Consider the following 460,057-nt stretch of genomic DNA (forward strand, 5'->3'; position numbering starts at 1 on the left):
CGCCGCTGTACCTGGTGCATGTCTCGACCAAGGAAGCCCTCGACGAAATCACCTACGCCCGCAGCAAGGGCCAACAAGTCTACGGCGAGGTCCTGGCCGGGCATCTGCTGCTGGACGACAGCGTCTACCAACACCCAGACTGGCAGACCGCCGCCGGTTACGTGATGAGCCCGCCCTTCCGTCCTCGCGGCCATCAAGAGGCGCTTTGGCACGGTCTGCAATCGGGCAACCTGCACACCACCGCCACCGACCATTGCTGCTTCTGCGCCGAACAAAAAGCCGCCGGCCGTGACGATTTCAGCAAGATCCCCAATGGCACGGCCGGTATCGAAGACCGCATGGCGGTGCTCTGGGATGAAGGGGTGAACACCGGGCGTTTGTCGATGCAGCACTTCGTGGCGCTCACCTCCACCAACACCGCGAAGATCTTCAACCTCTACCCGCGCAAAGGGGCGATTCGCGTTGGTGCGGACGCGGATCTGGTGCTGTGGGATCCGGAAGGTACGCGCACGATTTCGGCGAAGACTCACCATCAGCAAGTGGACTTCAACATCTTCGAAGGCAAGACCGTGCGCGGTGTGCCGAGCCACACCGTCAGCCAGGGCCGGGTGGTGTGGGCAGATGGTGATTTGCGGGCGGAGCGTGGTGCCGGGCGGTATGTCGAGCGGCCGGCGTATCCGGCGGTGTTTGATTTGCTGAGTAAGCGGGCTGAGTTGAACAAGCCGACAGCTGTGAAACGCTGAGAGCGGCCTTCGGCCTATCGCGAGCAGGCTCGCTCCCACATTTGAAATGCATTTCCCTGTGGGAGCGAGCCTGCTCGCGAAGAGGCCGGCGGCGACAACACAAAACCAATGCCCATCAGAGGCAGCACCTCAAATAACCGTGAGGCCAACACCGTGATCAAAACCCTGAACCACCTCCCGCATCCCTATGAGAATGCGGCCGCCCTCGCCGGCCATTTCACCGATCTGGCGCCACCGCTCAACGACCGTCAGGCGCATCTGGAAGCCTCGCGTTGCCTGTACTGCTACGACGCGCCCTGCGTGAATGCCTGCCCGAGCGAGATCGACATTCCGTCGTTCATCCGCAATATCCATCAGGAAAACGTTCAGGGCGCCGCGCAGAAAATCCTCTCGGCGAACATCCTCGGCGGCAGTTGCGCCCGGGTCTGCCCGACGGAAGTGCTTTGCCAGCAAGCCTGCGTGCGCAACAACGACCATGAATGCGCACCGGTGCTGATCGGCCTGTTGCAGCGTTACGCCGTCGACAACGCACACTTCAGCGAACACCCCTTCACACGCGCTGCATCAACTGGCAAGCGCATCGCGGTGGTTGGCGCCGGTCCGGCCGGTTTGTCCTGCGCTCACCGCAGTGCCATGCACGGTCATGACGTGGTGATTTTCGAGGCACGGGAAAAGGCTGGCGGCCTCAACGAATACGGGATCGCCAAGTACAAACTGGTGGATGACTACGCGCAGAAGGAGCTTGAATTCCTACTGGAGATCGGCGGGATCGAAATCCGCCACGGGCAGAAACTCGGCGAAAACCTCACCCTTGGCGAACTGCATCAGCAGTTCGACGCGGTGTTCCTCGGCCTCGGTCTGGCCGCCAGCAAGCAGCTGGGGCTTGCTCATGAAGACGCACCCGGTCTGCTGGCCGCCACCGATTACATCCGCGAACTGCGTCAGGCCGATGACCTGACCCAACTCCCCCTCGCTGACCGTTGTATCGTTTTGGGCGCCGGCAACACCGCCATCGACATGGCCGTGCAAATGGCTCGCCTCGGGGCTCGCGACGTCAACCTGGTGTACCGCCGCGGTGTTGAGGAAATGGGCGCCACCGACCACGAACAGGACATCGCCAAAGCCAATCAAGTGCGTTTGCTGACGTGGGCACAACCCGAAGAAGTCCTGCTGGATGCTCAAGGCCAAGTACGCGGCATGCGCTTCGCTCGGACCTGGTTAGTCGAAGGTCGCCTGCAAACCACTGGCGAAACCTTCGAACTGGCCGCCGACGCCATCTTCAAAGCCATCGGCCAGGCCTTCGACGCCAGTGCCCTCGCCGATCCGCTGGCCTGTGAACTCAAGCGCCAGGGTGAGCGGATTCAAGTGGATGAAAACCTGCGCACCAGCATCCCCGGCGTATACGCCGGCGGCGACTGCACCAGTCTCGATCAGGACCTCACCGTGCAGGCGGTGCAGCACGGCAAACGGGCCGCCGAGGCCATCAACGCCCAACTCATGCTCAACGTGGAGGCTGCGTAAATGGCCGATCTCTCGATTGTCTTCGCCGGCATCAAAGCCCCCAACCCGTTCTGGCTGGCCTCCGCGCCACCGACCGACAAGGCCTACAACGTGGTTCGCGCCTTCGAGGCGGGTTGGGGTGGCGTGGTCTGGAAAACACTGGGTGAAGACCCGGCGGCGGTCAACGTGTCGTCCCGTTACTCGGCTCATTTCGGTGCCAACCGTGAAGTGGTGGGCTTCAACAACATCGAGCTGATCACCGATCGTTCGCTGGAGATCAACCTGCGGGAAATCACTCAGGTCAAAAAGGACTGGCCAGACCGTGCACTGATAGTGTCGCTGATGGTGCCCTGCGTTGAAGAATCCTGGAAACACATCCTGCCGCTGGTGGAAGCCACCGGCGCCGACGGCATCGAGCTGAACTTCGGTTGCCCGCACGGTATGCCGGAGCGCGGCATGGGCGCGGCGGTCGGCCAGGTGCCGGAGTACGTCGAGCAGGTCACCCGTTGGTGCAAGACGTACTGCTCGCTGCCAGTGATCGTCAAGCTCACGCCGAACATCACCGACATTCGCGTCGCCGCCCGCGCGGCCCATCGCGGTGGTGCGGATGCGGTGTCGTTGATTAACACGATCAACTCGATCACCAGCGTCAACCTGGAGCGCATGGTCGCTAATCCCGCCGTGGGCAGCCAAAGCACTCATGGCGGTTACTGCGGTTCGGCGGTGAAGCCGATTGCCCTGAACATGGTCGCCGAAATCGCCCGCGATCCACAGACGCAAGGCCTGCCGATCTCGGGCATTGGCGGCATTAGCAGCTGGCGCGACGCGGCGGAGTTTATTGCGCTGGGCAGCGGCTCGGTGCAGGTGTGCACGGCGGCGATGCTGCATGGCTTCCGGATTATCGAGGAGATGAAGGACGGTTTATCGCGCTGGATGGACAGTCAGGGCTACGCCAGCGTGTCAGAGTTTTCCGGGCGTGCGGTGGGCAATACCACGGACTGGAAGTACCTGGACATCAACTATCAGGTGATTGCCAAGATTGACCAGGAGGCCTGCATTGGTTGCGGTCGTTGCCACATTGCTTGCGAAGACACTTCGCACCAGGCGATTGCCAGCCTGAAGCAGGCGGACGGGACGCACAAATATGAAGTGATTGATGATGAGTGCGTGGGGTGCAATCTGTGTCAGATCACGTGTCCGGTGCAGGATTGTATTGAGATGGTGCCGATGGAGAACGGGAAGCCGTTTCTGGATTGGAATCATGACCCGAGGAACCCGTACCACGTCGCTGTTTGATCGTTGAAGATCAAGGGATCGCAGCCTCGTTTCACTCGACAGCTCCTACAAGGGATTGCGTAACCCTGTAGGAGCTGTCGAGTGAAACGAGGCTGCGATCTTTTGATTCACGGCTCCAACCCAATTCCCCGCAAGATCACACTCGTCACCGTCTGCACCGCCCGCTCGAACTGCATGTCCGACAACGGCTGATGGTCATTCAGAATACTCACCTGATGATCAAAGTCAGCGTAGTGCTGGGTCGAGGCCCAGATCATGTACAGCAGGCTCGAAGGTTCCACCGGCAGGATGCGTTTGTCGTCCACCCACTGGCGAATTTTCGCTTCTTTCATCTTGGCCCAGTCGTACAGACTGACGTCCAGTTTCTCACCCAGGGTCGGCGCGCCATGGATGATTTCGTTGGCCCAGACTTTGGACCCGTAAGGTCGGCTTCGGGAATGGTTCATCTTGGCGCGGATGTAGCTGCTGAGTACCACGCGCGGATCGTCGAACATCTCGAAGCACAGGGCATCCTGTTTCCATACTTCCAGCAAACCCAACAGCACGGCGCTGTACAGTTCACTCTTGGTGCTGAAGTAGTAATGCAGGTTGGAGCGCGGCAGTTGCACTTCGGCGGCGATGTCAGCCATGGCGGTGCCGCCGAAACCTTTTTCGGCGAAAACCTTTTCGGCCCCCAACAGAATTTTCTCGACGTTACTGCGACGAATCTCGATCTTGTGATTGCCCATGAGGGCTCCCTGACAACAGCGTTGGTCAAGACTAGCATCCGCTCTAGCTCGCGGCGACTAGGGAGAACGAAACTTCGTACACCCAGCTTCTCGCAGGTAAACTGACCGTCTTTTCGAACCCGCCTCAGAGGTATTCCACGTGCTGCTCAAGAAAACCCTGACCGCCGCCGCCCTGCTCGGCGCGCTGCTCGCCGCTTCGTCGGTGTTTGCCCACGCCCATCTGAAAAGCCAGACCCCGGCCTCCGACAGCACGGTGAGCGCGCCGTCGGAACTGCGCCTGGTGTTTTCCGAAGGCGTTGAAGCGACCTTTTCCAAGGTCACGATCAGCAAGGACGGCAGCAACGTGCCGGTGAAGAGCCTCGCCACCGAAGGCAGCGACAAGAAAACCCTGATCGTCACCCCGGCCGCACCGTTGGCAGCGGGTGCCTACAAAGTCGAATGGCACGCGGTGTCGGTCGATACCCACAAAAGCGAAGGCGCTTATAGCTTCAAGGTTGGCCAGTAATTCATGACGAGCGCGATGGTGCTGTGCCGCTTTCTGCATTTCACTGTTGTGCTGATGCTATTCGGGGCCTGGGTGTTCAGGCCTCTGCTGCTCAATGGCGACGCTGGAAATCTGGATCAGCGACTGGCCAGAACGAGCCACTGGCTGGCGGCGGTGGCCCTGGTCACTGGCGTTAGCTGGATGCTGCTGATCACCGCCAGCATGGCCGGTTCACGGGACGCGGCATTCGATCCTCCGACCCTGCAACTGATGCTGGGCAAAACGTTTTTCGGCCAGGTCTGGCGCTGGCACTTGCTGCTCAATGCGTTGTTGGTCGCGCTGCTGATGACGCCCTTGCGTTCAAACCTGCCCCTGCGAATCGGCCTCGCCAGCCTGCTGCTGGCCTCCCTCGCCCCGGTCGGCCACGGTGCCATGCTCGACGGCCTCAACGGCCAATTGCTGATCCTCAATCAAATCATTCACCTGACCTGCGTCGGCGCCTGGCTCGGAGGCTTGATGTTATTGGTGATGATCCTGCGGCAACCGGCAGAGCACTCAATCAAAGCAACATTGCAACGCTTCAGCGGCGTTGGTTACGTCTTGGTGGCGGGGTTGGTGATGACCGGTTTGATCAACGTTCGTGTACTGACCGGGCAATTCTGGCCGACGCCGTTGCTGTCCGGGTTTGCGCTGATTCTGTTGATCAAGGTTGTGTTGGTCGCCTCAATGCTGGGGCTGGCGCTGTTCAATCGGCTGCGGATCAACGACTGCGACCAGCGTCCGACTGCTCTGAAAAGCAGCGTCATCTTCGAATGGTTGTTGGGGATAGGAGCGGTGGCAGCGGTTTCCCTTCTGGGCACCATGCCCCCGATGATCGTGAGCTAAACACAATCCAATGTGGGAGCGGCGGTGCGGCGGTCCGACTTGCTCGCGAAGGCGGCGTCACATTCGACACATTGGCTGACTGACACACCGCTTTCGCGAGCAAGCCCGCTCCCACAGGGTTCTGCGACATGCTACAAAATCACGCCAAGTCATCGTACAACTTCCGATTGACATTCCCCGTAACACTTGCAAATAATCCGCCCCAATGTTGTACGACGACGTATAACAAAAATAAAAACAACAAAAAACACGGGAGCGTCACTGTGAGCAAGCTCGTCCGCAATTCCTCCGTCTGCACCCTTCGCCCAACCTTCACATGCCGTCACACCCTGAGCCTGATCGGTTGCAGCAGCCTGGCCCTCGCCTTGCCCATGACCAGTCATGCCGAAGGTTTCGTCGATGACGCCAAAGCCACGCTGAACCTGCGCAACTTCTACATCAACCGCAACTTCACGAACCCGGCTTACCCGCAGGGCAAGGCTGAAGAGTGGACCCAAAGCTTCATCCTCGATGCCAAATCCGGATTCACCCAAGGCCCCGTCGGTTTCGGCATGGATGTGCTGGGCCTGTACTCGGAAAAACTCGACGGCGGCAAAGGCACGGGCGGCACCTCGTTGCTGCCGATTCATGACGACGGCCGCCCGGCCGACAATTTCGGGCGCCTGGGTGTGGCGCTGAAAGGTAAAGTCTCGAAAACCGAATTGAAGGTCGGCGAATGGATGCCGGTGTTGCCGATCCTGCGCTCCGACGATGGCCGCTCGCTGCCGCAAACCTTCCGCGGTGGTCAGGTGACGTCCACCGAGATCAGCGGCCTGACGCTCTACGGCGGCCAGTTCCGCGCCAACAGCCCGCGCAACGATGCGAGCATGGAAGACATGTTCATGAACGGAAAATCCGCGGCCTTCACCTCGGACCGTTTCAACTTTGGCGGTGGTGAATATGCGTTCAATGAGAAGCGCACCCAGGTCGGTGTCTGGTACGCGCAACTCAGCGACATCTATCAGCAGCAGTATTTCAACCTGAGCCACAGCCAGCCCATCGGCGACTGGACCCTCGGTGCCAACCTTGGCTACTTCATCGGCAAGGAAGACGGCAGCGCCCTGGCCGGCGACCTCGACAACAAAACCGCGTTCGCCATGCTCTCGGCAAAATACGGCGGCAACACCTTCTTTGTCGGCTTGCAAAAACTCACCGGCGACGATGTCTGGATGCGGGTCAACGGCACCAGCGGCGGCACCCTGGCCAACGACAGCTACAACTCCAGCTACGACAACGCCAAGGAAAGATCCTGGCAACTGCGCCACGACTACAATTTTGTGGCGCTCGGCATTCCCGGCCTGACAATGATGAACCGCTACATCAGCGGCGATAACGTGCACACAGGCACCATCACCGACGGCAAGGAATGGGGCCGCGAGTCAGAACTGGCTTACACCGTACAGAGCGGCGCGCTGAAGAATCTCAACGTCAAATGGCGTAACGCGTCGATCCGCAAGGACTTCAGCACTAATGAGTTCGACGAAAACCGCATTATCATCAACTACCCGATCTCGTTGCTGTAAGGCGGGTTTTACGACAAGGTTGAATCCCCGATTTGTGCCACAACTCACTCTTTGCTACATCGATCGCGGGGCAACCAGACCCTTCGTCAATTTCAATTGATGTGTCGTTGACAACCACCAGAAAGGCTAACGATACTTCAGCCTAGTCGTACGACAACCTACAACAAATTCAATAACAACTGACTGCTTGTTCAGGGACTTCCATGACCATCACAACTAACGCCCGCGCTCCTTTCAATCGTCTCCTCCTGACCGGTGCCGCCGGTGGCCTCGGCAAAGTCCTGCGCGAACGCCTGCGGCCCTACGCCAATGTGATTCGCCTGTCGGACATCGCCGACATCGCCCCGGCCATCGATGACCGTGAAGAAGTCGTGCCCTGCGACCTGGCAGACAAGCAAGCAGTCCATCAGCTGGTTGAAGGCGTGGACGCGATCCTGCACTTTGGTGGCGTGTCGACGGAGCACTCGTTCGAAGAGATCCTCGGCGCCAACATCTGCGGCGTGTTCCACATTTATGAAGCTGCTCGTCGCCATGGTGTGAAGCGGGTGATTTTCGCCAGTTCCAACCACGTGATCGGCTTCTATAAGCAGGATGAAGTCATCGACGCCCACTCCCCTCGCCGCCCGGACAGCTACTACGGCTTGTCCAAGTCCTACGGCGAAGACATGGCCAGTTTCTACTTCGATCGCTACGGCATCGAAACCGTCAGCGTGCGCATCGGCTCCTCGTTTGCGGAACCGCTCAACCGCCGAATGCTGAGCACCTGGTTGAGCTTCGGCGACCTGACTCAATTGCTCGAATGCGCGCTGTACGCCCCCAATGTCGGCCACACCGTGGTCTACGGCATGTCCGACAACAAGAACGTCTGGTGGGACAACCGTTTCGCCACCTGCCTGGGTTATGAACCTCAGGACAGCTCCGAAGTGTTCCGCGAAAAAGTCGAAGCCCAACCGATGCCGGCCGCTGATGACCCTGCACGGGTCTACCAGGGTGGTGCATTTGTCGCGTCCGGCCCGTTCGGCGACTGAGTCCGCGTACATCACTTGATCCCAACAACAAAAACCCGAGGGGATGAGTTGTCATGCAAGCCGAATTGATTGTCGATGCCCGCAACGCAGTCGGTGAATGCCCGGTCTGGGTCCCCGAGGAAAACGCTCTGTATTGGGTGGATATTCCGGCCGGTGGACTTCAGCGCTGGAGCGCCGAAACCGGCCATGTCCACGCCTGGACAGCACCGCAGATGCTCGCCTGCATTGCACGTCACAGCAACGGCGGCTGGGTTGCCGGGATGGAAAGCGGGTTCTTTCATCTGCACCCGCATAACGATGGCAGCCTCGACAGCAACCTCCTGGCTCCGGTCGAACACGCCCGCACAGATATGCGCCTGAACGATGGTCGCTGCGATCGTCAGGGGCGCTTCTGGGCCGGCAGCATGGTGCTGAACATGGGCGCCAACGCTGCCGACGGCACGCTTTATCGCTACAGCGCCGGGCAACGCAGGCCACTCGAGGCGCAACTCAACGGGTTTATCGTGCCCAACGGCCTGGGTTTCAGCCCGGACGGGCGAACGATGTACCTGTCTGACTCTCATCCTCTGGTCCAGCAAATCTGGGCCTTTGATTACGACATCGACAGCGGCACGCCGTCCAACCGCCGGCTGTTTGTCGACATGCATCAACTCCCAGGTCGTCCCGATGGCGCAGCGGTCGATGCTGAAGGCTGCTACTGGATTTGCGCCAATGACGCCGGACTGATTCACCGTTTCACTCCCGATGGTCGACTGGACCGTTCCCTCGCCGTACCGGTGAAAAAACCGAGCATGTGCGCCTTTGGCGGCAGTCGCCTGGACACACTGTTCGTGACCTCGATCCGCCCTGGCGACGACCATGACGAACAGTCGCTGGCCGGCGGTGTGTTCGCCCTCAATCCCGGGGTGAAAGGTTTGCCGGAGCCGTTGTTCCAGGGATGAACCAGGTCCCCATGTAGCAGCTGCCGAAGGCTGCGTTCGGCTGCGCAGCAGTCGTAAAACCATACGGCGCGGTGTATCAGGAAAATCGCATTCACCGGATTGACGACTGCTTCGCAGCCGAACGCAGGCTTCGCCAGCTGCTACAAGGCTCAGCGGTGTTCTCACATCAGAGCTCAATTGAAATGACGCCAACGTTGCTTAACCTTGAAGACGAATTCACCCACCTCTCCCTCGCCCCGCAACTCGGTGGCAGCATCGTCAACTGGAGCGTGCGCGGCACGGGTCTGCCGCTGTTGCGCCACAGTGACGCTCACGCGCTGAACACCGGCCTGCCCGGCAAGCTCGGCTGCTTTCCCTTGGCACCGTGGTCGAACCGAATTTCCGAAGGCGGCTTTGAATGCCCCGAGGGCTGGCTGGCCCTGACACCCAACAGCCTGACCGATCCCCTGCCGATTCACGGCAGCGCCTGGCAACAGCCGTGGCAGGTGGTTTCGCAGACGCGCGACGAAGTCATCCTGCAACTCGACAGCACCACGCCCTTCGCCTATCGCGCCCGGCAACGATTCCACCTGAGCGACGGCAAGCTGAGCATTGATCTAAAGGTCACCCATTTGGCCGAACGCCCTGCCTGGTATGGGCTCGGTTTACATCCCTACTTTCCGCGTACCACGGGCACCCAGTTGCAGGCGCAAGCCCGGCACGTCTGGATGTGTGATGGGACAAAACTGCCGACACACCTCAGCCCGTTGCCGGCGGAATGGGATTTCCAGTCACTCAAGGTGTTGCCCGACACATTGGTCGACAACGGCTTCTGCGAACGGGACGGCCACTGCCTGATCCGACAGCCAGCATTGGGTTATGAGCTGGAATGCCAGGCCACCGGCAGCGATTACTACCTGCTCTACTGCCCGGTGGGCCTGGATTTTTTCTGTATCGAGCCGGTGAGCCACCCGGTCAACGCGCATCACCTGCCTGGTCGACCGGGGTCGCGACTGCTTGAGCAAGGAGAGACAGCCGAGCTCGGTTTCAGCCTGCACTATCGCTACCCCAGCAACTGACTCAGCACCGCGCGCAACTTGCCGGGTTTCACCGGTTTGTTCAGCAGCGGTGCGTCGAGCCTCTGCAATGAGCGCCGACACTGATCCGTGCGGTCTGCGGTAATGATGACCGCAGGAATCACCTGGTGGTAATGCTCGCGCAAATGCCTGACCACATCACAACCCACCACCCCGTGATCGAGGTGGTAGTCCGCCAGAATCAGTTCCGGCGGTCGCCCCTGCAAGGCGGCCAGCGCGGAGAATTCATCGGTGGCCGTCACCACTTCGCAGCCCCATTGCCCGAGCAGCGCGCTCATGCTTTCGAGAATGCTCACTTCGTTGTCCAGCACCAGCAAACGCCGGCCCGGCAATGGATTGCCGGCGCCGGGTTGTGGTGCCGCCAGGCTGATCGGCAACGGAATTTCATGGGAAATCGGCACCTCGATACTGAACATCGAACCGCGCCCCGGCAGCGAATGAACCCCGACTTTATAGCCGAGGATCTTGGCGATCCGTTCAACGATGGCCAGCCCCAAGCCCACACCCTTGCGGTCGGCGGCGCGGCCGACGTCCAATTGGTTGAACTCGAGGAAGATCGAATCCAGTCGATCCGCCGCGATCCCGCGCCCGGTGTCCCAGACTTCCAGGCGCAGCACTTCACCCCGGCGTCTGGCCCCCAGCAGGATGCTGCCCTCGTCGGTGTAGCGGCAGGCGTTGCTGAGGAAGTTGCGCAGAATCCGCGTCATCAGGCGCAAGTCGGTGCTGATGGCGTAATCGCCCATGTGCACCCGCAGGTTCAACCCTTCAGCCTGGGCCACTGACTGGAACTCCGACACCAGCGGCGCGAGTAATTCATCGAGGCGGTACAGCGCAATGTCCGGTTTGACCGCCGCCTGATCGAGCCGGGAAATATCCAGCAAATCGGTGAGCAAATCCTCCGCCCCTTCCAGCGCCTGATGCGTACGCTCAACCAGCACCTGTTCGACATCGGGCAGTTTGCGTTCACGCAGGGTCGAGATCAGCAAACGCGCGGCATTGAGCGGTTGCAGCAGGTCATGACTGGCGGCGGCGAGGTATTTGTCCTTGCTGCGGTTGGCGGCCTCGGCGGCGTCCCGGGCATCGCGCAAGGCTTGGGCGATCTGTTTACGCTGGGTGATCTGCTGTTGCAGGTTGCGGTTGGCTTCCAGCAACTCGTCGGTGCGCGCGGTGACGCGCTGCTCCAGTTCGTCGTTGAGTTGCTGCAGGCGCTGCTGGGCGAGTTTGCGTTCGGTGATGTCAGCGACAAAACCCTCTACCAGCCCTTCCTGATCGGGCTTGAGCAACAGGTTCATCAGCACGTCGAGGCTGCTGCCATCCTTGCGCCGCAATTGGGTTTCGTAACCGAGCAGGCTGCGCTCGCGCTTGAGCATTTCACCGATGTTTTCCAGCTCTTTAGCGCCGCCGACAAACAGGTTGCTCGCCAGGTCGGCCAGCGAGAACAGCACCTCTTGCGGGTCCTGATAGCCGAGCATCCGCGCCAGTGCCGGGTTGGCGGCGCGCATGCCTTCCAGCAGGCTTGCCTGGAAGATCCCGTGGACCGCGTTTTCGAACAGCCATTTGTAGCGATTGCGCTCGGCTTCCAGCTCGTCGAGGCGCGCGGCCAGTTCCGGGTAATGACTCTTGCGCGCCGAGTGGCTGCCTAATCCCAGTAACCCCGCCAGCGCCCGTTGCTGTTCGTCAGAGGGCTTCGCCATAGACGACCTCGACATCACGCTGACTGGACTCGCGCGGGTTGGTCAGGATGCACGGGTCGTGCATGGCGTGTTGCGACAGGAACGGAATGTCCGCAATGCTGACCCCGTGCAGTCCCAAGGTTTCGTGGAAGCCGATGGCGTGTTTCAACGCGATCAAATGCTCGACCAGACGTCCGCAAATCTGCCGGTGATTGAGGCCCCGGCAATCGATGCCAAAGGTCTCCGCGATTACCTTGAAGCGCTCGGGTGCGGAGCTGTAGTTGAACGCCACCACGTGTTCCACCAGCACCGCGTTGCACAGCCCATGAGGCAAGTCGAGAAATCCACCGAGGCTGTGGGACATGGCGTGCACCGCGCCGAGGATCGCGTTGGAGAACGCCAGCCCGGCCTGCATGCTGCCGAGCATGATTTTCTCGCGCAGGGCGATGTCGTTCGGGTTGGCGATCATCTGCACCAGGTTGCCGTTGATCAGGCGCATCGCCTCCAGCGCATGGGGATCGGTCAACGGCCCGTGACCGGTGGAAACAAACGCTTCGATGGCATGCACCAACGCATCGATGCCGGTACAGGCCGACAGGAACGGGTCCATGCTCAGGGTAGTTTCCGGGTCGATCAACGACACGTCCGGGACCACCGCCTTACTGACGATGGAGAACTTCATGCGTTCTTGCTGGTTGGAGATGATCACGAATTGCGAGACATCGGCCGAGGTCCCGGCGGTGGTTGGAATCAGGATCAGCGGCGGGCTGGGGACACGGATGGTGTCCACGCCTTCGAATTCGAGGATGCTGCGCCCATGGGCGACAACAATGCCGATGCCTTTGCCGCAATCCATCGGGCTGCCGCCACCGACGGCCACGATCACATCGCAATGATTTTCCCGGTACAGATCGGCGCCGAGCATCACTTCTTCGACCCGCGGGTTGGGCGAGACTGCGCTGTACAGGAAATACTCAATGCCCTGGGCTTGCAGGCTGGCCTCGACATCGGCGACCCAACCGGCAGCAATCACACCGGGATCGCTGACCAGCAGCACCTTGCGGGCGCCAAAGGTTTTGGCGCAATTGCCGACGTTGTGCCGGCAGCCGGCACCAAAGATGATTTCAGGCGAAACGAATTTACGCAGCTGGCTGAGACTCTGGCTCATTGGAAAGCCTGTTTTTATTGTTTTGGAAGGTAACGTCCACACTAAAGCATCCGGCAGTGAATGCAATCAGACCAATGGGTAGCAGGCTGGTGTACTCAGACTCTGAATTCTCCGGAGAACCCCTGTGGGAGCGAGCCTGCTCGCGATGGCTATCTTCCAGTCACCATTGATGTTGCCTGACACTCCGTCTTCGCGAGCAAGCCCGCTCCCACAGGGGATTTGTGTTGTTTGATTTATCCGCGGTAGATCAGTCGCGAAGCCTTCTCGTTACGCAACGTCAGGTGTTCCATGCCCAGCCCCGGGGCCTCGGCTTCCTCGCGGGCCTTGAGAATCATGCCGTGGTGCGGGGATTTGCTGCACACCGGGTCAGCGTTGGCGGCGTCGCCGGTCAGCATGAATGCCTGGCAGCGGCAGCCGCCCAGGTCCTTGTGCTTTTCATCGCAGGAGCGGCACGGTTCTTTCATCCAGTCATCGCCACGAAAGCGATTGAAACCGAAAGAATCAGTCCAGATGTGCTCGATACTGTGCTCACGCACATTGGGAAACTGCACCGGCAACTGTCGGGCGCTGTGGCAAGGCAACGCCGTGCCGTCGGGGGTGATGTCGAGAAACAGATTGGCCCAGCCGTTCATGCAGGTCTTGGGGCGTTCCTCGTAGTAATCCGGGGTGACGAAGATCAGCTTGCACGGGTGGCCCTGCGCTTCAAGACGCTCGCGATATGAGTGGGTGATGCGCTCGGCGCGCTGCAATTGTTCGCGCGTGGGTAACAGGCCGACGCGGTTGAGCTCGGCCCAGCCGTAGAACTGACACGTCGCCAATTCGACGAAATCTGCCTCCAGCTCCAGGCACAACTCGATGATCTGCGCGATCTGGTCGATGTTGTGCCGATGGGTGACGAAGTTCAGCACCATCGGGTAGCCCTGGGCTTTCACCGCCCGGGCCATCGCGAGTTTCTGGGCGAAGGCCTTGCGCGAGCCGGCGAGCATGTTGTTCACCGCTTCGTCGGCGGCCTGGAAGCTGATCTGGATGTGGTCCAGCCCCGCGACCTTGAAATCGTGCACCTTCTGCTCGGTCAGGCCGATGCCCGAGGTGATCAGGTTGGTGTAGTAACCCATGTCCCGGGCGGCCTTGATCAGCTCGGCCAGGTCTTGGCGAACCAACGGCTCGCCGCCGGAAAAACCCAGTTGCGCGGCACCCATCTCTCGGGCCTCGCGGAACACCCGGATCCATTCTTCGGTGCTCAACTCTTCGCCTGATTGGGCAAAGTCCAGCGGGTTGGAGCAATACGGGCATTGCAGCGGGCAACGGTAGGTCAGCTCCGCCAACAGCCACAGCGGCGGGCCCGGACGCGAGTCACTCAATCCAGAATTGAGCATGGGCCACCTCCAGAAACGCCAGCACATCTTCGTCGATCCCCGGTACGCCAGGGAAATTTGCAGACAGTCGATCAATAATCGCCTCAACGCTGCGCTGGCCGTCCACCAGATCGAGGATCTGCCCGGCACTGGTGTTGAGTTTGATCATGCCTTCGGGGTACAGCAGCACGTGACAGTCCTGACGAGGTTCCCATTGCAGACGAAAACCCTGACGCAACGACGGTGATTGCTCGCGGTTGATCAGGCTCACAGGGCAATCCCCCGGTGCCAGACCTGCTCCGTGGTGACGGAGTGATACGGCGGGCGCTCCAGCTCGTAGGCCATGCTCATGGCGTCGAGCATGCTCCACAGCACGTCGAGCTTGAATTGCAGGATTTCCAGCATGCGTTGCTGGCCTTCGACCGTGACGTAGTGCGTCAGGGTGATGCGCAAACCATGTTCTACGTCACGCCGCGCCTGACTCAGGCGAGTGCGGAAATAGTCGTAACCGCCGACGTCGATCCACGGGTAATGGGTTGGCCAGGCATCGAGCCGCGATTGATGGATCTGTGGCGCAAACAGCTCGGTCAGCGAACTGCTGGCGGCTTCTTGCCAACAGGCGCGACGGGCGAAATTGACGTAGGCGTCCACGGCGAAACGGACACCGGGCAGCACCAATTCCTGTGAGAGGATTTGCTCGCGATCCAGCCCCACCGCTTCGCCCAGCCGCAGCCAGGCTTCGATCCCGCCTTCGCTACCGGGCACGCCGTCGTGATCGAGGATTCGTTGCAGCCATTCCCGGCGCACGTTGCGGTCCGGGCAGTTGGCGAGAATCGCGGCGTCCTTCAGGGGGATGTTCACCTGGTAGTAGAAGCGATTGGCGACCCAGCCTTGAATCTGCTCACGGGTTGATCGGCCGGCGTACATGGCTTGGTGGAATGGATGGTGGATGTGGTAGTAGGCGCCTTTGGCGCGCAGGGCCGCTTCGAATTCGGTGGGGGTCATTGGGGTGTCAGTCATTGCGGTTCTCCGGGGAATAACCGTTCGATTCTGCGGTGTCTAGTCTGCCCCCTTCGCGAGCAGGCTCGCTCCCATAGTTGATCGGTGTGAACACAGATTTTGTGTACACCACAATCCCAATGTGGGAGCGAGCCTGCTCGCGAAGGGGCCATCCGCTACAGCTCAATACTCATGCCGTCATAGGCCACTTCGATCCCGCGCCGCTCCAGCAACGCTCGCTCGGCCGAGTCTTCATCAAGGATCGGGTTGGTGTTGTTGATGTGGATCAGCACCTTGCGCTGGCGGGTGAAGCCTTCAAGGATGTCGAGCATGCCGCCAGGGCCGCTTTGCGACAGGTGACCCATTTCACGGCCCAGGTTCTGGCCGACTTCGCAGACTCGCATCTCGTCGTCGCGCCACAAGGTGCCGTCCAGCAACAGGCAATCGGCGCGTTGCATCCAGCTCAGAACCTCGTCGTCGACTTGTCCCAGGCCCGGCGCATAGAACAGCGAAGCACCGCTGCGTCGGTCTTCGATAAACAAGCCGATGGTGTCGCCCAGCTGCGGATTGCCGCGATTGGGCGAGTACGGCGGTGCGTTGCTGACCAAGGGGATCGCGCGAAATCGCAGGTGTGCGCAAGCCGGGATGCTGAAGGGTGCGCGGTCGAGCCCGACCGGTTGCCACTGCAACCCGCCGTTCCAGTGCTTGAGCATGGTGAACAAGGGGAAGCCGCTGCTCAGGTCTTCATGGACGCGTTCGGTGCACCAGACCTGATGCGGGCAACCTTCGCGCAGACTCAACAGGCCGGTGCAATGGTCGATCTGGCTGTCCATCAGGACGACGCCGACGATCGCGGTATCACGCACCCGGCGCGCCGGTTGCAGCGGCGCGAAACTCTCGAGTTGCGCACGAATGTCCGGTGAAGCATTGCACAGCACCCAATCCACACCGTTGTCGCTCAGGGCAATCGAGGACTGTGTGCGCCGTTGGGCCCGCAGGCTGCCATTGCGCATCGAGGCGCACTGGCGGCAGTTGCAATTCCATTGCGGAAAACCACCGCCAGCGGCGGATCCGAGAACGCGAATGTGCATGGGCAATGCTCCAGAAGGCAGGCCCGGCCAACGCAACAGCTGGCCGGGTGAACAGTCAGCGGTTGGCGAAATACATCGTCACTTCGAAGCCAATGCGCAGATCGGTAAACGCGGGTTTAGTCCACATGGGTCAATCCTCTTCTTGTGCCGGACGATTCCGGTAAAGCCATTAATGCACGGGGCGCCTGCCACCCGAATGCTACTTTCGAACGAGTTGGCGGCGTGCATTGGTAGGGGGTGTCGCCAGATTTTCAGCACACCCAAAACCAATGTGGGAGCGAGCCTGCTCGCGAAGGCGGCCTGACAATCAACATCAATGTTGAATGTGCTGGCCTCTTCGCGAGCAGGCTCGCTCCCACAAGGGGTAGTGCGGCGCTTGCTAGATCAGAAGAACCCCATCGGATTGATGTCGTAGCTCACCAGCAGGTTTTTGGTCTGCTGATAGTGGTCGAGCATCATCTTGTGGTTTTCACGGCCGACACCGGATTTCTTGTAGCCACCAAACGCGGCGTGGGCCGGGTACAGGTGGTAGCAGTTGGTCCAGACACGCCCGGCCTTGATCGCCCGACCCATGCGGTAGGCGCGGTTGATGTCGCGGGTCCACAGGCCGGCGCCGAGGCCGAACTCGCTGTCGTTGGCAATCGCCAGGGCTTCGGCTTCGTCCTTGAAGGTGGTGATACCCACCACCGGGCCGAAGATTTCTTCCTGGAACACGCGCATTTTGTTGTGGCCCTTGAGCAGGGTCGGCTGGATGTAATAACCCGTCGACAAGTCACCCTCAAGACGCTCGGCCGCGCCGCCGGTGAGCAGCTCGGCGCCCTCTTCCTGGGCGATCTTCAGGTACGAGAGGATCTTGTCGTATTGCTGCTCGGACGCCTGGGCGCCGACCATGGTTTCGGTGTCCAGCGGGTTGCCGCGCTTGATTTTGACGATCTTCTTCATCACCACTTTCATGAAGTCGTCGTAGATCGACTCCTGCACCAGCGCTCGCGATGGACAGGTGCAGACTTCGCCTTGGTTGAAGAACGCCAGCACCAAACCTTCGGCGGCCTTCTCGATGAACTGCGGCTCGGCTTGCATGATGTCTTCGAAGAAAATGTTCGGCGACTTGCCGCCCAGTTCGACAGTGCTCGGAATGATGTTCTCGGCCGCGCATTTCATGATGTGCGCGCCTATCGGGGTGGAACCGGTGAAGGCGATCTTGGCGATGCGCTTGCTGGTGGCCAGCGCCTCCCCCGCTTCGCGACCGAAACCCTGGACGATGTTCAGCACACCGGCCGGCAGCAAATCGGCGATCAGCTCGGCGAAGACCATGATCGACAGCGGCGTCTGCTCGGCGGGTTTAAGTACCACGCAGTTACCGGCGGCCAGGGCCGGCGCGAGTTTCCAGGCGGCCATCAGCAGCGGGAAGTTCCACGGAATGATCTGTCCGACCACGCCCAGCGGCTCGTGGAAGTGATAGGCCGTGGTCAGCTCGTTGATCTCGGCGGCACCGCCCTCTTGAGCGCGGATGCAACCGGCGAAGTAACGGAAATGGTCGGCGGCCAGCGGCACGTCGGCGTTCAGGGTTTCGCGCACGGCTTTGCCGTTATCCCAGGTTTCGGTGACGGCGAGGATTTCCAGATTCTGCTCGATGCGGTCGGCAATTTTCAGCAGCACCAGGGAGCGGTCTTGCGCGGAGGTCTTGCCCCAGGCATCGGCGGCGGCATGGGCGGCATCGAGGGCTTTTTCAATGTCGGCAGCGCTGGACCGAGGGAACTCGGCGATCACTTCACCGTTGACCGGCGAAGAATTAGTGAAGTACTCACCATTGACCGGGGCGACGAACTCGCCGCCGATGAAATTGCCGTAGCGCGGTTTAAACGTAACGACGGCGCCAGGTGTACCAGGTTGTGCGTAGATCATGGTGGGCCTCTGTCTGGGTCGATGCCTGTCGGGCAAACAGGCGATGAACCGATAGTAGAGAGCCCCGCGCGTCAGACGAATGCGCCGTTGGCAGGAGGACTCTCGTTATTTGGTAGTAGATTTGCCCACATCTACCTGTGGCAAATCTCCCTGTGGGAGCGAGCCTGCTCGCGAAGGGGCCAGCACATTCACTAGAGATGTTGGCTGACAGATCGCTTTCGCGAGCAGGCTCGCTCCCACAGGGTTATGCGGTGAGTTAATGCTTGGCGACCAGGTCTTTCGGCAGCTTGAAGGTCCAGAGCATGCCGCCCTGGTTGAAGTCCTTGATGCGCTTGGCCACTTCGCCGCCCCACAGCGGAACAGCACCACCCCAACCGGACAGCACCGAGACGTACTGTTCGCCGTCCATTTCCCAGGTCACAGGCGAGCCGAGTACGCCGGAGCCGGTCTGGAATTCCCAGACTTTCTCGCCGGTCTTGGCATTGAACGCCTGCAGGAAACCTTCCGGCGTACCGGTGAACACCAGGTTGCCCTTGGTGGTCAGCACGCCGCCCCACAGCGGCGCGAAGTTCTTGTGGCGCCAGACTTCCTTGCCGGTTTTCGGGTCTATGGCGCGCAGCACGCCGATGTAGTCTTCATTCAACGGTTTGATGGTGAAACCGGCGCCGAGGAACGCCGCGCCTTTTTTGTAGGCGATGCCTTCGTTCCAGATGTCCATGCCCCATTCGTTGGACGGCACATAGAACAATCCGGTGTCCTTGTTGTAGGCCATCGGCATCCAGTTTTTCGCGCCGAGGAATGCCGGCGCTACGAACACCGAACTGCCTTTGGCTTCGGTGCCTGGCGCACCTGGGCGGCTGGCTTCGTTGTAGATCGGCCGGCCCTCTTTATCCAGGCCGGTGGCCCAGGTGATTTTGTCCACGAACGGGAAACCGCGAATGAATTTGCCGTTGGTGCGATCCAGCACGTAGAAAAAGCCGTTACGGTCAGCGGTCGCGGCGGCTTTGATCTCTTTGCCGCCTTCGGTGTAATTGAACGAGACCAGCTCGTTTACGCCGTCATAGTCCCAGCCGTCGTGAGGCGTGCTCTGGAAGTGCCATTTGATGGTGCCGTCGTCCGGGTTGAGCGCCAGGCGCGACGAGGAGTAGAGGTTATCGCCAGGACGCAGGTGCGAGTTCCACGGCGCCGGGTTGCCGGTGCCGAACAGCAGCAGATTGGTTTCAGGGTCGTAGTAACCGCCGAGCCAAGGCGCCGCGCCGCCGGTTTTCCAGAGATCGCCTGGCCAGGTCTTGCCGGCTTCACCGCCGGAGATGCCGTTCTCTACCGCTTTGCCGTCCTTGTAGGTGTAGCCCATGTGGCCTTCGACGGTTGGACGGGTCCACAGCAGGTTGCCGTTTTTCGGGTCGTAGGCTTCGATTTTGCCAACCACCCCGAACTCGCCGCCGGCGACACCGGTAATCAGTTTGCCGTTGATCACCAGCGGCGCGGCGCTGATGGAATAGCCTTCCTTGTGGTCGGCGACTTTCTTGCTCCAGACGACTTTGCCGGTGTCTTTGTTCAGGGCCACGAGCTTGGCGTCGAGGGTGCCGAAGAACACCAGGTCGCCGTACAGCGCGACACCACGGTTGATCACGTCGCAGCAGGGACGGATGTCATCGGGCAGTCGCGCATCGTATTGCCAGAGTTTTTTGCCGGTCCGCGCATCCACCGCAAACACCCGCGAATAGGAACCGGTCATGTACATGACGCCGTCCTTGATCATCGGCTGTGCTTGCTGACCGCGTTGTTTTTCACCGCCGAAGGAGAATGCCCAGACCGGCCGCAACTCCTTCACGTTGTTGACGTTGAGCGTGTCCAGCGGACTGTAGCGTTGACCCTGGACGCCCAGACCGTTGGTGACGATCTGCTCCGGGTTCTTGGGGTCCTGGAGAATGTCTTGATCGGTGACGCCGGCCAATGCCGAGCCAGACAACAGCATGGCACTGAGCAGCACACTCAAGACGAAGGGTTGGCGACGTGCGGGTTGGGTCATGACGGCTACCTCTGCGGTTTTTTTATACCCGGGAAATTTTCCCGGTCTGGTGCAGATTCTTGGGCGCCGCCGCCCTTGGAACAATTGCCCGCTGTGCTGAGATTGCTAGTTCCTTAGTACCGGGTCGGATGAGATGGACACCGAAATTCGTGATCGACACTGACCTAATGTGGGAGCAACTGTCTTGATGATCGTTATTTTGAAGGCATATTGATAGACAGCTGAATTCCCACAGCTTTACGCCATGCGATGCCCTCAGGCAGCACCACCGATCCAGGTGCTGCGCTTTGAACATGATCAACATGGCGAAGCCCTCGAAAAGCTGCTCGCGCTGACCAACAACATCACCCCGCCGCCCGATGCCTGTAACACCTGGCGGGCCCTTTATCGTGGGCTGCTGGAGTTTCGTGATGACCTGATGCAACACATCCATCTGGAAAACAACGTGTTGTTCATTAACGCCTGAACCCTCGCCATTGATTGATTGCCGGTCAGACCCAACCCGCGCCAGCCAACCGGTTGACGCGGGTTTTGTCTGTTTGGGACGGCGTGCGATCACCCGTGCCAATAGAACATGGCCTTGGCCAGGATCACGATCAACACCATGTGCCCGAGGATGCTGCGGCGAATCCATCTGGCACGGGTCGCGGTCAGTCGTGCGCTTTTCAGCCAATACGCCAGCAGGAAGTAATGGCCGATGATGCTCAGGGCCAGGACGATCTTCAGGCTCAGTAACGTGCCAAAGCTGCTGGCCAGCGGCTGACTCAATACGCCACGGTGTTGCCACGCCAGGCTGATGCCGGCGCCATACAACAGCAACACCACGCCATGTAGCACCTTGCGCGAACGCACCGCGATCGCTTGATCTGCGGTCGTTTGCGCGGTACCCGCCAACTGCTGGCGGGCGCGGTGCCAGATCACCACTTCAAAAAACAGCGTGCCGATAAAGGCAATCGCCGCCAGCAAGTGGGTGACCAGCAAAAAGGGATATAGCACCGGCAGCCTCCATCAGTTCACTTGCTTAGCCCGGATGACCGTCCACCCGGGCCCGCAGCAGCATCGGCCCATAGCGCCAGGCGTACAGCGCAAACGCCAGCGCCCAACACACACCGGCCAGCCACAACGCAGGCAGGGGAAAGAACAGGATCAACACGACCCGGCTCAGACACGCCAGGTTGAGCAAAATGAACGCCAGGGTCATGCCCGATGGCGGCTCCAGCGCGCGGCCGGTATGCCCCAGGCTGACCCGCGCGATCATCGCCAACACCAGGCCGCCCATCGCGCCGATCGTCAGGCAATGCACCGCCAGACTCGGGTTAATCGGCGCACCGAAATGCCACAGCGCCATTGCGAGACAGGCCACCGCCAACCAGGCATACGCCAGGTACAACGACCACAGCAACGGCACGCGCCAGAGGGCGCGATCATGCCAGCGAACCAGACGCACCAGATGCCCAGCGGCCAACACGGCGAACAACAGGCCCACCCAGAGATTGGGGTCAAGCGCAGGTCCGGCGGCATACAACAACGCCACCAGCGGTGAGCCAATCAGCAGCAGCCAATCCAGCCACGGCCAAGGGGTAACGCCATCGACCTTGCCGAGGCCGCGCTGGATGAAGAACGGAATGACGCGCCCGCCGATCAAGCCCATCATCGCCGCCACCAGCCAGAGGCCGGTCAGCACGCCTTGACGCTGCCAGCCTTCATGACCTTCGACCAGGCCGTACAAGGACAACCCGTCGGCCGCCGCTAACAACAGCAGCACCACCGCAATCGGGTAGTTACGTTTCTGCCGCACCTTCCACAAGGTGAACCCCATGAGCGCGGCCACCGCCAGCGGGAACGCCAATTCCAGCACCGCGAGCACCGGCCACGGCGCATTGACCAGCCAGGCCACGCGCGCCAACAACCACAGCAACGCCAGCGCGGCCAGTGGTCGCCCGCTGAGGCCGGGGCGACCGGTCCAGGTTTGCACGGCCGTCAGCAGAAAACCCGCGATGATCGCCAAGCCGAACCCGAACAGCAATTCGTGTCGATGCCAGCCCAGCCAGCCACCCGCCGGCTGCCAGGCGGAAAGTGCACCACTGAAGGCAGCGAGCCAGAGCGGAATGGCCAGCACCGCCAACAGGCAGCCGGCGAGGAAAAACGGCCGAAAGGCCAAACGTAACAGCGGCGCGATGGCCATCGCTTTACGGCGGTCGAGCACTTGCATAGAGCCACTCCTTTACCTTGCTGCTGACCTGACGCTAACCCACACGCGTCGAAGTAAGTCCGGGGGCAATAATCGGGTATTGGCGATCAATTGCCTTTGTCGCAGATCAAGTTTGCAAGGGGCGTGCCCCGATGCCGATCTGCGCCGGTAGCAAGCCTCGCGTGCCGCCAATGAAATCCATTCAGGGTACAAATGACCCTATAAGGGTTATTTAAACCCTAAACCTCGTGGTCATTTCTACCCTCTTGTCTGACAACCCCAATAAACAAGGGCCTCCAGGCATGGCCCGCGTTTTGCTCAAGCCTCTAGCATTCAAGAAACCTTTGATCCCTCTCGATCCCCAGGAGCCGTCATGAAAAAAGTCATCCAGCCACTCGCCTGGTTTGTGGTGTTGACCTCGGTTCTGGCGTTGGCCAGCGGCGTCTCTCTAGGCCTCGTTTGACTTAATCGCCATCCCCTCTTCAATCCTCAGGATGAATTCTTATGGTGCTTCATCGCGTCCATCACCAGATTCTGCGCAGTCATCACTTGTTCGAGCCGTTGAACGAAGAACAGCTGGATGAATTGATGAGTACCAGCCACTTGTTGAGCATCGACAAAGGCGAACCGTTGTTCCGCCAGGGCGAGCCGGCAGACTCGTTCTATTTCGTGATTGCCGGCGCGGTGAAAATCTACCGCCTGACACCGGATGGGCAGGAGAAAGTGTTTGAGGTGATCAGCGATCGGCAAACCTTCGCCGAGGCGATGATGCTGATGGACACCCCGAACTATGTGGCTTCGGCCGAAGCGATCTGCCCGACTCAGCTCTACCGGTTATCCAACAACACCTACATGCGCTTGCTGCAGAGCAATAGCCGGCTGACCTTTGCGCTGCTCGGCAAGCTCTGCGTTCGCCTGCACCAACGGGTCAACGAAATCGAAACCCTGTCCCTGAAAAACGCCACCCACCGGGTCGTGCGCTATCTGCTGACGCAACTGGTGCGCCAGCAAACCGTTGACAGCCAATTCGAGCTGCCGATGGCCAAGCAATTGATTGCCGGGCATCTGTCGATCCAGCCGGAAACCTTTTCGCGGATCATCCGTCGCCTGATCGATGAAAACATCATCACCCAGGACGGCCGCCAGATCGCCATTCTCGATCGTCTGCGTCTGGAACAGTTCGAGTGAGTGCCGTGCCCGTCTGTTTGTATTGCCAACACGTAAACCCCGCACGAGCAACCGAGTGCCGTCAATGCGGCATGCCCCTGCCGGCATTCGCCGCACAGGCGGGGGAACGCCGGCTGCGCCGATTCATGTGGTTCTGCATCGGCCTGACGATCTTCTGCGTGACAATGTTTTTCTGGCTGCCACGCAGCATCTCTTGAAGAGCACACATACCGCTTGTAGCAGCTGTCGAGCCTGCGAGGCTGCGTTCGGCTGCGCAGCAGTCGTAAATCCGGAGTCCCCTTTTTACCTGACACACTGCGGCGACCGGTTTACGACTGCTTCGCAGCCGAACGCAGCCTTCGGCAGCTGCTACATGGACCCAGGTGGCCAAGGAGATCACGGCTGCGTCAACTGGCGATACAATTGCGGCAAGCGCAGGGGTAATTGCTCGGGCTGGCGGATCAAGGTGTAGCCATTGGCACCGAACATGTAAGGCAGGTAATCCCCGGCCTCGCGATCAATCGTGATACAGAACGGCGTCAACCCCTGACGCCGCGCCTGCAGCACCGCTTCGCGGGTGTCTTCAACACCGTAACGCCCCTCATACAGGTCCAGATCATTCGGTTTGCCATCCGTCAGCAGCAGCAACAGTTTGCTGCGTCGTTTGCTCTTGCCCAGCAGTTGGGTGGCGTGGCGGATGGCGGCGCCCATGCGGGTGTAATAACCCGGTTTGAGCCCTTGAATGCGACCGCGGGTGTTGTCGTCATAGCGCTGGGTGAAGGACTTGAGTTCCTGCATCCGCACTTGATGACGACGCAGCGAGGAAAACCCGTACAGGGCGAAATCATCACCGAGCACCGACAGGGTTTCGCCGAACAGCAGCAAGCTGTCGCGGATTACATCGATCACCCGATGCTCATCATTCAAATGTGCGTCGGTGGACATCGACACATCGGCCAGCAACAGGCACGCCAGGTCGCGGCGCGTCTGGCGTTGTTCCATGAACAGACCTCGTTCCGCACATTGGCCATGCTCGCGTTCAACGTGAAAATCCAGCCAGGCCTGCATGTCCAGTTCAGACCCTTGAGGTTGCTGGCGTAACCATTGACGGTCATTGCGCAGGTGTTCGAACTGACGGCGCAGGCGGTGCGCCGAGGCCTTCAGCCGTGGCGGCAGTGGCTGCGACTCGCAGTCGCGGGGCACCATCATTTGCAGATTGACGAAGGCGTCCTGCATTTGCTGTTTGCGATAGTCCCACTCCGGCAACTTGATGCCTTCGCCCAACGGAATATCGTCGACATCGGCGGGCGGCAAATCCAGGTGCAGCTTGAGGCCGCCGCCCTTGCGCAGACGGGTGCGCGACAGGCTCAACTCGTCGAGGTCCTCGGCGACTCTGGCCGCGTCAGGGTTTTCGCTGTCGTCCGACCAGCGATCCAGGTCGACGTGTTCGGTCCAGCTAAACAGGTTCTCCAGGCGCACGATCAACAACCCGCCGTCGCGGCTGCCTTCATCGATTCGCTTGGCGCGTTTGCTCCCGCCTTTCTGCTCACCGGGCGGGGTCGTCAGCGATTCTTCCGACTCGTCACCGAGGTCGGCCGCCTGCGGGCTCGCGAGGTTTTGCGGCGGGTACAACCACAGCGGCAGCGGCCATGCGGCCCGTTCGCTGCGGGGAAAGTGTTCGACACTGCCGGGCTCGCGCAACGCCTGGCATAACGCCCGTTCCAGGGCCGCTTCGCCGGGGTTCAATGTTGCCGGATCCGGGCGCAATTGCAGATGGGCATCGACCAAACGTTTATACCGGGCACGCAACGCGGGATAGCGCCGCAACAGCTGTTGCGTCCAGCGTTGATTGTCCCGACCCCAGTGCCGCATCTGCCCGGCCTGGGCCGCCAGCAATGCGAGCCAACGATAGAGTTCCTCGTTCAGTGCGACTTCAGGGAACACCGCCAGGCTCGACGGCAGACGAAGGTTCGTCTCGTCGCACCACGCCAAGGGCACTTGCTTGCAGGTGCCGGCGATCTGCTGCAGCACGTTGCGTCGCAACAACAGATCGCGGTCGCTGGCGGCTTCCACGCCGACGCCATTGGCGCCACCCATGGCGCGAAACAACAACGCCAGCGGTCGCTGCTGGTGGATCAGTTCGACCCGGGCCTCGGGAAAGTCCGGGCTGGCCCGACGGGTGATAAAGCGATGCCAGACACTACCGACCCACTCTTCCAGTTCGACGGTAAAGGCCATGGTTTTTTTCCTCTGAAAACCAATGTGAAACGGCCCGCTTTACCAGCCGGGCCGTCCTCCTTCAGGTGGTTATTGACTCACGAACGAACAGCGGAGGCGGCAGTCGCAGTGATCCCCACTGGCACCCGCCGCTTGAAGCTGGACAGGTAGCAGAGCAGCCCTGCGAAGAAACCGAGACCGGCGCCCAGACGAGCCCAGAACAGCACTTGCAGGTGATCGACAGTGGCCATGAACGGTAACGCGACGCCATCCACCGGCCAGCGTTGCAGGTAGATCTGCACGACACCGGCAGCGGTGAGCAGCAGCGTGATCATTACCATCGACAGGGTCATCAACCAAAAGCCCCAGATCTCGAGTTGCTGCGAACGCTCGTCCGCTGCTTCGCCGAGCCCGCGCAGTTTCGGCATGGCATAGCTGATCAAGGTCATCACGATCATCGCGTAAGCACCGTAGAAGGCCAGGTGACCGTGAGCCGCCGTTAACTGCGAACCATGGGTGTAGAAGTTGACCGGTGCCAGGGTATGCAGGAAACCCCAGACGCCAGCGCCGAAGAACGCGGTGACCGTGGTGCCCTTGGCCCACAGCGTGGCCGCGCGGTTGGGGTGGTCCCGCCGACGGTTCTTGACCATGCTGAAGGCGAATATCACCATCGCCAGGAAGGGTAGCGGCTCGAGTGCCGAGAAGATTGAACCGACCCACAACCAGACCTCAGGTGCACCGATCCAGAAGAAGTGGTGACCGGTACCGATGATCCCCGTTATTAGCGCCATGGCGATGATCACATAAAGCCATTTCTCCACGACCTCCCGGTCCACACCGGTGATCTTGATCAGGACGAAGGCAAGCATCGAACCCATGATCAGTTCCCACACGCCTTCTACCCAAAGATGCACCACCCACCACCAGTAGAACTTGTCGCGGGCCAGGTTGCCGGGGTTATAGAAGGAGAACAGGAAGAACACCGCGAGCCCGATCAGCCCGGTCATCATGACCATGCTGACGGTGGTCTTGCGCCCTTTGAGCAAGGTCATGCCGATGTTGTAGAGAAAGCCCAGGCAGACCACCACAATGCCCATCTTGGAGATGGTCGGCTGCTCCAGGAACTCCCGACCCATGGTCGGCAGCAGCTCGTTGTGGGTCAGCTTGGCCAGGCCGGCATAAGGCACCAGCAGGTAACCGAGGATCGTCAGCACGCCAGCGGCGGCGAATACCCAGAACAGGATGATCGCCAGCTTCGGACTGTGCAGTTCGCGGTCGGCCTCTTCCGGAATCAGGTAGTAGGCAGCCCCCATGAAGCCGAACAATATCCAGACGATCAGCAGGTTGGTGTGCACCATCCGCGCTACGTTGAAGGGGATGATCGGAAAGAGAAAGTCCCCTACCACGTATTGCAGGCCCATGATCAAACCGAACAGTATCTGACCGAGAAACAGCATCAGAGCAAACACGAAGTACGGTTTGGCCACGGATTGCGAGGCGAATTTCAGATGCGGATTAGCAATGCTCATCGCTTAGCCCTCCTTGTTTGGCGGCCAGCCATTGGTGTTGATTTTCGAGCTCCATTTGAGGAACTCGGCGATGTCATCCACCTCCTGGTCACTCAACTTGAACTGCGGCATCGCGCGTCGGCCTGGTACGCCCAATGGCTGCATTTTCATCCAGGCATGCAGGAAGGGTTTGAAGCCCGCCTCCCCGCCGCGCCGCTGGAACACGTTGCCCAGCTCAGGCGCGAAGTAGGCGCCCTCACCCAACAACGTGTGGCAGCCGATGCAGTTGTTTTGCTCCCAGACCAACTTGCCCCGCTCCACTGATTCGGTTAACAGCGCTTCATTGCTGCGCTCTGGAAAGGTCTGTTCCGTGTGATAGGTCAAGGCCAGGAATATCAGGAAGAAGAAGATGCTTCCCCCAAAGTAAATATTCCTGGCCATGCCTTTGGTGAAGGTGTCTGACATGGTCGCTTCCTCTTTGCTAGGCCCGTCCATCATAGGAAGCGAAGGGTTGAAACCTGCTTGATGGCGATCAAGAAAGTCAGATGGTTTCGGTCGGGTATTACACGTGAGCCGAACTCGGTCCATGTAGCAGCTGGCGAAGCCTGCGTTCGGCTGCGAAGCAGTCGTGAAATCAGGCAATGCGGTCCGTCAGTTACACCGTGCATTCAGGGTTTGCGACTGCTGCGCAGCCGAACGCAGGCTTCGCCAGCTGCTACATGGATTGGTTAACGGAACAAAATCAGCGTCAGACCCACAATGGCGGCCAACACCAGCGCCCAGCTCAACATCAAGCGCCGCCACAGTCGTGGTGCGTGGCGCATCTCCATGAAGCCGTCGGTGATCAGCCACGCCTTGCCAACCGCCACCAGCAAAATGGCAATCGACAGCAACCACGTCGCACCGGCTTGGGCCAGCACCACGGTGCAGACGCTTAACGTGGCGAGCGCCGCCCAACAGACGAGCAAAACCCTGGAAACAGTCATGAGAACCTCGTCAACTCAGCACGTAGACCAGCGGAAAAAGCATGACCCAGATCAGATCGACCATGTGCCAATACAGCACGCCGGATTCAAACCCGCTGCGCGTGTTGGCGTCGTACAAGCCACGGCGACAGCGCTCGGCCAGCCATCCGAGAATGACCATGCCAAGTACTACGTGGAGAAAATGAAAACCGGTGAGAATCCAGTACAACGTGAAAAACGTGTTGTGCTCCATGCCCAGCCCCGAGGCCAGCAAGTGCCGGTATTCCGTGAGTTTCAGCACCACGTAGACACTGGCGGCGAGCAATGCCATCAGCAGGAAGACGGCGCCGTGACGGGATCGTGAGCGCCTGACGTGCTCCTGCGCCAGCGCGGCGAACAGCCCCGCGGTGAGCAGGCTCAGGGTCATCGCCAGCCCGGTGGAGGTGTTCAGCAATAGACGGCTTTCGCTGAACATCTGCGGTTTGAGCGCCTGGGTCACGGCGAACGTCAGGATCAGGATGGCAAACACCGATAGCTCGGCCAGAATGAAAAACCACATCGCCAGATCGCCCGGCAAGTGGCGTTGCGAAACGCCCGTTGACTCAGCCGAAGTGGACATCAACCACGTCCATCAGCGCGGCAACGGTCAGCGGATCATCGCTCAGCGGCTCGGCCAGGCAGGCCATGCACGCCTCACGCGGGCTCATGCCGGAGCGGATCATGCGCGCGGTAAAAATCAGCAGCCGCGTTGAGGCGACCTCTTCCAGATCATGTTGATCGAGCCGGCGCAGTGCCTGCCCCAGCCGCACCACTTGCGCCGCCAGCGCGTTGTCCACCTGAGCCTCGCGGGCAACGATGCGTTCCTCATCGACCACCGGCGGATAGCCGAAACGCATCGCCACGAAGCGTTGGCGGGTGCTGGGTTTCATGCCTTTGAGCAGATTCTGGTAGCCGGGGTTGTAAGACACCACGAGCATGAAGGACGGCGGCGCCTTCAGCACTTCGCCGGTGCGTTCCAGGAACAACTCCCGACGATCATCGGCCAGCGGATGCAGTACGACCACTGTGTCCTGACGTGCCTCGACCACTTCGTCGAGGTAACAGATGCCGCCTTCGCGCACCGCGCGGGTCAGCGGTCCGTCCTGCCACCAGGTGCCCTGGGCACCGATCAGATGGCGACCGATCAGGTCGGCCGCGCTCAAATCATCGTGGCAAGCCACGGTGTACAGCGGCAGTTTCAGTCGATGGGCCATGTGCTGGACAAAACGGGTTTTGCCGCACCCCGTCGGGCCTTTGATCAGCACCGGCATGCCGTGTCGCCAGGCTTGCTCGAACAGCGCCTCCTCATTATTGAGCGGTTGGTAGAAGGGTTCGACCTTGTGTTCGCAAGACTGGATACGGTCCATGGGCTGCCTGTTCCAAACGCGGATTCAAGCAACACGCTACGGGCCCCTGCGACAACCTGGCAAGTGACATGACCGGCAAACTTGATCGTCGTCAAGCGAGCATTGGCCTGCTCGGGCATAGCCTTGCACGGCACTAAGAACCTGCGTTCTGCGCTGCCGTTTCAGCACATCGCAAAGGTCTTGCCTGAGGAGAAATGGAATGCTGATCAGCAATAGAAAAACGTTTGCTCTGACCCTTACCACGCTGTGTTCGGCACTGGCCCTGGCGGTGAGTCATGCCGCCAGCGCCGAGGAGCCCGCCGCTGCTGCGGCCACCCCGCCCATGGTCAAAACCGCTGGTGCTCCCGACATGAGCCAGGCCGAGTTCGACACATCAAAGGAAATCTACTTCCAGCGCTGCGCAGGCTGCCACGGTGTGCTGCGCAAAGGGGCGACGGGCAAACCACTGACGCCGGACATCACCCAGTCTCGCGGGCAACCATTCCTGGAGGCCTTGATTACCTATGGCTCGCCGGCGGGCATGCCGAACTGGGGGACGTCCAATGCGCTGACCAAGGATCAGATCACGGTCATGGCCAAGTTCATTCAGCACACGCCGCCGACGCCGCCGGAATGGGGCATGGCCGAGACGCTGAAAACCTGGAAAGTGTTGGTCAAACCCGAGGACCGTCCGAAGAAGCAGCTGAGCAAACTCAACTTGCCGAACCTGTTTTCGGTGACATTGCGCGATGACGGCAAGATTGCCCTGATCGACGGTGACAGCAAGAAGATCGTCAAACTCATCGAGACCGGTTATGCCGTGCACATCTCACGGATCTCTGCCTCAGGTCGCTACCTGCTGGTGATTGGTCGAGACGCGCGGATCGACATGATCGACCTGTGGCCGGTCGAGCCGACCAAGGTCGCCGAAGTCAAAGTGGGCATCGAGGCACGCTCGGTCGAGACCTCCAAGTTCAAGGGCTACGAAGACAAATACACCATCGCCGGTTCTTATTGGCCGCCGCAATTCACCATCATGGATGGCGAAACCCTGGAGCCGAAACAGATCGTTTCGACCCGCGGCATGACCGTCGACAAACAGGAATATCACCCGGAACCCCGGGTCGCGGCGATCATCGCCTCCCACGAATGGCCGGAGTTCATCGTCAACGTCAAGGAAACCGGCAAGGTCATGCTGGTCAATTACCAGGACATCAAAAACCTCACCGTCACCTACATCGACGCCGCGCCCTTCCTGCATGACGGCGGTTGGGACAGCACGCACCGCTACTTCATGACCGCCGCCAACAACTCCAACAAGGTCGCCGTGATCGACTCCAAAGAGCGCAAGTTGACCGCACTGGTGGACGTCGGCAAAACCCCTCACCCGGGTCGCGGTGCCAACTTCAACCACCCGACTTACGGGCCGGTTTGGGCCACCAGCCACCTGGGTGATGACGGCATCTCGTTGATCGGCACCGACCCGACCAAACACCCGCAATACGCCTGGAAGCAGGTCGCCTCACTCAAGGGCCAGGGCGGCGGATCACTGTTTATCAAAACCCATCCCAACTCTCGCCACCTGTACGTCGACACCACCCTCAACCCTGACACCAAGCTGAGTCAGTCGGTGGCGGTGTTCAACCTCGACAAGCTCGACGCCGGCTACACCGTGCTGCCCATCGCTGAATACGCCGGCATCAAGCAAGGCGCCATGCGTGTCGTGCAACCGGAATACAACAAGGCCGGTGATGAAGTCTGGTTCTCCGTGTGGAGCGGCCAGGCAGACGAGTCGGCGCTGGTGGTGATCGACGACAAAACACTGAAGCTCAAGTCAGTCATCAAGGACAAACGACTGATCACACCCACCGGGAAGTTCAACGTCTACAACACCCAACACGACATCTATTGAGCTCCATCAATGCAAGGAACCACCATGAAAAATACTCTGTTTTCACTGTTCGCCCTGACCGCTGCGCTGAGCGTGCAGCCGGCCATGGCCGAGGACGGGCTGGAGCTGTTCAAGAGCAAACCCTGCGCAGCCTGTCATTCCATCGACACCAAGATTGTCGGCCCGGCGCTCAAGGATGTAGCGGCCAAGAACGCTGGCGTACCCGGGGCCGTGGACACCCTGGCCGGTCGCATCAAGAACGGCACACAAGGCAATTGGGGCCCGATGCCAATGCCGGCCAACCCGGTAACGGATGAAGAAGCAAAAATTCTCGCGACCTGGGTACTGACACTCAAATAACTGCCTGGAGGGCGTCATGATGATTTATCGACACGCTGTGATTCTGGCGGCCCTCCTCCTCATTTGCGCAACTGCGGTTGCGGCGCCGGACGCCAAGCGTCAGGCACAACTCGAACACCTGCTGACCCAGGACTGCGGCGCCTGCCATGGGCTGCACCTGACTGGTGGGCTGGGTCCCGAACTGACGCGCGCAGCGCTGGCCGGTAAGTCCAGGGACAGCCTGATTGCCACCGTCACCCAAGGTCGGCCCGGCACCGCCATGCCCGGTTGGGCTCCGTTGCTCAGCCCCGGCGACATTCGTTGGCTGGTCGATCTTCTTCTCCAGGGATATCCCGCACCATGATCCGTTCCATCCTGCTGTCAGCGGCGACCGGGCTGTTGTTGTCCGCTTGCGTTCAGCCACCGTTGCGTGGCACCGGCGATCTGGGCGTGGTGGTGGAGCGCGCCACCGGTAGCGTACAAATCATCGAAAGCGACACCCACACCGCGCTGGCCCGACTCGAAGGTTTCGGCGACCTGTCCCATGCGTCTGTGGTGTTCTCACGCGACCAGCGCTACGCCTATGTGTTCGGGCGCGACGGCGGGTTGAGCAAAATCGATTTGCTGACCCGGCGTATCGACCATCGTGTGATCCAGGGCGGGAACAGCATTGGCGGCGCTATCAGTCAGGATGGCAAGTTGATCGCGGTGTCCAACTACGTGCCCGGCGGGGTCAAGGTCTTCGATGCCGCAACCCTGCAACTGGTGGCCGATATTCCGGCCACGCCCTTGGCCGATGGCAGCAAGCGCTCCCGGGTGGTCGGCCTGGTCGACGCACCGGGGCAACGTTTTGTCTTCAGCCTGTTCGATACCGGGGAGATCTGGACCGCCGATTTCAGTCAGGGCAGCACACCACAGATCAGTCGTTTCCCCGACGTCGGCCAGCAACCCTACGACGCCCTGATCACCCCTGATGGACGCTACTACATGGCCGGCCTGTTCGGTGAAGACGGCATGGCCCAACTCGACCTCTGGCATCCAGAACGCGGCGTGCAGCGGGTACTCGGCGATTACGGACGAGGCCAGGCGAAACTCCCCGTCTACAAGATGCCGCACCTGGAAGGCTGGGCCGTCGCCGATCACCAGGCCTTTGTGCCCGCCGTTGGCCGTCATCAAGTGTTGGTGATGGATTCACGCACCTGGCAGCAGACCGCTGTGATTCCGGTCGCCGGTCAGCCGGTGTTCGTCACGTCGCGCCCGGACGGTCGACAGCTATGGGTCAATTTCGCCTACCCGGACAATGATCGGGTTCAGGTCATCGACACCGAAACCCATGCAGTGGTCGCGGATCTGAAGCCGGGGCCGGCGGTGCTGCACATGGAGTTCACCGCGCGCGGTGACCAACTGTGGCTGTCGTTACGCGACGGTGATCAGGTTCAGGTCTGGGATCCGTACAGTCTGAAGCTGCTGAGCACCCTGCCGGCCTCCGCGCCGAGCGGGATCTTCTTCAGCAGCCGCGCGCAGAAAATGGGGTATTGAAATGAACCTTGAGCTGCTCAGTCGCCAACTCATCAACCGCTTCCAGCACGGTATGCCGCTGTGCCCGGCACCGTATAAGGAGATGGCGCGGATTCTCGGTTGCCGCGAATCGCAAGTGATGGCCTGCCTGGAAGAAATGGATCAGGCCGGCACCCTCTCACGCATCGGCCCGGTGTTCGAACACAGCCGCGCCGGGGCCAGCACCCTCGCCGCCCTCGCCGTACCCGCCGAACGCCTGCAACAGGTTGCCGATCGCGTCAGTCAGTACCCCGAGGTCAATCACAACTACGCACGGGAGCATTTCTACAACCTGTGGTTTGTGCTGACCGGCCCTGATCGCCAACACATCGACCGTGTGCTCAAAGAGCTTGAAGACGACACCGGCCTCATGCCGCTGGACCTGCCGATGTTGACCGCCTACCGCATCGACCTGGGCTTTGCCCTGGGAGAACACTCATGACACCTGGATTGAGCCCCAAACAAGCGCTGTCGCTGCGCCGGCACCTCGAAGGTGGGTTGCCGCTGGTATCGCGCCCGTATCAGGCCCTTGCCGAACGGATTAAGACTGACGAAGCCCAGGTGCTCGAGCAAATGCGTCAGTGGAGCGAGCAAGGGCTGTTTCGCCGCGTTGGCCTGGTGCTGCACCATCGCGCGCTGGGCTTTACCGCCAACGCCATGCTCGTGCTGGATATTCCTGATGCGCTGATCGACGAAGTTGGCCAGCGCCTGGGGCGAGCGCCCGGCATTAACCTTTGCTATCAACGGCCCCGGCGTTTGCCACAGTGGCGGTACAACCTGTTCTGCATGGTCCACGGCCGTCAACGTGACCAGGTGGAGGCGCAGATCCAGGCGTTGCTGGAAGACCATCTGCTGAGCGACCTGCCCCATCAACTGCTGTTCAGCACCCAGGTCTTCAAGCAGTGCGGCGGACGCTTTGCGCCCTCGCGAACCGGCGCACCCACCCATGGATGACCTCGACCGCCGACTGATCAACCGATTGCAGTTGGGCTTGCCGCTGGTGCGCCACCCCTGGCAGGCATTGGCTGTCGAACTGCAGAGCAGCAGCACTGAACTGCTCGACCGACTGCATGCCCTGCTCGATGACGGCGTGCTCACACGCTTCGGCCCGATGTTTGACATCGAACGGCTGGGCGGCGCCTTCACCCTCGCCGCACTGGCGGTGCCGGAAGAACGTTTCGACGACGTCGCCGAGCAACTGCATGGCATGCCGGAAGTGGCGCACAACTACCGACGCGAACACGCCTGGAACATGTGGTTCGTGCTCGGCTGCGCGACCGAACACGCCATCACCGAGACGCTGCAGCGCATCGAAACCCTGACCGGCCTGCCGCTGCTCAACCTGCCCAAAGAGGAGACCTACCATGTCGGTCTGTATTTCCCGGTCTGAAGACACCCTCGCCCAGCGGCTGATCGCGTTGACTCAGGCCGGTCTGCCGTTGCTGGACGACCCGTGGGCCTGGCTCGCCGAACAGCTGGAACTGAGCATCGAATCCACCCTGGATCTGCTCAAGCGATTGCAGGCCGAGGGCGCGATTCGGCGTATCGCCGCCGTACCCAACCACTACCGATTGGGCTATCGCCACAACGGCATGACGGTCTGGGATGTGCGCGACACCGACATGCCGCGCCTCGGTGCGCTGATCGGCGCGCAACCCTTCGTCAGCCACTGCTATCGTCGTCCGCGCCGAACCGACTGGCGTTACAACCTGTTCGCCATGGTTCATGGCCGCAGCAGCGATGAAATCAACAGCTACCGCGAGCATCTGCGCTACTTGCTGGGCGACGCCTGTGCCGCCGACGAGATGCTGGTGAGCAGCCGCATCCTGAAAAAAACCGGCTTGCGCTTAATGCCGGTCAGTTCAACCCATACATAGCAGCTGGCGAAGCCTGCGTTCGGTTCGGGCCGCGTTCGGACGCAGCAGTCGTGAAATCAGGCAGTGCGGTATGTCAGACACACCACGCACACAGGTTTTACGACTGCTGCGTCCGATCGCGGCCCGAGCCGAACGCAGCCTCGCAAGCTCGACAGCTGCTACGGGCATTAGGCTTGCGTTTGCCTATTGCTTCGCGCTGAACACGTTTCCGACTCAAGGAGAGTTGCATGTTGAGGATCAGCCAATACCTGCGCGCGCTGGACGGCCAGGCACCTGCGCCCAGAACCAGTCCACCGGGCAGCAACCGCCCGCCGGTGGTGATCTGGAACCTGCTCAGGCGCTGCAACCTGACCTGCAAACATTGCTACGCCACCTCGGCCGACAGTGTCTTTCGCGACGAACTGGATACGGCCGCCGCGCTGACTGTGATTGACGATCTGCATGATGCCGGCGTCAAGGTGTTGATTCTTTCCGGTGGCGAACCGTTGTTGCGCGAGGATCTGTTTGTGCTCAGTGCCTACGCCCGGACCAAGGGTTTCTTTGTGGCCTTGTCCACCAACGGCACGCTGATCGATGAGCAGAACATCACGCAGATTAGCGCGGCGAACTTCGACTACGTCGGGATCAGCATCGATGGCCTGGAAGCCACCCATGACGCCTTCCGCCAACTCAAGGGCAGCTTCGCCCGTTCCATGCAGGCAATCCGGCTCTGTCGCGAACAGGGCATTCGCGTTGGCCTGCGTACCACCCTGACCCAGGAGAACCACCCTCAGCTGCCCCAACTGCTGGCGCTGATGCGCGAGTACGACGTGCAAAAGTTTTACCTGTCGCACCTCAACTACAGCGGCCGCGGTAAACGCAGTCGCAAACTCGATGCGCACCAGCAGATGAGCCGCGAGGCCATGACGCTGATCTTCGAGCGCGCCTGGGAAGACATCCAACAGGGCCGCGACAGCGATTTTGTCAGCGGCAACAACGATGCCGACGCCATCCTCCTGCTGCAATGGGCAGCCGTGCGTCTTCCCGAGCATTACCCACGATTGGAAAAAATGCTCCGCGCCTGGGGCGGCAACGCGTCGGGCAGCGGCATTGCCAACATCGACAACACCGGCGAAGTGCACCCGGACACCTACTGGTGGCAGCACTCGGTGGGTAATGTCCACCGCACGCCGTTCCGCACGTTGTGGCTGGATCAGCCGGATGCCCTGCTGTTGCGCCTGCGTGAGCATCCCCGCGCCGTCGGCGGTCGTTGCGCAGAATGCCGCTGGTTGCCCATCTGCAACGGCAACACCCGCACACGCGCCTGGGCCGAGGGTGATTTGTGGGGCCAGGACCCCGGCTGCCACCTCAGCGATGACGAAATCGGTGTGCCGCCATTACCCACCATCCCTTGCATCACCCACTGAATAGCCCGTCCGGCCAACCACCTGACAAAGGCTGGGGCCGGTCAACCTGATGAAGCACCAAGGACGTCCCATGCCTCCATCGATTGCTATACCGGCCACACTTGAGTCCCCGTTCCGGCCGGGCGAAGTTGCCCTGGTCGGCGCCGGCCCCGGCGATCCACGCCTGCTGACCCTGCGCGCCTGGAGCCTGTTGATGCAGGCCGACGCCGTGGTCTATGACCGGCTAATCAGCCCCGAGCTGCTGACATTGATCCCACTGACCTGCGCCCGGCATTACGTCGGCAAGGCCAGTGGCTGCCACAGCCTGCCGCAGGAGCAGATCAACGAACTGCTCGCCGACCTTGCCGATCAAGGGCAGCGCGTGGTCCGGCTCAAGGGCGGCGACCCGTTCATTTTTGGTCGCGGTGCCGAAGAGCTGGAGTACCTGCTGCAACGCGGCATCGACTGCCAAGTGGTGCCGGGCATTACCGCCGCTTCCGGCTGCAGCGCTTATGCGGGCATACCGTTGACCCACCGCGACCTGGTCAATTCCTGCCGGTTCATCACCGGTCATTTGCAACGCGATGGCGAGTTGTCGCTGCCCTGGAGCAGCCTTGCCGACAGTAGCCAGACCTTGGTGTTTTACATGGGCTTGTCGAACCTGGGGATCATCGCTCAGCGTTTGATCGAAGCCGGGCTGTCGGCCGATACACCCGCGGCGCTGATCAGCAACGGCACGCGTCCCGACCAGCACGTCGCCCGTGGCAAATTGCACCAATTGCCGACCCTGGCGCTGGATTGTCCACCGGGCATACCGACACTGACGGTGATCGGCACCGTGGTCGATTTGTTTGGTGCAGAACAGCTGGAGTACCCGGCGCGGCTTTACCCGGCTCAAGCGCTGCAACGCCACGCCAAGGTGGCGATATGAGGCGCATGCTCCTTGCGCACATGTTATGGGTCAGCGCGGCCCAGGCCGGCGCAGCGGTTCCTGCACTTGAACACGCCGCGGAAAACTATCAGCAGCATTGCCAGCGCTGTCACGGCATTAACCGTCTCGGCGCTGCGGGGCCGGCGTTGTTGCCGGAGAGTCTCAGCCGGATCAAACCTGATGAAATCCGCAGCGTGATCCAGAACGGTCGCCCCGCGAGCCAAATGGCCGGGTATGCCACTGTGTTCAGCCCCGCGCAGATCGACGCGCTGGTGGACTACCTTCAGCAACCGCCCGCCACCCCGCCCACCTGGAGCAATGACGACATTCTCGGCAGTCACTCGATGCTCGCGGACCTCAGCAAGCTGCCCACCACGCCCCAGCACGGCGCCGACCCGCTGAACCTGTTCGTGGTGGTGGAAGCCGGCGACCATCACATCGACATCCTCGACGGTGACCGCTTTGAGGTGCTGGCGCGGTTTGCTTCGCACTTTGCCGTGCATGGCGGGCCGAAGTTCTCACCCGACGGGCGCTTCGTCTACTTCGCCTCCCGTGACGGCTGGATCAGCCTGTATGACTTGCACAACCTGAAACTGATCGCCGAGGTTCGCGCCGGCCTCAATACCCGCAACCTGGCGGTGAGCAAGGATGGACGCTGGGTGCTGGTGGGCAACTATTTGCCCGGCAACCTGGTGGTGCTCGATGCTCGCGATCTGTCGCTGGTCAAAACCATTCCCACGATCGGTCAGGACGGCACCGCGTCACGGGTCAGCGCGGTGTACTCCGCCCCGCCGCGGGACAGTTTCATCGTGGCGCTCAAGGACGTGAAGGAAGTCTGGGAACTGTCCTGGGCTGGCACTCCGAATTTCGAACCACGGCGGATCCCTGCCGGGGATGTTCTCGACGATTTCTCTTTTTCACCGGACTACAAACAGCTGCTGGCCACGTCGCGCAAGGCCCAGGGCGGTCAAGTGATCGACCTCGACAGCGGCAAGGTAGTCACCGACATACCGCTGCCGGGCATGCCGCATTTGGGGTCGGGGACCTACTGGAAACGCAACGGCGAGTGGGTGTTCGCCACGCCGAATATCAGCAAGGGGCTGATCTCGGTCATCGACTTCAAGACCTGGAAACTGATCAAGGAAATCCCGACCCTGGGGCCCGGGTTTTTCATGCGCAGTCACGTCAATTCGCGGTATGCCTGGACCGACGTGTTCTTCGGGCCCGACAACGATGCGATCCACCTGATCGACAAACAGACCCTGGAAATCGCCCACACCTTGCGCCCGATGCCCGGTAAAACTGCCGCTCATGTTGAGTTCACCCGTGACGGCCGTTACCTGCTGCTGAGCATCTGGGCCACCGACGGTGCGCTGATTGTTTACGACAGCAGCACCCTGAAGGAGATCAAACGCATTCCGATGAACAAGCCTTCGGGCAAGTACAACGTGGGGAACAAGATTGAGTTTGCCGAGGGGACTTCGCACTAGGCCTTGGGTGTATATCCGTTTCTTCGGTAACGGCGGCTTAGGGTTCCGCCCTGACGGCGGGTCACTTGGAAAATCCCCAAGTAACCAAGGGCTTTTGCCCCTTTCGTTCGGTGGCTCGCCCAGGCTCGCCATGCCCTCGCTCCGGTCCTGCTCCGTGGGCCTCTCGAGGGGGCGTGTACCGCAAAAGCAAAAGCGAGGCGGCCTACCGGCCGACCTGTCTCTTCAAAGCGTACGCATTTCCCCTGTGGGAGCGAGCCTGCTCGCGATGAGGCCCTGTCAGTCGACATCAATGTTGAATGTAAGTCCGCCTTCGCGAGCAGGCTCGCTCCCACAGTTGGATTTTTGGCGGGCATGACATAGGTGTCCACCGCCGATGACCTTGGCAGACATCAGGTCGGCTATCAGGCCGCCTCGCTTTGGCTTTTGATCTTGATCTTGATCTGCCCCGTCGGAAGGCCGAGCGCAGGTTCTGCGCAGTGGGCACCGCGGCAAGGATGCCGCGGTAGCCGCCCCCGGCCATGGATGGCCGATGGCGGCGGACCCACGGAGCAGGACCGGAGCGAGGGTATGCCGAGCCTAGGCGAGGCACCGTACGTCAGGGGCAAGAGCGTTTGGTTACTTGACGCTTCTCCAAGTGACCCGCCGTCAGGGCGGAACCCTAAGCCGCCGTTACCGCAACAACGGATATGTACTCCGAGCGTAAATATTTACCCTTCAGCCCAAGGTGTAACCGTTATCGACCTTCCAGTCCTGACCGTAAACACCCCGAGCCCCCTGCGACAGCTGAAAGACAATCACATTAGCCACCGATGCCGCATCTAGAAAATGACCCGGTAACAGACGTTTGCCAAGCGTGTCGGCAACATCGCCAAGCTCCCCATCGCTCAACCCCAAGTGATCCCACATCGAGGTAGCCGTCGGTCCCGGCGAGACCAGATTAATGCGCACATCAAAACTCGCAAACTCCACCGCCAGCGTCCGCGCCTGAGCCGCCAGCGCAGCCTTGCTGGCAATGCAGGCGGCCAGCCCGGGGAAGCTCGAACCGGTCAGGAAGCTCCCGACAAACACCACCGACGCCGGGTTCGCCAACTCACCCCGCAACGCCGCCAGCGTATTCAACGCCCCGGCACCGTTGACCGCCCACTGACGCTGGAAGGCCTGCATATCCAGACTGTCAGCCATTTCAGCGATCCCCGCGTTGGGCACCAGATAGTCCACGGGGCCAATCGCCGCCGCGCGCTCGGCCAGTTCGCGCAGGTCTTGCAGATTCGTGACGTCCCCGGCAAACCACTGCAACCGCTCGCCGTAGATCTGCTGCAAGGCCGGCAGTTCACCCAGGGTCCGTGACATCGCCAGCACCTTGACGCCGCGCGGTAACAGCGCGGCGCACAGTGCCAGGCCAATCCCGGAGCTGGCACCCGTGACCACCGCCAAACGGTCCTGAAACTCGGTTTTCATCATTTACTCCTGGGCATCACGGATGCCAGCACTGGGGGACATAGCCAGCCCCTATCTTTGAGCAGGTGAAGAAATACCGACTTGACGGCGATCAGATTTTCTCGACGACGCTAGTGTTGCTGCAGCAGCGCCGGAGTGATCTCGCTGAACCGCAGCAAGCGACCGCCCTGTTCAGCGGCAAGCTTTTCAGCGGCCTCGCGGCTGGAGAAGGACGCCAGCACCACGCCCATGGCGCCTTTGAGTTGGGTGCCGAACACGTAGAACGCATCTCTGGCATCGATCAGGTGGGCATCATCCGGCGCGTTCCATGGGCTGCGCCCCATGTCGTGGACATACAGTTTTGCATCGCCATGATGATTTTCCGGCTGCAACCACCAACCAATCATTTCCGCCGTGGAGCAGAACTTCTTGACCCCGGCCCGCTCGACCACTTCGCCCTTGGGCCCGGGGAATCCGTTGATGATCATCCCGCAGACATGGCATTCATCACTGGGATGAAAGGCAGTGGCCGCGTTGCTGTAAGTGGCTTGCGCCGGATTGTCACAGGCCGTCAGCAACAGGCACATCATCAGGCCCGCCACTACGCGCATCGTCGTCAGATAAAACGTACTCATCGTCAACTCCTCCAAAACTATCAAAGTGGAAACTCATGTCGCCCGGCGACGAAACAACAGCCAGGCCGAGCCCAATGGCACCGCCACCCACAGCGACAGGCACAGCCAGAGCATCAAGCCGGGCATCGGCAAATCGCTGCCCAGCGTCAGCACACCCGCGGTACTGGTGCCGGGTTCAAAACCGGAGAGGTTGATCAGGCGATAGATGTCAGCGGGGTTGAGCAGCAGCAACCAGGGCAGCACTTTCGGGTTGAACTGCCCTTCGCTGAGCACCAACAGCGCCAGCAGTGCCAGGTCGAACACCAGCACGAAGAAGAACCAGACACCCAACGCCAGCCCGGCCGCCGTGGACTTCTCGGCCGACACACTGCTCAGCACATAGGCCAGCCCCAGAAAACCCCAGCCCAGCAATGTCGACGACGCCATGAACCGGCCAAAAGCCCAGAGCAGCAGGCTCAGTTCGACATCGTCCACCAGCACGGCGATGGCCAGCATGGCGCAGCCGAAACCGATCAGTGTCGCCAGCGCCAGGATCAACCCGTGGCCGACAAACTTGCCCAGCAGAATCTGCCCGCGACCCAAGGGGTACGTCAGCAACAGCAGCAACGTGCCGCTTTCGTCTTCGCCGACGATGGCGTCATAGGCCAACAGCAACGCAATCAACGGCATCAAAAACGTCGCCAGACTGGCGAGGCTGGCGATGGTGGCCGGGACCGACGTGAAGCCCAATTGCCCGGAGGCCGCGGCGCCCAGCCAGGCGATGCCGATGGCCAGCACCGCGAACAACACACTGATCGCCAACAACCAGCGATTGCGCAAACCGTCGCTGAATTCCTTGCGGGCCATGTTCCAGACAGCGTTCATACGGCCTCCCCGATCGGCGCCGTACCGGCCCGGCTCATGTAGTAGCGGTAAATATCTTCCAGAGACGGCTGATGGATTTCCACGTCGGCCGGCTCGTCTTCATTGAGCAGTTGGCGCAACAGCCCGAGCTTGCTGCCATTGAGCGCGGCCACTTCAAGCCCTTCGACGCCCCAGCGTTCGGTGACGTGTCCGGCGTTGTTCCAGCGTTGCTGCAAGGGCCCGGCGTGCTTGAGGCCGTTGGCGCGAATCAGCGTCGGCAACCCGGCTTCCTCGCGCAAACTGTGGAGACTGCCGAGGGCCAGCAGGCGACCCTGGGTCAGAATCGCTGCGCGGTTGATGTGCGCCTCGACGCCCGGCAAGACGTGGGAGCAGAGAATGATGCTGGTGCCCTGGCTGCGCAGGCGATCGAGCAACCGATAAAGATCCTGGGTCGCGATGGGATCGAGGCCGACGGTCGGCTCGTCGAGCAGCAACAAACGTGGCTCGCCGAGCAGCGCTTGCGCCAGCCCCAGCCGTTGACGCATGCCTTTGGAGTAAGTCTTGACCCGCCGATGCGCCGCGCCCGCCAGGCCGACTTCCTCCAGCAGCACGTCGACCTGAGCGAACGCAGCACCTTTGAGTCGCGCGAAATGACGCAAGGTCTCAAGACCGCTCAGCTGCGGGTAAAACGTCACGTTTTCCGGCAGATAACCGAGCAGGCGCCGCACGTGGGGATCGCTGGGTAAACGGCCGAACACCCTGACCTGCCCTTCGCTGGGCTGGAGCAGGCCAAGCACCAGTTTCATGCTGGTGGTCTTGCCCGCGCCGTTGTGCCCGAACAACCCCAGCACTTCACCTTCCGCCAGGCTGAGGTTGAGCTGATGCAACACGGTGGCGTGCCCATAGCGCTGGCTGACGCCTTCAATGTCGATGACGTTCATGAGGTGGGCTCCTGGGTCAGGGTTTGAGTGGATGACTTCATCAGCGGATGACTGTCGAGCACCCCCGGCGATTTCATCACCGGAAAGGCCCGTTGCACCCAGCGCAGCAATTCGATGCCGGGGCTGTTCATCAACAGCCGCACCTGCGGGTACAGCCACAGCAGACGGTCGACGTTGTCATTGGGTTCGTAAGCGATATCACCGAGGCCATCGTTGTTGCGGTCCCAGCCCAGGTAATCGCTCCAGTAATTGCCCCGGCCATCCGCCGACCATTCCTGCAAGCGGGTGGCGACGTACTTGACCTGCCGCTGGTTGCCGACAAACGCGTTGTCGGCGATGCGGTTGTCCTCCGAGCCGGCGGTGAGGTGGATGCCCACGGCGCTGTGCTCGAAGTGGTTGTGTTCGATGCTGTTGAACAGCGAGTTGTAGATGAACAACGCCTTGCCCTCGGCACCGCTGATCATGCTGTCGCCGGTCGAGCCGTCGCGCACATCAGTGACGAAGTTGTCACGCAAGGTTGAATAGGTGATGTAGTTCATCAGGATCCCGTAGTTCTGATCCTGTTCGGAGCGATTGCCGATCACCGTGAGCTTGCGGCTTTGCATCAGGGCGTAGCCGGTGCGGGTGCGGCGGGTGGTGTTGCCGATCAGCTGGTTATCGTTGGCGAACATGTAATGCACGCCGTAGCGTAGGTCTTCCAGGGTATTGCCTTGCAGCAGGTTGCCGTTGGAGGTGTCGATGTAGATGCCATCGCGGGTGTCTCGCACCTGGTTGCCAATGACCTTGGCACCATGCACGGCATACAGATGAATGCCGTTGCCGCGATCTTGCGAGCGCATCGCCGGATCACCCTGAATGAGGTTGTCGATCAGGCGCACATCCTGAGTGCCATCGACCCAGATACCGAACCCCTGGCCTTGCAGGCGATTGCCTTTGATCACCGCGCCATGGGCTTTGGGCTGGATAAACACCGCTGCATTCATGGCCGTGAGGTCGTGCCCCCAGTCCAGAAAGGTGCAGCCCTCGATGCCGACATCCGGCGCACTGATGATCAAGCCGTTGCCCTGCCCCTCGCCCTGAAATACCGCGCCCGGCTCGCAGACAATTTGCATCGGTTGATCGACGCTGAACGAGCCACGGTATTCCCCCGCCGGCAGGTGCCAGCGTTGATCGGCGTCCACCGTCAACGGCAACGTGGTGATGGGTTGCACCGCCAGCGCGCTGCCAGGCATCAGCAGGAGCGCAAGCGCAATGACCTTCACCGGGTTTCCCTTGCTATCAGTCATTGCTTGGCTCCTGTCGATGGGCAACGGTCAGGCCTTCTCGACCTTCATGCGGCCGACCATTTCCATGTGCAGTGCATGGCAAAACCAGCTGCAGTAGTACCAGTGCAGGCCGGCCTTGTCGGCGATGAAGGTGATCGATGAGGTCTGCTGCGGGCTGATCTCCATGCTGACGCCATGGTTGGTCATCACGAAGCCGTGGGTCACGTCTTCAATCTGGTCGATGTTGGTGATGGTCACCGTGACCTCGTTGCCCTGTTTGACGGTGAACTCCGGCAGGCCGTAGGCCGGGGCCATCGAGGTCATGTAGACGCGGACTTTGTTACCGTCGCGGATGACCTTGTTGTCGGTCTCCAGCTTGATCCCGTCTTTGGCGGCGATGACCACGGTTTCGGCAAAAAACGGGTCGTTGCGGTCCCAGATTTTCTTGGTCTTGATCTGGTCGCGGCGGGCCATCACGCAGTCGTGGGGTTCGGCGAAGGCCGGACCGTCGTGCACCAGTTTCATTTCCTCGCCGGAAATATCGATCAACTGATCGTTTTCCGGGTGCAGCGGGCCGGTCGGCAGGAAGCGGTCCTTGGAAAACTTGCTGAGCACCATCAGCCATTGGCCGTCGGCCTCACTGGTTTCGGTCAGCGAGGCATGGTTGTGACCCGGCTGATACTGCACATCGAGTTTCTGCTTGATGTAGTTGACCTTCTCGCCGGTGTACGCGCGAATCGCCTCCTCGACGTTCCACTTCACCACCTGGCTGTCGATAAACAGCGTGGTATAGGCATTGCCGCGGCCGTCGTAGGTGGTGTGAAGCGGGCCCAGACCCAGTTCCGGCTCGCCGACTACCACGTCGCGCGGATCCTTGAATTTGTCGTCGAACAGATCATCGAGCTTGGCGATGGCAATGATGGTGCAGGTCGGTGAGAGCTTGCCGTTGGCAATGAAGTATTTGCCATCGGGCGAGGTATTGAGGCCGTGGGGGTTCTTCGGCACCGGGATGTAACGGGTGAACGCGCTGTCCTTGCCATCGGTTTTACGGCCGTCGACCACCGGCACTTTCGAGCCATCCAGGGTGATGAACTTGCCAGCCTTGATCGCTGCTTCGATGCGCGGAATGTTGAACACCACCACCCAGTCGCGTTCGTTGCGCATCATGCCGCCCAGGTCATAGGCCTTCTCCGAGTTGTAGCAGGTCGACGCCGCGTATTTGCCGGTGTAGTCGGCGTCGGTGTTATCCAGGTTGCCGTCGACGATCACCTGGAATGACATCTCCATTTTTTCGGCGTCAATGGCGTTGAACATGGTGTAGCTGTTCTTGTCTTGCAGGTCGAAGGTGCTGCCGTCATTGGGATGCGGGATGACGAATTCGGCATTGGCGAACACGTACTTGGTGTGCGGCACTTTTTGCAGGCGCAGCCCGTGAACCGCCTGCACATTGGGCACGGTGAGCATCTTGTCGCACTTCATGATGTCCAGCCGGATACGCGCAACGCGGCTGTTGGCCTTGTCATTGATGAACAGGTATTTGCCGTCGTACTTGCCGTCGGTCATGGACAAATGCGGGTGGTGGCAGTCGCCATTCTGGAAATGCGCGCTGTCGCCCATGATCCGTTTGCTTTCGTTGGTCAGGCCCCAACCGGTGGCGGAGTCGACGTTGAACACCGGAACACGCAGCAACTCACGCATCGACGGAATGCCCATGATCCGCACTTCCCCCTGATGGCCGCCACTCCAGAAGCCGTAGTACTGGTCCAGTTCGCCCGGCCCGACGTGGGTTTTCAGTTGCGCGTCCTTGGCCGCTGCCGCCCATGTCTCACGGGTGAACACCGCGCCGCCAATGGCCGTGGCACCGGCCAGTACCGCGCCGGTCACCGCACTGGTGCCCAGGAAGCCGCGACGACTGAGGCCGGTCGATTCCGGCACTTCAGTGGTTTTTTTGGATTCTGTGTCGTTCATCAGGTGTTTTCCTTGAAGGGATAAAAACGGTCACTGCGGACAGGCGCTCGCGGGGTTCATTCCAGAGCGGTCACTTCCACGACAGGTATCAGTTGCACAGGAGCGGGTGCCGGTTTGCCGCGCTTCTTGCGCTTGTTGATCAGCGGCGGGCATTTGTTGTCGTTCTGGTAAGTCATCTGGCAATCGAGGCAGTAGTGGCACTCGTTGGCATTGATTCGGCCATCGGGATGAATCGCCTGGATCTCGCATTCCTTGGCGCACAGTTGGCAGGGCGTGCCGCAGTCCTTGCGGCGCTTGAGCCAGTCGAACAGGCGAAATTTGCTCGGAATCGCCAGCGCCGCACCCAGCGGGCAGATGTACCGGCAATAGACTTTGCGCGTGAAAATATTGATGACCAGCAGCGCCACCGCGTAGAGCACGAACCACCACTGGCGGTCGAACCGGAGGGTGATGGCGGTCTTGAACGGTTCCACCTCGGCGAACAGTTCGGCGGCGGACATCGACTCCAGGGAGATGCCGAACAGCAGCAGCAAAATGATGTATTTGATCGCCCACAAGCGCTCATGCACCGCGAACGGCAGTTCGTATTGAGGGATTTTCAGCTTGCGCGCGGCCTCGTTGATCAACTCTTGCAAGGCGCCAAACGGACACAGCCAGCCGCAGAACACTCCGCGGCCCCACAGCAGAATGCTCGCGGCGGCGAAGACCCAGAGCATGAAGATCAGCGGATCGGTGAGAAACAGCTCCCAGCGAAAGTGCTCGAACAGCGCATGCACAAAGGTCAGGACGTTGACCACCGACAGCTGCCCCAGGGCATACCAGCCGAGAAACACCACGGTAAAGACCAGGTAACCCCGACGCAGCCAGTGCAGAAAATGCGGCCGGCGGGTGAATGTGTCCTGCAGGAACAGGATCGCCGTCAGCAGCAGCAACGCGGTCCCGAGTACGGCGACTTGGAAGTGTTTCTGGTACCAGATGGTCAACCACATCGGCCGACTGGCTTCCTCGAGGGCGGCCAATTCTTCGGCGCTGGGCAGCGGCCGTTCAAGGTACGGCTCGGGCAATTGATAAGGCAGTTCGAAACTGCTGAACGTGCCACTGACCGGGCCGGTCTGGCGACGTACCAATAACTCCAGAGACCAGGGCGATCCCGGATCGAACTTCGCCGGTTCGCGCACAATGAAAATCGACATTTCATTGAACTCGGGCATGCCCTTGGCAAACACATCCGAGAGCCGCTGGTGGTCCATGTCGCGAAAACTGATGACATTGCCGAACTGGCGCAATTGCACCCGATCGAAGATCCCGCCGCGCACGTACCCCGAGCCCTTATAGGAAAACAGCCCACGACCCAGCACCGCGATGGCCTGCTCGCCAGGCTTGAGGTCTTGCATGAGGAAGCGATATTGATTGTCGCCCAACAGCGCACGGCCGATGGTCGGCGGATTCAGGTCGGCGGTGTACAGCTCGATAAAGGTCTCATCAACCTGATCGGCGCTGGCGTTGTCGACGCCTTCGGCATCGGTGCCCTTGAAGGCGGCGTCGACCTGGCCACGGGTCAGGTTCAAGCGGCGGATGGCGCCGTTGCCGGTCAGTTGTTCCCAGGTGGCGGGCTCGAAAAAGTCCTGGCGCACGGTGGCGGGCTTGCGCGCCACACCGCCCGTGTCTTCGATCAGCTTGAGCGATACGGCCACATCGTGGGCCGCGCGCATGATGACCTCGTTGACCACCATGGCCGTGACCGTTGCGCCGGCGATGGCATCGACGGTGACCGCATTCGGATCACTGGAATGGCCGACGACGACCCGCTGATTGACCTTGATGCCCTTGTACTTGGCACTGAAACCGTGAAGTTTTGCCTCAGGGATACCAATCAGCAGAATCGGCTCGTGGTGCTCCAGCACATAGGCATCCTGAATCATGCCGGTCGTGTCGAGAATCACTTGGGTGTTGATCGGTTTGCCCGAGTAGGCCGGAATATCCACCACGTCCAGGCTCTGGAACACATAACCGATGACCTGGCCGGCGGCGGACAGTGTGCGCACCTTGAACGGGCCTTCGGGGGCGGAAACGGAATCGGTCTGAGGGAAGGTTTTCTCGATGCGCTGCTGCTCGATGTCACGGTATTCCTTGGCCTGGACTCCCTCGAAGGTGGCGAGCATCAGCATCAGCATGACCACCAGCCCGACGCCCCAGGCGCGCAGGTTGCCGTGTATCGAAGGCTGATGGATTGTCATGGGTTCGCTGATTTCAAAAGGGCTTTCGGTCATGTTAGGGAGCGTTGCGCCCCCTGCCCTTGATTGAAATCAACTTAAGAAAGTAGCCCCCGGAAGACAGGCTCCGGGGTCTCAAACCGTGCGTGAAAACTGCCCTTTTTGCTCACCACCCAGATAGGCGTCAAACGCCATCGCGGCACTGCGCATCATCAAATGCCCTTGTGGCAGCAGCACCAATTCGTCGCGGTGAATCTGCAGCAACCCATCGCGCACATGCTCGCCCAGCTGCGCCAGCGCCTCGGCAAAGTACTCGGTGAAGCGAATGCCATGCCGCGCCTCATACTTGTCGAACGCGATACGGCCATGGCACATCAGGTCGCTGATCACCTCGCGGCGCAGCAGGTCGTCGGCGTTCAAGCGGTAACCGCGGTGCACCGGCAACATCCCTTGATCGATACGGCTGTAGTACTGAGAAAGCTCCTTGACGCTCTGGCTATAGCTGTCGCCGACCTTGCCGATCGACGACACCCCAAGACCGATCAAATCGCAGTCGGCATGGGTGGAGTAGCCCTGAAAGTTACGCTGCAGGGTGCCATTGGCCCGGGCCAGCGCCAGCTCGTCATCCGGCAAGGCGAAATGATCCATGCCGATATAGACGTAACCGGCCTCGGTCAGACGACGGATGGTCAGCTCAAGCAGTTCCAGCTTGCGCTCCGGTGGCGGCATGTCGGCGGGGCGAATCAGCCGTTGCGCGCGGACCATCTCCGGCAGGTGCGCGTAGCTGTAGGCGGCAATCCGGTCCGGACGCAGAGCGATGATCTTGCTGAGGGTGACGTCGAAACTCTGCACGGTTTGCAGTGGCAGGCCGTAGATCAGGTCGACGCTGATCGACTTGAACTGCGCCTCGCGCGCCGCCGCGACCAGCGCATAAATCTGCTCTTCACTTTGCTGGCGATTGACCGCCGCCTGCACGTCGGGGTCGAAATCCTGAACGCCGAAGCTCAGGCGATTGAAGCCCAACTGGCGCAGCGACTGAATCTGCTCGGTGCTGATGGTCCGCGGGTCCACCTCGATGGAAAACTCATGGTCATCGCTGTCATCCATGTTGAATGCCTGGTGCAGGCAGTCCATCAGGTCCGCCAGTTGTTCGCTGGTCAAATAGGTCGGCGTGCCGCCCCCCAGGTGCAACTGAGTGAGTTTGCGGGTGCTGTCGAACAAGGCCGCCTGCATCGTGATTTCACGCTTGAGGTACTTCAGGTACTCGACGGCGCGATGGGTTTTCTGGGTAATGATTTTGTTGCAGGCGCAGTAGTAACAAAGGCTTTTGCAGAACGGGATGTGGATGTACACCGACAACGGTTTCGGCGCGGCCACCTGATTGCTGTCACGGGCGGCACGCTGATAGTCATCAACGGCAAACGCCTGATGAAACTGCGGCGCCGTGGGGTAAGAGGTATAACGCGGCCCCGGGCGGTCATACTTTTCGACCAGGGCGCGATTGAAATCAAATGTCGTGTTCATGATCGATCAACTCGCAATGGGCCCGCCCAAATCCTTTTCAAACAGGTTGCAGATGGCATCCACTTCCGGCCGACCGGCGGGAAGAATGCTGATGAAACGGTCTGACAACTCAATCAATCCATCACGACTCAATTGCTCCAGCCAAGGCCAGACAGCGCAGAAGTACTTTGAAAAAACCAGCCCATATCGCTTCTCGATGGCGCGGATATCCAACTCCTGATCACAGGCCAGACGTTCCATGACCATTTGCCGGATCTGATCCCCCGCCTCGAAGCGCCAGCCGCGACACGTCGGCAGTTGCCGCATGTCCAGTTGCTGCTGATAACGTTCAATCTCGTCGGTGTTTTGCGTGTACAAATCGTCGATCTGGCTGATGGCACCCAAACCGAATCCGACATGATCGCAATAGCCGTGACGGGAGAAACCCTCACAGGTACGGCGTAACCGGCCTCGCTCCTGGGCGATCGCCAGATCATCATCAGGCCGGACAAACTGCCCCAGACCGATGTAGTGATAACCCGCGCAAAGCAGTTGCTCGAAACAGATCTGGCGCATCGCACCTTTATCGTCTTGGCTGCACAACTCTCTGATTTTGTCACCGAGCACCGGCCGATAGCGCCGTGGTGGCCGGGCATAATCGAACACCATCAGCCGGTCCGGCTCCAGCTCGATAATGCTCGCCAGCTTCAGCGCAAAACTGTCCGGCGTCTGCCAGGCATGGCCAAAACCCAGATCGACGTTGATGGATCGAAACCCAAAGGTGCGCGCGGCATCCATGAGCGATTGGATCGGCGCCGGGTTCTGGTAGCAGGCCACCGACCTGTCACAGTCGGCGTCGATATCCGGAACGCCGATGCTGACGTGGTTGAACCCCTGGTCGCGCAGCAACCTCATAGTCGACCAGTCGGTATGGTGAAGGTCTACCTCGACGCTGTAGTCACCCCCTTCATGTTCGAGAAAATTGAACCGGCCACGCAGATGACTCATCAGTCGCTCCAGATGGGCAGGCGCGGGTGTTCCGCCTCCCAGATGAAACTGCTCGACCCGTTGCTCCGCACCCAGGTGACAACCGACGAGATCGATTTCACGCTCCAGATGCTGAAGGTGCTGCTCGACTCCGTTGTGCTCGTCGGCGATATCGCGCGGGGCACAGGAAGACGGCTTGAGGCTGGAAGGCAGTTGCACGTTCAGGGACAGCGGACGGCACTTCTGGCGGCTTACGCGCAGTGCACGAAGCAGATCGAGAGAGCCAATACCGTCATGAAATTTTTGCGTGTCGGCATGACAGTTTGGGTCAAGCACGCCTTGATCGCACCGAGCGATCTCGCCTGGGTTGTGAAATAAATCGAGCATGACGGTCTCCGAGACTGGCTGCGGACTTTCAGTCTCCGGGTTTCACCATCAATGCTCCTTGATTTGCGTCAAGCGCAAGCGAAGTGTCCGCACAACGGACCACCGGTCAAACCCGATTACCACGTCAGGTAAAACATGCCCTTGGCCAGCAGCACGATAACGACCATATGGCAGAACAGGCTGCCATGGATGAAGTGCAGGTAGCGCGGGCTCATTCGGCCGCTTTTGAACAAAAACATGGCGCCCAGGAAGTGCAGCAGCACACTCACGGCCACCGCGATTTTCAACGCCAGTAATGTGCCAAACGATGAGGCCAGTGGTGAGGCAAGGGCTGGCAAGTAGCGCAACCAGACCATGCCCAGCCCCGCACCGAACAACACCAGCAGCACCCACGGCATCAGCGAGCGGGCCCGGCGACCGATGCCCTGCTCCACCAGCAGCATCACCCTGGCGGGTAACTGTTTGCGGATGCTTTCCAGGAACAGGACTTCGAAGAACACCGTGCCGATGAAGATCAGGGCGGCAAACAGGTGCAAGGTCAGAATCAGCGGATAGATCATGGAGTTTTCGCCTTGGGTCAAGGCAACCCGCGCTACGGCGAACATTGGGGTGAGCGCACTGGCTGTCGGTCTCTGGAGATTACAGAGCCCGTCGGGCCATGCGGTTGACACCGATCAAGAAAGCCGCAAAACCGTGTGCACATCCGTTTCTGCGGTCGCGGCGGCTTAGGGTTCCGCCCTTACGGCGGGTCACTTTCGAAAAGCGCGAAAGTAACCAAAGCGCTTTTGCCCCTTTCGTTCGGTGGCTCGCCTAGGCTCGCCATGCCCTCGCTCCGGTCCTGCTCCGTGGGCCCGCCGCCATCGGCCATCCATGGCCGGGGGCGGCTACCGCGGCATCCTTGCCGCGGTGCCCACTGCGCAGAACCTGCGCTCGGCCTTCCGACGGGGCAGATCAAGATCAAAAGCAAGATCAAAAGCCAAAGCAGGCTTGTACCTGTGGGAGCGAGCCTGCTCGCGAAAGACGTCCGGACACCGCGTTCATTCAGACAGCACGCGTTATCGTTCACGTCTTTCGCGAGCAGGCTCGCTCCCACAGGGGAATGGGTACGCTTGAAGAGGTAGGCCGGCCGGTAGGCCGCCTCGCAGTGCTTTTGCGGTACTCGCCCCCTCGAGAGGCCGAGTGGAGGTTCTGCGTAGTGGGCAACCCGGCATGGATGCCGGGTTAGCCGCCCCCGGCCATGGATGGCCGATGGCGGCGGGCCCACGGAGCAGGACCGGAGCGAGGGCATGGCGAGCCTAGGCGAGGCACCGTACGTCAGGGGCGAAAGCGTTTGGTTACTTTGCGCTTTACAAAGTGACCCGCCGTAAGGGCGGAACCCTAAGTCGCCATCACCGCAGAAACGGATATGTCCCCTCAACTTTAAGTGAACAGCGTAGCGCCAACCCATTCAGTGCCCGCGAATGTAATGCTCCAGTTGCCGAATCAAATCCGCCTGCTCAACGATAGCTTCCTTGACCAGATCCCCAATCGATAGCAGACCAATCAGTTCGCCGCCGTCCACCACTGGCAGGTGACGCAGATGGCTGTCGGTCATGACCGCCATGCAACGCTCGATGCTCTGCTGACTGTCCGCTGTCACCACTGGCGCGCTCATGATGTCGCGCACCGGCGTACCGACCGAAGAGCGCCCCTGCAGAACGACCTTGCGCGCATAGTCGCGCTCGCTGATCACGCCGACCACCTGCCCAGCCTCGATCACCGGAAGCGCGCCTACGTTCTTTTCAGCCATGATCCTCAGCGCTTCAAGCACCATCTCATCGGGCGCGATGCTATGCACCTGGCGGTTTTGCACGACCTTGAGTTTCAGCAATTGTGCAGCTGTTTTCATAAATACCTCCGATGCGGATACGCGATGCTGTTGAACAGGCTCAAGCCACCCCGACTTGCACCGCGCCGGCGTTCAAGCGAACAGGCCAGACACGCAGACGCTGTTGCGGGTACTCCAGGCAACTGCCGTCCTCAAGGCGGAAATGCTGTTTGTAGATCGGCGATGCAACCACCAGATCACCCTTGATGCTGCCGACCAACCCGCGACCGATCACATTTGCCCCGGATTGCGGGTCATGGTTGTCGATGGCGTAGAGGGTCCGACCCTCGGCACCCGGCAGGTAGAACAGCGCCACTTGCGCGCCGTCGAGCCAGACGACGACGCCGGAGTTGCTGACCAGGTCCTGTTGCTCGCACACCGTTTGCCAGGCCTCGGTGTTTTCCAGGGAATCGATGCGTTGGGTATTGGACTGGCTCATCAGGCAATCTCCTCGATAACAGGGATAAGGTTGAGTTCGGCCGCCATGATCGGGCGCCGCTGGCCGCGTTCCTGGACAAAGTGGATGTCCGGGTCCGGGCGTTTATCGTTGACGAAGGTACGGAAGCGCTTGAGTTTTTCCGGGTCTTTTAGGGCGTTGGCCCACTCGCATTCATAGCGATTGACCACCAACTGCATCTGCGATTCGAGCTCTTCACCCAGTCCGAGGCTGTCGTTGATGATCACGTCCTTGAGGTAATTGAGGCCGCCCTCCAGGCTTTCGCGCCACACCGAGGTACGCTGCAATTTGTCGGCGGTGCGGATGTAGAACATCAAGAAGCGGTCGATGTAGCGGATCAGGGTCGCATCGTCGAGGTCGGTGGCGAACAGCTCGGCGTGACGTGGGCGCATGCCACCGTTGCCGGCGATGTAAAGGTTCCAGCCTTTCTCGGTGGCGATCACGCCAACGTCTTTGCTCTGGGCCTCGGCGCATTCCCGAGTGCAACCGGACACCGCGAATTTGAGCTTGTGCGGCGAGCGCAGCCCCTTGTAACGGTCCTCGATGGTCAGGGCCATTTGCACGCTGTCCTGCACGCCGTAACGGCACCAGGTGCTGCCGACACAGGACTTCACCGTCCGGGTCGATTTGCCGTAGGCATGCCCGGTTTCGAAACCGGCTTCAATCAGTTCGGCCCAGATGTCCGGCAATTCATGCAACTGCGCGCCAAACAGGTCGATACGCTGGCCGCCGGTGATTTTGGTGTAGAGGTCGTATTTCTTCGCCACCACACCGATCGCGATCAGTTTGTCGGCGGTGATCTCGCCACCGGGGATGCGCGGCACCACCGAATAGGTGCCGTTTTTTTGCATGTTGGCCATGAACGTGTCGTTGGTGTCCTGCAGCGGCACCAGTGAGGCGTCCATGATCGGCTGGTTCCAGCACGACGCGAGGATCGAGCCCACCGCCGGTTTGCATACGTCGCAACCGGTGTGACCACGGCCATGCTTGGCCAGCAGTTCTTCGAAGGTGATCACCCCTTCGACCCGCACCAGCGCATAAAGCTCCTGACGGGTATAGGCAAAGTGTTCGCACAGGCTTTTGTCGACGCTGACGCCACGGGCAATCAACTCATGTTCGAACACCTGCTTGAGCAACCCGGCGCAACCACCGCAACCGGTGCAGGCCTTGGTCTGCGATTTGAGCAGGCCGAGGTCGGTGCAGCCACCGTCGATGGCCGAGCAAATGGAACCCTTGGTGACGTTGTGGCACGAGCACACCGTGGCCGCTTCGGGCAACGCGCCCGGGCCCAGGGTCGGCGCGCCTTCGGACGACGGCAGAATCAGGCTGGCGGGTTCCGCCGGCAGCGCAATCGCGTTCTGCATGTATTGCAGCAGCGTGTCGTAATAGCTGTTGTCACCCACCAGCACCGCGCCGAGCACGTGCTTGCCCGTGGCATCCACCACCAAGCGTCGATAGCTGGCCGTGGTTTCGTCGATGAACTGATAACTGCGCGCGCCCGGCGTGCTGCCATGCGCGTCGCCGATGGAACCGACATCGACGCCCAGCAGTTTGAGCTTGGTCGACATGTCCGCGCCCATGAACGGCTCGGCGGTTTCGTTGCACAGCAGTGCGGCAACACCGCGCGCCATTTGGTAGCCCGGGGCGACCAGGCCAAAAATGCTGCCCTTCCACGCGGCACACTCGCCGATGGCGTAGATGTTTGGATCGCTGCTCTGGCATTGGTCGTCAATCACCACACCGCCGCGCGGGCCGACTTCCAGCGAGCATTGACGAGCCAGTGCGTCTTGCGCACGGATACCGGCGGAAAACACGATCAGGTCGGTTTCAAGGAATTCGTCATTGGCGAAGTTCATCCGATAGCGGTATTCCTCGCCTGCGCTTATCGACTGAGTCCCGCGCGACAGGTGCACACCGACGCCGAGGCGTTCGATCTGCGCCTTGAGCGCCAGACCACCGTACTCGTCCAACTGCACCGGCATCAGACGCGGGGCGAATTCCACCACATGAGCTTCCAGCCCCAGGGTTGTCAGGGCGTTGGCGGCTTCCAGGCCGAGCAAGCCACCGCCGACGACCACACCGCGTCGGGCGTTGCTTGCCGCGGCACGAATGGCGTCGAGGTCTTCAAGGGTGCGATACACCAGGCGCGAATCGCCCTCGGCGCCTTCGATTAGCGGCACAAACGGATAGGACCCGGTGGCCAGCACCAATTTGTCGTAGGAAACGCAGCCTTGCGCGGTGATCACCTGGCGGCGGACGCGGTCGATTTCCAGGACCGGCACCCCCAGATGCAGCGTGACGCCCGGGGTCTGATACAGCGAGGCTTCACCGAGGGCCAGCGACTCGGCATCACGGCCGGAGAAATACTCGGAAAGGTGCACGCGGTCGTAGGCACGCATCGGCTCCTCGCTGAAGACGTGCAGCCGATACTGATCAAGGGCACCGCGTTCGATCAGCTGTTCGACACAATGATGTCCGACCATGCCATTGCCGATCACGATCAGCGTTTGCAGCTTGTTCAAAGTGGCCACATTGGAATTCATAAGAGACACCCGTCGATAGCTGTTCAAAAAGCAAAAAAAAACGCCTGAAACCTTGCGGTTCCAGGCGTCTTTGCCTGTTCGTTTACGGTGCTAAGTCAGGCATCTATGCCGGATCCACCGATGTTGCCCGCGACCTGTTCGGTCAATCGATCGTCGTTGACCGAGGGGGCTGCCCACTCGACTGCGTTCACAGTGGGCCTGAACAGTGTCTTGCAGACTTTGTGCCAGTCGACCATTGGCAGTCCTTGCGCCAGTAAACGTTGACCACGGGTGCCCATGAACGCCCGATATTTGCCTTCGCATAGTGCAGCGCGAGGTGGCGCAGCCTTATAAAAGTGCACAAAGGCTGTTCCGTTCCAGTTCAGAACCTGCCACCTGACGGGGTCCGGCATACAGTCACGTCAGAGGTATTTGAGGATCGCGATATCGCGGCGGCGCTGTTTGAGGTTGGCGAACCAGCGCGTAGGGAAGAACAGCAACACCCCGAGGATCACACTCCACAGCCACACCGTGGGCAGGTTGTCGAAGCCATAGTACGCCCCCTGATTGGCGCCCCAGATCGCGACCGCCACCAGATACATGGCCTTGAGTACGTACAAGTGCAGCAAATAGAAGAACATCGGCGCCCCGCCGTAAATCGCCAGGGTCGCGGTGGACCAGCGATCCTGCAGCTTCTCGAACAGCGCCAGCAAGATCAGCGAAAGGCCAATCGTCGGCATCAGGAACATCAGCGAGGGCGGGTACTTCTTGGCGCTCATGAAACTCATGAAGGTGCGCAACGAGTCACCAGTCTGCACCCAGGGTTTCTCGCCATAGACGTTCAGGTAGCGAATGAACACGAACGCCACCAGCAGGCCGGCGCCCAGTCTGAGCAGACGGGAAATCCGCTCGGCCGGGTCCATTTCCTTGCCGAACCACGGCCCGATCCCCCACCCCAGCAGGATCACGCCAATCCAGGGCAATACCGGGTAAGTGGTGCGGGCCCGGGTGAATTCAGTGATGTCGATGAACACCCGCTGATGCAGGATCGACCACGGCACGAAGAACGGCGACTCCGGCCCCACGGTCACGCCATCGAGCAGGTTGTGCCCGGCGACAATGGCCACGCCGAGTACGATCAGCCAAGCGCGTTTGAAGTGCAGCAACCCGGCGAGCACAATCATGCAGATGCCGATGCACCAGATCACCTGCAGCCATAGCGTCTTGGGCGGGAACTCGGCGTTCCAGGCAAAGCACACGAAGGTGACTTCGAGAAACACCAGGAACAACCCACGCTTGAGCAGGAACACCGAGGTTTCTTTCGCCGTGTGTTTCTGGCTGTAGAGCCAGGCCGACAAACCGGTGAGGAAGATGAATGCCGGCGCGCAGATCTCGCTGAGCATGCGGGTGAAGTACAGGTCCGGCGTGACGCTCAACGCATCGATCGGGTCGGTGACCTGACGGTGCAGCAGAAAGGTTTCCCGCACATGGTCGATCAGCATCAACAGCATGACGAAGCCGCGCAGGGCGTCGATCGCCAGCATTCGGGTGTTGGCCTTGACGGCAGTGGTTGCAAGCGCAGGGGAAGCGGTTGTCGCCTGCCCTGCCAATCCTGAAGATGGGGTCATATCAGTCACTCATGTAATGGTCGAGGGGTCAGGCCTGTTTCTTGAGCCTGGCGACTTCCGATGCCGGCAGCTGCGACGGCGCTCGCGGCAACGGCGTCTGGCCCTGTGATCGATAGAACGACAATGTCGAACTGAAGCTCTTTATATCGAACGGTTCCGCTTTGCCTTGAGGACTGATGCGCTCGCCGGGCGTGCGGTCCTTGTATTCCACGGCTACCACGTAAGTGCCCTGCCACGGCAGCTCGAAGCTGACTTTGCCCGAGGCGTCGGTGCGCTGGGTGAACACTTCACCGGAGCCGGTTTCCAGCACCACGTCCTGGTCGGCCAACGGTTTGGACGCATAGACTACCTGGAACTGCGCCTTGCCTGCATCGGCGACGCCGGTCGGCACGATGTCCAGGGTCAGTTCCGGGGTGCGTGCGCGCAAGTCGCCAACCCAACGGGTCGCCGGCGTCCAGTGCGTCTTTAGCGCCTTGTCCGCCTCATGAAGGTCGAAGATCGGATAGTGCGGGTCCTGGGCCAGCAACGAGTCATCTGCCCGGGTTTGATGCGCCACCGCAAACGCTTGGCGCTGCAAGGTCAGCGTTAATGGCTGGGACCGGTCGCTGATCGACCAGCCCTTGAGTTGCTGGAACCGATCCATCCCGCCCGGTGTGACTTCCAGCATGTTCTTGTCATATTCCCCGTAGTACAACGCCAGGGGTTGCCCGGGTGGTTGTTCCTACCAGATCTGATGCGCCTCGCTGCTGCTCGCCAGCAGTAAAACGCCGTAACCCAATAGTGCTTTTGCGTTGCTCATTCGCATTTTTTTTCGCTCCGATTGGTGTTATTCAGCGGGTCGTGGCAGCCGCATCGTTTTATCGAAACCAGCCGGACAACAAACCGCTCCCCTCTCTCTAAACGCATTACACCGCAGAGACTTTTGCGCGTTGTTTCGAAATCATCGGTCAGAGCGCATCTGACGACTGTTTTGCAGGCTGCAAACAGCTGTTTATGCGGCCTGCGCCAGCATGAAGCATGTTGAGGGGATCTAACGAACTCATGTCCAAACGCGGTGCAGACGGCGCTGCAAAACAAATGTGGGAGCAACTGTCTTGATGACCTTTATTTTGAAAGCATATTGATAGACGGCTGAACTCCCACAGCTTTAGGCCATGCGATGCCCTACAGGAACACCGCGACCCGTTTAGGCCAAGGGTTCTTTCCACTCGGTTCGGTCTCGGATCATGGCGTTCAGCCGTATCAACAACACACGCATACAGGCGATGAGCGCTACTTTTGCGCATTTACCCTTATGACGCAGTGCGTCATACCGCGCTTTGAACTCAGGCTGTCGCTGAATCACCACCCAGCACGCCATGTACATTGCCCGACGCGCAGCAAACCTGCCGCCGCTAATGTGGCGGGGGCCTTCATGCTTGCCACTGTCGTCGTTGTAGGGGGCTATGCCTGCCAGCGCTGCAATCTCGTGCCGTCCAACCTCGCCCAGCTCGGGTAAGTAGGCCATCAAGCTGGCTGCCGTCACGAGCCCTATACCCTTGACCGAGCACAAACGGGCCGTTTTATCACTGTCCAGGTCTTTAGCAGTTTGACGGATCAGCTTTTCTATCGACTTTATGGCTTGGCATAAATAGTCGATATGACTTCGCAGACAGGGTTTTACCGTGTCAGCAGAGGCTGTTTTAAGGCGCCGTATATCGTCGCCTTGCTGCTGAACAAAATTTTCGCGCTGCTGTACCAGCGCACGCAAATTGTCCTGTTCAGGGCTGGTGATTCGGTTGCTTGGCGACTTTATGACTTCGGCAAACTGCGCGAGCAGCCGCGCATCTATCGGGTCGGTTTTAGCGCGCTGCCCCATGGCCTTGGCAAAATCCCTGGCTCGGCGAGGGTTGATCCGCAAGACTTCGAAGCCGGCAGCCTGAAGCGCTTTCATGACCTCTCGCTCATAGCCGCCGGTGGCTTCCAGCAATACGCGGCTGACCTGATAGCGCTTTAACCAGTCAATCAGCGCAAGGAAATCACTGGCGGTATTGAGGTGACTCGCGCCAACGTCTTGCGGGTTAATCCGAACTTCAAGGGTATCTTTGGAAACATCGATGCCTGCGCAGGAAAACATAGCCGATCCCTCTTACACTCAAAGGTGAGAGCGCTCTGGCTGGGCACCACGCTTGTAATGTTCGAGGTCGGCTCGTTCAACTGTTCGGGCTCAATAACCAGAGCGGAGAGGTGAATGGCAGCATGGGCTCCCACACGTGCTTTAAGCACTCCGGGCATTCAGCTTGCCACTCACCGCTCTCACCCTCAGTCTAATTCCTGCCCAAGACACAAGCGGGCTTGCTCGCGAAGAGGCCGTGTCAGTTGATATTTCTATCGACTGACACGGCCTCTTCGCGAGCAAGCCCGCTCCCACAGGGGATTCGTGTTGGTATTGAGAATGGAGTCTGTCAGTGGCGCAGCAACTTACGCAGCGGCACGCCGTCCTTGAGCACCGGAGATTTGATGACGATGTAACTGAAGTACTTGGAGATGCCGATGTTCTTGTCCAGCAGGCTTTCGATCACTTCCTGATAATGCTGGATGCTGCGGGTCATGAAGCGCACCAGATAATCGTAGCCACCGCTGATCAAATGGCATTCGAGCACTTCGTCCACCAGACGGATATTGGACTCGAACTTGGCGAAGTCTTCGCGCTTGTGGTCGCTCAAGGTGATCTCGGTAAACACCGTCACCGAATCGGTGATCTTGGCCAGGTTCAGGTGCGCCTTGTAGCTGGAAATATACCCGGCCGACTCAAGCCGTTTGACCCGTTGCAGGCAGGGACTGGCCGACAACCCCACCGCATCGGCCAGGCTGACGTTGGTCATGCGCCCGTCCTTTTGCAGCTCCACCAGGATGCTGATGTCGATTCGGTCCAGTTTGACTAACCCTTCCATTGCGTACCTCTTGACTGCCGTCTGTAAGACAATCTTCTAGCAAAATCAGCGCCGTAAAGACAGCTGATGCTGAGCCACCAGATCCGCCATGCTGTTAATACAGTAATCCGCCGCGCAAGGCGTGGGGTGTTTTGACCGGCCGCGACAGATCAGGCACACGTCTTTGGCCGCCTGTCGATCGGCCGAAGGTCGGGTCACGTGCAGGATGTTGCCGGCTTCAAAATCGTTGGCCTTTAACCACTGCGGATCGAGTAAAGGGTCGCTGGCCAGTGAAATGAAATCGTCGGGCAGGATCCCCAACCGCTCACACAGCAGCCCTCGATCCTCGACGCCCCGGTCGCCGTGCACCAGCAAGCGGTAGAACTTGCGCAGGTACAACATCGCCCCGGGCGCGTCCTCGAACAGCGACCAGCCGGCCACCGAACGGGCAAAGCTCATGCCCTCCTCCCAGCTGGCTTTCAGGCCCCAGCGCTCGGCCAACTGGCGATGGGCGAAACACAGCACGCCACTAAAGCCCAGTTCAGCGAAACGCGGATACAGCGCTCGCACCACCTCGCTGTATTCGGCCAGCAGCTGTTCCTTGTCCGAATGACCGCCTCGGCTGTCCAGCAGCGGTTGCAGTGCCGTCCAGACACCCGAGTCCCGATCGACCAGGACCTCATCGCAATCGATGAGCAGTGCTCGATAATCAGTCAGCCCCATGGTGCGCAAAGCCTCCGATGATGCATTCCATCAATCCATGCTCCATAAACGCTCACGGACGATGCCTTGTGGCACCGCCCAGAGTGGCCATGGGCTCAGTTCAAGACGCGTGCCAATGCCGCTTCAAGAATCTGCAGCGCTTCATCGACCTGTGCTTCGGTGGTCACCAGCGGTGCGAGGAAGCGCAGGACGTTGCGGTACACACCGCATTTGATCACCAGTAAACCGCCGGCCCGGGCTTCATCGATCAGTCGCTGATTCAGGTCAGCGTCCGGCGTGCGGGCCGCGTCATCCTTGATCAATTCGATTGCCAGCATGAACCCGGTGCCGCGCACGTCGCCGATTTGCCCGTAACGGGCCTGCAAACGCAGCAGCCCCTGACGCAAACGCTCGCCCAGTGCTTCGGCGCGGGCCAGCAGTTGTTCTTCCTCGAAGGCATCGATCACCGCCAGCGCGGCGGCGCAGGACAAGGCGTTGCCACCGTACGTGCCGCCCAGGCCGCCGGGCAGCGGCGCGTCCATGATCTCGACCTTGCCGACCACCCCGGACAACGGCAAGCCACCGGCCAGACTTTTGGCGACGGTCACCAGGTCGGGCTGAATGCCGGCGTGCTGGAAACCGAACCACTTGCCGGTACGGCCGAAACCGGTCTGGATTTCATCGAGAATCAGCACAATGCCATGCTTTTCAGTCAGCCCGCGCAAGGCCTGGAGAAACTCCGCCGGTGCCGACAGGAAACCACCGTCGCCCTGCACCGGTTCGATGATGATCGCGGCGACACGCTCAGGGGCAACCTGGGTGGCCAGCAACTCGTCGAGGGCCTTGAGCGCCATCTCACTGGTGACACCGCGATACGCATTCGGATACGGGGTGTGGAACACCTCCGGGGCGAACGGCCCGAAGTTCTGCTTGTACGGCTGGCTCATGCCGGTCAGCGTGGTGCCGAGCAAGGTACGGCCGTGGAAGCCGCCGCGGAAGGCGATCACGGCCGAGCGGTTAGTGTGAGCGCGGGCGATCTTCACCGCGTTTTCCACCGCCTCGGCACCGGAAGTAAAGAACGCCGCTTTATACGCTTCTTTGCCACCGATCATTTCGCACAGGCGCTGGGCCAGGTCCAGATAAGGCTTATAGGCCACCACCTGGAAACAGGCGTGAGAGACCTTTTGCAATTGCGCCAGCACCGCAGCGACCACCTTCGGGTGGTTGTGACCGATGTTCAGCACACCGATGCCGCCGACAAAATCCAGGTAGCGCTTGCCGTCCACGTCCCACAACTCGGCACCTTGGGCGCGATCGATCACCAACGGGTGAGCGGTAACCAGGCCACGCGGCACGAATTGATCGCGCTGACGGAGCAAATGAAGGGTTTCGTCGACTTTGCTATTCATGGCATTTCCCATCGTGAGTCCGGCAACCGGGAGGTGGTTGCGATGGTGTTCAGGTTAAGCCTTGCGCGAAACGATCTACGCCGAACTTGGCCCCTGAGAAATTCGGATCGACTGTTTTCACCCCGCCAAACGGCAGATTCCTTTCGCCCGTCGAATCTGCCGGGCCGTCGCCGATCGAGCATCGCGAAACCCGTTTAACCCTGCCCTTTCGACAGATCCTGCGCCGACGTTGCGCGATGATGGACAACACCATCATCCCTCAGGACATGCCCATGGCCCTGCTCTATAAAGCTGACCCTGTGCGCGGCGAACAGTGGAAAGCGCTGTTTGCCGAACACGCCCCGGATATCGAATGGCGCGCCTGGCCGGACATCGGTGATCCCGCGGACATCAAGTACCTCGCCGCCTGGCAGGCACCTGACGATCTAGAGGCTTTGCTGCCGAATCTGAAAGTGTTGTTCGCGTTGTCCGCTGGGGTTGATCAACTGGACCTCAGTCGCTTGCCCGCGAGCTTGCCGGTGGTGCGCCTGCTGGACCCCGGCATCACCCGAGGCATGTGCGAATACGCCAGTTTTGCGGTGCTGAGCCTGCACCGGGACATGCTGCGTTATCGCCAGCAGCAAATGGCGCGGTGCTGGCAGGCGCACTTGCTGCAACCGGCGGCCACGCGGCGGATCGGGATCATGGGCCTTGGCACCCAGGCTCAGCAGATTCTGGCGACGTTGCAGCCGTTGGGTTTTGCCTTGTCGGGTTGGGCGCGCAGTGCGCATCAGGTCGCTGGTGTGGAGTGCTATGCCGGGCGCGAGCAACTGCCGGCGTTTCTCAGCCAGTGCGACATTCTGCTGTGCGTGCTGCCACTGACTGAGCAGACTCAGGGCATTCTTGATCGTGAGTTGTTCCGGCAAATGCCCCATGGCGCTGCGTTGATCAATATGGGTCGTGGCGGGCATCTGGTGGAAAATGACTTGCTTGAGGCGCTGGACAGCGGGCAGCTCAGTGGCGCGGTGCTCGATGTGCTGCAAGAAGAACCGGCGCCGGCGGATCACCCGTTTTGGGATCATCCGCAGATTCTGCTGACACCGCATATTGCCGCGATGACGCAGCCGGAGAGTGCGTTTGGGGTGTTGCTGGAGAATATCCGACGGTATCAAAGAGGCGCGCCGATGGTGGGCCAGATCGATCGAAAACAAGGTTACTGAAATAGTTAGCTCTGGTATTTGTGGTGCCTGCTAAAGCCACCCCTCACCCCAGCCCTCTCCCCATGTTTGTACCGGACACATGGTGGACACATGTTCGGGGACATGGTGGACGTCTTCAAAGCCGCTTTCCTGATACAACGGTCTGCAAGCTCAAGTCAATTTTGGCAATGCGATGTCTGCTCCAATAGATGTCGTAGATGCCATCCTCGGTCGTTTCTCTGATGGCTATGTGCTCGCCGATGAAGGCCTTTCCAATCGCATACTTGCGGCTTTTCCAGTACATCTCGCCATTGGCCTGAACCTTTCTGATCAAATCCCCTTCGGCGTACTCCAGTGCTTGCCGATGCTCCTGGTATTCACGAGGACTACAGCTGTAGCGAGTCGCTGGAACCTCCATTTCCAATGCTTGATGGGGGCGTTTCTGGTTGTAGATATCGCGCCAGATATCGAAGGCGTTCTGTGCCCCAAGCAGGTCGATGAAGCACTGACCTTGCAAAACTTCAGCCTTGAGGCTGCGGTGAAAACGCTCAAGCTTGCCCTGAGTCTGCGGGTGATAAGGCCTGGAGTGGCCCACTCGGATGCCCTGGCTCATCAGCCAGACCTCTAACGCGGTATAAACCCCGCTCTGATCGCCCCACGGTGCACCGTTATCCATGGTCATGCGCATCGGCAAGCCGTAGCGCCGAAACACGTGGATAAGCTGCTCCTGCACGGTCTGACGCTGCTCGTTGCCACAGGCCGCGATGCACAGCGAGAACCGCGAATGGTCGTCCAATACCGTCAAGGGATGGCAGCGACCATGGCGCATGCCGACATGTCCCTTGAAGTCCATCTGCCAAAGATCGTTGGGGGCTTCATGCTCAAATCGGATAAAGGGTTTGGTATTTGCCGCCTGCGGGTCGATTCGCGAATTACGCTGCAAAATCGCATGCACCGTGCTGACGGCGGGCATCAAATACCCCTCATCCTCCAGATTGCGTTTGAGCTTGCGGGCGCCCCAGGCCGTGTGCTCCACCCCCAAGGCCAGAATCTGCTTTTCAACCGTATCAGCGCAGCGTTTGGGTGAATGTTTTGGGCGCCGAGACTGGTCGTGCAAGCCGTCTGCACCAGAGGTTTCGAACCGGCCAAGCCATTTGTATCCGGTGCTTGGGCTGATATGAAAGCGTCGGCAGAGTTGTCGGATATTGGCCCCTTCTTGCCGAGCTAACAGTACAAATTCGGAACGAAGCTGCATGGTGGACACCTCTTCCCAAGACACAAACCATCTCCTTTCAGATGAGCAATGTGTCTATTTAAAAGTGTCCACCATGTCTCCGAACACCTGTCCACCATGTGTCCGGTACAAACACCCCAATGGGAAGAGGGGAAAGGGAGCCGATCTTCATGCCGTTCAAAACCTGTGTCGTGGTCAACTAATTCCGGACACCTCGATAGGTGATTTTGATGCCATCGCCCGTTCATAAACTGTCGGTGGCAGATATCCCAGTTTCGAGTGCAGCCGTTCGTTGTTGTAAAACCCAACGATGTACTCAGTGATGTCGCGTATCGCCTCGCCATGGTTGGCGTAATCACGTCGCCATACCCGCTCCATTTTCAAGCTCAGGAAGAAGCGCTCCATCACTGCGTTATCCCAGCAGTTACCTTTACGGCTCATGCTTTGCTGCATGTCACTTCTTGCCAGCAGCGCTCTGTAGCTCGCACTCGCGTACTGGCTGCCGCGATCCGAGTGGGCGATCAAGCCGGGTGGCGGTTGACGTTGAGCAACCGCCAGCTGCATTGCACTGCACACCAGTTCAGCGGGCATGTTCGGCGCCATTGACCAGCCCACTACCTTGCGTGAGAACAAGTCCAGCACCACAGCCAGATACAGCCAGCCACTGCGGGTTCGGATGTAGGTAATGTCTGCTACCCAGGCCTTGTTCGCCGCCTCGGGTTCAAATTGGCGGTTCAATACATTTTCAGCAATCGGCAGGTCATGTTTGCTGTCGGTGGTGTGCACAAATTTACGCTTCCAGGCCGAACGCAGGCCGTTGACGCGCATCATGCGGCGAATCTTGTAAATGCCTACTTCCATACCCTTTGCACGTAACGCTTTACGCAATGGGCGACTGCCATAGCAGCCGCCACTTTCAGCAAACGACGCCTTGAGTTGCAGAGCAACGGGGCAGATCGATGCAGGAGCCTCAGCGCGCTTGTTGGCCTCGTAGAAGCCGGATCGACTAACCCCCAACAAACGACACACATACGCCACCGAATAAGCCTTCTGTTGCAGCTGCCGAACCAAGCGGTACGTTACTTCAGCTCGCGGGCAAAGAAGGCGGTGGCTTTTTTTAGTACATCGTTATCCATCTTGAGTTGACGGTTTTCTTGCTCCAACTGACGAATACGCTGTTGCTCAGAGGTCAGCGGCTTGCCGATCCCGGCTTGTCCCAACTTCTCGGCCTCATACTGTTGTACCCAGCGTCGAACGGCCGTATCACCAATATCAAGATCACGACAAACCTGTGAAACACTCAGGCCCTGGTCCTTGATCATCTTTACAACTTCCAGCTTGAAGCTGTCGTCGAATACTTTACGTTTGTCGGTCATGGAGAACTCCTCAATAGGTGCATTTTCCACCTATCGGGGTGTCCGGGGAAATTAGACCACTGCACTGAGTTCAACTCGGAATCTCAGGTCGCAATTTTTCTCAATAACACATCGGTCAGTCCCCTCGCCCCTCTGGGGAGATGAGGGGGCGATTTCAGATCCTCCACACACTCAAAGTCGATCGGCAATCGCCTTCCCGACCTCCTGAGTCGACCCCTTCCCCCCCAGATCCGGCGTAATCGGCCCATCCGCAATCACCCGCTCAATCGCCTGCAGAATCCCGTCATGCACCGCGCGATAGCGCTCATCTCCATTACCGAGAAAATTCAGCATCAACGCCCCAGACCAGATCATCGCAATCGGGTTGGCAATGTTCTGCCCATAGATGTCCGGCGCCGAGCCATGCACCGGCTCGAACAGCGACGGAAAGCGACGTTCAGGATCAAGGTTGGCCGACGGCGCGATGCCGATGGTCCCGGCGCAGGCCGGCCCCAGGTCGGACAGGATGTCGCCGAACAGGTTTGACGCCACCACCACATCAAAACGGTCCGGTTGCAGCACGAAACGCGCGCACAGAATGTCGATGTGCTGCTTGTCCCAGGTGATGTCCGGGTACTGCGCCGCCATCAATGCGGTGCGCTCGTCCCAGTACGGCATGCTGATGGAAATCCCGTTGGACTTGGTCGCCGCCGTCAGGCGCTTGCGCGGTCGGGTCTGGGCCAGGTCGAAGGCGAACTTGAGAATCCGGTCCACGCCGCGCCGGGTAAACACCGACTCTTGCAGCACGAATTCATGCTCGGTGCCTTCGAACATCTTGCCGCCCACCGACGAATACTCGCCCTCGGTGTTCTCGCGGATCACCACGAAATCGATGTCCCCCGGTTGGCGTCCGGCCAAGGGGCACGGCACGCCGGGGAAAAGTCGCACCGGGCGAATGTTCACGTACTGGTCAAAGTCCCGACGGAACTTGAGCAGCGAGCCCCACAGGGAAATGTGGTCCGGCACCTTGTCCGGCCAGCCCACGGCGCCGAAGTAGATCGCGTCGAAGCCCTTGAGCTGTTCGAACCAGTCGTCGGGCATCATTTGCCCGTGTTCCAGGTAGTAATCGCAATGCGCCCAGTCGAGCACTTCGATGCTCAGATCAAGCTGCCATTTCTTCGCGGCCTGCTCCAGTACTCGCAGCCCTTCCGGCAACACTTCCTTGCCGATGCCATCGCCGGCAATCGCGGCGATTTTGAATGTCTTGCTCATCAATCTGCCTCTCCGTGTCTGTGAATTACAGCCCACCGATGTGGAAGGCTTTGACTTCAAGGTATTCATCCAGACCGTACTTGCTGCCTTCGCGGCCCAGCCCCGACTGTTTGATGCCGCCGAACGGGGCGACTTCCATGGAAATGATCCCGGTGTTGAGGCCGACCATGCCGAACTCCAGCGCCTCGCCGAAACGCCATGAACGACGCAAGTCCTGGGTGAAATAGTAGGCACCCAAACCGTAAGGCGTGGCATTGGCCAGCGCGAGGGCTTCCGCTTCGTCAGTGAAACGCATCAGCGGCGCCACCGGACCGAAGGTTTCTTCGTTGGCCAGTAGCATGCCCGCATGTGCTTCGCCGAGGACCGTAGGCTGCACGAATTGGCTGTCGCCCTCGGGAATGCCGCCGCAGAGCAAACGCGCGCCCTGGCTCAGGGCATCGTCGATGTGCCGGGCGACTTTGCTCACCGCCGCCGGATTGATCAGCGGACCGATGGTGACGTCGGCGTCCAGGCCGTTACCGACCTTGAGCTTGCCCACCTCCTCCACCAGACGCTGGGCGAAACGTTCGTAGATGCCGTCCTGCACCAGAATGCGATTGGCACAGACGCAGGTTTGCCCGGCGTTGCGAAACTTGCTGAGCATGATGCCGGCGACGGCCTGCTCAAGGTCAGCGTCGTCAAACACAATGAACGGCGCGTTGCCGCCCAGCTCCAGGCTAAAGCGCTTGATGTGTTCGGCGCTCTGGCGCATCAGCAAGCGGCCGACGGCGGTCGAGCCGGTGAAGGAAATCTTGCGCACGCTTGGGTTACCGGTCAGCTCTTCGCCGATGCCGGCGGGCATGCCGGTCAACACGTTGAACACCCCGGCCGGGATGCCGACCCGTTCGGCCAACACCGCCAACGCCAACGCAGACAACGGCGTCAGGTCCGAGGGTTTGACGATGATCGGGCACCCGGCCGCCAGGGCTGGCGCGCATTTGCGGGTGATCATCGCGTTGGGGAAATTCCATGGGGTGATCGCGGCGCAAACACCCACCGGTTGCTTGAGGGTCAGCAGTCGGCGGTCGCCGCTGGGGGCCGGCATGGTTTCGCCGTAGACCCGTCGGGCCTCCTCGGCGAACCATTTGACGAAACCGGCGCCGTAGCGAATTTCGCCTTTGGCTTCGTTCAACGGTTTGCCCTGTTCGCAGGTCATGATCAGCGCCAGGTCGTCGAGGTTATCGATCATGGCCTGATACCAGCGCTCAAGCAGCGCCGCACGTTCCGCCGCCGGGCGAGCGCGCCAGGCCGGCCAGGCTTTTCCGGCGGCTTCAATGGCGCGACGGGTTTCCGCGCCTTGCATCGCCGGTACGCGGCCAATTAGCTGGCCGTTGGCCGGGTCGATGACGTCCAGAGTCGCGGCGTTGTCGGCGCCGATCCACTGTCCGTCGACATAGGCGAGTTCTGCTAAAAGGCTGGGGTCTTTCAAACGATTCTTGAGCATGGTCGAGTCCTGATCCGAGACACGCTCCAGTCTAGGGAGGTGCTGCGGATGAGGATGCTAAAAGCGATTTGAGGACAGTGTCGGATGCTGAAATTTGGCGGTGGAACGGCAGATTCGTGATCCGTCAGACAAACACAAAACCCTGTGGGAGCGGGCTTGCTCGCGAAAGCGGCGGGTCAGTCGATATCAATGTTGTTGACACACCGCCTTCGCGAGCAAGCCCGCTTGTGTCTTGCGCAGGAATTTTTCATTGCCTGTCAGCAGAGGAAAAAGTCATAGCTGCACACGAGTCTCTGGCCTACGGAATTGCTCATGAGATGAAGCAGATGGTGTTCGCCAATGATGTCAAACACTGGAAAGTCAGTGGCAGTTAAGCGAGCGTGGAATCCAGCGAAAACTGCAATCGATCAGGCAGATTGAACCTAGCCTGAGCCCAAGCCTCGGATATTAAAACCCCCAGTGGTGAACCCATGGCAATCGAGGAAACGTTACTGCGCCAGCGCAAAGTGCTTGCCAAGTTTGGCGAGCTAGCCTTGGCATCAGATGACCTTGAGCACATCCTTGATGAGGCGTGTCGGTTAGTCGGTGACGCGCTCGAAACCAATCTGGCCAAATTCATGCAGCTGCAGGAAGACGGCATCACGTTCTTCGTGCGAAACGGTGTGGGTTGGACGCCCGATGTTGTCGGGAAGGTTCGGGTGCAAGCACGCGAAGGAAGCCCAGAACTGTATTCACTTAACACGAACGCCCCAGTCATATCGACGGACATTACAACAGAAACACGATTCCGCTATCACGACTTTCATATGAAAAACGGGGTAAAAGCCTTCGTCAACGTTTTAGTCCACGGCGCCAATGGCGAACGTCCTTTCGGGATCTTTGAGGTTGATAGTCGAAGTCCTCGCCAGTTCACAGAAAGCGATATCGATTTCCTTCGGGGGTACAGCAACCTACTCGGCGCAGTTTTGAAGCGTTCCAAAACTTCGGAAGCCATGCGTTTAACGGAAAAAAAATTGCGCGAAAGCGAGCGGCATTACCGCATCGCAGCTGAGCTCAATCCACTTTGGCCTTGGACTGCTGATAAAGTCGGCAACCTTATCTCCATCGATCAGCGCTGGTATGAATATACCGGTCTCTCACCTGCGCAGACATTGGAACGGCAGTGGGCTAATGCCGCTTACCCCGCAGACCAGGTATCAATAGCTAATTTGTGGGATCAATCACTGGCCACACTGCAACCTTTCGACTTACAAATCCGCTTACGAAAACATACAGGCGACTACCGTTGGTTTAGAGTCCTTGCGTTGTGTAGTCTTAACACCGCCGGACAATGCGAGCAGTGGTACGGCACAATCGAAGATGTAGACGATCGGGTACAGTTAGAGAGCGCACTACGGGACTGGAACGACTTGCTGGAGGATCGTATCGCTCAACGTACTCAGCAACTTGAGGAGGAACAGCATGAGCGCGCCGTGACGGAGTCCAAGCTACGGCAGAGTCAAAAAATGGAAGCTGTCGGCCAGCTTACTGGGGGAATAGCCCATGACTTCAATAATCTGCTAGCCGGCATAATTGGTAGCCTGGAGCTGATGCAGCGGCGCATCGATGCTGGCCGCTACAATGAGCTAGCCCGATATAACTTTGTTGCCATGACCTCAGCATCTCGGGCGGCCGCATTAACGCAGCGTCTACTGGCATTTTCGAGACAACAATCACTCAAACCGGAACTCCTCGAACCTCGCAAAGTGGTGGCAGGACTGGAAGAAATGATTCGCCGTACGGTCGGGCCAAACATCATTGTGGAGTGCTCATTCAGGGCAACCGATCGCATTAGATGCGACCTCAACCAACTGGAAAATGCGTTGCTTAATCTTGCGATCAACGCACGGGACGCAATGCCCAATGGGGGTAGGCTCGACCTACAGGTCGAGCGATACGTCATCGATGAAGCGTCCTCCTCCGAAAAAGTAATGCCGCCTGGAACGTATGTGAGCATCTCTGTCACAGATTCAGGCACTGGAATCAGTCCGGACATCTTGTCGCGCATATTTGACCCATTTTTCACGACCAAGAAGATTGGGGAAGGTACTGGATTAGGCCTTTCGATGATTTATGGCTTCACCCAGCAATCCGGTGGCCAAGTTAGAGTTCACAGTAGCCTTGGTGTTGGCACCACAGTGACCATGTATTTTCCAGTTAATGATTCGCGGCCTGACGACCCAAAAGGAGACCTGGGCGAATCCCATCAGCCAGAACCATTCGGCAACAATGAAACTATTTTGCTGGTGGACGACGAAGCGGCTATCAGACAGATGGGGGCGGAGCTTTTGTCAGAAACTGGCTATCGCGTCATTGAAGCAGTGGATAGTGATTCCGCAATGAAGCAAGCGGAGAAGCTGGAACACCTAGATTTACTGCTCACCGATATAGGCTTACCCGGATTGATGAACGGGATCAGCTTGGCTGCGGAACTCAAGAAGAAATATCCGCAACTCAAAGTGCTTTTTATCACCGGGTTCGCTGGCGGTGCGAGATTGGTCACGGTCGATGCGACTACTCGGATTCTAACCAAGCCCTTTAGTCTGAACGAACTCAGTTCGCGAGTGAACTCGTTGATAAACACTCTCTCAAATAGCAATTAGCCCAGTTCCCTCTCCTCCTCGGATCTTCGTTGATCCCATTACGGCCAAGGCATCGCATAACTGGAAGAAGAATTTGCACCGCATATTGAGGATGGCCGCTTGATACGAGTGCTAGAGGACTGGTGCCCTCTGTTCTCGGGTTATCACCTGCACTACCGAGCCGTCGCTTGCCAACACCGGCTTTTTCGCTTGTTCTGAATGCTCTTCGAGGCGATGTTTTCTCTTAAGGCAGTGCGTGAGATGGGGGATTGTTTTGGCAAGACGAACCGGAAGCATCTGATGTTTACTATGAGTCGTCTTAGGCCGCACGCAACAGGCGGGAAATCGCTCGCTGAAATCCAGCCGGTCAAATAAAATCGACCTACGCTTTCAAAAAATCACCTTCCCCACCTCCCGCATGGAAATCTCGACGGTCTTGGGGCCAATCCCGTCGAACTCAGATAGGCGTTTTTCGAACTCCTGGCGATTGGCGCTAGCCCCCACGATGTCCATCACCTTTCAAGCGTATTCGTCGTTGAGTTTGTTAGCCAACGCCAGTAAACGGGACGCCGTGGTTTCACGCACGTAGTGAGCCTGACCGAGCATCGCTACCCGCTCTCGATGCGTGCAGTGGGCGAGCTTTCGGGGCGAATCACGCTGATGTTGATCGACGATCACTTGGTACGCCCTTGCGGCTATCCCGCCCTGGATTCTTTTACCCATCAGATAACTGGCGACCAGCCATTTGAACAGGCCCGCTTCGTTCGCATCATCGAGGACTATCTGCAAGTCCCGTGCGCTAATGACCTTGTGCATTAAGCAATCCCCTATGCCAATGTCTCCGGCAGGAATATAGCTCCCAGGACGTCAGCGAGGCTTCGGAGCGAAGCAAGCCGCAGCAAAAGGAACCCCTTAGCCCAGCCTATGCGTAACAGTTGAGTTTAAATAATCTGGAAGTAATCGAATGCATATGTCTGAGGCGTACCAAGTCATGGAAGCTCTGTCGACGAACGACGCGAACCTTAAGATCCACGAGGGCTGGACGCTGATCTCCGTGGTAGTGACGACACATCCTAACGGCCATCTCCACCCTTGCTACATACTTGGTAAATCGAAAACTGTGCACGATGAACACCTCTCAGATTGACCCTGTTCAGCATCGGCCTATTTGCACAGAGCGCTGAAGTAGAGCAAACCTACGGGAACGCCGGGCAATAGATTCAGCAGCGTTATCTTCTCAGCGGACAACTGGCAGTCAGTCACACAAATGGTAAACGGCGCGCCCGTGTTCAACGTGACTTTTTGACAAACCGCGAGAGTGAATTCGGTTCGCGATCACCGGCTGACTTCTGCCGATTGGGTAAACACCACTTACTCGCGCGTTTGTCGATAATTTGAAGGATCCCGCCATGCCAAAGCTCGAACTCGGCGTCCCCTCCGAAGCCGGCGACCTACACAAGGTCATGGTTTGCTCCCCCGGTCTGGCCCACCAGCGGCTGACTCCGGGCAACTGCAACGAATTGCTGTTTGACGACGTCCTATGGGTCGAGCAGGCCAAGCGCGATCATTTCGACTTTGTGACCAAAATGCGCGAACGCAACATCTCGACTGGATGTTGCAGCGCAAAATCACCGCTAACTCAGTTGGCTTTGGCTTGGTCAATGAAGTGGATTCCTGGTTGCGCGGCCTAGAGCCGCGCAAGATCGCTGAATTCCTGATTGGTGGCGTATCCGCCGATGATCTGCTGGGCAGTTTCGGTCGCAAAACTATCGAGATGTTCCACGATTTTCTCGGTCACTCAAGCTTCATTTTGCCGCCACTGCCCAACACCCAGTTCACCCGCGACACCACCTGCTGGATCCACGGTGGTGTGACGCTCAACCCGATGTACTGGCCGGCACGTCGCCAGGAAACCCAACTGGTAAGCGCCATCTACAAATTCCACCCTGAATTCACTAACGCCGACTTTCAGATCTGGTACGGCGACCCCCGACCAGGAACACGGCAACGCCAGGCTGGAGGGCGGCGATGTGATGACAATCGGTAACGGTGTAGTGTTGATCGGCGTGGGAGAACGCTCGTCCAGCCATGCCATCGTTCAACTTGCGTTGAATCTGTTCAAGCACAACGTCGTGGAGCGGGTGATCGTTGCCGGCCTGCAGCCATTTCCCGTGCAACTTCACAACTGGTCAGGTTGAAGGTTTCGATAGTGTGAGCACTTACCCTCAACAGCCGTTGTTTGGCCTCAGGGGAATAGACCACATAACCGCTTTCGATCAGTTCTCCACTGCCTTCAATCTCGGACAGAAGCGTGACAACTTTTCCAGCCGTGCACGACTCCGCTGTGGTCAACAACAGGGAATGCTCGCGCAGATAATTAACCGTAAAGGCGGGAATAGACATAGGACTGTTCCGCGAACGTGATGGTCGGTTGACCGTCTTGGCAATCAATCATTCCAACTGAATTGATCAGTGATCGCGGTCGCACTACTGACTCAAAAAATCCTCACTACGAGTGTCGGTCATTTGGCGTTCGCAAACAGGTGGGGGCTCGCTCCCACAGGGTTCTACGTTGATTTTCGAGGGAGGATATAGCGCTCGATTGCCTGCGCCGCGCCGTCCTCGGTATTGGTTCCAGTGACAACATAGGCCTGGCGCTTCACTGCCTCTTCCGACTGCCCCATGGCGATCGACAAGCCTGCGCGGTGAAACATCGCCGGGTCGTTGCCGCCATCGCCCAGCGCCGCGGTCTGCTCCAGCGGCACACCGAGAAATTCGGCCAGTGTCGCCAGCGCTGCACCCTTGTTGGCTTGCATCGCGGTCACGTCCAGATAAATCGGCTGTGAACGGGAGACCTGTGCCTGACCTTCCACTTTGGGCAGCAGGAGCGCTTCCAGCTCAATCAACAACTGCGTGTTGTTGCTGGTGGCGACGATCTTGTCGATGCGTTCCAGGTACGGCTCAAAACTCTCGACCACCACTGGCGGATAACCCAGGCCGTGCTGTTCACGAGGCACCATTGGGCCGTTCGGATCTTTCAGCAACCAGTCGCCACCACTGAACACCCAGATTTCGATGTCCGGCCGGTCGGCAAACAGCGCCAATGCCGTCAGCGCCGCCGTTGCCGGCAAGTAATGCGCGACCAGCAAACTGCCGTCCGGATTGACGATGGTGCCGCCATTGAACGCTGCCGTTGGAAGGTCGACGCCCAAGGCTTCAATCTGCTGCAACATGGCTTTGGGTGGACGACCGGTGGCCAGGCTGAATAGCACGCCCGCCTCGCGCAAGGAGCGGACCGCTGAGAGGGTGCGTTGGCTGAGGCTGTGATCGGGCAGCAACAAGGTGCCGTCCATGTCACTGAGTAAAAAACGGATGGGAGGCTGCGGTGCGTCGATCATCCGAGGCCGTGCCAGACGCGACCGTCGCGGGTCAAGAGATCTTCTGCAGCCTGCGGGCCGTCTTCGCCAGCGGCATAGCTTTGCACGCTCGCGTCCTGCTGCCAGGCATCAAGGAAAGGCTGCACGGCGCGCCAGCCGTTCTCGATGTTGTCGGCGCGCTGGAACAGTGTCTGATCGCCGGTCAGGCAATCGTAGATCAGGGTTTCATAGCCGGTGGACGGCTGCATTTCAAAGAAATCCTTGTAGGCAAAGCCCAGTTCGATATTGGCCATTTTCAAGGCCGGGCCGGGCCGTTTGGCCAGCAGGTCGAACCACATGCCTTCGTTGGGCTGAATCTGAATTCGCAGATAGGTCGGTTGCAGCTCATCGACTTCGGTATCGCGGAACTGCGCATACGGCGCCGGTTTGAAGCAGATGACAATCTCGGTGTCGCGCACGCTCATGCGCTTGCCGGTGCGCAGGTAAAACGGCACGCCGACCCAGCGCCAGTTGTCGATCATGACCTTCAGCGCGACGTAGGTTTCGGTATTGCTATCGGGCGCCACGTTGTTTTCCTGGCGATACCCCGGCAACGGCTTGCCGTCGATTTCGCCGGGCGTGTATTGGCCGCGCACCGAGTTGGCCAGCGCTTCCTCGACTGACCAGGGGCGAATCGCACCGACCACCTTGGCTTTCTCGCCACGTACCGCATCAGCGCCGAAGGCGGCCGGCGGTTCCATCGCCACCATCGCCAGCAATTGGAACAGGTGATTGGGCACCATGTCCCGCAAGGCGCCGGTGTGTTCATAAAAACTGCCACGGGTTTCCACACCGACGGTTTCGGCGGCGGTGATTTGTACGTGGTCGATGTAGTGATTGTTCCAGAACGCTTCAAACAGGCTGTTGGAAAACCGACTGATCAAAATGTTCTGCACGGTTTCCTTGCCCAGATAGTGATCGATCCGGTAGATCTGGTTTTCCGTCATCACCTTGAGCAAGCAAGCGTTCAAGGCTTCGGCAGTATGCAGATCGGAACCGAAGGGTTTTTCGATTACTACCCTTCTGAACGCTTCTGGCGACTCTTGCAGCAAGTCAGCGGCGCCGAGACGACGCACCACTTCACTGAAGAAACGTGGCGCGGTGGCCAGGTAGAAGACGGCGTTGCCGGTGCCGCTGGCGGCGATTTTCGCCGCCAGCGCTTGATAGGTGCTGTCGTCCAGGAAGTCGCCCTGTACGTAGCTGATGCCTTTGGCCAGCTTGGCCCACAAGTCCGGGTCAAGGGCTTGATCGCCCTTGCCGACCTTGGCGGCCACTTCGGCTCGAATGAAGTCCTCGAGTTTTTTCGCAAAGGCTTCGTCGGTGATGGCGTTGTGGTCAACGCCGATGATCCGCAGCCCATCCCCAAGCAGACCGTCACGACTCAGGTTGTACAGCGCCGGCATCAGCAGACGCTTGACCAGGTCACCATGGGCACCGAACAGGAACAGCGTGGTCGGTGGTGCGGGTTCTGCCTTGGATTTATTGCGGATCAAGCGGGTCATTTTTTCGCAGTCTCCACATGGCCGCCGAAGCCGAAGCGTTGGGCCGAGAGAATCTTGTCGCCAAAGGTGCCTTGCCCTCGCGAACGGTAGCGGGAGAACAGCGAGTTCGACAGCACCGGTACAGGCACCGATTGCTCCATGGCGGCTTCGATGGTCCAGCGACCTTCACCACTGTCAGCCACCGATCCGGAGTAACCGTCGAGTTTCGGATCGCTGGCCAGCGCATCGGCGGTCAGGTCGAGCAACCAGGACGACACGACGCTGCCACGACGCCAGACTTCGGCGATGTCGCCTACGTTCAGGTCGAAACGCTGATCTTCCGGCAGGTTGGTGCTGGCCTTGGTCTTGAGGATGTCGAAGCCTTCGGCAAAGGCCTGCATCATTCCGTATTCGATGCCGTTGTGGATCATTTTCACGAAATGGCCCGAACCGGCCGGGCCTGCGTGGATGTAACCGCGCTCGGCACGATCGTCTTCGGACTTGCGGTCCTTGGTGCGAGGGATGTCGCCCAGGCCCGGTGCAAGGCTCTCGAACAGCGGATCAAGGCGTTTAACCACCTCGGCTTCGCCACCGATCATCATGCAGTAGCCCCGCTCCAGGCCCCAGACGCCGCCGGAGGTGCCGACGTCGACGTAGTGCAGGCCTTTCTCCGACAGGGTTTTCGCCCGGCGGATGTCGTCCTTATAGAAGGTGTTGCCGCCGTCGATGATGGTATCGCCAGCTTCGAGCAAGGTGCTCAGGGTGTCGATGGTGTCTTCGGTCGGTGCGCCGGCCGGCAGCATGACCCACACCGCACGTGGCTTGGCCAGGCCAGCGACCAGCGCCGTCAAGTCGATGACGCCAGAGGCGCCTTCTGCGGCCAGGGTGTCGACAAAGGCGGTATTGCGGTCGTAAACAACGGTGGTATGACCGTTGAGCATCAGGCGCCGCGCAATATTGCCGCCCATGCGGCCCAGTCCAATAATCCCGAGTTGCATGTTCTGATGCTCCCTACTACAAATAATGTGTGTCAAAGGTTATAGCCCAACGCGACTATTGAGGGTTAGTCCAGAGCGCTGGCACATAGTTTCCGGGCATTGTGCCCGATCCAGATTGATAACGTCGGTAATCGCGCCGAAGACACAGCGACCATGAAAAATAAAAAAGTTCCCTTCCGGGGCAAAAGAAATCAAAATCAGCGCCGATAGTAAGTCAGCACCCGATGTCGGGGCAGGTTTACAGTTGAGACAGCCATTTGCGAGGTGAGCAATGGGCACAGTACACGCAGCACTGCCAGCACAAACCCTTTACGTCACGATCCGTCGCGATGAATTGCGCCAGTTGAAAGACGAGCGCGACCAGTTGAAGCAGGAGCTCGCGCAATTGCGCTTGTTGACACAAAGCAATCAGGCCCAGCCTTTGCCCGTCACTCACCGTGTGCCTCACGCCTGATCCCCTCGCTTGATTCGGAAGCAGCCCCCGCTGTTTCCGACCTGCCATCCCCCCTTTTGACAAACCCTGCACTCACGAAGTTTTCACATCCGCTTGTTGATACTCCGGCGCCTTATGGCCGTTCGGTATCCGCGCGGCGCCCGTTCGTCGGTGACAAAGATGTCCCGGCGGGGAAGTGATTATTGGCTGGAGCGCTGAATGGCTTTGTTTAAACGCAGCAATACGTCTGCGAAAGGTTTCGACTGGACAGGATTTCTCTGGCTGTTCCTGTTCTTCTGGTATTTTTCCGGCATTACCCAACTACTGATCCAACTGACAGGCACCTCCGGTTTCACCGGGTTCCGCCAGGCCTTTGTGATGAGCGCCATCTGGCTTGCGCCGATGCTGCTGTTCCCCAAACAAACACGTGTCATGGCTGCGCTGATCGGTGTGGTGCTGTGGGCCTGCTCAATGGCCAGCCTGGGTTACTTCTTCATCTATCAGCAGGAGTTTTCCCAAAGCGTCATCTTCATTATGTTCGAGTCGAACATCTCTGAAGCCGGCGAGTACATGACTCAGTACTTTGCCTGGTGGATGGTGGCAGCGTTCCTCGCTCACAGCGCTTTCGCTTACTTCCTCTGGACTCGCTTGCGCCCGGTGTACATGCCTCGCGGTCGGGCGCTGGTGGCTGCAACGGCGATTGTGATCGCCGTCGTCGGTTACCCGCTGATCAAGCAAACCGCGCGTACCGGCAGTTTTGCCGGCGGTTTCGAGAAGTTCGAAACCCGCATCGAGCCCGCGGTGCCTTGGCAAATGGCCGTGGCCTATCACCGCTACCTCGATACCCTGGCCGGCATGCAAGACATGCTCAATAGCGCCAGCAAGATCCCTCCCCTGCACAATCTAAAAGATTCGGCGGCCAATCAGCCGGCGACCCTGGTGCTGGTGATCGGTGAGTCCACCAACCGTCAGCGCATGAGCCTCTACGGCTACCCTCGGGAAACCACCCCGGAGCTGGACAAGCTCAAGGATCAACTGGCGGTCTTCGATAACGTCATCACCCCGCGCCCCTACACCATCGAGGCGTTGCAGCAGGTTCTGACCTTCGCCGACGAAGAAAACCCGGACCTGTACCTGTCGACCCCGTCGCTGGTCAGCATGATGAAACAGGCAGGCTACAAGACCTTCTGGATCACCAACCAGCAGACCATGACCAAGCGCAACACCATGCTGACGACCTTCTCCGAGCAGGCCGACGAGCAGGTGTACCTGAACAACAACCGCAACCAGAATGCCGCCCAGTACGATGGCGACGTGATCGAGCCGTTCAATAAGGCCTTGGCCGACGCTGCGCCGCGCAAGCTGATCGTCGTGCATTTGCTTGGCACGCACATGAGCTATCAATACCGTTATCCGTCGTCCTTCGATAAGTTCAAGGACCGCAAAGGGGTTCCAGACGGTGTGCGCGACGATCAGGTGCCGACGTATAACAGCTATGACAACGCGGTGCTGTACAACGACTTCGTGGTTTCGAGCCTGATCAAGGACTACGCCAAGTCTGATCCCAACGGGTTCCTGCTGTACCTCTCCGACCATGGTGAAGATGTTTTCGACTCTCCTGGCCACAGCACCCTTGGGCGCAACGAAAGCAAACCGACGGCACCGATGTACACCATTCCGTTCATGGCCTGGGCCTCGCCGAAATGGCGCGAAAACCATGACTGGAGCTTTACCGGTGATCTGGGGCGGCCTTACAGCAGCTCGCACCTGATCCATACCTGGGCTGATCTGGCGGGCCTGAGCTTCGATGAACTGGATCGCAGCAAGAGCCTGGTCAGCGACAGTTTTAAGCCACGACCATTGATGATCGGCAATCCTTATGAGCGCGAGCAAAAGGCATTGATCGACTTCAGCCTGATGAAACCCAAGGCGGTGGCAGTCATTCAGAATTAGTCCTTTCAGGGGCCGGTTCCGGCCCCTTTTGCACTGCGCCAATGGCGCGATTGCGTTGTCCGAAACATTTACAAATAACAATAATTCTTATTAATCGCTAAATCCCTCCTTCCCTCTTCGTCTTTGAACAAACGGAATTTTTTCCTCGAAGACAAGGAGTCGGCTGCGATGTTCGCGCCTATCACCCGTTCCATGACCTTTACCCTGGGCCTGTGCAGTGCCGCCCTGTGCCCCGATCTGCTGGCCGAAACCAGCCCTGATCAAGAACCCGGCCGCACCCTCGAACTGGGCGCCACCAATGTGACCGCTCAAGGTTTGGGCAGCACCACCGAAAACACCGAGTCGTACACCACCGGTGCCATGAGCACTGCGACGCGCTTGAACCTGTCGATCAAGGAAACGCCGCAATCGGTGTCCGTGGTCACGCGCCAGCAAATGGACGACTTCAAACTCGGCACGCTGTCCGAAGCCATGAGCCAGACCACCGGCGTGGTGGTTCAACACAACGATTCGGATCGGGTCAGTTATTCGTCCCGGGGTTACTCGATCACCAATTTCCAGATCGATGGCATGCTGAACACCTTCAGCTACATGAAGTCTGATTCCGATACCATCATCTACGACCGCATCGAAGTGGTTCGCGGTGCGACCGGCCTGACCACCGGCGCGGGCGACCCGTCGGCCACCATCAACATGGTGCGTAAACGGCCGACGGCGCAGTGGCAAGTCCAGACCGGTGTCAGCGGCGGCAGTTATGACGACTACTACAGTTATCTGGATGTCGGCGGCCCGCTGGCGTTCGACGGCCGCTTGCGCGGACGCAGCGTGCTGGCCTATCGCGACAGCGATTCGTTCCGCGACAAGTACCAGCAACAACGTGAAGTCGGCTACGGGATTCTTGAAGCCGACCTGACCGATGACACTGTGTTGGCCGTGGGTTACGACTATCAGAACAAACACGTCCAGGGCACGTCCTGGGGCACGGTGCCGTACTGGAACGCTGACGGTGGCAAGGCCAACCTCGGACGCTCCACCAACATGGCCACGTCGTGGAGTTCCTGGCCGCTCAAGGACAAAACCGCGTTCGCCACGCTGGAACACCAATTGGGTGCCGGCTGGCACGCCAAGGCCGCCTACACCCATCGCGAGAGCGACACCGACGGCAAGATCTACTACGGCGGCGGGGGGTTCCCTGAGGCAGATCGCAGTGGCATGAGCGCCAACGTCAGCCACATGCTCAGTACGCAAAAAATGAAGGCTTATGACTTCAACGTGGCCGGCCCTTACTCGCTGTTCGGACGGGAACACGAAATGATGATCGGCTATGGCGAGGCCGAGCGCCGGGAAGATTCCCCCTACATGGTGGACGGCCCCAGGGCGGCGGATTACGAAAGCATCCGCGACTGGAAATACATGGGCGACATCGCCAAGTTTCCCGACGCCGTCACCAACCTTTCAGGTTCAAAAGACAGTACCCGCCAGAAGGCCGGTTACCTGGCCACTCGCCTGAGTCTGACGGATGACCTGCACGCCGTATTCGGCAGTCGTTATGGCAGCTGGAAAGTGTCGAGCAAGACCAACAAGTACGACAACAACCTGCAACTGAGCAGCGTCGATGCGACAAGCCAGGAACACAACGACATGTGGACGCCCTACGCCGGGCTGCTCTACGACCTCACCCCCGAATACACGGCATACGTCAGCTACACCGACATTTTCAACCCGCAAGACAACCGCGACAGCAATCGCAAATACCTCGACCCGGTGGTGGGCAGCAACTATGAACTGGGGCTCAAGGGCAGCCTGCTTGAAGAACGTCTGAACCTCGCCACCGCGCTGTTCTGGAGCAAGCAGGACAACGTAGCCGAACTCGACGATTCGGTGCCACCAGACCCGGCGACCGGTGAGGAGTTCTTCAAGTCAGGCGGCAAAGGCAACAAGATTCAGGGTTTCGAAGCCGAGGTCTCGGGCGAGGTCATGGCCGGCTGGAACATGACGGCCGGCTACACCTACACCCACTCGGCCAATGGCGAGAAGAAACGCGCCAATACCAACCAGCCACTGAATATGTTCCGGCTCTCCACGGGCTATCGCCTGCCCGGCGACTGGCAGGCACTGACCGTGGGTGGCGCGGTGAACTGGCAGAGCGACGTGTTCCGGGCCGCCAGCCGCCCGGTGGGACGTAGTGCTGACGGTGCGGTGATCACCGAAAGGACGAACATCCAGCAGGCGGCCTACACCGTGGTCAAACTGATGTCGCGTTATGAGTTCGACAAGCACCTGTCCGCCTCGCTGAACGTCGATAACCTGTTCGACAAGAAGTATTACGACAACGTCGGGTTCTATAACGGTGTGTTTTGGGGTGACCCGCGCACGGTGACCCTTAGCCTGGACTGGACGCTCTAGGCGCAGGTCATTCCCATTTAACGGAATCGGCGGATAATGTCCCTTCGACATTGCTTCATGGACGAAAGGACCCGACAACTCGTAGTGGGGCACACCATGAAACGTACAACCATGATCCTCGCCGGCCTGATGATGTTCAGTTCAACCGCTGCATTTGCCGAAGGTGGTGCTGAACGCATGCGGTATTACTTTGAGAGCCTGCGGCTCAGCCAAGAGGCGAATCAAAGTAACGCCAGCAACACCGCTGAAATCAGGGTTCCGGATGATCAAACTGCGCAAGTGACAGAGCACTACAAACCTTAACGACAAAGGGCGTCCTGATGGACGCCCTTTTTCTTTGCTCGTATTACCTTAAAGCGCCTTGGTCCAGAACAGCATCCGACCGTGCGCCGGGTCGAACATGCCTGCGGCAAAACCGAACTTGCCATAGGACGCCTGAGCGACTGCATTACCTTCCAGCACCTCCAGTGTGATTTTGCAGCAACCGCGCTGGCGAGCGATATCCTCGACCTTTTGCAGCATTTTCTGGCTCAACCCCAAGCCGCGAAACTTTTTCACCACCGCCACATCGTGCACATTGACCAACGGCCGACAGGCGAAAGTCGAGAAACCTTCAAAGCAATTGACCAGCCCGGCCGGCTCGCCACCGACGAAGGCCAGAACGCTGAACGCGTGGGGACGTTTGGCCAGTTCCGCCGGCAGTTGCTTCAGCAAGTCGGCGGGCAAGGAGTGGCCGCCACCCATTGGGTCTTCGGCGTAAGCATTTAGCACCAGCCCAATAGCCTCGGCATGCAGCGGATTGGTGTAACTGGCCTGAAGCACAAGAATTTCTGCGGATTCCATTTCCACCCTCGTTTGCACATTAAGTTGCCCCAGCGCATCTCGCACTGAAGGGCCGACCGACAATATCGCGGGCACAGCCGTGTCGACAACCCGATCCTGCTGTAATTTTTCGCTCAAGCGCCCCAGATCAGCGCCTCGGTCCATCCCAGCTCGGCAAAATCCTCAGCCCTCAAGCCTGACTCACCGGCACAGAAAAACTCATCCAGTTGCGGTGGTTTGACCGAGGTGCCGCTGAGCATGGCGTGAACCTGCCCGCGATGATGAATCTGGTGCTCGAACAGATGGGACAGCAGGCGCAAGCGGCTGTCATGTTGCGGCGTGTCCCGGGCGATGGTCACGATCTTCCCCAGGTCTGCATCGCGCATTTGCTCGCAATAGGCGATCAGTCGAAGGTCCACCAGCGCTTGTTCGCGCTTGAGGTCTACTGCGTGCGTAAACGGCTCGTCCTGGTTGAAAAACACATAGCATTCGGGATGCGGGTCATCGCCGCGCAACTCCCGCTCCAGCGCATCCACATAAAACCAGTCGCAGGTCAGGATGTGATTGAGGGTAGCGCGCAGACTGGGAAAGAAGCTGACCCGCGGCGCCGCCAGATCGGCCGGGCTCAACTGGCTCCAGGCCTTGGCGAGGCGATGATTGGCCCAAGCGCTCTGATAGGCCATGGTCAGCATATGGTGCGACAAAGGCTGATTCATGTTCGCGGCTCCTTGTTCAAGCTTCGGCGAAACGTTGCAGCTGCATTTCCTGTAAACGGCTGAGGGTGCGGCGGAACGGAAACTCCAGATAACCCTCGGTGTACAACGATTCCATGGGCACCTGCGCTTCGAGGCACAGCGGCACCTTACGGTCGTAGCACTCGTCCACCAGGGCGATGAAACGCCGTACACCGTCGTCATGCACCGACAATTGCGGCAGCTCGCGATCGCCCGCCGCCACCCGCTCGACGCCGTCTTCAGTGCCTCGGGCGATGCGCCCCTCGCGCTTTCGCGCGCTGAGGTTGGGCACGTCACTCAACAGAATAGCGCTGAAGGTGTCGCACAGGGCGATGAAATCCATGGCGGCAAAAGGCTGCTCACAGAGATCGGCGTAACGAGCCCAGAGTACGGTTGGACTGGCCTGCACGACATTGAGTGAGCGGTAGCCGACCTTGATCGGATCACTGGACACCGACTGGCCGACGGTCAATGCCTTGAACACTTCACCCAGAGCGCTGGGTTGCCCCGGTGCCGCCACCCAGTACCGTTGCAAACCTTTGCCTGGGTGCAGGCGATGATCTTCGCCACCCTCCACCGCAATCACCTGCATATGTTTCTTGATGGCTTCGATGGCGGGCACGAACCGGTCGCGATTAAAGCCATCGGCGTACAACTGATCCGGTGGCTGATTGGAGGTGCAGACCACCACCACGCCCTGCTCGAACATCACCTGAAACAAACGCCCGAGAATGATGGCGTCGCCGATGTCGTTGACGAACAGTTCGTCAAAACACAGTACCCGCACTTCCTCGCTCAGTTCGCGAGCCAGCGCCTTCAACGGGTCGGCGGTGCCGGTCAGTTGAAACGAACGCTGATGCACCCAGCCCATAAAGTGGTGAAAGTGTTGGCGACGGGCCGGGACCTTCAGGCTTTGGTAAAACTGGTCCATCAACCAGGTCTTGCCGCGCCCGACCGGGCCCCAGAGGTACACGCCAGTGACCGGCGCGCGCCCTTCATGCAGCGCCTCGTAGCATTTCTGCAGCGCCCACACGGCATGTTCCTGGGCTTCGTCCTGGACGAAGCCCTTCTGTTCGATGGCGTGTTGCCAGGCGCTTAAGGGGGAGTCGATATTCATGCGCGGCAGTATGCCACGCGGCCTGGTTAGAGAGAGATGTCTAGCCGGGCTATCTTGCCCTGTTCATTCAGGCGAAACATGTAGCGCAATTCCAGAGGGCTGCCCGGAAACGTTCCGGAGATCAGGTTATGCACCAGCACCTTGCCGGTGCGTAGTTGGACGTCGAGTACTTCGACCCGTGGCTGGTAACGCTGGGCGGTGTCTTGCATCCATTGCGCGATGGCGTGAGTGCCGACCTGGTGCTGGCCTTCATCGAACACATTGGCATCCTCAGCGAAAAAACTGGCGACCCGCGAGGTGTCGCGGGCATTGGCCGCAGCAATGTAGGCGGCGATGGCGGGTGCCAGTGAAGAGGCGGGATTGGACATGGTTACGGCTCCTTGTTTGTTGATTCTGGAGCCATGCTAAAACAAGCCTGTGTCAGTTCTTGTCAGGAGTGAAGCGCCCTGCTTCGTCCAGTTGCATCTGCTTGCGCCAGGTGCGCAACAGGTCGCTGCGCCGCCCCGGATAACGCTCGCCCTGCTCGTTCGCTGCCGAGATCCGGTCGGTACGAAAGGTGCGGTAGGCGCTACGCAACTCGCACCAGGCGACGATGATTCGCACCTCGTTCAGAAACCCCAGAGCCAGAGGCCAAATCAGCCGCTGACTCGGCACCTGGTTGGCGTCCGCGTAATCGATGTGCAGCTTGGCCTGATCGCGAATGGCCTGGCGAAACACATTCAGTGGCACCGCGTTGGGCGCAAAGCCATAGCCGGGCGGCCCCGGTAACACCGTCGGGTTGCGTAACGCGTCCAGCGCTTCAGGCGCCAATACCGCGGCAATCTTGGCCAGCGCATCCGCCGCCGCCTTGCTCAACACCTCATCCCCGCGCTGATCCACATAGCGCAACCCCAGCACGATGGCTTCGGTTTCATCGGCGTTGAGCATCAACGGCGGCAGAAACAAACCGCTGCGCAGCACATAGCCGATCCCCGCTTCGCCGTAGATTGGCGCGCCGAGGGCGGTAAGTTCGGCGATGTCGCGGTACAGCGTACGCTCGGAAATCTCCAATTCGCCGGCAAGCGTCGCCGCGGTCACCGGACGACTTTTGCCGCGCAGCAATTGCAACAAGGTCAGTAAACGAGTGGTACGCGACACGATCGGCAGGCTCTGTCCGTAAAAGTTGTCGGAGCTTAGCAGAGGACCCTGTCAGAAAGTGGCAGTAGCGATGGCGCCGGTGGTCGGCCCTTCTCTCGCGAATGAAAAAGCGCCTTGACGTCAAATATTACCAGCATCATATTAAATACATGTCGCTAGACATTTATATTCGACCCCAACGTTTTTTCCTTCAGGAGTCACCCCATGCATTACAAAGTCTTCGGCCGCAAAACCGGCTTGCGGGTCTCGGAACTGGCGCTGGGCGCCGGTAACTTCGGCACCGGTTGGGGTCATGGTGCCGAACGCGACGAGGCCAAACGCATCTTTGATGGCTACCTGGAGGCCGGCGGCAATTTCATCGACACCGCCAACGGCTATCAGGCGGGCCAGTCGGAAGCCATGCTCGGCGAGTTCATCGCAGCGGAACGGGATCGCCTGGTCATCGCCACCAAATACACCCTGGGGACCACGCCGGCTGCGGGCATTTCCCACACCGGCAACAACCGCAAGAACATGGTTCGCGCCGTGGAAGAAAGCCTGAAACGACTCAACACCGACCACATCGACCTGTTCTGGGCCCACATGAGCGATGGCGTGACGCCGATGGAAGAAATTCTGCGCGGTTTCGACGATCTGGTGCGCGCTGGCAAAATTCACTACGCCGGGCTGTCAAACTTCCCGGCGTGGCGCATTGCTCGGGCCGATTTGCTGGCCGAGATTCGCGGGTTCTCACCGCTTGCTGCGATTCAGGTGGAATACAGCCTCGCTGAACGCACGGCCGAACGTGAACAACTGCCGATGGCCGAAGCCTTGGGCCTGGCCGCTACGTTATGGTCACCATTGGGTGGCGGGTTCCTCACTGGCAAGTACCGCACCAACGATGGCGACAACCGCGCCGCCAAACTCGGCATGCTGATCCACGCCGAGAAAAGCGCCCGTGAAACCGCCCTGCTCGACACCTTGCTGGCCGTCGCTGAAGAATTGGGCGCCAGCCCGACGCACGTCGCCATAGCCTGGCTGCGGGAAAAAGCCAAGCGTTCGACCACGGCGCTGATTCCGATTCTCGGCTCGCGCACCCGTGAACAACTGGATGCGACCTTGGGTGCTTTGGATGTGCAATTGAGTGCCGATCAACTGTTGCGGCTTGATGGGGCCAGTGGTGTGGAGATGGGCGTGCCCCATGAATCCATTGCCGGGTCGATGGCGCGATTTACCGGGGCTGAAACCCTGGATCTGCCAATCATCCCCGTCGCCTGACACAGATCGAAATGTGGGATCGCCGCACCGCCGCTCCCACATTTTTCTTGTGTGTTACCGGTCGACCTTATGCTTCGCTGCATAGAGGCACAGCATTTCCATCGCCAACGTCGCCGCCGCCAGTGAGGTAATGTCCGCGCTGTCGTAGGCCGGCGCCACTTCCACGACGTCCATTCCCACCAGATTGATCCCGCGCAAACCACCGAGAATTTCCAGCGCCTGCACCGTACTCAAGCCACCGCACACCGGCGTTCCGGTGCCTGGAGCGAAGGCCGGATCAAGGCAATCAATGTCGAACGTCAGGTACACCGGGTTATCACCGACCCGCGCCCGAATGGCCTCGACAATCTCATCAACACCACGTCGATGCACTTGTCGCGCATCCAGCACCTGAAAGCCCTGGTGATCGTCATTGGTGGTGCGCAACCCGATCTGCACCGAACGCGACGGATCCACCAACCCTTCCTTGGCCGCGTGCCAGAACATCGTGCCGTGATCGACGCGCTTGCCGTCTTCGTCCGGCCAGGTGTCGCTGTGGGCGTCGAAGTGGATCAACGACAGCGGACCATGTTTGCGCGCATGGGCCTTGAGCAGCGGATACGTGATGAAGTGATCCCCGCCGAACGTCAGCATCGCGCTACCGGCGTTGAGAATGTGTTCGGCATGGGCTTCAATGCTTTCCGGCACCGACTGCGGTGTGCCGTAATCGAAGTCGCAATCGCCGTAGTCGATGACCGCCAGATGCTCGAACGGGTCGAAGGCCCATGGCCAGTGGCGTTCCCAGGCAATCCCGGTGGACGCGGCACGAATGCCACGTGGTCCGAAACGCGCACCGGGACGGTTGCTGGTGGCGGTGTCGAACGGGACACCGCTGACCGCAACGTCGACGCCGCGCAAGTCGCGACTGTAGCGACGACGCATGAAACTGGTGATACCGGCGTAGGTACTTTCGGCGGCAGTGCCGTAGAGGCTGTCGCGGGTCATGGCCTGATCGTTTTGCATCGGGACGTCCATCTCAGGTTCCTTATTATTGGCGGCTACGGAAAGTGGTCCACAAGCGAGTGCGTTGACGCAGGTCCTTCAGGCTCATGCTGCGGTCGGCGTACAGCCGGTCACGCACGTCAGCCAGTGGGTAGATGTCCGGATCGGTGCGCACGGCCTCATCCACCAGCGGTGTTGCCGCCTGGTTGGCTGTCGCGAAGAAAAGTGTGTTGGTCAGTGCTGCGACGGATTCCGGGCGCAGCATGAACTCGATGAAGGCGCGGGCGGCTTCGGGGTGTGGGGCGTCCTTGGGGATCGCCAGGTTGTCCTGCCAGACCAGCGTGCCCTCTTTCGGAATCCGGTACGCCACTTCGAACGGCTTGTTGGCCTTGCGCGCCTGATCAGCGGCCATGCTGGCGTCACCGTTGTAGGTCAACGCCAGGCATACGCTGCCATTGGCCAGATCGCTGATCTGCCGACCGGTCGCGACGTACAGCACATTGGGTTGCAGCTGATGCAACAGCGCCTCGGCGGCTGACAGATCAGCCTTGTCAGTGCTGTAAGGATTTTTACCCAGGTAATGCAGCGCCAGGCCGATCACTTCCTGAGGCGAATCGAGAATGGCAATGCCGCAATCTTTCAGTTTGCCGGCGTACTCAGGCTTGAACAGCAGGTCCAGGCTGTTGAGCGGCACGTCCGGCAAACGCTGCTTCACGGCTTCGACATTCATCCCCAAACCCAGTGTGCCCCACGTATAGGGCACGCCATAACGGTTGCCGGGGTCGACGGCGGCGAGTTTTTCCAGCAAATCCGGATCGAGGTTGGCGTAACCCTTGAGGCCTTCGTGGGGAATCTCTTTCAACGCACCGGCTGCCAGTCCACGGGCCAGCACACTGGAAGACGGCACGACCACGTCATAACCGCTGCCACCAGTGAGCAACTTGGTTTCGAGCACCTCCGAGGAATCGAACGTGTCGTAGCGCACGTGGATACCGGTTTCCTGCTCGAAACGCTGCAAGGTTTCAGGCGCTACGTAATCGGACCAACTGTAGAGATTCAGGACTTTTTCCTCGGCCTGGGCCGATACGGCCATGGCGAGGAACAGCGTGGGGAAACACAGCTTGAACATGGGACCCATGACGGAACACCTGACCAGATGAAGTGGATGCAGAATGCGCCGTCGGATACATTGGAAAAATACCAAGTTAGTTATCCTGACTTTATCCGAGAGTAATGTTTGATGCTCAGCCAACTCCACGATCTCGATCTGCAACTGCTGCGCCTGTTCGTCAACGTGGTGGAGTGCGGCGGCTTCAGCGCGGCTCAGGGGGAGTTGGGCTTGAGCCAGTCGAGCATCAGCCAGCAAATGGCCAAACTGGAAACCCGACTCGGCTATCGCCTGTGCAGTCGCGGCAAAGGTGGTTTCAAGATCACGCCCAAGGGCGAACAACTGCTCAGCGCGACTCGCAGCCTGTTCGAGTCCATCGAAGCCTTCCGCCATCAATCCAATGGTGTGGCCGGGCGCTTGATCGGCGAGGTTCGTTTGGGGCTGTCCGAAGCGCTCGATCAATCCGTGTTGCAACGAGTAGCCGATGCGATCCGACGCTTTCGTGAACGGGACGAATCGGTACGCATCGAGTTGATCAGCGCCATGCCCGGCGAAATGGAACGGTTGCTGCTGCAACAACGACTGGACCTGGCGATCGGCTATTTCTCACAAGTGCAAAGCGCTTTTGACTACCGCGAACTGTTTACCGAAACCCAGCACCTGTATTGCGCCGCAGGACATCCGCTATTCACTAATGACGCACCTGACGATCTAGCGCTCCAGGCTTGCGATCGGGTCGATCACCCTTATCGCTTCCTGCGCAGCGACGAGCCCTTCCAGGGGAAGATGTGTTCGGCGCGCTCGGAGCAAGTCGAAGGCACCCTCGCCTTCATTCTTTCCGGCAAGCACGTCGGTTATTTGCCCAGCCACTTTGCCCGCAGCTGGGAAGACAAAGGATTGCTGCGCGCCGTGCGCCGTGCCGATATGAGTTTCGACGTGGCGTTTCATCTGGCCCGCCATCGCGCCCAAGTGCCGGGGGATGCGCAGAAAGCCTTTGAAGAGGATCTACTCGCGGCGTTCGCTTGATGAGCATTCCCACGCGGGAGCGTGGGAACGATCAGTACGTTGTGCGTTGCCCTCGATGCCCGCTGCTGGCATCCTGCGCCTCCATTTTCTGACCCGGCCCGCCTTCTGGCACGCACACCACCATGACCGCCTCTGAAAAAGCCCCTGCCCCACGCAATAACGACCTGATTTACGGCCTCGACGACCGTCCGCATCTGACCGCCACCGTCTTCGCTGCGCTGCAACATGTACTCGCCAGTTTCGTCGGCATCATCACTCCGACCCTGATCATGGGGGGCGCCCTCGGTCTGCAAAGCGAAGTGCCGTACCTGATCAGCATGGCGCTGTTCGTCTCGGGACTGGGCACGTTTGTTCAGGCACGACGTTTCGGCCCGATCGGTTCCGGCCTGCTGTGTTTGCAAGGCACCAGCTTCTCATTCATCAGCGTGATTCTCAGTGCCGGTTTCATGGTCAAGGCCCGGGGTGGCGGCACCGATGAGATCCTGTCGACGATCTTCGGTGTGTGCTTTTTCGCCGCCTTCATCGAAGTGGTGTTGAGCCAGTTCATCGGCAAATTGCGGATGCTGATCACCCCGGTGGTGACCGGCACGATCATCACGCTGATGGGCCTGTCGCTGATCAAAGTCGCCATGACCGACATCGCCGGCGGCTTCGGTGCGGCAGACCTCGGCGCGGCCAGTCATCTGGCCCTGGCGGCCTTGGTACTCGGAACGATTGTGCTGTTGAACCGGGTCGATGTGCCGTTCCTGCGCCTCGGTGCAATCGTCATCGGCCTGACCCTCGGCTATGTCGTGGCCTGGCTGATGGGTGACGTCAACTTCGCCAGTCTGCCCGACGTACCGCTGATGAGCGTACCGGTGCCGTTCAAGTACGGCTTTAACTTCGATTGGGTGGCGTTTGTACCAGTGGCAGTGATTTTCCTGGTGTCGCCGCTGGAAGCCGCTGGTGACTTGACCGCCAATTCGATGATTTCCCGGCAGCCGGTCAAAGGCCCGATCTACCTCCGCCGGATCAAGTCCGGTCTGCTCGCCGACGGCCTGAACTCAGCCATGGCCGCCGTGTTCAACAGCATGCCGATGGTGACCTTCGCCCAGAACAACGGCGTGATTCAGCTCACCGGCGTGGCCAGCCGCTACGTGGCGTTCTTCATTGCCGGTTTGTTGGTGCTGCTGGGGTTGTTCCCGATGATCGGTGCAGTGCTGCAACTGATGCCGAAACCGGTACTCGGTGGCGCTGAACTGGTGATGTTCGGCACCGTCGCCGTCGCCGGGATCAAGATCCTCGCCGAAGCCGGCCTGCACCGGCGCAACATGCTGATCGTGTCGATTTCGCTCGGCATGGGCCTGGGTGTCGCGGCGGTTCCGGAAGTGCTGCGCGAGTTGCCGAAGGCGCTGCACAACATCTTCGAATCGCCGATCACCGTCGGCGCGTTGTGCGCTATCGTGCTGAATATCTTCCTGCCCGAAGAGTTCATTGAGCTGGAAGAGGACGATTTCGATCCGGAAGCCTCGATCCTGCGGGTCATGGAAAACCCGGATATCCCGGCCAAGGGTGAACCCGTCTCGCCGGCAACTGTCGCACCCTTGAACCGCTAGAAAATGCTCGAGGCCGAGCCACTGGCGGTTCGGCCTTTTCTTCAAGAGAGCACATTCATGCGCAGTGTCCACGCCGTTATCCTTTCCCTGCTTTTGCTCTCCCTGAGCGCCTGTGCCCTGCTGCCCAATCGCGACCCGCTGAACATCAATGTCGTCGGCTTCGAGCCGTTGCAAAGCCAGGACATGGAAGTACGCTTTGCCGTGAAAATACGCGTACAAAACCCCAACGAAACCGCCATCAATTACAACGGCGTGGCCCTGGACCTGGAGGTTAATGGCCAGCCACTCGCCTCTGGCGTCAGCGATCAATCGGGCTCGATTGCACGCTTTTCCGAAACCGTGCTGACCGTTCCGGTAAGTGTTTCGGCGTTCTCCGTGCTGCGCCAGACACTGGGACTGAGCAAAACCCAAACCCTCGACAACCTGCCCTACGTCCTGCGCGGCAAACTCGCGGGCGGCTTATTCGGCACGATGCGTTTCGTGGACAGTGGCAAACTCAGCCTGCCAACGTCGACGACCGGCACCTGGTAAGTCACGACTCAAGGAACGACAAAGAACATGGAAGCCACACCCACGATCTACACCGAACGTTTAATCCTGCGCCCGCTGGAACTGGCCGACGCCGAAGCCATCCAGCAACAGTTCCCGCACTGGGAAGTGGTGCGTTATCTGAACGCCTTGGTTCCTTGGCCGTACCCTGCTGATGGCGCACTGACCTATCTGCGTGACATCGCTTTGCCGGCGATTGCCGTCGGCAAAGAGTGGCACTGGTCGATTCGTTTGAAGTCGGCGCCGGAGCGACTGATCGGCAATATCAGCCTGATGGAAGAGCAGGACAACAACCGCGGCTTCTGGCTCGGGCCAAAATGGCAAGGCCAGGGCTTGATGACCGAAGCCAGTGCGGCGGTCACCGAGTACTGGTTCGGAACCCTCGGCCGATCCGTGATGCGGGTACCGAAAGCAGCGCCCAACCTCGGCTCGCGCAAACTCTCGGAACGCACCGGTATGCGCTTGATCCGCAGCGATGAGGGCGACTTCGTCAGCGGGCGATTCCCCAAAGACCTCTGGGAAATCACCTGTGAAGAGTGGCGTGCTCTCAGATAAATCGAACACCCGGCTTGGCCCGCTCATCCACCGTCAACTCAAACACGTCCGGGCGCGCGTAGTGGCCGACCACGTCGTAGTCGTAACGGGCGCGGACCAAGTCATCGGTGTCGATTTCTGCGCTGAGCAAACCGGCGCTGTCACGCAGAGGTCCTGCCAGAATATTGCCCATCGGCCCGACGATCACGCTGCCCCCGGCAATCAATGCCCGGTCCGCCGGCCAGTTGGCGATCTCCACGCCCAAGGCGTGCGGCGAATCCTGAACCTGACAGGCGCTGACCACAAAGCAGCGTCCTTCATGGGCGATATGGCGCATGCTGATCTGCCACATTTCCCGCTCGTCCACCGTTGGCGCGCACCAGACCTCCACGCCTTTGGCGTACATCGCGGTGCGCAGCAGCGGCATCATGTTTTCCCAGCAAATCACTGCGCCGATCCGCCCGACCTGACTGTCGATCACCGGCAACGTCGAGCCATCGCCTTTGCCCCAGATCAACCGCTCGGTGCCGGTGGGCATCAGTTTGCGGTGCTTGGCGACCAGCCCGGTCTGCGGATCGAAATACAACGCGGTGCAGTACAACGTGCTACCGGCGCGCTCGATGACACCGATCACCAGGTTGGCGCCGGTGCGCGCTGACAGCCCGGCCAACGCTTCGGTTTCCGCGCCGGGCACATCGATCGCATTGGCGAAATACCGGGCAAAGGCTTCACGACCTTCCGGCAGTCGATAACCCAGTTGGGTACCGAAGCCTTCGCCTTTGGGGTAACCGCCGAGCAACGCTTCGGGCATGACGACCAGCGCAGCCCCGGACTCAATAATCGCGCTTTCCCAGGCTAGGATCTGTTCCAGGGTCTCGGCTTTGCCGCCGGGTAAAGAGCCGATTTGCAGTGCAGCAACGATTGACTTTGGCATCGCAGTAACTCCGAAAGCAATGAGGTGTTGCTCATTCTCCGGCGCCACGGGATCATCAATAAAGCCCCACTCACTGCTGAATGATATGAACCAGATGAATATCGCCACCGTTGATCTCAACCTGCTGAAAGTCTTCGAAGCGCTGCATGAAGAGTCCAGCGCCAGCCGGGCCGCGTTGCGTCTGGGCGTGACGCAATCAGCAGTCAGCGCTGCACTGCGAAGGCTTCGCGAGGTGTATAGCGATCAGTTGTTCGTGCGCACCGGCCGCGGACTCGCACCCACGCTCAAGGCTAACCAGTTGAAACCGGTGGTCAGCGATGCCTTGAATAAATGCCGGCAGAGCCTGGCAATGGTCGATCCGGCCGCCCACCATTACGAGGGGCGCTCGGTGACCGTGGGTATGTCCGATGATTTCGAAATCGCTTATGGGCGCCGGCTGATCGAGGAAATCGCCCGCGTCGCGCCGAAGCTGCGGCTGATCTTTCGTCAGACCCACAGCCAGATCGTCGCCCAGGCGTTGATGGAACGCAGCATTGATCTGGCGATCACCGCAGGTGGGTTTGCCGAGCGCTTGCTCAGCCGTCAGGTGCTGGGAGAAGGCGGTTATCTGTGCCTGGTGGACCCGATGAGCCTGGCCGAGGGACAGCAGACCCTCAGCCTTGATGAGTTCGTCTCCCGCGAGCACATTCTGGTGTCGTCGGGCGGCTTTATCGGGATCACCGATGAGGGGTTGGCGGCGCTGGGGTTGAGTCGGCGGGTATGCGCTTCGACCACACACTTTGCCGCATTACCGCACTTGCTCAAGGGCAGTCAGGCCGTGGCGACCATTCCGGCCCATGCGGCCCAAAGCATTGCGGCGCTCAGCGGACTGGCACTGCTGCCCTGCCCTCTGGCGTTGCCGCGTTACCCGATCGAACTGGGCTGGCGCACCAGTACGCAGCTCGATCCGGTGGTGCTGAAAGTGCGGGAAGCGATTGTTGCGAGTTTTACGAGCGCTACTTGGCAGTCATCAGGCGATTGACTTCACTGCGCACCATGTTCGCGAATTCCGGGGGCGACATGCCGTCAAGTTCGGCACGGACCCACTCCGCCCATTTGCCTTTGCGCTTGGCGCGTTCACCGAACAATCGTGCGGCCTCGCCCTTGGACTTGCCCAGGTTGCTTTGCCATAGATCGAACAGACGGGATTTCTCATCTTCAAGCGCAGCGCGCTCGGCAAGGGGTTTGTCGGCCAGATTGAAGCTCATGGGAGTTACCTGCTGCGTAAAATAGGCGACATCTTACACTGTAGGAAGAAATGTCCGACTCAGGATTTTTCGTCAGGGTCGGGTCAACGCGAAAATCCACTGCAACTTTTTCGCTGACGACAGACTCCACTGTTCACTGTCCATTTATCTGCAAGGAGTACCTCAATGGCCCGGAAAACCGCCGCACAAGTCGCCGAAGACCAGATCAAGGATCAAGCCTTCAGCGAACTTCAGGCTCTGATCGAAGAGTCGGAAAAGCTGCTCAAAAGCAGTGCCTCGCTCGTCGGAGAGGAAGCAGACACACTTCGTGGGCAGATCGCCCAGAAACTTCAGCAGGCTCGGGACTCCGTCACCAGCGTTCGTGACCGGACCAAACCTGCGGTCGAAGCCACTGAAACCTACATCGGTGGTCATCCGTGGCAAACCGTGGCGATCTCTGCCGGTTTCGGCCTGGTAGTCGGGTTGTTGCTGGGTCGGCGTTAAGCGACCCCGTTTTAATCAGTACCCAGCAAAAAGGCGAGCACGCAGCTCGCCTTTTTCATGCCCGGCTTTTATGCAGACTGAGAGTATGCAGGACTCAGAGCCCGGCCAATTCCCGCAAACTCGCCAACGTCTGAGCGTCGAGCCGGATGCCTTCGGTGCTGGACTTGGCCCGTTGTTGGTGACGTCGATCCCCCGGCAAACGCTTGAGCCCCACACCGTGCATCTGCCGGACCAGTTCCTGACTGCGCTCGGTAAAGTTCTGCCCGGCCGCCTTGCTCGGATCGATCACGATCAACAGTTGGCCCGTCCACGGCGTCTTGGCGCCCGGATGGTTCGACCAATCGAACTCGAAGGAAAAATTGCCGCCGGTCAACGCCGCCGCCAACAGCTCGACCATCATCGACAGCGCCGAACCTTTATGGCCGCCAAACGGCAGCAACGCGCCGCCCTCAAGAATCGCTTTCGGGTCCTGGGTCGGCTGGCCGAGACCATCCACCCCCATGCCTGGCGGCAAACGCTCGCCCTTGCGTGCGGCGATCTGCACATCGCCATGGGCAATGGCGCTGGTTGCCAGGTCGAAGACAATCGGATCACCGTCAGCCCGAGGGGCGGCGAAAGCAATCGGGTTGGTCCCGAACAGCGGACGATCGGCGCCGTGCGGCACCACGCAGGTCATGCTGTTGACCACGCTCAGCGCCACCAGGCCTTCATAGGCGAAGGGCTCGACATCCGGCCACAAGGCGGCGAAATGGTGGGAGTTACGAATCGCCAGCACCGCAATGCCGGCACTGCGGGCCTTTTCCACCAGCAAGGCGCGTGCTGCTGCGAGGGCCGGCTGGGCGAAACCATTACCGGCGTCGACCCGGACAAAGCCCGAAGCCACGTCCTCGACCACCGGCACGGCCTGGCCATTGACCCAGCCGCTCTGGAGCGTCGACACATAACCGGGAATGCGGAATACGCCATGACTATGGGCGCCATCGCGTTCGGCGCCGGCGCAGTTGAGGGCCAGTGTTCTGGCCACCTCGGCGGAGGTGCCATGGCGCTGAAAAATCTGCTCAAGCAAAAGAACGAGCGCGTCGAAATCGAGCATTTGAGTGTTCGAACGGACGGCCACTTCGGGCGTTGCGGTCATCTGAAGCTCCAGTTTTATTATTGAGTACGGGCAACAGGGTGAAGCGAGGTTGCAGGGCAACCCAAAACAATTGTCGATTAAGCGCTGTTTTACCGGCGTCCTGTCAAGTCTCGACAGCCTGTTCGGATCAAGCAATATGTACCGCACCCGAGCCTTCCACTGACCGTACTGTTTTTCCTCAATCCAACAGCCTGCGATTACCCGCCGATCGCAGCACATCGAGGAAAAACCATGACTGCTCCCCCACTGCCGTATTTTTTCGACGAGGCAGAACTCGCATCCAACGCCAAACAGCCCGGTGATCGCGAGAAAGCGCTGTACTTCACGCTTGATGACCTGAAGTGGTTGAAGGTTGTTTATCTGGCGACGCATGAAGTCCGTATCGCCAGTAACAAGCCCATGCACGTCGATCAGCTGTTTTTAAGCGTGCCTGATGAAACCGATATCCCCCTGGCCGGCGCTTTTGCCATGAGCCGGCCCAACGATGGAGAAGTGACGCTCTACACACCGTGGAAAGGCCTGATCAAATTCGCGGACATGGAGGACCTCAAAAGCAGACTCAAGGAATGGTTGGCACAGCCCACTGGGAAGCGTGAGTTGTTGCGCTTTCTCTCCATCGAACAACGCAGCGCTTTACCCGCCGCCACTGCGCCAGACATTGTCACGCAAATAATCGAAGGTGCGGTATTCCAGGACCAGGAGCTCACCCTCGAGCGCAATCAGGCTCAGAACATCAAGACGATGATGGGTGAGCTGGTCAAGCTGCCAACACTGCAATCGATGCTGGACGGGACCCTCAAGAACGCGTTGCACAAACCGTTTCCCAAACTGGACCAGCGCCTTACTCGACTGAAGAGCTTTGTCAGGACGATTTCAACCTTCGACGACAGCGATTACCAGCACACGCTTTCCTCGCATTCACTGAGCGATGCTCTGCTGCATTACTACCTGATCAACGAGTGGCCGACTGGCGATTCCAGAGTCTTTTCCAATCCCCAACACAGTGTGAGCAGCGACGCCGATAACCAGGCTTGGGAAAGCGCAGTCAAAGAGATCGCGCAAAGTTTTACCCCTCACTTGCAAGGCCTGCTCAAGACGTTCTGGAACACACCGATGAGCAACGGGCAGTCACGCCGGGAGTTATTTGCCGAGGGTTTGCGCGATACCTTTCACGTGAAGCTTTTGCTTCAGCGTCAGCAAGGTGTTCTAACGACGCAGGAATACCTGCGACTGATGAATGTCAGTCTCGAACCTGAAACCGTCGATCCTCTTCGCATCGAAAAAGTGCGTATCACCGCCCCCTTCAAGCATTACGCGCAGCTGGCCTCGACCTTAATGATCGGCAGCCGCGAAACCCTGGGCTTTCTGTACACCCAGTCCAGAGGCATCGAGGCGACGAGCGACCTGCCCGCTGTCAGGAAAATCGTCCTGGAGATGATGAAAAGCGAAGGCCACGAAGACACGCTGCTCAACTTCATGTCTTTGGACGAACGCGGCACGTTTCTTTCATTGGAGCCAGATGAGCGCGTCATTGTCGGTGAACCGATCATCAGCCCGGTGTTTGAACAATTGATGGACGACATCCTTGGCAAACAACGGGAGAACCTGTCCCACGCGCTGAGCCGTTACCGTGAAAGCGAAGGCACACAGGATCCCCATGCCATGATCGACAAGGCACTGGATGTCCGGGGACTGATCGACGATCGGCTGCTGACGGCCGATGCCGCAGGACGCTGGAGTACACACGCAGACCAGCGCTGGAGCGCACAACCGGCCACCGTTCGTGCCGAGTCGGCCAAAGAGCAACTGGCCCGACTCTCCTCCGTTAAGCAGGCGCTCGACCAACTCCTCGACAACCATCCGGTCATTCCCACAACAACCCGCACGATTACCGAGGCGCAGCGCATCGTCGATTCGTCGCTCGGGAGCTTGCAATCGAGTTTCACTCATACCCTGTCAACGGCATTGCGCAGTGAATTGAAGCTGCACACCGTCATGCGCACCCTGGGTGCGACGGAACAGGCGATCATCAAATCCGTGCTTGATACCCCGGTACGCTTGCAGCGAGCTGCATTGAACGGTTTTTTGCCGGACGTGTTTTCCTTGGCGCTGAAGGCAGGCGACGCTGCGGACCCGTTGAAACTGGCCAGTTGTTTTGTGCTGACCGAACGAGGTGGCCTAGACCCGTTGCATTCGGGCAAGGCGATTCTATGGACGCCTGCGTCGGGATTTGAAGCCTACAACGCGTTGGCACCGCTGCTGATCGAGCTGGGGCGACGCCTCCAAGACGACGATGATCGCACCACACTTCTGGAGAACCTTGGACTCAGCGAGCGATTGCCTGGCAAGCACTACACCCTCGCCCCACTACAGCGAATAAATCAGCATTTTCTCGATCACGTGCAAAAGCCCTATGTCCAACTGGACCAGGCGTGCGTCACCCGTGCGCTGGCCACGAAGCTCCCCGCGACGACTCTGGCCAGCCTTCTGAAGCTGGTGGCGTTACGTCAACCGATGACCGGGTTAGACCGCGCGACGGACATTGCCCAATCCCTGACCACTCAGCAAAAACTGCCGGCATGGCTGGCCAAGGCGTCCATCAAAGATCAGATATTGCATGGGGAGTTGCTTCAGCAATACCTCAACAACGTCACCGACGACCAGGACTACCTCACCGGCATACGCTCCCTGGCGCGCACGGCTCACCATGCACTTGAAAAACAACTCAAGGCCGATACGTTCGACATCGATCCGGATAAGGTCCAGATCCTGATCAGCGCACGGCCGAGGTCTGCGGCCAGCACCCAAACCTTGACCGACTTTGCATTGACCCACTTCAAGAATCTGGACATAACCCATTTCACACTGGTGTCGCTGGATAGCACCGTGATTCCCGAGGAGATGGACCAAAGCTACATCAGAGACCTGATACGAAACTTGAAGCTGGGCGAACTTCAGCAGAAAACATTGAACGAAGCCTTTGCAGACACCGAGGCAAATGCAGCGGACCGCAGGAAGCGGTTTTACACGCAATTACCCTGGCAGCTGATGCATTACGCCCACACGGAGAAACTGCAGGAGCGCCTGAGCGAGACGGGGTTTGATCTGATACGCCAAGTCATGGACATGCCTGACGCTATCGCCCGCGCGGCAGTCGACGGTGCCCACGCGATCATCCGCCCACTTGAGCTACTGGGCATCAAGAGTGAACAGGCGGTCAAAGTGCCAGGCGTCTATCTGATTGGCTCATCGGTCGATAGCACCGCGCCACAGGTCCTTGTCGCGCCTCATAGCCCTCGGCACGGAGTGAAAGAATATAAGAATGAAACACAACTGCTGACAGAACTGAAGACTCGCGGCGGTCTGCTCGACTGGGTACTCATGAACCTCCCGCAGCCTGATCGGATACTGCTTGAGTACAGGATGGCGACCTCCGGTAACCGCCTCCCCGAAGTGATGCTGGCGTCCAATCCGATCAAGGGGAATCTGTTCAGACACTTGTTCAACGACAATGCCGAGTTACTGGCACGATTGCTCGGTTGTCAGTCCGATGACAAAAAGCAGGGCGAATGGGCAACCATCAAGCATGTGCTGGGTGAAGATTTGCATGCGGCATTTACGTTTCTGATGGGCAAGCTTGTCTACCCGATTACGGTGTGGCGCAGCTATCGCGACATCAAGCAATCCGCCGAAGACCTTCAGATGCACAAATGGGGGTCCGCGATAAAAGAGTTCATCAGCGGCATTGCACAACTCGCCACGTTGCGACAATCGCTGGAAGCGCAGCGAAGCCATCTTCTACGCCAAGTGCACCTGCGCCAGAAACGCCCGATACCCGGTTTAAATGGCAGAACGTTGCCATTACAGCCCCCGAACGTACGCAGTTGAAGCGTCATGAAAGCATCGACGTCGATCTGAATTCGCTCACATTAAACTCAAGTCTTGGGCTCTATACCCATCCGACGACAAAAAAAACCTACGCACCGGTTGAAGGAAAGGTATATCCGGTCGCAAAGCTCGGCACGCGCTGGCGCATCGCCGACACAAACATTCGCGGTCCTCGGCAGAGTCAGAACGTGTCGAAACAATGGGTTCTGGATAGGGAAACGCCAGCGCCCCGTTTCAACATCGGCAATCGGTTGCGCACCGCATTGTCGGTTTGGGAGGGCATGAACGTCGATGCCAATGGAATGCCCGAAATCCGACGACTGTTTCCGCAAAAGGCTCGTCAGATTGACGAAGCGCTGGACCTGGCAACCACCTATGCCTGGAACTGCTTTCGAAACCTGCAATTGCTGAAGTCTTCCGACCACACGGTTACCCCCGTGCATCAACTCATCATGGATTTTCTTGATGTGCCGCAAGTGCAGTCCACGCATGTGGAGCAGCTTGAAAAAGTCTTGGGCGACATTTTTGCGGCCTTGTTGGACCCCTCACTCAGAAAGCCGAAGACCAGTCGTTTTGTAATCGGCAGGCTGGTCGGTGGCGCGCAAACAGCATTCGGTTTCACCGTTCCTACGGATGCAAAGCGGAAAATTTATCTGGTAGAAAAATTCTTCGACACCGGTTTCGACAATTACCGCCCACATCTTACCGACCCTGCCTTCCCTATCGACCCGCATGCCCGAGCAGTAACCCTTATTCATGAGCTTTCCCACCTCATCTGCAACACCGAAGACATTGCTTACCTCGATTCCAGCAGACCATTCTCCCATCTGATCAATACGACCAGCACAACCGGCTATGACCTCAAGGATGCGTTGACCACCCTTCAGGACACCGCACTCTCGATCAAAACCCCCCTTACTCAGTTGTTCATGACCGAAGATCCTGATACCGGTGTGTGGGAGGATCCGGGCAGTACTTCCTATGAAAATACTGATCGGGTAAAAGTGCATATATTGACCTTGACCGGCGGAGAAAACCTGAGCGGCGCCCGCAAAATTTTCAAGAGAGATCCCCTGGTCAGACTCAAGGTGCAACTCGGCAACGCCGACAGCGTTGCATGGCTCATCAGCCATATGGGGCGTCAACTTCACACCAGCACCCCATGAATCAGAAAAATAAATTCCCATTTGATTGGTAATTGCCATGACGGTTGTTCTCGCAGACTTCCTCACAAGGTTAGAATGCAGGAAATCAGGATGAGTCAATGACCGACAACCCTCTCTCGCAAGCCGAATACGACGCTGTCACCGATGCCGCTGCGCATTGGTGCATGCGTCTGCACGCCAACGATTGCACTGCTGAAGAGCGGCTGGCGTTCGAGCAATGGCATAACGCTCATCCGCTTCACGCGTTCGAGTACGAGGCCATGCTGGAGATCTGGGATGTCGCGGGGGACCTGCCACGTCCAGAAACCGTGGTCCCGATGGTCCGCGCCAAACCTGCTACGCCTTGGCGCACCTTCGGTATCGCCGCCGCGGTTTGCGCCATGGCGTTGCCACTGGCGGCCTATAGCGGCTGGAACCTGGGCTGGCTACCCAATTCCTATCAACATTTCGAGGCGAACGACAATGTCCGCCAGGTCACCCTGAGCGATGGCAGTCAGGTAGAACTGAACCTGGGCAGTGAGCTGACGTTCAGCAACTACAAGGATCAACGTCGGATCACGCTGAAAAAAGGCGAAGCCTTCTTCAGCGTCAGTCACGACACTCGACACCCCTTCATTGTCAAAGCAGCCGAAGGCAGGATTCGGGTAACCGGAACCAAATTCAACGTCTGGATGTATGAAGATCAGGTACGCGTGAACCTGATCGAAGGTTCGGTGCTGGTCAGCAGCAATGATGCCCTGGCGGGTGACGGTTTGCGCCTCGAGCCAGCGATGCAGGCGAGCTATAGACGCGGCGACTTCACTCCCCGGATCAGTCAGACCTACGACAATGACAACTCACTGGCGTGGCGCAGCGGAAAACTGGTGCTCGATGACCTGGCGCTGACTGACGCTCTGCCATTGATCAATCGCTACTTGAACAAACCGGTGATGGTGGCCGACAACAGCACCGGCTCGATTCGTATCGGCGGCATCTACAACATCAAAGAGCTCAACAACCTGGTGGCTTCCCTGCCCAAGGTATTGCCGGTCTACCTGACCCGCAACAAGGACGGCAATCCGGTCCTCAATTCCATTCCGCGACAAGCCCCAAAAAGCTGAAGGCTGCGACCCTTGCGGGTGCGGCCTTCATTCCTGGTTCAAGCGCCATCAGCGTTACTGTGCAGCCACCTTCCCGGCTTTTTCGTCTTGCTCGTGGATTGTCTGAACCTGATACTGCGGATCGGACAGGATCTGCTGCTCGGTGAACGGCAACACACTCAACTGCTTCCTGGAAAATGCCACGGTCTGATCTCTGGAGTACTTGGAGGCCGGGTCACTGGATAGCGAGAATGCCAGCAGCCCCTGGGCCTGCGGTCCCTTGTCATCGAAGGTCACCACCTGCAAATAGCTGGTGCCGCTGACGACTTCGAGTTTACCGTCGGTTCTCGGCACGCTCTGAATGGCGTTATAAACCCCCAGAGTGCCAGGTCCACCGTGAATCGGCGTCTGCTGGCCGCCACTGCTGACCACCTGGATATCGCCCCAGCGGCTATCGGCCTTGAGCCCCATCTTGTTGATCTGCGCCACCGACGCCAGCATCGCCTCGCGAACCGCCTCTGCGACGTCCGGGCGATCGACCGCCAGGCCACTCGGGGTGTGTTGCGGGTCTTTCGGATCGAACGCCACACGCCAGAGATCAGGCGTTTGCTGTAGCGACTCCATGACATTCTGGAAATGCACAAACCCGAGACCACTGTCCAGATTCGCACTGCGATCCCAGGTCTTGAGGCTGGCACACAGCGGCGTGAGCGCGGGCGCATCGGAACCCAGGGCCGCCGCACAGAACTGCAGCAGGTCCGGCATCACTTGAGCCGCCTGATACACCTCGTCATCCATCACCATGTGTTGCAGATCCGTCGCTGCTATCGGGCCGGCCTTGTTCAACGTGTTCAGGCGATCCAGCGCAAAACGCGAGCGCAGCCCCAATGGCTGGCCATCCTGGCTGATCAGGGGCGAAAAACCAGTGAGCGGTTGCGCCGGGTTGGCCATCCAGGCCGAATCGTTGGAGTGCTGCACAAAATCCTTGCGCAACAGCTGCGGCAACTTGTCTGCCGCAAAAATGCCTTTTTGTGCAGCCGTCGGGTCGATGTCCCAGGCACACGCACTGTTGGAACCGTCGAGGACGATCATCTGCAACCCGGCCCGCGGATCACTGCATTTGGCCAGTTTGTCGGCACTGACGTTCGGCACGACCGAGAGGTTCATGTACAGCGTCAGCCCCTGATCATCCGTCGCCAGGGTGTTGACCCACGGGATCCCCTGGATCTTGTGCACCGAGGCCTGCAACTCTTTGAGGCTGACCGCGCGGTTCATTGCATACCACTGCTGCAAGACCCGGTCGTTATCCAGATTGGCGTCGCGCAGGCTGTAGGCGAACTGGTTGTCCCAGTCGAGTTTTCCGGGCCATTGCACGATCGGGCCGAACTGCGAACTGTAGACCACATGAGAAACCGGTCTGGTCTGGCCATCCGGTTGTTTCACGCTCACGGTCAGGGGCTGTTTCTTCATCGGCAATGACTTGCCGTCGAGCAGATAACGGGTTGAATCCTTGGGATCGAGTTGCAGGCGATACAAGGTGAAATGTTTGGACGAGTCCACGGTGTGGGTCCACGCCAGATGCTGGTTGAAACCGATGTTGATCATCGGCAACCCCGGCAGCGCCGCACCCATGACGTCCAGTTGGCCGGGAATGGTCAGGTGCATTTGATAGAAACGCATCCCGCCGACCCAAGGGAAATGCGGATTGGCCAGCAACATTCCGCGGCCATTGAACGAACGTTCACTGCCGACCGCCACGGCGTTGCTGCCGCGGTCCAGGGCAAACCGCTGCATGCGCGAGGCGGCCACCTGGAACGTCGCCGGTTCACTCGCCACATGAGCAACGGCTTTGGGTGGCGTCGCGCCGGCCAAGGCTTCGGCAAACTGCCCTACTCCGCCCTCGACCAGCAGACGCCGCGTCAACTTGACCAGATCCTGGGCGGTAATCTCGCGCACCCAGTCGCCCTGACACTGCTGCGGCAAACCCTGAACCCGACGCTCGGCCAGCGAGCGGTTATAGCCCGCCACATACCCTTCGATGAGATCGCGCACTTGCGGGGTTTGCGCCTGCCAGAAACCCTCGACGGCCTGTGGCGTGTTCAGCCAATTGAAAAACAGATCGCTGACCAGGTTTTCGCGCTCTTCGACCGTGAACTGATCCGGGCCGAAATAGCGTGAACGTTCGCCGTTCACGGTGGTGATCTCATTGGCCAGCAGGCACAGGTTGTCCTGAGCGTAGGCGTAACCAATGCCATAACCGAGCCCGCGCTCGTTGTCGGCCCGGATATGCGGCACACCGAAACTGGTCCGGCGAATGTCGGCGCTCGCCTGCTCCGGCTGACTGCGTGCGTTTACCGCAAGACTCAAGCCCACCAATACGCCTGCAAGGCTCAACCGGGTTAACTGCCTGGAAATAATCACGCTCGCTCCTGATCGAAAAGACAAACACCCTGCGTCATACACGCACTGCGCCTTTCCCTAGGAACGAAATAAATGACAAAAATTTAGGCCCTGAAAGGCGCTTTTCACGGGCATCTCACAGGCCGCTGACGTGACGGCGACAAAATTTCTACATTTGGGGCTTCATTATTTGCCCTGCTCATACGTCTTATTGATTGAGAGCACCCATCACATTTCCTGGCCGGCTCGGAAAAGGAGTTTTTGCATGTACAACTCGCAACTGCCAACGGACGGTAGCAATGCGCCAAAGGGCTCTGCCATGGGCTCCGGTGTTTTCAGTCAACGGGGCGAGCGCAATGGCAACGAGCGGATCAGGCTGCTGCTCAAGAGCTTTGGTCTGCGAACCAGTCTGATCCGCCTCAAAGTCATCGACGCCTTGCTGACCGCCGCCGAAAGCGACCGTAGCCTTGGCGTGCGCGGCGTGCACAGCCACTTGGTGGACCTGGATATTCCCCTGTCCTTTCTCAGTGTGCGGGAAGTGTTGAAACGCTTGTGCAGCGAAGGCGTGATCACGCTCAATCCGGACAAAAGCTACAGCCTGCATCCGCACGCTGCAGCCATGCTCCAACGCGAGTGATCCGCTGAAGGTGCGTCGTTCAGGGGTTGACCTTGCGACGCATCACGCCATTGACCACCACCACGATCACCGCCACGCCGATGGCGATGTACTGAAACAGCTTCTCGCTGATGACGCCTGCGTTTTGCAGATACGAAAGGCCGAACATGATCCCCAACACCACGAGAGAGATCAGAATCGAGTATTTCAAACGTTGCGACTGAGTCATTGCGAGTTCCTGAACCTGAAAATGTATCCGACTTGTATCAGAACGCATGCCAAGCCCCTACCTTTCTCCGGGGATGGGACGCTACAAACGGGGTCTCATGTTACAGCCGATGAAGAGTTTTGGCTTCATAGTGGCGATAACCATGAGGATTTTGAAATGCTCCGTCGAATCACACTGCTGATTCCCCTGCTCGCTCTCCTGACACTGAGCGGCTGCATCGTTTTCCCCCACGGCGGCTGGCACGGCGGTCACCATTACGACCGTGGCGGGCCGAGTTATTACCAGCATCGATAATGGTTGGTTGTGTCATAAAGCGTGAATAATTGAACATTCACTTGTAAGGCAAATACCCCACCCAATAACTACTGAACAAATGCCCGCCCTGTCGCGGGCATTTTTCGTACATGGGTATTCACTTCTTTTTTCAATCCCTGCGCACATCGAAACATAGCGATAACCATTGAAGCTTTCGGTCTTAATCGTCCATTTGAGCTATTCATATTCGATGATTACTCTCGGTGCATCGCAATAAACCCGCTATTAAACTTTGAGCAAAGAACAGGGATGCCATGCACAAGCCTTTAATCAATATCAGCCCCCACCATTTGTTTGGCTTTTGCCTTGCAATAACTTTTTTCGAACTGCTGACCTATATGGCCAGCGACATGATTATGCCGGCCATGTTGACCGTCACCCGACAACTGGATGCCAGCCCCGACCATGTCCCCTACGCCTTCAATCTTTATCTGGCTGGCGGCATTCTTCTGCAATGGCTGATTGGCCCGCTGTCCGATCATTTTGGCCGCCGCCGGATGTTGCTCATCGGTTGCGCGGTATTCGCCCTGGCCTGTGCCGCCGCGTTCAACGTGCAAAGCATTTATGCGTTCAATGGCTTGCGACTGATTCAGGGCATGGGGTTGGGGTTTGTCATCGCGGTCAGCTACCCGGCCCTGCAAGAAGTTTTCTGCGAAGCTGACGCGGTCAAAATCATGGCGTTGCTGGGGAACGTTGCGCTGCTCTCCCCGCTTCTGGGGCCGTTACTCGGCAGTCTGCTGCTGGAATGGTTGTCCTGGCGGGAGCTGTTTTTACTGCTGAGTCTCGGCGGCGCGATGGTCTGGCTCGGGCTTTACCTGTTCATGCCGGAAACCGTGGGCACCCTGCGCCACGACGGTCAGCGACTGGAAGCAGTACGCTTTGAATGGCACGGCACCGTGCGCCGCTATGTCGCGTTGCTGACTAACCCGCAATTCCTTTGCGCCGCAGTCGCGCTGGGCGTGATGAGCCTGCCCTTGATTGCCTGGATCGGGTTGGCGCCGCTCTTGCTGATCCACAACCAGGGGCTTTCAACGCTGCACTATGGCCTGTGGCAAATCCCGGTGTTTGCGGCCGTCATTCTCGGCAATCTGATCCTCAACCGACTGATTGCCAACGCTGAACTGCCACAACTGATTCGATACGCGCTTTGGCCGTTTTGCGGCGGGCTCATCGCGTTAGTCGCCGTCAGCGTCTACGGCGCTTCGACAGTCGTGCTGATCAGCTGCCTGGCGCTTTACGCCGTTGGGCTTGGCATGAGCAATGCCGCGCTGTACCGGCTTGCGCTGTTCGCCAGCGACGACAGCAAAGGTCTGGTCTCGGCCATGATCGGCATGATCTCGATCGCCGTCATGGGCGGTGGCGGCTCGATTATCGCTGCAGCCGGCGCCGGTGACAGCCACGAATCGTTCGCTTTGATGGCGGGTATCGCGGGGCTTCTGTGCCTGGCGCCCCTACGCCTGTTTCTGCGGCGCTCTCACATCGCGCTTGCCATCTGACACCACACATTAGGTCTTTTGATGATCCATTTACCCCACACCGCTGCGCTCTGTGCGTTAACGCAACCCTATTGCCTGGATTCAGTGCCCGACGGCCTGTTCGACCAGGCGATGGGGGAAATCAGCCTGTTTCATTGTCACCACACGCCTGGCTACGAACGCTGGCTAAACGCCAACGGGCTCGATGCAAAGGACCTGGAGACACTGGATGACTGGTCCAGGTTGCCACCGATTTTCGCCAACTATTTCAAACGTCACTTGTTGTTCGGCCCCACCGGCGAAGGTGCGCTGGAGCTGACATCGTCTGGCACCAGCGGCCAGAAGAGTCGCATGCGCTATGACCCTCGCAGCATGGCAGCGGCCCAAGGCATGGTGAGCCACATTTTCCGGCACTACGGCTGGGATACTCCGCAAAGCCCCTGCAATTATTTGCTCCTGAGCTACGAGCCCGAAGCTGCCATCACCTTGGGCACGGCTTACACCGACCAGTTTCTCTGCAGCTACGCACCCATCAATCGGGTCGTCTACGGATTGCGCCTTACCGGTAAAGGTCACGAGTTCGACCTGTTTGGCGTGATTCGCGCCTTGCAGGAGTTTGCCGACGAGGGATTGCCCGTGCGGATACTCGGATTTCCTGCGTTCCTTTCCCATGCGCTACAGCACATGGAAACCACCTGTGCACCGAATCTCAAGCTGCCCGCCCAGTCATTGGTGTTTTTGGGGGGTGGCTGGAAAACCCAGGCAGCACAAGAGATTCCCCTGCTTGAGTTGTATGCCCGAATCAATCGGCAATTGGGTATCGACCTGTCCCGATGCCGGGATGGTTACGGTGCCGTCGAGCATGCCGTGCCCTATATCCAATGTGCCCGCCATCATTTTCATGCCCCCATTTACTCGAAGGTTTTCGTGCGCAACCCATCCGATTTCACGGTCCAGCCATACGGCCAGCGCGGCTTGCTGGAATTTGTCTCCCCGTACATTTCGTCAAGCCCTGCTCACGCTGTGGTCATGGGCGATCTGGCGACATTACACCCCGGCGCACATTGCGGATGCGGCCTGACGACCGATTGGTTCGAGCTGCACGGACGCGCTGGCACCACCGCCAGTCGCAGTTGCGCCATGGCGGCTTCCGAATTGCTGGGAGGGGCTTGATATGTACCTCATCAATGGCCAACTGCGTGACGACGCTACCCCGGAAAGCGCCCTCGACCGCCTTCGAAAACAATTACCCAGGTTGCTTTCTGCACCGATCGACAGCGAGACCGTCATCGAAACCGCGGCTCGTTTCGCCACACAACTACAGACTCGCAGCCTGAACCTGCCTCTGGACGACGATCAATGTCAGGGGCTGATCGAGTTCTGCCAGCGCAGCAACCTGAGCACGAAGCTTGAGCGAGAACTGGGTGCGCAACCCCGTTCGCTGAGGCGTATCGACTACCGGCAGCCACACTTTGAAAGCTGGCACCCGTTGGGGCTGGTGGTGCATGTGACGCCGGGCAATGCGCCGATGCTCGCGTTCTGCGCGGTGCTCGAAAGCCTGCTGGCCGGTAACATTAACTGGTTACGCCCCAGCGCCAGCGATGCGGGTTTGACTGCGCAATTGCTGGCTGCCTTTGTGAAGTGCGACACCAGTGGCAGGCTTGCCGAGTTCGTCGCGGTGCTGCCCGTGGGCACTTCCCGGATAGCCGAACTCTGCGCTCAGGCCGATGGCGTGTCAGCCTGGGGCGGTGAAAAGGCATTCAAAGCGATTCGTCAGCAGATCCCCGCCGGATGTCGCTGGATCGATTGGGGGCACAGGATCAGTTTCGCTTATCTGTCGCCTGACGCAGCCAGCCTTTCGGCGCTGGATGCGTTGGTGGATGAGGTGTGCAGTCTGGATCAACAAGCGTGTTCAAGCCCGCAATGGGTGCTGGTGGACAGCAATGATCCGGCCATCCTGCAGGACCTGGGCGAGCGTTTGAGCGATGCCTTCAAACGTCGCGCGTCGCACTGGCCGGCGCTGGTGCCCACGGACCAGGAAGCGTGCGAGATCACCACCCGCACGGCCATGGCGCAACTGGATTACTGTTTTGCGAACCAGAGCGGCCAGGTCTGGGCCGGCCATGGATGGCGAATCATCTGGGAACACCATCAGACGCTCGCGCCGTCGCCGCTGTTTCGTACGGTGCTGCTCAAGCCCGTACCGCAACACTTGATCGCCGAGACGCTGTTGCCCTGGCGCACCGTCCTGCAAAGTTGCGCGCTGATTTGCTCTTCGACAGAAACGCCAGGACTTGTGCGAACGCTGGTCAACGCTGGGATCACCCGTATTGCGCCTTGCGCGGGGATTCATGACGGCTACGCCGGTGAGCCCCACGATGGCGTCTACGCGTTGACACGTCTGAGTCGCCGCCTTTCGGTGAGTCTGGCACCTGATGTGCTAACGGGCCGTGCAACGCTTGACCCGGTCCCGCCCGCCCCCGACACCGCCCATGCGCCGATCATGGACAAAAACACCTTCACGACCCAGCCGATGGGCGCGGCGGCGCAATTGTTTTTCCGCTCTGGAGGAAGCAGCGGCGCTCCGGCCCTCGCCGGTTTCAGCTATCGCGACTTTCAACGGCAGATGCGCGCAGCGGCCGACGGCCTGTTCGCCTCCGGGCTCGATCCTTCACAGGACCGGGTCATGAACCTGTTTTACGGCGGCAGCCTGTACGGAGGGTTTCTCAGTTTTACCAAAATACTGGAACAGATGGGCGTCACACATTTCCCCATGGGCGCGCCCCAGGACGATGACTTCAGCGAAATCGCCCAACTGATCGTCGACCAGCGTGTCACCGTGCTGATTGGCATGCCGAGCACCTTGCATCGTCTGTTTTTCAACGAACAGACCCGGCTCCGCGCGTACGCAGGTATCGGCAAAGTGTTCCTTGGCGGCGAACATCCGGGCCAAACCAGCTTGAGCCTCATGGAAAGCTGCGGGGTCTCGACGATCCGCTCGGCGATCTATGGTTCCGTCGATGCTGGCCCCTTGGGGCATGCGTGCGCAGCCACCGCGAACGGGGTGTTTCACTTGATGTGCGATACCCAGCATCTGGAAATTGTGCAGATCGAACGGGATGAACCGGTTCAGGCCAATAAGATCGGGCGCCTGTTGTTTACTTCACGAGCACGGCAAGGCCAAACCGTGCGCCGATATGACGTTGGAGACACCGGTCGCTGGATACCCGGCACCTGTCCGTGCGGGCTGGACTCACCCCGATTCGAACTGCTCCAGCGCCACGGCAAACTGGTGCGAATGGGCACGGAGTTCATTTCGCCGTCGGCTCTGCAGGATAGCGTCGGCGCGCCCATTCAGATTGTTATGGACCACACCTCTGATGGCGTCGAGCGACTCAACGTTCTAACGGATGCAGACATCAACCAGGTTCGCAACGCATTGCTGAGCCATGAAGCGCTGGCCAATGCCGTAAACGCCAAACTGTTAACTGTCGAAGTTGCAGTGTGCATGGAGCAAGCGTTCACTCGAAACAAACACAGCGGCAAAACACCGTTGGTTATTGATAAAAGAAAATAAAAATACCGCCAGCTACTCACAACTTGTTTTTTAACCGTCTAGACGCCTGATAAAAAAGAGAGAACCCAGTGAAATCAACTTATTCGCTCGAACAACTGCTGCCTTATATACGGCAACATTCAAACTTCTACCGCCAGGAACTGGAACACTTACCGTCGCAGGGCATTACGTTACAAGATCTACCACTGACCAATGCGGCGGACTATTGGGTCGGCAGCAATGACTTGAGTCATTGGCCGGTCCTGACCGGAAAGGTCGACAATGCGCTGGTGTTTAAAACCGGCGGATCGACCAGCCAGGGCAAACTGACGGTATACACCTATAACGAATGGCAAGAACTGGTCAGTACGTTTGGAGAAAGTTTCTCCTCTCAGCTGAACGACGGCGACCGTGTCGCCAATCTGTTTTTTTCCGGTGATCTTTACGCCAGTTTTCTGTTCATCCACGACTCACTGGCGCACGTCAGGCGATCGATCTGCGAGTTTCCATTTACCGGGCAAGTCGAGCTGGATGTATTGGCCGATGCGATTGATCAGCATCGGATCAACGTACTGGTCGGAGTACCGGCACAGCTGCTGCGACTCGCTGCCTACCTGAACCAGTATCGGCGAGTACTGTGCGGGGTTGATACGTTGTTGTATGGCGGCGAAAGCCTGTTTTCCCCGCAGGTGGCAATCCTCACCGACGTGTTTCCCAACGTGCGCATTGCTTCCATTGGCTATGCCAGCGTAGACGCCGGCCTTATCGGGGCCAGCGGCCGCGACTGCGCGTTGGGAGAGCATCGGGTGTTTGAACCACACACCGTGCTGGAGATCGTCGATGAACTCACCGGTGAAGTCATCGAAGAATGCGATCGCACCGGATTATTGGTGGTGACCAATCTGACTCGCCGGCTGATGCCACTGCTGCGTTATCCGGTGGGCGACCGCGCGTGTTGGCGCGAACCCGGCGCAACCCCAAGGCGTAAATTCGCCCTCAAGGGACGTAGCGCACACAGCCAGCGCGTGCGAGTCGGGGTGCTGTCGCTGCTGATCGATGACATCCAGCAGATCGTCCAACGCATTGCCCACAACGACCAATGGCAATTGCTGATCGAACATGACGGATACAAAGATATTTTGAGTGTGAAGTGGGTTCCCTCAGCGCTATCAATGGCCACCGTACCGGTGTGCCGAGCGTTGTACGAGGCGCTGGTTGAACACTATCCCGCCATCGAGGAACTGAGCCGCGAGGGTCTGTTGGAGTTGCGAGTGCTGTCCTGCGATGTCACAGCCCTGAAGCTTCACCCACGCTCCGGCAAACAACTGCGGGTCCTGGACTTGCGCGTGTATGACGCGCCGTCGCCGGAGCCCGCATGATGCCGCATTTGAATTTTCGACCCTATCGGCCATCCGACGCACGTGCCGTGAGCCAGTTGTTTCGTGAGGTCTATGGCGATCATTACGTTCAGCCGGATGTTTACTTGCCGAACATGATCAATCAGCACAATGCCAAGGGGCGCTGGAAGTCGATGCTGGCGGTGGACGGCATACGCCTTCTGGGCCATGCAGCGTTGTGCCATGACACGCCTTCGGATACCACGGAACTGGCCCTGAGCGTGGTGCATCCCGCCGCGCAGGGCCAGAGTATCGCGACCCGTCTGGGCCGGGAGTTGCTGTCGCGGTCGGGTTCCATGGGGTTCAAGAGCGTCTCGATCAAACAAGTGACACACCATCCCTACACGCAACGCATGGCAGCAAACATCGGCTTCCACAGCACGGGTTTGCTTCCTGACTACGTCCCTTCGCCCTTCGCTGAGCCGCTGCCGGAAACCATCGTGATGGGTTGTTACGTCGTCGAAGGACATACGCGTCCACTCCCCGACATCCCATGGCCTGACAGCTGCCGGGGGTTTATGCAGCACGTGTGTTCCGTGTTCGGGACTCATCCGGACACGACGCCGTTGTCTTCTCTGCCCTTGCAACTCACTCAACACCATCAAAGATTCGACATGGTCATTCAGCGTTTGACCAAACGTCTGCTTGACCAGATCCGGCAATTGCCCAGGCACTGGCTGATCTCGGCCAAACTTCAGATGTCACGGCACTTTTCCGGGGACTTGCGCAATTTGGCGGCCCTTGGCTTCGCCTTTACCGGGCTGATGCCTACATCAAACACCAATGGGTGGTTCGCACTGTTTCATCGAGGGGCGCAGTCTCGACACCTCAACCTGCATTGCCCGCACATGCAACGCTTACATGACGATTTACAGCAAAACGCCAACACGCAGAGTAGCGCCGAAGCGCTGAACAGCGCCCGCTCAGCCGCGTGAGTCTTTTCGATAAAAGTCATTGCCCGGCTGCGCGCATAGCTCCACCAACCAATCGACAAACACCCTCACCCGCCGGGACAACTGGCGGTGTGGCGGGTAGAGCGCCGTCAGCGGCATCCCCGGTGTCGGCACCGTCCTGAGGACTTCACACAAACGGCCTTCGCTTAGCTGGCGGGCTACGTGGTAATACGGGGTCTGGACCAGACCATACCCCGCCTCACAAGCGGCCAGATAACCATCGGCGCTGTTGACCGAGACTTGCCTGGGTAGATTAATGACCTGAACCTGATCATTGACCATGAATTCCAGCCCATAACGCTTGCCATTGCTGCTGGAGAAGTACTCCACCATCTGATGGCCTTCAAGGTCAGCCAGACACTGAGGCGTTCCGAATCGCTTCAAGTACTCGGGGCTGGCACACGTGATCTGGTCCAACATAGCCAACGGCCGCGCCACCAGTGAATCGTCCAGTGACGCGCCGCCCCGCAGTACGCAATCGACGCCTTCGCGAATCAGGTCGACGGGCCGGTCATTCACGCCGATTTCCAGCTCGATCAAGGGATACCGGGCAGTAAATTGCGGCAATGCCGGGATCACCATCAAGCGTCCAACGCCCGCCGGCATGTCCACGCGCAACAGCCCCTTGGGGTTGTTGCGCGCAGCGCTGAACACCGCTTCGGTTTCCTCCAGGTCCGCCAGCAACCGTACGCAACGAGGGTAATAGGCCGCGCCGTCGAGCGTCAGGCTGATCTGCCGCGTCGTGCGTTGCAGCAGCTGCACACCGAGATGCGCCTCCAGCTGCTTGATCAGAATGGTCACTGAGGCCCGGGGCAATTGCAGGCTGTCCGCCGCCTTGGCAAAGCCGCCCAGTTCGACGATTCGGGTGAACACGCGCATGGCGTTAAAACGGTCCATTGCTTTTGCTTACCGGCTGATTATTTAGAAATTACGAACAGTGATAGCAGTTTTAGCCGGTTTATCTTGTTTCTGTCGAGGTCAACAATGGACTCCACATTCATGGGGAGCTGATTTCATGCAAACACGTCAACTGGGCAAAAATGGTCCACTAGTGAGCACGATGGGTCTGGGCTGCATGGGCATGACCGATTTCTACACGACTGGCGTGGACATCCGCGAAGCCACGGCCACTCTGCACCGCGCGCTGGAGTTGGGGATCAACCTGCTCGACACCGCTGACATGTATGGTCCGCACACCAACGAAGAACTGATCGGCAGAGCCATCGTCGGCAAGCGCGACCAGGTGTTTCTGGCCAGCAAATTCGGCATCGTCCGCGACCCGGGCAATCCGGTTGCGCGGGGCGTCAACGGCCGACCGGATTACATTCACGCCGCTATCGACGGCACCCTCAAGCGCCTCGGTGTCGAGACCCTGGATTTGTACTACCAGCACCGCATCGATCCGCAGGTGGCCATCGAGGAAACCGTCGGCGCCATGGCCGACCTGGTGAAAGCCGGCAAGGTTCGGTACTTGGGTTTGAGCGAGGCCTCGGTCGCAACGCTTGAGCGGGCACACAAAGTTCATCCGATCAGTGCGCTGCAGAGCGAGTATTCGTTATGGAGCCGTGACCAGGAGGAAAACGGTTGTCTGGCTGCGTGTCAGCGCCTGGGGATCGCCTTCGTCCCCTACAGCCCTTTGGGCCGTGGCTTTCTCACGGGAGCGCTGAAAAGTCCTGATGATTTCGCGGCAGACGACTACCGGCGCTTCAGCCCGCGTTTTCAAGGAGAGAATTTCTCCAAAAATCTGTTGCTGGTGCAGCAAGTGCAGGACCTGGCCGCAGAAAAAGGCGTGACCACCGGCCAACTGGCGCTCGCGTGGGTATTGGCTCAGGGCGATTACGTGATCCCGATTCCGGGAACCAAACAGCGTAAATACCTGGAAGAGAATGTGGCCGCGCTGGATGTGAAGCTCAGCGGCGACGACTTGCAAGCGATGGAAGCGATATTCCCGGCCAATGCCACGGCCGGTTTACGTTACCCGGAGGAAGTCATGAAGTTGCTTGACCGGTAACCAACGCCTGGCCCATTCGACGATTTGAGTGGGCCAGGACAACCCGTCACGCCTTCGAGCTGACGCCCTTGTCGGTCGGCACTGATGTGCCATTACCCTTGCCGTAAGCTTGTAAATTCTGCAGTACGTAGATCGCCTTCTTGTATTCCGGGATCAGGCCCGTGGCGTACTTGTCACCCTTGATACTGTTGTTCTGGATGGTGTCCAGCTGGGTGGCGAAATACTCCAGTGCGTTGAATTTCGCCTCCGGGTCTTCCTGTACGCCGAACCGGTCAAACTTGTCACCGGCGTTGATTAGCGTCATCGACGTAATATCAGAAATCAGGCCTTCGGCTTTCAAGAAGGCACTGAGATTACCCAGTTGTTTGGGGGTGACGTTTTCCGGGTCGAAGCCTTTGATGTTTCTGTGCAGTTGCTGCTCATCCATCAACTTGGTGTTCAGCGCGCTGGGATCGCTTCCCACCAATGCCAGCATTTGCTTGACCCTGGCGCTGTACGTCACAGGCTTTCCGGTGCCTGTGTCCTTGACCAGCAAACCTGCCTTGGAAGTCCAGGCCCCGGTATAGCCGATAGTCATGACCGAACTTCCGACTGTGCTACCTGATGCAGGCGTCCGTGTCAGGCGACCATAAAAAGTTCCTTGTTTAATCAGGCTTAGAGCGGGCGAGTATCAGCCTGGCCACTAGCCACACCAACAATTATTTCCGACTTTTTACAATTCTCGTACATTTACGATACAACCTGGCAAGTGCCATGTTTCATTGACCTATACATCAAATTGGAAAGTGGTATGGGCAACTAAACAAATACTACGTACGCGTTGGTTAGTCAGTTTGTATCCACTACGACACCTTTCATTGCGCACCGTCCGTCACCTCACGGCGTTCTTGCACGATCGTACTTAAAGATCGGCGTCCCCATGCCGATAGTCCTTGGAAGCGCCGATTGCATACCGACAATCACAACAAGAACGCTGCTCTAAGGACCGGTCCCATGCCCGCATTCCGTACCATTCAGGCTCGTTACACGCTGTTTCTGGTCCTGTTCATCCTGCTATTGTCCGTGCTGACAGTGGTCGGCATCAGCCAATTGGTCGCACCGAAGCTGCGTCACACCGAAGAGCAAGTGGCCCTCAACCGCATCGCCGAAGTCGCCGAGCAAATCCAGGGCGAACTGAACAAGGTTCAGGCGCAACAGCGAAGCATCACCCAGACCATTCCCCTGCTCGACAGCGCCGCCATCGACACCGTCCTGCCGGGCCTGGTCGACCAGTACGGCGAGCTGAAAATCTTCGGCGGCGGGATCTGGCCGCTGCCCGGTCAGCGCGAAGCCGGGCGCAACAAGTTCAGCACGTTCTGGCACCGGGATGCCTCGGGCAAACTGGCGGTCAACACCTTCTGGAACAGCGGTGCCGCGCCCAACTACTACGACCAGACCTGGTACAAGGGCGGCATGCATACCCCGAGCGGCCAATGCGCGTGGGCGGCAGCCTATAAAGATGACGCCAGCGCCGAGCCACGCACCAACTGCGCCATGGCCATCCAGAAGAATGGCGCGGCCTACGGCGTGTCGACCATCGACGTGACCCTGGGCTTTTTCAATGACCTGGTGGCAAGCAAGGAGAAAGACCTCGGCGCTGAAATGCTGATCGTCGAAGCCGACGGCAAGATCATCAGCAACAGCTCGCGCATCAGCGGGCCGATCGTACTGAAGAACATCAGTGAGCTGGCCGGCAACTCGCCGTTCGCCACCCAGGTGAAGGCAGGCTTGCAAAACCGTGACCAGTCGCAGCGGGTCGAGTTCGACAACAAAGGCGAAGCCAGCACCTTCTTCATGCGCCCGATCGAAGGCACACCTTGGTTCCTCGCCACCGCCCTGCCGACCAAGCTGATCACCGCCCAGCGCGACGACGTGCTCAGCACCCTGAGCCTGCTGCAAATCCCGATGGTGATCCTGCTGGTGTTGCTACAGATCTATGCGATTCGCCAACTGATCCAGCGCATGAAAGCCCTGAGGGCCAACATCGACGCGCTGTCGGCCGGTGATGCCGACCTGACCAAACGTATTACCATTCGCGCCGAAGATGAGCTGGGCGCCATCGGCCACTCGGTCAACGCCTTCATCGCCTACTTGCAGAACATGATCGGCGAAGTCACCCAGGCGACCGGCGCCATGGCTTCCAGCCTGGATAACCTGCAACGCACCTCGGCCCACACCAGCCAGATTCTGGTGCGTCACGCCTCGGAAACCGATCAGACCGTCACCGCCATCACCGAGATGAGTTCGACCGCCGAAAGTGTCGCGCAAAACGCCGCCGAAACCGCTGCCTTCACCCAACGCGCCAACGAAAACGCTGACCGTTCGCGGGTCGTGGTGGGCGAAGCGTCCAGCAGCGTGATTGCGTTGATCGACGAAGTGGCCAGCGCCACCCATAAAGTCGAAAGCATGCAACAGGACGCCCAACGCATCACCGAGATCTTGGGGGTGATCGGCGCCATTGCCGGGCAAACCAACCTGTTGGCCCTCAACGCCGCCATCGAAGCCGCCCGCGCCGGCGAGCAGGGCCGCGGTTTTGCGGTGGTCGCCGATGAAGTCCGCGCCCTCGCCGCCCGTACTCAGGCCAGTACGTCGCAAATCAACGAAATGCTCACCCGTCTGACGCAGGGTGTGAGTTCGTCGGTAACAGCCATGGAAAACACCCAGACCAGTTGCCAGTCGGCCGCAGATGCCACGGCACGGGTCAACACCGGTCTGGATGAAATGGCCGGTAACGTCAGCCACATCAACAGCCTTAGCACCCAGATCGCCACGGCCGCCGAGCAGCAAAGCGCGGTGACTGAAGAGATCAACCGCAGCATGGTGCAAATCCGCCACATGGTCGACGAACTGGTGAAAAGCGGTCAGGCCAGCGAGCTCAACACCCAACAACTGCTGGAAGCCAACAGTCGCGTGAGCGCGATCATGGGACGGTTCAAGGTTCGTTAACTTTTTTGAGCTCAGACTTGTAGCAGCTGGCGAAGCCCGCGTCCGGCTGCGTAGCAGTCGTAAATCCGGCTTACACGGTCTGGCTGATGCACCGTGAGTTCTGATTTTTCGACTGCTTCGCAGCCGGACGCAGCCTTCGGCAACTGCTACAAAGAATGCGTGGCAGCTGAAACTCGTATTACTTCGAAACAATCTCCTGCCTCGATGCTGGCTAAAATGGTCAGAATGCATTTTTTTGACCGCAATTCGAAACGAGATTCCCCATGCGAACCCACCTGCGTCTGGTCGCCCTGAGCGCCCTGTTCATTTCCTCCCTGGCCCAGGCCGCCGACCTGATCCCGATCGAGGTTCACCGCGATGCCAATTGCGGTTGCTGCAAAAAATGGATCAGCCATCTGGAAGCCAACGGCTTCAAAGTCGACGATCGCGTCGAAGCCAACATGAGCGAATTCAAGCAACAGCACGGCGTACCTCCGCGTCTGGCGTCGTGCCATACCGGCTTGATCAACGGCAAATTCGTTGAAGGTCATGTCCCTGCCGATCAGGTGCTGGCCTTGAGCAAGCGCGACGATCTGTTGGGTGTTGCCGCCCCCGGCATGCCCATGGGCTCACCGGGCATGGAAATGGACGGCATGAGCGATGCGTATCAAGTGATCGGTCTGAAAAAAGACGGCACTGACGTGGTGGTGGCGGACTACCCTGCCCATTGATGTTCGGTGCGTACATCGGGCTGTTCTTCGCCGCATTCGGTGCGGCAACCTTGCTGCCCTTGCAGTCCGAAGCGGTGTTGGTGGGGCTGTTGCTCAGCGGCAAGTATTGGCTCTGGTCGCTGCTCGCCGTGGCGACGTTGGGCAATGTTCTGGGGTCGCTGGTGAACTGGTGGCTGGGGCGCGGAATCGAGCGGTTTGGTGATCGGCGCTGGTTTCCGGTCAGCCCGCGCCATCTGGAAAAAGCCCGAGTCCATTATCAGCGTTACGGTCATTGGTCGTTGCTGCTGAGCTGGGTGCCTGTGATCGGTGATCCGCTGACCTTGGTGGCCGGCGTGATGCGCGAGCCGCTGGGGCGATTCCTGCTGATCGTGACCCTTGCCAAAAGCGCCCGTTATGGCGTGTTAGCTCTGGCCACATTGGGCTGGATGGGTTGAACGATCATCCACGACGATTGCCTGTGTTTAATGTCGCCCTAATCGTGCCGATCCAGCATCGGCCGATTTCCAATGGAGTTCACCCATGTCCCACACCCACTCCCGCTGGCTGCCCGGCCTGCTGCTGACCGCTGCATTGCCTGTCATCGCACACGCCGAAGGCCCGGAATATGGCCCGGAACTGCAAGGCTTCGAGTACCCCTACACGGTCAAGCATTTCGCCTTTGAGTCCCAGGGCAAATCCCTGCAAATGGGTTACATGGACGTCGCGGCTCATGGCAAGGCCAATGGACGCAGCGTGGTGCTGATGCACGGCAAGAATTTCTGCGGCGCAACCTGGGACACTTCGATCAAGGCCCTGAGTGAGGCCGGTTACCGGGTTATCGCCCCGGATCAGATCGGTTTCTGCACCTCCAGTAAACCGGACAACTATCAGTACAGCTTCCAGCAACTGGCGACCAATACTCAGCAACTGCTCAAGGCACTGGGCATTCAGAAGGCCAGTATTCTCGGGCATTCCACCGGCGGCATGCTCGCTACCCGCTATGCGCTGCAATACCCCGATCAAGTCGAACAACTCGCACTGGTCAACCCCATCGGCCTGGAAGACTGGAAAGCCCTCGGCGTGCCGTATCGGACAGTTGATCAATGGTACGAACGCGAGCTGAAACTCACGGCCGACGGCATCCGCACCTATGAACGCAACACCTATTACGGCGGCCGCTGGAAGCCGGAATTCGATCGTTGGGTAGACATGCTCGCCGGGCTGAACAAAGGACCGGGGCATACGCAGGTGGCGTGGAATTCGGCGCTGATCTACGACATGATCTTCACCCAACCGGTGTACTACGAGTTCAAGGACCTGAAAGTGCCGACCCTGCTGCTGATCGGTACATCCGACACCACCGCCATCGGCAGCGACATCGCACCGCCCGAGGTCAAGGCTAAACTCGGTCATTACGACGTGCTCGGCAAACAGGTGGCGAAACTGATTCCCCATTCGACGCTGGTTGAGTTCCATGGCATGGGCCACGCGCCGCAGATGGAAGAGCCGGCGCAATTCCACCAGGCCCTGCTCGCCTGGCTGAACAAACCCAACCCCGTTGATTGATGAGGTAAGGCTGATGGCTGTGCAGATTGCGGTGACTGACGATTGGCAGGACGTGGCCCGTGACGTAGTGGACTGGGCAGTGCTGGACGACATCGGTGAAGTGAGCTTCATCCATGACTACCCTGCCGACAACGACACCCTGGCGGCACGGTTGGGCGAGTTCGAGGTGATCTGCGTGATGCGCGAACGCACCCGGTTCGATGAGGACCTGCTGCGGCGCTTGCCGAAACTCAAGCTGCTGGTCACCGGCAGCATGCGTAACGCCGCCCTGGACCTGAAAGCCGCCGCTACGCTGGGTATCCAGGTCTGTGGCACCGACAGTTACAAGCACGCCGCCCCGGAGCTGACCTGGGCGCTGATCATGGCGGCGACCCGCAACCTGGTGGTCGAAGCCAACGCCCTGCGCGCCGGTTTATGGCAACAAAGCCTGGGTGGCGACCTGCACGGCAAGACCCTGGCGATCCTGGGTCTGGGCAGCATTGGCACTCGCGTTGCCCGGTTCGGTCAGGTGTTCGGCATGCGGGTGATTGCCTGGAGCGAGAACCTGACCGCCGAACGCGCAGCCGAAGTCGGCGTGACCTACGTCAGCAAACAGGAACTGTTCGAACAGGCCGATGTGCTGTCGGTCCATCTGGTGCTCAGCGATCGTAGCCGTGGCTTGGTGGACGCCCAGGCGCTGGACTGGATGAAACCCTCGGCGCTGCTGGTCAACACTGCCCGTGGTCCGATTGTCGATGAGGCCGCGTTGATCAAGGCGTTGCAGAAACGGCGACTGGCAGGCGCTGCGCTGGACGTCTTCGAGCAGGAACCCTTGTCGCCTCATCATCCGTTCAGAACCCTGGAGAATGTGCTGGCCACGCCCCATGTCGGGTATGTCAGCCAACAGAACTATCACCAGTTCTTTTCGCAGATGATTGAGGACATTCAGGCCTGGTCTGCGGGAGAACCAATCCGTCTACTGAGCTGATACCGAGTCATCGTTCTTCGTCGGAACGCCGCCCGGAGCAAGTCGAATGGCCTCACCATCGATCTAACTGCCCTTCACCGCCACAAACGCTGCCGTCACAAACGCTGCCGTCACATAAGGTTCCGTCAGCACGTCTCTGCCACGGAGTTCGGGCTCGGCGGCAATCAGAGCCCTGATCTGCTCATCAACCTTCGCCCGTTCCACCGCCGGTAATGCCGCCTCATGGCAGTGCTCCAGATCGACAACGAATGCTGTCGAGCATAGCGCCTCGATTTGAGCTTTCCTTGCTCCGCCAGCCAGAAAGAAATGAATAATTGTTCACCCTGTGGTGTTCACCTTTCATCGCCTCTGAAAATTGCCCATGAACAACCCAAAATTCTGGCCGGGCTGCATGCGGTGATGGCGCTGGTTCGCCATTTCGGTCTGCGGGATAACACCTTGCGCCGCATGTTGCCGGGGCGTGGTTCGAACTGAAACGAATTAACCTGTGGAGCATCGCACATGACTATCCGTTTTGCTGTTTTCATCGCCCCGCTGTTGCTCGCCGTCGCGTTCTCCAGCTCGCTTGCGTTGGCTAACGGCGACGACGAAGAAGAGCCCGCCAAACCCAATTGCCCCAAAGGCCAGGTCTGGGACAGCAAGCAGCAAAAATGCCTCAAGCAAACCAGCAGCCTGGTACCGGACGCCGACCGCACCGATTACGCCTATCGCCTGGCCAAGGACGGTCGTTATGAGGAAGCGCTGGCCCTGCTCGACACCCTCAAACAGCCAAACACCGCCAAGGCCTTGAACTATCGCGGCTACGCTACGCGTAAACTGGGGCGCACCGACGAAGGCATCGGTTATTACCTGCAATCGGTCAAACTTGACCCGCACTACGCGCAAGGTCGCGAATACCTCGGCGAAGCGTATGTGATCAAAGGTCGGCTGGACCTCGCTCAGGAACAGTTGCAGCAGATCAAAACCATCTGCGGCAGCACCACCTGCGAGGAATACCAGGACCTGGCCGAAGCCATCAACGACTCATCGAAAACCTGACACACCGAGCAGACGGAGGTCGCCATCGCCAGCGATCAGGCAATACGGGCAGAACTGGGCCAGCACCTGGCGCGTTTATGGCGCTACGGCCTGCTGTTGTCCCGGCAACGGCATGTCGCCGAAGACCTGGTGCAGGCGACCTGCGTGCGGGCGCTCGAGCGTGCCGGGCAGTTTGTCCCGGGCACCCGCATGGACCGCTGGCTGCTGAGTATTCTGCATTCGATCTGGCTCAACGAAGTGCGTGCCCGAAGGGTGCGTCATGGCCAGGGGCTGGTGGATGCCGACAACGCCTTGTCGTTCGATGGTGAATACGCGGCGCAAACCCATGTTCTCGCGGCTCAGGTGATCAGGCGTGTGGATGCCTTGCCCGAAACCCAGCGCGAAACGGTGTTTCTCACCTATGTCGAAGGTTTGTCCTACCGCGAAGTGGCCGACGTACTGGACGTGCCCATCGGCACTGTCATGAGTCGCCTGGCTGCGGCACGCGCAAAACTGGCCGAATACCCGCCATTGCACACCGTGCCGAACCCTTCCACTGGAGAACGTCGATGAACGATCACGCACGCCCGACGATACCCTCGGATGAGCAACTGGTAGCCTACCTCGACAACCAGCTCGACAGCGAACAGCGCACCCGCATCGACGCGGCCATCCTTGAAGACCCAACGCTCAACCTGCGCCTGCAATGGCTGGCCCGCAGCAGCCTGCCATTCAAGGAGGCCTACGACGAGTTGGGTCGACAAGCCCCCGTGGACCGCTTGCAATCGATGCTCGACACCCTGCCTTCACCTGAACGCCCGACCATGAATCGGCGCTGGTTTCTCGCAGCGGCCGCCGGGTTGGTGGTGAGTGGCGTGGTGGCGGATCGGCTGTTCCTCGGCTGGCAGTTGAGCCAGAAAAAGGAAAACTGGCGCGGGCTGGTGGCCGAGTATATGTCGCTTTACGTGCCGCAAACCCTGGACCACTTGTCCACTGACGAAGCCGCTCAGCGAGCGCAACTACGGACCATCGATGCGCGTCTGGGCCTGAATCTCGTGCCGGCGCAACTGGCCTTGCCACGCTCCGAGTTCAAGCGCGCGCAAATCCTCGAGTACGACGGCGTCGCCATTGCCCAAATCACCTACCTGGACCCGGCGCACGGCCCCATGGCGCTGTGCGTCACCCGCTCCAACAGCGGCAGCCGGCATTTCACCCGCGAGCGTCGGCATGGGATGAACATTGTCTATTGGGCTGACATGCAACATGCCTGGATGTTGATCGGGCATAACCCGGTGGCGGAACTGGAGGACATGGCGAAATTGTTGAGAGGCCGTCTTAGCACGTGATCCGTTTTGTCACTATGCTGGGTGTCTCATTTCCAAGGAGGAAAACCCACCATGCCTATTTCTTCACGCACAGCCTTGCTGGTCATCGACGTACAGAACGACTTCATCCCCGGCGGCCAGCTACCGGTACCCGAAGGTGACCTGATCGTCTCGTTGATCAACCGCCTCGGCGAACGGTTCACCCAAGTCATCATCGCCCAGGACTGGCACCCGGCCGGACATGCGTCCTTCGCCTCCAGCCATCCGGGCCGCGCACCTTACGACGTGATTCAACTGCCTTATGGCGAACAGACGCTCTGGCCGGACCATTGCGTGCGGGCCACGCCCGGTGCCGAGTTGCACAAGGACCTGGACCTGCCCCACGCCCAATTGATCATCCGCAAGGGCTGCAACCCGGACATCGACAGTTACTCGGCGTTTCTGGAGGCGGACCGAACAACCACCACAGGCTTGGCCGGGTACTTGAAGGAACGCGGTATCGACACGGTTTATCTGGTTGGGCTGGCACTCGATTTCTGTGTAATGTTCTCTGCGCTGGATGCGCGGGCGGCGGGGTTTAATGCGTTTGTGGTGTTGGATGCGTGTCGGGCGATTGATCTGGAAGGCTCACTGGCCGCAGCGATCGAGCGGATGCAGGTGGCTGGGGTTGGGTTGATTCCATCAACCGAAGTGCCAGGTTAACCCCCTGTAGCAGCTGTCGAGCCCGCGAGGCTGCGTTCGGTTCGGGCCGCGTTCGGACGAAGCAGCCGTAAAATCAGACACTCCATTCTTTCAGGAAAACCGCATCCGCCGGGTTTGCGAGGACTACGGTCGAGCGCGACCCCGGCTCGAACGCAGCCTCGCAGGCTCGGCAGCTGCTACGAGAGAATGTAGACGCTAACTGACCGTTAAATAAATCCGCTCCGTTATTCAGCTATCATATTTAACTCCACGTTATTTCGTCGATTGTTATACCACCATCATTATCATAAATATGCAGTTCAAAATATGATAAACCACGATCCAAGCTATATCGAAACTGAGAAAGATTATTCCCTATAACAAGCGGCCAACTGCCAACCTCAAGTCCTGCACCATCGAAAAATAAAACTTTATTATTGGCCGAATGGGATGCAGCATATGTAAAACTTACACTTTCTACCAACCCTCCAAACTGGAATTTATCTTTAACTGCCGAACCAGAGGTAAATGTCCTTGTACCCACGCCAGGATTTCCAGGACCTGCGGGAGCAATAGTAGCTGGCACTTGTAGCCCACCGGCATTAACAACTGTAATCATCAGCCCACTCGAAAATCTTATTGGGGTATCAAACGGAAGGTTCTCAATAGCTCTGCCCTCCCAGTTCTCGAAGCCAAACGTAAAATTAACAATATTCAACTTCAAAGTTTGAAAATGGGTAGCGTCGATGTCGTCGCTCCCTGCGTCAAATGCGACCTTTACCTCCACTTGGAGCAGACTGTTGCTCTTGAGTAAAGCTAACTGAGCCCTAGATATTCCGATCGTCAACCCCTTAAGCACTTCTTCAGCTATCAGGCTATGAGCTACTAACAGTTCAATAATGTGTTCTGTTTCATCAGGCTTCGTACCGATACACCGCATCCAAACCCGCTGCCCACCACGAATCCCCAACCACGGCAACACCTTCACCTCGGCGTCACCTTCAAACTTACTCAAATCCAACACCTTGTCATCCGGCGCCTGAGGCACCTTCGGCGTTGGCAGTCTCGAATCCCCATCGGCAATTTTCTGCACCGTCAGCAATGTCGGTTTCGAGCGGGTCTTGATGCCGTTTCGCGTCAGTTCCCACAGTAAGCGGATGTACGTGCCGTGTCGGGCAACCAGATCTTCAATCGCCAGCGTGTTATTGACCCGGTTATTGGCATTGAACGCCTTGGCGGTAAATGTCGGCTGGCCGTCCGCCGTCAGGGGGCGGGCAAAGAGTTGGCATAGGTCGCCCGTCTGCGCTTGGGCAAATTCGACGCGTGCGATTTGGCCAGTCAAACTGGCGAGCGGATCAACCACCAGTCCCGGTACACCAACAACCGTCACCAGCGGCAGTTCGATCAGCGCCTCACCAATCACATCGACCCGAGTCGTGAAGGACCGGCCGACCTCTTTGCCCGCGCGCAACAGCTTATATTTGAAGGTGGCTGAACCACCCACCGCGGCCACGAAGTGAGCGTGGGGCACCGACAGTTTGTAAATGAACGGCGCGCTGGTCACGGTCTCTTCCAGAATCAACACTTCGGATGCACCTAACGCCGTTTTAGATGTGCAGGTCAGTTCGATAACGTCATTGCGTTGCCAGGACCGCTGCGCATGCACTTGGGCAATCGCCGGTCTTCCTCCAAGCTTGCCCAAATCGATACTGTCCGGATCGTCCGAGACATCCTCCGGGTCTTCGCTCACCAGCGGTGGCTCCAGCCAGATGCCGTTCAGGCTGACGAACAGTTCGAGGGCCGCCGACCAGAGCGCGTCCAGGTCAACGCTGTTACCAATCCAGTCCCACACGGTATAGGTCAGCACGCATTTCGCGGTGTCACCGACCTCTTTGAACACCGCTTCCTCGATCCGAACCTGAACGGGGCCGCCGGATCTCGCCTCATCCTCGGTGACTACGTGGTCGATCGTTTCGCCCCCGCACCTCACGCGAATCCTGTCGAACGCTCTCGTCAAAGGATAAGACGCGGTACACATCACTCCTTGCCGGGCCTGCTCAGGGTCTACCCCGTCGTCCAGCACGTTGGGCGGCAACACATTGATCGCCAGTTCCGAGTGCTACTCATGGTTACCTTCAAGGTCCTTGAGCCCTGGACGTCGTTTGTGGAACCACGCCCGCAACGTCGTCGAGGAGTCGATATTCTCCGAGCCGCGCCGGATGGTGTAGTGGAGGGTATTGAGTCCGTCGAGCAGCGCTCTTACGGGCAGGTACAGGGTAAACAGCTTGTCCGTTGTGGACTTGACGATAGCCACATCCACCACAACGCCATTGAGGTAAAGATCGATGCTGTCTTCGGCCATTTGTTCCAGATAAGCGTCGACCAGTACTTTTACCCCTTGACCGGGATAGAGATAGGTCAGCGCCAGTGGAATCCCGCCGTGAGAGTTGATTGCGCCAGGCACAACAGCTTGCCAGCCTGGAATTCGTGGCGCGTATAGCGTCAGTACGGACATGTCGGTCATGGAAACGCTCCCTGTCATTGGCAGCGTTCCGGGGATGGAAAAGGTGGAAAGCTGTGGAGGCTATGGAACATCCATGGCGCCTGTCTGGCTACTGTCAAATGTGACAGGTCAGGCCGAAAACAGCCCGATAATCACTACCGTCCGTCGATTCGGCTGCTCTCGGTTCAAGCCGTAGCTGGCAACCACAACCGGAACCGTGCCCCACCCAGCGGCGACGCTTCGACGGTCAGCGTACCGCCCTGAGCCTCCAGCGCCCGGCGGCTGATCGCCAGCCCCAGCCCAAACCCGCCAGTAGCCCGATCCCGGCTTCGATCCAGCCGATAAAACGGTTCGAAAATCCGCTCACGCTCCTCATCCGGAATACCGATCCCATCGTCGTCCACCCAGATTTCAGCCCCCTTGGCACATACCCGCACACCAATCTGAATGCGTTTTTCGCAGTAGCGCATCGCATTGCGCAGCAGGTTCTGAATAGCGCGGGCAGTCAGCCTTGGGTCGAGCGCGAAGCGTTCAAGTTGTCCGTGCAGGAGCACATCGATAACGATGTCCGGGGATTCCAGTTCTTCGTCGACGCTGCCAAGGATGCTGTCGATAAACTCATCCAGCGACACCTCGACCCGCTCCGGCAGCCGCGCCGGGTTTTGCAGGCGGCTGTAGGACAACAGTTCCAACACCAGCTCATCGAGTTCGCGAATGTGCGCGACCAGACCTTGCAGACGCTCGCGGCTGGCGGCGGGCAAATCGTCGGACAACGCCAGCGCCAGACCGAAATCCAGTCGTGTCAGGGGCGTGCGCAATTCGTGAGAGACGGCATTGAGCAGGTCCCGCTGCTGGTTGAGCAGGTTCTCGATATCGCCAGCCATGGTGTCGAAGACGTTGGCCAGGCTACCGATGTTGGAGCTTTTGGAAATCTGTGTGCGCTCGCTCAAGTGGCCCTTGCCGAAACGTTCAGCAGTACCTTTGAGGCGTTCCAGGTCACGCCAGTGCGGGCGCAACCACAGCAGCAGGCAGGCGAGCATGGTCGCGCCGATCAGCACGTTGATGCTCCAGTACAACAGGCTGACGTCCATCGGGTCCGGCGGTACGACCATCTCCACCACCGTCCGCTCGTTCAGCGGCGCCACCGCCAGGGTGCGCCAGCCCCAGTCGCCAATGCGCACGACGTTCTCGCCACGCTGCAAACGCTTGCGCTCATCAGGGGTGAAATCGGCATCGTCGTTACCGGTCAGGACGATGTGCAGCGGTTGGAATTCCTTGTCCATCTCCGCGGCCAATGCCGGCCATTGCGCCGGGGGCACGGCATGAAACTGTTTGACGATGAGGGTTTGCAACCCGCGCGAATAATCGAGGTTGTAGGTGACAAAGCGCTCCTGGAAGACCTTGATCACCACGTCAGGCACCAGATAGATCGCCGCGCTGTACGAAACGATGGTCACCAGGTACAGGCGAAACAGGATTCTGAACATCGACTCAGCATTCCCACTCTGAACGGCTGAACAGGTAACCCTTGCCCCACACGGTCTTGATCTTGCGCGCCTCGCCGGCGTGGTCGTCGAACTTGCGCCGCAGCTTGGAAATCGCCACGTCCACTGAGCGGTCGGTACCGTTGAACTCGATGCCGCGCAGGCGTTGCAGAATCTGATCGCGGCTGAGCACTTCGCCGGCATGCCGAGCGAGTACCACCAGCAGGTTGTATTCACCGCTGGACAGCTCGACCAATTGCTCGCGCCAGGTCACGGTGCGCTCGGACAGGTCGATGCACAGATTGCCCATCAGAATGCGGTCGTTGGCCGTCTGCGGTTCGGTGAGGCTGCTGCGCCGCAACAAAGTCCGCACCCGGGCCAGCAACACGCGCGGTTCACAGGGTTTGGTGACGTAGTCGTCAGCGCCCATTTCCAGGCCCAGCACCTGATCGTGACTGTCGTCGCGGGCGGTGAGCATCAGGATCGGCAACGTGGCCGAATCGGCGCGCAGCAAGCGGCAGACTTGCAGACCATCGAGCCCCGGCAGCATCAGGTCGAGGATCACCAGGTCCGGCGGATTGACCCGCGCACGCTCGCGCACATGGTCACCACGGCTGATTACGCTGACGCTATAGCCGTTGCGTTCCAGGTAACTGGCAATCAATTCGGAGAGCGCGGTGTCGTCTTCGACCAGGAGGATGTTGGGCATGGGTGTTTCCAGAAGGTGCAGTGGCGTTTGACAGACCGCTTTCGCGAGCAGGCTCGCTCCCACAGGGGACCGCATTTCAACTGTAGGAGCGAGCCTGCTCGCGAAAGCAATCTAACAGTCGCAATAGAAATCGAGGCGTGAAGGATATACGCCCTCGCCCGTGCCTGAGTAAAACCCTTACACAATTTCACACAGCGCCTACAAAGCTTCACCGCTACCCTCGTCGCCTCCCCGTAGGATGCCGGGGGTCATTATTGGGGTATTACATGTCAAAGAATCTGCTTGCCAGGCTCAGCCTGATTGCACTGGCGGTGACGCTGAGCGCTTGTGACAAGGCCTCGACGGCCGAAGAACAGGCGCCTCTGGCCACGGTTCGCATCGAAACCATCCAAGCCAGCCCCCTGTCGATCACCAGTGAACTGAGCGGGCGGATTGCCGCGCCACGCATTGCCGAAGTCCGCGCCCGGGTTGCCGGGGTGGTGTTGCAACGGGCGTTCCGTGAAGGCAGTGATGTGAAAAAAGGCGAAGTGTTGTTCCGTATCGACCCGGCGCCGTTCAAGGCAGACCTGGACAGCGCTGAAGCGGCGCTGCGCAAGGCCGAGGCCAATGCCTTTCAGGCACGCCTGCAAGAGCAGCGTTACGCGCAGTTGATCGAAGGCAATGCCATCAGCGGTCAGGATTATGACAACGCCCGGGCCAGTGCCCGGCAAACGGCTGCCGACGTCGCCGCGAACAAAGCCGCCGTGGAACGGGCGAAACTCAACCTGGGTTATGCCACCGTCACGGCGCCGATCTCTGGGCGCATCGGTCGCGCGTTGGTGACTGAAGGCGCACTGGTCGGGCAGAACGAAACCACACCGCTGGCATTGATTCAGCAACTGAACCCGATCCACGCCGACCTCACCCAATCGACCCGCGAACTCAACGACCTGCGCCGGGCGTTCCGTTCCGGCCAGTTGCAGCAGGTCGGTCAGGACCAGGCCAAAGCCACGCTGATCCAGGACGACGGCAGTCTCTATCCGTTGCCCGGCAAGTTGCTGTTCGCCGACATCACCGTCGACCCCGGCACCGGTCAGATCATTCTGCGCAGCGAATTCCCCAACCCGGACCTCGACTTGCTGCCGGGCAGCTTCGTGCGCGTGCGTCTGGAGCAAGCGGTCAATCAACAAGGCATCAGCGTGCCGCAACGGGCCATCCAGCGTGACAGCGCCGGCATCGCCCAAGTGCTGGTGCTCGACGCCGAACAACGGGTTGGCCAGCAACCGGTCGAACTGGGCGCCGTGCAGAACGATCGCTGGATCGTCACCAGCGGCCTAAAGCCAGGCGACCGCATCGTCACCGAAGGCCTGCAACACGCCCGTCCCGGCGAAAAAGTGCAGATCGACGACACCCCTCTTCCACTTGCCCAGGTTTCTGGTCAGTAAGCAGGACGCTTTTTATGCCGCAGTTCTTTATCGACCGCCCGGTGTTCGCCTGGGTGGTTGCCCTGTTCATCCTGTTGGCCGGCGCCCTGGCCATTCCGCAGTTGCCGGTGGCGCAGTACCCCAACGTCGCGCCGCCGAAAGTCGAAATCTACGCCGTGTACCCCGGTGCTTCGGCACAGACCGTGGACGAAAGCGTGGTCAGCCTGATCGAGGAAGAACTCAACGGCGCAGACCATTTGCTGTATTTCGAATCCCAGAGCAGCCTCGGCAGTGCCACCATCACCGCGACGTTCCAGCCGGGCACTGACCCGGAAATGGCTCAGGTCGATGTGCAAAACCGCCTGAAAGTGGTCGAGTCGCGTCTGCCTCAAGCGGTGACACAGCAGGGTTTGCAGGTGGAGAAAGTCTCCGCCGGCTTCCTGCTGCTGATCACCCTCACCTCCAGTGACGGCAAGCTCGACGACGTGGCGCTCAGCGATTACCTGGCGCGCAACGTGATGAACGAGATCAAGCGCCTGGACGGCGTCGGCAAGGCGCAGTTGTACGGTGCCGAACGGGCCATGCGAATCTGGATCGACCCGCAAAAGCTGATCGGTTTCAATCTGACGCCGGCCGACGTCAACGCCGCCATCGTCGCGCAAAACGCGCAAGTGTCGGCGGGCAGCATCGGCGACTTGCCGACCCGCACTACTCAGGAAATCACCGCGACCATTCTGGTCAAAGGCCAGTTGTCGACGCCGGAAGAATTCGCCGACATCGTGTTGAAAGCCAATCCCGACGGCTCCACCGTGCGCATCGGCGATGTAGCGCGCGTCGAGATCGGCAGTCAGGAGTATCAGTTCTCCACCCGCCTCAACGGCAAACCGTCGACCGCCGTCAGCGTGCAGTTGGCACCGGGCGCCAATGCCCTGAGCACTGCCACGTTGGTGCGGGCGAAGATGGACGAACTCGCGCGTTACTTCCCGGCGGGCGTGGAATACAAGATCCCGTACGACACCTCGCCCTTCGTCAAAGTCTCGATCACCAAGGTGGTTTACACCCTTGTCGAGGCAATGTTGCTGGTGTTCGCGGTGATGTTCCTGTTCCTGCAAAACATCCGCTACACGCTGATTCCAACCCTCGTAGTGCCGGTGGCACTGATGGGCACCTTTGCGACGATGTTGGCGCTGGGGTTTTCGATCAACGTGCTGACCATGTTCGGCATGGTGCTGGCGATCGGCATCCTGGTGGACGACGCGATTGTGGTGGTGGAGAACGTCGAGCGAATCATGGCCACCGAAGGCCTGTCGCCCAAAGAGGCAACGCGCAAGGCGATGAAGCAGATCACCGGGGCGATCATCGGCATCACTCTGGTACTGGTCGCGGTATTCATTCCGATGGCGTTCATGCAGGGTTCGGTCGGGGTGATTTACCGGCAGTTCTCCTTGTCCATGGCCACCTCGATTCTGTTCTCCGCGTTCCTCGCCCTGACCTTGACCCCGGCGTTGTGCGCGACGCTGCTCAAGCCGATCGCCAAGGGCGAACATCACGAGAAGCGCGGATTCTTCGGCTGGTTCAACCGGCGTTTCGAGCAACTGACCGAGCGTTATCAGGGCTGGGTCGCCTATGCGCTGAAACGCACGGGACGTTACCTGTTGATCTACGGCGTGCTGCTGATCGGATTAGGCGTGTGCTTCAGTCGCCTGCCCTCCTCGTTCCTGCCGGTGGAAGATCAGGGTTACACCATCACCGATATTCAACTGCCGCCGGGTGCAAGCAAGAACCGAACAGTGCAGGTGGTCGAGCAGATCGAAGCCCACAACGCCACTGAACCCGGCGTCGGCGACAGCACGGTGATTCTCGGTTTCAGTTTTTCCGGTAGCGGGCAGAACGCCGCGCTGGCATTTACCACGCTCAAAGACTGGTCTGATCGGGGTAGCGACGACTCGGCCAGTTCGATTGCCGATCGCGCCAACATTGCGTTGAGCCAGATCAAGGACGCCGTAGCGTTTGCGGTACTGCCGCCGCCGGTTGACGGCCTGGGTACCTCCAGCGGTTTCGAGTTCCGCCTGCAGGACCGTGGCGGCCTCGGCCATGCCACGTTGATGCAGGCGCGGAGTAAATTACTCGCTGCCGCCGAGAAAAGCCCGATCCTGATGAACGTGCGCGAAAGCGCGCTGGCCGAAGCGCCGCAGGTGCAACTGGAAGTCGACCGCAAACAGGCCAACGCGCTGGGCGTGTCCTTTGCCGACATTGGCAACGTGCTGTCCACTGCCGTCGGTTCGGCCTACATCAACGACTTCCCCAATCAGGGCCGGATGCAGCGGGTGGTGGTGCAGGCTGAAGGCGATCAGCGCAGTCAGGTCACCGATCTGCTGAAGATCCACGTGCGCAACAGCGCCGGGAAAATGGTGCCGTTGTCGGCCTTCGTCCAGGCCAAGTGGACCCAGGGCCCGGCGCAATTGACTCGCTACAACGGCTACCCGGCGATCAGCATTTCCGGCGAACCGTCGCCCGGTTACAGCACCGGCGAAGCCATGGCGGAAATCGAGCGTCTGGTGGCGCAAGGGCCGGCGGGGTTGGGGCAGGAATGGACCGGGTTGTCATTGCAGGAACGGTTATCCGGCAGTCAGGCGCCGATCCTGCTCGGTTTGTCGTTGCTGATCGTGTTCCTTTGTCTGGCCGCGTTGTATGAGAGCTGGTCGATTCCGACCTCGGTGCTGCTGGTGGTGCCGCTCGGCGTACTTGGCGCGGTACTGGCCGTGACTTTTCGCGGGATGCCCAACGACGTGTTCTTCAAGGTCGGGCTGATCACCATCATCGGGCTGTCGGCGAAGAACGCGATCCTGATCATCGAGTTCGCCAAGAGCCTGTACGACGAAGGCCACGACCTGATCGACGCTACCCTGCAAGCCGCGCGCCTGCGACTGCGGCCGATTGTGATGACGTCGCTGGCGTTCATCCTCGGCGTGGTGCCGTTGGCGATTGCCACCGGGGCCAGTTCGGCGAGCCAGCAAGCGATCGGCACCGGGGTGATTGGCGGGATGATCACGGCGACGCTGGCGGTGGTGTTTGTGCCGGTGTTTTTTGTGGTGGTGATGAAGTTGGTCCGCAAGCGGCATAAAGACCTCTAACCAACAACACCGCCCTAATGTGGGAGCGAGCCTGCTCGCGAAAGCGGCGTAACAGTCAACGGATAGGTTGAATGTGATGGCATCTTCGCGAGCAGGCTCGCTCCCACAAGGGTTTTCATCGATCTCAGGGTTATGGTCACAACCGAGTGCGCTGGGCTAAGGTGTTTGCAAAGCCCTGACGCATCGAGTTCACATGCCCTTCCTCGCCCGCACCCACCCTCGCCTGTCCGCCGCTGCCACCCTCGGCGTCGCGGTGGGCATTCTGGCGCCGGCCGACTCGATCATCAGCAAAATCCTCTTCGGCTGGAATGCCGGCGTCTGGGCTTACCTGGTCCTGATGTTCTGGCTCACCGCGCGCGCCAAAGCGCCGGATGTGAAACGCATTGCCGAGGTCGAAGACGAAAACGCCGGGCTGGTGCTGTTTGTTGTATGCATCGCCGCGGTGGCGAGCCTGGCGACCATCGCCTTTGAACTGGCCGGCAGCAGAGACCTGGAAACCACCCGCAAGCTGTTGCACTACGGCTTTACTGCATTGACCGTGATCGGTTCATGGCTGCTGATCGGGGTGATTTTCAGCGTGCACTACGCCCGTCTGTTCTACACCTGGGGCGGTAAAGACCCGGCACTGCGTTTTGCTGAAGGTCTGACAACGCCCAATTACTGGGACTTCCTGTATTTCTCTTTCACCATCAGCGCGGCGGTCCAGACGTCCGATGTCGGCGTGGCGACGCGGGATTTGCGCAAGATTGTCCTGGCGCAGTCGCTGATCGGCTTTCTGTTCAACACGGCCATTCTCGGGTTCTCGATCAACATCGCAGCGGGACTGTTCAACTGATCCGTGCACAAACGTTCTAGTCATCGGCCTCGGCGCGGGCGTTAAATAAGTCGGCTATCCGTCTCACAGGTGCAGCATGACGACCCGGCGAATGCTGGCCCGTGGCGAGCAACCGGCGACGGTGGCGATGGAACTGGGGTTTGCCGATCAGAGTCACCTGGGCCGCTGGTTTGTCCGGGCATATGGCTTGACTCCGGCGTTGTATCGCAAGCGGCCGCTGGCTTACAGCTGGTCAATCCCAAGACCTGGATGATGGCATTTGCGGTGGTCGGTGTATTTGCCGGATCCGGCGATAATCGACAGTTTCAAACAGTCTGCCTGTCGCTGGCATTTTTCCTGGTCTCGCTACCGTGTCTGGGTGTTTGGGCATTGCTGGGAAAGGGAGCAACCAGATGGTTTGGCTCGGCAAAAGCCCTCCAGCGTTTTAATCAGGCAATGGCACTGCTGCTACTGGGTTGTGCCTGGCTCACGTTGACTTGACGCACTGCGTCAGCACAACAGGTACAAAAATGCCCCGAAACATTCGGGGCATTTTTGTGTTGAATGACCGCAGGACACTCCCTCGATCAGAAGAAGTAACTCAGCCTCAAGCTACCGCTCCAATCCTGACTGACCGTTGTACCTTTGCTGCCACCCACCTGACCGGAAACCTGCCAGTTGCGTTGCGCCGGTGTCCACTTCAAGCCGGCGCCATATTCGATAGCGCTGCTGGCGCGATCATCATCGAAGCTCTCGTCGTTGATCCTGACCTCGTTGGTTTTAACAAACTCATGATTGACCGCTGTGGACAGGCTCGGCTCTAGAAGGCTGCCGTTGTCGAGGGTGATGACACGCCCACCACGAACACCCACCTTGCCTTGAAAGGAACGCATGGTATCGGCTTTGACTTCGAGACCATTGTCGAGCGTGTAGCTCTCGCTTTGGATGACCCCCGTCGAGACCTGTACTTGAGGCTCGACAAAATAATCATCCTTGAGACGAATATGCTTGCCGACGGCCACCGATCCACTCGCGCCCAAGGCCTTGTAGTCACCCTTGGCCCGAGTGCCATCACTCATGGTGACCTTGGCCTTGTTATCGAACTGGTTGATCTTGGCCATGACATTGACGAATACACCGCTTTCAACATCGAACGTGCTGCCGTAAACACCGGCATTCAGGCTGTCGACGGTGGCGCTGGAGCCGTATTTGAGGTCCATTTTGGTATGGCTTGTTCCGACGAATCCGCCCAGCACCCAGGCACGCCCCCCGAGGTCGACGACCGTATCGGCACCACCGGTGATACCGGTCTGGTTCTGGGTGTAACCATCGCCATAAGCGTTATCTACGTTGTACTGGTTGCCATAAGTGCGAACCCAGACACTGTTGCTGAGGTTTTTCACCGAGCTGTCGTTCATCGAGCGCATCGATGCTTGCGGTCGGACGCTCAGGCTCCGGTCCCCCAATTGGTCGCTGAGCATGGCCCCTTCAGCATTCAGCACACTGCGCGCACTCCCGGCCAGGGCCAACGCAGTATTACTTGAGGTACTGACCGTTTCCTTGTCTGGATTCAGGTACAAACCCTGACCCTCCTTGGCCAATCGGTACACAAACGCACCTGCGTCCACGGTTTCACGACCGCCCAGGGAGAAGCTCGCATCGCCAGCGGCGATACTACCGACCTTCACCGCTTCGGCCGTGACAGGTGTCGTACCGGTAGCGGTGATTTGCAGTTGATGTTGCCCGCTCGCGTTGCCGGTGACGTTCAGGAAATCGGTGTTGCCGTTGCCCAGATCGGTGCCCATCACAAATGTACCGCGACCGGAAAGATCGCCGACATTCAGTTGCTGGAACTGCTCGTTCGTGCTCATGCGAACAACGCCGTTATCCAGAGCAAGGCGCTGTACGGTGCTATCCGTGGTCATTTGCCATTGCGCCATATTGCTGATGGACACGTTGGAAATGTTATTGATTTGCCCGGTTAACACCGAGCCGTTGTCCATTGACACGTTGCCATTGGCCGCGCCCGATACATCACCGGTCAGACGACTGTCGTTGTTCAATACCAGACTGGAAACATTTTCAACGTTGCCATTCAAGGCTGAATTGTTATCCAGCGAGACAGTAGAAACATTGACAGCATTGCCGTTGATCGCCGCACCATTATCCAGTTTCACTGTCGCAGCGGTACCTGCAACAGCCTGCACATTGCCATTTAACGTGCTGTTGGAATCAAGGCTGACCTGAGTGACATTCTGCAAATTGCCATTGATGGAAGCTGCGTTTTTCATCAACAGCGCAACGGTGCTGCCGGTATCGGCAACGACATTGCCATCCAGAGCACTGCCGTCAATGGTGAGATTGGCGGTGGAGCGATTGGTCGCTTGCAACAGGTTACCGTTGCCACCGATCAGCTCGCTGGTGCCAGAAATATTGATATTCGCAACTGTACCGGCAGCACCCGAAGAGCCCAATAAGATGGCTGACCCTGTTCCCCCCGTTACACGGGTACTGTTCAACGTCACAGTGTTGGCATTGACACCGGTTAAATCAGTGTTGATTTGCAGGCCGTTCTTCTCTCCGGACAGAACGCTGCCGTTGGCCGAAAGCGTCGCCCCACCAAGTCTCACACCATAACTGTCAGAACCCGTGCCTCGGACGGTGGAGTTCTCAACGTTTAATACGGCAAAACCCACCGCATCCGCGCCATTCAGGCCGATGATCGTGCTTCCTCCTTTGACCGTCGCGCTCGAAGACGCCGGGGTAGTGGTATTGCGACCCAAGAGAAGACCGAAACTGTTGGTACTGATGATGGTGCTTTTGTCGATGATGGCGCTGCTGTCGATCAGTTGTATCGCACCCCTGCCAGCCGCGCTGTTTACAGTCGCACGAGAGAGGTTTACCACTGAAGTGTTGGCATCGATACGGGCGCTTTGACCGCCATTGAAAACGACGTTGGCATTTGATGACGAGATGGTCAGCGCCTGTGCGTTATCAATGATTAGTGTGCCCCCTTGGGACACCACCCAGGCTTCCGGTGCGGGTGGGTTCGTGACGACTGCGCTCTCACCTGGATTTAGCGTTCGACTGAAGGCCTCGCTGGAGGATAGAAGTGCCGCAGCAATCACTAACTTCTGAAAAGTCACAGAGGGCGGAGATTTAAAACACAAATGCATTGGGAATTCCTCAAACTGCGCAACTACTGACATTGCTTTTTGGCAGTATTGAAAGCCTCCGCCAAAAAAGCGTCCGACACCTTAATAAGAAAGTCGAGGCTTTTATGTAGGAAAAGTCCTTAACAAAAGAGGAATTATCCTCACCGGCTGTAGCGTGCTTACCGTTTCCTTGCCGTTAACAAGGGTAATCGCGAAAGAAACATCCGTGTCTCTCTCGCAACACCGATCAGCTAATACGCCAACTAAGGAGCAGCCGGAGCAGGTGTCAGATCGCAATAATTGAAACTGTTGCTGATATTGTCGATCCGTTTGATGATTGGGTTAGACGATTGCTGTCCATTGATATCGGTCGTGTACCAATACTTGCCATACGCTGTTGCTCCCCTGACAGGTTGTGCCAATTTGAAAATGGCAGGGTTGGCCACTGGCGCGACATCAGGAAGATTGGCGGCTTTGATCACATAATCTCGAGAGTCTTGAGTACCAGCAATCAGATCAGTGCCTGCCAAGTCCCTGTAAACTGCGAACCGTGCTGTAATCGTTTTGCCTGGAGGCAGTAGAATCGGGTCTTTTGGAATCTGCAAGCCTAGAACCATGCTACTGGTTGGGCTGATCATACCGTAACATTCGATGTAATCACGCAAGGCCGGATTGCGGACCCGTATTGTAGGTGGAGGTAAATCTACTGCTGCACCAGAAACAGTCACCGGTTGGTTACGGGATTTCATTACGTTTTTATCACTATCTGCCTTCTGAATGGTCCAGTACGCATCTACTGTGCCAATGGGCAACCTGGATATGAAATCTGCCGAAACAGGAACGTCAAACTCATCCGCATCTTCAAATGGATTAAACTCACCTACAGGCAGACCATTAATGTAACACTTCGCTAACTCGGCCGAAGTAATAGGAGGCTGACCGATTGCAAGGGTAACTTTAAATCTGCCCGGACTGTTTCTGTCACCGGGCCGCAAGTCGTTAGGCGTATTCGAGGCACCCGTCACTACAGGCAACACGATATCTCTGTTGGTAAGATCTGGAAGATCCGGATTCGTGGGTCCCGCATAGTCGAATGCCAACGTGATGAGTTGAACCGGAGATTCAGCGTTTGGAATACCGGTTCGAACGATCTCATACCAGATATTGGCCATTTTAGGCTCATCGGCATCGTTAAATATTTGGGAGAGATCCGTGTATGTCAGGGCAAACGTTAAATTGGTATTGGCGACCCACGGTTGGGAGGTAAGATTTACAGAGTTAGTTGCGTCAGTGGCGTCTTCAATGGTGATGAAAATTTCATCGCCTGGCTCTGCGTTCGTGATGAAAGCGCTTTCAACGATCGCGGTTATCCCGCCGGCTAAATCGTCCAGATAAAGTGCCGTGGTATAGTTCGGATCGGTTTTCGGTACCAGAGGACCTTTTGTTGAAACTGGAGGTTGTGCCAATGCCAGTGTCAGTACGTCACTTGCGGCAGACTCCCGACTTTCATTACCAGGCAGATCTTTCCATTGATACTGAATTCTGACGCGGCCGTTTGGAAATGTGCGTAACACGGTGTTGGCGATAGTAAGTGCGCCGCTAGCGGGTACCGCAGCGTTCCACACCTCGACTCGCTGAGCGCCAGAAATCAACCAGACGCGAAGATTGTCGTCAAGACGACGCAGCTGATAACCAACGTTCACGGTGAAATTCAGGTTGGCGTTAGCCGGATCCGCCAACCAGGCTTCGTTAATTGTGCGTTGCGCATCCGAGGGTGAATTAACGAACGCGGGGGTTGGCGTTGGTACGGCGAGCGTGACAACGGCATTGCCATTGGCGTCTGACCTTTTTGAACCAAACGGTGCAGTCTTGTCGATAACAAACTCCAACACATTGGAGGGTTCATTAACACCGCCCCCCTCTTTGTAGAGTTGAAACATAACTTCATAAGTGGTGGGCGTTGCCGGTGTTGGAAGTTCTGGAAACAAGCTTGCTGGCAACTGGATCGGTATAATCCCAACCGGCCGGGCAGCAACCGGACCAAGTACAATTTTTTGATCCCACAATGTCCGCGTCGTGCCTTTAAGGCCGGATTCCAGTTCCAGTTCATCCTCGTCAAACTCTTCTGCAGTGCGGGTAAAGTTAATCGTCACAAACCCGGTATCCAGCACGCTTTTGGCGATCAGACCGTCTGCAAGAGTGACTATCGCAATATCAGCCAAGGGGCCAATATTCTTGACACCGTTGAATTCAGGTCTTGGAGTTCTCGGTACGATTTTTATAGCCATTTTTCCATCTCCTTGTGTATTCAGGCCGAAAGGGCCGCTTTCGCCAGGTGTTACCCTGTCTATTTTCACCAAACCTTTTTGCGACTCGCCGACAAGTCGCCCACCTTTGAACAACTGCCAGTGTGCAATAGCTGAAGCATTATCAATAAGTGGTCTGACATTGGGGTCAAACGGAACAACAAACAACCAATGTCCATTCATATGCTTCGGCTCCAGCGTTATCTCCCAGTCACCGTAAGTACCCGGCACTGGTGGCCCGCTTCCATTCAAACTTGAATACCCTTGCCAATATAATTTGGCTTTATCGCCATCTGCCGCAGGGCTATTGGCTGTAGGTATCAAAACGGTTGCTCCCGAGGTCAACGGCGGTACTGTCTTGTTATTCAAGTAACCCCAAATCGTTGCATGGGGAAACGTAGGTTCATTCAGAACAAGAATGGGCGTGTGATCTATCGTCAGTTTTCTTTTAGGTGATGGATCCGGGATGCCCCCGCCTCCTTTCCAAACCTGGTAGGACAAAAGCGCAACGCCGTCAGTTGCGAGGTGCGCTGGCGTCAAATTGAAATAGAGAAAAGTTGATTGTGGTGGGCTGTAGAATTCTTTGTAGAGTGTTGTAACAGTGCCACCTTGATACAGTTCGATCCAAAGTTCGTCCATTGGCTTCGGGTCGGGCCAGTAAGGAATAATGATTCGAGTACCATTAAGCAAAATGTTGCGCGGCACATATCCGTCGAGATCATTGTCATCAATACCTTCCACCGATAGCTGGCTCGCTAGAATCCCTATACTTCTATCGGTCGCCTTCTTCATCGCCATGATGTACTCGCCCGTTCACTTTAATTACGCGGAAGATTTGAGATGCTTCTGGGGAGATTAAGCGCTCAGACACTGCACTTGCCTACTGTCAGATGTGACAGGTTAAGATACCGTTCGTCGGTTTTTGAACGGGCTTTTGTCCATTCCCACATCAAATGCTTCTTGACGGAGATGTGTGGATTGATGTTTCCTGAAACCGGTTTCAGGGATTTACGCAGCAGACTCCGACAATAAGAAAATCAACGCCATGAACGACTTCTCCACCGCCCAACGCAGCCGTGTAACCATGCTCGATGTCGCCGAACGCGCCGGCGTATCCAAGGCCAGCGTCTCACGCTTCATCGGCGATGACCGCGCCCTGCTCTCCGATGCCACTGCCTTGCGCATCGAGCAGGCGATTGCCGAACTCGGCTATCGCCCGAACCAGATGGCCCGCGGCCTGAAACGCGGACGAACCCGCCTGATCGGCATGCTGGTGGCCGATATCCGTAACCCTTATTCGATTGCCGTGATGCACGGGGTGGAAACCGCCTGCCGTCAGCACGGCTACAGCCTGGTGGTGTGCAACACCGATCGCGATGACGAGCAGGAACGCCAGCACCTGGCCCTGCTGCGCTCCTACAACATCGAAGGCTTGATCGTGAACACCCTCGGTCATCATCGCGACGAATTACGTGAACTGCATCGGGAAATGCCGCTGGTGCTGGTGGATCGCAAGGTCGAGCAGCTTGAGAGCGATCTGGTCGGGCTGGACAATCCTGCCGCCATTGAAATGGCCCTCACCCATTTGCAAGAACGCGGCTATCGCGACGTGCTGCTGGTCACTGAACCCTATGACGGCACCAGTTCGCGGATCGAGCGGGTCAGCAGCTTCAAGGCGCAGATCGAACAACGCCCGGCCCTGCGCGGCACCCTGATCGAAACCGGCAGCGAACTCACCGCGCAGCTGAAAACCTTCCTTGAAACGCCAGGCCCCGGCCCGAAAGCGCTGTTCTGCGCCAATGGAATCGCCGCGCTGGCCAGCACCCATTCGTTGCGAGAACTGAAGTGCAATCTGTTCGAGGACGTCGGTCTGATCGCCCTCGATGACCTGGATTGGTATCCGCTGGTGGGCAGCGGCATCACCGCCCTCGCCCAGCCGACGGCCGAAATTGGTGCCAGCGCGTTCGAGTGTTTGCTCAAGCGTTTGCGCGGTGATGTCGGGCCAGTGCGGACCCTGGATTTTTCGGCGCGGTTGATTGTGCGTGGGTCGACGAAAATCGCCACATAAGTCAGCAGCCCTATTTTTTTGAACAAAAATGAAACCGGTTTCAGAGGTATACAACAATGAATAAACCACCTGTCTCCATCAGCCTGTCGAGCTACGGCGCCGACCTTGTTCGCCAACGCGGTCAGGGATCGTTTATCGACGTGTTGGCCGCCGCGGGCGCCACGCGCATCGAATGGCGCGAAGAACTGCTGACCGTCGAAGATCCTGCGCAACTAGCTGACGCCACCCAGGCCCAAGGCCTCGAAAGCGTGTATTCCTCACCGATGGAATTGTGGTTGGCTGGCCAGTCCAAACCCAATCCCGAACTGATCTCTGCGCTGCAGCGTGCCCAGGCATTTGGTGCCAAATGGCTAAAAGTGTCCCTGGGTTATTTCACCGACAACAGCGACCTCCAGACCTTGTCCCGCGTACTGGGCAAAAGCGCCGTGCAGTTGCTGGTGGAAAACGATCAAACCCTGCACGGCGGCCGGATCGAACCTTTCCAGCGTTTTTTTACAGAAATCGAACAACACAATCTGCCGGTCAAAATGACCTTCGATATCGGCAATTGGCATTGGCAAGACCAGTCCGCCGCCAGCGCCGCGCGGTTGCTCGGTCGCCACGTCGGCTATGTGCACTGCAAAGCGGTGTCGCGTAGGGCCGACGGCAAACTGGTCGCCATACCGCCGGCCGCCAGTGACCTGCATTTGTGGGAACAACTGCTGCGGCACATGGCCCAAGGCGTGATGCGAGCGGCGGAATACCCGCTGCAAGGCGACGACCTTGTGCAGTTGACTACCGAGCATGTCGCCGCCCTCGCCCGCCTCGGTCAAACCCGGTTGGAGAGCGCCCATGTCTGAGATCGATATTCTGTCGTTCGGCGAAACCATGGCGATGTTCGTCGCCGAGCAGAACGGTGATTTGGCCGACGTCAGCCACTTCCACAAACGCATTGCCGGGGCCGACAGCAATGTCGCCATTGGCTTGTCGCGGCTGGGTTTCAACGTCACTTGGCTGAGCCGAGTCGGCGCCGATTCGCTAGGCCGGTTCGTGATCGACACCCTGGAAAAAGAAGGCCTGGATTGCAGCAACGTTGCCATCGACACCGCACACCCCACCGGTTTTCAACTCAAGTCGCGCACCGACGATGGCAGCGATCCGGTGGTCGAGTATTTCCGCCGTGGGTCAGCGGCGAGTCATCTGTCGCGGCAGTCAATCGCCCCTGAGTTGCTGAACGCCCGCCACTTGCACGCTACCGGCATTCCCCCGGCGCTGTCCGAAACGGCCCGGGAAATGTCTTTCGAACTGATGACCCGCATGCGCAATGCCGGGCGCAGCGTGTCCTTCGACCCGAACCTGCGCCCGAGCCTGTGGGCCAGCGAGCAACAGATGATTACCGAGATCAACCGCCTCTCGGCCCTCGCCCATTGGGTGCTGCCGGGCTTGAGCGAAGGCCGCTTGCTTACCGGTTTCGAAGACCCGGCCGACATCGCGGCATTTTACCTCGACCAAGGCGCCGAAGCCGTTGCGATCAAACTGGGCCCGCACGGTGCGTATTACCGCACTCATCTGGACCAGGGTTTCGTCGCAGGAGTGCCCGTGGAGACGGTGGTCGACACCGTCGGTGCCGGCGATGGATTTACCGTCGGCATGATCAGCGCCCTGCTGGAAAACCACAGCTTCGTCGACGCCGTGAAGCGTGCCAACTGGATTGGCAGCCGTGCGGTGCAGAGCCGGGGGGATATGGAGGGGTTGCCCAATCGATCCGAAATGATCGCCGAATTTGAGGCCGCCATCGCGAGCAGGCTCGCTCCCACATTGGATCGCATTCCAACGTAACCCTGTGGGAGCGAGCCTGTTCGCGAAGAGGCCGTAACAATCACTGAAGATTTAACCCGTTACCTGCTGCGACAAAAACAACAAGCTCAGGAGCACCACTATGAAAACCGCGACACTCGCCGCCCGCCGCTGGTGGTACATCATGCCGATCGTGTTCATCACCTACAGCCTGGCGTACCTGGACCGCGCCAACTACGGATTCGCCGCCGCCTCCGGGATGGCTGCCGACCTGATGATCACGCCGGGCCTGTCGTCGATGCTCGGCGCGCTGTTCTTCCTCGGCTACTTTTTCTTCCAGGTGCCGGGCGCGATCTACGCCCAGAAGCACAGCGTCAAGAAGCTGATTTTCGTCAGCCTGATTCTCTGGGGTGGCCTGGCCACGTTGACCGGGATCGTCTCCAACGCCTACTGGCTGATCGTCATTCGCTTCATGCTCGGCGTGGTCGAAGCCGCGGTGATGCCGGCGATGCTGGTGTACCTGTGCCACTGGTTCACCCGTGCCGAACGCTCGCGGGCCAACACCTTCCTGATCCTCGGCAACCCGGTGACCATGCTCTGGATGTCGGTGGTCTCGGGGTATCTGGTGCAGCACTACAGTTGGCGCTGGATGTTCATCATCGAAGGTTTGCCGGCGGTGCTCTGGGCGTTTATCTGGTGGCGTCTGGCCGATGACCGTCCCGCCCAGGCCAAGTGGCTGAGCGACCAGGAAAAGCACGATCTGGAAAGCGCTCTGGCCGCCGAACAGGTGGGCATCAAAGCGGTGAAGAACTACGCCGAAGCCTTCCGTTCGCCCAAGGTAATCATCCTGGCCTTGCAGTTTTTCTGCTGGAGCATCGGCGTCTATGGCTTCGTGTTGTGGCTGCCGTCGATCCTCAAGGCCGGTGCGCAAATGGACATGATTGAAGCCGGCTGGCTCTCCTCGCTGCCGTATCTGGCCGCGGTGATTGGCATGCTGCTGGTGTCCTGGGGCTCGGACAAAATGCAGAAGCGCAAACGCTTCGTCTGGCCGCCGCTGCTGATCGCCTCGATTGCTTTCTATGGCTCCTACGCCTTGGGCGCTGAACACTTCTGGTGGTCCTACACCCTGCTGGTGATCGCTGGCGCCTGCATGTACGCGCCTTACGGTCCGTTCTTCGCGATCATTCCGGAAATCCTTCCGGCCAACGTGGCCGGTGGCGCCATGGCGCTGATCAACAGCATGGGCGCGCTCGGTTCGTTTGGTGGTTCGTATCTGGTCGGTTACCTGAACAGCTCCACCGGCTCGCCGGGTGCGTCTTATCTGTTGATGAGCGGCGCGTTGATGCTCTCGGTGGTGCTGACGATTTTCCTCAAGCCCGGCGCCAGTGACCGGGTCGTGGCCAAGGCCGTTGTGCAACGGTCGACCGCTGCTCATTCCTGAATTGAAGTTGAGATGATGACGATGAAAAAACAGGTTGTGCTGTACAAGAAACTCTCGCCGCTGCTGATGGCTCGCCTGCACGAGCAGACCGAGGTGACGCTGATCGACAACCTCAATGCTGACGGCCTGGCAACGCTGCGCGAGGCCCTGCCCCGCGCTCACGGGTTACTCGGTGCGAGTCTGAAACTGGATGCCGGATTATTGGATCTGGCACCAAACTTGGAAGCCATCGCCAGCGTGTCCGTGGGGGTCGACAACTACGACATCGACTACCTGACCGAACGGCGGATCCTGCTCAGCAACACCCCGGACGTACTCACCGAAACCACGGCCGACACCGGTTTCGCGCTGATCCTGGCGACCGCCCGGCGCGTGGTGGAACTGGCGAACATGGTTCGCGCCGGTCAGTGGAACCGCAACATCGGCCCGGCGCAGTTCGGTAGCGATGTACACGGTAAAATCCTGGGCATCATTGGCATGGGGCGGATCGGTGAGGCGCTGGCCCAGCGTGGGCATTTCGGTTTTGGCATGCCGGTTATCTATCACAGCCACTCGCCGAAACCGGCGGTGGAACAACGATTCAACGCGCAATACCGCAGCCTGCCGGCGCTGTTGCAGCAGGCTGATTTTGTTTGCCTGACATTGCCGCTGACGGCTGAAACCGAAGGGCTGATCGGGGTCGAGCAGTTTGCTCTGATGCGCCCCGAAACCATCTTCATCAATATTTCACGGGGCAAGGTGGTGGACGAGGCGGCGCTGATTCAGGCCTTGCGTGACGGGCAGATTCGCGCTGCGGGGCTGGATGTGTTCGAACGCGAACCGCTGAACACCGACTCGCCGCTGTTGCAGCTGAACAACGTGGTGGCGACGCCGCACATTGGCTCGGCGACGCATGAAACGCGGGAGGCGATGGCCACGTGTGCGGTAGACAATCTGTTGGCGGCGCTGGCGGGTAAGCGGCCGGCGAATCTGGTGAATGCCGGGGCGTGGAAAGGCTGAGTAACTCGGCGCCTGTCAGATAGCTTTCGCGAGCAGGCTCGCTCCCACACGGGATCTGTGTACGACGCAGATAAAATGTGGGAGCGAGCCTGCTCGCGATGAGGCCGGCAATGGCAACGCAAATTTTCAGGCCCGACGCGCCTCCAAAAGGTCCGCCGCACACAACGCTATCCGCTGGCACGCATCCGCCAGCTTCAACTGATCCACCACCAACCCCAGTCGAATATGCCCCGCCGCACTCGGCCCGAACGCTTCACCCGCCAGCACTGACACGCCATAACCCTCCAGCAATCGCTCGGCAAAACTCTGGGCGCCAAGCCCGGTCTGGCGTACGTCGATCATCACGAACATCCCGCCATCAGGCCGGATCGGGCGGAGGCCCGGGCAATCACTCAGACTCGTGCACACCAGGTCGCGACGCTGGCGATACTCATCGCGCATCAACGCCACTTCCGGCAGATCCCCATCCAGCGCCAATTGCGCGGCGTTCTGAATGAAATCCGGAATGCCAAACAGCATGCACAACGACAGGTGCACCAAGTGTTCGGCCAAAGGTTTCGGCCCGATCACCCAGCCCACACGCCAACCGCTCATGGCGTGGGATTTGGACAGGCTATTGATGGTCGCGGTGCGCTCGGCCATGCCCGGCAAGCTCGCCGGGCTGATGTGCTCGCCTTCGTACAACAGATCGCTGTAAACCTCGTCGCTGATCAGCCACAAGTCGTGACGAACACACAGCGATGCCAGTTCCTGCCAGACCATCAGCGGCAAACTGGCGCCGGAAGGATTGTTCGGACTGTTGAGCAAAATGGCGCGGGTCTTGGGTGTGATCAGCGCCGCGACATCCGCCGGATCGACCCGAAAACCGTTCTCGGGGCGCACCGCCACCGGCACCACTTTGGCCGCGCAGGCGCCGAACACGCCTTCATAGGTCACGTACATCGGCTCGGCGACGATCACTTCATCGCCCGGGTCGAGCAGGCATTGCGCGACCGAATACACCGCACATTGCGCACCCGGCAGCACGATCACATGATCGGCATCCACCGCTTGACCACTGCGACGTCGATGACGGTTGGCAATGCTATCGCGCAACCCCCGACTGCCACGTACTGACGGGTAGTGGGTGTCACCGGCCAACAAACTATCGATGCACGCCTGAACGATGGGCTGCGGCGTATCGAAGTCGGGATCGCCGATCGATAGCAACAGCACATCAACGCCCTGCTCAATTAATTCCAGTGCTCGGTCATGAATCTGCCAGGCCGCAGCGCCGTCACCGGCAATTCGTTTGGTCAAGGCTGAATAGCGCATGTAATTCTCCAGTCGCGCGGGTTCCAAGTCTCAACCCTATCTCAAATCACGAAACGCGCCACCATGGCATTTAAATCCACGGCCAGGCGCGACAGTTCGTGAGTGGCGGCGCTGGTCTGGTTGGCACCGGCGGCGGACTGGGTGGCCAGGTCGCGGATGTTCACCAGGTTGCGGTCAACTTCGCGGGACACCTGGGCCTGTTCTTCGGACGCGCTGGCGATCACCAGGTTGCGTTCGTTGATCAATTGGATCGACTGAGTGATCTGCTCCAGCGCAACGCCGGCGGCGCGGGCCATTTCCAGGGTGCTTTGGGTGCGTTGATTGCTTTGCTGCATCGACGCGACCGCGTGGCCGGTGCCGTTCTGGATGCCGGCGACCATTTTTTCGATTTCCTGGGTCGATTGCGCGGTGCGATGGGCCAGCGCCCGTACCTCGTCCGCCACCACCGCAAAACCACGCCCGGCTTCACCGGCACGGGCGGCTTCGATTGCAGCGTTCAGCGCCAACAGGTTGGTCTGTTCGGCGATGGCGCGGATCACGTCCAGCACCTTGCCGATGTCGCGCCCCTGAGCGGCCAGGCCTTCGATCATCACGGAGGTGTTTTGCACATCGTGGGTCATGGTCTGGATCGCGCCGACGGTTTCCACCACTCGGTCGCGACCTTCACGGGCCGCCTGGGTCGACTGGTTCGAGGCTTCGGACGTCGACACCGCGTTGCGTGCCACTTCTTCCACGGCGGCGGTCATTTCGTTGACGGCAGTGGCGGCCTGATCGATTTCGTTGTTCTGCTGTTGCAGACCGCGGGAGGCTTCTTGGGTGACCGTGCTGAGTTCTTCAGCGGCGGCACCCAGTTGGGTGGCGGAGCCGGCGATCTGTTCGATGGTTTTGCGCAGGTTGGTTTGCATCGTGGACAAGGCACCGAGCAAACGGGCCGGTTCATCCTTGCCGTCGATGTCGATGGTTTTAGTCAGGTTGCCGCCCGCAATGGTTTCGGCCGCCTGGAGCGCACGGTTGAGCGGCGTGACGATGCTGCGGGTCAGCAGCCAGGCCAGCAGCACGGTCATCAGCGCCGCAATCACCGCCACTGCGATGATGCCGGTCACGGCGTTGCTGTAGTGCTCGCCCGCTTCGGCCGAGGCGGTTTTCGCATATGTGTTGTTGAACGCTACCAGTTTGTTCAACTGCTCGCCCATCTGGTCCGTACCGTCCTTGATCCGGGTGTTGATCAGCGTGCGCATCTCATCGAGTCTGTTCTGCCGCGACAGCTCCAGCATCTGGTTCTGGGCTTGCATATAGCTGTCCAGTGTTGTCGTGAACGTCTCGTACAGCGCGGCTTCTTCCGGGGTGGCCGGCAACGCTGCATAACTGGCTTGTGCGCTGCGAACCTTGTCGACCAGCACGCCGGTACGTGTCTGGGCTTCCTGCAACGCGTTCGGATCACGGTTGACCAACACCCTGAAAGAAAGAATGCGCAGGCGCAGGATGTTTTCTGTCAGGTTGCCGAGAAACACGATGCTGGGCAGCTGCGTGGTTGCCATGTCGATGGAGGCTTGGCGGATGGTCGACATGCGGTTGACGGCAAACACACCCAGCACGATGACGAGCAAGGCAATGAAGGCAAAACCCAGGAAAGCTCGAGGCGCGATATTCAGATTACGCAGTGACATAGGATGATTCTCGGGTGATGGGGCTACGAGCATCCTTGCGTGATCGCTGAAGGGCGGGCGGCGGCGCTCGCGCTTTCAGTTTGGCGCCACTGTTGGAATAGGTTTGTGTGGGCCTATTGGCTGTATCGGCTGGGGATGAGGTTTCCTGCGGGGATTGGAGAAAAATATTTCAAGGGATTACAAGCGTTTCACCCATGAAACACTCTAGCTCTATGTAGCAGCTGCCGAGCCTGCTCGGCAGCTGCTACAGGATCGCGGGGTCTTCAGGCTTTGCGAGCGGCCACCCGCCAAACCCGCGCCACATCACTCGCCCGCTCCCGCAACAACCGCGGTGCCTCGGCACACGCCTGCTCCAGCGTCATCGGTCCACTGGCCAAGGCAAACGCGGCATCGATGCCATGTTCGTACAGCGCCTGGTAACCCTCACCCAGTGTTCCGGCGAGGACGATCACCGGCACGCCGTGCTGCCGAGCAATACGCGCCACACCAAACGGCGTCTTGCCACGCAGGGTCTGAGCATCGAAACGACCTTCACCGGTGATCACCAGGTCCGCGCCCTTGACCGCATCGTCCAGGCCAACCAGCTCGGCGACCACTTCGACGCCAGCCTTGAACTGCGCCCCCAAAAACGCCTTGGCGCCAAATCCCAGGCCGCCTGCCGCACCGCTGCCCGGTTCGTCGCGAACGTCTTTGTTCAGGACTTGCGCGCACCGTTCGGCAAAGTGCCCGAGCGCGCGATCCAGTTGTTGGACTTGCTCGGGTGATGCCCCTTTTTGCGGACCGAAAATCGCTGAGGCACCGTGAGGGCCGCACAGTGGATTGTTGACGTCAGCGGCGATGTCGAAGCGTACCTGGGCCAGACGCGAGTCGATTTCACTCATGTCGATTCGCGCCAATTGCGCGAGGGCCAGACCACCCGGTGTCAGGGCCTGGCCCTGTGCGTCCAGCAGTTTGACGCCCAAAGCTTGCATCGCACCCGCCCCGCCGTCGTTGGTGGCGCTGCCGCCAATCGCCAGAATGACCCGTTGCGCCCCGGCATCGAGCGCCGCGCGGATCAGCTCGCCGGTGCCGAATGTGCTGCTGATGCAGGCGTCACGCTTGCCCGGCGGAACCCGTTGCAGGCCACTGGCCTCGGCCATTTCGATGATCGCGGTGTGGCTCTGGGGCAGCCAGCCCCAAGCGGCCTCAACCGTTGCGCCGAGCGGCCCGCTGACTTGGGTGCGGCGCAGTTCGCCCTCGCACGCCGCCAGAATCGACTCGACGGTCCCCTCCCCGCCGTCAGCCATCGGGCATTTGACCAGGAGCGCATCGGGCCAAACCTGCGCCAACCCCAGAGCAATGGCATCAGCCACACCCTGGGCACTCAGGCTGTCCTTGAACGAATCGGGGGCGATGACGATTTTCATGCGAATTCTCCAGTTCCAATGCGTTCCATGCTGCCAGCAGGCAAGAACAATAACGCCGGTCCGCTGCACAAGCCGGTGTGGCGTTTATTGTTCATTTCCACAAAACCTCCCTCCACACCGTTCGTTGTAGCAGCTGCCGAGCAGCGCGAGGCTGCGTTCGAGGACGAAGTCCTCGCAAATCCGGTGTACGCGATTTGCCTGATATACCGCGTTGCTTAAATGACGACGGCTTCGCCGCCGAACGCAGCCTCGCGCTGCTCGGCAGCTGCTACGGATTGGTGTTCGGTGCGTCGGTTTGTGGGAGTAGCTGGACGCCCAGATAAAGCGCGAGCATCCCGTCGAGTCTTAACGGATCAACACCACTAAGCTCGGCAATCCGCTCCATCCGATAACGCAGACTATTGCGGTGGATGCCAAGCGCATCAGCACACGCCTGGCTCTGACCATCGTGATCGCACCAACAGCGCAAAGTCGCCAGCAGTTGGCCGTTGCCATCCTTGGCCATGACTTTGCGCAGCGGTTTGAGCAACTCGTCCAGCGCGTCGTCGTTGCGGTGCCGCCAGAGCATCACCGGCAACCGGTAACGATTGAGCGTCAGCAAGCGGGAGTGCGGCAACACCTCTCGCCCATAGGCCAGCAAGTCGCCGACGCGTCGATAGCAACGACGCAGCCCGGACAATCCATCCGCCTGCCCGCCTACGGCAATGCGCAGAATGTTCCAGCCGAGGCCGTCGAGTTTTTCCAGCAACCGATCGTTCTCGATCGCCTGGCTGGCCGGTCGGCACCAGAGCAGCGATGACTTGGCCGAACTCACGCACCAACTGTCCGGGTAGCGCGAAGTCAACCAGGCGCTGAGCGCCTCGACGGTTTGCCCCGGACCGCGCTCCATCCCTAACTCGAACAGATACGGCACCCGCGTCATCTGCGGCTTGAGCCCCAGTTGTTGCGCTTCATCGATCAACCGAGGTGAATCCCCGGCCTCACTGAGCAGCAACGCCAGCAGATCATCGCAACGCTGGCGCCGCCATTGCTGTTCGGCCTGCTGATTGCGCTGGCCGACCAGCATCTCGGCGGTCATCCGCACCAGCTCAGCGTAAGTGCGCAATAGCTCGGGTTCACCGGTGATGCCCAGCACGCCAATCAAACGCTGATCGAGCAACAGCGGCAGGTTGATGCCCGGCTGCACGCCTTTCAAATGAATCGCCGTTTGAGCGTCGATCTCCACTACCCGCCCGTTGGCCAGCACCAGTTGCGCGCCTTCATGACGGGTGTTGACGCGCTCCGGTTCGCCGCTGCCGAGAATCAGGCCCTGGCTGTCCATGACGTTGACGTTGTACGGCAGGATGGCCATCGCCCGGTCGACGATGTCCTGGGCCAGGTCGTGATCGAGTTCGAACATAACGGGGATCCTTGAAAGCGTGATGGAGCGGATTGTTCACCCGCACAGGCCTTGGTTGCAAACCCTGTGCTCAGGCACAAAGACAATGACCCTAGCGGTGGCCGAGACTCACTGGGCGATCAACGTTACCCTTTGCATCGCAAAAAATCATAATAAAGAGAGAGCCCGCCATGTCACAGAGCGCCGCCGCTACCCAGGCCATCGTTGACGAGAAAAACGCCGTCTACAAACGCATTACCCTGCGTTTGATCCCCTTCATCTTCATCTGCTACCTGTTCAACTACCTTGACCGGGTGAACGTTGGATTTGCCAAGCTGCAGATGCTCGACGCGCTGAAATTCAGCGAAACCGTGTACGGCCTCGGGGCTGGGATCTTCTTTATCGGCTACGTGCTGTGCGGCGTCCCCAGCAATCTGGCCCTGACCAAATTCGGCCCGCGCCGCTGGATCGCACTGATGATGATCGTCTGGGGCTCGCTCTCGACCTGCCTGCTGTTCGTCACCACACCGAGCGAGTTCTACACCTTGCGCCTGTTCACCGGCGCGGCCGAAGCCGGGTTCTTCCCAGGCGTGGTGCTCTACCTTTCGCAGTGGTTCCCGACCTTCCGCCGTGGCCGCATCATGGCGTTGTTCATGTCGGCGATCCCGGTGTCCGGCCTGCTCGGCAGCCCGTTTTCCGGCTGGATTCTCAATCACTTTGGCGCAGGCCAGGCGGGTTTGGCCGGCTGGCAGTGGATGTTCCTGCTGCAAGGTATCCCAACCGTGATCCTCGGCGCCCTCGCCTACTTCCTATTGAGCGACAGTTACGCCAACGCCAAATGGCTCACGCCGTTCGAGCGCTCGGTGCTGGAAGCCGACCACGCTGAAGACCTGGCCAACAAACCGAAAACCACCACCGACTCGCTGCTGGCGGTGTTCAAGAACCCGGCGATCTGGGCCTTCGGCCTGATCTATTTCTGCATCCAGAGCGGCGTCTACGCGATCAACTTCTGGCTGCCGTCGATTATCAAAAACCTGGGCTTCAGCGATAACCTGGTGATTGGCTGGCTCAGTGCGATTCCGTACCTGCTGGCGGCGCTGTTCATGTTGATGGTCGGCCGCTCGGCGGACCTGCGTAAAGAACGCCGCTGGCATTTGGTGGTGCCGATGCTCATGGGTGCGGTCGGTTTGCTGATCGCTGTGAACTTTGCGACTACACCGGCCATCGCCATCCTCGGCCTGACCATCGCCACCATGGGCGCCCTCACCGGTTTGCCGATGTTCTGGCCGGTGCCTACCGCGCTGCTCAGCGCGGGCGCTGCGGCGGGTGGTTTGGCGTTGATCAACTCCATGGGGCAGATGGCCGGGTTCCTGAGTCCGTATCTGGTGGGTTGGGTCAAGGACAGCACCGGGTCGACCGATGCCGCGCTTTACCTGCTGGCGGGCGTGATTGTTTGCGGGAGTTTGCTGGCGTTGCGCATGACGCGGACGTTGCGGGTTTAAGCTTCAGTAGACATGAGAAACGGCCCTTTTCGGGCCGTTTTTTTTGCCGAGGTGTTCGGCTTGAGTTTTGTGGTATTGCTTAAATCTATCCCCCTCACCCCAGCCCTCTCCCCCAAGGGGCGAGGGAGAAAGGGGGCCGATCTTCATGCATTTCAAAGCCTGAGTTCGACTCAGAATTGCAGGTCGGTGTAGCTCTAAAAAACAACTCGGTCAGTCCCCTCTCCCTACGGGCGGTCCGACGTTTCGGGAGGGTTAGGGTGAGGGCTGCTTTTGCGTTTAACCCGGTGGATCGATGTTATCCAACGCCCGATTCACCGCCAGTTCGCCCAGCATGATGATCTGCGCGATGCCCAACAGCGAATTGCGACTCGACCCCTCCATTTGATCCGCCAGATCCATGGTCATGACATTGGCGGAGGCCAGCGACTCGCAAGCGTGGGCCAGCAGGGTTTCGGTATCGAGCTCCGGGTTGACGATGAACATGGTGCCGGGTGTGCGTGGGGTGTCTTTGATGTGGGCAGCCATGTTGAGGTAGTGATCGAGGTCGCGGTCAGCGGCTTCGTTGAGTTTTTTGAAATCGAGGCTTTCGTACGGGGATGCCGGATCGGTGTCCGGCGGATTGGGCGTTACTTTAAACATAGATGAAACTCCTAATTGAAATAAAGGAGCCTTCACCCTCGCTACCAAACGAAGGGTGGCGGCCATACGAAGGTTGGTAGACCGGCAATTAGGACCCGGCGCCCCCGAAGGAGCCCTGCGCATGGCCACCATAAAACCGAGACCTGAAAGGCCTACAAACGGTGGCGCTATGCGCCTAATTGCCGGGCTACCAAACCCGATCGCTTTTATTCAGCGACGGGGAAACGATAGAGCCCAGGCCCAAGGCGCACAAGCCGGCGGATTCTGGCGCAGTCGTAGGCAGCGGCGCAAGGATATGTAGCCCGAATCAGTATCTGGAGATGTCGATTAAACAACCCAGTCATTGCTCACTTTTCAATCGATAGGAGAGACGGATAAATATGTATGTCCCTCTTTCGTGGTCACTGCCAACGCCGCGCCATAACCGGATAAATAGATCTGTCCCCATATCTCGCTATCGGGTTTGGCGAGGGAAACACCCTGCAGTTCAGAACTGCAGGGTAAGCGGACATTTAGCCTTGACTCGAGACCGGCTAATGGGTGTCCCTGATTAGACCCCAATCACCGAGACCGTGTGGCTATCAGTGTTGCTGACATAAGCGCGGGCACCGTCCGGGCTGAGGGCGATCCCCATCGGAGAGATCCCGACCGGGATGTTCGTCAGGACTCGATCCGTCGCCGTATCAATCACCGAGACCGTGTGGCTAGCAAAGTTGCTGACATAAGCGCGGCTACCGTCCGGGCTGATGGCAACCCCGTACGGTTGGTTCCCGACCGGGATATTCGTCAGGACTCGATTCGTCGCCGTATCAATCACTGAGACCGTGTGGCTAAAAAAGTTGCTGACATAAGCGCGGCTACCATCCGGGCTGACGGCAACCCCCCCCGGATTGTTCCCGACCGGGGTGTTCGTCAGGACTCGATCCGTCGCCGTATCAATCACCGAGACCGTGTGGCTAGTCCAGTTGCAGACATAAGTGCGGGTACCGTCCGGGCTGACGGCAACCCCCCTCGGATAGGTCCCGACCGGGATGTTCGTCAGGACTCGATCCGTCGCCGTATCAATCACCGAGACCGTGTTGCTATCCAGGTTGCTGACATAAGCGCGGGTACCGTCCGGGCTGACGGCAACCCCCGACGGATTGTTCCCGACCGGGATGGTCGTCAGGACTCGATCCGTCGTCGTATCAATCACCGAGACCGTGTGGCCAGACTCGTTGTTGACATAGGCGCGGGTACCGTCCGGGCTGACGGCAACCCCCGTCGGACGGTTCCCGACCGGGATGGTCGTCAGGACTCGATTCGTCGCCGTATCAATCACCGAGACCGTATGGCTAGCCTGGTTGCAGACATAAGCGCGGGTACCGTCCGGGCTGACAGCGATCCCGAACGGACCGTTCCCGACCGGGATGCTACCGATTGGCCCCAGCCCCGTAACGGTTACGGTTGCGTTGGCGACCTGAGCACCACTGGTGGCGCTCAGACTGTAAGAGCCGGGGATGAGAGCGCCTTTGACGCGACTGACGCTGAGCCTGCCGGCAGCGTCGGTGATGAAGTCGCGCTGGCCGCTGCCGCCATCGGCGTACATGAAGTTGGTCGGGAGAGTCAGACTGAGCTTGCCCCCGGGGATGGGGGTGTTACTGCGGGTGCTGAGGAGCAACTCAACGTTCTTCAGCCGGCCAGCCGGGGCGATGGTGTAGGGCTCGTTGGTGAAGGTCGGCACGTCATGCTCCGCGCTAACCTGCGCCGTAGCCGTTTTGGACGTGGCCATGACCACGCTACCTCTGACCTGCTCATAGATCACCCTCACCACGCTGTCGGCAATGACCTTGGCATTGGGCACCATCAATTTATAGGTGAACGGGAGCCGCGAAACGGTGGCTTCAACGGAATGCGGCACCGCCGGGCCGCCAGGCGGCGTTGACGTGTATTTCACGCGAATGATGTCATTGGGTTGCCACAGCGGTGCAAAGGCATGCACCAACACGGTCAGATCCTTGCTACCGAGTTTGCTGAGGTCGATGGTTTTCGGGTCATCGCTGGGGTCATCCGGGTCTTCGGCCAAGTCGGGGGCCACCAGCCGATTGCTCTTGAGATACACATCCACCAACAACGAAACCGACCACGGTGAATCCGTGTCAGGTCCGTTTCCCACCTGGTCGGTCACGGTGTACGAAAACACGAACCGGGGATGATCACCGGCGCGTTCGAAAACGGCTTTGTCGACGGTGACGCAAATCCTTGTCGGCTCGGCGGAAGGAGTAGCCGGTGCTTCGGCAGGCGTGACGTCGCGGTAGACGTCCTGGCCGTTGCAGTTCAACCAGATTCTGTCGTAGGCCCGGCAGTAAGGGTAAGAGAAACACACCTGCACACCCTGCGCCGCGCGGTCGGCGTCAATGCCGTTTTCGAGTACGTCCTGGGGCAGAATCAGTTCCAGCTCAGAGTGGCCATCGTCGCCATGAATGCGGTCTTCGATACCGGGGCGGATGGCGTTGTACAAGATCTCCAGCGGTGGCGTGGAGGTGCCCATGTTCTGACTGCCACGGGTCACCGTATAGGTGAGACGGTTGACGAACTCGGGCCTCAGCAGATTTTTGGGAATGTACAGGAAGACAGAATCATCCGTGGAGGCTGTCTGCGTACTGGCGATGTCTGGTTGGCCGTTCAGGTTCAGCGCAACGGTATCGTTCGGTGCCTGCCCCTGGTACGCATCCACCTTGACCCTGGCGCCCATGGGGGACAGGTCATAAATCCGTATAGAGACACCGCAATGTCCCCCCACTACCGGCGTCGTGCTGCCAAGTACATCCGGCGCATACAGAACCAGAACGGTGTTATCGGACGAAGTCTCAGCCAGTGTATCGGTGGATTCGGTGGTCATGAAAACGCTCCTTCGTGGAACGACCGGGAGGGTCCGGCGCTTGGAGCTATCACACAGGGATCAGGGGCGGACTGGCTACTGTCAGATCTGACAGTGGCGACGAGTGGTTACCCCGACCTTCATTCGAGGTGTTGAAGCGCCCGACCGTTTCTGGGCAAAAGTGCTGCCAGGCGCTTCGTCGATAAATCAGATTGCCCCGCCCCACCGTTCTGGTATTTGATTGAGCCTTTCCCACCGGTAAAAGGATTTCGGCATGAGCTACCGCACACTGGGTCATTCGGGTTTACAAGTGTCGACCCTGACCCTGGGCACCATGATGTTCGGCGAACAGACCCGCACCGAAGATTCCCTGCGGATCATCGACAAGGCCTGGGACCAGGGCATCAATTTCATCGACACCGCGGACGTTTACACCAACGGCCGCTCCGAAGAGATCGTCGGCGAAGCGATTGCCGGTAACCGCCACGAATGGGTGCTGGCGACCAAGGTCGGTTTCGGCCCGGTAGACGGCGTGCCGAACCGCAGCGGTCTGAGCCGCAAGCACCTGTTCAATGGCATCGACGCCAGCCTGACGCGTTTGGGCACCGATTATCTCGACATCTATTACCTGCACCGCGAAGACCACAACACGCCGCTGGAAGTCACGGTGTCGGCCATCGGCGATTTGATCCGCCAGGGCAAGATTCGCTATTGGGGTTTGTCGAACTACCGTGGCTGGCGCATCGCCGAGGTGATTCGTATCGCTGATCAACTGGGCGTCGACCGCCCAGTGATCAGTCAGCCGCTGTACAACATCGTCAACCGTCAGGCGGAAACCGAGCAGATCACCGCTGCGCAAAACTATGGCCTGGGCGTGGTGCCTTACAGCCCGCTGGCGCGTGGCGTGCTCAGCGGTAAGTACGCGCCGGACGCGAAGCCGGACGCCAACAGCCGAGCCGGGCGCGCCGATAAACGCATTCTGGAAACCGAATGGCGCGTCGAATCCCTGCGCATTGCTCAGCAGATCCAGCAGTACACCCAGGGTCGCGGCGTGGGCATCGTCGAATTCGCCATTGCCTGGGTGCTGAACAACAGCGCCGTGACTTCGGCCATCGTTGGACCGCGTACCGAAGAACAATGGAATGCCTACACAAAGGCGCAGGCGGTGAAGATTACGGCTGAGGATGAAGCGTTTATTGATTCGCTGGTTGTGCCTGGGCATGCGTCGACGCCGGGGTTTAATGATGTGAGCCACTTTGTGTCGGGGCGTAAACCGCGCTAACAGCAAAAGATCGCAGGCTTCGCCAGCTCCTACCTGGATCGGTGTCCCCCAGTAGGAGCTGCCAAAGCCTGCGATCTTTTATCTGGCGACACATTCTCCGGCCGAACCACGTATCCTCCGCACCCGTTTCACGTTCAACTTCGCGAGGACAGTTTGTCTAAAGGTATCGCTCTATCGGTTTCAGCCTCTGTGCTGTTTGCCGTCATGTATTACTACACCTCGTTGCTCACGCCTTTGAGCGGCGTGGAAATCTTCGGTTGGCGAATGCTGCTGACCCTGCCCTGCATGACCGTGTTCATGGTGGTCTCCGGTGAATGGAAACGCGTGGCCGCCCTTTTTCGGCGGCTGGTTGGCCAACCAAAACTGCTCGCCGGCCTGATCGTTTCCGCGACGCTGCTTGGCCTGCAACTCTGGCTATTCATGTGGGCACCGCTCAACGGCTATAGTCTCGACGTGTCTCTGGGCTACTTCCTGCTGCCGCTGTCCATGGTGCTGACCGGGCGGTTCGCCTATGGCGAGCGACTGTCTTACCTGCAAAAGGTTGCCGTGTTTTTTGCGTCCCTCGGCGTGCTCAACGAGCTGTATCAGGTTGGCGGTTTTTCCTGGGCGACCTCGCTGGTCGTCATCGGTTATCCGCTCTACTTCATCCTGCGCAAACGACTGGCGACCGACAACCTCGGCGGTTTGTGGATGGACATGGCCTTGATGTTGCCCGTGGCGTTCTGGTTCGTTCAGGGCGGTGATCAGGGTTTCGCCGTGTTCGATCAACACCCGTGGCTGTCGCTGCTGATCCCCTTACTCGGGGTGATCAGTGCTTCGGCGCTGGTGGTTTACATCATCGCCAGCCGGCTGTTGCCGTTCAGCCTGTTCGGGTTGTTGAGTTACGTCGAGCCGGTGCTGTTGCTCGGCGTTGCGTTGCTGCTGGGGGAAAGCATCAAGGCCGGTGAGTGGCTGACCTACATCCCGATTTGGTTGGCAGTAGTGGTTCTGGTGTTCGAAGGGTTCAAACATCTGGTCCGGCATCGACGGAAATCGATGTAGGACCGGCACGAAAAAGCCCGCTCAGCATTGCTGCTGACCGGGCTTTTTTTACATCTGAAACGGCTTAGTCGGTGGAAAGCACACCACGACGAACCTGGTCGCGTTCGATAGATTCGAACAGCGCCTTGAAGTTGCCTTCGCCGAAACCATCGTCGCCTTTACGCTGGATGAATTCGAAGAACACCGGGCCCATCAGGGTTTCCGAGAAGATCTGCAGCAGCAGACGCTTATCGCCTGACTCGGACGAACCGTCCAGCAGAATGCCGCGCGATTGCAGTTGATCAACCGGCTCACCGTGGTTCGGCAAACGACCTTCGAGCATTTCGTAATAGGTCTCCGGCGGCGCGGTCATGAAGCGCATGCCGATGCTTTTCAGATGATCCCAAGTCTTGATCAGGTCATCGGACAGGAAGGCAACGTGCTGGATGCCCTCGCCGTTGAACTGCATCAGGAACTCTTCGATCTGCCCGGCGCCTTTGGACGATTCTTCGTTCAGCGGGATGCGGATCATGCCGTCCGGCGCAGTCATGGCCTTGGAGGTCAGACCGGTGTATTCGCCCTTGATGTCGAAGTAACGGATCTCGCGGAAGTTGAACAGCTTCTCGTAGAAGTTGGCCCAGTAGGCCATGCGACCGCGATACACGTTGTGGGTCAGGTGGTCGATGATCTTCAGGCCAGCCCCGACCGGGTTGCGGTCAACGCCTTCGATGAACACGAAGTCGATGTCGTAGATCGAACTGCCTTCGCCGAAACGGTCGATCAGGTACAGCGGCGCGCCGCCGATGCCCTTGATCGCGGGCAGGTTCAGTTCCATCGGGCCGGTTTCGATGTGAATCGGCTGGGCGCCCAGTTCCAGGGCCCGGGCAAACGCCTGCTGGGCATTCTTGACGCGGAACGCCATGCCGCACACCGACGGACCGTGCTCGGCCGCGAAGTACGAAGCAACGCTGTGAGGTTCATTGTTGAGGATCAGGTTGATCTGGCCCTGGCGATACAGGTGCACGTCTTTGGAACGGTGGGTCGCGACCTTGGTGAAGCCCATGATCTCGAAGATCGGTTCCAGGGTGTTCGGGGTCGGCGATGCGAATTCGATGAATTCAAAGCCCATCAGGCCCATTGGGTTTTCGTATAAATCTGCCATGGTTGGCGCCTCATCATTTTCTTGTCAATTAACGGATCGTTAGTTGCTAGCAATGCTGAGACCGGCGGGTGGCGCACAGGAGATGCCCCGCACGCTGCGGGCGAGGAAGTCACCGTAGATCAATTGAAACCCGAAACTCTTCATTGTCGACCCAAGGCTCTTGCGGGCGAGGCTTCTGTTGCCAGAAGACGATTATTCTTGTATGCGTAACCCGATTCTACACAGCGTAAATAGGTTTGTCCGCCTTCTGTATCAAATCCCCTTTTTCCCTGCTCGCGCAAGGGGTTTGTTGCACAGGAAAATCCCCGCGAAGATCAGCCCTCCTCCCAGGCACATCGCCAGGGTCAACTGCTCGCCTAACAACAGCGCACCGAGGAACACCGCAGTCAGCGGGTTGAGGGCGATGAACACGCCTGAACGCGTCGCGCCGATTTTGCGAATGCCGTCGTAATAGCCGATATAGGCCAGCGCCGAACCCAATACGCCCAGGTACATCAGGCTCATCCATTGCGTTGGCCCGAGGCTGGTGAGTGCATTAATACTCAACTCACCGCGAACAGCACTGGTCACCCACAGCATCAGCGTGCCCAACAGAATCGAGTACGTCACCGTTTGCACCGGTCCTAGCGTCTGGTTCAGATCTTTGGAGAACAGCGAATAAACGCCCCAGCCGAGCACACAGCCGAAGATCAACAGATCGCCGATCCACGCATCGGGATTGCTGGCCAATAGTTGTGGGTTACGGCTGACGATCACCAGGCTCGCCCCGGCAATACAGATCGCAATACCAACTACTTTCGCTCGACTCAAGCGCTCCTTGAACAACAGCCATGACACCAGCCCGATCACGGCCGGGTTCAACGCCACGATCAATGACGCCCGTGAGGCATTGATGTAGTGCAGCCCATAAAAGAAGCACAGGTTGTAGAAAAAAATCCCGAAAAAACCCAGCAGCGCCAATTGCAGCCATTGCCTGGGGCTGGGCCTTGCAAGAGGCACGCGGGCCAGTAGCAGAAACACCAGCAACGCCACGCTGGCCAGCAAGAATCGCAGGCTGGCGGCAAACAAGGGGCTGAGGCTATCGGCCAGAAACCGCCCGGCGACAAAGGTGCCGCCCCAGATCATGGTGACGGCAGCCAGTTTCAGATAAACCGGGACATCCGAAGGGTTGGACAGGCTTTGCTCATAGGTCGTCATAGGTTTCCACAACGAGAAATCGGGAGAGATGAAGTATCATTCGATTAATACCTTCTCATCGTAAAATGAGTAAACACTCATGACCCTTACCCAACTGGAGATATTTTCTCTGGTCGCCGAGCTTCAAGGCTTTACGGCGGCAGCCAATCGCTTGGGGATTTCCCAATCCGCGGTCTCTCACGCCCTCAAGTCGCTGGAACAGGAATTGGGCGTCGAACTGCTGCGCCGGCATCAGTCTCGGGTCGAACTCAGCGACATCGGCCAACAGCTTTTGATGCGCGCTCGGGCGATGCTGGGCCTGGCCAATACCTTGCGCCAAGAAGCGGCCGATGCTCGCGGAATGAAACGCGGCACGTTGCGCATCGGCTCGTTCGGCCCGACCTCATCGATCAAACTGCTGCCGCTGATCCTGCAGCACTACCGCGCGGCCCACCCGGGCATCGAGGTCCACATTGACGAAGGCCCGGACCGGCAGGTGATCCAGTGGCTGGAGGAACGGCGTATCGATATCGGCTTCGTGGTGTTACCCGAGGAGCGGTTCGACACCTTTGCGCTGATCGAGGACCAAATGGTCGCGCTGCTGCCCGTCGATCATCCGCTGACCCGTCGCGACAGCCTGACCCTGAGCGATTTGTGTAACGACCCCTTTGTATTGACCGAGGCCGGCTCGTCGGAACTGGTGTCGCGGCTATTCAGTGCCGCGCGGCTGACACCGAACATCCGTTATCGCTGCTCGCAACTCCTGAGTACGCTGGATACCGTTGGCCGAGGCGATGCGCTGACGGTCGTCGCCGAAAGCTCATTGCCCGATGATCGCGACAGTCGCTACGTGAAAAAACCGCTATCGCCAACGGTCACACGCCAAGTTGGTCTGGCGGTGCTCGACCAGCGCCAGTCATCCCCTGCGGCGCTGGCTTTTATCAAACTGGCCGAGCGCCTGAACTACCGTTGAGCGGCACACGTGCCGGGGGCCAACTATCATGGCCTCTACCTGAACTCTTTTTGGAAGGCGTCCCGTCCTGCCAGCATTTGAGAGCCCTACTTAATCATTACAGGTTTCGCAAATGCCACTGAATGTCAAAACCCGCCGCAAACGCGGCACCAGGATGGCTGTCACGCTACTGAGCGGATTACTCCCGGTGTTGTTGGGGTTCGCCATTCTTTATATGCAAGCTGAGCGTACGCTCAAGCAAAGTACTGAACAGACGGCCGAAGAAGCCATTCGCCAATTCGAATTGATGCTCGACAACACCGCCCAAGCCGCTCAGGAACTGCTGCCGCTGGCCGGCCAAAACTGCAACGACATCAAACTGGCCTTGCGCGAACAGGTCACCCGCCGGCCGTTCGTGCGCTCGACCAATCTGGTGTGGGACAACAACATTTACTGCAGCTCATTGTTCGGTGACGTTCAGGAAGCAATCGTTTCCGGCGACTACAGCGAAGGCGCGTTGTTGCTGATGAAAGGCAACCCCGTCACGCCTGATACTGCATTACTTGTGTATCGGCTCAGCAAAGAAAAACAGGGCGCGATGAGCACTCTGGACGGGTATCACCTGAGCAACGTACTGCGAATGATCGGCCGCAAGACGTTGCTGCTATTGCAAGTCGGCCCTCATTGGTTGTCCGCCGATGGCAAATTCCATGAAGGCGCCCTGCCTGCCTTTGCGGTGGCGCAAACCAGACTGACGTCCTCGCGTTACACCTTTTCCGTGGCGGCCGGATTTCCTGAAGGCGAAACCTGGCGCTTCATGAGCAGTGAGTATCCGCCGCTGTTCAGCTTGCTGATCTTCTTCGGCGTGATTTCCGGCTTGATCGGGCACTTTGTGCAAAAACGCTCGTCATCGCCGAGCAATGAAATGCGGCGCGCCCTGGAAGCGGCGGAGTTCATTCCATACTTTCAGCCTGTGGTGCATGGCACCAACAAGAAGTGGTCCGGCGCCGAGGTGCTGATGCGCTGGAATCATCCCAAGGAAGGTCTGGTGCGTCCGGACCTGTTCATTCCGTTTGCCGAACACTCCGGGCTGATCGTGCCGATGACCCGCTCGTTGATGCAGCAGACGGCCGAATTGTTGGCGCCTGTTTCATCCTCCTTCGAGGGCGCTTTTCACATCGGCATCAACATTACTGCCAGCCACTGCAAGGACCTGGAACTGGTCGAGGATTGCCGTCAATTCCTCGCGGCCTTCGCACCGGGTGCCGTCAGCCTGGTGCTGGAACTCACCGAGCGCGAACTCATCGAACCCACGGCCATCACCCACCAACTGTTCGAGCAGCTTCACGCGCTGGGCGTGATGATCGCGATCGATGACTTCGGCACCGGTCACTCAAGCCTGGGTTACCTGCGTCAGTTCAACGTGGACTTTCTGAAAATCGACCAGAGTTTTGTCGCCATGATCGGCGTTGATGCCCTCTCACGGCATATCCTGGACACCATCATCGAACTCTCGGCCAAGCTCGATCTGGGCATCGTCGCCGAAGGCGTGGAAACCGTGGAGCAAAGTGATTATCTGACCGCCCACGGCGTGAACTTCTTGCAAGGTTATCTGTTCGGTCGGCCGATGCCCGGCGCGGACTTCATTAACGCATTAAGTCACCATTAACTAGCCGCGCTAAGCGACGAGACAAGAAGATCGCGCACCCATTTGAATCAAAAGACTACTGTTGTTACATGAAGAAAAAGACAGGATTTACTCTTGGCCAATTAACTACTACAATTTTTCATGCCTGCGCAAGATTGGCAGGTGAGCCATTATCACCGAGTCGCTTCAAGGCTCTTGGCTTATAGCTTTGTTTGCGGTTGGTATCAGCCAAACACACTATTGGAGTAAAGATATTGTCCAGACTCGCTGAATTTCGTGCAGCTGAAAAGGCCCTTCAAGAGCAGCTCAAGCAGCTGGAAACCCTGAAGAATGATGCCGGGCTCAAGAAAGAAATCGAATTCGAAGAAAAGCTCCAGGGGCTGATGAAAACCTACGGCAAGAGCCTGCGCGACATCATCGCCATTCTCGATCCGAACCCGGCAAAATCCGGTCTGCAACAGGCAACACCTAAAACCCGCCGCGCTCGCGTGGTCAAGGTTTATCAGAATCCGCACACCGGTGAACTGATTGAAACCAAGGGTGGCAACCACCGCGGCCTGAAAGCCTGGAAGGAACAATACGGTGCAGCTACCGTTGATTCCTGGCTGCGTAGCTAAGCATTCGCGGTGACAAAAAAGCCCTGCCAATGCAGGGCTTTTTCATGGACGCCTTCTAAATGCAACGATTGGCGTCGATCAACTCGCTACTTGTTGAATAACTTTGTGCTTAATCCCTTTGGTATCTAAAAATTTCAGAATGCGCTGAAACCGGCAGCCATTGAAATCTTTAACTAAAGTTTCAAGCTGTTACGGGCTGCCTCTATTTCATCCTGACTTGCCTTATAAACCTCTGCCTGCCCCGCGTAGGAAAGAACATAGGCCTTATCGCCATCCACGGCGGCAACCAATGTTTGAGAGAGCATATGCCTTCCGTTCTGCGTGATCGTGCAGGTAGTTTCCAGCGCTGATAAGCGGCTCAACGTCGTCGGGTGAATCTTGTTGCAGACACTTTGATAACCGCCTTGAAAGAAGTCCTTCTGCACCGACTTGCGCATCTCCAGCAACACGCCTTGCAAATTCACCTGATGACCGCTTTCCACCTGAGTCATGGTCAACTCCATCACCATTACCGGCGTGCCGTACTGATCGTTCTTCACCGCGCGCTGGCGGGAAACGTGGGTATTGGCGTCATCTTGCGGGACAGCTTCGACCTCCCAGCCGTTGGGCCAGGTCATGATTGGCTCATCTGCAAGAGCGCTGTTAACACCTGAAAGCACGCAGATCAGGACGACCATCGATTTACAGAAACGAATCATTGCAATGAACACTCACGGATTGAACCGTAAAGTCTGAGCCTCGCCCGTCTGTCAGGCAATAGCCGACGCTTTGGGTTTGGTGATGTCCGAGCCCTTGCGTATCATTGTCGCCATTCGTTAGCCCCACTTATTTTCCGGAGGGCCCATGAGCCTGCACGAATTGAACACCTTCCCAGGCGTGACTGCCCAACCTGATACCGCCACCCAGAAGTTCGTCTTCAACCACACCATGCTGCGGGTCAAGGACATCACCAAGTCCCTGGATTTCTACACGCGCATTTTGGGTTTCTCGCTGGTGGAAAAACGCGACTTCCCGGAAGCCGAGTTCAGCCTGTACTTCTTGGCGCTGGTCGATAAAAACCAGATCCCGGCCGACGCTGCTGCTCGCACCGAGTGGATGAAGTCGATCCCCGGAATTCTCGAGCTGACCCACAACCACGGCACCGAGAACGACGCGGATTTCGCTTACCACAACGGCAACACCGACCCGCGCGGTTTCGGTCACATCTGCATCTCGGTGCCGGATATCGTCGCTGCGTGCGAGCGCTTCGAAGCGCTGGGCTGCGACTTCCAGAAGCGCCTGAATGACGGCCGTATGAAGAGCCTGGCCTTTATCAAAGACCCGGATGCGTACTGGGTTGAGATCATCCAGCCTGCACCGCTGTAAGCCCCACTGCAGATCCCCTGTGGGAGCGGGCTTGCTCGCGAATGCGGTGTGTCATTCAGCAGTGATGTCGGCTGACAGTCCGCATTCGCGAGCAAGCCCGCTCCCACAGGGGGAATGTATGAAGCACAAAAAAACCCCATGATCGCTCATGGGGTTTTTGTGTTTTCAGCGCCGGGTTTTATGCCGGAGCCGAGGTGCGGATCAAGTGATCGAATGCGCTCAGGGAAGCCTTGGCGCCCTCGCCCACCGCAATCACGATCTGCTTGTACGGCACGGTGGTCACGTCACCGGCAGCGAACACGCCCGGCATCGATGTCTCACCGCGGGCATCGACGATGATCTCACCGCGAGGCGACAACTCGATGGTGCCTTTGAGCCAGTCGGTGTTGGGCAGTAAGCCGATCTGCACGAAAATTCCTTCCAGCTCGACGCTACGCAACTCGTCCGACTGACGATCCTTGTAGCGCAGGCCATTGACCTTCTGATCGTCGCCCAACACTTCAGTGGTTTGCGCACTGGTGATCACGGTGACGTTCGGCAGGCTGTGCAACTTGCGCTGCAAGACCGCATCGGCGCGCAGCTGCACATCGAACTCCAGCAGTGTTACGTGGGACACGATACCCGCCAGGTCGATGGCCGCTTCGACGCCGGAGTTACCGCCGCCAATCACCGCCACACGCTTGCCTTTGAACAGCGGACCGTCGCAGTGCGGGCAGTACGCCACGCCTTTGTTGCGGTATTGCTGCTCACCCGGGACGTTCATTTCACGCCACCGCGCACCGGTCGCCAAAATCACAGTCTTGGCTTTCAAGGTCGCGCCGCTGGCGAAGTGGACTTCGTGCAACTCGCCGTTCTTGCCCGGCACCAACTTGTCGGCGCGTTGCAGGTTCATGATGTCGACGTCGTATTGTTTGACGTGCTCTTCCAGCGCCACAGCCAGTTTCGGCCCTTCGGTTTCCTGCACGGAGATGAAGTTCTCGATAGCCATGGTGTCGAGCACCTGCCCACCAAAACGTTCAGCTGCCACACCGGTACGAATGCCTTTACGGGCAGCGTAGATCGCGGCCGAAGCACCGGCCGGGCCACCACCGACGACCAGTACGTCGAAGGCTTCTTTGGCGCTGATCTTCTCGGCTTGACGCTCGATACCGCTGGTGTCGATCTTGGCGAGGATTTCTTCCAGGCCCATACGGCCCTGGCCAAAGTTCACGCCGTTCAGGTAAACGCTTGGCACGGCCATGATCTGACGGTCATCGACTTCGGCCTGGAACAGAGCGCCGTCAATGGCGACGTGGCGGATGTTCGGGTTAAGCACGGCCATCAGGTTCAGTGCCTGGACCACGTCCGGGCAGTTCTGGCAGGACAGCGAGAAGTAAGTCTCGAAGTTGAAATCGCCTTTGAGCGAACGGATCTGTTCGATCACTTCAACGCTGGCCTTCGAAGGGTGACCGCCGACTTGCAGCAAGGCCAGCACCAAGGATGTGAATTCGTGGCCCATCGGGATGCCGGCGAAACGCAGGCTGATATCGGCACCCGGGCGGTTGATCGAGAACGATGGTTTACGTGCATCATCCCCGTTGTCGAGCAACGTAATCTGGTTGGAAAGACTGGTAACGTCTTTGAGTAATGCGAGCATTTCCTGGGATTTCGCACCGTCGTCGAGGGAGGCGATGATCTCGATCGGCTGGGTGACCCGTTCCAGGTACGATTTCAACTGGGCTTTAAGATTGGCGTCCAACATACGGGCGATTTCCTTTTTTTGCAGTTACATAAAGAGCCGACATAAAAAAAAACGCCCGAGCGAATCTCGCCCGGGCGTTTTTATTGGGCGGTTGCAGCCTACTTAGGTGCGGAAACCCGCCCTGATGATGCGTTCCACAGACTTAGATCTTGCCGACCAGGTCCAGGGACGGAGCCAGAGTGGCCTCGCCTTCTTTCCACTTGGCTGGGCAAACCTGACCTGGGTGAGCAGCGACGTACTGAGCAGCCTTGATTTTGCGCAGCAGCTCGGAAGCGTCACGGCCAACGCCGCCGTCGTTCAGTTCGACGATTTTGATCTGACCTTCTGGGTTGATCACGAAGGTGCCACGGTCAGCCAGACCAGCGTCTTCGATCAGCACGTCGAAGTTGCGGGAGATGGCGTGAGTCGGGTCGCCGATCATGGTGTACTGGATTTTGCCGATGGCTGGCGAAGTGTTGTGCCAGGCAGCGTGAGCAAAGTGGGTATCGGTGGAAACGCTGTAGATCTCGACGCCCAGCTTCTGGAACGCGTCGTAGTTGTCAGCCAGGTCTTCCAGTTCGGTCGGGCAAACGAAGGTGAAGTCGGCAGGGTAGAAGAACACGACAGACCACTTGCCTTTCAGGTCAGCGTCCGACACTTTTACGAAGTCGCCATTTTTAAAGGCGTCAGCTTTGAACGGTTTAACTTGGCTGTTGATGATAGGCATCGATGACTCTCCGTCAGGGTTGAAAAGTTTGGTTGAGAAGTTGATGGAGTGAATCCTACCGACTCGATTGCCGGATGGCTCATTGGCAAAGCTCATGCTGCTCATTGGTTTTCGCTATTAGCCGAACGTATTAATAGAAGAAAACTTACTTAGCAGCGCCAATGGTTTTTTCCGCGAGCGGTGTCATCCCGAGAAACGGGCTGGCTTCAACATAGCGCATGGCGGACTTCATATCCTTCCAGCCCACGTAACTCATCAACGACTTCAAGTCCCACCCGCTCTGATGGGCCCAGGTGGCAAAGCCGCGCCGCAAGGAGTGACTGGTGTAGTGCTCGGCCGGGATCCCGGCGCGCTCCAGCGCCTGGCGTAGTAACGGGATCACGCTGTTGGCGTGCAGCCCCTCCTCGCTCAGGTGGCCCCACCGGTCGATGCCTCGGAATACCGGCCCGCGAACCAACGCGGCTTCGGTGATCCAATCGATGTACGCCTGCACCGGGCACAGGCGCTGCAACGCGGGCGTCTGGTAAGTCTTGCCGAGGTTTTCGTGGTCACTCTTGGTTCGCGGCAAATAGAGCGTGATGCCTGAGTCGGCAGCCGCTTTAACGTGCTCAATCTGTAGCCGGCACAACTCGTCGCTACGAAAACCGCGCCAGAAACCCAACAGAATCAGCGCCGTGTCGCGCCTGGCCCGCAACAGAGCCGGTTGATCGTGTTTAGATTTCGCGGTTTGCGCTTCTAGCTGCAACCAGGCAACCACTTGCTCCAGATGCTGAAGCTGTAACGGCTCGGCCTGTTTTTCTTGAGCCGGGTGTAGCGCGCGAATGCCCTTGAAGACCTTGCGCACCACCGGCGCCTTGGTGGGATCAGGAAAACCCTGACTGTTGTGCCATTGCGCCAGCGCTGACAAACGCAACTTCAAGGTATTGATCGACAGTACACCCGCATAAGCGACGAGGTAGCGCGCCACGCTGTCGCTGGTCGCCGGCAGGAAGCCGCCCCAACTGACTTCGAAATGCTCGACAGCCGCCCGGTAGCTGCGACGGGTGTTGTCGCGGGTAGCGGCTTGCAGGTAACGATCCAGCTCAGTCATGGGCTCAACTCTCTAAAACGTACCGCTTTGGCGGGTGAAAACGCGCCACAGGGCTTATCACACGGGGTAATACCAGTATATCCCGTATGAATACCTATCGTATTTTAAGTTTTTCGTTAGCGTGGTACATTGTGTACTTAAGTGGCATGTACCACAGTACGAAATCGTAGGAGAACTCATGGCTCGTGGCGGTGTAAACAAAGCAGTGGTCCAGGCAGCACGCTTGGCAATTTTGGCTCGCGGCGAAAACCCAAGCATTGATGCGGTACGGATCGAAATGGGCAACACGGGCTCGAAAACCACTATCCACCGCTATTTGAAGGAGTTGGATGGCGGCAGCGAGCGCGTCGAAACGCCTTCTGAGCCCATTGATGATGAGCTGGCAGGCTTAGTCTCACGCTTGGCGCAACGCCTCAAGGAACAGGCGCAAGAATCCATCGATCAGGCCCGCGAGCAGTTCGATCAGCAAAAAAAACAGTTGGGTACGCAACTGCATGAAGCCCAGCAGGCCAATACGCAATTGCAGCAGCAATACGAGATTCAAAGCCTGGCCCTGACTCAAGAGTCCGAGGCCCTGCTAGAAACCCGCGCCATGCTGCAGACCGAGCAAACCCGCAACGCCGGACTTAACCAGGCATTGGCCGATTTCGAATTACGCCTGCAAGACAAGGACGAGCAGATTCGCTCCCTAGAAGAGAAACACCTGCATGCTCGCGACGCACTGGAACATTATCGCAACGCTGTCAAAGAACAGCGTGAGCAGGAACAACGTCGCCACGAAGGCCAGGTGCAGCAGATTCAGATGGAGTTGCGTCAGGCGCAGCAAAGCGCATTGGTACGCCAGGATGAGATCACGCAACTGCATCGCGACAACGAGCGTTTGTTGACGGAGAACCGTGGCACCCTGAGAGAGTTAAGCCTGCTACAGGATCAACTCAAGCAAACCAACGCTCGACAGGATCAGTTGCTGGAACAGGTCAACCGCATCGACAGCGAACGCACCCTCCTCCAGGAACGCTTGCGTGCTGCCCTGCTGGAAAGTCATTCGCTGAAGCAGAGCGTCGACGAGCAGTCGCAGATAAATAATGCGCTGGAAATTGAGTTGCTCAAGACTCAGGCGAGTCTGGATGAGAGCGTGCGCCTGGCGGCCGTCATTGCGACAGCGCCAGATGCCTCAGAACCCCAAAAGGACGATTAACCCGCGACCGGCGTACGCATGGTGACGAACTCTTCGGCGGCAGTTGGGTGCACGCCGATGGTTTCATCGAAATCGCGCTTGGTGGCACCCGCTTTCAAGGCGATCGCCAAGCCCTGCACAATTTCCCCAGCCTCCGGACCGACCATGTGACAGCCCAGAACCTTGTCGGTCTTGGCGTCCACCACCAACTTCATCAAGGTGCGTTCCTGGCATTCGGTCAGGGTCAGTTTCATTGGACGGAAGCGGCTTTCGAAGATCACCACATCGTGACCGGCCTCCCGGGCCTCTTCCTCGGTGAAACCGACCGTACCGATGTTCGGCAAGCTAAATACCGCGGTCGGGATCATCTTGTAATCGACCGGGCGATACTGCTCAGGCTTGAACAAACGTCGCGCCACGGCCATGCCTTCCGCCAACGCCACCGGCGTCAGCTGAACCCGACCGATCACATCGCCAAGCGCCAGGATCGACGGTTCAGCCGTCTGATACTGCTCGTCGACCTCGACGAAACCTTTCTTGTCGAGTTTGACCCCGGTGTTTTCCAGCCCAAGATTGTCGAGCATCGGACGGCGACCGGTGGCGTAGAACACACAATCCGCCTCCAGCTCACGGCCGTCCTTGAGGGTCACCTTCAGACTGCCATCGGACTGCTTGTCGATACGCTCGATGTCGGCGTTGAATTGCAGGTCCAGACCGCGCTTGGTCAGCTCTTCCTGCAGGTGTTTGCGCACGGCACCGTCGAAGCCGCGCAGAAACAGCTCACCGCGATAAAGCAACGTGGTCTCGGCGCCCAGACCGTGGAAGATCCCGGCGAATTCGACGGCGATGTAACCACCGCCTACCACCAGAACGCGCTTGGGCAGTTTTTTGAGGAAGAACGCCTGGTTGGAACTGATCGCGTGCTCGTGCCCCGGAATTTCCGGAATCTGTGGCCATCCACCCGTAGCAATCAGGATGTTTTTGGCGGTGTAGCGCTCGCCATTGATCTCGACCTGGTGCGGATCAACGATTTTGGCGTGGCCTTCATGCAAGGTCACACCACTATTAACCAGCAGATTGCGATAGATGCCGTTCAGGCGATTGATCTCGCGATCCTTGTTGGCGATAAGCGTCGCCCAATCGAACTTCGCTTCGCCCGGCGTCCAGCCAAAACCCGAAGACTGCTCGAAGTCTTCGGCGAAGTGTGCGCCGTAGACCAGCAGCTTCTTCGGCACACAGCCGACGTTCACACAAGTGCCGCCCAGATAGCGGCTCTCGGCCACAGCCACTTTCGCGCCAAAACCGGCAGCAAAACGCGCAGCCCGCACACCGCCGGAACCGGCGCCAATCACATAAAGGTCAAAATCGTAGGCCATTTTTTCAATCTCCTCGGCAGTCCACAAGCATACCCGCAGACATCCGTTGGGCAAGCGCTGCAAACGATATGGGGACGGAAAATGAAAAAGCCACCCGAAGGTGGCTTTTCAATACAAGTGGGTCAGAGGCTATCAGTAAGCCTTGCCAGTCTTGTAGAAGTTCTCGAAGCAGAAGTTGGTGGCCTCGATGTAGCCTTCAGCGCCACCGCAGTCAAAACGCTGGCCCTTGAACTTGTAGGCAATTACGCAACCGTTTTTCGCCTGCTTCATCAGGGCGTCGGTGATCTGAATCTCGCCGCCTTTTCCTGGCTCGGTTTGTTTGATCAGCTCGAAAATATCCGGCGTCAGGATGTAACGACCGATGATCGCCAGGTTCGACGGTGCGTCTTCCGGGGCTGGTTTTTCGACCATGTTGCGAACGCGGTACAAATCATCAGCGATCAGCTCGCCGGCGATCACGCCGTACTTGTTGGTTTCCTGCGGATCCACTTCCTGGATCGCAACGATGGTGCAGCGATACTGCTCGTACAGCTTGACCATCTGGGTCAGGACGCCGTCGCCTTCGAGGTTGACGCACAAGTCGTCCGCCAGCACTACCGCGAACGGTTCGTCGCCGATTAGCGGGCGTCCAGTCAGAATGGCGTGGCCCAGGCCTTTCATTTCGGTCTGACGGGTGTAGGAGAACGAGCACTCGTCCAACAGTTTGCGGATGCCGACCAGGTATTTTTCCTTGTCGGTACCTTTGATCTGGTTTTCCAGCTCGTAGCTGATGTCGAAGTGATCTTCCAGAGCGCGTTTGCCGCGACCGGTGACGATGGAGATTTCGGTCAACCCAGCGTCCAGTGCTTCTTCGACGCCGTACTGGATCAGTGGCTTGTTTACCACCGGCAGCATTTCTTTGGGCATGGCTTTAGTCGCTGGCAGGAAGCGAGTACCGTAACCGGCTGCTGGGAACAAGCATTTCTTGATCATAAAAGTCCTTGATAGGGCTGTGTGTACGAGTTTCGGCGCAGTCTAATCAGGCGGCGTGCACCTTACAATGCCCCGCGCTGGCTAACCGATGCCATCATAGAGAAATATTCTCGCGGATAGTTCCCGAGATAGCTCCGCAGCCTTTATAGATAGCACAGACCATCAGATCTGCACGGCCACGGATTGCACAACCCTACACCATCAGCACCCGTCGAGTGCATTTGGCGCTATCATTGCGCGATTGAACCAGTCAACGAGGCAGATAGATGTCGGAAGCAAAAAGTGTCAACGGGTTCCTGATCAATCAGGCGAAAGACGGCCAGTGGTGGATATTCAACTTCGGCGGCGGCGAGGAGATCGCCGGTCCTTTCCCGACCGAAGCGAAGGCGATTGAAGTGGCATCCGTATTGGAGCTCGAACACCCAGAACCGAAGCGCCGCGGCAAGGACAAGTCCTGATAAGCACCGGACGCGACCCAAGCCCTGCCTCGCGCAGGGTTTTTTTGTGATTGCCTGCAACCAAGTGGCCATTCGCTATAACCTTTTGATGCCTGCGCTGTCACAGGCTCAGCCCCTTCATCCTGACGACGACAACGACATGAATAAATTTTTGCCCCTGATCGCGGCACTGGCCCTGAGCGGCTGCGCCACTTCGGAAACGACTTACCTGAACAACGGCGAGCAAGGCCTGGCCATCGACTGTTCCGGGGAAGCCAATTCCTGGGCGACCTGCTACGAAAAAGCCGATGCCTCTTGCGCCGGCACCGGCTATCGAATCGTCGGTACCGACGGAACACCTTCGACCAAGGAAAGCGACAAGACCCTGGGTGTCGACGTCGGCAACTACAAGAACCGCAGCGTCGTGGTGGCCTGCAAGTAAGACCCCTGCCCTACATGTGAATTTCGGCGAACTTGATCCCGAGACCGCGCACCGTCTCGATCAAATCATCGAGGCTACTGAAGGATTCGACTTCATCGTTTTCATCCACCAGAAAATAACTACGCCCGGCGCTTTTCTTGAAAAACACGATCCATTCGCCCGAATTCGCCGGATTCTGAATCACGTGGGTGGCAGAGATGTGACCCTCTGCATGGCACTCCCGTACCTGCTCTCGCTTCATGCTCGACTCCAGAAATGACAACGCCGCCAAAGCGCTGCTTTGGCGGCATCGGTACTGACGGGCGACAGTCTATCAGCCGGAAATGCACGCCGTAGCGGCATTGCGTACATCCATGGGGCGCAACGGCACATTGGAAATGCGCTCATGCAGCTTGATGCTGCTGCCAGTGGAGCGGTCTTCGATATCAAATACCGCGGCCGGCCCCGAGGAGAACTTTTGCGGCACGATGACTCGCATTCCGTCCTTGTGTGGCTCGACTTGCAGGGCTCCCCGGCTGCTGGCCAGCTTTTCGGTCAGGCATTGCGCGTATTCATGAGGCTTCTTGCCTGAAATCACGCTCATGGTCGGCAGAGACTCATTGATCTCCGAGACACTCGCACAACCACTCATCGCTATCGCCATAGGCAGGAACATCACCCCCCACTTCATACAACACCTCCGATAAAGACACTCCGACAGTACAAATGCTGTTTTTCTCCGAGGCTTGCTGCGTTTATCGCTCATAGAATTCCGTATAACTGTTTTTAATTGTCAAAGCAGACCTCGACGACCGGATAATAACCCGTTCGGGCTGATAAACTGCGCCAATCGCACATGCTATCGTTTTGATTTTGTAGAAAAAGCCCTTCTGGAGGCGCCTCATGAAATTTATCCACCAGCGCGAGCACCTCAACGAAGACGACATCGTCGTCATTCAATGCTCCCAAACATGCAATATCCGCTTGATGAACGACGCCAATTTCCGCAGCTTCAAGAATGGCGGCCGCCACACTTACCATGGTGGAGCCTTCGACACTTTCCCAGCCCGGATTACTGCACCGAGCACCGGTTTCTGGAATATCACCATCGACACGGTCAACCGCCGGCCGATCAGCGTGACTCGCAATCCGACCCTGACTCACACCATCAAGATCATCCGCCGCTCCAGCACGAAACTGAGCTGAGTGACACCCAAACACCAAGACAAGCAGGTATGACAGTGGCCCAAACGACCAAGTACGTCATCAAATACAAACTTAATGGTGAGCGTCGCTTCGAATTTGCCCAGCTTGAAAACGGCACCGAAGAAGAAGCCAAGGCCGCGCTGGACGTCATTCATGGCCAGGGCGACGACGTCATCAGCGAGATAAGCGTCAGCAAAGCGTTGTAACGGGATCCGGAGCGACAACATGGACGTCTGCTCCTGCCTCTGGAATTCAACCGCAAGCGCCGGAGTGTTAACGAAGTCCCCGCTCCCTAGACTGGCCACCTCAACCTTCGGTTAAGGAGTCAGAACATGTCTACTTCCTCGATTCGCTTCATCAGCGGCACTTCCAGCCTGGGCATCTTGATGCTGGCGTTCAGCGCCGAAGGGCTGTGCGCGCTGCTGCTCGGTGATGACTTGGCAATGCTGGAGCGCGATCTTGCGCGACGCTTCCCCGGCCAACAAGCACCGCAGCGCGATGAAGGCTTGATGCCTGCGCTGGAGCACACCCTGCGCCACCTCGAAGACCCGCGCAGCACCCTGGATTTGCCGCTGGATCTGACGGGCAGCGTGTTTCAACGGCGAGTCTGGAATGCCCTGCGGCAAATACCGCTGGGTGAAACCGCCAGCTACCAGGACATCGCGCGACAACTGGGGCAACCCACGGCTTTTCGGGCGGTGGCCAATGCCTGCGGAGCGAACCCGTTGGCGGTTATCGTGCCGTGTCATCGAGTGCTGCGTCAGGATGGCAGCCTCGGCGGCTACCGTTGGGGGCTGGAGCGTAAACGGCAACTGCTGGATCGTGAGGCGCAACGATGAGCGAGCGCTCTCTCGATGGGCTGGACTGGGAAGCGCTGGAACAGCAACTCGATCAGGATGGCTGCGCGATCATCAGGTCGCTTTTAAGCCACGAGACGTGCGATGAAATCAGCGCTCTGTATGCCCGCCCCGAACCGTTTCGCTCGCAAGTGGTCATGGCTCGTCACGGCTTTGGCCGTGGCGAGTACAAATACTTCAAATACCCGTTGCCAGATGTCGTCACCCGTTTGCGCAGTACGCTCTATCCTCGATTGGTGCCGATAGCCAATCGCTGGTACGAGCGCATGGACCTGCCGACCCGTTTCCCTGAAACGCACGAAGCGTTCCTCGAACGCTGCCATGCCGCCGGTCAGGAACGCCCGACGCCGTTGTTGCTGCAATATGGACCGCAGGACTACAACTGCTTGCATCAAGACCTGTACGGCGAACACGTCTTCCCGCTGCAAATGGCGATTCTGCTGTCAGAGCCGGACGAAGACTTCACCGGTGGCGAGTTCGTGCTGACGGAACAGCGCCCGCGGATGCAGTCGCGCCCCCAGGTCATTGGTCTGAAGAAAGGTGACGCACTGATCTTTGCCGTCAACCAACGACCGGTCAAAGGCGTTCGTGGCTACTACCGAGTCACCCTGCGCCACGGCGTGAGTCGCCTGCACAGCGGAAAACGGCATACCCTTGGAATCATCTTTCACGACGCGTTATGACCCCATGAACCCGATCACCTTCGACTTGTTTGCCGACGCGGAACCGGAGCAGCAACCCAGGCTCGATCGGATCGGCGAACAGTCTTGCGTCCTCAGAGGCTTTGCCCTGCCCTGGCTGGATCAGTTGCTGCCCGCACTGGACGCAGTTCTGGCGGCGGCACCGTTTCGGCAGATGATCACGCCCGGGGGCTTTACCATGTCGGTCGCCTTGAGCAGTTGCGGCGCGCTGGGCTGGACCACCGACCGCAGTGGTTATCGTTATACCCGCCATGATCCGCTGACCGGTCAACCCTGGCCGAAAATGCCCGAGGTGTTTTTCGAACTGGCACAAGCGGCGGCGCGGGAAGCGGGGTTTGCGGATTTCATGCCCGATTCCTGCCTGATCAACCGCTATGTTCCCGGGGCCAAGATGTCGTTGCATCAGGACAAAGATGAAGTTTCCTACGCAGCGCCCATTGTTTCAGTGTCCCTGGGATTGCCGGCGATGTTCCTGTTCGGCGGTTTCGAACGCAGCGATAAAAGCCAACGGGTGCCGCTGCTCCATGGCGACATCGTGGTCTGGGGTGGCGTGGATCGTTTGCGTTATCACGGGGTCTTGCCGATCAAGGATGGCCAACACCCGCGACTGGGCGAACAACGGATCAACTTCACCTTTCGTACCGCCGGATGAAGCCTTCGAATTCGACCGCAAGACCCGGGGTGCAACGGCCCCATCGTCTGGTTAATCTGAATCAAACAGGTCAGGACATGAAGCCATGACAAGCCATTCGACAAAGATTGCCACCGAGAACGATCCTCGATGGGCCGCCGTCGTCGCGCGTGATCCCCGGGCAGACGGACAGTTTGTGTATGCGGTGAAAACCACCGGCATTTACTGCCGCCCCAGCAGCCTGGCGCGTTTGCCGAAACCGCAGAACGTCGAGTTCTTCGACACGGCCGAGCAGGCCCAGGCAGCGGGTTATCGCCCAAGCAAACGAGCCGCGAAGGATCAAAGCGACGTCGCCGCGCAACATGCCGCGACGGTGGCCGCCGCTTGCCGCCAGATCGAAACCGCGGAGAATCTGCCTGTCCTGAGCGAACTGGCTGTTGCTGCGGGTCTCAGTAGCTTTCACTTCCATCGGGTGTTCAAAGCGGTGACCGGTCTGACGCCCAAGGGTTACGCTGCGGCCCATCGTTCACGCAGGGTCCGTGAGCGCCTCGCGGACGGAGACTCGGTGACCGACGCGCTGTATGACGCCGGTTTCAACTCCAACAGCCGTTTCTATGAAGCCGCCGATCAGCTATTGGGCATGAAACCCGGTGATTACCGCGCCGCCGGTCAGAACAACGACATTCGTTTTGCCGTCGGCCAGTGTTCCCTGGGGGCGATTCTGGTGGCGCAGAGTGAACGGGGTGTTTGCGCGATCCTGTTGGGCGATGACCCGCACCAACTGGTCTGCGATCTGCAGGACAAGTTTCGACGGGCGAATCTGATTGGCGCCGATCACACGTTCGAGCAACTGATCGCCAAGGTTGTTGGTTTTATCGAAGCGCCGGCCCTGGGCCTGGACTTGCCGCTGGATGTTCGCGGCACCGCTTTTCAAGAACGGGTGTGGCAAGCCCTGCGGGAGATTCCCGCCGGTTGCACCGCCAGCTACGCCGATATCGCTCAACGAATCGGCGCGCCAAAAGCGATGCGCGCCGTGGCTCAAGCCTGCGGCGCGAACAACCTGGCGGTGGCGATTCCGTGCCACCGCGTGGTGCGCAGCGACGGCAACCTGTCGGGCTATCGCTGGGGTGTGGAGCGCAAGAGTCAGTTGCTTGAGCGCGAAAACCCGTCTGAGTCCTGAATGCCGATATAGACCGACACTGAATCCGGGCTGGTATAGACCTCGAAGTCTGTGGCGAACGTGCGGCAAATCTGCGGGTTGTCCTTAAAGTAGGCCCAGATCAGGCCCCACGTCTGAATGACGCTGTCTGGCATCGCCCCTTTGGCGCTGAACACCAGGTATTCGCCTCCCTCCACCTGAACCTGCGGAAAGTCCTCGGAGGGCGCGGTGACCGCCACCCCCGCGGTCACATCGAAGTGGCCCGAAGCGTCGGACTCGTAGTTGGAATAGACGCCATACACAAAAGAATCCGGTTGCTTGTGGGCGATCTTGTCGAAGATTTCCTCAACGAAGAATTGTTCCCACATAGGGCCGATGCGCGCAGTGTCTGCTTGCTGCTCTGCGGCATTGCAGGTGCGCACTTGCAGGCCCGAGACGCTAAAGGGCCGCACTTCACGCTGCTTTACATCCATGGTTGATAGTCCTTGTCTCTGTCGTTTGTCTGTTTGATTGGCGGTGAGACAGTCAACGATTGACGTCGACCACTACCCGCCCACGCAATTGACCGGCGAGCAATCGCGATGCAGCCTCGATCACTTCGCTCAAGCCGATTTCGTGGCTGATCAGCGGCAACAAGGTGAAATCCAGATCCTTGGCCAGCCGACTCCAGGCCAGTATCCGCTTGGCTTTGGGCTGAGTCACGCTGTTGATCCCGGCCAGGGTCACGCCGCGCAAAATGAACGGTGCGACTGAAGCCGGGAAATCCATGCCTTGCGCCAGGCCACACGCGGCGACAGTGCCGTTGGCCTTCGTGCTGGCACAGGCATTGGCCAACGTGTGGCTGCCGACCGAGTCGATGACCGCAGCCCAACGCTCCTTGGCCAAGGGTTTGCCCGGCTCGGATAGCGTGGCGCGGTCGATGATTTCGCTGGCGCCGAGTTGCTTGAGGTAATCGTGTTCGGAGGTGCGACCGGTAGACACGACCACCCGATAGCCGAGCTTGCTCAACAGTGCGATGGCGAAACTGCCTACACCGCCATTGGCGCCGGTGACCAACACTTCGCCCTGCTCGGGCGTCACACCATTATGTTCCAGCGCCAGGATGCTCAGCATCGCCGTGTAACCCGCCGTACCGATGGCCATCGCTTGCGCCGCGGTGAACGCCTTGGGTAGCGGAATCAACCAGTCGCCATTCAAGCGAACCTTCTGCGCCAGTCCGCCCCAATGTCCTTCGCCAACACCCCAGCCATTGAGTACGACCTGATCACCGACCTTGTAGTCCGGATGCCCACTGACTTCGACAGTACCTGCCAGATCGATCCCCGGCACCATCGGGAATTTTCGCACCACCGGGCTGCTGCCGGTGATCGCCAGGCCATCCTTGAAGTTCAGCGTGCTGTACGCAACACGCACTGTCACATCGCCCTCGGGCAGTTGATCGTCATTGATCTCTTGCAGTGTGGCCCGGTAACCGCTGTCGTCTTTGTCGATCAAAATGCCTCGGAACATTGCTGCCTCCAGATGGAATCACTTAGTTGTGACGCAGTTGAAATAACACATAGCAACATTTCACCGTACTCGACTTTAAGCCAAGAGTGGCCCACGACCTGAAAACTCGACTGGCCTTGCATCAGTCATTGCTGATACAAAAACGGACCTACCGTCCCTGCCCTGTTATGACGTCGGAGAACCCTTCAAATGAGCAAATGGCCAGACACCCGCATTCTTGACCTGCTTGGCATTGAGCTGCCGATCATCCAGGCGCCCATGGCCGGCGCGACCCATTCGGCCATGGTTATCGCAGCCAGTAACGCTGGTGGCCTAGGCTCGATGCCGGCAGCCATGTTGAGCATCGATCAGTTGCGCGAGGAGCTGAAAACGATTCGTCAACACACTCAGCGCCCGATTAACGTCAACTACTTCTGCCATCAGTCACCCGTCGCCGATGAGCAACGCGCTCGAGACTGGAAGAATCTGCTGGAGCCCTATTACCGGGAGCTTGGCGTGGACTTCGACGCGCCAACGCCGGTGTCCAATCGAGCGCCGTTCGATAGCGCGGCCTGCGAAGTGATCGAAGAGTTTCGCCCCGAAGTCGTGAGTTTCCACTTCGGCCTGCCGGAAAAGTCCCTGCTGGACCGCGTGAAAGCCACTGGAGCGAAAGTGCTCTCCTCGGCCACCACGGTCGAAGAGGCCATTTGGCTCGAGCAGCACGGTTGTGACGCAATCATTGCCATGGGGTATGAAGCCGGTGGCCATCGGGGAATGTTTCTCAGTGATGACTTGAGCAGCCAAGTGGGGATCTTTGCGCTGGTGCCGCAGATCGTCGATGCGGTGAAAGTACCGGTGATTGCTGCCGGCGGGATTGCCGATGCACGAGGTGTCGCGGCAGCTTTCCTGTTGGGGGCTTCGGCGGTGCAAGTGGGCACGGCGTACTTGTTCACACCAGAGGCCAAGGTCAGCCCTTCTCATCACAAGGCGTTGCGCACCGCCAGGGAAAGTGAGACAGCCGTCACGAACGTTTTCACCGGACGCCCGGCGCGAGGAATTCTCAATCGGGTGATGCGCGAACTCGGGCCAATGAGCGCCAAAGCGCCGGCCTTCCCGCTGGCGGGTGGTGCGCTGATGCCGTTGCGGGCCAAGGGAGAAGCGGATTTCAGCAATCTCTGGGCGGGTCAGGCATTCACGCTGGGCGTTGAAATGACCACGGGTGAACTGACCCGACGCCTGGCTGAGGAAGGATTGGCCAAGTTAGTTCGTCGGTAACGCACGTCCGTGTAGCAACTGGCGCAGCCTGCGTTCGGCTGCGCAGCAGTCGTAAATCCAGCTGCCACGGTTAGCCTGAAAGACCGCGGTGTGTGGTTTCACGACCGCTTCGCGGCCGAACGCAGGCTGCGCCAGCTGCTATGGATCATGCGTGATCTCAACAACGCGCATCCAACACGTTCCGTTTGCAGGCATTTCGCTATATATTCCGCTATATAGCGTTTAACCCCCCTCGCTACACTTGCCTACAACGGAGCCGTTTCATGACCATTCGTGCCTCACGTTTTGCCCCCACCTGCCTGGCAACCCTGCTTGCAGTGTTCGCTTTCGGGTCCGCCCAGGCGGACGAAGTCCAGGTTGCCGTCGCCGCCAACTTCACTGCACCCATTCAGGCGATCGCCGCCGATTTCGAAAAAGACACCGGGCATAAACTGGTCACCTCCTTTGGTGCCACCGGCCAGTTCTATACCCAGATCAAGAACGGCGCACCGTTCGAAGTGTTCCTCTCGGCGGACGACACCACCCCGCAAAAACTTGAAACCGAAGGCGACACGGTCAAGGGCTCGCGCTTCACCTACGCCGTCGGCACCCTGGCGCTGTGGTCGGCGAAAGAAGGTTACGTCGATGCCAAGGGCAAAGTGCTGAGCGACAACCAGTATCAGCATCTGTCCATCGCCAACCCGAAAGCGGCGCCTTACGGTCTGGCCGCTACTCAGGTGCTGGCCAAGCGGGGCCTGACCGACAAGGTCAAAACCAAGATCGTTGAAGGCCAGAACATCACCCAGGCCTACCAGTTCGTCTCCACCGGCAACGCCGAACTTGGTTTTGTGGCCTTGTCGCAGATCTACAAAGACGGCAAAGTCACCGGCGGCTCGGCCTGGATCGTTCCGGCCGACATGCACGACCCGATCAAACAAGATGCGGTGATCCTCAACAAAGGCAAGGACAACCCGGCCGCCAAGGCGCTGGTTGACTACCTCAAAGGCCCAAAAGCCGCCGCAGTCATCAAATCCTACGGTTACCAACTCTAAATGACGCTATCGAGTGCCGACTTTTCCGCCATCTGGCTGACCCTGAAACTGGCGTCGCTGACGACGGTTATCCTGCTGGTCATCGGCACTCCGATTGCGTTATGGCTGTCGCGCACTCGCTCGTGGTTGCGCGGCCCGGTCGGGGCGATCGTCGCCTTGCCCCTGGTGCTGCCGCCGACAGTGATTGGCTTCTATCTGTTGCTGGCGCTCGGCCCTAACGGGTTTATCGGCCACTTCACCCAATCACTGGGGCTCGGCACACTCACTTTCAGTTTTGCAGGGCTGGTGATCGGCTCAGTGCTTTACTCGATGCCGTTCGTGGTCCAGCCACTGCAAAATGCTTTTTCCGCCATTGGCACTCGCCCATTGGAGGTGGCCGCGACCTTACGCGCCAATCCCTGGGACACGTTTTTCAGCGTGATCCTGCCGCTGGCCCGCCCCGGTTTCATCACCGCTGCCATTCTCGGTTTCGCCCACACCGTGGGTGAATTCGGCGTGGTACTGATGATCGGTGGCAATATTCCCGACAAGACCCGCGTGGTCTCGGTGCAGATCTACGATCACGTCGAAGCCATGGAATACGCCCAGGCCCATTGGCTGGCCGGGGCGATGCTGGTGTTCTCCTTTGTTGTGTTGCTGGCGCTCTACTCCAGCCGTAAAACCAAAGCGGGCTGGAGCTGATCGATGATTCATACGCGTCTGAAACTGAGGTATTCAGGGTTCGCCCTGGAGGTGGATCTGCAATTGCCCGGCCGCGGCGTCACTGCACTTTACGGTCATTCCGGTTCGGGCAAGACCACCTGCCTGCGTTGCATCGCCGGCCTGGAGAAGGCCGAGCAGGGTTTCATCCAGGTCAACGATGAAGTCTGGCAGGACAGCGACAAGAAGATTTTCGTACCGCCACACAAACGTGCGCTGGGTTACGTCTTCCAGGAAGCCAGCCTGTTTCCCCATCTGGCGGTGCTGGCCAACCTGGAGTTCGGCCTCAAGCGCATTCCTCGTCAACAGCGCCGGGTTGATATGGCTCACGCGACCGAACTGCTCGGGATCGGCCATCTGCTGGATCGTCATCCGCAGCACCTTTCCGGCGGAGAACGCCAACGAGTCGGCATCGCCCGCGCCTTGCTTACCAGCCCGAAACTGCTGCTGATGGACGAGCCGCTGGCGGCATTGGATAGTCAGCGCAAAAACGAAATTCTGCCTTACCTGCAACGACTGCACGATGAGCTGGACATCCCGGTGCTGTATGTCAGCCACTCACAGGATGAAGTCGCGCGACTGGCCGATCACATCGTCTTGCTGAGTGCAGGCAAGGCGCTGGCCAGCGGCGCTATTGGCGAAACGCTGGCCCGTCTCGACCTGCCCTTGGCGCTGGGCGACGACGCCGGCGTGGTAATCGAGGGGCACGTCAGTGCCTATGACCCCGACTATCAGTTGCTGACCCTGCAACTGCCGAACACGACCCTGAACATTCGGGTGGCTCACTCACCGATGACCCTGGGCCAGGCGCTGCGCTGCAAGGTTCAGGCGCGGGATGTCAGCCTGAGCCTGCAAAGCGTCGAGCACAGCAGCATCCTCAATCGCCTGCCGGTCACCGTGATCAGTGAAATGGGCGCGGACAACGCCGCCCACGTGCTGATCCGTCTGGACGCTGGCGGCACACCGCTGCTGGCGCGGATCACCCGCTACTCCCGGGACCAATTGGGCGTGCACCCCGGCCAACAACTCTGGGCACAGATCAAGGCGGTGGCGGTGCTGGCATAAATCCGCTGGCACGACTGCAACAGCGTGCGGTCAATGGCTGTAACGGCCCCTGATCCGTCGCCAAGGACTACCGCCATGCCCGATATCGCGCTGCCCGATGCGCTGCCATCCGACCTGCATTACGTCGATGACACCCAGCCCGGCATCACCCGCAAGAAACTGCGCGACAAGTTCTGCTACTTCGACCCTGCGGGTCAGCGCATCACCGATCAAGATGAGATCAAACGCATCAACGCCCTCGCCGTACCCCCGGCCTACACCGATGTGTGGATCTGCGCAGACCCGCGCGGCCATCTGCAAGCTACCGGTCGTGATGCCAGAGGTCGAAAGCAATACCGTTATCACCCACGCTGGCGAGAAGTGCGCGATGCCGACAAGTACTCACGCTTGCGGGACTTTGGGCTGGCGCTGCCGAAACTGCGCAAACAGCTTGAAGCACTGCTGGCGGCTCCCGGCTTCAGTCGCGACAAGGTCATGGCCACGGTCATCACCTTGCTCGATGCGACGCTGATCCGGGTCGGCAACACCCAGTACGCTCGGGACAACCGTTCCTACGGCCTGACCACCCTGCGCAACCGTCACGTCGAGGTCAACGGCAATGCGATCCTGTTCCAGTTCCGCGGCAAGAGCGGCGTAGAGCATCAAATCACCGTGAAAGACCGGCGCCTGGCGCGGATTATCAAACGCTGCCTGGAAATTCCCGGACAAAACCTGTTTCAGTACCTGGATGAAAACGGTGAGCGACATACCGTCAGTTCCTCCGACGTCAACGCCTACCTGCAAACACTCACCGGTGCCGACTTCACTGCCAAGGACTACCGCACCTGGGCCGGCAGCGCGTTGGCGTTGGCGGTTTTGCGGGACCTGCAGTGGGAGCCTGAGTCGGATGCAAAGCGCCATGTGGTGGAGATGGTCAAGAACGTCGCCAAACAACTGGGCAACACCCCGGCCGTCTGCCGCAAGTGCTACATCCACCCGGCGGTGCTCGATGGTTTTCTTTTGGGTGCGCTGGCTGAGCTGCCCAGACCGCGAGCTCGCAAAGGGCTCAGGGCAGAGGAAGTCGGGCTGGCGATGTTTTTGGAGATGAGGGTAACAATGGCTGAGGCGACGAACTGACCTGTCTATTTTTTGCACGATCGCAAATGGCTTCTATAGTTGTTGTGAACCTGAATTAGCTGCGGTGACGCCATGGAAGACATTTTCGTTGTGAAGCGTTGCAACAAGATCATCATCTATGGCCGCCGAGCCGGAGATACTAACCATCCACCACCCGATGCCGCCGTCTGGTATCGCATCGCCGATACTCGAACCCGTGGCTTCATCGGTGACGGTTTCGACCATGAAGAAGACGCCCGGCGTGAATGCCGGCAGCTGAATGCCAGGTCGCAAGTGACGGTCCGAGAAGGCTGATGCTACCTGCCTTTCACGGGTCTATACTGAAAAAAGCTGAAGGATTAGCGACCCCATCGGCAGACAGCTCGCTCCCCGCGGGCTTTTTGCTGCCAGTTACAGGTTTCTTGAACGGAGGTGTTTGCCATGTCCGAAAAAGAGTCCATCACCACTCTGCTCACCCTGCTCGACTCCCGTCAGGCTCGCCTGGCAGCGGCATGCAAGGAAATCGCCGACTGGGTCGATCATCAAGGCGGGCACCCGACGGCCCTCAGAATCCGTGATCGTCTGAACGACATCGAGAAGGACACGCCACTGATTCGCAATACGCTGTCGTCGCTCAAACCTGTCGACCCACCCCTGCCGCGGTTCAGATGATTCGATCTGGACATCCTCAAGGACACGGCCTGATTCAGGACGCATGAACGGCGACCTTATCGTCACCGGGTGCGTCCTTGCCTGAGCGCTTCCTGCTACATCCCCAACCCAGCCTGGCGCTGGGCTTTTTTATGGCTGCGCAGTCTGTTTCACACTGCGTTCACATCTCAGGCTCTAGATTGACCGGGCTCCTTTGAAGAATCCCCCTGGCCCGCCCGCATGCGGGCCTTTTTTTTGCCCATCACGCTGGTAACGAACGTCACCGTACGCTGGAGGTCAAACGATTACACGTCACGAAGGAGGCGTCTGATGGTTACTCACTTCAAAGTCGGCGGGCATCTGGCCTGCGGTCACAAAGGCAGCAAGCTCGTTTCAACCAGCGAACTTACCCGGGTGAAATGCAGAAGCTGCCGCAACACCGACGCGTTCAAGGATGCGCGCAAAGACCAGCGCAACGCTGCACGCCGCGCCGCACGCAAAGCCAAAGTTACGCATACAGCCAATGACTGGCGCGCGGCTTGGGTCGAACGGCTCACCGCCATGGAAGGACTGCAACGATTGCCTCGTGGTTTCACCGGTCAGCCTTTCGTTTAGCTGACAGCATCAGCGGCTGAATCGAACTCACTCGATCCGGCCGCTGGCGCCATGATTTCCAGCAACGACATGCGCTTGAAGGCTTCGACCAGACCACGCCCCTCCTCGGGTGTACATGAGATGGCCAGCCGCATGGTCGCCTCCCCCAGATGCCAGATCAGAAACGCAGATTCCCGAACCCGCAACGCATCGCTGTCGGGGAATACCCGAAGCATCGCGTCGGCCAACAACCCGCCCGAAATACGACTCTCCTGTAGTTCCAACTCCATGAGCTGTTTGTCTGCCTGCATCCCGAACCAGATATCACGCATCGCCGGTGTAGCAAAAACGATCTCGTAATACTGATCGAGCAGCGCCGAATAGGCTGCTTGCAAGCCTTGCGCGTCCTCGACTGCACCCAACGCCTCTTCGATACAGCGACGGCTTTCGGCGTTATAGCGCTCGGCCAGCATCCGAATCACCGAACTCTTGTCGGGAAAGTATTGATAAAGCGATCCGATCGATATCTCTGAACGCTCGGCAATTTCACTCATTTTTAATTGATCGCTGCCCTTGGTCGCGATCAGTTGAGTCGCAACGGCCAGAATTCGCTCCTGACGCTCTCGACTGCGTTGTTGTGTGGGGTTGCGCCGAGTCGGCTCTGAAACAAGGGGCTCGAGCACCTCAGGAATTTTCTTGGGCATGGGTGCACTTCCCGCACAACTGATCGACCTGGTGCTGTATCTCTTCACTACCGTGCTTGATGGCCGCAATACACCAGTTGCCAATGGCGTGCAGCGTGCGCTGGGTCGGCCGGCGCGGGACTTTTCCGACTATGTTCGGCGCACGGCTGCTTCTGGCGTCTGGGCAAATGAGGGATGAAATCGAAGCAGCGTGCGCTTTCGATTGGGGTAACGGGTGTGTGTTAGTTAGAAGCCCCTGGCACCCTGCCATTTTTTGGCGGCAAACAGATTTCTCGACTAGGGTTCTATCGAATCGAAATGGCGCCGGCTGCGTTGGCGGGCCTTGATCAAGGAGGAGACAGATGACACCTATTCGTATTGCTGAGAAAACCTATCGCACCTGGTCCAGCCCAATCTTGCTTGAACTCAAGGAGAGAGAGGACCAGCTAGACGCTGCAGCCCGCCAGGCCCTTCAAAATGTCTTGGTCGAGAGAAGGCTTGTCAATACCGGCAACCCTTCTGGCGAAGATCGACGCAGCGCCAATCCAGGGGCTAGCGGCCGGGATCAATAACTGCCGCGGGCTAAAAAACAGCAAGTCAGAAACAAAAAGGGTTTGCATCAGCTTTCGCTCGCAAACCCTTGGTTTCAGATGGCACCACAACGACAAACACCGGATCAATTCTTGGGGGAGGACTTGGACGAGCGATAAAAGAACCATAAACGATTGACCAGGATGAAGAGCACTACCGGGCCAGCCATAACCGCCAATCCTTCAAAAAAGCCTTCAACGATCCCGGAATTCTCAAGCCTTGTCCCGACCATGATGGACAAGAAGGTCACAACAACCAGCCAAATCGCAGCTTTACCCCGGATGACGAAAGAGTCTTTCATAGCGTTATCTCAAATCCTTTTGAATCACCAGAAACAAACAAGGGTTTGCATTAGCTTTCGCCCGCAAACCCTTGATTTTAAATGGTGCCCGAAGCCGGAATCGAACCGGCACGCCCTTACGAGCGGGGGATTTTAAGTCCCATGCGTCTACCAATTTCGCCATTCGGGCGGTAGCGCGGTGGAGCCGTCTGAAGACTGTCAAATAACGATCTGGCAGTTCTGACGCCTGTGCAGCAGAGGGGGAAATATATACATCCCGCTCCGGTGAAGCAAGTTCGCGACTGCCCTTTTCAAGACTAAATCTTGCAGGACAGTGAAAATAAAAAAGCTCCGTAAATCATAGATCTACGGAGCTCGTTTAAAGTGGAGGCCGAGGTCGGAATCGAACCGGCGTAGGTGGATTTGCAATCCACTGCATAACCATTTTGCTACTCGGCCTCAAACATCTGATGTCATGTAGCACAACATCAAACGCGTACAAACTTGGAGTAAGATTCGTGATCTAACTCCTTGAAAACATTGAGCTTTTTCAGCGGTCAGTGCTTTCGATGGCGTGAATTATGTACTGATTTCCCGAGGCTGGCAACCCCTTGATTTCAAAAAAAATTCCGTCAGGTGGTTTCTATGTTTAAAGGAGTTGCTCAGCCCTTCACGCCGGGATCGTCCGTCACGTCCTCTACCGCGATCAACGGTTCAATGCCCCAGTCGCCATGCAGATACCAATCGTCTCCGATCATTTCGGCTGGATGCATTGTCCTGTCGGAGCCATTGCCGCACGCCAGGGAATTGGCTGGACAGTATCTGTCGCAGCCCCAGCAAATGCGCTCGGGATGTTTGGGGCTGATGGGAAAATTCTTGGCCATGTCGATCCCCGGTTCGCCTCTAGGATGTACCTCCAACCTACATCGCTCGGGCAAAAATGCCCTTGATACGGATCAAGGACTGAAATCAAAAGCGCTCCCTCAATGGCAGTCTTGCGGCTAAGCTTTGTCCTGCCGGGAAATCGGCTACGTCATAGCGTTTTCCGGTCCTTGGGCAGCCACCTAAAAACACCTGGAGAAGCTTCTTATGCCTGGTAAAAAACCATCTACCGGAGACCAAAGCCCTGTCCGATTGTCGACTTGGGATGATGAAGGCGCGCAAAACTCACTCGATGCAGAAGCATTTTCCTCTCCCCCCGAATTGACCAATGCAGAACTGGTCCACCTTCGTGTCCGGGTGATTGCCCTGGAAAACCTGGTCATCGCGTTACTGACACAAGGCTCGGATCATCAGTTAGCCGTCGCTCGCGAAATGGCCGCCTACATTTCACCCAGACCCGGCTTCACCCAGCATCCTCTGACGATTCACGCGGCTGCGCAGATGAGCGACAGCGTCGACCGCGCCGAGCGGTTTCGAAAGCGTTCCCAGTCATAGGCTTAATCGCTGCAAACTTGATAACAATCATTATTACTCGCAAGAAAGCTTCCTACACTCGGGCTCCTACTCGTTAGTGCCCAGGAAGACATCATGCGTACGACCTTTTCGCTGTCCCTCGCCCTGCTCTTGCTCACACCGTTGGCTCAGGCCAAGGAATACCCGATCGGGGAACCTCAACTGTGTCCGGGGCTGGAAGTCGGGGCGGTGTATTTGCAGCCGATCGAGATGGCACCTGCCGGCATGATGCGGGCCACTGCAGATTCCGATGTGCATCTGGAAGCCGACATTCGTGCCACGGCGGACAATCGACAGGGCTTTCAGGAAGGCAGTTTCGTGCCTTACCTCAATGTCTCGTTCAACCTGAAAAAACAGGGCAACGAGAACGAACTCAAAGGCGATTTCCACGCCATGGTCGCCAATGACGGCCCGCACTATGGCGACAATGTAAAGCTGCTCGGTCCAGGCAAATATCAGCTGACCTTCACCGTCCTGCCACCCGGCGGTCATGGCTCCCTTGGCCGCCATACCGATAAGGAAACCGGTGTGGCTCCCTGGTTTGAACGCTGCGAATTGCACTACGAATTCATCTACGCCGGCATCGGTAAAAAAGGCGGCTATTGAATGAAGCGCCTGCAGATTGCCTGGCTGATGCTTGCCGGAGCAGTTGCGCCGTTCACGGCCTATGCCGAATTACCGAGCTATGAACTCAACCTGCGCGATGGTCACTTCACTCCGGCCCTGCTGGAGGTGCCGGCCGGACAGCGCTTCAAGATCATCCTGAAAAATATCGGTGAGGGGCCAGCCGAGTTCGAGAGCACACCGTTGCGGGTTGAAAAAGTACTGTCGCCGGGCGTGACGACTTTCGTGGTCATTCACCCGCTACGGCCCGGTCACTATCCCTTCTTCGACGAGTTCAATCCGCAATTGCCCGAGGGCGGCATCCTCGCGAAATAACCCGTTCCAACACGGAGTTTTCATGAATCAATCAATGTTTATCGTCTGGCGCGAAAGCGTCGAGGCGCTGCTGGTGATCGGCATCCTTCAGGCCTGGGTCAGCCAGCAGCATCAGGGCGATCGACTGGCGAAGTACTTGTGGGCAGGCGTCGTGCTGGGGTTGATGCTCTCGGGCCTGCTGGCGGTGTTGATTCTGTTTGCCGGTGAGGCCATGAGCGGCTCAGCCAGTGAATGGTTCCAGGCCGCACTCGCGCTGGTGGCCAGCCTGCTGATCGTGCAAATGGTCGGCTGGATGCACCGCCACGGGCGCACGCTCAAGCACGATTTGCAACGACACGCCGATAGCCACCTGGCCCGGCAAGGTGGCGCAGGTCTGTTACTGCTGGCCATGCTCGCCGTCAGCCGCGAAGGCAGTGAAACGGTGGTCTTTCTCTATGGCGCCGGTGCTCAGTTGCGAGGTCCGCAGCTCGGTTTGTTTGCCATCGGCGGCGCAATGGGACTGGTGCTGTCGGCGCTGACCATTGCCCTGCTGCACAGCAGTCGCCGGTTCATTTCGTGGCAGCGATTCTTTGCCATCAGTGAAGCTGTTTTGCTCGTACTCGGCGCGGCATTGCTGGTCAGCGGCACCGAGCGAATCGGCGGCCAATTACTCGCGATGGATTTACCGGAGGTGATGTACAGCCTCGTTGGTGATGCGCTTTGGGACAGCAGTTCCGTGCTCAGCGACAGCCATGGATTGGGCGGTTTTCTCGCGGGTTTTGCCGGTTATCGCGCGACACCCAGCGGCATGACGTTACTGGTGCTAGCCGGATATTGGCTGGCCGTCGGCGGTTGGCTGCGTCAACGGGCTGCGGAAAAAGTCCCATGCCTGAGCTGAGTCGCCACAATCGATGGCTGCAGCGCTTGGGCGACGGCATGCGTCGTCACGCGCCTGTCATTCGTGCCGTGCAATGGGCCGCTGTACTGTTCTATGCATTGCTGTTGGTGGTACCGGCAGCGTTGCCGCTGCCGGACAGCCAGGCACGGATGCTCGATAACCTGACCCTGTTGGCGCAGTTTTTGTTCTGGGGCATTTGGTGGCCGTTCGTGCTGCTGTCGATCGCGCTGTTCGGCCGACTCTGGTGTGGCGTTCTCTGTCCGGAAGGTTCACTCAGCGAATGGGCCAGCCATTACGGCAAAGGTTTGGGTGTACCGCGCTGGTTGCGCTGGGGCGGCTGGCCAACCCTGGCGTTCTGCCTGACGACCCTCTACGGCCAGTTGATCAGCGTCTACGACTACGCCCAGGCGGCACTGTTGATTCTGGGCGGCTCGACCGTCGCCGCGGTCGGCGTCGGGTTGCTGTTCGCCCGGGGCAAGCGCGTCTGGTGCCGTTACCTGTGCCCGGTCAGCGGCGTCTTCTCCCTGCTCGCCCGTCTGGCGCCCGTGCATTTCCAGGTAAACGAACAACGCTGGATGGAAAATGCCGCGCCGCGCCTGCCGCCGCCCAACTGCGCGCCCTTGCTCGATATCCGCCGTATGAAAGGCGCCAGTGACTGCCACGCCTGCGGACGCTGCAGCGGCCAACGCGGCGCTGTTCAGCTGATCGCCCGCTCCAGCAACCAAGAGATTCTTCACGCGACAGCGCAGACGCTTTCACCATGGGACGCGCGTCTGTTGCTGTTCGGTGTGATCGGCCTGGCCATGGGCGCCTTCCAGTGGACGGTCAGCCCTTGGTTCGTCGTCCTCAAACAAACCCTCGCCCAATGGCTGGTCGAGCACGACCAACTCTGGGCCCTGCAGGACAACGCCCCTTGGTGGCTGCTCACCCATTACCCGCAGCTCAACGACAGCTTCAGCTGGCTCGACGGTTTCAGCATCGTCGTTTATCTGAGTTTGAGCTCGATGGTGTTGGGCACGGCGTTGATGATCCTTCTGCGCCTGACGGCTCGACTGGCGCAAGATCCTGCACTGTATTGGCCCCTGGCGCTGACACTCACGCCCCTGGGTGGTGCCGGATTGTTTCTCGGGCTGTCGGCCACAACGGTGAAACTGCTGCGCTACGAAGGTCTGCTGCTGGAGTGGGTACAACCGGCCAGGGCCTGTCTGTTATTGGCCGCGATGGGTTGGAGTTTGCTGCTGGGTTGGAAACGTCTGAACCGCGAAGGTCTTTCCCTTGTGCGGCGCGTGTCTGGCCGCGCGTGCCTTTTGCTGGCAATCGGGTGGGTGGGGTTTGGCTGGTGGTTGCAATTCTGGGGCTGGGCTTGAGCACCGATACAACCACCAACCCCGAGAAACCTAGACCTTAAAACGTGCCACTGTCTGGTGCAGTGCCCCGGCCATCTGCGCCAAATCGTGACCTGCGGTGTGAGTATGTTGGGCCCCCAACAAAACCTGCTCGGACAAGTTGCGAATCCCCATCAGATTGCGATCCACCTCTCGCGCCACCAATGCCTGCTCCTCCGTGGCGCTGGCGATCATCATGTTGCGCTCGTTGATCTGTGAGATCGACCGGGTGATCTCATCCAATGCATCGCCCGACCGTTGCGCCACTTCCAGGGTGGCCCGAACCAGGTTGCTGCTGCTTTGCATGGCCGTCACCGCATGCCCGGTATCGAGGCGAATGTTGCCAATCATCTGCTCAATTTCCTGGGTGGACTCCTGAGTGCGATGCGCCAAGGCGCGCACTTCATCGGCGACCACGGCAAAACCGCGTCCGGCATCGCCGGCACGCGCCGCTTCAATGGCCGCGTTGAGGGCCAGCAAATTGGTCTGCTCGGCGATGCTGCGAATCACGTCCAGCACCTTGCTGATGTCCTGCACCCGGCCCGCCAGTTGCTCGATGCGCTGTGAGGTGTCGGTGACGCCATCGGCCAGTGCGCCGATTGAAACCACGGTTTCCTGAACCTGTTCACGCCCGCGCTGCGCGGTTTGCTCGGACTGCCGCGAGGCCTCGGAGGTGCTCACCGCATTGCGCGCCACTTCATCGACCGCCGCGGTCATCTGGTTCACAGCGGTGGCCGCCTGCTCGATCTCCAACCCCTGCAATTGAAGGTTACTGCTGGTCTGGCTGCTGACCGCACTCAGTTCTTCGGAGGAACTGGCCACCTGGTCCACCGAAGTCGCGATGTGCTTGACCATGGCATTCAGACTTTGCTGCATCTGATGCATGTTCATCATCACGCTGCCGCCGACACTTGAGTTCACGGGCACCTGAATCGTCAGGTCGCCTTGAGCGATCTGACTCAAAAACCGTGCGGCATCATCCGGCTCGCCGCCCAATGGACGGGTCACACTGCGCGTGACGATCACCGCCGCGGCAATGACCAGCGCCACGCAGAACACAAACAACCCGAGCATATTGCGCCGGGCATCGCTGTACAGTTCCTGCGCCGCCTGTTCTCGATCGGCGAATATTTTGCCTTGCAGCACCATCAACTGATCCAGCCTGCTATAAACCTCGCGTTCGGCCGGCACGACCTTTTGTTTCAGCTGTGCCATGGCGTCGTCGAAGGCACCTTGCCGGATCAACACCTGCACTTGAGTGAACGCCGCCACGTAGGCTTCGCGATTCTTCTTCAGCGCGGCATAAGCGGTTTTTCCCTCTGGCAAATAGAACAACGGCTCAAGCGTTTCGAGTGCCTGAGTGATCCGTTTCTTGGTGGCGTCGATTGACTGCTGCACCTGCTGATTGTCTTTATCGATCAGTAAATCCCGGGTGTTCCTGGCGTTATCACGCACGCCGGTGGCGATGACCATGATCGGATCGATCTTCGGCCAGTCCTGCTTGACGATTACTACCGCCTGCTCCTTGAGCGTTGCCAAATCGTGCAACGCGTAAAACGCCATGCCCATCAATGCCAGCGGCGCGATTGCAAAACCGATGACGATACGTTGTGCCGTACTTAATTTGGCCATATCAAATGCTCCCCGTTTGATAGCTGCCGATTGGCAGCGCATTTGAAAACCTAATGGTGGATCTCGCCGTTAAACCTCAGCCTCGGTTACCCCCGTAACACGAAGGCTGGAAACAACTCGCGCATGGCCTCCCACAGCTCAGGTAGCAAGGCTTGTGCCGAAACACTTGGCAACAGCGGATCGAACATCCGCTCGGTGCGAACCATCTGCACGGCGAAGCGTTTGACGCCGAGTTCGCTCAAGCGCTTGGCGAGGATCAGCAGACGCGCCGGCTCGAACAGATGCCAATGCACCGTGGTGCGACATTCGTAGTCGACACCGCTGGCCAGCAGATGCTCAAGGCTGCGCCAGTTAGCGGTTCCGCTGCCCTCGACCCGGGTGATCGCCTGGCAATCTTCGGGTAACGCCTTGACATCGAAACCGACCCAATCGGCCCCGGTCAGAGCCTTGGCGAACGCGGCGGGTTTGATGCCGGCGCTGTGCAAACCGATGCGAAATCCCATCGCCCGCACCTCATCCATGGCGCCGAGCAAACCGTCTTGCAAGGTGGGCTCGCCGCCACTGAACACCACGGCATCGAGCAGGTCCTGACGCCGTTGCAGAAACGCCAACACCCGGCGCCAATCCACTTCGTCTGTGCCACGAGGCGGGATCAACTGCGGGTTATGGCAGTAACGACAACGCCAGGCGCAACCCTGGCAAAACAACACGCAGGCGAGCTGTCCCGGATAGTCGATAGTGGTCAGGGGCACCATGCCCCCGACCCGAAGCGTTCGACTCATTGGCGCCCGGCCAGCGCCGCGCTTTCAGTGAAGTGCACCCGCTCGCGGTGCTCCGACTGTTTGCCCGGATTGAACGCCGACACAGGGCGGTGATAGCCCATTACCCGAGTCCAGACTTCGCAGCGTTGACGTTGAGCCAGGGGTAATGTTTGCGATGCATTCATGGTGAAGCTCCTTGCAGTTGAGTGGATCGAAATCAATGAACGGTGCCGAGTTTCTGTTCTTGCAGCAGCAGTGCTTCGTCGCACTTGGGGCAGAACTCATGCTCGCCATCGAGGTAGCCGTGCACCGGGCAGATGGAGAACGTCGGGGTCACGGTCAGGTACGGCAGGCGGAAGCGACCAAGGGCTTTGCGCACCAGTTGCTTGCAGGCCTCGGTCGAAGAAATTCGCTCGGCCATGTACAGGTGCAAGACCGTGCCGCCGGTGTATTTGCATTGCAGCTCGTCTTGAAGTTCCAGGGCTTCGAAGGGGTCTTCGGTGTAGCCCACGGGCAGTTGCGAGGAGTTGGTGTAATACGGCGCTTGCACGCTGCCGGCCTGGAGAATGTCGGGGTAGCGCTTGAGGTCTTCCTTGGCGAAGCGGTAGGTCGTGCCCTCGGCCGGCGTCGCTTCCAGGTTGTACATGTGGCCGGTTTCTTCCTGGAATCGCAGCAACGTGGCACGCACATGATCGAGCATCTTCAGGGCAAACTGCCGGCCGTGCTCAGTGTGCATGCCCTCCTCGTCGCCGGTGAAATTGCGCAGCATTTCATGCATGCCGTTGAGGCCGATGGTCGAGAAGTGGTTACGCAGGGTGCCGAGGTAGCGCTTGGTGTACGGGTACAAACCGGCATCCATGTGGTGCTGAATGACTTTGCGCTTGACCTCCAGACTTTCCATCGCCAGTTCCATCAGCGTGTCCAGGCGCTGCAGCAAACCGCTGGTATCACCCTTGAACACATAGCCCAACCGCGCGCAATTGATGGTGACGACGCCGAGAGATCCAGTCTGCTCTGCCGAGCCGAACAAGCCGCCGCCACGCTTGAGCAACTCGCGGACATCCAGCTGCAAACGGCAGCACATCGAGCGCACCTGATTGGGTTGCAGGTCCGAATTTAGAAAGTTCTGGAAGTACGGCAAGCCGTAACGCGCAGTCATCTCGAACAGGCGGTCGGCGTTTTCACTGTCCCACGGAAAGTCGTGGGTGATGTTGTAGGTCGGGATCGGAAAGGTGAACACCCGCCCTTTCGCATCGCCGGCCTGCATCACCTCGATGTAAGCGCGGTTGAGCAGCTCCATTTCGACTTGCAGGTCGCCATAGGCAAACGGCATTTCCTCACCGCCGATGACGGGTATCTGCTCCCGCAAATCCTGCGGGCACACCCAGTCGAAGGTCAGGTTGGTAAACGGCGTCTGGGTGCCCCAGCGCGAGGGCACGTTGAGGTTGTAGATGAACTCCTGGATCGCCTGGCGCACCTCTTGAAAACTCAGCTGATCCTTGCGCACATAGGGCGCCAGGTAGGTGTCGAACGAGCTGAACGCCTGGGCGCCGGCCCATTCGTTTTGCAGGGTGCCGAGGAAATTCACCATCTGCCCCAGGGCACTGCTCAAGTGCTTCGGCGGACCGGCTTCGACACGCCCCGGCACACCGTTGAGCCCTTCGTGCAACAGGGTGCGCAGCGACCAGCCAGCGCAGTAACCGGCCAGCATGTCCAGGTCGTGCACATGCAAATCCGCCTCGCGGTGAGCTTGGCCGATGGCCTCGCTGTACACCTCGTCCAGCCAGTAGTTGGCGGTCACCTTGCCCGACACGTTCAACACCAGACCGCCCAGGGAGTAACCCTGATTGGCGTTGGCCTGGACCCGCCAGTCTTCACGATTCAGGTATTCGTTCATCGAGGTTGCGACTTCGACCATGGTCCGCCGGTCGCGGCGCAAGCGCCCGTGCTGTTCGCGGTAGACGATGTAGGCCCGCATGGCGAGGAAAAAACCGGCGTCCATCAACACCCGTTCAACACGGTCCTGGATTTGCTCGACATGGAGTCTTGGCAATCCTTCGAGCCTGGCCAATACCGCGTGAAGCAAGCCTTCAACCTCAACCTCGCCGTACTCCCCCGTCGCCTTGCCGGCAGCGATCAATGCCTGACGGATTTTGTCGGCATCGAAGGCGACCTGACTGCCATCGCGTTTGTGCAAGCGGTTACATCCTACTGCGATCAGCGTGCTCTGCATTTGGCCTCCAGACACTACATATAGATGTTTAATTAATAATCAACACAACATGCGGTAAGGCTACGGACAAAGTGCTGATCTGCAATTGATCGATATCAAGATTTTCCGGCAAAAAAAAACGCCCGAAGACGGCAAAGGAAAACTGTTGGTAAGCCGGGGGGAAACACTCTGATCTGAAATCCACCCCTCACCCTAACCCTCCCGAAACGTCGGACCGCCCCAGAGGGGCGAGGGGACTGACCGAGTTGGTTTTAGAGTTACATCGACCTGAGTGCAGTGGTCTAATTTCCCCGGACACCCCGATAGGTGGAAAATGCACCTATTGAGGAGTTCTCCATGACCGACAAACGTAAAGTATTCGACGACAGCTTCAAGCTGGAAGTTGTAAAGATGATCAAGGACCAGGGCCTGAGTGTTTCACAGGTTTGTCGTGATCTTGATATTGGTGATACGGCCGTTCGACGCTGGGTACAACAGTATGAGGCCGAGAAGTTGGGACAAGCCGGGATCGGCAAGCCGTTGACCTCTGAGCAACAGCGTATTCGTCAGTTGGAGCAAGAAAACCGTCAACTCAAGATGGATAACGATGTATTAAAAAAAGCCACCGCCTTCTTTGCCCGCGAGCTGAAGTAACGTACCGCTTGGTTCGGCAGCTGCAACAGAAGGCTTATTCGGTGGCGTATGTGTGTCGTTTGTTGGGGGTTAGTCGATCCGGCTTCTACGAGGCCAACAAGCGCGCTGAGGCTCCTGCATCGATCTGCCCCGTTGCTCTGCAACTCAAGGCGTCGTTTGCTGAAAGTGGCGGCTGCTATGGCAGTCGCCCATTGCGTAAAGCGTTACGTGCAAAGGGTATGGAAGTAGGCATTTACAAGATTCGCCGCATGATGCGCGTCAACGGCCTGCGTTCGGCCTGGAAGCGTAAATTTGTGCACACCACCGACAGCAAACATGACCTGCCGATTGCTGAAAATGTATTGAACCGCCAATTTGAACCCGAGGCGGCGAACAAGGCCTGGGTAGCAGACATTACCTACATCCGAACCCGCAGTGGCTGGCTGTATCTGGCTGTGGTGCTGGACTTGTTCTCACGCAAGGTAGTGGGCTGGTCAATGGCGCCGAACATGCCCGCTGAACTGGTGTGCAGTGCAATGCAGCTGGCGGTTGCTCAACGTCAACCGCCACCCGGCTTGATCGCCCACTCGGATCGCGGCAGCCAGTACGCGAGTGCGAGCTACAGAGCGCTGCTGGCAAGAAGTGACATGCAGCAAAGCATGAGCCGTAAAGGTAACTGCTGGGATAACGCAGTGATGGAGCGCTTCTTCCTGAGCTTGAAAATGGAGCGGGTATGGCGACGTGATTACGCCAACCATGGCGAGGCGATACGCGACATCACTGAGTACATCGTTGGGTTTTACAACAACGAACGGCTGCACTCGAAACTGGGATATCTGCCACCGACAGTTTATGAACGGGCGATGGCATCAAAATCACCTATCGAGGTGTCCGGAATTAGTTGACCACGACAGAGAGCCCGAGTCGAACTCAGGCTCGAAAAGCATGAAGATCGGCCCCCTTTCCCCCTCTCCCCTATGGGGAGAGGGCTGGGGTGAGGGGTGGATTTCGGAACAAGCACAGACCACCCGAATCAACCGCCACTCATGTTCATGAATCGCACAATCTGTACCTCTCCGTCGGGGCTGAAATCGTGGCGCAGCGGCTTACCGCGCAAGGCCTTCTGAACCGCGCTGATCACGGGTTGATCATCCAGCGGATAACGCCGCAGCAATCCTCTTAAATCCAGGGCATCGTCCTGCCCCAGACACAGCAACAGCTTCCCTTCAACAGTCATCCGCACCCGATTACAGCTGCCACAAAAGTTGTGGCTGTTGGGCGAAATGAAACCAATGCGTGTCTCGGGATGGCGTTCCAGACGCACATAGCGCGCCGGTCCACCGCTGTTTTCGGTACTGTCGAGCAACCGATGCTGGCTGGCGATCAGCGTCCGTACTTCCTCGCTGGAACAAAACGACTCGCCCCGGGAACGACCGACGTCGCCCAAAGGCATTTCCTCGATAAAACTGATATCGATGCGCTGATCGATGGCGTATTGCACCAAGCCCAGGACTTCATCGAAGTTGCGCCCTTTCATCACCACGCAGTTGAGCTTGATCCGCTCGAACCCCGCGTCCCGCGCCGCTTCAATGCCGTTGAGCACCTGGTCGAGGTCGCCGTTACGAGTGATCGCCCGAAACTTCTGCCCGTCCAGGCTATCGAGGCTGATGTTCATCCGCTTGACCCCGGCATCGACCAACGGCCGGGCCAGACGGCCCAGTTGCGAGCCGTTGCTGGTCATCACCAGTTCGCGCAAACCGGGCAAGGCGGCGATGTTGCGGCACAGTCCGACAATGCCGGGACGGATCAGCGGCTCGCCGCCAGTCAGACGGATTTTGCGTACACCCAGGCCAACGAACAGTGTCGCCAAACGCTGCAATTCCTCCAGCGTGAGCACCTGCTGTCGCGGCAGGAACGTCATGTTTTTCGCCATGCAATACACACAGCGAAAATCACAGCGGTCCGTCACCGACATCCGTAGATAATCGATCTGCCGCCCAAAACCATCCTGCATCACAGCGTTCATCACTTCTCCCGGTTTGCCTCGATGCTCACTGCACCAGCGGTGAGTCGGCGCCCTGCAAGTGAATGCCGCGAACATCCGCTGCACCGATCAGGGTTTGCAGGTATTGCACCAGGGCTTTTTGCCAGACGCCTTGCTGCAATTGCGTGCGGATCGCCGTCGACACCACTTCATAGGGCAACGGCATGCCTTCGATTCGCTGATCGACACTGATCACATGCCAGCCGTAGCGACTTTCCAGCGGTTTGCTGGCCAGGCCCGGGGCCAGGGTGAACAGCTGACGCTCCAGCTCGGGCACGGTCTGGCCCTTGCTGATCTGCCCCAATGAACCACCCTGGGCCTTCGACGGGCAGGCCGAATATTTCACGGCCAGCTCGGCGAAACTGCCGGGGAATTCATCCAACTGCTGCAGCAGGACTTCGGCCTGACCATGCGCCAGTTCGCGGGCCTCGACATCGTCCGGCGCACACTCGAGCAGGATGTGCCGCACCGCCAGCAACGGCGCGCTGTGGAAGCGTCCGCGATTGTTTTCGTAGTAACGAAGGCTGGTTTCCTCGTCGCACTGCGGCACTTTCACCTCACGTTCGAGCAACAAGCGCGTGGCCGCCTCTTCTTGGTTCTCACCGGCACCGATCTCCAGCGACACACCGAGCTCGGTGATGCGCTGCTGCAACAACTCGCGGATCACCAGCGCCCGGGCGGCCAGGTAGACCGCCTCCTCACGGCTTTCGGCCGGGTGATATTGCAGCTCCTGGGCCATCGCTTCCGCGGTGATTAACACCTCGTTGACGCTGATGATCGGCCACTCCTGTTCACTGCTGGCGATCAACTGCGCCGGGGCGTCATCGGCCACTGCGGGCTCAACCGGCAGGGCTTCAAACTGCGCCTGTGCGACCGGCGCGATGTCGAGAACGACCTCCGCTTTTTTTGAAGAACCGCAGCCACCGCTGCCCCCGTTACCGCCACCACATCCACATCCACCTGACATGATTGTCTCCTCAGTATTTCTGACGAACGATTTGATAACGACGCCCCAGGTACCATATCGGTGCGCTGATCATGTGTACGAGACGGGTGAAGGGGAACAGCACAAACAGGGTCAAACCGAGAAACACATGCAACTTGTAGATCAGCCCGACCGGCGCGATGGCCGCCGCGGCTTCCACCGGACGCAACAGCACGGTGTTCTGCGCCCAATCGGCGAGCATCACCATTACCGAGCCGTCCATGTGCCCGGTGGACGCGACGATGGTCAGCAGACCGAGCAGCAATTGCGCCAGCAGCACCAGCAGAATCAGGATGTCCGAAGGACTGGAGGTGGCACGAACCCGAGGGTCGCTGAGCCGCCGGTTAACCAGCATCAGCAGGCCGATCAGGCACAGCAGGCCGAAGAACCCGCCCGAGACCATCGCCAGCAACTGCTTGTTCTCAGTGCTGATCACGTGGTGATAAATCGACGCTGGGGTCAGCAGGCCGACAAAGTGTCCGGCCAGCACGAACAACACACCGATGTGGAAGAAGTTGCTCGCCACGCGCATGCCGCGCTGATTGAGCATCTGGCTGGAGCCCGCCTTCCAGGTGTACTGCGAGAGATCGAAGCGCGCCCAACTGCCAATCAGGCAAATCGCCAAGGCCACGTAGGGATAGACCCCGAACAACAACAGGTTCCATTTAGACATTGCCTACCTCCTTGGCTGGCACGGCGGCCAACCCTTCATGCTGAAAATCCACCCAATGCAACGGCACCGCGCTTTCTTCCCGAGCCTTGCCCGGTGCGCTTGGCAGTCCACTGCAACGGTCCTGCTGTTCGGCCTGGAGAAAGTCCACGGCCTCCTCTTCCCAGATCTTGTCGAGGGCTTCGAGGGAGTCATCGCGAGGTTCCGCCGCGACCTGCGCCCGCAAGTCGGCAACCGCCTGATGCGGCTCGGCCCCGGCAATTTGCAGCAGCGCCCGGAAGCAGCTGGCATAGGCGCTTTCGCGCTCTTCCAGACGTGCCGCGAGCAAGGCCAACAAGTGCGAAACATCCGCCAGGCCCTCGCGGGCCTCGATGTCTTCGCGGGTGGACAGGAACTCCAGGTACAGCGGGATGTAATCGGGCAGCTCTTTGACGCCGATGGCAAAACCGGCTTCTTCGTATTGCGCCATCATGTCGACCATCGCCTGGCCACGGTCGCGGGATTCGCCGTGCACATGCTCGAACAACAGCAGCGACAGCGAGCGCCCCCGACCGAACAGCGCACCGTAGTGCTCCTGCCCGTCCATCAGGTCATTGGCGCAGATCAGCTCGAGCAATTCGAACAACGCACCGCGCTGCGTCGGGCTGATTTCCCGTGACTGGATGATCGCTTGCTCCAGTTCGTCGCGACCGCTAATGAGTGTCTCGGTCGGGTAATCGAGCAGCAGCGAAATCACTTTGAGAATTTGCATGCTCATTCCTCCCACAACTGGACGGTTTTCAGGATGTCGCGGCGGTTGGCTTTCTTGGCGCCGAACATGTTGGTGTCGGAACTGCCGCTGCAACCGCTGCCGAAACTGAAGCCGCACCCGGAACGCTCGGCGAAGGCATCGCTCATGGCGTCTTCACGGTGGGCACTCGGCACCACGAAACGGTCTTCGTAGTTGGCGATCGCCAGGTAGCGATACATCTCCTCGACCTGGGCCACGCTCAGGCCGACATCCGCCAGCACTTGCAGGTCCTGAACGCCGTCGACTTGCTCGGAACGTTTGTAGGCGCGCATCGCCAGCAAGCGTTTAAGCGCACGCTTGACCGGTTTTTCATCGCCCGCCGTCAGCAGGTTGGCCAGGTACTTCAGTGGAATGCGCAGGCTGTCGACATCCGGGATCACCCCGTTCATACCCACGGTGCCGGCAGTGGCGGCGTTCTGGATCGGCGACAGCGGCGGTACGTACCAAACCATCGGCAAGGTGCGGTATTCCGGGTGCAGCGGCAGTGCGAGTTTCCAGTCCACGGCCATTTTGTAGACCGGTGAACGTTGGGCTGAATCGATCACCGACTGCGGTACCCCGTCTTCCAGTGCCTGACGAATCACCGCCGGATCATTCGGATCGAGGAAGATCTCCAGTTGTTTCTCGTACAGGTCCTGCTCATTGGCGGTGCTCGCCACTTCGCTGATCCGGTCGGCGTCATACAGCAGCACACCGAGGTAACGGATACGCCCGACGCAGGTTTCCGCGCAAACAGTCGGCATCCCGGCTTCGATACGCGGGTAGCAGAAGATGCATTTCTCGGACTTGCCGCTCTTCCAGTTGAAATAGATCTTCTTGTACGGGCAGCCACTGATGCACATCCGCCAGCCACGGCATTTCTCCTGGTCAATCAGGACGATGCCGTCTTCTTCACGCTTGTAGATCGCCCCGCTCGGGCAAGCCGCTGCGCACGTCGGGTTGAGGCAGTGCTCGCACAGGCGCGGCAAATACATCATGAAGGTGTTTTCGTACTCGCCGTAAATGTCCGCCTGGATCTTGTCGAAGTTCTTGTCCTTGCGGCGCTTGGCGAATTCGGTGCCGAGGATTTCTTCCCAGTTCGGGCCCCACTCGATTTTCTCCATGCGCTTGCCGGAGATCAGCGAACGCGGGCGCGCGGTGGGTTGATGCTCGCCCAGCGGCGCGGTGTGCAGGTGCTGGTAATCGAAGTCGAACGGTTCGTAGTAGTCGTCGAGGCTCGGCAGGTCCGGGTTGGCGAAAATGTTCGCCAACACGCGGAATTTACCGCCGATGCGCGGGTTGATCGTGCCGTTGGCATTGCGGATCCAGCCGCCCTTCCACTTGTCCTGGTTTTCCCATTCTTTCGGGTAGCCGATCCCGGGTTTCGATTCGACGTTGTTGAACCACGCGTATTCCATGCCTTCGCGGCTGGTCCAGACGTTTTTGCAGGTGATCGAACAGGTGTGGCAACCGATGCATTTGTCCAGGTTCAGAACCATGCCGATTTGTGAGCGAATCTTCATCTCAGTTCTCCTCAATATCGGTCGGCAGGGGACGCGGCAGATCATCGCCACTTGAACCATCGAGCCAGTCGACTTTGGACATTTTGCGCACCACGACAAACTCATCGCGGTTGCAACCGACGGTGCCGTAATAGTTGAAACCGTACGCCTGCTGGGCATAGCCGCCGATCATGTGGGTCGGTTTGAGCACGACGCGGGTGACCGAGTTGTGGTGGCCGCCACGGGTCTTGGTGGTTTCCGAACCGGGCACGTTCACGATCCGTTCCTGGGCGTGGTACATCATCACCATGCCGTCCTTGACCCGTTGGCTGACCACCGCTCGGGCGGTCAGTGCACCGTTGATGTTGAAGCACTCGATCCAGTCGTTGTCCTCGATACCGGCGCTTTTCGCGTCGTTCTCCGAGAGCCAGACAATCGGCCCGCCACGGCTGAGGGTGAGCATCAGCAGGTTGTCGCTGTAGGTGCTGTGGATGCCCCACTTCTGGTGCGGGGTGATCCAGTTCAGGACGATTTCCTTGTGGCCGTTGCTGCGCTTGCCTTTCACCCCTTCGATGGTGCGAGTGTTGACGGGCGGGCGATAACTCATCAGTTGCTCGCCGAACGCCTGCATCCACGGGTGATCCTGGTAGAACTGCTGGCGACCGGTGATGGTGCGCCATGGGATCCCTTCGTGAACGTTGGTGTAGCCGGCGTTGTAGCTGACGTGATCGTCTTCGAGACCTGACCAGGTCGGGCTGGAAATGATCTTGCGCGGCTGTGCCTGAATGTCGCGGAACCGAATCGCCTCGTGGGCCTTGGACAGCGCCAGGTGACTGTGGTCGATACCGGTGAATTCCGACAGCGCTGCCCAGGCCTTGACGGCGACCTGGCCGTTGGTTTCCGGTGCCAGGGACAGAATCACTTCAGCGGCGTCGATGGCCGTGTCGATTTTCGGACGGCCGTGACTGATGCCGGCATCGCCTTCTTTGTGATTGAGTTCACCGAGGAATTTCACTTCGTCTTCGGTGTTCCAGTTGATGCCTTTGCCGCCGTTGCCGTGTTTCTCCAGCAATGGCCCGAGGGACGAGAACTGCTTGTAGATGTTCGGGTAGTCACGCTCCACCACATGCAGGTTCGGCGCGTTCTTGCCCGGCTCCGGTGCCACACCAGCGCTTTTCCAGTCGGTGCCGCCAAACGGTTGGGCCAGTTCGCCGACGCTGTCGTGCATCAACGGGATGGTCACCAGATCCTTTTCAACGCCCAGATGCCCTTCGGACATGCTGGAAAACGCCTTGGCGATGCCTTTGTAGATTTCCCAGTCGGAGCGCGATTCCCAAGCCGGGTCGATGGCGGCCGACAACGGGTGAATGAACGGGTGCATGTCCGAGGTGTTCATGTCGTCTTTTTCGTACCAGGTTGCGGTCGGCAACACGATGTCGGAATAGACGCAGGTCGAAGACATGCGGAAGTCCAGCGTAGTGACCAGATCGAGCTTGCCGATGGCGCCCTCGTCCACCCATTCGGCTTCTTCGGGTTTGCAGTCGCCGACCTGGCCGATGTCTTCGTTCATCACCCCGTTTTTGGTGCCCAGCAGGTACTTGAGCATGTACTCGTGACCCTTGCCCGAGGAGCCCAGCAAGTTGGAACGCCAGATGAACATGTTGCGCGGGAAGTTGACCGGGCTGTCCGGCTGTTCGCAGGAGAAGCGCAGCGAACCGTCCTGCAGCGACTTGACCACGTAGTCTTTCGGGTCCATGCCGGCCGCAGCCGCGTCGCGGCAAATGTGCAAAGGGTTAGTGTTGAGCTGCGGTGCGCTGGGCAACCAGCCGGCGCGTTCGGCGCGGATGTTGTAGTCCAGCGCATGCTCGGGGAATTGTGATTTATCGGCCAGCGGCGAGAGCACGTCGTGCATGCTCATCTTCTCGTGGCGCCATTGCGAACTGTGGGCGTAGAAGAAGCTGGTGCCGTTCATTTGGCGAGGCGGACGATTCCAGTCCAGGCCGAACGCCAGGGGCAGCCAGCCGCATTGCGGACGGAGTTTTTCCTGACCGACGTAATGCGCCCAACCGCCACCGGTCTGACCGACACACCCGCAGAGCATGAGCATGTTGATCAGCCCGCGGTAGTTCATGTCCATGTGGTACCAGTGGTTCATCGCCGCGCCGACGATGATCATCGAGCGGCCCTTGGTCTTGTCGGCGTTGTCGGCGAACTCACGGGCAATCTGGATGGCTTTCTCACGGCTGACGCCGGTGATCTGCTCCTGCCACGCCGGGGTGCCGGGCACCGAGGCGTCGTCGTAATCCTTGGCGACGTTTTCGCCACCGAGGCCGCGATCAATGGCCAGGTTGGCGGCCGACAGGTCGAACACAGTGGCGACTTTGGCCACGCTGCCGTCCGCCAGCACCACGTTATGCACTGGCACGCGGCGGTATTGCACGGCATCGCCGGCCACGTGCTGGAAGTGCTCGTGGGACTCGCCGGCAAAATACGGGAACGCCACTTCGGCGACGTCATCGCCGATCAGGCTCAGTTTCAGATCGATCTCACGGCCTTCGCCGCCTTCACGAGGCAGGATGTTCCACTTGCCCTTCTCGCCCCAGCGATAACCGATGGAACCCTGAGGGGACACCAGTTCGCCGCTGACATCGAGGGCGATGGTTTTCCATTCCGGGTTGTTTTCCTGGCCGAGGTTGTCGGTCAGGTCGCTGGCGCGCAGGAAGCGGTCCGGCTGGTAACCGGCGCCTGGTGCCTTGTCGACCATTTGCTTGAGCAGCACCAGCACCGGCAAATCGGTGAAGCGCTTGGCGTAGTCGGTGAAATAGGCGCTCGGTTTGTCCAGGTGGAATTCTTTGAAGATCACATGGTTGAACGCCTGGGCCAGCGCCGCATCGGTGCCTTGTTTAGGGTTCAGCCACAGGTCGGTGAGTTTGGCGACTTCCGAGTAGTCCGGGGTGATCGCGACTGTCTTGGTGCCCTTGTAACGGACTTCGGTAAAGAAGTGCGCGTCGGGGGTACGGGTCTGCGGGACGTTGGAGCCCCAGGCGATGATGTAGTTGGAGTTGTACCAGTCGGCCGATTCTGGCACGTCGGTTTGCTCGCCCCAGACCATCGGCGAGGCCGGTGGCAAGTCGCAGTACCAGTCGTAGAAACTCAGGCAGGCGCCGCCGATCAGCGACAGGTAACGCGAGCCTGCGGCATAGCTGACCATCGACATGGCTGGAATCGGCGAGAAACCGACGATCCGGTCAGGGCCGTACTGTTTGATCGTATAGACGTTGGCGGCAGCGATGATCTCGTTGACTTCCTCCCAGTTGGAGCGAATGAAGCCACCCATGCCGCGCTTGCTTTTATAGGAGTCGGCCTTGGCTTTGTCCTCGACGATGCTGGCCCAGGCTTCGACCGGCGCCATGGTTTGCCGCGCATCGCGCCAGAGCTTGAGCAACGGCTTGCGGATTTTCGGGTACTTGAGCCGGTTGGCGCTGTAGATGTACCAGCTGTAACTGGCACCACGCGGGCAGCCACGGGGCTCATGGTTCGGCAGATCGTTACGGGTACGCGGGTAGTCGGTCTGCTGGGTTTCCCAGGTGATCAGGCCGTTCTTGACGTAGATTTTCCACGAACAGGAGCCGGTGCAGTTCACCCCGTGGGTGGAACGCACGATCTTGTCGTACTGCCAGCGCGAACGGTAAACGTTCTCCCAGTCGCGAGACTCTTTGCGGGTCTCGCCATGACCGTCGGAAAACTCGTTTTGCTTGCGATTGAAAAACCGCAATTGATCCAGTAAATGACTCACGGTGTAGTCCTCTCAGGCTTTGTCGCGGAGTCTGTGCCCCGCCCACGCAATGGTTGGATTCGGGCTCGACTCAGCAGGGTGTCGCGGCGCCTTTGCGCGCGTACCACCACCAGGTCACCACGATGCAGCTCAGGTAAAAGCCGACGAACATGTAGAAGGCCATCTCCGGGCCGCCGGTCTGGGCCATCGAAGTGCCGAAGGATTTGGGAATGAAGAACGCACCGAAGGCGCCCATGGCCGAACTGAAGCCCAGGACGGCGGCTGACTCTTTGCCGGCATTCTTCAGCGCTTGTTCGCGCACGGCGGGTGGTTTTCCGGCCGAGGCCTTTTCGTGCTGGGTGCGGAAGATCACCGGAATCATGCGGAAGGTGGAGCCGTTGCCGATGCCAGTGGTAATGAACAGCAACATGAACATGCCGAGATAGCCGTAGAAGTTGCCGGGTAAACCGTTCTGCGGCAGGAAGTGCATGACGCCGAAGACCATCACGATCATCGCCACGAAGTTCCACAAGGTCACTTTCGCGCCGCCGAGCTTGTCCGCCAGCCAGCCGCCCAATGGACGCACCAGCGCACCCACCAACGGGCCGAGGAAGGCGAATTTCAAGGCGATGACATCAGGGAAAGAGGTTTTGATCAGCAGCGGAAACGCGGCGGAGAAACCGATGAACGAACCGAAAGTCGCCAGGTACAACCAGCACATCAGCCAGTTGTGTTTGCGTTTGAAGATGACCGCCTGCTCGCTGAACGAAGCGCGGGCACTGGACAGGTCATTCATGCCGAACCAGGCCAGCACCGTCACCAGGACAATGAATGGCACCCAGATGAAACCAGCGTTCTGCAGCCACAACTGACCACCGTCCGGCATTGCTTGCGGCGAGCCGCCCATGAAGCCGAACACACCGAAGGTAATCACCAGCGGCACACAGAACTGCATCACCGAGACGCCCAGGTTCCCCAGCCCGGCGTTGAGGCCAAGGGCTGTGCCCTGCTGCGACTTGGGATAGAAGAAACTGATGTTGGACATGCTCGAGGCAAAGTTGCCGCCACCAAAACCGCAGAGCAAGGCAATCAACACGAACACGCTGTAGGAGGTGCTCGGGTCCTGCACGGCGAAGCCCATCCAGATCGAGGGCAACAACAGTGACGCGGTGCTCAGGGCCGTCCAGCGACGGCCACCGAAGATCGGCACCATAAAGGAATAGAAGACGCGCAAGGTCGCCCCGGACAGCCCCGGCAACGCCGCTAGCCAGAACAGCTGGTCAGTGGTGAAGGCGAAACCGATGGCGTTCAGACGCACGATCACCGTGCTCCAGACCATCCACACCGCAAAGGCCAGCAGCAGCGCAGGAATGGAAATCCACAAGTTGCGCGTGGCGGTCTGTTTGCCGCTACGTCCCCAGAATGCTGGGTCCTCGGGGCGCCAGTCATGAATGACCGGGCCTTTGTCAGGCTTTTGCAGAACGGACATGTTCTTCTCCTAGGGCAATGCTGGAAATCGGGGACGGGGTCAGCAGCGGCGCTTTACCCAGCACCGCGCTTTTGCGTATTTCGCTGAAGTACATCCAGGTGAGGGAGACCCAGACCACGCCGTACATCAACATGAAGCAGGAAGAGCGCACGCCGGTGAGGTCCACCAGGGCGCCGAACAAGATCGGCAGCACGAAACCGCCCAGGCCACCGGCGAGGCCGACGATGCCGGACACCGCGCCCATGTTTTTCGGGTAGTCGTTGGCGATGTATTTGAAGACCGAGGCCTTGCCGAAAGCGAAGGCGATGCCCATGACGAACAGCAGCACGGTGAACAGCGCGGGATTGAGGCCGATGTGGAAATCCACCGGACCGTTGACCGTTTGCACTTGCAGTTGGGTCTGGGGATACGAGAGCAGGAACAGGCAGACCCAGCTAACCCACAACACCCACCAGGTCACGCTTTGCGCACCCCAGCGATCCGACATCCAGCCGCCGACCGCACGCAGCACGCCACCGGGCAGGGAAAAACAGGCCGCCAACAGCGCCGCGCTTTGCAGGCTGAAACCGTATTCCTGCACGTAGTACTTGGTCATCCACAGCGCGAGGGCGACATAACCTCCGAAGACGATCGAGTAGTACTGGCAGTAGCGCCACACCGCCGGGTCCTTCAGCGAGCTCAATTGCTCACGCAAGGTGGCGCCGGTGGCACTGCGGTGGTCCTTGTTTTCGGCGCTGAAGAACCAGAACAACAGCGCCGTAATAAAGAGGATCGCGCTGAAGACTTTCGGCACCAACTGCCAGCTGCCGGCAGCGATCAGCGCCGGGGCGAGAAATTTGGTCACCGCAGCCCCGGCGTTACCGGCGCCGAAGATGCCCATCGCAAAGCCCTGATTCTCCTTGTCGAACCATTTGGCGACGTAGGCAATCCCGACCGAGAACGAGCCGCCGGCCAGGCCGACGAACAAGCCCAGCACCAGGAACTGCCAGTAGGCGGTTGCGTGACTGATCAGGTACAGCGGCGCCACGCAGGCCAGCATCAACAGGAAGAACACGCTGCGCCCGCCAAAGCGGTCGGTCAGCAGACCCAGCGGCAACCGCACCAGCGAGCCGGTCAGCACCGGGGTCGCGGCCAACAGGCCGAACTGGGTTTCGTTGAGCTGGAGAAGGTCCTTGATCGGCACCCCGAGCACGGCAAACATCATCCAGACCATGAAACAGACAGTGAAGGCCAGTGTGCTCATGCCCAGCACCAAGCCTTGTCGTACATGCGGTTGGTTCACAATGCTCTCCAGTCAGTTAGCCATGGCGGCAGACTAGAGAGGCCAACCCCGCAAAAACTTGATCCATGTCAACGAAGCCCTAGGGGGCATAGGCCTATGCTTGTGCGGTCTACCTCTAAGGAGGTAGTACAGGAAAACCCTAAAACCGGCGGTTTATCAGCGTCTTAAGGTTTTCCACCAAGGTTTTTGCTGACAAGGATCAGTCGACAACTCTTTAGAGGTAGCGCGCCCGGGATCGGCGGCAAAACCCCATCCTGGAACTGCACATGCTCTGTTTTCCTGATTTCTTCCGGGACCTGCGCTAATGATCCGCTGGTTGCGCAGCTCCCTGCCCGCTCGCGCCGGGCTGGCGGTGATCCTGATCGCCGTGCTCGCCCTCGCCAGTTCGTTGAGCGCCGGACTGATCGCCTGGTTCAGCCAAGGCGATGCGGCCGCCATCAACACTGCAGGCTCGGTGCGCATGGAGACTTACCACCTGAGCTGGAAACTGGCGGCAGGTGCAACCGGCGAAGAAATCATCGCCATCAGCGACAGCCTGCAAACCCGCCTCAACAGCCAGTCACTCAAGGCAGTGCTGGAAGATGGCCCGACCACCGCGCTGCAAATCAGCTACGGGCAAATTCAGCAACACTGGAACGAGGATTTGCGCCCGGCACTGGAGCGCGGCGATGCCGCCTATTTTCAGGTCCAGGCCCTGCCCTTCGTTGAACAACTGAACCAGTTCGTCAACCTGTTGCAGCGCCAAAGCGAACAAAAGCAAGGCTGGCAACAGGTGATCCAGGGCCTGGCCTTGTTCACCACCCTGTTCGTCCTGCTGATTGGACTCTACGAATTGCAGTACGGGGTCGTCATGCCCTTGAAAGAGTTGGTGGACGCCACCCAGCGCTTTCGTCGCGGCGATTTCAAGGTGCGGGTCAACCATCAATCCCAGGACGAACTGGGCCAGTTGGCCATGAGTTTCAACGCCATGGCCGAGACGATCGAAGACTCGCATCGCACCCTTGAGAGTCAGGTCCAGCAAAAAACCCTGAACCTGCAACAAGCCAATGCCGCCCTCGAGTTGCTGTACCAAAGCAGTCGAAGCCTGGCCACACGCCTGGCCAATGCCGAAGGCCTGGATGAGTTGATCCGGCGTTTCCAGCAACGCTTGCCCGGCTTACGCCTGTCGCTGTGCCTGCAAGGACAAATGCAGGCACCGGCCCAGCAGTTGCTCGCCCTCCACGGCGCGAACATCCGGGAAGTCTGCGCCAGCAGCGACTGCGCCACGTGCCAGAAGCACCATAAAGCCAGTCCACAAACGTTCAGCATCAGCAATCAGGGCAGTGAACTGGGCGAACTCAAGGCGCATTTTGTCGACGGACATCCGACCCAAGCCTGGGAAACCCAACTGATCCAGGCCCTGGCCAACCTGATCGGCACCTCGCTGTCGCTCAAGCGTCAACGGGAACAGGATCATCGCCTGCTGTTGCTCGACGAACGCACGATCATTGCTCGCGAGTTGCATGACTCACTGGCCCAGGCCCTGTCCTACATGAAGCTGCAAGTCAGCCGCCTGCAAACCCTGATGCGTCGTGGCGAAACGGTCGAAACCCTGGAAAACGTCACCGCCGAACTGCGCGAAGGGCTGAACAATGCCTACCGCCAGTTACGCGAGTTGCTGACCACCTTTCGCTTGCAGATTCACGATGCGGGACTGGTGCAAGAGCTCAAGGACACCGCCGAGGAGTTTTCCCGCCGCGGGGAATTTCAGGTGCACCTGCACGTCGACGCGCTGGCCTTTCAGTTATCGGCCAGCGAGCAAATCCACATCTTGCAGATCACTCGCGAGGCGCTCTCCAATTGTTTGCGCCACGCCCATGCGCAGAACGCCTGGCTGCAACTGCGTCAGGACGGTGAAACCGTCAGGCTCATCGTCGAAGACGACGGGCGTGGCTTCAGCGGCAACGTCGACCAACGCGAACACCACGGCCTGAAAATCATGGATGAGCGGGCCCGCAGCTTGCGCGGTCAACTCGAAATAGTCTCCAGGGCGCCGCAAGGCACCCGCGTCCAACTGGAATTCCAACCGGAGTTTCTCGGGCAGCAAACAGAAGGTAGCGTCACATGAACCCGTCCCTGCAACACACCATCCTGTTGGTCGACGACCATCCGATGATGCGTCACGGCATCCGCCAGATGCTCGAACTCGAAGATGATTTCCTGATCGTCGGTGAAGCCAACAACGGCGAAGAAGCACTCAGTCTGATCGAGCCGCTGCAACCGGATCTGGTGTTGCTCGATAACAACATGCCGCAGATGAATGGCATTGAAACCCTGCGCCAATTACGGGCGATGCACTACACCGGCAAGGTGCTGCTGTTCACGGTCTCGGATGCCGAAGACGATATTCGCGACGCATTGCGTCTGGATGCCGACGGCTATCTGCTCAAGGACATGGAACCCGAACTGCTGATTCAGTACATCCGCAATGCCTTGAACGGCGAATTGGTGATCAGCCCGGGGCTGACCCAAGTCATGGCCCAGGCGCTGCGCTCACCGCAGCGCCAGACCGTGGTGGAACTGACCGAGCGTGAACGTCAGGTGCTGAAAACCATCGCCAGCGGCTTCAGCAACAAAGTCATCGGGCACAAGCTGGGCATCACCGAAGGCACGGTCAAGGTTCATGTGAAAAACCTGCTGCACAAACTCGGTTTGCGCTCACGGGTCGAGGCGGCGGTGTGGGCCATGGAGCATCTGCGCAATGCGGGCTGAGGGGCGTGCCTCTTTGGAGGTAGGCCGGCAGAGGCATAGGTCATCCGGCCGGCGCTCTCTACTATGAGCGTCAGCGGAGGTACGCCATGCTGACCCACCCTTCCATCGTTTTAACGTTGCGTCGTCATCATCTGTTCAGCCAACTGCCGGAGAAAATCTTCGAGGAAGTCTGCGGCCTGGCGATGCTCAAGCGCCTGAGTTGCCACAGCACGCTCATGCACCAAGGCGATCCGGCCAAGCGTTTTTTCCTGCTGGTCAGCGGCCAGATCAAGTTGTACCGGCTTACCGGCGAAGGTCAGGAAAACCTGGTGGAGATCATTCAGCCCGGCCAGACGTTTGCCGAAGCCTTGCTGTTCAGCCAGGCCCGTCTTTACCCGGTGAGCGCCACGGCGCTGAAGGACAGCGTGCTGGTGAGTATCGAGGGCAGCCATTACCGCAACGCCCTGGAAGACCAGCCGAAAGTCTGCCTGGCGATCCTGGCGAGCATGAGCGTGCACCTGCATCTGCGTCTGCGCGACATCGACACCTTGACCATGGCCAGTGCGAGCCGGCGGGTGATCAATTTCCTGTTCCAGGAACGCAACCCGGTCAGCGGTTTGATTGTCTTGCAGGTGTCCAAACGCCTGGTGGCCTCGAAGCTGGGCATCCAGCCGGAAACCTTTTCGCGGATCTTGCACCGCCTGGTGGACAGCGGCCTGATCGCGATGGAACGCCGCAGTATCAGTATCCTCGCCGAAGAGGATCTCGCGGCGTTCCAATAGACGGAATTGACCGCAGTCAATGCGCAACGCCACCGGCCTTGCACACTGAAGAAGTCCATCCATGGAGAACGCTCATGTCCCGTTCAACCTTGCCCCTGATTTACGCCTGCTCAGGCTGCTCCAACGTCGCCCAACTGGCCAACGCCCTGGCCGTGCGGCTTGATCGCAGCGGATCGGCTGAAATGTCCTGCATCGTCGGGGTCGGCGGGCATGTGGCGGCGCTGGTCAACAAGGCACGCTCGGGACGGCGGATTTTTGCGCTGGACGGTTGCCCGTTGCAATGCGTTGAAAACTGCCTGAAGCAGCATGGTCTGCACGCGGATGTGCATTTGATTCTTAGCCATTACGGGTTGCGCAAGCGCTATGGTGAGGACTGCACGGAGGCGCAGGGGGATGAGTTGTTTGAAGGGATCAAGCAGTTGATTGCCAGTGATGCTCGGCAGAATCACGCCTCTGAACTGATGGTTTGAGGGCAACGCAGATCAAATGTGGGAGCGAGCCTGCTCGCGATGGCGTCTTTTGGCTCAGTACATATCCATTTCTGCGGTAACGGCGGCTTAGGGTTCCGCCCTTACGGCGGGTCACTTTCGAAAAGCGCGAAAGTAACCAAAGCGCTTTTGCCCCTGTCGTTCGGTGGCTCGCCTAGGCTCGCCATGCCCTCGCTCCGGTCCTGCTCCGTGGGCCCGCCGCCATCGGCCATCCATGGCCGGGGGCGGCTAACCCGGCATCCATGCCGGGTTGCCCACTACGCAGAACCTCCACTCGGCCTCTCGAGGGGGCGTGCACCGCAAAAGCGAGGCGGCCTGATAGCCGGCCTGTCTCTTCAAGCGTACGCATTCCCCTGTGGGAGCGAGCCTGCTCGCGATGAGGCCCTGTCAGTCGACATCAATGTTGAATGTAAGTCCGCCTTCGCGAGCAGGCTCGCTCCCACAGTTGGATTTTTGGCGGGCATGACATAGGTGTCCACCGCCGATGACCTTGACAGACATCAGGTCGGCTATCAGGCCGCCCCGCTTTGGCTTTTGATCGTGATCTTGATCCTGATCTGCCCCGTCGGAAGGCCGAGCGCAGGTTCTGCGCAGTGGGCACCGCGGCAAGGATGCCGCGGTAGCCGCCCCCGGCCATGGATGGCCGATGGCGGCGGGCCCACGGAGCAGGACCGGAGCGAGGGCATGCCGAGCCACAGCGAGGCACCGTACGTCAGGGGCAAGAGCGTTTGGTTACTTGGCGCTTTTCCAAGTGACCCGCCGTCAGGGCGGAACCCTAAGTCGCCGTTACCGCAGCAACGGATATGTACCCCAACCAAAAACACAGCTCGGCTAACCGGCCGCCAACCCCTTCCCCGCCCGCTCCAGATTGCGCCACAACCACACCGGCAACACATCAGGATCCAGACTGTCGATCAGGTTCTTCAACGCCAACCCCAACTCCGTATCACCCTCAATCACCAAACGCCTGCGAAAGAACAACGTATCCGGATCCTCCTGACGACTCGCCAGCAATAAAAACTCTCGCCAGTTACCGCTAATGGTCACATGCGCCGTGGCGTGTTCAGCAATTCGCAACCCTTCACGGGTCAGCGTCAGGAACCAGGACAAACCCAGGTCCGGGATCCGCAGACACAACCAACGCCCACGCAACACTTCAAATTCACCATCGCGTAACGGCTCGGCAAGGCAACGATTCAGCGCCTGCTGCAACGCCAGGCGCTGCACCGCAAAAGGCACCCGGCGCACCAGCGGCAATAACCGGTCGGCGCCTTTCAACAACCACTTTTTACGGTTCAACACAGGCCGACCCCCTCGACGCGCAACATGCCGGCCTGGCCATGCCAGTAGCCGTTACAACCGTCGACGAACAGCGGCGGTGTCTCGCCCAGCCGAACCCGTTGATAGGCGGCAATGACCTCGGCCATGCCCTGAGCGCGAGGGCTCAGACGCAACAAGTCGGCGCCACAGGCCACCAGCCCGGTGTAATCCGCCAGCAGATTGGTCACCTCGGCCGACATCGTTTGTATACCGTTAATGGTGAACAGCGCCTGCCCCTCCTGACTGGTCAGCGGCAGACCGTCGGGGTAGTTGATGCAGCAAAACTGGCAGTCGTCCTTGGGCTTGTTTTCCGCCCGAGCGGTGAAGCAGCGCGCGGAATAGGCCAACGGCAAATGTCCGTAGGCAAAGATCTCGACTTCCGGCACCTCACGGCCCAGTTCGCGCACTTGATCGAGCACATCGCCAATCAGCGCCGCCGAGCATTCCACCGGCGGCACCCAACGGGTCATCCCGCAGTCCAGCAGTTGCGCCAGCGTATGACCGTTGTACAGGTTGAGCGCCGGGCCGCCCACGAACGGCAACTTGCGCTCGGCCAGAAACTGCACCGCGCCCATGTCGTTGGCCTCAACCAGCAATTGGCCGTTGTCGCAGAGCCGCCGCAGGCTGGAGAGCTCGGAGGCCGCTTCGATCAGCGTCAGGCTGGAGATCACCAGTTGTGCCTGGCTGCATTCCTGCAACTCGCGCCCCAGACCCAGCCATTGATCCAGTGAAAAGGCCCGGCGTTTCGAACACACGGTTTCCCCCAGATAAATCACATCCAGGGGCAAGGCCGACATCTCGGCGTAAAAGTTGCTGAGTTGCTCTTTGTCCCAATAAAACAGGACCGGTCCAAGGCTGAGCTTCATGTCGCCTCCCTCATTGCCATGATCGATGATATGCACCCAGGGTGGTCTGGCTGCCTTCGGACAAACCGGCCAGCACCCGGCGCCATTCTTCCTTGACCCGAAAACTGCCCGGTGAGCCGCGATGGGCATCCAGTGCCGCGCGCCAGACGCGGGTGACTTGTTCGACATAGGCCGGGCTGCGTTGCCGGCCCTCGATTTTGACCGCCTCGACGCCGATGGCCGTCAATTCCGGCAGCAAATCCAGGGTGTCGAGGCTGGTGGGTTCTTCCAGCGCATGAAAACGCTTGCCGCCGACCAGGAAACGGCCTTTGCACAGGGTTGGGTAACCGGCCGGTTCGTCAGGGGTGTAACGGTCGATCAGCACTTCACTGAGCCGTGCGCTCAAACCTTCCGCGTCGTCGCTCCAGCGCACCGCTTTGGCTGGCGAACAGACACCGCAGAGGTTGGGCGACTCGCCGGTGATGTAGGAAGACAGATGGCAACGCCCTTCGGCCATGATGCACAAGCTGCCGAAGCCAAAGACTTCGATGGGCACCGGGCTGCTCGCGGCGACCTGGCGCACCTGCGCCAACGACAACACCCGCGGCAGCACCGCGCGACGAATCCCGTAGCGCTGCGCATAAAACTCCAGCGCCGCGGCATGGGTTGCCGAGCCCTGGACCGACAGGTGTAACGCCAATTGCGGATGCCGCTGGCTGGCGTAGTTGAGCACGCCGGGGTCGGCGGCGATCAGCGCATCCACGCCGAAATCGGCGGCACGATCAACCGCTCGCTGCCAGCGTTCCCAGCCCTTGGGTTGCGGGTAGGTGTTGACCGCGACGTAGAGTTTGCGTTGATGCTGGCGGATGTGAGCGACCGCTGCGTCGAACTGTTTATCGTCCATGTTCAGCCCCGCAAAATGCCGGGCATTGGTGTCATCGCGAAAACCGACATAGACGGCATCGGCGCCTTGGCGCACTGCCGCTTTTAGCGCAGGCAGGTTCCCTGCCGGGCAGACCAGTTGCATGGGTAATCCTCATGGAAAAACGCGTCTCGATCCTCCATCGATGCCTGTGGCGCAGCGATCGAAAAAGGCGCTGCCAGTCTAGCGAGACCGGCAGACAGAGCCTTGACGGCAATCAATTGCCATCAATGCATCAGGTCGGCGAAGGACAGGAACATCACGTTGTCGTGCTTGAGCACTTGCTGCTCGCACTCGATCACCGCCAACCCGTCGGCCCAACACGCGGCAGTCAACATCGCCGAGCTTTGCTGAGGGTGCAGTTCCACACTCAACTGGCCGTTAGCGTCGGGAGTGAGTCTTGCCCGCAGGTACTGCCGACGCTTGTTGCGCTGCAACCAGTCGAACCCGGCGGGCACGGCCATTGGCACCGGCAACACGTCTTTCACGCCCTGGGCCCTGAGCAGGAACGGACGCACCACCACCAACGCGGTAATCAGCGCTGCCGAAGGATTGCCCGGCATGCCGATCCAGGGTTTGCCGGCCACTTCGCCAAACGCCAGCGGTTTACCCGGCTGAATGGCCAGCCGCCAGAAATCCAGGCTACCGAGTTCCTCGATGGCCTGTTTAAGGTGATCTTCCTCGCCCACCGAGACGCCACCGGAACTCAACAGCAGGTCGCATTCCGAGGACGCCAGGCTCAAGGCATGCCGGCTGGCCGCCAACTCATCGGCCATGACGCCATAGTCGTGCACCTCGACGCCCCAGCCACTCAACAACGCCGCGAGGCAGTAACGATTGCTGTTGTAAATCTGCCCCGGCGCCAATGGATCGCCCGGCTCACGCAGTTCATTGCCGCTGCTGAGCAAGCACACCTGCAACGGTCGATAAACCTCGACCCGCGCGATACCAGCGCCGGCCAGCAACCCCACTTCTTGCGCACGCAGGCGTTTACCGGCCTGGAGCAACAGGTCTCCCCGGCGAACCTCCTCGCCTTCCTTGCGCACGTGATCGCCAGCGCTTACGGGCGGAAACCAGACACGCTCGCCATCGATCCGGCAGCGCTCCTGCGGCACCACCGTGTCGGCACCCGGCGGCAATGGCGCGCCGGTAAAAATCTGTACCGCCTGCTGCGCGAGCAAGGGGGAACACGCCGGATCACCCGCCGCAATTCGTCCACCAATCGACAAACAGCCGCCGTCCGGTGGCAGGTCAGCGGCCCTGAGGGCGTAACCGTCCATGGCACTGTTGTCCCAGGCCGGCAGGTTGACAGGGGAATGAATGTCCGCCGCCAGAACCCGCCCCAAGGCTTGATCCAGTCCGATCTTTTGCGCCAGGGGCGGCGGCGGTGCCTGATCCAGCAGACGGCTGATGGCCTCGTCCACCGGCATCAGATGGCCGAGGTCGCACACCCGGCCAGTCATGAGCGGGTCTCGCAGGCGTCGGTGACCCGTTGCCCTTGCGGTTTCAAATGCGGGGCGAAATTGCACGGGCCGGTGCGGCTGTCCAATTGTTCGAGCAGGATCTGGTTCCAGGCGGTTCGACACGCGCCCGGCGAACCCGGAACGCAGCACACCAGCACGCCGTTGCTCATCCCGGCCAACGCCCGGGATTGCAGACTGGACATGCCGATTTCCACTAGGGACACCTGACGGAACAGTTCACCGAAGCCTTCCACGTGTTTGTCCAGCAATGGCAAAACCGCTTGCGGAGTGTTGTCGCGCGCGGTGAAGCCGGTGCCGCCGGTCATCAGTATCACTTGAACCTGAGGATCGGCGATCCAGTGGGAAACCTTGGCGCGGATCTGATAAATGTCGTCCTTGACCAGATCACGATCGATCAATACATGCCCGGCCGTTTGCAGTAAATCCGTCAGAGTCTGCCCCGAGGTGTCGGTGTCAAAGGTGCGCGTATCGCTGATGGTCAGCACGGCAATGTTCAAGGGTTCAAAGGTGCGTTGCGCCAGATGGGCCATATCCAAGCCTTCCCGTAGATGAGGTATGGCCCAAAGCCTGAACCGGAATGGCAAGCGAGCCTATTCCTCCAAGGAGGTACCTCCACAGAATCAAAGAGCGTTCAAGGCGCCAAGCGGTTGCGTTGCCATACGCCATCGCGCAAACGGTAATCGAGACGGTCATGCAAGCGGTCGGCACGGCCTTGCCAGAATTCCAGACGCTCAGGGTGCAAGCAGTAGCCGCCCCAATGTTCGGGCCGCGGCACGGTCTTGCCGGCAAAACGTTGGGTGGTTTGTATCAACAGCGATTCAAGCTCGGCCCGATTGACCAACGGCCGGCTTTGCGGTGAAGCCCAGGCGCCCAGGCGACTGTCCTGTGAGCGGGAATCGAAGTACGCATCCGACAGCGTCGGGTCGAGCCTGGTGACCTGGCCTTCGATACGCACCTGACGCTCCAGTCCCGGCCAGAAAAAGGTCATGGCGGCATGCGGGTTGGCGGCCAGTTGCTGGCCTTTGTCACTCTGATAATTGCCGAAAAAGGTGAAGCCGTCATCGCTCAAGCCCTTGAGCAGCAGGACCCGGCAGTGCGGGCGCCCTTCACTGTCGACCGTTGCCAACACCATGCTGTTGGCTTCGACAGGCGCGCGCTCGGTGTCGCGGGCCAGCTGCATCCATTGCCGGAACATCGCCATCGGGTCGTCCAGCGCCGACTCGTCTTGCAGGCCAAAAAGGGTGTAGTTGCGGCGCATCTGTGCCAGGGAAAGGGGCATGACGGTGATCTCGAAAAAGGTTCTGCCCAGTGTGCTATGCACTGCGCAACAGCACCTTGACCACCATCAACACTGAGCATGCCCAGCCTTATTTGAGGCGCAGACGCCGAGCCAGTTTGTGCAGGTTGCTGGGATCGACTTCCAGAATCCGCGCAGCGCTGGCCCAGTTTTCCCCGGACAGGCTCAAGGCCTGGAGAATTTTCTTGCGCTGGTAATCGTCGACCGCTTCACCCAGGGGCAGGAATGGCTCATCAGCCGTCACGTCCAGGGGACTTTCGACGACCGCGCCCTGCCCGTCCATGGCACTGTCGAGGTCCAGAATCTCGGGTTCCAGCGTCATGATCAGGGCACGACTTGTGCCGCGACTGAGCTGCTTCAACGCGGCTCGGCTGATCACATGCTCCAGCTCGCGCACGTTGCCCGGCCAGCTGTAAGTCAGCAGCGCTCGCTCGGCCGCCGGCGACAGACGCAAACCGCGCAGACCGAGCCGCGCCCGATTGAGTTCAAGGAAATGCCCGGCCAGCATCAACACATCGTTACCCCGCTCGCGCAGCGGCGGAATCGGCACCGGGTACACCGAGAGCCGGTGATACAGATCGGCCCGAAACAAGCCGTCGCGGATGCTGTCCGGCAGGTGCCGGTTGGTCGCGGCGATGATTCGCACATCGACATGCAACGGCTTGTCGGCGCCGAGGCGCTGGATCTCGCCGTTCTGCAGGGTGCGCAGCAACTTCGCTTGCACGGCCAATGGCAATTCACCGACTTCGTCGAGAAACAGCGTGCCACCGTTGGCCGCATCGAAACGTCCGGCACGGTCACTGGTGGCGCCGGAAAATGCGCCTTTGACATGGCCGAACAATTCACTCTCTGCCAGCGACTCTGGCAAGGCGGCGCAGTTGACCTGCACCAGAGGCTTATGACTGCGGCGCGACAGACGATGCAAGCGCCTTGCGAACAGCTCCTTGCCGACGCCGGTCTCGCCCAGCAGCAACACCGGCAACTCGGAATCGGCCAGTACGTCCAGTTCATTGAGCAACTGATGCAGCACCTCACTCTGCCCGAGGATTTCGCCTTCATCAGCCGGCCTGCGCACGTCTTGAATATCGCTGCGGGACAAGCGCAGACTGCGGTTTTCCTGCTCAAGCCGGGTGACTCGCACGGCGGCTTCGATCTGCAAGGTACAGCGTTTGAGTTCTTCCCGCGCACGGCTGTCGAAGGTCCCGGCGTGCAGCGCATCGAGAGTGATCGCGCCCCAGATCCGCCCCTCCACATACAGGCTCACGCCCATGCAGTCGTGCACCGGCAGCGGTTCGCCGACGTGGTCGTCGAGCAAGCCGTCATAGGGATCCGGCAGGCGACTGTCGGGCTCGAACCAGGTGGTTTCGCGCGACGCCATGATCGCCGCCAGCCGCGGATGCTGGGCGATGACAAACCGGCGGCCCAACGCTTCATGCACCAGCCCCACCGTCGCGACCGGCCTCAGGCTGTCATCATCCAGACGCAGCAATCCCACGGCGCCACTGTTGAAGTACTCGCGCAGGGTCTGGACCAGTCGTTGCAACCGCACAGCATTGGGCAACTCGACAATCAGGTCGGCCGCCAGGCTTTCACGCAGCATGGTAGTTATTACCCTCTATGGTTGAATTCAACCCTAAAGCGTCTGGGTGTCTATCACCACCACTAAAAATTAAGCCATATTTTTCAATACGTTAAATATGGCATGCCGCCATGAGCCTGGGGAACCGTTGAAATCCAAACAAGGAACCCCTGATGAGCCTGACTCTATTGGAACAATAGCCTCGGCCAACTGGCCTGCGACATTCCCGGCGCCACCCGCATTTTCCACACCTATAAACTGGACTTCTGTTGTGGCGGGCATAAAAGCCTGCGTGAGGCGGCCGCTGGCAAAGACCTCGATCCGGTCCTGATTGCCGATGCGCTGCACCGGCTGCAAGACACCGGCGAAACCCAGCACGACTGGCGCAACGAACCGTCTGAGCTGTTGATCGCCCACCTTCTGGCGCGCTACCACGCCCGCCATCGCGAGCAAGCCCGCTCCCACAGGGGATTTGTGTTGCTCACTTATCCGCGGCGGAATCGACTCGGGTCATCTGCCCGCGCTCGTAACGCGGATACAGATGGCTGACGCTGCGGATCAGCTCGTAGCGGCTCAGAGTGATCCCGGTAAACCGTTCAGGAATGGGACTGCGGATCATCTCGGCCATATCACTGCCATTGGCGGCGCCATCGCGCATGAGCTGATCGAGCCAGGTCAGGTAGTCACGCATTTGCTCGAAGGGCTGTTGATCGCTGCCCACGGGGCCGTGACCGGGGACGATCAGCGTCCACGGCAGGCCTTGAAGGGTGGCGATGTCCGCCAGCCACACCGCCGGCCCCGGACTGTTGGGCGTGGTCAGCGCCCGTTGGTAAAACACCAGATCCCCGGCAAACAGCACGCCGGTTTTCTGGTCGAGAATAGCCAGATCCGCGCCCGTGTGCCCACCCAGGCCCAGCAGACGCAGATCGTGATCCCCAAAACTTCGCACACCGGGTGTCAGCGTCCGGGTCGGCAACACCACCTCGGTGCCGCGCATCCAGTCGCCCACCAGTCGGTACAGGTTCTCGGCCATGGCATCGCCCTGCTGATGCAACAGCTCGGTGGTGCCGGCCAGCGCACCGATCGGCACGTCAGTGAAGGCCTGGTTGCCGAGCACATGATCAGGATGATGATGAGTCAGCAGCACCTCAATCACCGGTTTGTCGGTGATCGAGGCAATCGCCTTGCGCATCGCTTCGCCGTAGCGTTTCGACGGCCCGGTGTCGATCACCACCACACCCAGCTCGGTGACGATGAACGAAGTGTTGACGATGTTGCCGCCGTTGGCCTTGGCAAAATTGTCGGTGCTGCCTTCCAGCAGCCAGGTGTCTTCGGCGATCTGCCGGGGCTTGAGTGAGTAGTCCAGATCGGCTAGGGCCGGCAGGCTCAGGCTCATAAACAACAGCAGCATCCAGCGCATCACGCGCTCCTTTGGGTCAGGGTATGACCGCATCGAATTGATTGCCGCTGTTGTCGCGCAGCAACAGGCGCGTCTGCCCTGCCCCTTCGATATCGAAGGCCAGGTTGGGGTTTTCGCTGACAGCGGGAAACAACTCAAGACGGGCCAACAGCTGATCGTTCTGATCCCGCAGTTCGGCATGGTTGATGAAAAATTCCGGAATGCCACTGACCATGCCGTTGTCCATCGGGTGCGCCACTTGCAAGCGCACACGGCTGAACTCGCCACGGGGATAACGACCGCCCAGCACTTCACCGATGTGGTCCTCCCAGCCCGGCTGAGTGCGCACCACACTCGGCGCCGTGCAACCGCCGCCCGCCGCATCGATCAGCGTCGAGCCGACATGCCACAACCCATCACGGGTCAGCACTGCCGCGCGCAACGGCGTGGCCTGTTCGATACGGATGCGGATCGACAGCCACGGCAGCACGCGGTCCAGCGGCTGGAAATCGACAATTTTCGGCAAGGGGTTGAGTTCGGCCCAGGCGAGGATTTTCACCACTTCACCCTTGAACGCTCGCGCGTCGATTTCCAGTGGCACTTGCCGGGCATCTTCGGCGAACGGTGGCGCCAGCAGCTTGACCCGCTCGTCGAACACGAACGGCGCATCGCCGAGCATTTGCTTGTGATAGAAGGCCCACATCACCGAGGGCACCGGGTCCTTGCCCGGGTCGATGTCCACGGCGTGCGCGGCGATGGGTAGCCAACAGGCCAACAGACAACTCGCTCGCCAGTTCACTATTGATACATCTCAGGCACGTCATAGCGCAGGCCGTAATGGCCATAAATGGTTTTGACAGCGCCCTCGCGGATCAAGGCTTCCAGCGCCTCTTCCACGGCATAGGCCAGTTGACGGTTGCTTTCGTGCACCGCCATGCCGATCTCCCAAAGCTGCTTGCCCATGTTCGGGTAGGCGTTTTCTGCCAGCACCACTTGCGGGTCCGCCGCTTCATGCACTTGCCAGTCGATCTCACCGCGCATGGCCATGACTGCGTCGACTTCACCGGCCTTCATGGCGGCAAATGCCTGGGGTACGCCGGGATAGTGATGCGTTTTGCCGGCGAGCATGCCGTTGAACACCGAGGTCAGGTAGAACGACGGCACGCTGTCGACTTCGACGCCGATCGGGTGATGCTCGAACACGGCGACGCTACCGACCTTGTCCAGCCGACGGCGGTCATAGGCCACCTGCCATTGTTCGTTCTGGTACGACCCGAACATCACCACATGGCCGTTTTCCAGCTCACCCAGTTCATTGCGTTTCTGCGCGTAATCGCGGTCGTACGGCACGCGCATCATCAGGTCAGCCAATTGCAGGTCGTGCAACTGACTGGCACGCCAGATGTAATCGCGCAGGTCGTCATCGAGCTTCTCGCCGGCCGGCGCCCAAATCAACGTCAGGCGCACGCCGAGGGCCTTGGCCAACGCTTCGGCGAGTTCGACATCAACGCCACGGGCCTGGCCGGCGTCTTCAAAACTGTACGGGGCGAAGTCCTTGTAGACCGCCACTTTCAGCTCCCCGGCGGCGATCATTTCGTCATAGGTGCGGACCTGCGCCTGCACGGCCTGGCAGCACAGCAACACAGCGCTGATCAACACAGCGAGCAGGCGCATGGGTTACTCCTCGACGCGAACGGTGTCCAGGTAAGTGCGTACCGCCCACAAGGCTTCCTGGCTCAGGTAGTCGGCCATCTTCGGCATGTAGACCCGGCCGTCACGCACAGCGCCATGGCGCACGCGTTCGACGAACCATTCATCACCCGCCTCGCCGACATCCAGCATGCGCAAATCCGGAGCAATGCCGCCGGATTTGGCTTCCAGGCCATGGCAGGCCGCGCAGTTCTGGTTGTAGGCCGAAGAGCCGATTTCCACGGCCTTATCGTGTTCCGGGGTAGCGCGATAAGGGTTCACCGATGCCCAACCATCGGCATCGACCGGTACGCCAGCGTCCTTGATCGGGGTCAGGCCCGGGGTGGCGACAGCCTGGGGGACCACGTTGCCGTGGGCCCAGACGGAACCTGCGCTGATAAAGCCGGCTAGCAGTCCGGCAACGAGTAAGGCGTTGCGTTTTGTTGTCATTGTTATGCCCTCTTGATTGCACGCAAAACCTCTTTGAAGAGGCTATGGCACCCATCTTAGGAACGGCTTCGCGCAAGCCCCATGCTGCTTTGGTGGCCGCCATCTAGTTCCTTGGTAGTAGGGCTTGTGGCGCACATCCAAATACAGCCGCGGATCGCTAAAACCGCGCCGCCCCGGGCGAGTTACTACCTTGGTACTGGCTCACTGGTACTTTCTGCATATTTCATTCTGCATCGCAGGCTTCCTATGCTGGCGCTACCAGTAATGGAGTGCCCTATGCGCCAGCTTGCCCCTTACGCCCTGATCTACCTGTTGGCGATTGCCTCCGCCGCCGGGGTGGCGACCCAGAGCCAGGCCGCCGACGCACCGTTGCAGGTGCAGATCGGCTACCTGGGCTATCGCCCCGACCCGGGCCCGTTGCTGTCGAACGTCATTCCCGAGCCGGTCGATGCCGGGTTGCGTGGCGCCGAACTGGCGATCACTGACAGCAACAGCACCGGGCGTTTCCTCAACCAGAGCTACAACCTGGTCAGCGCCAACGTCGACAATCCGGATGCCTTGGTCGAAGCGGCCAAGGCTCAACATGAACAAGGTCTGCGCCTATTTGTGGTGAATGCACCGGCGGAGAGCCTGCGCCGGCTCAGCGCGGTGTTACCCGACAGCTTGCTGTTCAATGCCGGCAGTCCCGATGACAGCCTGCGCAGCACCGATTGCCTGCCGAACGTGCTGCACAGCCTGCCGAGTCGGGCGATGCTCGCCGATGCGCTGGCGCAATTTCTGGTGGTGCGCAAATGGCAACGGGCGCTGCTGATCGTCGGCCCGACCCCGGACGATCAAGCCTATGCCGCCGCCCTGCGCCGCGCCGCCAAACGTTTTGGCCTGAAACTGGTCGCGGAAAAAGCCTGGAGTTTCGACAACGATCAGCGCCGCAGCGCCCAGGCCGACATGCCGCTGTTCACCCAGACCGCCGAGTACGACGTGGTGCTGGTGGCGGATGAACGCGGTGATTTCGGCGAATACGTGCCCTACCAGACCTGGTACCCACGGCCGGTCGCCGGCACGCAGGGGCTGACCCCGGTGGGCTGGCACAAAACCGTGGAAACCTACGGCGCCGCCCAGTTGCAGAAACGCTTCGAAGCCCTGACCGGGCGCTGGATGAATGACCGCGACTTTGCAGCCTGGATCGCCGTGCGCAGCATCGCCAGTGCGGTGAGCAAACTGCGTCAGGTCGATCCGGTGACGATCCGTACGCTTGAGATCAGCGATCAATTGCCGCTGGACGGTTTCAAGGGTCGCAAGCTCAGTTATCGGCCGTGGAACGGCCAGTTGCGCCAACCCATTCCCATCGTGCAGCCCCGGGCGTTGGTCAGCACGTCGCCGCAAGACGGCTTCCTGCACCCTTTCAACGAAATGGACAGCCTCGGTTACGACAAACCCGAGGTCAGCTGCCGCTTTCCCTGATCCGACTTTCCACAAGAACTACAACAAAAAGGAATCCACCATGCGTCGCACCCTGCTCTGCCGCTCCCTGCTTTTCTGGGCCCTGCTGCTCGCCGCCGGGCATGCCGCGGCCAGCACCGCCTGGGTCTCCAACGAAAAGGACAATAGCCTGAGCCTGATCGACCTGCAGACCCTGCAAGTCACCGACACCCTGCCCGTTGGCCAGCGCCCGCGCGGCCTGCTGTTGTCCCACGACAATAAGCTGCTGTACATCTGCGCCAGCGACTCGGACCGGGTCCAGGTGATGGACGTCGCCACGCGCAAGATCATCAAGGAACTGCCGTCGGGAAAAGATCCTGAACAGTTCGCCCTGCACCCCAACAATCGTTGGCTGTACGTTTCCAACGAAGACGATGCGCTGGTGACGGTGATCGACACCGAAACCTCCAAGGTGCTGAGTCAGATCAACGTCGGCGTCGAACCCGAAGGCATGGCCGTCAGCCCCGACGGCAAGTGGGCGGTGAACACCAGCGAAACCACCAACATGCTGCACTGGATCGACACCAGCACCCAGACCCTGGCCGACAGCACGCTGGTGGATCAGCGGCCGCGCTTCGTCGAGTTCACGCCGGATGGCTCGAAGCTCTGGGCCTCGGCGGAAATCGGCGGCACGGTGACCATTCTCGACGTCGCGACCCGCCAGATCCTCAAGACCCTGACCTTCCAGATCAAGGGCGTGCACCCGGACAAAGTCCAGCCGGTGGGGATCAAGCTCAGCGCCGACGGCAAATATGGTTTCGTCGCCCTCGGCCCGGCCAATCATGTGGCGGTGATCGACGCCAAGACCTTCGAGATTCTTGATTATCTGTTGGTCGGGCGACGGGTCTGGCAGATGTCGTTTACCCCGGATCAAAAGCAATTGCTGGCCACCAACGGCGTCAGCGGCGACGTGTCGGTGATCGATGTCGACAGCCTCAAGGTGACCAAGTCGATCAAGGTCGGGCGTTATCCGTGGGGCGTGGTGGTGACCCCATGAACGCACTGGAAGTCAGCGAGCTGAGTTTCGCTTATGGTGTGAAAGAGGCGTTGCGTCAGGTGAGTTTCAGCCTGGCACCCGGCCGTTTCGCGGCGCTGCTGGGGCCAAACGGCGCGGGCAAATCGACGCTGATTGCCTTGCTCACTCGACTCTACGATGTGCAGCGCGGGGACATCCGCGTCGGTGGCTGTTCGTTGCGCAACGCGGCGCGTCCGGCGCTCAAGCAATTGGGTGTGGTGTTCCAGCAAAGCACGCTGGACCTGGACCTTAGCGTCGAGCAAAACCTGCGCTATCACGCCGCGCTGCATGGGATGTCGCGGCGTCAGACCGGCCTGCGTGTCGACGCCGAACTGGCTCGTCAGGCCTTGACTGAACGCCGTCGCGAGCGGGTCCGCGAACTCAATGGCGGCCATCGTCGTCGGGTGGAAATCGCCCGCGCCTTGCTGCATGAACCGCGCCTGCTGCTGCTCGACGAGGCCAGCGTCGGCCTCGACCCCGCCAGCCGCCTGGCACTCAATCAACACATTCACAGTTTGTGCCGCGAGCAAGGCATCAGCGTACTTTGGACCACTCACTTACTCGATGAAGTACAGCCGAGCGACGACCTGTTGATCCTTCATCAGGGCCGGTTGGTCGCCAGCGGGCAAGCCGACGTCCTGAGCCTGGAGCACGGTGGTGACCTGGGTTCGGCCTTCACTCGACTGACGACTTCGGGAGCCGCCCAATGAATGCCTACTGGCAATGTTTCAACGGCATCGTGCTGCGTGAATGGCTGCGTTTTGTGTTGCAGCGCACGCGGTTTCTCAGTGCGCTGGTGCGGCCGTTGCTGTGGCTGCTGGTGTTCGCCGCCGGTTTTCGTGCGGCACTCGGGATCGCGATCATCGAGCCCTATGACACCTACATTCCGTATGAGGTCTACATCATCCCTGGCCTTGCCTGCATGATCCTGCTGTTCAACGGCATGCAAGGTTCGCTGTCGATGGTCTACGACCGGGAAATGGGCAGCATGCGCGTGCTGCTGACCAGCCCCCTGCCCCGAACCTTCCTGCTGTGCAGCAAACTGTTGGCCACCTCGTTGATCTCGCTGTTGCAGGTCTACGCATTTCTGGCGATTGCCTGGGTGTACGGCGTACAACCACCGGCCATGGGCTTGTTGATTGCGTTGCCGGCGTTACTGCTGGTGGCATTGATGCTCAGCGCGTTGGGCCTGTTACTGTCCAACGCCATCCGTCAGCTGGAGAACTTTGCCGGGGTGATGAATTTCGTGATCTTCCCGCTGTTTTTCCTGTCGTCGGCGCTGTATCCGCTATGGAAGATGCGCGAGTCCAGCGAGTGGCTGTACTGGTTGTGCGCATTGAGCCCGTTCACCCATGCGGTGGAACTGGTGCGGTTTGCCCTGTATGAACGCTTCAATCCGTTGGCGCTGGCGGTGTGCGTGGGGCTGACGCTGGTATTCGCGCTACTCGCCGTACTCACCTTCAACCCGCAACACGCCGCCCTGCGCAAATCCAGCTAACAACACAATTCCAATGTGGGAGCGGCGGTGCGACGATTCCACATTAGATTTCAGTAGGTTCGGGGGTGAGTTGTGCCAGGTAGGGCCAGGGGTAGATCCCGCGCTCATGGCCGTCGCTGAAAATCAGTTGAAGGCCATAACCCTGGGAATTGAGTTCGACGACACGGATGCGCTCATCGACTTTCACCCTCAACCCTTGCAGGCGAAACGCCCGGCACTGCGAACACGGACACTGACGGCGCAACTCAGCGTGGTCCAGCAACTGTTCGCGACCATCCGGCCAGTTCACCCGCAGCTGCTGTTTACCTTGGGAATTGCCAATCGCCACCGGGTTCATTGCAGCTGACTCAACGCGATGCGCACGGCTTTGCGCACTTCCGGGTCGCCGTCATCCTGCGCAGCCTGTAAAGGTGCGATGGCGCCCCGATCGTTCAGTTCTCCGAGCGCCAGGGCAGCTTCCTTACGCAGGTTGCTGATACGGTGGCCGAGGGTTTCGATCAGCGCTTCAAGGGCCGGGACGTAACGCAAACGACCGAGGCTGCGGGTGGCGCGTAGACGGACTTGCCAGTAATCGTCACTCAAGGCTTCGACCAGGGCTGAACCGGCGTCGACATGGCCGACCTTGCCCAGCGTGGTGGCGGCTTCTTCGCGCACTTGCCAGGCTGCGTCCTGCAAGGCGTGACGCAGCGCCGGCAGCACGTGGGCGTCGGAGGCCAGGCCAAGAGCACCGGTGGCGGCGCGGCGGACTTCGGTGTCCGGGTCGTCACTGGCCAATCGAGCAAGCGCCGGCAAGGCATCGAGCTGCTTGAGCCAGCCGAGTACGCCGACGGCTTCGCGGCGGACACTGGCGTTTCCGTCGGTCAATACCCCTAAAGCGGCAGCGGCGGCAGCGGGGAAGCGCAACTCACGCAATGCCCGGAAAGCGGCGATGCGCACACTGATGTCGGCATGCGCGGTCCACGGCAGAATCACCCTGCCCGCCGCCTCGGTCTTGAGCAGGCTAAGGCTTTGCGCGGCGGCCGCTTGCACGGCTTGGGAAGGATCGGTCAGGGCCTGACACAGCGCTTCCACCACCGGTTCGTCCTCCCAGGCTTCGAGCAATCGTGCGGCTTCGGCGCGAACCTCTTCGGTCGAGTCTTCAGCCAGTCGATTGACCAACCAAAGCAAACCGTCCGGCTCTTCAAGGTCGGCCAGTTCGATCAGGGCAATTCTGCGCACGCCCGGATCGTCATCCGTCAGGCGCGGTTGCAGGGCGAGAATGTCGTCGTTATCGGTTACATCGAATAGAGAGGTCATAGGGCAAATCGCGACAGTTTGTTTTCAAGGGGAAGTCCGAGAGGGTTCAGGCGCGGTAACTGCCGACCGTCTTCGTGACGCAGCAACTCGAGGCAATGACGCTTCAAGCGGGAAAATTCGTGGCTGGTGGCCCGTTCGGTGGTGCGTGTCCGTGGGAAATCGAGGCGCAGGTCTTCGATGATCCGCCCCGGGCGTGAACTCATGACCAGCAGCCGATCGGCGAGGAACAGCGCTTCATCGATGTCATGGGTGACGAACACCACGGTGGTGCGAATTCGCGTCCAGATGTCCAGCAGCAGCTCCTGCATGTTCAACCGGGTCAGCGCGTCGAGGGCGCCGAAGGGTTCATCCATCAGTAACAGGCGCGGGCGGTTGATCAGCACCCGGGCGATTTCTACCCGTTGCTGCATGCCGCCCGAGAGTTGGTCAGGCCAGCGCTCGGCAAACCCTTCGAGGCCCACCAGGGCAAGGATTTCGTCGGCAGCCTGGTGGCGTTCGGCTTTGCCGATGCCGCGCATTTTCAGGCCGAAAGCAACGTTGTCGCGCACCGTGCGCCAAGGGAACAGCGTGTGGTGCTGGAACACCATGCCGCGCTGTGGGGACGGGCCCGAGACTGGCGCACCGTCGACTTTCAGGGTGCCGGTTCGCGGTTGCAGGTGACCGGCCAGCGCACCGAGCAGGGTCGATTTGCCGCAACCGGACGGCCCGAGGATGCACACGAATTGCCCCGGCTCGATCTGGCAATCCAGACCTTGCACGGCTTCGAAGGCTTGCTTGTCTTCGCCGAGGACGATGGACAATTGTCGGATGTCGATTCGCCCTTCAGGGGTTTGCATCACGCTCATCAGGCTTTTCCTCGTGGTCGGTGCCAGGGAGTGAACAACCCGCCCAGACGTTTGATCAGCAGGCTGCTGCCCATCCCGAGTACGCCAATCAGCAACATGCCAACCACGATGTCGGCGTAGTTCTGGATGGTGTAGGACTCCCAGGTGTAATAGCCGATGCCGTATTGGCCGGAGATCATTTCGGCGGTCACCAGGCAGAACCATGAGGTGCCCATGCCGATCGCCAGGCCGGTGATGATGCTCGGCGCAGCGCCTGGCAGGATCACCTCCAGCAGAATCGCCCGGCGCCCTGCCCCAAGGCTTTTCGCCGAGGCGATCAGCCGTGGGTCGACGCCTTCGACGCCGTGCACGGTGTTGAGCAGAATCGGGAACAGCGCGCCGGTGAAGGTGATGAAGACCATCGACAGCTCTGATGAGGGAAACATCAGGATCGCCAGAGGAATCCAGGCGACGGCGGGGATCGGACGCAGGACTTCCAGCGGTGGTAGCAGCAGGTCTTCAGCCCATTTCGAGCGACCGATGGCCAGGCCCAAAGCGATGCCGATGATCAGTGCGGTGAGATAACCGGCGAAGACTCGGCTGAGGCTGCTACCGAGGTGCTGCGCAAGCTTGCCGGAGTCGCCGAGGCCGAGGGCAGCTTCGATGACCGCCAGCGGCGTCGGGACGTTGGCGAAGGTGACCAGGCCGAGGTTCCAGTGGTGGCTGGCGGCGAGTTGCCAGAATACAAGGCAGAGCAGCAGTGAAGCGGCTCGGGGGATCCAGCGGGTTGGCGATTTTGGCATGTCGGGTTCCAGTTGTAGATGGTGCAGGACGGGAGACCCACCCCTTGGTCTAACCCTCCCGAAACGTCGGACCGCCCCAGAGGGGCGAGGGGACTGACCGAGTTGTTCTTTCGAGTTACATCGACCTGAAATATCGAGTCGAACTCAGATTTTGGAAATCATGGAGATCGGCTCCCTTTCCCCCTCTCCCCTATGGGGAGAGGGTTGGGGTGAGGGGTGGCTTTTGACTCCCCCCCACAACTCAGCGAGTGGCGACGGCTTGAGTCGTAGCGTCGGTAAAGTCGAACACCTTCCCACCCTGTGCCGTAGCAAATTGCTGAGCCTGACCTCTGAGCAGAAACGCACTCAGGCGCCCTTTCGCATCACTGGCAAACCACGCCTGATCCGCTAGCAACTTGATCCCGCTGTCACTCGCCTGGGCATACACCGCGCGGATGTTTTTGCCTTCCTGCTTCAGGCTGGCCAACGCGGTGAACGCCGACTCTGCCGAGGCGTACTGCCGAACCTTCGGCTCGCCACGCACCCAGATCTCCGCCACATGGCTGAAATCAGTGATGGCTTTGCCGCTAGACGCATCCACAGCCTTGAGCGGTGTCTGCCCGTAGTTGGCCAGTTGCGCGGTGTAGTCCAGGTTCGAGGCCTTGAACGCGGCGCGGATGTATTGGTCGTCGATGAAGGTATTGAGGTCCAACCCGCGATCAGCCTTCTTCAACAGCTTGAGCGTGTCGATGGCAGTCCCGACGGCCTGACGGTATTCCGGCTTCCAGCTCAGGTCGCGCGTTTGCACGCCCAGCGGACCGTGGAACAGGTAATTGACCTCGGCATCGACGCCGGTGACCTTGGCGATCAACTCGCTGTATTTCTCCGGCTCAGCTGCGAGCAACTGGTTGGCTTCAATGCTCGCCCGCAGGTAAGCCACGACGATTTCCGGGTACTTCTTCGCATAGGCCTGATCCACCAGCGCACCGTGGAAGGTCGGCGCATTGGCTTGGGCGCCGTCGTAAATCTTGCGAGCGAAACCACGGCTGGGGAACAGTTCGGCGAACGGCACGAAGTCGGCGTGGGCGTCGATCTTCCCGGCCTGCAGCGCAGAGCCGGCGACTTCCGGCGGCTGGGCGATGATGTTCACGTCTTTCAGCGGGTCCCAGCCTTGGGCCGCGACCGCCCGTAGCAACATGCCGTGCGCCGTCGAGGCAAACGGCACGGAAATGGTCTTGCCCTTGAGCTCCGCCAGCGACTGTACGTTCGAGGCACTCGGCACCACGATGCCGTTGCCGCTGCCCTTGATGCTGCCCGACAGCACGCTGATAAACAGGCTGTGCTTGCCCGCGGTTTCGAACGCCACACCGTTGAACGACCCGGGGAAATCGGCCATGGCGCCGAAGTCGAGTTTGCCGGCGACCATCTCGTTGGTCAGGGGCGCGCCGCTGGTGAAGTTCTTCCACTCCACCTCGTACTTGGCGTCTTTGTAGGGACCGTCGTGGGGCAAGTATTTGTCCAGCAAGCCCAGCTCGCGAATCAACAGACCGCCGGCGGCGCAGTTGATCGTGGTGTCCTGGGTGCCGATGGCAATGCGGATGGTTTCGGCCGACGCCGACAAGGTGAATGAAGCCAGTACCAGACCGGCGAACGCTGCACGCAGCAATATTGACAAAGACATAGGTAAATCCCCTCGAATCATTTTTAGGATGTTCGTCTCCGCCACGATCAGGGCGCGGTGGGAAACGAGGGGTGTTTTGAATCAGGCGTCCGGTGTTGCCGGATAGCTTTTACGGTGTTTGGGCTGGCCTCTTCACGAGCAAGTCGAATCGTCGCACCGCCGCTTCCACATTGGAACTGGGTTTCAGCGCAACAGGTATGGGATCTCGACCTTCACCGCCCCGGTCGGGCAGTCCTTTTCACACGGCATGCAGTACCAGCATTCGTCGAACGCCATGTAGGCTTTTTGCGTGGCCGGGTTGATCGCCAGCAGGTCCATCGGGCACACGTCGACGCACACGGTGCAGCCTTTGTGGGCAATGCAAAGGTCCTCATCGACCGTGACGGGCGCGTTGGAGCGGAAGAAGATTTCCTGGGGTTGATAGGCCATTTTGCGGTCTCTCTTGTTGTGTTGCTCAGGCAGCAAAGGCACCGACTCGCAGCCGGTCGTAGGCCTGCATTTCATCGGCATCCAGCGGGATGATGTAAGGCTCGACGGCTTTTTTGAAACTGGTCATCTGACCGTCGTCGCCCTTTTTCAGGTGGCAATGGCAGAACCAGTCGCTGTCGTTGCGTTGCGGGTGGTCGACCCGATAGTGGTAAAGCCCCCAGCGACTTTCGGCGCGGAACAGCGAAGCGCGGGCGGCCATTTCGGCACAGTCACGGATCATGCTGACTTCCATGGCGCGCATCAGTTCGTGGGCGTTGTGCGCCTTGATCTGATCGAGATCGCGCTGGACATCGCTGAAGCGTTGCAGGCCGATTTGCATCTTCTTGGTCACTTTCGGCGGTTGCAGGTAGTCGTTGACGAAGCGCCGCAGCTTGTACTCGACCTGGGCTGGCGGCAGACCGTGTTCGCGGTCCAGCGGCGCGTAGACCCGAGCTTTTTCCGTTTCGATCTGCTGGGCATCGACCGCTGTAAACTCGCGACCGGCGACAAAGTCCGCCGCGTTGGTGCCGGCAAACCAGCCGTAGGTGAACGCGCCGAGCATGTAGTTATGTGGCACCGCGGCCATGTCACCCGCCGAGTACAAACCCTTGACCGAGGTTTCGGCCTTCTCGTTGACCCACACGCCGGAGGCCGAGTGACCGCTGCAAAAACCGATTTCCGAGATGTGCATTTCGACCATTTGCGTGCGGTAGTCGGTGCCGCGATTGGAGTGGAACTGGCCGCGACTCGGGCGTTCGTTGCTGTGCAGGATCTCTTCGATGTTCTGGATGGTTTCCTCGGCCAGGTGATCGAGTTTGAGGAACACCGGGCCGTTGCCACTTTCGAGTTCCTGATGAAACTCCCACATCATCTGGCCGCTCCAGTAATCGCACTCGATGAAGCGTTCGCCCTTGTTGTTCGCGGTGTAGCCACCCAACGGACCGGTGACGTAGGCGCAGGCCGGGCCGTTGTAATCCTTGATCAGCGGGTTGATCTGGAAGCATTCCAGATTCGCCAGTTCTGCCCCGGCGTGATAGGCCATGGCGTAACCGTCGCCGGCGTTGGTCGGGTTTTCGTAGGTGCCCATCAGGTAACCCGAGGACGGCAAACCCAGACGCCCGGCGGCGCCGCAGCAGAGGATCACGGCTTTGGCCTTGATCGCGTGGAAGTCGGCGGTGCGGCAGTCGAACCCCATCACACCGTTGACTGCGCCCTCTTCGCCCGTCAGCAATCGTGTGCAGACCAGCCGGTTGGTGATGCTCACCCGCGCCCGTTTCAACTGGCGGTACAGGACTTTTTTGATGTCATGCCCTTCCGGCATCGGCAGCACGTAGGCGCCCATGTGGTGGACCTTTTTCACCGCGTAGTCGCCAGTCTCGTCCTTCTCGAACTTCACGCCCCAGCGGTCCAGTTGTGAGAGGGTTTCGAAGCTGTGGGTCGCGTAGGCATACACCGCCGCCTGATTGACGATGCCGTCGTTGGCGATGGTGATTTCCTTGGTGTACTGCTCCGGCGTCGAGTGACCGGGAATGATCGCGTTGTTCAGGCCGTCCATGCCCATGCTGATCGCGCCACTGCGTTTGACGTTGGCCTTGTCGATCAGCAGCACGCGCAAATCGCGGTTGCGCTCCTTGGCCTTGATCGCCGCCATCGGTCCAGCGGTGCCGCCGCCGATCACGACGATGTCGTATTCCTGTTCGAGCGTCTTTCTAGTCATTGAGCCGTGTGTCATGCCTGCGCCCCTTTTTGCCGGTCGATCCGCAGGCGGTACTGGAAGGCATCGCCGCGGTAGTAAAGGTGTTCGAAGTCCACGGGAACGCCTGCGGCGTCGTGGGTCAGGCGCTCGATGCGCATGATCGGCGAGCCGGGTTCGACGTTCAGCGCCTGGGTCAAGTCGCTGTCGGCCAGCACCGCGTCGATGGCCAGATCCGCGTGACCGAGGGCCAGGCCGCAGTCGTTTTCCAGGATCAGGAAAATGTCGCGAGTGACCAGATCGGCCTTCTCCAGACGCTCGCCGATGGCCTTGGGCAGGTAGGTGATCTCCAGGGAAATCGGCTCGCGGTTGATCAGCCGCACGCGTTTGATCTGCGCCACCGTCTCGCCTTCGGCGACGTGCAAGCGCTCGGCAACGAGTTTGTCGGCGGCAATGAATTTGAAGCTGCGCAGGCGGTTGATCACCTCGTAGCCGCGACCGGTCATGGACTCGGCAAGGCCTTGCAGGGTGCTGACGTTCTGGAAGGTTTTTGGCTTGGCGACGAAGGTGCCTTTGCCGTGGATCTTGAAGATCAGCCCTTCTTTCTGTAGATCCCCTAAGGCCTGGCGCACGGTGATGCGGCTGACTTTAAACAGCGCACCGAGTTCGCTTTCGGAAGGCATCTGGCTGTCTTGCGGGTATTCGCCGTCGAGGATGCGGGCGCGAAGCACATCCCGCAGTTGGGTGTGTAGCGGAACGCTACTGAGGGAGAGAACGTTATCGGTCATGGAAGATCACTTGTTATAACGAGTTATGACGTGATCTTAAAGTTCCAATGACAGGCTTGAGAAATACTGTTTGAGCATAAGGTTAGATTCGCCGCACGAGCACGATCCTTTGTAGCAGCTGCCGAGCAGCGCGAGGCTGCGTTCGGCTGCGAAGCAGTCGTGAAATCAGGTAGCGCGGTGTGTCAGGGTAATCTTGCATGCAGGGTTTACGACTGCTCCGCAGCCGAACGCAGCCTCGCGGTGCTCGGCAGCTGCTACATCGGCGGGGCATTCAGTGAGCGTTAGCGGCGCTTGAGGATCTGGTCCATCACCCAATCGGTCTTCAACGCTTGTTCGGCTACCGCCGGGTGCTGCGCTTCGCCACGGATGTGTGCGTTCATGCCGAGCACGTGATGCCACTGGATGTGGTCGTGGTTCTCGATGTGCAGGCTGAGTTTTTCATCGGCTTCAAGCTGAACCGGATGTTCATCGAATACGGAAAAGCTGATCCGGCCTTTGCTGCCGATCAGTGCGACCCGATCATCGCGGCGATCCGCGACGAAATTCCAGCAGCCCATACCCAGGGCGCCAGAAGCGAACCGCCAACTGGCGCTGACGGCATCCTCGGCGGCATACAAACCGGCCTGGTGCGCGGTAAACCCGGCGACTTCGACGATGTCACCGAGCAGGTACTGGAACAGGTCGAACCCATGACTGGCCAGGTCGGCGAAATAACCACCGCCAGCAATGGTCGGGTCGGTGCGCCAGTTATCTGTACCGCCAAGATCGGTCGGAGATGGCGCTTTGGTCAGGGTCCAGGTCAGGTGCCGGACCTCGCCGATCCGCCCTTCCTCCAGCCATTGCCGCACTTGCTGGAAGCGTGGAAGCGAACGTCGGTAGTAGGAAACAAACAGGTGCAGCCCGGCATCGTCAAAGACCTTCTGCATCTCACGGCTTTGCCCGGCATTCAACGACATCGGTTTTTCGACGCAGCAATGTTTGCCAGCGGCAGCCACCCTCAAGACGTAAGTGTGATGACTGTCAGGCGGCGTGGCGATGTACACCGCGTCCACCTCGGAATCATTGATCAGCGCTTCGACGTCAGTGTAGACCCGAGCGATGCCGTGGCGCGCGGCGTAATCCGTCACCGCCTCCAGACGCCGGCCCATCACCGCCACCAGCGCCGAGCCGGGTGCCTTGTAGAAGGCCGGCCCGCTCTTGCGTTCAGCGACGCTGCCACACCCGATCATGCCCCAGCGCACCACGTTCATACTCACTCCTTGATGTTTAGCCGATGCGCAGCGCGCGCAGGTCCAGATGACCGTCCTTGAGCGGCGGGCACCAATAGTAGCCGCCGGTGATCGGCCGGCTGATGCGGTACAAACCGTCGGTGATGCCGTCTTCCAGTCCGCTCATGCGGCGTAGTTGAGCTTCGAAGGCGTCGAGGGAGAAACCGAAGGCCAGGAACATCAGGCCGGCGCGATCGCCTTCGATCCAGGGCATGGAACGGCGCACCACGAAGGCCTCGGGGGCGAAGCTTTCCTGGGCGGTGCGTTTCACGTGAGCAGAGATCGGCGCGTCGTCGATCTCTTCGTTGTCGCTCAAACGACGCCCCATGATGTTGTCCTTCTCATGGGACGGCATCGCGTGGAAGCCCTTCAGGTCGTGCTGCCACTGCTGAATCGCAGCGAAACTGCCGCCGACCATTCCGTCAGCGCCGTCACTCACCAGCGCAGCGGCGACGGCGGCTTCGTCGTGAGGGTTTTCGGTGCCGTCTTCATAACCGGTCAGGTCGTGGCCGGTAAGGTGGCGGAAGGTTTCGTTCATCTGCACCAGGCGCAGGGCCGGGGCCAGCGCCGCTTCGATGGCGTTGCTGCGGTTGAGCAATTCGCCACGGTCGACACCGTGCAACCAGCACCAGAGCGCGTGCTGGGTCGACGGGTTGTCGACGCCGACACCGGTCAACGCTGGAAAGGCGCGCAGGCCTTCGATTTGCCCCTTGAGAGCCTTGACCAGGGATTCACCGAAACCGATCACTGCCGACTTCCCGTCCACCAGTCCCTTAAGATTCTCCAATGCGGCCGGCAATGCAGCGGCGGATTCGAGTGCGAAGAACATATGACGGGCTTGAGGCGGAACTGGGGTGGCGAGAATGCCCGGCTGGTAGTAACTCATATGAACTCCTTTAGAAAGAGCGCGAAGTTTAACCGCAGCATCGGCCGTTGTGTGTTCTCAGGTCAAAAGATCGCGGGATCATGAGATCGGCACTTAAAAAGTCGTGCCAATAAGGCGTATAACCTTTGAAGTGAATCTGAACGGCAAGCCGCCAGCGCATGGCTTACATCACATGGAGTAGCGACATGACCACAGCACACATCCTTGGCAACCTGTTTCCCGACTCCAGCGACATTCCGGAAAAATACCGACTCGACGGCCAGACCGAGCAACGTGAATACCTGGTCGACGGCGAGCTGAAAACCTGGTCCGGGCCCCTCGCCCAAGTCCGCAGCCCGGTGTACCTGACCGGCGAAAATGGCGACGAACAAGTGATCCTCGGCAGCACGCCGTTGCTCGATGCCGACACCGCATTGACCGCCCTCGACGCCGCCGTCCGTGCCTATGACCGGGGCCAGGGCCTATGGCCGACGATGCGGGTGGCCGAACGCATCCAGCACGTAGAAGCCTTCCTCGGACGCATGCGTGAACAGCGCGAAGCCGTGGTCAAGTTGCTGATGTGGGAAATCGGCAAGAACCTCAAGGACTCGGAGAAAGAGTTCGACCGCACCTGCGATTACATCGTCGACACCATCAACGCGCTCAAGGAACTCGACCGCCGCTCCAGTCGCTTCGAACTGGAACAGGACACCCTCGGCCAGATCCGCCGCGTACCGCTGGGTGTGGCGTTGTGCATGGGACCTTACAACTACCCGCTGAACGAAACCTTCACCACGCTGATCCCGGCGCTGATCATGGGCAACACCGTGGTGTTCAAACCGGCCAAGCTGGGTGTGCTGCTGATTCGTCCGTTGCTGGAAGCGTTCCGCGACAGCTTCCCGGCCGGGGTGATCAACGTGATCTACGGCAGTGGCCGCGAGACCGTCAGCGCGCTGATGGCCAGCGGCAAGATCGATATCTTTGCGTTTATCGGCACCAACAAAGCTGCCAGCGACCTGAAAAAACTGCATCCAAAGCCGCACCGCTTGCGCGCGGCGTTGGGCCTGGACGCGAAAAACCCCGGCATCGTGCTGCCTGAGGTGGATCTGGACAACGCGGTCAGCGAAGCACTTACCGGCTCGCTGTCGTTCAATGGTCAGCGTTGCACCGCGTTGAAAATCCTCTTCGTCCATGAAGACGTGGTCGACTCGTTCATCGAGAAATTCAACGCCAAACTCGCCAACCTCAGACCCGGCATGCCGTGGGACAGCGGTGTGGCGCTGACGCCGTTGCCCGAAGCGAGCAAAGTCGATTACCTGCACTCGCTGGTGGCGGATGCCGTGAGCAAAGGCGCCGCCGTGGTCAACCCAAATGGTGGTGAAGCCCGCGCTTCGTTCTTCTACCCCGCCGTGCTGTACCCGGTAACGCCGCAAATGCGCGTCTATCAGGAAGAACAGTTCGGCCCGGTCGTGCCGATCGTGCCTTACCGGCATCTGGACACGGTGATCGATTACGTCCTGGAATCGGACTTCGGCCAGCAGCTGAGTATCTTCGGCACCAACCCGGTGGCGGTCGGCCGGCTGGTGGACACCTTCGCCAACCAGGTCGGCCGGATCAACCTCAACGCCCAGTGCCAGCGCGGCCCGGACACCTTCCCGTTCAACGGCCGCAAGAACTCCGCCGAAGGCACGCTGTCGGTGCATGATGCGTTGCGGGTGTTCTCGATCCGGACACTGGTGGCGACCAAGTTCCAGGAAACCAACAAAGAACTCATCAGCGAGATCATCAGCGGACGCAGTTCGAGCTTCCTGACCACCGATTACATCTTCTGAGGAGACCGAGCCTGAGCACATTCAGAGCCCATCGACTGCCACCGCTAATGCGCCGACTGCTGCGTCCTTTGCTGGACCCGTACCGGCGCTATCGCCACGCCAGAGTGATCCACGCGGTACGTGTGTCGCTGGGGTTGCTGGCAACGATCCTGCTGACCACCGGCATCAATCTGCCCCACGGTGAGTGGGCGTCGGTGACGATGCTGGTGGTGATTGGCGGTTTGCAGCACCACGGCAACATCGGCAAAAAAGCCGCCGAACGCGCCATCGGCACCTTGATCGGAGCCGGCGTCGGCTTGCTGCTGGTGGCGCAACAGGCCTGGCTCGGGATGCCGTGGCTGACCTATTTCGCGATGGCCGTGGTCTGCGGGTTCTTCTCGTACCACGCCATCGGCAAGGGCGGTTACACCGCGTTGCTCTCGGCGATTACCGTGTTTATCGTCGCGGGGCATGGCGACAATCCGATCACCGACGGGTTGTGGCGTGGGGTGGACATCCTGATCGGCATCGCCCTGGCCCTGGCGTTTTCTTTCGCCTTGCCGCTCTACGCGGTTTATTCCTGGCGCTACAACCTGGCCGATGCCTTGCGCGACTGCGCGACGATCTACGGGCGCATCATCAATGGCCAATCGGTCACCGATGACGAACACCATAAACTGGTGGGCCGCCTGAACACGGTGATGGTGCAACTGCGCTCGTTGATGCCGTCGGTGTCCAAGGAAGTACGGATCTCCATGACCGAACTCGATGCCATTCAGCGCCACTTGCGGATGTGCGTCAGCACCCTGGAAATCCTCGGCAACACCCGACCGGATGCCAGTGACCCGGACGCCATGGCCCATCTGCAATCGGCCTTGAAAGCCGAACATCGGTTGATTCGGGTGCAACTGATCGGTATGGCCCGGGCGCTGAAATCCGGTGCGTCCCAGCGGCTCAGTCGGCCCGTCGAACTGCCGTCGGATTCAAGCCTGACCGCGCCGGTTTACAATCAGCTGGACGGCTATCGGTTATTGGTCCGGCAATTAGCCGCCAACATCGACGAGATGCGCCAGCGCCTGGCCAAGACAGCACCGCGCTGGAACATGTGACGTTTCTTTACGGCTTACTGCGTCGTCACCGTCTGACGAAACTTAAGGCTCCAACCTTGTTGCATGCCGGCAGCGGCCAACAGAATCGCGGCAACACCGATCCATTGCAGCGGTTCCAGGCGATGGCCGAAGGCAAACCAGTCAACGAAAATCGCCGCAATCGGGTAGATGAAGGACAACGCACCGGTCAGTGCCGTCGGCAGTTTTTGAATCGCGCCGTAGAGCAGCACGTACATCACGCCGGTGTGGACAATGCCCAGGGTGACCAGACTGGCCCACGCGCTCGGCGCTTGCGGCAGTGCCGAAAAGTGCGCGAATGGCGCGAGTAACAGCACGCCGGTGGTGACCTGGACCAACGCGATCAGGTGCGGCGGTGTGCCGGTCAGTCGTTTGATGATCAACGCGGCAATCGCGTAAAGGAATGCCGCCCCCAGCGCCAGAGCGATGCCTATGAGGTAATCATTGCCGCTCTCGCCCTGCCCGCCATGTGCGCTGACAATCGCCAGCATCCCGAGAAACGAAATGCCCAGCCAAAACAGTTTCTGCAGGGTGATTTTCTCGTTGAGGAACAACGCGGCCAACCCCACCAGCATGAACGGCTGAACGTTGTATACCGCGGTGCCGATGGCAATCGAGGCGCGGGAGTAAGAAGCAAACAACAGCACCCAGTTGCCGACAATCGCCACGCCGCTGAGCACGGCCAGCAAGAAGGTGGTGCGGGTCAGAATGCCGGGGCGCAGGAAGCCGAATGCCGCGCAGATCAGCAACAACGTGCCGGCGCCGAACACGCAACGCCAGAACACTACGTCCAGCACCGGTTGCCCGGACACCAGCACGAACCAGCCGATGGTCCCGGAAATCAGCATGGCGGCGGTCATTTCGAATGACCCGTGACGTATTGTTTTGTCCATCATCAGACTCCTGTGTTTGAGCCCAAAGTATGCCAATCCGCCGAGGAGCTTCTCCAGCGCAAAAAGCAGGCTAAACTCGAAATCTGCCTTTTTTATCAAGGCGGTTTGAATTTTTTGCCTAATAGGGGTTTCGCCATGACCGACGATATCGACCAAGTGCTGATCACGGCATTGATGGAAGACTCACGCCGCTCGCTCAAGGCTCTGGCGCAAATCAGCGGCCTGTCTTCGCCCAGCGTCGCCGAGCGTTTGCGCCGCCTCGAAGAGCGTGGTGTGCTCAAGGGTTACACCGTCGAGATCGACCCCAAATGCTTTGGCTATCAACTCCAGGCCATCGTCCGTATTCGTCCGCTGCCAGGCCAGTTGCAGGAAGTGGAACGGCAGATTCAGGCCATCCCGGAGTTCACGGAGTGCGACAAAGTCACCGGCGACGACTGTTTCATCGCCCGCCTGCATGTGCGTTCGATGGAACAACTGGACACCCTGCTCGATCGTCTAAACACCCACGCCGAAACCAACACTGCAATCGTCAAGAAAACCCCGGTCAAGCGCCGCTTGCCACCGATGGCGTGACCCTTAACTCAAATCGCAGGCAAGAAAAAACCCGCCGAAGCGGGTTTTTTCCTCAAGGCTGACGATTAGTCATCGCGGCTCATGATGCCGAACAGCTGCAACAAGCTGACGAACAGGTTGTAGATCGATACATACAGGCTAATGGTCGCCATGATGTAGTTGCGCTCGCCGCCGTGAATGATGGCGCTGGTCTGGAACAGAATGCAGACCGAGGAGAACAGCACGAAACCTGCGCTGATCGCCAGTTGCAGACCGCTGATCTGAAAGAACAGGCTCGCCAGCGTCGCACCCAGCAGCACGAAGAAGCCTGCAGTGATGAAACCACCCAGGAAGCTCATGTCCTTGCGGGTAATCAGCACATAAGCCGACAGACCGCCGAACACCAGCGCAGTCATCGCGAAGGCCGAACTGACCACCTCGGCGCCGCCCTGCATACCCAGGTAACGGTTGAGGATCGGGCCGAGCAGGAAACCCATGAAACCGGTCAGGGCAAATGCCGACACCAGCCCCCAGGCCGAATCACGGAGTTTGTTGGTGAGGAAGAAAAGGCCGTAGAAACCGATCAGCACCACGAAAATATTCGGGTAGCCGACACGCATCTGCTGCGCGACAAACGCCATCACGCCGCTGAATGCGAGGGTGAGAGCGAGTAAGCCGTAAGTGTTGCGCAGGACGCGGCTAACCTCTAGCTGCTCAGCCTGCACGCTGTTATTAACTGCGTAATCCTGTTCGCGCATGGCGACACTCCTGTTGGTTTGAAACGTTCAGTCGCAAAGATCATAACAGACGCTCTGTAACAAGCCATGCAGAGAGTTTGACAGTGTGTTTCATTCAGGTATTATGGCGCCCGCAACGCAAACGGAGGTGTGGCCGAGTGGTTTAAGGCAACGGTCTTGAAAACCGTCGACTGTAACAGGTCCATGAGTTCGAATCCCATCGCCTCCGCCATATTTGTACCGATAAAGCCCTGATTATTCAGGGCTTTGTCGTTTCTGGGGTTTAGTGAGAATCCACCAGCCCATACCTTGACCCGTAGCTTTCGTTGGTTATACGCGGAACACGAAAGAACTGAAGGTTTAGCCAATCTGTTGCATCGACCGGTTGAATCCACAGCCAAAAACGGCCAGTGATGAGGCACCTTAGGCCTTCAACGACCGGAGTGCTGTTCCAGTATTGCGCAGGCTTCGGTGGTAAAGATGTATCTCTTGTCTGGTTGAAAAAGGATTACACCTTCATCACATAGGCGTTTGAGCACTTCACGCACACAAATGAACGACAACTCGGCAGCAAATGATTCCAGGTAGGCATGCACGTCGCGCGCATTGATGGAACGTCCATCTCTGGCGGCGATCAGCAAGGCCTCGATAACTTTCAAGCGGATCAAGCTGGTGCGCAGTCCGTAGTAACGCAGCAACTCACGGATATGTTTATTTGTGCCGCGATCTGACTCGGATGCTCGTTGAGTTGCCGCTCTCTGGAATTGCAATTGCGTAACGGGGGGTGCCGATGCTGAGTGGTTGTACATGCGAATACTCCTTTTCAGAAATGTACGGTTTGCAAAGATTCTTCGAGTCCAAGTCTCCAGATTTAGATGCAAGACTGTTTTGTTTTGGTTTTTTTGACATTTTTTTACCAATCGCTCTCGTAGAGGGGCTTGTCCGGCCATACAGGTAGCTGTCAATGAATCCCCCCAACCCTTGCGAAATGGACGAAGAAATCCTCACTCAAGCTGCGCATTGGTGTATGCGACTGCAAGATGACACCTGTACGACCGAAGAACGCCTGGCGTTTCAGCAGTGGATTCAGACCGATCCGCGTCACTCATTCGAGTACGCCAAAATGCTTGAAATCTGGGACCTCAGCGACCAGTTACCCGACAATCAAAGCACATCGAAAAAACTGCTGACCGACACATCAGCCCGGCATAACGGCGCCCGCAAAATGTAACGTGGGAGCTGAATCCACATTACCGCGTTCCATCGTCTGCCACGGGCTCGGTGAGGCTGACACGGCGACTACGCAACCGATTTGCCGCGGACAAGACCCAGACAAAGAACACCGGCACCCACAAGACCCCGAGCACTGTCGCCGCCAGCATACCGCCGATCACGCCTGTGCCGATCGCTCGCTGGCTGGCAGCTCCCGCACCAGTTGCAATAGCCAGAGGCACCACGCCGAGAATGAAGGCCAGGGACGTCATGACGATCGGACGAAAACGCAGACGCGCGGCCTGAGCCGCCGCTTGCGCAAGGCTCGCGCCCTGAACGTGAAGTGCCTTGGCAAACTCGACGATGAGGATTGCATTCTTCGCCGCCAGTCCAATGATCGTGATCAGCCCCACCTTGAAATAGACATCATTGGGCAGGCCCATGATCGTCACCGCGGCCACCGAACCGAGCATGCCGACAGGCACGATCAACAGCACGGCAAAGGGAATCGTCCAGCTTTCATACAGCGCCACCAGTACCAGCAGCACCACGATCAACGATAACCCCACCAGCAGCGGCACCTGATCGCTGGCCTGTTGTTCCTGAAGTGACAGCCCGGCCCATTCAAGGCTAAAACCGGCTGGTAACTGACGGGCAATTTTCTGCAGTTCTTCCATGGCTTGACCGGTGCTGTAACCCGGCGCGGCATCACCGGAAAAGCGCAGCGACGCCGACCCGTTGTAGCGCGCGATCTGCAGTGGCCCGACCTGCCACTCAAAACGACTGAAGGCTTCCAGTGGCACCAATCGGTTCTGTCGGTTGGGCACTTGCAGGCGCAGCAGCGCTTCAGGCGTCTGGCGGCTGATGCCGTCCACCTGAACGATCACCCGCTGCATCCGCCCCTGATTGGCAAACTCATTGATTTGTTCCGAACCCAGCGCCGAGGACAACGCTGAACTGATCACATCAAAACTCACGCCGAGGGCTTCGGCTTTTTCGCGGTCGATGCTGACATTGATCTGAGGCGCATCCGCAAGGCCATCCTCCATCAGGTAATCGATCACCGGCGACGCCTTGGCCGCCTCCAGCAATTGGGTTCGGGCCTTCAACAGCGCTTCGTGCCCCTGCCCTGCCAGATCCTGCAACCGTAACTCGAAACCGTTCGAGGTGCCGAGGCCGTCCACCGGCGGCGGCACCACGCTGAACAGCGTGCCGTCAGCGGCGTTCTCAAAAGCCTCATTCGCGCGTCGGGCCACCGCGTCGCTGGCCTGGCCATCGCCGCGAACCGACCAGTCCTTGAGGCTGGTAAACGACAACGCCGCGTTAGCGCCGACCCCGGAAAAACTGAACCCCATGATTGCCAGCACCTGATCCGTGGCGGGTTGCGCCAGGGCATAGTGCTCCCACGCTTGCACCGTCACATCCGTGCGCGAAGCCGAAGCCGCAGGTGGTAGCTGGATATCCGTGATGATGTAGCCCTGATCCTCGGACGGCATGAATGAGGATGGCAATCGGTGATAGGCAAAAGCGAGTACCAGCAACAACATAAGGTACAGGCCCATGCTGCGGGTACTGCGCCGGACCCAGCTCGAACTGAACCGCTCGTAGCGCCGGGCCAAGGCATCGAAGCGTCGATTGAAGCCGTTCGCCCAGCGGTTGGGTCGTAGCTCTTTCGCCGGGTCGAAGGGTTTTAGCAAGGTGGCACACAGGGCCGGCGTCAGGGTCAACGCCAGGAACCCGGAGAATAGAATCGACACCGACAGCGCCATGGAAAACTGCTGGTAGATCACCCCCACCGAACCGCCCATGAACGCCAACGGCAGGAATACCGCCGCCAGCACCAGGGTGATGCCAACAATCGCCCCGCTGATCTGCTGCATCGCTTTGCGGGTCGCGTCTTTGGGCGACAGGCGCTCCTGCGTGATCAAGCGCTCGACGTTCTCTACCACGACAATGGCGTCGTCCACCAGAATGCCAATGGCCAGCACCATGCCGAACAGGGTCATCATGTTGATCGAAAACCCCAGCGGCGCCATCACCGCGAGGGTGCCCAGCAGGCAGACCGGCACCACAATGGCCGGAATCAGCGTGTAACGCAGGTTCTGCAAAAACAGCAGCATCACCAGGAACACCAGCACCATGGCTTCGATCAGGGTATAGATGACTTGCTTGATCGCCACGTCGACAAAGTATGAGGTGTCATAAGGCACGCTCAGCGTCATGTTCGTTGGCAGCGTGCTCGACAGTTGATCCAGCCGGGCCTTGATCGCCGCCGCCGTTTGCAGCGCGTTGGCACCGGGCGCCAATTGCACCGACATGGCCGCCGCAGGTTTGCCGTTCAGGCGAGCGTCGAAGCGGTAGTCCTGACGACCCAGTTCGACTCGGGCCACATCGTGAATCCTGACACTGGAGCCGTCGTCATTGGCCCGCAGCACAATGTTGCCGAACGCCTCCACGGATTCGAGCTGACCCTGCACCATGACGGTGGCGGTAATGTGCTGCTCGACAGGCCCCGGACGTTCGCCCATGCTGCCGGCGGGTACTTGCACGTTCTGTCCGGCGATGGCCTTACTTACATCGGCCATCGACAGGTTGTAACCCACAAGCCGGGCAGGATCGACCCAGATGCGCATGGCCCGTTCGGCGGTGTACATCTGCACCCGCCCTACTCCGGCCACGCGGCGAATCTCGTTATTGATGCCCCGCGCGGCGTAATCCGCCAGCCCGATCGAATCCTGCTGCCCATCGGTGTAGGACAAGGCATAGATCATCAGAAAATTGGCACGTACCTGTTCCACTTTCAGGCCTTGCTCGATCACCGCTTGGGGCAAGCGCCCGACTACCCGTTGCAAGCGGTTCTGGACGTCGACCTGCGCCATGTCGGGATCGATGCCCGGCTTGAAGGTGATGGTGGTTTCTGCACTGCCGTTGGCACTGTTGGATTCGTAATACAGCAAATCCTTGAGGCCGTTGAGCTCCTCCTCGATCAGGCTGGTGATGTTCTGATTGATGATCTGCGCCGAGGCACCGGGGTAGCTGGCACTGACACTGATTTGCGGCGGTGCTACGTCCGGGTATTGGCTGACCGGCAAGGTGCCCAGGGTCAGCGCTCCTGCCAGCGCGATGAACAACGCGATGACCCAGGCGAAGTTCGGACGGTTAATGAAAAAATCGGGCATCGGTAAGATCCTGGCTAACAACCGTGGGTAAAAGCGTCACGCCCTCAGTTATGGGCCTGCTGTTCGGCCGAGGTGATTATGTTGACCCTGGTGCCGACACTGAGCTTGTCGGCGCGCTCGACCACCACTTGCTCGCCGGCCACTAGCCCCTGAGTGATCTGCCAGTCGGAACCAAGCATCGCGCCGGTGCTGACCACGCGTTCGCGCACCATCCCCTGGGCGTCCACCAGCATCAACCTGGCCTGGCCGTCGACACCACGCTGCACCGCTTGCTGCGGCACGAACAACGCTTGCGGATCGATCCCCGCCGGCGCTACGACCCGCACATACATGCCAGGCAGCAGTACGCTGTCCGGATTCGGAAACTCGCCGCGCAAGGTGACTTGCCCGGTGCTTCGATCGACCGAAATATCGGAGAACATCAGCTTGCCTTGTCGGGTTTGTGTCGGGCTGCCAAGTTGTATTGACACCTGCGCTGCGCCCGCTCCAGTCAGGGTCAACCGGCCACTGGCGACGGCTTGCTGCAAGGCCACGATCTGATCGACGGACTGGGTAAAGTCGGCGTAAATCGGGTCCAGTTGCTGAATCCGCGCCATTTGCGTGGCTTCGTCCTGGCCTACCAGTGCGCCCTCGCTGACCAGGGCGCGGCCGATACGGCCACTGATCGGCGCTCGCACCTGACAGTAACCGAGGTTGAGTCGGGCGGTCGCCACATCGGCTTGAGCGGCCAGGCGGTTAGCCTTGGCGCTCTTGAGATCAGAGACCGCGTCGTCGAATACCTGAGGGCTGACAGCGTTGATTTCCACCAGTTGTTTGTAGCGCTGTACGTGAGCGTTGGCGCGATAGACATCCGCCTCAGTCTTGGCCAGGGCGCCTTCGACCCGCATCAAGGCGGACTTCAGTGGTGCCGGGTCGATGCTGAAAAGCAGTTGACCAGCCTTGACGTCGCTGCCCTCTTCAAAATGACGGGTCAACACAACACCGGCAATTCGTGCGCGCACCTCGGCGATGCGCACCGGTTCGATTCGGCCAGGCAGGTCTGAGGTCATGGCAAACGGTCGGGGTTGCACGGTGAGCGTCTTGACCTGCGGCGGCGACGTACTGTGTTCAGCGGACTGATCCTGTGCTCCACAGCCGTTCAATGCCAATACGGTCGCCAGCACCCACGTCGGTTTTATCGTCGCTAAAGCCTTACGCATTATCAGTCCCTGTTCAAAACCAAAACGGGCTTGCCGTTCCGTGTCGGAAAACCCTGTGCATCGGCAGATCATTAACGCGTGGAGCGCTCATTGATCGAGCTCGCTGCCTGGAACAGGATTTGTGCGACGAAATCGATTTCCTGTCCGGTGATGATCAGCGGCGGCAAGAAGCGGACGGTCGCACCGTGGCGTCCGCCGAGCTCGACGATCAAACCGTGCTTCAGGCAAGCCTGCTGGAAGGCCTTGGCCCGGACCGCGTCTACCGGCGGGTGACCCTGTACGTCGAGGGCGCCTTGCGGGTCGACGATTTCCATGCCGAGCATCAAACCACGACCGCGAACATCGCCAATCCAGGCAAATTCGCTTTGCAGCATCTGTAACTGCTTACGCAGATGCGCGCCAGCGGTTTCGGCGTGTGCCACCAAGCCTTGATCGCGGATGAAACGCAAGGTCGCGGTGCCCGCGGCCATTGCCAGTTGATTGCCACGGAACGTGCCGGCGTGGGCACCCGGCTGCCAGACATCCAGCGAATCGTTGTAGACCATGACCGACAGCGGCAGACCGCCACCGATGGCTTTGGACAAGGTAATGACGTCAGGCGTGATACCCGATTGCTCAAAGCCGAACATCCTGCCGCTGCGGGCGATGCCGCACTGGATCTCGTCGACGATCAACGGAATTCCGTGGGCCTTGGTCAATCGACGAAGCTCCTGAAGCCAGCGGTCCGGCGCGGCAATCACCCCGCCCTCACCCTGAATCGGTTCCAGAATCATTGCTGCCGGTGCGGTGACACCGCTTTCCGGGTCGTTGAGCAAATGCTCGAGGTAACGCACGTTCAACGTCACACCCTGATAACCGGCCACACCGAATGGGCAACGGTAATCATGGGGAAACGGCAGGCGCTGAACACCTGGCATCAAGGCGCCGAGGGCATTCTTCGGCGACAGGTTACCGCTGATCGCCAGTGTCCCTAGGGTCATACCGTGGTAAGCCCCTTCAAACGCCAGCACCGAATGGCGTCCGGTGGCGGTGCGAGTCAGTTTCAGCGCTGCTTCGACCGCGTCGGCCCCGCTTGGGCCGCAAAACTGGATGCGCGCATTGCGCGCGAATTCTGTAGGCAGACAGCCAAAAATTTCCTGTACGAATGCATCCTTCACCGGCGTCATGAGGTCCAGAGTGTGCATGGGCACACCGGCCGCCATGACCTGAGTGATGGCTTCGATAATCACCGGGTGGTTATGACCCAGCGCCAGGGTGCCGGCACCGGCCAGGCAATCGACGAACACTTGTCCGCGACTGTCCTGCACATAAATACCATGGGCTCGTTCGAGCACAAGCGGAATGCGCCGAGGGTAACTGCGGGCGTTGGATTCCTGCTGTTGCTGGCGCTCCAGCATCGGCGTCGGATCAAGGCAGTAAGGGCTCGACAGACCGGTGTGCAACAGGCGTAGCTGTTGCGCGCCACCCGACGTGACATTCGAAAAAGCACTCATGATTTCCTCCAGGGAGGCTGGGTTTGGAAAGGAACAGGGCTGCCTGAAAACGAACGTTTCAGGCAGCGACAGCCGTAAAGCCGGACGCGGGGAATCGGCTTCCCCGCGCCCTTGGGTTTACATGTCGTAACGCAGAACCAGACCCACAGTGCGCGGGGCACCGACATCGATGATGTCGCCGCTGCGGTTGTTGGTGATGTATTCCTTGTCGAAGGCGTTTTTCACGTAACCGGATACGGCGATGTTCTTGGTGATCTTGTACTCGGCGTTGAAGTTGGCCAGCCAGTAAGCGTCGCTCTTGCGCTCATCAGTGACTTGACCCGCGTCATCGAACTCGTACTCCGACGGCGAGGTGCTCTGGTAAATGACGTCGGTGTTCAGGGTCAACCGGTCATTCCAGCGATAGGTACCGCCCAGCGACATCTTGTACTTGGGCGAATAGAGGAAGTCCTCGCCACTCATGTCCCTGCCATCGCCCGTGACGAAGTCCTTGTACTTGCCTTCGGTAACGGAGGCACCGGCCGTCAGGGTCAGCTGTTCGGTGAAGTCCTTCTCGACGGAGACTTCCAGGCCCTTGATGTCACTGCGTCCGGCGTTGAACACGTGAACGAACTCGGTGTTCGGATCCAGCGAACTGACCTGCTGGTCTTTCCAGTCGGTGTAGTACAGGTTGGCGCGGGTACGCAGGGTCTGGTCGAAGAACGAGCCTCGGTAGGACAGCTCGTAGTTGGTGGTGTACTCCGGATCGTAAGCTTCGTGACCGGTACCGGTACGAACGTTGACGCCACCGCCGCGATAGCCTTTCTGCACCATAAAGCCTACGTACTGATTGGCAGCCAGTTCATAGTCGATACCCAGCTTCGGCAATACGGCATCGAACGACTTGCTGGTTTTGCCCGAGGAGGAGAAGTCATCCTGTTCGATATCGGTGTCGTTCTTCTCGTGGTCGTAGCGCAGCCCGGTGATCAGTGTCCAGCGCGGGGCGAACGTCCAGTTGATTTCACCGAACACCGCCTTGTTTTCTATCGTCGTATCGCCCTTGACGGTGCCGACCAGTTCGTTGTCAAACAACAACCGGTCGTGGAAGTTGTTGGTGTTGTGGCCGTAGTAGACACCCATGAAGCTCTTCACCGTGTCACCGGTGTAGTTCAGGCGCAGCTCCTGATTGAACAGGTCACCATCCTGCTTGCGCAGAACGACCTCGTTGGCATCGGCTGTCTGGTCGAAGTCCAGGCGGGCGTCGTAGTCCGAACGGGTATTGGCGGTGAGGCTGGTTATGGACCAGTTGTCGTCCAGGCGGTAATCCACCTTGGCGCTGACGGTGTCTTGTTCGAGTTTGTCGAAAGCCTTGGTGTCGGACGACACGTCGTAATAGCGGACCTTGCCGTTTTCGCGCATGACCGAGTTATCGCCCTTGCGGCTTTCACCGTGGGCGTAAGTCAGCAGCACATCCAGATCGTCGTTCGGCAGGATCAGCAGCTTGCCACGGGCATTGTAGGTGCGGGTCGGGTTGGCATCATTATCGAGTGCGATGTTGTCGATGTAACCGTCACCGTCCTGGTAATCCACGGCGATACGACCGGCGATCTTGTCATCGACGATCGCGCCACCACCAGCAAGCGCCCCTCCGCTCTCACCGTAGTTGCCCATGTTGCCCTGTAATGAAAGGCTCGGTTCGAAAGTCGGGTTCTTGGTCTGGATGACGACCGCACCGGCCAGCGAGTTGCGGCCCTGGGTAGTGGACTGCGGACCGAGGAACACTTCGACCTGCTCGACGTCCCACAGCGGCATCGGGCTGAGGGTCAGTGCGCGGTTCGGTTGCACGGCGCCGTCGACGAACACCGAAACAGCACCGTTGAGCGTGGCCGGGCCCTGGTCTTCGAAACCGGATACCGGCACGCCTCGAATACCCCAGTTTTCGTTGCCGGACTGGTTGTAGACACCCGGCGTACGGGCGAACACATCAACCAGGTCGTGATCCTCTTTCTCGCGCAGTTGCTTGCCGGTCACCACAACGACACTCGACTGGGTTTTCTCCAGGGAACGGTTGATTTTTTCACCCGTCACCGTGATCGGAGCGATCTCCATTGTGTTCGACTGCTCGGCCGCCCATGCGCTGTTAGCCAGGCAGACCGCCGACCCCACAGCCAACGCAATTGTATTCTTTTTGAAATTCACGCCCCGCTCCCATGCGACAGATATTTTTTGTTTTTCCGGCCGACCAAATGCTCATTCAGGTCAGCGGTGCGGAGTCTAATCCAAAAAAAAACTTAAAGGAATACTATTGATAATCCATCTCATTAACATCTAATATGCCGCCGTGTATCAGAGCGAATACATTTCAGTCGAACGCTGCAACGGCGGCCTCTGCCCTGTTTTCAAGGCCTGCCCAAACCGCCCCGACTGGCCGAATAAAGATAAAAAAGGATGCGCAAAGGATGACCTCAATCGAACACCTGAGCGGGCGTTCCGAGTCTTTCTCCATTGCTCCACCGGATGGCAACGAGCAGTCGTTACCCGTGTTGGTGCAGGCGACGCCGGGACAGTCGATTCATAATCTCGACCCGTCAGTTCGGGACGCGTTGCCCCATGCGCTGACCACCACGGGTGGTGTGCTGTTTCGAGGATTCACTGTCGCCACACCCATCGACTTCAAGCGCTTCGCCGCCAGTTTCGGCGCACCGCTGGCCAGTTACGAATTTGGTTCCACGCCGCGCAGCAAAGTCTTCGCCGGGGTCTATAGCTCTACCGAATACCCGGCCCATCAATTCATTCCTTTGCACAACGAGCAGGCCTACACCCGACCGTGGCCTTCGCGCATCTGGTTCCACTGCATCAAGGCCAGCGAAACCGGTGGCGAAACCCCGATCGCTGACAGCCGCCTGATCTACCAGCGCATGCCCGCCGAGATCCGCGAACTGTTCGCCAGTCGCGAGTTGCTCTATGTACGTAACTACAGCGGCGCGCTGGATCTGCCGTGGCAGAAAGTGTTCAACACCGAGGACCGCGCCCAGGTTGAACGCTACTGCCGGGACAACGACATCGAGTGGGAATGGAAAGCCGATGGCGACCTACGCACACGCCAGCGTTGCGCGGCCGTGCTGCAGCATCCTGATACCGGTGAGTGGGTCTGGTTCAATCAGGCGCACCTGTTTCACGTCTCGGCAATTGAGCCGGGCGTGCGCGCCAGTCTGCTCGCCGCGGTGGGGGAAGAGAACCTGCCTCGCCATGTTTACTTCGGCGACGGCTCGGCGATTCCCGATGAGGTGCTCGATACCGTGCGCGAGGTCTATCGCCAGACCGCCATCAGTTTCCCCTGGCAACCCGGCGACATCCTGATGCTCGACAATCGACTGGTCGCACACGGCCGCAATCCTTACACCGGTGACCGCAAAGTCATCGTTGCCATGGCGTGAATCCCACCATGTTCTCATTCAATCACTGGATCGAAGTGCTGGAGGGCAATGCCCGGCACTTCCCGCAGCGTGCTGCCCTGCACTTCTTGCCGGACGGCGTCGAGATCGGCGAAACCCTGACCTTTGCCCAACTGCACGAGCAGTCCCAATCCCTGGCGGCCGCGCTGCAATCGCGCTATGCGTCAGGCGATCGTGTGCTGTTGATGTTGCCCAGCAGCCTCGACTACGCCCGTGCGTTCTGCGCGTGTTTATATGCCGGCCTGATCGCCGTGCCGTTGTTTCCGCCGCCGTCACGCAAACCGCGCCACCTCGATCGCGTGCGCAACGTGGTGGTGGATGCACAGCCGGCACTGATTCTGGCACCGGAGGAACATTGCCAGGGTTTGCTGGAACTGGTGGAAGGCAAGGTCGACGTGTCGACCGTCCAGGACCTCGGTCTGCCGCCGGTCAGTGAATGGATGCGTCCGGATGTCGACGGTGCGACCGTTGCCTTCCTGCAATACACCTCAGGCTCCACCGGCACACCCAAAGGCGTTGAAGTGCGTCAGCGCAACCTGATCGCCAACGTCGAACTGATGCGCCAGGCCTATGGTTTCGATGAGCATGGCGGGATGGTCAACTGGCTGCCGCTGTACCACGACATGGGTTTGATCGGTGGCATGCTGGCCCCGCTTTACAGCGGTATGCCCTGCTACCTGATGGCTTCACAGACTTTCGTCAACGCGCCGTCGACCTGGCTTCAGGCGTTGAGCCGCTACCGCGCCACCGCCAGTTTTGCCCCCAACTTCGCCTATGCCCTGTGCAATCGGGTGGTCAGCGACAACCTGATTGCCCAGCTCGACTTGAGTGCCTGGCAACACGCAATCAACGGCGCCGAGCCGATCCACCCCGGCACCCTTGAAGCCTTTGCCCAGCGCTTTGCCGCTTGCGGCCTCAACCCTTTGGCCATCAGCCCCGGTTATGGCCAGGCCGAAGCCACGCTGTGTGTCAGCGCCACGCCAGCCGACGCGCTGCCGGTGGTGCTTCGCTTGGATAAAGCAGTGCTGGAAACCGGTCGTGTTGCTCTGGCGGTCACCGATGCCGCCGCCGTGGAATTCGTCGCCTGCGGTTACCCGCAGGCCTTGCATGACATTGCCATTGCTGATCCTCAGAGTCACGAGCGCTGCGCCGACGACCGCATTGGCGAAGTCTGGCTGAGGGGCCCGAGCAACGCCGAAGCCTATTGGAAAAAACCAGAAGCCAGTCGCGAAGCCTTTGAAGCACGCATTGTCGGCGAGCCGGGCCATTACCTGCGTTCCGGCGACCTGGGCTTCATGCACGAAGGTCAGGTGGTGATCTGCGGGCGTCTCAAGGACTTGCTGATTCTCAACGGACGCAACCTGTACCCCCACGACATCGAATTCGCCATTACCGATTCCGAGCCGGGCATTCGTACCGGGCGCATCGCCGCGTTTTCGGAAATGGACCCACTGCTGGGCCGCGAGAAACTGGTGATCGTCGCCGAGCCACAACGCAAGTTCGTCGACCCGGCGCATCATCCTGCGCTGTTTGCATCGATGCAAAACGCCGTACGCGAAGCCGCCGACTGCGGCATCGATCAGATTGTGCTGGTAGAAGCCGGCACCATCCCGATGACCACCAGCGGCAAGATCGCCCGTCAAGGCGCGCGCAAACAACTGGCCGCAGGCACGTTGAGCATCATCGCCCAGAGCGGTGGGCAGCTCGCCTCGAGCAACGACACCATCGACCTCATTCAACTAAGGCATCGGGTCGGCAATGCGCCACATCTCGCGCAAACCGCGTGCCGCCAATGGCTGGAGCAAACCCTGCGCGAGGTCAATCCGTACCTCGCGGCAGACTTCGAACTCAGCCTGATCGGACTGGGCCTGGACTCCATCAGCGTGGCCGACTTCGCCGCCCGACTGCACAAGGATCTGGGCTGGAACCTCGATATTCAAAGTCTGTTCGGTGAACAGACCCTGGCAGAATGGGCGCTGGCCTTGCAGGTATACCTGAGCGATTCAGCCCCGGCGCCCAGCGTCTCGAGCACCCGTGCAAACTTCAGCCGAAGTCGCCAATCCTTCGCCCAAAGCCGCCTGTGGTTCTTGCGTCAACTGAACCCCGACAACACTCGGCATAACCTGGTGTTGCACCTGAGCCTGCAAGGCTCTCTGAATATCGAGACCCTGGCGCTACGGCTGAACACGCTGGTCAACCGTCACAGCGTATTGCGTACGGTGTATCGCGACGGGGTCAATGGCCCGCAGCAACAGGTGTTGCCGGCCAGCGCCGTGCCACTGACCTGGCACGACCTGCGTAACCGGAGCGAGCCGCAGCAACAGCAAGCACTCCACGATTGTCTGGCCAATGAACACGCTACGCCGGTTGAACTGGAAACCGGCCCGCTGCTGCGCGCACAACTGCTCAGCCGCAACGACGAGCGACACGACCTGCTGCTGACCCTGCATCACATCGCGTTCGACGGCCGCTCGGCGCAAGTGTTGCTCGCGGAACTGGCCGGCGTCACCAACACCGAACTGCCGGTACAGTACCTGGATTTCGCCCACTGGGAAGCCGAACACTGGAGCGCACAACGTATTGCTGCCGAACAGGACTTCTGGCGTGAGCATCTGGCGCATGTGCCTCAAACCCTCGACCTGGGTGGCAGCGGCCAGACTCAAGGCGAGCACAGCCTGAACTTCACCGTGCCTCAGGCCATCTGCGAACACCTCGCAGCCATGGCCCGCGAACACGGCATGACGCTGTTCATGCTGTTGCTGACCAGCTATCAACTGGTGCTCAAGCAATTGAGTGGCCAGGAGCAATTTCTGCTGGGTACCGATGTCAGCGGCCGGCCGTTGGCGGAACACAACGACGTCATCGGTTTCTTCGTCAACCAATTGACCCTGCGCTGCGACCTGCGCGGTGAGCCGACCCTGGCTGGTTTTCTTGAGCGGGTCCGCGATGGCGCGCGGCAGGCCTACGCCCATCAGGGCCTGCCTTTCGATCTGGTGGTGTCGGCACTGGCACCGGAGCGCCGTCCCGGTCACTCGCCGCTGTTCCAGGTCAAGCTCAACTATCAACCGTCGCGTGTAACACCGACCGATATCGCCGGGGCGCACATGGCCGCGCTGGACGTAGCGCAGGCACCGGGCGATTTCCACCTGGTGCTCGATCTGGTGCATGGCACCGAAGGCATCGACGCAACCCTCAAATACCGCGGCGACTGCTTCGATCAGGATCGCGCCTTGCGCCTGCAACATCTGTGGACGCGTCTGTTGGGCGAAACCCGCAACCTACTGGACGAGCCGCTGCCGGCACTGACCGAACGCCTCGACGCATGGGATCAAACGTTTCAGCGCGAACGCCAGCAGTCCCAAGCCCTGGCCGGGCGCAGCCAGCTGATGCAAACCAAACGTCGCTCCTTGACCCTTTAACCGAGTTGGATGCCTTTATGTCTATCGTGCCCCCATCGTCTCGCGCCCTCGGCGCTGTGCGCCGCAAAGCCATGAACGTCTCGGAACAGCAACTGGTCAGCGAGCGTTTGCTCAGCCCCGACCACGCCTTGCCGCTGGTGATCGAGCCGGCGGTCAGCGGCGTCGATCTGGTTGCCTGGGCAACCCGGGAACGTGAAAGCCTGGAGAAGAAACTGCTGCAATACGGTGCCCTGCTGTTTCGCGGTTTCTCCGTATTGTCCGTGGAGCAATTCGACCAAGTGATCGCCGCCCTCTCCCCCGGCGCGCTGGAATACATGTTCCGCGCCTCGCCGCGCACCCGGGTCGGCGGCAACATCTACACCTCGACCGATTACCCGGCCGACCAGATGATTTTCCCGCACAACGAACATTCCTATTCGCCACGCTTTCCGCTGCGTTTGTTCTTCTATTGCCATATCCCGTCCGAAACCGGTGGCGAAACGCCGATCGGCTCGACTCGTGCCGTGAAGGCGAGCATCAGCCCCGAGATCGAAGCACGTTTCCGTGAAAAAGGTGTGCTGTACGTTCGCAATTACGGCGACGGCTTCGGCCTGCCGTGGCAGACCGTGTTCCAGTCCGAAGACCGCAGCGAAGTGGAAGCCTACTGCGCCAGCGTTGGCATCGAAGTGGAATGGAAAGAAAACAACCGCTTACGCACCCGCCAGCGTGGGCCGGCGTTGGTGCGTCACCCGCGTACCGGCGAAGAAGTCTGGTTCAACCACGCGACCTTCTTCCACATCAGCACCCTGCCCCCGGCGATCCGCGATTCGCTGCAAAGCAACTTCAACGACCTCGACCTGCCTACCAACACCTTTTATGGCGACGGCGAACCGATCGAACCGCAAGTACTGGAGTCCCTGCGAGCAGCCTACCTCGACTCGCTGGTGCGGTTCAGTTGGCAGCAGGGCGACGTGTTGTTCATCGACAACATGCTCGCGGTACACGGTCGTGAACCCTTCACCGGCAAGCGCGCAATCATGACGGGCATGGCCGAAGCCCTGCTGCAGAGTGACGTTGCCGTCTGACTTTCAGCGGGTGCACCCGTTGCTCGCCAGAGGCTGCCTGACATCTGTTCGGCGAGCCTCAGCGCCGCTGTCGTGCCCCAGTTTCAAGCCCCATTTTTAGTCGAGTTGAACATGAGCGGACTTCAAGGTTTTCGTATTTCGCCGCAACAGGCATCGGTGTACCCGCACATCAACGACGCGGTCGAACACTCGTTCAGTTGCCATTTGCAGTGGTCGTTATCCCGGCCGGTGGACGCCGACGCGCTGAACAGCCGTCTGCTGGCGCTGATGGCCGACAGTGAAATCCTGCGCACGCGCCTGATGCCGGTGCCGGGCCTGCGCCACCCGGTGCAAGTGATTCACGACAACTGCGCACTGGCGGTGACCGTTCAGGACTTGCGTCAGCGCAGCTGCGCCGAACAGGAAATCGAGTTGACCCGCCTTGCCGCGCAGGCCCGCGACTGGACGAATCCGCTCGCCGTGACGCTGGTGCAACTGTCGAACGAACAATCGGTGCTGGACCTGGCCGCCGCCAGCAGCCACTTCGACCTCGCCAGCCTGAAACTGCTGGCGGGCGTATTGCTGCAAGACACCCAACCCGACCTGTCCGAAGCGCTGCAATACGCCGATTACGCCGAGTGGCGCTGGAGCCTGACGGAAGACGAGCCGGACCATCCGGGCGTGAACTTCTGGAAACCATTGAGCGAAACCGAACAGCCGACCTTGCAGCTGTCGCTTGAATCCACCATCGGCAGCGGATTTGCGCCGGCACACATGGAGATCGCAGTGCCCAGCGATCTCACCCGCCATCCGGCCCTGACCTCAAACCTGATGCTGACTGCCTGGGCCGCAGTACTCGGACGACTCGCCGGCCAGCAGCAGGTCCCGATCACATTGATCCACGAAAGCCGTGGCCCGGAACTGGAAAACGCTTTGGGTTTGTTCGAGCAGTGCCTGCCGGTGCGCATCGATCTGGATGCTCAGACGACCCTGATGGAGCAAAGTCAGCACGTCGGCGCGATGATCGAACGCACGGCTGGCTGGCAGGACTATTACACCCAAAGCCTGACGGGCGGTTACGCCTTCGCCTGGCGCTCGGGTGATACCCAAGAGCGTCATGCCAGCGCAGTAATGAGCCCGGTAAAGGCTTGCCTGGACGTCCGTCAATTGCCCGACAGCCTGCGCGTTCAAATGGTTTACGACCGCCACACGTTAAGCAGTGAAGCGGCGGCCTGTCTCGCCGAACAATGGCGGCAACTGCTGCTGGGCGCGCTGGCCGAGCCGCAGCAAGCCTGGGCGCAACTGCCGCTGAGCGGGCCACTTCAGGCACAGGTTGTCGGTGCCCAACCAAGTCTGCCATCGATCGAACCGGTGACCCTGGTCGAGCTGATCGACCGTCAGGTTCAGCAACAGCCAAACGCTATCGCCCTTAGCGACAAGGACGGCGACCTGAGCTACGCCCAGCTCGATGCCTGCGCGACTTATCTGGCCCATCAACTGGCGGCGGCCGGGATCGGTCCGGGCGTGCCCGTCGGCATTCTGTTCGCCCGCAGCAACGCCGCCATCATCGCCATGCTTGCGGTATTGAAGGCCGGTGGCGCTTACGTGCCGGTTGATCCGACCTACCCGGCGGATCGCCGCGCCTACATGCTCGCCGACAGCGCCATTGCACACATCGTGGTCAGCGCCGAGCTGGCCGACAGCGTGCCCGCCAGCCTGCAACGCTTCGTGCTGGATGACCTGACGACCTCCAACACCAACGACCTGCCGCCACTGCCCATGCCCGACGCGGATGACCTGGCGTACCTGATTTACACCTCCGGTTCCACCGGCGCACCGAAAGCCGTGGAAATCAGCCACGGTGCACTGAGTTTCTCCACGCAGGTACGCATGGCCGCTTATGAGGCGCCGGTGCGCGCCTACCTGCTGCTGTCATCGTTTGCCTTCGACAGCTCGGTCGCCGGGATCTTCTGGACCCTGGCCCAGGGCGGGCGTCTGGTATTGCCGGCGACGGGTGAAGAATTGGAGATGGCCCGTCTGGCGCAGCTCATTGCCCAGCATCGGGTCAGCCACGGTCTATCGCTGCCCTCGTTGTATCAGGCGTTACTCGATCAATTGCAGCGCGCCGGGGCTGTCGACAGCCTTGAGTGCTGGATTGTCGCCGGTGAAGCCTGCCCGCCATCGTTGATCGCCCAGCACAGCAAAACCTTGCCGCACGCGCGACTGGTGAATGAATACGGCCCCACCGAAGCCACGGTGTGGGCCACTTATGAAGTGCTGGACCCGAGTCGCGCTTTGACCATTGGCCGGCCGATTGCCGGGATGGATCTGCGGGTGCTGAACGAACACGGCATCACCAGCGGCATCGGCGAACCAGGCGAAATCGTCCTCGCCGGCCCAACCCTGGCGCGGGGTTATCGCAATAAGCCCGAAGAAACCGCCAAGGCCTTCGTCACCCTGGCCGATGGCACCCGCGCCTACCGCACCGGCGACCTGGCCTGCTGGCTGGCTGATGGGCGCCTGGCGTTCCTGGGCCGCAAGGACCATCAGGTCAAGTTGCGCGGCTACCGCATCGAACTCGGGGAAATCGAGCGTCAACTGTGCAGCCATAGCGATGTGCGCGAAGCCGCGGTGATCGTGCAAGAGCACGCCGCCGGTAAGCGTCTGCTGGCCTACATTCTGGCGGCGCATGGCTACGCGCCGGACTCGGACGCGATCAAGCGCTTCCTCGGTGAACGCCTGCCGTCGTACATGGTGCCGGCCCGGGTGCTGACCCTGGCGACCTTCCCGCGCACGCCCAACGGCAAGCTCGACACTCGCCAGTTACCCGACCCGGACCAGTTCGACGAAGGCGCCCATGTGGAACCGCGCAATGCGATGGAAACCACCCTGCAAACGATCGTCGCCAAGGTCTTGAAGCTGTCGACCGTGAGCGTCACCGAGAATTTCTTTGCCATCGGCGGCGACTCGATCCTGAGCCTGCAAGTAGTGGCCCAGGCCCACGAGCAAGGCATCGCGCTTTCCGCCAAGCATGTATTTGAGCGCCAGACCATCGCTGCCATGGCTGAAGTTGCACAGCCGCTGGCCGCCATTGCCGTGGAGCCGCAACCCGACAGCACCGAGTTCAGCGCCTCGGGTATGTCCGATGACGAAATGCAAGCGCTGATGGCCGAACTGAACGAGGCCGACCTGTGACCGGTTTCCCTCGCCGCCGCGCCATCGCCGTTGCCCCTTTTTTTGCAGGACGCTTTCAATGACCACCGAAAAAACCACCGCCAATCCGATTGAAGACATCTACCCGCTGTCGCCGTTGCAGCAAGGGATGCTGTTCCACTCCCTGCTGCACGAAGATTCCGGCGTGTACCTGATGCAGGATCGCTACCGAATCGGCGGTGCCATTGATGAAGTGGCGTTCCTTGAATCGTGGCGCCAGGTGGTGGCGCTGCACCCTTCCCTGCGCGCCAGTTTTCAGTGGAAAACCCAGAAGCAACCGGTGCAAGTGATCCATCGCGACGTCAAGGTTCCCCTGGACACCCTCGATCTGCGTGGGCTCGCCCCGCATGAACAGGAAGCGCGGATCCGCACGTTGTTGGAAGAGGAGCAGAAAGTCGGTTTCAACCTGTCGAAGCCGCCGCTGATTCGCTTTCGCCTGGTGCGATTGGCCGATGAGTCCTACGAATTCATTCGCAGTTTCCACCATATCCTGATGGACGCCTGGTGCATTTCCCTGGTGACCGTGGACTTCCTCAAAGTCTACGAAGCGCTGTGCAATGACCGCACGCCGGAGCTCAAGAGCCCGCGCCCGTTCCGCGATTACATCCAGTGGCTGCAACGCCAGGACGCAGGCAAGGCCGAACAGTTCTGGCGCGGCCAGCTGCAAGGGCTGAATGCACCAACGCCACTGACCGTGGACAACGGCGTGGCCCGCGACCGCTACACCGACGCGGTGCTGGTGGACGATCATCTGATTCACCTGACTGAGCCAGAAACCCAGGCTCTGGCGGCGTTCTGCCGTAGCCGCCGGATCACGCCGAACACCTTCTTCCAAGGCGTCTGGTCGCTGTTGCTATCACGTTACAGCGGTCAACGGGACGTGCTGTTCGGCGTCACCGTCGCCGGTCGTCCGGCAGAGCTGACCGGCGTCGCAGAAATGATCGGCCTGTTCATCAACACTTTGCCGCTGCGGGTGTCAGTGGACCCGGAAGCATCGTTGGGCAGTTGGCTGAGCGAGCTGCAAGGGCTGAACGTCGACATGCGCGACTTTGAGCACACGCCCCTGACTGACATTCAAGGCTGGAGCGATTTCCCCCGGGGCGAAACCCTGTTCGACAGCATTCTGGTGTTCGAAAACGCCCCGATCGACGAGCAGATTCTGGAAGGTGGTTTCCAGTTCAGCCTCGAAGGCATGGACCACAGTGTGCACACCCACTACGGCTTGACCGTGGTGATCCTGCCCGGCGAGCAGCTAGGCATTCGGGTGTCTTACGACCGCGAGCGTTTCGAGGCCCCGACCGTGCAGCGCTTGCTCGGTCATATCGCCAGCCTGGTGCGCAGCATGCTTGACGCACCGGAGGCGTTGCTGGGCAGTTTCGAACTGCTGGCTGCCGATGAGCGCCAGCAACTGCTGGGTGAGTGGGCGGTCAACCCCCACGACTTCCCGCTGGATCAAAGTTACGCCGAACTGTTTGCCGCGCAGGTCGCCCAACGCGGCGGGCAGATTGCCGCGATCTGCGACGGTGAATCCCTGACCTACGCCGAACTGGATCAGCGATCCACGCGCCTGGCCCACGCCTTGCGCGAATTCGGGGCCGGTGAAGATCAACTGGTCGCGCTGGTGGCCCCGCGTGGCCTGGCGCTGTTGACCATGATGATTGCCGTGTTCAAGGCTGGCGCCGCGATGCTGCCGCTTGAAGTCAATCATCCGCCAGAACGCCTGCGGGAAATCCTCAGCCTGTCCCGCGCGCCGTTGCTGGTGGCCAGTGAAGTGTGCAGCGCGCTGCTCGATCAGTTGCTCAGCGGCCTCGATCAGGCGCCAAAGGCCCTGTTCGCCGAAGCCTGCTGGACCGGTGACAACGACGCACCGCTGCCATTGGCGGGCGGCCCGGACAGCCTGGCCTACGTACTGTTCACCTCGGGTTCGACCGGTACGCCCAAAGGCGTGATGATCGAACAACGGGGCATGCTCAATAACATCTTCGGCAAAGTGCCGGCGCTGGGGTTGAGCGCCGAAGACCGGATTCCACAGACCGCTTCGGTGGCGTTCGACATTTCCGTGTGGCAGTTCCTCGCCGCGCCAGTACTGGGCGCCACGGTACACATCCTGCCGGACGACGTGGCGCATGACCCACAACGCCTGCTGCAAGTGATCGCCAGCGAACGCCTCAGTGTGCTGGAAATCGTCCCGAGCCTGATGCGCACACTGCTTGCGCTGTGCCCGTGCGATCTGCAACTGCCCGACCTGCGCTGGGTACTGCCCACTGGTGAAGCGCTGCCGCCGACCGTGGCCCGGGACTGGTTTGCACGTTTCCCCGACATCGCACTGATGAACGCCTATGGCCCGGCCGAATGCGCCGACGACGTGGCCTTCCAGCCGATCTTCGAAGCACCGGACGCTAACGTCAGCCATATGCCCATCGGCCAGCCGACCGCCAACAACCGCTTGTACGTGTTGGATGAAGCGTTGCGGCCGGTGCCAATTGGTGTGGCTGGGGAAATCTGTGTAGGGGGCGTCGGTGTCGGCCGCGGCTACCTGCACGATCCGCAGCGCACCGCTGATGCGTTCATCGACCATCCTCAACTGGAAGGTCGCCTGTACCGCACCGGCGACCTCGGGCGCTGGCGTGCCGATGGCGTGATCGAATACCTCGGCCGCCGCGACCAGCAGGTGAAATTGCGTGGACACCGGATCGAACTGACCGAAATCGAACACCGTCTGGCCCAGCACCCGAACGTGCGCGAAGCCGCCGTGCTGCTGCGCGAAAACAGCGTTGGCGAAGCCTGGCTGGTGGCCTACTGGTCGGCCCATGACGATACGTTGGGCAACGACGGGTTAACCGAACACCTGCGCGCACAACTGCCGCCGTACATGGTGCCGGCGGCGTTCGTGTGCCTGGAGCGCTTGCCGCTGAACAACAACGGCAAGGTCGATCGCAAGGCCCTGGCCGCCCAGGAACTGAGCTGGCAGGCCGACACCCAGGAAAGCATCGCACCGCGAAATGAGCTGGAAGCCGCCGTGGCGAAAGTCTGGGCTGAGGTTCTAGGTCGTGACACCGTCGGAGTGGAGGATAACTTCTTCACCCTCGGCGGCCACTCGCTGCTGGCCACTCAGATCGTCGCGCGCCTGCGCAGCCATTTCAAACTCGACCTGCCGTTGCGGGTGCTGTTCGAACAACCGACGGTAGCGCTACTGGCCGTCGCCATCGCCGCGCGCCAGGCTGACGCCGCCGCACCACAAGCCGTCGCAATCAGCGTGCCAAAGGCCCTGGTCCGTCCGGCGCTGCTGCCGCTGTCGTTCTCGCAACAGCGCCTGTGGTTCATCGAGCAACTGACGCCGGGCACGACGCTGTTCAACATCCCGTTCGCCCTGCACCTCAAAGGTGAACTCAACGTCGCAGCGCTGCATGCCAGCCTGAATGACTTGCTGGTGCGTCATGAAATCCTGCGTACCGGCATCCGCAGCACCGATGGCGTGCCCAACCAGCACATCAGTGATTCGCTGAACATTGCATTGCCGTTCGATGATTTGTCGGGCCTGGGCGCGACGGCTCGTGAAGGTGCGCAGTTCAATGCCCTGCAAGAAACCTTTGAGCAACCGTTCGACCTGACTTCACCGCCACTGCTGCGGGCGCGTCTGCTACGCGTGGCGCCGGGGGAACATGTGCTGGGCATCGCCCTGCATCACCTGGTCTCGGACGCGTGGTCGGCGACCATCGCACTGCGCGAGCTGACCCTGGGTTACGAAGCCCGTTGCAACGGCGCGCCCGCCGAACTGCCGGCCTTGCCGGTGCAATACGCCGACTTCGCCCTGTGGCAACGGGAACACCTGCAAGGTGCCGAGTTCAAGCGCCAGCTCGATTACTGGACCACCACGCTGGATCGACGCAACAGCGAAGGCAGCCCATTGCTGGCACTGCCGACCGACCATCCACGGCCGTCGATGCAAACTTACCGCGCCGGGATCGTACAGCGTGAACTCAGTGCCGAACTCAGTGGCCGGGTGCAAGCCTTCGCCAGTCGCCTGGGCACCACGCCGTTCACCGTGTTGTTCGCCGGCTTCGCGGTGCTGATGCACCGTTTGAGTGGCGACACCACGGTGCTGATCGGCACCCCGGTCACGCACCGCGAACAACCGGGCACCGAAGGCCTGCTCGGCATTTTGCTGAACAACCTGGCGATCCGTGCCGACTTTGAACCACAAGCAGATTTCACCGCGCTGGTGGGTCAGGTGGCCAAGCGCTTGCGCGAAGGCTTGCAGCATCAAGACCTGCCATTCGAGCAATTGGTCGACAGCCTGCAACTGCCACGCAGCCTCAGCCATGCTCCGCTGTATCAAGTGATGGTCGCGCAGCAATTGGCCATGGAGTCGCGGCTGCGTTTCCCGGGACTGGACTTCGAGGCCCTGGACACCCCGCTCAAGCACTCCGAATGCGATCTGGATTTGCACGTGCTGTGCCCGGCCAATGCGCCGATTCAACTGGAGTTGATGTTCGCCCTGGACCTGTTCGCCGCCGACAGCGCCCGCCAGACCCTCGCCCGCCTGGAGCACTTGCTCGAGCAAATGCTCGCCGAGCCGCAACGCCCGGTGGCTGCCCTGCCACTGCTGATGGCCACGGAATGGCAGCGCACCGTGGTCGAGTGGAACCGCACCGAGATGGAGGTGCCACAGCATCTGACCTTCGCCCAGCTGTTTGAACAGCAGGCCGAGCGCACGCCTGAGCGCGATGCGCTGTGTTTCGAAGGTCGCAGCCTGAGCTACGCCGAACTGAACCGCCGGGCCAACCAGGTGGCGCATTACCTGCGCAGTCGCGGTGTGGTCGCCAATCGTCCGGTGGCGCTGTGTGTCGAGCGGTCGCTGGAGTTGTTGATCGGTTTGCTGGGCATTCTCAAAGCGGGTGGTGCCTACGTGCCGCTGGACCCGACCTATCCGGTCGATCGTCTGGCGTACATGCTCGAAGACGCGCAACCGGCGTTGTTCCTCGGCCAGCAAGGCTTGATGGAACAGTTGGGCGCCGAACTGCCGCGTCTGCGGCTGGACAGCGACGCAGCCCTGTTCGCCGATCAACCGGACAGCAACCTCACGCCACTGGCCGGTCCCGATGACCTGGCCTACATCATGTACACCTCCGGCTCGACCGGTAAGCCCAAGGGCACGCTGGTCACCAACGGCTCGGTGGTCAACCTGGCGTGGGCGCGCATCCATGGCTTGTATCGCCGCTATACCGATCAGCCGATGCGCACCAGTTTCAACTACTCGTTTGCCTTCGACAGTTCGGTGGCCGAGCTCATCTTGCTGCTCGACGGTCATAGCCTGTACCTGACTCCGGAAGACGTGCGCTATGACCCCGAGGCCCTGGCGCAGTTTTTCCGCGAAACCCGCCTGGAAGCCTTCGAATGCACTCCGGCGCAGCTCAAGGCCCTGCTCGAAAGTGACGGCGTGCGTCGTGGCGAAGTGTATTTGCCGCGCTTCGTTCTGTTTGGTGGCGATGCGGTGGATGCGCAGCTTTGGCAGCGTCTGCCGTCGATTGCCGGCAGCCGCTTCTTCAACACCTACGGTCCGACCGAATGCACGGTTGATGCGACCGGTTGCGCCGTCGACGATTTCCCGCAGCGTCCGATCATCGGGCGGCCAATCGCCAACGTGCGCACGTACGTACTCGATGCCTTCCTCAATCCGATGCCGGTCGGCGTACCGGGGGAACTGCACATCGGCGGTGCCGGCGTGACCCTGGGCTACCTCAATCGCACCGAACAGACCGCGAAGGTGTTCATCGACGACCCGTTCTCGCCGCTGGCGGGTGCGCGGATGTACAAGTCCGGTGACCTGGTGCGCTGGCTCCCTGACGGCCAACTCGAATACCTGGGGCGCATGGACCATCAGGTGAAAATCCGTGGTTTCCGTGTCGAACTGGGTGAAATCGAAGCGCTGATCGGCGCCCAACCGGGCGTCCGTCAGGCGGTGGTATTGGCCCGTGAAGACGTGCCCGGCGACAAGCGGCTGGTGGCTTACGTCACCTGCGATCAGCAGGCCGACATCAACGCCTGGCGCAAAACCATCGGCGCCGCCCTGCCCGACTATATGGTGCCGTCAGCGTTTGTGCTGCTCGATGAGTTGCCGCTGACCGACAACGGCAAACTCAACCGCAAGGCCCTGCCTGCCCCGGACATTCAGGCTGAACCCGACGCCCAGGACCCACCGCGTACTGTCGCCGAACAGCAACTCGCCGCCCTGTGGTCCGAGCTGCTGAACGTGCCGCTGACCCAGATCGGCCGCGACAGTCACTTCTTCTACCTCGGCGGTCATTCGCTGCTGGCAGCGGTGCTGTTTGCCCGATTGCGCCAACAGTTCACCACGGTTCCGCCGCTGCGTGCGGTGTTTGAACACCCAACCCTCGATGCACTGGCCGCCCTGTTGGGTGAGCCGCTGCAAGCGCCAGCGGCGACCTTCGTTCCGGTGGCACGTCCCGCCCGTTTGCCGTTGTCGTTCGAACAACAACGCTTGTGGTTCCTCGAACAATTGAGTGCTGGCGGTGGCGAATATAACGTGGTCAGCGCCGTGCAGTTCGACGGCGAGCTGAACACCCAGGCCTTGCAATCCGCCTTGAACAGCGTGGTTCAACGCCACGAAATCCTGCGCAGCCGGATCGTGCGTGAGACCGATGGCGAGTTGGCGCTGATCATCGAACCGCAGGTCAACCTCACCTTGCGCGTGGCAGCGCTGGATGCGGCGACTGACGACACCTGGCAACAGCTGACCGATGAGGCCATCCACGCCGAAACCGGGCAGCGTTTCGACCTTGCCACTCAAGTGCCGATCCGCGCCACGCTGATTCAACGCAGCGGCCGCACCCAGGCGTTGCTGTTACTGACCGTGCATCACTGCGCCACCGACGATGCCTCCAGCCAGAATCTGCTGGATGAATTGGCGCAGTTCTACGCCGCGCAATGCCAAGGCGCCGTCGCCACACTGCCGAACCTGGCGCTGCAATACCCGGATTACGCGCTGTGGCAGCGTGAATCAGGGCAGCAGGCGTTGTTCCGCAGTCAACTCGAGTACTGGCGCACGCAACTGGAAGACGGCAACTACCTGTTGGACCTGCCCACCAAACAAGGCCGGCCAAACCAGCTCGACCCGGTTGCCGGCGCGGTACAACTGCAACTGCCGTCAGAACTGGTGGGACGCTTGCGCCAGTTCGCCCAGCAACGCGGCGCCACCCTGTACATGTTGATGCTCAGTGCGGCGCAGTTGTTGTTGGGACGTTACGCCAACCAACGCGACGTGCGGATCGGCAGCCCGGTCGCCCAGCGTCCGCTGGCCGAACTGCAACCGCTGATCGGTTGCTTCGTTAACACTTTGGTGATGCGCGCCGACCTCGACCCAGCGCTGAATTTCGAAGGCTTGTTGAGCCAGGTGCGCGATAACGTGCTGGACGCCCAGCAGCATCAGGACGTGCCGTTCGATCAGGTCGTTGAGCACTTGGCGCCGGAACGCAGCCTCGCTCAGACACCGTTGTTCCAGGTGTTGTTCGTGATGCAGAACGCCGACACTTCGGCCAGTCACTGGCCGCAATTGCAGGTTCGTGAACGAGCGGTAACCGCTCAGGCGACCAAGTTCGATCTGAACTGGGAAGTGCATGACGGCGAGGTGCTGTCGGTGTTGCTCGAATACCGTGCCGCGCTGTTCAGCGAAACCACGGCCCGACGTTGGTTGGTGCAATGGCAACAATTGCTCGAAACCATGCTCGATGCTCCCCAGGCCCGCCTTGGCGACTGGTCACCGTTGACGGTGCCGGAGCGTCAACGCCAATTGGTCGAGTGGAACGCGACCGAACGTCATTACAGCGGCCCGACCAATCTGCACACGGCCCTGACCCAGCAAGCGGCGCTGAGCCCCAACGCCCCGGCGCTGGTGTTCGAAGGCCAGCGCCTGAGTTATGCCGAACTGGATCAACGCGCGCAAACCGTCGCCCGCGCCTTGCGCGCTGCCGGTATTGGCAGCGGCGCCATCGTTCCGGTGTGCATGGAGCGCTCCGTGGAAATGGTGGTGGCCTTGCTCGGCATCGTGCATGCCGGCGCAGCGTGGTTGCCGCTGGACCCGGAATTGCCCGCTGCACGGTTGGCGTTCCTGATCGCGGACGCTGATGCTCAGGTCACCTTGACCCAAGCGCAGTGGCTGTCGCGCTTGCCGGCCGGGCGCAAGGCCTGGACCCTCGACGCCTTGCCACCAGCGCCTGCCGGTGAACCGATCAGCGTCAGCCCGAGCGATCTGGCCTACGTGCTCTACACCTCCGGTTCAACCGGCCAACCGAAAGGCGTGATGAACGAACACGGCGCCTTGATGAACCGTCTGCACTGGATGCAGGACGCCTTCCCGATTGGCCCGGATGACCGCGTCTTGCAGAAAACCCCGTACAGCTTCGACGTGTCGATATGGGAATTCTTCTGGCCGTTGATCACGGGCGCCACGCTGGTGGTCGCTCGCCCGGACGGCCATCGTGACCCGGCGTACCTCAGCCAATTGATCCAGCAAGAGCAGGTCACCACCCTGCACTTTGTGCCGTCGATGCTGCGTGCGTTTGTCGAAGAGCCAAGCCTGGTCAACTGCCGCAGTCTGCGCCAGGTGTTTGCCAGCGGTGAAGCCCTGCCGGTGGACCTGGTACGGCGCTTCATGAGCCAACACCCGGCGGCACTGGTCAACCTCTACGGTCCGACCGAAGCGGCGATTGACGTCTCGGTATGGCGTTGCTCGGTGGACGATCTGATCGTGCCAATCGGCAAGCCGATCGCCAACCTGCGCCTGTACATCCTCGACGAAGCCATGCAGCCACTGCCCATCGGCAGCATTGGCGAGTTGTACATCGGCGGCGTCGGCGTAGCGCGCGGTTACCTGAAACGTGCGGACCTGACCGAGGAACGTTTCCTCGCCAGCCCGTTCCTCGACGGTGATCGCCTGTACCGCACCGGCGACCGCTGCCGCTTCCTCGCCGATGGCAACGTCGAATACCTCGGCCGTCTCGACCATCAGGTGAAGCTGCGTGGCCAACGGATCGAACTGGGGGAAATCGACGCTGAACTGCTGGCGCAGGCCGGCGTTCGCGACGCTGCCACGTTACTGCTTGATCAGCGTCTGGTGAGCTACTGGTGCGGTGACGCCGAAGAAGCCTCGCTGCGTGCGGCATTGAGCGACAACTTGCCGCCGCACATGCTGCCAAGCCTGTTGGTGCAACTCGACAGCTTGCCGCTCAACAGTAACGGCAAACTCGATCGCAAGGCGCTGGCCGCCCTGCCATTGCCGGAAACCAAAAGCGACCAGCCACGCAGAGCGCCGCGCAACACCACTGAAACCGTGCTGTGCGAGTTGTTCAGCGAAGTGCTGGAATGCCCGTCGGTGGGGATCGACGATCATTTCTTCCACCTCGGCGGCCATTCCTTACTGGCCACGCGACTGGTCGCCCGGGTTCGTGAACGCCTCGGTGCCAGCCTGCCGCTGGCGCTGGTGTTCGCCCAGCCGACGGTGGCGGCGCTGGCCGGTCATCTGCGCGCGGCGATGCCGGGCGAACTGATCACCGCCCAACCGCGTCCGGCACAGTTGCCGCTGGGCCTGGCGCAGCAGCGGTTCTGGATGCTCAGCCGTCTGGTGCCGGATTCGCGCGAATATCACATGCCGTTCGCCCTGACCTTGCATGGCGAGCTTCAGGTTCAGGCCTTGCGCGAGGCATTCGAGCAAGTCAGCGAGCGCCATCTGGTGCTGCGCAGCCGCATCATCGAAGTTGAAGGCGAGCCACAGTTGCTGATCGACAATCAGGGCCCGGCGCTCGCGGTCACTTCGGTCACCACACAAGACTGGGCGGCGGCGTGCGCCGATGCTCAGAACGAGCTGATGGCACCGTTCGACCTAGCCACCGCCGCACCTTGGCGTGCACACCTGTTGCAACGTCAAGGCAGCGTCGAAAACCTGTTGCTGGTGTGTCTGCATCACAGCGCCACCGACGGTTGGGCGGTGCAGTTGCTGATCGACGAATTGGCCCAGGCCTACAGCGCTGGCCTTAACGGGCAGTCGCCTGCCTGGACCACCCTGGACGTCGACTATGTTGATTTCGCCCTGTGGCAGCAGCACGCAGACACCCAGGCTCGGCGCAATGACAGCCTCAATTACTGGAAAAATCACCTCGGCCAGGACGACTACCAACTCGATCTGCCCCTGGACCATCCACGCGGTGCCGAAGCGGATCGTCGCGCCCAACTGCTGACAGTCAGCCTCGGCGCTCAGCGGGCGGAAGCGATCCGTCAGTTCGCCCGCCAACGCGGCACCACCACCTATGTCGTTCTGGCCACTGCCTTGAGTGCCTTGCTCGCGCGCTATAGCGGTCAGCGTGAAATTCGCCTCGGCACCCCGGCCGATCAGCGCGATCAGCCGCAAACCCAGGCACTGCTTGCGTGTCTGGTGAATACGTTGGTGATTCGCAGTGAAGTCGATCAACAGGCCCCGGCCGAGCAGTTGCTGGCCAGCCTTGAAGCCGATTTGCGCGCAGCCCAGGCCCATGCCGACCTGCCGTTCGCCACATTGGTCGGCGCCGTGGCCCAGCGTCGCGACCTGAACCGCACACCGCTGTTCCAGGTGATGTTCTCCCTCAACCACGGCCGCATGGACAGCAGCCAATGGCCGGGCCTGAACATCGAAGAGCAGACGCTGCCGGTGATCGACGCCAAGTTCGAACAGAGCTGGGAAGTCCAGGACGATGGCAGCGACATGATCCTCGCGCTGGAATACCAGGCGGCGCTGTTTGACGAATTGACGATGCAGCGCTGGAGCGCGCAATGGTGTGCGCTGCTGGACGCACTGGTGGCGACGCCGGCCCGGACGCTGGTCGAGTTGTTCCCGCAACAACAGGATCAGCAGCAACTGGATCGCTGGAACGCGACCGAACGTCATTACAGCGGCCCGACCAATTTGCACACGGCCCTGACCCAGCAAGCGGCCCTCAGCCCCAACGCCCCGGCGCTGGTGTTCGAAGGCCAGCGCCTGAGTTATGCCGAACTGGATCAACGCGCACAAACCGTCGCCAAAGCCTTGCGTGCGGCCGGTATTGGCAGCGGCGCCATCGTGCCGGTGTGCATGGAGCGCTCCGTGGAAATGGTCGTGGCCTTGCTCGGCATCGTGCATGCTGGCGCGGCGTGGTTGCCGCTGGACCCGGAATTGCCGGCTACGCGGTTGGCGTTCCTGATCGCGGACGCTGATGCTCAGGTCACCTTGACCCAAGCGCAGTGGCTGGCGCGTTTGCCGGTCGGGCACAACGCCTGGACGCTGGATGCGTTGCCAAAAGCAGAAAGCGGTGAACCGATCAGCGTCAGCCCGAGCGATCTGGCCTACGTGCTCTACACCTCCGGTTCCACCGGTCAACCGAAAGGCGTGATGAACGAACACGGCGCCTTGATGAACCGTCTGCACTGGATGCAGGACGCCTTCCCGATTGGCCCGAACGACCGCGTCTTGCAGAAAACCCCCTACAGCTTCGACGTGTCGGTGTGGGAGTTCTTCTGGCCGCTGATCACTGGCGCAACGCTGGTGGTCGCTCGCCCGGACGGTCACCGCGATCCGGCGTACCTCAGCCAATTGATCCAGCAAGAGCAGGTCACCACCCTGCACTTCGTGCCGTCGATGCTGCGAGCCTTTGTCGAAGAACCGAGCCTGGTCAACTGCCACAGCCTGCGTCAGGTGTTCGCCAGCGGCGAAGCGCTGCCGGTGGATCTGGTGCGGCGTTTCATGACTCAACACCGGGCGGCACTGGTCAACCTCTATGGCCCGACCGAAGCGGCCATCGACGTCTCGGTATGGCGCTGTTCGGTGGACAACGTGATCGTGCCGATTGGCAAACCGATCGCCAACCTGCGTTTGTACATCCTCGACGAGGCGCAACAACCTCTGCCAATAGGCAGTATCGGCGAGCTGTACATCGGCGGGGTCGGCGTGGCGCGCGGTTACCTGAAACGTGCGGACCTGACCGAGGAACGTTTCCTCGCCAGCCCGTTCATCGACGGTGATCGCCTGTACCGCACCGGCGACCGCTGCCGCTTCCTCGCCGATGGCAATATCGAATACCTCGGCCGTCTCGACCATCAGGTGAAGCTGCGCGGTCAGCGGATCGAACTGGGGGAAATCGATTCGGCGCTGTTGAACCAACCTGGTATCACCGGTGCCTGCACCCTGGTGATCGACAACCGCTTGGTGGCGTTCTACAGCAGCAGCGCCGCGCAATCGGAGCTGGGCGCGCTGCTCACCGCCCAACTCAAAAACCAGCTGCCGGCGTACATGGTGCCGGCGGTGTGGGCCGAAGTGCCGGCCCTGCCCCTGACCACCAACGGCAAGATCGACCGCAAGGCCCTGGCCAACCGGCCACTGCCGCAGACTCAGGCAGATCACGTCGCACCGCGCAACGAACTGGAAGCCCTGCTCTGCCAGTTGTTCGGTGAACTGCTTGGCGAAGCCTTGACCGGTGGCCGTGAAGTCGGGACTTCGGACAGTTTCTTTGCCTTGGGCGGTGATTCGATTCTCGGTCTGAAACTGATCTCGCGACTGCGTGAACAGGGTTATTCGCTCACGCCAAAAGACCTGTTCCGCTCGCCGACCCCGGCGGCATTGGCTCAAGTGGCCAGTCCGTTGCTGACGCTGGCCGAACAAGGCGATGTGACCGGTGCGATGCCGCTGATGCCGTTGCATCAGTGGTTCTTCGACCAGCAACAGCCGCAGGCCGCGCACTGGAACCAATCGGTGCTGGCCGACAGCGACCGGCGTCTACAGCCAGACCTCGTGCAGGCGACCCTTGACCGTCTGGTCGCCCACCACGACGCCTTGCGCTTGCGTTTCACTGAGGTTGACGGGCAATGGCAGGCGCAGATCGCACAGGTATCGCCCGCTCAATTGAGCTGCTGCGAACACCCTGAGCAACTGCAGCAAGTCGCGCAAAGCCTGGATCTGCAACACGGTCCGCTGTTCGCCGCTGCGTTGCTCGAAGGCGAGCCGCAACGTTTGTATCTGGTCGCGCATCACCTGGTCGTCGACGCGGTGTCCTGGACGCCGCTACTGGAAGATTTCCAGCAGCTGTATCAAGGGCTGGAACGTGGCGAGAACCCGCGTCTGCCGGCGAAAACCACGTCCTACCGTCAATGGGCCGAGCATATGCACGCTCATGGCGGCAAGGTCAGCACCGAACAGCGCTACTGGAGCGCCCAAACGACCATGAACGTCGCGCCGGTGGCCACGGTCGCCGAGCGTCAGACGCTGTCGGCCCGTTGGGATGCGGCCCGCACCCATCAATGGCTGACCGAATCGCATGCGGCTTACCGCACACAGCCGGAAGAACTGCTGATCGCCGCCCTCGCCGCCACCCTGGCGGAGGCCGAAAGCCGTGCCGACATCGTGGTCGATCTGGAGCGTCATGGTCGCGATGCGCCGTTTGAAGGCCTGGATGTCAGCCGCACCGTCGGTTGGTTCACCACCCTGTTCCCGCTGCGAGTGAACGCAAGCGGTCCCCCCGGCGATCAGGTGCGCAACGCCAAGGAAGCCTTGCGCGCCGTGCCGGGTCAGGGCCTCGGCCACGGACTGCTGCGCCAGCGCGGCGAGTTGCCGTCGGGCCGTGGCGATGTGTTGTTCAACTACCTGGGGCATGAGCAAACGCCACAGGGCTGGTTGCGCGCCAGCACCTTGACCCCACCGCCGGAAGTGGCGTTGGCCAACCGGGTGACCCACGGCCGTGAAGTGGTGGCCTGGCTGGAAGACGGTGTGCTGCGTGTCGAATGGCACAGCGTCACCCCGGTCGCCGACAGCCGCTTGCCCGCTCGCCTGTTGGAACACCTGCAAGCACTGGTCGGGCATTGCCTCGACCCGCAGGCCGGGACGCTGATGCCGTCGGACTTCCCGCTGGCCAAAGGCATGAACCAGGCGACCCTCGACACCCTGCTCAAACGCCTGGGGCCGAAGAAGTGAGCCCCGACCTCGACCTGAATTTGACTTCGGAGTGCGCCGCTCACGGCGCACGTGCCTCTACGATTTTCTGGATTGAACACTGCTGCCATGCATGACCAAATCGAAAACATCTATTCGCTGACGCCGCTGCAAAAAGGCCTGCTGTACCACGAGGCCTATGCGCCCGAGTCGCGGGTCTACTACCAGCAAATGAGCATCGGCCTGGCCGGTGAGCTCGACCTCGACGCGTTCCGCCAGGCCTGGATTGCGCTGATGCAGCGCCACGCGGTGTTGCGCACGGCGTTTCTCTGGGAAGAGCTGGACGACGCTTATCAGGTCATCCTCAAGGAAGTCGATCTGCCGTTGCGCGAAGTCGACTTGCGCGGCAACCCGCAAGGGCTGGCGGCCCTGGCGGCGGAAGATCACGCACAAGCATTCGAACTCGGGGCCGCGCCGCTGATGCGCTTGACCCTGGCGCGTCTGGACGATGTGAACGGACAAGCGCAGTGGTCGCTGGTGTGGACGCACCATCACCTGTTGCTCGACGGCTGGAGCGTCGGTTCGCTGCTGGCGGACTGGCGCGATCTGTATCGCGCGGCCCGTCGCGGGCAAAACGCGGCGCTGGAAGCGGTGCGACCGTTCCAGGATTACGTGGCCTACCTCAGCGAACGCCCATCCGCCGATGAGTTCTGGCGCAGTCGCCTGGCGGATTTCGCCAACACCACCCGCGTGCCCGAGTCGGACCCGCGTGGCCTGCTCGCCGACCCCGTGGACGCGCACCTGCCCTGCACCGAACACCAGCGCGTGCTGGATGCCGCAACGACTGCGCGCCTGAGTAGCTTCGCCCGTGACAACAACCTGACCGTCAACACCCTGCTGCAAGCGGCATACGCTTATCTGTTGGGCCGCCATAACGGCAGCGACGAAGCCTTGATCGGCGTCACCGTGGCCGGGCGTCCACAGCGCCTGAGCGGCGTCGAGCGCATGGTCGGTTTGTTCATCAACACCTTGCCGTTGCGGGTGCGCTGGGACGAGGCGCCGACCGTTGGCCAATGGCTGGCGGGTATCCAGGACTGGAACGCCGAGATGCGCGACCATGAACACACGCCGCTTGCCAGTCTGCGGGCCTTGACCGCGCTGCCGCCCGGTGGCGAGTTGTTCGAAGCGATCATGGTGTTCGAAAACTTCCCGTTCCCCCGAGAGCTGGATCAGATCGACGAGGGCCTCGTCGGGCTGCCGGACGCTGAACACACCGCGCCGTTGCGCCACACCGGCGGGCGCAACAACTACCCGATGTCGCTGATCGCTTCGATGGAAAGCGACAGTTTGCACCTGCATTTGGTGCATCAGCGCAAACGCTTGTCCGATGCGGCCGGCACTCGCCTGATGCAGCAGTTGGTAACGCTGCTCGACGAACTGAGCCGCGACGCCAACCGGCCGCTGGCCGAGGTGCCGCTGTGCCCGACGCAGGAACTGAGCCTGACCCGCACCTGGGGCAACGGTGCGACCCTCGAACTGCCTGATGCTCCGCTGCACGACCTGATCGCCGCCCAGGCCCGACGCCATCCCGAGCGTGAAGCCGTGCGCGACGCCCATGGCGCGTTGAGCTATGGCGAGCTGCTTGAAGCCTCGACTGGACTGGCCAACGCCTTGCGCCAACGCGGTGTGCAACACGGTGATCGCGTCGCGCTGGCCCTGCCCCGTTGCAACGACGCAGTGATCGCGCTATTGGCGGTCATGCAGGCCGGCGCTTGCTTCCTGCCGCTGGACCTGAGCCAACCGGCCTCGCGCCTGGGTGCACTGATGGCCAGTGCCGATGTGGATTTCATCATCGGCACGCCGACCTTCGACACCGCCTCTGCGCAGGTGATCGAGGCCTCGGCCCGCGCCACCGGGATCGACCTGCCCGCGGTGGATCAACAGGCCTGCGCCTATGTGATCTACACCTCAGGGTCCACCGGTACACCGAAAGGTGTGCGCCTGTCCCATCGCTCGATCGTCGCTTATGTCAGCGGCATTCTGGCCGAACTGGGTTGTGCGGAGGCTGACCAACCCTGGCGCCATGCGCTGCTCTCGACCCTGGCAGCGGACCTCGGTTACACCCAATTGTTCGGCGCGCTGGTCAGCGGTGGCAGCCTGCTGCTGGTAGACGACGACACCCGCGCTGACCCGAACGCCCTGGCCCAGTGCTTTGCCGACTTCACCCCGGACCTGGTCAAGCTCACGCCCAACCACCTGCACGGTCTGCTCGCCGCGCATCCTGACGTGCGTCTGCTGCCGCGCCGCGCCTTGTTGCTCGGTGGCGAAGCGCTGCACGGCTCGCTGCTGGACACTGTCCGTGCGCTGCGCCCGGAACTCGCGGTCTACAACCACTACGGCCCAACCGAAAGCGCCGTCGGCATTTGCCTGTCGCGCATCGACCAGCCATTGGCCGGCGTACAACCGCTGGGCCATCCGCAACCGAACCGGCTCCTGCGGGTACTCGACAGCCACGGTCACACCGTGCCGGTCGGTGTGCCGGGTGAATTGTGGGTCGGTGGCGGAGGTCTGGCCATCGACTACCTGGGTGATCCGGTGCAAACCGCCGCACGCTTTACCGCCGTTGCCGACCTGCCTCGCGCCTACCGCACCGGCGACCGTGTGCGCTGGCTGGAATCCGGTGAACTGGCGTTCCTCGGGCGCGTCGACAACCAGGTCAAATTGCGCGGCTACCGCATTGAGCTGGGCGAAGTCGAAGCGCAAATCAAACGCCTGTCGAGCAACATTCAGCAAGTGCTGGTCCGTGTCGTGCAACCGGCCAACGAGACGCCGCGGCTGATTGCCTGGCTGGTGGCCAGCACCTCAATGTCGGCGGACAAACTGCGTTATGACCTGGCCCTGCGCGTACCGGATTACATGGTGCCGGCAGACTTCATCGCACTGGATGCGATCCCGCTGAACGCTAACGGCAAACCGGACATCGCTCGCCTGCCACTGCCCGATGCCCCTACCAGTCAGGACAATTACGAAGCCCCGCGTGACGCGGTGGAAATCGCGTTCGCCGAGATTTGGCAGGACGTGTTGCGGGTCGAGCGCGTGGGGATTCACGACAACTTCTTCGCCTTGGGCGGTGACTCGATTCTCAACCTGCAAATAATTGCCCGCGCCCACCAGCGCGGCATGAAGCTGACGCCCAAGCAGTTGTTCGAAAACCGCACCATCGCTGAAATTTCGGCGGTGATCAGCCAAGGCGCGAACTACAGCCGCGACACCACCAGCGCTGCGCGCAATGTACCGCTGACCGCAGGTCAACACGCTCGTCTCGAAGCCGGCCCGTTGGCGGCGGACTGGCGCTGCGTGGCGCTGAATGCGCCGATCAGCCTCGAAGTGCTGAACCGCGCCGTGCAGGCTCTGCAACTGCAACACCGCGCACTGCAACTGGGTCTGACCCAACAAGCGGACGGCAGCTGGACGCAAAACCTGCCGAGCACACCGAAACCGGTCAGCGCCAGCCGTCAGCCGTTCGACACTGACAACCTGAGCGCACTGGCCGAAAGCACCCTGTCGACGCTCGATCACGCAGCGGGTGAAGGCTGGCACGCCTGCCTGTCGGAACAGGGTGACGCGGTGTTGTTGGTCGCCCATGCACTGCGCCTGGACTCGGCTTCATGGGCGTTTTTGATGACCGACCTGGCGCTGGCCGTGGCTCAAGCGCAATACGATCGTACGATTGAATTGCCGCGTCACGGTGGCCATCTCGATGAATGGGCCGAGCATCAAAACCTTTGTGCCCGCGATGAAGACGAGCTGGAATCGGCCTGGGAATACTGGCTGCAATACGCCGGTGAAACCCTACCGTCCGTTCCACAACCGGATGACCTGACCACTGAGAGCCGCGTACAGATTTCGCCGTCACTCAGCGTTCGTCTGAACCTGTTGCAACGCCGCAGCCACGCGCCTTGGGCATCGCTGATGGCCACTGCTGTCGCGGCGGAACTGGCGCAGCAAAGTGCCGAACAAAACGTCTGGCTGACCCTGGATCGCGGTCGCTGCGAGCGGGCCCGTTTGCCGCTCAGCAGTGCCCTGAGCCGTACCGACTTCAACCCGGCGACGGTGATCGGTGCGCTGAGCCACGCCGTTCCGCTGCGTCTGAACGTGACACCCGGCGCCAACGCCGCGCAATTGCTTGCACAGGTCGACGCGCAACTGGCTGCCGCCCCGCACACCGGTGACGACTACGGCGTGCTGCGTTACCTGGCCGACAACGACTACTTGCGCGAACCGCTGCTGAGCCTGCCGCAGCCAACCGTGCATATTGTCATGGCCGGCGAATGGCAAGCCCTTGAAGGGCCGTTGGGCGAGGTCATCGCCGCCAGCGCGCCAATCGATGGCGCCGGGCTGACCCTGTCCGTCAGCCTGCAACACGGTCAACTGCAAATCGATTGCCGTGGCCAAGGCGCAGACCACTGGGCCGAGGCGCTGGAGCAGCGTCTGGCCCTGCTGGCTGCCGACGCCGAGCAAGCCATCCCGGGGGTCCACGCGTTCCCGTTGTGCCGCGCCGCCGGTCACGACCTCACGGCCTTGGGTACTAACTTCGACTGGGCCGGCATCGACGACTTGCTGCCCCTGTCGCCGATGCAGGAAGGCATGTTGCTGCACACCCTGCTACGTCCCAACAGCGGCATCTACCTGATGCAGCAACGTTATCGCTGGGACGGCGAACTGGACCGCAGCGCCATCGAATTCGCCTGGGCACAGCAACTGGCCCGGCACCCGATGCTGCGCACCGGTTTCTGGTGGCAGGACGGCAAGGCAGCGCTGCAATGTGTCTACCACGACACCGACCCGGCCTTCGCCTGGTACGACTGGCGGCACCTCGACGAAGCGAGCCGCCAGCGTCAACTGGACGCCGTGCTGGACGCCGAATGTCGGCAGGGTTTCGACATGCGCCGCCCGCCGCTGACCTTCCTTCGGGTATTCCAGGTGGCCGATCAGGAGTTCCTGATCGTGCGCAGCTTCCACCACATCCTGACCGATGCCTGGTGCTTCGGCCTGTTGATGGCCGACCTGTTCGCCCATTACCAGGCTCGCGTACTCGGCCAGCCTGTGGCGCGTCCGTTGCTGCCGTCGTTCAGCAATTACATCCATTGGCTGCAATGCCAGGACACGTCCATCACCGAACAATTCTGGACCCGCGAACTGGCTGGTTTCAACGCACCGACGCCGTTGGTGGTGGATCGTCCGGCCGTGACCGAGCAAGCGGTCGAAGCCGTGGCCAACCTGGACGTCACCCTGTCGATTGCCGACACCCGCGCCTTGACCGCGTTGTGCCAACAGCACCAGCTGACGCCCAACACCTGGATTCAGGGTGCCTGGGCCTTGCTGTTGTCCCGCTATAGCGGCAGCGATGACGTGCTGTTCGGCGTTACGGTGTCGGGACGTCCGACCGATCTGCCGGGCGTGGAAGACATCGTTGGGTTGTTCATTAACAGCCTGCCGCTGCGGGTCAAGGTTGACGACTCGCAAACCGTGGTGCCGTGGCTACAAGCGTTGTTTGCACACAACTACGAGTTGCGCGCCTACGAACATGCACCGCTGGTGGACATTCAGCGCTGGAGTGAAATCGAGCACGGTCGCTCGCTGTTCGACAGCCTGGTGGTGTTCGAAAATGCGCCGTTCGACGCAGGTCTGTCGGATCGTCAAGTCGACTTCAACGTTGATATCTATGAAGACCGCGTGCACACCAACTACCCAATGACCGTGGTGCTCTATCCTGGTGATCGTCTGGGCATTCGCCTGACTTACGACGCCGCGCGTTTCGACACCGACACCGTACAGCGCATGCTCTGCCATTTGCGTCAGTTGCTCACGCAAATGGTTGCCCAGCCTGACGCGCCACTGGCCTCGCTGTCGTTGTTGACGCCGGATGAACGCCAGACCCTGCTGGTGGACTGGAACCGTAGTGAACTGGACTTCCCGCTGGATCAAACCTACGCCGAACTGTTCGCCCGGCAAGTGGCGGAGTATCCGCAGCGCATTGCTGCCGTGTGTGGTGCCAACAGCTTGAGCTACGCCGAGCTGGATCAGCGCTCGAACCGCCTGGCTCGTGCGCTGATCGAAACCGGTGCCGGTCGCGACACGCTGGTGGCGCTGGCCGCTGAACGCGGCCTGCCATTGCTGAGCATGATGATCGCCGTGCTCAAGGCTGGCGCGGCCTACCTGCCGCTGGACATCAAGCATCCGCCTCAGCGCCTGAGCGAAATTCTCGAACTGTCCGGGGCGACGATTCTGTTGACCAGTGACAGTGCCGACTCGGTCATCGACCCGGCACTGGCCGCGAGTACCGCGACCCCGCGCCGCCTGCGCACCGAAGCCCTATGGCTGGCGGGCGATGCAACGCCACTGAACGTCACAGGCAGCCCTGATGATCTGGCCTACGTGATCTTCACCTCAGGCTCCACCGGCACGCCAAAAGGAGCCATGGTCGAGCAACGGGGCATGCTCAACAACATCTTCGGCAAGGTGCCGACCCTGGGTCTGTCGAGCGAAGACCGGATTGCCCAGACCGCCTCCCCGGCGTTCGACATTTCGGTCTGGCAGTTCCTCGCTGCACCGATTCTCGGCGCCACCGTGCACATTCTGCCGGACGTAATCGCCCACGATCCGGAGCGACTGCTGGAAGCGCTGGAGCACCAACAATTGTCAGTGCTCGAAGCCGTGCCGACGATGATCCGTGCCCTGCTCGACCTCGCCAGCACCGACACGCAACTGTCGGCGCTGCGCTGGTTGCTGCCGACCGGCGAAGCCCTGCCACCGGCGCTGGCCCAGGCCTGGCTGAGCCGCTTTGCCCATGTGCCGCTGATGAACGCCTATGGTCCGGCGGAATGCTCGGACGACGTGGCGTTCCACCCGCTGACCGCTGTGCCTGAAGAAGGCGGCAACGCCATGCCGATTGGCCGGCCGACCGCCAACAATTATCTGTACCTGGTGGATGCCGCGTTGCGGCCAGTGCCAGTGGGTGTACCGGGGGAAATCTGCGTTGGTGGCATCGGCGTCGGTCGTGGTTACCTGAACGATCTGGAGAAAACCCAGGCGGCGTTCGTCGCACATCCATTCGAACCCGGCGCGCGTTTCTACCGCACCGGTGACCTGGGTCGCTGGCGTGCAGACGGAGTGATCGAGTTCCTCGGTCGCCGTGATCAGCAAGTGAAAATCCGCGGTCACCGCATCGAGTTGGGGGAAATCGAAGATCATCTGGGGCGTCATCCCGCCGTGCAAGCCGTGGCCGTGATCGTCAACGCCGACCAGCGTGGCGACTTGCAACTGGTCGCCTACTGGACCGGTGATGACACACCGGTCGCGGTACTGCGCGAATGGCTGAGCCAACGCCTGCCTTCGTACATGGTGCCGGCGCATTGGCAAAAACTGGACGCACTGCCGCAGAACGCCAACGGCAAGGTCGACCGCAAACGGCTGACCGCACGCGCGCTGGACAACAACGACTTGAGCGAGCAACGGCCGCTGCGCAGCGACACCGAACAGCGACTGGGCGCGATATGGGCGCAGATTCTCAACGTGTCGACGATTGGTGCTGACGACAACTTCTTCGCCCTCGGCGGACACTCGTTGCTGGCGACGCTGGTGGTCTCGCGGATTCGCAGCCAACTCGCGGTGGACCTGCCACTGCGTGCAGTCTTCGATCATCCGGTATTGGAAAACCTCGCACGCGCCATCGACAGCGCCCGCTTGCAGGGGGCGCCTTTGGCCCTGCCCGCAATCACTGCGGCAGACCGTTCGCAACCGCTGCCGTTGTCGTTTGCCCAACAGCGGCTGTGGTTCCTTGAGCAACTGAACCCTGGCTCCAGCGGTTTCAACATTCCGTTCGCCTTGACCTTGACCGGGGCACTGAATGTCGAAGCCTTGCGCCTGGCGTTCGAACAATTGATCGCCCGCCATGAAGTATTGCGCACCACCGTGCATAGCGATCACGGTGAACCCTGGCAGCGGATTGAAGCGGCGCAGGTGTTTGCCTTGCCGGTCACCGATCTGCAAGCGGTCTCGGCGCAGGAACAGGAGCCGGCCATCCAGGCGCAATTGGCCGAGGTCTTCGGCCAACCGTTCGACCTGACGCAGGCGCCATTGATTCGCGCGCGGTTGCTGAAACTGGACGCGCAGACTCAAGTGTTGGCCATTGCCATGCATCACATTGCGGTGGACGCCTGGTCCATTGCGCAATTGGTGGACCAACTGGCCAGCGACTACACCGGTTTCGGCACCACGGCTGCCCGAATCGAAACCCCGGCCCTGCAATACGCCGACTTCGCCGTGTGGCAACGCACGCACCTGCCGGGCCCGGTCTGGCAGCAACAGCTGGCCTACTGGCGCCAGCAGTTGCAAGCCAGCCCGGCGCCGCTGTTGTTGCCGGGCGCTCAAACTTGCGATCACGGCAAGTGCGCGCGTCATCGCCGTCGCTTGCCCGCGTCATTGGCTCAGGCCATCGGCGAGTTGGCCACGGCTCGCGAGGCTTCGCCGTTCATGGTGTTGCACAGCGCGCTGAACGTGTTGCTGCATCAGCAGACCGGACGCGAAGACCTGCTGGTCGGCACCGACATCGCCAACCGTCATCAGCAACAAACCGAAGACATGGTCGGCTTCTTCGTCAACCAGTTGGTGCTGCGTTGCCGCGTCGCGCCGCAGCAGACTTTCGATCAATTGCTGAGCGATGCCCGCCGCGTGGCACTGGATGCCTTTGCCCATCAGGATTTGCCGTTCGACGCCTTGGTGGCCGACCTGCTGCCACAGCGGGATGCGCGTTATACGCCGTTCTTCCAGGTCAAACTGGTGGTGCAGAACACCCGCCAGCAGGACCTGCATTTGCCAGGCTTGGCGATCAGCGAACGGGAACTTGAGCCGCAAGCTTCGGATGTCGACTTGCTGATCAACGTCGTGGATGACGGCGAAGGTCTGCTGGTGGTGTACGACTACGACACCGGGCGTTACGCCAGTGCCTACATCGAACTGCTCGACAGCCTGTTTGTCTGCCTGCTGGAGCAACTCGTGCTGAACGCTGACACCAGCATCGCTCAGCTGTTGGTGCCACTCAATCAACTGCAACGGACCCGCCGCGACCAGGCTCAAGCCGCACTGCGTGAAGCTGGCAGCGCGCGTCAGAGCACCCTGGGCCAGGCCCGTCGCCGCAGCGTCATGAAGGATGCCGAACAATGATGGTCATTGGCCAATCGACGCTCATGTCCCACTTTTTTGCACAGGTCTCAGCATGACTCAGACTCACGAAGACACGCCGTTCGAAGGCTTCGAGCTGTCGCCGCAACAGGCGCACCTGTGGCGCCTGCAACAAACTCATCTGGCTCCGTCAGCGCAGCGGGCCACACTGCGCATTCGCAGCGAACAACCGCTGGACAGCGCACGACTGAAAAACAGTTTGCTGGCGTTGATGCAACGCCACGAGATCCTGCGTACCCGTTATCAACAACTGCCGGGGCTGTCGTTGCCGATGCAGGTGATCGACGATTCAACCGCTGATTGGCAGGCGCTGGGAATCGCACTGCACGTGAACACCCAGTCAGCGACCTTGCACCTGCCGGCCTTGCATCTGGACAGCACCAGCCTGGGCTACCTCAGCGAAGAATGGGCGCTGGGTTACTTGGAAGCTGCGCCTCAGGAGCCGCCGCTGCAATACGCCGACTATGCGGCGTGGCGTCTGGAGTCGGTGGACGACCAGGGCCGACAGTTCTGGGATGAGCAGTTCAATGCAATGGTCGCGGATGTGCCTTTGCCTTGGCAGCGGCAGAATCCGGTTACCGGGATTGTCGAAATGGCGCGGATGCAACTGTCGTTCGACGACGCCACCCTGCAACGCCTCGATCAGCAAGCGACAAGCCTCGGCGTCAGCACCGGTACGGTCATGCTCGCCGCCTGGGTCACCTTGTGGCAACGCTACTGCGAAGCCGAACGCCTGACGCTGGCCTACGAAAACCAGACGCGTCCGGACGTGTTGGGTGATGCCCTCGGCCTGTTCTCCGAGCCGTTACCATTGACGCTCGACACCGCGCCCGAGCTGTCGTTTGCCGCGTTGTGCCAGCAACTGACCGAGCGCGTTGGCCTGCTCAACGATGCCCGGGACAGCTACCCGAGCCACTTGAGCAATGTGCCGTCGTTGTCCGGCGTGGGTTATCGCGAACTCGCGCTCTTGCCGCACAGTGCGCTGAACGATGTCGGTTGGCAGATCGAACAGGCTGACAGTGTCAGCGCTGATTGTGCGTTGCTGTTGCAATACCAGCCGCGTTCGGCCAGTGGTTTGTCCCTGCATTTTGATGCCGCGCTCTACTCACCGGCCCATGTCGAGCTCCTCGCCGAGCAGTTGCTGAGCGTGATCGAGCACAGCCTGCGTGAACCGGCCGCCAGCCTGAGCCAACTGACAACTTGCAGCGCCGCCGAGCAACAACGGGTGACCGGCGCATTGGCCACTTCGCCGACTTTGAGCCCGGCGCAAGAACAGCTTTATGCCGCCACTTTTGCCCTGCCGAACCTGGCTGCCTGTTTCGCCCAAGGCTCGGCCTCCAACGCTCAACGCCCGGCGGTCACTGGCTCAAGCGGGACTTTGAGCTATGCCGAGCTGGATCGGCGCGTCACGGCCCTCACCCAGCAATTGCTTGCCCAGGGCCTGGAACCCCGTGCGCGGATCGCGCACTTCCTGCCGCGCGACATCGATGCAGTGGTGGCTCTGGTCGCTATCCTGCGCGCCGGCGCCTGCTACGTACCGATCGACCCGGCCTACCCCACCGAGCGCATCGAGCATATTCTGCGCGACAGCCAGGCACGTCTGGTGCTGACCCATCACGCTCGCGTGCAAGACCTGCCGGCGGACTGGCAACCGAGCGCGATGGCGATTGATCAAGCGATGCCGGCGGTGCCGTTACGGGAGGAGCCGACCGTCTCGCGGGATCAGCCGGCCTACCTGATTTACACCTCTGGCAGTACTGGACAGCCCAAAGGCGTGGTCATCAGCCATGCCAACGCCCTGCATTCGCTGGCGGCACGGCTGGCGGGGTATCCGCAGCCGGTGCAACGCTTCCTGCTGCTGTCGTCGTTCGCCTTCGACAGCTCCATCGCCGGGCTGTTCTGGAGCCTGGCCCAGGGCGGTTGCCTGCACCTGGCCAGCGAAACAGAACAGAAAGATCCGCTGCAACTGGCGCGGTTGATCCGCAGCCACGGCGTGTCGCACCTGCTGGCGCTGCCTTCGCTTTATGCATTACTGCTGGACGATCTAGGCGACAGCCCGAGTCCGTTGAACACCGCGATTGTCGCCGGTGAAAGCTGCCCACCAGCGTTGGTCGACAGTCACTATCGGCGCCAACCCGACGCGCAGCTGTATAACGAATACGGTCCGACGGAGGCTTCGGTTTGGAGCACCGTCGCCCTCTGCCGGTCCAATCAGCACACGGGTTCCGTACCCATCGGCCGCGCAATTGCCCACACGCAGGTGTACTTGCTCGACAGCGACGGCACCCCCGTGGCCCGAGGGTTCAAAGGTGAAATTCACATTGCCGGACCGGGACTGTCCGAAGGTTATCTGGGCCTGCCGCAGATGACCGCCGAGAAATTCATCCAGGCCCGTCATCCATCCCTCGACGGCCAACGTCTGTATCGCACCGGCGATTTCGCGTGGCAGGACCTGGACGGACAACTACTGTTCCTCGGGCGCACCGACTCACAGATCAAACTGCGCGGTTACCGTATCGAGTTGGGCGAAATCGAAACCGCGCTATGCAACGTCAGCGCCGCCAAACTGGCGGTGGTCTTGTTGGACACCACTCAGACCGAACCGAGCTTGCGTGCGTTCATAGAATCGGCCACTCAACTTCAGGCCAGTGCCGTGCGCGAATCCCTCGGGGCGCTGTTACCGGCGCACATGATTCCCGCCGATATCCAGTGGTTGGCGCAACTGCCGCGCACTGCCAACGGCAAGGTCGACCATCGTGCCTTGCTGGCCCGTGCGTCAAATCGCAGTCTCGCGGCTTACGCAGCGCCCGAAGGGCATGTCGAGCAAGTGCTCGCAGCGGTGTGGCAAGAGTTACTGGAGGCCGAAGTGATCGGTCGTCACGACGACTTTTTTGCCCTCGGCGGCCATTCGTTGCTGGTGGTGCGCATGACCGCCAGGTTGCGCGCCTCGCTCGGCATTGAGGTGCCGGTCAGTGTGATCTTCCAGCACCCGACGCTGATCGGTCTTGCTGAACAGATTACCCGGCCTCGCGACCATGCGGCGATCATTGCCTTGCAGACCGGCGAAACTGGACAGACACCGTTGTTCTGCCTGCACCAACCATCGGGCGGGGTTCACCATTACATGCCGATGGTCGCCGGGTTGCCGAAGGTGCTGCCGGTGTACGGCGTTCCGCTGCCCGAGTCGCTGCGCAGTCAGGACCTCGTTGCATTAGCCCGCGAATACTTGCCGCAGATCCGCCAGATTCAGGCTCAGGGTCCGTATCGCCTGGCCGGTTGGTCGATGGGCGGCTTGCTCGCGCTGGAGTTGACCCGGCAACTGGAGGCCCAAGGGCAAGCGGTTGAGTGGTTGGGGTTGTTCGACAGCACGTTCCACGCCGAGGATGAAACGCTGACGTGGGATGCGCTGCAGGCCATCGTTCAGCAAGAATTGAGCAGCGACAGCCGCCAGCGACTCACCGCGCAATGTCTGACGGAGCTGCGCACGGCAACTGCCGAACTGGGTCGCGTGGAGCAATTGCGTTTCGCCCTGCTGGAATGGGCCAGCGCCTACGGCCTGGAACTCAATGCGCCGCTGGCCTATGTCGAGCAGACCTTGAATGTGATGGCTGACGCGCGTCGTTGGGTCAGCGGCTATTCGGTGCCCATCGTGCAGGCCACGCTGCAACTCTGGTGGGCCGATCAGACGCTTGTCGAGCACCCGACTCTGCCGGCGCAATGGGACGCGATCAGTCAGCGAACCTGTCATCATCAGGTCGCCGCCGATCACGACACGATCCTCGGGCAGTCCGCCTTCCATGAACAACTCAACAAGTCGCTGGCCATGGCCTCGACGGAAACCGTCGCATGAACCTGATCCTCTATCTTTACCGCCAATCGGCACGCCTGCTGGCACTGGCCTCAATCACTGGCGCACTGGGCGGTCTGGCCAGTGCGGGGCTGGTGATTCTGATCAACCGTGGGTTGGCCAACCCGCAGCAATTGCCGGAACTGGCCCTGGGGTTTTTCGGGCTGTGTATCGGCATGCTGCTGAGCAAACTCTGTTCGGAACTGTCGCTGCTGCACCTGACCCAAAGCGCGATTTTCCAGATGCGTATCGACTTGTCGCGCAAGCTGCTCGCCACCCCGCTCAAACGCCTGCAAGGCATGGGCAAACACCGTTTGCTGGTGATCCTCACCGAAGACGTGCACACGTTTACCGCTGCGTTCGAGTGGGTTCCGTTGCTGTTCGTCAACGCTGTGGTGACCCTGGCATGCTTTGCCTATCTGGCTTGGCTGTCGTGGTCGTTGCTGGCGATTCTGGCATTGTTTCTGATGGTCGGCCTGGTGGCGTTTCACTTGGCCGAACGTGGGCCGTTGAGCCATCTGGAACGAGTGCGACAACAAAAAGATGTGCTCTATCAGCACTTCCGCAGCTTGATCGAAGGCAGCAAGGAATTGCAGCTGAACAACGCCCGCGGCGAAGCCTTTGTCGAACGAGTCATCCGTCCGGGAGCGGACGAGTTTCGCGTGCGTTTCCTGCGCGGTATGGCCGGGTATTCGGTGGTGGCCAACCTCGGCACGCTGCTGTTTTACCTCAACCTCGGCGTGTTGCTGTTCATCGTGCCGTTCTGGCTGCCGCAACCGATTACCGTGCTGACCAGTTTCACCGTGACCTTGCTGTACCTGGTACGGCCGATCTCCGACCTGATGATCGCCCTGCCCTCGCTGCGTCAAGCCAGCATCGCCCTGAACCGCATTCGCCAACTGGACGCGGAGCTGAGCACCGAAGCCCAGATAACTGCGCCGCTCGGCAATGTGTTCGCCAGTGAAGGCCGGATGCGCCTGTTGCTCAACGGCGTGTGCCACCGCTATCCCGGCGAGCACGAGGATCATCCCTTCATGCTCGGCCCGGTGGACCTGACGCTGGAACAGGGTGAACTGGTGTTTGTGGTGGGTGGCAATGGCAGTGGCAAGACCACGCTGTCCATGCTGATGCTCGGGCTGTACGCACCGGAAACCGGTTGCGTGGTGCTCAATGGTGTGGAAGTGGACGACGACAACCGCGAGCAATACCGTCAGCACTTTGCCGCGGTGTTTGCTGACTTCCACCTGTTCGAACATTTGTTGGGCGACGACGGACCGGACGCCGAATATCGCACCGCCGAAGCGACGCGTTATGTGAAAGCATTGGGGTTAGGACACAAAGTCAGCATTGTCGACGACCGTTTTTCCACCGTGGAACTGTCCACGGGTCAACGCAAGCGACTGGCGCTGGTGTCGGCGTATCTGGATGACAAGCCGTTTTATTTGTTCGATGAATGGGCCGCCGACCAGGATCCGACCTTCAAGCGGGTGTTCTACATGGAGCTGTTGCCGGAACTAAAAGCCCGGGGCAAAACCGTGATCGTGATCACCCACGATGACGCTTACTTCCAGCAGGCCGACCGGGTGCTGAAAGTAGAGAACGGCCGTCTCACCCAGGTGGAAGCGCACGCGGCTTATGCCTGATGAGGCGCTGTGATGTCAGCGCCCGGCACCAGCGGACAGTTGTCGCAGTACGGGCGTGCATCACCTAATTGATGGTGCAGGCAGCACACTTTGCGCATCAGCAATGGCACGCCGCTCGGACCGGGAGCCAGTTGCAGGAAGCCGTATAGCGGATTGCGAGTGCCATCGGCCCAGTGCCGCTCCCGGAACAGATGGTCACGCCATTGTGGTGCGTGCGGCATCTGGAAGTAATCGAGTGCGACATCGATGGCGGCCGCCACGTTGTTCCATAGCAGGCGCTGGGCCACCCGCCCGGCGCTGGCCAGTGCCTGCACCAGCGGCGCCATGTCCTCAGTCAGCAGTTGCTGCGCGAAGGCCAGCGGATTGTTCAATGGCAGCACCTCCCCGGCAGCAAACACCTGGGCCACGGGCATTCCGTTTTCCAGCGCCACATGGGGATCATGCACGATACAACGCAGATGCTGCGCAGCGGCGGCCAGCGGTAAGGCCAGCGTCACGCAGATCAAGTCCATCGACCATTGCGACACCAGTGCAGCCCGAGGCGCAGCAGGATAGTAGTGAGCGTAAAGACGCAACAGGTCAGTGCAGGTTTGCGGATCGCGAAACTCGATCAACCCACGGCCTTCGACGTGGCTGCTCAGTCGGCAGGTGCTGCGCAGAAAGGCGCCATCGAAACGAAACAACTTATCGAGCAGGGTTTCGTCGAGCATTCGGGCGGTGGTTTGAAGAGACGTCATGAGGCTTCGTAACTGAGTTTGAGAACTGTTAACCTACCACGTTTTTTGAATTCCGAAGATTCAACACGGCGGGTCAACCCCCGAGTTTGCCAGGCAGGACTCCGATGTTCATCCAAGATATGAAGTTGCTGGCCGCCCCTTACTGGTCAGCTCAAGGCCGTCGTCGCGCGTGGCTGACACTCGCCCTGGCCATGCTGGCAGTGGCCGGGATCATTGCGATCCAGGTGCGCTGGAACGAGTGGAGCCTGGGCTTTTACAACTCATTGCAAAGTCTGGACGCCGCCGCGTTCGGTTATCACGTCGTGGAGTTGCTGGTACTCGACGTCGCCTTCATCGTCTGCACCATGGCCAAGTTCCAAGTGCAGCAGCGCTTGCTGATCAGCTGGCGAGAAAAACTCACCCAGGCCTTTCTCGGCAAGTGGCTCGACAGCCAACGCTACTACCGCAGCCGCTTTCACAGCGTGACCTACGACAACCCCGATCAGCGCATTGCCGAGGACTGCAAGATTTTCGTCGAGCAGACCCTGGACCTGGGCTTGAACCTGCTCCAGGCGATCATTCTGGTGGTGCTGTTCAGCATGATCATGTGGCGCATTTCCGGCACGCTGGAATTTGAAGTCGCCGGGCATGCCGTCGCCATTCCCGGCTATATGTTATGGCTCGCCTTGATCTACGCTGTGATCGGCAGCGGCATCGCGCACTGGATCGGTAAACCGCTGATCGGGCTCAATTTTCTGCAACAACGTCGTGAGGCGGATTTTCGTTTCGGCCTGACGCGTCTGCGTGAAGACGCCGAAAACGTCGCCCTTTCCCGTGGTCAGGGCTGGGAAAGCAAGCAGTTACTGGGACAACTGGGACTGCTGCTGAGCAACTACGGCAAGCTGGTTCGCTCGAAAAAACACCTGTTGGGCATTAATGCGGCGTATGAGCGATTTGCCTTTACCTTGCCGCTGCTGCTGGTGTCGCCGCGCTTCTTCTCGCGGGAAATCCAACTGGGGCAACTGACTCAGATCGCTTCGGCTTTCGGCGAAATTCAGGCTTCTCTTTCGTTTCTGATTCGCAGCTACCCGCAAATCGCCGAATGGCGTGCGACCAAGACTCGCTTATGCAGTTTCTGGCGTGAACTTGACGCACTACCTGCACCGGTTGACCCCGTCACCCGTCGTACAGCTGGCCTGCGGTTGCATGACTTTGCACCGCTGAACGAGCACGGTTTACCGCTGTTCGAACCGCTGACGCTAACCTTGGCTCCCGGCGAACGGCTGCTGCTGCGCGGCCCTTCCGGCGTGGGCAAGACCACCCTGCTCCGCTCGCTTGCAGGATTGTGGCCACGGCACCAGGGCAGTGTCGAACTGGACCGCGAGGGTCTACTTATCCTGCCGCAGAGGCCTTATCTGCCCAATGGTTCGTTGCATGAACTGTTGCATCAAACCGGCGAGACCGGTGCTATCGAAATCGATGAAGCACGCCTGGAAGCCGTGCTCAAACTGACAGAGTTGCAGCACTTGCCGTTGCACAGCACCGATGACTGGAGCCGGCGTCTGAGCCCCGGCGAGCAACAGCGCCTGGCCATGGCCCGCGCCTTGCTGATTCGGCCACCATTGCTGTTCCTCGATGAAGCCACTTCGGGCCTTGACGACAGTGCCGAGCGACGGTTGTACGAAGCGCTGGCGGCAACCGACATTACGCTGGTCAGCATCGGCCATCGCGAAAGCCTCGGTGCGTACCACACCTGCGTGATCGATGTGGTGCCAGTGGCTTTGCCCTCCGCGCCCAAGCCAATCCCCTCCACCACTCTGGAATTTTGAGATTATCGATATCGTTGCCAAAAAAGTGGCTGGCGTTTGCGAGCCTGACTGCATGCCTGCTCTGCGTTCAACACGCTCAGGCGAACGAGCCGCTGCTGTACACCGTCAAGATAATCAGGCTCAGAATCGATTGAAGGCGCACTGAAGCCTGTCCCCTTTCTTAGCTTCGCTTGTCTTTCAAGGTAAGCGAACGAAAATGAACGTTCTCGCTACAGAACGCCTTGACTGACGTCCTCCTGCATTGCCGATAAACCCCAAGTCGTGAAGATGATCAAGGACCAAGGGCTGACCGTTCCGCAGGTGCCGCGATCTGAATATTGGTGAGACTGCGGTCCGTCGCTGGGTTCAACAGTACGAGACTAAGCAATTGGGCCAGGCCGGGATCGGTAAACCGCTACAGGCTTTTGATCTTGATCTGCCTGCGGCCGAGCGCAGGCGTTGCGCAGGGGGCTACCGCGGCAAGGGTGCCGCGGTAGCCGCCCCCGGCCATGGATGGCCGATGGCGGCGGGGCCCCGGAGCAATGCCGGAGTGAGGGCATGCCGAGCCTAGGCAAGGCACCGAATGGAGGGGCAAAGCCTTTTGCTTACTTTTCGGCGTTTGGAAAAGTGAGTCGCTGCAAGAGCGAAACCGTAATCAGCCATCACCGCAGAAACGGATATGTACCCCAACCTTAAGTGAACAGCATTACGGCAAGTGGGCCGGGCTTTCTCGTTTCGGGGGTAGGCTCAATGGAGCTGGCGTTGTCTCTGTAGCTCTGTCTTCAGCCAGGTACTCGTCGGTTGGACGCCTGCAGAGCAACGCACTTCATAGGCTTTGCCATTCATGCTGCTTTTAGTGGCAGCGAGGTCGATGAAGTCTTCTGCGCTGCTCACCAGGTTCTTGCCTTCGAGATAATTCAGCTTCTTTTCGAGATGTGCCCGAGCCTGGGGTCCAGGGTATTCAGTGCCGTTGCGCACGAACTTACACTCACTGCGCTCCACAAAATCCAGTAAGCCCTTTATCTCCTGGTTTGCCTGTGGCGTAGTTTGGGCCTGTGCACCGCCCGCCACTGCAAAAAGACCAATAGATGCCGTGATCAACCATTGGCGGAAAATGGGTCGAGTCACTGCTACTTTCAAAATCCCCATGATACTTCCTTGTCCTAAAAGGGGTGACTGTAGCGCGGCATCGCCCAAGCAACCAGCGCTGTTAGCCTTCAAGTTTGGGCCAGTCCGCATGCGCTCCCCTGCGCGCAATACCCAACGGCAACCAGCAGAACGCTGGGCGATGTGGTTCGTTCGAAAGGATCAACCTGCGAAAGGGGAAGGGGATCAATGAGCCCAATGCCTCTGTGCGCGAGCAGTTGGCCAAAGTCGCAGTTACTTATCCCTGTATCGGCATCAGACTCATTGATCGTTGCCCAGCTCAATGTTGGGCGATTTCCATCTAACCGAATGGAGATGCATTGGCGCGTTAATAGCAGCCATGCACTATTTTTTTAACAAAACAACTTCGGCACGTCTAATCACCTTTTTCCCGGGCCTTATAGGCTCAGGAAATATCGGCACCACCATTCGTCGCATCAAAAACGCTGCGCGAATTTTTTGACTATTCCTGGCTTAAGGTTTGCAGAAGACGCTCGTAGCAGCCCCAGAACGACGTAATTCTGACGCGGCAGCATTTTAATTAACGCTTAGGACGCCAGCGATGCGCTTGGTCAGTCACCGGGAGATGTAACGTGTCAACTCTCAACGAAATCGCAGCGAACCACGCGAGAATGGCTAAGGCTCTTGTCGAAGAGTCGACCGGGCTGAGTGAGCGCCACACCCAGATTGTGGATAGTTTCGAAGTTCCATCCATGGATGCGCAACACATTCCTCTGCACCTCATCGCAGGAGTGCAGGACAACCATTTCGCGCAAGCAACGGCCTACTTGCTCTGACGGTGTTTGATCTGGGCAGCCTGTCGGGCAGGCGGTAAAGGTCTGCCTGCCGGCGCGGTAAGGTCGAGTACCACTTCTTGGCCTAAACTGAACTGACTAGCCCGTTGGGGAGCAGCCGGAGTGGCATTCCCATGCTCGAAACTTTAGAGATGTCGCGCGTAAAGCGCTTCGCCACAAACGTTGCCGGCCGAGATTTCGCGGTCGGTGACATTCATGGCCATTTCACTCGGTTGCAGGACGCTTTGGATGCAGCCGGGTTCAACCACTTGGTAGATCGCCTGTTCAGTGTTGGCGATCTGGTTGACCGTGGGCCCGAGTGCCATGATGCGCTCGATTGGCTGGACAAGGCATGGTTCCACCCGGTGCGAGGCAACCATGACGACTACGTGGTGTACTTCGATACCTGCGACGTCGACAGCTGGATCGACAACGGCGGCTCATGGTTCGTGGGGCTGTCGCTGTTCGAGAAGCAAGCATTCGCGGCGCAGTTCGCCAAGCTCCCTATCGCAATCGAAGTCGAAACAGCCTACGGCCTGATCGGCATCGTGCACGCCGATTGTCCATTTCCATCATGGCAGCAACTGCGAAAGGAACTGGAGTCGCCGGAAACCAACAGGCGTCTGCAGGAGCTGCAGCACTACTGCATGTGGTCACGAAGGCGAATCGATCAGCAAGAGACGCATGGCGTTGAAGGCCTGCGCGCACTGGTGGTAGGGCATACGCCGCTTTATATGCCCGTCAGCCTTGGCAATGTGATTCACATCGATACGGGTGGCTGGAGGCCGGACCGTGGTTACTTCACCCTGCTGGATCTCGAAACGCTCGAAACCATCCCCGCAAGCTGACTCGCCACGGATCGGCCAATGCCATTCACTCAAAAAAAAACCCGGCCTCATCAGCCGGGTTCTTTATTAGCTATTTAGGTGGCATCACTGCCACCCACCCTCAACAGCACTTCGGCCCAGCCTTGCTTCCGTAACGAGCTTCCTGGCGTTCCCGAAAGAACACCTCATAACTCATCACCGGTTTGTCCGGGTGCTTGGTTTGCATGTGCTCGACGTAGGTGTCGTAGTCGGGCATCCCGACCATCAGGCGCGCAGCCTGACCGAGGTATTTACCGAGGCGACTCAGGTCATTGAACATGCTGCAATCCTCGATCAAGCGTCCGGCAGTGCCTGGAATGGCGCTTCTTTATCCGTACGTTCTTTAGTGCCCCAGGCGGCGATACCAACCTTGAGTGCAAAGAACAGGATGCTGAAGACCACCAGCAAGAACAGCGCGGTCAGCGTTGCGTTGGTGTACGCGTTGTAGATCACGTGCTGCATCTGGTCGATGCTCTTCGCCGGGGCGAGGATCTGACCGTTGGCCAGGGCATCGCTGTACTTCTTGGCCAAGGCCAGGAAACCGATCGCCGGGTTGGCATCGAACAGCTTGATGAAGCCTGCGGTGGTGGTGCAGATCAGCAACCACACGGCGGGCAACATGGTGACCCAGACGTAGCGCTGGCGTTTCATTTTGATCAGCACAACGGTCGCCAACATCAGTGCGATACCGGCCAGCATCTGGTTGGAGATACCGAACAACGGCCACAAGGTGTTGATGCCTCCCAACGGATCGATCACGCCCTGGTACAACAGATACCCCCACATCGCCACACAACCGGCGGTTGCGATCAGGTTGGCGGTCCAGGATTCGGTGCGTTTCAGCGCCGGCACGAAGGAACCGAGCAAGTCTTGCAGCATGAAACGCCCGGCACGGGTACCGGCATCGACGGCCGTCAGGATGAACAGCGCTTCGAACAGGATCGCGAAGTGGTACCAGAACGCCATGGTGTTTTCACCCGGCAGAAGGTTGTGCAGGATCTGCGCGATACCGACTGCCAGGGTCGGTGCACCGCCGGCACGGGCCAGGATGGTGGTTTCACCGATGTCCTTGGCCACCGCTTGCAGTGCTTCCGGGGTAATTGCAAAGCCCCAGCTGCTGACGGTCTGAGCAACCGAAACAGCATCAGAGCCGACAAGCGCCGCCGGGCTGTTCATGGCGAAGTACACGCCTGGTTCGATCACCGACGCAGCCACCATCGCCATGATGGCCACGAAGGATTCCATCAGCATGCCGCCGTAACCGATGTAACGGGCATGGCCTTCACTGGCCAGCAACTTCGGCGTAGTGCCGGAAGCAATCAGCGCGTGGAAACCCGAGACCGCGCCACAGGCGATGGTGATGAACAGGAACGGGAACAGACCGCCCTTCCATACCGGCCCGGTGCCGTCGACGAACTGGGTCAGTGCCGGCATTTTCAGGTCGGGCATGGTGATCAGAATGCCGATCGCCAAGGCCACGATGGTGCCGATTTTCAGGAAGGTCGACAGGTAGTCCCGCGGCGCCAGAATCAGCCACACCGGCAATACCGCTGCGACAAAACCGTAGCCGATCAGCATCCAAGTGATCTGGATCCCGGTAAAGGTAAAGGCCTTGGCCCAGACCGGATCAGCGGCAATCTGCCCGCCCAGCCAGATCGAACCCAGCAGCAACGCCACGCCGATCACCGAGATTTCGCCGATGCGGCCCGGACGGATGTAGCGCATGTAAATGCCCATGAACATCGCGATCGGGATGGTCGCCATCACCGTGAACATACCCCACGGGCTTTCGGCCAGGGCCTTGACCACGATCAGCGCCAACACCGCGAGGATGATGACCATGATCAGGAAGCAGCCGAACAGCGCGATGGTCCCGGGGATGCGGCCCATTTCCTCACGAACCATGTCGCCGAGGGAACGACCGTTGCGGCGGGTGGACATGAACAGGACCATGAAGTCCTGAACGGCACCGGCCAGCACCACGCCGGCAATCAGCCACAGCGTACCGGGCAGGTAGCCCATCTGCGCCGCCAGGACCGGACCGACCAGCGGCCCTGCGCCAGCGATGGCTGCGAAGTGGTGACCGAAAAGTACGTGTTTGTTGGTCGGCACGTAGTCCAGACCGTCATTGTTAACGACAGCGGGCGTGGCACGATTGGGGTCAAGTTGCATCACCTTGGTGGCGATGAACAGGCTGTAGTAACGATAAGCGACGAGGTAGATAGCGACTGCTGCGACTACGATCCAGAGTGCGTTGATCGCTTCGCCGCGGCGCAGGGCCACGACACTTAGCGCAAACGCTCCCAGGACAGCCACGGCAAACCAGGCGAGGTGTTTAGCCAGACGGGGCATAGCGTGTCTCCTGCCGACAGCCAGTGGACTGCGGCGGTAATTTTTATAATTGTGTCCGCTGTGCGGAGCTGGCCCAATATCCCCGCATGCCGTCTACAAATAAATCCGCGTTACTACGTACGTCGAGCCTACGTAGTTCTACGTAGATGACGCCGCTCCCACAGGGGAATGAGTAATTGGTCGGCTGTCAGGCCGCCTTCGCGAGCAAGCTCGCTCCCACAGGGAATCGGTGTTCGCCTTTCGCCCCTCACCACTCAACAGGCCGAGCGTTAGCTCGCCTGCAGCTCTTGATCTTGATCCACCCGCCCCTTCGGGAGGCTGAGTGGAGGTGTTCATCCGGGGAGTGGCGCGCAGCGCCGTTCGACGCAGTCGAACACGCTGCATGTAGGTCGTCGCGAAGCAGACCGGAGGGCAGTGTCCCCGGATGGATACCGGAGCGAAGGAACGCCGAGCCTAGGCGAGGGGCCGGACGCTCGGGGCGAGACCTTTTGGTTCCTTTAGGGGCGTTTGCCAAAAGGGACTCGCCGTAAGGGCGAAACCCTAAGTGGCCGTTACCGCAGAAATGGATATGTACTCAGTCAACAACAGCATGGTCGGCCCTAAGGCCGCCATCGCAGCGATGCAGCGATGCAGCGACCCGACAAGCCAGCCACAGGTCATTCCGTCCAGCACCGCTACTGGACGCGCGTATCTTTGGCATATGATGCCGGGCCTTCGCCTTCCCTCGGTCCGGACAGGAGCAGAGATGCAGCTCAAACACAAAATCGTCGCGCTCGGGATTCTTCCGCTGGTGTTGGCCATCGCCGTCATCTGCGCGCTGGTGATTTCCATGAACCGCCAACTGGGTGAACAACAGGCGCAACTGATCGAAGACAGCATTCTGGCCAGCAAGCGCGCAGAACTTAAGAACTACGTCGAAATGGCGCAAAGCCTGATCGAGCCGCTGTACGACGACGGCCACGGTGATGAACACGCACAGCAAAAAGTGCTGGAAGAACTGCGCAAGCTCAGCTTTGGCATCAATGGCTACTTCTTCGTCTACGACCACGAGGGTCGCAGCCTGATGCACGCGCGCCAGTCCGAGCTGGTGGGCAAATACCTGTGGGACATGAAGGACCCTCACGGTTTGCCGGTGATCCAAGCGTTGCTCAAAAGTGCGCAATCGGGCGAAGGCTTTCAACGCTACGCCTGGAACAAGCCCTCTTCCGGCCAGGTGACCGACAAGCTCGCCTATGTGGTGATGCTGGATCGTTGGGGCTGGATGCTCGGCACCGGCATCTACCTTGAAGACGTTGAGCGCGCAACCCAGCAGGCGCGTGACGAAGTGGCCCAGGGCATTCGTAAAACCATGCTGGCGATTGCCGCGGTGGCCCTCGTGGCGGTGCTGTTTGTCTTCGCCAGCGGCATGACACTAAACGTCAGCGAGCATCGTCTGGCCGACAAAAAACTTCAGCGTCTTACTCAGCGTATCGTCAGCTTGCAAGAGGAAGAGCGCTCACGGGTTTCTCGTGAACTGCACGACGGCATCAGTCAGCTACTGGTCTCCATCAAGTTTCAGTTCGAGCTGGCCAGCCATCTGCTCGATAATGGGCAAGCACACGACAAGGGTTTGAGTACGCTGAGAGATGCCACGGAGCGCCTGGGGGAAGCGATTGGCGAGGTTCGCAGCCTCTCCCACGACCTGCGCTCCTCGCTGCTCGACACCCTGGGGCTGCCGGCGGCGATCGGTCAACTCGCCGCAGAATTCGAGCAACGCAGCGGCCTGGTGGTGACTTACAACGACAACGAATTCGACTGCCACTTGGTCGATGGGGCAGCGGTTTCGCTGTTTCGCATCGTGCAAGAAGGCCTGACTAATGTTGAACGACATGCCCAGGCTAAAAACGTCTCCATTACCTTGTACGGGTCCGAAGATTCCGTACGGTTGACAGTGGTCGATGACGGTATCGGTTTCAACGTCGCCCAGGTCGAACGTCGTCATACGGGCATTGGCCTGCGTAATATCCGTGAGCGTGTCGAGCATTTTGGTGGACGATTCGACCTGATCTCGATGCCGGGAAGAAGCGAGCTGGACGTTTGGCTGCCAATGAAAATGCCCGGTACAACACGCTGACTCACCCCCTGACAACAAGAGTGAATACCCGCGATGAACCTGCCCTACCCGATCCGCGTCGCCCTGGTCGACGATCACGCCCTGGTCCGCGACGGGATCAAAGCACTACTGGCGGTCATGGCCCCCCTGGAAGTGGTGGGCGAAGCCGAGAGTGGCGCGGATGCCATTGAAATGGTCGGACGCTGCCAGCCGGACCTGTTGCTGGTCGACATCAGCCTGCGGGACATGAACGGGCTCGAGCTGACCCGGGTGTTGCGCAGCCAGTACCCGTCGCTCAAGGTGCTGGTGCTCAGCATGTACGACAATAATGAATACGTGAGTGAGTCCGTTCGCGCGGGGGCCAGCGGCTATGTGCTGAAGAATTCACCGTCGCGGGAAATCATCGCGGCGATCGAAGCCATCGCCAGTGGCGGCACGTTCTACAGTGCCGAGATCGCCCAGCGGCTCATCGCCGATAAAAATACCGACAACGAGCTGACACCGCGCGAGAGCCAGGTGTTGTACAAGATGGCCCAGGGGTTGAACAACAAGGAGATGGCCCGCGAACTGGACATCAGCGTTCGCACGGTAGAAACCCATCGCTTGAGCATCCGTCGCAAACTCAACATCGACAAACCGGCGGCGCTGGTCAAATACGCGATCGATCACGGGATCATCTCGCGGTAGTGGATATGCATCATTTGCCGCTGTGATTGTGGTCTTGATGCACCGGGTCAGATTGTGCGCACCGGTCCGAATTTCAGGCAAAAAAAATCCCAGGCAGCTGATGGACGCCTGGGACTCAAAATGCATAAACCGTGGTGGTGAACGCGGGGCGAATATTACTTAATATTTCTGCCTGCAACAAGATATTTTGATTCACTATCCGGTTACTAAAACGTCTAACTCATTAAATATCCACACAATTTTTATGGGCGAGCGTCGAAAATTCCCCCTTTACAGGTACCAGCGATACTCCCGCGCACTGATATCCTGCAGGAACGCCAAATGGTCCTGGCGCTTGTTTTCGCAGTAGACATCCACAAATTCCGCCCCCAAACCCTCGCGCAGCTGCACGTTGTTTTGCATCGAACGCACGGCCTCCAGCATCTCCAGCGGGAAGTCGATTCCGCTGCCACGATCTTCGTTGAGGGATGCAATCGGTTCACGCCCCACTTCCAGCCCTTGCTCCAGCCCTACCAGAATCGCCGCCAACACGAGATAAGGATTGGCATCCGCGCCCGCCAGGCGATGTTCGATGCGCAGATTTTTAGCGTCCGACTCAGGCACCCGCAGGCAGGCGTCACGATCTTCAAAGCCCCAACTGGCGCGCGTCGCGACATTCACCGTGCCGCTCAAGCGACGCATTGCGTTGTGATTCGGTGCAAAGATCGGCATGCAATGCGGCAACACTTCAAGGCAACCGGCCACTGCATGGCGCAGCGCCTGCTGATCGTTAGCCGCCAACAGGTTGGTTCCCGCCTCGTCGTAAAGGCTCACATGCACATGCATGCCGCTACCGGGATGCTGCAAGTAGGGTTTGGCCATGAAGCTGGCGCGGTGGTTGTGCTTGAGGGCCACGCCCCGTGTGCTGCGGCAGAACAGGGCCGCCCAGTCGGCCGCACGCAGACCGTCGTCAAGGTGACCGAAATTGATCTCGAACTGGCCCGGGCCCAGCTCCGCAGTGATTACCGTGGCATCAATGCCTTGCGCCCGCGCCGTCTCGACCATGTCATCGAGTACCGGTGAAAATCTCGACAGCCGTTCGATGTGCATATTCGGCTGATCATCGGCATCGTCGGTCAGCTGATCGCGAGGGAACTGTGGCAAGCCGTCACGTAGCTGGCGATCGAACAGATAGAACTCCAGCTCGAACGCGACCACGGGGAAAATCCCTTTTCGGCCGAGGCGCTCAAGCACCTGCGCCAACACTTCGCGCGGCTCGAAGACGATTGGCTTTTCAGTACCGTTTGAAGTAATCAGCATCTGCCCCAGCGGTTGCTTTTCCCAGCTCACTGGCTTGAGCGTACCGGGCACCAGGCGGCGTGGAGCATCCGGGTCGCCGTCGTTGAAACAGTAGTCGCCGATTTTGAACAGACCGCCCTGCGTACCCAGCAACACACAGTTTTGCGGCAGCTTGAGCACGCTGCCAGCGGCGACCTTCTCGAGCATGTCTATCGGGTAGCGTTTGCCGTAAAAATGCCCGGGGATGTCCAGGGAAATCAGGTCAACGTAACGCACCTGCGGGAAGCGCTGGCGAAACGCGCGAACCTCAGCAACCAGATCAGAGCAGACAGCATCCATCGTTAGTGTTCCTTGTTGTTTTTATCAGGTGTAAACCCAAAGCACCCGGGCGAGCTGATCCGAGAGGTTGCCGTAGCGACAATGCGTATGACTGGCCAGCTGAAAACTGTCTCCGGTGCGCAATGTCACCGGTTTATCGTCATCCAGCCACAGCGTCAGCTCACCCTCGAGGACATAGCCACCCTGCTCCGAGCTGTCGTTCATGTGCCGATCACCACTGCTGGCGCCGGGCTCCAGTTGGCTTTCAAGCATTGAAAAGGACGCCCTCATCTTCGGAGAGACAAGGATGTCGGTAATCCCGTCGGCGTAATACAGCGTGCGTCGCTCATCCGGACGGGTCACCCAAGGCAATGCCATGGGTTTGGGCAAGCTGTAGAAATAAGTGGTCGGCACGCCGAGGGTTTCGCTGATGGCGGTCAAGTCCGCCACCGTGGGACGTGACAACCCCCGTTCTACTTGCGAGAGAAACCCGACCGAACGACCGATTTTGTCCGCCAGCTCTTTCAGCGTGTATTTTTTGTGTTTGCGCAGGTCCTGGATCAGGATCGCCAGCGCCGAGATTTCTTCTTGCATGTCCATCCAGAGGCTTCCAGAAATTGATGCTTCAAAGGCTGTCGCGCAGCCGATACCAGGCCTTGCCGATGGCTTCCAGCGGTGCTGCCAAATACTTTCCACCGGGAAAACTGCCGTTGATCAAACCCTGGTACAACGCCAGCTCATCCGGCTGGCCAAGTATCGCGTCGGACACGGCACGCGCCCCGGCCAATGTCGGCAGCACGCCATGTCCGGAGTAACCCTGCAGCCAGTAGAGATCGCCACGTCGGCCGATGTCAGGCGTGCGTTTGAGGGTCAGATCGATGTGTCCTCCCCAGGCAAAGTCCAGTTCGACGCCCTTGAGCTGGGGAAACACGCGCTCCAGATAGGGTCGTGTCGCCGCGGCGATGTCCGTCGGCATGCCGCCCAAGTAAGTGCAACCACCACCGAACAGCAGGCGGTTGTCCGGCGTACGGCGGAAATAATCGAGAACAAACTGGTTGTCGGTGACGCACACATTGCTGGGTAGCAGCGCGGTCGCCTGTTGCTCTGAAAGTGGCGCGGTGGCCACCTGATAAGTGCCAACCGGTAACACGCAACTCGACAGCTGCGGATCAAGCCGATCAAGGTAGGCATTGCACGCCAGCACCAGCACGTCAGCGCGAATGCGACCGCGTTCAGTGGTGACCACGTAACGATCACCTTCTTCGCGATAATTCAACGCCTTGCTCTGCTCATGAATGCGTCCACCGGCCTGTTCAATCGCAGCGGCCAGACCGAGCGCCAGTTTCAGCGGATTCAAATGCCCACCTTCAGGATCGAACAGGCCCGCCTGGTAGCGCTCACTGGCGACCCAATCAGGCAACGCCTCGCGCGAAATGAACTGCAAACCATCGTGACCCCACTTGTGGCTGGCCTCGTGTTGCCATTCTGTCAGCAGACTCACCCGACGCGGCATCACCGACGTCCAGAGGTGGCCAGGCCGATAGTCACAATCAAAACCATGGCGCGCGGGCAAATCTCGCAACTCCCGGGCAGCCCAGCGCATGCTGTCCCATAACCGGCGCGCGCGCTCATAACCCAGCGCCGACTCCAACGGCGGCATGTCACACGACCAACCGAGAATGGCCTGACCACCATTGCGACCCGAGGCGGCCCAGGCCACCCGACTGGCTTCCAGCAACGTCACGCGCTTGCCGGTCAGGGCCAGACGCAACGCCGTATGCAACCCACTGAAGCCGGCCCCGATGATCAACACCTCAGTGTCCTGCTCGCCCTCCAACGCGGCTCGATCGAACAGACGATCGGCGCAGGTGTGGGCGTAATAGCTGGCGACGTGCTGGGTAGATTGCTGAAACATGCAGGCCTCGTGAATTTTTATACTTATACTTTCATGAAAAACTACACGTTAAATTTCACGGCCGCAACCGTTCAAGGCACAAAAAAAATCCCGCCCAAGAGAACCCAGGCGGGATTTTTTCTAAGCAGGCAGCGTTATCGAAGCAACGCTGCCGACGTTTCAGGCGACAGGGATCATCGGATCCGCTGAAGCCAGCGCAGTGACACGATCAGCCGCGGGCGGGTAGATCCACATCGTGTTGATCTGGGTCTTCAGCGCTTTGGCTTCCTCCTTGATCAACTTCACCTGGCGGTCCCAACCCTCGGTGTAGACCGCGCCCCAGGCGCCCAGATCCAGACAGGTCACGTATTTGGGCTGGCTGTACGGGGTCGGGTCCACGCCCAGAATCTGTGCGGCCACGTTGTTGCCGGCATGACGACCCAGCGAGATAGCGTGCTGGCAGGTCATCAATGCGAAGTTGCCGATGTCATCGCTGGCGGCGTAGGCCACGTCGCCGGTGGCGAAGATGTCTTCCTGGCCAATGACTTTCAGGTGCGCGTCGACGTGCAGACGGCCCAGGTGATCGCGTTCGGCCGGAATCTGCTCGGTCAACGAACTGGCGCGCACACCGGTGGTCCAGACCACGGTTTTTGCATCGATACGCTGACCATCGGTCAGGGTCACGCCATTTTCATCGACGGCGACGACCGACGATTTCAAGCGCCATTTCACGCCCGTTTCAATACTGGCTTCAGCGATTGATTCGGCGATTTCGGCGCCCATGGACCCGCCAACTTTCTCGCCACGATCAACGATGATCACTTCTATGTCGGCACGATCACCCAGGATGGCGCGCAGCCGCGCAGGCATTTCAGTCGCAGTTTCAATCCCGGTGAAGCCACCGCCGGCCACCACTACGGTGTTGCGGGCGTTGCTTTCTGGCAGGTTGACCAGGGACTTGAGGTGATTTTCCAGGCGTACGGCCTGTTCGATCTGGTCGACGTCGAAGGCGTGTTCCGCCACACCTGGCGTGTTCGGCAGTGCCAGACGGCTGCCGGTCGCCAGAACAAGTTTGTCGTAGCTGCACACTTGCTGGTTGCCCGACGCATCGAGGTAGCCGACACGTTTTTGCGCAACGTCGATGGTCTCGGCAGACCCCTTGATGAAATTGACGCCGACCGCATCGAACAGTTCGCCGATCGGTGCGGCCAGTTGGTGAGCATTGGGCTCGTAGAAGCGCGGACGGACTCGCAGCTCGGCCTGAGGGGCCAAAACGGTCACTTCAACGTCGTTGTGGCCATGAATGTCGAACAGACGCGTGGCGCTCAAAGCCGTCCACATGCCACCGAAACCTGCGCCGATAACCAGGATATGCTGTTTCATTTTTAACTCCGGGGAGAAGACCAAGTGATGAATTCGTTAAAGGTCACGCTCTTCGGTAGCGACTGCTTACCACTGCTGACCGGACAACGGCGACTATATTGATCCTAGTTACTTGGCACAAACGAAATTACTGATGGTTAGTATCGAAAGTTCTGATTTGTCCAAAAAAAAGGCTGATTAACAGCCAAACACGCTGCACAACGAGTAGTGAATACGCGATCGGATGCGTTGCCACGCTCGCTTTCCGCTGTTAACATTTACGACAACTTTAGTCGGAGATTGACATGTCTCTTTACAGCGCAGGCGTTGAGTACGGCATTCATTGCCTGATTTTTTTGGTGGGCAATTGCGGCGACACCCGTGAGGCGAGCGTGCGTGACCTTGCCGAGCTGCAAGGCGTACCTCAGGACTATCTGGCAAAAATTTTCACCAAACTGGCCAAGGCAAAACTGGTGGTCGCCACTGAAGGCGTGCGCGGCGGGTTTAAGCTGGCCCGGCCTTCTGACGAAATCAGCATTCTGGATATCGTCAATGCCATCGACGGCCAGAAGCTCATCTTCGATTGCCGGGAGATTCGCGGGCGTTGCGCCTTGTTCGAAGGTTCCGCGCCCGCGTGGGCGCTGGCGGATCAGTGCTCGGTGCATGCCGCCATGATGGTCGCGCAGAAACGCATGGAAGACGCCCTCGCCCAGCAGACCATTCTTGATCTCGCCAGGAAGGTCGGACGAAAAGCGCCGGCGCAATTCAATGATCAGGTGGACAACTGGATGAACGATCGTCGGGAAAAGAAAATCAGTGCGAGCACTCAGGCAAGCGACGACCCGATCATCCAGGTAACCGATATCACCGACTAAACCTTACAGACAATCACGCACTGCCTGCCGCAACGCCCCGGATTTCGCCCAAGGCGGCCCCTGATAAAGCGATACGTGGCTGCCATCCTTCGATTTCACGATATCCACAATCTCGTCGGCCGTGATGATGCTCGGTGCCGTGACCCTGTAGCCATTGGAAATCGCCGATTGGGTCGCGTTGGGTATCTCCCGCTGCCACGCCGGCAGCACGCACGCGGCATACTCTTTCGGCGCCTTGTCGCTGTACTTGCTGACATTGGGCTCACCTGGCACCAAGGACGCAGGCAACGAACAGCCCGCCAGCAACGCCAACCCTACTCCCCCAATCAATTTGCGCATGACGCTTCCTTTTCCCGAAAAAGGGGAATGTAGCGTGTCGCTGTCCAGACATCCATCCGTGGCACTGAACTCAGCAAGGGGCGTTGTGATCACCGGGATCCGGATACGACCTCTCGTTCAGATAAGTCATCCATCTTTCATACGCTTCATGCTGCCATTGAGTGACCCGCTCCCATTCCGGGCCGCTCAACTGATGTGCAGAAATCAGTTTCATCATTTCCGTGGTGGCCGCGTCCAGATCAACCATCAGCTCATGGGCATGAAATCTAAAGTCATCGGTAGCCGTCATTTGAAGTTGCCTCGCCCTAGCAAAAGTTCACTACCTCACTACGACATCGGATCTGCGGGTTCGCGTTCATTTTCCCGACAAAAGGCTGCACCAACGGTTCAGACGAACAAAACGCCCTGCCCCGGGAAATGGGACTAAAATTTCGTAGCAGAGATTGGCAGGAGATCATCATGTGGCTTAACGAATCTGAAAACGAACTTCGGCGTGACCTGCAAGGCGTTGCGTCGGATTTGAGATGGTCAGCGGTAGAGCTTTTGCGCATCGCAGAGCAGCTACGCCTGGCCGGCAATGATGTGGATGCGCAAGCAACCCTAAAGCTGTGCGAGTTGTTTCAGGGAGATGAAGACCGACTGAAGGGTTATGCCGAGGAAGTGAAAGCCAAGATTATCACTCGAACGAAAGCTCAATAGCAGGAGCACGGCCATGCACAAGCCTCTATGCGCGCTGGTCGTTGTACTGGCCGCGTCGGGTGGCTGCAGCACCGAATCGCGTGTCTATCGGGATCAGCCGTTGGTCGCAAAGGTCGAGACCGGCATGAGCAAGGATCAAGTCCAGCAGATTGGCGGCCAGCCTTTATCCATATCGGATCGCACCGCTGAGCCTGGCACTTGCTTTGACTACAAGCTGACGCAGACCGGCCATCAGCAGACGTACAACGTCAGTTTCGATGGCAGGGGCAAGGTCGACCATAAAAGCTTCATGACCTGCGCGGAATGGAGTCACGCGCAGCAAAAAGCCCGAGACCCTTCCCGCAGCACCGGCGGTGGCGGTTATTAGCCCAGGACCTCCGCGCCCAGCAAAGACAAGCCCCGGCGAACCGGGGCTGCAAGTGCGCTATTTATCTGATTTCTGGCTGCGCGCAGGCCGACTTGCTCTGGCCTTGTAGCCGGGAAGAGCGGCCGCAAAGGCCAATGCTTCCTCTCTACTGCCAAAGGCTCCAAGCCGGTCACCTTTGGTGCACACCCGCCATGGGCCGTTGTTCACGCTGAGTACGTCATAACCGTTCATGTGCATTTTGGTCAGCATCGGAACGCTCATAGTCACCTCCATTTCGGCAGTGATGATCCTGGATTCACTTGAATACCTTACACCCGAGCTTCCATGAAGTGCCGACCAGACGTCGCGCCAGGATTCCGACATCCGGTTGCACTTTGAACATCGTCCATCACTCCAAGCATTGAGACAGACACCCCGGCTCGAATATTGCATTTTTATGACTGATTTATGACAAAAGGCAATCAGGTAACACATGAAAGTACGCGCGACCGTCATTTGCGAGCAGGACCGGCATATTCTCCTGGTGCGCAAGCCAAGGAGTCGCTGGATGCTGCCCGGCGGAAAGGTTGAGCGTGGTGAAGCCATTCCCGACGCCGCCACGCGAGAGCTTCAGGAAGAGACAGGGCTTGGGGTCGACGGGTTGCTGTATCTGATGGAATTGCAAACGGGCAGCACCCGACACCATGTGTACGAGGCCTCAGTGGCGAACGCGGATGAGGCCCGGCCGCAAAACGAAATTTTCGATTGCATCTGGTATCCGCTGGACGCGGTACAGAACCTGAACACCAGCGACGCCACGCTTAGAATTATCAAAGCGTTTCAGCGTCGCCTGTAAGTCGGTCAGCCCTGGTCGCCGCCACCGACCGGCATGATCATGCCGGTGATATAGGACGCTTCGTCGCTGGCCAGAAACAGAATAGCGCTTGCCTGTTCATCCAGCGTGCCATAGCGCTTCATCAAACTGCTGTCGAGTGTCTGGTCGACAATCTGCTGATACCAGACCTTCTCTTGTGTGCTCTGCTCGGTGCTGTTGCGCGGAATGACCCGCGGCGGCGCTTCGGTGCCACCGGGCGCGGTGGCATTGACCCGAATCCCGCGACCGGCGGTTTCGAAGGCCAGGCAAGCGGTCAGCGCGTTGACCCCACCCTTCGCCGCACCGTACGGCACGCGATTGACACTGCGCGTGGCGATGGACGAAACGTTGACGATGGCGCCGCTGCCCTGTTCAAGCATGAACGGCAGCGCGGCATGACAGCACCACAGCGTCGGGAACAGCGAACGGCGGACTTCAGCCTCGATCTGCGACGCTTCGTAATGCTCAAAAGGTTTGGTCCAGATCGTCCCGCCCACATTATTGACCAGCACATCCAGACGCCCGAAACGTTCGACGGCGGTTTGCATGACGCGATTGCATTCGCTGTATTGCTCAAGATCGGCGGTCAGCGCGAGGACCTGACTGTCCCGCCCCAATTGCTGCTGAACCTCGAACACCAGCTCGGAGCGATCGACCAGAATCAACCGCGCCCCTTCCGCCGCCATGCGCTCGGCAACACGCCGACCGATGCCTTGGGCAGCGCCGGTAATCAGCGCGACTTTCTCTTTGAATCTGTTCATGTGTACCTCGTGACGACGGATGCCCGGTCAATGAAAACCACCGGACGAAACTTTGTCCTGTGGGAGCGAGCCTGCTCGCGAAAGCAACTTCACAGGCGACATCCAGTGTTGAATGTTCCGACGTCTTCGCGAGCAGGCTCGCTCCCACACTGGATTTATGTCTGGCTCGGTATCAGCGCGGGCTCAGGCCGCGCTGGCGGCAAATTTCTCGTAGTAAAAGTTTGTCGGCGCGATGCCTTTCTCACGGATGAACTGGCTGACGGCCTCGACCATCGGCGGCGGGCCGCACAGGTAGACATCGACGTCACCTTCGTTCAAATGCTGCGGCTCGATGTGCTGGGTCACGTAGCCCTTGAGCGGATGCTGACTGTCCGGGTTGGCGACGCAGGCACTGAAGCTGAAGTTCGGGATTCGCGCGGCGAAGGCTTCGAGTCGATCAAGTTCCACCAGATCGAAATCGTTGGTCACGCCGTAGATCAAATGCAGCGGATGCTCACTGCCCTGTTCGACGATTTTTTCCAGCATCGCCGTGAACGGTGCCAGCCCCGTACCGCCGGCCAGCAGCAACAACGGACGGCGAATGTCGCGCAGATAGAAACTGCCCAACGGCCCGGCCAGGCTCATGCTGTCGCCGGCCTTGGCCATGCCGGTAAGGAAGCTGCTCATCAAGCCGCCGGGCACGTTGCGAATCAGGAAGCTGACCTCGCCGTCACGCTGCAACGAGCTGAACGAATAAGCGCGGGTCTGCTCGCTGCCGGGAATGGCGAGGTTCACGTATTGCCCCGGCAGGAACGCCAGTTTGCTCAGGGCTTCGCCCTTGATTGACAGCGCGATGGTGCTGTCGGACAGCTGGCGCACGGCGCTGATGGTGGCGTCATAGCTGGCCTGACGGGTGCGGCAAACCTGAGAGGAGGTCGGCACGCGAATCACGCAATCGCTCTGGGCGCGCATCTGGCAGGTCAGGACGAAACCTTGCTCGGCTTCTTCCGCGCTGAGGGCGTCTTCGATGTACTCGTCGCCCAAATCATAACGGCCGGCCTCGGCGAAGCATTTGCAGGTACCGCAAGCGCCATCGCGGCAGTCCAGCGGAATATTGATGCCCTGGCGGTACGCGGCATCGGCCACGGTTTCGCCGGCGTTGGCGTCGATGAATCGGGTGACGCCGTCTTCGAAATTGAATGCAATGGAATGAGTCATGACGGCCGCCTCAGAGGTGGTAGACATCGATGACCTGACGAACGTAATCGTTCTTCAGGATCACTTTCTTGGCCTTGATCAGCGGGTTCTCACCGCGCACATCGAGGGTGTAGAAACTGCTGCCGAAATAGCTGTCGACGGTCTTGTAGCGAAAGCTCAGGGTGTGCCAGTTGAAGCGCACCTTGCAGAGCCCGTCGGCCTGCTCGAGCAGCTCGATGTTGCTGATGTTGTGCGAGGTGCGGGTGTCCGGAATGCTCGCACTGGAGCGTTCGGTCTTGATGCGGAAGACGCGGTCTTCCAGACCGGTGCGGTTGCCGTACCAGATCAGCGAGATTTCCCGCTGCGGGTCTTCGGTCAACTCGTCGTTGTCGTCCCAGGACGGCATCCAGAACGTCGCGTCCGGGGCGTACAGCTCCAGCCATTCGTCCCATTGCCGGTCATCGAGGTAGCGCGCTTCGCGGTAGAGAAAATCGCGCAGGTTGTCATAAGTGATGGTCATTGCACGGCCTCCACAGCAATCAGTTCGGACTGCTCGGCGGCCAAGGCCTTGAGCATGGTCTGCTGCCAATACTTGTGTTGCAGCACGAACAGGCCTTCGTCTTCGGTGCGCACGCCGCTGAGCAGCGGATGCAGGTCGATTTCCTTGGCCGCCTCATCGGCGCCTTCGATCCAGTGCTCGGCGCCACGGGACATGTCGTTCCAGGCGGTCACGCTGCCCTGATAACTGGTCTGGCAGGAACGAAATTCTTCCAGATCGTCCGGGGTGGCCATACCGCTGACGTTGAAGAAGTCTTCGTACTGACGAATCCGGCTCGAACGGGCGTGGTCGCTCTCGCCTTTGGGGGCGATGCAGTAAATGGTGATTTCCGTGCGGTCGACCGAGATCGGCCGGGCGATACGGATCTGCGAGCTGAACTGGTCCATCAGGTACACGTTCGGGTACAGGCACAGGTTGCGCGAGTTCTCGATCATCCAGTCGGCGCGAGCCTTGCCGAAGTCCTGGGCCAGCTCATCGCGACGCTCGTACAGCGGACGGTCTTCGGGGTTGGCCCAACGGGTCCAGAGCAACATGTGGCCCTTGTCGAAGGAATAGAAACCACCGCCCTGCTTGGCCCAGCTGCCGGCACTCATGGTCGGATTGCAATCGCCGGCCTCGCGCTGCTTGCGCTGGTTCTGGGTGGCGGCGTAGTTCCAATGCACGGAGCTGACGTGATAGCCGTCGGCACCGTTTTCGGCGGTGAGCTTCCAGTTGCCTTCGTAGATGTAGCTGGAGGAACCACGCAGCACTTCCAGGCCATCGGCGGACTGGTCGACGATCATGTCGATGATCTTCGCCGACTCGCCCAGGTGTTCAACCAACGGCACGACATCGGCCTTGAGGCTGCCAAACAGGAAGCCGCGATAAGACTCGAAACGCGCGACTTTGGTCAGGTCGTGGGAGCCTTCGCAGTTGAAGCTCGTCGGGTAGCCCGCTTCGGCCGGATCCTTGACCTTGAGCAGCTTGCCGGAGTTGTTGAAGGTCCAGCCGTGGAACGGGCAGGTGTACGAGCTCTTGTTGCCAGACTTGTGCCGGCACAGCGTCGCGCCACGATGGCTGCAGGCGTTGAGGAACGCATTGAGCTCACCGTCCTTGTTGCGCGCGATGAAGATCGACTGGCGCCCCATGGTGGTGGTGTAGAAATCGTTTTTGTTGGGGATCTGGCTTTCGTGGGCCAGGTACAGCCAGTTCCCTTCGAAGATGTGCTGCATCTCGAGATCGAACAGCCGCGGGTCGGTGAACATCTCGCGCTTGCAGCGATAGATGCCCTGTTCTTTGTCATCTTCGAGCAGGGAGTGAAGGTATTCGGGTCGCAGGGACATGGCCGCCGCCTCCATTGTTTTTATTCAGGCAGGGCCATGCTAGGACGGGGGGATGTGGCGGACTATCCGCTGGGTGCGGACCTGTATCCGTTTACTGCAAACGGCCCACTTCCTGTAGCAGCTGTCGAGCCTGCGAGGCTGCGTTCGAGTGCGAAGCGCTCGCGAGTTAACTCACCCCGTGCTTCAGACAGACCACAGTGTTCCGATTGGCGAGCGCTTCGCACTCGAACGCAGCCTCGCAGGCTCGGCAGCTGCTACAGGTGATTTGCGGTGTTTCAGTGGCGGCGTTTGAGGGTGTCGGACGGCAACTCGCCAAACTGTTTGCGATAACTGTCGGAGAACCGTCCCAGGTGCAGAAAGCCGTAATCCATCGCCACTTCCGTGACGTTGCGCACGTTGCAGGTCGGGTCGCTCAGGCAGGCGTAGATGCGCTCAAGGCGTTTTTGCCGGATGTAGTTTTTCGGCGTGGTGCCGGCGTTGCGTTCAAACAATCCGTACAACGAGCGCAGACTCATCCGCGCCTGGCGCGCCAGTTCTTCGCTGTCGATGTCCTGTTTGAGGTGGCCCGCGATGTAGTCGGCAATCACCTCGAACGTAGCCGTCTGTGAGCCGAGACTGATCCGGCTGACATTGGTCTTCATCAGGCTGAGCATCTTGCTGACGATGATCTGTGCGTAGTGCTCCTGCACTTTGGGAATCTGCTCGGTGGCCTCGGCTTCCTGGCAAATCATCGCCAGCAGACCGACAAAGCCTTCCAGCTCATCGAGCTGATAACGGTTCTCCAGAAACCGCACGCCCTGCCCCGGATACCGCCAGCGCTGCTCATCGCACACGGACTCCAATAACGGGGTGGGTACTTTGAGGATGAATTTTTCGCAATCGTCGGAATACGTCAGGTCCACCGGATCATCGGGATTGATCAGCAGCAACTCGCCGGGTGCGAAGTAGTGTTCCTGGCCGTGGCCGCGCCACAGGCAGTTGCCGCGCAGCAGCACTTGCAGGTGATAGATGCTTTCCAGCGCACCGGAAGTGACCCGTACGCTGCCGCCATAACTGATGCGGCACAGGTCGAGGCTGGCAAATTTGCGGTGATTGAGGCTGGCCAGCGGTCGCCCGGCCCGGGGCATCAGAATGCAATGGTTACCGACATGCTGATTGACGTAGCCCGACACCGCGTAAGGGTCGGCGTGGTCGAATACGGTGCTGCGCTGACTCAACAGTTGCGCTTGCATCATCGGGTCACTCTCATTGTTGTTATAGGTTGCGTCGGGCCGTTCCAGAAACGCCGAAGGCCACGAGATAAACGGTCGGTAATCTCGTGGCCCGGTTCCGCTGTTCGAGGATATCAGTCCTCGAGTGCGCGGACCCGCTCGTGGCGTTGCTGCTCGTCGGGTTGTGCGGAGGTCTGCAAGGTGAAATCGAAGTCGATTTCGGCAAAGCGACCGTTCACACCATGGGCCGCCGCACGCTGTTGATCATCACTGAAGGTGACTTTCGCGATCAGCTCATCCCGAGTGGCATAGGCGAAATCGTCGTGCAGGTACTGATCGCCATCGAGGTTGATCTGGGTGGTCAGGTGACGATGATCCGGCGCGGAGATGAAGAAGTGAATGTGCGCCGGCCGTTGCCCATGACGGCCCAGTTGATCGAGCAGTAGCTGGGTCGGACCGTCCGGCGGGCAGCCATAGCCCGACGGCACGATACTGCGAAAGCGATAACGACCGTCGGCATCGGTGACGATACGACGACGCAGGTTGAACTCCGATTGAGTGGTATCGAAGTAGGAGTAAGTGCCACCGGTGTTGGCGTGCCAGACATCCACCACCGCGCCGGCCAACGGTTCGCCGGCGGTGTTCTTGACCTGGCCCTGCATGAACAGCACCACACCCGGATCGACGCCGTCATCCAGTCGCGCTTCGCCTTCCGACAGCGGCGCACCCGCCACGTACAGCGGGCCTTCGATGGTCCGCGGTGTGCCTCCGGCCTTGCCCGCCTGTTCGTCTTCAGCATCCATCAGCAGGTCGAGGTAATGCTCCAGACCGAGCCCGGCCACCACCAACCCGGCCTCTTGACGCGCACCCAGCACGTTGAGGTAGTTGACGGCTTTCCAGAACTCTTCCGGGGTCACGGCCAGGTCTTCGATGATGTTCACCGAATCACGCAGGATGCGGTAGACCAGGGCCTTGACCCGCGGGTCGCCGGCGTCGTTGAGCAGACCGCTGGCCTCTTCGAGAAACTTCTGGACACCGGCAGTGTGGGAAATCTTGACGTTCATTTTGGTGGGTTCCTCATCTTGTAATTATTAGCGTAGCGAACTGAACAGGCTGGGTTCAGCGGTCATCCTCGCGGATGGAAGAAGGATGCCGGCACATCGCGTCGACCTCGATCGCCATGTATGAAAACAGCGGCAATTGCATGAGCAAGTCGTGCAGTTCCTGAACGCTGTCGACGTCGAAAACGCTGTAATTGGCATAGTGACCGGCGATGCGCCACAGGTGACGCCACTTGCCTTGCTCTTGCAGGCGCTGGGCCAGGGCTTTTTCGTCAGCCTTCAATTTGGCGGCTGCTTGCGGATTCATGTCGACCGGCAGATTCACGGTCATTTTTACGTGGAACAGCATGTTGCTCTCCTCAGGCTTGATGAATGGCAGTCGACGTTTTGTCACGGCGGAAGAACGCCAGACGTTCTTCATCGAGGCTCAGGCCAAGCCCCGGTGTTTTCGGCACGTGCAGCTCAAAATCGCGATAGACCAGCGCCTCGCTGAGAATGTCTTCAGTCAGCAGCAATGGACCGAACAGCTCGGTATCCCACGCCAGCTTGTTCAGCGTGATAAAGGCATGGGCCGAGGCCAGGGTGCCGATGCCACCTTCAAGCATGGTGCCGCCATACAGGCCGATACCGGCGGCTTCGGCAATCGCAGCGGTTCGCAGCACGGCGCGCGGACCGCCGTTCTTGGCGATTTTCAGGGCGAACACCGACGCCGCGCCGTCCCGCGCCAGGTTGAACGCATCTTCCACGCACTCGATGGATTCATCGGCCATGATCGGCGCCGGGCTCATGGTGTTCAAACGCGCCATGCCGGCGCGGTTGTTGCGCGAGATCGGCTGTTCGATCAGGTCGATGCCGTTGGTTCCCAGGATCCGGCAGGCGCGCAGCGCGACCGCTTCATCCCAGGCCTGATTGACATCCACCCGCACGCTGGCGCGGTCTCCCAACGCTTTTTTGATCGCAATGACGTGGGCCAGGTCGCGGTTGACCTCACCCGCCCCGATTTTCAGTTTGAAGATCCGATGGCGGCGCAGGTCGAGCATTTTTTCCGCCTCGGCGATGTCCTTGTCGGTGTCGCCACTGGCCAGGGTCCATGCCACTGGCAGGGCATCGCGAACGCGGCCGCCCAGCAACTCGCTGACCGGCAGCCCAAGGCGTTTGCCCTGAGCGTCGAGCAACGCGGTTTCGATACCTGATTTAGCGAACGTGTTGCCACGGATACTGCGCTCCAGACGCAACATCGCGGCATTCACGCTGGCGCTGTCCTGGCCCAGCAACAGCGGCGCGAAGTGTTTGTCGATGTTGGTCTTGATGCTGTCAGGGCTTTCGTTGCCGTAGGCCAGGCCACCGATGGTGGTGGACTCACCAATACCTTCAATGCCGTCGGCGCAGCGCACGCGAATGATCACCAGGGTTTGATTCTGCATGGTGTGCATCGCCAGCTTGTGCGGGCGGATGGTCGGCAGATCGACGATGATCGTCTCGATCGATTCAATGGCTGTTGCAAGCATGTCGATACCCGTCAGGTTCTTAAAGTTCTGGAACCGATTCTGGTACGGCTTTTTTCGGGAAGCCAATATAGAATTGGTCTGACTTGATACCTTTAAGGTATGCAAACGACTTGTGCTTGGAGGCCCCATGGAACTGCGTCACCTACGGTATTTTCAGGTGTTGGCTCAAACCCTCAATTTCACCCGCGCCGCCGAGCTTTTGCACATTGCCCAACCGCCGCTGAGCCGGCAGATGCAGCAACTGGAGGATGAACTCGGGGTGTTGTTGCTGGAACGCGGGCGACCGCTGAAGCTGACCGATGCCGGGCGGTTTTTCCATGAGCACTCCACCGCCCTGCTCGAGCAACTGAGCAAGGTGTGCGACAACACGCGACGGATCGGTCTGGGCGAAAAGACCTGGCTGGGTATCGGTTTCGCCCCGTCGACGCTTTACGGCGTGCTGCCGGAACTGATTCGCCGTTTGCGCAGCGGCGAGCCCCTGGAGCTTGAACTGGGGCTCTCGGAAATGACCACGTTGCAACAAGTGCAGGCGCTCAAGGCCGGGCGCATCGACATTGGTTTCGGCCGCATTCGCATCGATGACCCGGCGATCATCCAGACTGTGTTGACCGAAGATCGGCTGGTCGCCGCCCTGCCCGCCGGTCACCCATTACTGGCCGGGCCGATCAGTCTTCGCGAATTGGCGAAAGAACCCTTCGTGCTGTACCCCGGTAACCCACGTCCTAGCTACGCCGACCATGTGATCGCGTTATTCGAATCCTATGGCGTGAGCATCCATGTGGCGCAATGGACCAATGAGCTGCAAACAGCCATCGGTCTGGTGGGAGCGGGAATCGGCGTCACCCTGGTGCCGGCCTCGGTGCAATTGCTGCACCGCGACGACATCGGTTTCACGCCGCTGCTGGAAGACAACGCGACCTCGCCGATTATTCTCAGCAGGCGCGTGGGCGACGTATCGCCGGGGTTAAATCATTGCTTGCAGATGATTGATGAACTGCAACCGCGGGCCTAGCCGGCAAACGCCCGACGACCGGCGCGCATCTCGATGCGCAACTCGCCAATCAGATTGGAGATATCACGAACGGTGGTCAGCCGTGCTGGCGATACTCTGGTGATCAACAAAAGAATTCGCCCGGTGGCGGGTTCGTAGACTTTGATCCGTAACGTTCCGTCGGGATTCACCGTGCAGGCACAAGAACGCGGTTGAAAACCGGACTCAACGATGCGGCAAAGCTCAGGAACTGAAACCATGACTGGCGCCTCCGTGGCCATTAATCGGATCCAACTTTCTCAGCATAGATGCGCTTTTCCAATTCTGCGCCCGCCAATGCTGAAAATAAGTGTTAGCTGTTTCTCACTTTGGCGACCTTTCAATGAGAATCCGCACCCCAGATCCAGTTCCAGAGCCCCGGTAATTTAACCGGCTGTGAACTGTCGCGAACGGTACGCGCCATGGCGGCCCGTTGCAGCGCTGCCGTGTCGTCGTAAAACGGCTTCTCTGCCAGCTTCACCCCAGTGGCGCGGGCACTGTCGAGGAGGATTTGCAGATATTCGCGAGCATGCCGGGCGGTGTAGCGATTGAGGTCGTGGAACGTCACCACCACCGGAATCACCCCGTCCACCACCGGCAACTCGCCAAGAGCGATGCGTTCGCGCACTTCGGACATTGTGCGCAAGAAGTGGGCCCGCCGCCGGGGACTGGCGTTGAAACCCCAGATTTTGCCGTCATTGGCGCTCAGATCGGTGAGCAATACGTGCATGCCGTGCTGCTCATAGGCGGCGAAGACCCGTTTGTCATAGTTCCAGAATGGCGGACGAACAAGGGTCGGCGGCGCGCCGGTGATCGCGGCGATGTCGGCGCTGCCTTTGCCCAGCGACTGCTCCAGTTCTTCCGGACTCAGGGAGCGATGATTGGTGTGCGAGTGGGTCGCCGTGTGGAAACCCAATATCTGCCCTTCTGCGTGTTCACGGCGCATGACCTCGCGACCGATGTCGCTGTTGCCGGCACGTGGTGCACGGGTCTGCACAAAGAACACCGCTTTGAGGTTCGGCTGCACCGGGTTAGTGGCCAAACTGTCGAGCACCGTCATCGTCGGATTCCAGAAACTCGAGGCGCTGGGACCGTCGTCAAAGGTCAGCAGAAAACGGATCGGTGGTTGCGCGCTCAGACGCTGTTCGGTCTGAGGCGTCATTTCGATGGGAGAAGCGATACACCCAACCAGCCCTGTGGCGATGATGAGTGCAGAGAGAACCTTGAACAGCTGTTTCATGTTTTGCCTTGGGCCAGACCGTTACGGTCAACACGTCAAAGGGCAAAAATCCTTCGCCCATTTATCCTTCGTCGGCCCGCAGGTCGCAGCAGGCCGAGGTTGGATAAGGGTACACAGTGTTTGGTTCCAGTGCTGCCCGGCATCGTGGGTTACTGGGCAAACGCTTGCTGAAATGAGCTGTCGATAATCGGCGCAGTCGCCAGCGCAGCCGGCAGCGCTTTTACCTTGAACAGGAAGTCCGCCGTGCTTTGCAGATCCTTGGCTGCCTGCGCATCCACCGGGCCGACGGTCATGTGGGCCTGGCGCAACCAATGGCGTGAAACGTTCTGGTCAAGGTTGGCTTTCTTCGCCCAGAGATCGGCGTACTCGTCGGTGTGGTTGTCGACCCAGGCCCGGGCCTTTTTCAGGCGCACCAGAAAGTCGGCAATGGCTTCGCGTTTGCTGTCGATCGACGGCGTCGAGGCGGCGATGGCGCTCAGGCCGGGCATCAAGTTCTTGGCGGTGAGGATCGGCCGGGCGCCGGAGAACAGAATCTGCTGGGAGATGTAAGGTTCCCAGACCGGGAATGCGTCGATGCTGCCCTGAGGCAACGCGGCGGCGGCATCGATCGGCATCAGTTTGATGAAGTCGACGTAGTCTTCCGGCAGGTCGGCTTTTTCCAGGGCGCGCAGGGTCAATTGCTGGCTCCAGGCGCCGGGCCAATACGCGACTTTCTTACCCTTCAGATCGGCGATGGTTTTGACCGGCGAATCCTTGGGCACCAGCAAGGCGATGGTGTCGGGGTTCTGCCGCGACACGCCGATCAGTTTCACCGGCGCCTGCTTGGCGGCGAGGAACAGAAAGCCCGAATCGCCGAGAAAACCCAGATCCAGCGCACCGGTGTTCAGCGCTTCGGCCAGTGGCGCGGCGGCCTGAAAGTGCTTCCAGTCGACGGTATACGGCGCATCTTTCAGTACGCCTGACGCCTCCACCGAAGCGCGAACGTTTTAGTAGTTCTGATCACCGACGTGCAGGACGACGGGCTCGGCGGCGTAAGCCTGTGGTGCGGCGAACAGTGCGCTGGTCAGCAGACTGCGCACGAATCGGGGCAGGTTCATCGAGGGCTCCTTGAGGGTTATTGCGATAGACCATAACGCTCTTACAAGAAGCTTTTAAAATTCGATTAATGCATAAGCTCATGACCACCAGCGAACAGTGTTTGCCCAGCAACAGCGACTAAACAGACTGTTTTCCCTTGAACATCTCTCTGTCGCTGCTTCAGCGCCAAGGCCTTGAAAACACTCGTCCCGTAAAACATGGCACAGAGCCTGCAATATTCCTTTTATGCAGGAAGCATTTATAAAAAATGATTTTTGGAAATAAGAACCTCGCCGCCTTGCCTGGAGCTGTCCCATGAAAACCACCTTCCGCTTTCCCCACGTCAGGTCTCTGCTCAGCGCCTGCGCCCTGGCACTGAGCCTGCAACCGCTTGCCCAGGCCGCTGAAGCGCCACCAGCCGAAGTGCATCTGGATTACGCCTACTACTCGCCCGTGAGCCTGGTGCTCAAACACTTCGGCTTTCTGGAAAAAGCCCTGCCACAGACCAAGGTCAGCTGGGTACTGAGCCAGGGCAGCAACCGCTCGCTGGAATACCTCAACAGCGGCGGCGTCGACTTCGCCTCCTCCGCCAGCCTCGCCGCCGTGCTGAGCCGCGCCAATGGCAGCCCGATCAAATCGGTTTACGTCTACAGCCGCGCCGAATGGACGGCGCTGGTGGTGCGCAAGGATTCGCCCTACAAGACCGTGGCCGATCTGAAAGGCAAAAAAATCGCCGCCACCAAGGGCACCGATCCGTACCTGTTTACCCTGCGCAGCCTGCAACAGGCAGGCCTCGGCAAAGACGATGTGGAACTGGTGCATTTGCAGCACCCGGACGGTCGCACCGCGCTGGAAAAAGGTGACGTCGACGCCTGGGCCGGACTCGATCCGCACATGGCCGCGAGCCAGGTTCAGGCCGGTTCGCGCCTGCTCTATCGCAACACCCATTTCAACAGCTACGGCGTGGTTAGCGTCACCGACAGCTATGCCAAAGAACACCCAAAAACCATCGACACCGTACTGAATGCCTACGAGCAAGCTCGCGAGTGGGCGGTAAAAAATCCCGAGGAACTGGCGAAGCTACTCGCTGGCGAATCCGGCCTGCCGCTGGAAGTTGCCAAGCTGCAATTGTCGCGCACCGACCTGAGCAGCCCGCAATTGACCGCCAAGGACGTGATCGCCTCCAAGGCTGCCGCACCGATTCTGGTTTCCGAAGAACTGGTTCGTCGTGGGGTGAATGTCGATCAAGTGATCGATCAGCTGATCGACACCGGCTTCAGAGAAACCGTGGCTCGTGTAGGTGCTGTCGAGTGAAACGAGGCTGCGATCTCTTGATCTTGATTCGTCGTGACCGGAGAACCCAATGACCAGCAAAAGCAAACACCTGTCCGCCCCGCTGGCATTGCCCGCACTCCGACGCCTCAACAACGCCTGGAAACTCCGCCTCAAGGCCCTCGCCCTACCGGTGCTGATCCTCCTCGTGCTGGAATTCATCGTGCGTATCGGCTGGTTGCCGTCCTACCAAATGCCGGCCCCCAGCGAGATCGCGCTGACCTTGAGAGACCTCGCCGAAGGCGCGCTGTGGAAGCACATCAGCGCCAGTCTGTTGCGGGTGCTGCTGGGGTTCGCCATCGGCGCCGGTCTGGCCTTGGTATTTGCCGCGTGGGTCGGTTTGAGCCGCGAAGCCGAAGCCTGGCTGGAGCCGACGTTCGCCGGCCTGCGCTCGATTCCGAGCCTGGCCTGGGTGCCGCTGTTGCTGCTGTGGCTGGGCATCGACGAGACTTCGAAAATCGTCCTGATCGCCATCGGCGCCTTCTTCCCGGTGTACCTCAATGGCGTCGCGGCGATCCGCGACATCGACCGCAAACTGGTGGAAGTCGGGCAGATGTACGGTTTCAGCCGGCCCCGACTGGTGCGCCGCATTCTGCTGCCCGCCGCCCTGCCCGGTCTGTTCACCGGCTTGCGTAGCGGTATGAGCCTGGCCTGGATGTTTTTGGTGGCCGCCGAACTGATCGCCGCGACTAAAGGCCTGGGGTATCTGCTCAGCGACGGTCGCGAGACTTCACGCCCGGACATCGTGCTGGCGGCAATCATCGTGCTGGCGCTGCTGGGCAAACTCAGCGACGGCATTCTCGCCGGCCTGGAGAAACGTTTCCTCGCCTGGCGCGACACCTTCAACGGCCAAAGCGCAGAGGATTGAGCCATGACCGACCACCTGCTGGACATTCGCGTCGATCGCAAAACCTTCGCCGCCACCACCGTCCTAAAGAACATCCATCTGCAATTGCAGCCCCGGGAAGCCATCAGCCTGCTGGGACCCAGCGGCTGCGGGAAAAGCACGTTGTTGCGGATCATCGCCGGACTGGAAAAGGACTTTGAGGGCGAAGTGCTCAGCAGCGCCGGGGAAGTCGCTTTTGTGTTCCAGGAGCCGCGACTGATGCCATGGCTGACGGTCGAACAGAACATCGGTTTCAGCGCCGACGACCATTACGACAAAGCCTGGGTCGTGCAACTGATCAACGAAGTCGGCCTCGACGGCTTTGCTCAAGCCCTGCCCAAAGCGCTGTCGGGCGGCATGGCGCAGCGGGTGGCGATCGCTCGCGGCCTCTACTCGCGACCGCACGTGCTGTTGCTCGACGAACCCTTCAGCGCGGTGGACGCCTTTACCCGAATGAAACTGCAGGACCTGCTGCTGCAATTGGCCGAACGTCACGCCATCGCCCTGCTGCTGGTGACCCACGACGTGGACGAAGCGCTGTACCTCAGTGATCGGGTGCTGGTAATGGACAATCGCCCCAGCAGCATTCGTCAGGAGCTGGCGGTGCAACTGGCCCATCCCCGTGACCGGCGGGACCCGCTGCTGGCTCGCCTCAAGGCCTTGTCGTTGACCGAGTTGCAGCGCGCCCATGTGATCTAAGCAACTAAGCTGAAATTTCCAGTCAGCGCTCTTCAATCGGAGCTCTTCAATCAGAGAATCAGCCTATGTGCGGACGCCTGTCGCAGTACCGTGGCATTCACGATTTTGTCGCGGCGCTGAGCATCCCCGACGCGTTGATCAACCACGTCGGGGATGAACTGTTGGCCCGCTACAACGCTGCGCCCACCACGCAACTCGCCCTCCTGCATCTGGAAAGCAACGGCCTGCACGCCGATTTTCAGCGCTGGGGATGGCGGCCGCACTGGGCGAAAGATCGGGCGGCACCGATCAACGCACGGGTCGAAAAAGTCGCCCACGGTCCGTTTTTCCGGGCGATCTGGCCGCACCGCGCAATCGTGCCGATCGACAACTGGTTCGAATGGGTCGACGCCGGGGATTCGACGAGGCAACCGTGGCTCATCCGCCGACGGGACCGGGCACCGATTTTATGCGCCGCAATCGGACAGTTTCCCCGCGCGGGTGATGAGCCGCGGGCCGACGACGGCTTTGTGATCATCACCGCCGACAGCGCGGGCGGCATGCTCGACATTCATGACCGGCGCCCCGTGGTGTTGTCTGCGCCGCTGGCGCGGGAATGGCTTGACCCGGCCACCCCCAAAGAACGCGCTGAGCAGATGGCGCTGTTGCAGGGCGAAGTCAGCGAGGTTTTCGAATGGTACAAGGTGGACAAAGCGGTGGGCAATTCAAGAAATCAAGGCGCGACACTGATTGATGAAACACCCTGAACGAATCAATACAGACATAAATGCAGGCATACGTAACGGATATATATACATATTGAACACTTGATCGTTACACATGTCGTTTCATCCAAGAAACACTTGCCTTTTTTTGGCGATTTAACTATTAACCGCCTGTCTGACACTTCGATACATTTAGAACAACTATGGATAGCATGCGCGCCGCATTCCCTCGGCACCCCGCAATTGACCAAAGAGTCAATAAACCAAGGAAATCCCTACAACAACAAGCCTTGCAGAGAATTAAATTGCGCGACGATTTCACAATTAATCAAGTCGATGGTCTGGCGTGTGTTTATCTTTCGAAGACAGAACACTACCCACTCGACTGTTTTATCGGGCAATACATAAAGACCCGCAACCTGGGTTCAACCCCCACTATCCGCAACCTCCTTCATTCAACCCTCGAACGCTATCCGGGCAAACCTCCGGTCATGGTTAACGAGCTAAACGCCTGGATCGACAAGACCTTGGGTTATCGGGCCTCCCACTCCGATTTTCTGCCGTTGGAAGAGGTTTGAGTTGATGGACCGGGTTCATTCAGCCCACGAACTGAACGAACCCGACATCAAACCACTCGGCTTGCGCCCATGCTTATCCCGACTCCGCTCGTCAAATCGCCGCACACGCCAACCTCGAAACTGCGCGCATCAAAGCGCAGCAATTGGGCATTACGCACATTCGCTGGAATGAAGCGATCTGATTTAATCATCGCCCAATGAAAAGCCTCGCTCAAAAAGCGTAATGCTGTTCACTTAAGGATTGTTGACTAATCCTCAGGCAGCCGGAAAATCCGGAATCTGATAAGGATTCCGGATTTTTTATGTCTGTTGCTCAGGATTTAAGCGCGGTTTTGGATTTTGCTAAGCAACCGCTCTCTCGCCTTGAGGTGTTCACCGATCATATTCCTCATGATTGGATCACCGCAGCGGCCGCTCTGGCGGATAAAGCCACGATCCGACGTCGGCGCTTGCCTTCGGACATAGTCCTTTGGCTGGTAGTCGGGATGGCACTTTTCAGAGGTGAGCCAATAGTCGAGGTCGCTCGCCGACTGAATATTTGTGCCGACGGTCTTGCTAATGAGGTGCTGTTAGCCAAAAGCGGGTTGTCGCAGGCGCGCCAGCGTCTGGGGAATCAGCCTGTCGCTTGGTTATTTCAACAGTGCGCCAATGTCTGGGGATACGAGCGCTACCCGCAAGATGACTGGCACGGTCTTCAAGTCTTTGCCGTCGACGGTGCCTTGTTTCGAACCCCGGAAACGTCGTCATTGCGGGACCATTTTGGCTCCGGCAATACCTCCTCCGATCGTCAAACCCCTTATCCGGTGCTGCGCCTTGTTGCGTTGATGAACGCCCGTTCTCATATCATCGCCAACGCGGCCATCAGCCCTTACCGCAAAGGGGAGATCCCGCTGGCCAAGGACTTCATCGAGAGCATACCCAACCACTCAGTGACCCTGCTGGACAAAGGATTTTTCAGTGCAGACCTATTGTTGAGTATCCAAAGTACTGAAAAAAACCGGCATTGGATGATCCCGGAGCGCAAGGGTACTGTTCGCACGGAAATTGAACACTACGGCGATGGTGATTACCTAGTCCAGATGAAGGTCTCGCAGCAAGCGCGTAAAAAGAACCCACTGTTGCCTGAGTACTGGCAAGTACGGGCGGTCACCTACGAGGTCGCCGGGAAAGAAAAAACCGTCTTCACCTCCCTGCCAGCCTCGCACTTTAGCGCTGAGCAGGTCGCCACCCTTTATCACGAGCGATGGGAAATCGAACTGGGTTTCAGGGATATCAAAAGCTCAATGCAAGACAATGCCTTGACCCTTCGCAGCAAGACTGTAGACCTGGTGTATCAAGAATTATGGGGGCTGTTACTGGCTTATAACGTAGTGCGTCGAGAAGCCAGTCAGGCGGCTGTAGCTCATAAGCGGGCTCCCAGCGAGGTGAGTTTCAAGTTTGCCTGTCAGCACATCGCCAGCCATCTGGTGGTCATGGCCGGAGCGGTCTCGCCCTCACACACGCCAAGACGCCTGGACGAGCGGTGTGCTCTTCATAGCAAAACGCCCCAGGCCTGCGAGGCCTAGGGCGGTGAAGATGTCAAAAACCCGGTATCCGGTTAACCGCAAGGCTGCTCCGCTTAAGTGAACAGCATTGCGCTTTGATAGCGGGGCTTTTTTGTATTTGCAGCGCGGTCAAGGCTTCAGCGGAAGTTCCTGGTCGCGATCTGACAGCTCTTTACCGTCGTCGGGGTGCTTCCAGTCCGGCGTCGAACGCCTCTGCCGCTCAATCTCTTCTTCCGTGGGTTCGTCATCCACATCTTCATCCGGGTACGGACGCTTTGGATCATTAGCCATGTTCACCTCTCTTCCTGTAGGGGTCCCCTTTAAGCGTAGAACAGTTTCGACGGGAACGACTTAGAGCCACCAACGCAGCAAAAAGAAAAACCCCATGCTCAACAACATACTGAGCAAGGTATTGCGGGTGTAAAGCACCAGCCCCACCGCCACCAGCGAACTGATCAGGTACGGGTTATCCCACTGCAGATTCAGCTGCTTGTCCGGCATGAACACGATCGGCCCGCAGATCGCCGTCAGCATGCCCGGTACCGCAAAACCCAGGAACTGCCGCGCATTGCTGCTTAAGCGCACGGGCAGCCGCGGCTCCAGAAACACATAGCGGTTGAGGAACACCAATAGCCCCATGCCGACAATCACCGTCCAGACCATCATGTGCGTCCACCGTAAAATTTGTTGCAGATAAAGCCTGCAGTCATCCCCGCCAGCCCCGACAGCACCAGTGCCGAGCCCCATTGCCAGTAGCTGAACAGCACCGAGCAGAACAACGACACCGCCACACACACCACGGTCGGCACGTTCCGCACCACCGGGGTGATCAGGGCGATAAAGGTCGCCGCGATGGAGAAGTCCAGCCCCAGATGTTCCAGCCCCGGAATGCTGCTGCCCAGCACGATGCCGGCCAGGGTGAAGAGGTTCCAGGCGATGTAAAACGTCAGGCCGACACCCAACGCGTACCAGCGGTTGAACTGTTGTTTGTCATGCGCACTGGTCAGGGCGAACAGCTCGTCGGTGAGCAAAAAACCGAGCCCCACACGCCAGCGTCCCGGCAATGGCGAAATCACCGAACGCATGCTCATCCCGTAGAGCAAATGCTGGGAGGTCAGCAGCAGCGTGGTCAGCAGAATCGAAAAGATCCCCGCACCGCCCTTGAGCATACCGATCGCCACCAGTTGCGCCGCCCCGGCAAATACGATGCTCGACAAACCCTGGCCTTGCAGGGGCGTGAGATTGGCCTCGATGGCCATGGAACCGGCCAGCAGCCCCCAGGGCGCGGTGGCCAGGGACAACGGCATGATCGCCACAGCGCCGCGAAGAAAGGCACTGCGCGGCATGAGTGAATTGGACATAACGCTCTACAACCAGGGAAAGACCTCAGACTGTGCCAGCAGTCATGGCCGAAGGCTTGAACAATCTTGCGCACTTGGTCCGCGGCCAAGCACAACGGCAGAATGCGTGCGGAGCTCGCTGATTTTCGCGATTGACAAAAATCGCGCTGGCTTTTAAAACTGAGCGCCTCATTCAGGGTGTAAGCAAGTATGTCCGCAACCTTCAATCTCAACACTGTCGTCCTTGGCTTGAATGCCAAGGCGCAAGGTTGCGTTGCGCACGCCCTCAAATCGAAGAAACAGTCGCTCATGTGACCGGGGCGCGCTGTCCCGTCAGATGAGCTGACAGGACATTGAGCGCGACGGACACCCTCCCCTTGCTTACTGCCTTCTACGCTTCTGACGGTGACGAAATCGGTCAACCTTCAGGAGTAAGTGCATGTCATCGTTTCAAGGTATCTGGGTCTCTCTCGTTACACCGTTTCGCAACGGTGCGATCGATTTCGTCGGCTTGCGCCGGCTGGTCAGTCATCTGCTGGAAAAAGGCGTGGATGGCGTTGTGGTCTGCGGCACCACGGCGGAAGCGGCGGCACTGAGCAAACACGAACAGCTGGCGGTGCTCGATGCGGTGCTGGCGCAGGTGCCGGCGGAACGGGTGGTCATGGGCCTGGCCGGCAACAATATGGCCGAGCTGCTGCAATTTCAGAGCGAAATCCTGAAACGTCCGCTGGCCGGCTTACTGGTACCGCCGCCGTATTACATCCGTCCGTCCCAGGCGGGCCTCGAAGCGTTTTACCAAACCGTCGCCGATGCCTCCAGCGTTCCGCTCATTCTTTACGACATCCCTTACCGCACCGGCGTGGCGTTCGAGCAGGCAACCCTGCTCAACATCGTCGCCCATGAGCGAATCGTCGCGATCAAGGATTGCGGCGGCAATCAGGCCAACACCCTGGCACTGCTAGGCAGTGGCAAGGTCGACGTGCTGTGCGGCGAAGATAACCAGATCTTCAGCGCCTTGTGTCTAGGCGCCAAAGGCGCCATTGCCGCTTCGGCGCATGTTCATCCGGAGCTGTTCGTGGCGCTGTATCAACAGATCCGCGACAACCGGTTAGCGGCGGGTCGAGCGACATTTTTCCAACTGCTGCCGCTGATTCACAGCCTGTTCATCGAGCCCAATCCCGCCCCGGTGAAAACCGCCCTGGCCCTTGAAGGCTTGATCGACGACGAACTTCGCGCGCCGATGCAACGCAGCAGCGAAACCATGGCGGTGCGTCTGAAGGAAGTGCTGGCGGCGTTGAACAGCAACAATCGATAGAGCGCCAGCAACCAGCCCGAGTACCATGGAGCCATTCGCATAACGCGTCAGGGTGTCGACATGCTTTACCGAATCGCCGCCGACGGGCTGGTCTTGTTCCACCTATTGTTCATTCTGTTCGTGCTGTTCGGCGGGCTGCTGGTGCTCAAATGGCGCCCCCTGATCTGGTGGCACCTGCCTGCGGCTGTGTGGGGCGTGTCGGTGGAAGTCTTCCACCTGATCTGCCCGCTGACCGAGTGGGAAAACCTCATGCGCGACGCGGCCGGGCAAACAGGTTATGGCGGCGGTTTCATCGAACATTACGTGTGGCCGGTCATTTACCCGGCGGGCCTGACACCGGCGATTCAACTGGGACTGGGCAGCGTGGTGCTGGCGATCAACGTGCTGGTCTACTTTAGATTGTTCAGGCTGTGGAAGTTACGTCGGGCAACCTGAACCCGGTTCAAGGATTCCACCCATGTTGTCGATTGAAGATCTCACCTTGCTGGAAGCCATCCGGGAAACCGGCAGCCTGTCCCGGGCTGCGGTCCACTTGGGCAAGGCGCCCTCGACGGTGTCCTACGCGGCGCGGCAACGGGAGGAACGCTTTGACGCCTTGCTGTTCGACCGCCGTCGCTACCGCCTGCAACTGACCCCGGCGGGTGAGTTGCTGGTGAACGAGGCGGCGCGACTGATGCAGGACGTCTCGCGGCTGACTCAACGGGTGCAGCAAGTGGCCAATGGCTGGGAGAGCCGGCTATGGATCGTCACCGATGAGTTGCTCGAATTCGAAGCGTTGATCCCGGTGATTCACGAGTTCGATGCGCTGGCGACCGGCGTGCCGTTGCGCATCACTCAGGAAGTCCTCAAAGGTGTCAGGGCAGTGACCGGTTTGTTTGAATTCAGTTGGCAATGACGCTCATGTTCCGACCGCTGGCCTTGGCCACGTAGAGCGCCTTGTCGGCGGCCCCCACCAGGTCGTTGGGCTGAGCTTGTGACGCCGGGTCGTAAGCGGCGACCCCCAGGCTGACCGTCACCGTGCCGTCAGCCCCTTCACTGTGCTCGATGCCGGCCTGCTGAACCGCGCGACGAATTTTTTCCGCCACCAGAAACGCTCCCACGTAGTCGGTCCCGGGCAGTACCACCGCAAACTCTTCGCCGCCATAGCGGGCAGCCAGGTCGCCGGGACGCTTGATGTTGTCCCTGATGATCGTGCTGATGTTGCGTAAACACCCATCACCGGCCACATGGCCGTAAAGATCATTGAAGCTTTTGAAGTGATCGACATCGATCATCAACAGCGCGAGGTGGGTCTGGTTGCGCCTGGCGCGGCCCATTTCGGCGAGGATGAACAGATCGAACTGACGCCGGTTGGACAGCCCGGTCAGTGCATCCTCCAGCGCCAGCAACTCAAGACTGCGGTTAACCTCGATCAGTTTTTCCTGCGCATCCAGCAATACGCCCTGCACGTGGTTCTGCTGCTTCATGAGGCGAATGAGGCGATAACCGAGGACGCCCAGAAACCCCAGGAACAACGAGACGATCCCGGCACTCAGCAGTACTTCCTTACGCCAGGCGGCCAGGACTTCATCTTTATTCAGCGCCGCATAGATGATCAGCGGATACCCGTCGACCCTGCGAAATCCGACCACCCGCTCGACGCCATCCACATAGGACGGGACCATCGCCGTGCCTGAATTGCCCTTGGGCAACAGTTGCGTAAACAGCGGTCCCTTGGCGACGCTGATGCCGATTTCGGTTTCTTTAAATGGCCGGCGAACGATGATGGTGGCGTCGTCGGCGATCAGGTTGATCACGCCGTTATGACCCATGTCGATGCTGTCGTAGAGCTCGAGGAAATGGCTGAGATAAATCGTTGCCAACGCCACGCCGGCAAAACGGCCATCCGGATGATTGACGCGGCGGGACACCGTCATGATCCATTCACCGCTCGAGCGACTCTTGATCGACGGGCCGATGTGGGGTCCACGGTCGGGATGATTGCGATGGAAGATGAAATATTCACGATCGGCGTTGTTGGCATCAGCCACGACGGCGCCGTTGGAATTGGCAATCCAGCGCCCTTCTTCGTCATAAACAAACAATCCATGGAGCTGGCTCAACTCACTGCGCTGGGCGCTGAGCAAACGCTCCAGCCGGGGTACCCGGGCCTGGTCCATGCCGTCGTTTTCGAGACGATCCACCAGGGTCAACAGCAACGTATCGGCCTGCTTGATCGACGCCTGCGCTTGCGAGGCCAGGGTCTGGGCAAGGTTGGACATCGCCACTTCTTTGTCGTGCAGATGGTACTGGCGCGAGTTCCAGGCCTCCCAAATCACGATAGCCGTCATCGACAGGCACACCGCGACCAGCAGAATCACCGCAGAGCGAACCTTGAGTGTGGCCCCTACCTGCTCGGCTACCAAGGGTATGCCGTGGCGGGCCTGTTCAATTCGATCTTTAACGGACGGATGACCCATGACGCTCCCTGAATATTGATCACAGGGCGAATCTTCCCGTTCGCCCTTTTTATGACCCCTGACGGGTATGAGCCGCCTGGTGGCAGGCGACTATGCCTCATAAAACACCCGATAAGGTGATCTACGCGAGAAGTATTCGCACGGTTAAGCAAGAGCAGTCGCACGACCCGCCGCCTTCCACGACCAAAACGTGGGTGCGGATTTGACCCGCACCATTGTTTTTACTTCGAGGCCTGCTTCACGGCCTCGATCCAGGCCGGATTCAATTGCGTCTGATCAGTCTCGATGCCCAGCGCTTCCATCCGCGCCTTGTGCTGATCCATCTCGCGGGTCAGTTGGCTATGATCACTGGAGTTGCCGTCCAACTCGTGCATCTGGCTCAACCCCAGATGGTAGAAACGCAACAGCTTCATGGCCGTCGGATCCTCCTTCTCCACCGCCGCCGTCACCTGATGCATGACGTTGGTGATGCTCATCAGGCTGCGCTTGAGCTGCCAGCCGTAAACCGCCGGAGCCATCCACGGCTGGGTCCAGAACATGCCACGCATCAGCGCGGCCATCAGCAGCACCGACACAAACACGCCGCCGACGTTGAATCGCAGATTGTCGCCGCCGGGCTCACCGAACAGCGCCACCGCCGTGGTGGACAACACCATCGCCAGGGCCAGGAAAATCAAGGCTATGATTATCGTGCTGCGTCGCGTCTGGCTTCGATAGCGTTCGGGGTTCTGCGGCTGGATTTCGAACATCGCGACGGGGTTCCTTGAGGGCATGGGTAAAAAGGCTGCGGGGCATTATCGCCTCTGCAAGGGATTTAGCTATGCTGAGGCTCCTTTTCATCTTTTCATCGTCAAACGGGGAAATGGCGATACAGCGCAGTTCGTGCCATCTTCTTTCATGGATACATACTATTCGGATGCCATTTGCCTGTATGGATGGCATCGTTTTAAGGATCATTGAATGACCCAACGACAAGTAATCAACGCCTCGGTCAGCCCAAAAGGCAGCCTGGAAACCCTTTCACAACGTGAAGTACAGCAACTGAGCGAAGCCGGATCCGGCAGCACCTACACCTTATTCCGCCAGTGCGCCCTGGCCATCCTCAATACCGGCGCCCATGTCGATAACGCAAAAACCATCCTCGAAGCCTACAAGGACTTCGAAATCCGCATTCACCAGCAGGACCGCGGCGTACGCCTGGAACTGCTGAACGCCCCGGCCGACGCCTTCGTTGATGGCGAAATGATCGCCAGCACCCGGGAAATGCTCTTCAGCGCCCTGCGCGACATCGTCTACACCGAAAACGAACTCGACGCCCAACGCATCGACCTGAGCACCTCCCAGGGCATCAGCGACTACGTGTTCCACCTGCTGCGCAACGCCCGCACCCTGCGCCCCGGCGTCGAGCCGAAGATCGTGGTGTGCTGGGGCGGCCACTCGATCAACACCGAAGAATACAAATACACCAAGAAAGTCGGCCACGAACTGGGCCTGCGCAGCCTCGACATCTGCACCGGTTGCGGTCCTGGCGTGATGAAAGGCCCGATGAAAGGCGCGACCATCGCCCACGCCAAGCAGCGTATCCACGGCGGCCGCTACCTCGGCTTGACCGAGCCGGGCATTATCGCCGCCGAAGCGCCCAACCCGATCGTCAACGAACTGGTGATCCTGCCGGACATCGAAAAACGTCTGGAAGCCTTCGTCCGCGTCGGCCACGGCATCATCATTTTCCCGGGCGGTGCCGGCACGGCCGAAGAGTTCCTGTACCTGCTCGGCATCCTGATGCATCCGGACAACGCCGGCCTGCCCTTCCCCGTGGTCCTCACCGGGCCGAAACATGCCGCGCCGTATCTGGAGCAACTGGATGCGTTTGTCGGCGCCACCTTGGGTGAAGCTGCGAAGCAACACTACGAGATCATCATCGACGACCCGGCTGAAGTCGCGCGTCAAATGACCCAAGGCCTCAAGGCGGTCAAACAGTTCCGCCGCGAGCGCAATGACGCGTTCCATTTCAACTGGCTGCTGAAGATCGACGAAGGCTTCCAGCGTCCGTTCGATCCAACCCACGAAAACATGGCCAACCTGAAACTGAGCCGCAACCTGCCGGCCCACGAACTGGCCGCCAACCTGCGCCGCGCGTTCTCCGGCATCGTCGCCGGCAACGTCAAGGACAAAGGCATCCGCCTGATCGAAGAACACGGGCCGTACCAGATCCGTGGCGATGCGGCGGTGATGCAACCGCTGGATCAACTGCTAAAGGCCTTCGTCGCCCAGCACCGGATGAAACTGCCCGGCGGCGCGGCGTATGTGCCGTGTTATCAAGTGGTTGCGTAACAAAGCTAATAAAGATCGTTCCCACGCTTCCGCGTGGGAACGATCAGCAACTTGAGCTGTAACGTCTATGGAAAGAGAGTTTTTGATGCGCCAACGTAACGCTGCACGACTCCTTGTGATCAATCCCGCCCGTCAGGTCTTGCTGTTTCGCTTCCAGCACAAGGGCGATGCTTTGGACGGACGCGACTATTGGGCTACGCCGGGCGGCGGTCTTGAGGAAGGTGAAACCTTTGAAGCCGCCGCCATACGCGAACTGCATGAAGAAACTGGACTGCACGTCGACACAGTGGACTCTAGCGTGGCAGAGCGCAGCTTTTCGATGATGTTGCCCAGCGGCGAAACCGTCTTGTCCGTGGAACGCTACTTCGTCGTCCGCGCCGACGGTGAACGACTGACGCGTGATGGCTGGACTGCCGATGAAGCCCGGGTGATGACTGAACACAAATGGTGGTCAGTCGCCGAGCTGAAAGATACCGCTGAAACAGTCTGGCCAGAAAACCTGATCCAAATGATGGAGCAGGCCTGACCAGTGCCAGATGAATAACAAAAATCTAGTAAAGATCGTTCCCACGCTCCCGCGTGGGAACGATCGGCATGCACACTATTTCGGCACTAATGCTCGAAGGTGATCCGCGTCGATCACTGCCTTGGCAAAGGCCTGCGGATCTTCCTGCGGCAAGTTGTGGCCGATGCCGCCGTTGATGAGTCGGTACTCATATTTGCCGGTGAAGCGCTTGGCATAATCCTCGGCAGCCGGATGTGGCGCCCCGTTGGCATCCCCTTCCATGGTGATGGTCGGCACCGTAATGACCGGGGCCTTGGCCAGCCGCTGCTCCAGCGCTTCATATTGAGGTTCGCCCTGAATCATGCCCAACCGCCAGCGATAGTTGAAGATCGTAATAGCCACATGATCGGGGTTGTCCAGGGCCACCGCGCTGCGGTCGAAAGTCGCGTCGTCGAAAGTCCATTTCGGGGAGGCCAGCTCCCAGATCAACTTGGCGAAGTCGTGGCGATTTTTTTCGTAACCGGCCTGACCGCGTTCGGTAGCGAAGTAAAACTGGTACCACCATTGCAGCTCGGCCTTGGGCGGCAACGGATTCTTGCCTGCGGCCTGATTGCCGATGAGGTAGCCGCTCACCGAGACCAGCGCCTACACCCGCTCCGGCCAGAGCGCCGAAACGATGTCCGCCGAGCGCGCGCCCCAGTCGTAGCCACCGAGCACGGCCTTCTTGATCTTGAGCGCATCCATAAAGTCGATGACGTCACTGGCCAGCGCGGCGGGCTGGCCGTTGCGAACAGTCTTGTCGGACCGGAAATGCGTGTCGCCGTAGCCCCGTGCATACGGGATCAGCACCCGATAACCCTTGGCCGCCAACAAGGGCGCCACTTCGCTATAGCTGTGAATGTCGTAGGGCCAACCGTGCAGAAGAATCACCACCGGACCATCGGCGGGGCCGACTTCGGCGTAAGCCACATTCAGCAACCCGGCGTTGACATGCTTCAGCGGGCCGAACGCGTCCGCCTTGAGGGTACCGGCGCTGGCAACCATAGGCTCTGGCGTCGCGGTTTGCGCATTGGCAGCACCAAGGGCAGCTAGCTGCATCAGCGCGAAAGCGAGGACCGATGAGCCAAAGAAATGACGACGTGAGTCGTTTTTTTTGCTCAACACATTCATCTTCATGGTGATTTCCCTGGAAGCCATTGACCTGGTGTTCTGGACGACGTGAGTCAGCCATCGCGGGATGATGAGCAGACTGCGCGTTCGTCGGTTTCGACAGCGATGAGCGCAGTGGAAGGATTAGCCGCCCTGATGGCCGCAGTCTGCGAATTTGCTGTAATCGAGGACTTTCTGCGTGCCGCTGGAATCGAGGTAGGTCAGGCGGGCATCGACAATGCCGCAATTACCGCCGCCGTTGTCGACGACGGAAACCACTTTCTTGATATCCAGGTGGGGGCCGTGAGAAGTTGTCTGCGACGGAGCTTGAACATCGGCATGGGCCGAAAACGCTGCAACGTTCAGGACCGCAAAGAAGCTGGCGGCAATCAGTTTGTTCCAGTTCATGGTGATTTCCTCAGGGTTGCAATGGGCGGTGGTTGTGAGGCAAGTCGTCTTGTCTCGATGGAGCCCATTTAATCTTCGCGAGGTATCTGCCATGTGTCGTAAACCGGAATTAACAAGGCGTAAGGTGTCTCCGGGGGCGCCAGATACAGGGCGATACAAGTGCCTGGGACAATCCTTGGAATGCGCAACGGGCGAATGACAGAGGGCTAAGCGATGGACCATGTGAACCACATCCTGATCGTCGACGACGACCGGGAGATTCGCGAGTTGGTCGGCAATTACCTGAAAAAGAACGGCCTGCGCACCACCGTTGTCGCCGATGGCCGGCAGATGCGCAGTTTTCTGGAAACCAATCAGGTAGACCTGATCGTGCTGGACATCATGATGCCCGGCGATGACGGCCTGCTGCTGTGCCGCGAATTGCGCTCAGGCAAACACAAAGCCACGCCGATCCTGATGCTCACCGCACGCAACGACGAAACCGATCGCATCCTCGGCCTGGAAATGGGTGCCGACGATTACCTGACCAAGCCCTTCGCCGCCCGCGAACTGCTGGCGCGCATCAATGCCGTGTTGCGCCGCACCCAGATGCTGCCGCCCAACCTGCTGATCACCGAAAGCGGCCGGCTCTTGCGTTTCGGCCGCTGGCGCCTGGACACCACCGCCCGGCACTTGCTCGACGAAGACGGCACGATGGTGGCCCTCAGTGGCGCCGAATACCGTCTGCTGCGGGTGTTCCTCGATCACCCGCAACGGGTGCTCAGCCGTGACCAGTTGCTCAACCTGACCCAGGGCCGCGACGCCGACCTGTTCGACCGCTCGATTGATTTGCTGGTGAGCCGTCTGCGCCAGCGATTGATGGATGACTCGCGGGACTCGACCTACATCAAAACCGTGCGCAGCGAAGGCTACGTGTTCTCCTACCCGGTGGAATTGCTCGGCGCAGAATCATGAAGCTCCCCCCCAGCAGAACCTGAGGAGCGTTTTCATAGGGTTTTGTATCCGTCTGTATAAGAACCCGCGACAGATACGCAGACACCGATTTCGGCTTGTTCGAGCACACATCACCGATACACCCGAGCGTTTAACTGTGATCACCGGATAGCAGCAGCTACCGACCCACTCAAACTAAACGCACGGAGAATCACCATGATCAACTTCTCGAAAGTCTCGTCCCTGGCACTCGGTCTGGTGCTGGTTGGTGGTCTCGGCCTGTCGAACCTGGCGTCGGCCCACACCGGCAGTGCTGCGTCCCCTGGCCAGGTTCAACAACTGCTGGTGGAAGGCGGCTCCGATCGTCTGATCGAGAATCGCGTGACCGAAGGCGGTGCCGACCGTCTGCAAGAGCTGCGCGAACGTGTTGCATCGGTCAGCCCGAGCAATGCGGTACGCGGCGGTGTGGTCGTGGCGGAAAACCGCGCTGAATTCGGTTCGAAATATCAGCGGTATTGATCGCGGTCCACAGCACAACAAAGATCAATTGTGGGAGCGGGCTTGCTCGCGAAAGCGGTATGACAATCAACATCAATGTTGACTGACACGGCCTCTTCGCGAGCAAGCCCGCTTGTGTCTTGCGCAGGAATTAGACTGAGGATGAGAGCGGTGAATGGCAAGCTGAATGCCCGGAGTGCTTAAAGCACGTGTGGGAGCCCATGCTGCCATTCACCTCTCCACTCTGGTTATTGAGCCCGAACAGTTGAACGAGCCTACCTCGAACATTTACAAGCGTGGTGCCCAGCCAGAGTGCTCTCACCTTTGAGTGTAAGAGGATTCAGCTATGTTTTCCTGCGCAGGCATCGACGTTGCCAAAGATACTCTTGAGGTTCGGATTAACCCGCAAGACGTTGGCGCAAGTTACCTCAATACCGCCAGTGACTTCCTTGCGCTGATTGATTGGTTAAAGCGCTACCAGGTCAACCGCGTATTGCTGGAAGCCACCGGCGGCTATGAGCGAGAGGCCATGAAAGCGCTTCAGGCCGCGGGCTTCGAAGTCTTGCGGATCAACCCTCGTCGCGCCAAGAACTTTGCCAAGGCGATGGGGCAGCACGCTAAAACCGACCCGATAGATGCGCGACTTCTCGCGCAGTTTGCAGAAGTCATAAAGTCGCCAAGCAACCGCATCACCAGCCCTGAACAGGACAATTTGCGTGCGCTGGTACAGCAACGTGAAAACTTTGTTCAGCAGCAAAGCGATGATATTCGGCGCCTCAAAACAGCCTCTGTAGACCGGGTAAAACCCTGTCTGCAGAGGCATATCGACTATTTATGCCAAGCAATAAAGTCGATAGAGAAGTTGATCCGTCAAAGTGCCCAAGACCTGGACAGTGATAAAATAGCCCGTTTGTGCTCGGTCAAGGGAATAGGGCTCGTGACGGCAGCCAGCTTAATGGCCTATTTGCCTGAGCTGGGCGAGGTTGGACGGCACGAGATTGCAGCGCTGGCAGGCATAGCCCCCTACAACGATGACAGCGGCAAGCATGAAGGTCCGCGCCATATTAGCGGCGGCAGGTTTGCTGCGCGTCGCGCGATGTACATGGCGTGCTGGGTGGTGATTCAGCGACAGCCTGAGTTCAAAGCGCGGTATGACGCACTGCGTCGTAAGGGCAAATGCGCAAAAGTAGCGCTCATCGCCTGTATGCGCGTGCTGCTGATACGACTGAACGCCATGATCCGAGACCGAACTGAGTGGAAACAACCCTTGGCCTAAAACGGGTCGCGGTGTTCCTGTAGGGCATCGCATGGCGTAAAGCTGTGGGAATTCAGCTGTCTATCAATATGCCTTCAAAATAAAGATCACCAAGACAGTTGCTCCCACATTTAATTGTGTTTCGTCGGTCAGGGCCACAATGGCAGGCCGTACCCATAAGTCCTGAGATCTGACGCAAAAGCCCGGACAATTTCTCGGGACAGTTGCACCTCGCCCGTACTAAGATTTGCGCTTCATTTCATCAAGGACGATTCATGAAGCGCATTGCCGGTTGCCTGTTGTCTTTCCTGACCTTTACGGCGGTCGCGGCTGATCTGAACCTGCTCACCGACAACCATCCGCCCCTGCATTTTCAGCAAGGTAATCAACTGGTGGGGTTTGGCGTGGACATGGTGCAGGCACTGGCCGAACGCACCGGAGACCAGGTGCACTTGCAACAAGTCCCTTTGCTGCGCGCCCTGCATGTCGCCACGACCGAGCCCGCCACCGGGGTGTTTACCGTGTTGCGCACTGCCGAACGCGAAGGCTTGTACCAGTGGGTCGGTCCGCTGATGGACGTGGAGACGGCGCTTTATTCCGCTAACACCCAGCAACCGGTGCGCAGTTTGCAGGACGCCAGCACCCAGGGCCGTATCGCCGTCCCGCGAAAATGGCTGGCTTACGATTACTTGCGCAAGCAGGGTCTGAACAATCTGTACGGTGTGGAAACGCCCGAACAAATGATGCGTCTGGCACGTCTGGGGCGCATTGAGTTTGTGGTGGCCGACACCCTCTCCATCGCGACCCTGGCCCGGGAAGAAGGCTTGGCGCCCAGCCTGTTGCACTATCAGATGCCGCTGATGAAGCAAGGCACCTACATCGCGTTTTCCCCGCAAACCGATGCGCGCCAGGTCGCGCGCTGGCAACAGGCGCTCGACGAGATGAACCGCGATGGGCGCCTGGAACAACTCAAGCAGCGCTGGCTCAGCGACAACACACCCCGCTGACAATGGATCAACGCTCTCGATAACAACTATGCGTCAGGGTGTTTTTTCATCGCGATGCTCCAGCACTACAGTGGCCCCATCTTCTCCCCACGCTCTGGAGCGCCCTCATGAAAAGCATCATCGGTCTTGGTTTCGCCCTTTCGGTTCTTGGCGCTACCTCCGCCATCGCCGCCCCACACACCACCTCGCCAGTCGTTGCCGCGGCCAAAGTCAGCCAACCGGCCACACTGAACGTGAACACCGTCGGCGTTGATCACAAAGACAGCCAGGCGAGCAAACTCTACGTCGCTGAAAACCGCCCTGAGTTCGGTTCGAAGTATCAGCGTTATTGATCAACGGCGTTGCGCCGCTTCAAACAAGAAACCCCGGGTAGATCCGATCTACCCGGGGTTTCTTCGTAATAGCAGATCACCGATATCCGTAGCAGCTGCCGAGCCTGCGAGGCTGCTGCTACAGGGGCGGAGTTGTTGTCAGGCGAGCGGCAAGAGCCTTGGCCTGGCTCGCGACGTCGGTCACTGCGGTGCTTTCCCACCACATGCCGCGCAACGGTGGACCCATGGCGAACAGACGGCTGGCGACGTGTTCATCTGCGTCCAGCACCGCGCCATCCAACGCTGCCGCAATCCCCAGCGCCAACGGCCCCGGTCGGACAAGTCCGCGTGCCAGCAGTTGCTGTGGCAGTGGTCGGGCGACCCGCCGCCAGTCGTATTCGATGCCGCTGGAATTGATCAATGCCGCGCCGCTGACAACGGTGGTTTCTGATTCACCACGACGCCGAACACGGATGCTCACTGCGCCGTCCGCTGAAGGCTCCAGCCCTTTGAACGACGCCGCGTGAATCCGCAAGCGCCCTTCCTTGTGCAACCGCTCTACCAGTTCGGCACTCATCGGCGGCGAGCGGTGGTGATGGCATTCCCACCACGGCCGCACATGTCGCACAAACTGTCGACGCTGCACGTCCGTCGCCTGATTCCACAACCGGCCAATATGCGCCCGTACAGTGTCGAGCGGCGCCTGCCAGTCGATGCCTTGAGCGATGGCGTCCCGGCAATGCCGACGCAGTTCGCGCACCAGCTGTCGCGGTGTGCGAATGCTCTGATCCTCGGCGAGAAAATCCACCCAGACCGGAGGTTGCCGACGCACGTGAGGCAGCAAGCCATGCCGGGAAAACACTTCGATCGGCCCGCGATGCCCGGCCTGTTCCAGCGACACCACGGCATCGACCATGGTCAGGCCCGAACCGATGATCAGCACCGTCGACTGCGGATCGAGTTGCTGCATGGCCGCGACGTCCCACGGATCAAGCGCGGCGGCGTTCAAGCCGCTGGACTCGGTCTGTGGCGTACGCGCAGCGGGGAACATCCCCGTGGCCAACACCGCAAAAGCACCCTGCAAGTGTTGCCCGTCACTCAACGTCAGCAACGCAGAATCGTCCCGGGTTTGCAGATCAATCACCTCGGCCCGCACATGCTCGACCGTTGAACCGTTCAACACCCCCACCGCTTGCGCTTCCGCCAGGCGCTGCTGCACGTACAAACCGAAAATTCCCCGTGGCGGGAACAATTCGCTGACCGGCACATGTTGCTTGTCAGACTCCGGCCAGCCGCCGGCCGCGATGTACTCGGTCAACCATTGGGTCAGGTCGTCGGCGTTGTCCGGGTCGACGCTCATCCGCGCCGCATTGCCGTTGAGCGTATGGCCCAATTCAACCGCGCTGTACGCCTCGCCCCGACCGAGTTCCGCGCGGGGTTCGATCACCAGCACCTGGCGTTTGCCCGGCAGGCGCAGCAACTGCGCCGCCAGCATTGCACCGCTGAGGCCGCCGCCGACGATCAGGATGTCCGCGTGGCGGATGACGTCGGTGGCCTGTCCGCTTTGGGTTTCAGTCATGGCGTTCTCACTGATCAATGTTTCATCTCAAAAATATCCTGGACGATAATAGGCGCCAAACCCACGGAAGGTTCATCAACCAGTACCAAAGTAGGACAGAGAAATACCGCTGACTTGCAGTGAGCGTCGGGAACGATCATGAATAGGATGCGATTTTCTTTTCCTGCTGCCGCAACGCCGCCAGGTCTCGATAACCCGCTCCCGGATGAATCTCCGGCAAGCGCGACCCTTCCCCGAACAACTTCTCGCGCAAGGTCCCCGGCGCGTATTCGGTTTTGTAGACCCCACGTTTCTGCAACTCCGGCACCAGCAATTCCACGGCGTCGATGAAGGTTTCGTGAGTCAATGCATAGGCCAGGTTAAAGCCGTCCACATCGGTCTCCTCGACCCACTCCTGCAGCAAGTCGGCGACGGTCTCCGGGCTGCCGACAAACAACGGACCAAAACCGCCGATGCCCACCCAGTCAGCCAGTTCGTTGGGGGTCCAGACCTTGTTCGGGTCCGCCGTGGAGAACGCTTCCACCGCCGATTGAATCGCGTTGGTGTGCACGTGCTTGAGCGGTTCATCCGGTTTGAACTGGCTGAAATCAATCCCGGTCCAGCCCGAAATCAGCGCCATTGCCCCTTCGTAACTGACCCAGGTTTTGTATTCCTCAAACTTGGCTTTGGCCTTGGCGTCGGTCTCTCCGAGGATCACGGTTTGCAGGTTAAAGATCAGAATCTTCGACGGATCGCGCCCAGCCTCGGCAGCACGGCGGCGAATGTCGGCAACGGTTTTCTTCAGCAGCACTTTCGACGGCGCAGCAACGAACACGCATTCGGCATGCTCGGCCGCGAACTGCTTGCCGCGACTCGATGCGCCAGCCTGATACAACACGGGCGTGCGTTGTGGCGAAGGTTCGCAGAGGTGAATGCCCGGCACCTGGAAGTGCTTACCGACGTGCCGGATTTCGTGGATTTTGCTCGGGTCACTGAAGATCCGCCGCTCACGATCGCGCAGGATGGCGCCCTCTTCCCAACTGCCCTCCCAAAGTTTGTAGCAAACCTCCAAATACTCTTCGGCGAAGTCGTAACGGGCGTCGTGTTCGGTCTGGTTTTTCTGGCCGAGGTTCTTCGCACCGCTTTCCAGATAAGAGGTGACGATGTTCCAGCCGGCACGGCCCTTGGTCAGATGGTCGAGCGTCGACAGGCGTCGGGCGAACGGATACGGGTGTTCGAACGACAGCGAAGCGGTCAGGCCGAACCCCAAATGCTCGGTGACCAGCGCCATCGGCGGAATCAATTGCAGCGGATCGTTGACCGGCACCTGCGCCGCCTGACGGATCGCCGCGTCACCATTGCCGTTGTAAACGTCGTAGATGCCCAGCACATCGGCAATGAACAAACCGTCGAACTTGCCGCGTTCGAGGATTTTCGCCAGATCGGTCCAGTACTCCAGATCCTTGTATTGCCAGGAGCGATCCCGCGGATGCGCCCACAAACCGGGCGACTGGTGACCAACGCAGTTCATGTCGAAGGCGTTGAGACGAATTTCGCGGCCCATCAAACAGCACTCCTGAAGCTTGGGGGATGGATGCCGTTGAGGCGGAAGTTGCCGATGAGGTGGAGTTTCCAGCGCAACGGGTCATGCAGTGATCCGGGCAACACGGTGCGTTGGCCGGTGAGTTCGAATTCAGCGTTGCTGACGGCATTTAGCGCGTCGGCGCTGGCCAGGTGCGACTCGGCGATGGCGACGCTGATTTCCGTGTTGTCATCAACGCTGTTCAGAAAATCTTCGGCGCGTTCGAGCAGCGCGGCGGCGACTTCAATGCGGATGTGCAAATCGCCGAAGCGGCTGATGACGTAAGGATCATCCGTGGCTTGGGCCTGCTGGCGGACGAAACGCAACGTTGCATCAAGCAAGCTGCGAGCGTTGTGCAAATCATGCTGACTTTTGGCCAAGGGCTGCCCGGCAACAATCGGTTGGGTCAAAGCGTTCATGGTGGGCTCCTCAGTTCCAGGCGTGGCGCGCAGGCTTCACGCCGTTGAGCAGGTAGTTGCCGATCAGGTGGTATTTCCAGCGTGCCGGATCGTGCAGGGTGTGCGTCCGGGCATTGCGCCAGTGGCGGTCGAGGTTGTATTTGCCGAGCACAGAGCGAGTACCGGCCAGTTCGAAGAGTTTGCTGCTGGCAAGCAAGGCGATCTCGGCGGACAGCACTTTCGCCTGGGCAACCACCACCGAAGCGCGGGCCACCGTTTCTTCGTTGGGGTTGAGCAAGGCATGGTCAATGGCGCGACCGGCCTTTTTGAGGATCGCTTCGGTGCCGTGGACCCGCCATTCGAGGTCGCCGATCGCAGCGATACTGAACGGGTCCTGCCAGCCGTGATCCTGCTGGCTATCGATCCATGGCCGGGCTTCGCGGGCGTAGCGTTTGGTTTCTTCCAGGGCGCCGACGGCAATGCCGGTGTCCACGGCCGCCTGGATGATTTGTGAAATCGGGCCGTCGGCCGTGGGTTCGTCAAAGGCCTTGTGGGCCGGGATCACAGCACTGAGAGGGACCTTTACCGCATTCAGGGTGACACCGCCGCTGGCCGTGGTGCGCTGGCCAAAACCGTCCCAGCTGTCGATGACGGTCAAGCCGGGAGTGTCACGCTCGATGAAGGCGATGAAGGCCTTGTTCTCTTCATTGACCGCCACCGCTGGCACGATGTGCGCGAACAAGGCGCCGGTGCAGTAGAACTTTTCGCCATCGATTTGCGCGGTGTCTTTATCGAAACGGATACGGGTCTCAAAGGCACCGGCATTCTTGCTTTTGGATTCGGAGAAGGCATTGCCGAAACGGTAGCCCTGCAGGACTTTGCCAAAGTAGTAACGCTTCTGCTCCTCGGTGGCGGTTTGCAGCAGGATGTCGAGCACGCCGAGGTGGTTTTGCGGGATCTGGCCGAGGGACGAGTCGGCGGTGGAAATGATCTTGATCACCTCCGCGACGGTCACGTAGGAAACGCCGGCGCCACCGTATTCCTTGGGAACGGTGATGCCCCAGAGACCGCTGGCGGAAAACTCGTCGAGCTCGGCGACCGGCAGGCGTCGCTCGCAATCCCGCACGCTGGCCTCGATGGCAAAGCGTGCCGCGAGTTTGTGGGCGACGGCGATGGCTTCGGCGTCCGAGCGGATGACGTGGGCGGTGCGAGGGGGTTGGGTTGAGGCTGTCATGGGCCGACTCCGGGTTTTCGGGTGAGTACCCGAGACCTATTACACAAGTCGTGCCAAAACAATTAATCGTTGGTATTCATAAAGATATGGATTGTTCTAAAAGGTGGACCTAAACACCGCTGCAGCAAATTGTCGGTTCATTGTTGCCTGAGCAACACCTCAAACAGAAAATGCCCAACTCTCAAACAGAAAGTTGAGCATCCATACAAAAACGATTCGATCAGGAATGACTGATGCGGTAACGAGCAGGAGGGGAAATTTGATAGTTAGCCCCTCTAACGACCGTATATTCAAAATCTACGGCCTGCTCTACGAAGCCCAGCAACATCTGTCTTGACACTATAAATACGATTGGAAAAACAACATCGCCAGCTACAGTCAGCTCCGAGGCAAGCACGTCGCCAACGTAAAGTTTGACAATATCGCCTTCCTGAATATCGAGGATCTGTGGGATATGAGCTGTTGCCCCATTGGGAACGGCTGTCAGCTTAATTTCGTCATCTACTGCTTCCAGAATCATGAGTGGCATTAACATTTACCAATTCCTTTCAGTTGACGTTCAAGAGAGCCCCAATCAGCAATAAGTATGTATTGCCAAGGTAACGGCTCGGGATACAGCGCGCGCTGAACTCCATTTGAAGTTCAATCGAACTCTGCGTCTACTGTCAGAAGTAACAGGTATCTCATCGTTTCCGATGAGCGGTATCAGCGGCTAGATCACCACATTTCGCACAAACCGCGCCGCCACCGGCCCATCGTTGCGATAGGCGTGGGGCTGGTTGCTGGCGAACATGTAGAACTCGCCGGCAGCGATCTCATGTGGCGTGTTGCCCAGCATCAGGGTCAGGCAGCCTTCAAACACATAAATCTGTTCACTCCAACCCTCAGCATCCGGTTGCGACGGATAAATCTCTCCCGGTTGCAGGCACCATTCCCACTGTTCTACCTCGCGGGTAGCCGTGGCTTTGGACAGTAAAACGGCTTTGCTGCCAGGAATCGTCCCGGCCCAGGCCACTTCGTTGATACGACTCGGATCGCGTGCGTCCGGGGCCTGGATCAGGTCGCTGAATGCGACGTTCAGCGCTTCGGCCACACGGTCGAGGGTGGTCAGGCTGACGTTCTTTTCGCCAGCCTCGATCGCCACCAGCATCCGGCGGCTGACCCCGGATTTTTCCGCCAACGTCGCCTGGCTCATGTCGGCGGCGTGGCGCAAGCGTCGAACGTTCTGGCTGACGTGCTGGAGGACCGAAGCCCGCTGCGTGGAATCTTTGTGCACTATATTGCTCACTTGATGGGGCTGGGCAGTATACTGCGCAACATTCGGCGCATTGTGCGTCGCCCTCAGGTAGCGCGCAAGGTCATGACGTCGGTGAATTCCCCTCACACTTCCTCCCGTTTCTCGCGGTTCAGCAAGGCCGAGTGCGTGCTGGTGCTGATCACCATGGTCTGGGGCGGGACCTTCTTACTGGTGCAGCATGCGATGACCGTCAGCGGGCCGATGTTCTTCGTCGGTCTGCGCTTTGCCGCGGCGGCGATCATTGTTGCGCTGTTTTCCTGGCGTCATCTGCGGGAGCTGACGCTGTTCGAACTCAAGGCCGGGGCCTTTATCGGCGTGGCGATCATGCTCGGTTATGGGTTGCAGACAGTCGGGTTGCAGAGCATTCCCAGCAGTCAGTCGGCGTTTATTACCGCGTTGTACGTGCCCTTCGTGCCGTTGCTGCAATGGCTGGTGCTGGGGCGGCGTCCGGGGTTGATGCCGAGCATCGGGATCATGTTGGCGTTCACCGGGTTGATGTTGCTGTCGGGACCGGCCGGCGCTTCATTCAATTTCAGCCCTGGTGAAATCGCGACGTTGATCAGCGCTGTGGCGATTGCGGCGGAGATCATTCTGATCAGCACGTATGCCGGCCAGGTCGATGTGCGACGGGTGACGGTGGTGCAATTGGCGGTCACCTCGGCGCTGGCGTTTTTGATGGTGGTGCCGACTCAGGAAAGGATTCCGGACTTCTCCTGGCTGCTGTTATGCAGCGCGTTGGGCTTGGGCGCGGCCAGTGCGGCGATTCAAGTGGCGATGAACTGGGCGCAGAAGAGCGTTTCGCCGACCCGGGCGACGTTGATTTATGCGGGCGAGCCGGTTTGGGCCGGGATTGTCGGAAGGATTGCCGGGGAGCGGTTGCCGGCCATTGCGCTGGTCGGTGCGGGGTTGATTGTGGCGGCGGTGATTGTCAGTGAGTTGAAGACCAAGGGTAAGACAGTGCCCGAGGTCGACCCGGAAGGCGAAACCGAGCATTGATCGTTCCCACACGTGGGAACGATCAATGACGGGATTATTCCGGTAGCGAGCGGATGATGTCGGCCAAGTCATCCCTGGTGATCTCGTTGGATTTTATGGCTGCGGCGACATCCTCCCTGGACAGAGGAAAGCGCTTGAACATGTTCTTTAGCGCATCGGCATCAACATTTGACATCCAAAGAGGAGAAATGAAATTGCCCTTATATTCAGGCTTCATGGGGACTTCTTCGTGCGCTATCGCGCCTTTGTGATTCAAATAAACAACGTAGCGATCATGCCCTTCGGCAAAGCTTTTATCGTGATAGAGAGTGGTGCCGGTCGGTAACACATAAGCCTGTTCATCGCCCTGCGGCCCCTCGATAAGCAAAGGCTCTTGGGTCCTCATCATCGTCCGGTCAGGCACCCACGGTGCGGTGCCGACCACAACCCATCCCAGCACCAACGCATTGATGAATAGTACGCCGGCCAGCAAAAGCGGCGTCTTGTGACGGGTAAACAGTGTATTTGTCATCGGGTGCCCAGGTATTCCATTCCGGCTTGGCCTGCTTCAGAGGCAAAGACTCCATTTGCCGCCTACTGTAAGGTCATTCGCTATTTTTTGTAGGATTCTGCGACAGCTTGGCGTTTGGTGATCCGGGAGCTGGCACGTATGATGCTTCACAAACTTCCGCAGATTAGAAGCCTATGTCCCTGATAGTTCTACTGCTTCTGCCTTTTATCGGCAGCTGTCTGGCAGCCTTGCTGCCGCACAACGCGCGTAACACCGAATCTTTGTTGGCGGGTCTGGTTGCCTTGATAGGCACTGTTCAGGTCGCCCTCTTGTACCCGCAAATCGCCGATGGCGGCATGATCCGCGAAGAGTTTTTCTGGTTGCCCAGCCTGGGCCTGAACTTCGTCCTGCGCATGGACGGTTTCGCCTGGCTGTTCTCGATGCTCGTGCTGGGCATCGGCACCCTGGTTTCGTTGTACGCCCGCTATTACATGTCGCCGGACGATCCGGTGCCGCGGTTCTTCGCGTTTTTCCTGGCGTTCATGGGCGCCATGCTCGGGCTGGTGATCTCCGGCAACCTGATCCAGATCGTGTTTTTCTGGGAGCTGACCAGCCTCTTTTCATTCCTGTTGATCGGCTACTGGCACCACCGCGCTGATGCGCGACGCGGCGCTTATATGGCGCTGATGGTCACCGGCGCAGGCGGTTTGTGCTTGCTGGCGGGGGTCATGCTGCTCGGCCATGTGGTCGGCAGCTATGACCTGGACAAGGTCCTGGCCGCCGGCGATCTGATTCGCGCGCACGCCCTCTACCCTGTTCTGCTCCCCCTGATCCTGATCGGCGCCTTGAGCAAAAGCGCGCAATTCCCCTTCCACTTCTGGCTGCCCCACGCCATGGCGGCGCCGACACCGGTTTCGGCCTATCTGCACTCGGCGACCATGGTCAAGGCCGGGGTGTTTCTCCTCGCACGACTGTGGCCGTCGCTGTCCGGCAGTGAAGAATGGTTCTACATCGTCAGCGGTGCCGGCGCTTGCACCCTGTTGCTCGGTGCGTATTGCGCGATGTTCCAGAACGACCTCAAGGGACTGCTGGCCTATTCGACCATCAGTCACCTGGGCCTGATCACCCTGCTGCTGGGCCTAAACAGTCCGCTGGCCGCTGTGGCCGCGGTGTTTCACATTCTCAACCACGCCACGTTCAAGGCTTCGCTGTTCATGGCCGCAGGGATCATCGACCACGAAAGCGGCACCCGGGATATTCGCAAGCTCAGCGGCCTGATCAAGTTGATCCCGTTCACCGCCACCCTGGCCATGGTCGCCAGCGCCTCGATGGCCGGCGTGCCGCTGCTCAACGGCTTCCTGTCGAAAGAGATGTTCTTCGCCGAAACCGTGTTCATCAATGCCACGGCCTGGATCGAGATGACGCTGCCCATCGTCGCGACCATCGCCGGCACTTTCAGCGTCGCCTACTCGCTGCGCTTTACCGTCGACGTGTTCTTCGGCCCGACCGCCACCGACCTGCCGCACACCCCACACGAGCCGCCACGCTGGATGCGCGCGCCGGTGGAATTGCTGGTATTCGCCTGCCTGGTCGTGGGGATTTTCCCGGCGCAGGTGGTCGGCCCGTTGCTGGCTGCGGCTGCCCAGCCGGTGGTGGGCGGCACCTTGCCCGAATACAGCCTGGCGATCTGGCACGGCTGGAACGCGCCGATGATCATGAGCCTGATCGCCATGTCCTGCGGCATCGTGCTTTATCTGCTGTTGCGCAATCAGCTCAAACACGGGCGTTTCAAGTACCCGCCGATCATTGGCCGATTCAACGGCAAGCGCCTGTTCGAACGCAGCCTGGTGATCATGATGCGCCTGGCCCGTCGTCTCGAGCGGCGGATCAGCACCAAGCGCCTGCAAACCCAATTGTTCCTGGTGGTACTCGCAGCAGTGCTGGCCGGGTTGATCCCGATGCTCCACAGCAGCCTGAGCTGGGGCGACCGCCCGAAGATTCCGGGTTCGATCGTATTCGTGACCCTCTGGCTGCTGGCGATTGCCTGCGCCCTCGGCGCGGCGTGGCAGGCCAAGTATCACCGGCTCGCGGCCCTGACCATGGTCAGCGTCTGTGGCCTGATGACGTGCGTGACCTTCGTCTGGTTCTCGGCGCCGGACCTGGCGCTGACGCAATTGGCAGTGGAAGTGGTGACGACAGTGTTGATCCTCCTCGGTCTGCGCTGGCTACCTCGACGGATCGAAGAGGTGTCGCCGTTGCCGAGCAGCCTGCGCAAGGCACGCATCCGCCGTATTCGCGACTTGCTGTTATCGACCGTGGTCGGCGGCGGCATGGCGTTGCTGGCCTACGCGATGCTGACGCGCCAGACACCGAACCACATTTCATCGTTCTACCTCAGCCGTGCCCTGCCCGAAGGCGGCGGCAGCAATGTGGTCAACGTGATGCTGGTGGACTTCCGCGGCTTCGACACCCTCGGTGAAGTTACCGTGCTGGTGGCCGTGGCCCTGACCGTATTCGCCCTGCTGCGACGCTTCCGTCCGCCAAAAGAAAGCCTGCAGTTGCCGGCCCAGCAGCGTCTGCTGGCACCGGACGTGGTCACTGATCTGGTCAACCCGCGCCACGCCAGCGACACCGCGCTCGGTTTCATGATGGTGCCGGCGGTGCTGGTCCGCCTGCTGCTGCCGATCGCATTTGTGGTGTCGGTCTACCTGTTCATGCGCGGCCACAATCAACCGGGCGGCGGTTTTGTCGCAGGCCTGGTGATGTCCGTAGCGTTCATCCTGCAATACATGGTCGCCGGCACGCAGTGGGTCGAGGCGCAAATGAGCCTGCGACCGTTGCGCTGGATGGGCACCGGCCTGCTGTTCGCCACGGTCACCGGACTCGGGGCGATGGCGGTCGGGTATCCGTTCCTGACCTCCCACACCTGGCATTTCGGACTGCCGGTGTTCGGTGACATTCACATCGCCAGTGCGCTGTTCTTCGACATTGGCGTGTACGCCGTGGTGGTCGGTTCGACCCTGTTGATCCTCACCGCCCTCGCTCACCAATCGGTACGGGGTCACAAAACCGCCGCCCTGCCCAGATCCGTCGCCACACAAGGAACCGTCTGATGGAAGAAGTCATCGCAATCGCCATCGGCGTGCTGGCCGCGTCCGGCGTCTGGCTGATCCTGCGGCCACGGACGTTTCAGGTGGTGATGGGCCTGTGCCTGCTGTCCTACGGCGTCAATCTGTTCATCTTCAGCATGGGCAGCCTGTTTATCGGCAAGGAGCCGATCATCAAGGATGGCGTGCCGCAGGACCTGTTGCACTACACCGACCCGCTGCCGCAAGCGCTGGTGCTGACCGCCATCGTGATCAGCTTCGCCATGACCGCGTTGTTTCTGGTGGTGCTGCTGGCTTCCCGGGGCCTGACCGGTACCGACCATGTGGATGGCCGGGAGCCTAAAGAATGAATCTGATGCCGCACCTGATCGCTGCACCGATTCTGCTGCCGCTGCTGACCGCCGCCGTGATGCTGTTGCTGGGGGAGAAACACCGTCCGCTGAAGGCCAAGATCAACCTGTTTTCCAGCCTGGTGGGGTTGGGCATTGCCGTGCTGTTGCTGCAATGGACCCAGGAGACGGGCGTCCCCGGCTCCATCGGCGTGTACCTGCCGGGCAACTGGCAGGTGCCGTTCGGTATCGTGCTGGTGGTCGATCGACTGTCGGCGCTGATGCTGGTGCTGACCGGGATCATCGGCGTCAGCGCCCTGCTGTTCGCCATGGCCCGTTGGGACGGTGCCGGTTCGAGTTTCCACGCGCTGTTCCAGATTCAGATGATGGGGCTTTACGGCGCGTTCCTGACGGCGGACCTGTTCAACCTGTTTGTGTTTTTTGAAGTGTTGCTGGCGGCCTCTTATGGCCTGATGCTCCACGGTTCGGGTCGGTCGCGGGTGTCGTCGGGGCTGCATTACATCTCGATCAACCTGCTGGCGTCGTCGCTGTTTCTGATCGGCGCGGCGCTGATCTACGGCGTCACCGGCACCCTGAACATGGCCGACCTGGCGCTGAAAATTCCGCTGGTGCCGGAAGCCGATCGCGGCCTGCTGCATGCCGGCGCGGGGATTCTCGCAGTAGCGTTCCTGGCCAAGGCCGGGATGTGGCCGCTGAACTTCTGGTTGGTGCCGGCCTACTCCGCGGCGAGCGCGCCGGTGGCGGCGATGTTCGCGATCATGACCAAGGTCGGCGTCTACACCTTGCTGCGCTTGTGGACCTTGCTCTTCTCTGGCCAGGCCGGCGCCTCGGCGTACTTTGGCGGCGACTGGCTGATCTACGGTGGCATGGCGACCATCGTCTGCGCCGCCGTGGCGATTCTCGCCGCACAACGACTGGAGCGCCTGGCCAGCCTGAGCATTCTGGTGTCGGCCGGGATTCTGCTGTCGGCCATCGGTTTCGCCCAGCCCAACCTGATCGGCGCGGCCCTGTTCTATCTGGTCAGCTCGACCCTGGCATTGAGCGCGTTGTTCCTGTTGGCCGAGTTGATCGAGCGTTCGCGTTCGGCCAATGAAATGCCGTTGTTCGATGACGGCGATCTGCCGCGACCGATGGAATCCTTGCAGCCGCCCAAAGGCATCAACCTCGATGACGAGCAGAAAGCCGTGGTCGGCCAGGTGATTCCCTGGACCATGGCGTTCCTCGGGTTGAGCTTCATTGCCTGCTCGCTGCTGATCATCGGCATGCCGCCGCTCTCGGGATTCATTGGCAAACTCGGCTTGCTCAGCGCCCTGCTCAATCCGTTGGGCCTGGGCAATGGCAACGATGAGCCGGTTTCCAATGCCGCGTGGGGCTTGCTGGCGTTGTTGATCCTGTCCGGGCTGGCGTCGTTGATCGCGTTCTCGCGTTTGGGCATCCAGCGGTTCTGGACGCCTGAGGAGCGGCCGTCGCCGTTGCTGCGACGTTTCGAATGCGTGCCGATCATTGCGTTGCTGGGCCTGAGCATTGCGCTGACCTTCAAGGCCGAACCGCTGCTGCGCTACACCCAGGCGGCCGCCCAAGCCTTGAAAAACCCGCAGCAATACGTGATGGCGGTGCTCGGTACCCGTGCGATTCCAAGCCCGGAAGCCAAAGCCGCGGTAGCGGAGGTCACACCATGAAGCGCCTGTTTCCTGCTCCCTGGTTGTCGCTGGCCCTGTGGTTGCTGTGGCTGGTGCTGAACCTGTCGATGAGTCCCGGCAATCTGCTGCTGGGCGCGGTGCTGGGGTTTTGCGCACCGCTGATGATGCGCAAGCTGCGACCGCTGCCGATCCGCATTCGTCGGCCGGGCGTAATTGTGCGTTTGTTCTTTCTTATCGGTCGCGATGTGGTGGTGTCCAACCTCGCCGTGGCCTGGGGCGTGCTCAACGCCGGTCGCCATCCACCGCGCTCGCGCTTCATCAAGGTGCCGCTGGACTTGCGTGACGCCAACGGCCTGGCCGCGTTGTCGATGATCTGCACGGTGGTTCCCGGCACCGTGTGGTCGGAACTGGCGCTGGACCGCAGCATTCTGTTGCTGCACGTATTCGATCTGGATGACGAAGCACTGTTCATCCAGCACTTCAAGGCGACCTATGAGCGCCCCTTGATGGAGATCTTCGAATGAGCGCATTGCTGTCAAACGCGATCCTGCTGAGCCTGTTCATCTTTTCCCTGGCGATGATTCTGACCCTGATCCGGCTGTTCAAGGGGCCGTCGGCCCAAGACCGGGTTCTGGCGCTGGATTACCTGTACATCATCGCGATGCTGATGATGCTGACGCTGGGCATTCGCTATTCCAGTGACACTTACTTCGAGGCGGCGCTGCTGATTGCGCTGTTCGGTTTCGTCGGCTCGTTTGCCCTGGCGAAATTCCTCCTGCGTGGCGAGGTGATCGAATGAGCGCAGAACTGTCTCTGTGGGTTGAAATTCCGGTGGCGATCCTGCTGGTGCTCAGCAGTCTGTTTACACTGATCGGCGCCGTTGGCCTGGTGCGGATGAAAGATTACTTCCAGCGCATGCACCCGCCGGCGCTGGCGTCGACATTGGGCGCCTGGTGCGTGGCGTTGGCCTCGATCATTTACTTTTCGGCACTCAAGTCCGGGCCGGTGTTGCATGCCTGGCTGATTCCGATCTTGTTGTCGATTACGGTGCCGGTGACCACGTTGCTGCTGGCGCGGGCGGCGCTGTTTCGCAAGCGCATGGCGGGGGATGATGTGCCGGCTGAGGTGAGTAGTCGGCGCACGGAAAGCGGGAGTTAAGTTCGCAGATTTGTATTGATTGTGAGGGCCTCTTCGCGAGCAAGCCCGCTCCCACAGTTGATCTCTGTCAGACACAAAATCTGTGTTCACTGAAAATCCAATGTGGGAGCGAGCCTGCTCGCGAAGAGGCCGGCCCTGGCAACTCAGATCCAGGCAACGGCCAACAACCCCGCCCCCAACACCACGCACAACGGCGAATACGCCCAGGTGTCGAGCCGGGCAAACTTCGAATCCTTCACCTGCTTGAAGAACCCTATCAAATTCGAATCGCCGATCGCCCTGGCGAACATCAGCATCGCAATCGCGCTGATCACCCATTGCAGCGACCAGTGATGCACCGTCGGCAGATACAGGCCGACCCGCATGCACACCAGCATCGCTATCAGCAGCAACCCGACTGCCACCAGCAAAGTGGCAAAGCCTGAAGGCTTGAAGGCCGGCCTGGGTTCTGCGCCGTCCTCCGCGGACATTCGCGGGACCGCCGCCTCGCTACCCAACTTGCCACCTGCCGCCCAGTACAGGTGGATCAGGCTGATCAACAGGAAGATGGCAGCCATCCATTGCGCGATCAATAGGCTCATGTTCGGACTTCCAGCGTGAAATGTCGCAGCAGGATGAACTTCCTTGAACGATTTTGTAAGGGTATTCGTCATCGGCGATGATAAAGTGCCGCTCCATGAAACTTGCTCGAACTGATCGCATGCGGCGGTGCGCGATCCGACTTGCTCGCGAAGGCGCCATCAAACTCACCGCATCACTTCAACTCGGCAGAGACTTTATCCGCCACATCCTTGGGCACCCAGGCCTGCCACACGTCCGGGTGCGCCTTCATGAACGCCTCTGCCGCCTGCCGTGGCGGGGTGTGTTTTTCGCTCATCTCGGCCAGCGCCTTGTTCAGCGGACCGATTGGCAAGTCGACCTTGCTGAAGAACTCGGCAATCTGCGGATACTGCTTCTGGAATGGCGTGGACACGCCAATGGATAGCTTCGAGGGCAGTGAGCGCGTCGGTTTCGGATTCGGGTGGTCGGCGTCGGTGAGGGTCTTCCAGGCTTCGGCGTCGAACGGCGGCTCTTCGAGCTGAATCAGTTTGAAGCGGCCGAGCAATGGCGTAGGCGACCAGTAATAGAACAACACCGGTTTGCCGCGACGAATCGAAGAACTGATCTCCGCATCCAGTGCCGCCCCCGAACCACTGCGGAAATTCACATAGCTGTCGTCCAGCCCATACGCCTTGAGTTTCTGTTTGTTGACCACCTCCGACGTCCAGCCGATCGGGCTGTTGAGGAAGCGCCCCTTGCCCGGGGATTCCGGATCACTGAATACCCCCTTGTAGCGCGGCAGGTCGCTGACACTGCGCAAATCCGGCGCCAGCGGCTTGATGCCTTTCGCAGGATCGCCCTTGATCACATATTCGGGCACCCACCAGCCTTCGGTGGCGCCCTTGACCGTATCGCCGAGGCTCACGACTTTACCTTCGGCCTCGGCCTTGACCCAAACCGGACTGCGACCGGCCCACTCTTCGCCAATCACCTGAATGTCATTGTTGGCCAGTGCGGTCTCCAGGGTGATGGTCGTCCCCGGCAAGGTATCGGTCGGCAGCCCGTAGCCCTTCTCGACGATGATCCGCAGGATATCGGTGATCAGGCTGCCGCTTTCCCAGTTCAGGTCGGCGAAGTGGATCGGCGCCTGGGCAGCGAACACCGGAACGGGTGAAGCCAACAATCCGAAAGTGGCCAGGGTAGCGGCCAGCAACCGTCGAAATCCGTTCATGCTTTTGCACCTCGTGCTGTTCACAGCAATAGCAGGATGGCCTGGCAGAAGACCGCAAAGCCTCTGAATACTCAGTCAACTGACTGTAGTAGAGGTTCCTGCTTTCGAGGGAGGTCAATCAGTTTTCGGGAGGTTCCTGCAAGCGCGCCAGCGCTCTTCGTACCATGCTGGCGTATTCCGCCGGACGCAACGTATAGATCTGTGACGCCACCCAACCCAGCCATGCACCTTGCAAAACAGCCTTCTGGTCGAACAGCCGCTGGGCTTCGGCTTGCGCACTGGTCTGGTTCTGTTCGTGGAAGTCGGCGCGGGTCAGGGGCATTATTCGCTGGCCTTGAAGGTGACCAGTTCCCCTTTGCGCCACTTGGCAGCCTTGGCGGTCACGGCTTTCAGGGTTTTGGTCAGGCCTTCCTGCAACTGTTGGTGAGCGGCGAACACCATCACCGCGCTATGACCTTCCTTGAACACGATCCCGTGGCCATCAGCGGTGGTGACGAACGCGTAATCACCCAGGCCGTAAACCGTCAGTTTGATTTCGCGGAACTTGATGTCCAGCTTGCCGCCTTCGCGACTGGGTAATACAGAGGCGCTGAAATGATCGCCGACCTTGAGTTTAAGCCCGGGTTTGTCATCAACCACTAGCGCCTCTTCGGTGTCGATCTCGGCAATGTAAATGCCTTCAGCGTTCTGTTCGGTGATGTAAACAAAACGTGACTGGAACTGTTTAACCAGCTTTGCGCGCAAATCACCCAGCACGAACAAAGCATGCATATCGAGATTACTTACTGCCAAGGAAACATCCCCACATCTGAAAATGATGCTGCACGCAGGAAAATAGCGCACAGCAGAAAAAAGCGGCAATGCCGAAGGTGTCGCAAAAAAGACCCGGGTTGAAATCCTGAAACGAGCAGAGGGCTCATCCATCGCGAGGTTTGAGAAGACTACTGGAACAACACTCACGTCGTCTTGCCTGGCGTTCGTCAGAGGTTGAAGGAAAAAGCCCTCCCGACGGCCAGAAAAACGGGACTACCAACTTTAGGGAAAATGCTCTTTAAAAAAAGCACTTTTCCGACATATCGCCAGCAAAAAATTGCTTTAGATGAACGTCGATCGCCAAACACTGACGGTGATTCTAGAGCAGCGATGCTCATCGAGACTACCCAAAACCACGTACACACGTCGGTAAAACAACGAAAAGGACTTCATATGTGCACGCTGACACATTTTGCTCACCCTCAGGCGCCCAATACGAACAGCTCGGGGACACTGCCCCCAGGGATGTTTCAACCGCATGAATACTACCCTGAAGAGCTCGCCCGGCCACGCTTTCAGGTCATTTTGGCCGGCAATGCCTTTTTTCATATCAAGGAAATTTCCACCGGCCGCGTCAGAGGTTTCCGCGGCAATCATAACGAAGCCTGCGCCCTTGCCCGCTGGCTCGAGTTACGCGGTTGACGGTCCCGCCAAATTCATTTCCATAGACGCTTCGTCATGCCGGCGACTTAACTCAGCCGCCGGCATGCAACTACTGCCATACTGCCCGACCAATGAAACCCGTCCCCAGGGTGGGCGGCGTTCAAAACAACAGAATATTTCAAGGGAAGGCTGCTACGTGACGGAATTTGATATCGGTGAATTTTTTATCCGGGGCGAAGCCAGAGAAGTCGAAGGCGAATTCCAGGCAGTCATCATCATGCGTGCCAAACCACCGCTGACCACCGTGACCTATCACCAGGTCGAGAAGGATCGCTGGTTCAAGACCTCGGACGCTGCCGCCGTTGCCGCCCTGGATGCCGCCAAGGCGCTGAAGGTTGCCGTCGATGAAGGTGCATTGAAAGCCTGAGATGGGGTGGACGAACCCGGGAACCGGCAATGAACAGCGCGTTTTTCATGTCCATCAGCGCGCTGTATCAGGCTAAAACCTGCCTCGCCGGCAGGGTCGGCACCTCGACCCGAGAGATGCCTGCGGCGTGCCAACCTTGCACAGGTTGCACGCCTTCCTATCGATAACCAATCAGATCAGCTTGCGCTTGACCGCTTCATCCAGCGTGCTTTGGGTCAAGTGCTTGAGCAGCACGTCCCCTCGTTCATTGAACGGCAACCCAACAATCAGCAGGATCTGCAACCAGGTGCGAGTGCTCTCCTGTTTGACGATTTTGCCCAGCACGTTGCCTTCCTGATCCTTGAACACCGTTTCCAGCGTGAAGGTATTGCTGAATGTCGTCGGGATCACGAAGAACGTGAACCCCGTCAGCCAGGCACTGGCGATATTGCCCTGCTCGTTGTTGGTCAAGGTACTCGTGACGTACAGGTTCGAGTCGACTTTGTCGGTGGTCACGTTTTTGAACTGTCCGGATTCCTTAAAGGTTTCCAGCATGTTCTTCTCCACCAGCGCCGCATTGCCCACGCCACCCGAGAGTTCGCCGTTGAACTGCTGCTGAGTGGTCACGTGCAGATAAGCACTGGGCTTGTCTTGTCTGGCCTGGGCCGGCGGCCACTGATCCACCGGTGGCAAGTCATGCTGGGAGTAGGAAATGCAGCCGGTCAGGGTGCTGCTGACCAACACCAGTACAACTAAAAAGTATTTATTCATGTGCTGCCAATTCCTTTGACGGTGTACGCAGTTGAGGGGTGGCACCGGCCAGCAATTGAGCGATCAACTCGCGCAACTGGCTACCGCCCAGGCGGGGATTGAGATAATCGGCGTTCCACAGTCCGACATTCTTGTCGAGCTTGACCTGCTCGACAGACCTGGCCAGTTGCTTGCCCTGACGGTCTTCGATGATCAGTTCGCCCGCGAGGTCGTATTTGTCGACGTAAATCGGACCGTCGACCCAAATCCAGAGGGTCAAGGTCACTAGCGCACCGGGAATGTAAGCCGGGTGCATGGTGCGTTTGCCTGCGAGCGAGGTCAGGTTGAATTTGAGCACCACGTCATCCTCACCGGCCTTGGCTGGGAACACCACGATTCGCTTGAAGTAATCGCTTTTGTCGACGTAGGTGCTGATCTGCTCGGTCAACTGCCGGCTACCGGCGACACGTACCTTATCGTCCAGCTCCGGGGCGGAGATCACCACGTCACTGATCTCGGCACTGCGATCAAGGGTGGATGGCGCGGGGTTCAAGGGTTCGCCGATGGGACCCAGCGGGGTGAAAGACACACAGCCAGTCAATGACAGGCCAAGCGCAATGGCCATCAGATAAACAAGACGCTTCACTGCATACATCCTTTTAATGCGGGATCGGGGATGCGTCGGTTCGAAAGAAAATCGTGCGAGGGATGGGCAATTCAGCACTGAACGGCAGTAAACCTGGGGGACCGAGTGTCGCCTACATCCTTGTTCGAACTCTTTGAATGGCGGCTCAGTGACGCCAAAAACGCGACGGCATCGTAATCGTTGAAACCCCGACAGGCAATAGCCTAGTGCCACCATGGTGGCGAATCCGCAGAAAGCTGCTAAACCCCTATCGAACTCTTGGCGCGCGGTTCCCTCAGATGCAATGACACTGCACTGCCGATTGCGCACTCGATGCGACTGAATACTCTCAAGGAGATGAAGATGGATTCAACTACACACGACTTGAAAGGTTTGTTCGACCAACTCGGTCTGGACTCCAGCGAGAAGGCCATCGACGATTTCATTGCCAGCCATTCACCCCTGGCCGACGACAAGAAACTCATCGATGCCGAGTTCTGGACCCCGCAGCAAGCAGGCTTCCTGAAAGAACAATTGCGTGAAGACGCGGATTGGGCGCGGGTAGTCGACGACCTGAACCTGCGCATGCATCAGATTCACTAGCCTGCATCGCGACTAGTGCACGCATTCCCCTGTAGGAGGGGCCTCAACGAGGGCTTTCCGGCTTATAACCCAACCGTAGACCACCCCAATGCCGGCCCTTGAGCATGATCGGCACCGAAAGGTCGTGCATCAGTTCACCGGTGTCGCGGGTGTAGGTTTGCAGCAGTACGGCCTGCTGGTGACTGCCGCAGCGGATTCCGGTGCGGTCGGCGAACTTGCGTTTGGTGCGGTTCTGCAAGGTATCGACCTGCGCATCACCGGTCAGGGGTTGGCTAAAGACCTTGTTGTGGGTCGGCACATAGCCCTGCTGCGTACAGGCGATGGCAAACACCAGGCCTTCATGACGCGGCAACAAGGGTTCCTGGATCGCCGGCAAGACCTGATCGGCGTAGCGATCGAAGCGGGTCTGGTACTTGGCCGGGCTGGTGTTGGGAATCGTTTGGTAATTGCGGTCAAACAGATCTTCGAGGCTCACGCGGCCCTCGTCGATATCCGCTTCAAAGCGCGCCGCGATCTGACTCGCGCCTTCGCGGGCCAGGTCATAAATCCGTTGGTGGTAGTCATCCAGCCCGACTTCGGCGAGGCGTTCGCTGATGGTTTCCGCCTGACCTTCCATTTGCACGGCGGCCTGGGCCAGGCGCTGGGTCTGTTGGTCGCTGATCGCCAGGTCGCTGCGCATCTGTTCGATGGCGTGAAACAAGCTATCGAGTTGTTCGCGGTTGGTGTCGGCGCCCCTGGCGATTTCCCCGACCTGGCTTTCGACGCCGGCAGCCAGACGCGCAATGTTCTCCAGGTGCTGACCGGTGTGCTCGACCTGCTCGACACCAGTGTCGAGGTCGCTGGACAGTTGACGGATCTGCTCCACCACTTGCGCGGTGCGTCGCTGAATATCAGCGACCATTTCCCCGACTTCGCCAGTGGCCGTCGCGGTGCGCGCGGCCAGACCGCGAACCTCATCGGCCACCACCGCAAATCCGCGACCATGCTCGCCGGCCCGCGCCGCCTCGATAGCCGCGTTCAATGCCAGCAGATTGGTCTGGCTGGCGATGGACTGGATCACCAGGGTGACCCGTTGGATATCATCACTGCGCAGGCTCAGGGCTTCGATCAGTTCACGGCTGTTACTGGCGCGCTGACTGAGTTGATGCATACGGGCGATGGACTCGATCAGCTCCGTACGTCCTGCCGCGCTGCTCCGATGGGCCTCGCTGGCCGCACTGAGGGCTTCCCGGCTGAGTGTCGAGGTGGCTTGTTCGGTCGCGATCATCACTTCGGCGTTGCTGACAATCTGCGCCGCGGCACCGAGCTGCGATTGCAGTTTGTCGGCCAGTTGCTTGACCGAAAAGGCCACACCGGCGGCAGACAACGCGTTATGACTGGTGGTGTAGGAAAGATCGCGAGTCAACTCGGCAATCGCGCTGGCGCTGTCGACGGGGAATGCCTGCGGGATGGCGCGCGAGCGCAAGCGAGGTAGCCAGATAATCAGCACGGCCAGTGGCAGGCCAAGGTAAAGCGACCAGCCGCCCAGCGTCATGCCGCACAACAAGAGCATCAGGGCGATGCTTTGCAGAGTCGGCGTCAGCCAAAGGTTTTTCGGCAAAAGTACGGGTGCAGACACTGCTGCAACCACAGATCCGTCACGCGTCATCTTCGTCATCCCCCGAGTCATTCTAATTGTTGTATCGGCATTAAACGCCACCACAAGGCCATTATCTATGGTCCATTAGTAGTGGGCATTGCAGCAGATCAATAGAAGTACGCGGGTTTTTCGCAGACGAAAAAAAGCATCGCGGGCAAGCCTTGCTCCTGACAGGAGTGAGGCTTGCCCGCGATGCGGGGCGTTACGAAATCAGGCCTGACGCTGGTGCTTGTCGATCTGTTCGTGACGCTCTTGAGCTTCGATGCAGTATTTGGTGGTCGGGCTGATCAGCAGGCGCTTCAGGCCAATGGCCTCGCCGCTGTCGTCGCACCAGCCAAAGCTGTCTTCCTTGATGCGTTCCAGAGCCTGTTCCAACTGAGGCAGCATGCGTTGGTCGCGATCGATCGCGTTCACCAGCCAGGTGCGCTCTTCTTCAACAGAAGCCGCGTCGGCCGGATCGGCCGGGGTGTCCAGGCTTTCGATGGCGATGCGGTTCTGTTCGATGCGCTCATGGGTTTCGACTTTCATGTTCTGCAACAGCTCAGAGAAAAAAGCATGTTGCTCGGCATTCATGTAGTCATCCGCCGGCATGGCCAGCAACTTGTCCTTTGTCATTGATATCTCTATAAAAAAACGTGCATTAAGGCGAATTAGGGAGCGTTCCGGCTGACCTGGGTTGGTCATCGGAACGGCGCCGTTTAATTCCAAGCGCCACCCGGCACTCAATTTACGAGGGGCGGCAGTCTAAGGCCGACTTGAGGCCTCAGCAACTGAAAAGACAGCGAATTTGTCCGACAAAGCCCTGAAAGTGCTCTACGGCAGTCTTTGCGATGGTTATCGGAGTGCGTTTATAGCAAGAAATTCAATCGAGCGGCTGTATATAGAAGACAAACGGCTGCGCCACGCGGGTCAGGCGTGGCGCATTGGCTGCTTTATCTGAGGCTCAGCGCTTGAGTTTGCGCTTGTTGCGGTACTGATCGATGACCACTGCCACCACAATGATCAGGCCTTTGATGATGTCCTGGATGTAAGCATCGACGCCGACGAAGGTGAAACCGCTGGCCATGACCCCGAGGATCAGTGCGCCGATGACCGTACCGGTGATGCGCCCTACTCCGCCGGCCAGGCTGGTGCCGCCGATCACTGCTGCGGCAATTGCGTCCAGCTCATAAGACATGCCCATCCCGGCTTGCCCGGTCGCGGCCCGTGCCGACGCCACCACACCCGCCAGACCTGCCAGCAACCCCGCGATGCTGTAGACGATCACCAGATGCCGCTTGACGTTGATCCCCGAAGTACGCGCCGCCTGCATGTTGCCGCCGATGGCGTAGGTGTACTTGCCGTACTTGGTGTAACGCAGGGCGATGTGAAAAATCACCGCGACCACCAGGAAAATGATCACCGGCATCGCGCCGTGTCCGATAGCCGTGTAGGAATCCGAGAGCATGCTCACCGGTTGGCCTTCGGTGTAGTAACGCGCGAGGCCACGAGCCGAGACCATCATACCGAGGGTGGCAATGAACGGCGGGATACCGGTAATGGCAATGATGCTGCCGTTGATGGCCCCCGCCAGCAGTCCCACCCCAAGCCCGGCAATCACTGGAATCCACACTGGCAAGTCAGTCAGCGACGGGAATACCGCCCGAGCGAAGTCCGACGTCTGGGCCAGACTGGCAGCGATCATCGCCGACAGCGCCAGCACCGAGCCGGAAGACAGGTCAATGCCGGTGGTGATGATGACCTGGGTCACGCCGATCGCCAGCAGCCCGATGATCGACACCTGCAGGATCATCAGCACCAGACGCTGGGAGTTCATCAGGAAGCTCTGGTCGCGCACGATCCAGCCAAACACTTCAAAGACCAGGCCGATGCCAATCAGCACCAGAAAAATACTCAATTCGGTCGGAAAGCGCCGGCGGCTCTTGACCGGTGCGGTTGCTGGCTTGTTTTCCAGTATCGCGTTCATAAACACTCACCCTTCTATCGCGTCGCCGACGCTGGCCACAACCAGCGCCGGCATCCATTAGTGAACCGCGGACATGCCCGAGGCCAATTGCATCACTCGTTCCTGGGTCGCTTCGCTGCGGTCGAGGGTGCCCATCAGGTCACCCTCGTGCATGACCATCACCCGGTCGCTCATGCCGAGCACTTCCGGCAGCTCCGAGGAAATCATGATCACCGCCATGCCTTCGCTGGCGAGGTAGGAGATGAGTCGGTAGATCTCGGCCTTGGCGCCGACATCGATACCGCGGGTCGGCTCGTCGAGAATCAGGATTCGTGGATTGGTCATCAGCCAGCGTGCCAGCAAGGCCTTCTGCTGATTACCGCCGGACAAGGTGTCGATGCACTGCTCCAGCGACGGTGTTTTCACCCGCAGCTTCTTGCACATGTCTTCGCACAAGGCGCGCAGGGCTTTTTGCTGGATGAAACCGTGGCCGGCGTAATGCGGCAACACCGCCATTTCCATGTTCTCCAGCACCGACAGGCACGGGAACAGGCCGCTGAGCTTGCGATCTTCGGTCAGTAACGCGAAGCCCTTCTCGATCGCCATGTGCGGATCGCTGATGCGCACCACTTCGCCGTCAAGACGAATTTCGCCACCGTCGCTCGGGGTGATGCCGAAAATCGCTTCGGCAACGTTGGTCCGCCCCGAGCCCATCAACCCGGCGATGCCGAGGATCTCGCCGGCGTGCAGGTCGAAGGAAACATCCTTGAAAATGCCGTCCAGTTTCAGGTCACGCACCGACAGCAACAGATCGCCGATCGGCTTTTCACGCACCGGAAACAACTGACTCAGCTCGCGGCCGACCATCATCGAAATCAGGCTGTCGCCGTCCATGCTGTCGGCTCGCTGCAGGCCGATGTAGGCGCCGTCACGGAACACCGCCACTTCATCGGCGATGCTGAACACTTCGTTCATTTTGTGGGTGATGTAGATGATGCCTTTGCCCTGACTCTTGAGGTCGGCAATGATCGAGAACAGATGCGCGACTTCCTTGTCGGTGATGGCCGAGGTCGGTTCATCCATGATCAGGATGTCGGAATCGTAGGACACGGCTTTGGCGATCTCGACCATCTGCCGTTCGGCGATGCTCAGGTTGCCGACCTGCTCTTCCGGATCGAGGTTGATCCGCAGGCGTTCCAGCAGTTTCGCGGTGCAGCGATGCATTTCACGGTGGTCGATCATGTGGAAACCGTTGAGCTGCTCACGGCCGATCCAGATGTTCTCGGCGATGCTCATGTGCGGCATCAGGTTGAGCTCCTGGTGGATCATCGCGATCCCGGCCTGGAGCGCTGCCAATGGCGTTTCGAAAACCACCGGTTTGCCTCTCAGGCGCAGTTCACCGGCGTCCGGCTGATAGATGCCGGCAATGATTTTCATCAGGGTGGATTTGCCTGCACCGTTTTCGCCCATCAGGGCCAGCACGGAACCGGGGCGTACCCGAAGCTGCACATCGGACAAGGCCACCACACCGGGAAATCCCTTGCTGACGTTGATGATCTCCAGCAGGTACGGCTCATCGACAGGTGTTGCAGCTGGCTGGATACCCACCAACGGGGTGCTCGAAGCAGTCGCTGAAGCGAACATGATCAGGTACTCCATCAGCAAGGTCGCGGTCGCAACCTTGCGTATTTATTGTTGTTATTGAACGGACGGGCTATTTGAACGTGTCGACGTTTTGCGGGGTGATCAAGCGGTATGGCACCCACACGGCCTGTTCAACCGGCTCGTTCTTGGCCATTTTCACAGCGGTGTCGATCGAACCGTCGGCCTGACCCTTGGCGTCCTGAAACACCGAGACGGCCAGGGAGCCCTTCTTCACCGCGTTCAAACCGTCGGGCGTACCGTCGACACCGGCGATCAGCACGCTACCCTTTTCGACACCCGCCTGTTGCAGGGCCATGGCCGCGCCAATCGCCATCTCGTCGTTGTTGGACACGATCGCGTCGAACTTGCGGCCCTGGGTCAGCCAGTCGTTGACCAGGGTCATGCCCTTGTCCCGCGACCAGATGCCGGTCTGCTCTTGCTCGATCTTGATGTTCGGGTATTTGGCCAGAACGTCCTTGACGCCCTTGGTGCGGTTGGTGGTGGAGTTGTTCGCGAGGTCGCCCAGCAGAATCACGATGTCGCCCTTGCCGCCCATTTTGTCGGCCAGGTACTGCATCTGCATTTCACCGGCCTCCAGATCGTTGGAGGCGACAGTGACTACGCCTTTGGGCAGCTTCAGGTCATCGGGGCGGCGATTGACGTAGACCAGCGGGATGCCGGCCTTGACGGCGGCTTCAGTGATTTTCCTGGTGGCGGCGGTATCCACCGGGTTGACCACGATGGCATCGACCTTCTGGCTGATGAAGCTTTCGACCTGGCTCAACTGCTTGACCACGTCGCTGCGGGCGTCTTCGAATTGCAGCTGCACGCCCTCGGGATAGGACTTGGCTTTCTTGTCCATGGATTCGCGCAGGTAGGTCAGCCAGGTGTCATCGAATTGGGACATGCTGACGCCGATCTTCATATCGGCGAGCGCCGCGCCACTGGCGAACATCAGGGACAAGGCAAGTGAGGCGAAGCGGGTCTTGGTCTTCATGAAAAGTCTTTCTCCACATTCTTGTTGGTTTTATGGATGAGGCGTGACGATTTCAGTAAGCAGGCAAGCGGGAAAAGGGTTGAAACAGGTTGCGAGGCAGGTCGCTGAAAATGACTTTATTGGAAAATAATTTCTATATCAACTCATTTTAGAATTTTGTTCTGATTTTATTCCATGGCTCTTGAACGGGCTCAATTCCACCACTTGATGCCGCTCGAAGCTCAGTCGCGCAGCGTCTAGCACGCGGGTGGTCGCCAGTGCATCACGGGCGTCCACAGGCAGTTGGCCTCCGCTCTGCAACGCGGTTTGTAGCTGTAAATAGAACTGATTCCAGCAACCGCGCTCGGAGGGAACCCGCTCGCGCACTTCGCCCTGTTCGAACCAGCCCCAGCGGCGATGCTCTTCAACGCCCCAGCGCTCACCTTCGGATTTTGGCGAGAGCCCGGCGAGTGCCGATGCTTCTTGCCCGTCCAGACCATCGACGCTGTAACAACCTTGGCAGCCGGTCACCCGAAAGCGCGGGCCGGGGGTGTTTTGCAGGCAACTGCCGCCCAGGTGGGAGGTGACGCCACTGGCATGGGTCAGGGCCACAAAGAAGCCGTTATCGAAGACCTGGCCTTTTTCCAGGTAATCCAGTTCGGCGTAGACCCGTGTCACCGGGCCGAACAACAGCAACGCCTGATCCACCAGGTGGCTACCGAGATCGCGCAGGAAGCCACCGCCACTGCCGTTGTTCACCGCCTGCGGTGAATAACGCTCGATCCGCGATTCGAAACGGGTGACCTGACCCAACGCACCGGATTCGATGAGTTTGCGCACGGTCAGGAAGTCCGAATCCCAGCGACGGTTCTGGTAGACGCTGAGCTGCACACCCTGGCGCTCGGCCATGGTGATCAGGGTTTGGGCTTGCTGCGCGTCAGCGGCGAACGGTTTATCGCTGACCACCGCCACACCGTGTTCGATGCCATCGAGCACCAGTGCCGGACGGCCCTTGAGCGGAGTGGACACCACCAGCACATCGATCCCGGCCTCCACCAGTTGGCCGATGCTGTCGAACGCTGGCACCCCTGGGTGCTCGGTCGCCAGCAACTGTCGGCGCTCAGGCGAACGGGTGACCACACCGACGAACGTCGCCGCCGGCAAACTGCTGATCAGCGGAGCATGGAAAAACCGGCCACCATGGCCGTAACCGACAAGTCCGATACGCATGAATCAACTCCTTTTTATTGTTATGTAAACCACTCACTGGACACACACGGCCCTTGTGGGAGCGAGCCTGCTCGCGAAGGCGGCAGCACAGTCAATATTGATGTCGCCTGACACGCCGCTTTCGCGAGCAGGCTCACTCCCACAGGGTGTTGTGTAGGTCTTAGCGACAGAGTTCGCTTTTGACCCGTTCAAGCATCATCCGGTTGGACTCATCCGGCCGGTCTTCCCAGGCAAACACCGAGACCGTAGCGATGCCGTCGAACTGAATCTCGCGCAAGGTGCCGAAAAACGCATCCCAATCGACCTCACCCTGACCGATGTCCAGATGCTGGTGCACGGTGGCAACGACACCCGGCGGGTTGACGATGTAGCGCAACCCGGAAGAAGCCTTGTGGTTGTAGGTATCGGCGATGATCAGGTGGCTCAGCTTCGACCCGGCATACTTGAGCATCGAGGCGATATCGCCTTTGCCGTCGTCATAGAAGAAGGTGTGCGGCGCCGCGTAAAGGTAGTTGATCCACTCGCGATCCAGACCGCGAATGATGTCCACCGATTCGTTGTTACGCTCGCAGAAGTCGTAAGGATGAGCCTGAATATCAAGCTTGATACCTTCGCGCTCGAACTCCGGAATCAGCTCGTCCATGGAGCGCATGAACTGGTTCTCACAGACCAGCGAGTTGTCTGACTGGCCGGTGAACTCGGTGTTGACCAGCTCGCAGTCCATCTCCACGGCAATCTGGATCGCCCGTTTCCAGTTGCGTACGGCGGCAACACGCAGGCCTTCGTCGGCAGCGGCCCAGTGGTACATCGGTAACAAGGAAGAGAGCTTGACGCCGTTGTCGCTCAGGGCTTTGCGAAATTCCTTGATTCGCGCTTTGTCGACCCGCGGAGCTTTGTAGAACGGCAGGAAATCTTCCCGGGGCGAGAGTTCGATGTGTTCGTAACCGAGCTCGGCGACCTTATCGACCATCTTGCCCAGGGACAGGGTGCGGTACATGTAGGGGTCTAGTGCGATGCGCATGTTCTTGTTCTCCTTCACCAATGCCTCTGCCACAACACCCCCCTTGTGGGAGCGAGCCTGCTTGCGAAGAGGCCTGTACGCTCAACATCAATGTTGACTGACATTACGCCTTCGCGAGCAGGCTCGCTCCCACAGGGATTGGTGTTTAGCCGTAGAAGTGTGGGCGGTCTGGCAGGCCGACTTTGACGATCGCCCCGCTGTTCTGCGCCTCGATACACGCATCCGCCGCCACCGCCGCCGCAAACCCATCCCACGCCGAAGGACCACCGACCTGCCCGACCCGCACACCATCGATGAACGCCTGCAACTCAATGTCGTACGCCGCGATGAAGCGATCCTTCCAGTCCATCAGAATCGCGTTGGACAACTTCGCCCCGCTGCGCAACTGAACCTGCGACGGCTCGGGGAGTTTGGCGATGCCGGTCTCCCCCACCACTTCACACTGGATGTCGTAGCCGTATTGGCAGTTAACGAACACCTCCACGTCGATGCGCGTGCCCTTGGCGGTTTCCAGCAGCACGATCTGCGGGTCTTTCAAATGCGCGAGCGCCTTGCTGCTCTTGCGCGGGAACACCACTTGCACCGACACGTAATCGTCCTCGAGCAACCAGCGCAACACGTCCAGCTCATGGATCAGCGTGTCGGTGATCGCCATGTCGGTCTTGTAGTTTTCACCCACGGTCGGGTTGCGGTGCGCGCAGTGCAACATCAAGGGCTCACCAATCTGACCGCTGTCGATCACGGCTTTCAGTGCCCGATAACCTTCGTCATACGGGCGCATGAAACCGACCTGGACCAAGCGTTTGCCGTGGGCCACTTCGGCCTCGACGATTTTGCGGCAGCCTTCAGCAGTGACCGCCAGCGGCTTCTCGCAGAACACCGGCTTACCCGCCGCAATCGCCGCCAGCACGAACTCTTCGTGACTCGGGCCCCAGGAGGTGACGAGGATCGCTTCGACCTCCGGCGCCTTGATCAGCGCGTGGCCGTCGGGATAAACCTCGGCGGTCAGCTTCAGGTCGGAAACGACCTTCGCGGCTTGTTGCAAATTGATGTCGGTGACCGCGACCACCTGGCTGTTGAGCAAGGTCTGGCTGCAACGACGGATGTGATCCTGGCCGATGGCCCCGGTACCAATGACGCCGATCCGCAGTGAATTAGAGAGCAATGACATGAAGATTCTCCTGTGAAAATTTGTTGTTGGTGTCAGGGGCAATCAGTACTGACGGGCCTTGGCCAGTCGTTCATTCAGGGTCTTGGCCACTGCATCGGTGCGGGCGCTGGTGGAGACTTGCGCCACGCCGACCCGCCACCACGACAGGTATTTGTGAATCATGGTTTTGGGCAAGACCTTGATGTCGATCAGCGTCGACACGGTCTGCAATCGCGCATCGGCCAATGCCGCGTTCAGTTCTTCGACCGTGTTCACTTTGTAGGTTTTGCAACCATAGGCCGCCGCGCTCATGGCGAAATCCACCGGCACGAAACCGCCGTCGAGCTTGCCGGTTTCCAGATTGCGGAAGCGGAACTCGGTGCCGAAGCTGTCCATGCCGTGTTCCATCTGCAGGTTGTTGATGCAACCGAAAGTCATGTTGTCGAGCAACACCACGTTGATCTTGCGTCGCTCCTGAATCGAGGTCGCCAGCTCCGAGTGCAGCATCATGTAGGAGCCGTCGCCAACCAGCGCGTAGACCTCGCGATCCGGCTCGGCGAGTTTCACGCCCAGTGCGGCGTTGATCTCGTAACCCATGCAGGAATAGCCGTACTCGACGTGATAGGTGTTCACGCCCTTGCTGCGCCAGCTGCGCTGCAAGTCACCGGGCAAGCTGCCGGCGGCGGCGACGATCACGGCGTCATCAGCGAGGGTTTCATTGAGCACGCCAAGCACGCGGCTCTGGGTCAGGCAGGAACCGGTCAGCTCGATGAATTCGCGCAGCACCGCCGGGTCCATGTGGTCGTTGATTTCCGGGATGAAGTCTTTGCTCTGGTATTCAACCTGATAGATGCGGTCGACTTCCTTGTCCAGTTGCGCCTTGGCTTGACGCGGTTGATCACCCCACGCAGAACGGTAATCGCCCAAGGTTTCAGCCAAGGCTTGCAGCCCGACTTTGGCGTCCGCCAACAGTTGCACACCGTCGAGCTTCAGGGCATCGCACGGGCTGATATTGAGGTTGAGGAATTGCACGTCCGGATGCTGGAACAGGGATTTCGACGCTGTGGTGAAATCGCTGTAGCGGGTGCCGACACCGATGATCAGATCCGCATCCCTGGCCAACAGATTCGCCGCCAGGCAGCCGGTTTCACCGATCCCGCCAACGTTCAGTGGGTGACTGGACACCACCGCACTCTTGCCTGCCTGGGTTTCGGCGAAGGGAATATCGAAGCGCTCGGCAAACGCTTGCAACGCGGCATTGGCGCCAGAGTATCTGACCCCGCCACCGCAAATGATCAGCGGCTTGCGCTTGCCTTTGAACAGCGCCAAGGCATCGCCGAGCATCGCTTCGGTAGCCGGACGGCGCTCGATGCGGTGCACGCGTTTTTGCAGGAAGTAATCAGGATAGTCATAGGCCTCGGCTTGCACGTCTTGCGGCAAGGCCAGGGTCACCGCGCCGGTTTCGGCGGGGTCGGTGAGCACACGCATGGCGTGGATTGCAGCCGTCATGAGTTGCTCGGGACGGTTGATGCGGTCCCAGTATTTGCTCACGGCCTTGAATGCGTCGTTGGTGCTGATGCTCAAGTCGTGGAACTGCTCGATCTGTTGCAACACCGGGTCTGGCTGGCGACAGGCATAGACATCGCCGGGCAACAGCAGCAAGGGAATGCGGTTGGCGGTCGCCGTCGCGGCGGCGGTCAGCATGTTCGCCGCGCCCGGCCCTACCGATGAGGAGCAGGCGTAGATCTTGCGCCGCAGGTGTTGCTTGGCGAAACCGATGGCCGCGTGGGCCATGCCTTGCTCGTTGCGCCCCTGATGGACGATCAGGTCACCGCTGTCCTGCTCCAGGGCCTGGCCCAGGCCCAGCACGTTGCCGTGGCCGAAAATGGTAAAGATCCCGGCGACGAATTTGCTTTGAACCCCATCGACCTCGATGTACTGGTTATCGAGGAATTTCACCAGGGCCTGGGCCATGGTCAGTCGTGTCGTAGTCATAACCGATCCTTCAATACACGAAGAAACCTTTGTGGGAGCGAGCCTGCTCGCGATTGCGGTGTGTCAGGCGCTATCAATGTTGAATGTGCCGCCATCATCGCGAGCAGGCTCGCTCCCACAGTTGATTTCCATCAGCCCGAAAGTGTTGTCAGGCCAGAGATTTTTGCAGGTGTTCCATGCTCGCGCCGATCGCCTGCTGGATATCCGCCAGGCCATGGACGCTGTCGGCAAACGGTTCGAACGACAGGTAGCCGCTGTAACCACTGCTGAGCAAGGTGTCGATTTGCGCCGCGTTGCCAAGGATGTCGCCCTCGCCCACCAGCACCCGGTGGCCGTCGCGAATGGTCGCCAGCGGTGCCTCGGCATCCTCGACACCGGAGATGTGCACCAACCCGGTCAGCTCGGGGAAGAACTCATGCTCGCTGGCCAGGTGATGGTGAAAGGTGTCGTGAACCAGACAGAACACATCCAGCCCGCCGATGTCCTTGATCGCGTCCACCGCCGTGCGTTTACGGCGCAGCGAGCACTCTTCGAAACCCAGCGGTTCGATGAAACCGAGAATGCCGTGTTCACGCAGGATCGGCGCCAGCTCAGTCAACGCCGTGCGCAAACCTGAAGCACGTGCGGCCTCGTTCCGCGGATCGGCACGGTCGTTGAGCGGACACATGACCAACCCCTGTGCGCCGCAATCACGGGCATAAGCAGCCAGCTTCAAGGCGTGTGTGCGGCGCTCGTCATTCCACACATCAAACGGATACAGCGCGTTGATCGACAGCACCGTAATGCCTTTGGCGGCACACAACTCACGGACGCGCTCGGGTGCGGTGCCGTCTTCGATCTCGACGCCTTTAAGGTCGTTGCGAATTTCGATGGCGTCGGCCTTGAGGGTCACCGCCAGCTCGATGAACGCGGGCAGGGACAAACGTGGGGCGACCATACGGTTCAGGGCGAAACGCAGGGGTTTGCTCATTATTGTTGTTCTCCGCACAGGTGAATTAGTTGGCCGTTGGCATGCTGAATTCAGGGCCTTTGGCAATGCTGTCGGGCCAGCGCTGCATCACGCTTTTGTAGCGGCTATAGAAGCGGATGCCTTCTTCGCCGTAAGCGTGGTGATCACCGAACAGCGAGCGTTTCCAGCCGCCGAAAGAGTGCCAGGCCATCGGCACCGGAATCGGCACGTTGATGCCGACCATGCCGACCTTGATCGTGCTGGCGAAGGCTCGGGCGATGCCGCCATCGCGGGTGAAACAGGACACGCCGTTGCCGAACTCGTGGGCGTTGATCAACGCGACGGCACTGGCGAAGTCCGGCACGCGAACGATGCCCAGTACCGGGCCGAAGATCTCCTGCTGGTAGATGCTCATCTCAGTCGTCACGTTATCAAACAGCGTCGCGCCGACGAAGAAGCCGTTCTCGGCGCCGGGCACCTTGAACCCACGACCGTCGACAATTAGCTGGGCGCCCTGGGCCACGCCTTCGTCGATGAAACCTTCGACTTTGGCCTTGTGCTCGGCGGTCACCAATGGCCCCATATCGCTGTCGCCCTTCAGGCCGTTGCCGACTTTCAGTTGATCGATACGCGGCAGCAGTTTGGCAATCAGCTGGTCGCCGACATCGCCCACCGCCACGGCAATCGAAATCGCCATGCAGCGCTCGCCGGCCGAGCCGTAAGCCGCGCCAATCAAGGCATCCGCCGCTTGATCCAGATCCGCGTCAGGCATGACGATCATGTGATTCTTCGCCCCGCCCAACGCCTGCACGCGCTTGCCGCGGGAGGTGGCTTGCTGGTGGATGTACTCGGCAATCGGCGTCGAGCCGACAAAGGAAATCGCCTCGATGTCCGGGTGTTGCAGCAAGGCGTCGACCGCGGTTTTGTCACCCTGAACCACGTTGAACACGCCGTCGGGCAAACCGGCTTCGCTCAACAGACGGGCCATCAGCACACTGGCGGACGGATCGCGCTCGGACGGTTTGAGGATGAAGCAGTTACCGGTGACCAGCGCCAGCGGGATCATCCACAGCGGCACCATCACTGGGAAGTTGAACGGTGTGACGCCGGCGCACACGCCCAGCGGCTGACGCAGATTCCAGTTATCAATGCCGCCGCCGATGTTGTCGCTGAACTCGGTTTTCAGCAGGTTCGGCGCACCGCAGGCGTACTCGACGATTTCGATGCCCCGGGTGACTTCGCCCTTGGCGTCCGAAAACACCTTGCCGTGTTCGCGACTGATGATTTCTGCCAGTTCATCGTGATGTTGGTCGAGCAATTCCTTGAACTTGAACATCACCCGCGAACGGCGCAGGGACGATTGTTCGGACCAGGCCGGAAAGGCTTTCAGGGCCGAGGCGACGGCTTCGTCGACGGTCTTCTGGCTGGCCAGCCCGACGCGCGCCTGAACGCTGCCGGTGGCCGGATTAAAGACGTTGCTGAATCGTTCGCTGCTGCTGTCTTGCACTTGACCGTGGATGTAATGGCCGATGACCGGGGCGTCGCTCATTGATCGTGTTCTCCGTGCAGAGGTTGGAATTCAGGCTTTTCAGTTCAGAGATCCAGCAGCCAGCTGTGCTGCGGATCGTTATGGAACTGCCAGACCCGTTTCGGGCCGGCCATCACGTTCAAGTAGTACGACTCGTAGCCGTACGGCACGCTGACCGGGTGATAGCCCTTGGGCACGACCACGAGGTCGCTGTTTTCCACGGCCATGGCCTGATCGATACTGCGATCGTCGGTGTAGACCCGCTGGAACACGAAGCCCTGGGGCGGGTTGATCTGGTGGTAGTAGGTTTCCTCAAGAAAACTCTGGTGCGGCAAATCCTCGGTGTCGTGCTTGTGCGGCGGGTAGCTCGACGAGTGACCCGACGGCGTGCGCACTTCGACCACCAGCAGCGAATGGGCCGGCTCGGTGTCCGGCAGAATGTCGCAGACGTAACGGGTGTTGGCGCCTTTGCCGCGCACGCTGCGTTTCATGGTGTCGGGTTTGATCAGCCGTGGGCCGAGGCCGTTGGTGGTCGAGCAGGGGGCGGCGCACACGGCGATTTGCACATCGCTGAGCGCGACCACTTGCGCCTGACTGCCGGGTGGCAAGTACGCGGCGAACGGGGATTTGTCTTCGAACACTGACTGACGATCGCCGATGTTGTCCCAGTCGAACGCGCCCTGCCCCGGCGCTTCGCCCTTGATGCTGACTCGACCGCTGAGCAGCACCAGGCACAGTTCTTTTTCACCGGCCGACACCGGCAAGGTCTCGCCCAGGCTCAAGCGGTAAGCGGCGAAGCCGACGTATTCCAGCTCACCTTTACCCAGCTCGACCATGGTCCGGCCATGGGCGTTGCTTTTGACCAGCAGGCTCATAATGCAATCCTCTCGTCGAGCAGCGCACGCAAGGTGTCGTAGCCTTTTTTGGCGTAGACGTAACTTGGCGCCACCGCGGGATCCTGCTCGGCTTCGACCACCAGCCAGCCGTGGTAACCGGCCGCCAGCAGCACGTCGAGCAAGGCGCCGAAATCGATATCGCCATCGCCGGGCACGGTGAACGTGCCGTTGATGATGCAGTCCGGGAAGCTCCACAGGTTGTTGCGTGCCAGTTGCACCACCGGTTTGCGCACGTCCTTGAAATGCACGTGGCAGATACGTTCGATGTGTTTGCGCAGCACCTGCAACGGCTCGCCGCCACCCATGTAGCAATGGCCCGAATCGAACAGCAGACCGACTTCACTGCCAGTCAACGCCATCAACTTGTCGATGTCTGCCGGGGATTCGACGTAGGCACCCATGTGATGGTGGTAGGCCAGACGGACGCCTTGGGACAGGGTGAAGCGCGCCAGTTCGGTGAGCTTGTCGGCGTATTCCTCCCAGGCGTGTTCGGTGTGGAATCGCGGGCGTTCAACCAGAGGAATGCGCTGGCCTTGAATGGAGTCAGCGACTTCACCGTACACCAGCACCTTGGCGCCATTCTTCGCCAACAGCTCGACATGGCTGCCGATGGCATCGATTTCTTCGGCCACCGAGCGGCGGGCCAGACGGCTGGAATACCAGCCGGACACCAGGGCCAAGTCGTATGGCCGCAGCACGTCACCGACGCCTTTGGCATCCTTGGGGAACTTGCCGTTGAGTTCGAAACCTTCGTAGCCGATTTCCTTGCCTTCACTCAGGGCGGTGCTCAGCGGCGTCTCGCCACCGAGTGACGGCAGGTCGTCGTTGCTCCAGGAGATCGGGTTGATGCCAATTCGAATAGCGGGCATGGCTGCACCTTTTATTGTTTTAAACACATCAGTAAGAGCGATACAAAACCCCTTGTGGGAGCGAGCCTGCTCGCGATAGCGGTGTATCAGGCGCCTTCAATGTTGACTGTCAGTCAGCTATCGCGAGCAGGCTCACTCCCACAGGTATTGCGGTGTTCCATCAAGCGCGGGCTGTGCGCCAGGCATCGATCAATTCGACGAAGGTGTCCTGCACCTGACGGATCAGCGCTTCATCGTCGATTTCACCGGCCATCCACGCGCGGCTCGGCTCCTGGAAAATCGTCCGACCGACTGCAAACCCGCGGCAAGTCTGGCTCTGTCTGGCCTGTTGAAACCCTTCGGCCAGTGCCGATGCCGGTGCATTCAGGCCCAGCAGCACCACGCCTCGGCAGTACGGATCACGCTCCTGAATCAGTTCGTCGAGTTGTTTCCACTCCTCGGCGCTCTGCGCTTCGATCTTCCACCACGCCGGGTAAATGCCCAGGTTGTAGAGGCGTTTCAGGGCGCGATACAGAACGTCCGGATGGGTCGATGGATGATCCTTGGGCGGGATGATTTCCAGCAGCAGCTCATGACCGCTGACTTGGGACGCCTGGTACAAACCCTTGATCTGCGCTTCCTGTTCCAGACGCAGCAGCGGCTCGTCGTCGGGATGGAATTGCACCAGGCACTTGATGATTTGTTCCTGCGGCCAGGCAATCAGGTTGCTGCCGATGGAGCGCCCATGTTCGAAGGCCAATGGCCGCGAACCCTGCACTTCCACCGGACGCGCCACCCACCAGCCGCGACCGGTGGCGGCGTTCAGCGAGTCCTGGCCGAAGCGTTGATCGGCCAGCAGCCCGACATCGGCCTCGATGCCCTGCTCGCGCAAATCGGCTTCGACCCGTTCCACAGCCTTGATAAACAGTTGCTTGAGTTCGCCGATGGCGTTCAGGTCGCGACCGCCCTTTTGGGCCAGTTCCACCAGTTGCCCGCGATGGTCGAAGGCAAAAATGAACAGCTGCTTCCACTGTTTGCGCGGCACGCTGACCTGATGCAGACGCTGCAACACCGCGTCCTGATCCGGCCGGGTAATCGGCACCGGACTGTTAAACAGATAATCGAGTTCGGCACGGGTCGGCATGGCCGGTGCGCAGGCATGGCGCGACACCACCAGACCGCCGCAGGCATTGGCCAACTGGCAGCAGCGCTCGTCGCTCGCATCCTCGAGCCAGCCGCTCAAGAAACCGGACATGAATGCATCGCCGGCGCCCAGCACATTCAACACTTCCACCCGCACGCCGGGGTAAATGGCGCCGTCTTCAAGACGTACCGGAATCACCCCGTGAATCACCGTGCAGCCCTGCGGGCCGAGCTTGACCACCAGGGTCGCCGCGCTCAGGCGCCGCACATTGCGCAGCGCGGTGAGCAAGTCCTCGGAACCGCCGGCAATCAGGAATTCTTCTTCCGTGCCGACGATCAGGTCGAAACGCGGGAGGATTTTCTGCACATGCTGGCTGACGTTCTGGTCGGCGACGAAACGGGTTTCGCCGTCGGCCTTGCCGGCCAGGCCCCAGAGTACTGGGCGATAGTCGATGTCCAGCACCCGTTTGACGTTGTGCTTCTCGGCGTAATCCAGCGCCTGGATGCTCGCCTTGTAGACGCCATCGGTGGAGAAATGGGTGCCGGTGATCAGCAAGGCTTTGCTGGAAGCAATGAAGGCTTCGCTGATGTCTTCGGCCCGCAGCGCCATGTCGGCGCAGTTTTCGCGGTAGAAGACCAAAGGAAAGGTTTCGCGATCCTTGAGGCCCAGCAGGACCATGGCGGTCAGGCGCTCCGGATCGACCTTGATCCCGCTGACGTCGCAACCTTCGCGGGCCAGGGATTCCACCAGGAAGCGGCCCATGTGGTCGTCCCCTACCCGGCTCAGCATCGCCGACTTCAGGCCCAGCCGAGCCGTGCCGAAGGCGATGTTGGCGGACGATCCACCGAGGTATTTGGCGAAGCTTGAAACATCTTCCAACCGCGCCCCGACTTGCTGCGCATAGAGGTCGACGCCCAGGCGCCCCAGGCAAATCAGATCCAATTGACGCCCACTGGCAAAACGAGTCTGGCCCATGCTGGCTCCTGTTATTTTTATCATCCTGCGTTCGGGGCGATGGCCGCGCCGAACACTCTTGGTGGATGCAGACTAAAACGTACGGGACCGAACAATCAATAATTATTCTAAATATTTTTTACGTGGAATATTTTTTCCAATAAACTTTGATACAGGCGTTTCAGCGGCAGTGCATCGTTTCAGCACACCTCGTACTGACCGCAAGCTCAAGATTTTATTCCGGCCTACCCTGTAGACTGCGCACAGCCAACCTATTGTCAGGGGATGACGCCATCCGTCCTCCCTATAAGAACAAGCCAGAAGGATTCCTTATGACCCGCACCGATCAGCCGGCGACGACCGAGAGCACGCCCGACAGCGATCTCGCCAGCCCCCCGATCAATGCCGAGCGTCTGCTGCAACTGATCACCCACGAATACGAAAGCCTGCCGCGTCAGCTCAAGCGCATCGCCAGTTACATGAGCCAGCAGAGCGACCGGATCATGGTCGACCGCATCAGCGACATCGCCCGCGAGTGCGAAGTGCACCCCTCGGCGATCGTGCGGTTTTCCCAGCGTTTCGGGTTCAGCGGCTTCAGCGAAATGCAGGCGCTGTTCCGCGAGGCCTATACCCACAAGACCACGCCGGTTCAGAACTACCAGCAGCGCATTCGCAGCATGATCGCCAACAAGTCGCAGAAGGCCAGCGGCGGCGACCTGGCGCGCGAGTGCATCAATGCGACCCTCTCAGGCATCGAACGGCTGGGGCTGGAGCTCGATGATCAGGCCTTCGACAAGGCCGTCGACCTGGTGGTGAACGCCGACAACATCTACGTGGTCGGGGTGCGTCGTTCGTTCGCGGTAGCCGACTACCTGGTCTACAACCTGCAACACACCAACAAGCGTATCCATCTGGTCTCGGGGCTCGGCGGCAGCTACCGCGAGCAGATGCGCAGCGTGCGCGCCAATGACCTGGTGATCGCCATCAGCTTCACGCCCTACGGCAAGGAAACCCAGCATTGCCTGCGAATCGCCCAGCATAATCAGGCAAAAACCCTGATCATTACCGACAGCAACCTCTCGCCTCTGGCAAAACGCGCCAACACCGTGCTGCTGGTCAACGAAGGCAGTTCGTTTGCCTTCCGTTCGTTGAGTGCGACGCTGTGCCTGTGCCAGGCGCTGTTTATCGCCGTGGCCTATCGGCTGGAATTGAAGGTCGATGAGATTCACGAACAGGTCGGCTTCGAAGATTAGCAGCACGCCGTTTCCAGCTCGCTGAACCTCAGCTAAGGTAGTCCAAAATGGACATCTGAAGGAGCGGTTCTATGAAGCTGATCGGCATGCTGGATTCGCCGTACGTGCGGCGCGTCGCCATCTCCGCCAAACGCCTTGGCATCCCACTGGAACACCAGTCGGTTTCGGTGTTTCGGCATTTCGAGCAATTCCAGCAGATCAACCCGGTGGTCAAGGCGCCCACCCTGGTGCTCGACGACGGTGAGGTGTTGATCGACTCGACGCTGATCATCGATTACCTGGAAGCCTTGGCCGGTCCTGGCAACAGCCTGATGCCCGACGATCTCGATCAACGCCTGCGCTCATTGCGCCTGATCGGCCTGGCACTGGCAGCGTGCGAAAAGTCCGTGCAGCTCTACTACGAACGCAACCTGCGGCCAGCGGAGATTCAGTTTGAACCGTGGGTGGAGCGGGTTGAAGGGCAATTGGCGGCCGCCTATTCGGCGCTGGAGCGAGAGCTGGAAATGCAGCCGCTGAAGACTGACGGGACGATTGCTCAAGACGGGATTACGTTGGCAGTGGCCTGGAGTTTCACCAATCTGGTGGTGCCGGATCAGGTGGATGTGAATCGGTTTCCACAGATCAGTGCGTTTACCGAATATGCCGAAGGGCTTGAGGATTTTGTCAGTACACCGATTGAGTAGACAGGTTTGTTGTGCCTGCTCGCGATATGGCGGACTACCAGTCAACATCATTGTAAATATCATTCACACAAAAACGCCGCTTCCACCAGAGGCAGAAGCGGCAGATGAGCCCCAGGGGTATCAGGTAAACAGAGCGATCAGGATGATGATCGGGATGGGTATGCCAAGAAAGAACAGCAGTAGTGAGCGCATGAGAGTTCTCCTGGGTTAACGAACAGGTACTGAAGTGGTGGATACATAAGCGTCGATTTCGAGGTACTCGACCGCATCCCGACGACGGCCACCGAAAGTTGCAGCAAGGCTGGCGAAAAACGCACCGATCAGCAGCGCGATGAACATCCACAGCGAAGTCCAGGCAGCGACTTTGGCGGCGGTGTCCGCCGCTTGTTTGGCGGCGAGTTTGGCGTCGGCCACGGCTTTTTGCGTGCGGGCATACACTTCATCAACGCGACGTTCAGCGTCCGCTTGAGTGAGGTTGGTCCGTTGAGCCACCAGTTGCGCCAGATAGGTGCGATCTTCGGCAGCCAGTTGACCGTCATTGCTCAGACTGCGCACGAAGATGCGCGTCACGGTGCCATGAACGGCGTCATCACTGACCGCAGTCGGGCGATCATCGCGGAACAGGCTGTCGACGAAGTAACCATACTGGTCACTGTCAGTGTTGCCGGCAGCCGCGCCAGCGGCTTGAGTCGCGGCACTCGCGGCGCCACCGAACACACTAGCCCCAGCCTGCACGCCACCGCTGACAATGCTGCTGACCGAGCCGACCACCAGCGTCGCCGTCACCAGCGTCGCCACGCACCAGGCGAGAAAACCATGGGCGGTGTCACGGAAGTAAACCTCATCACCGTGCATGTACGCCCATCTCACCCGCAGACGACCGGCGATATAACCGCCAAGCCCGGAAGCCACGATTTGCGTCGCTGCCAGCCAGACAATCGTTGAAATACCCAGGCCCTTGGCGCTCACCCCTTCATGGGCCCACGGCGACACCGCCGAAAAACCCAGGCCAAAGCCGAGCAACACGAGGATCAGCGACAACGCTGCCGCCGCTGCGGCCCCTGCGAATATCGCCCCCCAGGACACGCCAGAAAGCGTGCTCGTTTCTTCGAAGGCAGGAGAGAAACCATCAGAGGATCTATTCATTGTTATATCGCTCCAGGCAGGAAAGATGGTGTTACAACTCTTCAAAGGAGGAATTGCAGTCACCGTGCCAGTCGCCAACTTTAAATAAATCTCAAGATTTCAATGATTTAGAAAGTTTGAACTTCCTATATCCATGCAATTTGCAAGGAACTGTCTGTAGCGGCGGGTTTTATGCATTGACCAGGAGCGGCGTTTTCAATGGAAAAATCAAAAGATCGCATGAAGTTTTATTTAAAAAGCCTGCCCTCATTTCTTGGCAAAATGCCGCTCAACGTTGAGTACTCCTAATCAGGCCCGCCCTATGACCCGCATCTTGACCATCGAAGACGACGCCGTGACCGCCCGGGAAATCGTCGCCGAACTGAGCAGCCACGGCCTCGACGTGGATTGGGTCGACAACGGCCGCGAAGGTCTGGCGCGCGCAGTCAGCGGCAACTACGACCTGATCACCCTCGACCGCATGCTGCCTGAGCTCGATGGTCTGGCGATTGTCACCACGTTGCGGACCATGGGCGTGGCCACGCCGATTCTGATGATCAGCGCCCTCTCCGACGTCGATGAGCGTGTGCGCGGCTTGCGCGCGGGCGGTGACGATTACCTGACCAAACCGTTCGCCACCGATGAAATGGCCGCCCGGGTCGAAGTCCTGCTGCGCCGGCAGAACACCGTGACCGCCCAGGCCACCACATTGCGGTTGGCGGATCTGGAGCTGAACCTGATCAGCCATGAAGCCAGCCGCGACGGTCAGTTGCTGACGCTGTTGCCCACCGAGTACAAGCTGCTGGAGTTCCTGATGCGCAACACCGGGCAGATTCTGTCGCGGATGATGATTTTCGAAGAGGTCTGGGGTTACCACTTCGACCCCGGCACCAACCTGATCGACGTGCACATCGGCCGGCTGCGCAAGAAGATCGACCCGCCAGGCAATGTCCCACTGATTCGAACCGTGCGAGGCTCGGGTTATGTCATTGCTGAACCCCTCTAACGGCTGGCGTTCATCCAGCAGCCGTTTGCTGGCGCTCTACAGTTCGCTGTTCGTGCTCTGGAGCGGGATTCTCATGGGGGTCATGTACTACGAGGTTTCCGCCTACCTGGACAACCTGGCCAAACACTCGCTGATGCAACGTCAGCATCTGTTTTCGCACTTTCAAGGCGAACAATTGGCAGACGCCCTCGCCGTCAGCATGACCTTCGACATTCGCGGCATCGACGCTTATGGCCTGTTCGATACTCAGCACCGCTACCTCAGCGGTGCGCTGCGCCACATGCCCGAAGGCCTGCCGCTGGATGGCAAGATTCACATGCTTGGCGACTGCGCCGATTCTGACGACCCAAGCCTGCCCGCCGACAGCTGCGACGCGGTAGCGACCCAGACGAAGGATGGTCGCTGGCTCGTGCTGGTGCGGGATAACGGTTCATTGTTTGCCGTGACCCGGATCATTCTTCACGCATTGTTCTGGGGTGTGACGCTGACCATCTTGCCCGGTATCGCTGGTTGGCACCTGTTGCGGCGGCGTCCGTTGCGGCGGATTCGTGCTATCCAGGCCAGCGCCGAAGCCATCGTCGCCGGCGACCTGACCCGCCGCCTGCCACTGTCCAATCGCCGCGATGAGCTGGACATGCTCGCCGCCATCGTCAACGCCATGCTCGAACGTATTGAACGCTTGATGAACGAAGTGAAAGGCGTCTGCGACAACATTGCCCACGACCTACGCACGCCGCTGACGCGCCTGCGGGCGCAGCTGTACCGGATTCAGCAACAGGCTGATGAGGGTTCGACGCTGGCGGTGCAACTGGACTCAGTGCTCGGTGAAGCGGACACCTTAATGGCGCGCTTTCGAGGGTTGTTGCGGATTTCCGAGCTGGAAGATCGTCAGCGGCGTTCCGGATTTGTGCAGCTGGATCCGGTGCCGTTGTTGCAGGAACTGCACGAGTTTTATCTGCCGTTGGCGGAAGAAGACGAACTGGTTTTCAAGCTGCAACTGCCGGAGTCGTTGCCTTCGCTGAACGGTGATCGAGCGTTGTTGTTTGAGGCGGTGGCGAACCTGCTGAGCAACTCGATCAAGTTCACGCCGCCGGGTGGCGAGGTGATTTTGCGGGGGATCAATGAAGGGGGACATACGCGGATTGAAGTGCTCGACTCGGGGTCCGGGATTCCGGAGGCAGAGCGGGAGGCAGTGTTCCAGCGCTTTTATCGTGCCGACGGCGGCAACCAGAAAAGCGGGTTCGGGCTAGGGCTGTCGATCGTTGCGGCGATTGTGAGCTTGCATGGGTTTGCGCTTGAGGTGGGCACCAGTGAACTTGGAGGGGCGCGGCTGGTGCTCGACTGCCGGCAAAGCTTGATTCCCCCCGATTGATCATGCTAAGCCCACCACGCCTTCTTCCTGCATCTGCCGCAACAACACTGCCCCACTTTCCATAAACTCGGGCGACCCAGCCATCCCCGCCTCCACCGCCAATCCTTCCAGTTGCTCACGACCGTCCAGTTGTGGAAATTCCTCAATCCGCTGCAACAGCCGCCAGGCCAACGGGCTCAGTGCAGAAAACTTCACACTCCAGTCCTCAGCCCGACGCACCAGCAACAATGTCGGCTGAGTGGGCGCTGTCTCCGGTTGATAATCCGGCCCCACCAACTGCACCGGCCAGGCATACGCCAACGACCAGGCCAGCGGCGAAACCTGCAACGGTCGGTCCAGCAACAATCCGGCATCGCTCAGCGGCAACGGTTCGGCCTCGGACTGCTGCAACGCCATCTCGATCCACTCGTAATGCGCCAGTTCCACCATGAACGGCGGCCACGCCCCTTCGGCCAACGCTTGCGGTTCCGAGGCCAGGAACTCGACAAACTCCTGGGCGATCTCGCCGAATTTCGGCGTGTGCGCGCGGTAGTCGCGCAGGAAAACCCGTACCAGTGAACGCCAGTGTTCATCACCGAGAATCTTGATCAGCACCGGAAAAGTCCCACTGAGCAACGACGACAGGTTCGCGAAAATCAGGTCGCGGTAAACTTGCGCCCGTGTCACGTCCATCCCGGCCGGTGGCGCGCAATGATCGGGATCGCGCAGGTAAAGGCCCAGGGTGTTTTGCTGCTGAAACAGACTCGGCTTATCCACGGTTCACCCCCTCGGTTTGCAGACGGCGAATGGTCTGCAACTCGGCCACCAGTTCGGAAAATGCCGGAAAGTTGAAATCCCGTTCCAGCAGCGTCGGCTGCGCTCCGAAGCGAGCGTAAGCCTCAGCCAGCAACGACCAGACCACCGGTTTGGTCGAAGCGCCGTGGGTGTCGATTTTCAAGGTGTCGGACTCATCGAAATGCCCAGCGACGTGCATGGCCACCACCCGGCCAGAATCGATGCCGGCCAGAAAGGTCTGCGGATCGAAACCGTGATTGATTGAGTTGACGTAGACGTTGTTGACGTCCAGCAGCAGGTCGCAATCGGCTTCGCGCAGCACCGCGTTGATGAAGGTCAGCTCGTCCATATCCTGTTGTGGCGCGGCGTAGTAGGAGACGTTTTCCACCGCCAGACGCCGACCAAGAATGTCCTGAGCCTGGCGAATTCGCGCGGCGACGTGATGCACTGCTTCTTCGGTAAAGGGCAACGGCAGCAAGTCGTAAAGGTGACCGTCATCGCTGCAGTAGCTCAAGTGTTCGCTGTACAGCGGCACATTGTATTGATCGAGGAAAACCCGGACCTCCTGCAGAAACTCGACGTCCAACGGTGCCGGGCCGCCCAATGACAGTGACAAGCCATGACAGGACAACGGATAACGCTCGGCCAAGGCACGTAACGCATGGCCATGAGCGCCACCGATGCCGATCCAGTTTTCCGGCGCGACTTCCAGAAAATCGAAATCGCCCGCACGGGCAGCCTGAAGGTCTTTCATTAAACCTCGACGCAAACCGAGCCCGACGGTCGCCTTCGCTGAGAGGGTGGGAGTTTGCATGATGTCGATCTCAATGATTGTCAGAGCGGAATCACAGTTAACCGAAAGGGTGTATCGGGTCTGTGTTCCGCTCCGGCAGAAAATCGCGGCGGTTGTATCGCCGGCGGGTCTGTACACACTGTGGTACAGGTAATGGTCGACGCGCAGGCGATTGACGGGGGTAGATTTCAGGTCGGTTTCAGGCAGGAGCGTGGTCATTGTTGTCCCCTTCACGGTGTATAGGGTGCCAAATGGCCTACGCAGTTCATCGCAGGTTTGTATCTCGCCTGTGTTCGGCAGTGCCACGGTATTGGGGGAAACTGTATCGGGAAGCCTGTTAGATACAGTGAAATAGACGCCACAAATCCCTTGTAGGAGCGAGGCTTGCCCGCGAAGGCGGCGTGTCAGGCAACATCCTCGTCGACTGACACGCCGCCTTCGCGGGCAAGTCGGATCGCCGCACCGCTCGCTCCTACAGAGGGGTAGGCAAGGTAACTTTCGTCGCTCAAGGCAGCGGTGCACGGCCCCCGGACTAAACTTAGTGCACGCAGGGCGTGGTTATCGTCCTGTTCATTTCCACGACCACCGTCCAGAGGTGAACGCCTCGAAAAACAAGGCCCCTGGACTGTGATCCTGCTGAAGGAGCACACGTGATGGACGAGGCCAGACTCAATGATTTCATGGGCAAACTGGTGAACGACATGGGCGGCGCGGCGATGCTCGCCAACGTCATCCTCGGCGAAGAGCTCGGACTGTACCGGGCCATGGCCGACAGTCAGCCAGTCACCCCGGAAGCCCTCGCTGACAAAACCGGCTGCAACACCCGCCTGCTGCGCGAATGGCTCAGCGCCCACGCCGCTTCCGGTTACATGGAACACCGCGACGGCCAGTTCCGGCTGCCCGAAGAGCAGGCCCTGGCATTGGCGATCGAAGACTCCCCGGTCTATATCGCGGGTGGCGTCGGGGTGGTTGCATCGTTTTTCCATGACAAGGACAAACTGGTCAACGCCATGCGCGGCGACGGTGCCCTCGCCTGGGGCGATCACCATCCGTGCATGTTCAGCGGCACGGAGCGGTTCTTCCGACCAGGTTATAAAGCGCACTTGGTCGCCGAATGGCTACCGGCGCTCGAAGGCGTGGTCGCCAAACTGGAGGCTGGCGCCAAAGTGGCGGATATCGGCTGCGGCCACGGCGCATCCACCGTGATCATGGCCCAGTCGTTTCCGGATTCGCGGTTCGTCGGTTTCGACTACCACGCGCCCTCCGTCACCGTCGCCACCCAGCGCGCTGAAGCCGGTGGCGTGTCCGGGCGTGCGCGGTTCTTCCAGGGCACGGCAAAAAGCTTCCCCGGTGACGACTATGACCTGGTCTGCTACTTCGACTGCCTGCACGACATGGGCGATCCAGTCGGCGCGGCGCGGCACGCTTATGACGCGCTAAAACCGGACGGCACGGTGCTGCTGGTAGAACCGTTCGCCAACGACTCGCTCGACGACAACGTCACCCCGGTTGGCCGCTTGTTCTACGCCGCCTCGACCTTCATCTGCACCCCGAACTCGCTGTCCCAGGAGGTCGGCCTCGGCCTCGGCGCCCAGGCTGGCGAGGCGCGGCTGCGCAAGGTCTTCACCGAGGCGGGGTTCAAGACGTTCCGACGGGCCACGGAAACGCCGTTCAACCTGATTCTGGAGGCGCGTAAGTAACCATCGCACATGTAGGAGCACGGCTTGCCGGCGATGGCGTCCTTAAGATCGCCATCGCCGGCAAGCCGTGCTCCTACAGGGTGATTGGCAAATGCTACCCTGCAAATACTCATGGTCCACCGGAGTGTTGAACATGCTCGACAGCCTCATCCGCGAACAACTCGACCACCTTCAGCAGTTAATGGCCGAGCAGCCGTTTGTGGTCCTGACCGGCGCCGGCATCAGCACTCCGTCGGGCATTCCGGACTACCGCGACAACCAGGGAGTGCGGCGTGGGCGGCAACCGATGATGTATCAGGAATTCCTCTCCGCCCCCGAATCCCGGCGGCGCTATTGGGCGCGAGCGATGCTCGGTTGGCCGCGTGTGCGCCAGGCCCAGCCGAACGTGGCCCACGAGGCCTTGGCCAGTTTGCAAAGTTCGCAGCAGATCAGCGGGCTGATCACTCAAAACGTCGACACCCTGCACGACCAGGCCGGCAGCCATGACGTCATCGAACTTCACGGCAGCCTGCACCGGGTGTTGTGCCTGGACTGCGGGACGCGCAGCGAACGGGATTCGATCCAGCAACTGATGGAAGCGCAGAATCCGTATCTGGCCGGCGTGGATGCGGTGCAAGCCCCGGATGGCGACACGCTGCTGGATGCGGCGTTTGAGGCGCGGTTTCAGGTACCGCATTGCCCGCACTGCGCGGGTGAGCGGATGAAGCCGGACGTGGTGTTTTTTGGCGAGAATGTGGCGCAGGTCACGGCGGCCAAAGCAATGGCGGCGGTCGAAAAGGCTGCGGGGTTGCTCGTGGTCGGGTCTTCGTTGATGGCGTATTCGGCGTTTCGGTTGTGCCGGGCGGTGGCGGATCAGGGGAAACCGTTGATTGCGATTAATTTGGGGAAGACTCGGGCGGATGACCTCCTTGATTTGAAAATAGAGGCTTCATGCGAGCAGCTTTTGCCCTTACTGGCCCAGCACCGCTCGTCCTGATCAACCTAAAACCCTGTGGGAGCGAGCCTGCTCGCGATAGCGGAGTATCAGTCAACACTGATGTCGGATGTGCCGGCCTCTTCGCGAGCAGGCTCGCTCCCACAGGTGACCGTGATCAGGGCAGAGAAACTCGTTGGCCCAGGTTTTCGGCTTTCAGGATATCGAACAACGCCTGAGCCGCTGCCGACAGCTCAATCCCTGGCTTGGTCAACACCCCGATCGCCCGCTCCACCACCGGGTCGCGCAAGGTAATGCACCGCGCGCCCAGTTCCAGCATCTGCCCGACACACAACGCCGGCACCGCGCTCACCCCCAATCCACTGGCAACCATCCTTCCCACTGTCGCCAATTGATGGCTTTCAAACTCCACCGGCAATTTCATCCCACGCGCCTGCAAGTGTTCTTCGAGCATCACCCGAACCGTCGACGGACGCTGCAAGGTGATGAACGGTTCCTTGAGCAGGGTCTGCCAATCGATGTCTTCCCGTTCGGCAAAAGGAGAATCTTTTGGCACCACCGCAACGAAACGGTCCATGTACAACGGCGTGAATGCCAGCGACGAACTCTGAGTCGGTTCAAACGCCACCCCCAGCTCAACCTGCCGGTCACGCACCATCTCCAGCACCTGCTCGTTGATCACGTCATTCACCGTGACATTGACCTTGGGATAGCGCGCGCGGAAGGTTTTCAGGATCGGCGGCAGCAGGTTACCGGCAAATGAGGGCATCGCCGCCAGCGTCACGCGCCCGCGCTGGAGGGTAAAGCGTTGGCGCAACTCATCCTCGGCATTGTCCCAGTCAGCGATCAGGCGACGTGCCAGTGGCACCAGCGATTCTCCCTCCGCCGTCAGCGCGACATTGCGCGTGTTGCGAGTGAACAGACGTCCGCCCAGCCCCTCCTCCAGCGCCTTGATGGTCAGGCTTAAGGCCGATTGCGACAGGTGCAACCGCTCGCAGGCCACGGCAAAACTCAAACTCTGGGCCACGGCCAAAAATGCCCTGATCTGCTTGACTGTCATGTTCGAATTGCTCCAGTAATGAGCGCAGGCGCTCCATTCGCGAGCAGGCTCGCTCCCACAGGATTGATTGGTGAGTTTTATCTATCAATCAACCTTAAAAATCAACTTAACAAATGAATACTGCGGCGAGACACTCCATCCCCATACGGCTAGCCAGCCGCCCACAAAGAATAAAAGAGGTGCATATGGCAGGTTTCGACAAGCGCGTGAGTTCCTACGAGGAAGCCCTTGCAGGTCTTGAAGACGGCATGACCGTGATCGCCGGCGGCTTCGGCCTGTGCGGGATCCCGGAAAACCTCATCGCCGAGATCAAGCGCAAAGGCACCCGGGACCTCACCGTCGTCTCCAACAACTGCGGCGTCGACGGTTTCGGCCTCGGCGTGCTGCTGGAAGACCGGCAGATCCGCAAGGTGGTGGCCTCCTACGTCGGTGAGAACAAACTGTTCGAAGACCAACTGCTGAAAGGCGAAATCGAAGTCGTCCTGACCCCCCAGGGCACCCTCGCCGAAAAAATGCGCGCAGGCGGCGCCGGCATCCCCGCTTTCTTCACCGCCACCGGCGTTGGCACCCCAGTGGCCGAAGGCAAGGAAGTCCGCGAATTCCATGGCCGCCAGTACCTGATGGAAGAATCCATCACCGGTGACTTCGCCATCGTCAAAGGCTGGAAAGCCGACCATTTCGGCAACGTCATCTATCGCCACACCGCCCAGAACTTCAATCCGCTGGCCGCCACTGCCGGCAAGATCACCGTGGTCGAAGTCGAAGAAATCGTCGAACCCGGCGAGCTGGACCCGTCGCAGATCCACACCCCTGGCATCTACGTCGACCGGGTCATTTGCGGCACGTTCGAGAAGCGCATCGAACAGCGCACCGTGCGTAAGTGATCCCCCTGCCCCGGACCGAATGAAGGAATAACAACAATGGCACTTTCCCGCGAACAAATGGCTCAACGCGTCGCCCGCGAAATGCAGGACGGCTTCTACGTGAACCTGGGCATCGGCATTCCGACCCTGGTCGCCAACTACATCCCAGAAGGCATGGAAGTCATGCTGCAGTCGGAAAACGGCCTGCTGGGCATGGGCCCCTTTCCTACTGAAGAAACCATCGATGCCGACATGATCAACGCCGGCAAACAAACCGTGACCGCACGTATCGGCGCGTCGATCTTTTCCTCGGCCGAGTCCTTCGCGATGATCCGCGGTGGTCATGTCGACCTGACCGTGCTGGGCGCCTTTGAAGTAGACGTCCAAGGCAATATCGCCTCGTGGATGATTCCCGGCAAACTGGTCAAGGGCATGGGCGGCGCCATGGACCTGGTGGCCGGTGCAGACAACATCATCGTTATCATGACCCACGCGTCCAAGGACGGTGAGTCCAAGCTGTTGTCCAAATGCAGCCTGCCGCTGACCGGTGCCGGCTGCATCAAGCGTGTGCTGACCGACCTGGCTTACCTGGAAATCGAAAACGGCGCGTTCATTCTCAAGGAACGCGCACCGGGCGTCAGCGTCGAGGAGATTGTCGCCAAGACCGCCGGTAAACTGATCGTGCCGGATCACGTTCCGGAAATGCAGTTCGCTGCCCAGTGAGGAATCATTCCATGCAAGAAGTCGTCATTGTCGCCGCCACCCGCACCGCCATCGGCAGTTTCCAGGGTGCCTTGGCGAATGTTTCCGCCGTTGACCTCGGCGCTGCGGTGATCCGCCAGTTGCTGGCGCAAACCAGTCTGGACGTAGCTGAAGTCGATGAAGTGATCATGGGCCAGGTGTTGACCGCCGGCGCCGGGCAAAACCCTGCGCGCCAGTCCGCGATCAAGGCCGGCCTGCCCTTCACCGTGCCTGCGATGACCCTGAACAAGGTCTGCGGCTCGGGCCTCAAAGCGCTGCATCTGGCCACTCAGGCAATTCGCTGCGGCGATGCCGACGTGATCATTGCCGGCGGCCAGGAAAACATGAGCCTGTCCAATTACGTCATGCCCGGTGCGCGCACCGGTCTGCGCATGGGTCATGCCCAGATTGTCGACACCATGATCAGCGACGGCCTGTGGGATGCGTTCAACGATTACCACATGGGCATCACCGCCGAGAACCTGGCTGACAAGTACAACCTGACCCGCGAACAGCAAGATGCCTTCGCCGCGGCCTCGCAGCAGAAAGCCACGGCCGCCATCGAAGCCGGGCGTTTTGCCGACGAGATCACGCCGATCCTGATTCCTCAGCGCAAGGGCGATCCGGTCGCCTTCCAGGTTGACGAACAACCACGGGCCGGGACCACCGCCGACTCCCTGGGCAAACTGAAAGCCGCCTTCAAAAAGGACGGTTCGGTGACCGCCGGTAACGCCTCGTCCCTGAACGACGGTGCCGCCGCCGTAATCCTGATGAGCGCGGAAAAAGCCAAGGCCCTCGGCCTGCCCGTGCTGGCGAAAATCGCGGCTTACGCCAATGCGGGCGTAGACCCGGCGATCATGGGCATCGGCCCGGTCAGCGCGACTCGTCGTTGCCTGGACAAGGCCGGCTGGTCCATCGACCAGTTGGACCTGATCGAAGCCAACGAAGCCTTCGCTGCGCAATCTTTGGCGGTGGCCAAGGACCTGGAATGGGACCTGAACAAGGTCAACGTCAACGGCGGCGCCATCGCCCTGGGCCACCCGATCGGTGCGTCGGGTTGCCGAGTGCTGGTGACCTTGCTGCATGAAATGATCAAGCGTGACGCCAAGAAAGGCCTCGCCACCCTGTGCATCGGTGGTGGTCAGGGCGTGGCACTGGCGATCGAACGGGCGTAAAGCGTTCAACAGACGGCGCGGGGACCCACGAATGTCCGTTCGCCGTCTGGCAAAACACCCGGTGCGACTCACGTCGCACCGGGCTATCCACATCTCTGAAACCAATTTCTGTCACAACGCTCACTTTGTAGCAGCTGGCGAAGCCTGCGTTCGGCTGCGAAGCAGTCGTGAAATCAGACGATAGGGTGTTTCAGGCAGACCGCGTGCTCAGGTTTGACGACTGCTTCGCAGCCGAACGCAGGCTTCGCCAGCTGCTACGCCGAGTGCGGTGAATGAAGAGTCAGGCAAATTTCACCAGATTCAGCACCGGCAGCGGACCGCCTGGAAACTGCACCCGCCGCCCGCCCTCCGCCGCCGCCGGATCGCTTTCCAGAAAACGCGCCTGAAGGTGATTGAACGCCTTCACCACCCGCGCACCCCTTAAGTCTAAACATACAAGCGAGCCTGCTCGCGAAGAGGCTCGGCCAGGCAACACAGCTTCAGGCTGAGGCTACGAACTGTAAGATCAACCCGCTGTTCGCCCCGCTCCGCGTCCTGCTTACTGTGCAGGTCCTTGCCGATCATCCGGGTCTGCACGATGGAGGCATGCAGGCACACGTTATGCGGCATCACGGTGGCCCCGAGAACACCGATGGCCAGGTACAACCGCGCCAAATCACGCTCGGTAGCAGCAACTTTGTATACAAAACGCAGCAATCCATAGAGCAATCAACCGTCCGCAATGCTAACGTTGCCGCCTCACTCAGGTCGGAGGTGCGTGCGTGCTGATACTCAAACTGCTGGTCATCCCAGGATTTCTCTTGCTGATTTCCCTGGCCGGTAAACGCTGGGGACCGAGTGTCGCCGGCTGGCTGTCGGGGTTGCCGGTGGTGGTCGGGCCGATTCTGTTCTTTCTCGCCGTCGAACAGGGTCCGGAGTTCGCTGCTCAATCGGCGACGGCAGCGCTGTCGGCGATGTTCGCGATGATTGCCTTTTGCGTGACCTACGCTCAGGTTGCACAACGCGCGAAGTGGCCGTGGGCGCTGGTGATTTCGCTGTTGGTCTGGGCCACCACGGCCGTTGTGCTGTCGTTGATTCCCCCGTCCCTCGTGTTCTCGGTGATCGCCGCCGCAACCGCCCTGCTGGCGGCGCCGTTTCTGTTTCCCTCGGTACAGCCAATCGTTTCAGGCCCGGCGCTGAAGTCCGACAAATTGCTGTTGCGCATGATTGCCGGCGCCCTGCTCACCCTCGCAGTCACGTTGTTGGCCAGCACCGTCGGCGAACGCTGGAGCGGTCTGCTCGCGGTGTTCCCGGTGCTGGGCAGCGTGATGGCGGTGTTCTCCCAGCAAACTCGCGGTCCGGCCTTTACCGCTGCGTTGTTGCGGGCCACTGCTACGGGGATGTATTCGTTCGCCGCGTTTTGCCTGGTGTTGGCGTTGGCCTTGCCAGGCATGGGGCTGACCGCGTTCGCCCTGGGCGTCGCGGTGTCAGTGGGTATGCTCGGGGTGACCAAGCGCTTGTTGGCCAAACCGGTGAGCGCGGCACCGGACGCTGGACGTACGGCGATCAAACGCTAAGCTGCTTGATGTCATCGGGCCAGGATTTCGCCCGCTCATCGCGCTGAAGGAACAGACATGACTCCGCTTCGAAACAGCCACAGCGCGACGGCCGTCGGCGTGATTGCGATAGTGCTCTGGTCCTCCCTGGCTTTGCTGACCACCCTCACCGAAGGCATTCCACCGTTTGAACTGCTGACACTGGGTTTCGGCGCGGCGTTCGCGGCGAGCCTGGTGATTCTGGGCCGACGCGGGCTCGCCGGGTTCACCAGTTGGCGCCAGCCCTGGGCCGTGTGGGCGACCGGGTTCGTCGGAATTTTCGTTTATCACGCGCTGTACTTTTTCGCACTCAAAGCCGCCCCGGCGGCCGAAGCCAGTCTGATCAACTACCTTTGGCCGCTGTTGCTGGTGTTGCTGTCGGCGTTCTCGGCCGGAGAAAAGCTGCACAAACGGCAATTGCTCGGCGCACTGCTGGGCCTGGCCGGCACGGCCTTCATCATGCAGCAGCATGCCCCGAATGCTGATGTCGCGATGCCCATCGCCGGTTATCTCGCGGCGTTCGGTTGTGCGCTGATCTGGTCGGTTTACTCGGTGATCAACCGCCGGTTCAGCGAAGTACCGAGCAGCATCATTGGCGGCATCTGCGGCTTGGTCGCCGTGGCCGGACTGGTCTGCCACCTGGCGTTCGAAACCACGGTACAGCCCGACTTCAGCCAATGGGCCGCAATTGTCGTCCTCGGGCTTGGACCGGTCGGACTGGCGTTTTTTGCCTGGGACCACGCCACCAAACACGGCAATCTGGCGACGCTGGGAGCACTTTCCTACCTGGCGCCGTTGATTTCCACGTTGTTGCTGATCACCGTGGGGCGCAGCCATGCCAGCCCGATTCTGATCGTCCCCGCGCTGCTGATTATCGCCGGTGCAGTCATCGCCACGTCGCGATCAACCGCCAAAGTGCCGATAACACGTTCGATAGTTTCGAACGAGTAAAGCAAATAGCTCGCACGTCATTCGAACGGGTTTACTTCAACATCAGCCTCAGTTCAAAACCAACCACTGACTGAGGCCTACACCATGAAGTTCTTTTTCCACCCTTCTCCAAACCCGATGAAAGTCGCCCTGCTGCTTGAAGAACTGCAAACGCCCTACGAATTGATCGGCGTCGACACCTTCAAGGGCGAGCAACACCTGCCGGCCTTTTTGGCGATCAACCCGAACGCCAAGGTGCCGGCCCTGGTCGACGGCGATGCAACCGTCTTCGACTCCCAGGCGATCCTGCTGCACCTGGCGCAAAAACATCAGCGTTTCCTGCCGACCTCCGTGGCCGGGCAAGCCGAGTTACTGTCCTGGCTGATGTTCATCGCCACCGGCCTGTCGCCATTTTCCGGCCAGGCAGTGCATTTCCTGCACCACGCACCGGAAGACCTGGCGTATGCGAAAAACCGCTACCTCAAGGAAGTCGAACGCCATTACCGCGTGCTCGATCAGCGCCTGGCCGACCATCAGTACCTGGCCGGCGACACCTACAGCATCGCCGACATGGCGCTCTGGGGTTGGGTCAATTACGCGCCGTACATCCTCGGCGAGAGCGGTCTGGCCGCGTACCCGAACGTCAAGCGCCTGTTCGATGAAATCAGCGCCCGCCCGGCCGCCCAGCGGGCCCACGGTCTTAAAGAGAAACTGGTGCTGAAGGTTGAATTCGACGAAGAAACCCGTCGCAACCTCTTCCCGCAGAACCAGGCGCAGTAACCCATTCACAGCATTCGAAGGTGATGAAATGAGTGATCAAGTCGCGTTTATCGTTTACCTGCCGGCCAAACCGGAGCGTTTCGCCGAAATGAAAGAACGGCTGCTGGACGTGGTGCACCAGATGTCGGCCGAGCCGGACTTTGTCAACACCTGGGTTCACCAACTCCAGGACGACCCGAACACCTTGGTGCTTTACGAAACCTGGAACTGCAGCAAGAACGACTTCATTACGCGTCACCTGAGCAAGCCGTATCGACAGGCGTACGAACAGCTGCTCCCGCAGTTGTTGGTCCGCGAACGTCGCATTGAGTTTCTGGATGTGATCAAGAGCTATTCGGTGCGACGTGGGGTCTGAACGGACCTTTCAGCGTGACCACGAGCATGTCTTCCATCGCACCTTCGTCTTTTTTGGCCACGGCCTGAAAGGAAGCGCGTCGCGGTTGCGATCTTTGAATGCTTCTAAATAGTGAGGGCGCAAGCGCCCTCGCTACCCGCCTGGCGACTACCCAGGCTTGTGGTTATCCAGTACGCGATTGACCGCTAACTCACCCAACATGATGACCCGTTGCAGCACCAGCATCGTTTGACGTCGTGGGCCGTCCGTTAAGTCGGTGAGATCGTTGACCATGGCGCTGGCTGATGCCAACGATTCACAGGCCTCGACGAGCAACGTTTCGTCATCCACCGCTGCGTCGATGGTGAAAATGGTGCTGGGCTTGCGGGGCGGTATCTGCGTTTTCGACGCCCCAGGGTTGAGGTAGAAGCTGAGTGCGCGGTCGGCCGCCTCTGTCATTTTCTTGGGGTCAAGATCACGAAAGACGTCGTAGGGTACCGGACGGGTATTCGGGGGATTAGGTGTAACCTTGAACATATTAGTCAATTCCTGAAGTGAGGCCGCAACCGTTCTCTACTAAAAGAAGGGTGGCGGCTGTACGCAGGTTAGTAGACCGGAGGAATTGGCAAAAACCGGCGCGCCCAAGGGCGCCCTACGCACAACCACCATTAAGTGCAGGAACTGAATGACCTGACTGAATGGAACTCATGCACTTCACCAAAAACCTATGGGCTACTAAACCCGACCACTGATGAGCAGTGGCAGGTAAACGATAGAGGCCGGGGTCAAAGCGCACAAGCCAGCGGATTCTGGCGCACGCGTAGGTAACGGCGCAAGGCGTTGTAGCCGTTAGGACGTAACAGCGGGTGTCTTTAAACGCGCACCTTGAAACTTGTTTATGCGCATAAAAAGCTGAGAATTTCTTCGCCCGTTTTTTGGCTGGGCAATTGCGCATATTTGCCCACCCATTTGCATTCGACCTGACCAGCCATTTGCATCGGATTTGACCAGGACGCTTCGTGGACAAAACCGGCAGAGAACGGCCCAGGCTGTGTAAAAACGTAGGTCCTGTTTTGAAGTCCGCGTCTCTACGTGAAATCTCACAGTGATTGGCAGATCAGAGGTGCTGAAATTTGCGTAGGAGCTCGGTTTTCGTTCTGATTCGGACCTTCAAACCTGCTCTAAAACGTTTTTACACAGCCTGGGCCGAAAGCAGCCAGACGGTGTACTCGCCGTCTGTTCCTGCACGCGGCACCGCCTATGTCGATAACTTCAATCGGAAAGTTGCTTCGTTCTCCAGCGCATCAAATCGACTTTGCAGGAACTTAAAATATCTCCAGAGCCCGAGCCCCCCATCACGGAGTCACCTTCCCATTGACACTGGGCATCCTTGAACTTCTCGAAAGCCTTCTGAGAGGCGAGCAGCGAGGTAAGGGCTTTGGCCGTCGCACTCGAATCGATTTCCTTTGTCTGAGCTTCCAGTTTTTTGTAGGCGATATTCATTTGTGACGTCACTTCGCGAGTCTTGCCCTCAAGGCAAGGCTGCAACGCTGTCCGGGGCTGATCGCCAATGGTGTTGTAGCACTCGTTCAATGCTCCAGCATGAGCATCGCTTGTCACTGCAATTTTTGCTGCGGTGGTAGTAGGCGTAACTGCCGTATTGATCGCGCCATTTGTGATTGGATTCACATCAGGTTTCGCGGGTGCTTGAGCGAATGCAGTACACATGGCAAATGAAGTCGCTACAGCGACCACAGAAATGAGTTTTCTCATTTTTATCTATCCTTTGGAAGGCGTTTTTCGAGGGGAAGAAACAACTTTGGATGCTAGGCCGATTGTGTACTACGTACGCAGGACCAGGCCTGGTGGGGTCTAGTAGCGCTCACAGTCCAAGACCTGTTTGACTGCATCCTGGGCAAGCTGTTCAACGCCACTAAGAATGTGGTTGGTGCTGATCTCTGCGTAGTCTCATACCCTGTTAAAAGACGGTGTGATAAGCCTATGCCTTCGAAGCTGAATGTCTGCTTCTGGCCGTTCTCTGCCGATCATGGTTACAAAGCGTGCTGGCCAAATCCGATGCAATCGGTGATCAGAACGAATGCAAATGACTGGTCAGGCCGAATGCAAACGGGTGGGCAAGTGGAATGCAACTTCGCATTGGTGGGTTATTGCAAATATGGTGTTTAGCAGGACGTTGATATCTGGCCCCTACGCTGGCCAAAGGAACATGACCGTCCGTTAGACTGCGCTGGAATGCGCCGCAACCTCCATGGGATGATCGCCCCCCACCGCGAGACCGACCATCCCATGGAGTTTCTGAATGTCATTGTTGAGTAAAAAAGCCGTTGTCCTGTTGTTGACGGCGGTTGCCAGTCTGGGAGCGCTGAATGCGCAGGCTGCCAAGGCCACTGCCAGCGATACCGCGCCCGCACAGAAAGTCTCGATGCTCGGCGGCAAGTTCACGTTCACCCTGCCTAAAGGCTTCGTCGCCAACCCGTTGCCTGCTGGCGACGCAGCCACCGGCACCGCCGGGGCAACGGGCACCATGTACACCAATCAAGCCACTAAAACCGTAGTGATCGCCGCTGAAAACACCATCCCCGGCGGCCTCAACGTCAAAAACAACGACGGTCAGTTCCTCGACTCCGTGGCGTCTGACTTCGCCACCGAACAAGCCACGGCGCTGCCAGACTTCACCAAACTCAGTGAAAAAAGCCTGACCCAGAAAGGCACCGGCCTGGGGCTGCGGCAGATCGACAGCACCGCCACCCAGGGCGGCGGCAAAACCCTCGACACCACGCTGATGGCCGCGTCCAACACGCGCATGGCGATCGTTCAGGTGATTTCCCGTCTCAGCGACAATGCTGGCCACGAGACGCTGGTCAAACAGATCGTCACCGGCAAGTAAGCATCAGGGATTGAGACGCTGCAACCAGGCGCTCAAGTCCTGCAATTCGACAGCACTGATGCTGTGACCGACGCCAGGGTAGGCATGAAATTCAGGCTTGAGTGACAGGCTTTGCAACAGGCTGTCGGCGTCCGTGCCGTCATTGTAGGGAAGGAGTGTGTCCGCGGTGCCATGACCAATGAAAATCGCCAGCTTCTGGCGTTTTTCATCCGGTTTCAGTTCGGATCTGAGTACCGGCAGAATCCGCCCGCTCAACGCTGCGATCCCGCCCACCGCCTCGGGATGACGCAGGGCCACCTCGTAGGACATCATCGCGCCCTGGCTGAAACCCACCAGGAATACCTTGTTGGGTTCGGTGTGATACTTCTTCGCAGCCTGCGCGACAAAATCCAGCAATACGGCGCCGCTGGTCTTCAGATCATCCGTCTCGCCGTCGTAGGCGCCATCACCTTTCTGGCGGAACCACTGATAACGGCCCTCCTCTATCACCGTCGGTGCCCGCACCGACAGGTAGTTGTAGGGCGCGGGCAGTTCATCCTTGATGTCGAACAGGTCCTGCTCGTTACTGCCAAAACCGTGGAGGAAAATCACCAGGGGCTGATTGCGCGATTCGGGGTTAGCCTGCTCCAGGTACTTGAGCGGCAGATCGGTTTGCAGCGGGGGTTGAGCGTGGACGGCGGCGGACGCCAGGAGTGTCAGCAGAGCGAGAAACTTCAACATAAACCTTCCTTCACAAGTGCAGGATTCGGGGAAGAGCCTAACATTGTGAAGCTTGCCGGGGGATTTCAGGTGTGGCTAATGCCGCTTCGCGAGCAGGCTCGCTCCCACATTTGAAATGCATTCCCCTGTGGGAGCGAGCCTGCTCGCGAAGCGGCCCGATGCGACACCGACGATTCCGAGATTAGTCGTTGATGAGTTTCCCGACCCGAATCGGCTCACGCCCCGCGACCTTCGCCTGCCAGGTGCCCGGCTGCGTATAGCGCCCACGATCGATGGCAAACAACACGCCACTGGTCCCGGCGCAAACCGTGGTAACTCGATCATTCAGCGGATCGACCACTTCAAACAGCGCATCACCCTTCTCCACCCATTCACCCGAATCACGCAGGAAACTGACGACCCCGTGATGCGGCGCGAACAGGTATTGGGTGCCTTCGAACGGCATGCCTTCACAGCATCCGCTCGGTGCCGCAGGCCAAGTGCCTTTGATGAAACCCTGCTCGGCGAGGAAGCCGAGAATCGCCTCGCAATTGGCCTGAGCCTGATCGACTCGCGTATCACCCATGCTGCCCAACTCCAGCGTCGTCGCCAGGTTGGCCGGCGGGATCGCGGCCTCAGGGAAAGCCCTTGCCAGACGCATCCACGGCGTTGAACACGATTCATCGAATGAGCTGCCGCCGGAATCTTCACAGAGCAACGCCACCCCAGCCTTCAAACGCGCCGCCAGGGATTGCCACTGCGGCCAGTGCTGCGGCAAGGCATACAGATGAATCGCCGCGTCAAAATCACAATGCAGATCGAGGGTGATGTCGGCCTCACAGGCGTGGCGCAGCAGCAAGCGGTGCATGGCTTCAAGCTGCGAGGCCGGTGCCGGCAAATCGTCGAGTACCTGGCCCATGGTCTGACGAATCAGCGCAATGTTGGCAGCCGCATCATTGCCCAACCGATCACCGATCAACTCGGCCACCGGTGCGCTGAGTTCGACGAAGGAGCGGTTGAAGTTCTTGCCGCTGCCCAGTTCGAAGCGGCCCATGTGGCTGCCTTGCAGGTGTTGATCGAGGCCGATGGGATTGGCCACCGGGACCAGTTCGATCACGCCCTGCAACTGACCTTGGGCTTCGAGTTCGCTCAGACGCTTTTTCAGTTCCCACGCCGTGCGCATGCCCGGCAGTTCATCAGCGTGCAGGCTGGCCTGGATGTAGACCTTGCGAGTGCCCGCGCCATAACGAAACACGCTGAGGGTGCGTTCGGTGCCCAGGTGGCTCCAGGGCAGTGAATGGTCGATGCGTTGCATGGGGGTGCTCCTGTGTTCGCGTGCTGCGCAGAATAAATCATCAAGGCATAAAAAAAGTGGCAACCGCGTCAACGGTTGCCACTTTTTTGGACGGCGTGATTACTGGCCGTAAACGTCAAAGTCGAAGTACTTGTCTTGCACTTGCTTGTACTTGCCATTGGCGCGGATTTCGGTGATGGCGGTGTTGAATTTCTCTGCCAGGGCGGTATCGCCCTTGCGTACAGCAATACCGGCGCCGCCGCCGAAGTACTTGGCGTCTTCGTAGGTCGGGCCCACGAAAGCGAAGCCTTTACCGGCGTCGGTTTTCAGGAAACCGTCGTCCAGGTTGACCGAGTCGGCCAGCATCGCGTCGAGACGACCGGCGACCATGTCCAGGTTGGCTTCCTGCTGCGAGCCGTAGCGAACCAGATTGATACCGGCCGGCACCAGCACTTCAGTGGCGAAGCGGTCGTGGGTGCTGGCGCGCAGCACACCGACTTTCTTGCCTTTGAGTTCGGTCAGCGGGTCTTTGATGTCGGTGCCTGCCTTCATCACGAAGCGCGCCGGAGTGTGGTAGTACTTGATGGTGAAGTCGACGTTCTTTTTGCGATCGTCGGTGATGGTCATGGACGACAGGATCGCGTCGATTTTCTTGACCTTCAGCGCCGGGATCAGGCCGTCGAACTCTTGCTCGACCCAGGTGCACTTCACTTTCATCTGCTCGCACAGCGCGTCGCCGATGTCCACGTCGAAACCGGTGAGTTTGCCGTCAGGGGTTTTCATCGAGAATGGCGGGTAACCGGCTTCGATACCCAGGCGGATCGGCTTGGCGTCTTCGGCCACAGCCGTCAGGGACAACATCGACAGTGCCAGGGCACCGAACATCACTAGCTTCTTCATTTATAACTCCTGTGTGCGGAGACTTTTATTGGCAGCTTTCGATTGGCATTCGGTTGCGCCTTCCGATTGGAGAGCACCGAAGTGGTCGGCAGTCTAGAGCGGCTCAAAGAGGGTCAATTGTGTTTAAGCGACAAATAGTTATAGAAAAGTGGCCGACGGATTGCGCTGTTTGCACGCGTGCGCCAAGGCGGTACAAGGACTGTCAGACAATCACTGGTTTGAGACAAAACCTACAGGGTTCAGGTGCTAATTCGACTGAATAGTCTGACTGGCGATGAACCGGTATTTACGGCACATTGACCGCCAACTTGTCCCACGAGAGAAGCGTGATGCCCACGTTGAACCTGATCCAGCACCACCCCGCCGAAGGTCCCGGCGCCATTGCCACGTGGGCTGCGTCCCGAGGTTTGACCCTGAACGTGTTTCGCGCCGACCTCGGCCAGTTGCCGCCAGTGAGTGCAGTACCCGTGATCCTGTTGGGCGGGCCTTATGAGTCCAACGCCGGGCCAGCGTGGCTGGAAGCTGAACGTCGGTGGTTGGCGGGCAGCCTAGATCAAGGCGCGCCGGTGTTTGCGATTTGTCTGGGGGCGCAGTTGCTGGCGCTGAGTCTGGGCGGGAATGTGCGGCGGATGGATCGAACCGAAACCGGTTGGACCCGCGTGACGTTCGTCGATGGTCAGCATCTGAACGTGCTGGAATGGCACGAAGACGCCATCGACCTTCCGCCAAACACGCAGTTGCTGGCCAGCAGTGATCAGTGCGAGCAGCAGATGTATTGCGCCGGGCCGACGCGGGTGGGTTTGCAGTTTCATCCGGAGTGGACGGCTGAATCGGTGGCCACGCTCAATGAACACTTTGCCGACGAGTCACCGCTGCCCCGGGGTCAACAGGACAGCGCCGCCTATGCAACCGTGTTCGAGTGGTTGCAGGCGACGCTGGATGCTTGGTGGTCAGCGCAGGTCTCGGCCCGATCAGCACTCACAACCGATCACGGCACTCACTGACTGTTGCACCCTCACACTCAACTCAAACCCTTCATCCAGCCACCCGGTCACTCCGCCGATCATTTCCTTCACCGGGTAACCCAGCGCCGCCAGTTTCACGGCAGCCTTGTTGGCACCGTTGCAGTGGGGCCCGGCGCAATACACCACGAACACGCTGGTTTTCGGGTAGGCCGCCAGACTTTCAGCAGTCAGCAATCGCCCCGGAATGTTGATCGCCCCCGGCACATGGCCACGTTCGAACGCGAGCGGGCCGCGCACGTCCACCAGGACAAAATCCACTTCACCGGCCTGTTGGCTGCCGTGGACGTCGGAACAGTCGGTTTCGAAGGTCAGACGGTTGCTGAAATGCATCAGGGCGATGGCCGATGGGGCGGCGGGAATCTCGCGGACCAGGCTGGTCATGGGCTGTACTCCAAAGTCTCGGTGGGTGTGAGAAGACTTTATCCGCCCGACGCTTGCGGCTACAGTGGCGCACAAGACACTCACCGGGAACTTTCCGCCAAATGCAGCCCACCCCTGGATTGGTCGCGATTCTGGCCTACGACGGCCTTTGTACGTTCGAGTTCGGCATCGCCGTGGAGATCTTCGGCCTGGCTCGTCCGGAGTTCGACTTCCCTTGGTACGAGCACCGAATCGCCGCCGTGGATCAAGGCCCGATGCGCGCCATGGGCGGCATTCAGGTGCTGGTCGATGGCGGCATGGAGCTGCTCGAGGACGCCCGGACCATCATCATTCCCGGCTGGCGTGATCGCAGCGCCCCGGTTCCTGAGGCATTGATCGCGGCCCTGCGCCAAGCCCATGCACGGGGTGCGAGGTTGTTATCGATCTGCTCGGGTGTGTTCGTGCTGGCGGCCACTGGTTTGCTCGACGGTCGCGGCGCCACCACGCACTGGCGCTACACCGCTGAGTTGGCCGAGCGTTTTCCGAACATTCTGGTGGACCCGGACGTGCTCTATGTCGATTCAGGTCAGCTGATCACCTCGGCCGGCAGTGCTGCCGGTATCGATGCCTGCCTGCATTTGGTGGCGCGGGACTTCGGTACGCAGGTGGCCAACTCGGTGGCGCGGCGGCTGGTGATGTCGCCGCAACGCACCGGCGGTCAGGCGCAGTTCATTCCGACACCGGTCAGTCCTACGCCTCGTAGCGATTTGTCGCGCGTCATGCAGTGGGCACGCGGGCGTTTACACGAACCGCTGGAGGTGCGCGAGCTGGCGAGTGAGGCGGCCATGAGTGAACGGACGTTTCTGCGCCGCTTCACTGAAGCCACTGGTATGCCGCCCAAAGCCTGGTTGCAACATGAACGCCTGGGACGGGCTCGCGAGCTGCTTGAGAGTACGAGCCAGAACACCGACCAGATTGCCCAGCGCTGTGGGTATCGCTCGGTGGAGAGTTTTCGGGTGGCGTTTCGCAGCGTGGTCGGCGTGCCGCCGTCGGTGTATCGCGAGCGGTTTGGGCGTGAGGTAAAAGCAATTTCTTGAGGTGTTCTTTAGGGCCTCATCGCGAGCAAGCTCGCTCCCACAGTTGACCGAGTTGTCTGGACGGATGCGGTCTAATGTGGGAGCGAGCCTGCTCGCGATGAGGCCAGTCCAGACACCGCTGCACTCAAGTTTTGCGCAGCAGATACGTATCCATAATCCACCCATTGGCCAACCGGGCCGCCTTGCGCACCCGTTCGATCTCATCCGCCACCTCCTTGAGCTTGCCGCTGATCAGGATTTCATCCGGCGTCCCCAGGTAGGCCCCCCAGTAAATCTCTGTCTCCTGATCTGCCACCTGATGGTAGGAATCTTCTGCATCCAGCATCACCACCAGGCTGTCGGCATCGCTCACCTGCCCCGCCGCCAGCCGCCGGCCGGTAGTGATTTCAATCGAGCGGCCAATGCGGTTCAGCGGCATCTTATGCTGCGCCGCCAGCGCCTGGACACTGGTGATGCCGGGGATCACTTCAAATTCGAAGACGCAGCGGCCCGAGGCCAGAATCGCCTGCAAGATCCGGATCGTACTGTCGTACAACGCCGGATCGCCCCACACCAGAAAACCGGCGCACTGGTCGTCAGTCATTTCCTCGCTGATCAACCGTTCGAAGGTCTGCTGCTTGGCCTGGTTCAGGTCTTCCACACTGGCCTTGTAGTCCACATCACCGCGCTCGCGCTCCGGGCTGTGGGCTTCGACGAAGCGGTAGTCGCGATCGGTGATGTAGCGCTCGCAGATCTCGCGGCGCAGGTCGATCAGTTTGTCTTTGCTCTGGCCCTTGTCCATGAGGAAAAACACGTCGACGAGGTTCAGCGCCTTCACGGCTTGCATCGTGATGTAGTCGGGGTTGCCGGCGCCGATGCCGATGACCAGAAGTTTTTTCATCAATGTGCTCCTTCAGGGTCAGTGCCCAGCAAGCGTAAGCGCCAGCGGCCATTGAACCGCAACTCGATGGCCGACAGCGGTTCAACGTCGATCAGGTTGAAGGCTGCGCCTTGCAGCACCTGCGTCAGCGCGGCGCGAATGACAAACGGATGGGTGATGGCAACGATGTGTCCCGGTGTGGCCTCCAGCGTTTTCAGCCAAGCGGCCACCCGCTCACCGAGTTGCACCACCGACTCGCCACCGTGGGGCGCCGAATTCGGATCATCGAGCCAGATCTGCAGCGCTTCGGCTGCGGATTTTTGCAGATCGTCGATCCGCGCGCCGTTCCAGTGCCCGAAATCGCAATCCCTCAGTGCCTCGACAATCTCCATGTCGCTGCCGAACAACTCGGCGGTTTGCCGGGTTCGCAGTTCAGGTCCACACACCAGTCGCCGCGTCCCTTTGAACTGAGCACGACGCGATCCCTTTGCCGATTGCCAATCCATCTCTATTGGCTCATTCGTAGGAAAACACGCCAATTTTTGTGCGACGGTTCGAGCGTGGCACATCAAGGTCAAACGGGTCGCCTGCACGAAGAATCACTCTGTCGATGGAAATTGAAAACGGCGTCACGCCACGAATAACTGCCCAATTGTGCCGCAAGAAGCGCGATCCAGGGCGTTTCGTTTGCTCCGGCCATGCAGGTTCGAAAACTTGATACACCTGAAAAAATCGGCGATATCCGACACCACTATGGGCGATGGCCTACAAGCTCTGTCGACTTCCGTGTAGCCCAAGCCCCACGGGCTTTTCGCCCCATTTTGGGGTTTTAAAAAAACCAGGGAAAAATTCACTAGACATGTTGAGTCCGCTACATAAATACTGTTTTAGCAATTTATGAAACGAAACCGACACATCCATCCAGCAGGAGCCCGGATGCCTTCTCTCAGAGACCTGTTCACCGATCCCGGCCTGGAACTGACGCCGTCGGAACGCAAAGTCATCCGTGCCTTGCTGGACCAGTACCCGCGTAACGGACTGGGCCCGATGTCACGTTTGGCCGAACATGCCGGTGTCAGCGATCCCACCATCGTGCGACTGGTCAAAAAACTGGGTTTCAGCGGTTATGCCGATTTCCAGGATGCCCTGCTCAGCGACATGGACCACCGCCTCCGTTCTCCCAGCGCCCTGTTGCAACCTCGTGCTCATCTTCAGAAAGGCGACGCCTGGAGCCAATATCTGGCGCACAGCCATCGAGCGCTGGTGGACACCCATGCGCTGACCCAACCCGAAGATGTGCGGATTCTGGTGGAATGGCTGCTCGACACCCGCCATCAGGTGCATTGCTTCGGGGGGCGCTTCAGCAGTTTCCTCGCCAGTTATTTACTCAATCACCTGCGCTTGCTGCGTCCGGGCTGTTTCGCCCTGGAAGACAATGCACAACTGCCCGACCGTTTGTTCGACGTGCAGCGTCAGGACGTTGTGCTGGTGTTCGACTATCGCCGCTACCAGTCACAGGCCCTACGCGTGGCCAATGCGGCGAAAAGTCGCTATGCACGCGTGGTGTTGTTCACCGACATCTATGCTTCACCGTTGCGGGAAATGGCCGACCTGATTATCAGTGCGCCGGTGGAATCGGTGTCGGCCTTCGACTCCCTGGTTCCGGCGCTGGCTCAGGTCGAGGCACTGATTGCCTGCCTGACCCTGCGCAGTCCGGATCTGGCCGATCGCCTGGAAGGCATCGACGCCCTGCGGACCGACTTCGACACCCACCTGCTGGAGGATAAATAAGGATGTTCACGCTCCCCCACCACTCGCCTCGGGATTTGCCATTCGTCACCGATCACACCGCGCTGTTGCTGGTGGACATGCAACGCGCCTGGCTTGAACCGCAGTTTGACCCGCACCTCAACGGGCCGGACGCCGAGTACTTCCTGACCCGCACCCACATGCAAGTGGTGCCCAATCAACGCCGGTTGCTCAGCGCCTTTCGCAGCGCCCGGCAAAACGTGCTGCACACGATCATCGAAAGCCTCACCGCCGACGGCCGCGACCGCTCGCTGGACCACAAGCTCTCGGACATGCACTTGCCCAAGGGCAGCCCGCAAGCGCGGATCATCGACGACCTGACCCCGGCAGAAAACGAAATCGTGCTGCCCAAGACCTCGTCCGGAGTCTTCAACTCCACTCACATCGACTACGTGCTGCGCAACCTCGGAACCCGGCACTTGATCATCGCCGGCATCGTCACCGACCAGTGCGTGGACATGGCCGTGCGTGACGCCGCCGACCGCGGTTATCTGGTGACGCTGGTGGAAGATGCCTGCGCAACCTACACAGCCGAGCGGCATCAAGCCTGCCTGAATGCAATCAAGGGTTACTGCTGGATCACCGACACCCAGACTGTGCTCGGCCGGTTGCAGGAGATGCAACCATGAGCGAGCGCCTGTTGCCACTGCCCATGACCACCCTCGTCACCACCGACCTGATCGGCGTGACACGCGGGCGCTCCTTTCCCACGGACGAACTCGAGCACTATCAAAGGACCGGTTGTGGCTGGGTGCCGGCCAACAGCGCGCTGACCCCGCAAGACATCATCGCCTACGCCAACCCGTGGGGCGCTTATGGCGATTTGCGGCTGATGCCCGATCCGGTCAGCCGAGTGACGGTCAGTAACGGCCCGGACGCCAACGCTCCGGCGCTGGATTTTATTCACAGCGACATTCGCGAAACCGATGGCCGCCCGTGGGGTGCCTGCCCGCGTACGGTGTTGCGCGACGAGGTAGAGCGTTATCGCGCCGAGTTGGGCTTGCAGATCAATGCGGCGTTTGAGCACGAATTCAACTTGAACACCGGTGAAGTTGAACACCTGGCGTTTTCTCTGCAAGCCCAGCGTCAGGGTGCCGAGTTTGGCGGGTGGCTGCTCAGCGCCCTGCGTGCCGGGGGCGTCGAGCCGGAAATGTTCCTGCCCGAGTACGGCAAGCATCAATACGAAATCACCTGTCGCCCGACCCTGGGTGTGGCCGCTGCCGACCGCGCGGTGAACGTGCGTGAAATCACCCGCGAGATCGCCCGGCAAATGGGCCTGGCGTTGAGCTTCGCGCCCAAGACCTCGGAGCACGCGGTGTGCAACGGCGTGCACCTGCACGTCAGCCTGCTGGACCTGGCTGGCCAGCCGGTGATGTACGACGCCGGCACCACCAATGGCTTGTCGACTCTCGGCCAGCACTGGGCCGCCGGCATCCTGCATCACCTGCCCGCACTCTGTGCGTTTACCGCGCCGACGCCGGTGTCCTACGAACGTTTGCAGCCTCATCACTGGAGCGCGTCCTACGCGTGCCTCGGCCAACGCAACCGCGAAGCGGCGCTGCGAATCTGCCCGACAATAAGCCTGGGCGGCAAATCGGTGGCGTCGCAATACAATCTGGAATTTCGCGCCATGGACGCCACGTCCTCACCGCATCTGGCCATGGCAGCGCTGCTGATTGCCGGCCGCCTGGGCATCGAGCAACGCCTGGCCTTGAACGCAATCACCGATGAAGTCCCCGACTCCCTGAACGAAGAACAACGCCAGGCGCGCGGCATCGTCGCCCTACCCGCTTCCCTTGCCCAGGCCCTGGATTGCCTGCGCAACAGCGAGGCACTGATCGAAGCCCTGCCGAGCGCGTTGCTGGACACCTACTTCGCCCTTAAAAACGAGGAACTGACGCTGACGGAACAGCTGTCGCCCGCCGAACGTTGTGAACACTATGCGCGCCTGTACTGAATCTGCTGAGCTCGGTCTTTACACCGGGCCCGCGTACACCCTGAGCCGGGAAAACTCCGGCCACCCGCTGATTCTGGTCTGCGAGCACGCCAGCCGCTTTATTCCGGCCGGGTTAAATGACCTGGGCCTCAGTCACGAGGCGGCCCGTGAGCACATCGCCTGGGACATCGGCGCCCTGGCGCTGGCCGAGGGCTTGTCCCGAGCATTGGGCGCAACCCTGTTGGCGGCCAATTATTCGCGACTGTTGGTTGACCTCAACCGACCGCGCCAAGCCCCGGACAGCATTCCGGCGCAGAGCGAAATTTATCAGGTGCCGGGCAACCGGGACCTGAACGAAGCCACCCGCGAGTACCGTCGGCAATCCCTGTTCGAGCCGTTTCACTCGCGTCTGACAGACTTGATCGACGAACGTGTCGCTCAAGGACGACCGGTGCGGGTGGTGGGGATTCACAGCTTCACTCCGGTCTATCACGGCCAGCCCCGCGTGCTTGAAGTTGGCGTGTTGTATAGAGAGGCCAAGGAATATGCCCAGCGCTTGATCGACGGCTTGAGTCAGCAGCCATTGAAGGTTGCCGGTAATGAGCCGTACAAAATCAACCCGCTGGGCGACATGACCGTGCCGGTCCACGGCGATGCACGAGGCCTGGAATCGGTGTTGATCGAGGTGCGCAACGACCTGCTGCGCACGCCTGAAGACGTCAGTCGCTTTACCGACTACCTGGCACCGCTGTTGTAAAACAATCGCTTCAAACTCGCAGCTTGCAGCTGCTTTCATCCCAAGGAGAAGGGCTTCATGGAAATAGAAGAATTCGGCTACAAGCAAGAGTTGAAACGCAGCCTGTCGCTGACCGACCTGGTGGTGTACGGGATGATCTTCATGATCCCCATCGCACCGTTCGGTGTTTATGGCTACGTCAACGCCGAGGCACCGGGGCTGGTACCGCTGGCCTACATCATCGGCATGGTGGCGATGCTCTTCACTGCCCTGAGTTACGGCAGCATGGCTCGGGCCTTTCCGATTGCCGGTTCGGTTTATTCCTACGCGCAACGGGGCCTGAACCAACACGTAGGGTTTATCGCCGGCTGGCTGATGCTCCTCGATTACCTGCTGATTCCGCCGCTGCTGTATGTGTACGCGGCGATGGCCCTGAATCATTTGTACCCGGACATTCCGAAGGTCGGTTTCATCCTGGCCTTCCTGGTCAGCGCGACCTTTGTCAACTTGCGGGGCATCACCTTCACCGCGCGGATGAACATCATCTTTCTGCTGGCGCAACTGGTGGTGCTGGGGATCTTCCTGTTTTACGCCTGGAACGCGCTGCACAGTGGAGGCGGTAACGGTCAGCTGACACTGGCGCCGTTGTACAACCCCGAGACGTTCAATTTCGCCCTGCTGATGCAAGCGGTGTCGATTGCGGTGCTGTCATTCCTCGGTTTCGATGCGATTTCCACCCTCGCCGAAGAGATCAAGGGTGACGCGGGCCGCAGTGTCGGCAAGGCCGCGCTGATTACGCTGGTGGTCATGGGCGTGATCTTCGTTGTGCAGACCTGGATTGCGACGGATCTGGCGGCCGGCATGGGTTTCAAATCGGCTGACACGGCTTTTTATGAAATCGCTGAACTCGCGGCCGGCAGCTGGCTAGCCACCCTGACCGCCGTGGCGACAGCGCTGGCCTGGGGTGTTGCGGTGGCAATCACCTCCCAAGCGGCAGTATCTCGTCTGCTGTTCGGCATGGCCCGAGACGGCAAGCTGCCAAAGGTACTGGCCAAAGTTCACCCCAAACACAACACGCCGTACGTGAGCATCTATCTGGTAGCCGTGCTGTCGCTGGTGATCTGCTACCTGTTCATCAACTCGGTGGACACCCTCACCTCACTGGTGAACTTCGGCGCACTGAGCGGTTTCATGTTGCTGCACCTGACGGTCATCAACTACTACTGGCGTCGGCAGAAATCCGGCCAGGTGATCCGTCACCTGATCTGCCCGGTGATCGGCTTCATCATCGTCGCGGCAATCATGTACAACATGGGCGTCGATGCACAGAAACTCGGCCTGATCTGGATTGCCCTGGGCCTGGTCTACCTGTTTGTACTCAACAAGCTGGGCACCCGTACGGTACTGCCCGACCCAAGCAACGTCTGACAAGAAAAAGAGCGGCGTCTGACAAAAAATCAGGCGACCGCCGATTTAACGCGTGGAAACCGACAGTGATAGTCAGGTTCGGTGCCAACCGCCGAACCCTTTGATACAGGAGTACATCCATGCTGGTCTTACGCCCAGTCGAGTTAACCGACCTGCCCCAGTTGCAACAACTGGCGCGCGACAGTCTGGTAGGCGTCACGTCTTTGCCGGACGACACCGAATGCCTGCGCGAGAAGATTCTCGACTCCTGCGCCTCATTCGAAAAAGACGTTGCGGGTCGCGGTCCGGAGAATTATTTCTTCGTGCTGGAAGATCTGACCCGAGAGCGTTTGGTGGGCTGCTCGGAGATCCTTGCCACCGCCGGTTTCAGCGAGCCGTTCTACAGCCTGCGCAACCGGCACTTCACCAGCGCCTCGCGGGAACTGAACATCGAGCACGGCGTGCCCGCGTTGTCGTTGTGTCATGACCTCAGTGGCCATACCTTGCTCCGGGGTTTTCACATTGATGCAGCGCTGGTGCGAACACGGTTCTCTGAACTGCTGTCCCGGGCGCGGCTATTGTTCATCGCCGCCCATTCGCAGCGCTTTTCCGAAGCCGTCATCACCGAGATCGTCGGCTTCAGCAGCGATGAAGGGCACTCGCCGTTCTGGGATGCGGTGGGCAAGCACTTTTTCGACCTGCCCTACGCCGAGGCCGAGCGACTTTGCGGCCTGGAAAGCCGAACCTTCCTCGCCGAACTGATGCCGCAATACCCGATCTACGTGCCGATGCTGCCCAAGGCGGCGCAGGACTGCATCGGCCGCATCCACCCCGATGGCCAGGAGGCCTTCGATATCCTCGAGCGCGAAGGCTTCGAAACCAACAGCTACATCGACCTGTTCGACGGCGGTCCGACGTTGTATGCGCGCACTCCTGGCATCCGCTCCATCGCCCAGAGCCAGACCGGCACGGCGAAACCGGGTGCGTCCATTGATGCCCTTGGCAGTTATCTGGTGAGCAACGACTCGCTGAAGGACTATCGCGCCATCGTCGCCGATCTGGATTACCAGGCCGGCCAACCTGTGAGGTTGAGCGCCGAGATGTGCGCCGCCCTGAACGTGACCGAAGGCAGCCCGATCCGGCTGATCGCCCTGTGAGCGTCACCCGGCCCTGCGCCCAACGACAGCGCCCGAGCGGGCGTGCAGAAGGAGTTGCATCATGATTGTCCGCCCGGTTCACGTCACCGACCTGCCCGCCTTGCTGAACCTGGTGCACCAGGCTGGCCCCGGCTTCACCACCCTGCCGGCCAACGAGGAACGCCTGACCCACCGGGTGCGCTGGGCCCAACGAACCTTCGCCGAACAGGTCGAACGCGCCGATGCCGATTACCTCTTCGTACTCGAAGACGACGATCAGCAACTGGTGGGCGTCAGTGCCCTGGTGGGCGCCGTGGGCCTGCGCGAGCCCTGGTACAACTACCGGGTCGGGCTCACGGTCAGTTCGTCACCGGACCTGGGCATCCGGCGACAGATTCCGACGTTGTTCCTGAACAATGAAATGACCGGCCAATCGGAGATTTGCTCGCTGTTTCTGCGACCCGATCAACGCCAGGGCAGTAACGGTCGATTGCTGTCGTTGGGGCGTTTGTTGTTTGTCGCCGAGTTTCCGCACCTGTTCGGCGACAAACTCATCGCCGAATTGCGTGGCAGCGCCGACGAACAGGGCTGTTCACCGTTCTGGGACAGCCTGGGCCGGCACTTCTTCAAGATGGATTTCAGCCACGCCGATCACTTGTCGGGCCTGGGCAGCAAGTCGTTCATCGCTGAACTGATGCCACGCCAACCGCTCTACACCTGCCTGCTCACCGAACAGGCCCAGGCCGTGATCGGCAAAGCGCACCCGAACACGGAACCGGCGCTGAAAATCCTCACTGCCGAAGGCTTTGCCCATAAGGGTTACATCGACATCTTCGACGCCGGCCCGGTGATCGAAGCCCCGGTCTCGAATATCCGCACCGTGCGCGACAGCCAACCGCTGCTGCTGGCCATCGGCACACCCGACGAGCAGGCCCCGGTGTGGCTGATCCATAACCGTCGCCTGGAAAACTGCCGCATCACCGCCGCCCAGGCCAGGCAGGTGGGCAACAGCCTGATCGTCGACCGCCTCACCGCCAAACACCTGCAACTGCAACCCGGCAACTCGGTACGCGCCGTGCCGCTGCTCAATCAACAACAGCAGTCGGTGGCGGCGTGACCGACGGTGGTCCGTCCGCCTCTGCAAATTCGTCATCATCCTTCCCCCGCTCGCGTGATAGCCTTTTGTTCCTTCGGCGTTGACACTTTTGCTCAAGCCCTTCCATTCCCATTGCAGTGGTGGAACTCATATGTCCAGGCTTTCTCATCAAGATTTGCGCCGCAACTTTCGCGAGCTGTTCGCTTCCAACGCCTGCTACCACACGGCGTCGGTCTTCGACCCGATGTCGGCCCGCATTGCCGCTGACCTGGGTTTTGAAGTGGGGATCCTGGGCGGTTCGGTCGCATCGTTGCAGGTACTGGGTGCGCCTGACTTCGCCCTGATCACCCTCAGCGAGTTTGCCGAGCAGGCCACTCGTATTGGCCGCGTGGCCCAATTGCCGGTCATCGCCGACGCTGACCACGGCTACGGCAACGCGCTCAACGTCATGCGCACCATCGTCGAACTCGAACGTGCCGGTGTGGCCGCCCTGACCATCGAAGACACGTTGCTGCCAGCCCAGTTCGGCCGCAAATCCACCGACCTGATCGGGGTGGCGGAAGGCGTCGGCAAGATTCGTGCGGCACTGGAAGCCCGGGTCGATTCGGAAATGGCAATCATCGCCCGCACCAACGCCGGGATTCTGCCGGTGCAGGAGGTCATCAGCCGTACCTGTCATTACCAGCAGGCCGGTGCGGACGGGATTTGCATGGTGGGCGTGCGGGACTTTGACCACCTCGAGCAAATCTCCGAGCACCTGAGCGTACCGCTGATGCTGGTCACCTATGGCAACCCGTTGCTGCGCGACGACAAACGCCTGGCCGAACTGGGCGTACGGGTCACGATTGATGGTCACGGCGCCTACTTCGCCGCAATCAAGGCCACGTATGACAGCCTGCGGGAACAACGGCAGATCTTTACTCAAGCGTCGGACCTGAATGCGACCGAATTGACCCACACCTATACGCAGCCTGAGGAATACATCCGTTGGGCGGAAGAGTTTATGAGCGTTAAGGAATAGCGGTTTAGCAGACGTCAAAGTAGCGACTGCAATGGCCCCTTCGCGAGCAGGCTCGCTCCCACATTGGATTGGCGGTGTTCACGAATCTTGTGTTCACCCAAAATCCCTGTGGGAGCGAGCCTGCTCGCGATAGCGTCAGATGCCACACCACTAAACTGCGGCTTTGAACCCCTTTTCCCGCTGCAACGCCCACGCCTGAACCACATTCAGCATCGCGCAGCCTTCGCGCATCAACAGATGAACCGCCCGGGTAACGCGCGTCAGATCGCAATCGGAAATGTCTTTGAGGTTCAGGCTGGACAAGGTGTCCGCCAGATCGCGAACCACGGTGAAGCGATGCGCAGCGCAAGCGGCGATGTCGCTGAGTTCTTTGTGGGTGTTGATGAAGAGCACCGGGGTTTCGGCGTCGTAGGTGTCGATGGGGAGGTAACGAGGCATGACTTGGTCGAACATATTGGTAGCTCCTTACTAATGAGTTTTCCTGGTGTTCGACCGGCCAAGATCGTCGCGCAGAGTTGCCGCGAGACGCAACTATAAGGGTCGATGCCGAAACGCGGCAACAGGGTACGTCGTAGGGAACGTCTTGGAAAGTTGTGGGGTGGTTTTGACGGAGGTGTCTGGCTTGAGAAACACCCCTCACCCTAACCCTCTCCCCATGTTTGTACCGGACACATGGTGGACAGGTGTTCGGAGACATGGTGGACACTTTTAAATAGACACATTGCTCATCTGAAAGGAGATGGTTTGTGTCTTGGGAAGAGGTGTCCACCATGCAGCTTCGTTCCGAATTTGTACTGTTAGCTCGGCAAGAAGGGGCCAATATCCGACAACTCTGCCGACGCTTTCATATCAGCCCAAGCACCGGATACAAATGGCTTGGCCGGTTCGAAACCTCTGGTGCAGACGGCTTGCACGACCAGTCTCGGCGCCCAAAACATTCACCCAAACGCTGCGCTGATACGGTTGAAAAGCAGATTCTGGCCTTGGGGGTGGAGCACACGGCCTGGGGCGCCCGCAAGCTCAAACGCAATCTGGAGGATGAGGGGTATTTGATGCCCGCCGTCAGCACGGTGCATGCGATTTTGCAGCGTAATTCGCGAATCGACCCGCAGGCGGCAAATACCAAACCCTTTATCCGATTTGAGCATGAAGCCCCCAACGATCTTTGGCAGATGGACTTCAAGGGACATGTCGGCATGCGCCATGGTCGCTGCCATCCCTTGACGGTATTGGACGACCATTCGCGGTTCTCGCTGTGCATCGCGGCCTGTGGCAACGAGCAGCGTCAGACCGTGCAGGAGCAGCTTATCCACGTGTTTCGGCGCTACGGCTTGCCGATGCGCATGACCATGGATAACGGTGCACCGTGGGGCGATCAGAGCGGGGTTTATACCGCGTTAGAGGTCTGGCTGATGAGCCAGGGCATCCGAGTGGGCCACTCCAGGCCTTATCACCCGCAGACTCAGGGCAAGCTTGAGCGTTTTCACCGCAGCCTCAAGGCTGAAGTTTTGCAAGGTCAGTGCTTCATCGACCTGCTTGGGGCACAGAACGCCTTCGATATCTGGCGCGATATCTACAACCAGAAACGCCCCCATCAAGCATTGGAAATGGAGGTTCCAGCGACTCGCTACAGCTGTAGTCCTCGTGAATACCAGGAGCATCGGCAAGCACTGGAGTACGCCGAAGGGGATTTGATCAGAAAGGTTCAGGCCAATGGCGAGATGTACTGGAAAAGCCGCAAGTATGCGATTGGAAAGGCCTTCATCGGCGAGCACATAGCCATCAGAGAAACGACCGAGGATGGCATCTACGACATCTATTGGAGCAGACATCGCATTGCCAAAATTGACTTGAGCTTGCAGACCGTTGTATCAGGAAAGCGGCTTTGAAGACGTCCACCATGTCCCCGAACATGTGTCCACCATGTGTCCGGTACAAACACCCCAGAGGGGCGAGGGGACTGACCCTGGGTTTCTTGAGGAATCCGGCGACGTGAACGACCGGGTTGAATGCGATTTTAAGTGATTTGCTGTTGGCCAAATCCAAGTTCGACTCAATCTCTCAGGTCGCAGTAGATAGCCAAAACAACTCGGTCAGTCCCCTCGCCCCTCTGGGGCGGTCCGACGTTTCGGGAGGGTTAGGGTGAGGGGTCGATCCAACTGACCCATCACCCCCCCCAAAACCGCACGCAATTCAGTGAGCCTTAGCCAACTCCATAATCATCCGCGACAACAGATAAATCCGCGGTGCCACGCTCTCTACCTCCGCGTACTCCTCCGGCGTATGAATATTCCCGCCAACAATCCCGAAGCCATCCAGCGTCGGCGTGCCCACACCCGCGGACAAACTCGCATCCGCCGCCCCACCACTTCCCTCTTCCGTCAACTTACGGCCAATCTCTCCGTAAATCCCCTGAGCCATGGCCATCAACCGATCCGATTCCGGCGTTTGCGGCATCGGCGGCAATCCGCGCTGAAGTGTGGTGGTGACTTCTGTGTCAGCAATCAACTTGTCTTTCGAAACTCGCGCCAGGTCCTTTTCGATCCGGTCAAACTCTTCCGGCACCGCCGCCCGCACGTCTGCCTTGGCGGTGGCTTGATCCGGAATCACGTTGGTGCGGTCGCCGGCCTTGAGTACGGTGAAGTTGATGGTGGTCTTCTTCTCCGCGTCGCCCAGTTTGCCGAGCTGCAAAATCTGGTGCGCCGCCTCCATGGCGGCGTTGCGTCCCAGCTCTGGCGCGACACCGGCATGAGCCGCCTTGCCCTTGATCTCGACCACTGCGGTGGCACTGCCTTTGCGCCACACCACCAGACCATCCGCCGGGCGGCCGGGTTCGAGGTTGAGGGTGACGTCGTGGGCCTTGGCGGTTTTCTTGATCAGGTCGGTGGCGATGTCCGAGCCGGTTTCTTCGCTGGCATCGAGCAGGAAGGTTATTTGCGCGTAGTCCTTGAAGTCGAGGTTTTTCAGGACTTTCAGCGCGTAGATCCCGGCAACGATGCCGCCCTTGTCATCCATCACGCCCGGCCCGTAGGCGCGGCCTTCCTTGATGTGGAACGGACGCTCGGCGGCCGAACCTTCCTTGAAGACGGTGTCCATGTGCGCCATCAGCAGGATTTTTGCCTTGCCGGTACCTTTCAGGGTCGCGATCACATGGCTGCTTTTGTCCGGGGTATTGGGCACAAGCTCGATGGCCGCACCGAGTTTTTTCAGTTCGTCGATGGCGATGTCGCTGACTTTCGTCAGGCCCGGCTCATAGCCGGAACCGGAGTCGATGTTCACCAAACGCTCCAGTAACTTCAGGGCTTCGCCCTTGTACTGTTCGGAATCGGCGAGGACTTGTTTGTGCGGTTCGGCGGAAACTGCGGGAGCGAAAACGCCGAGGACGAGGGTCAGGCCAAGGCTGGTGGCCAGCAGGGAACGAGGGAGATTGAACGTCATGAATCGATCCTTGTTTCGTGTCGGGGGGTGAAAAACACCCTACCTGACTACGGCGCAAGGCTCTAGACCGAATGCGACACTTGCAACGCGAAGAGCGGACGCGGAGCGCCCATGGTTGCATTCCCACGCAGGAGCGTGGGAACGATCACGTTTCACACCGAATCGAGCAATTCGTGATGCGGTTCGTCCTCGCCGCAACAGATGACGCGGTTGCGACCGGTGGCTTTGGCTTCGTAGAGCGCCAGGTCGGCGTCGTTGAGCCACAGGGTCGCGTCGGTGTGGGCCGGGTTGAAGGCAGCCAGGCCGATGCTCAGGCTGACTGTCAGCGCCGGGCTCTGCTCATAGCCCAAGGTGGCGAAGCGATCACGCAGGGCATCCATCACGGCCGCAGCGCTCGTGAGCGGAAGGTCCGGGAGGATCACGCAGAACTCGTCGCCACCGTAGCGCCCGGCAACATCCGCCGCGCGCAGGTTCTGCTTGAGCATTTTGCTCAACTGACGCAGGACGATGTCTCCGGCAACGTGGCCGTAGGTATCGTTTATGGATTTGAAATGGTCGATGTCGATCAGCGCAATCGCCCCGCCCTGCTGCTGACGTTTGCAACGCTGGAATTCGACTTCGAGCTGATCCTTCCAGGCGCCGTGGTTCAACAGGCCGGTGAGGCTATCGGTGCGGCTCAGGGCCAGAAATTCACGCTTTTGTCGACCGAGGGTGTGGGCCTGGCGAAAGCAGATCCAGCCCAATGCCAGCGGATACAAACACATCAAGGGCAAACAGGCATACATCTGCAGTTGGCTGGTTTGCGGGATGAAGGCGGGGGAGAAAATCAGCAGTCCGACGCCCATCCCGAGAATCTGCGCCACGGTTCCCGCCAACAGGAAACGTAAACCGCCAATGGCCACATTGTTCATCGCCATCATGGCCAGGGTCGTCGCGCCGGGCAGCGGATTGAAGTGCATGGCAGCGACCCAAAAGCCGCCGAGAAAGGCGTCCACCAGCAGGTTGCGGTGTTCGGCGTGATAAGGCACTGGCGCGCGGCGCGCCCATTGATAAGCCAGGTGCGGCCAGAGTAAGCCGTTGAGCAGCATCGCCACCCAGACCCACGGTGCAGGGTTGAGTGGATACATCGCCGCGCTCACGAGCAACAGCCCCAAAGCCAAACCCAGGGTTCGCGATGTATAGAGCCTCCTGGCCAGTGAAAGTCCTTTTCCTCCCGTTTTTCCCATAGAGGCCTCTGCGCCACTGAACGGAACCTGAAAACACAAGGTTTCAAGTGTGGTGAGAGTCTATCAGGGCAACGGCAAATAGCCATCACCGGCTGGCGGCCTGAATACCAGGGCATAGCCATGAGGCGAGCGCCCAATGTTTGGCTATACATGAAAGGAGGGTTCGATCAACAACGATAAAAAAGGAGGCCCATGCAAACCTTTCAAGTGTTGATCATCGGCAGCGGTTTTGGCGGCCAGTGCGCGGCGATCAATTTGCTCAAGGCAGGCATCAGCGATTTCCGCCTGCTGGAACGACGGGACTTTTTCGGCGGCACCTGGTGCCAAAACACCTACCCCGGTGCCGCGGTCGACGTGCCCTCGCCGCTCTATTCGCTGTCCTTCGCGCCCTACCGCTGGACGCAAATGTTCGCCGAACAGGCTGAACTGCACCACTACACCCAGTACGTGGTGGAGCACTTCGGCCTGCGAGACAAGGTGGAACTGCAGGCCAATGTCGAGCGCATCGAATGGGACGACGACGGCAAACACTGGGCGGTGCACACCGCCAGCAAAGGTACGTTCCATGCGCAGTTCCTGATCAACGCCACCGGGCCGCTGAGCCAACCCGTGATTCCGCACTTCGAGGGCCAGGAGCGGTTTCAGGGCAAGACCTTTCACACCAACAACTGGGATCACGCCTACGATTACCGGAAAAAACGCGTGGCCATCGTTGGCAGCGGCGCCAGCGCGGCCCAGGTGATTCCGACGATTGCCCCGGACGTCGAGCATCTGCATGTGTTCCAGCGCACGCCTCACTGGGTATTGCCTCGGGCCGACCGCGCCTTTGGGCCTTTCCAGCGTTGGTTGCTGGGGCTAAAACCGGCCTACAAACTGTTGCGCTGGATGATCTACTGGCAGTTCGAAACCCGGGTGATTGCCTTCAAGTATTCGAAACCAGCGATCCGCTTGGTCCAGCAACACGCCCTGCGCTTCCTCAAACGGCAAGTGCCCGACCCACAATTGCGAAAAAAACTGACGCCCGACTATGCCATCGGCTGCAAACGGATAATCATCTCAAGCACCCTGTATCCGGCGCTGGGTCGCAGTAATGTAAGCCTGCACAGCCGCGAGCAAGGCATCGCCTCCATCGATGAAACCGGCATCGTCACCCAGGACGGCCAACACATCGACCTGGACCTGATCGTTTGGTCCACCGGTTACGACGCCACTGACGGGGTGATTTCCTACCCGGTCACCGGCAAGAACGGAACACAACTCAAAGATTTCTGGGCCCAGTATCCGCGGGCCTATCTCGGCACCAGCCTGCCGGACTTCCCCAACCTGTTTATCGTCACCGGCCCCAACACGGGCATCGGCCACACCTCGGCGCTGTTCATCATCGAGTCTCAGATGAACTACATTCTCGATTGTATCCACACGTTAAAAGAACACGGTTTGCGCAGCATCGAAGTACGCCCCGAAGCAGAACGTACCTACACTGAAATGATCCACCGGGAGATGGAACGCACGGTATGGAAGTCCGGGGGCTGCCACAGTTGGTATCAAAGCAAGAGCGGTCATGTGATTGCTATGTTTCCGGGCTTCAGTTTCAGCTATCACCGGTTGACCAGGGCGCTGAAACCCGCTGATCACATTCTGTCCTGATCACGTAAAAGGAAGATGCCTGATGCTTTTGTTGGTTGTCGCAATCGCAGTTTTCGTGGCCTGGAGCTGGTTGAGTTACCCGGCCATCGGTCATTGGCTCTATGACTTGAACATGTCGATAGAGGCCAAGCTGTATGGACTGCACAAAATTGTCGTGCCGATCGCCGAAATGACCGTCTCGACCTGGCAAGGCGGGCCGTACGAAGCGTCCAGCAGCGTGCTGATGCTCCACGGTTTCAGCGCCGACAAAAACATCTGGCTGCGCTTTGCCCGGCACTTTGTCGGCAACTATCGGGTGATCATCCCCGACATCGCCGGCCATGGCGAAACCGGCTTCAAGGCGGGCGGCGGCTACGACATTCCCTTGCAGGCCAAACGGATGATCCAGTTGCTCGATGTCTGCGGCGTCGAGAAAGTCCACGTGATCGGCAACTCGATGGGCGGCTACATGGCAGCGTGGCTGGCGGCCACGTACCCGGATCGCATTGTTTCGGTGGCCCTGATCGACCCGGCAGGTGTCACCGCCCCCGAAGCCAGCGACCTGGAGCGCCATTTGGCCAAGGGCCACAACCCGTTCCTGATTCATTCACGGGAAGAATTCCAGCGCTTCTACGCCATGACCATGGCCGAACCGCCGTGGGTACCCAAGGTGATGCTGGACGCCATCGCGCAACGCTATGAACAGCAATGCGAGGAGCTGGAAGAAATCTTCAAGGACTTGCGCGCCAGCCCGCCGATGGAGCCGAAACTGCCCGACATCAAGTGCCAGGCACTTTTGCTGTGGGGACACAAGGACCGCTTGATCGATGTCAGCAGCGTGGCGATCTGGAGCAAAGGCATCGCCGATCTGCGAGTGGAAGTCTGGGACCACACCGGCCATATGCCGATGGTGGAACAACCGACGAACACGGCGCGGCTGTATCGGGAATTTTTGGCATCGCTACGTTCGGAACTTCCTGTGTAATTGGATGGACTCGCCCAAGCCGAGGCGTCAATGCGCCACGGTGGCAGTCTAAACAGCCAACGACAGCGAGGGCGAGTCCATGAAAAAGCATACTTCGATTGATCAATTCCTGTCTTCTTCCGATTTGTCGGCCTGCACAACCGTGGCGGTCGATCTGGCCAAGCAGGTCTTTCAGGTCGCCGGTGAAGACGTCCTCGGCCAGGTGCACTACGAGCAACGGATCAAGTCGCGCGAGGCGTTTTATGAGTTTCTACGCCAGTTGCCGCCTCATGTCGTGGTTCTGATGGAGACCGGCCCGGGTGCTCAAGCCTGGGCCCGGCAGCTGCAAGACCAAGGCAATCTGGCGCGGATTCTTCCAGCCGGCTTGGTGGCCACACATCGCAGCGGGCCTAAAAATGATCGCAACGATGCGCTGGCGATCCTGCGGGCTGGTCGCGATGAAAAGATCTGCGCAGTGCCGGTCAAAAGCGTTGCGGCGCTGGCCATGCAGGCACTGCATCGCGCTCGTCAAGGTTACGTGCGTCGCCGCACCGCCGTGAGTAATCAGATGCGCGGCCTGCTGCTCGAGCATGGCGTGGCCTTGGCGCAGGGCGATGTTGCGATCAGCCAGAAAATTCCGCGGGTACTGGAAGATGCCACCCAGCCGGTGCCGGGTCTGCTGCGTGAACTGATCGACGAACTGTTGGCCGAGTGGCGCCATTTGGGCGAACGCATCAGCGTGCTGACGGGGCGCCTCGAAGTGGCCGCCAACGCCGACATGACGGCGAAGCGACTGATGACTGTGCGCGGCATCGGCCCAGTCACTGCCACGGCACTGGTGGCCAAGGAAACCAAGCCTGAGCGATTTCCCAATGCCCGCAAGTTTGCCGCGTACTTTGGCATGGTGCCTGACCAGCACAGCAGCGGGCAGACGGTCCGGCTGGGGGACATGACCAAGCGAGGCGATGTTTATTTACGCAGCCTGATGATCCAGGGAGCCCATGCGGTACTGCAACAACTACGACCTGATTCCCAGCAACCCGATGACCGCCGCTTGTTGCGCTGGATGAGCCGACTGGGCCGTAAGGAGGCTGCGGTCAGGTTAGCCAACCGCAACCTGCGAATCGTCTGGGTGCTTCTACAGAATGACCAGACTTATCGTCGCCAGGCTGGTGATGGCCGGCAAGCGACGATGAGCCACTGAGCGACAGAGTTCTGCCACCGAGGTACTAACTGTCCGGCCCTTTGCTGAAAAAAAATTGACCCCAGGTAAGACCGGCGTGGATTGATGCCTTAGCTGCTACTGGCCTTCGAGGCCTGACTGTAATCGGCATACCACGAGCTCTTCCAATTTTGGCCAGAAGCCGAAGACGGCTTCCTCGAATAGGCCTAATACATAGATGCAACGGGGCGGCGGTTTTTCAAAAGCGGGTAGACAGTGGGGGCGAGTCCATACATAGCAGCTGCCGAGCCTGCGAGGCTGCGTTCGGCTGCGAAGCAGTCGCAAGTCCAGCACGCACGTTCCTCCTGACACACCACAGTGGCTGATTTCACGACTGCTTCGCAGCCGAACGCAGCCTCGCGGGCTCGGCAGCTGCTACAAGCTGCTACAACCAGCAGTCCTTTGCAGAATGAAGTCCGTAAGATTCTTCGTTTGTCGGCACCGCGCAAGGCTGCGATCTTTTTCCGCATCCTTTACGTCACTGCACCAGGAATTCTTTCATGAGTCACCCGAACTTCGTCAGCCCTGACCTGATCCGCCAACGCTTCTCCAAAGCGATGTCCGACATGTACCGCGAAGAAGTGCCGCTGTACGGCGCGCTGATGGAATTGGTGGAGCAGACCAACCACCACGTGCTGGACAGCGATCCACAGATCGCCCGACAGTTGAACAGCACCGGTGAAATCCAGCGCCTGGACCTGGAGCGGCATGGCGCGATCCGTGTTGGCACCGCCGATGAACTGGCCACCCTCGCCCGGCTGTTTGCGGTGATGGGCATGCAGCCGGTGGGTTATTACGACCTGTCCCCGGCCGGTGTGCCGGTGCACTCCACCGCTTTTCGCGCGGTGCATGAGGCGGCGTTGGAGGTCAGCCCATTCCGGGTATTCACCTCCCTGCTGCGCCTGGAACTGATCGAAGACCTGGAACTGCGAGCGTTCGCCCAGTCGGTGCTGGATAAGCGTTCGATCTTCACGCCCACTGCGCTGATTCTCATCGAGCGCGCCGAAACCCGGGGAGGCCTCACCGAACAGGAGGCCCAGGACTTCGTCGAGCAGGCGCTGGAAACGTTCCGCTGGCATCACACCGCCACCGTTACCGCCGAGCAGTACCGCAAACTCAGCGCCCAGCATCGCCTGATCGCCGACGTGGTGGCGTTCAGCGGCCCCCATATCAACCACTTGACGCCGCGCACCCTGGACATCGACATCGTCCAGGCGCAAATGCCTGCCCACGGCATCACCCCCAAAGCAGTGATCGAAGGCCCGCCCCGCCGTCAGTGCCCGATCCTGCTGCGCCAGACCAGTTTCAAGGCCCTGGACGAGCCTGTCGCCTTCACCGATCAAGCCGAGAATCGTGGCAGCCACAGCGCCCGTTTCGGCGAAATCGAACAACGCGGCGCCGCGCTCACCCCCAAAGGCCGGGCGCTTTACGACCGTTTGCTCAACGCTGCCCGGGATGAATTGAAAGACTTCCCCAATGAGGCCAATGCCGCACGTTACAACGCGCTGATGGCGCAGCACTTTGCAGAATTCCCTGACACCGTTGAGGGCATGCGCCAACAGGAACTGGCGTACTTTCGCTACTTCGTCACGGAAAAAGGGTTGGGAGCCGACGAGTTGAAATCGTGGTCGCTGGAAGATCTGCTCAGCGGCGGGTACTTGCGGGTTGAACCGTTGGTGTACGAAGATTTCCTGCCAGTCAGCGCTGCGGGGATTTTTCAGTCAAACCTGGGGGATGCGGCGCAAACCCACTATGGCGTGCAGTCGAACCGGCAAGTGTTCGAGAAGGCGCTGGGGCGATCGACGATTGATGAATTGGCGTTGTATGCCGAGACACAGCGGCGCTCGATCGAGGAATGTTTCGCAACGTCGAGCCTCGCTGTCTGAGGCGTGGCACGAACATGTAGCAGCTGGCGCAGCCTGCGTTCGGCTGCGCAGCAGTCGTAAAACCGGCAAACACGGTTTGTCTGGAAGACCACGGCGGCGGATACAACGACTGCTTCGCAGCCGAACGCAGGCTCCGCCAGCTGCTACACGTCAGACTTAGCGGAGCTTCGCCAACAGTTCTTGTGCCGCTGCTTCAGAGGAAGCCGGATTCTGACCGGTAATCAGCAAACCATCAGTGAGCACATAACTCGCCCAGTCAGCACCTTTGGAATAGACACCACCCTTCTCCTTAAGCATGTCCTCCACCAAAAACGGCACGACATTCGTCAGTTGCACAGCCTCCTCCTCAGAATTGGTAAACCCCGTCACGCGCTTGCCTTTGACCAGCGGCTGACCGTCCGCGCCCTTGACGTGACGCAACACACCCGGTGCGTGGCAGACGGCCGCGACCGGTTTGCCCGCCTGGGAAAACGCCTCGATCAGAGCAATCGAAATTTTGTCTTCGACCAAATCCCACAGCGGGCCATGGCCGCCCGGGTAGAAAATAGCGTCGTAATCTTCAGCTCTCGCGCTGCTCAGCAGAGCGGTGGACGCCAATGCGGACTGGGCGGCGGGGTCTTTGCGAAAGCGCTCGGTGGCTGCGGTTTGCGCGTCGGGCTCGTCGCTTTTTGGGTCCAGCGGTGGTTGACCACCCTTGGGCGAGGCCAGGGTCAACTGGGCGCCGGCGTCCTTAAAGGCGAAATACGGTGCGGCGAATTCCTCCAGCCAAAAGCCGGTTTTCTTACCCGTGTCCCCCAATTGATCGTGTGACGTTAGAACCATCAGGATTTTCATGTCGTTCTCCTTGAGTTCGCAGATGTTCATTCATCTCGGCGCTGAGTTTGACCTCCAGGCTGCAGCATTCGTTGCACCTGTCACCCTAGCGGTTCTGCTGCCGGTTTTCGGCAAATCAGACGATGGGTCACCGAATGATGGCTAACCGCCTTGATGCGCAAGAAGTTGCGCACTCAACGCTGCGAAAGCCCTTTCCGGGGCGCTGATCGCCCGGCCTGGCAGGCGCTCCAGCCAAGTGCGCAAGAAGTTGCGCAGTACTGCGCAACTTCTTGCGCACATTCACAGGCGATCACTGCCGAACATTCTTCGCGAGCGCTGAAAATCCTCCCAACCTACTGATTTATATAGTCTTAACCGTTTATGGCACGGTCCTTGATAACAGTCAGGCACCCACCGGGCGATACCGCCTCCCGGGCACCCTAACTTTTAGCAAGGAGCACATCCATGGCTACACCAGCGTACATGTCCGTCACTGGCGAAAAACAAGGTCTGATCACTGCCGGCGCCTTCACCGCCGACTCGGTTGGCAACACCTACCAGGAAGGTCACGAAGACCAGGTCATGGTTCAGGCTTTCAGCCACGACGTGATCATCCCGCGTGACCCGCAGTCCGGCCAACCGACCGGTCAGCGCGTCCACAAGCCAGTCGTGATCACCAAGGTATACGACAAGGCTTCGCCACTGCTGCAAGCAGCTCTGACCTCCGGCGAGCGCATGAGCGAAATCGTTATCCAGTGGTACCGCACCTCGGCTCAAGGTACCCAAGAGCACTACTACACCACCAAACTGGAAGACGCGATCATCGTCGCCATCAACAACAAAATGCACAACTGCCAGGATCCGTCGAACTCGCACTTCACTCACCTGGAAGAAGTGCAATTCACCTACCGCAAAATCACCTGGACCCACGAAGTATCCGGTACTTCGGGTTCCGATGACTGGCGTCAGCCGGTCGCCTAACTTAAGCCGACCGTCTCAAGCATCGGCCAGCTCTGCTGGTCGATGTTGTTTACGCCCTTCCAGAATTTTCGCGTCCGCAAGCTCCCTGCACGGGTGCCGGCGAGCGCCGCTGCACTGCACGAGGAACAAGGGATGTTCGCGCCGGCCAATCAAACTCACTTTGCCCTGACCATCGAAGGTCTTTCCAACGACTTCCAGGTGCTATCCCTGCAAGGTCGGGAAGCCATCAGCCAGCCTTTTGTGTTTGAGGTGGAGCTGGTCAGTGAACAGCCGTCCCTGGACCTCGAGACCCTGCTGCACAAACCGGCCTTTTTGCAGCTCTCGCCTGACGGCAGCGGCATCCATGGCCAGATCTATCGCGCCGCCCAGGGGGATTCCGGCAAACGCCTGACCCGCTACGCGGTGACCCTGCGCCCGCAACTGTCTTACCTGGCGCACCGCATCAACCAACGCATCTTCCAGAACCTCACGGTGCCGAAAATCATCGGCAGCGTCCTCGAAGAGCACGGCATCCAAAGCAACGCCTACGAATTCAAAGTCGGGGCGATTTATCCCGAGCGCATCTACTGCGTTCAATACGATGAATCGGACCTGCAGTTCATCCAGCGCCTGTGCGAGGAAGAAGGTATCCACTACCACTTCGAACACAGCGCCACGGCCCACAAACTGGTGTTCGGCGATGACCAGACGGTATTCCCGAAACTAGCGCCAGTGGCCTATCAGCAAGACTCCGGCATGGTCGCCAACGACCCGGTGATCAAGCGCTTCGACCTGCGCCTGGAAACCCGCACCAGCCGCACCACCCGCCGCGACTACGACTTCGAAAAACCGCGCCTGACCCTGGAAAGCGAAAACCGCGGCGACGCCCTGCCCGACCTCGAAGACTACGACTATCCCGGCCGCTTTATCGACCGCGAACGCGGCAAGCACCTGGCCAAACGCGCTCTGGAACGTCACCGCAGCGACTTCCAGCTCGCCGAAGGCAAAAGCGATCAGCCGTTGCTGGTCAGTGGCCACTTCCTGGCCCTGACCCATCACCCGAAAGCCAAATGGAACGACCTGTGGCTGCTCACCGAAATCCTCCACGAGGGCAAACAGCCGCAAGTGCTGGAAGAGTCGGTCACCAGCGACACCACCAACCTGAAAGACGATTTCCACCAGGGCTACCGCAACCGCTTCCAGGCCACCCCGTGGGACGTGCCGAACCGCCCACCGCTGACCCAGAAAAAGCCGCGCATCCTCGGCAGCCAAAGCGCCGTGGTCACCGGGCCAAAAGGTGAAGAAATCCACTGCGACCAATACGGTCGCGTCAAAGTGCAATTCCACTGGGACCGCGAAGGCCAGGCCGACGACAAGACCAGCTGCTGGCTGCGCGTCTCCTCCGCCTGGGCCGGCGCCCACTACGGTGGCATCGCCATCCCGCGCATCGGCATGGAAGTGCTCGTCACCTTCCTCGAAGGCGACCCCGACCAACCGCTGATCAGCGGCTGCCTGTACCACAAGGAAAACGTCGTCCCGTACGCCCTGCCGGCGAACAAAACCCGCAGCACCTTCAAAACCCTGAGCTCCCCCGGTGGCGGCGGTTACAACGAACTGCGCATCGAAGACAAAAAGGGCCAGGAACAAATCTTCCTGCACGCCCAGCGCGACTGGGACGAAAACGTCGAACACGACCAGAAAATCCGCGTCGGCAACGAACGCCACGACACCGTCGAGAAGAACAGCTACAGCGAATTCAAAGCCGAAGAACACCACACCGTCTACGCCGACCGCAAAGTCGAAACCCGCGCCAACGACCACCTCACCGTGGGCGTCAACCAGCACATCAAAGTCGGCACCGGCCAGTTCATCGAAGCCGGCCAGGAAATCCACCTGAGCAGCGGCATGAAAGTCGTGCTCGAAGCCGGCAGCGAACTGACCCTCAAGGGCGGCGGCAGCTTCATCAAGATTGATGGCAGCGGTGTGACGTTGAGCGGGCCGGTGATCAACATGAACTCCGGCGGGAGTCCGGGAAATGGGACGGGGGCGGCGCCATTGTTGCCGGGGCCGTTGAAGCAGGCGGATGCGGATAAGGCCGGCCAATTGTTGGTGCCCGCTCAGCGGCAAGCGTTGATGCAGAAGAAGCCAATCTGCGCGATCTGCGAGAAGGCCAAACTGGAGGCGCAAAATGCTTAAGTCAGATTGGCCGCTGGAAAATGGGTTGCCTCAAGGCCTGCCGTGGAATGGCACCGTCGGTTTGCTACTGGATGGCGTCAGCGTCGAGAAACTGCCTCAACACCTTTATCAATGGTCGGATAATCCGGTTTTCGAGCCACTCTACCTTGGCACCCCGTGGGCTGAACTGGGTGACGTTTCGCCGTGCCTTGTCCAGATAAACACCCAGAACAATCCCATTCTCGCGAAGTTTCTGGCTGAGCCCCGCCAGGAGTGGGGCTACCTGGTGTTCAGCGATCAACCCTGGGCACAAATGGTCGAGCACTTCCGCTGGCTGACCAGCGTCATGCACCCTCAGGGTGAAGAAGTCCTGCTGCGCGTCGCCGACCCTGCCGTGGCCCACGCATTGCTCAGCCACGCCGAGAGCATCAAGGACCCTACCCTGTTCGGCCCGTGCTCGCAGATGGTCACCGCCGACGCGGCTCTGGGCTGCTGGCACATCAACCAGCGACCGGGCAAAGCTCCCGAGCCCAACCACAGCAAACGCTACCGCTTGAGCGACGAACAACTCAGCCAACTGGACGAAGTGAATTTCCGCAGCATCGTCCTGCGCCTCGACCAACACATGCACGAATACTTTCCGTCCTATCAGGTACAAGCGACCCCTCTGCAACGCTGGGAACACCTGCATGCATTGGCTTCGACTTCATATGATCGAGGCTTCAACACCGAGCTAGACATCACCCTCTACGCCAACATTCACGGGTTTCTCGGTGAGCGAGCGCTGGAGGAGCATCCGGACCTGGATGCAATACTGAAGACCCCTTCGGAACAAACGCCCGCGCAGCGACTCGAACAGGTCGCTGATATTGCCCAGGAACGGGCTGAAACCCTGCTAAGGAGCCAAGGATGACAACGCCCACATCGACCGGCAAAAGCCCGAACAACGTTGCAAAAAGCCGGGACGACGGCAAGTGTGCCCTGAGCGGCTGCTCGCTGATGAAGGCCAAAATCCAGCTCATCCCTCTCCGTTATGGCCTGGTTGAACGACTCGACCCATCCAGTGCACTGGCCATGCCGTACAAAACCACCTCACGTCCTCTGGGAATTCGCTTGATCCGCGACGGCTGGCTCTACGTCATCGTCGACAAGAAACCTCAAGCCGTCATGCACGAATACCGAATCCAGAACGGCATCGTGACCCAACTGCTGTGGGAAAAATGCGAAATCACCGCCAACAAACGCGAAAGCAACGTGGGCGAAGCCGTGCTGGTCTTCCCGCGTTTGAGCAAGCTCTACGTCAACTACTCCGAAGTGCAATGGACCGCCGCCAAATGCGCGCAGGTCATCAAGCACAAATCCGAGCGTGAATACTTCATGCAGGCAGTGGACCTGACCAACACTGATCCGGAGAAAGGCGCGGCTAATCTGTTGACGCCAAGTCAGGCGGAAAAATGGATTGCGGAGGTTGCGGAGCAGCCGAGTAAAGAGCCGGCGGTTACGGGTGCCAAGCCTGAGGAAAGCCAGGACTATCTCTGGGAGCAAGCGTCGCACTTCAAGAAAACTCAGTTGGGCGCGCTCAAAAAGCAAGTCAAGGCAGAAAATGAGCGTGACCATCTGTACTTGGTCATACAGGATGACCTGGGCGTGCTGCGCGATCTCGCAGAGCATCAGGATTTGGTCACTGGCTGGATCAGTAACTGGAGTGACGCTGAAGCCAATCAAAAGAAGTATGTGTTTGGTTGCTACATCGAATCGTTGTACACCGTAACCGGCGAAACCATTCTGAATGCCGCCCAAGGCGACCCTCGTTTTGCCAAACTCAAGGACGAAACAAGCGAGGACCAGCGGCAATCGATCGTCGATTACGTCAACGTTAAAAATCAAACCCAATATTCCGGTGCAGGTACGCATCGTGGGGCTATTGCAGCTTCAAAGTCGCGAATGCGTACGAGTCTTGGACCTTTGCATTCCAAGTATGAAGACCTGATCGAGACCATCGAAGACAACGCGGATGACGCGCTCGACGGCGCGAAAATGGGACAACAGGGCATCAACGATCTGATCGATCGGCCCGCTATGGAAGCCTTCCTGAAACAGCAACGCGCTCAACTCAGTCGTTGGAACAAACGTCTAGATCTGATCAGTGACGATCGCGCGAATCTGATCAGTGAAGAACGCTTCCAACGCTCAGCCTGGTATTTCGACCCCAAATTTGGCGATCAACTCAACACAACTCTCGCTACTGAATACGCCTGTATGAGAGACATTTGCCGGACAGATAAAGCGACTGAAAAGCTTGCCGATCTGATGGAGAAACAGCCGGGTTTTACCGTACCTACCTTCTTCACATTGAGCTTGACTGATCAGAAGGACATGCACGCCAAGGTCACATCTTTCATCAAGTCCCTGCGCGATACCTATATGGTCAAGGACGACTACCAGGGTGCCCAGGCACTCAGCGGAAAATTTGGCAATTTGCTCACTCAGAATCTCGCAGCAGCAATGCAATTGAGTGAAAACGGCATTGTGCTCGGTCAGTTGCGCGACACGGCATATGAGCCGGCAAAGCAATTGCGCCTGGCAGGAGCGCTGGATGAGGCCATGCAAGCGCTACGTAGTGGCCAGCCGCTAGATCCAGCAAAAGTATTGCGCCGAATTCCTGGCTCGGCCTGGATAGATGTTCTGCGTGCCTTTGGTAAGGGGGGTATTACGTTGGAGTTTGCCTCTGCAAATCAAATTGCCGCGTTCAAAGCTGATATGGCCAAACTGACAGATCTGCGCCAGCAAATGACTTCGCTGAAAAAACAGATTCGGCAAACCCTGGCTGATGAACGTAAAGGCCGGTCACCTAAAGGCGGTTACAAAACCTTGGTATCTCGCCGCAAAGCCATTCAACAAACTGTCGCTCCACTTGAAGGGCGGGTAGCTCAGGCCATGAGTCCTGTTGGTGACGGACCGGGTAAGGCTGCCTTCAAGATCAAAGGGCTTAACAATGCTCAGGTGCTTGAGTTTGAGCGGATGGCCGATGACTATCGGCTCAAGCGTCCTTCCAAAGGAATAAGCAAGGCGGTTTTCGCATCAGCTGGAGGGGATTTGTTTTCTTCAGCTGCAGCGATTCTGCAAATTATCAGCTTTACAGCTGTTTATAGTGAATTTGCTAGAAAAAAAGAGGCGGATTTCTCCGATAAATTAGCTGTAGCAAATGCTCTTTTTTCAATGATTGGGGGGACTATTGCCGCTGCCCAAGGAATTGCCATTACCGGCCTTTCTGTCGCAATTGAAAACTATGCGAGTGCTGCAGCTAAAATCGGATTAGCCGCCAAGTTAGGCAAAATTACAGGCGTATTGGGGCCGTTTTCATACCTTTTTGGCGCTATTGCCGCAGGCACCGGTTTGTACGGTGAAAAAGGGTCTGCTGCTAGGTGGACCGAAGCTTTACGGTCAGGCGATGGCGCCAAGCTAGCTGGGGCTAGCATGACGCTAGCTGGAGACTCCGGCCAACTAGTTGTCAATGGCTGGGCGACCGCACGAACAGTTCAATATACGTTTGAAGCTATGACGAATGTAAGCCAGGCGCGCGCTCTTGCGTGGGTTACGGCTGGTGGTAAGTTGCTCAGCGTCGCCGCACGGGCCAACCTGATTGGCCTAGTCCTGACAGGACTCCAATTGGGTGGTGAATGGCTATACAACCGTAATAACAAGACCGAACTGGATAAATGGTTGCTTAAAGGTCCTTGGGGCAAGCAGAGCGCAAACCGAAGTCTTGCGGAGGAGCGTTTGATGCTAGCAAATATTACTGCCGCTCCGCAGATAGCCCTACAACAAATAAACAGCAAGCCCATGGCCGTCTTGAGCGTGCCGGGGATGACAGCCAATGATCTGGAGGATGTCAGTCTCGGCCTCAGTGCTTACTGGCTAACTAACCATCAGCGCAATGACTGGGAAGCGTGGAGCGAACCGTTGCTGTATCAACTCAATCTGCTAGGTGCCCCGGGCGAACCTCTCAAGCTTGGCTTGGAAATATTCCAACACGAAGCTAACGCCCAGCATGGCCTTGCCGTCGTTTTACGCTACCACCCCGTAGCCGGTGATAAATCTTTCCGAGAGAAGCGATTCGAAACCACGACCCTAAACGCGCAGAATGGCAAGCTGCTTCAATCAGTATCTGTGTTAAGAACGCGTACCACGGATGCCCCTTGGTTGCTAGTAACTAGCGACTCCCTGTAGTTGCCTAACCCGCCTACATTTTTTCGGTTGAATTGCATGCCATCCAAACCTGAACAGCAAGTCGAACTTGACCTCAAAAATCACCGCCCCACGGCGGGTGAAACACGTCGTTTTGCCACAGGTGAAGCATTATTCTTGTCACCGTTGCCAGTTCCTACCGGGCAAATCCCAATGGATCTCGGCGGAAGTTTTGTTGAAGTCAACGACACCTACCTGGACCTGGGTAGCAGCAATCTCACCAAGTCTTTCCAAGCACGATTAGCTGTGTCACTCCCTACAGTCGTAGTTATCGTTTGTCTATTTGTTCTCCCAACCTTGATGGGCTTCGCAGCATTCATAAATCCATTCGGCAGAAGCTTTTGGTTTTACTTCAACGATTTTTTTGAGTTCGGAATATCACTAGCGCTCTGGTGTGGAGGGGGAGCAGCGCTGATCGGCCTGTACGCGATTATCAGCACCACAAGAAGCAAAGCCCGCGCCCGCCCCATCCGATTTAACCGTCAACGCCGTGAGGTCTGTTACTTCCCGAATGGCTCCGACGAACCCGTGATCCAGCCTTGGGAAGACACGGTTGCGTGGATCTCAGTCAGCACCGGATTCACCGGAGTAGGCGTAATCAGTAGCTACACCTTTGGCATGGCCATAGATAATCCCGAGGCCGATACGGTGCACTTTCTTACACAGGAGGTCATGACTCCTTTTCATGGACTAGGCAAATGGGAAGCCATACGTGTCTACATGGAAAAAGGACCGGAGTTTTGCCCTGGTAAAGCACCCTACGAGGGTCGCCACACTTTCGATCAAGAACGACAGGACATGCACGAGGAATACCAGCACAACGAACGTTCCGCTTTAGGAGTTGGTTGGTGGTACCTGACACACCTGATCACTTGGTGGCGTTTTCCGTACTGGGTAGCGGAATGGGACCACCGTTTCAGCATGAAATCTCTACCTGAATCCATTGCTGAGTGGTCCAAACCTTTACCCTCGGAACAATGGGCCAAACCAAGCGCCGCTCTGAAAGAGCAAAGCATGAAGATCGAAAAAGCCTTTACTCAGGGACAGGATTTCATGACGTACTTTAAGGCCAACCTAAACGAAACCAAGGCAGAAGAATCAACAAATGATTGAATGGAACTGATCAGCCGTGTCCACGATACGTGAATACAGTCGACTACCCCGTGCGGGAGACTTTGTGGAAAAAAGGGGAGTGATTTATTTTTTTGTCGGAAGTGATCGCGTTTCGAGCGCAAAAAGCAGATGCACCTTGGGTCATAGTATCAAGCGACATTTTAAGCCTTGCGGAAACCGCTGCCACCACTGGTAAAATTTGATGTTCTCCAAGAGCAAACACAATGATCTCGACATAAATAGCCAGCGTCCAAAAGCTGGAGCCAAGAGGGTAATGCCCACGGGAGAGGCACTTTTTCTTTCGCCACTGCCAGTCCCCACAGGTCAATTGTCGGTGGATTTAGGCGGAAAATTTATCGAAGTCAATGACACCTATCTTGACATCGGAACCAGTAATTCCGGAAAAGCGTTTCAAGCGCGAATCATGATAGCCAACACCATGTTCATTGCATTTTTCTTTTTTATATTTGCGCCGTTTATAGCGGGTACAACAGCGTGGGGAAACCCCTACGGAGTGACCTTCTGGTCTAGAGCAGAAGTCGTATTTGATTATGTTTTTTTATCTAGCACTTGGATTAACAGGAGCCACCGCTTTAATTGCGATTTACGTAGTAGCGGGCACAACCCTTAAAAAATCCAAAACAAGGCCAGTTCGATTTAATCGTCAACGACGTGAAGTTTGCTACTTTCCTGAAAAATCAGACACACCGATAACTCGTCCTTGGGAAGAAACAATAGCCTGGCTATCAGCAGGAACAGGCACAACCGGGGTTGGAGTCCTTAAAACCTTTACCCTTGGAATCGCCATAGAAGATAAAGCCAATGGAATAGCCTACTACCTTAACGATACTTTTCCGTCTCCGTTTCATGGGCTAGGACAGTGGGAGGCCATACGAAGCTACATGGAAAATGGCGTTGAGCATTGCCCGGCAAAAGCAGTCCATGAAGGCCGACATACTTTCGAAAAAGAACGCGCCGGCATGCAAGAAGAAGTCGATGCAGGGGAAAGAAGTTTAATTGGAAAATATTGGTGGGTGCTCACACACATTGTTTCTTGGTGGAAGATCCCGTACTGGATAGCAGAGTGGGATCATAAATACAGTATGAAGGCTATGCCGGAAAGTATTACTGAATGGTCTACGCCGCTGCCAGCCGAACATTGGTCGAAACCTAGTTTAGAACTAAAAGAACAAAGTTTGAAAATTCAAAAAGCTTTCTCCAACGGGCAAGACTTCATGTCGTACTTCAAAGCAAACGTTTCAATGTGAAATTTACAGAACCAAAATAGGGGACAGATTTGAATGGCACTTACTTAACATGTTTTGCGTGCCCATTTTTCCTGACATCTGCCCTTGCTGACCGACGCGGTTTGGTCAGTAAGGGGTAGGCTTGAGGTCTTCGTTTTATGGCTCGCGGCTCGATACGACCAGGCCGATTCCCGACGCGCCTCTGAGCAATCAACATCAATAAATTCGACAGGCCATCCTCGTCTTCGGGGCTGCCATATTGTCGCAAAGCCAGCCATAGCTGAAGGCTGTGTTTGAAGCTCAGTTCGCGAGGCAAGCAATCCGCTAACAGAGCCGATTGCGCCATGAGCATTCGGATCAGATTGTGTGCCAACAGATAGACCCATAACTCCTTGACTGCCATGCCTGGGGTTTTGCAGCTTAACTTTCCAAGTCCTAGCGTAGCTTTGAGATTGCGCAGATCCAACTCGACATGCCATCGACCCTTGTACAGCGATTTGAGAGCTGTTTTGGGTGTCTGCTTCGGGCAATGCAACGTGGTGACCAAAGTCTTTCCACCCGCCTTCAGCTCTCGCACTGTCAGTCTTTCAGGCGCCTGTTCGTAATGCGTTTGACTCATCCACGGCGGTCTTCTTGCAGGCTTTTTCAATTCGATCAGGTGATCTTCCGAACCCAGACTTTGCCCTAGGCGAAAGTCCGTGCTGCGCCGTCGAGCACCGTATTGTTCGAACACGCCATCGACACCTCTTCGTTGCAACTCACACAGCAAGAAGTAGGTAGCGTAGTAAGCGTCGCCCAATAAAATGTCGCCTGTTTTCAGCGTGTCGAGCATTGATCTGAGCAGCGTTTGCTCATCGCCGCCTTTGCCTCGGAAGCGCCCAAGGGCGGCATCCAAGACGGCGCCGCTGGAAAGGCAAACGATGCCAACCACGCGACACAGGGGAAAACCAAGACCGACTTTCTGGCCGCGTGACTGCGGATAGGCACCCTGATTGGCCGCAGTGTCGGGCATGCTGACCGTCGTGCCGTCCACCAACCGTACAGGCCGTCCCATCCAGCGCCACGACGAGGGTGCGTTATCACTTATCGAAGCACCGGTGTGCCTGACCAGCGTAGAAACCATTTCCACAGGTAGGCGTTTTCTGGCTTTGCAGTAGGCGCCCGTGCGAGTGCTACTGGGCTTCATGCCGCCACATGACCGTTTAATCGACAAGTCGTTGACGGCGTTCTGGCAGGAACGGTCGGCACTCATTGCTTGAGCCAGAAACATGGACAGCGTTTCAGTCGGCGGAAACAGACGCTCCCGATATTCCGGCAGTGCAGACTCGACGCGCTGTAAGAGCTCGGGAGACGTGAGGAGATTGAAAAACGCATAGGCATCACAGTCCGAAGCGTGTCGATGAAAACGTTGCTGTTGATGCTGGAGAATTTCACGTCTACGATTCATTTGGGGCTGTGTCCTTGGTTCGTCGGGGTGTGTTCGCAACTATCACCGTAGACCAAGACCAGCCCTTCTTCATTTTTTGCTTTCAGCTCAAGTGGTTAGCAGCTAAGTAAGTGCCATTCAGATCTGTCACCTTTTACGATTATCCAAACGTATCGTACGAGTCGGACGAAAACACTTAAAAACAGGGATGCTGGAGACTCCGAATTTTACACTTGGAGAAAACCATCAGAACCATGTTCCTCCGTGTAAATTCTAATATTTTTCACCCAAACCGCTACGGACAGAAACGCCCATGAAACCGTTGTATTTAAGCTCGCTCCTGCTTCTGATTACGGGCTGCTCCCCGATTCCGCAATACGAAATCCCTGCCAATGCCCCCCAAGCGCAAATTCGCAGTGAAATGGACGCAATGACCAACCGTCGCAACTACCTGACCCTTAGCGCAGCGCCGACCATGGCCTGCAAATACGGCAGGTCGGTACCCGTGACACCCGCTCGGGAACTATTCTCGGTCAGCGGTGGGCACCCATCGAAACCCGAAGGTTTTCGAGCCATTGAAGCGGGCAAACCGATCCACCTGATGCTGGAGGGCGGGGCCAGCGGCAACCGCAGATGCACAGTGAATTTCGTCAGTGAGTTCATGCCGGGCGCCCGCTATGTGATCAAGGGCGGCATCGCCGAAGGCCCCAATGTCATGAGCGGCTGCCAGCTCAACATCGTTGATCTGGATTCCGGAGCTCGACTCTTTCAGGCTAAGCAATCACCAGCCAAAGGCTGTGCACTGGATCGGTTATCACTGCCGACGCCTTGAGCGCGCTGGCCGATTGAGCGCTGTCATCTATTCCGTTACTGTTGTTCATTGGCGCTGGAAATATACAAATATGGCGAGAAAACCTGAAACAACTTGGGAGATGCTGAATGAGGCCATGTCCCATTTCCAGGAGCACATTCGCAACAAGAAGTTAACCTGGGAGCTTTCGCTGGTCGACCTCCTGCACGTAAGCAACTTCAAGGGTGGAAATGCTTCTATAACAGAGCCGATGGCAACGCTGCCCGCGAAGCTGAAATACTACGAAATTGCTCTAAAGGACATCGAAACAACATTTAAGAAAAAGCCTATGAATAATCTGACAGAAGAGGAGCTGACTCAACTGACTGGTCGCTGCACAGACTTCCTCGCTTTGACAACAAAACCGAAAAGTAAAATCCGAGGTCTGGGGCCGTCTTACGCTTCAGCGCTATTGGCAGCGCACTTCATAGATCTCATCCCCGTTCTGGACCGTCGGGCCCTCAACGGCGCCGGCATCAGCGTTAAAACGTATAGCAACCACCAGGTCAAGGACATCGCTAACCACTACGCCGAACTAATCAAGGCGTTTAGAGCGGCGCTGCGACTGACGCCAGAAATGACGTTGAGAGAGTTGGATAAACAATGGTTCAGTAAAAGCCTCTGAGATGTATGAACGGGAGAAGCGGCCACCCGCCGCTTCTATCATCAGGTATCAGAAGTTAGCTGGCGTATTCGCACTAATAATCTCCGCCTCATCCGCCCCAATATTCCGAAACCGATGCGGTAGCGTCGTCGGAAAGTAATACCCATCCCCAGCATTCAGCACACTAATCTGCCCATCAACCGTCAACTCAACCGTCCCCCGCGTAACCAGCCCACACTCCTCCCCTTCCGAATGCACAATCGGCTCTTCCCCCGAGCTCGCCCCAGGCGCGTACTGCTCGCGCAAAAGCCGCATCTGCCGACTCGGCACCGAAGCGCCAATCAACAGCAACCGCAAGCCATGACGCCCAAGATCCGGCTGCTCATTGGCGCGGAACACGTATTGATGCTCACGCGGCGGCTGATCAAAGGTAAAGAAGTCCGCCAAAGACATAGGAATGCCTTCGAGCAGTTTTTTGAGGGAGCTGACGGAGGGACTGACGCGATTTTGTTCGATCAGGGAGATGGTGGCATTGGTGACGCCGCTACGCCGGGCCAGCTCGCGCTGGGAGAGTTTGTAGCTTTCGCGTACTAATTTGAGTCGTGAGCCCGTGTCCATGACAGCCTTATGCGAGGAATACTTAAGGGTTATGGGGGTGGATGGCGGGCGACTTTTGGCCGCGAAAACACCGCTTCCCTGTCCCGGAAATTTGAAAGGCGGGTATTAAATCACGTTTGGTGGTGTTGCTCAGCAGGTTCGATAAGTGGTTGGGTAAAAAGGTTGTTTCGGCCTGAAGTTGGGTTGTTTGGCTGTGTGAACTGTGGATGCGGTTACTGGGTGTCAGGTGGGATTGTTAGTGACTGGTATGGCCTCATCGCGAGCAGGCTCGCTCCCACAGTTTGGTTCTGGTCGTATACAAATTTTGTGTATGCCATAGATCTCTTGTGGGAGCGGGCTTGCTCGCGAAGGCGATGTGTCAGCTACATCATTGTTGGATGTTAAGCCGCCTTCGCGAGCAAGCCCGCTCCCCCAGGGATTGTGTCGCTTAGATGCCGAAACGGTCACGCAGTGCGTAGTACGCGGCGCCCATGGCGGTGAGTGGGGCCTGGAAGGTGCGGCCGCCGATCATGGGCATGTGCGGGAGCGAAGCGAAGGCGTCGAAGCGTTCGGCGTCGCCGCGGATCATTTCCGAGATCAGTTTGCCGGCCAGGTGCGAGCAGGTGACGCCGTGGCCGCTGTAGCCTTGCATGTAGTAGGCGTTTTTCTCGATGCGGCCGAATTGCGGCATGCGCGACATGGTCAGCAGGAAGTTGCCGGTCCAGCGGTAGTCGATTTTTACGTCCTTCAGTTGCGGGAAGGTCTTGAGGATTTTCGGCTTGATCAGCTGTTCGATGTCGTCCGGTTCGCGGGCGCCGTAGACCACGCCGCCGCCGTACAGCAAGCGGTTGTCGGCGGTGAGGCGGTAGTAGTCGAGCAGGTAGTTGCAGTCTTCGACGCAGTAGTTGTTTTTGATCAGGCTGCGCGCAACCTTTTCGGACAACGGTTCGGTGACGACGATTTGCGAACCGCACGGCATGCTTTTGCGCGTGACGCGGTTGTCGAGGTCTTGCGGCAGGTAGGCGTTGCCGGCAATCAGCAGGTATTTGGCGCGGACTACGCCTTTGGCGGTGCGTACGGTGATCGGTTCGCCGTAAGTGATTTCCACCGCCGCCGATTGTTCGTAGATTTTGCCGCCCAGGCCGATGATGGCCGAGGCTTCCCCGAGGGCCAGGTTCAGGGGGTGGATGTGGCCGCCCTGCATGTCGAGCAGGCCGCCGACGTAGTTGTCGCAACCGACTTCGCGCTTGATTTCCGCCGCGTCGAGCATTTTCAGGTTCTTGTTGCCGTAGCGCTCCCAGTTGCTTTTCTGCTCGGCCAGGCCTTTGAGTTGCTTTTTGTTCAGCGCGGCGAAGATGCCGCCCGGCTTGTAGTCGCACTGGATGTCGTAGTGCTGTATGCGCTGACGGATGATGTCGGCGCCTTCGAAAATCATGCTGCCAAGGACTTCGGCGGTTTTGTCGCCGTAGCGTTCTTCGATGACATCGACGTCGCGGCTGTAGGAGTTGACCAGTTGGCCGCCGTTGCGACCGCTGGCGCCGAAACCGACTTTGGCGGCTTCGAGCACGGTCACGCTGTAGCCGGCTTCGGCGAGGAACAGGGCCGAGGACAAACCGGTGTAGCCGGCGCCGATCACGCAGACGTCGCAGTCCACCGCTTGTTCCAGGACAGGGAAGTCGCCGGTGAAGTTGCGGGTGGCGGCGTAGTAGCTGTTTACATGTGTTGTTGTTTTCATACGTTTCTCCGATGGCCGCTGGCACGTGCCGGCGACCGCCGTTGTAGAGGTGTTAGAGCTTGATCCAGGTCGCTTTGAGTTCGGTGTATTTGTCGAACGCATGCAGCGATTTGTCCCGACCGTTACCCGACTGCTTGTACCCGCCGAACGGCGCGGTCATGTCGCCGCCGTCGTACTGGTTGACCCAGACGCTGCCGGCGCGCAAGCCGCGCGCGAAGGTGTGGGCCTTGCTCAGGTTGCTGGTCCACACGCCAGCGGCCAGGCCAAAGATGCTGTCGTTGGCAATCGCCAGCGCTTCTTCTTCGGTGTCGAAGGTGATCAGCGACAGCACCGGGCCGAAGATTTCTTCGCGGGCGATGGTCATGGCGTTGGTCACGCCGTCGAAAATCGCCGGTTCCACGTACAGGCCACCGGTGTCTTCGAGGGTGCGGCTGCCGCCGGCAATCAGTTGCGCGCCCTGGTCTTTGCCGACCTGGATGTAGCGCAGCACGTTGTCCAGTTGACGCTGATCGACGACCGCGCCGACGGTGGTTTCTGCATCGAGGGCGTGACCCGGTTTCCAAGCTTGCAGTGCTTCCACCAGCAGCGGGATGAACTGCTCGCGAATCGAGCGTTCCACCAGCAAGCGCGAACCGGCGGTGCAGACTTCGCCCTGGTTGAAGGCAATCGCACCGGCCGCCGCTTGTGCTGCCGCGCGCAGATCCGGCGCGTCGGCGAACACCACGTTCGGGCTCTTGCCGCCGGCTTCGAGCCAGACGCGTTTCATGTTGCTTTGGCCGGAATAGATCAGCAGTTGCTTGGCAATCGCGGTCGAGCCGGTGAAGGCCAGCACGTCGACGTCCATGTGCAGCGCCAGCGCCTTGCCGACGGTGTGACCGTAGCCCGGCAGGACGTTGAACACGCCTTTCGGGATTCCCGCTTCCAGCGCCAGTTGGGCGATGCGGATGGCCGTGAGTGGCGACTTTTCCGAAGGCTTGAGGATGAACGAGTTGCCGGCCGCGAGGGCTGGGGCGAACTTCCAGCTGGCCATGATCAGCGGGAAGTTCCACGGCACGATGGCGGCGACCACACCGGCAGGTTCGCGGGTGATGAGGCCGAGTTGGTCGTGCGGCGTGGCGGCGACTTCGTCGTAGATCTTGTCGATGGCTTCGGCGCTCCAGCGGATCGCGTTGGCGGTCGCTGGAATGTCGATGTTCATCGAGTCGCTGATCGGCTTGCCCATGTCGAGGGTTTCGAGCAGGGCGAGTTCTTCCTGGTTGGCCAGGATGAGATCGGCGAAGCGAATCAAAATGCGTTTGCGTTCTGCGGGCGCCAACCGCGCCCAGATGCCGGATTCGAAGGTGCGGCGTGCGACGGCGACTGCCGCATTGGCGTCGGCTTCGTCGGTGCTGGCGACGTTGGCCAGGAAGCGACCGTCGACCGGGCTCATGCATTCAAAGGTGTCGCCGCTGAGTGCCGGGCAGTATTGGCCGTCGATGAATGCGCGGCCTTCGATGGTTAGGGACTGGAAGCGTTGCTCCCAGTCGCTGCGAGTGTTTGTCATGGTTGTGACTCGACGCAGAGGAATAAGTAGTGGGACTGCAATCCCCTGTGGGAGCGAGCCTGCTCGCGAAAGCGGTGCGTCAGACAACATCAATGTTGACTGTGCCGCCGCCTTCGCGAGCAGGCTCGCTCCCACAGTTGATCGGGTTTTCAGCCTGGATCCGGTGTTACCCATCAAACCGTATGCAGGTACCAGTTGTACTCAAGGTCGGAGATGGAGTTCTCGAACTCGGCCAGCTCGCTTTCCTTGCACGCCACGAACACGTCGATGTACAGCGGGTCGATGTAGCGCGACATGACTTCGCTGTCGGCTAGCTCGCGCAGTGCATCGCGCAGGTTGTTCGGCAGGCTCTGCTCGTTCTGCTCGTAGCTGTTGCCTTCAACCGGTGCGCCCGGCTCGATTTCGTTGGTCAGGCCGTGGTGAATACCGGCCAGTACCGACGCCATCAGCAAGTACGGGTTGGCATCAGCGCCCGCCACGCGGTGTTCGATACGCACGGAGTCCGACGAACCGGTCGGCACACGCACTGCCACGGTACGGTTGTCGATGCCCCAGCTCGGCGAGTTCGGCACATAGAACTGCGCGCCAAAACGACGGTACGAGTTGACGTTCGGGCAGAGGAACGCCATCTGCGCCGGCAGGGTCTCGAGCACACCGCCGATCGCGTGTCGCAGCGCGGCGTTCTGCTCGGGATCCTCGCTGGCAAAGATGTTGTTGCCTTCTTTGTCGAGAATCGAAATGTGCACGTGCAAGCCATTGCCCGCCTGGCCCGGATACGGCTTGGCCATAAACGTGGTGTCCATCTCGTGGTCGTAGGCGATGTTCTTCACCAGACGCTTGAGCAACACCGCGTAGTCGCAGGCCTTGATCGGGTCGTTGACGTGATGCAGGTTCACTTCGAACTGCGCCGGGGCGCTTTCCTTGACGATGGCGTCAGCAGGGATGCCCTGCTCTTTCGCGCCTTCAAGGATGTCTTGCAGGCAATCGACGTATTCGTCGAGGTCGTCGATCAAATACACCTGAGTCGACATCGGACGCTTGCCGGACACCGGCGAGCGTGGCGATTGCGGACGACCGTTCACGTTGTCCTGGTCGATCAGATAGAACTCGAGTTCGAACGCGGCGCAGATGGTCAGGCCCATGTCATCGAACTTACTCACGACCTGACGCAGTACTTCGCGAGGGTCAGCAAAGAACGGCTGGCCTTCGAGTTCGTGCATGGTCATTAACAGTTGCGCGGTCGGGCGCTTCTGCCAGGGCTCGATGCTGAGCGTATCAGGGATGGGGAAGCAGATTCGGTCTGAGTCGCCGATGTCCAGACCCAGGCCGGTGCTTTCCACCGTAGAACCGTTGATGTCCAGAGCGAACAGAGACGCCGGGAGGTTAATGCCTTTTTCGTAAACCTTATGAAGACTGGTGCGCTCGATGCGCTTGCCGCGCACCACACCGTTCATATCCGCAATCAGAAGGTCGACGTACAAAACCTCAGGATATTTCTTAAGGAATGCGTTTGCTTCGTTGAGTTGAACGGTACGCAGAGGGACCGACATGATGCACCTATTAGCTGTTAATTATTATGTTCACTACCTTGTTGCGAGCCCAGTCAACCCGAACGGCAAAGTGAAGTCAATAGCGAACACTTGACCTCTCCACCTTTATTTTCTGGCCTTTCTTGGGCACGAGAGTGCCAAATCAGTCTTGCGCACCGTGTAAACCCTGAAGATCGGACGTGCGGCGTTTAGAATTTTTTACATGAGAGTTGTTAATTAAAATCAACAAGGCTAAGCTCCGGAAAAGCTCGTTCAAGTGTGAAACTTCGAGGTGATAAAAATGGCACTCAAGCCATTGATCGGTGTTACTGCGTGCGTCAAACAGATTGGCCTGCACCCCTACCATGTCAGCGGCGACAAGTACTTGCGTGCTGTCAGCGTCGCGGCTTTGGGGCTGCCGGTCGTCATTCCTTCTTTAGGCGATCTGACCGAAATCGATGACCTGCTCGCGCAGCTCGACGGTCTGCTGCTGACCGGCTCCCCCTCGAATGTGGAACCCTTCCACTATCAAGGTCCCGACAGCGCCCCCGGCACGGATCACGATCCGCAACGGGACGCCACCACCCTTCCCTTATTGCGTGCGGCCATTGCGGCGGGCGTGCCGGTGCTTGGCATCTGCCGGGGCTTTCAGGAAATGAACGTGGCGTTCGGGGGCAGCCTGCATCAGAAGGTCCACGAACTCCCGGGCATGCTTGATCACCGGGAAGCGAATCATCCGGATTTGGCGGTGCAATACGCACCGGCTCACGCGGTCAACGTGCAACCGGGCGGTGTGTTCGAGGCGCTGGATTTGCCTCAGGTGTTCCAGGTCAATTCGATTCACAGCCAGGGCATCGACCAACTGGCGCCCGGCCTGCGTGCGGAAGCGATTGCGCCGGACGGTTTGATCGAGGCGATTTCGGTTGAACACAGCCCGACCTTCGCCGTTGGCGTGCAGTGGCACCCGGAATGGCAGGTTCTGTCGAATCCTCTTTATTTGAGTATTTTCCAGGCGTTTGGCGATGCGTGCCGGCGACGGGCCGCGCTACGTAATAAGCGCTGACTTCAAACACGACTAAATCAATTACTGCCCCCGTGAGGCTGGCGGATACGCCTTTGCGCGCCAGTCCCTCACGACAACAACAAACGCGATAACAACAAGTACCACCAGGCAGCCAGGACGGCGGCGCCGAATAAGCCCGAGCGGTCAGCAAGCGCAATCCCCTGTAGGAGCGAAGCTTGCTCGCGAAGGCGGTGTATCAGACAACGATGATGTCGACTGACACGCCGTCTTCGCGAGCAAGCTTCGCTCCTACAGGGGTCATCGCCAACCGGTAACACCGGCTCGGGCTTGCAATCAACTATTAAGTCAGGCCGCGTTGGCCCGACGACTGAAACCTGTTGGGAGTTTCACATGGCAAACGCCTCCAGCATCTACAGGAAGGCTCTTGAAGGTCACCAGTCACCGAAAAAGGTGCTGGTGAAAGTCGACCGCGTCACCAAGAAATTCGACGAAACCACCGCGGTGGACGATGTCTCGCTTGAGATCCATCAAGGGGAAATCTTCGCCCTGCTCGGTGGTTCCGGCTCCGGTAAATCGACCCTGCTGCGCATGCTCGCAGGTTTCGAGCGCCCGACCGAAGGGCGGATTCTGCTCGACGGTGTCGACATCACCGACATGCCGCCGTACGAACGGCCGATCAACATGATGTTCCAGTCCTACGCCTTGTTCCCGCACATGACGGTGGCGCAGAACATCGCCTTCGGCCTGAAGCAGGATCGGCTGTCCAACAGCGAAATCGACGCCCGCGTTGAAGAGATGCTGCGACTGGTGCACATGACCCAATATGCCAAGCGCAAACCGCATCAACTGTCCGGTGGTCAGCGTCAGCGCGTGGCCCTGGCTCGCTCCCTGGCCAAGCGTCCGAAGCTGTTGCTGCTCGACGAACCGATGGGTGCGCTGGATAAAAAGCTGCGTTCGCAGATGCAACTGGAATTGGTTGAGATCATCGAGCGCGTCGGCGTGACCTGCGTGATGGTGACCCACGATCAGGAAGAGGCCATGACCATGGCCCAACGCATCGCGATCATGCACCTGGGCTGGATCGCGCAGATCGGCAGCCCGGTGGATATTTATGAGGCGCCGGTCAGCCGCATGGTTTGCGAATTCATCGGCAACGTGAACGCCTTCGAAGGCACGGTTGTGGAAGACCTTGAGGGTCACGCAATCATTCACAGCCCGGATCTGGAGCAAAAGATTTACGTCGGTCACGGCGTCAGCACCTCGGTGCAGGACAAGTCGATTACTTACGCGATCCGCCCGGAAAAACTGCTGGTCAGCACGACCAAACCCGATACCCGCTACAACTGGTCCGAAGGCAAAGTGCATGACATCGCCTACCTCGGCGGTCACTCGGTGTTCTACGTGGAATTGCCTGGTGGCAAGGTCGTGCAGTCGTTCATGGCCAACGCCGAACGCCGTGGCGCACGTCCGACCTGGGACGACAAGGTCTACGTGTGGTGGGAAGACGACAGCGGCGTGGTACTGCGCTCATGAAAACACTCAATCAGCAGTTCATGCGGCTGATGCCGAGTGGTCGAAAGCTCGTCATCGGGATTCCTTTCCTGTGGCTGTGCCTGTTTTTCCTGTTGCCGTTCTTCCTGGTGATGAAGATCAGCTTCTCGGAAGCGGCGCTGGCCATTCCTCCTTACTCAGAGATCTACACCTTCGCCGAGCAGAAATTTCAGCTATTGCTCAACATCGGCAACTACTCGCTGCTGACCCAAGATGAGTTGTACATCTCGGCCTACTTCGGCTCGTTGAAGGTCGCGTTTTTAAGCACGCTGATGTGCCTGGTGATCGGTTTTCCGATGGCCTACGCGATCACCAAGACCAACAAGGAAACGCAAAACGTTCTGCTGTTGCTGATCATGATGCCGACCTGGACGGCGATCCTGATCCGTGTTTATGCGTGGATGGGCATTCTCAGCAACAACGGTTTGCTCAACGGATTTCTGATGTGGACCGGGCTGACCTCGCACCCGATCGAGATCCTCAACACCAACACGGCCGTCTACATTGGGGTGGTTTACGCCTACCTGCCGTTCATGGTGTTGCCGCTGTACGCCAACCTGGTCAAGCACGATCATAGTCTGCTGGAAGCCGCGTCGGACCTGGGGTCGAGCAACTTCAACAACTTCTGGAAAATCACCGTGCCGCTGGCCAAGAACGGGATCATCGCTGGCTGCATGCTGGTGTTCATTCCGGTGGTCGGTGAGTTCGTGATTCCGGAACTGCTGGGCGGACCGGAGACCCTGATGATCGGTCGCGTGCTGTGGCAAGAGTTCTTCAATAACCGCGACTGGCCGGTGGCGTCTGCCCTGGCGGTGGTGATGCTGTTGATCCTGATTGTGCCGATTCTGCTGTTCAACCGCAGTCAGGCCAAAGAGATGGAGGCACGGGGATGAAACGCTTCGGATTTTCAAAGTTCATGCTGATTTTCGGCCTGTCGTTTATCTACCTGCCGATGTTGATTCTGGTGATCTACTCGTTCAACGCCTCGAAACTGGTAACCGTATGGGGCGGCTGGTCGTTCAAGTGGTACGCCGGCCTGCTCGATAACTCGCAACTGATGGGTTCGGTGGTGCGCTCGCTGGAAATCGCCTGCTACACCGCGATTGCTGCGGTAGCGCTGGGGACGTTGGCGGCGTTTGTGCTGACTCGCGTCACGCGCTTCAAGGGCCGCACGTTGTTCGGTGGTTTGGTCACCGCGCCATTGGTGATGCCCGAAGTGATCACCGGTCTGTCGCTGTTGCTGCTGTTCGTGGCCATGGCGCAGTTGATCGGCTGGCCGCAGGAACGTGGCATCGTCACCATCTGGATCGCCCACACCACCTTCTGTGCGGCGTATGTGGCGGTGGTGGTCTCGGCGCGTTTGCGTGAGCTGGACCTGTCCATCGAAGAAGCGGCCATGGACCTCGGGGCGAAGCCGTTCAAGGTGTTTTTCCTGATCACCATTCCGATGATCGCGCCGTCACTGGCGGCCGGCGGCATGATGTCGTTTGCCCTGTCGCTGGATGACCTGGTGCTGGCGAGTTTCGTGTCCGGCCCGGGTTCAACAACCCTGCCGATGGAAGTGTTCTCGGCGGTGCGTCTGGGCGTGAAGCCTGAGATCAATGCCGTGGCCAGCCTGATTCTGCTCGCCGTATCGATCGTGACCTTCATGGTCTGGTACTTCAGCCGTCGCGCCGAAGCGACCCGTAAACGTGCGATCCAGGAAGCGATGGACCAGACCGCCAGCGAATCCTGGCAGCAACCTAAAAAGCAAATGGTAAAAGCGACGGCCTAGTGCCGTCGTTATTCACTGCATTGCGTCAACGATAAAAGCTCTTTAGTAGAAAGAATGGAGTTGTACCGATGAAAATGTTTGGCAGGACTCTGCTGACACTGTCCTTATTGGGCGCGATTGCCACCGGCGCCCAGGCCAATGACAAGGTACTGCGCGTCTACAACTGGTCGGATTACATCGCCCCGGACACCGTCAAGAAGTTCGAAGACGAGACCGGCATACGCGTGACCTACGATGTGTTCGATAGCAATGAAACCCTTGAGGCACGGCTGCTCGCCGGTAAATCCGGCTACGACATCGTCGTGCCGTCCAACAGTTTCCTGGCCAAGCAGATCAAGGCTGGCGTCTATCAGGAACTGGATAAGTCGAAGCTGCCGAACTGGAAAAACCTCAACCCGGTCCTGCTGAAAAATGCTGCCGCCAGCGATCCGGATAACGGCCATGCCTTCCCGTACATGTGGGGCTCGATCGGCATCGGTTTCAACCCGGAAAAGGTCAAGGAAGTGCTTGGCAGCAACGCGCCGACCAACTCCTGGGACCTGCTGTTCAAACCGGAAAACGCCGCCAAGCTGAAAGCCTGCGGCATCAGCTTCCTTGACTCGCCGACCGAGATGCTCCCGGCCGCCCTGCACTATCTGGGTTACCCCGTGAACTCGCAGAACAAGGAGCAGATCGCCGAAGCAGAAGCGCTGTTCATGAAGATTCGTCCTTCGGTGGCGTACTTCCATTCGTCGAAATACATCTCCGACCTGGCCAACGGCAACATCTGCGTGGCCGTCGGTTACTCCGGCGATGTGCTGCAAGCCAAGGCGCGCGCCCAAGAAGCGGGCGATAAGGTGAAGGTCGATTACAGCATTCCCAAGGAAGGCGCGGGCAGTTTCTACGACATGGTCGCGATCCCTCGGGACGCGGCGAACGTGGAAAACGCCTACCTGTTCATGAACTTCCTGATGCGCCCGGACATCATCGCCGAGATCACCAACAACATCGGCTACAGCAACGCCAACGCGGCGGCCACGCCTTTGGTGGATGAAGCAATTCGCAATGATCCGGGGTCGTATCCGTCGCAGGCTGTGATGGCGACGCTGTATGCCATTCCGGACATGCCGATTGGCGTTCAGCGGGTGATGACCCGGGGGTGGACGCGGGTGAAGCTCGGCAAATAACCACAAAAATCCGCTTCTGTAGGAGCTGTCGAGTGCAACGAGGCTGCGATCTTTTGATCTTGTTTTTTCCGGATCAAGATCCAAGATCGCAGCCTCGTTGCACTCGACAGCTCCTACAGGGGGTGGTGGACACACTCAATTCTGATTTCCGTTCACGCAGCGCCTTACCACCGCTGCACTCCTATCTGTAGAACGGCCTCACCTGGCTTCCTCGGTTAAGGTGAATTTGGGCGCCCTCCTCGGGCGCCTTTTTTTATGATGGAACGAGCGGCCATTCGGCCAGCGCTCGGTAGCGGCCCTTATGGGATTCGAACAGGGTGAAGTGATCGGCCCGCAGATAGAACTCGGGCGGCGTCGCGGACTCTGGCACCGGCACTCGGTAATCACGCATCAGCGTCAGATGCGGCCGAAACTCCTTCGGCGAATCCTCAACCCCGAACGGCAGCATGGCCTGCTCAAGCGCATAAACCAGCCGAAGTAATTCCGGTGATGCCTGCTCTGGCGCTAACACCAACACCCCTGCCCTGCGCCAGACATCCAGCCGATCAAGCGCAACCTTCAAAGGCACTCCCGGCGTTCGAACATTGGCAGCGGCCGCGCAGATATCGGCGATTTTCGCCACCTCGACAGCGCCCAAAAACATCAACGTCAGGTGAAAGTTTTCCACCGGCACCGGGCGTCCGCTCCTGAGTTCAAGTGCGCTGCGCCATTGGGCAATGGCCCGACGTTGCTCGGGCGTGCAGTTCAGGGCAAAAAACAGTCGTTTTAACGGCTCATGGGATTCGTCGCTCATATCTGGCACCTCCTGACATCCAAGTTATAGTTCATGCAAACGATGCAACTGGAGGGGGCCATGCGCGAGATCATCAGCAAGGAGCCATGGTGGGCTGTACCACCGAAACCCGGTCAGGATGAGTCCGAGCTGGAATGGGGCTGGCTGGTTCATTACAACGAAGGTGAGCCGCGCTTCGAGTTCATCAAAGAGCGGCCGACAGACAGCGAAATCCGTAATCGCAAGAGTTGCAGGATCACCCCGACACCGGAGTGATCCTGTCGTTGGTTTCAGGCTTTTACGATCATTTCGAACCCGCCAAAGATCAGCCTCTGGCCATCGAACGGCATCGGGTTGACGTCCTGCTGCATGCGCGGATCGGTCATGAGTTTTTCCATGCCTGCATCGCGGGTGGTCTTGTCGGGCCAGATGATCCAGGAAAACACCACGGTTTCGTCTTCCTTGAGTTTTACCGCCAGTGGAAACGAGGTCACTTTGCCGTCAGGGACGTCGTCGCCCCAGCATTCGGCGACGCTGAGGGCGCCGCTTTCCTTGAAAATGACAGCGGCGGTTTCGGCGTGCTTCTTGAATTTTTCGCGGTTGGCGGTGGGTACGGCTGCGATGAAGCCATCAACGTAGGACATGGTCGTTCTCCTTGGGTTATGGGGCGATCTGCTGGTTAGTCGATTCCGTCGGCCCCCACTCGACAGATCCGCTGCCCGAACTGACCGACGGTACTTCGGCGCTCCCCGCCAGGTTGCCCTCGATCTGCGCCGCCATGTACAACGTACCGGCCATCACGCCGGTGGTCGGGTTTTGCACCAGCTTCAGCCAGGCCTTGTCGAACGTGTTACCCAGACTGCTGCGAATCAGTGCCTCGCTGTCAGGCCGGTCATTGGCCTGGATAATCGCGCGAATCCCCGCCACACCCACGGAAATCAAGCCCCCGGCCAATTTGCCCGCAGCAGCGGCCACCGCACTGGCCGCACCTCGCGGGACCATTTCGGCTTCCATCCGTTGGCTGGCGCGCTTGGCCACCGGCGCCATGGCGGTGTCGGTCGAATCCACTCCTCGGTCGCCACCTGCCTTGTGGATCTTGTCGATCAGCGCCGCGTAGGCCGGTAGCGTGTTCAGCGGTTGGGTGTGCACGACCTGATACAGCGAGGCATTCCGGGCGGGCGGCGGGCCCAGGGCAATCGCGGGAATTTTCTGGATACGGCCGTTGAGCTGAGCCATCGGCACGCCGTGGCGCTGGGAGATTCGCTGCAGTTCTTCCTGAAGAATGTCCACATAGAACGCCGCTGCCAGGCCGAGAATCGCGTCAGGATCGATCTCCACCGCGACCGGCGCCAGCACGCGCTGTCGGTATTGCTCCAGCAGATAGGCTGCCAGGCGCTTGGCCGAGGCATCCTGCTCGCCCTTGGCGCTGAGCGTGTACCAACTGACCTTCATCGACAGCCATTCCTGGGTCCAGTAACTGCTGAACCATGGAATGAAGTTTTCTTCGGTCAGTTGATAGACCCGCGTTCGCCAGTAATCCATGGCACCGCGCGCGTAGATTTTGGTCTGCTCGGTGGCCGATTGCGACGCCGCGACAATCTCCCGGTCCACCATTTGCCAGGTGCTTTGGGAAACAATCACCGGCACCACTTCCACTGGCGCACGCGCAGGCGTGGCGCATCCCGCCAACACCACCAACACGGCGACGATCAGCGAACGCAGGTTCAAGATCGCGGTTCTCTCGGGTTGAAATCAGATCAAGGGCTATATGCCTGAGTATAGGTGGCTGCCCACCTTGGGGCCGGAACAGTCAGCGATGATCCCACCATCACTTATGTCGATATTCACCATCGCCGCGAACGCCTTCCGCTCAAAAACCGTCAGCGTAGGATCAGCCTTAACCCAACGCAAAACCCCGCATCGGAGGGGCGAATCATGATTATCCATCTCCTGACCTGCCTGGCCCTGACGGCCGTCACACTGAGCGTTTTTTCCTGGTACGTCCTGTCCGAGGAGCGCACGTCATGATTCACTCCGTGACCCTGGCTGTAAGCTTTGCGGTGTTCGGCAACAACTACTATTCCCAGTCCTTCGTTTGGCGCAAAACGTTCGAACTGGTGTTCGACAAAAACTTCGAGGCGCTGCTGATGCCGTCCGCCGCCAATCACTTCAACAATGAAGTGATCGGGCTCAATGATCAGTTCCGGTTCCTGAGCGATGTGCTGGAGGAGCACCTGCTGGCGACTGAGCTCGCCGCTACCGCCCCCCGGAATCAATACTTCTGAGCAGTTGACCCAGGCCCTCGGCAAAACAGGTCGGTGAGCTCAAGGAAAAACGCTCAAGCAGGCGACGGTTGTCGGCGCGCGAATGTTTGATGTCACCGGAACGTGGCGCGTCGTAGTTCAACGTCAGGGGTCGCCCCAGGAGTTCGCTCAATGCCGCCGCCAGATCGTTAACGCTGGTGGACCGGTTAAACCCGACATTGACCGGCTCGATACACGGCTTTGACCCTCCGACCGCCTGTACCAGGACCTTTACGAGGTCATTGACGTAAACAAAATCCCTTGTTTGCTCCCCATCACCGTAAACCGTGATGGGGAGTTTTTTTTGCGCCCTCTCGCTGAAAATGCTGATGACACCGGAGTAAGGCGATGAAGGGTCCTGACGAGGTCCGTAAATATTGAAAAACCGCAGAATGACCGGTTCAAGACCGTGTTGGCGTCGGTAGAAATCGAGGAAATGTTCGCTGGCCAGTTTGTCGGCGGCATACGGCGTCAGCGGATTCTTGGGCGTGTCCTCGGTAATCGCCATGCCCTCGCCATTGTTGCCATAGATCGCCGCACTGGACGCGTAAACCACCCGTCTTACGCCTGCCTGGCGCATGGCTTCGCAGATATTCAGCGTACCGACGAAATTGCTTTGGTGAGTCGCGACCGGGTCATCGACCGACGCCTGCACCGAGGCTACCGCCGCCAGATGCACCACCGCGCTGCAGTCTTTCATCGCCCGCTCCACCGTCGGCGCGTCGGCGACATCCCCCACCACCAGGGTCAAATGGCAGCGATCAATCGGCAAGTTCGACAATTTCCCACTGGAAAGATCGTCCAGAACCCGTACGCTATAACCACTTTCAAGGAGTGCTTCGACCAGGTGCGAACCGATGAAACCGGCACCGCCCGTCACAAGAATTCGATCAGCAGTCATGATTTATTTACTCCCCGGTGCAGTGGTGGGTGTTCGATCCATTGCAATGAAGTCGCCTATTTGCTCGATGAATTCACGGCTGTTACTGAGCATTTGTTGCCAGTCGGTGGGAAAGCGCACATTCAACGGCAGTTGATCGATTCTCCAGCGCGGCGACAGAGGGCGATCAAACCGGGCGGCGACCTGCAAGCCCATTTCGCTGGCAGCGAATGGCCCACGCAACACCGTCGGCGTGCGACCGGCGCTGTCGACAGCCTGGACAACATGGGCCGCCAACCACTCGCCATCGGGCATGCGTACGCGCAGCGGCTGGCCGATCGCGGCGTAGCTGATATTCAGCGGTTCCAGATAAATCCACAGCAGGGGCTCTTCCAGCCGCTCAAGGCGCATCAACAACGTACCCGCACCGACGTTTTCGCCGGGAGTGACCAACACCTCCGCAATTCGACCGCTCTGCGTAGCCTTGACCGACAATGCGGCGAGGCGCGTTTTCAACCACTGTTTTTCGGCGGTCTGTTGAATAATCTCGCGCTCAACGCTCAACGGCGACTGACGAGCCAATTGTTCGCGGCGCTCGAACGCCAACAGGTCTGCTTTAAAAGCATCGAGTTCGGATTGGGCGGCCAGCACTTCTCCACGAGAGACGGCGCCTGATAAAACGAGGTCCTCAAGCACCTGTACGCGCTCCTCCGTCCTGCTCACTCGGGTCCTGAGCAACTGACGTTCCCTGGTGTCCAGTTTGGTGTTGGTGGTGGGCACCGTTTTGGTCGGCATCGCAGTGAGCTGCGAGAGTCGCGCACGCCATTCGGGATTGTCGAGACTGACCAACGGCTGATCAATCTGGACCTGCTCCCCGGCCATGACGAACAGCTGATCGACCCGACCGGCATCCCGCGCGCGCACCTCAAGAATCGGCAGGCGCAATTGCGCCGGTGCGTCGATCATCAACATGCCGTAAGCCAGCTTCCCTCCCAACCAGATCAAGGGACTCGCAACCAGGAACAAGATCAAATACCAACGCACGCGAAACGCCATGCGTTTGCCCGGCGCGTAAAGCACAGTCAATCCTTGTTCCTGGGTGGGGTTCAGTTCTTTGCGACTATCGAATCGAATCTTCATGACGGCTCACCGTTTTGGAAAGTCTCGCCAGGCTTGCCAGTCAATGCCGGCAATTCCCCGTGGTTGCAGCTGTTCGCGCCAGACACTGGTCTGGTGCTGCAACTGCTCAGTCGACGCGCCGGCCCAGGACTCTGTGGCATCCAGTTGCGGCTCCGTGCTTTGCGCCAGGCGAAACTGCAGATCGGGCCAACGTTGGGCGATCTGCTCTGCCATTCGTGCGCTGTTTTTCGGGTTACGGGTGTAGATCATCAGGCTGACCTGACGCACGCCCGCCTCGGGAAGCGCGCACGGCAGACAGGTTTTTCCGGGTTTTGCCTCAGCGAACCAACGATGGTGACTGGAGATTTCTACCGGCCATGGGCTGGCTGCTGAGGCTGCGCGCAAGGTATCGAGCAAGTCCTTCAAGCGCTGATCAGGGACCGGCACGCCCAGTTGTTCGAGTTCCAGGTCCAGGTGCAGGCTGGTGAATGAAAGCCCCTTCAGCTTCGCCAGTAAGTCGGTGAGCTGATGGCGCTCCTGCGGTTCGATCCAGGCCGGATCGCCGAGCAACAGGCTGACTTGCACCCCCTTGCCGGCCGCGTCCTGCAGCAATTGCTCCAGCCGTTGGCGCGTCGTGGCAAGGTCTTTCAACTGGGCGGACTTGAGGCCAAGGTAGATCTTGTCCATCCCGGCTTTACGCAGTTGCTCGAGCTCCGCCTTACGTTGGTCGGGATCGAGCAACGCTTCGCTGTCCCAGACATAACTGGCCTGGGACCATTGGCTCGACTGCGCCCCCACCGCCGGAGCCGAAAGGGGTTGTGCGGCCAGTATCGTGGGGGGCAACGACAGCGTCAGCAGCAGAAGTATCGATCGCATATCAAAACCTCGTGGCTCGTTTAAGCACCCACCACGGCGCCATCGAGCTTTCTTCGTGGCCCCGGCGAAAAATCTCGTTGAGCATGGCCACTGCGCTCCAGCACCGCAGGAGTAGCATGAACAGCGGAAAGAAAGGTACCAACAACCCCAGGGTCATGTCCTTTGCAGGTCGGTCGGACACCATCAACAACATGGCGCCGAACAACATCGCGGTGATCGTCAGGTACAGCGCATAGATCAGTACAAACAGAAACAACAGCGTCTTGCCCGGCAGAACAAACAACGCCAGCAAGGTGTAGCTGAAGATGAGGAACGGCAGCACCAGCTGAAAAAAGAAGCCGCTGAGCAGGATCATCAGAAAGGTCGGCCAGCCCAACAAGTTGGGGTTGATGTTGTGGTTGTGCTTTCTGATGTAGAGAAAAAACAGGTCGCCATCCCAGCGCAAGCGCTGCATCAGAAACTGACCGAGCGTAGACGGTGCATCGGTGTGTCCAATCGCTTCCGGCTCGAAGGGAATCCTCAAGTCGTGTCGCTTGAAGTAACTCTTGATGCGCAACGTCAGGTCCAGATCCTCCGCGGTGTGCGTGTTCCAGCCACCGATTTTCACCAGAAAGCTGCGGCGGAATGCCCCGAAGGCCCCCGAGACGTTATTGACCAGGTTCCATTCGGCCAGACCGATTTTCGACATGTGGATGGACAACAGGTATTCCAGAGCCTGCATCGCGGTCACCCACGAAGCCCAGACATTGCGCACTCGCAGGCTACCCGCGACCGCAGGCACCGACGGGTCCTCGAAATGGCGCACGATGGAGCTGACCATGTTGTTGTCGAAGGACGTGTCACCATCGAGCGCCATCACGATTTCACCGCTGGCAAGCGACAGGCCGGCGTTCAACGACGACACCCGCCCGCCCCTCTGCCATTTGGCGATCGGGCGCAAATGGCGTCTGGGGTACAACTGCGGATCCACGTTGAAACTGCGAACGGCGCTGAGCGTCGGCTGGTTCACCGTGGCCCCGTCCACCACCGGAATCATCTCGATGTGGCCGGGGTAGGTTTGCTCGCACAGGCTTAACAGCGTGGTCTGAACATCCATCCCTTCGCTGTAGCAGGTAATGATGCAAGAGACCTTGGGCCGATAGACACTGATCTTCGGCACACGGGTGCGCCGACGTGTGAACCAGCGCAATACCCCCAGCATCACCATGATCATCAGGGGCAATTCAAAGATCAGAAATAAGGGAAAAAGCATAAAAAACAACCGGCTCAAACCATCCGGCCCCATCAACGCGCTGAGTGCGTTGTAGAGTTGCTCCAGTAAAGGGCTCATGGCGGTCACACCAACTCACTGGCCAGACGGGCCAGTAGTAGTTCGCCATCTTCCTGCTCGAGAAGATCCTGGGGCGCCGTGATGCTGACGACACGCAGGGAAATGTCGCTGACCTCCGGTGCTGAAAACAACTCGGCGACCCGGCTCAAGCGTTGTTTGACGGTTTCCAGGCCCTCGCCATCGGTATGGGGAAGCATGATCCAGAGGTACTCTTCGGTACTCCGAGAGCAGCGGTCTGTTTCCCTGACGGTTTCCTTCAACCGATCAGCCACGCTATCGATGAAAGCATGGCCGTGGTGTTCACCCAGGCGAGTCAGCGTACCGGCCAGGTTGACGAAGCGCAGACCGAGCAGTGAGAAGGCAGGCGACTGGTAGCGGCGTACGACCTGCATCTGCCAGGTCAGCAGGTCATAGAAATCCTTCCCGCCTAACAGATTGAGTCGACCGAAGTGATGGACCGTTTGATCGCTGAACTCCTGGCGGCAGCGGAAACGGCCGGCCTCGGCCAGGCGGAAATCTCTGACCTCGCGTACTCGCAACTTGTCAGGCGTGTGTGACAAGCCGCAATCCAGGCAGCGCGCCTGCACGTCGGCATCGACAAAAAACGCCTGACATGACCGACAGCGATAGTTCTCCATCGGGCGGTCGTAATCACTGCCGATATGACGCAACCGGTTCAAGCAGTTGGGGCACAACAACACCCCGTCCTTGAGAAAGGATTCCTGTGGCCCCACATGCCCACAGGTAAAGCAGTGCAATGAAGGCTGCCGTGAAATGTCCAGGGCCTGACATTCTGCACACACATCAATATAGTTGAGCCGGCCCGAGCCACACTCCGAACACAGGCGAACGCGATCGACCAAAATCCCCTCTTCCAGCCAGTCCTGCTGCACCATCAAACTGAGCCAGACAAACGAGTTGACCTGCTCGTTATCAGCCAGGGCGTCCAGCAACGGATAGCGATAATGCTGAGGCACCTCCGGGTCTCGAAGGGCATAGATGTGGGCGTTGTCGCGCAACCACAACCATGAAAGCACCCGACTTTCAAAACGCTCGGGGGCGGAACCCTGTTTGAACAACCTGTAGCGTTCTCGCCACACCCCCCAGAGGGTTTTTGTTTCGCTGGAATCGACAGGGCACGCGCCATCACCCAAGGCTTCACACCAGCCGTTCTGATCACGGCAGCAGTAAATGAGGCTGTAGCGATAAGGGGAAATGGCGCGCAACTTTCGAAGCACCCGCCCGGCATAATCCGCTGGCAGGTCCAGCAGCAGGACATCAAATGCGGGGGCAGCCAACAAGCTACTCAGATCGGCGAAGTGCTCAAGCTCCGGAAGATTCAAGCTTGGAACTCGATTACCCAGTATCGCAATCCGTGGAGTTGGAGTCGGCATGACGCATGGCCTCTGCAGACAGACAAATACGGTTAAAAGGAGTTAGAAACACTAGCACCGCAGCAGAAAAACGTCAGTATTATTATGAAGTTATTTTTTGATTTATCGACCGCCAATATTTTGCCATTAACCTTTATTGGATCCCGCCTTGCTCACCGAGCTGCGGCTCGGCAAATTGCCTCGTCACCACCAAAAATTAATCAATTATATTTCATCAGGTTATACACACTAAGTAACTCAGGCGTTACAACCATACTCACTGCTAGTTAATGGCCACCATTGATAGCATCGCGCCATTTAATTGCATTAGCAGACACTTCTCATTTGCGACATTGCCTTCCCGCCACCGCCTATACACTAATAAGTTCAAATTATTTTTATACCAAAATCACCCAGCGATAGAACCAGAACAATCAAGCAACAGTTACATGAGTGAAACATCATTGTTTCAATAATGAACATTAGATCAAATCTGACAACTTTCTTACTCAGCACAAACATCCCGAAGGCAACCCCGCAACCAGCGATGCACAGGATCGGCATCCAGCCGCGGATGCCAGAGCATGGCGACGGTGAACGCAGGAAGAGACAACGGCAGTGCAAAGCTGTGCATGCCGGTGCGCAGGCTTGCGGTGTGGCGTTCAGGAACGCTGGCGATCAGGTCAGTGGCCCGGGCGAGCGCCAGCGCAGTGGAGAAGCCTGCAACGATTGTTGCTATCTGCCGCTCCAGTCCCAGGAGCTCAAGGGCTTCATCAATGGGTCCCTTGTCGAGCCCCCGCCGCGAGACGCTGATGTGGCTGCCTGCCGCATAAAGTGCGGGGGTTATCTCGCCTTCGCTGAGTGGATGCCCCATTCGCACGACGCCAATAAATCGGTCCCGAAACAAGCCTTGCGTACGCAATTCCGGCCCAGCGGTTTTCCCCACCACACCCGTTTCCAGATCGACCGTCCCGTCGCGCAGTGACGCGCTGTCTTTGTCGGGTTTGTGCATGAAGCGCAGCCGCACGCCAGGGGCTTGCTCGGCGACACGGGCAATCAGGTCCGCACCAAAATTCTCGACAAAGCCTTCACTGGTAAGCAGCGTGAACGTGCGGCTCAGTTGGCTTAGGTCGGGTTGCTCGGCAGGCCGAAGGACCGCTTCTGCGTCCTGCACCAGTTGGCTGACCCGCTCGCGCAGTTCGAGCGCTCGCGGGGTGGGCACCAGACCCCGCCCGGCCCTGACCAACAGCGGATCGCCGGTAGTTTCGCGCAATCGCGCCAGCGCCCGGCTCATGGCCGACGGGCTCAGGCGCAAGCGCTTGGCGGCGCGCGCCACGCTGCCTTCGGCGAGCAGCACATCAAGGGTGATCAGCAAATTGAAATCGGGAGTGGACATGCAGCGCCCCGCGGCAGAGTGAGGTGGCGTTGAACGCACGTATCAAGTGCAAATGGTGCGCCTTGCGCCATGTTAGGCCGGGGCGTAGCTTTCTGATAGCTCCGCTTCGGGAGTGGCCAGAAAAGAGGAATAGCATGAAATCACTCAGTGCAATCGCAGAGGGTGCGCAACAGACACCGTCAGTTCGGTGGGCGCTGGCCAGTCTTTCGCTGTCGATGCTGCTGTCCTCGCTCGGCACCAGCATCGCCAATGTGGGTTTGCCGACCTTGGCCGAGGTGTTTAACGCCTCCTTCCAGCACGTGCAGTGGATTGTCCTCGCCTACCTTCTGGCGATTACTACCCTGATCGTCGGTGTCGGTCGGCTCGGAGACATCACGGGTCGTCGGCGGTTGCTTTTGGCCGGCATCGGCGTGTTCACCCTGGCGTCGGCCCTGTGCGGCTTTGCGTCCACGCTCTGGCTGCTGATTGGCGCCCGCGCGCTGCAAGGCCTCGGTGCGGCAATCATGATGGCGCTGACCATGGCCTTTGTCGGCGAGACGGTGACGAAGGCTAAAACCGGCAGCGCCATGGGCTTGCTCGGGACGATGTCGGCGATAGGTACCGCGATGGGGCCGTCGCTCGGTGGCCTGCTGATTGGCGGGCTCGGTTGGCAGGCGATTTTCCTCATCACCGTACCGCCGGGCTTGTTGACGCTGGTGCTCGCGCATCGCTACTTGCCTGCCGACCGCCAAAAGCCCAAGGCCGATCGCGCCGGCTTCGACCCGCTGGGCACATTGCTGCTGGCGTTGACACTCGCCGCTTATGCGCTGGCGATGACCCTTGGGCGAGGCAGTTTCGGCCCGCTTAACATCGCCTTGCTGTTGGCGGCGGGCGGCGGCGTCGGCCTCTTCGTGTTCGCCGAGGCTCGAGTCACCTCACCGTTGATTCGGTTGGCGATGTTCCGTGATCCCGTGCTCAGTGGCAGCCTCGCCATGAGCCTGCTCGTCGCGACAGTGATCATGGCGACGCTCGTGATCGGGCCCTTCTATCTCGCGCATGGGCTGGGGCTCGATGCGGTTCTGGTTGGACTGGTGCTGTCGGTCGGGCCGTTTGTCGCGGCACTGACGGGTGTGCCTGCAGGCCGTATTGCCGACCGCTTTGGCGCCCAACGCATGACCCTCGCCGGGCTCATCGCCATGGCGACCGGATGCCTCACGTTATCGGTATTGCCGGAGACGTTCGGCATCGGCGGCTATCTCTTGCCCATGGTCGTGATAACCCTCGGCTATGCCCTGTTCCAGACAGCCAACAACACGGCGGTCATGGCGGATGTTCAGCCGGACCAGCGAGGCGTCATCTCCGGCATGCTCAACCTGTCGCGCAATCT

General features: G+C 59.4%; 403 protein-coding genes, 3 tRNA genes and 18 pseudogenes (2 of these 424 running past the window's edge). 205 read left to right on the forward strand and 219 right to left on the reverse strand.

Features of this window, described 5'->3' with window-relative positions; translation table 11 throughout:
• The 3 genes from hydA to preA form a co-directional block, all read left to right on the forward strand.
• Window positions 1–743: the 3' portion of a dihydropyrimidinase gene (gene hydA, locus QFW87_RS14500; protein WP_283190851.1), read on the forward strand. 697 nt of this gene lie to the left of the window's left edge; only the last 743 of its 1,440 coding nucleotides appear in the window; the start codon falls outside the window, past its left edge; the stop codon is at window positions 741–743.
• Window positions 744–896: 153 nt separating this feature from the next.
• On the forward strand, window positions 897–2,264 hold the full coding sequence (locus QFW87_RS14505; protein ID WP_283190852.1) for an NAD(P)-dependent oxidoreductase: 1,368 nt from the start codon (window positions 897–899) through the stop codon (window positions 2,262–2,264).
• Complete coding sequence (gene preA, locus QFW87_RS14510) at window positions 2,265–3,539, forward strand: NAD-dependent dihydropyrimidine dehydrogenase subunit PreA (RefSeq protein ID WP_283190853.1); 1,275 nt, start codon at window positions 2,265–2,267, stop codon at window positions 3,537–3,539.
• Window positions 3,540–3,646: 107 nt separating this feature from the next.
• Here the strand turns inward: preA and QFW87_RS14515 are convergent, their stop codons facing one another.
• The gene (locus QFW87_RS14515) at window positions 3,647–4,267 is read right to left on the reverse strand and encodes a TetR/AcrR family transcriptional regulator (protein ID WP_283190854.1); all 621 of its coding nucleotides are present in this window, start codon (window positions 4,265–4,267) and stop codon (window positions 3,647–3,649) included.
• 139 nt (window positions 4,268–4,406) lie between these two features.
• Between QFW87_RS14515 and copC the strand changes: the two genes are divergently transcribed.
• The 6 genes from copC to QFW87_RS14545 all read left to right on the forward strand — a co-directional run bounded on the left by copC (window position 4,407) and on the right by QFW87_RS14545 (window position 10,225).
• Window positions 4,407–4,772 carry a copper homeostasis periplasmic binding protein CopC gene (gene copC, locus QFW87_RS14520; protein WP_283190855.1) on the forward strand — a complete coding sequence of 122 codons (366 nt, stop codon included), beginning with the start codon at window positions 4,407–4,409 and terminating at the stop codon, window positions 4,770–4,772.
• A gap of 3 nt (window positions 4,773–4,775) precedes the next feature.
• A complete protein-coding gene (copD, locus tag QFW87_RS14525; RefSeq protein WP_283184281.1) occupies window positions 4,776–5,636 on the forward strand; it encodes a copper homeostasis membrane protein CopD in 861 nt (286 codons plus the stop codon).
• Between the two features lie 263 nt (window positions 5,637–5,899).
• A complete protein-coding gene (locus tag QFW87_RS14530; protein ID WP_283190856.1) occupies window positions 5,900–7,198 on the forward strand; it encodes an OprD family porin in 1,299 nt (432 codons plus the stop codon).
• A 203-nt stretch (window positions 7,199–7,401) separates the two neighbouring features.
• Window positions 7,402–8,226 carry an NAD(P)-dependent oxidoreductase gene (locus tag QFW87_RS14535; RefSeq protein ID WP_283190857.1) on the forward strand — a complete coding sequence of 275 codons (825 nt, stop codon included), beginning with the start codon at window positions 7,402–7,404 and terminating at the stop codon, window positions 8,224–8,226.
• A 53-nt stretch (window positions 8,227–8,279) separates the two neighbouring features.
• Window positions 8,280–9,167, forward strand: coding sequence for an SMP-30/gluconolactonase/LRE family protein (locus QFW87_RS14540; protein ID WP_283190858.1), 888 nt, complete (start codon window positions 8,280–8,282; stop codon window positions 9,165–9,167).
• Window positions 9,168–9,349: 182 nt separating this feature from the next.
• Complete coding sequence (locus tag QFW87_RS14545) at window positions 9,350–10,225, forward strand: aldose 1-epimerase (protein ID WP_283190859.1); 876 nt, start codon at window positions 9,350–9,352, stop codon at window positions 10,223–10,225.
• Here QFW87_RS14545 and QFW87_RS14550 read toward each other — a convergent pair.
• From QFW87_RS14550 to QFW87_RS14590, 9 genes are all read right to left on the reverse strand, one after another.
• Entirely contained in the window at window positions 10,210–11,937 is a 1,728-nt protein-coding gene (locus QFW87_RS14550) for a NahK/ErcS family hybrid sensor histidine kinase/response regulator (protein WP_283190860.1), read from the reverse strand. The two genes, QFW87_RS14545 and QFW87_RS14550, sit on opposite strands and share 16 nt — an antisense overlap.
• Entirely contained in the window at window positions 11,921–13,084 is a 1,164-nt protein-coding gene (gene ercA, locus QFW87_RS14555) for an alcohol dehydrogenase-like regulatory protein ErcA (protein ID WP_283190861.1), read from the reverse strand. The genes QFW87_RS14550 and ercA overlap by 17 nt, the downstream gene beginning before the upstream one ends.
• Before the next feature lie 233 nt (window positions 13,085–13,317).
• Window positions 13,318–14,460, reverse strand: coding sequence for a pyrroloquinoline quinone biosynthesis protein PqqE (gene pqqE, locus QFW87_RS14560; protein ID WP_283190862.1), 1,143 nt, complete (start codon window positions 14,458–14,460; stop codon window positions 13,318–13,320).
• On the reverse strand, window positions 14,438–14,710 hold the full coding sequence (gene pqqD / locus QFW87_RS14565; protein WP_283184273.1) for a pyrroloquinoline quinone biosynthesis peptide chaperone PqqD: 273 nt from the start codon (window positions 14,708–14,710) through the stop codon (window positions 14,438–14,440). The genes pqqE and pqqD overlap by 23 nt, the downstream gene beginning before the upstream one ends.
• On the reverse strand, window positions 14,707–15,459 hold the full coding sequence (pqqC, locus tag QFW87_RS14570; protein WP_283190863.1) for a pyrroloquinoline-quinone synthase PqqC: 753 nt from the start codon (window positions 15,457–15,459) through the stop codon (window positions 14,707–14,709). The genes pqqD and pqqC overlap by 4 nt, the downstream gene beginning before the upstream one ends.
• Window positions 15,460–15,614: 155 nt before the next feature.
• Window positions 15,615–16,529, reverse strand: a complete 915-nt coding sequence (gene pqqB, locus QFW87_RS14575) for a pyrroloquinoline quinone biosynthesis protein PqqB (protein ID WP_283190864.1) — start codon at window positions 16,527–16,529, stop codon at window positions 15,615–15,617.
• 55 nt (window positions 16,530–16,584) lie between these two features.
• Complete coding sequence (gene pqqA, locus QFW87_RS14580) at window positions 16,585–16,656, reverse strand: pyrroloquinoline quinone precursor peptide PqqA (protein WP_003253598.1); 72 nt, start codon at window positions 16,654–16,656, stop codon at window positions 16,585–16,587.
• A 257-nt stretch (window positions 16,657–16,913) separates the two neighbouring features.
• Complete coding sequence (locus tag QFW87_RS14585; RefSeq protein WP_283190865.1) at window positions 16,914–18,434, reverse strand: aldehyde dehydrogenase family protein; 1,521 nt, start codon at window positions 18,432–18,434, stop codon at window positions 16,914–16,916.
• Between the two features lie 256 nt (window positions 18,435–18,690).
• On the reverse strand, window positions 18,691–20,466 hold the full coding sequence (locus QFW87_RS14590; protein WP_283190866.1) for a PQQ-dependent methanol/ethanol family dehydrogenase: 1,776 nt from the start codon (window positions 20,464–20,466) through the stop codon (window positions 18,691–18,693).
• A gap of 256 nt (window positions 20,467–20,722) precedes the next feature.
• On the opposite strand from QFW87_RS14590, the pseudogene QFW87_RS14595 reads away from it, so the two are divergent.
• A pseudogene (locus tag QFW87_RS14595) lies at window positions 20,723–20,932 on the forward strand (hemerythrin domain-containing protein); the annotation flags it as partial.
• A gap of 89 nt (window positions 20,933–21,021) precedes the next feature.
• On the opposite strand, the gene QFW87_RS14600 reads toward QFW87_RS14595, so the two are convergent.
• Both QFW87_RS14600 and QFW87_RS14605 read right to left on the reverse strand, forming a co-directional pair.
• Complete coding sequence (locus QFW87_RS14600; RefSeq protein ID WP_283184268.1) at window positions 21,022–21,462, reverse strand: hypothetical protein; 441 nt, start codon at window positions 21,460–21,462, stop codon at window positions 21,022–21,024.
• A 25-nt stretch (window positions 21,463–21,487) separates the two neighbouring features.
• Complete coding sequence (locus tag QFW87_RS14605; RefSeq protein ID WP_283190867.1) at window positions 21,488–22,678, reverse strand: NnrS family protein; 1,191 nt, start codon at window positions 22,676–22,678, stop codon at window positions 21,488–21,490.
• A 483-nt stretch (window positions 22,679–23,161) separates the two neighbouring features.
• On the opposite strand from QFW87_RS14605, the gene QFW87_RS14610 reads away from it, so the two are divergent.
• Both QFW87_RS14610 and QFW87_RS14615 read left to right on the forward strand, forming a co-directional pair.
• Entirely contained in the window at window positions 23,162–23,845 is a 684-nt protein-coding gene (locus tag QFW87_RS14610) for a Crp/Fnr family transcriptional regulator (protein WP_283184266.1), read from the forward strand.
• Window positions 23,842–24,042: a protein DnrP gene (locus QFW87_RS14615; protein ID WP_283184265.1), complete on the forward strand. Its 201-nt coding sequence runs from the start codon at window positions 23,842–23,844 to the stop codon at window positions 24,040–24,042. Before QFW87_RS14610 ends, QFW87_RS14615 begins: the two co-directional genes overlap by 4 nt.
• 178 nt (window positions 24,043–24,220) lie before the next feature.
• Here QFW87_RS14615 and QFW87_RS14620 read toward each other — a convergent pair whose 3' ends face one another.
• The 6 genes from QFW87_RS14620 to QFW87_RS14645 form a co-directional block, all read right to left on the reverse strand.
• Window positions 24,221–26,062, reverse strand: a complete 1,842-nt coding sequence (locus QFW87_RS14620) for a VWA domain-containing protein (RefSeq protein WP_283190868.1) — start codon at window positions 26,060–26,062, stop codon at window positions 24,221–24,223.
• A 77-nt stretch (window positions 26,063–26,139) separates the two neighbouring features.
• Window positions 26,140–27,570 carry a cbb3-type cytochrome c oxidase subunit I gene (locus QFW87_RS14625; protein WP_283184263.1) on the reverse strand — a complete coding sequence of 477 codons (1,431 nt, stop codon included), beginning with the start codon at window positions 27,568–27,570 and terminating at the stop codon, window positions 26,140–26,142.
• Between the two features lie 3 nt (window positions 27,571–27,573).
• Window positions 27,574–28,014, reverse strand: coding sequence for a cytochrome c (locus QFW87_RS14630; protein ID WP_008156283.1), 441 nt, complete (start codon window positions 28,012–28,014; stop codon window positions 27,574–27,576).
• Between the two features lie 263 nt (window positions 28,015–28,277).
• Complete coding sequence (locus QFW87_RS14635) at window positions 28,278–28,535, reverse strand: cytochrome C oxidase subunit IV family protein (protein WP_283188076.1); 258 nt, start codon at window positions 28,533–28,535, stop codon at window positions 28,278–28,280.
• A gap of 10 nt (window positions 28,536–28,545) precedes the next feature.
• A complete protein-coding gene (locus QFW87_RS14640; RefSeq protein ID WP_283188077.1) occupies window positions 28,546–29,133 on the reverse strand; it encodes a cytochrome c oxidase subunit 3 family protein in 588 nt (195 codons plus the stop codon).
• On the reverse strand, window positions 29,117–29,920 hold the full coding sequence (locus QFW87_RS14645) for a CbbQ/NirQ/NorQ/GpvN family protein (RefSeq protein WP_283188078.1): 804 nt from the start codon (window positions 29,918–29,920) through the stop codon (window positions 29,117–29,119). The genes QFW87_RS14640 and QFW87_RS14645 overlap by 17 nt, the downstream gene beginning before the upstream one ends.
• A 322-nt stretch (window positions 29,921–30,242) precedes the next feature.
• Here QFW87_RS14645 and nirS point away from each other — a divergent pair, with 322 nt between their 5' ends.
• From nirS to QFW87_RS14700, 11 genes are all read left to right on the forward strand, one after another.
• Window positions 30,243–31,811: a nitrite reductase gene (gene nirS / locus QFW87_RS14650; RefSeq protein ID WP_283190919.1), complete on the forward strand. Its 1,569-nt coding sequence runs from the start codon at window positions 30,243–30,245 to the stop codon at window positions 31,809–31,811.
• A 24-nt stretch (window positions 31,812–31,835) separates the two neighbouring features.
• Window positions 31,836–32,150 (forward strand): c-type cytochrome, encoded by a 315-nt coding sequence (locus tag QFW87_RS14655; protein WP_283184259.1) that lies wholly within the window; start codon window positions 31,836–31,838, stop codon window positions 32,148–32,150.
• A gap of 16 nt (window positions 32,151–32,166) precedes the next feature.
• Window positions 32,167–32,493: a cytochrome c gene (locus QFW87_RS14660; protein WP_283188079.1), complete on the forward strand. Its 327-nt coding sequence runs from the start codon at window positions 32,167–32,169 to the stop codon at window positions 32,491–32,493.
• Window positions 32,490–33,668 carry a cytochrome D1 domain-containing protein gene (locus tag QFW87_RS14665; protein ID WP_283188080.1) on the forward strand — a complete coding sequence of 393 codons (1,179 nt, stop codon included), beginning with the start codon at window positions 32,490–32,492 and terminating at the stop codon, window positions 33,666–33,668. Before QFW87_RS14660 ends, QFW87_RS14665 begins: the two co-directional genes overlap by 4 nt.
• A gap of 1 nt (window position 33,669) precedes the next feature.
• On the forward strand, window positions 33,670–34,128 hold the full coding sequence (locus QFW87_RS14670; protein ID WP_283188081.1) for an Lrp/AsnC family transcriptional regulator: 459 nt from the start codon (window positions 33,670–33,672) through the stop codon (window positions 34,126–34,128).
• Window positions 34,125–34,640, forward strand: a complete 516-nt coding sequence (locus QFW87_RS14675) for an AsnC family protein (RefSeq protein WP_283188082.1) — start codon at window positions 34,125–34,127, stop codon at window positions 34,638–34,640. The genes QFW87_RS14670 and QFW87_RS14675 overlap by 4 nt, the downstream gene beginning before the upstream one ends.
• Complete coding sequence (locus tag QFW87_RS14680) at window positions 34,633–35,076, forward strand: Lrp/AsnC family transcriptional regulator (protein ID WP_283188083.1); 444 nt, start codon at window positions 34,633–34,635, stop codon at window positions 35,074–35,076. Before QFW87_RS14675 ends, QFW87_RS14680 begins: the two co-directional genes overlap by 8 nt.
• Window positions 35,051–35,563, forward strand: coding sequence for a nitrite reductase (locus QFW87_RS14685; protein ID WP_283188084.1), 513 nt, complete (start codon window positions 35,051–35,053; stop codon window positions 35,561–35,563). Before QFW87_RS14680 ends, QFW87_RS14685 begins: the two co-directional genes overlap by 26 nt.
• Before the next feature lie 227 nt (window positions 35,564–35,790).
• On the forward strand, window positions 35,791–36,969 hold the full coding sequence (gene nirJ, locus QFW87_RS14690; RefSeq protein WP_283188085.1) for a heme d1 biosynthesis radical SAM protein NirJ: 1,179 nt from the start codon (window positions 35,791–35,793) through the stop codon (window positions 36,967–36,969).
• Between the two features lie 70 nt (window positions 36,970–37,039).
• Window positions 37,040–37,879, forward strand: a complete 840-nt coding sequence (gene cobA, locus QFW87_RS14695; RefSeq protein ID WP_283184251.1) for a uroporphyrinogen-III C-methyltransferase — start codon at window positions 37,040–37,042, stop codon at window positions 37,877–37,879.
• The gene (locus QFW87_RS14700) at window positions 37,876–39,369 is read left to right on the forward strand and encodes a nitrite reductase (protein ID WP_283188086.1); all 1,494 of its coding nucleotides are present in this window, start codon (window positions 37,876–37,878) and stop codon (window positions 39,367–39,369) included. The genes cobA and QFW87_RS14700 overlap by 4 nt, the downstream gene beginning before the upstream one ends.
• Before the next feature lie 714 nt (window positions 39,370–40,083).
• Here the strand turns inward: QFW87_RS14700 and QFW87_RS14705 are convergent.
• From QFW87_RS14705 to gabT, 20 genes are all read right to left on the reverse strand, one after another.
• A complete protein-coding gene (locus QFW87_RS14705; RefSeq protein WP_283184249.1) occupies window positions 40,084–40,827 on the reverse strand; it encodes an SDR family oxidoreductase in 744 nt (247 codons plus the stop codon).
• 110 nt (window positions 40,828–40,937) lie between these two features.
• Window positions 40,938–41,441 (reverse strand): nitrous oxide reductase accessory protein NosL, encoded by a 504-nt coding sequence (locus QFW87_RS14710; protein ID WP_283184248.1) that lies wholly within the window; start codon window positions 41,439–41,441, stop codon window positions 40,938–40,940.
• A gap of 33 nt (window positions 41,442–41,474) precedes the next feature.
• Window positions 41,475–42,305 (reverse strand): ABC transporter permease subunit, encoded by an 831-nt coding sequence (locus tag QFW87_RS14715; protein WP_283184247.1) that lies wholly within the window; start codon window positions 42,303–42,305, stop codon window positions 41,475–41,477.
• Window positions 42,302–43,225 (reverse strand): ABC transporter ATP-binding protein, encoded by a 924-nt coding sequence (locus QFW87_RS14720; protein ID WP_283188087.1) that lies wholly within the window; start codon window positions 43,223–43,225, stop codon window positions 42,302–42,304. Before QFW87_RS14720 ends, QFW87_RS14715 begins: the two co-directional genes overlap by 4 nt.
• On the reverse strand, window positions 43,222–44,511 hold the full coding sequence (locus QFW87_RS14725; protein ID WP_283188088.1) for a nitrous oxide reductase family maturation protein NosD: 1,290 nt from the start codon (window positions 44,509–44,511) through the stop codon (window positions 43,222–43,224). Before QFW87_RS14725 ends, QFW87_RS14720 begins: the two co-directional genes overlap by 4 nt.
• Window positions 44,512–44,538: 27 nt before the next feature.
• The gene (gene nosZ, locus QFW87_RS14730; protein ID WP_283188089.1) at window positions 44,539–46,458 is read right to left on the reverse strand and encodes a TAT-dependent nitrous-oxide reductase; all 1,920 of its coding nucleotides are present in this window, start codon (window positions 46,456–46,458) and stop codon (window positions 44,539–44,541) included.
• A 56-nt stretch (window positions 46,459–46,514) separates the two neighbouring features.
• Window positions 46,515–48,695 carry a NosR/NirI family protein gene (locus QFW87_RS14735; RefSeq protein WP_283184243.1) on the reverse strand — a complete coding sequence of 727 codons (2,181 nt, stop codon included), beginning with the start codon at window positions 48,693–48,695 and terminating at the stop codon, window positions 46,515–46,517.
• A gap of 111 nt (window positions 48,696–48,806) precedes the next feature.
• The gene (hemN, locus tag QFW87_RS14740; RefSeq protein ID WP_283184242.1) at window positions 48,807–50,195 is read right to left on the reverse strand and encodes an oxygen-independent coproporphyrinogen III oxidase; all 1,389 of its coding nucleotides are present in this window, start codon (window positions 50,193–50,195) and stop codon (window positions 48,807–48,809) included.
• 6 nt (window positions 50,196–50,201) lie between these two features.
• Window positions 50,202–51,548 (reverse strand): coproporphyrinogen III oxidase, encoded by a 1,347-nt coding sequence (locus tag QFW87_RS14745; RefSeq protein ID WP_283188090.1) that lies wholly within the window; start codon window positions 51,546–51,548, stop codon window positions 50,202–50,204.
• Window positions 51,549–51,664: 116 nt separating this feature from the next.
• Complete coding sequence (locus tag QFW87_RS14750) at window positions 51,665–52,108, reverse strand: membrane protein (protein ID WP_046046915.1); 444 nt, start codon at window positions 52,106–52,108, stop codon at window positions 51,665–51,667.
• A gap of 887 nt (window positions 52,109–52,995) precedes the next feature.
• Entirely contained in the window at window positions 52,996–53,436 is a 441-nt protein-coding gene (locus tag QFW87_RS14755) for a CBS domain-containing protein (RefSeq protein ID WP_129444742.1), read from the reverse strand.
• Window positions 53,437–53,476: 40 nt separating this feature from the next.
• Window positions 53,477–53,854 (reverse strand): nitrite reductase small subunit NirD, encoded by a 378-nt coding sequence (nirD, locus tag QFW87_RS14760; RefSeq protein ID WP_129444743.1) that lies wholly within the window; start codon window positions 53,852–53,854, stop codon window positions 53,477–53,479.
• On the reverse strand, window positions 53,854–56,415 hold the full coding sequence (gene nirB, locus QFW87_RS14765) for a nitrite reductase large subunit NirB (protein ID WP_283188091.1): 2,562 nt from the start codon (window positions 56,413–56,415) through the stop codon (window positions 53,854–53,856). The genes nirD and nirB overlap by 1 nt, the downstream gene beginning before the upstream one ends.
• A 95-nt stretch (window positions 56,416–56,510) precedes the next feature.
• Window positions 56,511–56,756, reverse strand: a complete 246-nt coding sequence (locus tag QFW87_RS14770; RefSeq protein ID WP_283184239.1) for a hypothetical protein — start codon at window positions 56,754–56,756, stop codon at window positions 56,511–56,513.
• Window positions 56,757–56,816: 60 nt separating this feature from the next.
• Window positions 56,817–58,022, reverse strand: coding sequence for a heparan-alpha-glucosaminide N-acetyltransferase domain-containing protein (locus QFW87_RS14775; RefSeq protein WP_283184238.1), 1,206 nt, complete (start codon window positions 58,020–58,022; stop codon window positions 56,817–56,819).
• Between the two features lie 28 nt (window positions 58,023–58,050).
• A complete protein-coding gene (locus QFW87_RS14780) occupies window positions 58,051–58,689 on the reverse strand; it encodes a DUF4198 domain-containing protein (RefSeq protein WP_283184237.1) in 639 nt (212 codons plus the stop codon).
• Between the two features lie 519 nt (window positions 58,690–59,208).
• The gene (locus tag QFW87_RS14785; protein ID WP_283180508.1) at window positions 59,209–60,138 is read right to left on the reverse strand and encodes a transposase; all 930 of its coding nucleotides are present in this window, start codon (window positions 60,136–60,138) and stop codon (window positions 59,209–59,211) included.
• Between the two features lie 328 nt (window positions 60,139–60,466).
• The gene (locus QFW87_RS14790) at window positions 60,467–60,955 is read right to left on the reverse strand and encodes an Lrp/AsnC family transcriptional regulator (protein WP_008055821.1); all 489 of its coding nucleotides are present in this window, start codon (window positions 60,953–60,955) and stop codon (window positions 60,467–60,469) included.
• 45 nt (window positions 60,956–61,000) lie between these two features.
• The gene (locus QFW87_RS14795) at window positions 61,001–61,657 is read right to left on the reverse strand and encodes a 2-haloalkanoic acid dehalogenase (protein WP_283188092.1); all 657 of its coding nucleotides are present in this window, start codon (window positions 61,655–61,657) and stop codon (window positions 61,001–61,003) included.
• Between the two features lie 95 nt (window positions 61,658–61,752).
• A complete protein-coding gene (gabT, locus tag QFW87_RS14800) occupies window positions 61,753–63,045 on the reverse strand; it encodes a 4-aminobutyrate--2-oxoglutarate transaminase (RefSeq protein WP_283188093.1) in 1,293 nt (430 codons plus the stop codon).
• Window positions 63,046–63,317: 272 nt separating this feature from the next.
• On the opposite strand from gabT, the gene QFW87_RS14805 reads away from it, so the two are divergent.
• Window positions 63,318–64,244 carry a glyoxylate/hydroxypyruvate reductase A gene (locus QFW87_RS14805; RefSeq protein WP_283188094.1) on the forward strand — a complete coding sequence of 309 codons (927 nt, stop codon included), beginning with the start codon at window positions 63,318–63,320 and terminating at the stop codon, window positions 64,242–64,244.
• A 115-nt stretch (window positions 64,245–64,359) separates the two neighbouring features.
• Here QFW87_RS14805 and QFW87_RS14810 read toward each other — a convergent pair whose 3' ends face one another.
• The 4 genes from QFW87_RS14810 to QFW87_RS14825 form a co-directional block, all read right to left on the reverse strand.
• A complete protein-coding gene (locus QFW87_RS14810) occupies window positions 64,360–65,478 on the reverse strand; it encodes an IS481 family transposase (RefSeq protein ID WP_283182018.1) in 1,119 nt (372 codons plus the stop codon).
• 174 nt (window positions 65,479–65,652) lie between these two features.
• A protein-coding gene (locus QFW87_RS14815) for an IS3 family transposase (RefSeq protein WP_283182702.1) occupies window positions 65,653–66,833 on the reverse strand; the annotation gives its coding sequence in 2 pieces (ribosomal slippage) (window positions 65,653–66,578 and window positions 66,578–66,833; 1,182 coding nt in all).
• Window positions 66,834–67,004: 171 nt separating this feature from the next.
• The gene (locus QFW87_RS14820) at window positions 67,005–68,084 is read right to left on the reverse strand and encodes a tartrate dehydrogenase (protein ID WP_283188095.1); all 1,080 of its coding nucleotides are present in this window, start codon (window positions 68,082–68,084) and stop codon (window positions 67,005–67,007) included.
• Between the two features lie 25 nt (window positions 68,085–68,109).
• Window positions 68,110–69,567, reverse strand: coding sequence for an NAD-dependent succinate-semialdehyde dehydrogenase (locus tag QFW87_RS14825; RefSeq protein ID WP_283188096.1), 1,458 nt, complete (start codon window positions 69,565–69,567; stop codon window positions 68,110–68,112).
• Window positions 69,568–69,809: 242 nt separating this feature from the next.
• On the opposite strand from QFW87_RS14825, the pseudogene QFW87_RS14830 reads away from it, so the two are divergent.
• From QFW87_RS14830 to QFW87_RS14840, 3 genes and pseudogenes are all read left to right on the forward strand, one after another.
• A pseudogene (locus QFW87_RS14830) lies at window positions 69,810–69,941 on the forward strand (peptidase); the annotation flags it as partial.
• Between the two features lie 96 nt (window positions 69,942–70,037).
• Entirely contained in the window at window positions 70,038–72,209 is a 2,172-nt protein-coding gene (locus tag QFW87_RS14835) for an ATP-binding protein (protein ID WP_283188097.1), read from the forward strand.
• Between the two features lie 48 nt (window positions 72,210–72,257).
• Window positions 72,258–72,436, forward strand: a pseudogene (locus QFW87_RS14840) (LysR family transcriptional regulator); the annotation flags it as partial.
• A gap of 142 nt (window positions 72,437–72,578) precedes the next feature.
• Here the strand turns inward: QFW87_RS14840 and QFW87_RS14845 are convergent.
• A pseudogene (locus tag QFW87_RS14845) lies at window positions 72,579–73,004 on the reverse strand (DNA methylase).
• A gap of 593 nt (window positions 73,005–73,597) precedes the next feature.
• On the opposite strand from QFW87_RS14845, the pseudogene QFW87_RS14850 reads away from it, so the two are divergent.
• Window positions 73,598–74,347: pseudogene (locus QFW87_RS14850) on the forward strand (arginine deiminase family protein); the annotation flags it as partial.
• Here the strand turns inward: QFW87_RS14850 and QFW87_RS14855 are convergent.
• The 4 genes and pseudogenes from QFW87_RS14855 to gnd all read right to left on the reverse strand — a co-directional run.
• Window positions 74,325–74,591 (reverse strand): annotated as a pseudogene (locus tag QFW87_RS14855) (CinA family protein); the annotation flags it as partial. The pseudogenes QFW87_RS14850 and QFW87_RS14855 overlap by 23 nt on opposite strands.
• A 164-nt stretch (window positions 74,592–74,755) precedes the next feature.
• Window positions 74,756–75,586 (reverse strand): HAD family hydrolase, encoded by an 831-nt coding sequence (locus QFW87_RS14860; protein WP_283184230.1) that lies wholly within the window; start codon window positions 75,584–75,586, stop codon window positions 74,756–74,758.
• The gene (zwf, locus tag QFW87_RS14865) at window positions 75,583–77,106 is read right to left on the reverse strand and encodes a glucose-6-phosphate dehydrogenase (RefSeq protein WP_283188098.1); all 1,524 of its coding nucleotides are present in this window, start codon (window positions 77,104–77,106) and stop codon (window positions 75,583–75,585) included. Before zwf ends, QFW87_RS14860 begins: the two co-directional genes overlap by 4 nt.
• Window positions 77,103–78,083 (reverse strand): phosphogluconate dehydrogenase (NAD(+)-dependent, decarboxylating), encoded by a 981-nt coding sequence (gene gnd / locus QFW87_RS14870; protein WP_283184228.1) that lies wholly within the window; start codon window positions 78,081–78,083, stop codon window positions 77,103–77,105. The genes zwf and gnd overlap by 4 nt, the downstream gene beginning before the upstream one ends.
• A gap of 271 nt (window positions 78,084–78,354) precedes the next feature.
• Here gnd and QFW87_RS14875 point away from each other — a divergent pair, with 271 nt between their 5' ends.
• The 4 genes from QFW87_RS14875 to QFW87_RS14890 all read left to right on the forward strand — a co-directional run bounded on the left by QFW87_RS14875 (window position 78,355) and on the right by QFW87_RS14890 (window position 83,178).
• A complete protein-coding gene (locus tag QFW87_RS14875) occupies window positions 78,355–78,537 on the forward strand; it encodes a DUF6026 family protein (protein WP_056739988.1) in 183 nt (60 codons plus the stop codon).
• Window positions 78,538–78,735: 198 nt separating this feature from the next.
• Window positions 78,736–80,469 (forward strand): phosphoethanolamine transferase CptA, encoded by a 1,734-nt coding sequence (locus QFW87_RS14880; protein WP_283188099.1) that lies wholly within the window; start codon window positions 78,736–78,738, stop codon window positions 80,467–80,469.
• A gap of 168 nt (window positions 80,470–80,637) precedes the next feature.
• Window positions 80,638–82,875, forward strand: a complete 2,238-nt coding sequence (locus QFW87_RS14885; RefSeq protein ID WP_283184226.1) for a TonB-dependent siderophore receptor — start codon at window positions 80,638–80,640, stop codon at window positions 82,873–82,875.
• A gap of 96 nt (window positions 82,876–82,971) precedes the next feature.
• Window positions 82,972–83,178: a hypothetical protein gene (locus QFW87_RS14890; RefSeq protein ID WP_046054123.1), complete on the forward strand. Its 207-nt coding sequence runs from the start codon at window positions 82,972–82,974 to the stop codon at window positions 83,176–83,178.
• Window positions 83,179–83,226: 48 nt separating this feature from the next.
• Here QFW87_RS14890 and QFW87_RS14895 read toward each other — a convergent pair whose 3' ends face one another.
• From QFW87_RS14895 to QFW87_RS14915, 5 genes are all read right to left on the reverse strand, one after another.
• A complete protein-coding gene (locus QFW87_RS14895) occupies window positions 83,227–83,718 on the reverse strand; it encodes a GNAT family N-acetyltransferase (RefSeq protein ID WP_283184225.1) in 492 nt (163 codons plus the stop codon).
• A gap of 113 nt (window positions 83,719–83,831) precedes the next feature.
• Window positions 83,832–84,413 (reverse strand): DinB family protein, encoded by a 582-nt coding sequence (locus QFW87_RS14900; RefSeq protein WP_283188100.1) that lies wholly within the window; start codon window positions 84,411–84,413, stop codon window positions 83,832–83,834.
• Window positions 84,414–84,429: 16 nt separating this feature from the next.
• Complete coding sequence (gene zapE / locus QFW87_RS14905; protein WP_283188101.1) at window positions 84,430–85,548, reverse strand: cell division protein ZapE; 1,119 nt, start codon at window positions 85,546–85,548, stop codon at window positions 84,430–84,432.
• 26 nt (window positions 85,549–85,574) lie between these two features.
• Window positions 85,575–85,916 (reverse strand): nuclear transport factor 2 family protein, encoded by a 342-nt coding sequence (locus QFW87_RS14910; RefSeq protein ID WP_008069241.1) that lies wholly within the window; start codon window positions 85,914–85,916, stop codon window positions 85,575–85,577.
• A gap of 52 nt (window positions 85,917–85,968) precedes the next feature.
• Window positions 85,969–86,685: a YafY family protein gene (locus QFW87_RS14915; protein ID WP_283184222.1), complete on the reverse strand. Its 717-nt coding sequence runs from the start codon at window positions 86,683–86,685 to the stop codon at window positions 85,969–85,971.
• A 204-nt stretch (window positions 86,686–86,889) separates the two neighbouring features.
• Here QFW87_RS14915 and QFW87_RS14920 point away from each other — a divergent pair, with 204 nt between their 5' ends.
• Window positions 86,890–87,942, forward strand: a complete 1,053-nt coding sequence (locus QFW87_RS14920; protein WP_283188102.1) for an aldo/keto reductase — start codon at window positions 86,890–86,892, stop codon at window positions 87,940–87,942.
• A gap of 54 nt (window positions 87,943–87,996) precedes the next feature.
• Here the strand turns inward: QFW87_RS14920 and speB are convergent, their stop codons facing one another.
• Both speB and QFW87_RS14930 read right to left on the reverse strand, forming a co-directional pair.
• Window positions 87,997–88,956 (reverse strand): agmatinase, encoded by a 960-nt coding sequence (gene speB / locus QFW87_RS14925; RefSeq protein WP_283188103.1) that lies wholly within the window; start codon window positions 88,954–88,956, stop codon window positions 87,997–87,999.
• 13 nt (window positions 88,957–88,969) lie between these two features.
• On the reverse strand, window positions 88,970–90,061 hold the full coding sequence (locus QFW87_RS14930; protein WP_283188104.1) for a polyamine ABC transporter substrate-binding protein: 1,092 nt from the start codon (window positions 90,059–90,061) through the stop codon (window positions 88,970–88,972).
• Window positions 90,062–90,163: 102 nt separating this feature from the next.
• Here QFW87_RS14930 and QFW87_RS14935 point away from each other — a divergent pair, with 102 nt between their 5' ends.
• The 4 genes from QFW87_RS14935 to QFW87_RS14950 all read left to right on the forward strand — a co-directional run bounded on the left by QFW87_RS14935 (window position 90,164) and on the right by QFW87_RS14950 (window position 93,756).
• Window positions 90,164–91,057: a LysR family transcriptional regulator gene (locus tag QFW87_RS14935; protein ID WP_283184219.1), complete on the forward strand. Its 894-nt coding sequence runs from the start codon at window positions 90,164–90,166 to the stop codon at window positions 91,055–91,057.
• A 122-nt stretch (window positions 91,058–91,179) separates the two neighbouring features.
• On the forward strand, window positions 91,180–92,652 hold the full coding sequence (locus QFW87_RS14940; protein WP_283184218.1) for a nucleobase:cation symporter-2 family protein: 1,473 nt from the start codon (window positions 91,180–91,182) through the stop codon (window positions 92,650–92,652).
• Between the two features lie 57 nt (window positions 92,653–92,709).
• Window positions 92,710–93,183 carry an LEA type 2 family protein gene (locus tag QFW87_RS14945; RefSeq protein WP_283188105.1) on the forward strand — a complete coding sequence of 158 codons (474 nt, stop codon included), beginning with the start codon at window positions 92,710–92,712 and terminating at the stop codon, window positions 93,181–93,183.
• Window positions 93,184–93,210: 27 nt separating this feature from the next.
• The gene (locus QFW87_RS14950) at window positions 93,211–93,756 is read left to right on the forward strand and encodes a GNAT family N-acetyltransferase (RefSeq protein WP_283188106.1); all 546 of its coding nucleotides are present in this window, start codon (window positions 93,211–93,213) and stop codon (window positions 93,754–93,756) included.
• On the opposite strand, the gene QFW87_RS14955 is transcribed toward QFW87_RS14950, so the two are convergent.
• On the reverse strand, window positions 93,749–94,669 hold the full coding sequence (locus QFW87_RS14955; RefSeq protein WP_283188107.1) for a carbon-nitrogen hydrolase family protein: 921 nt from the start codon (window positions 94,667–94,669) through the stop codon (window positions 93,749–93,751). The genes QFW87_RS14950 and QFW87_RS14955 overlap by 8 nt on opposite strands.
• A gap of 85 nt (window positions 94,670–94,754) precedes the next feature.
• Between QFW87_RS14955 and QFW87_RS14960 the strand changes: the two genes are divergently transcribed.
• Window positions 94,755–95,690 carry a LysR family transcriptional regulator gene (locus QFW87_RS14960; RefSeq protein ID WP_283188108.1) on the forward strand — a complete coding sequence of 312 codons (936 nt, stop codon included), beginning with the start codon at window positions 94,755–94,757 and terminating at the stop codon, window positions 95,688–95,690.
• Here the strand turns inward: QFW87_RS14960 and QFW87_RS14965 are convergent.
• Complete coding sequence (locus QFW87_RS14965; protein ID WP_283184213.1) at window positions 95,665–95,916, reverse strand: hypothetical protein; 252 nt, start codon at window positions 95,914–95,916, stop codon at window positions 95,665–95,667. The two genes, QFW87_RS14960 and QFW87_RS14965, sit on opposite strands and share 26 nt — an antisense overlap.
• Before the next feature lie 165 nt (window positions 95,917–96,081).
• Here QFW87_RS14965 and QFW87_RS14970 point away from each other — a divergent pair, with 165 nt between their 5' ends.
• Window positions 96,082–96,399 (forward strand): DUF883 family protein, encoded by a 318-nt coding sequence (locus tag QFW87_RS14970; RefSeq protein WP_123364977.1) that lies wholly within the window; start codon window positions 96,082–96,084, stop codon window positions 96,397–96,399.
• 94 nt (window positions 96,400–96,493) lie between these two features.
• Here the strand turns inward: QFW87_RS14970 and QFW87_RS14975 are convergent, their stop codons facing one another.
• Complete coding sequence (locus QFW87_RS14975) at window positions 96,494–97,534, reverse strand: Ldh family oxidoreductase (RefSeq protein ID WP_283188109.1); 1,041 nt, start codon at window positions 97,532–97,534, stop codon at window positions 96,494–96,496.
• 231 nt (window positions 97,535–97,765) lie between these two features.
• On the opposite strand from QFW87_RS14975, the pseudogene QFW87_RS14980 reads away from it, so the two are divergent.
• Window positions 97,766–102,588: pseudogene (locus QFW87_RS14980) on the forward strand (DUF6543 domain-containing protein).
• 98 nt (window positions 102,589–102,686) lie between these two features.
• Window positions 102,687–103,688 carry a FecR family protein gene (locus QFW87_RS14985; RefSeq protein WP_283188110.1) on the forward strand — a complete coding sequence of 334 codons (1,002 nt, stop codon included), beginning with the start codon at window positions 102,687–102,689 and terminating at the stop codon, window positions 103,686–103,688.
• Window positions 103,689–103,742: 54 nt separating this feature from the next.
• On the opposite strand, the gene QFW87_RS14990 is transcribed toward QFW87_RS14985, so the two are convergent.
• Window positions 103,743–106,088: an acylase gene (locus QFW87_RS14990; RefSeq protein ID WP_283188111.1), complete on the reverse strand. Its 2,346-nt coding sequence runs from the start codon at window positions 106,086–106,088 to the stop codon at window positions 103,743–103,745.
• 244 nt (window positions 106,089–106,332) lie between these two features.
• Between QFW87_RS14990 and QFW87_RS14995 the strand changes: the two genes are divergently transcribed.
• Window positions 106,333–106,704: a fe2+ zn2+ uptake regulation protein gene (locus tag QFW87_RS14995; RefSeq protein ID WP_283184208.1), complete on the forward strand. Its 372-nt coding sequence runs from the start codon at window positions 106,333–106,335 to the stop codon at window positions 106,702–106,704.
• Window positions 106,705–106,723: 19 nt separating this feature from the next.
• Here the strand turns inward: QFW87_RS14995 and QFW87_RS15000 are convergent, their stop codons facing one another.
• Window positions 106,724–106,912 carry a hypothetical protein gene (locus tag QFW87_RS15000; protein ID WP_283188112.1) on the reverse strand — a complete coding sequence of 63 codons (189 nt, stop codon included), beginning with the start codon at window positions 106,910–106,912 and terminating at the stop codon, window positions 106,724–106,726.
• A gap of 156 nt (window positions 106,913–107,068) precedes the next feature.
• On the opposite strand from QFW87_RS15000, the gene QFW87_RS15005 reads away from it, so the two are divergent.
• From QFW87_RS15005 to QFW87_RS15030, 6 genes are all read left to right on the forward strand, one after another.
• Complete coding sequence (locus QFW87_RS15005) at window positions 107,069–107,206, forward strand: hypothetical protein (RefSeq protein ID WP_283184207.1); 138 nt, start codon at window positions 107,069–107,071, stop codon at window positions 107,204–107,206.
• A 275-nt stretch (window positions 107,207–107,481) separates the two neighbouring features.
• Window positions 107,482–108,723, forward strand: a complete 1,242-nt coding sequence (locus tag QFW87_RS15010; protein ID WP_283188113.1) for an MFS transporter — start codon at window positions 107,482–107,484, stop codon at window positions 108,721–108,723.
• Window positions 108,724–108,744: 21 nt separating this feature from the next.
• Window positions 108,745–109,875 (forward strand): acyl-protein synthase, encoded by a 1,131-nt coding sequence (locus QFW87_RS15015; RefSeq protein WP_283188114.1) that lies wholly within the window; start codon window positions 108,745–108,747, stop codon window positions 109,873–109,875.
• Window position 109,876: 1 nt separating this feature from the next.
• Window positions 109,877–112,279 (forward strand): acyl-CoA reductase, encoded by a 2,403-nt coding sequence (locus QFW87_RS15020; RefSeq protein ID WP_283188115.1) that lies wholly within the window; start codon window positions 109,877–109,879, stop codon window positions 112,277–112,279.
• 68 nt (window positions 112,280–112,347) lie between these two features.
• On the forward strand, window positions 112,348–113,637 hold the full coding sequence (locus QFW87_RS15025; protein ID WP_283188116.1) for an AMP-binding protein: 1,290 nt from the start codon (window positions 112,348–112,350) through the stop codon (window positions 113,635–113,637).
• Window positions 113,637–114,590, forward strand: a complete 954-nt coding sequence (locus QFW87_RS15030) for a GNAT family N-acetyltransferase (protein ID WP_283190920.1) — start codon at window positions 113,637–113,639, stop codon at window positions 114,588–114,590. Before QFW87_RS15025 ends, QFW87_RS15030 begins: the two co-directional genes overlap by 1 nt.
• Here QFW87_RS15030 and QFW87_RS15035 read toward each other — a convergent pair.
• The gene (locus QFW87_RS15035; protein WP_283188117.1) at window positions 114,579–115,505 is read right to left on the reverse strand and encodes a LysR family transcriptional regulator; all 927 of its coding nucleotides are present in this window, start codon (window positions 115,503–115,505) and stop codon (window positions 114,579–114,581) included. The genes QFW87_RS15030 and QFW87_RS15035 overlap by 12 nt on opposite strands.
• Window positions 115,506–115,623: 118 nt before the next feature.
• Between QFW87_RS15035 and QFW87_RS15040 the strand changes: the two genes are divergently transcribed.
• Window positions 115,624–116,619, forward strand: coding sequence for an aldo/keto reductase (locus tag QFW87_RS15040; protein ID WP_283188118.1), 996 nt, complete (start codon window positions 115,624–115,626; stop codon window positions 116,617–116,619).
• A 46-nt stretch (window positions 116,620–116,665) separates the two neighbouring features.
• Here the strand turns inward: QFW87_RS15040 and QFW87_RS15045 are convergent, their stop codons facing one another.
• The gene (locus tag QFW87_RS15045; RefSeq protein ID WP_283188119.1) at window positions 116,666–117,196 is read right to left on the reverse strand and encodes a hypothetical protein; all 531 of its coding nucleotides are present in this window, start codon (window positions 117,194–117,196) and stop codon (window positions 116,666–116,668) included.
• Between the two features lie 416 nt (window positions 117,197–117,612).
• Between QFW87_RS15045 and QFW87_RS15050 the strand changes: the two genes are divergently transcribed.
• The 5 genes from QFW87_RS15050 to QFW87_RS15070 all read left to right on the forward strand — a co-directional run bounded on the left by QFW87_RS15050 (window position 117,613) and on the right by QFW87_RS15070 (window position 122,826).
• The gene (locus tag QFW87_RS15050) at window positions 117,613–119,604 is read left to right on the forward strand and encodes a methyl-accepting chemotaxis protein (RefSeq protein WP_283184199.1); all 1,992 of its coding nucleotides are present in this window, start codon (window positions 117,613–117,615) and stop codon (window positions 119,602–119,604) included.
• Window positions 119,605–119,867: 263 nt separating this feature from the next.
• Window positions 119,868–120,314: a DUF411 domain-containing protein gene (locus QFW87_RS15055; RefSeq protein WP_283184198.1), complete on the forward strand. Its 447-nt coding sequence runs from the start codon at window positions 119,868–119,870 to the stop codon at window positions 120,312–120,314.
• Window positions 120,314–120,748: a YqaA family protein gene (locus QFW87_RS15060; RefSeq protein ID WP_283188120.1), complete on the forward strand. Its 435-nt coding sequence runs from the start codon at window positions 120,314–120,316 to the stop codon at window positions 120,746–120,748. The genes QFW87_RS15055 and QFW87_RS15060 overlap by 1 nt, the downstream gene beginning before the upstream one ends.
• Window positions 120,749–120,833: 85 nt before the next feature.
• Window positions 120,834–121,859, forward strand: coding sequence for an alpha/beta hydrolase (locus tag QFW87_RS15065; RefSeq protein ID WP_283188121.1), 1,026 nt, complete (start codon window positions 120,834–120,836; stop codon window positions 121,857–121,859).
• A 13-nt stretch (window positions 121,860–121,872) separates the two neighbouring features.
• Window positions 121,873–122,826: a D-2-hydroxyacid dehydrogenase family protein gene (locus QFW87_RS15070; protein ID WP_283188122.1), complete on the forward strand. Its 954-nt coding sequence runs from the start codon at window positions 121,873–121,875 to the stop codon at window positions 122,824–122,826.
• A gap of 63 nt (window positions 122,827–122,889) precedes the next feature.
• Here the strand turns inward: QFW87_RS15070 and QFW87_RS15075 are convergent.
• Window positions 122,890–123,045: pseudogene (locus tag QFW87_RS15075) on the reverse strand (SAM-dependent methyltransferase); the annotation flags it as partial.
• An 87-nt stretch (window positions 123,046–123,132) separates the two neighbouring features.
• Here QFW87_RS15075 and QFW87_RS15080 point away from each other — a divergent pair.
• The 5 genes from QFW87_RS15080 (at window position 123,133) to pncA (ending at window position 125,870) form a co-directional block, all read left to right on the forward strand.
• A complete protein-coding gene (locus QFW87_RS15080) occupies window positions 123,133–123,300 on the forward strand; it encodes a hypothetical protein (protein ID WP_283184194.1) in 168 nt (55 codons plus the stop codon).
• A 27-nt stretch (window positions 123,301–123,327) separates the two neighbouring features.
• The gene (locus tag QFW87_RS15085) at window positions 123,328–123,864 is read left to right on the forward strand and encodes a tetratricopeptide repeat protein (RefSeq protein WP_283188123.1); all 537 of its coding nucleotides are present in this window, start codon (window positions 123,328–123,330) and stop codon (window positions 123,862–123,864) included.
• A gap of 93 nt (window positions 123,865–123,957) precedes the next feature.
• Complete coding sequence (locus QFW87_RS15090; RefSeq protein ID WP_283190921.1) at window positions 123,958–124,416, forward strand: sigma-70 family RNA polymerase sigma factor; 459 nt, start codon at window positions 123,958–123,960, stop codon at window positions 124,414–124,416.
• Window positions 124,413–125,189, forward strand: coding sequence for a transcriptional regulator (locus QFW87_RS15095; RefSeq protein ID WP_283188124.1), 777 nt, complete (start codon window positions 124,413–124,415; stop codon window positions 125,187–125,189). The genes QFW87_RS15090 and QFW87_RS15095 overlap by 4 nt, the downstream gene beginning before the upstream one ends.
• A 51-nt stretch (window positions 125,190–125,240) precedes the next feature.
• Entirely contained in the window at window positions 125,241–125,870 is a 630-nt protein-coding gene (pncA, locus tag QFW87_RS15100) for a bifunctional nicotinamidase/pyrazinamidase (protein ID WP_283188125.1), read from the forward strand.
• Between the two features lie 241 nt (window positions 125,871–126,111).
• Here pncA and QFW87_RS15105 read toward each other — a convergent pair whose 3' ends face one another.
• The 4 genes from QFW87_RS15105 to QFW87_RS15120 form a co-directional block, all read right to left on the reverse strand.
• Window positions 126,112–127,947 carry a hypothetical protein gene (locus QFW87_RS15105; RefSeq protein WP_283188126.1) on the reverse strand — a complete coding sequence of 612 codons (1,836 nt, stop codon included), beginning with the start codon at window positions 127,945–127,947 and terminating at the stop codon, window positions 126,112–126,114.
• 21 nt (window positions 127,948–127,968) lie between these two features.
• Window positions 127,969–128,373 carry a hypothetical protein gene (locus QFW87_RS15110; RefSeq protein WP_283188127.1) on the reverse strand — a complete coding sequence of 135 codons (405 nt, stop codon included), beginning with the start codon at window positions 128,371–128,373 and terminating at the stop codon, window positions 127,969–127,971.
• 164 nt (window positions 128,374–128,537) lie between these two features.
• On the reverse strand, window positions 128,538–129,839 hold the full coding sequence (locus QFW87_RS15115) for an ATP-binding protein (RefSeq protein WP_283188128.1): 1,302 nt from the start codon (window positions 129,837–129,839) through the stop codon (window positions 128,538–128,540).
• Window positions 129,840–129,843: 4 nt separating this feature from the next.
• Entirely contained in the window at window positions 129,844–130,545 is a 702-nt protein-coding gene (locus QFW87_RS15120) for a response regulator transcription factor (protein WP_008155184.1), read from the reverse strand.
• Between the two features lie 266 nt (window positions 130,546–130,811).
• Between QFW87_RS15120 and QFW87_RS15125 the strand changes: the two genes are divergently transcribed.
• The 5 genes and pseudogenes from QFW87_RS15125 to QFW87_RS15145 form a co-directional block, all read left to right on the forward strand.
• Entirely contained in the window at window positions 130,812–131,969 is a 1,158-nt protein-coding gene (locus tag QFW87_RS15125; RefSeq protein ID WP_283188129.1) for an efflux RND transporter periplasmic adaptor subunit, read from the forward strand.
• A 14-nt stretch (window positions 131,970–131,983) separates the two neighbouring features.
• Complete coding sequence (locus tag QFW87_RS15130) at window positions 131,984–135,082, forward strand: efflux RND transporter permease subunit (RefSeq protein WP_283188130.1); 3,099 nt, start codon at window positions 131,984–131,986, stop codon at window positions 135,080–135,082.
• A gap of 193 nt (window positions 135,083–135,275) precedes the next feature.
• Entirely contained in the window at window positions 135,276–135,917 is a 642-nt protein-coding gene (locus QFW87_RS15135) for a DUF1345 domain-containing protein (RefSeq protein WP_283184187.1), read from the forward strand.
• Between the two features lie 85 nt (window positions 135,918–136,002).
• A pseudogene (locus QFW87_RS15140) lies at window positions 136,003–136,170 on the forward strand (AraC family transcriptional regulator); the annotation flags it as partial.
• A pseudogene (locus tag QFW87_RS15145) lies at window positions 136,131–136,397 on the forward strand (LysE family translocator); the annotation flags it as partial. The pseudogenes QFW87_RS15140 and QFW87_RS15145, both read left to right, overlap by 40 nt.
• Window positions 136,398–136,483: 86 nt before the next feature.
• Here the strand turns inward: QFW87_RS15145 and QFW87_RS15150 are convergent.
• On the reverse strand, window positions 136,484–139,072 hold the full coding sequence (locus tag QFW87_RS15150) for an autotransporter outer membrane beta-barrel domain-containing protein (RefSeq protein ID WP_283188131.1): 2,589 nt from the start codon (window positions 139,070–139,072) through the stop codon (window positions 136,484–136,486).
• A gap of 242 nt (window positions 139,073–139,314) precedes the next feature.
• On the reverse strand, window positions 139,315–142,155 hold the full coding sequence (locus tag QFW87_RS15155) for a hypothetical protein (protein ID WP_283188132.1): 2,841 nt from the start codon (window positions 142,153–142,155) through the stop codon (window positions 139,315–139,317).
• A 247-nt stretch (window positions 142,156–142,402) separates the two neighbouring features.
• Between QFW87_RS15155 and QFW87_RS15160 the strand changes: the two genes are divergently transcribed.
• The 5 genes from QFW87_RS15160 to QFW87_RS15180 all read left to right on the forward strand — a co-directional run bounded on the left by QFW87_RS15160 (window position 142,403) and on the right by QFW87_RS15180 (window position 147,641).
• Entirely contained in the window at window positions 142,403–143,425 is a 1,023-nt protein-coding gene (locus QFW87_RS15160) for a LacI family DNA-binding transcriptional regulator (protein WP_283188133.1), read from the forward strand.
• Between the two features lie 56 nt (window positions 143,426–143,481).
• The gene (locus QFW87_RS15165) at window positions 143,482–144,264 is read left to right on the forward strand and encodes a TIM barrel protein (RefSeq protein ID WP_283188134.1); all 783 of its coding nucleotides are present in this window, start codon (window positions 143,482–143,484) and stop codon (window positions 144,262–144,264) included.
• Window positions 144,257–145,243 (forward strand): sugar kinase, encoded by a 987-nt coding sequence (locus tag QFW87_RS15170; protein ID WP_283188135.1) that lies wholly within the window; start codon window positions 144,257–144,259, stop codon window positions 145,241–145,243. The genes QFW87_RS15165 and QFW87_RS15170 overlap by 8 nt, the downstream gene beginning before the upstream one ends.
• 100 nt (window positions 145,244–145,343) lie before the next feature.
• The gene (locus QFW87_RS15175; RefSeq protein ID WP_283184177.1) at window positions 145,344–146,642 is read left to right on the forward strand and encodes an MFS transporter; all 1,299 of its coding nucleotides are present in this window, start codon (window positions 145,344–145,346) and stop codon (window positions 146,640–146,642) included.
• Between the two features lie 21 nt (window positions 146,643–146,663).
• On the forward strand, window positions 146,664–147,641 hold the full coding sequence (locus QFW87_RS15180) for an NAD(P)-dependent oxidoreductase (protein WP_283188136.1): 978 nt from the start codon (window positions 146,664–146,666) through the stop codon (window positions 147,639–147,641).
• A 126-nt stretch (window positions 147,642–147,767) separates the two neighbouring features.
• Here the strand turns inward: QFW87_RS15180 and QFW87_RS15185 are convergent, their stop codons facing one another.
• From QFW87_RS15185 to QFW87_RS15200, 4 genes are all read right to left on the reverse strand, one after another.
• Window positions 147,768–148,955, reverse strand: coding sequence for an aminotransferase class I/II-fold pyridoxal phosphate-dependent enzyme (locus QFW87_RS15185; RefSeq protein WP_283188137.1), 1,188 nt, complete (start codon window positions 148,953–148,955; stop codon window positions 147,768–147,770).
• Between the two features lie 41 nt (window positions 148,956–148,996).
• Window positions 148,997–150,622 (reverse strand): methyl-accepting chemotaxis protein, encoded by a 1,626-nt coding sequence (locus tag QFW87_RS15190; protein WP_283184174.1) that lies wholly within the window; start codon window positions 150,620–150,622, stop codon window positions 148,997–148,999.
• Between the two features lie 263 nt (window positions 150,623–150,885).
• Window positions 150,886–152,028, reverse strand: a complete 1,143-nt coding sequence (locus QFW87_RS15195; protein WP_283188138.1) for a glycerate kinase — start codon at window positions 152,026–152,028, stop codon at window positions 150,886–150,888.
• 268 nt (window positions 152,029–152,296) lie between these two features.
• Entirely contained in the window at window positions 152,297–153,427 is a 1,131-nt protein-coding gene (locus QFW87_RS15200) for a sugar diacid recognition domain-containing protein (RefSeq protein WP_283188139.1), read from the reverse strand.
• A gap of 170 nt (window positions 153,428–153,597) precedes the next feature.
• On the opposite strand from QFW87_RS15200, the gene QFW87_RS15205 reads away from it, so the two are divergent.
• A complete protein-coding gene (locus tag QFW87_RS15205) occupies window positions 153,598–154,908 on the forward strand; it encodes an MFS transporter (RefSeq protein ID WP_283188140.1) in 1,311 nt (436 codons plus the stop codon).
• 276 nt (window positions 154,909–155,184) lie between these two features.
• Here QFW87_RS15205 and QFW87_RS15210 read toward each other — a convergent pair whose 3' ends face one another.
• Together QFW87_RS15210 and QFW87_RS15215 are read right to left on the reverse strand one after the other, a co-directional pair.
• Entirely contained in the window at window positions 155,185–155,547 is a 363-nt protein-coding gene (locus tag QFW87_RS15210; protein WP_283184171.1) for a DUF6124 family protein, read from the reverse strand.
• A gap of 550 nt (window positions 155,548–156,097) precedes the next feature.
• Complete coding sequence (locus QFW87_RS15215; protein ID WP_283188141.1) at window positions 156,098–158,428, reverse strand: beta-propeller fold lactonase family protein; 2,331 nt, start codon at window positions 158,426–158,428, stop codon at window positions 156,098–156,100.
• A gap of 253 nt (window positions 158,429–158,681) precedes the next feature.
• On the opposite strand from QFW87_RS15215, the gene QFW87_RS15220 reads away from it, so the two are divergent.
• A complete protein-coding gene (locus QFW87_RS15220; RefSeq protein ID WP_283188142.1) occupies window positions 158,682–159,689 on the forward strand; it encodes an aldo/keto reductase in 1,008 nt (335 codons plus the stop codon).
• Window positions 159,690–159,842: 153 nt separating this feature from the next.
• Entirely contained in the window at window positions 159,843–160,730 is an 888-nt protein-coding gene (gene rarD, locus QFW87_RS15225; RefSeq protein WP_283184168.1) for an EamA family transporter RarD, read from the forward strand.
• Window positions 160,731–160,794: 64 nt separating this feature from the next.
• Here the strand turns inward: rarD and hppD are convergent, their stop codons facing one another.
• Both hppD and QFW87_RS15235 read right to left on the reverse strand, forming a co-directional pair.
• Window positions 160,795–161,871, reverse strand: coding sequence for a 4-hydroxyphenylpyruvate dioxygenase (gene hppD, locus QFW87_RS15230; RefSeq protein WP_046054072.1), 1,077 nt, complete (start codon window positions 161,869–161,871; stop codon window positions 160,795–160,797).
• A 252-nt stretch (window positions 161,872–162,123) separates the two neighbouring features.
• Entirely contained in the window at window positions 162,124–163,068 is a 945-nt protein-coding gene (locus QFW87_RS15235) for an EamA family transporter (RefSeq protein ID WP_283188143.1), read from the reverse strand.
• A gap of 79 nt (window positions 163,069–163,147) precedes the next feature.
• Here QFW87_RS15235 and QFW87_RS15240 point away from each other — a divergent pair, with 79 nt between their 5' ends.
• From QFW87_RS15240 to QFW87_RS15250, 3 genes are all read left to right on the forward strand, one after another.
• The gene (locus QFW87_RS15240; RefSeq protein ID WP_283184166.1) at window positions 163,148–164,020 is read left to right on the forward strand and encodes a LysR family transcriptional regulator; all 873 of its coding nucleotides are present in this window, start codon (window positions 163,148–163,150) and stop codon (window positions 164,018–164,020) included.
• A 112-nt stretch (window positions 164,021–164,132) separates the two neighbouring features.
• Window positions 164,133–165,668 (forward strand): cyclic diguanylate phosphodiesterase, encoded by a 1,536-nt coding sequence (locus QFW87_RS15245; protein ID WP_283188144.1) that lies wholly within the window; start codon window positions 164,133–164,135, stop codon window positions 165,666–165,668.
• A gap of 233 nt (window positions 165,669–165,901) precedes the next feature.
• Window positions 165,902–166,264 carry a histone-like nucleoid-structuring protein, MvaT/MvaU family gene (locus tag QFW87_RS15250; protein WP_283184164.1) on the forward strand — a complete coding sequence of 121 codons (363 nt, stop codon included), beginning with the start codon at window positions 165,902–165,904 and terminating at the stop codon, window positions 166,262–166,264.
• A 173-nt stretch (window positions 166,265–166,437) separates the two neighbouring features.
• On the opposite strand, the gene QFW87_RS15255 is transcribed toward QFW87_RS15250, so the two are convergent.
• Window positions 166,438–166,962, reverse strand: coding sequence for a DUF4946 domain-containing protein (locus tag QFW87_RS15255; protein WP_283184560.1), 525 nt, complete (start codon window positions 166,960–166,962; stop codon window positions 166,438–166,440).
• A gap of 145 nt (window positions 166,963–167,107) precedes the next feature.
• Here QFW87_RS15255 and gloA point away from each other — a divergent pair, with 145 nt between their 5' ends.
• The gene (gene gloA, locus QFW87_RS15260) at window positions 167,108–167,629 is read left to right on the forward strand and encodes a lactoylglutathione lyase (RefSeq protein WP_046054068.1); all 522 of its coding nucleotides are present in this window, start codon (window positions 167,108–167,110) and stop codon (window positions 167,627–167,629) included.
• 178 nt (window positions 167,630–167,807) lie between these two features.
• Here gloA and ahpF read toward each other — a convergent pair whose 3' ends face one another.
• The 3 genes from ahpF to QFW87_RS15275 form a co-directional block, all read right to left on the reverse strand.
• Window positions 167,808–169,370, reverse strand: a complete 1,563-nt coding sequence (gene ahpF / locus QFW87_RS15265) for an alkyl hydroperoxide reductase subunit F (RefSeq protein ID WP_283188145.1) — start codon at window positions 169,368–169,370, stop codon at window positions 167,808–167,810.
• A gap of 142 nt (window positions 169,371–169,512) precedes the next feature.
• Complete coding sequence (gene ahpC, locus QFW87_RS15270) at window positions 169,513–170,076, reverse strand: alkyl hydroperoxide reductase subunit C (protein WP_010460707.1); 564 nt, start codon at window positions 170,074–170,076, stop codon at window positions 169,513–169,515.
• Between the two features lie 145 nt (window positions 170,077–170,221).
• Complete coding sequence (locus tag QFW87_RS15275) at window positions 170,222–171,166, reverse strand: site-specific integrase (RefSeq protein ID WP_283184162.1); 945 nt, start codon at window positions 171,164–171,166, stop codon at window positions 170,222–170,224.
• A gap of 178 nt (window positions 171,167–171,344) precedes the next feature.
• Between QFW87_RS15275 and QFW87_RS15280 the strand changes: the two genes are divergently transcribed.
• Window positions 171,345–172,364 (forward strand): DNA-binding protein, encoded by a 1,020-nt coding sequence (locus tag QFW87_RS15280; RefSeq protein ID WP_283188146.1) that lies wholly within the window; start codon window positions 171,345–171,347, stop codon window positions 172,362–172,364.
• Here the strand turns inward: QFW87_RS15280 and gorA are convergent.
• Both gorA and galU read right to left on the reverse strand, forming a co-directional pair.
• Window positions 172,361–173,719 (reverse strand): glutathione-disulfide reductase, encoded by a 1,359-nt coding sequence (gene gorA, locus QFW87_RS15285; RefSeq protein ID WP_283188147.1) that lies wholly within the window; start codon window positions 173,717–173,719, stop codon window positions 172,361–172,363. The genes QFW87_RS15280 and gorA overlap by 4 nt on opposite strands.
• A 132-nt stretch (window positions 173,720–173,851) precedes the next feature.
• A complete protein-coding gene (galU, locus tag QFW87_RS15290; RefSeq protein ID WP_056739849.1) occupies window positions 173,852–174,691 on the reverse strand; it encodes a UTP--glucose-1-phosphate uridylyltransferase GalU in 840 nt (279 codons plus the stop codon).
• 266 nt (window positions 174,692–174,957) lie between these two features.
• Between galU and QFW87_RS15295 the strand changes: the two genes are divergently transcribed.
• Together QFW87_RS15295 and QFW87_RS15300 are read left to right on the forward strand one after the other, a co-directional pair.
• A complete protein-coding gene (locus tag QFW87_RS15295; RefSeq protein ID WP_283188148.1) occupies window positions 174,958–175,149 on the forward strand; it encodes a hypothetical protein in 192 nt (63 codons plus the stop codon).
• A 139-nt stretch (window positions 175,150–175,288) separates the two neighbouring features.
• Window positions 175,289–175,570: a hypothetical protein gene (locus QFW87_RS15300; protein WP_283184158.1), complete on the forward strand. Its 282-nt coding sequence runs from the start codon at window positions 175,289–175,291 to the stop codon at window positions 175,568–175,570.
• A 10-nt stretch (window positions 175,571–175,580) separates the two neighbouring features.
• Here QFW87_RS15300 and QFW87_RS15305 read toward each other — a convergent pair whose 3' ends face one another.
• Window positions 175,581–175,811 (reverse strand): hypothetical protein, encoded by a 231-nt coding sequence (locus QFW87_RS15305; protein ID WP_283184157.1) that lies wholly within the window; start codon window positions 175,809–175,811, stop codon window positions 175,581–175,583.
• Window positions 175,812–175,883: 72 nt separating this feature from the next.
• Window positions 175,884–176,240 carry a hypothetical protein gene (locus tag QFW87_RS15310; protein WP_283184156.1) on the reverse strand — a complete coding sequence of 119 codons (357 nt, stop codon included), beginning with the start codon at window positions 176,238–176,240 and terminating at the stop codon, window positions 175,884–175,886.
• A gap of 212 nt (window positions 176,241–176,452) precedes the next feature.
• On the opposite strand from QFW87_RS15310, the gene QFW87_RS15315 reads away from it, so the two are divergent.
• The 6 genes from QFW87_RS15315 (at window position 176,453) to ada (ending at window position 180,124) form a co-directional block, all read left to right on the forward strand.
• Entirely contained in the window at window positions 176,453–176,755 is a 303-nt protein-coding gene (locus tag QFW87_RS15315; protein ID WP_283184155.1) for a DUF1883 domain-containing protein, read from the forward strand.
• Between the two features lie 29 nt (window positions 176,756–176,784).
• Window positions 176,785–176,961 carry a hypothetical protein gene (locus QFW87_RS15320; protein WP_283184154.1) on the forward strand — a complete coding sequence of 59 codons (177 nt, stop codon included), beginning with the start codon at window positions 176,785–176,787 and terminating at the stop codon, window positions 176,959–176,961.
• A gap of 126 nt (window positions 176,962–177,087) precedes the next feature.
• A complete protein-coding gene (locus QFW87_RS15325; protein WP_283188149.1) occupies window positions 177,088–177,594 on the forward strand; it encodes a methylated-DNA--[protein]-cysteine S-methyltransferase in 507 nt (168 codons plus the stop codon).
• Window positions 177,591–178,295 carry a 2OG-Fe(II) oxygenase gene (locus QFW87_RS15330; RefSeq protein WP_283188150.1) on the forward strand — a complete coding sequence of 235 codons (705 nt, stop codon included), beginning with the start codon at window positions 177,591–177,593 and terminating at the stop codon, window positions 178,293–178,295. The genes QFW87_RS15325 and QFW87_RS15330 overlap by 4 nt, the downstream gene beginning before the upstream one ends.
• Window positions 178,296–178,299: 4 nt before the next feature.
• On the forward strand, window positions 178,300–178,965 hold the full coding sequence (alkB, locus tag QFW87_RS15335; RefSeq protein ID WP_283188151.1) for a DNA oxidative demethylase AlkB: 666 nt from the start codon (window positions 178,300–178,302) through the stop codon (window positions 178,963–178,965).
• Window positions 178,966–179,050: 85 nt separating this feature from the next.
• Window positions 179,051–180,124, forward strand: coding sequence for a bifunctional DNA-binding transcriptional regulator/O6-methylguanine-DNA methyltransferase Ada (gene ada, locus QFW87_RS15340; RefSeq protein ID WP_283188152.1), 1,074 nt, complete (start codon window positions 179,051–179,053; stop codon window positions 180,122–180,124).
• On the opposite strand, the gene QFW87_RS15345 is transcribed toward ada, so the two are convergent.
• Window positions 180,088–180,576: a GyrI-like domain-containing protein gene (locus QFW87_RS15345; RefSeq protein ID WP_283188153.1), complete on the reverse strand. Its 489-nt coding sequence runs from the start codon at window positions 180,574–180,576 to the stop codon at window positions 180,088–180,090. The two genes, ada and QFW87_RS15345, sit on opposite strands and share 37 nt — an antisense overlap.
• Window positions 180,577–180,628: 52 nt before the next feature.
• Window positions 180,629–181,612 carry an MDR family oxidoreductase gene (locus QFW87_RS15350; RefSeq protein WP_283188154.1) on the reverse strand — a complete coding sequence of 328 codons (984 nt, stop codon included), beginning with the start codon at window positions 181,610–181,612 and terminating at the stop codon, window positions 180,629–180,631.
• 189 nt (window positions 181,613–181,801) lie between these two features.
• On the opposite strand from QFW87_RS15350, the gene QFW87_RS15355 reads away from it, so the two are divergent.
• The 8 genes from QFW87_RS15355 (at window position 181,802) to QFW87_RS15390 (ending at window position 188,022) form a co-directional block, all read left to right on the forward strand.
• Complete coding sequence (locus QFW87_RS15355) at window positions 181,802–182,866, forward strand: nitronate monooxygenase (protein WP_283188155.1); 1,065 nt, start codon at window positions 181,802–181,804, stop codon at window positions 182,864–182,866.
• 263 nt (window positions 182,867–183,129) lie between these two features.
• Window positions 183,130–183,897 carry a molybdate ABC transporter substrate-binding protein gene (gene modA, locus QFW87_RS15360; protein WP_283188156.1) on the forward strand — a complete coding sequence of 256 codons (768 nt, stop codon included), beginning with the start codon at window positions 183,130–183,132 and terminating at the stop codon, window positions 183,895–183,897.
• The gene (gene modB, locus QFW87_RS15365) at window positions 183,898–184,578 is read left to right on the forward strand and encodes a molybdate ABC transporter permease subunit (RefSeq protein ID WP_283184146.1); all 681 of its coding nucleotides are present in this window, start codon (window positions 183,898–183,900) and stop codon (window positions 184,576–184,578) included.
• A gap of 3 nt (window positions 184,579–184,581) precedes the next feature.
• Window positions 184,582–185,661 carry a molybdenum ABC transporter ATP-binding protein gene (gene modC / locus QFW87_RS15370; protein ID WP_283188157.1) on the forward strand — a complete coding sequence of 360 codons (1,080 nt, stop codon included), beginning with the start codon at window positions 184,582–184,584 and terminating at the stop codon, window positions 185,659–185,661.
• A 75-nt stretch (window positions 185,662–185,736) separates the two neighbouring features.
• Entirely contained in the window at window positions 185,737–186,777 is a 1,041-nt protein-coding gene (locus QFW87_RS15375) for a DNA topoisomerase IB (protein ID WP_283188158.1), read from the forward strand.
• Between the two features lie 72 nt (window positions 186,778–186,849).
• The gene (locus QFW87_RS15380) at window positions 186,850–187,071 is read left to right on the forward strand and encodes a hypothetical protein (protein ID WP_046047413.1); all 222 of its coding nucleotides are present in this window, start codon (window positions 186,850–186,852) and stop codon (window positions 187,069–187,071) included.
• Between the two features lie 126 nt (window positions 187,072–187,197).
• Window positions 187,198–187,428 carry a hypothetical protein gene (locus QFW87_RS15385; protein WP_007946177.1) on the forward strand — a complete coding sequence of 77 codons (231 nt, stop codon included), beginning with the start codon at window positions 187,198–187,200 and terminating at the stop codon, window positions 187,426–187,428.
• Between the two features lie 309 nt (window positions 187,429–187,737).
• Window positions 187,738–188,022, forward strand: a complete 285-nt coding sequence (locus QFW87_RS15390; protein ID WP_046047412.1) for a hypothetical protein — start codon at window positions 187,738–187,740, stop codon at window positions 188,020–188,022.
• On the opposite strand, the gene QFW87_RS15395 is transcribed toward QFW87_RS15390, so the two are convergent.
• Window positions 188,019–188,705 carry a TetR/AcrR family transcriptional regulator gene (locus tag QFW87_RS15395; protein ID WP_283188159.1) on the reverse strand — a complete coding sequence of 229 codons (687 nt, stop codon included), beginning with the start codon at window positions 188,703–188,705 and terminating at the stop codon, window positions 188,019–188,021. The two genes, QFW87_RS15390 and QFW87_RS15395, sit on opposite strands and share 4 nt — an antisense overlap.
• Before the next feature lie 7 nt (window positions 188,706–188,712).
• Between QFW87_RS15395 and QFW87_RS15400 the strand changes: the two are divergent.
• Together QFW87_RS15400 and QFW87_RS15405 are read left to right on the forward strand one after the other, a co-directional pair.
• Window positions 188,713–188,883: pseudogene (locus tag QFW87_RS15400) on the forward strand (NmrA family transcriptional regulator); the annotation flags it as partial.
• 163 nt (window positions 188,884–189,046) lie between these two features.
• A complete protein-coding gene (locus QFW87_RS15405) occupies window positions 189,047–189,256 on the forward strand; it encodes a hypothetical protein (RefSeq protein ID WP_283184141.1) in 210 nt (69 codons plus the stop codon).
• Between the two features lie 104 nt (window positions 189,257–189,360).
• Here the strand turns inward: QFW87_RS15405 and QFW87_RS15410 are convergent, their stop codons facing one another.
• The 4 genes from QFW87_RS15410 to QFW87_RS15425 form a co-directional block, all read right to left on the reverse strand.
• Window positions 189,361–189,576, reverse strand: coding sequence for a hypothetical protein (locus QFW87_RS15410; RefSeq protein WP_283184140.1), 216 nt, complete (start codon window positions 189,574–189,576; stop codon window positions 189,361–189,363).
• Window positions 189,577–189,658: 82 nt separating this feature from the next.
• Window positions 189,659–189,745, reverse strand: a tRNA-Leu gene (locus QFW87_RS15415).
• 195 nt (window positions 189,746–189,940) lie between these two features.
• Window positions 189,941–190,014, reverse strand: a tRNA-Cys gene (locus QFW87_RS15420).
• Between the two features lie 203 nt (window positions 190,015–190,217).
• Entirely contained in the window at window positions 190,218–190,439 is a 222-nt protein-coding gene (locus QFW87_RS15425) for a DUF3079 domain-containing protein (RefSeq protein WP_283184111.1), read from the reverse strand.
• A 205-nt stretch (window positions 190,440–190,644) separates the two neighbouring features.
• Here QFW87_RS15425 and QFW87_RS15430 point away from each other — a divergent pair, with 205 nt between their 5' ends.
• The 5 genes from QFW87_RS15430 to QFW87_RS15450 all read left to right on the forward strand — a co-directional run bounded on the left by QFW87_RS15430 (window position 190,645) and on the right by QFW87_RS15450 (window position 194,193).
• Window positions 190,645–190,992 carry a hypothetical protein gene (locus QFW87_RS15430; RefSeq protein ID WP_283184110.1) on the forward strand — a complete coding sequence of 116 codons (348 nt, stop codon included), beginning with the start codon at window positions 190,645–190,647 and terminating at the stop codon, window positions 190,990–190,992.
• Between the two features lie 93 nt (window positions 190,993–191,085).
• Entirely contained in the window at window positions 191,086–191,616 is a 531-nt protein-coding gene (locus QFW87_RS15435; protein ID WP_008153602.1) for an iron transporter, read from the forward strand.
• Window positions 191,617–191,949 (forward strand): cupredoxin domain-containing protein, encoded by a 333-nt coding sequence (locus tag QFW87_RS15440; RefSeq protein ID WP_283188160.1) that lies wholly within the window; start codon window positions 191,617–191,619, stop codon window positions 191,947–191,949.
• Between the two features lie 22 nt (window positions 191,950–191,971).
• Window positions 191,972–192,826 (forward strand): FTR1 family protein, encoded by an 855-nt coding sequence (locus QFW87_RS15445; protein ID WP_283188161.1) that lies wholly within the window; start codon window positions 191,972–191,974, stop codon window positions 192,824–192,826.
• Entirely contained in the window at window positions 192,814–194,193 is a 1,380-nt protein-coding gene (locus QFW87_RS15450) for a 4Fe-4S binding protein (protein WP_283188162.1), read from the forward strand. Before QFW87_RS15445 ends, QFW87_RS15450 begins: the two co-directional genes overlap by 13 nt.
• Before the next feature lie 30 nt (window positions 194,194–194,223).
• On the opposite strand, the gene QFW87_RS15455 is transcribed toward QFW87_RS15450, so the two are convergent.
• The 4 genes from QFW87_RS15455 to QFW87_RS15470 form a co-directional block, all read right to left on the reverse strand.
• Window positions 194,224–195,843 carry a methyl-accepting chemotaxis protein gene (locus tag QFW87_RS15455; protein WP_283188163.1) on the reverse strand — a complete coding sequence of 540 codons (1,620 nt, stop codon included), beginning with the start codon at window positions 195,841–195,843 and terminating at the stop codon, window positions 194,224–194,226.
• Between the two features lie 86 nt (window positions 195,844–195,929).
• Window positions 195,930–196,625, reverse strand: a complete 696-nt coding sequence (locus tag QFW87_RS15460) for an anaerobic ribonucleoside-triphosphate reductase activating protein (RefSeq protein ID WP_283188164.1) — start codon at window positions 196,623–196,625, stop codon at window positions 195,930–195,932.
• Window positions 196,622–196,789, reverse strand: coding sequence for an anaerobic ribonucleoside-triphosphate reductase (gene nrdD / locus QFW87_RS15465; protein WP_283188165.1), 168 nt, complete (start codon window positions 196,787–196,789; stop codon window positions 196,622–196,624). The genes QFW87_RS15460 and nrdD overlap by 4 nt, the downstream gene beginning before the upstream one ends.
• Window positions 196,790–196,821: 32 nt before the next feature.
• Entirely contained in the window at window positions 196,822–198,837 is a 2,016-nt protein-coding gene (locus QFW87_RS15470) for a ribonucleoside triphosphate reductase (RefSeq protein ID WP_283188166.1), read from the reverse strand.
• Window positions 198,838–199,173: 336 nt separating this feature from the next.
• Here QFW87_RS15470 and QFW87_RS15475 point away from each other — a divergent pair.
• Window positions 199,174–200,354, forward strand: a protein-coding gene (locus QFW87_RS15475) for an IS3 family transposase (RefSeq protein WP_283180883.1) whose coding sequence is annotated in 2 segments (ribosomal slippage) — window positions 199,174–199,429 and window positions 199,429–200,354 — 1,182 coding nt in all. Because the reading frame shifts where the segments join, the coding sequence is not laid out codon by codon here.
• A 128-nt stretch (window positions 200,355–200,482) separates the two neighbouring features.
• Here the strand turns inward: QFW87_RS15475 and moaA are convergent.
• From moaA to QFW87_RS15515, 8 genes are all read right to left on the reverse strand, one after another.
• Complete coding sequence (gene moaA / locus QFW87_RS15480) at window positions 200,483–201,475, reverse strand: GTP 3',8-cyclase MoaA (protein ID WP_283188167.1); 993 nt, start codon at window positions 201,473–201,475, stop codon at window positions 200,483–200,485.
• Between the two features lie 25 nt (window positions 201,476–201,500).
• On the reverse strand, window positions 201,501–202,460 hold the full coding sequence (locus tag QFW87_RS15485) for a peptidylprolyl isomerase (RefSeq protein ID WP_283188168.1): 960 nt from the start codon (window positions 202,458–202,460) through the stop codon (window positions 201,501–201,503).
• A 10-nt stretch (window positions 202,461–202,470) separates the two neighbouring features.
• Window positions 202,471–203,151, reverse strand: a complete 681-nt coding sequence (gene narI, locus QFW87_RS15490) for a respiratory nitrate reductase subunit gamma (RefSeq protein ID WP_128871529.1) — start codon at window positions 203,149–203,151, stop codon at window positions 202,471–202,473.
• Complete coding sequence (gene narJ, locus QFW87_RS15495) at window positions 203,144–203,899, reverse strand: nitrate reductase molybdenum cofactor assembly chaperone (RefSeq protein WP_283188169.1); 756 nt, start codon at window positions 203,897–203,899, stop codon at window positions 203,144–203,146. Before narJ ends, narI begins: the two co-directional genes overlap by 8 nt.
• A 2-nt stretch (window positions 203,900–203,901) precedes the next feature.
• The gene (gene narH, locus QFW87_RS15500) at window positions 203,902–205,440 is read right to left on the reverse strand and encodes a nitrate reductase subunit beta (RefSeq protein WP_123366640.1); all 1,539 of its coding nucleotides are present in this window, start codon (window positions 205,438–205,440) and stop codon (window positions 203,902–203,904) included.
• A gap of 1 nt (window position 205,441) precedes the next feature.
• Window positions 205,442–209,215 carry a nitrate reductase subunit alpha gene (locus QFW87_RS15505; RefSeq protein WP_283188170.1) on the reverse strand — a complete coding sequence of 1,258 codons (3,774 nt, stop codon included), beginning with the start codon at window positions 209,213–209,215 and terminating at the stop codon, window positions 205,442–205,444.
• A 70-nt stretch (window positions 209,216–209,285) separates the two neighbouring features.
• On the reverse strand, window positions 209,286–210,683 hold the full coding sequence (locus QFW87_RS15510) for a NarK family nitrate/nitrite MFS transporter (protein ID WP_283188171.1): 1,398 nt from the start codon (window positions 210,681–210,683) through the stop codon (window positions 209,286–209,288).
• Window positions 210,661–211,965 carry a nitrate/nitrite transporter gene (locus QFW87_RS15515; RefSeq protein ID WP_283184098.1) on the reverse strand — a complete coding sequence of 435 codons (1,305 nt, stop codon included), beginning with the start codon at window positions 211,963–211,965 and terminating at the stop codon, window positions 210,661–210,663. The genes QFW87_RS15510 and QFW87_RS15515 overlap by 23 nt, the downstream gene beginning before the upstream one ends.
• A 304-nt stretch (window positions 211,966–212,269) precedes the next feature.
• Between QFW87_RS15515 and QFW87_RS15520 the strand changes: the two genes are divergently transcribed.
• The 4 genes from QFW87_RS15520 (at window position 212,270) to QFW87_RS15535 (ending at window position 215,947) form a co-directional block, all read left to right on the forward strand.
• The gene (locus QFW87_RS15520) at window positions 212,270–214,072 is read left to right on the forward strand and encodes a HAMP domain-containing protein (protein WP_283188172.1); all 1,803 of its coding nucleotides are present in this window, start codon (window positions 212,270–212,272) and stop codon (window positions 214,070–214,072) included.
• The gene (gene narL / locus QFW87_RS15525; protein WP_283184096.1) at window positions 214,069–214,716 is read left to right on the forward strand and encodes a two-component system response regulator NarL; all 648 of its coding nucleotides are present in this window, start codon (window positions 214,069–214,071) and stop codon (window positions 214,714–214,716) included. Before QFW87_RS15520 ends, narL begins: the two co-directional genes overlap by 4 nt.
• An 86-nt stretch (window positions 214,717–214,802) precedes the next feature.
• Entirely contained in the window at window positions 214,803–215,477 is a 675-nt protein-coding gene (locus QFW87_RS15530) for a Crp/Fnr family transcriptional regulator (RefSeq protein WP_283188173.1), read from the forward strand.
• A gap of 74 nt (window positions 215,478–215,551) precedes the next feature.
• Window positions 215,552–215,947, forward strand: coding sequence for a putative zinc-binding protein (locus tag QFW87_RS15535; protein ID WP_283188174.1), 396 nt, complete (start codon window positions 215,552–215,554; stop codon window positions 215,945–215,947).
• Between the two features lie 849 nt (window positions 215,948–216,796).
• Here the strand turns inward: QFW87_RS15535 and QFW87_RS15540 are convergent.
• The 7 genes from QFW87_RS15540 to norR all read right to left on the reverse strand — a co-directional run bounded on the left by QFW87_RS15540 (window position 216,797) and on the right by norR (window position 223,433).
• Window positions 216,797–217,267 (reverse strand): SCP2 sterol-binding domain-containing protein, encoded by a 471-nt coding sequence (locus QFW87_RS15540; RefSeq protein WP_283184093.1) that lies wholly within the window; start codon window positions 217,265–217,267, stop codon window positions 216,797–216,799.
• Entirely contained in the window at window positions 217,261–218,151 is an 891-nt protein-coding gene (locus QFW87_RS15545) for a U32 family peptidase (protein WP_283184092.1), read from the reverse strand. The genes QFW87_RS15540 and QFW87_RS15545 overlap by 7 nt, the downstream gene beginning before the upstream one ends.
• 10 nt (window positions 218,152–218,161) lie before the next feature.
• Window positions 218,162–219,157 (reverse strand): peptidase U32 family protein, encoded by a 996-nt coding sequence (locus QFW87_RS15550; protein ID WP_283184091.1) that lies wholly within the window; start codon window positions 219,155–219,157, stop codon window positions 218,162–218,164.
• A 122-nt stretch (window positions 219,158–219,279) separates the two neighbouring features.
• On the reverse strand, window positions 219,280–220,515 hold the full coding sequence (glp, locus tag QFW87_RS15555) for a gephyrin-like molybdotransferase Glp (RefSeq protein ID WP_283184090.1): 1,236 nt from the start codon (window positions 220,513–220,515) through the stop codon (window positions 219,280–219,282).
• A complete protein-coding gene (moaB, locus tag QFW87_RS15560) occupies window positions 220,512–221,066 on the reverse strand; it encodes a molybdenum cofactor biosynthesis protein B (RefSeq protein WP_283184089.1) in 555 nt (184 codons plus the stop codon). The genes glp and moaB overlap by 4 nt, the downstream gene beginning before the upstream one ends.
• A 101-nt stretch (window positions 221,067–221,167) precedes the next feature.
• The gene (gene pdxH, locus QFW87_RS15565; protein WP_283188175.1) at window positions 221,168–221,815 is read right to left on the reverse strand and encodes a pyridoxamine 5'-phosphate oxidase; all 648 of its coding nucleotides are present in this window, start codon (window positions 221,813–221,815) and stop codon (window positions 221,168–221,170) included.
• 88 nt (window positions 221,816–221,903) lie between these two features.
• Window positions 221,904–223,433 (reverse strand): nitric oxide reductase transcriptional regulator NorR, encoded by a 1,530-nt coding sequence (norR, locus tag QFW87_RS15570; protein ID WP_283184087.1) that lies wholly within the window; start codon window positions 223,431–223,433, stop codon window positions 221,904–221,906.
• Between the two features lie 152 nt (window positions 223,434–223,585).
• On the opposite strand from norR, the pseudogene QFW87_RS15575 reads away from it, so the two are divergent.
• Window positions 223,586–223,865, forward strand: a pseudogene (locus tag QFW87_RS15575) (DUF542 domain-containing protein); the annotation flags it as partial.
• Window positions 223,866–223,893: 28 nt separating this feature from the next.
• Here QFW87_RS15575 and QFW87_RS15580 read toward each other — a convergent pair.
• From QFW87_RS15580 to pedF, 4 genes are read right to left on the reverse strand one after another with little or no spacing between them, the layout of a single operon-like run.
• Window positions 223,894–224,832 (reverse strand): quinoprotein relay system zinc metallohydrolase 1, encoded by a 939-nt coding sequence (locus tag QFW87_RS15580; protein WP_283188176.1) that lies wholly within the window; start codon window positions 224,830–224,832, stop codon window positions 223,894–223,896.
• Window positions 224,833–224,848: 16 nt separating this feature from the next.
• The gene (locus QFW87_RS15585) at window positions 224,849–225,610 is read right to left on the reverse strand and encodes a quinoprotein dehydrogenase-associated SoxYZ-like carrier (protein WP_283184085.1); all 762 of its coding nucleotides are present in this window, start codon (window positions 225,608–225,610) and stop codon (window positions 224,849–224,851) included.
• Entirely contained in the window at window positions 225,610–226,485 is an 876-nt protein-coding gene (locus QFW87_RS15590) for a transporter substrate-binding domain-containing protein (protein WP_283188177.1), read from the reverse strand. Before QFW87_RS15590 ends, QFW87_RS15585 begins: the two co-directional genes overlap by 1 nt.
• A gap of 3 nt (window positions 226,486–226,488) precedes the next feature.
• Complete coding sequence (pedF, locus tag QFW87_RS15595) at window positions 226,489–226,950, reverse strand: cytochrome c-550 PedF (protein ID WP_283184083.1); 462 nt, start codon at window positions 226,948–226,950, stop codon at window positions 226,489–226,491.
• Window positions 226,951–227,226: 276 nt separating this feature from the next.
• On the opposite strand from pedF, the gene QFW87_RS15600 reads away from it, so the two are divergent.
• The 4 genes from QFW87_RS15600 to QFW87_RS15615 are packed head-to-tail and all read left to right on the forward strand — an operon-like array spanning window position 227,227 to window position 230,942.
• On the forward strand, window positions 227,227–228,411 hold the full coding sequence (locus QFW87_RS15600) for an ABC transporter substrate-binding protein (protein ID WP_283188178.1): 1,185 nt from the start codon (window positions 227,227–227,229) through the stop codon (window positions 228,409–228,411).
• Between the two features lie 40 nt (window positions 228,412–228,451).
• Window positions 228,452–229,426, forward strand: coding sequence for a YVTN family beta-propeller repeat protein (locus QFW87_RS15605; RefSeq protein WP_283184081.1), 975 nt, complete (start codon window positions 228,452–228,454; stop codon window positions 229,424–229,426).
• On the forward strand, window positions 229,423–230,154 hold the full coding sequence (locus QFW87_RS15610; RefSeq protein WP_283188179.1) for an ABC transporter ATP-binding protein: 732 nt from the start codon (window positions 229,423–229,425) through the stop codon (window positions 230,152–230,154). The genes QFW87_RS15605 and QFW87_RS15610 overlap by 4 nt, the downstream gene beginning before the upstream one ends.
• The gene (locus tag QFW87_RS15615; protein WP_283188180.1) at window positions 230,151–230,942 is read left to right on the forward strand and encodes an ABC transporter permease; all 792 of its coding nucleotides are present in this window, start codon (window positions 230,151–230,153) and stop codon (window positions 230,940–230,942) included. Before QFW87_RS15610 ends, QFW87_RS15615 begins: the two co-directional genes overlap by 4 nt.
• Before the next feature lie 43 nt (window positions 230,943–230,985).
• Here QFW87_RS15615 and QFW87_RS15620 read toward each other — a convergent pair whose 3' ends face one another.
• The 10 genes from QFW87_RS15620 to QFW87_RS15665 all read right to left on the reverse strand — a co-directional run bounded on the left by QFW87_RS15620 (window position 230,986) and on the right by QFW87_RS15665 (window position 240,628).
• On the reverse strand, window positions 230,986–231,279 hold the full coding sequence (locus tag QFW87_RS15620) for a DUF971 domain-containing protein (protein WP_283188181.1): 294 nt from the start codon (window positions 231,277–231,279) through the stop codon (window positions 230,986–230,988).
• Window positions 231,276–232,238 (reverse strand): HEAT repeat domain-containing protein, encoded by a 963-nt coding sequence (locus QFW87_RS15625; RefSeq protein ID WP_283188182.1) that lies wholly within the window; start codon window positions 232,236–232,238, stop codon window positions 231,276–231,278. Before QFW87_RS15625 ends, QFW87_RS15620 begins: the two co-directional genes overlap by 4 nt.
• Window positions 232,235–233,083: an ABC transporter ATP-binding protein gene (locus tag QFW87_RS15630; protein WP_283188183.1), complete on the reverse strand. Its 849-nt coding sequence runs from the start codon at window positions 233,081–233,083 to the stop codon at window positions 232,235–232,237. Before QFW87_RS15630 ends, QFW87_RS15625 begins: the two co-directional genes overlap by 4 nt.
• On the reverse strand, window positions 233,083–233,865 hold the full coding sequence (locus tag QFW87_RS15635) for an ABC transporter permease (RefSeq protein ID WP_283184075.1): 783 nt from the start codon (window positions 233,863–233,865) through the stop codon (window positions 233,083–233,085). The genes QFW87_RS15630 and QFW87_RS15635 overlap by 1 nt, the downstream gene beginning before the upstream one ends.
• Window positions 233,866–234,106: 241 nt before the next feature.
• Window positions 234,107–235,513, reverse strand: a complete 1,407-nt coding sequence (locus QFW87_RS15640) for an ABC transporter substrate-binding protein (RefSeq protein WP_283184557.1) — start codon at window positions 235,511–235,513, stop codon at window positions 234,107–234,109.
• Window positions 235,514–235,708: 195 nt separating this feature from the next.
• The gene (locus QFW87_RS15645) at window positions 235,709–235,954 is read right to left on the reverse strand and encodes a ferredoxin family protein (protein ID WP_007946457.1); all 246 of its coding nucleotides are present in this window, start codon (window positions 235,952–235,954) and stop codon (window positions 235,709–235,711) included.
• A 25-nt stretch (window positions 235,955–235,979) separates the two neighbouring features.
• Window positions 235,980–237,710: a fumarate reductase/succinate dehydrogenase flavoprotein subunit gene (locus QFW87_RS15650; protein WP_283184074.1), complete on the reverse strand. Its 1,731-nt coding sequence runs from the start codon at window positions 237,708–237,710 to the stop codon at window positions 235,980–235,982.
• An 11-nt stretch (window positions 237,711–237,721) separates the two neighbouring features.
• Window positions 237,722–238,474: a GntR family transcriptional regulator gene (locus tag QFW87_RS15655; RefSeq protein WP_283184073.1), complete on the reverse strand. Its 753-nt coding sequence runs from the start codon at window positions 238,472–238,474 to the stop codon at window positions 237,722–237,724.
• A 281-nt stretch (window positions 238,475–238,755) separates the two neighbouring features.
• A complete protein-coding gene (locus QFW87_RS15660; RefSeq protein WP_283184072.1) occupies window positions 238,756–239,724 on the reverse strand; it encodes a Gfo/Idh/MocA family oxidoreductase in 969 nt (322 codons plus the stop codon).
• A 16-nt stretch (window positions 239,725–239,740) separates the two neighbouring features.
• Window positions 239,741–240,628, reverse strand: a complete 888-nt coding sequence (locus QFW87_RS15665; RefSeq protein WP_283188184.1) for a Dyp-type peroxidase — start codon at window positions 240,626–240,628, stop codon at window positions 239,741–239,743.
• A 185-nt stretch (window positions 240,629–240,813) separates the two neighbouring features.
• On the opposite strand from QFW87_RS15665, the gene QFW87_RS15670 reads away from it, so the two are divergent.
• Window positions 240,814–242,439 carry an NADP-dependent glyceraldehyde-3-phosphate dehydrogenase gene (locus QFW87_RS15670; protein ID WP_283188185.1) on the forward strand — a complete coding sequence of 542 codons (1,626 nt, stop codon included), beginning with the start codon at window positions 240,814–240,816 and terminating at the stop codon, window positions 242,437–242,439.
• A gap of 47 nt (window positions 242,440–242,486) precedes the next feature.
• Complete coding sequence (locus tag QFW87_RS15675) at window positions 242,487–243,527, forward strand: FUSC family protein (RefSeq protein WP_283184069.1); 1,041 nt, start codon at window positions 242,487–242,489, stop codon at window positions 243,525–243,527.
• A 14-nt stretch (window positions 243,528–243,541) separates the two neighbouring features.
• On the opposite strand, the gene QFW87_RS15680 is transcribed toward QFW87_RS15675, so the two are convergent.
• On the reverse strand, window positions 243,542–244,438 hold the full coding sequence (locus QFW87_RS15680; protein ID WP_283184068.1) for a DMT family transporter: 897 nt from the start codon (window positions 244,436–244,438) through the stop codon (window positions 243,542–243,544).
• Window positions 244,439–244,573: 135 nt separating this feature from the next.
• Between QFW87_RS15680 and QFW87_RS15685 the strand changes: the two genes are divergently transcribed.
• The gene (locus QFW87_RS15685) at window positions 244,574–245,011 is read left to right on the forward strand and encodes an Lrp/AsnC family transcriptional regulator (RefSeq protein ID WP_008155029.1); all 438 of its coding nucleotides are present in this window, start codon (window positions 244,574–244,576) and stop codon (window positions 245,009–245,011) included.
• 65 nt (window positions 245,012–245,076) lie between these two features.
• Here QFW87_RS15685 and QFW87_RS15690 read toward each other — a convergent pair whose 3' ends face one another.
• Window positions 245,077–245,748, reverse strand: coding sequence for a Bax inhibitor-1/YccA family protein (locus QFW87_RS15690; protein WP_007898177.1), 672 nt, complete (start codon window positions 245,746–245,748; stop codon window positions 245,077–245,079).
• A gap of 123 nt (window positions 245,749–245,871) precedes the next feature.
• Here QFW87_RS15690 and QFW87_RS15695 point away from each other — a divergent pair.
• Window positions 245,872–245,959: transfer RNA gene (locus QFW87_RS15695), tRNA-Ser, on the forward strand.
• Between the two features lie 199 nt (window positions 245,960–246,158).
• Here QFW87_RS15695 and QFW87_RS15700 read toward each other — a convergent pair.
• Window positions 246,159–246,536: a fe2+ zn2+ uptake regulation protein gene (locus QFW87_RS15700; RefSeq protein ID WP_283188186.1), complete on the reverse strand. Its 378-nt coding sequence runs from the start codon at window positions 246,534–246,536 to the stop codon at window positions 246,159–246,161.
• A gap of 155 nt (window positions 246,537–246,691) precedes the next feature.
• Here QFW87_RS15700 and QFW87_RS15705 point away from each other — a divergent pair, with 155 nt between their 5' ends.
• Window positions 246,692–246,958, forward strand: coding sequence for a DUF4880 domain-containing protein (locus tag QFW87_RS15705; RefSeq protein WP_283188187.1), 267 nt, complete (start codon window positions 246,692–246,694; stop codon window positions 246,956–246,958).
• A gap of 19 nt (window positions 246,959–246,977) precedes the next feature.
• Here QFW87_RS15705 and QFW87_RS15710 read toward each other — a convergent pair whose 3' ends face one another.
• From QFW87_RS15710 to QFW87_RS15725, 4 genes are all read right to left on the reverse strand, one after another.
• The gene (locus QFW87_RS15710) at window positions 246,978–250,118 is read right to left on the reverse strand and encodes a multidrug efflux RND transporter permease subunit (RefSeq protein WP_283188188.1); all 3,141 of its coding nucleotides are present in this window, start codon (window positions 250,116–250,118) and stop codon (window positions 246,978–246,980) included.
• Window positions 250,119–250,162: 44 nt separating this feature from the next.
• Window positions 250,163–251,317 (reverse strand): efflux RND transporter periplasmic adaptor subunit, encoded by a 1,155-nt coding sequence (locus QFW87_RS15715; RefSeq protein ID WP_283188189.1) that lies wholly within the window; start codon window positions 251,315–251,317, stop codon window positions 250,163–250,165.
• Window positions 251,318–251,388: 71 nt separating this feature from the next.
• Window positions 251,389–252,810 (reverse strand): diaminobutyrate--2-oxoglutarate transaminase, encoded by a 1,422-nt coding sequence (locus QFW87_RS15720; RefSeq protein WP_283188190.1) that lies wholly within the window; start codon window positions 252,808–252,810, stop codon window positions 251,389–251,391.
• Between the two features lie 117 nt (window positions 252,811–252,927).
• Window positions 252,928–254,988 carry a TonB-dependent receptor gene (locus QFW87_RS15725; RefSeq protein WP_283188191.1) on the reverse strand — a complete coding sequence of 687 codons (2,061 nt, stop codon included), beginning with the start codon at window positions 254,986–254,988 and terminating at the stop codon, window positions 252,928–252,930.
• Between the two features lie 260 nt (window positions 254,989–255,248).
• Here QFW87_RS15725 and QFW87_RS15730 point away from each other — a divergent pair, with 260 nt between their 5' ends.
• The 8 genes from QFW87_RS15730 to QFW87_RS15765 all read left to right on the forward strand — a co-directional run bounded on the left by QFW87_RS15730 (window position 255,249) and on the right by QFW87_RS15765 (window position 292,597).
• On the forward strand, window positions 255,249–256,226 hold the full coding sequence (locus tag QFW87_RS15730; protein WP_283188192.1) for a TauD/TfdA family dioxygenase: 978 nt from the start codon (window positions 255,249–255,251) through the stop codon (window positions 256,224–256,226).
• 8 nt (window positions 256,227–256,234) lie between these two features.
• Window positions 256,235–259,663, forward strand: coding sequence for a condensation domain-containing protein (locus QFW87_RS15735; protein WP_283188193.1), 3,429 nt, complete (start codon window positions 256,235–256,237; stop codon window positions 259,661–259,663).
• A gap of 17 nt (window positions 259,664–259,680) precedes the next feature.
• Window positions 259,681–260,727, forward strand: coding sequence for a TauD/TfdA family dioxygenase (locus tag QFW87_RS15740; RefSeq protein WP_283188194.1), 1,047 nt, complete (start codon window positions 259,681–259,683; stop codon window positions 260,725–260,727).
• Window positions 260,728–260,838: 111 nt separating this feature from the next.
• Complete coding sequence (locus tag QFW87_RS15745; protein ID WP_283188195.1) at window positions 260,839–263,901, forward strand: amino acid adenylation domain-containing protein; 3,063 nt, start codon at window positions 260,839–260,841, stop codon at window positions 263,899–263,901.
• A gap of 58 nt (window positions 263,902–263,959) precedes the next feature.
• A complete protein-coding gene (locus QFW87_RS15750) occupies window positions 263,960–277,906 on the forward strand; it encodes a non-ribosomal peptide synthase/polyketide synthase (RefSeq protein WP_283188196.1) in 13,947 nt (4,648 codons plus the stop codon).
• A gap of 87 nt (window positions 277,907–277,993) precedes the next feature.
• The gene (locus QFW87_RS15755; RefSeq protein WP_283188197.1) at window positions 277,994–287,089 is read left to right on the forward strand and encodes a non-ribosomal peptide synthetase; all 9,096 of its coding nucleotides are present in this window, start codon (window positions 277,994–277,996) and stop codon (window positions 287,087–287,089) included.
• 52 nt (window positions 287,090–287,141) lie between these two features.
• Entirely contained in the window at window positions 287,142–290,957 is a 3,816-nt protein-coding gene (locus QFW87_RS15760; protein WP_283188198.1) for an amino acid adenylation domain-containing protein, read from the forward strand.
• A complete protein-coding gene (locus QFW87_RS15765) occupies window positions 290,954–292,597 on the forward strand; it encodes a cyclic peptide export ABC transporter (protein ID WP_283188199.1) in 1,644 nt (547 codons plus the stop codon). The genes QFW87_RS15760 and QFW87_RS15765 overlap by 4 nt, the downstream gene beginning before the upstream one ends.
• On the opposite strand, the gene fhuF is transcribed toward QFW87_RS15765, so the two are convergent.
• Window positions 292,588–293,334, reverse strand: a complete 747-nt coding sequence (gene fhuF, locus QFW87_RS15770) for a siderophore-iron reductase FhuF (RefSeq protein ID WP_283188200.1) — start codon at window positions 293,332–293,334, stop codon at window positions 292,588–292,590. The genes QFW87_RS15765 and fhuF overlap by 10 nt on opposite strands.
• A gap of 104 nt (window positions 293,335–293,438) precedes the next feature.
• Between fhuF and QFW87_RS15775 the strand changes: the two genes are divergently transcribed.
• Window positions 293,439–295,142 carry an ABC transporter ATP-binding protein/permease gene (locus QFW87_RS15775; protein ID WP_283188201.1) on the forward strand — a complete coding sequence of 568 codons (1,704 nt, stop codon included), beginning with the start codon at window positions 293,439–293,441 and terminating at the stop codon, window positions 295,140–295,142.
• Between the two features lie 726 nt (window positions 295,143–295,868).
• On the opposite strand, the gene QFW87_RS15780 is transcribed toward QFW87_RS15775, so the two are convergent.
• Window positions 295,869–296,270, reverse strand: a complete 402-nt coding sequence (locus QFW87_RS15780; RefSeq protein WP_283188202.1) for a DUF5329 domain-containing protein — start codon at window positions 296,268–296,270, stop codon at window positions 295,869–295,871.
• A gap of 590 nt (window positions 296,271–296,860) precedes the next feature.
• Here QFW87_RS15780 and QFW87_RS15785 point away from each other — a divergent pair.
• Window positions 296,861–297,064, forward strand: a complete 204-nt coding sequence (locus tag QFW87_RS15785; RefSeq protein ID WP_283184049.1) for a hypothetical protein — start codon at window positions 296,861–296,863, stop codon at window positions 297,062–297,064.
• Between the two features lie 131 nt (window positions 297,065–297,195).
• Window positions 297,196–297,909, forward strand: coding sequence for a metallophosphoesterase (locus tag QFW87_RS15790; protein WP_283188203.1), 714 nt, complete (start codon window positions 297,196–297,198; stop codon window positions 297,907–297,909).
• Between the two features lie 100 nt (window positions 297,910–298,009).
• Here QFW87_RS15790 and QFW87_RS15795 read toward each other — a convergent pair whose 3' ends face one another.
• Window positions 298,010–298,207, reverse strand: coding sequence for a YbdD/YjiX family protein (locus QFW87_RS15795; RefSeq protein WP_007900300.1), 198 nt, complete (start codon window positions 298,205–298,207; stop codon window positions 298,010–298,012).
• A 14-nt stretch (window positions 298,208–298,221) separates the two neighbouring features.
• Window positions 298,222–300,279 carry a carbon starvation CstA family protein gene (locus QFW87_RS15800; protein ID WP_283184047.1) on the reverse strand — a complete coding sequence of 686 codons (2,058 nt, stop codon included), beginning with the start codon at window positions 300,277–300,279 and terminating at the stop codon, window positions 298,222–298,224.
• 745 nt (window positions 300,280–301,024) lie between these two features.
• Here QFW87_RS15800 and QFW87_RS15805 point away from each other — a divergent pair.
• Complete coding sequence (locus QFW87_RS15805) at window positions 301,025–302,392, forward strand: cache domain-containing protein (protein ID WP_283188204.1); 1,368 nt, start codon at window positions 301,025–301,027, stop codon at window positions 302,390–302,392.
• A 33-nt stretch (window positions 302,393–302,425) separates the two neighbouring features.
• Window positions 302,426–303,058, forward strand: coding sequence for a response regulator transcription factor (locus tag QFW87_RS15810; protein WP_033057767.1), 633 nt, complete (start codon window positions 302,426–302,428; stop codon window positions 303,056–303,058).
• A gap of 270 nt (window positions 303,059–303,328) precedes the next feature.
• On the opposite strand, the gene QFW87_RS15815 is transcribed toward QFW87_RS15810, so the two are convergent.
• From QFW87_RS15815 to QFW87_RS15830, 4 genes are all read right to left on the reverse strand, one after another.
• Window positions 303,329–304,675: a glutamine synthetase family protein gene (locus tag QFW87_RS15815; protein ID WP_283184045.1), complete on the reverse strand. Its 1,347-nt coding sequence runs from the start codon at window positions 304,673–304,675 to the stop codon at window positions 303,329–303,331.
• Between the two features lie 24 nt (window positions 304,676–304,699).
• Complete coding sequence (locus QFW87_RS15820; protein WP_008154577.1) at window positions 304,700–305,254, reverse strand: XRE family transcriptional regulator; 555 nt, start codon at window positions 305,252–305,254, stop codon at window positions 304,700–304,702.
• A 25-nt stretch (window positions 305,255–305,279) separates the two neighbouring features.
• Window positions 305,280–306,569 carry an FAD-binding oxidoreductase gene (locus QFW87_RS15825; protein WP_283188205.1) on the reverse strand — a complete coding sequence of 430 codons (1,290 nt, stop codon included), beginning with the start codon at window positions 306,567–306,569 and terminating at the stop codon, window positions 305,280–305,282.
• Between the two features lie 159 nt (window positions 306,570–306,728).
• The gene (locus QFW87_RS15830; protein ID WP_283188206.1) at window positions 306,729–307,931 is read right to left on the reverse strand and encodes an NAD(P)/FAD-dependent oxidoreductase; all 1,203 of its coding nucleotides are present in this window, start codon (window positions 307,929–307,931) and stop codon (window positions 306,729–306,731) included.
• Between the two features lie 284 nt (window positions 307,932–308,215).
• On the opposite strand from QFW87_RS15830, the gene QFW87_RS15835 reads away from it, so the two are divergent.
• Entirely contained in the window at window positions 308,216–308,785 is a 570-nt protein-coding gene (locus QFW87_RS15835; protein WP_283184041.1) for an Rrf2 family transcriptional regulator, read from the forward strand.
• Between the two features lie 3 nt (window positions 308,786–308,788).
• On the opposite strand, the gene QFW87_RS15840 is transcribed toward QFW87_RS15835, so the two are convergent.
• Window positions 308,789–309,124: a hypothetical protein gene (locus QFW87_RS15840; protein WP_283184040.1), complete on the reverse strand. Its 336-nt coding sequence runs from the start codon at window positions 309,122–309,124 to the stop codon at window positions 308,789–308,791.
• 70 nt (window positions 309,125–309,194) lie between these two features.
• Window positions 309,195–309,413, reverse strand: coding sequence for a hypothetical protein (locus QFW87_RS15845; protein WP_129443501.1), 219 nt, complete (start codon window positions 309,411–309,413; stop codon window positions 309,195–309,197).
• Window positions 309,414–309,583: 170 nt separating this feature from the next.
• Here QFW87_RS15845 and QFW87_RS15850 point away from each other — a divergent pair, with 170 nt between their 5' ends.
• Together QFW87_RS15850 and osmE are read left to right on the forward strand one after the other, a co-directional pair.
• Window positions 309,584–309,823 carry a hypothetical protein gene (locus tag QFW87_RS15850; RefSeq protein WP_283184039.1) on the forward strand — a complete coding sequence of 80 codons (240 nt, stop codon included), beginning with the start codon at window positions 309,584–309,586 and terminating at the stop codon, window positions 309,821–309,823.
• 13 nt (window positions 309,824–309,836) lie between these two features.
• Window positions 309,837–310,190, forward strand: a complete 354-nt coding sequence (gene osmE / locus QFW87_RS15855) for an osmotically-inducible lipoprotein OsmE (RefSeq protein WP_283188207.1) — start codon at window positions 309,837–309,839, stop codon at window positions 310,188–310,190.
• Window positions 310,191–310,247: 57 nt separating this feature from the next.
• Here the strand turns inward: osmE and QFW87_RS15860 are convergent, their stop codons facing one another.
• Window positions 310,248–310,451, reverse strand: coding sequence for a DUF2188 domain-containing protein (locus QFW87_RS15860; RefSeq protein ID WP_111452175.1), 204 nt, complete (start codon window positions 310,449–310,451; stop codon window positions 310,248–310,250).
• 211 nt (window positions 310,452–310,662) lie between these two features.
• Between QFW87_RS15860 and QFW87_RS15865 the strand changes: the two genes are divergently transcribed.
• Complete coding sequence (locus tag QFW87_RS15865) at window positions 310,663–311,025, forward strand: NUDIX hydrolase (protein ID WP_283188208.1); 363 nt, start codon at window positions 310,663–310,665, stop codon at window positions 311,023–311,025.
• Window positions 311,026–311,030: 5 nt separating this feature from the next.
• Here QFW87_RS15865 and QFW87_RS15870 read toward each other — a convergent pair whose 3' ends face one another.
• The 8 genes from QFW87_RS15870 to QFW87_RS15905 all read right to left on the reverse strand — a co-directional run bounded on the left by QFW87_RS15870 (window position 311,031) and on the right by QFW87_RS15905 (window position 318,641).
• A complete protein-coding gene (locus tag QFW87_RS15870) occupies window positions 311,031–311,804 on the reverse strand; it encodes a 1,6-dihydroxycyclohexa-2,4-diene-1-carboxylate dehydrogenase (protein ID WP_283188209.1) in 774 nt (257 codons plus the stop codon).
• A 183-nt stretch (window positions 311,805–311,987) separates the two neighbouring features.
• The gene (gene benC / locus QFW87_RS15875; protein WP_283188210.1) at window positions 311,988–313,001 is read right to left on the reverse strand and encodes a benzoate 1,2-dioxygenase electron transfer component BenC; all 1,014 of its coding nucleotides are present in this window, start codon (window positions 312,999–313,001) and stop codon (window positions 311,988–311,990) included.
• A 10-nt stretch (window positions 313,002–313,011) separates the two neighbouring features.
• Window positions 313,012–313,500, reverse strand: coding sequence for a benzoate 1,2-dioxygenase small subunit (gene benB, locus QFW87_RS15880; RefSeq protein ID WP_283184035.1), 489 nt, complete (start codon window positions 313,498–313,500; stop codon window positions 313,012–313,014).
• Window positions 313,497–314,861 (reverse strand): benzoate 1,2-dioxygenase large subunit, encoded by a 1,365-nt coding sequence (gene benA, locus QFW87_RS15885; RefSeq protein ID WP_283188211.1) that lies wholly within the window; start codon window positions 314,859–314,861, stop codon window positions 313,497–313,499. Before benA ends, benB begins: the two co-directional genes overlap by 4 nt.
• 275 nt (window positions 314,862–315,136) lie before the next feature.
• Window positions 315,137–316,096, reverse strand: coding sequence for an AraC family transcriptional regulator (locus tag QFW87_RS15890; protein WP_283188212.1), 960 nt, complete (start codon window positions 316,094–316,096; stop codon window positions 315,137–315,139).
• Window positions 316,097–316,206: 110 nt separating this feature from the next.
• Window positions 316,207–317,136: a catechol 1,2-dioxygenase gene (gene catA / locus QFW87_RS15895; RefSeq protein WP_283188213.1), complete on the reverse strand. Its 930-nt coding sequence runs from the start codon at window positions 317,134–317,136 to the stop codon at window positions 316,207–316,209.
• A gap of 55 nt (window positions 317,137–317,191) precedes the next feature.
• Entirely contained in the window at window positions 317,192–317,482 is a 291-nt protein-coding gene (gene catC / locus QFW87_RS15900; protein WP_283188214.1) for a muconolactone Delta-isomerase, read from the reverse strand.
• 10 nt (window positions 317,483–317,492) lie between these two features.
• On the reverse strand, window positions 317,493–318,641 hold the full coding sequence (locus QFW87_RS15905; RefSeq protein WP_283188215.1) for a muconate cycloisomerase family protein: 1,149 nt from the start codon (window positions 318,639–318,641) through the stop codon (window positions 317,493–317,495).
• A 127-nt stretch (window positions 318,642–318,768) separates the two neighbouring features.
• Here QFW87_RS15905 and QFW87_RS15910 point away from each other — a divergent pair, with 127 nt between their 5' ends.
• Window positions 318,769–319,653 (forward strand): LysR family transcriptional regulator, encoded by an 885-nt coding sequence (locus QFW87_RS15910; protein ID WP_008154539.1) that lies wholly within the window; start codon window positions 318,769–318,771, stop codon window positions 319,651–319,653.
• On the opposite strand, the gene QFW87_RS15915 is transcribed toward QFW87_RS15910, so the two are convergent.
• The 3 genes and pseudogenes from QFW87_RS15915 to QFW87_RS15925 all read right to left on the reverse strand — a co-directional run bounded on the left by QFW87_RS15915 (window position 319,650) and on the right by QFW87_RS15925 (window position 322,008).
• On the reverse strand, window positions 319,650–319,892 hold the full coding sequence (locus tag QFW87_RS15915; RefSeq protein WP_046047441.1) for a DUF1652 domain-containing protein: 243 nt from the start codon (window positions 319,890–319,892) through the stop codon (window positions 319,650–319,652). The genes QFW87_RS15910 and QFW87_RS15915 overlap by 4 nt on opposite strands.
• 119 nt (window positions 319,893–320,011) lie before the next feature.
• Window positions 320,012–320,911: a polysaccharide deacetylase family protein gene (locus QFW87_RS15920; RefSeq protein ID WP_283188216.1), complete on the reverse strand. Its 900-nt coding sequence runs from the start codon at window positions 320,909–320,911 to the stop codon at window positions 320,012–320,014.
• 149 nt (window positions 320,912–321,060) lie between these two features.
• Window positions 321,061–322,008: pseudogene (locus QFW87_RS15925) on the reverse strand (ABC transporter substrate-binding protein).
• Window positions 322,009–322,303: 295 nt separating this feature from the next.
• Here QFW87_RS15925 and QFW87_RS15930 point away from each other — a divergent pair.
• The 6 genes and pseudogenes from QFW87_RS15930 to QFW87_RS15955 all read left to right on the forward strand — a co-directional run bounded on the left by QFW87_RS15930 (window position 322,304) and on the right by QFW87_RS15955 (window position 327,813).
• Window positions 322,304–323,302 carry an aliphatic sulfonate ABC transporter substrate-binding protein gene (locus tag QFW87_RS15930; RefSeq protein ID WP_283188217.1) on the forward strand — a complete coding sequence of 333 codons (999 nt, stop codon included), beginning with the start codon at window positions 322,304–322,306 and terminating at the stop codon, window positions 323,300–323,302.
• 49 nt (window positions 323,303–323,351) lie between these two features.
• The gene (locus QFW87_RS15935) at window positions 323,352–324,188 is read left to right on the forward strand and encodes an ABC transporter permease (protein ID WP_283188218.1); all 837 of its coding nucleotides are present in this window, start codon (window positions 323,352–323,354) and stop codon (window positions 324,186–324,188) included.
• Window positions 324,189–324,191: 3 nt separating this feature from the next.
• Window positions 324,192–324,905, forward strand: a complete 714-nt coding sequence (locus QFW87_RS15940) for an ABC transporter ATP-binding protein (RefSeq protein WP_283188219.1) — start codon at window positions 324,192–324,194, stop codon at window positions 324,903–324,905.
• A 65-nt stretch (window positions 324,906–324,970) separates the two neighbouring features.
• Complete coding sequence (locus QFW87_RS15945; protein WP_283184025.1) at window positions 324,971–325,651, forward strand: SOS response-associated peptidase; 681 nt, start codon at window positions 324,971–324,973, stop codon at window positions 325,649–325,651.
• Between the two features lie 263 nt (window positions 325,652–325,914).
• Window positions 325,915–326,187, forward strand: coding sequence for a hypothetical protein (locus QFW87_RS15950; protein ID WP_283190922.1), 273 nt, complete (start codon window positions 325,915–325,917; stop codon window positions 326,185–326,187).
• Between the two features lie 302 nt (window positions 326,188–326,489).
• A pseudogene (locus QFW87_RS15955) lies at window positions 326,490–327,813 on the forward strand (IS4 family transposase).
• 47 nt (window positions 327,814–327,860) lie between these two features.
• On the opposite strand, the gene QFW87_RS15960 reads toward QFW87_RS15955, so the two are convergent.
• Genes QFW87_RS15960 through QFW87_RS15970 form a run of 3 tightly spaced genes read right to left on the reverse strand, consistent with a single transcriptional unit; the run spans window position 327,861 to window position 329,092 of the window.
• Complete coding sequence (locus QFW87_RS15960; protein ID WP_283184024.1) at window positions 327,861–328,022, reverse strand: hypothetical protein; 162 nt, start codon at window positions 328,020–328,022, stop codon at window positions 327,861–327,863.
• A 60-nt stretch (window positions 328,023–328,082) separates the two neighbouring features.
• On the reverse strand, window positions 328,083–328,394 hold the full coding sequence (locus QFW87_RS15965; protein WP_283184555.1) for an AzlD domain-containing protein: 312 nt from the start codon (window positions 328,392–328,394) through the stop codon (window positions 328,083–328,085).
• Complete coding sequence (locus QFW87_RS15970; protein WP_283184023.1) at window positions 328,394–329,092, reverse strand: AzlC family ABC transporter permease; 699 nt, start codon at window positions 329,090–329,092, stop codon at window positions 328,394–328,396. The genes QFW87_RS15965 and QFW87_RS15970 overlap by 1 nt, the downstream gene beginning before the upstream one ends.
• Before the next feature lie 418 nt (window positions 329,093–329,510).
• Between QFW87_RS15970 and dapA the strand changes: the two genes are divergently transcribed.
• From dapA to QFW87_RS15985, 3 genes and pseudogenes are all read left to right on the forward strand, one after another.
• Entirely contained in the window at window positions 329,511–330,386 is an 876-nt protein-coding gene (gene dapA / locus QFW87_RS15975) for a 4-hydroxy-tetrahydrodipicolinate synthase (protein WP_283188220.1), read from the forward strand.
• Between the two features lie 60 nt (window positions 330,387–330,446).
• Window positions 330,447–330,821, forward strand: a complete 375-nt coding sequence (locus QFW87_RS15980; RefSeq protein ID WP_283184021.1) for a DUF2784 domain-containing protein — start codon at window positions 330,447–330,449, stop codon at window positions 330,819–330,821.
• Between the two features lie 22 nt (window positions 330,822–330,843).
• Window positions 330,844–331,242 (forward strand): annotated as a pseudogene (locus QFW87_RS15985) (LysR family transcriptional regulator); the annotation flags it as partial.
• 25 nt (window positions 331,243–331,267) lie between these two features.
• On the opposite strand, the gene QFW87_RS15990 reads toward QFW87_RS15985, so the two are convergent.
• Window positions 331,268–332,845, reverse strand: coding sequence for a sensor domain-containing diguanylate cyclase (locus tag QFW87_RS15990; RefSeq protein WP_283184019.1), 1,578 nt, complete (start codon window positions 332,843–332,845; stop codon window positions 331,268–331,270).
• A 221-nt stretch (window positions 332,846–333,066) separates the two neighbouring features.
• Entirely contained in the window at window positions 333,067–333,594 is a 528-nt protein-coding gene (locus QFW87_RS15995) for a DUF3087 domain-containing protein (RefSeq protein ID WP_283184018.1), read from the reverse strand.
• A gap of 211 nt (window positions 333,595–333,805) precedes the next feature.
• Here QFW87_RS15995 and ppnN point away from each other — a divergent pair, with 211 nt between their 5' ends.
• Entirely contained in the window at window positions 333,806–335,179 is a 1,374-nt protein-coding gene (ppnN, locus tag QFW87_RS16000; RefSeq protein WP_008151729.1) for a nucleotide 5'-monophosphate nucleosidase PpnN, read from the forward strand.
• Window positions 335,180–335,264: 85 nt separating this feature from the next.
• Window positions 335,265–335,705, forward strand: a complete 441-nt coding sequence (locus QFW87_RS16005; RefSeq protein WP_283184017.1) for an NUDIX domain-containing protein — start codon at window positions 335,265–335,267, stop codon at window positions 335,703–335,705.
• A 75-nt stretch (window positions 335,706–335,780) separates the two neighbouring features.
• On the opposite strand, the pseudogene QFW87_RS16010 reads toward QFW87_RS16005, so the two are convergent.
• Together QFW87_RS16010 and QFW87_RS16015 are read right to left on the reverse strand one after the other, a co-directional pair.
• Window positions 335,781–336,860 (reverse strand): annotated as a pseudogene (locus QFW87_RS16010) (alpha/beta hydrolase).
• A 117-nt stretch (window positions 336,861–336,977) separates the two neighbouring features.
• On the reverse strand, window positions 336,978–337,241 hold the full coding sequence (locus tag QFW87_RS16015) for a DUF2790 domain-containing protein (protein ID WP_283188222.1): 264 nt from the start codon (window positions 337,239–337,241) through the stop codon (window positions 336,978–336,980).
• 213 nt (window positions 337,242–337,454) lie between these two features.
• Between QFW87_RS16015 and QFW87_RS16020 the strand changes: the two genes are divergently transcribed.
• The 5 genes from QFW87_RS16020 to QFW87_RS16040 all read left to right on the forward strand — a co-directional run bounded on the left by QFW87_RS16020 (window position 337,455) and on the right by QFW87_RS16040 (window position 341,266).
• Window positions 337,455–338,195, forward strand: a complete 741-nt coding sequence (locus QFW87_RS16020) for a response regulator (protein WP_283188223.1) — start codon at window positions 337,455–337,457, stop codon at window positions 338,193–338,195.
• 195 nt (window positions 338,196–338,390) lie between these two features.
• Complete coding sequence (locus QFW87_RS16025; protein WP_283184013.1) at window positions 338,391–338,693, forward strand: phage infection protein; 303 nt, start codon at window positions 338,391–338,393, stop codon at window positions 338,691–338,693.
• A 325-nt stretch (window positions 338,694–339,018) separates the two neighbouring features.
• Window positions 339,019–339,948: a transposase gene (locus tag QFW87_RS16030; protein ID WP_283188224.1), complete on the forward strand. Its 930-nt coding sequence runs from the start codon at window positions 339,019–339,021 to the stop codon at window positions 339,946–339,948.
• 254 nt (window positions 339,949–340,202) lie between these two features.
• Window positions 340,203–340,934 (forward strand): transporter substrate-binding domain-containing protein, encoded by a 732-nt coding sequence (locus QFW87_RS16035; RefSeq protein ID WP_283188225.1) that lies wholly within the window; start codon window positions 340,203–340,205, stop codon window positions 340,932–340,934.
• 107 nt (window positions 340,935–341,041) lie between these two features.
• Window positions 341,042–341,266 (forward strand): hypothetical protein, encoded by a 225-nt coding sequence (locus QFW87_RS16040; protein WP_283184010.1) that lies wholly within the window; start codon window positions 341,042–341,044, stop codon window positions 341,264–341,266.
• A gap of 118 nt (window positions 341,267–341,384) precedes the next feature.
• Here the strand turns inward: QFW87_RS16040 and QFW87_RS16045 are convergent, their stop codons facing one another.
• From QFW87_RS16045 to QFW87_RS16070, 6 genes are all read right to left on the reverse strand, one after another.
• A complete protein-coding gene (locus tag QFW87_RS16045) occupies window positions 341,385–342,824 on the reverse strand; it encodes an FAD/NAD(P)-binding protein (protein WP_283188226.1) in 1,440 nt (479 codons plus the stop codon).
• 136 nt (window positions 342,825–342,960) lie between these two features.
• A complete protein-coding gene (locus QFW87_RS16050) occupies window positions 342,961–344,367 on the reverse strand; it encodes an LLM class flavin-dependent oxidoreductase (RefSeq protein ID WP_283188227.1) in 1,407 nt (468 codons plus the stop codon).
• On the reverse strand, window positions 344,367–344,804 hold the full coding sequence (locus tag QFW87_RS16055; protein WP_283188228.1) for an acyl-CoA dehydrogenase: 438 nt from the start codon (window positions 344,802–344,804) through the stop codon (window positions 344,367–344,369). Before QFW87_RS16055 ends, QFW87_RS16050 begins: the two co-directional genes overlap by 1 nt.
• Before the next feature lie 10 nt (window positions 344,805–344,814).
• Window positions 344,815–346,017: an SfnB family sulfur acquisition oxidoreductase gene (locus QFW87_RS16060; RefSeq protein WP_283188229.1), complete on the reverse strand. Its 1,203-nt coding sequence runs from the start codon at window positions 346,015–346,017 to the stop codon at window positions 344,815–344,817.
• Between the two features lie 220 nt (window positions 346,018–346,237).
• A complete protein-coding gene (locus tag QFW87_RS16065; RefSeq protein WP_283188230.1) occupies window positions 346,238–346,552 on the reverse strand; it encodes a hypothetical protein in 315 nt (104 codons plus the stop codon).
• A gap of 177 nt (window positions 346,553–346,729) precedes the next feature.
• Window positions 346,730–347,293 (reverse strand): XRE family transcriptional regulator, encoded by a 564-nt coding sequence (locus QFW87_RS16070; RefSeq protein ID WP_283188231.1) that lies wholly within the window; start codon window positions 347,291–347,293, stop codon window positions 346,730–346,732.
• A gap of 15 nt (window positions 347,294–347,308) precedes the next feature.
• Here QFW87_RS16070 and QFW87_RS16075 point away from each other — a divergent pair, with 15 nt between their 5' ends.
• Window positions 347,309–348,310, forward strand: coding sequence for a DMT family transporter (locus QFW87_RS16075; RefSeq protein ID WP_283188232.1), 1,002 nt, complete (start codon window positions 347,309–347,311; stop codon window positions 348,308–348,310).
• Between the two features lie 34 nt (window positions 348,311–348,344).
• Here QFW87_RS16075 and QFW87_RS16080 read toward each other — a convergent pair whose 3' ends face one another.
• Complete coding sequence (locus tag QFW87_RS16080) at window positions 348,345–348,821, reverse strand: hypothetical protein (protein ID WP_283184003.1); 477 nt, start codon at window positions 348,819–348,821, stop codon at window positions 348,345–348,347.
• A 173-nt stretch (window positions 348,822–348,994) separates the two neighbouring features.
• On the opposite strand from QFW87_RS16080, the gene QFW87_RS16085 reads away from it, so the two are divergent.
• From QFW87_RS16085 to QFW87_RS16110, 6 genes are read left to right on the forward strand one after another with little or no spacing between them, the layout of a single operon-like run.
• Window positions 348,995–351,913: a monovalent cation/H+ antiporter subunit A gene (locus QFW87_RS16085; RefSeq protein ID WP_283188233.1), complete on the forward strand. Its 2,919-nt coding sequence runs from the start codon at window positions 348,995–348,997 to the stop codon at window positions 351,911–351,913.
• On the forward strand, window positions 351,913–352,257 hold the full coding sequence (locus QFW87_RS16090) for a Na+/H+ antiporter subunit C (RefSeq protein ID WP_007986256.1): 345 nt from the start codon (window positions 351,913–351,915) through the stop codon (window positions 352,255–352,257). Before QFW87_RS16085 ends, QFW87_RS16090 begins: the two co-directional genes overlap by 1 nt.
• Complete coding sequence (locus QFW87_RS16095) at window positions 352,254–353,936, forward strand: monovalent cation/H+ antiporter subunit D (RefSeq protein WP_283188234.1); 1,683 nt, start codon at window positions 352,254–352,256, stop codon at window positions 353,934–353,936. The genes QFW87_RS16090 and QFW87_RS16095 overlap by 4 nt, the downstream gene beginning before the upstream one ends.
• The gene (locus QFW87_RS16100) at window positions 353,933–354,421 is read left to right on the forward strand and encodes a Na+/H+ antiporter subunit E (RefSeq protein WP_283188235.1); all 489 of its coding nucleotides are present in this window, start codon (window positions 353,933–353,935) and stop codon (window positions 354,419–354,421) included. The genes QFW87_RS16095 and QFW87_RS16100 overlap by 4 nt, the downstream gene beginning before the upstream one ends.
• Window positions 354,418–354,696: a K+/H+ antiporter subunit F gene (locus tag QFW87_RS16105; RefSeq protein ID WP_283183999.1), complete on the forward strand. Its 279-nt coding sequence runs from the start codon at window positions 354,418–354,420 to the stop codon at window positions 354,694–354,696. The genes QFW87_RS16100 and QFW87_RS16105 overlap by 4 nt, the downstream gene beginning before the upstream one ends.
• A complete protein-coding gene (locus QFW87_RS16110; RefSeq protein ID WP_283183998.1) occupies window positions 354,693–355,055 on the forward strand; it encodes a Na+/H+ antiporter subunit G in 363 nt (120 codons plus the stop codon). The genes QFW87_RS16105 and QFW87_RS16110 overlap by 4 nt, the downstream gene beginning before the upstream one ends.
• 143 nt (window positions 355,056–355,198) lie before the next feature.
• Here QFW87_RS16110 and QFW87_RS16115 read toward each other — a convergent pair whose 3' ends face one another.
• The 4 genes from QFW87_RS16115 to QFW87_RS16130 form a co-directional block, all read right to left on the reverse strand.
• A complete protein-coding gene (locus QFW87_RS16115) occupies window positions 355,199–355,636 on the reverse strand; it encodes a DUF3995 domain-containing protein (protein WP_283188236.1) in 438 nt (145 codons plus the stop codon).
• A gap of 173 nt (window positions 355,637–355,809) precedes the next feature.
• Complete coding sequence (locus tag QFW87_RS16120) at window positions 355,810–356,826, reverse strand: ABC transporter substrate-binding protein (protein ID WP_283188237.1); 1,017 nt, start codon at window positions 356,824–356,826, stop codon at window positions 355,810–355,812.
• Between the two features lie 118 nt (window positions 356,827–356,944).
• Window positions 356,945–357,148, reverse strand: a complete 204-nt coding sequence (locus tag QFW87_RS16125) for a hypothetical protein (RefSeq protein ID WP_283188238.1) — start codon at window positions 357,146–357,148, stop codon at window positions 356,945–356,947.
• Window positions 357,148–357,618, reverse strand: coding sequence for a hypothetical protein (locus QFW87_RS16130; RefSeq protein ID WP_283183994.1), 471 nt, complete (start codon window positions 357,616–357,618; stop codon window positions 357,148–357,150). The genes QFW87_RS16125 and QFW87_RS16130 overlap by 1 nt, the downstream gene beginning before the upstream one ends.
• A 414-nt stretch (window positions 357,619–358,032) precedes the next feature.
• Here QFW87_RS16130 and QFW87_RS16135 point away from each other — a divergent pair, with 414 nt between their 5' ends.
• Together QFW87_RS16135 and QFW87_RS16140 are read left to right on the forward strand one after the other, a co-directional pair.
• Entirely contained in the window at window positions 358,033–358,281 is a 249-nt protein-coding gene (locus tag QFW87_RS16135) for a hypothetical protein (protein ID WP_283184554.1), read from the forward strand.
• Window positions 358,282–358,438: 157 nt separating this feature from the next.
• Complete coding sequence (locus QFW87_RS16140; RefSeq protein ID WP_283183993.1) at window positions 358,439–358,669, forward strand: hypothetical protein; 231 nt, start codon at window positions 358,439–358,441, stop codon at window positions 358,667–358,669.
• Window positions 358,670–358,840: 171 nt separating this feature from the next.
• Here QFW87_RS16140 and QFW87_RS16145 read toward each other — a convergent pair whose 3' ends face one another.
• Window positions 358,841–359,419, reverse strand: coding sequence for a hypothetical protein (locus QFW87_RS16145; RefSeq protein ID WP_283183992.1), 579 nt, complete (start codon window positions 359,417–359,419; stop codon window positions 358,841–358,843).
• On the reverse strand, window positions 359,412–360,044 hold the full coding sequence (locus QFW87_RS16150) for a hypothetical protein (RefSeq protein WP_095133458.1): 633 nt from the start codon (window positions 360,042–360,044) through the stop codon (window positions 359,412–359,414). The genes QFW87_RS16145 and QFW87_RS16150 overlap by 8 nt, the downstream gene beginning before the upstream one ends.
• A 342-nt stretch (window positions 360,045–360,386) precedes the next feature.
• Here QFW87_RS16150 and QFW87_RS16155 point away from each other — a divergent pair, with 342 nt between their 5' ends.
• Window positions 360,387–360,626, forward strand: coding sequence for a DUF2789 domain-containing protein (locus QFW87_RS16155; protein ID WP_283183991.1), 240 nt, complete (start codon window positions 360,387–360,389; stop codon window positions 360,624–360,626).
• Window positions 360,627–360,669: 43 nt separating this feature from the next.
• Here the strand turns inward: QFW87_RS16155 and QFW87_RS16160 are convergent, their stop codons facing one another.
• From QFW87_RS16160 to iolC, 14 genes are all read right to left on the reverse strand, one after another.
• Window positions 360,670–362,274, reverse strand: coding sequence for a methyl-accepting chemotaxis protein (locus QFW87_RS16160; RefSeq protein ID WP_283184553.1), 1,605 nt, complete (start codon window positions 362,272–362,274; stop codon window positions 360,670–360,672).
• 201 nt (window positions 362,275–362,475) lie between these two features.
• Window positions 362,476–362,880: a TraR/DksA family transcriptional regulator gene (locus QFW87_RS16165; RefSeq protein WP_007907888.1), complete on the reverse strand. Its 405-nt coding sequence runs from the start codon at window positions 362,878–362,880 to the stop codon at window positions 362,476–362,478.
• Window positions 362,881–363,208: 328 nt separating this feature from the next.
• Complete coding sequence (locus QFW87_RS16170) at window positions 363,209–364,231, reverse strand: ABC transporter permease (RefSeq protein ID WP_008153855.1); 1,023 nt, start codon at window positions 364,229–364,231, stop codon at window positions 363,209–363,211.
• 57 nt (window positions 364,232–364,288) lie between these two features.
• Window positions 364,289–365,854, reverse strand: coding sequence for a sugar ABC transporter ATP-binding protein (locus QFW87_RS16175; RefSeq protein ID WP_283188239.1), 1,566 nt, complete (start codon window positions 365,852–365,854; stop codon window positions 364,289–364,291).
• 70 nt (window positions 365,855–365,924) lie between these two features.
• On the reverse strand, window positions 365,925–366,851 hold the full coding sequence (locus QFW87_RS16180; RefSeq protein WP_283183989.1) for a sugar ABC transporter substrate-binding protein: 927 nt from the start codon (window positions 366,849–366,851) through the stop codon (window positions 365,925–365,927).
• A gap of 138 nt (window positions 366,852–366,989) precedes the next feature.
• The gene (locus QFW87_RS16185; RefSeq protein ID WP_283188240.1) at window positions 366,990–368,060 is read right to left on the reverse strand and encodes a Gfo/Idh/MocA family oxidoreductase; all 1,071 of its coding nucleotides are present in this window, start codon (window positions 368,058–368,060) and stop codon (window positions 366,990–366,992) included.
• Between the two features lie 160 nt (window positions 368,061–368,220).
• A complete protein-coding gene (locus QFW87_RS16190; RefSeq protein ID WP_283183987.1) occupies window positions 368,221–369,081 on the reverse strand; it encodes a sugar phosphate isomerase/epimerase in 861 nt (286 codons plus the stop codon).
• Window positions 369,082–369,226: 145 nt separating this feature from the next.
• Window positions 369,227–370,252, reverse strand: coding sequence for a Gfo/Idh/MocA family oxidoreductase (locus QFW87_RS16195; RefSeq protein ID WP_283188241.1), 1,026 nt, complete (start codon window positions 370,250–370,252; stop codon window positions 369,227–369,229).
• 42 nt (window positions 370,253–370,294) lie between these two features.
• On the reverse strand, window positions 370,295–372,226 hold the full coding sequence (iolD, locus tag QFW87_RS16200) for a 3D-(3,5/4)-trihydroxycyclohexane-1,2-dione acylhydrolase (decyclizing) (RefSeq protein WP_283188242.1): 1,932 nt from the start codon (window positions 372,224–372,226) through the stop codon (window positions 370,295–370,297).
• A gap of 148 nt (window positions 372,227–372,374) precedes the next feature.
• Complete coding sequence (locus QFW87_RS16205) at window positions 372,375–373,196, reverse strand: TIM barrel protein (RefSeq protein ID WP_283183985.1); 822 nt, start codon at window positions 373,194–373,196, stop codon at window positions 372,375–372,377.
• Between the two features lie 25 nt (window positions 373,197–373,221).
• On the reverse strand, window positions 373,222–374,724 hold the full coding sequence (locus QFW87_RS16210; RefSeq protein WP_283183984.1) for a CoA-acylating methylmalonate-semialdehyde dehydrogenase: 1,503 nt from the start codon (window positions 374,722–374,724) through the stop codon (window positions 373,222–373,224).
• 44 nt (window positions 374,725–374,768) lie between these two features.
• Complete coding sequence (iolB, locus tag QFW87_RS16215; protein WP_283183983.1) at window positions 374,769–375,578, reverse strand: 5-deoxy-glucuronate isomerase; 810 nt, start codon at window positions 375,576–375,578, stop codon at window positions 374,769–374,771.
• Window positions 375,575–376,468 (reverse strand): myo-inosose-2 dehydratase, encoded by an 894-nt coding sequence (gene iolE, locus QFW87_RS16220; RefSeq protein ID WP_283183982.1) that lies wholly within the window; start codon window positions 376,466–376,468, stop codon window positions 375,575–375,577. The genes iolB and iolE overlap by 4 nt, the downstream gene beginning before the upstream one ends.
• A gap of 160 nt (window positions 376,469–376,628) precedes the next feature.
• Window positions 376,629–378,566, reverse strand: a complete 1,938-nt coding sequence (gene iolC, locus QFW87_RS16225; RefSeq protein WP_283188243.1) for a 5-dehydro-2-deoxygluconokinase — start codon at window positions 378,564–378,566, stop codon at window positions 376,629–376,631.
• Window positions 378,567–378,877: 311 nt separating this feature from the next.
• Here iolC and QFW87_RS16230 point away from each other — a divergent pair, with 311 nt between their 5' ends.
• Together QFW87_RS16230 and QFW87_RS16235 are read left to right on the forward strand one after the other, a co-directional pair.
• Window positions 378,878–379,798, forward strand: coding sequence for a MurR/RpiR family transcriptional regulator (locus QFW87_RS16230; protein ID WP_283183980.1), 921 nt, complete (start codon window positions 378,878–378,880; stop codon window positions 379,796–379,798).
• A 71-nt stretch (window positions 379,799–379,869) separates the two neighbouring features.
• Window positions 379,870–380,481, forward strand: a complete 612-nt coding sequence (locus QFW87_RS16235) for a glutathione S-transferase (protein ID WP_283183979.1) — start codon at window positions 379,870–379,872, stop codon at window positions 380,479–380,481.
• 207 nt (window positions 380,482–380,688) lie between these two features.
• Here QFW87_RS16235 and QFW87_RS16240 read toward each other — a convergent pair whose 3' ends face one another.
• Window positions 380,689–381,627 (reverse strand): hypothetical protein, encoded by a 939-nt coding sequence (locus tag QFW87_RS16240; RefSeq protein ID WP_283188244.1) that lies wholly within the window; start codon window positions 381,625–381,627, stop codon window positions 380,689–380,691.
• A gap of 301 nt (window positions 381,628–381,928) precedes the next feature.
• On the opposite strand from QFW87_RS16240, the gene QFW87_RS16245 reads away from it, so the two are divergent.
• Together QFW87_RS16245 and QFW87_RS16250 are read left to right on the forward strand one after the other, a co-directional pair.
• On the forward strand, window positions 381,929–382,612 hold the full coding sequence (locus tag QFW87_RS16245) for a response regulator transcription factor (RefSeq protein ID WP_283188245.1): 684 nt from the start codon (window positions 381,929–381,931) through the stop codon (window positions 382,610–382,612).
• Window positions 382,590–383,984 (forward strand): HAMP domain-containing sensor histidine kinase, encoded by a 1,395-nt coding sequence (locus QFW87_RS16250; RefSeq protein ID WP_283188246.1) that lies wholly within the window; start codon window positions 382,590–382,592, stop codon window positions 383,982–383,984. The genes QFW87_RS16245 and QFW87_RS16250 overlap by 23 nt, the downstream gene beginning before the upstream one ends.
• On the opposite strand, the gene QFW87_RS16255 is transcribed toward QFW87_RS16250, so the two are convergent.
• Together QFW87_RS16255 and QFW87_RS16260 are read right to left on the reverse strand one after the other, a co-directional pair.
• Complete coding sequence (locus QFW87_RS16255; RefSeq protein WP_283183975.1) at window positions 383,985–384,740, reverse strand: putative DNA-binding domain-containing protein; 756 nt, start codon at window positions 384,738–384,740, stop codon at window positions 383,985–383,987.
• Window positions 384,733–385,572 carry a DUF692 domain-containing protein gene (locus tag QFW87_RS16260; protein WP_283188247.1) on the reverse strand — a complete coding sequence of 280 codons (840 nt, stop codon included), beginning with the start codon at window positions 385,570–385,572 and terminating at the stop codon, window positions 384,733–384,735. Before QFW87_RS16260 ends, QFW87_RS16255 begins: the two co-directional genes overlap by 8 nt.
• A 632-nt stretch (window positions 385,573–386,204) precedes the next feature.
• Between QFW87_RS16260 and QFW87_RS16265 the strand changes: the two genes are divergently transcribed.
• Together QFW87_RS16265 and QFW87_RS16270 are read left to right on the forward strand one after the other, a co-directional pair.
• A complete protein-coding gene (locus tag QFW87_RS16265; RefSeq protein ID WP_283183973.1) occupies window positions 386,205–387,251 on the forward strand; it encodes a class I SAM-dependent methyltransferase in 1,047 nt (348 codons plus the stop codon).
• Between the two features lie 133 nt (window positions 387,252–387,384).
• On the forward strand, window positions 387,385–388,227 hold the full coding sequence (locus tag QFW87_RS16270; RefSeq protein WP_283188248.1) for an NAD-dependent protein deacetylase: 843 nt from the start codon (window positions 387,385–387,387) through the stop codon (window positions 388,225–388,227).
• Window positions 388,228–388,342: 115 nt separating this feature from the next.
• Here QFW87_RS16270 and QFW87_RS16275 read toward each other — a convergent pair whose 3' ends face one another.
• Window positions 388,343–389,245: a LysR family transcriptional regulator gene (locus tag QFW87_RS16275; RefSeq protein WP_283183971.1), complete on the reverse strand. Its 903-nt coding sequence runs from the start codon at window positions 389,243–389,245 to the stop codon at window positions 388,343–388,345.
• Between the two features lie 185 nt (window positions 389,246–389,430).
• Between QFW87_RS16275 and QFW87_RS16280 the strand changes: the two genes are divergently transcribed.
• From QFW87_RS16280 to QFW87_RS16290, 3 genes are read left to right on the forward strand one after another with little or no spacing between them, the layout of a single operon-like run.
• Window positions 389,431–390,129 carry a CoA transferase subunit A gene (locus QFW87_RS16280; RefSeq protein WP_283183970.1) on the forward strand — a complete coding sequence of 233 codons (699 nt, stop codon included), beginning with the start codon at window positions 389,431–389,433 and terminating at the stop codon, window positions 390,127–390,129.
• A 36-nt stretch (window positions 390,130–390,165) separates the two neighbouring features.
• Window positions 390,166–390,831, forward strand: a complete 666-nt coding sequence (locus tag QFW87_RS16285) for a CoA transferase subunit B (RefSeq protein ID WP_010455523.1) — start codon at window positions 390,166–390,168, stop codon at window positions 390,829–390,831.
• 11 nt (window positions 390,832–390,842) lie between these two features.
• On the forward strand, window positions 390,843–392,024 hold the full coding sequence (locus QFW87_RS16290) for an acetyl-CoA C-acetyltransferase (RefSeq protein WP_283188249.1): 1,182 nt from the start codon (window positions 390,843–390,845) through the stop codon (window positions 392,022–392,024).
• A 280-nt stretch (window positions 392,025–392,304) separates the two neighbouring features.
• Here QFW87_RS16290 and QFW87_RS16295 read toward each other — a convergent pair.
• A pseudogene (locus QFW87_RS16295) lies at window positions 392,305–392,448 on the reverse strand (NADP oxidoreductase); the annotation flags it as partial.
• 50 nt (window positions 392,449–392,498) lie between these two features.
• A pseudogene (locus QFW87_RS16300) lies at window positions 392,499–392,681 on the reverse strand (divalent metal cation transporter); the annotation flags it as partial.
• Window positions 392,682–392,785: 104 nt separating this feature from the next.
• Here QFW87_RS16300 and QFW87_RS16305 point away from each other — a divergent pair.
• The 4 genes from QFW87_RS16305 to QFW87_RS16320 all read left to right on the forward strand — a co-directional run bounded on the left by QFW87_RS16305 (window position 392,786) and on the right by QFW87_RS16320 (window position 395,663).
• A complete protein-coding gene (locus tag QFW87_RS16305; protein ID WP_283188250.1) occupies window positions 392,786–393,580 on the forward strand; it encodes a hypothetical protein in 795 nt (264 codons plus the stop codon).
• A 57-nt stretch (window positions 393,581–393,637) separates the two neighbouring features.
• On the forward strand, window positions 393,638–394,549 hold the full coding sequence (locus tag QFW87_RS16310) for a DMT family transporter (RefSeq protein ID WP_283188251.1): 912 nt from the start codon (window positions 393,638–393,640) through the stop codon (window positions 394,547–394,549).
• 84 nt (window positions 394,550–394,633) lie between these two features.
• Entirely contained in the window at window positions 394,634–395,308 is a 675-nt protein-coding gene (locus QFW87_RS16315) for a glutathione S-transferase N-terminal domain-containing protein (protein WP_283188252.1), read from the forward strand.
• A 28-nt stretch (window positions 395,309–395,336) separates the two neighbouring features.
• Window positions 395,337–395,663, forward strand: coding sequence for an antibiotic biosynthesis monooxygenase (locus tag QFW87_RS16320; RefSeq protein ID WP_283188253.1), 327 nt, complete (start codon window positions 395,337–395,339; stop codon window positions 395,661–395,663).
• A gap of 147 nt (window positions 395,664–395,810) precedes the next feature.
• Here QFW87_RS16320 and QFW87_RS16325 read toward each other — a convergent pair whose 3' ends face one another.
• The gene (locus QFW87_RS16325) at window positions 395,811–396,179 is read right to left on the reverse strand and encodes a DUF6124 family protein (protein ID WP_283188254.1); all 369 of its coding nucleotides are present in this window, start codon (window positions 396,177–396,179) and stop codon (window positions 395,811–395,813) included.
• A gap of 735 nt (window positions 396,180–396,914) precedes the next feature.
• The gene (locus QFW87_RS16330; RefSeq protein ID WP_283188255.1) at window positions 396,915–397,415 is read right to left on the reverse strand and encodes a DUF1311 domain-containing protein; all 501 of its coding nucleotides are present in this window, start codon (window positions 397,413–397,415) and stop codon (window positions 396,915–396,917) included.
• A 547-nt stretch (window positions 397,416–397,962) separates the two neighbouring features.
• Between QFW87_RS16330 and QFW87_RS16335 the strand changes: the two genes are divergently transcribed.
• Window positions 397,963–398,550, forward strand: coding sequence for a hypothetical protein (locus QFW87_RS16335; protein WP_283188256.1), 588 nt, complete (start codon window positions 397,963–397,965; stop codon window positions 398,548–398,550).
• Window positions 398,551–398,553: 3 nt separating this feature from the next.
• Here the strand turns inward: QFW87_RS16335 and QFW87_RS16340 are convergent, their stop codons facing one another.
• From QFW87_RS16340 to QFW87_RS16350, 3 genes are all read right to left on the reverse strand, one after another.
• Window positions 398,554–399,270 (reverse strand): dienelactone hydrolase family protein, encoded by a 717-nt coding sequence (locus QFW87_RS16340; RefSeq protein WP_283188257.1) that lies wholly within the window; start codon window positions 399,268–399,270, stop codon window positions 398,554–398,556.
• Window positions 399,271–399,451: 181 nt separating this feature from the next.
• The gene (locus tag QFW87_RS16345; RefSeq protein WP_283188258.1) at window positions 399,452–400,564 is read right to left on the reverse strand and encodes a M14 family metallopeptidase; all 1,113 of its coding nucleotides are present in this window, start codon (window positions 400,562–400,564) and stop codon (window positions 399,452–399,454) included.
• Window positions 400,565–400,663: 99 nt separating this feature from the next.
• Window positions 400,664–401,443, reverse strand: a complete 780-nt coding sequence (locus QFW87_RS16350) for an ABC transporter substrate-binding protein (protein WP_283188259.1) — start codon at window positions 401,441–401,443, stop codon at window positions 400,664–400,666.
• 329 nt (window positions 401,444–401,772) lie between these two features.
• On the opposite strand from QFW87_RS16350, the gene QFW87_RS16355 reads away from it, so the two are divergent.
• Window positions 401,773–402,447, forward strand: coding sequence for a type 1 glutamine amidotransferase (locus tag QFW87_RS16355; RefSeq protein WP_283183960.1), 675 nt, complete (start codon window positions 401,773–401,775; stop codon window positions 402,445–402,447).
• On the opposite strand, the gene QFW87_RS16360 is transcribed toward QFW87_RS16355, so the two are convergent.
• The gene (locus QFW87_RS16360; RefSeq protein WP_150655460.1) at window positions 402,415–402,849 is read right to left on the reverse strand and encodes a rhodanese-like domain-containing protein; all 435 of its coding nucleotides are present in this window, start codon (window positions 402,847–402,849) and stop codon (window positions 402,415–402,417) included. The genes QFW87_RS16355 and QFW87_RS16360 overlap by 33 nt on opposite strands.
• Before the next feature lie 101 nt (window positions 402,850–402,950).
• Here QFW87_RS16360 and ftrA point away from each other — a divergent pair, with 101 nt between their 5' ends.
• Window positions 402,951–403,925: a transcriptional regulator FtrA gene (gene ftrA / locus QFW87_RS16365; protein WP_283188260.1), complete on the forward strand. Its 975-nt coding sequence runs from the start codon at window positions 402,951–402,953 to the stop codon at window positions 403,923–403,925.
• A gap of 124 nt (window positions 403,926–404,049) precedes the next feature.
• Here ftrA and cobF read toward each other — a convergent pair whose 3' ends face one another.
• Together cobF and QFW87_RS16375 are read right to left on the reverse strand one after the other, a co-directional pair.
• Window positions 404,050–404,805 carry a precorrin-6A synthase (deacetylating) gene (cobF, locus tag QFW87_RS16370; protein WP_283183958.1) on the reverse strand — a complete coding sequence of 252 codons (756 nt, stop codon included), beginning with the start codon at window positions 404,803–404,805 and terminating at the stop codon, window positions 404,050–404,052.
• A complete protein-coding gene (locus tag QFW87_RS16375; RefSeq protein ID WP_283183957.1) occupies window positions 404,805–405,377 on the reverse strand; it encodes a histidine phosphatase family protein in 573 nt (190 codons plus the stop codon). The genes cobF and QFW87_RS16375 overlap by 1 nt, the downstream gene beginning before the upstream one ends.
• A gap of 343 nt (window positions 405,378–405,720) precedes the next feature.
• Here QFW87_RS16375 and QFW87_RS16380 point away from each other — a divergent pair, with 343 nt between their 5' ends.
• The 8 genes from QFW87_RS16380 to QFW87_RS16415 all read left to right on the forward strand — a co-directional run bounded on the left by QFW87_RS16380 (window position 405,721) and on the right by QFW87_RS16415 (window position 413,925).
• Entirely contained in the window at window positions 405,721–406,575 is an 855-nt protein-coding gene (locus tag QFW87_RS16380) for a MurR/RpiR family transcriptional regulator (RefSeq protein WP_283183956.1), read from the forward strand.
• Between the two features lie 2 nt (window positions 406,576–406,577).
• Window positions 406,578–407,222 carry an isochorismatase family cysteine hydrolase gene (locus tag QFW87_RS16385; RefSeq protein WP_283183955.1) on the forward strand — a complete coding sequence of 215 codons (645 nt, stop codon included), beginning with the start codon at window positions 406,578–406,580 and terminating at the stop codon, window positions 407,220–407,222.
• Window positions 407,219–408,550, forward strand: a complete 1,332-nt coding sequence (locus tag QFW87_RS16390; RefSeq protein ID WP_283188261.1) for a glutamine synthetase family protein — start codon at window positions 407,219–407,221, stop codon at window positions 408,548–408,550. Before QFW87_RS16385 ends, QFW87_RS16390 begins: the two co-directional genes overlap by 4 nt.
• Window positions 408,534–409,286, forward strand: a complete 753-nt coding sequence (locus QFW87_RS16395) for an N-formylglutamate amidohydrolase (RefSeq protein WP_283188262.1) — start codon at window positions 408,534–408,536, stop codon at window positions 409,284–409,286. The genes QFW87_RS16390 and QFW87_RS16395 overlap by 17 nt, the downstream gene beginning before the upstream one ends.
• A gap of 57 nt (window positions 409,287–409,343) precedes the next feature.
• Entirely contained in the window at window positions 409,344–410,693 is a 1,350-nt protein-coding gene (locus QFW87_RS16400; RefSeq protein ID WP_283183952.1) for an APC family permease, read from the forward strand.
• Window positions 410,694–410,812: 119 nt separating this feature from the next.
• Window positions 410,813–411,829: an arginine N-succinyltransferase gene (locus tag QFW87_RS16405; protein WP_283183951.1), complete on the forward strand. Its 1,017-nt coding sequence runs from the start codon at window positions 410,813–410,815 to the stop codon at window positions 411,827–411,829.
• A gap of 61 nt (window positions 411,830–411,890) precedes the next feature.
• A complete protein-coding gene (astA, locus tag QFW87_RS16410) occupies window positions 411,891–412,925 on the forward strand; it encodes an arginine N-succinyltransferase (RefSeq protein WP_283188263.1) in 1,035 nt (344 codons plus the stop codon).
• 130 nt (window positions 412,926–413,055) lie between these two features.
• The gene (locus QFW87_RS16415; protein ID WP_283183949.1) at window positions 413,056–413,925 is read left to right on the forward strand and encodes an oxaloacetate decarboxylase; all 870 of its coding nucleotides are present in this window, start codon (window positions 413,056–413,058) and stop codon (window positions 413,923–413,925) included.
• A gap of 150 nt (window positions 413,926–414,075) precedes the next feature.
• Here QFW87_RS16415 and QFW87_RS16420 read toward each other — a convergent pair whose 3' ends face one another.
• Complete coding sequence (locus tag QFW87_RS16420) at window positions 414,076–414,378, reverse strand: hypothetical protein (RefSeq protein ID WP_283183948.1); 303 nt, start codon at window positions 414,376–414,378, stop codon at window positions 414,076–414,078.
• A gap of 317 nt (window positions 414,379–414,695) precedes the next feature.
• On the opposite strand from QFW87_RS16420, the gene QFW87_RS16425 reads away from it, so the two are divergent.
• Window positions 414,696–415,814 carry an IS481 family transposase gene (locus tag QFW87_RS16425; RefSeq protein ID WP_283182018.1) on the forward strand — a complete coding sequence of 373 codons (1,119 nt, stop codon included), beginning with the start codon at window positions 414,696–414,698 and terminating at the stop codon, window positions 415,812–415,814.
• A 304-nt stretch (window positions 415,815–416,118) separates the two neighbouring features.
• On the opposite strand, the gene QFW87_RS16430 is transcribed toward QFW87_RS16425, so the two are convergent.
• Entirely contained in the window at window positions 416,119–417,363 is a 1,245-nt protein-coding gene (locus QFW87_RS16430; protein ID WP_283188264.1) for a M20/M25/M40 family metallo-hydrolase, read from the reverse strand.
• A gap of 152 nt (window positions 417,364–417,515) precedes the next feature.
• Window positions 417,516–418,589: a diguanylate cyclase gene (locus QFW87_RS16435; RefSeq protein ID WP_283183947.1), complete on the reverse strand. Its 1,074-nt coding sequence runs from the start codon at window positions 418,587–418,589 to the stop codon at window positions 417,516–417,518.
• A 192-nt stretch (window positions 418,590–418,781) separates the two neighbouring features.
• On the opposite strand from QFW87_RS16435, the gene QFW87_RS16440 reads away from it, so the two are divergent.
• From QFW87_RS16440 to QFW87_RS16455, 4 genes are all read left to right on the forward strand, one after another.
• A complete protein-coding gene (locus QFW87_RS16440; RefSeq protein WP_283188265.1) occupies window positions 418,782–420,236 on the forward strand; it encodes an NAD(P)/FAD-dependent oxidoreductase in 1,455 nt (484 codons plus the stop codon).
• Window positions 420,237–420,258: 22 nt separating this feature from the next.
• Complete coding sequence (locus tag QFW87_RS16445; RefSeq protein ID WP_283183945.1) at window positions 420,259–421,200, forward strand: alpha/beta fold hydrolase; 942 nt, start codon at window positions 420,259–420,261, stop codon at window positions 421,198–421,200.
• Window positions 421,201–421,324: 124 nt separating this feature from the next.
• Window positions 421,325–422,383, forward strand: a complete 1,059-nt coding sequence (locus QFW87_RS16450; protein ID WP_283190887.1) for an IS110 family transposase — start codon at window positions 421,325–421,327, stop codon at window positions 422,381–422,383.
• A 518-nt stretch (window positions 422,384–422,901) separates the two neighbouring features.
• A complete protein-coding gene (locus tag QFW87_RS16455) occupies window positions 422,902–424,287 on the forward strand; it encodes a VOC family protein (RefSeq protein WP_283188266.1) in 1,386 nt (461 codons plus the stop codon).
• A gap of 156 nt (window positions 424,288–424,443) precedes the next feature.
• Here QFW87_RS16455 and QFW87_RS16460 read toward each other — a convergent pair whose 3' ends face one another.
• Window positions 424,444–425,121, reverse strand: a complete 678-nt coding sequence (locus tag QFW87_RS16460) for a type 1 glutamine amidotransferase domain-containing protein (protein WP_283183943.1) — start codon at window positions 425,119–425,121, stop codon at window positions 424,444–424,446.
• Between the two features lie 444 nt (window positions 425,122–425,565).
• Between QFW87_RS16460 and QFW87_RS16465 the strand changes: the two genes are divergently transcribed.
• The 7 genes from QFW87_RS16465 to QFW87_RS16495 all read left to right on the forward strand — a co-directional run bounded on the left by QFW87_RS16465 (window position 425,566) and on the right by QFW87_RS16495 (window position 434,864).
• Window positions 425,566–426,081 (forward strand): Hcp family type VI secretion system effector, encoded by a 516-nt coding sequence (locus tag QFW87_RS16465; RefSeq protein ID WP_054051032.1) that lies wholly within the window; start codon window positions 425,566–425,568, stop codon window positions 426,079–426,081.
• A gap of 132 nt (window positions 426,082–426,213) precedes the next feature.
• Window positions 426,214–428,256, forward strand: a complete 2,043-nt coding sequence (tssI, locus tag QFW87_RS16470) for a type VI secretion system tip protein TssI/VgrG (RefSeq protein WP_283188267.1) — start codon at window positions 426,214–426,216, stop codon at window positions 428,254–428,256.
• Window positions 428,249–429,148 (forward strand): DUF4123 domain-containing protein, encoded by a 900-nt coding sequence (locus tag QFW87_RS16475; protein ID WP_283183940.1) that lies wholly within the window; start codon window positions 428,249–428,251, stop codon window positions 429,146–429,148. Before tssI ends, QFW87_RS16475 begins: the two co-directional genes overlap by 8 nt.
• Window positions 429,145–432,465: a toxin VasX gene (locus QFW87_RS16480; protein ID WP_283183939.1), complete on the forward strand. Its 3,321-nt coding sequence runs from the start codon at window positions 429,145–429,147 to the stop codon at window positions 432,463–432,465. Before QFW87_RS16475 ends, QFW87_RS16480 begins: the two co-directional genes overlap by 4 nt.
• 36 nt (window positions 432,466–432,501) lie before the next feature.
• Window positions 432,502–433,596, forward strand: a complete 1,095-nt coding sequence (locus QFW87_RS16485; RefSeq protein ID WP_349294093.1) for a DUF6708 domain-containing protein — start codon at window positions 432,502–432,504, stop codon at window positions 433,594–433,596.
• 202 nt (window positions 433,597–433,798) lie between these two features.
• On the forward strand, window positions 433,799–434,227 hold the full coding sequence (locus QFW87_RS16490) for a hypothetical protein (protein WP_283183938.1): 429 nt from the start codon (window positions 433,799–433,801) through the stop codon (window positions 434,225–434,227).
• Window positions 434,142–434,864, forward strand: a complete 723-nt coding sequence (locus QFW87_RS16495) for a DUF6708 domain-containing protein (protein ID WP_283188268.1) — start codon at window positions 434,142–434,144, stop codon at window positions 434,862–434,864. The genes QFW87_RS16490 and QFW87_RS16495 overlap by 86 nt, the downstream gene beginning before the upstream one ends.
• Before the next feature lie 40 nt (window positions 434,865–434,904).
• Here the strand turns inward: QFW87_RS16495 and QFW87_RS16500 are convergent, their stop codons facing one another.
• Window positions 434,905–436,290, reverse strand: coding sequence for an IS4 family transposase (locus QFW87_RS16500; RefSeq protein ID WP_283181230.1), 1,386 nt, complete (start codon window positions 436,288–436,290; stop codon window positions 434,905–434,907).
• Window positions 436,291–436,699: 409 nt separating this feature from the next.
• On the opposite strand from QFW87_RS16500, the gene QFW87_RS16505 reads away from it, so the two are divergent.
• Window positions 436,700–437,101 carry a hypothetical protein gene (locus QFW87_RS16505; protein WP_283188269.1) on the forward strand — a complete coding sequence of 134 codons (402 nt, stop codon included), beginning with the start codon at window positions 436,700–436,702 and terminating at the stop codon, window positions 437,099–437,101.
• 13 nt (window positions 437,102–437,114) lie between these two features.
• Entirely contained in the window at window positions 437,115–437,744 is a 630-nt protein-coding gene (locus QFW87_RS16510; RefSeq protein ID WP_283188270.1) for a hypothetical protein, read from the forward strand.
• Window positions 437,745–437,792: 48 nt separating this feature from the next.
• Here the strand turns inward: QFW87_RS16510 and QFW87_RS16515 are convergent, their stop codons facing one another.
• From QFW87_RS16515 to QFW87_RS16530, 4 genes are all read right to left on the reverse strand, one after another.
• A complete protein-coding gene (locus tag QFW87_RS16515; protein WP_007895886.1) occupies window positions 437,793–438,341 on the reverse strand; it encodes a cupin domain-containing protein in 549 nt (182 codons plus the stop codon).
• A 427-nt stretch (window positions 438,342–438,768) separates the two neighbouring features.
• Complete coding sequence (locus QFW87_RS16520) at window positions 438,769–440,055, reverse strand: FAD-binding oxidoreductase (RefSeq protein WP_283180578.1); 1,287 nt, start codon at window positions 440,053–440,055, stop codon at window positions 438,769–438,771.
• Between the two features lie 52 nt (window positions 440,056–440,107).
• A complete protein-coding gene (locus tag QFW87_RS16525) occupies window positions 440,108–441,598 on the reverse strand; it encodes an aldehyde dehydrogenase (RefSeq protein WP_283180579.1) in 1,491 nt (496 codons plus the stop codon).
• Window positions 441,599–441,771: 173 nt separating this feature from the next.
• Window positions 441,772–443,148 carry a glutamine synthetase family protein gene (locus QFW87_RS16530; RefSeq protein ID WP_283180580.1) on the reverse strand — a complete coding sequence of 459 codons (1,377 nt, stop codon included), beginning with the start codon at window positions 443,146–443,148 and terminating at the stop codon, window positions 441,772–441,774.
• A gap of 280 nt (window positions 443,149–443,428) precedes the next feature.
• Here QFW87_RS16530 and QFW87_RS16535 point away from each other — a divergent pair, with 280 nt between their 5' ends.
• The 5 genes from QFW87_RS16535 to QFW87_RS16555 all read left to right on the forward strand — a co-directional run bounded on the left by QFW87_RS16535 (window position 443,429) and on the right by QFW87_RS16555 (window position 448,642).
• On the forward strand, window positions 443,429–444,190 hold the full coding sequence (locus tag QFW87_RS16535; RefSeq protein ID WP_283188271.1) for a gamma-glutamyl-gamma-aminobutyrate hydrolase family protein: 762 nt from the start codon (window positions 443,429–443,431) through the stop codon (window positions 444,188–444,190).
• Window positions 444,191–444,541: 351 nt separating this feature from the next.
• A complete protein-coding gene (gene potA / locus QFW87_RS16540; protein WP_283180582.1) occupies window positions 444,542–445,684 on the forward strand; it encodes a polyamine ABC transporter ATP-binding protein in 1,143 nt (380 codons plus the stop codon).
• Window positions 445,685–445,713: 29 nt separating this feature from the next.
• Window positions 445,714–446,595: an ABC transporter permease subunit gene (locus QFW87_RS16545; RefSeq protein ID WP_283184586.1), complete on the forward strand. Its 882-nt coding sequence runs from the start codon at window positions 445,714–445,716 to the stop codon at window positions 446,593–446,595.
• Entirely contained in the window at window positions 446,592–447,476 is an 885-nt protein-coding gene (locus QFW87_RS16550) for an ABC transporter permease subunit (RefSeq protein WP_283188272.1), read from the forward strand. Before QFW87_RS16545 ends, QFW87_RS16550 begins: the two co-directional genes overlap by 4 nt.
• 68 nt (window positions 447,477–447,544) lie before the next feature.
• On the forward strand, window positions 447,545–448,642 hold the full coding sequence (locus tag QFW87_RS16555) for a polyamine ABC transporter substrate-binding protein (protein WP_283188273.1): 1,098 nt from the start codon (window positions 447,545–447,547) through the stop codon (window positions 448,640–448,642).
• A gap of 253 nt (window positions 448,643–448,895) precedes the next feature.
• Here QFW87_RS16555 and thpR read toward each other — a convergent pair whose 3' ends face one another.
• On the reverse strand, window positions 448,896–449,435 hold the full coding sequence (gene thpR / locus QFW87_RS16560; protein WP_283188274.1) for an RNA 2',3'-cyclic phosphodiesterase: 540 nt from the start codon (window positions 449,433–449,435) through the stop codon (window positions 448,896–448,898).
• Window positions 449,436–449,495: 60 nt separating this feature from the next.
• Here thpR and QFW87_RS16565 point away from each other — a divergent pair, with 60 nt between their 5' ends.
• Window positions 449,496–449,690 carry a hypothetical protein gene (locus QFW87_RS16565; protein WP_033056474.1) on the forward strand — a complete coding sequence of 65 codons (195 nt, stop codon included), beginning with the start codon at window positions 449,496–449,498 and terminating at the stop codon, window positions 449,688–449,690.
• A gap of 14 nt (window positions 449,691–449,704) precedes the next feature.
• Here the strand turns inward: QFW87_RS16565 and QFW87_RS16570 are convergent, their stop codons facing one another.
• Together QFW87_RS16570 and QFW87_RS16575 are read right to left on the reverse strand one after the other, a co-directional pair.
• Complete coding sequence (locus tag QFW87_RS16570) at window positions 449,705–450,058, reverse strand: DUF1428 domain-containing protein (protein ID WP_283188275.1); 354 nt, start codon at window positions 450,056–450,058, stop codon at window positions 449,705–449,707.
• A gap of 16 nt (window positions 450,059–450,074) precedes the next feature.
• Window positions 450,075–451,142, reverse strand: a complete 1,068-nt coding sequence (locus QFW87_RS16575) for a hypothetical protein (protein WP_283188276.1) — start codon at window positions 451,140–451,142, stop codon at window positions 450,075–450,077.
• Between the two features lie 296 nt (window positions 451,143–451,438).
• On the opposite strand from QFW87_RS16575, the gene QFW87_RS16580 reads away from it, so the two are divergent.
• On the forward strand, window positions 451,439–451,699 hold the full coding sequence (locus tag QFW87_RS16580; protein WP_283180588.1) for a hypothetical protein: 261 nt from the start codon (window positions 451,439–451,441) through the stop codon (window positions 451,697–451,699).
• On the opposite strand, the gene QFW87_RS16585 is transcribed toward QFW87_RS16580, so the two are convergent.
• The 6 genes from QFW87_RS16585 to QFW87_RS16610 form a co-directional block, all read right to left on the reverse strand.
• Window positions 451,671–452,618 (reverse strand): NAD-dependent epimerase/dehydratase family protein, encoded by a 948-nt coding sequence (locus tag QFW87_RS16585; RefSeq protein WP_283180589.1) that lies wholly within the window; start codon window positions 452,616–452,618, stop codon window positions 451,671–451,673. The two genes, QFW87_RS16580 and QFW87_RS16585, sit on opposite strands and share 29 nt — an antisense overlap.
• A 3-nt stretch (window positions 452,619–452,621) precedes the next feature.
• Window positions 452,622–453,737, reverse strand: a complete 1,116-nt coding sequence (locus QFW87_RS16590; RefSeq protein ID WP_283180590.1) for an efflux RND transporter periplasmic adaptor subunit — start codon at window positions 453,735–453,737, stop codon at window positions 452,622–452,624.
• A 6-nt stretch (window positions 453,738–453,743) separates the two neighbouring features.
• The gene (locus tag QFW87_RS16595; RefSeq protein WP_283180591.1) at window positions 453,744–454,592 is read right to left on the reverse strand and encodes a hypothetical protein; all 849 of its coding nucleotides are present in this window, start codon (window positions 454,590–454,592) and stop codon (window positions 453,744–453,746) included.
• Between the two features lies 1 nt (window position 454,593).
• Complete coding sequence (locus QFW87_RS16600) at window positions 454,594–455,922, reverse strand: glycosyltransferase (protein WP_283188277.1); 1,329 nt, start codon at window positions 455,920–455,922, stop codon at window positions 454,594–454,596.
• 5 nt (window positions 455,923–455,927) lie between these two features.
• The gene (locus QFW87_RS16605) at window positions 455,928–457,316 is read right to left on the reverse strand and encodes a diguanylate cyclase (protein WP_283188278.1); all 1,389 of its coding nucleotides are present in this window, start codon (window positions 457,314–457,316) and stop codon (window positions 455,928–455,930) included.
• A gap of 484 nt (window positions 457,317–457,800) precedes the next feature.
• Entirely contained in the window at window positions 457,801–458,691 is an 891-nt protein-coding gene (locus QFW87_RS16610) for a LysR family transcriptional regulator (protein ID WP_283188279.1), read from the reverse strand.
• Between the two features lie 134 nt (window positions 458,692–458,825).
• Between QFW87_RS16610 and QFW87_RS16615 the strand changes: the two genes are divergently transcribed.
• Window positions 458,826–460,057 carry the 5' portion of an MFS transporter gene (locus QFW87_RS16615; RefSeq protein WP_283188280.1) on the forward strand. It continues 199 nt past the right edge of the window, so only the first 1,232 of its 1,431 coding nucleotides appear in the window; the start codon lies at window positions 458,826–458,828; its stop codon lies beyond the right edge, outside the window.

Origin of the sequence: Pseudomonas sp. PMCC200344 (assembly GCF_030053095.1) — a bacterium.
Classification (GTDB): Bacteria; Pseudomonadota; Gammaproteobacteria; order Pseudomonadales; family Pseudomonadaceae; genus Aquipseudomonas; species Aquipseudomonas svalbardensis.

What these genes read in the sequence shown, in the direction of transcription:
- preA (WP_283190853.1), top strand. Translation starts at nt 2,265, where the DNA reads ATGGCCGATCTCTCGATTGTCTTCGCCGGCATCAAAGCCCCCAACCCG.
- QFW87_RS14515 (WP_283190854.1), bottom strand. Translation starts at nt 4,267, where the DNA reads ATGGGCAATCACAAGATCGAGATTCGTCGCAGTAACGTCGAGAAAATT.
- copD (WP_283184281.1), top strand. Translation starts at nt 4,776, where the DNA reads ATGACGAGCGCGATGGTGCTGTGCCGCTTTCTGCATTTCACTGTTGTG.
- QFW87_RS14535 (WP_283190857.1), top strand. Translation starts at nt 7,402, where the DNA reads ATGACCATCACAACTAACGCCCGCGCTCCTTTCAATCGTCTCCTCCTG.
- QFW87_RS14540 (WP_283190858.1), top strand. Translation starts at nt 8,280, where the DNA reads ATGCAAGCCGAATTGATTGTCGATGCCCGCAACGCAGTCGGTGAATGC.
- QFW87_RS14545 (WP_283190859.1), top strand. Translation starts at nt 9,350, where the DNA reads ATGACGCCAACGTTGCTTAACCTTGAAGACGAATTCACCCACCTCTCC.
- QFW87_RS14550 (WP_283190860.1), bottom strand. Translation starts at nt 11,937, where the DNA reads ATGGCGAAGCCCTCTGACGAACAGCAACGGGCGCTGGCGGGGTTACTG.
- ercA (WP_283190861.1), bottom strand. Translation starts at nt 13,084, where the DNA reads ATGAGCCAGAGTCTCAGCCAGCTGCGTAAATTCGTTTCGCCTGAAATC.
- pqqE (WP_283190862.1), bottom strand. Translation starts at nt 14,460, where the DNA reads ATGCTCAATTCTGGATTGAGTGACTCGCGTCCGGGCCCGCCGCTGTGG.
- pqqC (WP_283190863.1), bottom strand. Translation starts at nt 15,459, where the DNA reads ATGACTGACACCCCAATGACCCCCACCGAATTCGAAGCGGCCCTGCGC.
- pqqB (WP_283190864.1), bottom strand. Translation starts at nt 16,529, where the DNA reads ATGCACATTCGCGTTCTCGGATCCGCCGCTGGCGGTGGTTTTCCGCAA.
- QFW87_RS14585 (WP_283190865.1), bottom strand. Translation starts at nt 18,434, where the DNA reads ATGATCTACGCACAACCTGGTACACCTGGCGCCGTCGTTACGTTTAAA.
- QFW87_RS14590 (WP_283190866.1), bottom strand. Translation starts at nt 20,466, where the DNA reads ATGACCCAACCCGCACGTCGCCAACCCTTCGTCTTGAGTGTGCTGCTC.
- QFW87_RS14605 (WP_283190867.1), bottom strand. Translation starts at nt 22,678, where the DNA reads ATGCAAGTGCTCGACCGCCGTAAAGCGATGGCCATCGCGCCGCTGTTA.
- QFW87_RS14610 (WP_283184266.1), top strand. Translation starts at nt 23,162, where the DNA reads ATGGTGCTTCATCGCGTCCATCACCAGATTCTGCGCAGTCATCACTTG.
- QFW87_RS14620 (WP_283190868.1), bottom strand. Translation starts at nt 26,062, where the DNA reads ATGGCCTTTACCGTCGAACTGGAAGAGTGGGTCGGTAGTGTCTGGCAT.
- QFW87_RS14625 (WP_283184263.1), bottom strand. Translation starts at nt 27,570, where the DNA reads ATGAGCATTGCTAATCCGCATCTGAAATTCGCCTCGCAATCCGTGGCC.
- QFW87_RS14630 (WP_008156283.1), bottom strand. Translation starts at nt 28,014, where the DNA reads ATGTCAGACACCTTCACCAAAGGCATGGCCAGGAATATTTACTTTGGG.
- QFW87_RS14635 (WP_283188076.1), bottom strand. Translation starts at nt 28,535, where the DNA reads ATGACTGTTTCCAGGGTTTTGCTCGTCTGTTGGGCGGCGCTCGCCACG.
- QFW87_RS14640 (WP_283188077.1), bottom strand. Translation starts at nt 29,133, where the DNA reads ATGTCCACTTCGGCTGAGTCAACGGGCGTTTCGCAACGCCACTTGCCG.
- QFW87_RS14645 (WP_283188078.1), bottom strand. Translation starts at nt 29,920, where the DNA reads ATGGACCGTATCCAGTCTTGCGAACACAAGGTCGAACCCTTCTACCAA.
- nirS (WP_283190919.1), top strand. Translation starts at nt 30,243, where the DNA reads ATGGTCAAAACCGCTGGTGCTCCCGACATGAGCCAGGCCGAGTTCGAC.
- QFW87_RS14655 (WP_283184259.1), top strand. Translation starts at nt 31,836, where the DNA reads ATGAAAAATACTCTGTTTTCACTGTTCGCCCTGACCGCTGCGCTGAGC.
- QFW87_RS14660 (WP_283188079.1), top strand. Translation starts at nt 32,167, where the DNA reads ATGATGATTTATCGACACGCTGTGATTCTGGCGGCCCTCCTCCTCATT.
- QFW87_RS14665 (WP_283188080.1), top strand. Translation starts at nt 32,490, where the DNA reads ATGATCCGTTCCATCCTGCTGTCAGCGGCGACCGGGCTGTTGTTGTCC.
- QFW87_RS14670 (WP_283188081.1), top strand. Translation starts at nt 33,670, where the DNA reads ATGAACCTTGAGCTGCTCAGTCGCCAACTCATCAACCGCTTCCAGCAC.
- QFW87_RS14675 (WP_283188082.1), top strand. Translation starts at nt 34,125, where the DNA reads ATGACACCTGGATTGAGCCCCAAACAAGCGCTGTCGCTGCGCCGGCAC.
- QFW87_RS14680 (WP_283188083.1), top strand. Translation starts at nt 34,633, where the DNA reads ATGGATGACCTCGACCGCCGACTGATCAACCGATTGCAGTTGGGCTTG.
- QFW87_RS14685 (WP_283188084.1), top strand. Translation starts at nt 35,051, where the DNA reads ATGTCGGTCTGTATTTCCCGGTCTGAAGACACCCTCGCCCAGCGGCTG.
- nirJ (WP_283188085.1), top strand. Translation starts at nt 35,791, where the DNA reads ATGTTGAGGATCAGCCAATACCTGCGCGCGCTGGACGGCCAGGCACCT.
- cobA (WP_283184251.1), top strand. Translation starts at nt 37,040, where the DNA reads ATGCCTCCATCGATTGCTATACCGGCCACACTTGAGTCCCCGTTCCGG.
- QFW87_RS14700 (WP_283188086.1), top strand. Translation starts at nt 37,876, where the DNA reads ATGAGGCGCATGCTCCTTGCGCACATGTTATGGGTCAGCGCGGCCCAG.
- QFW87_RS14705 (WP_283184249.1), bottom strand. Translation starts at nt 40,827, where the DNA reads ATGAAAACCGAGTTTCAGGACCGTTTGGCGGTGGTCACGGGTGCCAGC.
- QFW87_RS14710 (WP_283184248.1), bottom strand. Translation starts at nt 41,441, where the DNA reads ATGAGTACGTTTTATCTGACGACGATGCGCGTAGTGGCGGGCCTGATG.
- QFW87_RS14715 (WP_283184247.1), bottom strand. Translation starts at nt 42,305, where the DNA reads ATGAACGCTGTCTGGAACATGGCCCGCAAGGAATTCAGCGACGGTTTG.
- QFW87_RS14720 (WP_283188087.1), bottom strand. Translation starts at nt 43,225, where the DNA reads ATGAACGTCATCGACATTGAAGGCGTCAGCCAGCGCTATGGGCACGCC.
- QFW87_RS14725 (WP_283188088.1), bottom strand. Translation starts at nt 44,511, where the DNA reads ATGACTGATAGCAAGGGAAACCCGGTGAAGGTCATTGCGCTTGCGCTC.
- nosZ (WP_283188089.1), bottom strand. Translation starts at nt 46,458, where the DNA reads ATGAACGACACAGAATCCAAAAAAACCACTGAAGTGCCGGAATCGACC.
- QFW87_RS14735 (WP_283184243.1), bottom strand. Translation starts at nt 48,695, where the DNA reads ATGACAATCCATCAGCCTTCGATACACGGCAACCTGCGCGCCTGGGGC.
- hemN (WP_283184242.1), bottom strand. Translation starts at nt 50,195, where the DNA reads ATGAACACGACATTTGATTTCAATCGCGCCCTGGTCGAAAAGTATGAC.
- QFW87_RS14745 (WP_283188090.1), bottom strand. Translation starts at nt 51,548, where the DNA reads ATGCTCGATTTATTTCACAACCCAGGCGAGATCGCTCGGTGCGATCAA.
- QFW87_RS14750 (WP_046046915.1), bottom strand. Translation starts at nt 52,108, where the DNA reads ATGATCTATCCGCTGATTCTGACCTTGCACCTGTTTGCCGCCCTGATC.
- QFW87_RS14755 (WP_129444742.1), bottom strand. Translation starts at nt 53,436, where the DNA reads ATGAAAACAGCTGCACAATTGCTGAAACTCAAGGTCGTGCAAAACCGC.
- nirD (WP_129444743.1), bottom strand. Translation starts at nt 53,854, where the DNA reads ATGAGCCAGTCCAATACCCAACGCATCGATTCCCTGGAAAACACCGAG.
- nirB (WP_283188091.1), bottom strand. Translation starts at nt 56,415, where the DNA reads ATGAATTCCAATGTGGCCACTTTGAACAAGCTGCAAACGCTGATCGTG.
- QFW87_RS14775 (WP_283184238.1), bottom strand. Translation starts at nt 58,022, where the DNA reads ATGACCCCATCTTCAGGATTGGCAGGGCAGGCGACAACCGCTTCCCCT.
- QFW87_RS14780 (WP_283184237.1), bottom strand. Translation starts at nt 58,689, where the DNA reads ATGCTGGAAGTCACACCGGGCGGGATGGATCGGTTCCAGCAACTCAAG.
- QFW87_RS14785 (WP_283180508.1), bottom strand. Translation starts at nt 60,138, where the DNA reads ATGTTTTCCTGCGCAGGCATCGATGTTTCCAAAGATACCCTTGAAGTT.
- QFW87_RS14790 (WP_008055821.1), bottom strand. Translation starts at nt 60,955, where the DNA reads ATGGAAGGGTTAGTCAAACTGGACCGAATCGACATCAGCATCCTGGTG.
- QFW87_RS14795 (WP_283188092.1), bottom strand. Translation starts at nt 61,657, where the DNA reads ATGGGGCTGACTGATTATCGAGCACTGCTCATCGATTGCGATGAGGTC.
- gabT (WP_283188093.1), bottom strand. Translation starts at nt 63,045, where the DNA reads ATGAATAGCAAAGTCGACGAAACCCTTCATTTGCTCCGTCAGCGCGAT.
- QFW87_RS14805 (WP_283188094.1), top strand. Translation starts at nt 63,318, where the DNA reads ATGGCCCTGCTCTATAAAGCTGACCCTGTGCGCGGCGAACAGTGGAAA.
- QFW87_RS14810 (WP_283182018.1), bottom strand. Translation starts at nt 65,478, where the DNA reads ATGCAGCTTCGTTCCGAATTTGTACTGTTAGCTCGGCAAGAAGGGGCC.
- QFW87_RS14820 (WP_283188095.1), bottom strand. Translation starts at nt 68,084, where the DNA reads ATGAGCAAGACATTCAAAATCGCCGCGATTGCCGGCGATGGCATCGGC.
- QFW87_RS14825 (WP_283188096.1), bottom strand. Translation starts at nt 69,567, where the DNA reads ATGCTCAAGAATCGTTTGAAAGACCCCAGCCTTTTAGCAGAACTCGCC.
- QFW87_RS14835 (WP_283188097.1), top strand. Translation starts at nt 70,038, where the DNA reads ATGGCAATCGAGGAAACGTTACTGCGCCAGCGCAAAGTGCTTGCCAAG.
- QFW87_RS14860 (WP_283184230.1), bottom strand. Translation starts at nt 75,586, where the DNA reads ATGATCGACGCACCGCAGCCTCCCATCCGTTTTTTACTCAGTGACATG.
- zwf (WP_283188098.1), bottom strand. Translation starts at nt 77,106, where the DNA reads ATGACCCGCTTGATCCGCAATAAATCCAAGGCAGAACCCGCACCACCG.
- gnd (WP_283184228.1), bottom strand. Translation starts at nt 78,083, where the DNA reads ATGCAACTCGGGATTATTGGACTGGGCCGCATGGGCGGCAATATTGCG.
- QFW87_RS14875 (WP_056739988.1), top strand. Translation starts at nt 78,355, where the DNA reads ATGGGCACAGTACACGCAGCACTGCCAGCACAAACCCTTTACGTCACG.
- QFW87_RS14880 (WP_283188099.1), top strand. Translation starts at nt 78,736, where the DNA reads ATGGCTTTGTTTAAACGCAGCAATACGTCTGCGAAAGGTTTCGACTGG.
- QFW87_RS14885 (WP_283184226.1), top strand. Translation starts at nt 80,638, where the DNA reads ATGTTCGCGCCTATCACCCGTTCCATGACCTTTACCCTGGGCCTGTGC.
- QFW87_RS14890 (WP_046054123.1), top strand. Translation starts at nt 82,972, where the DNA reads ATGAAACGTACAACCATGATCCTCGCCGGCCTGATGATGTTCAGTTCA.
- QFW87_RS14895 (WP_283184225.1), bottom strand. Translation starts at nt 83,718, where the DNA reads ATGGAATCCGCAGAAATTCTTGTGCTTCAGGCCAGTTACACCAATCCG.
- QFW87_RS14900 (WP_283188100.1), bottom strand. Translation starts at nt 84,413, where the DNA reads ATGAATCAGCCTTTGTCGCACCATATGCTGACCATGGCCTATCAGAGC.
- zapE (WP_283188101.1), bottom strand. Translation starts at nt 85,548, where the DNA reads ATGAATATCGACTCCCCCTTAAGCGCCTGGCAACACGCCATCGAACAG.
- QFW87_RS14910 (WP_008069241.1), bottom strand. Translation starts at nt 85,916, where the DNA reads ATGTCCAATCCCGCCTCTTCACTGGCACCCGCCATCGCCGCCTACATT.
- QFW87_RS14920 (WP_283188102.1), top strand. Translation starts at nt 86,890, where the DNA reads ATGCATTACAAAGTCTTCGGCCGCAAAACCGGCTTGCGGGTCTCGGAA.
- speB (WP_283188103.1), bottom strand. Translation starts at nt 88,956, where the DNA reads ATGGACGTCCCGATGCAAAACGATCAGGCCATGACCCGCGACAGCCTC.
- QFW87_RS14930 (WP_283188104.1), bottom strand. Translation starts at nt 90,061, where the DNA reads ATGGGTCCCATGTTCAAGCTGTGTTTCCCCACGCTGTTCCTCGCCATG.
- QFW87_RS14935 (WP_283184219.1), top strand. Translation starts at nt 90,164, where the DNA reads ATGCTCAGCCAACTCCACGATCTCGATCTGCAACTGCTGCGCCTGTTC.
- QFW87_RS14940 (WP_283184218.1), top strand. Translation starts at nt 91,180, where the DNA reads ATGACCGCCTCTGAAAAAGCCCCTGCCCCACGCAATAACGACCTGATT.
- QFW87_RS14945 (WP_283188105.1), top strand. Translation starts at nt 92,710, where the DNA reads ATGCGCAGTGTCCACGCCGTTATCCTTTCCCTGCTTTTGCTCTCCCTG.
- QFW87_RS14950 (WP_283188106.1), top strand. Translation starts at nt 93,211, where the DNA reads ATGGAAGCCACACCCACGATCTACACCGAACGTTTAATCCTGCGCCCG.
- QFW87_RS14955 (WP_283188107.1), bottom strand. Translation starts at nt 94,669, where the DNA reads ATGCCAAAGTCAATCGTTGCTGCACTGCAAATCGGCTCTTTACCCGGC.
- QFW87_RS14960 (WP_283188108.1), top strand. Translation starts at nt 94,755, where the DNA reads ATGAACCAGATGAATATCGCCACCGTTGATCTCAACCTGCTGAAAGTC.
- QFW87_RS14965 (WP_283184213.1), bottom strand. Translation starts at nt 95,916, where the DNA reads ATGAGCTTCAATCTGGCCGACAAACCCCTTGCCGAGCGCGCTGCGCTT.
- QFW87_RS14970 (WP_123364977.1), top strand. Translation starts at nt 96,082, where the DNA reads ATGGCCCGGAAAACCGCCGCACAAGTCGCCGAAGACCAGATCAAGGAT.
- QFW87_RS14975 (WP_283188109.1), bottom strand. Translation starts at nt 97,534, where the DNA reads ATGACCGCAACGCCCGAAGTGGCCGTCCGTTCGAACACTCAAATGCTC.
- QFW87_RS14985 (WP_283188110.1), top strand. Translation starts at nt 102,687, where the DNA reads ATGACCGACAACCCTCTCTCGCAAGCCGAATACGACGCTGTCACCGAT.
- QFW87_RS14995 (WP_283184208.1), top strand. Translation starts at nt 106,333, where the DNA reads ATGTACAACTCGCAACTGCCAACGGACGGTAGCAATGCGCCAAAGGGC.
- QFW87_RS15000 (WP_283188112.1), bottom strand. Translation starts at nt 106,912, where the DNA reads ATGACTCAGTCGCAACGTTTGAAATACTCGATTCTGATCTCTCTCGTG.
- QFW87_RS15005 (WP_283184207.1), top strand. Translation starts at nt 107,069, where the DNA reads ATGCTCCGTCGAATCACACTGCTGATTCCCCTGCTCGCTCTCCTGACA.
- QFW87_RS15010 (WP_283188113.1), top strand. Translation starts at nt 107,482, where the DNA reads ATGCACAAGCCTTTAATCAATATCAGCCCCCACCATTTGTTTGGCTTT.
- QFW87_RS15015 (WP_283188114.1), top strand. Translation starts at nt 108,745, where the DNA reads ATGATCCATTTACCCCACACCGCTGCGCTCTGTGCGTTAACGCAACCC.
- QFW87_RS15020 (WP_283188115.1), top strand. Translation starts at nt 109,877, where the DNA reads ATGTACCTCATCAATGGCCAACTGCGTGACGACGCTACCCCGGAAAGC.
- QFW87_RS15030 (WP_283190920.1), top strand. Translation starts at nt 113,637, where the DNA reads ATGCCGCATTTGAATTTTCGACCCTATCGGCCATCCGACGCACGTGCC.
- QFW87_RS15035 (WP_283188117.1), bottom strand. Translation starts at nt 115,505, where the DNA reads ATGGACCGTTTTAACGCCATGCGCGTGTTCACCCGAATCGTCGAACTG.
- QFW87_RS15040 (WP_283188118.1), top strand. Translation starts at nt 115,624, where the DNA reads ATGCAAACACGTCAACTGGGCAAAAATGGTCCACTAGTGAGCACGATG.
- QFW87_RS15045 (WP_283188119.1), bottom strand. Translation starts at nt 117,196, where the DNA reads ATGACTATCGGCTATACCGGGGCCTGGACTTCCAAGGCAGGTTTGCTG.
- QFW87_RS15050 (WP_283184199.1), top strand. Translation starts at nt 117,613, where the DNA reads ATGCCCGCATTCCGTACCATTCAGGCTCGTTACACGCTGTTTCTGGTC.
- QFW87_RS15055 (WP_283184198.1), top strand. Translation starts at nt 119,868, where the DNA reads ATGCGAACCCACCTGCGTCTGGTCGCCCTGAGCGCCCTGTTCATTTCC.
- QFW87_RS15060 (WP_283188120.1), top strand. Translation starts at nt 120,314, where the DNA reads ATGTTCGGTGCGTACATCGGGCTGTTCTTCGCCGCATTCGGTGCGGCA.
- QFW87_RS15065 (WP_283188121.1), top strand. Translation starts at nt 120,834, where the DNA reads ATGTCCCACACCCACTCCCGCTGGCTGCCCGGCCTGCTGCTGACCGCT.
- QFW87_RS15070 (WP_283188122.1), top strand. Translation starts at nt 121,873, where the DNA reads ATGGCTGTGCAGATTGCGGTGACTGACGATTGGCAGGACGTGGCCCGT.
- QFW87_RS15080 (WP_283184194.1), top strand. Translation starts at nt 123,133, where the DNA reads ATGAATAATTGTTCACCCTGTGGTGTTCACCTTTCATCGCCTCTGAAA.
- QFW87_RS15085 (WP_283188123.1), top strand. Translation starts at nt 123,328, where the DNA reads ATGACTATCCGTTTTGCTGTTTTCATCGCCCCGCTGTTGCTCGCCGTC.
- QFW87_RS15095 (WP_283188124.1), top strand. Translation starts at nt 124,413, where the DNA reads ATGAACGATCACGCACGCCCGACGATACCCTCGGATGAGCAACTGGTA.
- pncA (WP_283188125.1), top strand. Translation starts at nt 125,241, where the DNA reads ATGCCTATTTCTTCACGCACAGCCTTGCTGGTCATCGACGTACAGAAC.
- QFW87_RS15110 (WP_283188127.1), bottom strand. Translation starts at nt 128,373, where the DNA reads ATGACCGACATGTCCGTACTGACGCTATACGCGCCACGAATTCCAGGC.
- QFW87_RS15115 (WP_283188128.1), bottom strand. Translation starts at nt 129,839, where the DNA reads ATGTTCAGAATCCTGTTTCGCCTGTACCTGGTGACCATCGTTTCGTAC.
- QFW87_RS15120 (WP_008155184.1), bottom strand. Translation starts at nt 130,545, where the DNA reads ATGCCCAACATCCTCCTGGTCGAAGACGACACCGCGCTCTCCGAATTG.
- QFW87_RS15125 (WP_283188129.1), top strand. Translation starts at nt 130,812, where the DNA reads ATGTCAAAGAATCTGCTTGCCAGGCTCAGCCTGATTGCACTGGCGGTG.
- QFW87_RS15130 (WP_283188130.1), top strand. Translation starts at nt 131,984, where the DNA reads ATGCCGCAGTTCTTTATCGACCGCCCGGTGTTCGCCTGGGTGGTTGCC.
- QFW87_RS15135 (WP_283184187.1), top strand. Translation starts at nt 135,276, where the DNA reads ATGCCCTTCCTCGCCCGCACCCACCCTCGCCTGTCCGCCGCTGCCACC.
- QFW87_RS15150 (WP_283188131.1), bottom strand. Translation starts at nt 139,072, where the DNA reads ATGCATTTGTGTTTTAAATCTCCGCCCTCTGTGACTTTTCAGAAGTTA.
- QFW87_RS15155 (WP_283188132.1), bottom strand. Translation starts at nt 142,155, where the DNA reads ATGGCGATGAAGAAGGCGACCGATAGAAGTATAGGGATTCTAGCGAGC.
- QFW87_RS15160 (WP_283188133.1), top strand. Translation starts at nt 142,403, where the DNA reads ATGAACGACTTCTCCACCGCCCAACGCAGCCGTGTAACCATGCTCGAT.
- QFW87_RS15165 (WP_283188134.1), top strand. Translation starts at nt 143,482, where the DNA reads ATGAATAAACCACCTGTCTCCATCAGCCTGTCGAGCTACGGCGCCGAC.
- QFW87_RS15170 (WP_283188135.1), top strand. Translation starts at nt 144,257, where the DNA reads ATGTCTGAGATCGATATTCTGTCGTTCGGCGAAACCATGGCGATGTTC.
- QFW87_RS15175 (WP_283184177.1), top strand. Translation starts at nt 145,344, where the DNA reads ATGAAAACCGCGACACTCGCCGCCCGCCGCTGGTGGTACATCATGCCG.
- QFW87_RS15180 (WP_283188136.1), top strand. Translation starts at nt 146,664, where the DNA reads ATGAAAAAACAGGTTGTGCTGTACAAGAAACTCTCGCCGCTGCTGATG.
- QFW87_RS15185 (WP_283188137.1), bottom strand. Translation starts at nt 148,955, where the DNA reads ATGCGCTATTCAGCCTTGACCAAACGAATTGCCGGTGACGGCGCTGCG.
- QFW87_RS15190 (WP_283184174.1), bottom strand. Translation starts at nt 150,622, where the DNA reads ATGTCACTGCGTAATCTGAATATCGCGCCTCGAGCTTTCCTGGGTTTT.
- QFW87_RS15195 (WP_283188138.1), bottom strand. Translation starts at nt 152,028, where the DNA reads ATGAAAATCGTCATCGCCCCCGATTCGTTCAAGGACAGCCTGAGTGCC.
- QFW87_RS15200 (WP_283188139.1), bottom strand. Translation starts at nt 153,427, where the DNA reads ATGTTCGAACTCGATCACGACCTGGCCCAGGACATCGTCGACCGGGCG.
- QFW87_RS15205 (WP_283188140.1), top strand. Translation starts at nt 153,598, where the DNA reads ATGTCACAGAGCGCCGCCGCTACCCAGGCCATCGTTGACGAGAAAAAC.
- QFW87_RS15210 (WP_283184171.1), bottom strand. Translation starts at nt 155,547, where the DNA reads ATGTTTAAAGTAACGCCCAATCCGCCGGACACCGATCCGGCATCCCCG.
- QFW87_RS15215 (WP_283188141.1), bottom strand. Translation starts at nt 158,428, where the DNA reads ATGACCACCGAATCCACCGATACACTGGCTGAGACTTCGTCCGATAAC.
- QFW87_RS15220 (WP_283188142.1), top strand. Translation starts at nt 158,682, where the DNA reads ATGAGCTACCGCACACTGGGTCATTCGGGTTTACAAGTGTCGACCCTG.
- hppD (WP_046054072.1), bottom strand. Translation starts at nt 161,871, where the DNA reads ATGGCAGATTTATACGAAAACCCAATGGGCCTGATGGGCTTTGAATTC.
- QFW87_RS15235 (WP_283188143.1), bottom strand. Translation starts at nt 163,068, where the DNA reads ATGACGACCTATGAGCAAAGCCTGTCCAACCCTTCGGATGTCCCGGTT.
- QFW87_RS15240 (WP_283184166.1), top strand. Translation starts at nt 163,148, where the DNA reads ATGACCCTTACCCAACTGGAGATATTTTCTCTGGTCGCCGAGCTTCAA.
- QFW87_RS15245 (WP_283188144.1), top strand. Translation starts at nt 164,133, where the DNA reads ATGCCACTGAATGTCAAAACCCGCCGCAAACGCGGCACCAGGATGGCT.
- QFW87_RS15255 (WP_283184560.1), bottom strand. Translation starts at nt 166,962, where the DNA reads ATGATTCGTTTCTGTAAATCGATGGTCGTCCTGATCTGCGTGCTTTCA.
- gloA (WP_046054068.1), top strand. Translation starts at nt 167,108, where the DNA reads ATGAGCCTGCACGAATTGAACACCTTCCCAGGCGTGACTGCCCAACCT.
- ahpF (WP_283188145.1), bottom strand. Translation starts at nt 169,370, where the DNA reads ATGTTGGACGCCAATCTTAAAGCCCAGTTGAAATCGTACCTGGAACGG.
- ahpC (WP_010460707.1), bottom strand. Translation starts at nt 170,076, where the DNA reads ATGCCTATCATCAACAGCCAAGTTAAACCGTTCAAAGCTGACGCCTTT.
- QFW87_RS15275 (WP_283184162.1), bottom strand. Translation starts at nt 171,166, where the DNA reads ATGACTGAGCTGGATCGTTACCTGCAAGCCGCTACCCGCGACAACACC.
- QFW87_RS15280 (WP_283188146.1), top strand. Translation starts at nt 171,345, where the DNA reads ATGGCTCGTGGCGGTGTAAACAAAGCAGTGGTCCAGGCAGCACGCTTG.
- gorA (WP_283188147.1), bottom strand. Translation starts at nt 173,719, where the DNA reads ATGGCCTACGATTTTGACCTTTATGTGATTGGCGCCGGTTCCGGCGGT.
- galU (WP_056739849.1), bottom strand. Translation starts at nt 174,691, where the DNA reads ATGATCAAGAAATGCTTGTTCCCAGCAGCCGGTTACGGTACTCGCTTC.
- QFW87_RS15295 (WP_283188148.1), top strand. Translation starts at nt 174,958, where the DNA reads ATGTCGGAAGCAAAAAGTGTCAACGGGTTCCTGATCAATCAGGCGAAA.
- QFW87_RS15300 (WP_283184158.1), top strand. Translation starts at nt 175,289, where the DNA reads ATGAATAAATTTTTGCCCCTGATCGCGGCACTGGCCCTGAGCGGCTGC.
- QFW87_RS15305 (WP_283184157.1), bottom strand. Translation starts at nt 175,811, where the DNA reads ATGAAGCGAGAGCAGGTACGGGAGTGCCATGCAGAGGGTCACATCTCT.
- QFW87_RS15310 (WP_283184156.1), bottom strand. Translation starts at nt 176,240, where the DNA reads ATGAAGTGGGGGGTGATGTTCCTGCCTATGGCGATAGCGATGAGTGGT.
- QFW87_RS15315 (WP_283184155.1), top strand. Translation starts at nt 176,453, where the DNA reads ATGAAATTTATCCACCAGCGCGAGCACCTCAACGAAGACGACATCGTC.
- QFW87_RS15320 (WP_283184154.1), top strand. Translation starts at nt 176,785, where the DNA reads ATGACAGTGGCCCAAACGACCAAGTACGTCATCAAATACAAACTTAAT.
- QFW87_RS15325 (WP_283188149.1), top strand. Translation starts at nt 177,088, where the DNA reads ATGTCTACTTCCTCGATTCGCTTCATCAGCGGCACTTCCAGCCTGGGC.
- QFW87_RS15330 (WP_283188150.1), top strand. Translation starts at nt 177,591, where the DNA reads ATGAGCGAGCGCTCTCTCGATGGGCTGGACTGGGAAGCGCTGGAACAG.
- alkB (WP_283188151.1), top strand. Translation starts at nt 178,300, where the DNA reads ATGAACCCGATCACCTTCGACTTGTTTGCCGACGCGGAACCGGAGCAG.
- ada (WP_283188152.1), top strand. Translation starts at nt 179,051, where the DNA reads ATGACAAGCCATTCGACAAAGATTGCCACCGAGAACGATCCTCGATGG.
- QFW87_RS15345 (WP_283188153.1), bottom strand. Translation starts at nt 180,576, where the DNA reads ATGGATGTAAAGCAGCGTGAAGTGCGGCCCTTTAGCGTCTCGGGCCTG.
- QFW87_RS15350 (WP_283188154.1), bottom strand. Translation starts at nt 181,612, where the DNA reads ATGTTCCGAGGCATTTTGATCGACAAAGACGACAGCGGTTACCGGGCC.
- QFW87_RS15355 (WP_283188155.1), top strand. Translation starts at nt 181,802, where the DNA reads ATGAGCAAATGGCCAGACACCCGCATTCTTGACCTGCTTGGCATTGAG.
- modA (WP_283188156.1), top strand. Translation starts at nt 183,130, where the DNA reads ATGACCATTCGTGCCTCACGTTTTGCCCCCACCTGCCTGGCAACCCTG.
- modB (WP_283184146.1), top strand. Translation starts at nt 183,898, where the DNA reads ATGACGCTATCGAGTGCCGACTTTTCCGCCATCTGGCTGACCCTGAAA.
- modC (WP_283188157.1), top strand. Translation starts at nt 184,582, where the DNA reads ATGATTCATACGCGTCTGAAACTGAGGTATTCAGGGTTCGCCCTGGAG.
- QFW87_RS15375 (WP_283188158.1), top strand. Translation starts at nt 185,737, where the DNA reads ATGCCCGATATCGCGCTGCCCGATGCGCTGCCATCCGACCTGCATTAC.
- QFW87_RS15380 (WP_046047413.1), top strand. Translation starts at nt 186,850, where the DNA reads ATGGAAGACATTTTCGTTGTGAAGCGTTGCAACAAGATCATCATCTAT.
- QFW87_RS15385 (WP_007946177.1), top strand. Translation starts at nt 187,198, where the DNA reads ATGTCCGAAAAAGAGTCCATCACCACTCTGCTCACCCTGCTCGACTCC.
- QFW87_RS15390 (WP_046047412.1), top strand. Translation starts at nt 187,738, where the DNA reads ATGGTTACTCACTTCAAAGTCGGCGGGCATCTGGCCTGCGGTCACAAA.
- QFW87_RS15395 (WP_283188159.1), bottom strand. Translation starts at nt 188,705, where the DNA reads ATGCCCAAGAAAATTCCTGAGGTGCTCGAGCCCCTTGTTTCAGAGCCG.
- QFW87_RS15405 (WP_283184141.1), top strand. Translation starts at nt 189,047, where the DNA reads ATGACACCTATTCGTATTGCTGAGAAAACCTATCGCACCTGGTCCAGC.
- QFW87_RS15410 (WP_283184140.1), bottom strand. Translation starts at nt 189,576, where the DNA reads ATGAAAGACTCTTTCGTCATCCGGGGTAAAGCTGCGATTTGGCTGGTT.
- QFW87_RS15425 (WP_283184111.1), bottom strand. Translation starts at nt 190,439, where the DNA reads ATGGCCAAGAATTTTCCCATCAGCCCCAAACATCCCGAGCGCATTTGC.
- QFW87_RS15430 (WP_283184110.1), top strand. Translation starts at nt 190,645, where the DNA reads ATGCCTGGTAAAAAACCATCTACCGGAGACCAAAGCCCTGTCCGATTG.
- QFW87_RS15435 (WP_008153602.1), top strand. Translation starts at nt 191,086, where the DNA reads ATGCGTACGACCTTTTCGCTGTCCCTCGCCCTGCTCTTGCTCACACCG.
- QFW87_RS15440 (WP_283188160.1), top strand. Translation starts at nt 191,617, where the DNA reads ATGAAGCGCCTGCAGATTGCCTGGCTGATGCTTGCCGGAGCAGTTGCG.
- QFW87_RS15445 (WP_283188161.1), top strand. Translation starts at nt 191,972, where the DNA reads ATGAATCAATCAATGTTTATCGTCTGGCGCGAAAGCGTCGAGGCGCTG.
- QFW87_RS15450 (WP_283188162.1), top strand. Translation starts at nt 192,814, where the DNA reads ATGCCTGAGCTGAGTCGCCACAATCGATGGCTGCAGCGCTTGGGCGAC.
- QFW87_RS15455 (WP_283188163.1), bottom strand. Translation starts at nt 195,843, where the DNA reads ATGGCCAAATTAAGTACGGCACAACGTATCGTCATCGGTTTTGCAATC.
- QFW87_RS15460 (WP_283188164.1), bottom strand. Translation starts at nt 196,625, where the DNA reads ATGAGTCGAACGCTTCGGGTCGGGGGCATGGTGCCCCTGACCACTATC.
- nrdD (WP_283188165.1), bottom strand. Translation starts at nt 196,789, where the DNA reads ATGAATGCATCGCAAACATTACCCCTGGCTCAACGTCAACGCTGCGAA.
- QFW87_RS15470 (WP_283188166.1), bottom strand. Translation starts at nt 198,837, where the DNA reads ATGCAGAGCACGCTGATCGCAGTAGGATGTAACCGCTTGCACAAACGC.
- moaA (WP_283188167.1), bottom strand. Translation starts at nt 201,475, where the DNA reads ATGAACGCTGTGATGCAGGATGGTTTTGGGCGGCAGATCGATTATCTA.
- QFW87_RS15485 (WP_283188168.1), bottom strand. Translation starts at nt 202,460, where the DNA reads ATGTCAGGTGGATGTGGATGTGGTGGCGGTAACGGGGGCAGCGGTGGC.
- narI (WP_128871529.1), bottom strand. Translation starts at nt 203,151, where the DNA reads ATGTCTAAATGGAACCTGTTGTTGTTCGGGGTCTATCCCTACGTGGCC.
- narJ (WP_283188169.1), bottom strand. Translation starts at nt 203,899, where the DNA reads ATGCAAATTCTCAAAGTGATTTCGCTGCTGCTCGATTACCCGACCGAG.
- narH (WP_123366640.1), bottom strand. Translation starts at nt 205,440, where the DNA reads ATGAAGATTCGCTCACAAATCGGCATGGTTCTGAACCTGGACAAATGC.
- QFW87_RS15510 (WP_283188171.1), bottom strand. Translation starts at nt 210,683, where the DNA reads ATGTCCGTTCTGCAAAAGCCTGACAAAGGCCCGGTCATTCATGACTGG.
- QFW87_RS15520 (WP_283188172.1), top strand. Translation starts at nt 212,270, where the DNA reads ATGATCCGCTGGTTGCGCAGCTCCCTGCCCGCTCGCGCCGGGCTGGCG.
- narL (WP_283184096.1), top strand. Translation starts at nt 214,069, where the DNA reads ATGAACCCGTCCCTGCAACACACCATCCTGTTGGTCGACGACCATCCG.
- QFW87_RS15530 (WP_283188173.1), top strand. Translation starts at nt 214,803, where the DNA reads ATGCTGACCCACCCTTCCATCGTTTTAACGTTGCGTCGTCATCATCTG.
- QFW87_RS15535 (WP_283188174.1), top strand. Translation starts at nt 215,552, where the DNA reads ATGTCCCGTTCAACCTTGCCCCTGATTTACGCCTGCTCAGGCTGCTCC.
- QFW87_RS15545 (WP_283184092.1), bottom strand. Translation starts at nt 218,151, where the DNA reads ATGAAGCTCAGCCTTGGACCGGTCCTGTTTTATTGGGACAAAGAGCAA.
- QFW87_RS15550 (WP_283184091.1), bottom strand. Translation starts at nt 219,157, where the DNA reads ATGCAACTGGTCTGCCCGGCAGGGAACCTGCCTGCGCTAAAAGCGGCA.
- glp (WP_283184090.1), bottom strand. Translation starts at nt 220,515, where the DNA reads ATGACTGGCCGGGTGTGCGACCTCGGCCATCTGATGCCGGTGGACGAG.
- moaB (WP_283184089.1), bottom strand. Translation starts at nt 221,066, where the DNA reads ATGGCCCATCTGGCGCAACGCACCTTTGAACCCTTGAACATTGCCGTG.
- pdxH (WP_283188175.1), bottom strand. Translation starts at nt 221,815, where the DNA reads ATGCCCCTTTCCCTGGCACAGATGCGCCGCAACTACACCCTTTTTGGC.
- norR (WP_283184087.1), bottom strand. Translation starts at nt 223,433, where the DNA reads ATGCTGCGTGAAAGCCTGGCGGCCGACCTGATTGTCGAGTTGCCCAAT.
- QFW87_RS15580 (WP_283188176.1), bottom strand. Translation starts at nt 224,832, where the DNA reads ATGCGCTGGATGCTGCTGTTGTTTATGAGCCTGAGCCTGCCGGCCCTA.
- QFW87_RS15590 (WP_283188177.1), bottom strand. Translation starts at nt 226,485, where the DNA reads ATGCGCCTGCTCGCTGTGTTGATCAGCGCTGTGTTGCTGTGCTGCCAG.
- pedF (WP_283184083.1), bottom strand. Translation starts at nt 226,950, where the DNA reads ATGACAACAAAACGCAACGCCTTACTCGTTGCCGGACTGCTAGCCGGC.
- QFW87_RS15600 (WP_283188178.1), top strand. Translation starts at nt 227,227, where the DNA reads ATGCGCCAGCTTGCCCCTTACGCCCTGATCTACCTGTTGGCGATTGCC.
- QFW87_RS15605 (WP_283184081.1), top strand. Translation starts at nt 228,452, where the DNA reads ATGCGTCGCACCCTGCTCTGCCGCTCCCTGCTTTTCTGGGCCCTGCTG.
- QFW87_RS15610 (WP_283188179.1), top strand. Translation starts at nt 229,423, where the DNA reads ATGAACGCACTGGAAGTCAGCGAGCTGAGTTTCGCTTATGGTGTGAAA.
- QFW87_RS15615 (WP_283188180.1), top strand. Translation starts at nt 230,151, where the DNA reads ATGAATGCCTACTGGCAATGTTTCAACGGCATCGTGCTGCGTGAATGG.
- QFW87_RS15620 (WP_283188181.1), bottom strand. Translation starts at nt 231,279, where the DNA reads ATGAACCCGGTGGCGATTGGCAATTCCCAAGGTAAACAGCAGCTGCGG.
- QFW87_RS15625 (WP_283188182.1), bottom strand. Translation starts at nt 232,238, where the DNA reads ATGACCTCTCTATTCGATGTAACCGATAACGACGACATTCTCGCCCTG.
- QFW87_RS15630 (WP_283188183.1), bottom strand. Translation starts at nt 233,083, where the DNA reads ATGAGCGTGATGCAAACCCCTGAAGGGCGAATCGACATCCGACAATTG.
- QFW87_RS15635 (WP_283184075.1), bottom strand. Translation starts at nt 233,865, where the DNA reads ATGCCAAAATCGCCAACCCGCTGGATCCCCCGAGCCGCTTCACTGCTG.
- QFW87_RS15645 (WP_007946457.1), bottom strand. Translation starts at nt 235,954, where the DNA reads ATGGCCTATCAACCCCAGGAAATCTTCTTCCGCTCCAACGCGCCCGTC.
- QFW87_RS15650 (WP_283184074.1), bottom strand. Translation starts at nt 237,710, where the DNA reads ATGACTAGAAAGACGCTCGAACAGGAATACGACATCGTCGTGATCGGC.
- QFW87_RS15655 (WP_283184073.1), bottom strand. Translation starts at nt 238,474, where the DNA reads ATGACCGATAACGTTCTCTCCCTCAGTAGCGTTCCGCTACACACCCAA.
- QFW87_RS15660 (WP_283184072.1), bottom strand. Translation starts at nt 239,724, where the DNA reads ATGAACGTGGTGCGCTGGGGCATGATCGGGTGTGGCAGCGTCGCTGAA.
- QFW87_RS15665 (WP_283188184.1), bottom strand. Translation starts at nt 240,628, where the DNA reads ATGAGTTACTACCAGCCGGGCATTCTCGCCACCCCAGTTCCGCCTCAA.
- QFW87_RS15670 (WP_283188185.1), top strand. Translation starts at nt 240,814, where the DNA reads ATGACCACAGCACACATCCTTGGCAACCTGTTTCCCGACTCCAGCGAC.
- QFW87_RS15675 (WP_283184069.1), top strand. Translation starts at nt 242,487, where the DNA reads ATGCGCCGACTGCTGCGTCCTTTGCTGGACCCGTACCGGCGCTATCGC.
- QFW87_RS15680 (WP_283184068.1), bottom strand. Translation starts at nt 244,438, where the DNA reads ATGGACAAAACAATACGTCACGGGTCATTCGAAATGACCGCCGCCATG.
- QFW87_RS15685 (WP_008155029.1), top strand. Translation starts at nt 244,574, where the DNA reads ATGACCGACGATATCGACCAAGTGCTGATCACGGCATTGATGGAAGAC.
- QFW87_RS15690 (WP_007898177.1), bottom strand. Translation starts at nt 245,748, where the DNA reads ATGCGCGAACAGGATTACGCAGTTAATAACAGCGTGCAGGCTGAGCAG.
- QFW87_RS15700 (WP_283188186.1), bottom strand. Translation starts at nt 246,536, where the DNA reads ATGTACAACCACTCAGCATCGGCACCCCCCGTTACGCAATTGCAATTC.
- QFW87_RS15705 (WP_283188187.1), top strand. Translation starts at nt 246,692, where the DNA reads ATGAATCCCCCCAACCCTTGCGAAATGGACGAAGAAATCCTCACTCAA.
- QFW87_RS15710 (WP_283188188.1), bottom strand. Translation starts at nt 250,118, where the DNA reads ATGCCCGATTTTTTCATTAACCGTCCGAACTTCGCCTGGGTCATCGCG.
- QFW87_RS15715 (WP_283188189.1), bottom strand. Translation starts at nt 251,317, where the DNA reads ATGCGTAAGGCTTTAGCGACGATAAAACCGACGTGGGTGCTGGCGACC.
- QFW87_RS15720 (WP_283188190.1), bottom strand. Translation starts at nt 252,810, where the DNA reads ATGAGTGCTTTTTCGAATGTCACGTCGGGTGGCGCGCAACAGCTACGC.
- QFW87_RS15730 (WP_283188192.1), top strand. Translation starts at nt 255,249, where the DNA reads ATGACCTCAATCGAACACCTGAGCGGGCGTTCCGAGTCTTTCTCCATT.
- QFW87_RS15735 (WP_283188193.1), top strand. Translation starts at nt 256,235, where the DNA reads ATGTTCTCATTCAATCACTGGATCGAAGTGCTGGAGGGCAATGCCCGG.
- QFW87_RS15740 (WP_283188194.1), top strand. Translation starts at nt 259,681, where the DNA reads ATGTCTATCGTGCCCCCATCGTCTCGCGCCCTCGGCGCTGTGCGCCGC.
- QFW87_RS15745 (WP_283188195.1), top strand. Translation starts at nt 260,839, where the DNA reads ATGAGCGGACTTCAAGGTTTTCGTATTTCGCCGCAACAGGCATCGGTG.
- QFW87_RS15750 (WP_283188196.1), top strand. Translation starts at nt 263,960, where the DNA reads ATGACCACCGAAAAAACCACCGCCAATCCGATTGAAGACATCTACCCG.
- QFW87_RS15755 (WP_283188197.1), top strand. Translation starts at nt 277,994, where the DNA reads ATGCATGACCAAATCGAAAACATCTATTCGCTGACGCCGCTGCAAAAA.
- QFW87_RS15760 (WP_283188198.1), top strand. Translation starts at nt 287,142, where the DNA reads ATGACTCAGACTCACGAAGACACGCCGTTCGAAGGCTTCGAGCTGTCG.
- QFW87_RS15765 (WP_283188199.1), top strand. Translation starts at nt 290,954, where the DNA reads ATGAACCTGATCCTCTATCTTTACCGCCAATCGGCACGCCTGCTGGCA.
- fhuF (WP_283188200.1), bottom strand. Translation starts at nt 293,334, where the DNA reads ATGACGTCTCTTCAAACCACCGCCCGAATGCTCGACGAAACCCTGCTC.
- QFW87_RS15775 (WP_283188201.1), top strand. Translation starts at nt 293,439, where the DNA reads ATGTTCATCCAAGATATGAAGTTGCTGGCCGCCCCTTACTGGTCAGCT.
- QFW87_RS15780 (WP_283188202.1), bottom strand. Translation starts at nt 296,270, where the DNA reads ATGGGGATTTTGAAAGTAGCAGTGACTCGACCCATTTTCCGCCAATGG.
- QFW87_RS15790 (WP_283188203.1), top strand. Translation starts at nt 297,196, where the DNA reads ATGCTCGAAACTTTAGAGATGTCGCGCGTAAAGCGCTTCGCCACAAAC.
- QFW87_RS15795 (WP_007900300.1), bottom strand. Translation starts at nt 298,207, where the DNA reads ATGTTCAATGACCTGAGTCGCCTCGGTAAATACCTCGGTCAGGCTGCG.
- QFW87_RS15800 (WP_283184047.1), bottom strand. Translation starts at nt 300,279, where the DNA reads ATGCCCCGTCTGGCTAAACACCTCGCCTGGTTTGCCGTGGCTGTCCTG.
- QFW87_RS15805 (WP_283188204.1), top strand. Translation starts at nt 301,025, where the DNA reads ATGCAGCTCAAACACAAAATCGTCGCGCTCGGGATTCTTCCGCTGGTG.
- QFW87_RS15810 (WP_033057767.1), top strand. Translation starts at nt 302,426, where the DNA reads ATGAACCTGCCCTACCCGATCCGCGTCGCCCTGGTCGACGATCACGCC.
- QFW87_RS15815 (WP_283184045.1), bottom strand. Translation starts at nt 304,675, where the DNA reads ATGGATGCTGTCTGCTCTGATCTGGTTGCTGAGGTTCGCGCGTTTCGC.
- QFW87_RS15820 (WP_008154577.1), bottom strand. Translation starts at nt 305,254, where the DNA reads ATGGACATGCAAGAAGAAATCTCGGCGCTGGCGATCCTGATCCAGGAC.
- QFW87_RS15825 (WP_283188205.1), bottom strand. Translation starts at nt 306,569, where the DNA reads ATGTTTCAGCAATCTACCCAGCACGTCGCCAGCTATTACGCCCACACC.
- QFW87_RS15830 (WP_283188206.1), bottom strand. Translation starts at nt 307,931, where the DNA reads ATGAAACAGCATATCCTGGTTATCGGCGCAGGTTTCGGTGGCATGTGG.
- QFW87_RS15835 (WP_283184041.1), top strand. Translation starts at nt 308,216, where the DNA reads ATGTCTCTTTACAGCGCAGGCGTTGAGTACGGCATTCATTGCCTGATT.
- QFW87_RS15840 (WP_283184040.1), bottom strand. Translation starts at nt 309,124, where the DNA reads ATGCGCAAATTGATTGGGGGAGTAGGGTTGGCGTTGCTGGCGGGCTGT.
- QFW87_RS15845 (WP_129443501.1), bottom strand. Translation starts at nt 309,413, where the DNA reads ATGACGGCTACCGATGACTTTAGATTTCATGCCCATGAGCTGATGGTT.
- QFW87_RS15850 (WP_283184039.1), top strand. Translation starts at nt 309,584, where the DNA reads ATGTGGCTTAACGAATCTGAAAACGAACTTCGGCGTGACCTGCAAGGC.
- osmE (WP_283188207.1), top strand. Translation starts at nt 309,837, where the DNA reads ATGCACAAGCCTCTATGCGCGCTGGTCGTTGTACTGGCCGCGTCGGGT.
- QFW87_RS15860 (WP_111452175.1), bottom strand. Translation starts at nt 310,451, where the DNA reads ATGAGCGTTCCGATGCTGACCAAAATGCACATGAACGGTTATGACGTA.
- QFW87_RS15865 (WP_283188208.1), top strand. Translation starts at nt 310,663, where the DNA reads ATGAAAGTACGCGCGACCGTCATTTGCGAGCAGGACCGGCATATTCTC.
- QFW87_RS15870 (WP_283188209.1), bottom strand. Translation starts at nt 311,804, where the DNA reads ATGAACAGATTCAAAGAGAAAGTCGCGCTGATTACCGGCGCTGCCCAA.
- benC (WP_283188210.1), bottom strand. Translation starts at nt 313,001, where the DNA reads ATGACTCATTCCATTGCATTCAATTTCGAAGACGGCGTCACCCGATTC.
- benB (WP_283184035.1), bottom strand. Translation starts at nt 313,500, where the DNA reads ATGACCATCACTTATGACAACCTGCGCGATTTTCTCTACCGCGAAGCG.
- benA (WP_283188211.1), bottom strand. Translation starts at nt 314,861, where the DNA reads ATGTCCCTGCGACCCGAATACCTTCACTCCCTGCTCGAAGATGACAAA.
- QFW87_RS15890 (WP_283188212.1), bottom strand. Translation starts at nt 316,096, where the DNA reads ATGATGCAAGCGCAACTGTTGAGTCAGCGCAGCACCGTATTCGACCAC.
- catA (WP_283188213.1), bottom strand. Translation starts at nt 317,136, where the DNA reads ATGAACGTCAAGATTTCCCACACTGCCGGTGTCCAGAAGTTTCTCGAA.
- catC (WP_283188214.1), bottom strand. Translation starts at nt 317,482, where the DNA reads ATGCTGTTCCACGTAAAAATGACCGTGAATCTGCCGGTCGACATGAAT.
- QFW87_RS15905 (WP_283188215.1), bottom strand. Translation starts at nt 318,641, where the DNA reads ATGCTTGCAACAGCCATTGAATCGATCGAGACGATCATCGTCGATCTG.
- QFW87_RS15910 (WP_008154539.1), top strand. Translation starts at nt 318,769, where the DNA reads ATGGAACTGCGTCACCTACGGTATTTTCAGGTGTTGGCTCAAACCCTC.
- QFW87_RS15915 (WP_046047441.1), bottom strand. Translation starts at nt 319,892, where the DNA reads ATGGTTTCAGTTCCTGAGCTTTGCCGCATCGTTGAGTCCGGTTTTCAA.
- QFW87_RS15920 (WP_283188216.1), bottom strand. Translation starts at nt 320,911, where the DNA reads ATGAAACAGCTGTTCAAGGTTCTCTCTGCACTCATCATCGCCACAGGG.
- QFW87_RS15930 (WP_283188217.1), top strand. Translation starts at nt 322,304, where the DNA reads ATGAAAACCACCTTCCGCTTTCCCCACGTCAGGTCTCTGCTCAGCGCC.
- QFW87_RS15935 (WP_283188218.1), top strand. Translation starts at nt 323,352, where the DNA reads ATGACCAGCAAAAGCAAACACCTGTCCGCCCCGCTGGCATTGCCCGCA.
- QFW87_RS15940 (WP_283188219.1), top strand. Translation starts at nt 324,192, where the DNA reads ATGACCGACCACCTGCTGGACATTCGCGTCGATCGCAAAACCTTCGCC.
- QFW87_RS15945 (WP_283184025.1), top strand. Translation starts at nt 324,971, where the DNA reads ATGTGCGGACGCCTGTCGCAGTACCGTGGCATTCACGATTTTGTCGCG.
- QFW87_RS15960 (WP_283184024.1), bottom strand. Translation starts at nt 328,022, where the DNA reads ATGGCTAATGATCCAAAGCGTCCGTACCCGGATGAAGATGTGGATGAC.
- QFW87_RS15965 (WP_283184555.1), bottom strand. Translation starts at nt 328,394, where the DNA reads ATGGTCTGGACGGTGATTGTCGGCATGGGGCTATTGGTGTTCCTCAAC.
- QFW87_RS15970 (WP_283184023.1), bottom strand. Translation starts at nt 329,092, where the DNA reads ATGTCCAATTCACTCATGCCGCGCAGTGCCTTTCTTCGCGGCGCTGTG.
- dapA (WP_283188220.1), top strand. Translation starts at nt 329,511, where the DNA reads ATGTCATCGTTTCAAGGTATCTGGGTCTCTCTCGTTACACCGTTTCGC.
- QFW87_RS15980 (WP_283184021.1), top strand. Translation starts at nt 330,447, where the DNA reads ATGCTTTACCGAATCGCCGCCGACGGGCTGGTCTTGTTCCACCTATTG.
- QFW87_RS15990 (WP_283184019.1), bottom strand. Translation starts at nt 332,845, where the DNA reads ATGGGTCATCCGTCCGTTAAAGATCGAATTGAACAGGCCCGCCACGGC.
- QFW87_RS15995 (WP_283184018.1), bottom strand. Translation starts at nt 333,594, where the DNA reads ATGTTCGAAATCCAGCCGCAGAACCCCGAACGCTATCGAAGCCAGACG.
- ppnN (WP_008151729.1), top strand. Translation starts at nt 333,806, where the DNA reads ATGACCCAACGACAAGTAATCAACGCCTCGGTCAGCCCAAAAGGCAGC.
- QFW87_RS16005 (WP_283184017.1), top strand. Translation starts at nt 335,265, where the DNA reads ATGCGCCAACGTAACGCTGCACGACTCCTTGTGATCAATCCCGCCCGT.
- QFW87_RS16015 (WP_283188222.1), bottom strand. Translation starts at nt 337,241, where the DNA reads ATGAACTGGAACAAACTGATTGCCGCCAGCTTCTTTGCGGTCCTGAAC.
- QFW87_RS16020 (WP_283188223.1), top strand. Translation starts at nt 337,455, where the DNA reads ATGGACCATGTGAACCACATCCTGATCGTCGACGACGACCGGGAGATT.
- QFW87_RS16025 (WP_283184013.1), top strand. Translation starts at nt 338,391, where the DNA reads ATGATCAACTTCTCGAAAGTCTCGTCCCTGGCACTCGGTCTGGTGCTG.
- QFW87_RS16030 (WP_283188224.1), top strand. Translation starts at nt 339,019, where the DNA reads ATGTTTTCCTGCGCAGGCATCGACGTTGCCAAAGATACTCTTGAGGTT.
- QFW87_RS16035 (WP_283188225.1), top strand. Translation starts at nt 340,203, where the DNA reads ATGAAGCGCATTGCCGGTTGCCTGTTGTCTTTCCTGACCTTTACGGCG.
- QFW87_RS16040 (WP_283184010.1), top strand. Translation starts at nt 341,042, where the DNA reads ATGAAAAGCATCATCGGTCTTGGTTTCGCCCTTTCGGTTCTTGGCGCT.
- QFW87_RS16045 (WP_283188226.1), bottom strand. Translation starts at nt 342,824, where the DNA reads ATGACTGAAACCCAAAGCGGACAGGCCACCGACGTCATCCGCCACGCG.
- QFW87_RS16050 (WP_283188227.1), bottom strand. Translation starts at nt 344,367, where the DNA reads ATGGGCCGCGAAATTCGTCTCAACGCCTTCGACATGAACTGCGTTGGT.
- QFW87_RS16055 (WP_283188228.1), bottom strand. Translation starts at nt 344,804, where the DNA reads ATGAACGCTTTGACCCAACCGATTGTTGCCGGGCAGCCCTTGGCCAAA.
- QFW87_RS16060 (WP_283188229.1), bottom strand. Translation starts at nt 346,017, where the DNA reads ATGACAGCCTCAACCCAACCCCCTCGCACCGCCCACGTCATCCGCTCG.
- QFW87_RS16065 (WP_283188230.1), bottom strand. Translation starts at nt 346,552, where the DNA reads ATGTTAATGCCACTCATGATTCTGGAAGCAGTAGATGACGAAATTAAG.
- QFW87_RS16075 (WP_283188232.1), top strand. Translation starts at nt 347,309, where the DNA reads ATGGGGCTGGGCAGTATACTGCGCAACATTCGGCGCATTGTGCGTCGC.
- QFW87_RS16080 (WP_283184003.1), bottom strand. Translation starts at nt 348,821, where the DNA reads ATGACAAATACACTGTTTACCCGTCACAAGACGCCGCTTTTGCTGGCC.
- QFW87_RS16085 (WP_283188233.1), top strand. Translation starts at nt 348,995, where the DNA reads ATGTCCCTGATAGTTCTACTGCTTCTGCCTTTTATCGGCAGCTGTCTG.
- QFW87_RS16090 (WP_007986256.1), top strand. Translation starts at nt 351,913, where the DNA reads ATGGAAGAAGTCATCGCAATCGCCATCGGCGTGCTGGCCGCGTCCGGC.
- QFW87_RS16095 (WP_283188234.1), top strand. Translation starts at nt 352,254, where the DNA reads ATGAATCTGATGCCGCACCTGATCGCTGCACCGATTCTGCTGCCGCTG.
- QFW87_RS16100 (WP_283188235.1), top strand. Translation starts at nt 353,933, where the DNA reads ATGAAGCGCCTGTTTCCTGCTCCCTGGTTGTCGCTGGCCCTGTGGTTG.
- QFW87_RS16105 (WP_283183999.1), top strand. Translation starts at nt 354,418, where the DNA reads ATGAGCGCATTGCTGTCAAACGCGATCCTGCTGAGCCTGTTCATCTTT.
- QFW87_RS16110 (WP_283183998.1), top strand. Translation starts at nt 354,693, where the DNA reads ATGAGCGCAGAACTGTCTCTGTGGGTTGAAATTCCGGTGGCGATCCTG.
- QFW87_RS16115 (WP_283188236.1), bottom strand. Translation starts at nt 355,636, where the DNA reads ATGAGCCTATTGATCGCGCAATGGATGGCTGCCATCTTCCTGTTGATC.
- QFW87_RS16120 (WP_283188237.1), bottom strand. Translation starts at nt 356,826, where the DNA reads ATGAACGGATTTCGACGGTTGCTGGCCGCTACCCTGGCCACTTTCGGA.
- QFW87_RS16125 (WP_283188238.1), bottom strand. Translation starts at nt 357,148, where the DNA reads ATGCCCCTGACCCGCGCCGACTTCCACGAACAGAACCAGACCAGTGCG.
- QFW87_RS16135 (WP_283184554.1), top strand. Translation starts at nt 358,033, where the DNA reads ATGTGCACGCTGACACATTTTGCTCACCCTCAGGCGCCCAATACGAAC.
- QFW87_RS16145 (WP_283183992.1), bottom strand. Translation starts at nt 359,419, where the DNA reads ATGAATAAATACTTTTTAGTTGTACTGGTGTTGGTCAGCAGCACCCTG.
- QFW87_RS16155 (WP_283183991.1), top strand. Translation starts at nt 360,387, where the DNA reads ATGGATTCAACTACACACGACTTGAAAGGTTTGTTCGACCAACTCGGT.
- QFW87_RS16160 (WP_283184553.1), bottom strand. Translation starts at nt 362,274, where the DNA reads ATGACGCGTGACGGATCTGTGGTTGCAGCAGTGTCTGCACCCGTACTT.
- QFW87_RS16165 (WP_007907888.1), bottom strand. Translation starts at nt 362,880, where the DNA reads ATGACAAAGGACAAGTTGCTGGCCATGCCGGCGGATGACTACATGAAT.
- QFW87_RS16170 (WP_008153855.1), bottom strand. Translation starts at nt 364,231, where the DNA reads ATGAACGCGATACTGGAAAACAAGCCAGCAACCGCACCGGTCAAGAGC.
- QFW87_RS16175 (WP_283188239.1), bottom strand. Translation starts at nt 365,854, where the DNA reads ATGTTCGCTTCAGCGACTGCTTCGAGCACCCCGTTGGTGGGTATCCAG.
- QFW87_RS16180 (WP_283183989.1), bottom strand. Translation starts at nt 366,851, where the DNA reads ATGAAGACCAAGACCCGCTTCGCCTCACTTGCCTTGTCCCTGATGTTC.
- QFW87_RS16185 (WP_283188240.1), bottom strand. Translation starts at nt 368,060, where the DNA reads ATGCGTATCGGACTTGTCGGTTACGGCCATGGTGGCCGGTTTTTCCAT.
- QFW87_RS16190 (WP_283183987.1), bottom strand. Translation starts at nt 369,081, where the DNA reads ATGCGCATCGCACTAGACCCCTACATGTACCGCACCCTGTCCCTGGGC.
- QFW87_RS16195 (WP_283188241.1), bottom strand. Translation starts at nt 370,252, where the DNA reads ATGTCATTGCTCTCTAATTCACTGCGGATCGGCGTCATTGGTACCGGG.
- iolD (WP_283188242.1), bottom strand. Translation starts at nt 372,226, where the DNA reads ATGACTACGACACGACTGACCATGGCCCAGGCCCTGGTGAAATTCCTC.
- QFW87_RS16205 (WP_283183985.1), bottom strand. Translation starts at nt 373,196, where the DNA reads ATGAGCAAACCCCTGCGTTTCGCCCTGAACCGTATGGTCGCCCCACGT.
- QFW87_RS16210 (WP_283183984.1), bottom strand. Translation starts at nt 374,724, where the DNA reads ATGAGCGACGCCCCGGTCATCGGCCATTACATCCACGGTCAAGTGCAA.
- iolB (WP_283183983.1), bottom strand. Translation starts at nt 375,578, where the DNA reads ATGAGCCTGCTGGTCAAAAGCAACGCCCATGGCCGGACCATGGTCGAG.
- iolE (WP_283183982.1), bottom strand. Translation starts at nt 376,468, where the DNA reads ATGCCCGCTATTCGAATTGGCATCAACCCGATCTCCTGGAGCAACGAC.
- iolC (WP_283188243.1), bottom strand. Translation starts at nt 378,566, where the DNA reads ATGGGCCAGACTCGTTTTGCCAGTGGGCGTCAATTGGATCTGATTTGC.
- QFW87_RS16230 (WP_283183980.1), top strand. Translation starts at nt 378,878, where the DNA reads ATGACCCGCACCGATCAGCCGGCGACGACCGAGAGCACGCCCGACAGC.
- QFW87_RS16235 (WP_283183979.1), top strand. Translation starts at nt 379,870, where the DNA reads ATGAAGCTGATCGGCATGCTGGATTCGCCGTACGTGCGGCGCGTCGCC.
- QFW87_RS16240 (WP_283188244.1), bottom strand. Translation starts at nt 381,627, where the DNA reads ATGAATAGATCCTCTGATGGTTTCTCTCCTGCCTTCGAAGAAACGAGC.
- QFW87_RS16245 (WP_283188245.1), top strand. Translation starts at nt 381,929, where the DNA reads ATGACCCGCATCTTGACCATCGAAGACGACGCCGTGACCGCCCGGGAA.
- QFW87_RS16250 (WP_283188246.1), top strand. Translation starts at nt 382,590, where the DNA reads ATGTCATTGCTGAACCCCTCTAACGGCTGGCGTTCATCCAGCAGCCGT.
- QFW87_RS16260 (WP_283188247.1), bottom strand. Translation starts at nt 385,572, where the DNA reads ATGCAAACTCCCACCCTCTCAGCGAAGGCGACCGTCGGGCTCGGTTTG.
- QFW87_RS16265 (WP_283183973.1), top strand. Translation starts at nt 386,205, where the DNA reads ATGGACGAGGCCAGACTCAATGATTTCATGGGCAAACTGGTGAACGAC.
- QFW87_RS16270 (WP_283188248.1), top strand. Translation starts at nt 387,385, where the DNA reads ATGCTCGACAGCCTCATCCGCGAACAACTCGACCACCTTCAGCAGTTA.
- QFW87_RS16275 (WP_283183971.1), bottom strand. Translation starts at nt 389,245, where the DNA reads ATGACAGTCAAGCAGATCAGGGCATTTTTGGCCGTGGCCCAGAGTTTG.
- QFW87_RS16280 (WP_283183970.1), top strand. Translation starts at nt 389,431, where the DNA reads ATGGCAGGTTTCGACAAGCGCGTGAGTTCCTACGAGGAAGCCCTTGCA.
- QFW87_RS16285 (WP_010455523.1), top strand. Translation starts at nt 390,166, where the DNA reads ATGGCACTTTCCCGCGAACAAATGGCTCAACGCGTCGCCCGCGAAATG.
- QFW87_RS16290 (WP_283188249.1), top strand. Translation starts at nt 390,843, where the DNA reads ATGCAAGAAGTCGTCATTGTCGCCGCCACCCGCACCGCCATCGGCAGT.
- QFW87_RS16310 (WP_283188251.1), top strand. Translation starts at nt 393,638, where the DNA reads ATGACTCCGCTTCGAAACAGCCACAGCGCGACGGCCGTCGGCGTGATT.
- QFW87_RS16315 (WP_283188252.1), top strand. Translation starts at nt 394,634, where the DNA reads ATGAAGTTCTTTTTCCACCCTTCTCCAAACCCGATGAAAGTCGCCCTG.
- QFW87_RS16320 (WP_283188253.1), top strand. Translation starts at nt 395,337, where the DNA reads ATGAGTGATCAAGTCGCGTTTATCGTTTACCTGCCGGCCAAACCGGAG.
- QFW87_RS16325 (WP_283188254.1), bottom strand. Translation starts at nt 396,179, where the DNA reads ATGTTCAAGGTTACACCTAATCCCCCGAATACCCGTCCGGTACCCTAC.
- QFW87_RS16330 (WP_283188255.1), bottom strand. Translation starts at nt 397,415, where the DNA reads ATGAGAAAACTCATTTCTGTGGTCGCTGTAGCGACTTCATTTGCCATG.
- QFW87_RS16335 (WP_283188256.1), top strand. Translation starts at nt 397,963, where the DNA reads ATGTCATTGTTGAGTAAAAAAGCCGTTGTCCTGTTGTTGACGGCGGTT.
- QFW87_RS16340 (WP_283188257.1), bottom strand. Translation starts at nt 399,270, where the DNA reads ATGTTGAAGTTTCTCGCTCTGCTGACACTCCTGGCGTCCGCCGCCGTC.
- QFW87_RS16345 (WP_283188258.1), bottom strand. Translation starts at nt 400,564, where the DNA reads ATGCAACGCATCGACCATTCACTGCCCTGGAGCCACCTGGGCACCGAA.
- QFW87_RS16350 (WP_283188259.1), bottom strand. Translation starts at nt 401,443, where the DNA reads ATGAAGAAGCTAGTGATGTTCGGTGCCCTGGCACTGTCGATGTTGTCC.
- QFW87_RS16355 (WP_283183960.1), top strand. Translation starts at nt 401,773, where the DNA reads ATGCCCACGTTGAACCTGATCCAGCACCACCCCGCCGAAGGTCCCGGC.
- QFW87_RS16360 (WP_150655460.1), bottom strand. Translation starts at nt 402,849, where the DNA reads ATGACCAGCCTGGTCCGCGAGATTCCCGCCGCCCCATCGGCCATCGCC.
- ftrA (WP_283188260.1), top strand. Translation starts at nt 402,951, where the DNA reads ATGCAGCCCACCCCTGGATTGGTCGCGATTCTGGCCTACGACGGCCTT.
- cobF (WP_283183958.1), bottom strand. Translation starts at nt 404,805, where the DNA reads ATGAAAAAACTTCTGGTCATCGGCATCGGCGCCGGCAACCCCGACTAC.
- QFW87_RS16380 (WP_283183956.1), top strand. Translation starts at nt 405,721, where the DNA reads ATGCCTTCTCTCAGAGACCTGTTCACCGATCCCGGCCTGGAACTGACG.
- QFW87_RS16385 (WP_283183955.1), top strand. Translation starts at nt 406,578, where the DNA reads ATGTTCACGCTCCCCCACCACTCGCCTCGGGATTTGCCATTCGTCACC.
- QFW87_RS16390 (WP_283188261.1), top strand. Translation starts at nt 407,219, where the DNA reads ATGAGCGAGCGCCTGTTGCCACTGCCCATGACCACCCTCGTCACCACC.
- QFW87_RS16395 (WP_283188262.1), top strand. Translation starts at nt 408,534, where the DNA reads ATGCGCGCCTGTACTGAATCTGCTGAGCTCGGTCTTTACACCGGGCCC.
- QFW87_RS16400 (WP_283183952.1), top strand. Translation starts at nt 409,344, where the DNA reads ATGGAAATAGAAGAATTCGGCTACAAGCAAGAGTTGAAACGCAGCCTG.
- QFW87_RS16405 (WP_283183951.1), top strand. Translation starts at nt 410,813, where the DNA reads ATGCTGGTCTTACGCCCAGTCGAGTTAACCGACCTGCCCCAGTTGCAA.
- astA (WP_283188263.1), top strand. Translation starts at nt 411,891, where the DNA reads ATGATTGTCCGCCCGGTTCACGTCACCGACCTGCCCGCCTTGCTGAAC.
- QFW87_RS16415 (WP_283183949.1), top strand. Translation starts at nt 413,056, where the DNA reads ATGTCCAGGCTTTCTCATCAAGATTTGCGCCGCAACTTTCGCGAGCTG.
- QFW87_RS16420 (WP_283183948.1), bottom strand. Translation starts at nt 414,378, where the DNA reads ATGTTCGACCAAGTCATGCCTCGTTACCTCCCCATCGACACCTACGAC.
- QFW87_RS16425 (WP_283182018.1), top strand. Translation starts at nt 414,696, where the DNA reads ATGCAGCTTCGTTCCGAATTTGTACTGTTAGCTCGGCAAGAAGGGGCC.
- QFW87_RS16430 (WP_283188264.1), bottom strand. Translation starts at nt 417,363, where the DNA reads ATGACGTTCAATCTCCCTCGTTCCCTGCTGGCCACCAGCCTTGGCCTG.
- QFW87_RS16435 (WP_283183947.1), bottom strand. Translation starts at nt 418,589, where the DNA reads ATGGGAAAAACGGGAGGAAAAGGACTTTCACTGGCCAGGAGGCTCTAT.
- QFW87_RS16440 (WP_283188265.1), top strand. Translation starts at nt 418,782, where the DNA reads ATGCAAACCTTTCAAGTGTTGATCATCGGCAGCGGTTTTGGCGGCCAG.
- QFW87_RS16445 (WP_283183945.1), top strand. Translation starts at nt 420,259, where the DNA reads ATGCTTTTGTTGGTTGTCGCAATCGCAGTTTTCGTGGCCTGGAGCTGG.
- QFW87_RS16455 (WP_283188266.1), top strand. Translation starts at nt 422,902, where the DNA reads ATGAGTCACCCGAACTTCGTCAGCCCTGACCTGATCCGCCAACGCTTC.
- QFW87_RS16460 (WP_283183943.1), bottom strand. Translation starts at nt 425,121, where the DNA reads ATGAAAATCCTGATGGTTCTAACGTCACACGATCAATTGGGGGACACG.
- QFW87_RS16465 (WP_054051032.1), top strand. Translation starts at nt 425,566, where the DNA reads ATGGCTACACCAGCGTACATGTCCGTCACTGGCGAAAAACAAGGTCTG.
- tssI (WP_283188267.1), top strand. Translation starts at nt 426,214, where the DNA reads ATGTTCGCGCCGGCCAATCAAACTCACTTTGCCCTGACCATCGAAGGT.
- QFW87_RS16475 (WP_283183940.1), top strand. Translation starts at nt 428,249, where the DNA reads ATGCTTAAGTCAGATTGGCCGCTGGAAAATGGGTTGCCTCAAGGCCTG.
- QFW87_RS16480 (WP_283183939.1), top strand. Translation starts at nt 429,145, where the DNA reads ATGACAACGCCCACATCGACCGGCAAAAGCCCGAACAACGTTGCAAAA.
- QFW87_RS16485 (WP_349294093.1), top strand. Translation starts at nt 432,502, where the DNA reads ATGCCATCCAAACCTGAACAGCAAGTCGAACTTGACCTCAAAAATCAC.
- QFW87_RS16490 (WP_283183938.1), top strand. Translation starts at nt 433,799, where the DNA reads ATGTTCTCCAAGAGCAAACACAATGATCTCGACATAAATAGCCAGCGT.
- QFW87_RS16500 (WP_283181230.1), bottom strand. Translation starts at nt 436,290, where the DNA reads ATGAATCGTAGACGTGAAATTCTCCAGCATCAACAGCAACGTTTTCAT.
- QFW87_RS16505 (WP_283188269.1), top strand. Translation starts at nt 436,700, where the DNA reads ATGACCAACCGTCGCAACTACCTGACCCTTAGCGCAGCGCCGACCATG.
- QFW87_RS16515 (WP_007895886.1), bottom strand. Translation starts at nt 438,341, where the DNA reads ATGGACACGGGCTCACGACTCAAATTAGTACGCGAAAGCTACAAACTC.
- QFW87_RS16520 (WP_283180578.1), bottom strand. Translation starts at nt 440,055, where the DNA reads ATGAAAACAACAACACATGTAAACAGCTACTACGCCGCCACCCGCAAC.
- QFW87_RS16525 (WP_283180579.1), bottom strand. Translation starts at nt 441,598, where the DNA reads ATGACAAACACTCGCAGCGACTGGGAGCAACGCTTCCAGTCCCTAACC.
- QFW87_RS16530 (WP_283180580.1), bottom strand. Translation starts at nt 443,148, where the DNA reads ATGTCGGTCCCTCTGCGTACCGTTCAACTCAACGAAGCAAACGCATTC.
- QFW87_RS16535 (WP_283188271.1), top strand. Translation starts at nt 443,429, where the DNA reads ATGGCACTCAAGCCATTGATCGGTGTTACTGCGTGCGTCAAACAGATT.
- potA (WP_283180582.1), top strand. Translation starts at nt 444,542, where the DNA reads ATGGCAAACGCCTCCAGCATCTACAGGAAGGCTCTTGAAGGTCACCAG.
- QFW87_RS16545 (WP_283184586.1), top strand. Translation starts at nt 445,714, where the DNA reads ATGCCGAGTGGTCGAAAGCTCGTCATCGGGATTCCTTTCCTGTGGCTG.
- QFW87_RS16550 (WP_283188272.1), top strand. Translation starts at nt 446,592, where the DNA reads ATGAAACGCTTCGGATTTTCAAAGTTCATGCTGATTTTCGGCCTGTCG.
- QFW87_RS16555 (WP_283188273.1), top strand. Translation starts at nt 447,545, where the DNA reads ATGAAAATGTTTGGCAGGACTCTGCTGACACTGTCCTTATTGGGCGCG.
- thpR (WP_283188274.1), bottom strand. Translation starts at nt 449,435, where the DNA reads ATGAGCGACGAATCCCATGAGCCGTTAAAACGACTGTTTTTTGCCCTG.
- QFW87_RS16565 (WP_033056474.1), top strand. Translation starts at nt 449,496, where the DNA reads ATGCGCGAGATCATCAGCAAGGAGCCATGGTGGGCTGTACCACCGAAA.
- QFW87_RS16570 (WP_283188275.1), bottom strand. Translation starts at nt 450,058, where the DNA reads ATGTCCTACGTTGATGGCTTCATCGCAGCCGTACCCACCGCCAACCGC.
- QFW87_RS16580 (WP_283180588.1), top strand. Translation starts at nt 451,439, where the DNA reads ATGATTCACTCCGTGACCCTGGCTGTAAGCTTTGCGGTGTTCGGCAAC.
- QFW87_RS16585 (WP_283180589.1), bottom strand. Translation starts at nt 452,618, where the DNA reads ATGACTGCTGATCGAATTCTTGTGACGGGCGGTGCCGGTTTCATCGGT.
- QFW87_RS16590 (WP_283180590.1), bottom strand. Translation starts at nt 453,737, where the DNA reads ATGAAGATTCGATTCGATAGTCGCAAAGAACTGAACCCCACCCAGGAA.
- QFW87_RS16595 (WP_283180591.1), bottom strand. Translation starts at nt 454,592, where the DNA reads ATGCGATCGATACTTCTGCTGCTGACGCTGTCGTTGCCCCCCACGATA.
- QFW87_RS16600 (WP_283188277.1), bottom strand. Translation starts at nt 455,922, where the DNA reads ATGAGCCCTTTACTGGAGCAACTCTACAACGCACTCAGCGCGTTGATG.
- QFW87_RS16605 (WP_283188278.1), bottom strand. Translation starts at nt 457,316, where the DNA reads ATGCCGACTCCAACTCCACGGATTGCGATACTGGGTAATCGAGTTCCA.
- QFW87_RS16610 (WP_283188279.1), bottom strand. Translation starts at nt 458,691, where the DNA reads ATGTCCACTCCCGATTTCAATTTGCTGATCACCCTTGATGTGCTGCTC.